General features: G+C 66.4%; 398 protein-coding genes, 8 tRNA genes, 1 other RNA gene, 1 pseudogene and 2 riboswitches. Of the genes and pseudogenes, 195 read left to right on the top strand and 213 right to left on the bottom strand.

Going from position 1 to position 403,264, the window contains the following annotated elements; all coding sequences use genetic code 11:
- Positions 1-127: 127 nt before the first annotated feature.
- From LJ754_RS04925 to LJ754_RS04945, 5 genes are all read right to left on the bottom strand, one after another.
- Positions 128-1,756: a sensor histidine kinase gene (locus tag LJ754_RS04925; protein WP_227925783.1), complete on the bottom strand. Its 1,629-nt coding sequence runs from the start codon at positions 1,754-1,756 to the stop codon at positions 128-130.
- The gene (locus LJ754_RS04930) at positions 1,749-2,531 is read right to left on the bottom strand and encodes an alpha/beta fold hydrolase (protein WP_227925784.1); all 783 of its coding nucleotides are present in this window, start codon (positions 2,529-2,531) and stop codon (positions 1,749-1,751) included. The genes LJ754_RS04925 and LJ754_RS04930 overlap by 8 nt, the downstream gene beginning before the upstream one ends.
- Positions 2,532-2,634: 103 nt before the next feature.
- Positions 2,635-3,624, bottom strand: a complete 990-nt coding sequence (locus LJ754_RS04935) for a hypothetical protein (protein WP_227925785.1) — start codon at positions 3,622-3,624, stop codon at positions 2,635-2,637.
- 150 nt (positions 3,625-3,774) lie between these two features.
- Complete coding sequence (locus LJ754_RS04940; protein ID WP_227925786.1) at positions 3,775-4,323, bottom strand: WxL domain-containing protein; 549 nt, start codon at positions 4,321-4,323, stop codon at positions 3,775-3,777.
- Positions 4,324-4,737: 414 nt separating this feature from the next.
- On the bottom strand, positions 4,738-5,223 hold the full coding sequence (locus tag LJ754_RS04945; protein WP_227925787.1) for a MarR family winged helix-turn-helix transcriptional regulator: 486 nt from the start codon (positions 5,221-5,223) through the stop codon (positions 4,738-4,740).
- 90 nt (positions 5,224-5,313) lie between these two features.
- Between LJ754_RS04945 and LJ754_RS04950 the strand changes: the two genes are divergently transcribed.
- Complete coding sequence (locus LJ754_RS04950) at positions 5,314-7,188, top strand: ABC transporter ATP-binding protein (protein ID WP_227925788.1); 1,875 nt, start codon at positions 5,314-5,316, stop codon at positions 7,186-7,188.
- A gap of 81 nt (positions 7,189-7,269) precedes the next feature.
- On the opposite strand, the gene LJ754_RS04955 is transcribed toward LJ754_RS04950, so the two are convergent.
- Both LJ754_RS04955 and LJ754_RS04960 read right to left on the bottom strand, forming a co-directional pair.
- Complete coding sequence (locus LJ754_RS04955; RefSeq protein WP_227925789.1) at positions 7,270-7,641, bottom strand: VOC family protein; 372 nt, start codon at positions 7,639-7,641, stop codon at positions 7,270-7,272.
- Positions 7,642-7,674: 33 nt separating this feature from the next.
- Complete coding sequence (locus LJ754_RS04960; protein ID WP_227925790.1) at positions 7,675-8,130, bottom strand: MarR family winged helix-turn-helix transcriptional regulator; 456 nt, start codon at positions 8,128-8,130, stop codon at positions 7,675-7,677.
- Between the two features lie 92 nt (positions 8,131-8,222).
- Here LJ754_RS04960 and LJ754_RS04965 point away from each other — a divergent pair, with 92 nt between their 5' ends.
- Complete coding sequence (locus LJ754_RS04965; RefSeq protein WP_227925791.1) at positions 8,223-9,518, top strand: multidrug effflux MFS transporter; 1,296 nt, start codon at positions 8,223-8,225, stop codon at positions 9,516-9,518.
- An 89-nt stretch (positions 9,519-9,607) separates the two neighbouring features.
- Here the strand turns inward: LJ754_RS04965 and LJ754_RS04970 are convergent, their stop codons facing one another.
- From LJ754_RS04970 to ctaD, 8 genes are all read right to left on the bottom strand, one after another.
- Positions 9,608-12,133, bottom strand: coding sequence for an MMPL family transporter (locus LJ754_RS04970; RefSeq protein ID WP_227925793.1), 2,526 nt, complete (start codon positions 12,131-12,133; stop codon positions 9,608-9,610).
- A 33-nt stretch (positions 12,134-12,166) separates the two neighbouring features.
- A complete protein-coding gene (locus LJ754_RS04975; protein WP_227912079.1) occupies positions 12,167-12,835 on the bottom strand; it encodes a TetR/AcrR family transcriptional regulator in 669 nt (222 codons plus the stop codon).
- Between the two features lie 55 nt (positions 12,836-12,890).
- Positions 12,891-13,868 carry an aldo/keto reductase gene (locus LJ754_RS04980; protein ID WP_227925795.1) on the bottom strand — a complete coding sequence of 326 codons (978 nt, stop codon included), beginning with the start codon at positions 13,866-13,868 and terminating at the stop codon, positions 12,891-12,893.
- 96 nt (positions 13,869-13,964) lie between these two features.
- A complete protein-coding gene (locus tag LJ754_RS04985) occupies positions 13,965-14,846 on the bottom strand; it encodes a Rieske 2Fe-2S domain-containing protein (RefSeq protein WP_227925797.1) in 882 nt (293 codons plus the stop codon).
- Between the two features lie 81 nt (positions 14,847-14,927).
- The gene (locus tag LJ754_RS04990) at positions 14,928-16,313 is read right to left on the bottom strand and encodes an FAD-binding oxidoreductase (RefSeq protein ID WP_331460633.1); all 1,386 of its coding nucleotides are present in this window, start codon (positions 16,311-16,313) and stop codon (positions 14,928-14,930) included.
- A gap of 42 nt (positions 16,314-16,355) precedes the next feature.
- Positions 16,356-18,173 (bottom strand): L-lactate permease, encoded by a 1,818-nt coding sequence (locus tag LJ754_RS04995; RefSeq protein WP_227912083.1) that lies wholly within the window; start codon positions 18,171-18,173, stop codon positions 16,356-16,358.
- 239 nt (positions 18,174-18,412) lie between these two features.
- Positions 18,413-18,883: a DUF4383 domain-containing protein gene (locus tag LJ754_RS05000; protein ID WP_227925799.1), complete on the bottom strand. Its 471-nt coding sequence runs from the start codon at positions 18,881-18,883 to the stop codon at positions 18,413-18,415.
- A 122-nt stretch (positions 18,884-19,005) separates the two neighbouring features.
- The gene (gene ctaD, locus LJ754_RS05005) at positions 19,006-20,760 is read right to left on the bottom strand and encodes an aa3-type cytochrome oxidase subunit I (RefSeq protein WP_227925801.1); all 1,755 of its coding nucleotides are present in this window, start codon (positions 20,758-20,760) and stop codon (positions 19,006-19,008) included.
- 205 nt (positions 20,761-20,965) lie between these two features.
- On the opposite strand from ctaD, the gene LJ754_RS05010 reads away from it, so the two are divergent.
- Positions 20,966-21,751: an SDR family oxidoreductase gene (locus LJ754_RS05010; protein ID WP_227925803.1), complete on the top strand. Its 786-nt coding sequence runs from the start codon at positions 20,966-20,968 to the stop codon at positions 21,749-21,751.
- Positions 21,752-21,830: 79 nt separating this feature from the next.
- Here the strand turns inward: LJ754_RS05010 and LJ754_RS05015 are convergent, their stop codons facing one another.
- From LJ754_RS05015 to gcvP, 6 genes are all read right to left on the bottom strand, one after another.
- The gene (locus LJ754_RS05015; protein ID WP_227925804.1) at positions 21,831-22,073 is read right to left on the bottom strand and encodes a hypothetical protein; all 243 of its coding nucleotides are present in this window, start codon (positions 22,071-22,073) and stop codon (positions 21,831-21,833) included.
- Positions 22,074-22,160: 87 nt separating this feature from the next.
- Positions 22,161-23,576 (bottom strand): L-serine ammonia-lyase, encoded by a 1,416-nt coding sequence (locus tag LJ754_RS05020; protein WP_227925805.1) that lies wholly within the window; start codon positions 23,574-23,576, stop codon positions 22,161-22,163.
- Between the two features lie 10 nt (positions 23,577-23,586).
- Positions 23,587-24,894, bottom strand: coding sequence for a serine hydroxymethyltransferase (glyA, locus tag LJ754_RS05025; protein WP_227912091.1), 1,308 nt, complete (start codon positions 24,892-24,894; stop codon positions 23,587-23,589).
- The gene (gene gcvH / locus LJ754_RS05030) at positions 24,891-25,268 is read right to left on the bottom strand and encodes a glycine cleavage system protein GcvH (RefSeq protein ID WP_227925806.1); all 378 of its coding nucleotides are present in this window, start codon (positions 25,266-25,268) and stop codon (positions 24,891-24,893) included. Before gcvH ends, glyA begins: the two co-directional genes overlap by 4 nt.
- A 306-nt stretch (positions 25,269-25,574) precedes the next feature.
- Positions 25,575-26,699 (bottom strand): glycine cleavage system aminomethyltransferase GcvT, encoded by a 1,125-nt coding sequence (gcvT, locus tag LJ754_RS05035; protein ID WP_227925807.1) that lies wholly within the window; start codon positions 26,697-26,699, stop codon positions 25,575-25,577.
- Between the two features lie 11 nt (positions 26,700-26,710).
- On the bottom strand, positions 26,711-29,560 hold the full coding sequence (gcvP, locus tag LJ754_RS05040; RefSeq protein WP_227925808.1) for an aminomethyl-transferring glycine dehydrogenase: 2,850 nt from the start codon (positions 29,558-29,560) through the stop codon (positions 26,711-26,713).
- A 147-nt stretch (positions 29,561-29,707) separates the two neighbouring features.
- A riboswitch (glycine riboswitch) is annotated at positions 29,708-29,815 on the bottom strand.
- A 288-nt stretch (positions 29,816-30,103) separates the two neighbouring features.
- Between gcvP and cycA the strand changes: the two genes are divergently transcribed.
- Positions 30,104-31,606 carry a D-serine/D-alanine/glycine transporter gene (cycA, locus tag LJ754_RS05045; protein ID WP_227925809.1) on the top strand — a complete coding sequence of 501 codons (1,503 nt, stop codon included), beginning with the start codon at positions 30,104-30,106 and terminating at the stop codon, positions 31,604-31,606.
- Here cycA and LJ754_RS05050 read toward each other — a convergent pair.
- From LJ754_RS05050 to LJ754_RS05070, 5 genes are read right to left on the bottom strand one after another with little or no spacing between them, the layout of a single operon-like run.
- A complete protein-coding gene (locus tag LJ754_RS05050) occupies positions 31,603-32,220 on the bottom strand; it encodes an alkaline shock response membrane anchor protein AmaP (protein WP_227912100.1) in 618 nt (205 codons plus the stop codon). The genes cycA and LJ754_RS05050 overlap by 4 nt on opposite strands.
- Positions 32,221-32,233: 13 nt before the next feature.
- Positions 32,234-32,848, bottom strand: coding sequence for a DUF6286 domain-containing protein (locus LJ754_RS05055; RefSeq protein ID WP_227912103.1), 615 nt, complete (start codon positions 32,846-32,848; stop codon positions 32,234-32,236).
- Positions 32,845-33,249 carry an Asp23/Gls24 family envelope stress response protein gene (locus tag LJ754_RS05060; protein ID WP_227925810.1) on the bottom strand — a complete coding sequence of 135 codons (405 nt, stop codon included), beginning with the start codon at positions 33,247-33,249 and terminating at the stop codon, positions 32,845-32,847. The genes LJ754_RS05055 and LJ754_RS05060 overlap by 4 nt, the downstream gene beginning before the upstream one ends.
- Positions 33,246-33,425 carry a hypothetical protein gene (locus tag LJ754_RS05065; RefSeq protein WP_227925811.1) on the bottom strand — a complete coding sequence of 60 codons (180 nt, stop codon included), beginning with the start codon at positions 33,423-33,425 and terminating at the stop codon, positions 33,246-33,248. The genes LJ754_RS05060 and LJ754_RS05065 overlap by 4 nt, the downstream gene beginning before the upstream one ends.
- A 23-nt stretch (positions 33,426-33,448) precedes the next feature.
- Positions 33,449-34,036, bottom strand: a complete 588-nt coding sequence (locus LJ754_RS05070; RefSeq protein ID WP_227925812.1) for an Asp23/Gls24 family envelope stress response protein — start codon at positions 34,034-34,036, stop codon at positions 33,449-33,451.
- Between the two features lie 203 nt (positions 34,037-34,239).
- Between LJ754_RS05070 and LJ754_RS05075 the strand changes: the two genes are divergently transcribed.
- The gene (locus tag LJ754_RS05075) at positions 34,240-34,872 is read left to right on the top strand and encodes an RNA polymerase sigma factor (RefSeq protein WP_227912109.1); all 633 of its coding nucleotides are present in this window, start codon (positions 34,240-34,242) and stop codon (positions 34,870-34,872) included.
- A 135-nt stretch (positions 34,873-35,007) separates the two neighbouring features.
- The gene (aceB, locus tag LJ754_RS05080) at positions 35,008-36,606 is read left to right on the top strand and encodes a malate synthase A (RefSeq protein ID WP_227925813.1); all 1,599 of its coding nucleotides are present in this window, start codon (positions 35,008-35,010) and stop codon (positions 36,604-36,606) included.
- Here aceB and LJ754_RS05085 read toward each other — a convergent pair.
- Complete coding sequence (locus LJ754_RS05085; protein WP_227925814.1) at positions 36,603-37,634, bottom strand: alpha/beta hydrolase; 1,032 nt, start codon at positions 37,632-37,634, stop codon at positions 36,603-36,605. The two genes, aceB and LJ754_RS05085, sit on opposite strands and share 4 nt — an antisense overlap.
- Entirely contained in the window at positions 37,627-38,781 is a 1,155-nt protein-coding gene (locus LJ754_RS05090; RefSeq protein ID WP_227925815.1) for an alcohol dehydrogenase catalytic domain-containing protein, read from the bottom strand. Before LJ754_RS05090 ends, LJ754_RS05085 begins: the two co-directional genes overlap by 8 nt.
- A 154-nt stretch (positions 38,782-38,935) precedes the next feature.
- Here LJ754_RS05090 and LJ754_RS05095 point away from each other — a divergent pair, with 154 nt between their 5' ends.
- Positions 38,936-39,388, top strand: coding sequence for a helix-turn-helix domain-containing protein (locus LJ754_RS05095; protein WP_227912116.1), 453 nt, complete (start codon positions 38,936-38,938; stop codon positions 39,386-39,388).
- A 119-nt stretch (positions 39,389-39,507) separates the two neighbouring features.
- Positions 39,508-40,626 carry an alanine dehydrogenase gene (gene ald / locus LJ754_RS05100; protein WP_227925816.1) on the top strand — a complete coding sequence of 373 codons (1,119 nt, stop codon included), beginning with the start codon at positions 39,508-39,510 and terminating at the stop codon, positions 40,624-40,626.
- A 73-nt stretch (positions 40,627-40,699) separates the two neighbouring features.
- On the opposite strand, the gene LJ754_RS05105 is transcribed toward ald, so the two are convergent.
- On the bottom strand, positions 40,700-42,034 hold the full coding sequence (locus LJ754_RS05105) for an MFS transporter (protein WP_227912122.1): 1,335 nt from the start codon (positions 42,032-42,034) through the stop codon (positions 40,700-40,702).
- A 210-nt stretch (positions 42,035-42,244) separates the two neighbouring features.
- Between LJ754_RS05105 and LJ754_RS05110 the strand changes: the two genes are divergently transcribed.
- Positions 42,245-42,814, top strand: a complete 570-nt coding sequence (locus tag LJ754_RS05110; RefSeq protein ID WP_227925817.1) for a hypothetical protein — start codon at positions 42,245-42,247, stop codon at positions 42,812-42,814.
- Between the two features lie 29 nt (positions 42,815-42,843).
- Here LJ754_RS05110 and LJ754_RS05115 read toward each other — a convergent pair whose 3' ends face one another.
- Positions 42,844-43,431 carry a TetR/AcrR family transcriptional regulator gene (locus LJ754_RS05115; RefSeq protein ID WP_227925818.1) on the bottom strand — a complete coding sequence of 196 codons (588 nt, stop codon included), beginning with the start codon at positions 43,429-43,431 and terminating at the stop codon, positions 42,844-42,846.
- Between the two features lie 113 nt (positions 43,432-43,544).
- On the opposite strand from LJ754_RS05115, the gene LJ754_RS05120 reads away from it, so the two are divergent.
- Complete coding sequence (locus LJ754_RS05120; RefSeq protein WP_227926040.1) at positions 43,545-44,105, top strand: NADPH-dependent FMN reductase; 561 nt, start codon at positions 43,545-43,547, stop codon at positions 44,103-44,105.
- A gap of 106 nt (positions 44,106-44,211) precedes the next feature.
- On the opposite strand, the gene LJ754_RS05125 is transcribed toward LJ754_RS05120, so the two are convergent.
- Entirely contained in the window at positions 44,212-44,400 is a 189-nt protein-coding gene (locus LJ754_RS05125) for a hypothetical protein (protein ID WP_227912127.1), read from the bottom strand.
- Positions 44,401-44,433: 33 nt separating this feature from the next.
- Positions 44,434-45,393, bottom strand: a complete 960-nt coding sequence (locus tag LJ754_RS05130) for a lantibiotic dehydratase C-terminal domain-containing protein (protein WP_227912130.1) — start codon at positions 45,391-45,393, stop codon at positions 44,434-44,436.
- A gap of 472 nt (positions 45,394-45,865) precedes the next feature.
- On the opposite strand from LJ754_RS05130, the gene LJ754_RS05135 reads away from it, so the two are divergent.
- On the top strand, positions 45,866-46,834 hold the full coding sequence (locus LJ754_RS05135) for a helix-turn-helix transcriptional regulator (protein WP_227925819.1): 969 nt from the start codon (positions 45,866-45,868) through the stop codon (positions 46,832-46,834).
- A gap of 80 nt (positions 46,835-46,914) precedes the next feature.
- On the top strand, positions 46,915-48,210 hold the full coding sequence (locus LJ754_RS05140) for an aminotransferase-like domain-containing protein (protein ID WP_227925820.1): 1,296 nt from the start codon (positions 46,915-46,917) through the stop codon (positions 48,208-48,210).
- A gap of 19 nt (positions 48,211-48,229) precedes the next feature.
- On the opposite strand, the gene LJ754_RS05145 is transcribed toward LJ754_RS05140, so the two are convergent.
- The 4 genes from LJ754_RS05145 to LJ754_RS05160 form a co-directional block, all read right to left on the bottom strand.
- A complete protein-coding gene (locus LJ754_RS05145; protein ID WP_227925821.1) occupies positions 48,230-49,630 on the bottom strand; it encodes a dihydrolipoamide acetyltransferase family protein in 1,401 nt (466 codons plus the stop codon).
- 73 nt (positions 49,631-49,703) lie between these two features.
- Positions 49,704-50,678, bottom strand: a complete 975-nt coding sequence (locus LJ754_RS05150; protein ID WP_227912134.1) for an alpha-ketoacid dehydrogenase subunit beta — start codon at positions 50,676-50,678, stop codon at positions 49,704-49,706.
- Complete coding sequence (pdhA, locus tag LJ754_RS05155) at positions 50,675-51,910, bottom strand: pyruvate dehydrogenase (acetyl-transferring) E1 component subunit alpha (protein ID WP_227925822.1); 1,236 nt, start codon at positions 51,908-51,910, stop codon at positions 50,675-50,677. The genes LJ754_RS05150 and pdhA overlap by 4 nt, the downstream gene beginning before the upstream one ends.
- Before the next feature lie 143 nt (positions 51,911-52,053).
- Positions 52,054-53,193, bottom strand: coding sequence for a histidinol-phosphate transaminase (locus LJ754_RS05160; RefSeq protein ID WP_227925823.1), 1,140 nt, complete (start codon positions 53,191-53,193; stop codon positions 52,054-52,056).
- 41 nt (positions 53,194-53,234) lie between these two features.
- Here LJ754_RS05160 and LJ754_RS05165 point away from each other — a divergent pair, with 41 nt between their 5' ends.
- Positions 53,235-53,648, top strand: a complete 414-nt coding sequence (locus LJ754_RS05165) for a phage holin family protein (protein ID WP_227925824.1) — start codon at positions 53,235-53,237, stop codon at positions 53,646-53,648.
- Between the two features lie 810 nt (positions 53,649-54,458).
- Here LJ754_RS05165 and LJ754_RS05170 read toward each other — a convergent pair.
- Together LJ754_RS05170 and LJ754_RS05175 are read right to left on the bottom strand one after the other, a co-directional pair.
- On the bottom strand, positions 54,459-55,703 hold the full coding sequence (locus LJ754_RS05170) for a hypothetical protein (RefSeq protein WP_227925825.1): 1,245 nt from the start codon (positions 55,701-55,703) through the stop codon (positions 54,459-54,461).
- 107 nt (positions 55,704-55,810) lie between these two features.
- Positions 55,811-56,062, bottom strand: coding sequence for a hypothetical protein (locus LJ754_RS05175; RefSeq protein WP_227925826.1), 252 nt, complete (start codon positions 56,060-56,062; stop codon positions 55,811-55,813).
- A 230-nt stretch (positions 56,063-56,292) separates the two neighbouring features.
- On the opposite strand from LJ754_RS05175, the gene purB reads away from it, so the two are divergent.
- Both purB and LJ754_RS05185 read left to right on the top strand, forming a co-directional pair.
- The gene (purB, locus tag LJ754_RS05180; protein ID WP_227925827.1) at positions 56,293-57,708 is read left to right on the top strand and encodes an adenylosuccinate lyase; all 1,416 of its coding nucleotides are present in this window, start codon (positions 56,293-56,295) and stop codon (positions 57,706-57,708) included.
- A 273-nt stretch (positions 57,709-57,981) separates the two neighbouring features.
- The gene (locus tag LJ754_RS05185) at positions 57,982-58,695 is read left to right on the top strand and encodes a PadR family transcriptional regulator (protein WP_227925828.1); all 714 of its coding nucleotides are present in this window, start codon (positions 57,982-57,984) and stop codon (positions 58,693-58,695) included.
- 79 nt (positions 58,696-58,774) lie between these two features.
- On the opposite strand, the gene rlmN is transcribed toward LJ754_RS05185, so the two are convergent.
- Complete coding sequence (rlmN, locus tag LJ754_RS05190; RefSeq protein WP_227925829.1) at positions 58,775-60,019, bottom strand: 23S rRNA (adenine(2503)-C(2))-methyltransferase RlmN; 1,245 nt, start codon at positions 60,017-60,019, stop codon at positions 58,775-58,777.
- A 126-nt stretch (positions 60,020-60,145) separates the two neighbouring features.
- Between rlmN and LJ754_RS05195 the strand changes: the two genes are divergently transcribed.
- Positions 60,146-60,664, top strand: coding sequence for a GNAT family N-acetyltransferase (locus tag LJ754_RS05195; RefSeq protein ID WP_227912143.1), 519 nt, complete (start codon positions 60,146-60,148; stop codon positions 60,662-60,664).
- A gap of 25 nt (positions 60,665-60,689) precedes the next feature.
- On the opposite strand, the gene LJ754_RS05200 is transcribed toward LJ754_RS05195, so the two are convergent.
- Together LJ754_RS05200 and soxR (LJ754_RS05205) are read right to left on the bottom strand one after the other, a co-directional pair.
- The gene (locus LJ754_RS05200) at positions 60,690-61,181 is read right to left on the bottom strand and encodes a nucleoside deaminase (protein ID WP_227912144.1); all 492 of its coding nucleotides are present in this window, start codon (positions 61,179-61,181) and stop codon (positions 60,690-60,692) included.
- Between the two features lie 127 nt (positions 61,182-61,308).
- Positions 61,309-61,839: a redox-sensitive transcriptional activator SoxR gene (soxR, locus tag LJ754_RS05205; RefSeq protein ID WP_227925830.1), complete on the bottom strand. Its 531-nt coding sequence runs from the start codon at positions 61,837-61,839 to the stop codon at positions 61,309-61,311.
- A gap of 397 nt (positions 61,840-62,236) precedes the next feature.
- Between soxR (LJ754_RS05205) and LJ754_RS05210 the strand changes: the two genes are divergently transcribed.
- Complete coding sequence (locus LJ754_RS05210) at positions 62,237-62,710, top strand: VOC family protein (protein WP_227925831.1); 474 nt, start codon at positions 62,237-62,239, stop codon at positions 62,708-62,710.
- A 26-nt stretch (positions 62,711-62,736) separates the two neighbouring features.
- On the opposite strand, the gene LJ754_RS05215 is transcribed toward LJ754_RS05210, so the two are convergent.
- The 4 genes from LJ754_RS05215 to LJ754_RS05230 form a co-directional block, all read right to left on the bottom strand.
- Positions 62,737-63,528: a carbohydrate ABC transporter permease gene (locus LJ754_RS05215; protein WP_227912414.1), complete on the bottom strand. Its 792-nt coding sequence runs from the start codon at positions 63,526-63,528 to the stop codon at positions 62,737-62,739.
- Between the two features lie 106 nt (positions 63,529-63,634).
- Positions 63,635-64,579, bottom strand: coding sequence for a carbohydrate ABC transporter permease (locus LJ754_RS05220; protein ID WP_442860149.1), 945 nt, complete (start codon positions 64,577-64,579; stop codon positions 63,635-63,637).
- The gene (locus LJ754_RS05225; protein WP_442860308.1) at positions 64,579-65,964 is read right to left on the bottom strand and encodes an ABC transporter substrate-binding protein; all 1,386 of its coding nucleotides are present in this window, start codon (positions 65,962-65,964) and stop codon (positions 64,579-64,581) included. The genes LJ754_RS05220 and LJ754_RS05225 overlap by 1 nt, the downstream gene beginning before the upstream one ends.
- 114 nt (positions 65,965-66,078) lie before the next feature.
- Positions 66,079-66,954 carry a metal-dependent hydrolase gene (locus LJ754_RS05230; RefSeq protein ID WP_227925832.1) on the bottom strand — a complete coding sequence of 292 codons (876 nt, stop codon included), beginning with the start codon at positions 66,952-66,954 and terminating at the stop codon, positions 66,079-66,081.
- A gap of 93 nt (positions 66,955-67,047) precedes the next feature.
- Here LJ754_RS05230 and LJ754_RS05235 point away from each other — a divergent pair.
- From LJ754_RS05235 to LJ754_RS05260, 6 genes are all read left to right on the top strand, one after another.
- A tRNA-Met gene (locus tag LJ754_RS05235) sits at positions 67,048-67,124 on the top strand.
- Positions 67,125-67,327: 203 nt separating this feature from the next.
- Positions 67,328-67,948 carry a 2Fe-2S iron-sulfur cluster-binding protein gene (locus tag LJ754_RS05240; RefSeq protein WP_227912147.1) on the top strand — a complete coding sequence of 207 codons (621 nt, stop codon included), beginning with the start codon at positions 67,328-67,330 and terminating at the stop codon, positions 67,946-67,948.
- On the top strand, positions 67,945-69,024 hold the full coding sequence (locus LJ754_RS05245; protein WP_227925833.1) for an FAD binding domain-containing protein: 1,080 nt from the start codon (positions 67,945-67,947) through the stop codon (positions 69,022-69,024). The genes LJ754_RS05240 and LJ754_RS05245 overlap by 4 nt, the downstream gene beginning before the upstream one ends.
- Positions 69,021-71,099 carry a xanthine dehydrogenase family protein molybdopterin-binding subunit gene (locus LJ754_RS05250; RefSeq protein WP_227925834.1) on the top strand — a complete coding sequence of 693 codons (2,079 nt, stop codon included), beginning with the start codon at positions 69,021-69,023 and terminating at the stop codon, positions 71,097-71,099. The genes LJ754_RS05245 and LJ754_RS05250 overlap by 4 nt, the downstream gene beginning before the upstream one ends.
- Before the next feature lie 52 nt (positions 71,100-71,151).
- On the top strand, positions 71,152-71,799 hold the full coding sequence (locus LJ754_RS05255; protein WP_227925835.1) for a GNAT family N-acetyltransferase: 648 nt from the start codon (positions 71,152-71,154) through the stop codon (positions 71,797-71,799).
- A 64-nt stretch (positions 71,800-71,863) separates the two neighbouring features.
- Positions 71,864-73,021, top strand: a complete 1,158-nt coding sequence (locus tag LJ754_RS05260; RefSeq protein ID WP_227925836.1) for an alpha-hydroxy-acid oxidizing protein — start codon at positions 71,864-71,866, stop codon at positions 73,019-73,021.
- Positions 73,022-73,080: 59 nt separating this feature from the next.
- On the opposite strand, the gene LJ754_RS05265 is transcribed toward LJ754_RS05260, so the two are convergent.
- The 5 genes from LJ754_RS05265 to LJ754_RS05285 all read right to left on the bottom strand — a co-directional run bounded on the left by LJ754_RS05265 (position 73,081) and on the right by LJ754_RS05285 (position 77,484).
- Complete coding sequence (locus LJ754_RS05265) at positions 73,081-73,710, bottom strand: TetR/AcrR family transcriptional regulator (RefSeq protein WP_227925837.1); 630 nt, start codon at positions 73,708-73,710, stop codon at positions 73,081-73,083.
- A gap of 100 nt (positions 73,711-73,810) precedes the next feature.
- Positions 73,811-74,545 (bottom strand): glucose 1-dehydrogenase, encoded by a 735-nt coding sequence (locus LJ754_RS05270; protein WP_227925838.1) that lies wholly within the window; start codon positions 74,543-74,545, stop codon positions 73,811-73,813.
- A 110-nt stretch (positions 74,546-74,655) separates the two neighbouring features.
- Positions 74,656-75,468 (bottom strand): DUF1295 domain-containing protein, encoded by an 813-nt coding sequence (locus tag LJ754_RS05275; RefSeq protein ID WP_227925839.1) that lies wholly within the window; start codon positions 75,466-75,468, stop codon positions 74,656-74,658.
- Positions 75,469-75,509: 41 nt separating this feature from the next.
- Complete coding sequence (locus tag LJ754_RS05280; protein ID WP_227912155.1) at positions 75,510-76,205, bottom strand: response regulator; 696 nt, start codon at positions 76,203-76,205, stop codon at positions 75,510-75,512.
- Positions 76,198-77,484 (bottom strand): sensor histidine kinase, encoded by a 1,287-nt coding sequence (locus LJ754_RS05285; RefSeq protein ID WP_227925840.1) that lies wholly within the window; start codon positions 77,482-77,484, stop codon positions 76,198-76,200. The genes LJ754_RS05280 and LJ754_RS05285 overlap by 8 nt, the downstream gene beginning before the upstream one ends.
- A gap of 127 nt (positions 77,485-77,611) precedes the next feature.
- On the opposite strand from LJ754_RS05285, the gene LJ754_RS05290 reads away from it, so the two are divergent.
- Positions 77,612-78,139 (top strand): GNAT family N-acetyltransferase, encoded by a 528-nt coding sequence (locus tag LJ754_RS05290; RefSeq protein WP_227925841.1) that lies wholly within the window; start codon positions 77,612-77,614, stop codon positions 78,137-78,139.
- Between the two features lie 30 nt (positions 78,140-78,169).
- Here LJ754_RS05290 and LJ754_RS05295 read toward each other — a convergent pair whose 3' ends face one another.
- The 5 genes from LJ754_RS05295 to LJ754_RS05315 all read right to left on the bottom strand — a co-directional run bounded on the left by LJ754_RS05295 (position 78,170) and on the right by LJ754_RS05315 (position 83,771).
- Positions 78,170-79,810 carry a carbohydrate-binding domain-containing protein gene (locus LJ754_RS05295; RefSeq protein WP_227925842.1) on the bottom strand — a complete coding sequence of 547 codons (1,641 nt, stop codon included), beginning with the start codon at positions 79,808-79,810 and terminating at the stop codon, positions 78,170-78,172.
- Positions 79,811-79,820: 10 nt separating this feature from the next.
- Positions 79,821-80,630 (bottom strand): polyphosphate polymerase domain-containing protein, encoded by an 810-nt coding sequence (locus LJ754_RS05300; protein WP_331461509.1) that lies wholly within the window; start codon positions 80,628-80,630, stop codon positions 79,821-79,823.
- Positions 80,627-81,349 (bottom strand): DUF4956 domain-containing protein, encoded by a 723-nt coding sequence (locus LJ754_RS05305; protein WP_227925843.1) that lies wholly within the window; start codon positions 81,347-81,349, stop codon positions 80,627-80,629. Before LJ754_RS05305 ends, LJ754_RS05300 begins: the two co-directional genes overlap by 4 nt.
- A gap of 119 nt (positions 81,350-81,468) precedes the next feature.
- Positions 81,469-83,028, bottom strand: coding sequence for a HAMP domain-containing sensor histidine kinase (locus LJ754_RS05310; protein WP_227925844.1), 1,560 nt, complete (start codon positions 83,026-83,028; stop codon positions 81,469-81,471).
- Positions 83,025-83,771, bottom strand: a complete 747-nt coding sequence (locus tag LJ754_RS05315; protein WP_227925845.1) for a response regulator transcription factor — start codon at positions 83,769-83,771, stop codon at positions 83,025-83,027. The genes LJ754_RS05310 and LJ754_RS05315 overlap by 4 nt, the downstream gene beginning before the upstream one ends.
- A gap of 177 nt (positions 83,772-83,948) precedes the next feature.
- Here LJ754_RS05315 and LJ754_RS05320 point away from each other — a divergent pair, with 177 nt between their 5' ends.
- The gene (locus LJ754_RS05320; protein WP_227925846.1) at positions 83,949-84,788 is read left to right on the top strand and encodes a formate/nitrite transporter family protein; all 840 of its coding nucleotides are present in this window, start codon (positions 83,949-83,951) and stop codon (positions 84,786-84,788) included.
- On the opposite strand, the gene LJ754_RS05325 is transcribed toward LJ754_RS05320, so the two are convergent.
- The gene (locus LJ754_RS05325) at positions 84,785-85,960 is read right to left on the bottom strand and encodes an MFS transporter (RefSeq protein ID WP_227925847.1); all 1,176 of its coding nucleotides are present in this window, start codon (positions 85,958-85,960) and stop codon (positions 84,785-84,787) included. The genes LJ754_RS05320 and LJ754_RS05325 overlap by 4 nt on opposite strands.
- 58 nt (positions 85,961-86,018) lie before the next feature.
- Here LJ754_RS05325 and LJ754_RS05330 point away from each other — a divergent pair, with 58 nt between their 5' ends.
- A complete protein-coding gene (locus LJ754_RS05330) occupies positions 86,019-86,606 on the top strand; it encodes a TetR/AcrR family transcriptional regulator (protein WP_227925848.1) in 588 nt (195 codons plus the stop codon).
- 48 nt (positions 86,607-86,654) lie between these two features.
- Here LJ754_RS05330 and LJ754_RS05335 read toward each other — a convergent pair whose 3' ends face one another.
- Entirely contained in the window at positions 86,655-87,149 is a 495-nt protein-coding gene (locus tag LJ754_RS05335) for an FBP domain-containing protein (protein WP_227925849.1), read from the bottom strand.
- A 424-nt stretch (positions 87,150-87,573) separates the two neighbouring features.
- On the opposite strand from LJ754_RS05335, the gene LJ754_RS05340 reads away from it, so the two are divergent.
- The 4 genes from LJ754_RS05340 to LJ754_RS05355 all read left to right on the top strand — a co-directional run bounded on the left by LJ754_RS05340 (position 87,574) and on the right by LJ754_RS05355 (position 90,991).
- Positions 87,574-88,086, top strand: coding sequence for a CarD family transcriptional regulator (locus LJ754_RS05340; protein WP_227925850.1), 513 nt, complete (start codon positions 87,574-87,576; stop codon positions 88,084-88,086).
- A gap of 165 nt (positions 88,087-88,251) precedes the next feature.
- Positions 88,252-88,401, top strand: coding sequence for a hypothetical protein (locus tag LJ754_RS05345; RefSeq protein WP_227912167.1), 150 nt, complete (start codon positions 88,252-88,254; stop codon positions 88,399-88,401).
- Positions 88,402-88,596: 195 nt separating this feature from the next.
- A complete protein-coding gene (locus LJ754_RS05350; RefSeq protein WP_227925851.1) occupies positions 88,597-89,958 on the top strand; it encodes a hemolysin family protein in 1,362 nt (453 codons plus the stop codon).
- Positions 89,951-90,991: a hemolysin family protein gene (locus tag LJ754_RS05355; RefSeq protein ID WP_227925852.1), complete on the top strand. Its 1,041-nt coding sequence runs from the start codon at positions 89,951-89,953 to the stop codon at positions 90,989-90,991. The genes LJ754_RS05350 and LJ754_RS05355 overlap by 8 nt, the downstream gene beginning before the upstream one ends.
- Before the next feature lie 12 nt (positions 90,992-91,003).
- Here the strand turns inward: LJ754_RS05355 and LJ754_RS05360 are convergent, their stop codons facing one another.
- The 4 genes from LJ754_RS05360 to LJ754_RS05375 form a co-directional block, all read right to left on the bottom strand.
- A complete protein-coding gene (locus LJ754_RS05360) occupies positions 91,004-91,624 on the bottom strand; it encodes a J-domain-containing protein (protein ID WP_227925853.1) in 621 nt (206 codons plus the stop codon).
- Between the two features lie 91 nt (positions 91,625-91,715).
- Positions 91,716-92,291 (bottom strand): hypothetical protein, encoded by a 576-nt coding sequence (locus LJ754_RS05365; protein WP_227912175.1) that lies wholly within the window; start codon positions 92,289-92,291, stop codon positions 91,716-91,718.
- Positions 92,292-92,307: 16 nt separating this feature from the next.
- A complete protein-coding gene (locus tag LJ754_RS05370; RefSeq protein ID WP_227925854.1) occupies positions 92,308-93,453 on the bottom strand; it encodes a zinc-dependent alcohol dehydrogenase in 1,146 nt (381 codons plus the stop codon).
- Between the two features lie 94 nt (positions 93,454-93,547).
- Positions 93,548-95,098, bottom strand: coding sequence for an ATP-binding protein (locus LJ754_RS05375; protein ID WP_227925855.1), 1,551 nt, complete (start codon positions 95,096-95,098; stop codon positions 93,548-93,550).
- A 364-nt stretch (positions 95,099-95,462) separates the two neighbouring features.
- Between LJ754_RS05375 and LJ754_RS05380 the strand changes: the two genes are divergently transcribed.
- Together LJ754_RS05380 and LJ754_RS05385 are read left to right on the top strand one after the other, a co-directional pair.
- On the top strand, positions 95,463-96,425 hold the full coding sequence (locus LJ754_RS05380; RefSeq protein ID WP_227925856.1) for a lantibiotic dehydratase C-terminal domain-containing protein: 963 nt from the start codon (positions 95,463-95,465) through the stop codon (positions 96,423-96,425).
- Positions 96,426-96,492: 67 nt separating this feature from the next.
- Positions 96,493-97,224 (top strand): GAF and ANTAR domain-containing protein, encoded by a 732-nt coding sequence (locus tag LJ754_RS05385; protein WP_227912181.1) that lies wholly within the window; start codon positions 96,493-96,495, stop codon positions 97,222-97,224.
- 29 nt (positions 97,225-97,253) lie between these two features.
- On the opposite strand, the gene LJ754_RS05390 is transcribed toward LJ754_RS05385, so the two are convergent.
- The 3 genes from LJ754_RS05390 to pstS (LJ754_RS05400) all read right to left on the bottom strand — a co-directional run bounded on the left by LJ754_RS05390 (position 97,254) and on the right by pstS (LJ754_RS05400) (position 100,286).
- Positions 97,254-98,732 (bottom strand): mannitol dehydrogenase family protein, encoded by a 1,479-nt coding sequence (locus LJ754_RS05390; RefSeq protein WP_227925857.1) that lies wholly within the window; start codon positions 98,730-98,732, stop codon positions 97,254-97,256.
- A 111-nt stretch (positions 98,733-98,843) separates the two neighbouring features.
- Positions 98,844-99,044: a hypothetical protein gene (locus LJ754_RS05395; RefSeq protein WP_227912184.1), complete on the bottom strand. Its 201-nt coding sequence runs from the start codon at positions 99,042-99,044 to the stop codon at positions 98,844-98,846.
- A 126-nt stretch (positions 99,045-99,170) separates the two neighbouring features.
- On the bottom strand, positions 99,171-100,286 hold the full coding sequence (pstS, locus tag LJ754_RS05400; RefSeq protein WP_227912186.1) for a phosphate ABC transporter substrate-binding protein PstS: 1,116 nt from the start codon (positions 100,284-100,286) through the stop codon (positions 99,171-99,173).
- Between the two features lie 262 nt (positions 100,287-100,548).
- Here pstS (LJ754_RS05400) and LJ754_RS05405 point away from each other — a divergent pair, with 262 nt between their 5' ends.
- On the top strand, positions 100,549-100,932 hold the full coding sequence (locus tag LJ754_RS05405; RefSeq protein WP_227912188.1) for a DUF1304 domain-containing protein: 384 nt from the start codon (positions 100,549-100,551) through the stop codon (positions 100,930-100,932).
- Between the two features lie 22 nt (positions 100,933-100,954).
- On the opposite strand, the gene LJ754_RS05410 is transcribed toward LJ754_RS05405, so the two are convergent.
- The 4 genes from LJ754_RS05410 to LJ754_RS05425 are packed head-to-tail and all read right to left on the bottom strand — an operon-like array spanning position 100,955 to position 103,716.
- The gene (locus LJ754_RS05410; protein WP_227925858.1) at positions 100,955-101,908 is read right to left on the bottom strand and encodes a DNA-3-methyladenine glycosylase family protein; all 954 of its coding nucleotides are present in this window, start codon (positions 101,906-101,908) and stop codon (positions 100,955-100,957) included.
- Positions 101,905-102,591, bottom strand: a complete 687-nt coding sequence (locus tag LJ754_RS05415; protein WP_227925859.1) for an alpha-ketoglutarate-dependent dioxygenase AlkB family protein — start codon at positions 102,589-102,591, stop codon at positions 101,905-101,907. Before LJ754_RS05415 ends, LJ754_RS05410 begins: the two co-directional genes overlap by 4 nt.
- Positions 102,588-103,256, bottom strand: coding sequence for a methylated-DNA--[protein]-cysteine S-methyltransferase (locus LJ754_RS05420; RefSeq protein ID WP_227925860.1), 669 nt, complete (start codon positions 103,254-103,256; stop codon positions 102,588-102,590). Before LJ754_RS05420 ends, LJ754_RS05415 begins: the two co-directional genes overlap by 4 nt.
- Entirely contained in the window at positions 103,243-103,716 is a 474-nt protein-coding gene (locus LJ754_RS05425) for an RNA polymerase sigma factor (RefSeq protein ID WP_442860309.1), read from the bottom strand. Before LJ754_RS05425 ends, LJ754_RS05420 begins: the two co-directional genes overlap by 14 nt.
- A 147-nt stretch (positions 103,717-103,863) precedes the next feature.
- Between LJ754_RS05425 and LJ754_RS05430 the strand changes: the two genes are divergently transcribed.
- Entirely contained in the window at positions 103,864-105,417 is a 1,554-nt protein-coding gene (locus LJ754_RS05430; protein WP_227925862.1) for a long-chain-fatty-acid--CoA ligase, read from the top strand.
- Positions 105,418-105,420: 3 nt separating this feature from the next.
- Here LJ754_RS05430 and LJ754_RS05435 read toward each other — a convergent pair whose 3' ends face one another.
- Positions 105,421-106,398 (bottom strand): EamA family transporter, encoded by a 978-nt coding sequence (locus LJ754_RS05435; RefSeq protein WP_227925863.1) that lies wholly within the window; start codon positions 106,396-106,398, stop codon positions 105,421-105,423.
- 299 nt (positions 106,399-106,697) lie between these two features.
- Here LJ754_RS05435 and LJ754_RS05440 point away from each other — a divergent pair, with 299 nt between their 5' ends.
- Positions 106,698-107,069, top strand: a complete 372-nt coding sequence (locus tag LJ754_RS05440; protein ID WP_227925864.1) for a hypothetical protein — start codon at positions 106,698-106,700, stop codon at positions 107,067-107,069.
- A gap of 165 nt (positions 107,070-107,234) precedes the next feature.
- Positions 107,235-108,017 carry a sigma-70 family RNA polymerase sigma factor gene (locus LJ754_RS05445; protein WP_227925865.1) on the top strand — a complete coding sequence of 261 codons (783 nt, stop codon included), beginning with the start codon at positions 107,235-107,237 and terminating at the stop codon, positions 108,015-108,017.
- A gap of 50 nt (positions 108,018-108,067) precedes the next feature.
- Here the strand turns inward: LJ754_RS05445 and LJ754_RS05450 are convergent, their stop codons facing one another.
- Entirely contained in the window at positions 108,068-109,009 is a 942-nt protein-coding gene (locus LJ754_RS05450; RefSeq protein WP_227925866.1) for a glycosyltransferase family 9 protein, read from the bottom strand.
- Between the two features lie 154 nt (positions 109,010-109,163).
- On the opposite strand from LJ754_RS05450, the gene LJ754_RS05455 reads away from it, so the two are divergent.
- The 7 genes from LJ754_RS05455 to LJ754_RS05485 are packed head-to-tail and all read left to right on the top strand — an operon-like array spanning position 109,164 to position 115,961.
- Positions 109,164-109,697, top strand: a complete 534-nt coding sequence (locus LJ754_RS05455; protein ID WP_227912209.1) for a D-glycero-alpha-D-manno-heptose-1,7-bisphosphate 7-phosphatase — start codon at positions 109,164-109,166, stop codon at positions 109,695-109,697.
- Entirely contained in the window at positions 109,682-110,800 is a 1,119-nt protein-coding gene (locus LJ754_RS05460; protein ID WP_227925867.1) for a glycosyltransferase family 9 protein, read from the top strand. Before LJ754_RS05455 ends, LJ754_RS05460 begins: the two co-directional genes overlap by 16 nt.
- Positions 110,797-111,843: a glycosyltransferase gene (locus LJ754_RS05465; RefSeq protein ID WP_227925868.1), complete on the top strand. Its 1,047-nt coding sequence runs from the start codon at positions 110,797-110,799 to the stop codon at positions 111,841-111,843. The genes LJ754_RS05460 and LJ754_RS05465 overlap by 4 nt, the downstream gene beginning before the upstream one ends.
- Positions 111,840-113,114: a glycosyltransferase gene (locus LJ754_RS05470; protein ID WP_227912212.1), complete on the top strand. Its 1,275-nt coding sequence runs from the start codon at positions 111,840-111,842 to the stop codon at positions 113,112-113,114. Before LJ754_RS05465 ends, LJ754_RS05470 begins: the two co-directional genes overlap by 4 nt.
- Positions 113,111-113,761, top strand: a complete 651-nt coding sequence (locus tag LJ754_RS05475; protein WP_442860310.1) for a D-sedoheptulose-7-phosphate isomerase — start codon at positions 113,111-113,113, stop codon at positions 113,759-113,761. Before LJ754_RS05470 ends, LJ754_RS05475 begins: the two co-directional genes overlap by 4 nt.
- The gene (locus tag LJ754_RS05480; RefSeq protein ID WP_227925869.1) at positions 113,758-115,122 is read left to right on the top strand and encodes a PfkB family carbohydrate kinase; all 1,365 of its coding nucleotides are present in this window, start codon (positions 113,758-113,760) and stop codon (positions 115,120-115,122) included. The genes LJ754_RS05475 and LJ754_RS05480 overlap by 4 nt, the downstream gene beginning before the upstream one ends.
- A gap of 44 nt (positions 115,123-115,166) precedes the next feature.
- Positions 115,167-115,961 (top strand): SDR family oxidoreductase, encoded by a 795-nt coding sequence (locus LJ754_RS05485; RefSeq protein WP_227925870.1) that lies wholly within the window; start codon positions 115,167-115,169, stop codon positions 115,959-115,961.
- A 12-nt stretch (positions 115,962-115,973) separates the two neighbouring features.
- Here LJ754_RS05485 and LJ754_RS05490 read toward each other — a convergent pair whose 3' ends face one another.
- Positions 115,974-116,933, bottom strand: coding sequence for a DMT family transporter (locus LJ754_RS05490; protein WP_227925871.1), 960 nt, complete (start codon positions 116,931-116,933; stop codon positions 115,974-115,976).
- Here LJ754_RS05490 and LJ754_RS05495 point away from each other — a divergent pair.
- Positions 116,932-118,347 (top strand): aminotransferase-like domain-containing protein, encoded by a 1,416-nt coding sequence (locus LJ754_RS05495; RefSeq protein ID WP_227925872.1) that lies wholly within the window; start codon positions 116,932-116,934, stop codon positions 118,345-118,347. The genes LJ754_RS05490 and LJ754_RS05495 overlap by 2 nt on opposite strands.
- On the opposite strand, the gene LJ754_RS05500 is transcribed toward LJ754_RS05495, so the two are convergent.
- Positions 118,310-118,969, bottom strand: coding sequence for an acyl-CoA-like ligand-binding transcription factor (locus LJ754_RS05500; RefSeq protein ID WP_227912220.1), 660 nt, complete (start codon positions 118,967-118,969; stop codon positions 118,310-118,312). The genes LJ754_RS05495 and LJ754_RS05500 overlap by 38 nt on opposite strands.
- Positions 118,970-119,050: 81 nt before the next feature.
- Between LJ754_RS05500 and LJ754_RS05505 the strand changes: the two genes are divergently transcribed.
- Positions 119,051-120,664, top strand: coding sequence for an FAD-binding protein (locus tag LJ754_RS05505; RefSeq protein ID WP_227925873.1), 1,614 nt, complete (start codon positions 119,051-119,053; stop codon positions 120,662-120,664).
- Here the strand turns inward: LJ754_RS05505 and LJ754_RS05510 are convergent.
- The 4 genes from LJ754_RS05510 to LJ754_RS05525 form a co-directional block, all read right to left on the bottom strand.
- Positions 120,661-120,933, bottom strand: coding sequence for a helix-turn-helix domain-containing protein (locus tag LJ754_RS05510; protein ID WP_227925874.1), 273 nt, complete (start codon positions 120,931-120,933; stop codon positions 120,661-120,663). The genes LJ754_RS05505 and LJ754_RS05510 overlap by 4 nt on opposite strands.
- Complete coding sequence (locus tag LJ754_RS05515; protein WP_227925875.1) at positions 120,933-121,424, bottom strand: DUF2975 domain-containing protein; 492 nt, start codon at positions 121,422-121,424, stop codon at positions 120,933-120,935. The genes LJ754_RS05510 and LJ754_RS05515 overlap by 1 nt, the downstream gene beginning before the upstream one ends.
- 185 nt (positions 121,425-121,609) lie before the next feature.
- The gene (locus LJ754_RS05520) at positions 121,610-122,644 is read right to left on the bottom strand and encodes a CU044_5270 family protein (protein ID WP_227925876.1); all 1,035 of its coding nucleotides are present in this window, start codon (positions 122,642-122,644) and stop codon (positions 121,610-121,612) included.
- Entirely contained in the window at positions 122,610-123,206 is a 597-nt protein-coding gene (locus LJ754_RS05525) for an RNA polymerase sigma factor (protein ID WP_227925877.1), read from the bottom strand. The genes LJ754_RS05520 and LJ754_RS05525 overlap by 35 nt, the downstream gene beginning before the upstream one ends.
- An 8-nt stretch (positions 123,207-123,214) precedes the next feature.
- On the opposite strand from LJ754_RS05525, the gene LJ754_RS05530 reads away from it, so the two are divergent.
- The gene (locus LJ754_RS05530) at positions 123,215-123,361 is read left to right on the top strand and encodes a hypothetical protein (protein ID WP_227925878.1); all 147 of its coding nucleotides are present in this window, start codon (positions 123,215-123,217) and stop codon (positions 123,359-123,361) included.
- Here the strand turns inward: LJ754_RS05530 and gap are convergent.
- The gene (gene gap, locus LJ754_RS05535; protein ID WP_227912229.1) at positions 123,354-124,364 is read right to left on the bottom strand and encodes a type I glyceraldehyde-3-phosphate dehydrogenase; all 1,011 of its coding nucleotides are present in this window, start codon (positions 124,362-124,364) and stop codon (positions 123,354-123,356) included. The genes LJ754_RS05530 and gap overlap by 8 nt on opposite strands.
- Before the next feature lie 92 nt (positions 124,365-124,456).
- On the opposite strand from gap, the gene LJ754_RS05540 reads away from it, so the two are divergent.
- Positions 124,457-125,659: an ROK family transcriptional regulator gene (locus tag LJ754_RS05540; RefSeq protein WP_227912230.1), complete on the top strand. Its 1,203-nt coding sequence runs from the start codon at positions 124,457-124,459 to the stop codon at positions 125,657-125,659.
- A gap of 15 nt (positions 125,660-125,674) precedes the next feature.
- Here LJ754_RS05540 and LJ754_RS05545 read toward each other — a convergent pair whose 3' ends face one another.
- From LJ754_RS05545 to LJ754_RS05555, 3 genes are all read right to left on the bottom strand, one after another.
- The gene (locus LJ754_RS05545) at positions 125,675-125,902 is read right to left on the bottom strand and encodes a hexameric tyrosine-coordinated heme protein (protein ID WP_227912233.1); all 228 of its coding nucleotides are present in this window, start codon (positions 125,900-125,902) and stop codon (positions 125,675-125,677) included.
- A 116-nt stretch (positions 125,903-126,018) separates the two neighbouring features.
- Positions 126,019-126,504, bottom strand: a complete 486-nt coding sequence (locus tag LJ754_RS05550) for a hypothetical protein (RefSeq protein ID WP_227912234.1) — start codon at positions 126,502-126,504, stop codon at positions 126,019-126,021.
- A 10-nt stretch (positions 126,505-126,514) separates the two neighbouring features.
- Positions 126,515-127,675 carry a glycosyltransferase family 9 protein gene (locus LJ754_RS05555; RefSeq protein WP_227925879.1) on the bottom strand — a complete coding sequence of 387 codons (1,161 nt, stop codon included), beginning with the start codon at positions 127,673-127,675 and terminating at the stop codon, positions 126,515-126,517.
- Positions 127,676-127,864: 189 nt separating this feature from the next.
- On the opposite strand from LJ754_RS05555, the gene LJ754_RS05560 reads away from it, so the two are divergent.
- Genes LJ754_RS05560 through LJ754_RS05575 form a run of 4 tightly spaced genes read left to right on the top strand, consistent with a single transcriptional unit; the run spans position 127,865 to position 131,965 of the window.
- The gene (locus LJ754_RS05560; RefSeq protein WP_227925880.1) at positions 127,865-129,325 is read left to right on the top strand and encodes an aldehyde dehydrogenase family protein; all 1,461 of its coding nucleotides are present in this window, start codon (positions 127,865-127,867) and stop codon (positions 129,323-129,325) included.
- Positions 129,322-130,851, top strand: a complete 1,530-nt coding sequence (rfaE2, locus tag LJ754_RS05565) for a D-glycero-beta-D-manno-heptose 1-phosphate adenylyltransferase (protein WP_227925881.1) — start codon at positions 129,322-129,324, stop codon at positions 130,849-130,851. The genes LJ754_RS05560 and rfaE2 overlap by 4 nt, the downstream gene beginning before the upstream one ends.
- Complete coding sequence (locus LJ754_RS05570) at positions 130,848-131,759, top strand: glycosyltransferase (protein ID WP_227925882.1); 912 nt, start codon at positions 130,848-130,850, stop codon at positions 131,757-131,759. The genes rfaE2 and LJ754_RS05570 overlap by 4 nt, the downstream gene beginning before the upstream one ends.
- A gap of 14 nt (positions 131,760-131,773) precedes the next feature.
- Complete coding sequence (locus tag LJ754_RS05575; RefSeq protein ID WP_227912241.1) at positions 131,774-131,965, top strand: DUF2795 domain-containing protein; 192 nt, start codon at positions 131,774-131,776, stop codon at positions 131,963-131,965.
- Positions 131,966-131,992: 27 nt separating this feature from the next.
- Here the strand turns inward: LJ754_RS05575 and LJ754_RS05580 are convergent, their stop codons facing one another.
- From LJ754_RS05580 to LJ754_RS05600, 5 genes are all read right to left on the bottom strand, one after another.
- Positions 131,993-132,364 (bottom strand): hypothetical protein, encoded by a 372-nt coding sequence (locus LJ754_RS05580; RefSeq protein ID WP_227925883.1) that lies wholly within the window; start codon positions 132,362-132,364, stop codon positions 131,993-131,995.
- Positions 132,365-132,426: 62 nt separating this feature from the next.
- Entirely contained in the window at positions 132,427-132,993 is a 567-nt protein-coding gene (locus tag LJ754_RS05585) for a DUF308 domain-containing protein (RefSeq protein ID WP_227925884.1), read from the bottom strand.
- A 58-nt stretch (positions 132,994-133,051) separates the two neighbouring features.
- Entirely contained in the window at positions 133,052-134,392 is a 1,341-nt protein-coding gene (locus LJ754_RS05590) for an MATE family efflux transporter (protein ID WP_227926044.1), read from the bottom strand.
- Positions 134,393-134,414: 22 nt separating this feature from the next.
- Entirely contained in the window at positions 134,415-135,761 is a 1,347-nt protein-coding gene (locus LJ754_RS05595; protein ID WP_227912246.1) for an MFS transporter, read from the bottom strand.
- Positions 135,758-136,684 carry a DUF4031 domain-containing protein gene (locus LJ754_RS05600; RefSeq protein WP_227925885.1) on the bottom strand — a complete coding sequence of 309 codons (927 nt, stop codon included), beginning with the start codon at positions 136,682-136,684 and terminating at the stop codon, positions 135,758-135,760. Before LJ754_RS05600 ends, LJ754_RS05595 begins: the two co-directional genes overlap by 4 nt.
- 156 nt (positions 136,685-136,840) lie before the next feature.
- Here LJ754_RS05600 and LJ754_RS05605 point away from each other — a divergent pair, with 156 nt between their 5' ends.
- Entirely contained in the window at positions 136,841-138,010 is a 1,170-nt protein-coding gene (locus LJ754_RS05605) for a WD40/YVTN/BNR-like repeat-containing protein (RefSeq protein ID WP_227925886.1), read from the top strand.
- Complete coding sequence (locus tag LJ754_RS05610; protein ID WP_227925887.1) at positions 137,988-138,356, top strand: MoaD/ThiS family protein; 369 nt, start codon at positions 137,988-137,990, stop codon at positions 138,354-138,356. The genes LJ754_RS05605 and LJ754_RS05610 overlap by 23 nt, the downstream gene beginning before the upstream one ends.
- Positions 138,357-138,473: 117 nt before the next feature.
- On the opposite strand, the gene LJ754_RS05615 is transcribed toward LJ754_RS05610, so the two are convergent.
- From LJ754_RS05615 to LJ754_RS05650, 8 genes are all read right to left on the bottom strand, one after another.
- Positions 138,474-139,331, bottom strand: a complete 858-nt coding sequence (locus LJ754_RS05615) for a transglycosylase family protein (protein ID WP_269439690.1) — start codon at positions 139,329-139,331, stop codon at positions 138,474-138,476.
- Between the two features lie 516 nt (positions 139,332-139,847).
- Positions 139,848-141,101 (bottom strand): multiple monosaccharide ABC transporter permease, encoded by a 1,254-nt coding sequence (mmsB, locus tag LJ754_RS05620; RefSeq protein WP_227925888.1) that lies wholly within the window; start codon positions 141,099-141,101, stop codon positions 139,848-139,850.
- Positions 141,102-141,103: 2 nt separating this feature from the next.
- Entirely contained in the window at positions 141,104-142,612 is a 1,509-nt protein-coding gene (gene mmsA / locus LJ754_RS05625) for a multiple monosaccharide ABC transporter ATP-binding protein (RefSeq protein WP_231706132.1), read from the bottom strand.
- A gap of 105 nt (positions 142,613-142,717) precedes the next feature.
- Entirely contained in the window at positions 142,718-143,839 is a 1,122-nt protein-coding gene (gene chvE, locus LJ754_RS05630) for a multiple monosaccharide ABC transporter substrate-binding protein (RefSeq protein WP_227925890.1), read from the bottom strand.
- A gap of 50 nt (positions 143,840-143,889) precedes the next feature.
- Positions 143,890-145,404 carry an L-arabinose isomerase gene (gene araA, locus LJ754_RS05635; protein WP_227925891.1) on the bottom strand — a complete coding sequence of 505 codons (1,515 nt, stop codon included), beginning with the start codon at positions 145,402-145,404 and terminating at the stop codon, positions 143,890-143,892.
- A 1-nt stretch (position 145,405) separates the two neighbouring features.
- Complete coding sequence (locus tag LJ754_RS05640; RefSeq protein WP_227925892.1) at positions 145,406-146,152, bottom strand: L-ribulose-5-phosphate 4-epimerase; 747 nt, start codon at positions 146,150-146,152, stop codon at positions 145,406-145,408.
- Positions 146,149-147,837 carry a ribulokinase gene (araB, locus tag LJ754_RS05645; protein WP_227926046.1) on the bottom strand — a complete coding sequence of 563 codons (1,689 nt, stop codon included), beginning with the start codon at positions 147,835-147,837 and terminating at the stop codon, positions 146,149-146,151. The genes LJ754_RS05640 and araB overlap by 4 nt, the downstream gene beginning before the upstream one ends.
- A 125-nt stretch (positions 147,838-147,962) precedes the next feature.
- Positions 147,963-149,009: a LacI family DNA-binding transcriptional regulator gene (locus tag LJ754_RS05650; protein WP_227912420.1), complete on the bottom strand. Its 1,047-nt coding sequence runs from the start codon at positions 149,007-149,009 to the stop codon at positions 147,963-147,965.
- Between the two features lie 135 nt (positions 149,010-149,144).
- Between LJ754_RS05650 and LJ754_RS05655 the strand changes: the two genes are divergently transcribed.
- Positions 149,145-151,142, top strand: coding sequence for an APC family permease (locus tag LJ754_RS05655; protein ID WP_227925893.1), 1,998 nt, complete (start codon positions 149,145-149,147; stop codon positions 151,140-151,142).
- Position 151,143: 1 nt separating this feature from the next.
- Here the strand turns inward: LJ754_RS05655 and LJ754_RS05660 are convergent, their stop codons facing one another.
- From LJ754_RS05660 to LJ754_RS05730, 15 genes are all read right to left on the bottom strand, one after another.
- Positions 151,144-151,374, bottom strand: a complete 231-nt coding sequence (locus LJ754_RS05660; protein WP_442860314.1) for an ATP-binding cassette domain-containing protein — start codon at positions 151,372-151,374, stop codon at positions 151,144-151,146.
- Positions 151,375-151,429: 55 nt separating this feature from the next.
- Complete coding sequence (locus LJ754_RS05665) at positions 151,430-152,062, bottom strand: cell division protein CrgA (protein WP_227925894.1); 633 nt, start codon at positions 152,060-152,062, stop codon at positions 151,430-151,432.
- A gap of 71 nt (positions 152,063-152,133) precedes the next feature.
- Positions 152,134-153,516: a replicative DNA helicase gene (gene dnaB / locus LJ754_RS05670; RefSeq protein ID WP_227912268.1), complete on the bottom strand. Its 1,383-nt coding sequence runs from the start codon at positions 153,514-153,516 to the stop codon at positions 152,134-152,136.
- A 529-nt stretch (positions 153,517-154,045) separates the two neighbouring features.
- Positions 154,046-154,495, bottom strand: a complete 450-nt coding sequence (gene rplI / locus LJ754_RS05675) for a 50S ribosomal protein L9 (RefSeq protein WP_227912270.1) — start codon at positions 154,493-154,495, stop codon at positions 154,046-154,048.
- A 17-nt stretch (positions 154,496-154,512) separates the two neighbouring features.
- Entirely contained in the window at positions 154,513-154,752 is a 240-nt protein-coding gene (gene rpsR, locus LJ754_RS05680) for a 30S ribosomal protein S18 (protein WP_003800144.1), read from the bottom strand.
- Between the two features lie 149 nt (positions 154,753-154,901).
- Positions 154,902-155,468, bottom strand: coding sequence for a single-stranded DNA-binding protein (locus LJ754_RS05685; protein ID WP_227925895.1), 567 nt, complete (start codon positions 155,466-155,468; stop codon positions 154,902-154,904).
- Positions 155,469-155,503: 35 nt separating this feature from the next.
- Positions 155,504-155,854, bottom strand: a complete 351-nt coding sequence (rpsF, locus tag LJ754_RS05690; RefSeq protein WP_227912274.1) for a 30S ribosomal protein S6 — start codon at positions 155,852-155,854, stop codon at positions 155,504-155,506.
- A 201-nt stretch (positions 155,855-156,055) separates the two neighbouring features.
- A complete protein-coding gene (locus tag LJ754_RS05695) occupies positions 156,056-157,336 on the bottom strand; it encodes a M18 family aminopeptidase (RefSeq protein ID WP_227925896.1) in 1,281 nt (426 codons plus the stop codon).
- Positions 157,337-157,494: 158 nt separating this feature from the next.
- The gene (locus tag LJ754_RS05700; protein ID WP_227925897.1) at positions 157,495-158,517 is read right to left on the bottom strand and encodes an ABC transporter permease subunit; all 1,023 of its coding nucleotides are present in this window, start codon (positions 158,515-158,517) and stop codon (positions 157,495-157,497) included.
- A 4-nt stretch (positions 158,518-158,521) separates the two neighbouring features.
- Positions 158,522-159,478: an ABC transporter ATP-binding protein gene (locus LJ754_RS05705; RefSeq protein WP_227925898.1), complete on the bottom strand. Its 957-nt coding sequence runs from the start codon at positions 159,476-159,478 to the stop codon at positions 158,522-158,524.
- 118 nt (positions 159,479-159,596) lie between these two features.
- A complete protein-coding gene (locus LJ754_RS05710) occupies positions 159,597-160,526 on the bottom strand; it encodes an ABC transporter ATP-binding protein (protein WP_227912280.1) in 930 nt (309 codons plus the stop codon).
- A 15-nt stretch (positions 160,527-160,541) separates the two neighbouring features.
- Entirely contained in the window at positions 160,542-161,387 is an 846-nt protein-coding gene (locus LJ754_RS05715) for an ABC transporter permease (RefSeq protein ID WP_227912282.1), read from the bottom strand.
- Positions 161,384-162,409: an ATP-binding cassette domain-containing protein gene (locus LJ754_RS05720; protein WP_227925899.1), complete on the bottom strand. Its 1,026-nt coding sequence runs from the start codon at positions 162,407-162,409 to the stop codon at positions 161,384-161,386. The genes LJ754_RS05715 and LJ754_RS05720 overlap by 4 nt, the downstream gene beginning before the upstream one ends.
- 67 nt (positions 162,410-162,476) lie before the next feature.
- Positions 162,477-163,670 carry an MFS transporter gene (locus LJ754_RS05725; RefSeq protein WP_227926047.1) on the bottom strand — a complete coding sequence of 398 codons (1,194 nt, stop codon included), beginning with the start codon at positions 163,668-163,670 and terminating at the stop codon, positions 162,477-162,479.
- A gap of 23 nt (positions 163,671-163,693) precedes the next feature.
- The gene (locus tag LJ754_RS05730; RefSeq protein ID WP_227925900.1) at positions 163,694-165,376 is read right to left on the bottom strand and encodes an ABC-F family ATP-binding cassette domain-containing protein; all 1,683 of its coding nucleotides are present in this window, start codon (positions 165,374-165,376) and stop codon (positions 163,694-163,696) included.
- A gap of 81 nt (positions 165,377-165,457) precedes the next feature.
- On the opposite strand from LJ754_RS05730, the gene LJ754_RS05735 reads away from it, so the two are divergent.
- Positions 165,458-165,778: a putative quinol monooxygenase gene (locus LJ754_RS05735; RefSeq protein ID WP_227912289.1), complete on the top strand. Its 321-nt coding sequence runs from the start codon at positions 165,458-165,460 to the stop codon at positions 165,776-165,778.
- 105 nt (positions 165,779-165,883) lie between these two features.
- On the opposite strand, the gene LJ754_RS05740 is transcribed toward LJ754_RS05735, so the two are convergent.
- The 5 genes from LJ754_RS05740 to LJ754_RS05760 form a co-directional block, all read right to left on the bottom strand.
- A complete protein-coding gene (locus LJ754_RS05740; protein WP_227925901.1) occupies positions 165,884-167,035 on the bottom strand; it encodes a hypothetical protein in 1,152 nt (383 codons plus the stop codon).
- Between the two features lie 157 nt (positions 167,036-167,192).
- Positions 167,193-168,647, bottom strand: a complete 1,455-nt coding sequence (locus tag LJ754_RS05745) for a phytoene desaturase family protein (protein WP_227925902.1) — start codon at positions 168,645-168,647, stop codon at positions 167,193-167,195.
- Positions 168,648-168,657: 10 nt separating this feature from the next.
- Entirely contained in the window at positions 168,658-169,740 is a 1,083-nt protein-coding gene (locus tag LJ754_RS05750) for a lipid II:glycine glycyltransferase FemX (RefSeq protein ID WP_227925903.1), read from the bottom strand.
- The gene (locus LJ754_RS05755; protein ID WP_227925904.1) at positions 169,737-171,197 is read right to left on the bottom strand and encodes a glycosyltransferase family 87 protein; all 1,461 of its coding nucleotides are present in this window, start codon (positions 171,195-171,197) and stop codon (positions 169,737-169,739) included. The genes LJ754_RS05750 and LJ754_RS05755 overlap by 4 nt, the downstream gene beginning before the upstream one ends.
- A 52-nt stretch (positions 171,198-171,249) precedes the next feature.
- On the bottom strand, positions 171,250-172,590 hold the full coding sequence (locus LJ754_RS05760; RefSeq protein WP_227925905.1) for a hypothetical protein: 1,341 nt from the start codon (positions 172,588-172,590) through the stop codon (positions 171,250-171,252).
- A 234-nt stretch (positions 172,591-172,824) separates the two neighbouring features.
- Between LJ754_RS05760 and LJ754_RS05765 the strand changes: the two genes are divergently transcribed.
- Entirely contained in the window at positions 172,825-173,910 is a 1,086-nt protein-coding gene (locus LJ754_RS05765; RefSeq protein ID WP_227912300.1) for an inositol-3-phosphate synthase, read from the top strand.
- Positions 173,911-174,009: 99 nt separating this feature from the next.
- Here LJ754_RS05765 and LJ754_RS05770 read toward each other — a convergent pair whose 3' ends face one another.
- The 5 genes from LJ754_RS05770 to LJ754_RS05790 all read right to left on the bottom strand — a co-directional run bounded on the left by LJ754_RS05770 (position 174,010) and on the right by LJ754_RS05790 (position 180,364).
- Positions 174,010-175,689, bottom strand: a complete 1,680-nt coding sequence (locus tag LJ754_RS05770) for a formate--tetrahydrofolate ligase (protein ID WP_227925906.1) — start codon at positions 175,687-175,689, stop codon at positions 174,010-174,012.
- Between the two features lie 137 nt (positions 175,690-175,826).
- Complete coding sequence (gene mshA / locus LJ754_RS05775; protein ID WP_227925907.1) at positions 175,827-177,071, bottom strand: D-inositol-3-phosphate glycosyltransferase; 1,245 nt, start codon at positions 177,069-177,071, stop codon at positions 175,827-175,829.
- Between the two features lie 197 nt (positions 177,072-177,268).
- The gene (locus LJ754_RS05780) at positions 177,269-177,541 is read right to left on the bottom strand and encodes a hypothetical protein (protein ID WP_227925908.1); all 273 of its coding nucleotides are present in this window, start codon (positions 177,539-177,541) and stop codon (positions 177,269-177,271) included.
- A 645-nt stretch (positions 177,542-178,186) separates the two neighbouring features.
- Positions 178,187-178,843, bottom strand: coding sequence for a histidine phosphatase family protein (locus LJ754_RS05785; protein ID WP_227925909.1), 657 nt, complete (start codon positions 178,841-178,843; stop codon positions 178,187-178,189).
- The gene (locus LJ754_RS05790; protein WP_227925910.1) at positions 178,844-180,364 is read right to left on the bottom strand and encodes a CCA tRNA nucleotidyltransferase; all 1,521 of its coding nucleotides are present in this window, start codon (positions 180,362-180,364) and stop codon (positions 178,844-178,846) included.
- A 143-nt stretch (positions 180,365-180,507) separates the two neighbouring features.
- Between LJ754_RS05790 and LJ754_RS05795 the strand changes: the two genes are divergently transcribed.
- The 6 genes from LJ754_RS05795 to LJ754_RS05820 all read left to right on the top strand — a co-directional run bounded on the left by LJ754_RS05795 (position 180,508) and on the right by LJ754_RS05820 (position 187,197).
- The gene (locus LJ754_RS05795; RefSeq protein WP_227925911.1) at positions 180,508-181,038 is read left to right on the top strand and encodes an NUDIX hydrolase; all 531 of its coding nucleotides are present in this window, start codon (positions 180,508-180,510) and stop codon (positions 181,036-181,038) included.
- A 72-nt stretch (positions 181,039-181,110) separates the two neighbouring features.
- Positions 181,111-182,772, top strand: coding sequence for a murein biosynthesis integral membrane protein MurJ (gene murJ, locus LJ754_RS05800; protein ID WP_227925912.1), 1,662 nt, complete (start codon positions 181,111-181,113; stop codon positions 182,770-182,772).
- Positions 182,773-182,934: 162 nt separating this feature from the next.
- Positions 182,935-184,428 carry a discoidin domain-containing protein gene (locus LJ754_RS05805; protein WP_227925913.1) on the top strand — a complete coding sequence of 498 codons (1,494 nt, stop codon included), beginning with the start codon at positions 182,935-182,937 and terminating at the stop codon, positions 184,426-184,428.
- 184 nt (positions 184,429-184,612) lie between these two features.
- Positions 184,613-185,653: a thioredoxin-disulfide reductase gene (trxB, locus tag LJ754_RS05810; protein ID WP_227925914.1), complete on the top strand. Its 1,041-nt coding sequence runs from the start codon at positions 184,613-184,615 to the stop codon at positions 185,651-185,653.
- A gap of 26 nt (positions 185,654-185,679) precedes the next feature.
- Positions 185,680-186,006 (top strand): thioredoxin, encoded by a 327-nt coding sequence (trxA, locus tag LJ754_RS05815; protein WP_227912318.1) that lies wholly within the window; start codon positions 185,680-185,682, stop codon positions 186,004-186,006.
- A 6-nt stretch (positions 186,007-186,012) separates the two neighbouring features.
- Positions 186,013-187,197: a peptidoglycan-binding protein gene (locus LJ754_RS05820; protein WP_227912319.1), complete on the top strand. Its 1,185-nt coding sequence runs from the start codon at positions 186,013-186,015 to the stop codon at positions 187,195-187,197.
- Positions 187,198-187,340: 143 nt separating this feature from the next.
- Here the strand turns inward: LJ754_RS05820 and LJ754_RS05825 are convergent, their stop codons facing one another.
- Positions 187,341-188,009 (bottom strand): class I SAM-dependent DNA methyltransferase, encoded by a 669-nt coding sequence (locus LJ754_RS05825; RefSeq protein ID WP_227925915.1) that lies wholly within the window; start codon positions 188,007-188,009, stop codon positions 187,341-187,343.
- Positions 188,010-188,103: 94 nt separating this feature from the next.
- On the opposite strand from LJ754_RS05825, the gene LJ754_RS05830 reads away from it, so the two are divergent.
- The 3 genes from LJ754_RS05830 to LJ754_RS05840 all read left to right on the top strand — a co-directional run bounded on the left by LJ754_RS05830 (position 188,104) and on the right by LJ754_RS05840 (position 190,470).
- Positions 188,104-188,844 (top strand): class I SAM-dependent methyltransferase, encoded by a 741-nt coding sequence (locus tag LJ754_RS05830; RefSeq protein WP_227925916.1) that lies wholly within the window; start codon positions 188,104-188,106, stop codon positions 188,842-188,844.
- Between the two features lie 50 nt (positions 188,845-188,894).
- On the top strand, positions 188,895-190,118 hold the full coding sequence (locus LJ754_RS05835) for an oxamate carbamoyltransferase subunit AllG family protein (protein ID WP_227925917.1): 1,224 nt from the start codon (positions 188,895-188,897) through the stop codon (positions 190,116-190,118).
- A 184-nt stretch (positions 190,119-190,302) separates the two neighbouring features.
- Positions 190,303-190,470: a hypothetical protein gene (locus LJ754_RS05840; protein ID WP_227925918.1), complete on the top strand. Its 168-nt coding sequence runs from the start codon at positions 190,303-190,305 to the stop codon at positions 190,468-190,470.
- Positions 190,471-192,682: 2,212 nt separating this feature from the next.
- On the opposite strand, the gene LJ754_RS05845 is transcribed toward LJ754_RS05840, so the two are convergent.
- The 8 genes from LJ754_RS05845 to rpmH all read right to left on the bottom strand — a co-directional run bounded on the left by LJ754_RS05845 (position 192,683) and on the right by rpmH (position 198,641).
- Positions 192,683-194,086: a ParB/RepB/Spo0J family partition protein gene (locus LJ754_RS05845; RefSeq protein ID WP_227925919.1), complete on the bottom strand. Its 1,404-nt coding sequence runs from the start codon at positions 194,084-194,086 to the stop codon at positions 192,683-192,685.
- A 103-nt stretch (positions 194,087-194,189) separates the two neighbouring features.
- The gene (locus tag LJ754_RS05850) at positions 194,190-195,077 is read right to left on the bottom strand and encodes a ParA family protein (protein ID WP_442860315.1); all 888 of its coding nucleotides are present in this window, start codon (positions 195,075-195,077) and stop codon (positions 194,190-194,192) included.
- Between the two features lie 417 nt (positions 195,078-195,494).
- Positions 195,495-196,127: a 16S rRNA (guanine(527)-N(7))-methyltransferase RsmG gene (gene rsmG / locus LJ754_RS05855; RefSeq protein WP_227912330.1), complete on the bottom strand. Its 633-nt coding sequence runs from the start codon at positions 196,125-196,127 to the stop codon at positions 195,495-195,497.
- A 38-nt stretch (positions 196,128-196,165) separates the two neighbouring features.
- Positions 196,166-196,723: a Jag family protein gene (locus LJ754_RS05860; RefSeq protein ID WP_227925920.1), complete on the bottom strand. Its 558-nt coding sequence runs from the start codon at positions 196,721-196,723 to the stop codon at positions 196,166-196,168.
- Positions 196,720-197,682 carry a membrane protein insertase YidC gene (yidC, locus tag LJ754_RS05865; protein ID WP_227925921.1) on the bottom strand — a complete coding sequence of 321 codons (963 nt, stop codon included), beginning with the start codon at positions 197,680-197,682 and terminating at the stop codon, positions 196,720-196,722. Before yidC ends, LJ754_RS05860 begins: the two co-directional genes overlap by 4 nt.
- Before the next feature lie 9 nt (positions 197,683-197,691).
- Complete coding sequence (gene yidD, locus LJ754_RS05870; protein WP_227925922.1) at positions 197,692-198,063, bottom strand: membrane protein insertion efficiency factor YidD; 372 nt, start codon at positions 198,061-198,063, stop codon at positions 197,692-197,694.
- Positions 198,060-198,440 (bottom strand): ribonuclease P protein component, encoded by a 381-nt coding sequence (rnpA, locus tag LJ754_RS05875; RefSeq protein WP_227925923.1) that lies wholly within the window; start codon positions 198,438-198,440, stop codon positions 198,060-198,062. The genes yidD and rnpA overlap by 4 nt, the downstream gene beginning before the upstream one ends.
- A gap of 63 nt (positions 198,441-198,503) precedes the next feature.
- Positions 198,504-198,641 (bottom strand): 50S ribosomal protein L34, encoded by a 138-nt coding sequence (rpmH, locus tag LJ754_RS05880; RefSeq protein WP_022892375.1) that lies wholly within the window; start codon positions 198,639-198,641, stop codon positions 198,504-198,506.
- Positions 198,642-199,108: 467 nt separating this feature from the next.
- Between rpmH and dnaA the strand changes: the two genes are divergently transcribed.
- From dnaA to LJ754_RS05940, 12 genes are all read left to right on the top strand, one after another.
- Positions 199,109-200,527 (top strand): chromosomal replication initiator protein DnaA, encoded by a 1,419-nt coding sequence (gene dnaA, locus LJ754_RS05885; protein WP_227912338.1) that lies wholly within the window; start codon positions 199,109-199,111, stop codon positions 200,525-200,527.
- 599 nt (positions 200,528-201,126) lie between these two features.
- Positions 201,127-202,251, top strand: a complete 1,125-nt coding sequence (dnaN, locus tag LJ754_RS05890; RefSeq protein ID WP_227912340.1) for a DNA polymerase III subunit beta — start codon at positions 201,127-201,129, stop codon at positions 202,249-202,251.
- A 50-nt stretch (positions 202,252-202,301) separates the two neighbouring features.
- Positions 202,302-203,213 carry a phosphogluconate dehydrogenase (NAD(+)-dependent, decarboxylating) gene (gene gnd / locus LJ754_RS05895; RefSeq protein WP_227925924.1) on the top strand — a complete coding sequence of 304 codons (912 nt, stop codon included), beginning with the start codon at positions 202,302-202,304 and terminating at the stop codon, positions 203,211-203,213.
- Between the two features lie 53 nt (positions 203,214-203,266).
- Entirely contained in the window at positions 203,267-204,451 is a 1,185-nt protein-coding gene (gene recF, locus LJ754_RS05900; protein ID WP_227912344.1) for a DNA replication/repair protein RecF, read from the top strand.
- Between the two features lie 82 nt (positions 204,452-204,533).
- Positions 204,534-204,992 carry a DUF721 domain-containing protein gene (locus tag LJ754_RS05905; RefSeq protein WP_283995986.1) on the top strand — a complete coding sequence of 153 codons (459 nt, stop codon included), beginning with the start codon at positions 204,534-204,536 and terminating at the stop codon, positions 204,990-204,992.
- Positions 204,993-205,288: 296 nt separating this feature from the next.
- The gene (gyrB, locus tag LJ754_RS05910; protein WP_227926048.1) at positions 205,289-207,334 is read left to right on the top strand and encodes a DNA topoisomerase (ATP-hydrolyzing) subunit B; all 2,046 of its coding nucleotides are present in this window, start codon (positions 205,289-205,291) and stop codon (positions 207,332-207,334) included.
- A 70-nt stretch (positions 207,335-207,404) separates the two neighbouring features.
- Positions 207,405-210,062, top strand: coding sequence for a DNA gyrase subunit A (gene gyrA, locus LJ754_RS05915; RefSeq protein WP_227912350.1), 2,658 nt, complete (start codon positions 207,405-207,407; stop codon positions 210,060-210,062).
- Positions 210,059-210,568 (top strand): DUF3566 domain-containing protein, encoded by a 510-nt coding sequence (locus LJ754_RS05920; RefSeq protein WP_227912352.1) that lies wholly within the window; start codon positions 210,059-210,061, stop codon positions 210,566-210,568. The genes gyrA and LJ754_RS05920 overlap by 4 nt, the downstream gene beginning before the upstream one ends.
- A gap of 112 nt (positions 210,569-210,680) precedes the next feature.
- Positions 210,681-210,754: transfer RNA gene (locus LJ754_RS05925), tRNA-Ile, on the top strand.
- Positions 210,755-210,799: 45 nt separating this feature from the next.
- Positions 210,800-210,919 carry a DLW-39 family protein gene (locus tag LJ754_RS05930; protein WP_227912355.1) on the top strand — a complete coding sequence of 40 codons (120 nt, stop codon included), beginning with the start codon at positions 210,800-210,802 and terminating at the stop codon, positions 210,917-210,919.
- A gap of 67 nt (positions 210,920-210,986) precedes the next feature.
- Positions 210,987-211,059, top strand: a tRNA-Ala gene (locus LJ754_RS05935).
- 120 nt (positions 211,060-211,179) lie between these two features.
- Positions 211,180-212,100 carry a DMT family transporter gene (locus LJ754_RS05940; protein WP_227912356.1) on the top strand — a complete coding sequence of 307 codons (921 nt, stop codon included), beginning with the start codon at positions 211,180-211,182 and terminating at the stop codon, positions 212,098-212,100.
- A gap of 104 nt (positions 212,101-212,204) precedes the next feature.
- Here LJ754_RS05940 and LJ754_RS05945 read toward each other — a convergent pair whose 3' ends face one another.
- A complete protein-coding gene (locus LJ754_RS05945) occupies positions 212,205-213,206 on the bottom strand; it encodes a hypothetical protein (protein ID WP_227925926.1) in 1,002 nt (333 codons plus the stop codon).
- Positions 213,207-213,357: 151 nt separating this feature from the next.
- Between LJ754_RS05945 and LJ754_RS05950 the strand changes: the two genes are divergently transcribed.
- Together LJ754_RS05950 and LJ754_RS05955 are read left to right on the top strand one after the other, a co-directional pair.
- Positions 213,358-213,900: a peptidylprolyl isomerase gene (locus LJ754_RS05950; RefSeq protein WP_227912358.1), complete on the top strand. Its 543-nt coding sequence runs from the start codon at positions 213,358-213,360 to the stop codon at positions 213,898-213,900.
- Positions 213,901-214,118: 218 nt separating this feature from the next.
- On the top strand, positions 214,119-214,823 hold the full coding sequence (locus LJ754_RS05955; RefSeq protein WP_331461510.1) for a rhomboid family intramembrane serine protease: 705 nt from the start codon (positions 214,119-214,121) through the stop codon (positions 214,821-214,823).
- A 378-nt stretch (positions 214,824-215,201) separates the two neighbouring features.
- Here the strand turns inward: LJ754_RS05955 and LJ754_RS05960 are convergent, their stop codons facing one another.
- Entirely contained in the window at positions 215,202-215,453 is a 252-nt protein-coding gene (locus LJ754_RS05960) for a cell division protein CrgA (protein WP_227925928.1), read from the bottom strand.
- Between the two features lie 191 nt (positions 215,454-215,644).
- Between LJ754_RS05960 and LJ754_RS05965 the strand changes: the two genes are divergently transcribed.
- Genes LJ754_RS05965 through LJ754_RS05975 form a run of 3 tightly spaced genes read left to right on the top strand, consistent with a single transcriptional unit; the run spans position 215,645 to position 217,296 of the window.
- Positions 215,645-216,448 (top strand): class E sortase, encoded by an 804-nt coding sequence (locus LJ754_RS05965; RefSeq protein WP_442860311.1) that lies wholly within the window; start codon positions 215,645-215,647, stop codon positions 216,446-216,448.
- A 1-nt stretch (position 216,449) separates the two neighbouring features.
- Positions 216,450-216,620, top strand: coding sequence for a hypothetical protein (locus LJ754_RS05970; RefSeq protein WP_227912362.1), 171 nt, complete (start codon positions 216,450-216,452; stop codon positions 216,618-216,620).
- Positions 216,621-216,624: 4 nt separating this feature from the next.
- Entirely contained in the window at positions 216,625-217,296 is a 672-nt protein-coding gene (locus LJ754_RS05975; protein WP_227925929.1) for an aminodeoxychorismate/anthranilate synthase component II, read from the top strand.
- On the opposite strand, the gene pknB is transcribed toward LJ754_RS05975, so the two are convergent.
- From pknB to LJ754_RS06010, 7 genes are read right to left on the bottom strand one after another with little or no spacing between them, the layout of a single operon-like run.
- On the bottom strand, positions 217,293-219,152 hold the full coding sequence (gene pknB / locus LJ754_RS05980; protein WP_227925930.1) for a Stk1 family PASTA domain-containing Ser/Thr kinase: 1,860 nt from the start codon (positions 219,150-219,152) through the stop codon (positions 217,293-217,295). The two genes, LJ754_RS05975 and pknB, sit on opposite strands and share 4 nt — an antisense overlap.
- Before the next feature lie 2 nt (positions 219,153-219,154).
- A complete protein-coding gene (locus LJ754_RS05985) occupies positions 219,155-220,963 on the bottom strand; it encodes a protein kinase domain-containing protein (protein ID WP_227925931.1) in 1,809 nt (602 codons plus the stop codon).
- Positions 220,960-222,399, bottom strand: coding sequence for a peptidoglycan D,D-transpeptidase FtsI family protein (locus LJ754_RS05990; RefSeq protein ID WP_227925932.1), 1,440 nt, complete (start codon positions 222,397-222,399; stop codon positions 220,960-220,962). The genes LJ754_RS05985 and LJ754_RS05990 overlap by 4 nt, the downstream gene beginning before the upstream one ends.
- Positions 222,396-223,808, bottom strand: coding sequence for an FtsW/RodA/SpoVE family cell cycle protein (locus tag LJ754_RS05995; RefSeq protein WP_227912367.1), 1,413 nt, complete (start codon positions 223,806-223,808; stop codon positions 222,396-222,398). The genes LJ754_RS05990 and LJ754_RS05995 overlap by 4 nt, the downstream gene beginning before the upstream one ends.
- Positions 223,808-225,349: a PP2C family protein-serine/threonine phosphatase gene (locus tag LJ754_RS06000; RefSeq protein ID WP_331461511.1), complete on the bottom strand. Its 1,542-nt coding sequence runs from the start codon at positions 225,347-225,349 to the stop codon at positions 223,808-223,810. The genes LJ754_RS05995 and LJ754_RS06000 overlap by 1 nt, the downstream gene beginning before the upstream one ends.
- 2 nt (positions 225,350-225,351) lie before the next feature.
- Positions 225,352-225,828, bottom strand: coding sequence for an FHA domain-containing protein FhaB/FipA (locus tag LJ754_RS06005; RefSeq protein WP_227926051.1), 477 nt, complete (start codon positions 225,826-225,828; stop codon positions 225,352-225,354).
- A 2-nt stretch (positions 225,829-225,830) separates the two neighbouring features.
- A complete protein-coding gene (locus LJ754_RS06010; RefSeq protein WP_227912368.1) occupies positions 225,831-226,562 on the bottom strand; it encodes an FhaA domain-containing protein in 732 nt (243 codons plus the stop codon).
- Positions 226,563-227,009: 447 nt separating this feature from the next.
- Here LJ754_RS06010 and LJ754_RS06015 point away from each other — a divergent pair.
- Positions 227,010-227,092 (top strand) — tRNA-Leu (locus LJ754_RS06015).
- A 165-nt stretch (positions 227,093-227,257) separates the two neighbouring features.
- Here LJ754_RS06015 and LJ754_RS06020 read toward each other — a convergent pair.
- Positions 227,258-227,620 carry a DUF5997 family protein gene (locus LJ754_RS06020; RefSeq protein ID WP_227912426.1) on the bottom strand — a complete coding sequence of 121 codons (363 nt, stop codon included), beginning with the start codon at positions 227,618-227,620 and terminating at the stop codon, positions 227,258-227,260.
- Positions 227,621-227,700: 80 nt separating this feature from the next.
- On the opposite strand from LJ754_RS06020, the gene LJ754_RS06025 reads away from it, so the two are divergent.
- From LJ754_RS06025 to LJ754_RS06050, 6 genes are all read left to right on the top strand, one after another.
- Positions 227,701-228,483, top strand: coding sequence for a LysR family transcriptional regulator substrate-binding protein (locus tag LJ754_RS06025; RefSeq protein WP_227925933.1), 783 nt, complete (start codon positions 227,701-227,703; stop codon positions 228,481-228,483).
- Positions 228,484-228,530: 47 nt separating this feature from the next.
- On the top strand, positions 228,531-228,908 hold the full coding sequence (locus LJ754_RS06030; protein WP_227925934.1) for a VOC family protein: 378 nt from the start codon (positions 228,531-228,533) through the stop codon (positions 228,906-228,908).
- Positions 228,909-229,054: 146 nt separating this feature from the next.
- Positions 229,055-229,423: a DUF6507 family protein gene (locus LJ754_RS06035; RefSeq protein ID WP_227925935.1), complete on the top strand. Its 369-nt coding sequence runs from the start codon at positions 229,055-229,057 to the stop codon at positions 229,421-229,423.
- 1 nt (position 229,424) lies between these two features.
- The gene (locus LJ754_RS06040; protein ID WP_227925936.1) at positions 229,425-230,780 is read left to right on the top strand and encodes a hypothetical protein; all 1,356 of its coding nucleotides are present in this window, start codon (positions 229,425-229,427) and stop codon (positions 230,778-230,780) included.
- 98 nt (positions 230,781-230,878) lie between these two features.
- Entirely contained in the window at positions 230,879-231,316 is a 438-nt protein-coding gene (locus LJ754_RS06045; RefSeq protein WP_227925937.1) for a hypothetical protein, read from the top strand.
- Between the two features lie 176 nt (positions 231,317-231,492).
- Positions 231,493-232,689, top strand: a complete 1,197-nt coding sequence (locus LJ754_RS06050; protein ID WP_227925938.1) for a hypothetical protein — start codon at positions 231,493-231,495, stop codon at positions 232,687-232,689.
- A 12-nt stretch (positions 232,690-232,701) separates the two neighbouring features.
- On the opposite strand, the gene LJ754_RS06055 is transcribed toward LJ754_RS06050, so the two are convergent.
- The 3 genes from LJ754_RS06055 to LJ754_RS06065 all read right to left on the bottom strand — a co-directional run bounded on the left by LJ754_RS06055 (position 232,702) and on the right by LJ754_RS06065 (position 235,903).
- Entirely contained in the window at positions 232,702-234,432 is a 1,731-nt protein-coding gene (locus tag LJ754_RS06055; RefSeq protein WP_227912371.1) for a cation:proton antiporter, read from the bottom strand.
- A gap of 46 nt (positions 234,433-234,478) precedes the next feature.
- Positions 234,479-235,255, bottom strand: a complete 777-nt coding sequence (locus LJ754_RS06060; RefSeq protein WP_227912372.1) for a metal-dependent hydrolase — start codon at positions 235,253-235,255, stop codon at positions 234,479-234,481.
- A 129-nt stretch (positions 235,256-235,384) separates the two neighbouring features.
- Complete coding sequence (locus LJ754_RS06065; protein ID WP_227912373.1) at positions 235,385-235,903, bottom strand: gluconokinase; 519 nt, start codon at positions 235,901-235,903, stop codon at positions 235,385-235,387.
- A 215-nt stretch (positions 235,904-236,118) separates the two neighbouring features.
- Between LJ754_RS06065 and LJ754_RS06070 the strand changes: the two genes are divergently transcribed.
- Positions 236,119-236,832 (top strand): FadR/GntR family transcriptional regulator, encoded by a 714-nt coding sequence (locus tag LJ754_RS06070; protein WP_227912374.1) that lies wholly within the window; start codon positions 236,119-236,121, stop codon positions 236,830-236,832.
- Between the two features lie 68 nt (positions 236,833-236,900).
- Here the strand turns inward: LJ754_RS06070 and LJ754_RS06075 are convergent, their stop codons facing one another.
- Positions 236,901-237,398: a Dps family protein gene (locus LJ754_RS06075; protein WP_227912375.1), complete on the bottom strand. Its 498-nt coding sequence runs from the start codon at positions 237,396-237,398 to the stop codon at positions 236,901-236,903.
- Positions 237,399-237,662: 264 nt separating this feature from the next.
- On the opposite strand from LJ754_RS06075, the pseudogene LJ754_RS06080 reads away from it, so the two are divergent.
- A pseudogene (locus tag LJ754_RS06080) lies at positions 237,663-238,112 on the top strand (SRPBCC family protein); the annotation flags it as partial.
- 214 nt (positions 238,113-238,326) lie between these two features.
- Here LJ754_RS06080 and LJ754_RS06085 read toward each other — a convergent pair.
- Positions 238,327-239,811 carry an FAD-dependent oxidoreductase gene (locus tag LJ754_RS06085; protein ID WP_227925939.1) on the bottom strand — a complete coding sequence of 495 codons (1,485 nt, stop codon included), beginning with the start codon at positions 239,809-239,811 and terminating at the stop codon, positions 238,327-238,329.
- Between the two features lies 1 nt (position 239,812).
- Positions 239,813-240,610, bottom strand: coding sequence for an SDR family oxidoreductase (locus LJ754_RS06090; RefSeq protein WP_227925940.1), 798 nt, complete (start codon positions 240,608-240,610; stop codon positions 239,813-239,815).
- 128 nt (positions 240,611-240,738) lie between these two features.
- On the opposite strand from LJ754_RS06090, the gene LJ754_RS06095 reads away from it, so the two are divergent.
- The 3 genes from LJ754_RS06095 (at position 240,739) to LJ754_RS06105 (ending at position 242,255) form a co-directional block, all read left to right on the top strand.
- Entirely contained in the window at positions 240,739-241,242 is a 504-nt protein-coding gene (locus LJ754_RS06095) for a DUF4383 domain-containing protein (protein ID WP_227925941.1), read from the top strand.
- A 136-nt stretch (positions 241,243-241,378) separates the two neighbouring features.
- A complete protein-coding gene (locus LJ754_RS06100; RefSeq protein ID WP_227912379.1) occupies positions 241,379-241,942 on the top strand; it encodes a cysteine hydrolase family protein in 564 nt (187 codons plus the stop codon).
- 73 nt (positions 241,943-242,015) lie between these two features.
- A complete protein-coding gene (locus tag LJ754_RS06105) occupies positions 242,016-242,255 on the top strand; it encodes a DUF2630 family protein (protein WP_227925942.1) in 240 nt (79 codons plus the stop codon).
- A 6-nt stretch (positions 242,256-242,261) separates the two neighbouring features.
- On the opposite strand, the gene LJ754_RS06110 is transcribed toward LJ754_RS06105, so the two are convergent.
- From LJ754_RS06110 to LJ754_RS06120, 3 genes are read right to left on the bottom strand one after another with little or no spacing between them, the layout of a single operon-like run.
- Positions 242,262-242,561, bottom strand: a complete 300-nt coding sequence (locus LJ754_RS06110; RefSeq protein ID WP_227912381.1) for a hypothetical protein — start codon at positions 242,559-242,561, stop codon at positions 242,262-242,264.
- A gap of 5 nt (positions 242,562-242,566) precedes the next feature.
- Positions 242,567-243,484, bottom strand: coding sequence for a non-homologous end joining protein Ku (gene ku, locus LJ754_RS06115; protein ID WP_227912382.1), 918 nt, complete (start codon positions 243,482-243,484; stop codon positions 242,567-242,569).
- A 15-nt stretch (positions 243,485-243,499) separates the two neighbouring features.
- On the bottom strand, positions 243,500-244,522 hold the full coding sequence (locus tag LJ754_RS06120; protein WP_227925943.1) for a hypothetical protein: 1,023 nt from the start codon (positions 244,520-244,522) through the stop codon (positions 243,500-243,502).
- A 187-nt stretch (positions 244,523-244,709) separates the two neighbouring features.
- Between LJ754_RS06120 and soxR (LJ754_RS06125) the strand changes: the two genes are divergently transcribed.
- The 4 genes from soxR (LJ754_RS06125) to LJ754_RS06140 all read left to right on the top strand — a co-directional run bounded on the left by soxR (LJ754_RS06125) (position 244,710) and on the right by LJ754_RS06140 (position 246,720).
- Positions 244,710-245,147, top strand: coding sequence for a redox-sensitive transcriptional activator SoxR (soxR, locus tag LJ754_RS06125; protein WP_227912384.1), 438 nt, complete (start codon positions 244,710-244,712; stop codon positions 245,145-245,147).
- 76 nt (positions 245,148-245,223) lie between these two features.
- Complete coding sequence (locus LJ754_RS06130) at positions 245,224-245,742, top strand: flavin reductase family protein (RefSeq protein WP_227912385.1); 519 nt, start codon at positions 245,224-245,226, stop codon at positions 245,740-245,742.
- A gap of 88 nt (positions 245,743-245,830) precedes the next feature.
- Positions 245,831-246,049, top strand: coding sequence for a PLD nuclease N-terminal domain-containing protein (locus LJ754_RS06135; RefSeq protein WP_227925944.1), 219 nt, complete (start codon positions 245,831-245,833; stop codon positions 246,047-246,049).
- A gap of 5 nt (positions 246,050-246,054) precedes the next feature.
- Complete coding sequence (locus LJ754_RS06140; protein WP_227925945.1) at positions 246,055-246,720, top strand: pentapeptide repeat-containing protein; 666 nt, start codon at positions 246,055-246,057, stop codon at positions 246,718-246,720.
- Here the strand turns inward: LJ754_RS06140 and LJ754_RS06145 are convergent.
- Together LJ754_RS06145 and LJ754_RS06150 are read right to left on the bottom strand one after the other, a co-directional pair.
- On the bottom strand, positions 246,717-247,940 hold the full coding sequence (locus LJ754_RS06145; RefSeq protein ID WP_227912388.1) for a L,D-transpeptidase: 1,224 nt from the start codon (positions 247,938-247,940) through the stop codon (positions 246,717-246,719). The two genes, LJ754_RS06140 and LJ754_RS06145, sit on opposite strands and share 4 nt — an antisense overlap.
- 163 nt (positions 247,941-248,103) lie before the next feature.
- On the bottom strand, positions 248,104-249,615 hold the full coding sequence (locus LJ754_RS06150; protein ID WP_227925946.1) for an SDR family oxidoreductase: 1,512 nt from the start codon (positions 249,613-249,615) through the stop codon (positions 248,104-248,106).
- A 142-nt stretch (positions 249,616-249,757) separates the two neighbouring features.
- On the opposite strand from LJ754_RS06150, the gene LJ754_RS06155 reads away from it, so the two are divergent.
- From LJ754_RS06155 to LJ754_RS06165, 3 genes are all read left to right on the top strand, one after another.
- The gene (locus tag LJ754_RS06155) at positions 249,758-252,352 is read left to right on the top strand and encodes an ATP-dependent DNA ligase (protein WP_227925947.1); all 2,595 of its coding nucleotides are present in this window, start codon (positions 249,758-249,760) and stop codon (positions 252,350-252,352) included.
- A 35-nt stretch (positions 252,353-252,387) separates the two neighbouring features.
- Positions 252,388-254,904: a phosphoketolase family protein gene (locus LJ754_RS06160; RefSeq protein ID WP_227925948.1), complete on the top strand. Its 2,517-nt coding sequence runs from the start codon at positions 252,388-252,390 to the stop codon at positions 254,902-254,904.
- A gap of 80 nt (positions 254,905-254,984) precedes the next feature.
- Complete coding sequence (locus tag LJ754_RS06165; protein ID WP_227912392.1) at positions 254,985-255,452, top strand: SRPBCC family protein; 468 nt, start codon at positions 254,985-254,987, stop codon at positions 255,450-255,452.
- A gap of 91 nt (positions 255,453-255,543) precedes the next feature.
- Here the strand turns inward: LJ754_RS06165 and LJ754_RS06170 are convergent, their stop codons facing one another.
- Entirely contained in the window at positions 255,544-256,542 is a 999-nt protein-coding gene (locus tag LJ754_RS06170; protein ID WP_227925949.1) for an SDR family NAD(P)-dependent oxidoreductase, read from the bottom strand.
- Between the two features lie 176 nt (positions 256,543-256,718).
- Here LJ754_RS06170 and LJ754_RS06175 point away from each other — a divergent pair, with 176 nt between their 5' ends.
- A complete protein-coding gene (locus tag LJ754_RS06175; RefSeq protein ID WP_227925950.1) occupies positions 256,719-257,720 on the top strand; it encodes a LacI family DNA-binding transcriptional regulator in 1,002 nt (333 codons plus the stop codon).
- Between the two features lie 44 nt (positions 257,721-257,764).
- Here the strand turns inward: LJ754_RS06175 and LJ754_RS06180 are convergent, their stop codons facing one another.
- Positions 257,765-258,877, bottom strand: coding sequence for a GTP pyrophosphokinase (locus LJ754_RS06180; RefSeq protein ID WP_227925951.1), 1,113 nt, complete (start codon positions 258,875-258,877; stop codon positions 257,765-257,767).
- Between the two features lie 118 nt (positions 258,878-258,995).
- On the opposite strand from LJ754_RS06180, the gene LJ754_RS06185 reads away from it, so the two are divergent.
- Genes LJ754_RS06185 through LJ754_RS06200 form a run of 4 tightly spaced genes read left to right on the top strand, consistent with a single transcriptional unit; the run spans position 258,996 to position 262,195 of the window.
- Positions 258,996-259,781 carry an alpha/beta hydrolase gene (locus LJ754_RS06185; protein WP_227925952.1) on the top strand — a complete coding sequence of 262 codons (786 nt, stop codon included), beginning with the start codon at positions 258,996-258,998 and terminating at the stop codon, positions 259,779-259,781.
- A gap of 35 nt (positions 259,782-259,816) precedes the next feature.
- On the top strand, positions 259,817-260,725 hold the full coding sequence (locus LJ754_RS06190) for a carbohydrate kinase family protein (protein WP_227912570.1): 909 nt from the start codon (positions 259,817-259,819) through the stop codon (positions 260,723-260,725).
- Positions 260,726-260,779: 54 nt separating this feature from the next.
- A complete protein-coding gene (locus tag LJ754_RS06195; protein WP_227912569.1) occupies positions 260,780-261,316 on the top strand; it encodes a YbhB/YbcL family Raf kinase inhibitor-like protein in 537 nt (178 codons plus the stop codon).
- 27 nt (positions 261,317-261,343) lie between these two features.
- A complete protein-coding gene (locus LJ754_RS06200) occupies positions 261,344-262,195 on the top strand; it encodes an HAD family hydrolase (RefSeq protein WP_227912568.1) in 852 nt (283 codons plus the stop codon).
- Here LJ754_RS06200 and LJ754_RS06205 read toward each other — a convergent pair.
- From LJ754_RS06205 to LJ754_RS16920, 3 genes are read right to left on the bottom strand one after another with little or no spacing between them, the layout of a single operon-like run.
- The gene (locus LJ754_RS06205) at positions 262,116-262,913 is read right to left on the bottom strand and encodes a phosphatase PAP2 family protein (protein WP_227925953.1); all 798 of its coding nucleotides are present in this window, start codon (positions 262,911-262,913) and stop codon (positions 262,116-262,118) included. The two genes, LJ754_RS06200 and LJ754_RS06205, sit on opposite strands and share 80 nt — an antisense overlap.
- Positions 262,910-264,208 carry an alpha/beta hydrolase gene (locus tag LJ754_RS06210; RefSeq protein ID WP_227925954.1) on the bottom strand — a complete coding sequence of 433 codons (1,299 nt, stop codon included), beginning with the start codon at positions 264,206-264,208 and terminating at the stop codon, positions 262,910-262,912. The genes LJ754_RS06205 and LJ754_RS06210 overlap by 4 nt, the downstream gene beginning before the upstream one ends.
- Positions 264,208-266,742, bottom strand: coding sequence for a bifunctional lysylphosphatidylglycerol flippase/synthetase MprF (locus LJ754_RS16920; protein ID WP_227925955.1), 2,535 nt, complete (start codon positions 266,740-266,742; stop codon positions 264,208-264,210). The genes LJ754_RS06210 and LJ754_RS16920 overlap by 1 nt, the downstream gene beginning before the upstream one ends.
- Positions 266,743-266,868: 126 nt before the next feature.
- Here LJ754_RS16920 and LJ754_RS06220 point away from each other — a divergent pair, with 126 nt between their 5' ends.
- A complete protein-coding gene (locus LJ754_RS06220) occupies positions 266,869-267,669 on the top strand; it encodes a glycerophosphodiester phosphodiesterase (RefSeq protein ID WP_231706175.1) in 801 nt (266 codons plus the stop codon).
- A gap of 61 nt (positions 267,670-267,730) precedes the next feature.
- On the top strand, positions 267,731-268,840 hold the full coding sequence (locus tag LJ754_RS06225) for a glycerate kinase (RefSeq protein WP_227925957.1): 1,110 nt from the start codon (positions 267,731-267,733) through the stop codon (positions 268,838-268,840).
- 27 nt (positions 268,841-268,867) lie between these two features.
- Here the strand turns inward: LJ754_RS06225 and LJ754_RS06230 are convergent, their stop codons facing one another.
- On the bottom strand, positions 268,868-270,181 hold the full coding sequence (locus LJ754_RS06230) for a uracil-xanthine permease family protein (protein WP_227925958.1): 1,314 nt from the start codon (positions 270,179-270,181) through the stop codon (positions 268,868-268,870).
- Positions 270,182-270,320: 139 nt separating this feature from the next.
- Here LJ754_RS06230 and LJ754_RS06235 point away from each other — a divergent pair, with 139 nt between their 5' ends.
- On the top strand, positions 270,321-271,184 hold the full coding sequence (locus LJ754_RS06235) for an SDR family NAD(P)-dependent oxidoreductase (protein WP_227925959.1): 864 nt from the start codon (positions 270,321-270,323) through the stop codon (positions 271,182-271,184).
- The gene (locus LJ754_RS06240) at positions 271,181-272,608 is read left to right on the top strand and encodes an aldehyde dehydrogenase family protein (protein WP_227925960.1); all 1,428 of its coding nucleotides are present in this window, start codon (positions 271,181-271,183) and stop codon (positions 272,606-272,608) included. The genes LJ754_RS06235 and LJ754_RS06240 overlap by 4 nt, the downstream gene beginning before the upstream one ends.
- Before the next feature lie 62 nt (positions 272,609-272,670).
- Here the strand turns inward: LJ754_RS06240 and pgm are convergent, their stop codons facing one another.
- Positions 272,671-274,302: a phosphoglucomutase (alpha-D-glucose-1,6-bisphosphate-dependent) gene (gene pgm, locus LJ754_RS06245; protein ID WP_227925961.1), complete on the bottom strand. Its 1,632-nt coding sequence runs from the start codon at positions 274,300-274,302 to the stop codon at positions 272,671-272,673.
- A 119-nt stretch (positions 274,303-274,421) separates the two neighbouring features.
- On the opposite strand from pgm, the gene LJ754_RS06250 reads away from it, so the two are divergent.
- A complete protein-coding gene (locus LJ754_RS06250; RefSeq protein WP_227925962.1) occupies positions 274,422-274,772 on the top strand; it encodes a hypothetical protein in 351 nt (116 codons plus the stop codon).
- A 7-nt stretch (positions 274,773-274,779) separates the two neighbouring features.
- Here LJ754_RS06250 and LJ754_RS06255 read toward each other — a convergent pair whose 3' ends face one another.
- The 3 genes from LJ754_RS06255 to LJ754_RS06265 all read right to left on the bottom strand — a co-directional run bounded on the left by LJ754_RS06255 (position 274,780) and on the right by LJ754_RS06265 (position 277,943).
- Positions 274,780-274,989, bottom strand: coding sequence for a hypothetical protein (locus LJ754_RS06255; RefSeq protein WP_227925963.1), 210 nt, complete (start codon positions 274,987-274,989; stop codon positions 274,780-274,782).
- A gap of 77 nt (positions 274,990-275,066) precedes the next feature.
- Positions 275,067-276,272, bottom strand: a complete 1,206-nt coding sequence (locus LJ754_RS06260) for a cobalamin-independent methionine synthase II family protein (RefSeq protein ID WP_227925964.1) — start codon at positions 276,270-276,272, stop codon at positions 275,067-275,069.
- Positions 276,273-276,291: 19 nt separating this feature from the next.
- A riboswitch (SAM riboswitch) is annotated at positions 276,292-276,417 on the bottom strand.
- Positions 276,418-276,539: 122 nt separating this feature from the next.
- The gene (locus tag LJ754_RS06265; protein WP_231706176.1) at positions 276,540-277,943 is read right to left on the bottom strand and encodes a peptide MFS transporter; all 1,404 of its coding nucleotides are present in this window, start codon (positions 277,941-277,943) and stop codon (positions 276,540-276,542) included.
- Between the two features lie 295 nt (positions 277,944-278,238).
- Here LJ754_RS06265 and LJ754_RS06270 point away from each other — a divergent pair, with 295 nt between their 5' ends.
- On the top strand, positions 278,239-279,219 hold the full coding sequence (locus tag LJ754_RS06270) for an MsnO8 family LLM class oxidoreductase (protein WP_227925966.1): 981 nt from the start codon (positions 278,239-278,241) through the stop codon (positions 279,217-279,219).
- 27 nt (positions 279,220-279,246) lie between these two features.
- Here the strand turns inward: LJ754_RS06270 and LJ754_RS06275 are convergent, their stop codons facing one another.
- On the bottom strand, positions 279,247-280,629 hold the full coding sequence (locus tag LJ754_RS06275; protein ID WP_227925967.1) for an amidase: 1,383 nt from the start codon (positions 280,627-280,629) through the stop codon (positions 279,247-279,249).
- A gap of 143 nt (positions 280,630-280,772) precedes the next feature.
- On the opposite strand from LJ754_RS06275, the gene LJ754_RS06280 reads away from it, so the two are divergent.
- From LJ754_RS06280 to LJ754_RS06295, 4 genes are read left to right on the top strand one after another with little or no spacing between them, the layout of a single operon-like run.
- A complete protein-coding gene (locus LJ754_RS06280; protein WP_227925968.1) occupies positions 280,773-281,099 on the top strand; it encodes a rhodanese-like domain-containing protein in 327 nt (108 codons plus the stop codon).
- Positions 281,096-282,076, top strand: a complete 981-nt coding sequence (gene pheA / locus LJ754_RS06285) for a prephenate dehydratase (protein ID WP_227925969.1) — start codon at positions 281,096-281,098, stop codon at positions 282,074-282,076. The genes LJ754_RS06280 and pheA overlap by 4 nt, the downstream gene beginning before the upstream one ends.
- Before the next feature lie 56 nt (positions 282,077-282,132).
- Complete coding sequence (locus LJ754_RS06290; RefSeq protein WP_227912550.1) at positions 282,133-283,107, top strand: DNA topoisomerase IB; 975 nt, start codon at positions 282,133-282,135, stop codon at positions 283,105-283,107.
- A 35-nt stretch (positions 283,108-283,142) separates the two neighbouring features.
- The gene (locus tag LJ754_RS06295; RefSeq protein WP_227912549.1) at positions 283,143-283,469 is read left to right on the top strand and encodes a hypothetical protein; all 327 of its coding nucleotides are present in this window, start codon (positions 283,143-283,145) and stop codon (positions 283,467-283,469) included.
- A gap of 85 nt (positions 283,470-283,554) precedes the next feature.
- Here LJ754_RS06295 and LJ754_RS06300 read toward each other — a convergent pair whose 3' ends face one another.
- Entirely contained in the window at positions 283,555-284,655 is a 1,101-nt protein-coding gene (locus LJ754_RS06300; protein WP_227912548.1) for a diacylglycerol/lipid kinase family protein, read from the bottom strand.
- Positions 284,656-284,722: 67 nt separating this feature from the next.
- Between LJ754_RS06300 and serS the strand changes: the two genes are divergently transcribed.
- Positions 284,723-285,997: a serine--tRNA ligase gene (serS, locus tag LJ754_RS06305; protein WP_227925970.1), complete on the top strand. Its 1,275-nt coding sequence runs from the start codon at positions 284,723-284,725 to the stop codon at positions 285,995-285,997.
- A gap of 79 nt (positions 285,998-286,076) precedes the next feature.
- The gene (locus LJ754_RS06310) at positions 286,077-286,925 is read left to right on the top strand and encodes an HAD family hydrolase (protein WP_227912546.1); all 849 of its coding nucleotides are present in this window, start codon (positions 286,077-286,079) and stop codon (positions 286,923-286,925) included.
- Positions 286,926-286,930: 5 nt separating this feature from the next.
- Here the strand turns inward: LJ754_RS06310 and LJ754_RS06315 are convergent, their stop codons facing one another.
- On the bottom strand, positions 286,931-287,566 hold the full coding sequence (locus tag LJ754_RS06315; RefSeq protein ID WP_227925971.1) for a hypothetical protein: 636 nt from the start codon (positions 287,564-287,566) through the stop codon (positions 286,931-286,933).
- 204 nt (positions 287,567-287,770) lie between these two features.
- Between LJ754_RS06315 and LJ754_RS06320 the strand changes: the two genes are divergently transcribed.
- Positions 287,771-288,001, top strand: coding sequence for a hypothetical protein (locus tag LJ754_RS06320; protein ID WP_227925972.1), 231 nt, complete (start codon positions 287,771-287,773; stop codon positions 287,999-288,001).
- 161 nt (positions 288,002-288,162) lie between these two features.
- On the opposite strand, the gene LJ754_RS06325 is transcribed toward LJ754_RS06320, so the two are convergent.
- Positions 288,163-288,708 (bottom strand): inorganic diphosphatase, encoded by a 546-nt coding sequence (locus LJ754_RS06325; protein ID WP_227912543.1) that lies wholly within the window; start codon positions 288,706-288,708, stop codon positions 288,163-288,165.
- 214 nt (positions 288,709-288,922) lie between these two features.
- On the opposite strand from LJ754_RS06325, the gene dacB reads away from it, so the two are divergent.
- The 23 genes from dacB (at position 288,923) to dhaM (ending at position 310,993) form a co-directional block, all read left to right on the top strand.
- Positions 288,923-290,350 carry a D-alanyl-D-alanine carboxypeptidase/D-alanyl-D-alanine endopeptidase gene (gene dacB / locus LJ754_RS06330; RefSeq protein ID WP_227925973.1) on the top strand — a complete coding sequence of 476 codons (1,428 nt, stop codon included), beginning with the start codon at positions 288,923-288,925 and terminating at the stop codon, positions 290,348-290,350.
- 67 nt (positions 290,351-290,417) lie between these two features.
- Entirely contained in the window at positions 290,418-291,590 is a 1,173-nt protein-coding gene (locus tag LJ754_RS06335; RefSeq protein WP_227912541.1) for a zinc-dependent metalloprotease, read from the top strand.
- Between the two features lie 42 nt (positions 291,591-291,632).
- Complete coding sequence (tilS, locus tag LJ754_RS06340; RefSeq protein WP_227912933.1) at positions 291,633-292,721, top strand: tRNA lysidine(34) synthetase TilS; 1,089 nt, start codon at positions 291,633-291,635, stop codon at positions 292,719-292,721.
- 38 nt (positions 292,722-292,759) lie between these two features.
- The gene (gene hpt, locus LJ754_RS06345) at positions 292,760-293,311 is read left to right on the top strand and encodes a hypoxanthine phosphoribosyltransferase (RefSeq protein ID WP_227912540.1); all 552 of its coding nucleotides are present in this window, start codon (positions 292,760-292,762) and stop codon (positions 293,309-293,311) included.
- Between the two features lie 187 nt (positions 293,312-293,498).
- Entirely contained in the window at positions 293,499-295,589 is a 2,091-nt protein-coding gene (gene ftsH, locus LJ754_RS06350) for an ATP-dependent zinc metalloprotease FtsH (protein ID WP_227912539.1), read from the top strand.
- Between the two features lie 97 nt (positions 295,590-295,686).
- Positions 295,687-296,295: a GTP cyclohydrolase I FolE gene (gene folE / locus LJ754_RS06355; protein ID WP_227912538.1), complete on the top strand. Its 609-nt coding sequence runs from the start codon at positions 295,687-295,689 to the stop codon at positions 296,293-296,295.
- A 7-nt stretch (positions 296,296-296,302) separates the two neighbouring features.
- Complete coding sequence (gene folP / locus LJ754_RS06360) at positions 296,303-297,208, top strand: dihydropteroate synthase (protein WP_227925974.1); 906 nt, start codon at positions 296,303-296,305, stop codon at positions 297,206-297,208.
- A gap of 3 nt (positions 297,209-297,211) precedes the next feature.
- Complete coding sequence (gene folB, locus LJ754_RS06365) at positions 297,212-297,631, top strand: dihydroneopterin aldolase (protein ID WP_227912536.1); 420 nt, start codon at positions 297,212-297,214, stop codon at positions 297,629-297,631.
- Positions 297,628-298,119 (top strand): 2-amino-4-hydroxy-6-hydroxymethyldihydropteridine diphosphokinase, encoded by a 492-nt coding sequence (gene folK / locus LJ754_RS06370; RefSeq protein ID WP_227912535.1) that lies wholly within the window; start codon positions 297,628-297,630, stop codon positions 298,117-298,119. The genes folB and folK overlap by 4 nt, the downstream gene beginning before the upstream one ends.
- A gap of 4 nt (positions 298,120-298,123) precedes the next feature.
- Entirely contained in the window at positions 298,124-298,642 is a 519-nt protein-coding gene (locus LJ754_RS06375; protein ID WP_227925975.1) for a DUF3180 domain-containing protein, read from the top strand.
- A complete protein-coding gene (locus LJ754_RS06380) occupies positions 298,635-299,147 on the top strand; it encodes a PH domain-containing protein (RefSeq protein ID WP_227912533.1) in 513 nt (170 codons plus the stop codon). The genes LJ754_RS06375 and LJ754_RS06380 overlap by 8 nt, the downstream gene beginning before the upstream one ends.
- Positions 299,144-300,667 (top strand): PH domain-containing protein, encoded by a 1,524-nt coding sequence (locus LJ754_RS06385; RefSeq protein WP_227925976.1) that lies wholly within the window; start codon positions 299,144-299,146, stop codon positions 300,665-300,667. The genes LJ754_RS06380 and LJ754_RS06385 overlap by 4 nt, the downstream gene beginning before the upstream one ends.
- Positions 300,654-301,583 (top strand): Rossmann-like and DUF2520 domain-containing protein, encoded by a 930-nt coding sequence (locus LJ754_RS06390; protein ID WP_227925977.1) that lies wholly within the window; start codon positions 300,654-300,656, stop codon positions 301,581-301,583. Before LJ754_RS06385 ends, LJ754_RS06390 begins: the two co-directional genes overlap by 14 nt.
- 60 nt (positions 301,584-301,643) lie before the next feature.
- Positions 301,644-302,537 carry a pantoate--beta-alanine ligase gene (panC, locus tag LJ754_RS06395; RefSeq protein ID WP_227925978.1) on the top strand — a complete coding sequence of 298 codons (894 nt, stop codon included), beginning with the start codon at positions 301,644-301,646 and terminating at the stop codon, positions 302,535-302,537.
- A gap of 174 nt (positions 302,538-302,711) precedes the next feature.
- The gene (gene lysS / locus LJ754_RS06400) at positions 302,712-304,166 is read left to right on the top strand and encodes a lysine--tRNA ligase (protein WP_227912932.1); all 1,455 of its coding nucleotides are present in this window, start codon (positions 302,712-302,714) and stop codon (positions 304,164-304,166) included.
- A 2-nt stretch (positions 304,167-304,168) separates the two neighbouring features.
- Positions 304,169-304,348, top strand: coding sequence for a hypothetical protein (locus LJ754_RS06405; RefSeq protein WP_227912529.1), 180 nt, complete (start codon positions 304,169-304,171; stop codon positions 304,346-304,348).
- A 94-nt stretch (positions 304,349-304,442) separates the two neighbouring features.
- A complete protein-coding gene (locus LJ754_RS06410; protein WP_227912528.1) occupies positions 304,443-304,769 on the top strand; it encodes a histone-like nucleoid-structuring protein Lsr2 in 327 nt (108 codons plus the stop codon).
- A 109-nt stretch (positions 304,770-304,878) separates the two neighbouring features.
- The gene (locus tag LJ754_RS06415; protein WP_227912527.1) at positions 304,879-307,386 is read left to right on the top strand and encodes an ATP-dependent Clp protease ATP-binding subunit; all 2,508 of its coding nucleotides are present in this window, start codon (positions 304,879-304,881) and stop codon (positions 307,384-307,386) included.
- A 172-nt stretch (positions 307,387-307,558) separates the two neighbouring features.
- Positions 307,559-308,074, top strand: a complete 516-nt coding sequence (locus LJ754_RS06420; protein WP_227925979.1) for an amino-acid N-acetyltransferase — start codon at positions 307,559-307,561, stop codon at positions 308,072-308,074.
- Between the two features lie 161 nt (positions 308,075-308,235).
- Entirely contained in the window at positions 308,236-308,412 is a 177-nt protein-coding gene (locus LJ754_RS06425) for a CsbD family protein (RefSeq protein WP_227912525.1), read from the top strand.
- Positions 308,413-308,624: 212 nt separating this feature from the next.
- A complete protein-coding gene (gene dhaK, locus LJ754_RS06430; protein WP_227925980.1) occupies positions 308,625-309,626 on the top strand; it encodes a dihydroxyacetone kinase subunit DhaK in 1,002 nt (333 codons plus the stop codon).
- A gap of 3 nt (positions 309,627-309,629) precedes the next feature.
- Positions 309,630-310,271, top strand: a complete 642-nt coding sequence (dhaL, locus tag LJ754_RS06435) for a dihydroxyacetone kinase subunit DhaL (RefSeq protein WP_227912523.1) — start codon at positions 309,630-309,632, stop codon at positions 310,269-310,271.
- Positions 310,268-310,993: a dihydroxyacetone kinase phosphoryl donor subunit DhaM gene (gene dhaM / locus LJ754_RS06440; RefSeq protein ID WP_227925981.1), complete on the top strand. Its 726-nt coding sequence runs from the start codon at positions 310,268-310,270 to the stop codon at positions 310,991-310,993. Before dhaL ends, dhaM begins: the two co-directional genes overlap by 4 nt.
- 26 nt (positions 310,994-311,019) lie before the next feature.
- On the opposite strand, the gene LJ754_RS06445 is transcribed toward dhaM, so the two are convergent.
- A complete protein-coding gene (locus LJ754_RS06445) occupies positions 311,020-311,964 on the bottom strand; it encodes an A/G-specific adenine glycosylase (protein ID WP_227925982.1) in 945 nt (314 codons plus the stop codon).
- An 87-nt stretch (positions 311,965-312,051) separates the two neighbouring features.
- Here LJ754_RS06445 and LJ754_RS06450 point away from each other — a divergent pair, with 87 nt between their 5' ends.
- Positions 312,052-312,738 (top strand): hypothetical protein, encoded by a 687-nt coding sequence (locus LJ754_RS06450; RefSeq protein WP_227925983.1) that lies wholly within the window; start codon positions 312,052-312,054, stop codon positions 312,736-312,738.
- A gap of 12 nt (positions 312,739-312,750) precedes the next feature.
- Here LJ754_RS06450 and disA read toward each other — a convergent pair whose 3' ends face one another.
- The 3 genes from disA to LJ754_RS06465 all read right to left on the bottom strand — a co-directional run bounded on the left by disA (position 312,751) and on the right by LJ754_RS06465 (position 316,552).
- Entirely contained in the window at positions 312,751-313,827 is a 1,077-nt protein-coding gene (gene disA / locus LJ754_RS06455; RefSeq protein ID WP_227912519.1) for a DNA integrity scanning diadenylate cyclase DisA, read from the bottom strand.
- 152 nt (positions 313,828-313,979) lie between these two features.
- Positions 313,980-315,347, bottom strand: coding sequence for a DNA repair protein RadA (gene radA / locus LJ754_RS06460; RefSeq protein WP_227925984.1), 1,368 nt, complete (start codon positions 315,345-315,347; stop codon positions 313,980-313,982).
- Between the two features lie 74 nt (positions 315,348-315,421).
- The gene (locus LJ754_RS06465; protein WP_227925985.1) at positions 315,422-316,552 is read right to left on the bottom strand and encodes an FUSC family protein; all 1,131 of its coding nucleotides are present in this window, start codon (positions 316,550-316,552) and stop codon (positions 315,422-315,424) included.
- A 207-nt stretch (positions 316,553-316,759) separates the two neighbouring features.
- On the opposite strand from LJ754_RS06465, the gene pstS (LJ754_RS06470) reads away from it, so the two are divergent.
- The 4 genes from pstS (LJ754_RS06470) (at position 316,760) to pstB (ending at position 320,851) form a co-directional block, all read left to right on the top strand.
- Positions 316,760-317,887 carry a phosphate ABC transporter substrate-binding protein PstS gene (gene pstS / locus LJ754_RS06470; protein WP_442860312.1) on the top strand — a complete coding sequence of 376 codons (1,128 nt, stop codon included), beginning with the start codon at positions 316,760-316,762 and terminating at the stop codon, positions 317,885-317,887.
- Positions 317,888-318,007: 120 nt separating this feature from the next.
- Positions 318,008-318,937: a phosphate ABC transporter permease subunit PstC gene (pstC, locus tag LJ754_RS06475; RefSeq protein WP_227912515.1), complete on the top strand. Its 930-nt coding sequence runs from the start codon at positions 318,008-318,010 to the stop codon at positions 318,935-318,937.
- Positions 318,937-320,046 (top strand): phosphate ABC transporter permease PstA, encoded by a 1,110-nt coding sequence (gene pstA, locus LJ754_RS06480; RefSeq protein ID WP_227912514.1) that lies wholly within the window; start codon positions 318,937-318,939, stop codon positions 320,044-320,046. The genes pstC and pstA overlap by 1 nt, the downstream gene beginning before the upstream one ends.
- A 25-nt stretch (positions 320,047-320,071) precedes the next feature.
- On the top strand, positions 320,072-320,851 hold the full coding sequence (pstB, locus tag LJ754_RS06485; RefSeq protein WP_227912513.1) for a phosphate ABC transporter ATP-binding protein PstB: 780 nt from the start codon (positions 320,072-320,074) through the stop codon (positions 320,849-320,851).
- Between the two features lie 24 nt (positions 320,852-320,875).
- Here the strand turns inward: pstB and LJ754_RS06490 are convergent, their stop codons facing one another.
- From LJ754_RS06490 to LJ754_RS06500, 3 genes are all read right to left on the bottom strand, one after another.
- A complete protein-coding gene (locus tag LJ754_RS06490; RefSeq protein ID WP_227912512.1) occupies positions 320,876-321,886 on the bottom strand; it encodes an inorganic phosphate transporter in 1,011 nt (336 codons plus the stop codon).
- Entirely contained in the window at positions 321,887-322,504 is a 618-nt protein-coding gene (locus LJ754_RS06495; RefSeq protein ID WP_227912511.1) for a DUF47 domain-containing protein, read from the bottom strand.
- Positions 322,505-322,799: 295 nt separating this feature from the next.
- Positions 322,800-323,441, bottom strand: coding sequence for a hypothetical protein (locus LJ754_RS06500; RefSeq protein ID WP_227925987.1), 642 nt, complete (start codon positions 323,439-323,441; stop codon positions 322,800-322,802).
- A gap of 193 nt (positions 323,442-323,634) precedes the next feature.
- Between LJ754_RS06500 and LJ754_RS06505 the strand changes: the two genes are divergently transcribed.
- Positions 323,635-323,707 (top strand) — tRNA-Lys (locus tag LJ754_RS06505).
- Positions 323,708-323,810: 103 nt separating this feature from the next.
- Here LJ754_RS06505 and LJ754_RS06510 read toward each other — a convergent pair.
- Positions 323,811-324,113 (bottom strand): CDGSH iron-sulfur domain-containing protein, encoded by a 303-nt coding sequence (locus LJ754_RS06510; RefSeq protein WP_442860155.1) that lies wholly within the window; start codon positions 324,111-324,113, stop codon positions 323,811-323,813.
- Positions 324,110-325,207 carry an iron-containing redox enzyme family protein gene (locus LJ754_RS06515; protein ID WP_227925988.1) on the bottom strand — a complete coding sequence of 366 codons (1,098 nt, stop codon included), beginning with the start codon at positions 325,205-325,207 and terminating at the stop codon, positions 324,110-324,112. Before LJ754_RS06515 ends, LJ754_RS06510 begins: the two co-directional genes overlap by 4 nt.
- Positions 325,208-325,401: 194 nt before the next feature.
- Here LJ754_RS06515 and LJ754_RS06520 point away from each other — a divergent pair, with 194 nt between their 5' ends.
- The 4 genes from LJ754_RS06520 (at position 325,402) to LJ754_RS06535 (ending at position 327,928) form a co-directional block, all read left to right on the top strand.
- Complete coding sequence (locus LJ754_RS06520; protein ID WP_227925989.1) at positions 325,402-325,974, top strand: hypothetical protein; 573 nt, start codon at positions 325,402-325,404, stop codon at positions 325,972-325,974.
- A gap of 58 nt (positions 325,975-326,032) precedes the next feature.
- Positions 326,033-326,332: a GNAT family N-acetyltransferase gene (locus LJ754_RS06525; protein WP_227925990.1), complete on the top strand. Its 300-nt coding sequence runs from the start codon at positions 326,033-326,035 to the stop codon at positions 326,330-326,332.
- Between the two features lie 130 nt (positions 326,333-326,462).
- A complete protein-coding gene (locus LJ754_RS06530; RefSeq protein WP_227925991.1) occupies positions 326,463-327,194 on the top strand; it encodes a hypothetical protein in 732 nt (243 codons plus the stop codon).
- Positions 327,191-327,928, top strand: a complete 738-nt coding sequence (locus LJ754_RS06535) for a hypothetical protein (RefSeq protein WP_227925992.1) — start codon at positions 327,191-327,193, stop codon at positions 327,926-327,928. The genes LJ754_RS06530 and LJ754_RS06535 overlap by 4 nt, the downstream gene beginning before the upstream one ends.
- Positions 327,929-328,090: 162 nt before the next feature.
- Here the strand turns inward: LJ754_RS06535 and LJ754_RS06540 are convergent, their stop codons facing one another.
- From LJ754_RS06540 to LJ754_RS06555, 4 genes are read right to left on the bottom strand one after another with little or no spacing between them, the layout of a single operon-like run.
- Positions 328,091-328,369, bottom strand: a complete 279-nt coding sequence (locus tag LJ754_RS06540) for an HPr family phosphocarrier protein (RefSeq protein ID WP_227912504.1) — start codon at positions 328,367-328,369, stop codon at positions 328,091-328,093.
- Between the two features lie 40 nt (positions 328,370-328,409).
- Positions 328,410-330,134 (bottom strand): phosphoenolpyruvate--protein phosphotransferase, encoded by a 1,725-nt coding sequence (gene ptsP / locus LJ754_RS06545; RefSeq protein WP_227926052.1) that lies wholly within the window; start codon positions 330,132-330,134, stop codon positions 328,410-328,412.
- Positions 330,135-330,164: 30 nt separating this feature from the next.
- The gene (locus LJ754_RS06550) at positions 330,165-332,351 is read right to left on the bottom strand and encodes a PTS fructose transporter subunit IIABC (RefSeq protein WP_227925993.1); all 2,187 of its coding nucleotides are present in this window, start codon (positions 332,349-332,351) and stop codon (positions 330,165-330,167) included.
- Positions 332,351-333,382: a 1-phosphofructokinase family hexose kinase gene (locus LJ754_RS06555; RefSeq protein WP_227925994.1), complete on the bottom strand. Its 1,032-nt coding sequence runs from the start codon at positions 333,380-333,382 to the stop codon at positions 332,351-332,353. Before LJ754_RS06555 ends, LJ754_RS06550 begins: the two co-directional genes overlap by 1 nt.
- Before the next feature lie 252 nt (positions 333,383-333,634).
- Between LJ754_RS06555 and LJ754_RS06560 the strand changes: the two genes are divergently transcribed.
- From LJ754_RS06560 to LJ754_RS06570, 3 genes are all read left to right on the top strand, one after another.
- On the top strand, positions 333,635-334,282 hold the full coding sequence (locus LJ754_RS06560) for an alpha/beta hydrolase (RefSeq protein WP_227925995.1): 648 nt from the start codon (positions 333,635-333,637) through the stop codon (positions 334,280-334,282).
- 173 nt (positions 334,283-334,455) lie between these two features.
- A complete protein-coding gene (locus tag LJ754_RS06565; protein WP_227912499.1) occupies positions 334,456-334,725 on the top strand; it encodes a GlsB/YeaQ/YmgE family stress response membrane protein in 270 nt (89 codons plus the stop codon).
- Between the two features lie 174 nt (positions 334,726-334,899).
- Positions 334,900-335,661 carry a hypothetical protein gene (locus LJ754_RS06570; RefSeq protein ID WP_227925996.1) on the top strand — a complete coding sequence of 254 codons (762 nt, stop codon included), beginning with the start codon at positions 334,900-334,902 and terminating at the stop codon, positions 335,659-335,661.
- Here LJ754_RS06570 and LJ754_RS06575 read toward each other — a convergent pair.
- Positions 335,658-336,917, bottom strand: coding sequence for a DUF445 domain-containing protein (locus LJ754_RS06575; RefSeq protein ID WP_442860313.1), 1,260 nt, complete (start codon positions 336,915-336,917; stop codon positions 335,658-335,660). The genes LJ754_RS06570 and LJ754_RS06575 overlap by 4 nt on opposite strands.
- Positions 336,918-337,087: 170 nt before the next feature.
- On the opposite strand from LJ754_RS06575, the gene LJ754_RS06580 reads away from it, so the two are divergent.
- The 3 genes from LJ754_RS06580 to LJ754_RS06590 are packed head-to-tail and all read left to right on the top strand — an operon-like array spanning position 337,088 to position 339,885.
- The gene (locus LJ754_RS06580; protein WP_227925997.1) at positions 337,088-338,977 is read left to right on the top strand and encodes a glycoside hydrolase family 15 protein; all 1,890 of its coding nucleotides are present in this window, start codon (positions 337,088-337,090) and stop codon (positions 338,975-338,977) included.
- Positions 338,974-339,369 (top strand): DoxX family protein, encoded by a 396-nt coding sequence (locus tag LJ754_RS06585; protein WP_227912496.1) that lies wholly within the window; start codon positions 338,974-338,976, stop codon positions 339,367-339,369. Before LJ754_RS06580 ends, LJ754_RS06585 begins: the two co-directional genes overlap by 4 nt.
- Before the next feature lie 3 nt (positions 339,370-339,372).
- Positions 339,373-339,885, top strand: a complete 513-nt coding sequence (locus LJ754_RS06590) for a metallophosphoesterase family protein (RefSeq protein WP_227925998.1) — start codon at positions 339,373-339,375, stop codon at positions 339,883-339,885.
- 84 nt (positions 339,886-339,969) lie between these two features.
- Here LJ754_RS06590 and LJ754_RS06595 read toward each other — a convergent pair whose 3' ends face one another.
- The 4 genes from LJ754_RS06595 to pta form a co-directional block, all read right to left on the bottom strand.
- Positions 339,970-341,157 (bottom strand): zinc-dependent alcohol dehydrogenase, encoded by a 1,188-nt coding sequence (locus tag LJ754_RS06595; protein WP_227912494.1) that lies wholly within the window; start codon positions 341,155-341,157, stop codon positions 339,970-339,972.
- A gap of 137 nt (positions 341,158-341,294) precedes the next feature.
- Positions 341,295-341,714: a hypothetical protein gene (locus LJ754_RS06600; RefSeq protein ID WP_227912493.1), complete on the bottom strand. Its 420-nt coding sequence runs from the start codon at positions 341,712-341,714 to the stop codon at positions 341,295-341,297.
- Between the two features lie 149 nt (positions 341,715-341,863).
- Positions 341,864-343,009, bottom strand: coding sequence for an acetate/propionate family kinase (locus LJ754_RS06605; protein ID WP_227912492.1), 1,146 nt, complete (start codon positions 343,007-343,009; stop codon positions 341,864-341,866).
- Entirely contained in the window at positions 343,010-345,082 is a 2,073-nt protein-coding gene (gene pta / locus LJ754_RS06610) for a phosphate acetyltransferase (protein ID WP_227925999.1), read from the bottom strand.
- A gap of 231 nt (positions 345,083-345,313) precedes the next feature.
- Between pta and LJ754_RS06615 the strand changes: the two genes are divergently transcribed.
- The 6 genes from LJ754_RS06615 to LJ754_RS06640 all read left to right on the top strand — a co-directional run bounded on the left by LJ754_RS06615 (position 345,314) and on the right by LJ754_RS06640 (position 351,661).
- Positions 345,314-346,831 (top strand): amino acid permease, encoded by a 1,518-nt coding sequence (locus tag LJ754_RS06615; protein ID WP_227926000.1) that lies wholly within the window; start codon positions 345,314-345,316, stop codon positions 346,829-346,831.
- Between the two features lie 46 nt (positions 346,832-346,877).
- Positions 346,878-347,225: a thiamine-binding protein gene (locus LJ754_RS06620; RefSeq protein WP_227912489.1), complete on the top strand. Its 348-nt coding sequence runs from the start codon at positions 346,878-346,880 to the stop codon at positions 347,223-347,225.
- 31 nt (positions 347,226-347,256) lie between these two features.
- Positions 347,257-347,901, top strand: coding sequence for an O-methyltransferase (locus LJ754_RS06625; protein ID WP_227926001.1), 645 nt, complete (start codon positions 347,257-347,259; stop codon positions 347,899-347,901).
- A 29-nt stretch (positions 347,902-347,930) separates the two neighbouring features.
- Positions 347,931-348,443, top strand: coding sequence for a GNAT family N-acetyltransferase (locus LJ754_RS06630; protein WP_227926002.1), 513 nt, complete (start codon positions 347,931-347,933; stop codon positions 348,441-348,443).
- The gene (locus LJ754_RS06635) at positions 348,443-349,366 is read left to right on the top strand and encodes a spermidine synthase (RefSeq protein WP_227926003.1); all 924 of its coding nucleotides are present in this window, start codon (positions 348,443-348,445) and stop codon (positions 349,364-349,366) included. The genes LJ754_RS06630 and LJ754_RS06635 overlap by 1 nt, the downstream gene beginning before the upstream one ends.
- Before the next feature lie 81 nt (positions 349,367-349,447).
- Positions 349,448-351,661 (top strand): catalase, encoded by a 2,214-nt coding sequence (locus LJ754_RS06640; RefSeq protein ID WP_227926004.1) that lies wholly within the window; start codon positions 349,448-349,450, stop codon positions 351,659-351,661.
- Between the two features lie 97 nt (positions 351,662-351,758).
- Here the strand turns inward: LJ754_RS06640 and LJ754_RS06645 are convergent, their stop codons facing one another.
- Complete coding sequence (locus tag LJ754_RS06645; protein ID WP_227926005.1) at positions 351,759-353,189, bottom strand: NCS2 family permease; 1,431 nt, start codon at positions 353,187-353,189, stop codon at positions 351,759-351,761.
- A 115-nt stretch (positions 353,190-353,304) separates the two neighbouring features.
- On the opposite strand from LJ754_RS06645, the gene LJ754_RS06650 reads away from it, so the two are divergent.
- Positions 353,305-353,910, top strand: a complete 606-nt coding sequence (locus tag LJ754_RS06650) for a copper resistance CopC family protein (RefSeq protein WP_227912929.1) — start codon at positions 353,305-353,307, stop codon at positions 353,908-353,910.
- On the opposite strand, the gene LJ754_RS06655 is transcribed toward LJ754_RS06650, so the two are convergent.
- On the bottom strand, positions 353,907-354,500 hold the full coding sequence (locus LJ754_RS06655) for an FAD-binding protein (RefSeq protein ID WP_227912483.1): 594 nt from the start codon (positions 354,498-354,500) through the stop codon (positions 353,907-353,909). The two genes, LJ754_RS06650 and LJ754_RS06655, sit on opposite strands and share 4 nt — an antisense overlap.
- A gap of 190 nt (positions 354,501-354,690) precedes the next feature.
- Here LJ754_RS06655 and LJ754_RS06660 point away from each other — a divergent pair, with 190 nt between their 5' ends.
- On the top strand, positions 354,691-355,695 hold the full coding sequence (locus LJ754_RS06660; RefSeq protein ID WP_227912482.1) for a universal stress protein: 1,005 nt from the start codon (positions 354,691-354,693) through the stop codon (positions 355,693-355,695).
- A 36-nt stretch (positions 355,696-355,731) separates the two neighbouring features.
- On the opposite strand, the gene LJ754_RS06665 is transcribed toward LJ754_RS06660, so the two are convergent.
- The gene (locus tag LJ754_RS06665; protein ID WP_227912481.1) at positions 355,732-356,670 is read right to left on the bottom strand and encodes a cation diffusion facilitator family transporter; all 939 of its coding nucleotides are present in this window, start codon (positions 356,668-356,670) and stop codon (positions 355,732-355,734) included.
- Positions 356,671-356,679: 9 nt separating this feature from the next.
- The gene (locus tag LJ754_RS06670; RefSeq protein ID WP_227926053.1) at positions 356,680-357,039 is read right to left on the bottom strand and encodes a metallopeptidase family protein; all 360 of its coding nucleotides are present in this window, start codon (positions 357,037-357,039) and stop codon (positions 356,680-356,682) included.
- A gap of 145 nt (positions 357,040-357,184) precedes the next feature.
- Between LJ754_RS06670 and LJ754_RS06675 the strand changes: the two genes are divergently transcribed.
- The 8 genes from LJ754_RS06675 to LJ754_RS06710 all read left to right on the top strand — a co-directional run bounded on the left by LJ754_RS06675 (position 357,185) and on the right by LJ754_RS06710 (position 360,115).
- A tRNA-Glu gene (locus LJ754_RS06675) sits at positions 357,185-357,257 on the top strand.
- Between the two features lie 59 nt (positions 357,258-357,316).
- Positions 357,317-357,390, top strand: a tRNA-Asp gene (locus LJ754_RS06680).
- A gap of 56 nt (positions 357,391-357,446) precedes the next feature.
- A tRNA-Phe gene (locus LJ754_RS06685) sits at positions 357,447-357,522 on the top strand.
- Between the two features lie 253 nt (positions 357,523-357,775).
- Positions 357,776-358,273, top strand: coding sequence for an Asp23/Gls24 family envelope stress response protein (locus tag LJ754_RS06690; RefSeq protein WP_227912480.1), 498 nt, complete (start codon positions 357,776-357,778; stop codon positions 358,271-358,273).
- A gap of 72 nt (positions 358,274-358,345) precedes the next feature.
- The gene (locus tag LJ754_RS06695; protein ID WP_227912479.1) at positions 358,346-358,537 is read left to right on the top strand and encodes a DUF2273 domain-containing protein; all 192 of its coding nucleotides are present in this window, start codon (positions 358,346-358,348) and stop codon (positions 358,535-358,537) included.
- An 11-nt stretch (positions 358,538-358,548) separates the two neighbouring features.
- A complete protein-coding gene (locus LJ754_RS06700; protein WP_227912925.1) occupies positions 358,549-358,923 on the top strand; it encodes a hypothetical protein in 375 nt (124 codons plus the stop codon).
- On the top strand, positions 358,920-359,507 hold the full coding sequence (locus LJ754_RS06705; RefSeq protein WP_227926006.1) for a DUF6286 domain-containing protein: 588 nt from the start codon (positions 358,920-358,922) through the stop codon (positions 359,505-359,507). Before LJ754_RS06700 ends, LJ754_RS06705 begins: the two co-directional genes overlap by 4 nt.
- The gene (locus LJ754_RS06710; protein WP_227926007.1) at positions 359,504-360,115 is read left to right on the top strand and encodes a hypothetical protein; all 612 of its coding nucleotides are present in this window, start codon (positions 359,504-359,506) and stop codon (positions 360,113-360,115) included. The genes LJ754_RS06705 and LJ754_RS06710 overlap by 4 nt, the downstream gene beginning before the upstream one ends.
- Positions 360,116-360,134: 19 nt before the next feature.
- Here the strand turns inward: LJ754_RS06710 and LJ754_RS06715 are convergent, their stop codons facing one another.
- The 3 genes from LJ754_RS06715 to nadE form a co-directional block, all read right to left on the bottom strand.
- Positions 360,135-360,983 (bottom strand): hypothetical protein, encoded by an 849-nt coding sequence (locus LJ754_RS06715; protein WP_227926008.1) that lies wholly within the window; start codon positions 360,981-360,983, stop codon positions 360,135-360,137.
- A gap of 2 nt (positions 360,984-360,985) precedes the next feature.
- Positions 360,986-361,789 (bottom strand): exodeoxyribonuclease III, encoded by an 804-nt coding sequence (locus LJ754_RS06720; RefSeq protein WP_227912475.1) that lies wholly within the window; start codon positions 361,787-361,789, stop codon positions 360,986-360,988.
- Positions 361,790-361,890: 101 nt separating this feature from the next.
- On the bottom strand, positions 361,891-362,712 hold the full coding sequence (gene nadE / locus LJ754_RS06725) for an ammonia-dependent NAD(+) synthetase (protein ID WP_227926009.1): 822 nt from the start codon (positions 362,710-362,712) through the stop codon (positions 361,891-361,893).
- 125 nt (positions 362,713-362,837) lie between these two features.
- Here nadE and pyrE point away from each other — a divergent pair, with 125 nt between their 5' ends.
- Together pyrE and LJ754_RS06735 are read left to right on the top strand one after the other, a co-directional pair.
- Positions 362,838-363,407, top strand: coding sequence for an orotate phosphoribosyltransferase (pyrE, locus tag LJ754_RS06730; RefSeq protein WP_227926010.1), 570 nt, complete (start codon positions 362,838-362,840; stop codon positions 363,405-363,407).
- A complete protein-coding gene (locus tag LJ754_RS06735) occupies positions 363,388-364,482 on the top strand; it encodes an alpha/beta fold hydrolase (RefSeq protein WP_227926011.1) in 1,095 nt (364 codons plus the stop codon). Before pyrE ends, LJ754_RS06735 begins: the two co-directional genes overlap by 20 nt.
- Before the next feature lie 14 nt (positions 364,483-364,496).
- Here LJ754_RS06735 and LJ754_RS06740 read toward each other — a convergent pair whose 3' ends face one another.
- Positions 364,497-365,249 (bottom strand): HAD-IIA family hydrolase, encoded by a 753-nt coding sequence (locus LJ754_RS06740; RefSeq protein WP_227912923.1) that lies wholly within the window; start codon positions 365,247-365,249, stop codon positions 364,497-364,499.
- A gap of 204 nt (positions 365,250-365,453) precedes the next feature.
- Between LJ754_RS06740 and LJ754_RS06745 the strand changes: the two genes are divergently transcribed.
- From LJ754_RS06745 to LJ754_RS06755, 3 genes are all read left to right on the top strand, one after another.
- A complete protein-coding gene (locus LJ754_RS06745) occupies positions 365,454-366,068 on the top strand; it encodes a TrmH family RNA methyltransferase (RefSeq protein ID WP_227912921.1) in 615 nt (204 codons plus the stop codon).
- A gap of 134 nt (positions 366,069-366,202) precedes the next feature.
- On the top strand, positions 366,203-367,222 hold the full coding sequence (gene fbaA, locus LJ754_RS06750) for a class II fructose-bisphosphate aldolase (protein ID WP_227912466.1): 1,020 nt from the start codon (positions 366,203-366,205) through the stop codon (positions 367,220-367,222).
- Positions 367,222-367,650, top strand: coding sequence for a DUF3151 domain-containing protein (locus LJ754_RS06755; protein WP_227912465.1), 429 nt, complete (start codon positions 367,222-367,224; stop codon positions 367,648-367,650). The genes fbaA and LJ754_RS06755 overlap by 1 nt, the downstream gene beginning before the upstream one ends.
- Positions 367,651-367,720: 70 nt before the next feature.
- Here LJ754_RS06755 and LJ754_RS06760 read toward each other — a convergent pair whose 3' ends face one another.
- Complete coding sequence (locus LJ754_RS06760; protein WP_227926012.1) at positions 367,721-368,245, bottom strand: CGNR zinc finger domain-containing protein; 525 nt, start codon at positions 368,243-368,245, stop codon at positions 367,721-367,723.
- 285 nt (positions 368,246-368,530) lie between these two features.
- Here LJ754_RS06760 and LJ754_RS06765 point away from each other — a divergent pair, with 285 nt between their 5' ends.
- On the top strand, positions 368,531-369,154 hold the full coding sequence (locus tag LJ754_RS06765; RefSeq protein ID WP_227926013.1) for a GyrI-like domain-containing protein: 624 nt from the start codon (positions 368,531-368,533) through the stop codon (positions 369,152-369,154).
- A gap of 23 nt (positions 369,155-369,177) precedes the next feature.
- On the opposite strand, the gene LJ754_RS06770 is transcribed toward LJ754_RS06765, so the two are convergent.
- The 3 genes from LJ754_RS06770 to LJ754_RS06780 all read right to left on the bottom strand — a co-directional run bounded on the left by LJ754_RS06770 (position 369,178) and on the right by LJ754_RS06780 (position 371,403).
- A complete protein-coding gene (locus LJ754_RS06770) occupies positions 369,178-369,861 on the bottom strand; it encodes a class F sortase (protein ID WP_227926014.1) in 684 nt (227 codons plus the stop codon).
- Between the two features lie 74 nt (positions 369,862-369,935).
- A complete protein-coding gene (locus tag LJ754_RS06775) occupies positions 369,936-370,397 on the bottom strand; it encodes an excalibur calcium-binding domain-containing protein (protein WP_227926015.1) in 462 nt (153 codons plus the stop codon).
- A gap of 412 nt (positions 370,398-370,809) precedes the next feature.
- Positions 370,810-371,403 carry a hypothetical protein gene (locus LJ754_RS06780; protein WP_227926016.1) on the bottom strand — a complete coding sequence of 198 codons (594 nt, stop codon included), beginning with the start codon at positions 371,401-371,403 and terminating at the stop codon, positions 370,810-370,812.
- Between the two features lie 218 nt (positions 371,404-371,621).
- On the opposite strand from LJ754_RS06780, the gene LJ754_RS06785 reads away from it, so the two are divergent.
- Positions 371,622-372,911, top strand: coding sequence for an adenylosuccinate synthase (locus LJ754_RS06785; protein ID WP_146359322.1), 1,290 nt, complete (start codon positions 371,622-371,624; stop codon positions 372,909-372,911).
- A gap of 51 nt (positions 372,912-372,962) precedes the next feature.
- Here the strand turns inward: LJ754_RS06785 and LJ754_RS06790 are convergent, their stop codons facing one another.
- On the bottom strand, positions 372,963-373,958 hold the full coding sequence (locus tag LJ754_RS06790) for a DUF2804 domain-containing protein (RefSeq protein WP_227926017.1): 996 nt from the start codon (positions 373,956-373,958) through the stop codon (positions 372,963-372,965).
- Positions 373,959-374,047: 89 nt separating this feature from the next.
- Here LJ754_RS06790 and LJ754_RS06795 point away from each other — a divergent pair, with 89 nt between their 5' ends.
- The 3 genes from LJ754_RS06795 to LJ754_RS06805 all read left to right on the top strand — a co-directional run bounded on the left by LJ754_RS06795 (position 374,048) and on the right by LJ754_RS06805 (position 376,362).
- Positions 374,048-374,854, top strand: a complete 807-nt coding sequence (locus LJ754_RS06795; protein ID WP_227912458.1) for a carbon-nitrogen hydrolase family protein — start codon at positions 374,048-374,050, stop codon at positions 374,852-374,854.
- Positions 374,855-375,047: 193 nt separating this feature from the next.
- Positions 375,048-375,608, top strand: coding sequence for an RNA polymerase sigma factor (locus LJ754_RS06800; protein ID WP_227926018.1), 561 nt, complete (start codon positions 375,048-375,050; stop codon positions 375,606-375,608).
- Positions 375,592-376,362 (top strand): hypothetical protein, encoded by a 771-nt coding sequence (locus LJ754_RS06805; RefSeq protein WP_227912456.1) that lies wholly within the window; start codon positions 375,592-375,594, stop codon positions 376,360-376,362. Before LJ754_RS06800 ends, LJ754_RS06805 begins: the two co-directional genes overlap by 17 nt.
- A gap of 30 nt (positions 376,363-376,392) precedes the next feature.
- Here LJ754_RS06805 and LJ754_RS06810 read toward each other — a convergent pair whose 3' ends face one another.
- Positions 376,393-376,917 (bottom strand): CoA-binding protein, encoded by a 525-nt coding sequence (locus LJ754_RS06810; protein ID WP_227926019.1) that lies wholly within the window; start codon positions 376,915-376,917, stop codon positions 376,393-376,395.
- The gene (locus LJ754_RS06815; protein WP_227926020.1) at positions 376,907-378,274 is read right to left on the bottom strand and encodes an O-acetylhomoserine aminocarboxypropyltransferase/cysteine synthase family protein; all 1,368 of its coding nucleotides are present in this window, start codon (positions 378,272-378,274) and stop codon (positions 376,907-376,909) included. Before LJ754_RS06815 ends, LJ754_RS06810 begins: the two co-directional genes overlap by 11 nt.
- 133 nt (positions 378,275-378,407) lie before the next feature.
- Between LJ754_RS06815 and LJ754_RS06820 the strand changes: the two genes are divergently transcribed.
- Entirely contained in the window at positions 378,408-378,689 is a 282-nt protein-coding gene (locus tag LJ754_RS06820; protein ID WP_227926021.1) for a hypothetical protein, read from the top strand.
- Between the two features lie 49 nt (positions 378,690-378,738).
- On the opposite strand, the gene LJ754_RS06825 is transcribed toward LJ754_RS06820, so the two are convergent.
- The 3 genes from LJ754_RS06825 to LJ754_RS06835 form a co-directional block, all read right to left on the bottom strand.
- Positions 378,739-379,608 carry an ABC transporter permease gene (locus LJ754_RS06825; RefSeq protein WP_227926022.1) on the bottom strand — a complete coding sequence of 290 codons (870 nt, stop codon included), beginning with the start codon at positions 379,606-379,608 and terminating at the stop codon, positions 378,739-378,741.
- Positions 379,605-380,672: an aliphatic sulfonate ABC transporter substrate-binding protein gene (locus tag LJ754_RS06830; RefSeq protein ID WP_227926023.1), complete on the bottom strand. Its 1,068-nt coding sequence runs from the start codon at positions 380,670-380,672 to the stop codon at positions 379,605-379,607. Before LJ754_RS06830 ends, LJ754_RS06825 begins: the two co-directional genes overlap by 4 nt.
- A 121-nt stretch (positions 380,673-380,793) precedes the next feature.
- A complete protein-coding gene (locus LJ754_RS06835) occupies positions 380,794-381,615 on the bottom strand; it encodes an ABC transporter ATP-binding protein (protein ID WP_227926024.1) in 822 nt (273 codons plus the stop codon).
- A gap of 375 nt (positions 381,616-381,990) precedes the next feature.
- On the opposite strand from LJ754_RS06835, the gene LJ754_RS06840 reads away from it, so the two are divergent.
- Positions 381,991-382,602: an alpha/beta fold hydrolase gene (locus LJ754_RS06840; protein ID WP_227926025.1), complete on the top strand. Its 612-nt coding sequence runs from the start codon at positions 381,991-381,993 to the stop codon at positions 382,600-382,602.
- 54 nt (positions 382,603-382,656) lie between these two features.
- Positions 382,657-383,097 (top strand): CoA-binding protein, encoded by a 441-nt coding sequence (locus LJ754_RS06845; RefSeq protein WP_227926026.1) that lies wholly within the window; start codon positions 382,657-382,659, stop codon positions 383,095-383,097.
- 3 nt (positions 383,098-383,100) lie between these two features.
- Here LJ754_RS06845 and LJ754_RS06850 read toward each other — a convergent pair whose 3' ends face one another.
- Positions 383,101-383,934 (bottom strand): DUF1206 domain-containing protein, encoded by an 834-nt coding sequence (locus tag LJ754_RS06850; protein WP_227912447.1) that lies wholly within the window; start codon positions 383,932-383,934, stop codon positions 383,101-383,103.
- Positions 383,935-384,049: 115 nt separating this feature from the next.
- Between LJ754_RS06850 and LJ754_RS06855 the strand changes: the two genes are divergently transcribed.
- Together LJ754_RS06855 and LJ754_RS06860 are read left to right on the top strand one after the other, a co-directional pair.
- The gene (locus LJ754_RS06855) at positions 384,050-384,436 is read left to right on the top strand and encodes an MmcQ/YjbR family DNA-binding protein (RefSeq protein WP_227926027.1); all 387 of its coding nucleotides are present in this window, start codon (positions 384,050-384,052) and stop codon (positions 384,434-384,436) included.
- Positions 384,433-385,011: a DUF1990 family protein gene (locus LJ754_RS06860; RefSeq protein ID WP_227926028.1), complete on the top strand. Its 579-nt coding sequence runs from the start codon at positions 384,433-384,435 to the stop codon at positions 385,009-385,011. The genes LJ754_RS06855 and LJ754_RS06860 overlap by 4 nt, the downstream gene beginning before the upstream one ends.
- On the opposite strand, the gene LJ754_RS06865 is transcribed toward LJ754_RS06860, so the two are convergent.
- From LJ754_RS06865 to LJ754_RS06890, 6 genes are all read right to left on the bottom strand, one after another.
- Entirely contained in the window at positions 384,987-385,523 is a 537-nt protein-coding gene (locus tag LJ754_RS06865) for a GNAT family N-acetyltransferase (RefSeq protein ID WP_227912444.1), read from the bottom strand. The genes LJ754_RS06860 and LJ754_RS06865 overlap by 25 nt on opposite strands.
- A gap of 63 nt (positions 385,524-385,586) precedes the next feature.
- Complete coding sequence (locus tag LJ754_RS06870) at positions 385,587-385,985, bottom strand: hypothetical protein (RefSeq protein WP_227912443.1); 399 nt, start codon at positions 385,983-385,985, stop codon at positions 385,587-385,589.
- 77 nt (positions 385,986-386,062) lie between these two features.
- Positions 386,063-388,366 (bottom strand): phosphoribosylformylglycinamidine synthase subunit PurL, encoded by a 2,304-nt coding sequence (gene purL, locus LJ754_RS06875; RefSeq protein ID WP_227926029.1) that lies wholly within the window; start codon positions 388,364-388,366, stop codon positions 386,063-386,065.
- Positions 388,366-389,145: a phosphoribosylformylglycinamidine synthase subunit PurQ gene (gene purQ, locus LJ754_RS06880; RefSeq protein WP_442860163.1), complete on the bottom strand. Its 780-nt coding sequence runs from the start codon at positions 389,143-389,145 to the stop codon at positions 388,366-388,368. Before purQ ends, purL begins: the two co-directional genes overlap by 1 nt.
- The gene (purS, locus tag LJ754_RS06885) at positions 389,142-389,396 is read right to left on the bottom strand and encodes a phosphoribosylformylglycinamidine synthase subunit PurS (RefSeq protein ID WP_227912441.1); all 255 of its coding nucleotides are present in this window, start codon (positions 389,394-389,396) and stop codon (positions 389,142-389,144) included. Before purS ends, purQ begins: the two co-directional genes overlap by 4 nt.
- A gap of 122 nt (positions 389,397-389,518) precedes the next feature.
- Positions 389,519-389,812 (bottom strand): hypothetical protein, encoded by a 294-nt coding sequence (locus LJ754_RS06890; protein ID WP_227926030.1) that lies wholly within the window; start codon positions 389,810-389,812, stop codon positions 389,519-389,521.
- A 151-nt stretch (positions 389,813-389,963) separates the two neighbouring features.
- Here LJ754_RS06890 and LJ754_RS06895 point away from each other — a divergent pair, with 151 nt between their 5' ends.
- Complete coding sequence (locus tag LJ754_RS06895) at positions 389,964-390,476, top strand: DUF4442 domain-containing protein (protein WP_227926031.1); 513 nt, start codon at positions 389,964-389,966, stop codon at positions 390,474-390,476.
- Between the two features lie 21 nt (positions 390,477-390,497).
- Here LJ754_RS06895 and LJ754_RS06900 read toward each other — a convergent pair whose 3' ends face one another.
- From LJ754_RS06900 to LJ754_RS06910, 3 genes are all read right to left on the bottom strand, one after another.
- Positions 390,498-391,043, bottom strand: coding sequence for a serine protease inhibitor (locus LJ754_RS06900; protein ID WP_227926032.1), 546 nt, complete (start codon positions 391,041-391,043; stop codon positions 390,498-390,500).
- A gap of 77 nt (positions 391,044-391,120) precedes the next feature.
- Entirely contained in the window at positions 391,121-391,645 is a 525-nt protein-coding gene (locus LJ754_RS06905; RefSeq protein WP_227926033.1) for an SRPBCC domain-containing protein, read from the bottom strand.
- The gene (locus tag LJ754_RS06910; protein WP_227926034.1) at positions 391,588-392,568 is read right to left on the bottom strand and encodes a 3-methyladenine DNA glycosylase; all 981 of its coding nucleotides are present in this window, start codon (positions 392,566-392,568) and stop codon (positions 391,588-391,590) included. The genes LJ754_RS06905 and LJ754_RS06910 overlap by 58 nt, the downstream gene beginning before the upstream one ends.
- A 127-nt stretch (positions 392,569-392,695) precedes the next feature.
- On the opposite strand from LJ754_RS06910, the gene LJ754_RS06915 reads away from it, so the two are divergent.
- Together LJ754_RS06915 and LJ754_RS06920 are read left to right on the top strand one after the other, a co-directional pair.
- On the top strand, positions 392,696-392,911 hold the full coding sequence (locus tag LJ754_RS06915) for a hypothetical protein (protein ID WP_227912435.1): 216 nt from the start codon (positions 392,696-392,698) through the stop codon (positions 392,909-392,911).
- Positions 392,912-393,083: 172 nt separating this feature from the next.
- Positions 393,084-393,305, top strand: coding sequence for a VanZ family protein (locus LJ754_RS06920; protein WP_227926054.1), 222 nt, complete (start codon positions 393,084-393,086; stop codon positions 393,303-393,305).
- Here LJ754_RS06920 and LJ754_RS06925 read toward each other — a convergent pair.
- Positions 393,302-394,588 (bottom strand): aspartate kinase, encoded by a 1,287-nt coding sequence (locus LJ754_RS06925; RefSeq protein ID WP_227912434.1) that lies wholly within the window; start codon positions 394,586-394,588, stop codon positions 393,302-393,304. The genes LJ754_RS06920 and LJ754_RS06925 overlap by 4 nt on opposite strands.
- Before the next feature lie 219 nt (positions 394,589-394,807).
- Between LJ754_RS06925 and LJ754_RS06930 the strand changes: the two genes are divergently transcribed.
- Together LJ754_RS06930 and LJ754_RS06935 are read left to right on the top strand one after the other, a co-directional pair.
- On the top strand, positions 394,808-395,749 hold the full coding sequence (locus LJ754_RS06930; protein WP_227926035.1) for an ABC transporter ATP-binding protein: 942 nt from the start codon (positions 394,808-394,810) through the stop codon (positions 395,747-395,749).
- Complete coding sequence (locus LJ754_RS06935; protein ID WP_227912432.1) at positions 395,746-396,810, top strand: ABC transporter permease; 1,065 nt, start codon at positions 395,746-395,748, stop codon at positions 396,808-396,810. Before LJ754_RS06930 ends, LJ754_RS06935 begins: the two co-directional genes overlap by 4 nt.
- Here LJ754_RS06935 and recR read toward each other — a convergent pair.
- The 4 genes from recR to LJ754_RS06955 all read right to left on the bottom strand — a co-directional run bounded on the left by recR (position 396,807) and on the right by LJ754_RS06955 (position 401,537).
- Positions 396,807-397,403, bottom strand: a complete 597-nt coding sequence (recR, locus tag LJ754_RS06940; RefSeq protein WP_227912431.1) for a recombination mediator RecR — start codon at positions 397,401-397,403, stop codon at positions 396,807-396,809. The genes LJ754_RS06935 and recR overlap by 4 nt on opposite strands.
- Positions 397,404-397,517: 114 nt before the next feature.
- Complete coding sequence (locus tag LJ754_RS06945; protein ID WP_227926036.1) at positions 397,518-400,700, bottom strand: DNA polymerase III subunit gamma and tau; 3,183 nt, start codon at positions 400,698-400,700, stop codon at positions 397,518-397,520.
- Between the two features lie 76 nt (positions 400,701-400,776).
- Positions 400,777-400,872, bottom strand: an RNA gene (gene ffs, locus LJ754_RS06950) — signal recognition particle sRNA small type.
- 86 nt (positions 400,873-400,958) lie between these two features.
- A complete protein-coding gene (locus tag LJ754_RS06955) occupies positions 400,959-401,537 on the bottom strand; it encodes a TetR/AcrR family transcriptional regulator (protein ID WP_227926037.1) in 579 nt (192 codons plus the stop codon).
- Positions 401,538-401,627: 90 nt separating this feature from the next.
- Here LJ754_RS06955 and LJ754_RS06960 point away from each other — a divergent pair, with 90 nt between their 5' ends.
- A complete protein-coding gene (locus tag LJ754_RS06960; RefSeq protein ID WP_227926038.1) occupies positions 401,628-402,593 on the top strand; it encodes a ketopantoate reductase family protein in 966 nt (321 codons plus the stop codon).
- The last annotated feature ends 671 nt before the right edge of the window (positions 402,594-403,264 follow it).

Here is a 403,264-nt window from a genome sequence, read left to right on the forward strand (position 1 = left end):
ACGCACACGGGGCGGCGGTTTGTTTTGGGTAGAACAGGGACGCTGGGCCCGCAAACGTGGGGGTGCCCGGCCACTGCTGTTCACGAAGGCTGCGCCGCCCGGGTGCGGGCCTACGCGGTGGACCGCTTTACCGGTTGAGGGCGGCAATCTCCGCGCTGACCGGAAGGTTGACCCGGTAAACGGTCCCCTCCCCGGGATTATTGACGAAGGTCAGGTCTCCTCCATGCTCTTCGATGATGCTCTTGGCTTCAGCCAATCCTGCCCCCGGAGTAACCGAAGCAAGGGCACGGCGGGAACGCGCGAACTTCGGTGCAGCCTTTTCCTGTTCGGCCTCGCCGGATCCCATGCCGGTATCGGCAATCCGAAGGCAGACAGTCTGCCCTTGCTGCCACAGATGCACATACACGGTTCCGCCCGCCGGCGAAGCCTGCACCGCACTGACCAGCAGGTTGCCGACCACCTGGGAAAGCTTCTGCGGATCAACATCCACCACAGTGGAGACCGGGACATCCGTGAGGAAATCGACTTGGCGGTTCTTTGAACGTGCTGAGGTGATACCCGCGCGGACAGCATCCGCAAGGTTCACCGGGCGGCGCTGCGGCTTGCTGGTTTCCGAAGGCACGGCCACCATGCCGGAAACCGTCGCGAAGAGGCGTTCAGAATTGCGCACCGCAACATCCAGCGCGCCGCGCAGGTGGGGTGCCAGCCTGCTGTCCTCCAGCACCAGATCTAGGTATCCCATAATCGAGGTCAGCGGCGTCCTCAGCTCGTGCGAAAGGTTGGCGGCGAATTCCTCCTGCGCGGCGACGGCACGGGCCAACCGGGTGACCTCGTGGACCGCTAAAACCGATCCGGAGAACGCACCGTTGGCTTTGATGGGGCTGGCCGAAACACTCACTGCGATTTGGTTGTCCCCGGTACCCAGCCACAGCTGCTGATCCGTAAAGGCTTTACCCGAAGAAGCCCGGAGGACGGGGCTTTCCGCCTTCGGCAGGGGCGTCACGCGGTCCGCAGCCAAGACCTGGTCCGGCTTGTGACCAAGGGGCACCCCCGCAGCCGACGGCCAGATGGAAGACAGATAGTCGTTTGACAGCACTGCGTTCCCTTGGGCATCAACTGCCAGCAGACCCGTATCAGCAGCATTCAGCACCGTTTCCAGCAGAGCGTTTTCCGTGGTTTTCTCAGCCAGGCCCTCCTGCAGGAGCCGGTTCTTTGCCCCCAACGCCCGCTGTTTTTCCCGCAGTTCCGCCTCAACCTCTGCGCGGGCTGCTTCTGCGGCCTCCGCCTTTTCCAGGGCATCCACAAGCTCGCGTTCCCTGATCCGGCGGGCAGAGGCCTTGACCACGGTGACGCGGTCTATTGTTCCGCCGTCCGGCCGGGTGGACCGTACGGCGGAAAGGAGGACGGAGAGGTATTCTCCGTCCTTGCAGAGCAGATCCGCTACCAGTTCGTTGACGCTTCCGGCCACTGCCAATTGCGGTACCACGTAGGAGGCGAACACCACCTGAACTGCTCTGGGCATTAGCTCCGCGACGTTGCCGCCGAGAAGTTTTTCCCGCCGGTGCCCGGTCCAGCCGGCAAATGTTTCGTTGACGTCGAGGATTGCTCCATCCGGTGACAGGATGAGGTAGCCGGAGGGTGCCTCATGGAAATGTGCCGCATAGTCGGGAGTTGTTTCCGCTCCCCGGGGCCCGGCATTTTTCCGCAGGCGCGCGGATTTACGCGTTGTGGCGGTTTTCCGCAGTGTCCTAGCCACCGTGGACCTCGCCCAGGTACTTCAGGATGGCCCGTGCAGTTGCGCCGGGAGAGCTGACGTGCGGCATGCTTCCACGGCCTTCCAGCAATGCAAAAGTGCTGCCTGGAAGATGATCGCGCAGGTGCTGCGTTGCCGTGCCCGGGGTCAACGGGTCCAGGGGCGTCTGCAGGATTAATGCCGGTGTGTGGACCAGGGGCAGAAGATGCCGGATGTCCGTAGTGAAGGACATCCGCAGGAAGTCCCGGACGTATTCGGGATCCAGGCGGCAAAACCGGTCGGCCAGTTCCGAGCGCACTGGGGATCCGGCAGGTGTCCCGGACATTTCCACAGCCGCAGCCGTGGCCCACAAGGGATAGTTGGCCTCCGTCGCATCCAGGACCATGTCTATGTCCTGCGGGTCCAGCCCGCCCGCATATTCGCCGTCGTTCAGGTAGCCGGGCGAGGTGCAAAGCAGGACCAGCCGTCCGATCCGCGGATTGTCCACCGCAGCGGCCAGTGCCATGGTGCCGGCAATACTGTGGCCCACGATGGTAGCGTCCTGGAGATCTAGGGCGGCCAAAACCTCCTGCAGATCGCTCAGGTAGCCGGCCAATGCTGCATACTTCACTGCGTCGTAGGCGGTGGGATCGGCGCCGCCGGTGCCCACGTGGTCGAACAGGACCACTTTGTACTTGTCCGTAAACTCCGGCAGCATCCGGTCCCAGATCACCTGGTCGCACCCGAATCCCTGCACCAGCACAAGCGCGGGGCCCTCCGCGGGTCCCAAAACCTGCACGTTGTTACGGTAAAGAACCTTCTCCGTGTTCACTTTCAGCCTGCCTTCCGAAAACCTGATGTATTCCCATGTCCTGCAGTAGAGCCCGGGATCCAACCGGGGCTTACGGACGCCGGGGGTTCCCTCCGGAACGCCTGCGTCGGTAGAGCCAAATGAACATGCCGGCAACCAGGAGAACGGCAGCCGCCACCGCGGCAGCAAGGACCGGACCGTTCCCCGGTTCGGCCGGTGGAACCGCCTCGGTGCCGTTGAACGTCAGATCCGCCTCGGCCTGGGCCGTGGCCAGCCCGCTCTTCAGGTCCAGTTGGGCGTGCCAGGAGCCGGAGGGCAACTCCGGATCCAGGGTGACCGTCACCGGCGCAGATTCTCCCGGGGGGATGGTGACCATACCGTCCAGGGAAACGGGGTCGGCCGAGAGACCGCCCGGCCCGGCGCTAAGTGTCAGGTTCCCCTGCACGTCGATTGTGCGTCCGCCGGTGTTGTTCACCTCGGCGGTGATCCGGCGGACGCCGTCGGAGTCATGGTCCGCTGACGGGGTGCCTACGGTGAAGGATGCGGGCGGCCCGTTACCGGGGCCCACGGAGAGGTAGACGCGGATGCCAACCCTGCTGGCCGTGACAACCTGGGTATCGGGTGCAGGCGCGGACCGAACCTCCGCCCACAGGACGGCAAACTGCTCACCCTCGGGTGCGTCGCCCGGCACCGCAATCTCCACCACAGCCTGGGCACTCTCACCTGCCGCAAGGTCCACCACCGGCGTATCCGTCTCGATCCATCCGGTGAGTTCGTTCCGGTCCTCCCGCGCCAACCCGGTGAAGGAGCCGTCCCTTACCTCGGCGGCCGAGACATAAAGCGCAATGGACTGCCGTTCGGTGGAGTTGTTCTGCACCTCGACCCGGCGCTTAACAGTTGTCCCGGGCGGAAGGTTATCCACTATGTAGGACCGAGCCCTCGGATCCGCCTGGCTGGCCTCGGGAATGTCGACCAGCCGGATGCCGATTCCCCCGGCCGGGGGAGTATCTGCGGCATATGACGCCGTGGCGGGGGCGAACAGGAAAAGCGCGGCAAGTAAACCGCTATATAAGGTACGCAAAAAAAGACCCCTGGCAGGCAGAAAAATACGGCGTGAAAAAGCGAATACAGCGCTGGGAATAGCGCCGGAAAACGGCGGCGGCGGGTTAGCCGGCCAATCGCAAAAGTGGTGTCGTCCCGGAAAGCCGGGCCTCCCGGGACGACAGCCGCGCTAAAGGACCGAGTGGGTCAGAGTTGCCTTGTATGTTCCAGCCAAGGCGTCATCGGGAACCGGGACACTAAGGGTGGCATTCCATTCAGCCGTATTGTTGCCGCGGACGCCCGACGCCAGTACGGCGTTTTCCGCCCTGGTTGATTCGCTGTCACCAGCCAGGGTGACGGGAGCCGAGACAAGCGATTCGATAGTACCCGTGTGCGTAAGGCTTTCTTCTGCGGCTGAATAGGTGGCGCCGGCGGCCGGGATCGGCTTCGCCCCGGCAACCTCAGTTTTGAAATCGCTCAAGGACACCGAAACGCTCCAGCTGCCGAGGACGGCGCGGTCATCGGCCACCGCGACGCCGGGAACAGCGAAGGTTGCGGGCGTGCCGGGCTTCAGTTCCGTGGATTCAAGGGCCTGGACAACGTTAATTCCGAGGATTCCGCCCTGAACCTCGATGGTGGCCGAGGAACCATCCTCAGCTGCCGAAGCGGGAATGGCAGAAGTGCTCAACAGGGCAGCTGAAACGCCGAGGGTAAGTGAAATACGGGTTGCTTTACGCATGGAGGTAGAGACCTTTGTGTTGATTCATAAACCACCGGTGAGATTGCCGGTGCCGGAGATGCGCCTGAGAAACGCATTTGACTCTCCGCTGGAAATGTAACAGAGCATCGGTGGATAAAAAAATTCATGCATTTGCATGAAGTGGGCACGTGCTCGCCAGGTGAATGCTCGAATATCCCGGTGTGACCGGGATGCAGGCTTTACGAAGAGGGCTTCGTTTCTCAGGCGAAGCCCTCTTCGCGCGGGGTGGTTGTGATTAACCGCACCGCAAGTCTGTAGGGGTCTCTACGTCCCACAGCCTACTGATCTTTCCATGCCATCCTCAGTGGCAGCTCGGGTTCCCCGCAAGATATGACAAATTTCACTCCGGGATGCCTCCTGTGCGGGTGCCACCCCCCCCAGTCCGGCCGCCCGCTACCGCTGCGTCGGTACGCCGCCGGTCAGTTCCCCCAAGATCCTCGCCAGCTCGGCCCTATCCCGCGGTTCCAGCACGGAGAAGAACTCGTCGGCCTCGCGTTTGCGGTCCGCCAACACCTTCTCCCGCAGCTTCTCCCCCTCCACGGTCAGCGTGAGCAGCGTGGCCCGCCGGTCCGCGGGGTGGGCGCTGCGTTCCACCAGCCCCTTGGCGGCAAGCTGGTCCACCACCTCGGTGGCTGAACGCGGCGCAATATGCAGCCGCTCGGCCAGCTCCTTCAGCCGCAGCCCCGGCCCGCCGTCGTCCGGCCCGCCGTCGGGGCCCCCCGCACTCTCCCCGGCCCGGCCCACAACGTTCAGTGCCCGGAACTGGTGCGGCGTCAGCTCAAACGGGGCGAGCTGGAGCATCCACCGTTTGCGCAGCCCGCGGAACGCACCGTGCATCAGTTCTCCCAGGGCGGCCGGATCGGCGCGAGCATCGGTCATGGCACCAGTCTACCCATTTTGCGGTAACCACATAGTGAGGTAACCTCTGCAATAGCTGCCGCGTACGATCCCGGCAGCATAGGAGGACCCATGGCTATACCCGGACTCGATACCGACCGCTCCGGCGGACCCCGCAGCCCAGCAGGAGAAGGCAGGCCCGGCGGCGGACCAGGCGGCGGCCGCGGCCCCGCAAAACTCAACCCGGCGGACCGGAAGCAACTGAACCAGCACCCCGTCTCCCTGCGCCGCATCGCCGCGCTCTTCGCCCCGCACAAGGGGACCATCGCCGTCGTGGTGCTGCTCATCAGCGCCTCCTCCATGGTGAACCTGGCCCAGCCGTTCCTGGTCCGCGGCGTGATTGACAATGCGCTGCCGCAGCAAAACATCCGCTTGCTCGCCCTCCTCACCGCCTCGATGGTGGCCGTGGCCGCCGTGACCGCAGCCATCGGCGTGGTGCAGACCTGGATGGCCACCAGCATGGGTCAACGGGTGATGCACACCCTGCGCGTGGATCTGTTCACCCACCTGCAGGCCCAGTCGCTGGGCTTTTTCACCCGCACCCGCGGCGGTGAAGTGCAGTCCCGGCTCACACACGACATCTCCGGCATGCAGTCCGTGGTCACCACCACCGCCACGGGCGTGGCCTCCAACCTCACGACGGCGGTCGCCACCGCCGTCGCCATGGTGGCTCTCTCCCCCGGGCTGAGCCTGATCTCCCTGGTGGTGCTGCCGCCGGCCATCTGGCTCTCGCGCCGGGTGGCGAAAATCCGCCGCGAAGTCACCGACGAACGCCAGCGCGAACTCGCCGCCCTGCACACGCAGGTGGAGGAAGGCCTCTCGGTCTCCGGCGTGCGGCTGGCCAAGACCCTGGGCACCATCCCGCGAGACGCAGCCCGCTTCCGCGACCGCTCGGACAAGCTCGTAGGCCTGGAGCTGCGCAGCCAGCTGGCCGGGCGCTGGCGGATGGCCACCATGCAGATTGTCTTCGCCGCCATCCCCGCAGTCATCTACCTGGCCGCCGGCTTCCCCGCCACCAGCGGCGGGATGACCATCGGCACCCTGGTGGCGTTCACCGGCCTGCAGGGCGCCATCTTCCGCCCGGTGATGGGCCTGCTGAACATCGGCGTGCAGTGGGTGACCGCCCTGGCGTTCTTCAGCCGGATCTTTGAGTACCTGGACCTGGTGCCGCAGATCCGCCCCGCAGCCAGCCCGGTCCGGCTGGATCCGGCCGCAGTGCGCGGCGAGGTCCGGTTCGAGGACGTGCGCTTCGCGTACGACGACGGCGCGGACGTCCTGCGGAACATCAACATGATCCTTCCGGCCGGAACTGCCACCGCCGTCGTCGGCGCCACCGGCTCCGGCAAAAGCACGCTGGCCTCGCTGCTGCCGAGGCTGAATGACACCAGCTCCGGCATGGTTCTCATTGACGGCGTGGACGTGCGCGAAATAGCCCCCGAAGACCTGGCCCGGATTGTCGGCGTCGTCTCCCAGGAGAGCTACCTGATCCACGCCTCCGTGCGCGAGAACCTGCTGCTGGCGGATCCGGACGCCGGCGACGAGCAGCTCTGGTCCGCACTGGCCGCCGCCCGGATGGCGGACACGGTCGGTGCCCTGCCCGAGGGCCTGGACACCATGGTGGGCGCCCGCGGGCACCGCTTCTCCGGCGGCGAGCAGCAGCGGCTGGCCATTGCCCGCACCATCCTGCGCAATCCGCCGGTGCTGGTGCTGGACGAGGCCACCTCCGCCCTGGACAACACCACCGAGGCGCAGGTGCAGGCGGCGCTGGAACACCTCTCCGCCGGGCGGACCACGCTGACCATCGCCCACCGGCTCTCCACCGTGGAAAACGCGGACCAGGTGGTGGTGCTCGACGCCGGGCGGATCGTGGAGCGCGGCACCCCGGCTGAGCTGCGGGCCGCAGACGGCGCGTTTGCCCGGCTGGCCGCGCACAGCGCCGCGCGCTAACCGGATTTGCGGCCGGTTTGCGCTTTTGCTGCCGGTTCAAACCGGCAGCAAAAGTCTAAACCGGCAGCAGAAGGTGAGGAGCTAGGCCTGGCAGAGGCAGAACGGATGCCCGGCCGGATCCAGGAACACCCGGAAGCTGGTGCCGGGCTGGTGCGTATGCTTGGTGGCCCCGAGCAGGAGCACCGCCGCCTCGGCCTCATCCAGGTCATCCACATCCACGTCAATGTGCATCTGCTGCGGGATGTCCTGCTCCGGCCAGACCGGCGGAGTGTAATTCTCCACCTGCTGGAAGCAGTAGCGCTGCCCGGTGACGTCGGAAATTTCGGTCCAGTTGTCGTAGGGCTCATCTTCGTGCAGGTTCACCTTCCAGTCGAGGAGGGCGCCGTAGAAGGTGGCAAGGGCAACTGCGTCGGGGCAGTCAAGGACAGTGGTGGGATAGCGAGCAATAGCCATGGCGTGAAGCCTAGATGCCGGTGGCGTACCCGGCTACCCCTTGGCCTGAAGCAACCGGTTCAACGCGCCCAGCGATTCCGAGGCAGCCTCCAGCGCTGCCTTCTGTTTGCCGTCCAGCTGCTCGATGGCTGCACGGACGGGCCCGGACCAGGCCGCGGCGATGGCTTCATTCTGTGCGCGGGCCTCCTCGGTGGGCACCAAGTGGCTGACACGCCGGTCGGTCGGGCTGCTGGACCGGGTGAGCAGACCCCGCTCGGTCAGGGTACGCACTGCGGCGCTGGCGTTGCTTTGCTTCAGCCCCATGAGCCGCGCCACTTCCGTGACCGTGAGACCCGGTGCGTCCAGCACATGCTTCAGCAGGGCCAGTTCGGTGGCCGGCAGCGGATCAATTCCGGTGATCTCCGGCGCCCTGCGGTGGATGTTCCATGCAAGGTCCCGGAGCAGGTCGGCCACGGAGCGCTGCGCCTCGGGCACGCCGTCGATACTCATGCTGACCATCCTAGCGCATATACTTACATATATATGTTGACATATGTTATGCTCATTCGGCATTCTGACGGTTGAGAAAGAAAGACCCCTCCATGACGAGCTCTCCGCTCCCCGCTCCCCCCGCCAAGCGCCCCAACGGCGCACTGCTGACGGGAATTCTTGCCCTGCTGACGGCAGTGGCGCCGCTGTCCATCGACATGTACCTGCCTGCTTTCCCTCACATGGCACAAGATCTGGACACCACGGCCACCGGCATCCAGCTCACCATGACGGCCTTCCTGGTGGGCCTGGCCCTGGGCCAGCTGCTCATCGGCCCGCTCTCGGACGGTGTCGGCCGCCGCAAGCCCCTGCTGATCGGTTCCTTCGTTGCCCTGCTGGCCACAGTGGTCTGTGCCCTGGCACCGAACGTGGAAATCCTCACCGCGGCCCGCTTCCTGCAGGGCTTGGGCGGTGCGGCCGGTATTGTGCTGGCCCGCGCCATTGTCTCCGACACTTCCCGCGGCCCGGCCGCCGCGAAACTGCTGGGCGTGCTGACCATGATCAGCGTCATCGCACCTGTGGTGGGCCCGCTGGCGGGCGGCGCCATCCTGTCCCCCGGCAGCTGGCGGACCGTGTTCTGGGTCCTGTCCATCCTCGTGCTGCTGATGTTCCTGGGGGCACTGTTCGGCGTTCGGGAAACGCTGGACGACGCCGACCGGAACCGCGGCGGCCTCAAGACCACCTTCAAGGTGGCCGGCATCGTGCTGCGCAACCGCAACTACACCGGCTACCTGCTGACCTTCTGCTTCTCCTTCGCCGGGCTCTTCGCCTACATTGCCGCATCACCGTTCGTGGTGCAGAACATCCTCGGCCTGTCCGAAACCCGGTTCTCGCTGATCTTCGCCATGAACGCCGTCGCCATCACCATCGTTAGCGCCGTGGCCGCCGCGCTGGCCGGTAAGGCGCCCTACCGCACCATGATCAGCATCGGCCTGGCTGTGGGGCTCCTGGCTGCCGCCGGAATGCTCATCACCGTTGCCAATGGCACTCCCATGGTTCCCACCCTGGTGCTGTTCGCCGTGTTCCAAGGCTCCATGGGCATGATCTTCGGCAACGCCACCGTGCTGGCGCTGGAGGAGGCAGGGCACCACGCCGGCACCGGTTCGGCCTTCCTTGGCTCCCTGCAGTTCCTGCTCGCCGCCCTTGTCTCCCCGCTGGTGGGCCTCTGGGGTGAGGAAACCGGCGTGCCGATGGGTGCAGCCATGCTCGGCTTCCTGGTCCTGGCCGCGGCGTCCTACCTGCTGCTGACCCGCAAGGCTCCGAACACAGTTCCGGACGCAGTTCCGAACACGACGGCGGACACGACACCGGGCAGTGCTGCCGGGACGGACACGCACACCGCGGTCTAGCCCAGCGGGCAGCACTCCAAGACAAACGGCAGGTGCCGCTCCCCCTTTTTCGGGAAGCGGCACCTGCCGTTTTGGCTATCCGGAGAAGGCTAGCTGCGCGCGTGCGCCTCGACGTTGTCCGACGCCGGCTGGTCCTCCGCGTGCGGATGGCGGCGCTCCAGGGACGCGCCCTCGACGTCGACGTCCGGCAGGATCTTGTCCAGCCACTTCGGCAGCCACCAGGCCTTGTCTCCGGCCAGGTGCATCAGGGCCGGAATCAGCAGCATCCGCACCACGAAGGCATCCACCAGGACACCGAAGGCCAGGGCGAAGCCGATGGGCCGGATCATGGTGCTGTGCGAGAAGATGAAGCCGCCGAACACGGACACCATGATGATGGCCGCAGCCGTCACCACCGAGCGTCCGTTGCGGAAGCCCTGCATCACGGCCACCCGGGCCGGCGAGCCGTGGACGAAGGCCTCGCGCATGCCGGTGCCCAGGAACAGCATGTAGTCCATGGCCAGGCCGAACAGGATGCCCACCAGGATGGTCGGCAGGAAGTTCAGTACCGGGCCCGGGGTTTCCACGCCGAAGACGCCGGCGAGCCAGCCCCACTGGTAGATGGCCACCACGCCGCCGATCGCGGCGAAGTAGGACAGGATGAAGCCCAGCGTCGCGATGACCGGAACGAAGATGGACCGGAAGACCAGGATCAGGATCAGCAGGGACAGGCCCACCACTACGCCCAGGTAGATCGGCAGGGCCTGGGACAGCTTCTCGGAGATGTCGATGTTGCCGCTGGCAGTGCCGGCCACACCCAGCTTCACGTCCCCGTTTTCGGTCTCCAGCGGGGACAGGTCCCGCAGGGTGTGCACCAGTTCCTCGGTGGATTCGCTGGTGGGGCCTTCGGCGGGAATCACCTGGAAGGCAGTGACGGTGCGGTCCTCGGAGGAGCCGACGGGGGCCACGGCCACTACGTCATCCTGGTCGAAGAGCTTCTGCGCAATCTCGGCCTGCGCCGCCGCGGATTCTTCCTCGGTGGGGTTGCCGGGAAGGTCCGCAACCACCAGCAGTGAACCGTTCTGGCCCTCGCCGAACTTCTGCGAGACCGTTTCGTAGGCCCGGTACTGGCTGGAGTCGTGGGCCTCGGAGGAACCGTCGGGCAGGTTGGTGCGCAGGTCCAGCGACGGAATGGCGATGACCAGCAGCCCCGCGATGGACAGCACCACGGTGAGTACCGCACGCAGCGTGGACATCTGCTTCACCGGGATGCTTTCCGGCTTGCCGGCCGAAGCGGAGGCACCGTGGTCCTTCTCCGCCGCGGCCCGCTCCTTGCGGCTGAGGATCTTCCGGCCGGCCAGCTTGAGCAGTGCCGGAGTAAGCGTGGTGGCCACCAGCACGGCAATGGCCACGCAGGCCGCGCCCACGGTGCCCATCAGGCCCAGGAAGGGGATGCCGGTGATGTTCAGGGCCAGCAGGGCGATGAACACGGTGGTTCCGGCGAACACCACGGCGTTGCCGGAGGTGCCGTTGGCCAGGGCGATGGATTCCTCCAGCGCATAACCGGCCTTCAACTGGCGGCGGTGCCGGTTGACGATGAACAGGGCATAGTCGATGCCCACGGCCAGGCCGAGCATAACGCCCAGGATGGGGGTCACGGACGCCATTTCGACGACGCCGGAGAAAGCCAGCGCACCGGCGGCGCCAACGCCCACGCCGATCAGCGCGGTCACCAGCGGCAGGCCGGCACCGATGAAGGTGCCCAGCATAACCACCAGCACAACCGCGGCAACCACCAGGCCAACCACCTCGCCCACACCCAGGATGCTGGGCACACCGGCGGAAACCTCGGATGAGAAGTCCACCTGCACGCCGTCGACGGGCTCATCTTCGAAGGCCGCTACGATAGCGTCCTTGGTTTCCTGCTCGACCTCCATCTGGGTCTCGCTGAAGACAACGTTGACCACTGCCGCGCTGCCGTCCTCGGACACAGTGCGGATTTCGGCGGCCGCGTCCAACAGGGCAGCACCCTGTTCGGCCTGGGTGGCACCGGCTTCCAGTTCTGCGCTCTTGGCATCAAGCTCGGCGCGGCTGGCGTCCAGCGTGGCCTGCTGAGCGTCCAGCTGCGCCAGCATTTCGGCGGGGGCACCAGCTGCTTCGGCCTGCTGCCGGGCGGCGTCGAGCTGGGCCTGGCCGTCCTCGAGCTGGGCCCGCCCCTGCTCGATCTGGGTGCGGCCGGCGTCGACCTGTGCCTGGCCGGACTGCAGCTGCTGGGCCTGGGCGGCGCGGTCCGCTTCGGTGCTGAACGGGTCCACGACGGTTTCCACGCCATCAATGTCCGCAGCCTCGGTGATCAGTGCCGAGATGTCCTGCTTCTGGGCATCCGTGAAGGCCGAGCCGTCCTCGGTGCTGACCACCACGGAGCCGGAGCCGCCGGAAGCCTGCGGGAGTTTCTCCTGCAGGTGGTTGGTGACCTGCGTGGTGGGGGTGTCCGGGATGGAGAAGCCGGTGGCAAGCGTGCCGCCGAAGAGCATAAAAGCTCCTCCGGCAACCACAAGCACTCCGATCCATGCCGCAAGCACGGTTTTCGCGCGGCGGGCGGCCGCGGCTCCGAGGCGGTAGAGGAATTCAGCCATTTGAGGGTCTGTCCTTTTATGGTGGGTTGGGAACTACGGGTGGAGTGATTTGGGGGAGGCCGGGTCCCGGACATAGCCGGAGCGCACCTTTTCAAGCAGCGCGTCCAGCAGTTCTGCCCAGACGCGGCGGGATTCGGGGGTATCCACGGCTCCGGTGGCGCAGTGCCAGTGGTGGTACAGCACGCCCAGACCGCTGGTGAGGGCACCGACCAGCAGGTCCACGCCCAGCTTGTTGGCTTCCGGATACCGGCCGAGCATAGCCGCGGAGAGCCGTTCGCTCAGTTCGGTGAACGCCCGCAGGGCAATCGGGTGTGCCTGCGTCTGGGCCGGCGCAGGAATGGGCCCGTCTCCCAGCAGCCGGGTCAAATACGCCATGGGCGCCACCAGGTCCGCTGCTCGGAACGCCTCGGCAATTTCGTCGAACATGGCCGGGCGTCCGACGTCGGAGGCCGGGACGGCGATCAGGCTCTCCACTGCGGAACTGAGGACGTCACTGCACACTTCCGACACAATGTCGCGGACCGAGGAGAAGTGGTTGAACACTGTGCGGCGCGAAACATCGGCGGCCTGGGCCAGCTCGTCCACGGTGAAATCGGTGCTCTGCCGCTCATGCATCAGCGCCGCCGCGGCTGCCACAATGGCCTGCCGGTGGCGGTCTTTTAGCGCCTTGCGGCGGTCTTCCGATGGAACACTGTTCAGCACGCTTACTACACTACGTGCACGTTTGCACTCGGTGCAAACGGTTCCGGCCGTCCCGCTAGTACCGGCTGCCCTCCGGCTGCGGGGCGTTGTCCAGCATCGCCAGGTCCTCGTCGCTGAGCACCAAATCCCCGGCCGCGACGTTGTCGCGCAGGTATTTGGGTGTTTTGGTCCCCGGGATGGGGATGACCCGCTGTCCCTGGGCCACCACCCACGCCAGCGCCACCTGGGCCGGCGTCGCGCCCACCCGTTCAGCGACGTCGCGCACCCGCTGCACAATGGCCAGGTTCGCCATCAGGTTCTCCTGCTGGAAGCGCGGAAGACGGCGGCGCATGTCATCCGGCGGGAGCTGGTCAAAGGAGGTGAACCGCCCGGTGAGGAACCCGCGGCCCAGCGGGGAGAACGGCAGGAACGCGAGCCCGTTCTCCACGCAGCAGGGCACGACGTCGGCCAGCCTGTCCCGGGTCCACAGCGACAGTTCGGACTGCACCGCGGTGACCGGATGCACCGACTGCGCCCGCTTAATCTCCTCCACGCTGGCCTCCGAAATGCCGATGGCGCGGGCTTTGCCGTCCCGGACCGTCTGCGCCATGGCACCCCAGGAATCTTCCAGCGGCACCTCCGGATCCACCCGGTGCAGGATGTACAGGTCCACGTGGTCCGTACCCAGCCGGCGGAGGCTGGCGTCGATGGACTGGCGGATATGGTCGGGGCTGCCGTTCTTCACCAGCCCGGGCATGGTCCCCGCCGCCGGGGCCGCGTTGCTGACCTCCAGGCCAACCTTGGTGGAAAGCACGGCCCGCTCCCGGTAGCCGTCCTTCAGGGCCCGGCCCACCAGTTCCTCGTTCGTGTAGGGACCGTACACATCCGCCGTATCGATCAAGGTGGCGCCGAGTTCAATGGCGCCGCGGATCACCGAAATGGAGGTTTCCTCCTCCCGTTTGGCTTCCATGTCATAGGCGTAGCTCATGCCCATGCAGCCTAGGCCGATCACGCCGACCTCGGGTCCGTTGGTTCCCAGTGTGGTGGTACGCATTAGCGGGTTCCTCCCTGCGGTGCCTGCCTTACGGACCCGGGCGGGGCCGTAACCCTAGGCTAGGAGTGTCGCGGCCCGCGCGGGAGGGGCAGGCGCTTATCCGTTCAGATTCACTTCCAGCAGCCCGTCACGGACGCGGGTGGCAAAGCAGGGCTGCGGCGCCGTGGCTGGCCCGTGCACCACTTCGCCGCTCTGCACGGCGAAGGTGCTGCCGTGCCAGGGGCAGATGATGCACAGCTGGCCCTTCTCCTGGCGCAGTTCCCCCTCATGCAGCGGTCCGCCGAGGTGGCTGCAGGTGTCGGCCAACACGGAAATGGAACCGTCGGCGGCGCCGTCGGTCCGCTTCAGCACCATCAGGTCCACCTCCCCCAGCCTTGCCCGCTGCGGTGTGCCGGAGGCAAAGGAGTCCACCGGGCCCAGGGAATGCCATCCGGGCGATACCTCTTCGGGCAGGTCATCGTTGCGGTTCACCCCGGCACCCTGCCGGTAGGACAGGTGCCCACCGAGGAACCCGCCGATCATCGTGCTCGTCAGGCCGGCAAATCCCAGGGCCCGGCCCAGTCCCTGGCTGCCGCGGAACCGCGCCAGCCAGGAACCTGAATAGAGTCCGAGGGCCAGGATGTTGGAGAGCTGGTGCACCACCCCGGTGCGCTGCTGCTCAGTATCCAACTCGGCGAAGTCCGCGGCTCCGGCGAGCGCAGTGGGAGCGGCGGACAACACGCCCACTCCTATCAGTGTCCGGGCGGCCCGCTCGTTGCCGGGCAGCACATCCAGCACAGCGGCGGACACCCAGGCGCCCAACGGCACTACGATCATCAGCGGGTGCAGCGGGTGGCCCAGCGGGACGCCGTGCAGCACGTCCTTCACCCCTGTGGGCAGCACGGTCCGCACGGAGCGGGCCACCCAGGAGGCGGCGGGATCCAGCCAGCCGGCGTTTTCCAGTTTGTCGGCAACGGTGACCAGTGGCAGGCGGCGCATGGCTTCTCCTAGCGGGGCGGGAACGGTGCCCACAGACTAGGCAGCCGGGGCCGCGGGCGCCACCGAAAACGGCGGGAACTCTCAGATGGCCTTGCCCGGGTTGAGGATGCCCAGCGGATCCAGTGCGGCGCGGAGGGTGTTCATGACCTCCAGCGAGGTTCCGCCCAGCTCGTCTTCCAGCCAGTCCCGTTTCAACAGCCCGACGCCGTGTTCCCCGGTCAAGGTACCGCCCAGCCGGTGCGCCAGGTAGAACATCTCCCCCAGCGCCGCCTTGGCCGGTCCGGCGGTGACCGATTCTTCGGGGTCCGTCACGATCATCGGGTGCAGGTTGCCGTCCGAGGCGTGCGCGATAGTGAAGATCCGCACCCCCGTGCGCGCGGAGATCTCTTCCAGCCCGCCCACCACCTCGGCCAGCTTGCCGCGGGGCACCCCAATGTCCCCGATGGACACCCGTCCCAGCTTCTCCAGCGACGGAATCGCTTCGCGCCGCGCGGTTATCAGGGCCGCGGCGTGCTCGTCATCCACCGCCTTCTCGCAGCTGCCCAGCGGCGACACAACGTCCATCACCACGTCCTGCTCCAGGAACGCGCCGTACCCGTCGGTCTGCACCAGCAGGAACGCTCCGCCCTTGGCGCGGTAGTCGGTGCCCATGGCCATGTCCACCGCCTCCAGCGTGGGCCCGTCCATCAGTTCCATCACCGAGGGCTGGATGCGGGCGGCGACGACGGCGGACGCAGCCCGCGCGGCGGCCGTGACGTCGGGGAAGAACGCGGCCACGGTGGCAGTGTGCACCGGCATCGGGCGCAACCGCAGGGTTGCTTCCACCACCACCCCGAGCGTTCCCTCCGAGCCGATCATCAGGGCATTCAGGTCATAGCCGCTGACCCCTTTTATGGTTTCACGGCCGGTCCGCAGCTCCCGTCCGTCGGCCAGGATAACGCGCAGGGCCAGCACCGATTCGCGGGTGACGCCGTACTTGGCGCAGCGCATGCCGCCGGCGTTGGTGGCAATGTTCCCGCCGATGCTGCAGATGGCCGTGCTGGCCGGATCCGGGGCGTAGAACAGCCCGTATTCGGCGGCCGCGGCGTTGAGGTCTGCGTTCAGGACTCCCGGTTCCACCACGGCCAACTGCTCTTCCGGGTCAATCCGCAGGATCCGGTTCATGCCGGAGACATCCAGCACCAGTTCACCGGCCCGGGCGGAGGATGCGGCTGCCAAACCGGTGCCGGCGCCGCGGGGCACCACGGGAATCCGGTGCCGGGTGGCCAGCTGAAGGGTGGTGACGACGTCGTCGGCGGTCCGGGCGAACACCACGCCGTCCGGCAGCGACTCGGGGACATACCCGGAGCGGTCGGTGCTGACCCGCTTGCGGTCCTCTTCCAGGACGGACACGGAAGGAAATGTGCTGAGGAAACCCGGTCCGCCCAGGGCGTTGCCGGGATCCGGATCGAGGGAGTGCGTACTCACGGGATGACTCCTTTTGCTTCGGGGCGTTTGCGGTCGGGGCGCTCAGGGCACCATCCAGCCCAGGATCGAGGTGGACTGCAGCCAGATCAGCAGTGTGAGGAAGGCGAGCAGGCCAAGGCTCCAGCCAATGAGCTTGCGCAGCAGCGTGGATTCGGCGCCGTTCAGGCCCACGGCGGCGGCGGCGATGGCGAGGTTCTGCAGCGAGAGCATCTTGCCCATCACACCGGCGGAGGAGTTGGCGGCGGCCATCAGCGTGGGTGAGAGTCCGGTTTCATTGGCCGCTGCCACCTGCAGGGCACCGAAGAGGGAGTTGGAGGAGGTGTCGGAGCCCGTCAGTGCCACGCCGATCCACCCGAGCAGCGGGGACAGGATGGCGAAGAAGCCGCCGGCGGAGGCCAGTGCGACCCCCAAGGTGGTGGTCTGCCCGGACAGGTTCATCACAAAGGACAGGGCCAGGACGGCGCAGACGGTCAGGATGGTCCAGCGCAGCTGCACCAGGGTCTCGCCGTACACCCGGACCCCGCGCCGTGGCGTAATCCGGTACAGGATCATGGTGATGATGCCGGAGAAAAGCAGCAGGGTTCCGGTGGCGCGGATGTGGTCGAAGCGCAGGGTCTGGGCGGCCACGGGCTTGCCGTTGGAACCGGTGACGTCCAGGCCCGGCCAGGAGAACGTGGTGCTGCCGATGCTGGTCAGCCAGGTTTTGATGCCGGGGACCTGGGCCAGGGAGAACACGGCAATAATGACCAGGTAGGGGGCAACCGCCATCCACACGTCATGCCCGGACGGCCGGCCGGTCCCCGCGGATGCACCGGTATCACCGCTGCCGCGCGCCCCGCCGTCTTCTTTGGGGACGCGGCCGCCGTCGCCGACGGCGGTGGCTCCCCCGGTGCCCGGGGCCCCCGTCGCTCCCGCGGCCAGAGGGTCGCTGCGGCCGGGTCCGGTGAGAGTATCCGCGCCGGCGGTTTCGGCTACGCGCTCCCCGGCCTCCTCCGCTTCCCGGGTTTCCCCGGTCATTCCGATGATTTCCACCGGTTGCCAGACCCGTAGCATCAGCAGCACGGCCACCACGGTGACCACGGCGGCCACCACATCGGTGAGTTCCACAATGAAGAAGTTGGACGCCACGAACTGGGACAGCCCGAAGGCCGCCCCGGCCACCAGGGCCACCGGCCAGGTCTGCCGCACCCCGCGTTTGCCGTCCACCAGGAAAACCAGGATCAGCGGAACCACCAGCGCTATAAAGGGTGTTTGCCGGCCGGTCATGGAGGACAGTTCCTGCAGCGGGATGCCGGTGACGCCGTTCAGGGCGATGATCGGTGCCGCCATGGCACCGAAGGCCACCGGCGCCGTATTGGCCAGCAGCGCCACGACGGCGGATTTGAGCGGCTTCATGCCGGCCGCCATCAGCATGGCCGAAGCAATGGCCACCGGAGCACCGAATCCGGCCAAGGATTCCAGCAGGGCGCCGAAACAGAAAGCGATCAGGATGGAGAGGATGCGCAGGTCATCGGAGATCGACCGGATGGTGCGGCCCAGCACCTCGAACCAGGGCGTGGCTACGGTGAGTTTGTAGATCCACAGGGCGTTGATCAGGATCCAGAGGATGGGGAAGACGGCGTAGAACGCGCCAAGCCCGGTGGCGGAGAGGACCTGCCCCACGGGCATCCGCCAGCCGAGGATGGCTAGGAGGATGGAGAGCACCAGGCTGATCAGGGCCGCCTGGTAGGCCTTCATCCGGAACACGCCCAGCATCACGAATAACAGGAGCAGGGGCAGCGCTGCAAGGATTGCGGACAGGGCCAGGGATCCGGCGATGGGTTCGAGCGGCTGTTGGAATGCGGCTACCTGCGTCTTCACAAAAACTCCCTTGTTTTTGTTTCCACACCGTTTGCCCTCCGCCGTTTGGTGTTCCCGGGGGCTGCCCCGGGGGCATGTACGCGGTGAGGATGGCTCCGACACTAGGCCCGGGCTGTGCGCAGGGTCAACGGTTCAGGCGCATCTTAAACACAGCAGCCGCCGCGGTTCCCGTCCGTGAGGAGCGGGAGCCGCGGCGGCGTGCGGTGCGGTGCTGCGTGGAGCTTGCGGAGCGGGGTTGCCTAGACGCGGGCTGCGGGGGTGTCCGCATCCCGGCGGTCACGGGTCAGGGCCAGGCCCGAGCCGATCATTGCAATCGCGAGAACGGCATGCAGCCAGTTGTCAGCGCTGTTCAGCGGCACGAAGTTGGCCGAGGAGTCGTGGCCGATGAACAGGCCGTAGAGCAGCAGCAGGGCGTAGACCACGCCGCCCCAGATCAGGTAGTTGCGGGCACCCGAGACGGTGCGGGCAAAGGCAATGCCGGCGATCCCGAAGAGCAGGTGCACGATGTTGTGCAGTGCCGAGACCTGGAAGATGCCCAGCAGGTGCGCTTCCGAATGGTGGCCGGCGAATGACAGGTCTTCATAGTTGGTGGTCACACCGGGGATGAACCCGAGAATACCCACCAGCAGGAAAACGACGCCGAAGGCCAGCGCGGCCTTCTGGACGTTGGTGCGCCTTGACGCTGTGGCTGTGTTGCTGTGGTTCGACATTGCGTATACCTATCTCTCGTTTCCAACCCCGCGGTCAATACCGGGAGGATAACCTGGAAACATAATAAGCATACTTAGGGTTGAAGAACTAATTATCATCTCTGCTAAAGGGATTTCTCCGCCTATTGCCGCGGATCGGGATTCTGCGGCTCTTCGCTCCCCATGTCGGCGGCACCGAAGAGTTTCTCCGCCGGGGAATTCGCGGCGCTGTTCGCGCGGGCCATCAATTCCGGATGATGCAGGTCCAGAGCCGGCCGCTCGGAGCGGATGCGGGGCAGGGAGGTGAAGTTATGGCGGGGCGGCGGGCAGGATGTGGCCCACTCCAGCGATCCGCCGAAGCCCCACGGATCATCCACTTCCACCTTCTTGCCGTGCCGCCAGGTGATGTACACATTCCAGAAGAACGGAATCATGGACAGCGCAAGAATGCCCGCCCCGATAGTGGAGAGCTGGTTCATTCCGGTGAAATTGTCCTCCACCAAATAGTCTGCATAACGGCGCGGCATTCCGAGCACGCCCAACCAATGCTGGATCAGGAACGTGGTGTGGAAGCCGAGGAAAAGCAGCCAGAAATGCAGCTTCCCAAGCCGCTCGTTAAGCATCTTTCCGGTCCACTTTGGCCACCAGAAATAGAAGCCCGCAAACATTGCGAACACCACAGTTCCAAAGACCACGTAGTGGAAATGCGCCACCACGAAGTAGGTGTCCGACACGTGGAAGTCCAGGGGCGGAGAGGACAGGATGACGCCGGTCAGCCCGCCGAACAGGAAGGTGATCAGGAAGCCGATGCTCCACAGCATGGGCGTCTCAAACGTTATGGATCCCCGCCACATCGTGCCGATCCAGTTGAAGAACTTCACCCCCGTCGGCACCGCAATCAGCATGGTCATAAAGGCGAAGAACGGCAGCAGCACCGACCCGGTCACATACATGTGGTGCGCCCAGACGGTCATGGACAGGGCGCCGATGGCGATGGTGGCAAATACCAGCCCCTTGTACCCGAAGATGGCCTTCCGGCTGAAGACCGGCAGTATTTCGGAAATGATCCCGAAGAACGGCAGGGCAATGATGTACACCTCGGGATGGCCGAAGAACCAGAACAGGTGCTGCCAGAGGATGGACCCGCCGCGCTCCGGGTTGAAGATGTCCGCGCCGAACCGGCGGTCCGCACCGAGGGCGAACAGGGCAGCCGCCAGGGGCGGGAAGGCCATCAGCACCAGGATCGAGGTGACCAGGGTGTTCCAGGTGAAAATGGGCATCCGCCACATCGTCATCCCCGGGGCACGCAGGCAGGTGATGGTGGTGACGAAATTGACCGAGCCCAGAATGGTGCCGAAACCGGACAGTGCCAGTCCGAAGACCCAGAGGTCTCCGCCCACACCGGGGCTGAATTCGGTGCTGGACAGCGGCGTATAGGCAGTCCAGCCGTAGGAGGCGGGACCTTGGGGCAGGAGGAACCCCGCCATCGCCACGGAGGACCCGAACAGGAAGAACCAGAACGCCAAGGCATTCAGCCGCGGGAACGCGACGTCCGGCGCCCCGATCTGCAGGGGCATGATCACGTTGGCGAACCCGGCGAAGAGCGGGGTGGCGAACATCAGCAGCATGGCGGTGCCGTGCATGGTGAACAGCTGGTTGTACTGTTCCCGGGTTTGCAGGATCTGCATCCCGGGTTCGAAAAGTTCCGCCCGGATGATCAGGGCCATCACACCGGCCAGCGAGAAGAAGACAAAGGACGCTATCAGGTACATGTAGCCGATGGTCTTGTGGTCCGTTGAGGTGATCCAGCTGACGACAATTCGGCCCTTGGATACCGGCACGACCCGGGGGGCAACGAACGTTCCATCCGGTTCCGCGGTGTACTTCATGGTCGACATGGAATGATCCCGATCCGCTGTTGGGGGTAGTGCGCTGCCAGGAACCACCGAGACTGTCCTTGGTATCGTAGGGCGGCAGCGCACCACCCACCAGACCCCGCCGGGAATCGGCTGCGTCCGCCGCCAACCTCCGCGGCAGTCGAAGCGAACCGACCGGTTCGGGGAAACGGTGCGGCCGGCGGGGACGGCAAGGCAGAATCGGAGGATGGACACGAATCCCCTGCCCACGCAGCCGCACGACGCCGCTCCGCCCCGCACTGCGGTCGTCACCGGTGCCGGCTCCGGCATTGGCCGTGCCGCCGCGAGGGCCTTCCTGGCCGACGGTTTCCAGGTGGTGCTGGCGGGCCGCCGCGAAACGGAGCTGCGCGAAACCGCGGACGGATCTCCCCGGGCCCTCGTGGTACCCACCGACGTTACGGTGCCCGACGACGTCGAACGGCTTTTCGCCGCGGCCGTCGGGGCGTTCGGAAGGGTGGACGTGCTGTTCAACAACGCGGGGACCTTCGGCCCCACCGGGAGCATTGACGAACTCAGCCTTGAGGACTGGAACCGGACGCTGGCGGTCAATGTCACCGGCACCATGCTGTGCACCGCCGTGGCGGTGCGGCACATGAAGGCACAGTCCCCGCAGGGCGGCCGGATCATCAACAACGGGTCCATTTCGGCGCACACGCCCCGCCCGCTGTCGGCCGCCTATACGGCCACCAAGCACGCGGTGACCGGGCTGACCAAGTCCATTGACCTGGACGGACGCCCCTTCGGCATCACCTGCGGGCAGATTGACATCGGCAATGCCGCTACGGAACTGCTCAGCGGAATCGGCGGCGGCCAGGGCGCACTGCAGGCCAACGGTACCCGGGCGCAGGAGCCGTGCTTCCCGGCGGAGGAAGCCGCAGCGGCCGTGCTGTTCATGGCCTCTGCCCCGGCGTCGGCGAACGTCCGCTCGCTGGTGCTGACCGCCGCCGGTATGCCGTTCGGCGGCCGCGGCTAAGTCCCCGGCCGCCGGCCCCGGCTGGTTCGGACCCTAGCCCTGCCGGGCCTTCCGGGTCGGCGAGCCGTTCTTGCCGGTCTTAGGCGTCCTCGGCTTCCGTTGCTTCGCTGGTAAAGGCCACTGCTGCCTCACCGGCGGGTGCGGTGCCGTTGGGGTCCAGGGCAGCCAGCACGTCCTCGGGATCCGTGTCGTCGGGCATTGGCTCGGGCTGGCGCCACTCCGCCACATGGTCCGGGTGGGTGTTTCGGGTCAGCCCGGAGGTCTCAGACTTCATTTCGTCGTCGAGCCGGCGCCCGTGAGTGCTGTTGCCGCGTTCCGCCATGATGCGTTCCTTCCGGTGAACCAACAGTAAGTGTACTTACGGTCTAGCACCCGGACGGCGGAGCCTCAACCCGTTACGGGGACGAAATCAGCATTCCACCACATTCACGGCCAAGCCGCCGAGCGCGGTTTCCTTGTATTTCGAGCTCATGTCACGGCCTGTTTCACGCATGGTCACGATGACCTCGTCCAGGGACACGCGGTGGTCGCCGTCGCCCCACAGGGCCATTTTCGCCGCGTTGACGGCCTTGGCGGCGCCAATCGCGTTGCGTTCGATGCAGGGCACCTGCACGAGCCCGCCGATGGGATCGCAGGTGAGGCCCAGGTTGTGTTCCATCGCAATCTCGGCGGCGTTTTCCACCTGTTCCGGGGTGCCGCCCAGAATTTCCGCCAGTCCGGCTGCGGCCATGGACGACGCCGACCCCACCTCACCCTGGCAGCCCACCTCGGCGCCGGAAATGGAGGCCTGCTCCTTGTAGAGCACGCCCACGGCACCGGCTGCCAGCAGGAACCGGACCACAACGTCGTCTTTCTGCTCCTGCGTGGCGTTTTCCATGCCGGGGCCGTAGTGGGTGGCGTAGAACATCACGGCCGGAATGATCCCGGCGGCGCCGTTGGTGGGCGCGGTGACCACCCGGCCGCCGGAAGCGTTTTCCTCATTGACTGCCAGCGCCACCAGGTTCACCCATTCCTGCCAGAACTTCGGATCCCGGTTCGGATCCTCGGCCCGCAGCCGGGTGTGCCAGGCCGGGGCCCTGCGGCGGACCTTCAGTCCGCCGGGCAGCAGCCCCTCGCGCCGGATGGCGGAATTCTTGCATTCCTCCATCACGTCGCGGATGTGCAGCAGGCCGGCGCGGATGTCCGCCTCGGACCGGGCCGCGCGCTCGTTGGCGAGCATCACCTCGCTGATGCTCAACCCGGTGCCGGTGCAGTGCCGCAGCAGTTCGGCCGCGGTGCGGAACGGATAGGGCAGCTCGGATTTGCTGGCCTCCAGTTCCATGGCGTCGGCCCGCTCCTCGCCGTCGCGGACAATAAAGCCGCCGCCTACGGAGAAGAAGGTCGCGTCCCGGAGCACCGCGCCGTCGGCGTCCAGCGCCGCGAACTTCATGCCGTTGGTGTGCCGGGGCAGCACCGTCAACGGGTGCAGCACAATGTCCGCCTCGCCGTATTCCAGCGGGCGGGCGACGGCGCCGGGAACCTGGGCGCACAGCTGAAGCTTCCGGGTGGCCTGGATGTCCGCCAGCCGGTCCTCCACCTGTTCGGGCAGGATCAGTTCCGGAGCGAATCCTTCCAGCCCCAGCAGGACGGCGGTCATGGTGCCGTGGCCGCGGCCGGTCGCCGCGAGGGACCCGTACAGGTCTACGCGGAGGCCGGCCACGGCGGACAGGATGCCGGAGGTAACCAGTTCCTCCGCGAACACGGCAGCGGCACGCATCGGACCCACGGTGTGTGAGCTCGAGGGGCCAATGCCCACGGTGAACAGGTCAAAAACGCCAACAGCCAAGGGGTATTTCCTAACGGTGTGCTGCAGCCGGTGCTGCGGAAAGGTCCGCCAGGCCGGGGTACAGCGGGTGGGACTGCGCGAGGGCCGTAACCCGTTCGCGCAGCGGTGCCAGGTCCTGCTCCGGTCCGGCGACCAGGGCAGAGGCGATGATGTCGGCTACCTCGCGGAACGCGTCCTCGCCGAAACCGCGGGTGGCCAGTGCCGGGGTGCCGATCCGCAGGCCGGAGGTGACCATGGGCGGGCGCGGGTCGAAAGGCACGGCATTGCGGTTCACGGTGATGTCGATCTGGGCCAGCCGGTCTTCGGCCTCCTGCCCGTTGAGCTCGGCGTTGCGCAGGTCTACGAGCACCAGGTGCACGTCGGTTCCGCCCGAGACGACAGAAATCCCCGCGGCGGCGACGTCGTCGGCCAGCAGGCGTTCGGCGAGGATCCGAGCGCCGGCCAGCGTGCGCTCCTGCCGTTCGCGGAACTCAGGGGTGGCGGCGATCTTGAAGGCCGTGGCCTTGCCGGCGATGACGTGTTCCAGCGGGCCGCCCTGCTGGCCGGGGAAGACAGCAGAGTTGATCTTCTTGGCGATGTCGGCGTCGTTGGAGAGGATGATGCCGCCGCGCGGACCGGCGAGGGTCTTGTGCGTGGTGGTAGTGACAACGTGCGCGTGCGGCACCGGGCTCGGGTGCAGGCCCGCGGCCACCAGGCCGGCGAAGTGCGCCATGTCCACCATCAGGTAGGCGCCCACCTCGTCCGCGATGCGGCGGAACTCGGCGAAGTCCAACTGGCGCGCGTAGGCGGACCAGCCGGCCACGATCAGCTTGGGCTGATGCTCCTTGGCCAGTGCTTCCACCTCGGCCATGTCCACGCGGTGGTCCGTCTCCGAGACGTTGTACGGCACCACGTTGTAGAGCCGGCCGGAAAAGTTGATCTTCATGCCGTGGGTCAGGTGCCCGCCGTGCGCCAGGGACAGGCCCAGGATGGTGTCGCCGGGCCGGATCAGGGCGTGCATCACCGAGGCGTTGGCCTGCGCGCCGGAATGCGGCTGCACGTTGGCGAAGTTGGCTCCGAAGAGCTCCTTGGCGCGGTCAATGGCCAGCTGCTCAATGACGTCCACGTATTCGCAGCCGCCGTAGTAGCGGCGTCCCGGGTAACCCTCGGCGTACTTGTTGGTCAGCACCGAGCCCTGCGCCTCCATGACGGCCACCGCGGTGTGGTTCTCGGAGGCGATCATTTCCAGCCCCTGCTGCTGCCGGCGCCGCTCGTTGTCGATCTGCTCGGCTACCTCGGGATCAACGTCCCCGAGGGACGAGTTGAGGAAATCGCTCACAGTTCGCCGCCGTTCTTTTCTGCGTACTCCTCGGCGCTGAGCAGTTCACCCTCGGCCGTGGCGTTGACGGTGAACAGCCAGCCGGCGCCGTACGGGTCCTCATTGAGCAGGGCCGGGTTGTCGATGGCTTCCTGGTTGATCTCCATGATCTCGCCCGAAACGGGAGCGTAGAGGTCCGAGACGGACTTGGTGGACTCAACCTCGCCGCAGGTTTCGCCGGCCGTGACCGTATCGCCGACGGCGGGCAGGTCAACGTAGACCACGTCGCCGAGGGCATCAGCGGCGACGGCGGAGATGCCGACGCGGATGGGGCTGGAGGAGTCGACCCACTCGTGTTCGGCGGAGTAGCGGAGTCCTGCGTTTACTTTGCTCATCTTGGGCCTCTCGGAAGCTGTGTGTCGGTTTCGTTCGTTAGTTCAAAGTCTAGGCGCGGGCGCTGGCGGGGCGGCATTCGCCGCCCCTTAGCGTTGTAGATCCTGCCCTCCTCCTCGCAAGCTCGGAGAGGGAACCCTGGATCTTGCACTGCCTCGCTCGGCGATGCGGGGCTACACGAACGCCGCACCGCCTGCGCGTTCCAGCAGCTCAACAGACGCTTCCACCTGCTTACGTGAGCCGCTGTCTGCACCGTGCCACCGACCGCGCCTCGCGTCGCCGTCACGAGAATCTTTTTGTCTTTAGCGTTACTGCTTGCTGCGCTTGTAGAACGGGAGGGAGACAACCTCGAACTGCTCAGGCTTGCCGCGGAGGTCGACGTCTAGGAGTGTGCCGGGGGCTGAATGGGCGGCGTCGACGTAGGCCAGGGCGACAGGGTAGCCGAGTGTGGGGCTGGGGGCGCCGGACGTGACTTCACCGATAACGTTGCCGTCCTTCAGGACCGGATAGGAGCTGCGGGCCGACCGGCGGCCGGAACCCTTCAGACCCACCAGGGTGCGGGCCGGACCGGCTTCCTTGCGGGCTTCGAGGGCTGCACGGCCCACGAAGTCACCGTCCTTGGAAAGGGCGACCACGGGGCCGAGGCCAGCCGCGTAGGGGTCCGTGTCGAGGGTGAGCTCGTTGCCGTACAGCGGCATACCCGCCTCCAGGCGGAGGGAATCGCGGCAGGCCAGGCCCGCCGGGACCAGACCCGAGTCCGCGCCGGCGGCGAGCAGTGCGTCCCAGAGGGCCGCGGCGTCGTCGTTGGGGACGTAGATCTCAAACCCGTCCTCGCCGGTGTACCCGGTGCGGGCCACCAGCAGGTCCAGGCTGCGCTCCCCCGCGGCAACAGTGACCGTATCGGCAGCGTAGTACTTCATACCTGTGACGGCGTCGCGCTGCCCGGCCGGAACCAGGGCCAGCAGGATGGCCTCGGCGGCCGGTCCCTGCACCGCTACCAGCGAGGTCTCGGCGGACACGTTCTTCACGGTGACGTTGAAGCCTTCGGCGCGGGCCGCCAGCTCGGCGGCCACGGTGTCCGCGTTGCCGGCATTGGGGACCACCAGATAGGCGTCCTCCGCCAGCCGGTAGCTGATCAGGTCGTCAATGATTCCGCCGTCGTTGTTGGTGATCAGCGAGTACTTCGCCCGTCCCGGCTTCACGGCGGAAAGCTTGCCCACCAGGGCGTAGTCCAAGAACGCTCCGGCGTCGGGACCGGTGACCTCCACCTCGCCCATGTGGGAGAGGTCGAACAGGCCGGCGGCGCTGCGCACGGCCTTATGCTCGGCCAGTTCGGAACTGTACTTGAGGGGCATCTGCCAGCCCCCGAAGTCGGTGAAGGAGGCGCCCAGCTGTTTGTGCGCCTCGTAGAGCGCGGTGTATTTCTCAGTCACTGGAGTATCCCCTAGTTCTCGAACTCTTCGATGGGCGGGCAGGAGCAGATCAGGTTCCGGTCCCCGGCGGCACCGTCAATGCGGCCCACCGGCGGGAAGTACTTGTCCGTCCGCAGGCTGCGCAGCGGGAAGGCCGCCTGCTCCCGCGGGTAGGCGCGGTCCCACTCATTGCCGGCCACCACGGTGGCGGTGTGCGGGGCGTTGCGCAGCGGGCTCTGCTCGAGGGTGAAGTCCCCGGCCGCCACCTGGTCGATTTCGGCGCGGATGGCGATCATCGCGTCGATGAACCGGTCCATTTCGCCCAGGTCCTCGGACTCGGTGGGCTCCACCATCAGGGTGCCGGCCACCGGGAAGGACAGGGTGGGGGCGTGGAAGCCGTAGTCCACCAGCCGCTTGGCCACGTCTTCGGCAGTGACGCCGGTCTTCGCAGTCAGTTCGCGCAGGTCCAGGATGCACTCGTGCGCCACCAGTCCGCCCTTGCCGGTGTAGAGCACCGGGAAGTATTCGTTCAGGCGGGCGGCAACATAGTTCGCCGCAAGCAGGGCGTGCTTGGTGGCGCTGGTCAGGCCCTCACCGCCCATGAGGTTCACGTAGGCCCAGGAGATGGGCAGCACGCCGGCGGAGCCGAAGCGCGACGCCGAGACGGGGATGTCCTCGCCGTCGGTCCAGGTGGCGGCGTCGCCGGGCATAAACGGTGCCAGGTGGGCCTTGGCTGCCACGGGTCCGACGCCGGGGCCGCCGCCGCCGTGCGGGATGCAGAACGTCTTGTGCAGGTTCAGGTGGGAGACGTCGCCGCCGAATTCGCCCGGCTGGGCCAGCCCGACCAGGGCGTTGAGGTTGGCGCCGTCAATGTAGACCTGGCCGCCGGCCTCGTGCACGGCCTCGCAGACGTCGCGGACGTCGTCGTCGAACACGCCGTGCGTGGAGGGGTAGGTGATCATGATCGCGGCGAGGTTCTCCCGGTGCGCGTCGATCTTGGCGCGCAGGTCCGCGTGGTCGATGGCGCCGTCGTCGGCGGTGGCAACCACCACCACCTTCATCCCGGCCAGGACGGCGGAGGCAGCGTTGGTGCCGTGGGCCGAGGCCGGGATGAGGCAGACGGTGCGCTGCTCATCATTGCGGGAGTGGTGGTAGCCGCGGATGGCCAGCAGCCCGGCCAGTTCGCCCTGCGAGCCGGCGTTGGGCTGGATGGACACCGTGTCGTAGCCGGTGATGACGGCCAGCTTCTGTTCCAGGTCCGCGATCAGTTCCCGCCAGCCCTCGGTCTGGGAATCCGGGGCGAAGGGATGGATGGAGGCGAACTCGGGCCAGGTCATGGCCTGCATTTCGGCCGTGGCGTTGAGCTTCATGGTGCAGGAGCCCAGCGGGATCATGGTCCGGTCCAGGGCCAGGTCACGGTCCGAAAGGCGGCGCAGGTAGCGCAGCATCTGGGTTTCGGAGCGGTAGGAGGCGAACACCGGGTGCGTCATGAACTCCGAGGTGCGCAGCAGGTCCGCGGGCAGCTCGAAGCCGTCCGCCGAATCCACCGGGGAGGCACCGAACGCGGCGGCCACCTCGGCGATGACGGCCGGCGTCGTGGTCTCATCCGCGGAGATGCCCACGGTGTCGGCGTCGATTGAACGCAGGTTGATGCCCTTCGCTTCGGCGGCGGCAATGATCTGCGCGGCACGGCCGGGAACGCTGGCTGTCACGGTGTCGAAGAAGGACTCATGCAGCAGCTCGACGCCGGCGGCCCGCAGGGCGGTGGCCAGGGACCGGGCGGACTCGTGCGCTCGGCGGGCAATCGCCGTCAGGCCTTCGGGTCCGTGGTAGACGGCGTACATGGAGGCGACAATGGCCAGCAGCGCCTGCGCGGTGCAGATGTTGGACGTGGCCTTCTCCCGGCGGATGTGCTGTTCGCGGGTCTGCAGGGCCAGCCGGTAGGCGGGGGTGCCGGCGGAGTCCTTGGAAACGCCGACCAGACGGCCGGGCAGCGAACGTTCCAGGCCCTTGCGCACGGCCATGTAGGCGGCGTGCGGGCCGCCGAAGAACAGCGGAACGCCGAAGCGCTGCACCGAACCCACGGCGATGTCCGCGCCCTGCTCACCGGGAGGGGTGATCAGGGTCAGGGCCAGCAGATCCGCGGCCACGGTCACCAGGGCGCCGCGTTCCTTGGCTTCGGCAATCAGTGCCGCCTGGTTGCGGACCACACCGGAGGCACCGGGCTGCTGGAGGACGACGCCGGCCAGCTCACCCTCGGGGAGTCCGTTGGCCAGATCGGTAACGATGACGTCGAAGCCGAGCGCCTTGGCCCGGCCCTTCACCACGGCGATGGTCTGCGGGAAGGCTTCGGAGTCCAGCACAATGGCGCCGTTGCTGTGGGCCTTGTTGGACCGGCGCATCAGCAGCACGGCTTCGGCCACGGCGGTGGCTTCATCCAGCAGGGAGGCGTTGGCAATGGGCAGGGCAGTGAGGTCCTGGACCATGGTCTGGAAGTTCAGGAGCGCTTCGAGGCGGCCCTGGGAGATTTCGGGCTGGTACGGGGTGTAGGCGGTGTACCAGGCCGGGTCCTCCACGACGTTGCGCAGGATCACCGGCGGAGTGTGGGTGCCGTAGTAGCCCTGGCCGATCATCTGGACGGCGGTCTTGTTCTTCCCGGCGATCTTCCGCAGGGCGGCGAGGGTTTCCTCTTCGGATTTTGCCGGATCCAGCACCAGCGGGAAGCCCTGCCGGATGGCGGCGGGAACGGCCATGTCTGCCAGCCCGTCCAGGGTGTCATACCCCACGGCCTTGAGCATGGTTTCAACGGCGTCGGCACGGGCACCGATATGCCGGTCCGCAAACGCGGCGGCAAGGGTAGAGGAGGACGGATCTACAGGCATGAGGGGCTCCAGGAAAGGCAGACGGGGGTACGCCAACTAACGAAGGCTCCTCCCCGCTCTGTATTGGACCTGAGAGATTCCGCGGGTGTACTTCCGCTTGCACCGTCGGTGAGTTCCGGCCGTGCCGGAACTGCTTTCCAGAGTTGCCTCGCCCTGGCGGTACAGGGGCCTGAGAGATTCCCGGGGAGGGTTTGCTCCTACGGCGCCCGGCGCGATGCTCATGTGCATCCGGCAGGACTCTCCCGCCACGGCTGATAAAGGCATGTTCATTTGTAGGTGTCACACGCATGTGACACAGCAAACTCTAACCTGCCGCCTGCACCGCCTCAACCCCTCGACACACCCGGGCGCGGGGGAGCAGCCGGCCGCGAATGTGCCCTGTGACCTGCAACGTCACAATCCTCTGATTTGACGGGGCCAGCAAGCGGCTTTCAAACTGAAATGTCGGCGGCAGCGCCAACAGCAAGGTGCTGTCCCCCCCGGGGAGCGGCATAGGCGATAACGGCGGTTAGCTGCCGGCGGGTGCCTATTAGAAGGATTTTGATGTCTGAGCGCATTACCCGCCCACCGAGCGACAGCGCTGTTTCCGCGCCGCAAAACAACTCCCCGCAGCCGCATCTTGCCCGCTCCCTGTCCAGCCGCCACATCCAGCTGCTGGCCATCGGCGGAGCCATTGGCACCGGCCTGTTCATGGGCTCGGGCAAAACCATTTCCGTGGCCGGCCCGTCAGTGATCTTCGTCTACGCGATCATCGGCTTCATGCTGTTCTTCGTGATGCGGGCCATGGGTGAACTGCTGCTCTCGAACCTCAACTACAAGTCCTTCAGCGATTTCTCCGCGGACCTCCTCGGCCCGTGGGCCGGTTTCTTCACCGGCTGGACCTACTGGTTCTGCTGGGTGGTCACCGGCATTGCCGACGTAGTGGCGATTGCCCATTACGTGACCTTCTGGTGGGGCAGCGCCCCACTGTGGATTCCGGCGCTGGCCTGCATCCTGCTGCTGCTGGCCCTGAACCTGCCCTCGGTGAAGGCCTTCGGTGAAACCGAATTCTGGTTCGCGCTGGTCAAGATTGTGGCCATCCTGACCCTGATTGTGGTGGGCCTGGTGATGATCCTTACCGGCTTCACCCACGGCGACGGCGTGACGGCCGGCTTCGGGAACCTCTGGGAGCACGGCGGGTTCTTCCCCACCGGGCCCATGGGCTTTGTTGCCGGCTTCCAGATTGCCGTGTTCGCTTTTGTCGGCATCGAACTGGTGGGCACCGCCGCCGCCGAAACCAAGGATCCCGAAAAGAACCTGCCGCGCGCCGTGAACTCCATTCCGATCCGCATCCTGCTCTTCTACGTAGGCGCCCTGGCCATCCTGATGGCAGTGGTGCCGTGGGACGAGTTCAGCGCCGACGAGAGCCCGTTCGTGGGCATGTTCACCCTCGCCGGGCTCGGCACTGCTGCGGCCGTGGTGAACTTTGTGGTGCTCACTTCCGCGGCTTCGTCGGCGAACTCGGGGATATATTCCACTTCGCGCATGGTTTTCGGTCTGGCGCACGACGGCGACGCCCCCCGGCCGTTCGGCCGGCTGTCCCGGCGCAAGGTCCCGCAGAACGCGCTGTTCTTCTCCTGCACCTTCCTGCTGGCCGGCGTTGTCCTGCTGTACGCAGGCGAGTCGGTGAGCGCGGCCTTCACCCTGGTGACCACCATTTCGGCGCTGTGCTTTATGTTCGTCTGGTCCATCATCCTGGCCAGTTACCTGGTCTACCGGAAGCGCCGCCCGCAGCTGCACGCGGCGTCGAAGTTTCCGATGCCCGGCGGCGTCGTCATGGTTTACGTGGTGTTCGCGTTCTTCGCGTTCCTCCTGTGGGCCCTTACCACCCAGCCGGACACGCTGCAGGCCCTGCTGGTGACCCCCATCTGGTTTGTCCTCCTGGGCATTGTGTACGCGTTCCTGCGCCGCACTCCCGTGCACCAGGCACGGGTGGCAGCGCACCGCGACGCCGTCGCCCGCGAGCGCGCCGGACTGGCCGACGCCGGAACACCGGTCCGCGGCTAATAAACCACTGTCCCCCGGGAGCTGACCGCTGCGCCGCCTCCCGGGGCGCCCGCCTTGGCGCTTGCGTCAATTTCCAGCCCGAAGGTATTCAGCGGCACTTCCAGCGCGGAAACCAGGTGCGGGACTACTTCGTGCTGGATCCGGCCGATTACGCCCTGCACATCGGCATCCGAGTTCACCGTGACCTTCATGGCCAGGTCCGGTTCGTCGGCTGTGCCGCGCAGCCGGACGGTTGAGCCCACCACGCCGGGGAGCTCCGCGGTTTCCCGGTTGGCTGCGGCCGCCAGGATCTGCGGGTCGCACACCGTGATGCCGTGCGTGGGGTCTTCCTGCAGGCGGAACGTTCCCGCCGCCCGGTTCCGCGGAATCTGGGCGAGCAGCCACCACAGGCCCAGCAGCCCCAGCACCACTCCGGCGAGCAGGACACCCCACGGCGCGTACTCCCCGCTGAGGAAACCTTCCCCGTCCGCCAGCAGTGGTTCCGACGGGTCCGCAGCGGCCGTGCCTTTGAGCGCTCCTCCTGCGATCAGTGCGGCCAGGACCCCGGCGGCGAGGAGGATGATCCCCAGGACAATCAGCCAGGTCCGGTTCGCTGGTCCGGCATGTGCTCTCATGGGACTGCCCTTCCTACTCCCTGGTCCGGATGCTGGCGGTAACCTCCGGCACGGGGTCCAGGCCGGTGGCCGCCAGGCGGGAGCGCACCCCGTCCACCACCCAGTGCTCCAGGTCCGAGGTGCCGTGCAGCGCCGTCGTGACGTCCAGGTGGACCCGGCGCGCGGAGGCGGTGGCGGAAGCTGATGCCACCCCGTCAATGTGGTCGCATGTGGAGGCCGCAAGCCGGGCAACTGCCCGGCGGCTCATCACCACGGTTTCGCCGCCCCGGACCGACGGTACTCCGCCGGTGTCCGCCGCTCCCGGCATCCCCGGCATGTTCACCGGCTTGGCCCGCAGCGGCAAGGAGCGGTACTCGCCCGGAATGATGCCGCACAGCAGCAGGATCAGGCCAAGCACGCCCAGGATGACGGCGGCGGTCCATCCCTGGGTGCTGTCCCAGCTGGTCTCCCGAAGCCAGCGCAGGGGTTCAGTGACGAACACCGGCCAGCTTCCGTTGACGAGCCGGAGCACCGCGGCCCACACCAGGGCCACTCCGAGGGCCAGCAGCAGGACAGCGGTGATCGTTGCCGGTACGGACCGGCTGGGCCGGCGGCGCATGGACACCGGCGGATGGATTCTGGCACTCATTGCAGCTTCCTCCGGCGGGGTTCGGATTGCGGCGGACGGAGCCAGGCCACCGTGATGTCCACCTGCCGCACCTGCACCCCGGTCAGGGCCGTGACCCGTTCGGTGATCCGCCGCCGCAACTGTTCCGTGGCTTGGCGCAGCGGCACCGGATAAGGCAGTCCCACCGTCACTTTAAGGCTGGCGATATTGCCGGCCAGCTGGACGCTGGCATCCGGCCGGGCGGAAAGGTCCGCCCGTGCGCCTATGCCCAGGAAGCCTCCGCTGCTGCCGCCGGCGAAGGTTTCGTCCCGGGCCACCTGGCTGGCGGTTTTTTCGAGCACCCGCCGGGCCAGGACGGTTTCCCCGCGGTCATTGATGTCCCGGGCCGGCCGCAGCGGCACCTGCGCCGAGGGCATACTCATCGGCTTGACGCTCTACCGAGCATTCCCTGGACGTCCACCTTCCCGTCCGCCACCAGCCCCACCATCAGTCCAATCAAGCCGAACAGGAGCGTGATGAGGAACGGCACCCAACCACCGAAGGCCAGCACGATTCCCAGCACCAGCCCGATTACCAGACACCACCGCGTTGCAGACATGGAGTCCTCCTTTTGGTTGTTGTTTACTCAAGGCTCTTGGACGGCTTGGCATCCTGGCTGTCGTCGTCCTCGTCCTGGTTGTCCCCGGGCAGGTGCACGTCGGTGACGTTGACATTCACTTCGAGGACCTCCAGCCCGGTGGCGTTTTCCACGGACCGGATGACGTTGCGCCGAATGCCCTGGCTGACCTCCACTACGGAGTAGCCGTACTCCACCACAATGCTGACGTCCACCGCCGCCTGCCGCTCACCCTTTTCCACCGAGACGCCGTTGCTGACATTTGTCTGCGAACCCGGTATCCGTTCCGTCATGGAACTGAAGGCCCGGCGCGCCGCATTGCCCATGGCATACACCCCGGGCACCTCGCGGGTGGCCATGCCGGCGAGCTTCTGCACCACGGTTTCCTCAATGGTGGTGTCGCCCCGGGGTGTCTGCAGCGGCCCCGACCTGCGCTGGGCGTCTGGGGGCGCCGGCGCTTCCGGGGTGCTCAGTGTGCCCTGCCCCTGCGCTCCCTGCCCCGGTGCTCCCTGCATCCCTTGTGCGCTTTCGACGCTCTGCGCGCCCCGCGGACTCGGCGCTGACGGCGTGGGGGTCTTTGACGGATCTGCCATGGAAATCATCTCCTGCGTATCAACGCGGACTCACCGCGCACGTCCCTTACAGAATTAATGACGTGCGCGGGCCGGATTCGTCACGGCGAAAGCCAAAGTTTGGCTATCTTTCCCGCCGCCCGGGACGGTGTTGTTCCGCCCGGGTCCGCCCTCTGGGAAAATCGGGGCATGGTCCGGTCGCTGCCGGACGGAACAGGGACACCATGGCAGGATCCGAGCTGCCGCAGGCGGCACATAACCATTCTCCCCGCGGCCGTGCCGGGACCGCACTTTCCCTCCCGGACGAGGCTGCGTTGGTGGCGCAGGCCCGGAGCGGCGACCTCCCAGCCTTCGAATATCTGGTGGCCCTCTATCAGGGGCGGCTGTTCCGGCTCGCCTACCGGATGCTGCGGGACCGCGGCGACGCCGAGGACGTAGTCCAGGACACCCTCACGGCCGGCTGGCGGATGCTGCCCACGCTGGACCGGGGCGAGGCGTTCGGCGGCTGGGTTTACCGCACCGCCACCAACCGCTGCCTGGACGTACTCCGCCACCGCACCGCGCATCCGCAGGACCTGCCCGGAACCGAGCACCTGGCAGCGGCACTGGATGCGGGGGCAACCCGGCGCGGAGCCGATCCGCACCACAGTGCCGAGGTTTCCGCAGAACTTGAAACCCTGCGGCGCGCACTGTCCCTGCTGCCGGCGGACCAGCGGGCCTGCTGGCTGCTGCGCGAGGTCCACGGCCAGAGTTATGCGGAGATCGGTGCCGCCCTGCGGATCAGCCCGCCGGCGGTGCGCGGGCGGCTGGCCCGGGCACGGGAACACCTCACGGCCGCGATGACCCAGTGGCGGTGACGGCACCCTTGAACTTCCATTTACCAGACAATAATATCCACGATACGGAAGAAGTAACCGGGATCACCCGCCTGTTTTCCCGCTGGTTTCCGCCACTCCCCCCTCCGCCGGGGCACCGTTCACAGGAGAACCATCATGGCCGTTGAAGTAACCGACTCCTCCCCCGCGGAGGGAGCGGAGCACATCCTGACTCCCGAAGCACTGGAATTCATTGAAGAACTCCACCGCCGCTTCCGCAGCACCCGCGACGAGCGCCTGGCCGCCCGCGCTGTCCGCCGCCGGGAGGTCTCGGCCAGCGGAACGCTGGATTTCCTTTCCGAAACCGCTGATATCCGCAGCGGTGACTGGAAGGTCGCCGAGGCGCCGGCCGCGCTGCAGGACCGCCGGGTGGAAATGACGGGTCCGGCGTCCCCCGCCAAGATGGCTATCAACGCCCTGAATTCGGGGGCCAAGGTATGGCTTGCCGACCTTGAGGACGCCTGCACGCCCACGTGGCACAACGTGGTGGATTCCCAAGTGAACCTTTACCGTGCAGCCCGCGGCGACCTTTCCTACACTTCACCGGACGGCAAGGAATACTCACTGCGCACGGACGTTCCGCTCGCCGTCGTCGTGATGCGCCCGCGCGGCTGGCACCTGCCGGAAAAACACCTGCTGATCGACGGCGAACCTGCCGTGGGTGCGCTGGTGGACTTCGGCCTGCAGTTCTTCGCCAACGCGAAACAGCTGCTGGAAAACGGCCAGGGACCGTACTACTACCTGCCCAAGATGGAGAGCCACCTCGAAGCCCGCCTCTGGAACGATGTCTTCAGCTTTGCCGAGGAGTACGTGGACGTGCCGCAGGGGTCGGTCCGCGCCACCGTGCTGATCGAGACCATTCCGGCGGCCTTTGAAATGGAGGAAATCCTCTACGAACTGCGGGAGCACGCCTCGGGCCTGAACGCCGGGCGGTGGGACTACCTGTTCAGCATGATCAAGGTCTTCCGCGACGCCGGGAAGTCCTTCCTCCTGCCGGACCGCGCGGACGTGACCATGACGGCACCGTTTATGCGGGCATACACCGAGCTGCTGGTGAAGACCTGCCACCGCCGGGGTGCCTTCGCCATGGGCGGCATGGCTGCCTTCATCCCCAACCGGCGGGAACCCGAAACCACGGCAGCTGCGCTGGAAAAGGTGAAGGCGGACAAGACCCGGGAGGCCGGTGACGGTTTTGACGGTTCCTGGGTGGCCCACCCGGATCTGGTGGCCACCTGCATGGAGGTCTTCGACGGCGTGCTGGGCGACAAGCCGAACCAAGTGGACCGGCTGCGCGAAGACGTGTCGGTTACCGCCTCGGACCTGCTCGATGTCAGCACCGCCGGCGGGTCGATCACCGAGGCCGGGCTGCGCTCCAACCTGTACGTGGCCGTCAACTATGTGGCCATCTGGCTTTCAGGCAACGGCGCCGTGGCCATCCGCAATTTGATGGAGGACGCCGCCACCGCCGAGATTTCCCGTTCCCAGGTCTGGCAGCAGGTCCGGAACCACGTAGTCCTGGAGGACACCGGCGAGACCGTGACCGAGGACCTGGTCAGCCGGCTCTTGGCGGAGGAGACCGAGCGGCTCCGCGGCGAGGTGTCAGAGGAGATGTACACCGGGTATTTCGAGCCGGCCAGCAAACTGATCGGCTCGATCAGCCTGTCAGCGGATTACCCCGATTTCCTTACCCTTCCCGCCTACGAGTTGATCGACTAGGCGCGGGACCGCAGGTACCCGCCGGACCACCGAGTGATGGCATTGTAGGCCTGCGCCCGGACCACCGGGGCAGAGAGGAACACGTCATGCATGGCGTTGGCTATCCGCACCACGCTGACCGAGGGGCCCAGCGATAGCGCCCGGTGGGCCACCACATTCACATCCAGGGCAACGTCGGATCGTTCGGCATCTTCAGACCAGCGCGGGTGCAGGTAGCTCTTGTCCGAGAGGAGCACCAGCACGGGCACGTTCAGCCGCAGCCCGGTGGCTACGGTGGCCTGAGCGGAAAACACCGCATTGAGGAACGCCACGGTCACCGGAAAGCCCCGGACCGGCCGCCATTGTGTGTTGTAGTTCCATTCGCCGCTAAAAGCCGCGGACACCGTCCGGCTGTAGATGCCCGGATCCACCGGAGGCAGCGGCATCCGCGGCCGGCGCTGTGCCTGCATGCTGACCAGCGGGGAGATCATGCGGCGGGCCAGTTCCGTTGCCTGGAACTCCAGCCAGGGACTGTTCAGGATCAGTGCCGCGGCCCGTCCCGGGTGACGGTAGGCCCACGTGGACAAGGTGAGGCCACCGGTGGAATGGCCCAGCAGGAGCAGGGGCCGGGCGTCCGCTGCACCCTGGCCCATGGCGTCCAGCGCCGCTTCCAGGTCCGCGTCGTAGTCGCTGAGGCTTTGCACATACCCCGGTTCCTGCCCGGGGCGCAGGCTACGGCCGTAGTTGTGCAGGTCCAGGGCGAAGAACCGGGCCCCCTGCGCAGCCCAATAGCGCGCGAGCTCGGTCTGGAAAAAGTAATCGGACCAGCCGTGCACGTACAGGACATCCAAGCCTTCGCTGCCGGCATCCACGCCGGAAAGCATCAGTTCCGGAACCTGCCGGACACCGGCGGGGAGTACCTCGTTTCCCGGGGCCGGCGTGTAGCGGACCAGGGTCGCAACGTTGCCGCCGGGAAGGTCCAGGGTGAGCTGCTCGAAGCCCTCTCCGAGGATGTCCGGCTCCCAGCCGCGCAGCGGCGGCCTAGCCACGGGATTCCGGGGCTGCCGGGTCCTGGAACAGGATCACCTGGCGGATGGCTTTTCCGTCCGCCAGGGTGTCCATGGCGGCATTGATGTCATCCAGGGCGATGGTCGAGGAAACCAGTTCCTCCACCGGCAGCTTCCCCTCCCGCCACAGCTGGGCGTAAACGGGGATGTCCCGGGCCGGAACCGCGGAGCCAAGGTAGCTGCCGATGATGGTGCGGGCCTCCGCAGTGAGGGTCAGCGGCAGAATTTCGGCAGTTTGATCAGGAGCAGGCAGCCCCACCGTCACGGTGGTCCCGCCGGCAGCGGTGATCCGAACGGCAGTTTCAAACGCACGGGGGTGCCCAGCGGCCTCGATGACCAGGGCTGGGCGGATCCCGGCCTCGAGCGCTTCCTGCGGAGTGTAGACGGCGTCCGCCCCCAGTTCCCTTGCCCGGGCCAGTTTCTCCGGCAGGGAGTCGATGCCGATCACGCTGCGGACCTCCAGGGAAAGTGCGGTCAGCAGGGCTGCCATGCCGACGCCGCCAAGTCCCACCACGGCGACGTCGTCGTCCTTGCCCGGGCGGGCAGGGTTCAGCACCGCGCCGCCGCCGGTAAGCACGGCGCAGCCCAGCAGGGCCGCCACCTGCGGGGGGATGTCATCCTCCACCGGAACCACGGATTTACGGTTGACCACCGCGTGGCTGGCGAAGCCGGAGACCCCCAAGTGGTGGCGCACCTCCTCCCCGTCTTCGCCGTGCAGGCGCATGCCGCCGTCGAGCAAGGTGCCGGCGTTGTTGGCCGCCGAACCCGCAAGGCACGGCATTTTGCCGTCCGTGCGGCAACCGGCACATTCGCCGCAGCGCGGCAGGAAGGCCATCACCACGCGTTGGCCCACGGCCAGGTCTTCCACCCCCTCCCCCAGCTCCTCCACCCTGCCGGCGGCCTCATGGCCCAACAGCATGGGCAGCGGCCGGACCCGGCTGCCGTTCACCACGGACAGGTCCGAGTGGCACAGGCTGGCAGCTTCTATGCGCACGAGGATCTCTCCCGGGCCCGGAGCGTCGAGCATCAGGTCACGGACGGCCACCGGCCGGGACCGGGCGTAGGGGCGCGGGGCGCCAATGGTTTCCAGGACTGCGCCGCGGATGGACCTGCTGCCGTTGATAGCCATGAACTCTCCCTTGAAATCCCTGCCCTGCGGCCGCCGTGTTTCCGCCCGGCCGGTGCTGCGGCGCCCGTTCCTCCCGCCATTTGATCATGTCCAGGCGGATCCCACACGGCTTGGGTGGCTGCCGGGGGCAGATTCGTTTGGCAAGATTAGGGCCATGAGCCAGAGTTCCCGAACCGTACCGGCGCTGCCGGACAAAGACATCCGTGCCCTGAAGCGGGCCCTCGCCGCCGGCGACGTAACGGTCTTCGTGGACGGCACGGCACTGCGCCTGCCGGACACCGCCCGCGACGCCGTACTGGACCTGCTCTCGCGCCTTGCGGACGGGTCCCCCGTTACCCTGTCCACCGCGGCCCCCGCTCCGGCGGACGCCGGCCAGGACGCACCCCTGCCGGCCGGACCCATGCCTCTGCTGACTACCTCGCAGGCCGCTGCTGCTGCCGGAATATCGCACACCTACTTGCGGAACCTGACCGACGCAGGCATCATCCCGGTGGAGTACCGCGGTTCGCACCGCCGGATCCGGATGGAGGACGTGCAGTCCTGGCTGGAGTCCCAGCAGGCCGCGAAGGCCGCTAAGGAAGCCCGCCCGCAGGGCAACGCCGGCTGACCCGGACAAGCGCCGGGAAACCGGTCCTGCAGCGGTCTGCCGGCACGCCGGATCGGCATCTATGCTGGGGCTGTGTCGGCGGACACCTCGCCGGCTGACCCTACTGACGGAGCAATACTGTGATCATCGGTATCCCCAAGGAAATCAAGAACAATGAATTCCGCGTAGCAATTACTGCCTCCGGCGTGCATGAACTGCGCACCCACGGCCATGAGGTGCTGGTACAGAGCGGTGCCGGCACCGGTTCCAATATCACTGATGCGGAATACACCGCGGCCGGGGCGCAGATCCTGGACTCAGCCGACGACGTCTGGTCCCAGTCCGCCATGGTCCTGAAGGTCAAGGAACCCATCGCCTCCGAGTACCGGCATTTCCGGCCGGGCCTGATCCTCTTCACCTACCTCCACCTGGCCGCCGAGCCAAAGCTGACCGCGGCACTCTTGGAAAGCGGTGTAACCGCCATTGCCTATGAAACCGTGCAGCGCGGACGCACCCTGCCCTTGCTTGCCCCCATGTCCGAAGTTGCCGGCCGGCTTTCGGTACAGGTGGGCGCCCAGTCCATGATGGCTCCGGCCGGCGGTCCGGGCCTGTTGCTCGGCGGGGTGCCGGGCGTGCGGCCCGCCAAAGTGGTGGTGCTCGGTGCCGGCGTGGCCGGCACCAACGCCGCTGCAGCCGCCGTCGGAGGCCATGCCGATGTCACGGTGCTGGACATCAACATTGACCGGCTCCGGGAGCTGGATGCGCTGTACGCCGGCCGGATCAAGACCGTAGCCTCCAACGCATTCGAAATTGAACGCGCAGTGGTGGACGCGGATCTGGTGATCGGCTCGGTCCTGGTTCCCGGGGCCAAGGCGCCCAAGCTCGTCACCAACGCCATGGTGGCGCGGATGAAACCGGGCAGCGTCCTCGTGGACATCGCCGTGGACCAGGGCGGCTGCTTCGAAGACAGCCACCCCACCACCCATGAGGATCCCACGTTCCGGGTGCACGGCTCGCTGTTCTACTGCGTTGCCAACATGCCGGGCGCGGTGCCCAACACCTCCACTTACGCGCTGACCAATGTGACCCTGCCGTATGCGGTGGCGCTGGCCAACCTCGGTGTTGCCGCTGCCTCCCAGAAATATCCGGACCTCGCGCACGGCCTGAACATCGCCGGCGGCAAGGTGACGCATTCCTCCGTCTCGGCAGCGCACGGCCTGGAACTTGCCGCCGACTGGCCGGAACTGGTCGCGTCCTAACCCCGCTCGGTACCCGGGTCCGCAGCCGTTCGCGCGGACCCGGGTACCGGCCATATTGGCGGGCTGTGCCCCGCTAGCGGACGGGGGCCGGGTGCTTCTCGACCGGACCGTGCAGCACCGGCTTGCCCAGCCTGGAAATAACGACGGCGCCCAGGGCCATGGGGAGCACAAACAGGAAGTAGAGGTCCCCGGCGCTCCAGCCGCCGTCGATCAGGGCGCCGGCAAGAATGGGCGAAATGATGGCCCCAAGCCGGCCCATGCCGATCACCAGGCCCAGCGCCGTGCCCCGGACCTCGCTGGTGTAGTAGGTGGGGCTAATGGCAAGCATCCCGGCAATCGGCGCGTTGGAGCCGAAGCCCACCAGCGCGGCGGCGAAGAGGGCCCAGCCCACTGATCCGGTGGTTGAATTCGCGAAGACCACAAAGGTTGCCGCTCCGGCCACAAAGAACACCGCCAGGACCTTGCGCATCGGGAAACGCGCACCGAACAGGCCCAGCGTTATGCCGCCGGCAATGGCGCCGACGCTGAAGAGGACACCGGCGTTGATCCCGTCCCGGGCAGTGAACCCGCTGGCCGTGATCAGCTTGGGTGTCCAGGAGTTCGCGAAGTAGAAACTGGCCATCAGGATGAAATAGGCCAGGGACAGCAGGATGGTGCGCCGTGTGTTGTAACCGGTGAGGACGTCGGCAAACCGAGAGGTCTTCCGCCGCACCGGTACGGCGTCCGGAAGGGCATCCACTGGCGGCTGCCCTATTGAGCGCAGGCTGCGGTTGAGCTGCGCCAGTGCGTCCGCCGGGCGCCTGGCCAGCAGGAAATCCACCGATTCCGGGAACACCTTCATCACCAGGGGAATCATCAGGAAGGTTGCAACCGCTCCGAGCAGGAACGCGGACCGCCAACCATACTGGCTGATCAGCACGCCGCTGGCCAGCCCGCCCAGCACCCCGCCAATGGGCTGGCCGATGGTGACAATGGACAGGGCGGTGGAGCGCCGCTTTGCGTTGGAGAACTCCGAGGCAAAAACGCCGATGGTCGCCTGCAGTGTGCCAATGGCCAAGCCGGTGAGCAGGCGAAGAACCAGCAGCACCGCATAGTTCGGGGCAAAGAAGGACGCCAACATCCCCAGTCCGACAATGCACACACCGACCAGCATGGTGCGCTGCCGGCCGAAGATGTCGGCAACCGTGGAGACGAAGATGGAGCCCACCGCCATCCCCACCAGTGCTGCGCTGAGCAGGTAGCCCAGCTGCGCGCCGTTCAGCCCCCATTCTTCTTCCACATGGCTTGCACTGAAGGCCATCACCAGGACGTCGAAACCGTCGATCATGTACAAGGCTGTACAGATGGCAATGATGGCCACCTGCCGCCGACTCATCGGGGCTTCTTCGATCCGGTCCTTGATGTGCATCGTACAAAGCTATCTGAGGTGCTCATCACACCGGTATTCGGGTCCCCGGGTGACTGTACGGTGACGGGCGGTTCCGGCTCCGCCAAGCCGTCCGCCGCCATAATCCCGCTTGTCAGCGCCGGATAGTCCACCGTAAGCTGTCCTCTGGTCAAGACGTGGCCGAGGCCTGTTTCTGCACAGCCGCACCCTCTTTTAGACCCCAAGGAACAAGTGCCGTTTCGACACGTCAACCCCGACCAGTCCGGGAACTCCGAGCAGTCCGGGAACTCCGAGCAGTCCGATTCCAGTCACGGCCCTGATTCCGTTTCCGCATCCCACACCGCTCCGGTCACCCCGGGCTATTTCCCCCGGCTTCTGTCCGCTGCTGCCCATGTCACCCATGTAGCCTCCGACGGCGCCTTGGAACGCTTTGGCCTGAACCGAAACTCTTTCACCCTGCTCACCCTCCTGGCCGCAGCTGCAACGGGTGACGCCGTAAAGGACACCGCGCTGGCTGCAGGTACCAGGCAGCCGCTGCCGGCCGTCCGGCGGGAGTTGTCTTCCCTTGTTTCGTCCGGATATGCGGAACAGCAGGGCTGTGTGCCGGAGGACCCGGAGACGGCTGCCGGGACCGGCCCGGCTGTCTTGTCCTGGGCCGTCACCGAAGCCGGCCGCGAGGCCATCAAGTGCGCACAGCTGGCCGAGGCGGAGGTAACCCTGGACGCAGAGGACAGCCAGGAACTGCGCCGGGCGCTGCGGTCCCTGATCGCCTCCCTCGGTTTGGAGCATCCGGACCACTAGTCCCCGGCCAGTCCCGGGCCAGTCCCGGGCTAGGCCCGGACAAGGGCAGCCACCAGGTCCGTCCAGCCCTGCTCAAGCCGCGTCTGGTCCATTCCCGTCTCCCCGCGCAGATGAAGCAGCAGCCCGGCGTCCAGGAACGCCGCCAGCTGGTAGGCGGCAAGTTCGGGGTCCCGCACCGGACCCGCTTCCCGCAGCAACCCGGCCAGATGCGCCACGGCGAGGGCACGGGACGGATTCCGGTAGCGGGTTCGGGGGTCGATGTCGGCTGCCCGGGCCAATTCGCTGTTCACCATAAGGATCGACAGGCGTGCCGAGCCGAAGGCCTGCAACCGGGCGAGTGCCGGCGCGCCGGGCCCCAGCGGCGGCGGACCGGACATCCAGTCCGCGCGGAAACCGGCCTCCACGTGCTCCAGGAGCGCCTGCATCAGTCCTGACCGGCTGCCGAACCGGCGGAAGACCGTCCCTTTGCCCAATCCCGCCCGCTGGGCCAGGGCTTCCATGGTCAGCGCATCGGCGCCGCCTGCCGCCACGAGTTCCCGGGCCTCCTCCAGCAGGCGGAGCCGGTTGCGCTCCGCATCCCCGCGGATGCCGGACGGTACGGGATTGCTTGCCTCCATCGCGCAAGTGTAACCCGGAGGGAATATATCCGGACCGTGGTCCGTTTAAGCGATCGAAGACAGAACCGCGTTCGTGCCTGGGGGAATCGGCACGGCCTAGACAGGAGTTCCCTATTTTGAGCACCACCATCCTGACCCTCGTCGGAAGCCTCCGCGCCGGATCCATCAACCGCCAGCTCGCCGAAGTGGCCGCAAGCGGTGCCCCTGAGGGCGTTGAGGTGAAGGTATTTGACCGGCTGGGCGAGATCCCCTTCTACAACGAAGACATCGACGCCGAGGGTCTTGTCCCCGAACCCGCACTGGCACTGCGTGAAGCGGCTGCTGTCTCCGACGGCCTGCTGCTGATCAGCCCGGAATACAACGGCACCATGCCCGCAGTACTGAAAAACGCCATCGACTGGCTGTCCCGCCCCTTCGGCGCCAGCGCCGTGTCCGGAATGCCGACCGCCGTCATCGGTGCGGCCTTCGGCCAGTACGGCGGCGTATGGGCCCAGGATGATGCCCGGAAGTCCGTGGGTATTGCCGGAGCACGCGTCGTGGAGGAAGTACGCCTGGCGATTGGCGGCTCCGTTACCCGCTACGCGGAAATCCACCCCAAGGACGACCCCGAGACAGTGGCCCAGCTCAATGAAGCCGTCCGCGTCCTCGCCGAGGCTTCCATTTCCGTAGCCTAGGCGTCAAAACCGGCACCCTTCGCAGGACAAACGCAGAAAGGGACGGACCCACATGGTCCGTCCCTTTCTGCGTTTCTGCCGCACCGGTCCAGCGGACCCCGGCGCCTCAATACCAGGCCTGATCCGCCCACGCAGCATCCCGCAGATATTCGCGGGCCGGCCCAACATTCCACGCTTCACCGAAGGGTTCCAGCAGTCCGCTGTCCTTCATATCGGCCAGCAGATCTTCCGAGCAGCCCAGGACCAGACCCAGGTCTTGGGCGTCTGCCACCACTACCTCTTCTTGTTCGGCCACAGGCTGGGCCCCCTTCCCAATTGTGCGCACGTTTCAGCGCTTATCCAGCAGTACTGATTCCCGTTCCGGGCTCCAGGTGCGTGCGTACAGCCCCATGGCGGCTTCTTCCCGCAGGCTGAGACCAAGGCGGTTGAGGAGCATATGGGCTTGATATACCGTCAAGTGCTGGGCGCTACGGCTCAGCCGGGCCTTGTCCGCCCGGTAGAGGTAAGTGTCGATGCCGCGGAACCACCGGCGGCGCCAGTTTTCAACCGCCGATTCTGCTGCAGTGGCTGCCATCAGCCGGTGCGTCGGCATTACCTTGGCGCCTACCTGAACCGTCATTGCCTGCCGCACGCCTGCCGCCCGGGGGCCAAAACCGGCGGTGCAGCTGCGCAGGTGGCTGTCCCAGTAGTAGTCCCAGGACAAACGGCGCCGGTCCGGCCAGGCCGAGGCGCGGGGGCCCTTCATCATGCTCCGTGCCGCGTCGAAGAGCAGCAGCGACCCGAGCGCCCACCGGTTTTGGACCTTGGGGAAACGCGCGGTTGCCCAGCTGGCCAGATCCGAGGAAAGTTCAAATACTTCTTCGGCGAGGGACAGCCCCTCCACCCCGCCGTACTTTGCGAGGTCCGCTTCGATCCGCGGGTCCTGAGGCTCTCCGCCGCCCGGGCTCAGCCGGTCGGTGGCGGGTTCAGTGAGCTGCTGGCTGGTCTCCAGATGGCCGATCACTCCGCTGGATTGTTCCTGCAGGGCCGGCAAAAGCGACTGCAGCCGGTCCAAGGTCTCGGTGGTTGCCAGCACCCGCATCTTTACGTGCGCAAAGGCCGGATCCGAGCACCGGGTGAAATACCAGCGCTGGGCTCCCAGGACCTGCGCCTGCGCCGCCAGCGGGGTAACCAATTCTCCAATGATGCCGTCCGCTACATCGAAGCCCCCGGTATGGATGGAGAGTGACCACCAATGAGTGCCGGTTTGCGTCCGTGAGGCTGGTCGAACTGCAGCTAGCTGGCTCATGTGGATCTTTCCCCTCGGGGTTGGTTACCGCCGCTGGGGCGGGCCTGCATTGTTGTTATTTCCTGTGTTCGGCCCCTCGGGGGCCGATGGTTAGAACCAATCCCAGCTCTTCATGATTGCTGTCCCCCTTGAATCTCTTGGCTGTTGCTCAGCCGGCACCTTGATTTGACTCCGAAAGCTTCCCCCGCCGCTGACGCGTCTGTAAATAGGCTCCGCTGCCCTGTTCCGGACATGGCCGCTTCCGGCACCAGAACCCGGCATACCCGTGCCGAAATCGGACGCCTGAACGGGCATGCCCCACCTCTGCTTCCTGTACCGGCCGCGCCGCCGTCGTTGGCATTAACCGGACATGTCCGACTTTCCACAGTGTGTTGGCGACATAAAGCACTTTCGTAACGAGCGGACCGGAAACATGCTGTGCTGGGTAGGGTAGCCGTGGGGGCTTCAGCTTGCTGCTTTGAAAGGATTCGCCGTGCTGTCTCAGGTTTCGCTGGACGTCTACCGATTTGCCGTCAGCCGTCCCGGATGGACGGCTGAAGATGCATCGGAGGCACTGGGATACACCAGCCGCTCCATTGACGCGGCCATCGCCGAACTGACCTCCCGGTGCCTGCTGCTGGCGCAGGCTGCGGACTGCCCCAGCTACACCGCCGTTTCCCCTGACGTGGCACTGGCCGAACTGGTGGATCCGGACGAGCGGGCACTGCTGCAGCTGCGCGGCCGGATCAATTCCCGGCGCCGGGAAATGGCCGCCCTGACCCCCGCCTATGTGGAGGCACGCAAGCGGCTCGCGGCGGATTCCTCGGTGGAGGTGGTGGAGGACCAGGACAAGGTCCAGCGCGTGCTGATCGAATACGGGCGCAGCGCCACGGACCGCGTCCTGATTGCCCGCCCGGGCCAGGGGGCAAATGCAGACATCCACGAAGAGAGCGTGCAGAAGGACCTGGACCTGCTGCGCAGCGGCGTCCAGCGGCAGACGCTCTACCACTCCAGCACCCGGGACCACGTTCCCACCCGCAAGGCGGTGGAAACCATCACCGCGGCCGGCGGCCAGTTCCGCACACTTCCCTACATGCCGCTGCGGACACTGATTTTTGATGAAAAGGTCGCGGTGGTTGCCCGCCAGCTGCACCCCGGAGACGTTGCCGGCCTGGTCATCCGCGATCCCAACCTCATCCGCATCTTTGGGCTGCTGTTCGAGTTCGCCTGGGGCCTTGCCGAGCCGTTTCTCACGGAGAATCCGGCCCGGGACGAGCTGACCAGCACCCAGCGCTCGGTCCTGACCGCCCTGGCCGCCGGATATTCCGATGAAGCCATCGCCCGCCGGGTGGGTATCAGCGTCCGGACGTGCCGCCGGCACATTGCCTGGATGCTGGAGGAACTCGGGGCCGAGAGCCGGTTCCAGGCCGGAATCAAGGCCCACAAGGCCGGATGGATCTAGGGATGGGAACCTAGATCCAGCCAACCGTGTATGAAACAGCCGTTGCATAGAGGTCAACACCCGGGGTTAGCATGGGTGCCATGACCCGCGAGGAATTCTCCGATGCCGTAGAACTGCCCGTAGACACCATGGCCGCCCTGGAGCGGGCCGCCGGTGCGCACCGCCATGAGATGCTCTTCTCCAACCGCGCCTTCCACATCAAGCAGTCCGCGGTGCGGGACGTTTTCGACATTTCCATCCGGCCCGGGCTGATTTCCCTCGCCGGCGGCAGCCCTTACCTGCGCTCCCTGCCCCTGGAAGACCTGGGCGAGACCGCCCGGAACATCATTGCCCGGCACGGACTGGAGGCACTGCAGTACGGCGGCGGACAGGGCATGGAGGACCTGCGGAGGCAGGCCTGCAGGGTGATGGCAGCCGAGGGCATCCTCGACGCCGACCCGGCGGACATTGTGATCACCACGGGCTCCCAATCCGCCCAGGATGTCGCCGCGAAGGTGTTCTGCGATCCCGGCGACGTCATCCTCTGCGAGGACCCCACCTACGTCGGCGCCCTGAACGCGTTCGAGGCCTACGAGGTGGACGTCCAAACGGTCCCGATGGACGACGACGGCCTGCTCCCTGAGGCGCTGGAGCAGCGGATTGGCCAACTGCGCGCCGAGGGCAAAACCATCAAGCTGCTCTACACGATCCCCAGTTTCAACAATCCCAGCGGAGTCACGCTCAGCGCCGAACGGCGGCAGCTGGTGGTGGACATCTGCCGGCGGAACAACATCCTTGTTTTGGAGGACAACCCGTACGGCCTGCTGCGGTTCGACGGCGAACCCCTGGCACCCATGCGGGCCGGGAACCCCCAGGACGTGCTGTACCTGGGCTCGTTTTCGAAGATTTTCGCCCCCGGGGTCCGGCTTGGCTGGGCCCTGGTTCCCCGCCACCTCTACCGGCGGTTCTACCTTGCCTGCGAAGCCGTGGTGCTCTGCCCCTCACCGCTGACCCAGATGCTGGTCTCGGCCTACCTGCGCGACTACGACTGGATGGGCCATGTGAAGGATTCGCGGGCCCTTTACGCCGACCGCTGCGCCTCCATGCTCGCCGCCCTGGACGAGCACATGCCCGAGGGGGTTACCTGGACGCGGCCGGACGGCGGCTTCTTCATCTGGGTGACGCTGCCGGAGGGCGTGGACACCTATCCGCTGCTCTATGAAGCGATCGACGCCGGCACGGTCTTTATCCCCGGAGCTGCATTCACGCCCGGCGAGGGTCCGTCCAACAAGCTTCGGCTGGCCTTCAGCGCGGTGTCGTCGGAAGACATCGGCGAAGGGATCCGCCGGCTGGCCCCCATCCTCGTCAGCGCCGTCGGATCCGCCAAGGTCCGCTAGCGGCAGGCACGGTTCAGCGTCAGTCCAGCAGCAGTGCCGGTTCCTCGAGGATCGAGGCGACGTCGGCGATAAAGCGGGCCGAAAGGTCGCCGTCGACCACCCGATGGTCAAAGGAACCGCCCAGCGTGGTGACCCAGCGCGGGACCACCGCTCCGTCCACCACCCACGGCTTCTGCTTGATGGTCCCGAAGGCGACAATCGCCACCTCGCCCGGGTTAATGATGGGCGTGCCGGTGTCCAGGCCCAGCGAACCGAGGTTGGTGACGGTCATGGTGCCGCCCTGCATGTCCGCCGGGGGCGTCCGTCCTTCCCGCGCCGTGGCCGTCAGGTTGTTAAGCGCGACGGCGAGCTCCTTCAGCGATAGGTCCTGGGCGTCCTTGATGTTCGGCACCATCAGTCCGCGCGGGGTGGCAGCGGCAATACCGAGGTTCATGTAGTGCTTCACGAGGATCTCTTCCCCGGCCCACGCGGCGTTGACGAGCGGGTTGCGGGCGGCGGCCCAGATGACTGCCTTAGCCAGGACCAGCAGCGGAGAAACCCGGATCCCCTCAAAGTCCCGGGAGGCCTTCAGCCGCTTCACGAACTCCATGGTCCGGGAGGCATCCACGTCCACGAAGATGCTCGCGTGCGGTGCGCTGAAGGCACTTTCCACCATGGCGCGCGCGGTGGCACGGCGCACGCCCTTGACCGGAATGCGTTCGATCCGCGCATCGGCTGCTCCGGTGCCGGTTGTGCCGAACGTCCCGGCGGATTCCGGCGCCTGGCCACGCCGGGCCTGGAAGCCCATCAAGTCCTGCTTGGTAACTTCACCGCTTGCTCCGGTGGCGGGCACCTCGGCAAGGTCGATGCCCAGGTCCTTTGCCGCCTTGCGCACCGGCGGCTTGGCAAGGACCCGCTGGACCAGCCGGTTGACCCGGTCCTGGACGGCGGTGGCGGCCGTCTCAACTGCGGCCTCAACGGGGGCCTTTGCCACCGTTTCTGCAGCAGCAGCCGGGGCCGCGGGTGCGGCCGGACGGCGGCGCTCCCGGCGGCGGACGGCGTCGGGCTTGGGGCCGGTGCCGGTGAGCGAGGCGGCGGGCGCCTCCCCCGTTTCAGGTGCCGGGGCGGCAGACGCTGCCGGGGCGGCAGCCGGTTCCGGGGCAGACGCTGCCGGGGCGGGGGCAGATGCTGCACCTGGCGCGCCCACGGTGACGCTGATGATGGGCGTCCCCACGTCAACCGTTTCGCCTTCGGCCACCATCAGGGCGGAGACCGTTCCGGCGTACGGTGAGGGAAGCTCAACCAGCGACTTGGCGGTTTCGATTTCCACGATGACGTCGTTGACGGCAACCGTGTCGCCCGGCTGCACCTTCCACTGCACAATGTCGGCCTCGGTCAGGCCTTCGCCAACGTCCGGCAGGTTGAATGTCTTTTCAGTCATGGCTTCTCGATCTTGTATGGGCTGCTGATGGGCGCAGCTAAAGGGGGCGGGCCGGGTTCCGACGCGGGGTCCGTCAGTAGGAGAACGAGCGGTCCAGCGCCTCCAGCAGGCGGTCAATGTCCGGGAGGTAGTGTTCTTCGACCTTGGCCACGGGGTAGGGCATGTGGAACCCGCCCACGCGGAGCACGGGAGCTTCCAGGGAGAGGAACGCCCGCTCGGTCACCCGGGCGGCAATTTCTCCGCCGATGCCGCCGAAGGTGGGTGCCTCGTGCGTGACGATCAGCCGGCCGGTCTTCTTCACCGATTCGGTAACCGTGTCGAAGTCGATCGGCGAGATGGACCGCAGGTCCACCACCTCCACGGAACGGCCGTCCTCCTCCGCCGCGGCTGCGGCCGCCAGCGCCACCGGGACCAGCGGGCCGTAGGCGACGATGGTGGCATCGGTGCCTTCCCGCACGATGTGTGCGGAGAAGGGGTCCGACGTCGGCGCCGAGGTATCCACCTCGCCCTTGAGCCAGTACCGGCGCTTGGGTTCGAAGACGATCACCGGGTCCTTGCAGGCCACGGCCTGCTGGATCATCCAATAGGCGTCCTGCGGGTTCGACGGCGTAATGATGCGCAGCCCGGCCGTGTGCGCGAAGAGTGCTTCCGGCGATTCCGAGTGGTGCTCGATGGAACCGATGCCGCCGCCGTAGGGAATCCGGATGACCACCGGCGCGCTGAGCGCACCCTCGCTGCGGGAGTGCATTTTCGCCAGCTGGGTGGTGATCTGGTTAAAGCCGGGGAAAACGAAACCGTCGAACTGGATTTCACAGACAGGCAGGTAACCGCGCAGCGCCAGGCCGATGGCGGTACCGATGATCCCCGATTCAGCCAACGGCGTGTCCATCACCCGGTCCCGGCCGAAGTCCGCCAGCAGCCCTTCCGTGATCCGGTAGACCCCGCCGAGGGCGCCGATGTCCTCACCCATCAGCAGCGAGTTCGGGTGGCTTTCCAGCGCGGCGCGCAGTCCGGCGTTGATGGCCTTAGCCATGGTCATGGTGCTCATGCAGTCTGCTCCCGGGAAGCGGAGGTGGTGTCGGTGTCGGTGTCGGCGGCCGTGTCGGTGTCGGTGTCGGCGAAGCCGGCTTCGTACCGGCGATGGGCGTCCAGTTCCTCGCGTACCAACGGGTGTGCTTCGGCGTATACATCGGCGAAGGCGTCTTCGAAGCCGGGTGCCTCCATCTGCTGCACGTTCTCGCGCAGCCGGACGGCCATGTTGGCGCCTTCCTTCCGCAATTCGGCGAAGAAGGCATCGCCGGCCAGCCCCTGGCTGCGCAGGAACTTTTCCATCCGCAGCAGTGGATCCCGGTCCAGCCAGGCTTCCTCGTCCGCGCTGACCCGGTATTTGGTGGGGTCGTCCGCCGTCGTATGGGCACTCATGCGGTAGGTGAAGGCCTCGATGAGGACCGGACCGCCGCCGGACCGGGCGTGTTCCAGCGCCCAGCGGGTCACCGCGTGGACGGCCAGGACGTCGTTGCCGTCCACCCGTACTCCCGGGAAACCGTAGCCCTGCGCGCGGTTGGCCAGCGGGATCCTGGACTGGACCTCGGTGGGAACGGAAATGGCCCAGTGGTTGTTCTGGCAGAAGAACACCACCGGCGCGTTGTACGAGGCGGCGAACACCATGCCCTCGTGCACGTCGCCTTCGGAGCTCGCGCCGTCGCCGAAGTAGGCCACGGTGGCCGCCTCGGGGAGCTTCGGGTCCACGAGCCGGTCACGCGCCATACCCATCGCATAGCCGACGGCGTGAGGCACCTGTGCGGCCAGCACGAGCGTATAGAGGTGGAAGTTCGCTTCCCGCGGATCCCAGCCGCCGTGGGAGATGCCGCGGAAACGGCGCAGCAGATGCGCCAGCTCCAGTCCGCGGGTATAGGCGACGCCGTGTTCCCGGTAGGTGGGGAACACATAGTCCTGGGGCAGCAGGGCACGGCCCGAACCGATCTGCGCACCTTCCTGGCCCGTGAGCGGCACCCACATCACCAGTTCGCCCTGGCGCTGAAGGGCCGTGGCCTCTTCGTCAAAGCGGCGCACCAGGAACATGTCCCGGTAGAACCCGCGCAGCTCCTCGGGACTCAGGTCCTGCACGTAGCTGCTGTAGGCCTCATCCTGCCGGAGCTCGCCGTCAATGGTGAGCAGCTGGACCATGTCCGGGACAGGGTTGTCCTCGGGAGCACCCATCAGGGATTGCTCAAGTCCGGCAGCGTTGAACTCGCTTGCCGGCAGGTGTCCTACGTCCATGCCTGCTCCTCGCCTGGACGGCAAAAGCCGCGCCCGCGCTAGAAATATGCCTCGTCGGGAATACATTCCCTGTTTTGCATATGTGTGGAAGTTACTTCCCACAGCCTAACGACGGCGCGGCTTTTGACCCTACTTAGGACCCGCTAGGAAACCCGCGGCCCTTTTGTATAGGTTGCACATAGCTCCAGGAACCGGGTGTTTGCCTCTTCCTCGCCGATGGTCACGCGCACACCCTCGGTTCCGAAGGCCCGCACCGCCAGGGCCTGCTGCTCTGCCATTGCTGCAAACTCGGGGGTGTTCTCGCCCAATTCCAACCACACGAAGTTTCCCTGGGCCGCCGGAATCTTCCATCCAAGGCCCTGCAGGCCCTCCACGACGCGGGTCCGTTCCGCGACCAGTCCTTGTATCCTCTCCACAAGTTGGTCGTGGTGGCGGAGGGACGCAATGGCTGCCTGTTCAGCGATGGTGGAGACCGCAAACGGGACGGCGGCCACGCGCAGGTGCTCCGTGATGTGCGGGTGGGATACCGAGTAGCCCACCCGCAGTCCTGCCAGCCCGGCACCCTTGGAGAACGTGCGAAGGACCACCACGTTGGGACGGTTGCGGTACATGTCGATGCCGTTGACGGCGGCCGGGTCACGCACGAAGTCTTCATACGCTTCGTCAATCACCACGATGATGTCGGACGGGACCCGGTCGAGGAAGGCCTCCACCTGTGCGGTGGTCAGGACCGGCCCGGTGGGGTTGTTCGGGGTGCACAGCAGAATGACCTTGGTGTTTTCGGTAATGGCCGCGGCCATTGCGTCGAGGTCGTGGGTCCCGTCTGCCTGCAGCGGAACCTGCACGCTTGCGGCTCCGGCCAGGCCCACGCTGATGGGGTACGCCTCGAAGGAACGCCAGGCATAGATGACCTCGTCGGCTGTTCCGTCCGGGTTCCGTCCGGCGAAGGTGGCCAGGAGTTGGTTCAGTGCCCCCAAGCTGCCTCCGCCGGTGACGATGTCTTCGGCGGGAATGTCCAGGAAGGCAGAGAGTTCGTTGCGCAGTTCCGTGGAAAGCGGGTCCGGGTAGCGGTTGACCGTGGCATGGTCATTGATCGCGTCCAGGACGGCGGGCAGCGGAGCGTAGGGGTTTTCGTTGGAGGAAAGCTTGTAGCTCTCCAGCCCATTGACGACCACCGGCGGCTTGCCCGCCTTGTACTGCGGCAGTTGGCCCACGATGGGCCGCGGGGAGATGCCGATGGCGGGAAGTACAGCTGCGTCGGTGTCATTCTCGGTAGTGGTCATGGCGTTAACAGTAATGGTCCGGCATCTGCCAGCATGGGTGCATGGTCACACTGTTTCTGCGGATTGTCCTGAACGCCATTGCCCTTTGGGTAGCCAGCTGGCTTCTTCCCGGCCTGACACTGACCTCGGAAACGGGCGGCATGACAGGAAACCCGACCCTGGACACGGTCCTGGCCTACCTTTTTGTCGGCTTGATCTTCGGTTTGGTCAACGCCCTGGTCCGCCCGATTGCGCAGGGCCTGACCCTGCCCCTGGCCATCCTGACGCTCGGGCTTTTCCGGATCATCATCAACGCCGCCATGCTCGAACTCACGGCATGGCTGAGCAGTTACACTCCCATCCGTTTCGAGGTGGATTCCTTCTTCTGGACGGCCATTTTCGGGGCGGTCATCATCAGTGTTGTGTCCATGGTGCTGGACACCGTGACCGGCGCGCGGGGGCGCAGCCGGCGCTAGCGGCCGACGCTAGCTGTATTCAGGCACCACGTTAGTTACATGGGTGATGGGCGTTTGCCGGCCTGGTTTTCTATGTTGTGACTTCGCTCTAACACTGCTGGAGGCAATGGCGTGATCAGATCTGGAAGCTGGATCGTACCTGCGAGTAACCACAGATTCTCCTTACTGGTATCGCCTCCTCCTGTCGATCAGGCTCGGCTTGTAGAGGCCTTCATGGCATCTCGAGGCCAACCCGAGCCTGATCCTCTCCAAGATTTGGGACTGCAGGTGGTCACGGGCATTTGGGGAGGGCCAGTGCTAATCAATCTGGAAGTATTGAGCGAGGCACCCACGTTGCTTACACATGATCATTGGGAAGATGTCGAGGAGACATCAGTCAAGCTCGGTGAAGGCACGCTCACTCTGGGTAATGACGAAGTCAGGTCGATAATGATCGGTTCACTGGAGAGTCAGGACCATCATCGGTACAGATTCCGTATCTACTCCTCCGGTCGGGACATCAACCGAGACCAAATAGTAGAGGAGCCCAGTGAACGCTACCTCCTCCAGTGCTGGCCGGAACCGTTGGGTCGACCTCCGTTAGTTTTTCGGAGCGGCTCATCGTACGGCGGCGGCAATTATGAACCTCGCAGTTTGACGGCGAAGATGCTCCACGACCCGCAAGTTGTGGAGAGCTTTGAGTGAAGACCTCTTAGTTTCGGGTGTGTAGTAACCACCAAATCCAAGAGGTCTTCACCTATTTGCCGTGTAACTAACGTGCTGTCTGAGTACAGCTAGCGGCCGGCACTACCGTCCGCAGCGCTCCGGCGGTCATCTGTTGGACGGGAGCCGGCTGAACGGCGGGGTAGGCGTTGAAACGTCCGCGGGTGCGGCTACCCGGGCAGGGGGACGTGCAGGCAGCGGTTCCCGCTCAAAGCGGTACAAGTGCCTGGTGGCCTGGCCCGCCCCCACCGCCAGGGACAGCGATCCCAGCGCGGTCCGCACCGAAGCATCGTCGCTGGCATCCGCGAGCGCCGCACCGTCGAGGTAGTTCTCCAGCCGGTGCGCCGGGCCCAGGCCGGCCGGCTCCCCTTCGGGGGTGGCAACCGGATCCGTCAGGGTCAGGGTGACCCGGTCCGGGGTATCCGGATTGGGCATGCTGTCTATCCCCGGGACCCAGTCCCGTTCGTGCTCCAGGTGCAGGGCCGGCACACCCGGCGGGAGGTTGGCCGTGCCGGTGGGGCTGCCGGCCGTCAGCACAAAGTCCACCTGATACTGGCTTCCGGTGGCGAGGAACGCTGCGACATTGGCGGCATGGTCTCCGCCCTGGCTGTATCCGGACAGCACCACGGAATCGCCGGCTTCCGCGTTAGCCTGCCGGAGTGCTTCCGCCACGGCAGCGGCAACATACTGGCTTTCGCGGCCCCGGGCCTCCCCCATTCCGGCGAGGTCAAACGGCACGGATCCCCCGTCGGAAAACCAGCCCTGCGTGCCCGGCAGGACGACGACAAAGGTGTTTTTGCCGCCCTCCCCAATACGGAGGACTTCGACCACTCCCGGATCGTTTTCGTCCTTGAGCACCTGCGACCGGGCGAGCAGGCCGGCCGCCGTTCCGTCCAGCCGGATGTTCTCCGGCTTCCCGGGAAGCGCGGTTACCGTCACGGGCCGCAGCTCCGTCACCCCTGCAGTCTTCAGCAGCGCCAGGGCCGCCAGCAGGGCCACTTCGTCAGCCACGGAACCCAATGCGGCCTCCATTTGGCCGCGGGTCGGCACCAGGGTTCCTCCGCTGGCTGGCGCTGCCGGCCAGGGGGACACCTCGCCGGCCCAGGGCATCCGCAGCTGCACCCGACCCTCGGTGGCGGCGTAGCTGCGGGCGCTCTCCCGCACGCCCTCGGTGAGCTCCTCGAGCGCGGCCGCCGATCTCCGCAGGGCGAAAGACGCATCAAGCATCCGTGCCCGGACACGGTCCGCGGTCACGGAGCCGCCTCCCCACGCTCCGGCCTCCAGCCACAGGCCATTGACCCGTTTCTCAAGGTTCCACAGCATGGACGTAGTGGTTCCCAGCCGATCCGCCACCCGTGCAAGATCCTCCAACTGCACCAGAAGTCCGGCCGAACCACCCCTCACCTGGAACGCCGGCTGATCGCGGAAGCTATCCGGAGCCCCGATGGCACCCACCCCGATCAACCTCCCGCGATCATCGCGGCCGGGTCCTGTTCCAGATCTGCGGCGGCCGCCCGCAGCTGGTCCGCCACCCACGGCAGCTCCTGGACAGATGCCGCCAAGGCGTGCCGGAATGCATCTGCAGCAGGCGATACCCAGCGGACACCCGCCGCCGCGGCCACTTCGTCCTCACGTTGGTCCGTTTCCCCGGCGCAGGCCACCAACTGATGCGCGGTCTCCTGTGCATATGCGGCCGCAGCCATTTGATTCATGGGTTCCTCCGCTGTGCTCTTTCAAGTGCCGTGTTAGTGCTGACCGTGCCTGTGCCCGCCCCACTCAAGCTAGGCGCCACAGCTCACCGCCGACGATGACCGGGCGCAGCGGTGGGGACTCCCCCACCCTCCGTCTCCTACCGGAGGCTCTGTGGAGGAGATGCCATCCGACGTCGCCCTCCGGAAAGTCACACACCGGCTCCAACGCACCGGCATGAAAGAATTGCCGCATGGCCGAATCTGAATCCCGTGTATCCCTTGCCTCCGTGACTCCCGCCATCGCTCTGGGCCCCCTGGACGGCCGGTACCGCAGCACCGCAGCACCGCTGGTGGATTACCTGTCCGAAGCCGCCCTGAACCGCGACCGGACCCACGTGGAGGTGGAATGGCTGATCCACCTCACCAGCAACGCCGTCCTTCCCGGCACCGAGCCGCTGAGCGCCCAGCAGCAGCACCAGCTGCGCGAAATCGTCACCGGATTCGACGGCAATTCCGTCACGGAGCTCGGCGAAATCGAGAAGCGCACGGTTCACGACGTTAAAGCCGTGGAGTACTACATTGCGGACCGCCTGGCCGCCGCCGGCATTGAGGACCTCAAGGCACTGGTGCACTTCGGCTGCACCTCCGAAGACGTCAACAACCTCTCCTATGCACTTGGCATCAAGGGCGCCGTGGAGAACGTCTGGCTCCCCGCCGCCCAGCACCTGGTGGACCAAATCGCGGCCATGGCCGAGGACACCCGCAGCGTTCCCATGCTCTCGCGCACGCACGGGCAGCCGGCCACCCCCACTACCCTGGGCAAGGAACTGGCGGTTACCGTGCACCGCCTCTCCCGCCAGCTGCGCCGCATCCGGTACACCGAGTTCCTGGGCAAGATCAACGGCGCCACCGGCACCTACGCAGCCCACTACGCGGCGGTGCCGCAGGCCGACTGGCAGCAGGTGGCACGCAGTTTCGTGGAGGGCCTGGGCCTGACCTGGAACCCGCTGACCACACAGATTGAATCCCACGACTGGCAGGCCGAGCTCTACGCCGACATGGCCCGTTTCAACCGGATCCTGCACAACTTCTGCACCGATGTGTGGAGCTACATCTCTATCGGCTACTTCGCGCAGGTACCCGTGGAAGGCGCCACCGGCTCTTCCACCATGCCGCACAAGGTGAACCCGATCCGCTTCGAAAACGCCGAAGCCAACCTGGAAATCTCCAACGGACTGCTGGACACCCTGGGTTCCACCTTGGTGACTTCCCGCTGGCAGCGCGACCTGACCGATTCCTCTTCCCAGCGCAACATCGGTGTGGCGTTCGGCCACTCCCTCCTGGCCATCTCCAACGTGGCCAAGGGCCTGGAGCGCCTGGATGTGGCAGCGGACGTCCTCGCCGCCGATCTGGACACCAACTGGGAGGTGCTGGGAGAGGCGATCCAGATGGTGATGCGCGCTGAGGCGGTGGCCGGCACACCGGGCATGGAAAACCCGTACGAACGCCTGAAGGACCTCACCCGGGGACACCGGGTGGATGCCGCCCGGATGAAGGAATTTATTGCCGGCCTTGGCCTTCCGGCCGAGGCGGAAGCCCGCCTGCAGGCGCTCACCCCGGGTAAGTACACGGGCATCGCGGAAGAGCTGGTGGACCACCTGTTGTAGCTCGGGCACGCGGCCAGGCCGCCGCACCCCACGGCACTGTCTGACACACGAGAAGGCACGATTTACCGTTTTCCAGCCGAAAACCGGTAAATCGTGCCTTTTCGTTTCCCCGGGGCGGACCGCCCCAGCGGGATCCGGCACCCCGGTCACACCACCAAACCCTTGAATCCGCGACCGCTCACGATATATCGTGATGTTATTGAAGCGCTTCTATGAGACTCAGGTTGATGATCGTGCAACGACCAGTGCGAATGTCTTCGGAAGGAGAAGGCCATGCATAAATTCCATCCCTTTGACACCCCGCAGGAGGCGGCCCAGGAGCCGAACCGCTGCCACCGCGCCCCCGGAGGGCCAGCAGGTTTTGGCGGATTCGGGCCCGGCGGTCCCGGCGGACTCGGCGGCTTTGGACCGGGCGGCCCCCGCGGAGCAGGAGCCATGCCCGGGGGTATGCCGTGGCGGGGCCGCGGCAGGGGCCATCACGGTCCCGGCGGCCGCCGCGCAGGCCGCGGTGATGTCCGCGCGGCCGTCCTGCTGCTGCTCGCCGAGGAACCCATGCACGGTTACCAGCTCATCCAGGCGATCAGCGAACGCACCAATGGCCGCTGGCAGCCCAGCCCGGGCGCCATTTACCCCACGCTTTCACAGCTGGAGGACGAAGGCCTGGTCACCATAGAGGTCCGCGGCGGCCGCAAACTCGCCAGCCTCACCGAGGAAGGGCGGGGCGCCGCCCAGGCCGAAACCGGGGATCCGTTCGGGGATTTCACCGGCGCGCACAGCGGCCCGGACCTGCGCGGCCTGCTGCATGAGCTGGCCGCCGCCACCCGCCAGGTGGGCATGGCCGGGGATCCCGGACAGGTAGCCGCTGCAGCCGCCCTGCTGGGCGAGACCCGGCGGGCCTTGTACCTGATCCTTGCCGGGGAAACGCCCGAAACAGATACTGACGAAACCGGCGATGCTCCCGGCACCCCCGGCGAACCCCGGGACTGAGCCCCGGAAGAGGCGGAACGACGACGGCGGGCCGGGCACTGTGCCCGGCCCGCCGTCGCTTTCTCCACGGAGCTGGCTGCTAGTCCGCGGCAGCGAGCTGGCCGCAGGCGCCGTCGATCTCCTTGCCGCGGGTATCCCGGATGGTGGTGGGGATTCCGGCGTCGAGCAGGTGGTTGATGAACTCCTGGATGACCTCAGGCTCAGGGGAGGTCCAGATGGAGCCGGGCGTCGGGTTCAGCGGAATGGGGTTCACGTGCACCCAGCCGCGGCCGCGGGCGTTGAGCTTCTTGGCCAGCAGGTCCGCACGCCAGGCGTGGTCGTTCATGTCCTTGATCAGGGCATATTCAATGGACACCCGGCGGCCGGTGACGCGGTAGTAGTTGTACGCGGCATCCAGCGCCTCATCCACCTTCCAGCGGCTGTTGACCGGGATCAGCTCATCGCGCAGCTCATCGTCCGGGGCGTGCAGGCTCAGCGCAAAGGTCACCGGGATGTTCTCCTCGGCGAGCTTCTTAATGGCCGGGACCAGGCCCACGGTGGAGACCGTGATGTTGCGCGCGCTCATGCCCAGGCCCTCGGGGACCTCGGCGGCCATGCGGTGCACGGCGTTCATCACGCGCTTGTAGTTGGCCAGCGGCTCCCCCATGCCCATGAACACGATGTTGGTGACGCGCTCGGCGTCGTGGCCGCCGTCGCGCCGCTTGCCGCCCAGGCCGCCTTCCTTGATCACCCGGTTGGCCTGGACAATCTGGTCCAGAATTTCCGCGGTGGACATGTTCCGGGTCAGGCCGGCCTGGCCGGTGGCGCAGAACGGGCAGTTCATGCCGCAGCCGCACTGGCTGGACACGCACAGGGTGATCCGGCCGGGGTAGCGCATCAGCACCGACTCCACCAGGGAACCGTCGAAGAGCCGCCACAGGAACTTGATGGTGTCCCCGTTGTCCGTGGTCAGGCGTTTGACCTCGGTGAGCAGCGGAGGGAACATCTCCGCGGCGATCTCGGCCCGGCGTTCCTTGGGCAGGTCGCTCATGGCCTCGGGGTCGGTGGTGTAGTGCTGGAAGTAGTGCACCGAGAGCTGCTTGGCGCGGAAGCCGGGCAGGCCCAGGGACTTCACCTTCTCCTGGCGCTCGGCCAGCGTCATGTCGGCCAGATGCGCCGGCGGCTGGGAGACGCGCGGCGACTTGAACTGCAGCAGCGGGCGGCCGTCCGGTTCCTTGGCCTGTTCCCAACCCTCCGTGGCAGGGCGGACCTGGGGTCCGGTGGCGGTGGGAAGCGCGCGGGCGGGGCGCTGCTTTTTTGCGGGGGGAATTTCGAGGCTTGACATCGCCACTATTCTCGCACGGTTCGCACGCCCGGAACATTCCTTTTGCCCGTCAGCCACATCACGGAAACACGGTGGAAACCCGCTGCTCCTAGCGTGGGGGCATACCCCTTGGCCGCTGGAGGCAGCATGTCGGATTTGCGACCCTTTTCCGGATTCCGTCCCTACTCGACCCCGCACCTGCGGATCCGCGAAGTGCCCTGGACCAACCCGGTGGGCGCGGACCTGCGCGAAGCCCAGCAGGCCGAACTGGATGCCCGCTACGGCAGCACCGCCCACGATCCGCATCCGCCCGGAGCCGCGGATTCGGCCGTGTTCCTGGTGGCCTACGAGCGGAGCACCGGGCAACCGCTGGGCTGCGGCGGGCTGCGGCGCGTGGATTCCGTGACGGCGGAAATCAAGCGGGTGTACGTCCTGCCCTATGCCCGCGGTTCAGGAGTGGCGACGGCGGTCCTCGCGGCCCTGGAGGCACGCGCCAAGCAGATGGGCTACGCCGTCCTGACGGCCGAAGCCGGATCCGCCCAACCGGACGGCCGCCGCTTCTACGAAAACGGAGGCTACAAAGTGGTGCCGAACTTTGGCGCCTACCTGGGCTCGGACGGTTCCACCTGCTACTCCAAGACCATCGGCGCGGCGGTGCCGTTCTGACCTGCGGTGAAGTCCCGCCGGCGCCTTAGTAGTCGACCCGTCCGGCGGCAGCGGTCCAGGCATCGAAGGGCGCCGTGGCCGGAACGCCGTCCACGGCCAGCTGGTTCACCTGCATGGAGCGGCGCTCCAGCGGCGTTTCGAAGTATTCGTAGAACGCGGCGTCGTCGAAACCCGCGGTGGCGGCGTCGTGCCGGTCGGCGGCGAAGACCACCCGGTCCACCCGCGCCCACAGCGCCGAGGCCAGGCACATGGGGCACGGCTCGCAGCTGGTGTACAGCACGGCCCCGGTGAGGTCGAACGTGCCCAGGGTGGCACAGGCATTGCGGATGGCGGTGACTTCGGCATGCGCGGTCGGATCATTGTTGGCCGTCACCCGGTTTACGCCCTCAAAGGCTGCCCCCTCGGCGGTGACGACGACGGCGCCGAACGGACCGCCGTCGTCGGCTACGTTCGCGGTGGCCAAGCTAATGGCCTGGGACAGGTAGACGTCGTCGGTGGTCAAGTCATCCGTGCTCATGTGGCTTCTCCCGTGGGTCCTGATGCAGTGTCGATGCAGGTATGCCAGGTAGATAACCGGAGATGCCGGCCCGCCTTCGCAGCTGCGAGATTAGCAGTTTTCCGGGCGGCAGCGAATATGGGCGGCGTCACGAACGGACATCCGTTTCCCGTACGGGCCGGGCGGGGGCCTGCACGGCTTCCTCCGGACCGCCTCCTTCAGCTGCCACTGCCTGCCGCTCCCAGCGCGAACCCGGACCTTCCCCGGCTGCTTCGTCTCCCGGGTTGAAGATTCCGCAGCGGTCCAGGGACAGGCAGCCGCACCCGATGCAGGTGTCGAGGGATCTCTGCAGTGTCTGCAGTCCGCGGATCCGCGCAGCCACCAAAGCCGACCAGTCCGCGCTCATGGCGGCCCACTCCGCGCGGCTCGGAGCCCGGTCCGGGGGCAGCACTGACAGGGCGTCGCCCACTTCCTGCAGCGTCAGGCCCATCCGCTGGCCGGCGGAGATGACGGCCAGCCGGCGCAGCACGTGGCGCGGAAACTGCCGCTGGTTCGTGCTGGAGCGGAAGGAACGGATCAACCCGCGCTCTTCGTAATAACGGACCGTTGACACGGAAAGGCCGGCACGTGCCGCCACCTCGCCGATGGCGAGCAGATTGCGCGGGGTGGGTTGGTTCACGGACCCAGTGTTGCAGTGCTCCGCCCCCGACCTGCCAACTGTGACGCGTATTTGACCTCAAGCGCACTTGAGCAGGTTTGCTCGGACCCATGGCCGCCATCCGGGCGGCCCGGAGAAAGGACCGCACATGTTCCGCAGGCAGGCAGCACGGGAAACACTGGAGAACCGCCGGAACCTACCGGGATACGGCCCGGGGCCGGTTCTTGGGCAGCGGCGGAGTCCGGCGAACGCCGGCGCTGTCCTGGCGGCAATGCTGCCCGAGTACGCGTTCTTGCGCTGATTTTTTCCTTCGGCGGGGCCGGTCTTTCCGTTCCGCCGGGCGGGGCTTTCGGCTACCCGTTGTCACGGTCTCCGACCGGTGGGAACGTAAAAAGTACCCGCCCCGAAAGGACCAGCCATGGAACGCATGATTTTCCCCAACCTCCCCGTCGCGGACCTGAAAACCGCCGAGAACTTCTACCTGGGCCTCGGCTTCACCAAAGACCCGCAATTCAGCAATGACCAGGGCACCGCCATGGTCATATCGGACAACATTGTGGTGATGCTGCTGCAGCAGGATTTCTACCAGGGGTTCCTGCCGCAGGGCGACACACCGCACCTCGCTTCCTCCGGCAAGGAAGTGCTGAACTGCCTCAGCTGCGACAGCCGCGACGAAGTGGACCGGTTCCTGTCCGCCTGCCAGACGGGCGGCGGCGCTGTTTATGCCCCGGCGGAGGAGCGGATGCCGGGCATGTACAGCGGCTCCGCCACGGACCCGGACGGCCACGTCTGGGAGTTCCTGTGGATGGACCCGGCCAACACCGGGGAGGCCGAACGAACCTTCGAGGTCTCTTCGAACGCCACGGTGCAGGAGCAGAACCAGGCCCTGTAAGCAACGGTTCCCCAACCCGATGTCCCCTACTTGACGGCACCCATCGACAGTCCTCGCACCAGCTGTTTCTGCGCCACCCACCCGGCCAGGACCACCGGCAGCGACGCCAGGACGGAAGCGGCCGAGAGCTGCGCCAGGAACAGTCCCTCACTGGTCATCTGGGACACCAGGAACACCGGGACTGTGGCGGACTTCCCGGCGGTCAGGATCAGGGCGAAAAAGAACTCGTTCCAGGCGAATATCACGCAGATGAGCGCGGTGGCCGCCAGCCCGGGCGCGACCATGGGCATGAGCACCCGCCACAGCGTTTTCATCAAGCCGGCACCATCCATCTGCGCCGCCTCCAGCACTTCGCCGGGGACTTCCAGGAAGAACGAGCGCATCATCCATACCGCAATGGGCAGGTTCATGGAGGTGTACAGGACCACCAGGGTCCACACGTTGTCCAGCACCTTCAGCTGCCCGGCAATGACGTAGATGGGCATAATCACGGCTACCACCGGCAGCATGCGGGTAGAGATGAAGAAGAACAGCACATCGGATGTCTTTTTCACCGGCCGGATACTCACCGCGTAGGAGGCCGGGACCGCCAGCGCGATCACCAGGATGGTGGAGACCCCGGTAGCGATGGCCGAGTTGGCAAAGTAGCTGCCGGCCCCGCCCGACAGCACCGCCCGGTACTGGTCCAGGGTGGGCGCGAAAAAGAAGACCGGAGGCGACGACGCCGCAGCGGACTCCTGCTTGAAGGAGGTCAGCACCATCCACAGCACCGGGGAGAAGAAGATCAGTGCCAGCACCCAGGTGACGGTGGTGAGGATTGGGCCGGAATTGAACCGGCGGACCGGCTTGCGGACGGTTCGCCCGGAGGGGGCCGGCGTTTCCTTGCCGGCGGGAGTGGGGGCAGCAGTCTGGGTAGCCACGTCGTTAGTCCTTTACGTCGAAGCTTCGGAAGATCAGGCGCAGCGCGAGGGTGGCAACAACCATGGTTGCAATGACCACCACCACGCCCATTGCGGCGGCCTGGCCGACGTCGAAGCCCAGGAACGCGCGCTGGTAAATGTAGAACGGCAGGTTGGCGCTTGCCGTACCCGGCCCGCCTGCGGTCATCAGGTAGATCTGGTCGAAGGTGTTCACCACGTAAATGGCCCCGAGCAGGACGCCCAGTTCGATATACCGGCGCAGCTGGGGAAGGGTGACCGACACGAAGGTCCGCCACCAGCCGGCACCGTCCACCTGCGCTGCTTCGAGCACGTCCTTTGACTGTGCCTGCAGGCCGGAGAGGACCAGCAGCATCATAAACGGGGTCCATTGCCACACCAGCGCCATGAGGATGGAGACGATGGGGTGCTGCGATGTCCAGTCCACCGGCGGGATTCCCACCAGCCCGATCAACCAGTTCAGGAGGCCGTAGCTGGGGTTGAGGATGGAAATGGACCACAGCAGCGAGCTGGCCACCGGCATGATCAGGAACGGGGTGATCAGCAGCGTGCGCACAATCCCGCGGCCGGGAAAGGAGCGGTCCAGCAGCAGCGCAAAGACAATCCCCAGCAGCATTGCGAAAAGCACGCAGCCGACCGTGAAGATGACACTGTTCAGGGCCGCGCCGCGGAACGTGGAATCGGAGAAGATGTCCACGTAGTTGGACAACCCGACAAACTTGTTGCCCTGCGGACGCAGCAGGTTCCAGTTCTGGAGCGAATACCAGAGAGTAAACAGGAACGGGATCTGGGTGACGATCAGGGTGAAGATCAGCGCCGGAAGCAGCGGCAGCCGCCGCCGCCATCCTTCCGCCGATGACATTCCGCCGCCCTGCCGCTCCTCGGCGGCCTTCCGCGCCCGGACCTGCTGGCGGGCTACCAAGGTGGACATCAGCCGCCTCCGTCCTGGTAGCCCTCGGCCACCGTCTCTGCGTAGCTCTGGGACTGCTCAAGTGCTTCCTGCACCGTTTGCTGGCCGGCAATCGCAGCCGAAATCTGCTGGGCCACCCGTGTGCCCAGGTCCTGGAATTCGGGGATGCCGACAAACTGCAGGCCCGTGTAGGGCACCCCCTGGTTCATGCTGTTTTCCTGCGACGCACCCGCCATGGCGTTGAGGGTGGGCTCCGCATAGGCCTCGGCAATCTCGGCGTATTCGGGGATCTCGTAGGTGGAAAGCCGGCTGCCCGGCGGCACCCGCTCCCAGCCGATCTCGTTGCCGACCAGCTTGATGTAGTCCTTATTGGTCATCCAGGACACAAAATCCCAGGCGGCGTCCTTCTGCTCACTGGTCGAAGGAATGGCAAGCGACCAGCTGTACAGCCAGCCGGCGGAGTCCGTTTCCTGGACAGGTGCTGGCGCGTAGCCGGTTTTGCCCACCACCAGTGACGACGAAGGGTCCTCGATAGCGGAAACCATGGCGGTGGCGTCGTACCACATGGCGGTGTTGCCCTGGCTGTACAGGGTCAGGCAGTCCCCGTAGCCGCTGGTGGCCGGTCCAGCCTGCCCGTAGTTCTGCACCAGGTCCACATAATCCGTCACCGCCGCCTCGACCTCAGGGGAGTCCAGGGTGGCGTTCCAGTCCTCGTCGAACCAGCGCCCGCCGTAGGTGTTGATCATGGTGTCCAGCGGGGCCATCACCTCGCCCCAGCCGGCCAGGCCGCGCAGGCACACGCCGCTCATGTCGGCGTCCGGGTCATCCAAAGTTTCGGCGAATCCGCGGATGTCGTCCCAGGTGGGCTGCTCCGGCATGGTCAGTCCGGCTTCTTCAAACAGGTCCTGGCGGTAGGCCACAAAGGAGGACTCACCGTAGAACGGAACCGAATAAAGGTCCCCCTCGTAGCTGAGCGCCTCACGAATGTTCGGCACAAAGTCCTCGGGGTCATACCCCTCGGTGGAATCCGCGTAATCCTGCAGGTTGGTGATCCACCCGTTTTCCGCCCACATGGGCGTTTCGTAATTGGAGATCATCACGACGTCGAATTCCCCGCCCTGAGTCGCCACGGAGGCGGTGATCTTTGCCCGGGCCTCGTTTTCCGGAAGGGATACAAAACTGACATCGATATCCGGATACTGGGCCTTGAATTCATTCTGGAGCGAGATGGCGTCCTGCATCTGCGGGTTCGACACGATAGCCACGACAATTTCCTTGTTGCCCCCGGCGTCCGCGTCGCCGCCGCAGCCGGTGAGCACCAGGCCCGTCACGGCGGCGCAGGCCATAAGCTGCCGGAGCCGGAACTGTTCCCTGCGGCCGGTCCGCCTGCTGGGTGGGAATCCCATATGGTCACCTTTGCTCATTTGAGATATCGGTACCGCTGCGTAGGCCGTGACACTACGTCCAGAGCTCCCGTCCGGGCAAGGCTCCGGACCCGGAAAAAGGAAAAGAATAATCAGCTACGCGGAAACGTAAGTATTCATCACCACTTCGACGGCGCCGTCGAGCGTTTCGGAAGTCAGCCGGACGGTAATACCCGATATGTCCGCCAGGGAAGACAGATGGGTCCCGCCGCAAGGCATGCTGACCGTTCCGTCGGGAAGTTCGCATACCCAGCGCCGCATTCCGGTGAGCAGCTCCGATTCCCGGTCAATGCGCACCTTCGCTCCGGACGCTGTCCACGCCGCAAGGGCCGCATTCACGCCGGCCTCAACGGCAGCCAGATCCGCCAGCAGAGCCTCAGACTGGAAACCTTTGCGGCGCAGCGACTTCCCCAGCCGGTACACGTCCCGCGAGCCGAATTCCCTGATGGCAGTGGTTTCAACAGCCAGCGCGTCGAAGTTCGGGTTGCCCGCGGCGTCGGGCTGGACGTCCTTCTTCCACCCGTGGGCCAGCTGCCGCTTCAGGGCCAGGGACGCCAGGTGGCAGGCGGTATGTCCGGCGGAGATCCCCGCCCGGTAGCCTTCATCGACCCGGAACCGAACCTCGGCGCCTTCGGCGAGGACGGTCCCGGCGGGCAGGATGTGCACCACCGTAAAAGCCCACCCCTCCGTGCCTTTCCGGACCGGAATATCCCGCCCCAGGAACAGTGTGCTGCCGTCGGTGGCGCCCACAATGCAGTCGGCCACCGGTACCTCGGTACCCTCCGGCGTCGTCAGCGTTGCCCGGTCCGGTCCCTGGTCCGGCCATCCCGCATCCACCGGATGCACGGGTGTGGCATCCACCAGGACCGCCAGCCGCCCGTCCGGGAGGGTCTCGGTGTGCAGAACCGTTCCGGCGCCGGTGAGGGCGCCTGCAGGGTAGGTGACGGCGGTATCAGCGGTAGGCATAGTCATCGGCCCACCCTACCGAAGCGGACCGGCCGCAAATGTGAACAGGAGCACAGGATTACGCGGCAGGGAGAATGTGCGGTAAAGTCATAACCACGCCGCGGGGTGGAGCAGTTCGGTAGCTCGCTGGGCTCATAACCCAGAGGTCGCAAGTTCAAATCTTGCCCCCGCAACCAATAAAAAGATCCCGATCCGGATTCCCGGATCGGGATCTTTTGTGTTTGGCCAGCCGCGGGTGGACTGCCCCCCTGGGATAGCGGATCCCCGGCACTGGGGTCTCGGTCCACCCACCGTTGGCAGCGCCTTTTGGTTGTTCCATTCCCTCCCCTTCCGGTAAGTTGCAGAAAGGATCCGTCAACGGGAGAGGCGGCACACTCTTATGGAAGCCCGGATAACCCTGTTGGTGGACGGCACACCACGCACCTTGACGGTGGATACACGCACCACGGTCCTGGACGCGTTGCGGAACCTGCTGGGCGTCACCAGCCCCAAGAAAGGCTGTGACCACGGCCAGTGCGGGGCCTGCACCGTCCTGCTGGACGGACGCCGCGCCAACTCCTGCCTCACCTTGGCGGTGGCCCACGAGGGCGCTGACATCGTCACTGCGGAGGGCCTGGCCGGCGGTACGCCCGACGGCGGTCTGCACCCCGTCCAGCGGGCCTTCCTGGAGCAGGACGCGTTCCAGTGCGGCTACTGCACCCCCGGCCAGATCTGCTCAGCTGCAGGCATCATCGAAGAGGCCGCGGCCGGGCACCCCTCCTCCGCCACCGAAGACCTGCAGGCCGAGGGCGGGATTGAGCTCAGTGACGCGGAGATCCGCGAGCGCATGAGCGGGAACCTCTGCCGCTGCGGCGCCTACGTAAACATCGTGGCCGCAGTAAAGCAGGCCGCGGAGGCAGCCGCCGCCCGGCGAGGCGGCGTCCCCGATCCGGCGGAACCCGCCGTGGAGGATTCTCCCACTGCGGAATCCATGCCCTCCCACAGGGAGGAGCGGTCATGATTCCCTTCGACTACCGCCGCGCGGAGGACGCCGCCGCCGCCGTCGCCCTGGTCAGCGCCAACCCGGACGCCGCCTTCCTCGCCGGCGGCACCAACCTGGTGGACCGGATGAAGCTGGGCATTGCCGATCCGACACTGCTGGTGGACATCAGCCGGCTGCCGCTGAACACCGTGGACGTGCAGGAGGACGGACGGGTGCGGATCGGCACGAATGTCCGCAACGCGGACCTCGCGGCCAACACATTTGTCCGCAGCCGCTATCCGGCCCTGGCCCAGGCACTGCTTGCCGGCGCATCCGGGCAGCTGCGCAACCTTGCCACCACCGGCGGAAACCTGCTCCAGCGCACCCGCTGCGTGTACTTCCAAAACCCCACCACACCGTGCAACAAGCGCGAACCCGGCACCGGATGCTCCGCCGTCGACGGCTACACCCGCTACCACGCCATCCTCGGCGCGTCCGAGGAGTGCATAGCCACCCATCCTTCCGACATGGCTGTGGCCCTCGCTGCCCTTGACGCTTCGGTGGTGGTCCTGGGTCCGGCCGGGGAAAGGATTCTTCCGCTCAGCGAGTTCCACCGGCTGCCCGGCAACGAGCCGCAACGGGATACCGTGCTCGAGCACGGAGAGCTGATCACCGCCGTCGAGCTGCCCCCGGCACCCGCCCGCTCCGCCTACCGCAAGGTGCGGGACCGCGCGTCGTACGCCTTTGCCCTGGTCTCCGTGGCCGCGGCACTGGAACTGGAGGACGACGGAGCGGATCCACCGGTCATCCGCGACGTCCGCATTGCCCTGGGCGGGGTGGCGCACAAACCCTGGCGTGCGCTGCAGGCCGAGGCGGTGCTGCGCGGGGCGCCCGCCACGATCGCCGCCTTCCGTGCCGCGGCGGACGCCGAACTGGCCCAGGCGCGGCCGCTGAGGGGGAACGGCTTCAAGGTACCGATGGTCCGCAACACCATGGCCGCCGTCCTGCGGGACCTGGCCGGGCTGCCCGCACCGGACGCGGGCGCTGCGGGAACCGACCATCCGGAAGGTCCGGACGGCCCGGAAGATGCCGGCTGGGAGGAGCAAACCCCATGACCATGCCCGCCTCCGCCATTGGTACGCCGTTTGAACGGCTCGACGGCGAACTCAAGGTCACCGGTACCGCCCCGTACGCGTATGAGCAGCCGGTAGAGAACCCCGTCCACCTGTACCCCGTCCTCTCCACCATTGCACGCGGCCGGGTGGAGCGTGTGGACACCGCCGAAGCAGAGGCGCTGGACGGGGTCCTGACCGTGCTCACCGCTGAAACAGCGCCTCGTCTGGCGGACACCTCTGACCGCGAACTGGCCGTCCTGCAGGACACCCGCGTGGGCTACCGCGGGCAGATCGTGGCCGCTGTCCTGGCGGAAACCCCGGAAACCGCGCGGCAGGCGGCCGACTCCGTGAAGGTGACGTACGCAGCGGAGCCGTTTTCCGCCCAGCTGCGCGCTGATGACCCGGCGCTCTACGCGCCTGAGGAACTCAACGCCGGCACGCCCACGGACAGCAGCCAAGGCAACGCGGAGTCCGCCTTCGACACGGCAGCCCTGAAGATCGACCAAACCTATTCCACCCCGCCCGAACACAACAATCCGCTGGAACCGCACGTCACCGTGGCGCAGTGGGACGGCGCTACCCTGACCCTCTGGGACTCCACCCAAGGGGTGCATACGGTGAAGGGCACCCTGGCGCAGGTCCTGGGCCTTGACGAAGGCCAGGTGCGGGTGATCGCCCCGCACGTGGGCGGCGGCTTCGGGTCCAAGGGGATGCCGCACGTACACGTGGTGATGGCCGCCCTGGCCGCGCAGTGCACGGACGGGCGGGCGGTGAAATTCCCGGTCAGCCGCCAGCAGATGTATTCACTGACCAGCCATCGCACCCCCAGCATCCAGCACATCCGGCTTGGCGCCGCCGACGACGGCCGGCTCACCTCCATGTCCCTGGACATCGTGGAACACACCTCCCGGATCAAGGAATTCGCCGAGCAGACCCCTGCCCCGTTCCGGATGATGTACGCCGCCCCCAACCGGCGCACCACCACCCGCCTGGCGCCGCTGGATATCCCGGTGCCGTCCTGGATGCGGGCTCCCGGCGAGTGCCCCGGAATGTTCGGTCCCGAAGTGGCCATGGACGAACTCGCGGCCGCAGCGGGACTGGACCCGATTGAACTGCGCCGGCGCAATGAACCGGACACCGACCCGGAAACCGGCAAACCCTGGTCCAGCCGGCATCTGCTGGAGTGCTTCGAGCTGGGCGCGGAACGGTTCGGCTGGGACCGGCGGGTCACCCGGCCCCGGTCCGTGCAGGAGGACGGCTGGCTGGTGGGCATGGGCACCGCCAGCGCCGTTTATCCCTTTATGCGCCAGCCGTCCAACACCGCCCGGATCGGCTATGAGCAGGACGGGATCTACTCCGTGCAGATAGGCGCTGCGGACATCGGCACCGGATCCTGGACGGCGCTGACGCAAATAGCCGCCGACGCGCTGCGGGTGCCGGTGAACCGGATCCGCCTTGGAATCGGCGACACCCGTTTCCCGGTCGCCAGCGTGGCCGGCGGGTCCTCCGGCACGGCCAGCTGGGGCGGCACAATCATCGCCGCCGCCCGCGCATTCCGGGCGGACCACGGCGAGCACCCCTCCTCCGGCGCCGCCACCGAAGCGCAGCCGCCCGAAGACGCCGAAGCACAGGAGTTCGCCCTCTACTCCTTCGGCGCGCATTTCGCCGAGGTGCGCATCAATGCCGATACGGGGGAAATCCGGGTGCCCCGGATGCTCGGGGTTTTCTCCGCCGGACGGATCATCAACCCCCGCACGGCCCGGTCCCAGTTCCTCGGCGCCATGACCATGGGCCTGGGCATGGCGCTGCACGAGGCGGGCGTCATGGACCCGCGGTTCGGCATCTTCGTCAACCACGACCTGGCCGAATACCACATCCCCACCAACGCGGACGTGCTGGACATGGAGGCCCTGTGGATTGAGGACGACGACGAGCACGCCGGCCCGCTGGGCGCCCGGGGCATCGGGGAAATCGGGATTGTGGGCAGCGCGGCGGCCATCGCCAACGCCGCCTACAACGCCTCCGGCGTCCGGGTGCGGGACCTGCCCCTGACACCTGACAAGTTCCTGGCGTAACGAAGCGGTGCGTGGCGCCGCAGCCGGCCTGCGGTGTGCCAAACTGGCGCCCATGACTGCCGTGCGTCCCCTTCCCGCCGTCCTCGCGGGCCGGTTTGTCCGGCTTGAACCGTTGACCGCTGACCTGCTGCCCCAGCTGTACCGGGCCATTGCGGTGCCCGAGGTGTTTGCCGGCGGCTACGGCGGCGGCCCGGCGGGGCTCCGCGAGGATTTAGACGGGTTCACCGAGTGGGCGCGGACGTATTACCGGTGGAATGAACTGCCCTTTGCGGTCCGCCTTCTGGCCGGGACGGACGCCGGCACGGTGGTGGGCACCAGCAGCCTGGCCGATCTGGAGCTGCACACGGAATCGGCCCAACTGGGATGGACTGCCTATTCGCCTTCCGTCTGGGGCACCGCCGTGAACCCAGAGACCAAGCTCCTGCTGCTGGGACATGCCTTCGCGGCCGGATTAGGCCGCATCACCATTCAGGCGGACGCCCGCAACGAGCGGTCCCGGGCCGCCATCAGCGGGATCGGCGCGGCGTTCGAAGGCATCCGCCGCCGGGACCGGCGCCGCGCCGACGGCAGCTGGCGGGATACGGCCGTGTATTCGCTCCTTGCGGAGGAATGGCCGCAGGTCCGGGCGGGGCTCGAACAAAGGCTGGACCGGTTCGCCGGCCCAGCGGGTCGCGCCGCTGCCAAGAGCGCCCGGGAGTAGCATTTCCGCCACAGGAGCATTCCGGCGACGGCGCCGCGAATGAGATGAAACGGGGACAACAATCGTGAGCGCTAACTTCGGCGACTATCAGCTGGGCATTTACATGAACGGAGCACGGGGAACACTTCCCGGGCTGCCGATGGGCTTTGCCGCCACGGAGGAACTGGCGCAGACCGTCATGGATCCGCGGGTCCTGGGCTACGTGGCCGGCGGCGCCGGCGATGAACACACCCAGCGGGCCAATGTTGCAGCCTTCGAGCGGTTGGGCATCATGCCCCGGATGCTCGTGGGCGCGGCACAGCGGGACCTGGGCATCGACCTGTTCGGGCATCATCTGCCCTCACCCTTGTTCTTCGCGCCCGTGGGCGTGCTGGGCGCAGTGGCCGACGACGGCGACCTGGCCACCGCGGCGTCGTCGTCCGAGCTGGGCATACCGATGGTGGCTTCCACCCTCGCCTCCGCACCGCTGGAACAGGTCCGCGCAGCGGCCGGTGAAACACCCGGATTCTTCCAGCTCTACCCGCCCGCAGACCGGGAACTGGCCGAGAGCCTGGTGCACCGCGCCGAAGCAGCCGGTTACACGGGCATCGTGATCACCCTGGACACCTGGGTCAACGGCTGGCGTCCGCGCGACCTCAGCGCCGCCTACCTGCCGATGCTCTCCGGCCAGTGCCTGGCCAACTACCTCACGGACGACCGCTTCCGGAAGCTGCTGGCCGAGCAGGGCTCCGCCGATCCCGCCGCCGCCGTGATGCTGTGGGCATCCCTGTTCGGAAATCCCACCATGACCTGGGAGGACCTGGCGTGGTTCCGCTCCCTGACCAAGCTGCCGATCCTGCTCAAGGGCATCTGCTCCCCGGAGGACACCCGGCGCGCCCTGGACGGCGGGATGGACGGCATCTACTGCTCCAACCACGGCGGCCGCCAGGCCAACGGCGGCATCCCCGCCATCGACTGCCTGCCCGGCGTGGTGGAAGCGGCCGACGGCGCCCCGGTGCTGTTCGATTCAGGGGTGCGTTCCGGGGTGGACGCCCTGCGTGCACTGTCCCTGGGGGCCACCGCCGTGGGGATCGGCCGGCCGTACGTGTACGGGCTGGCCGTGGGCGGACAGGCCGGGGTAACGCATGTGATGCGCAGCCTGCTGGCTGAGGCGGACCTCACCATGGCCGTCAACGGCTACCCGGACCTCGCCTCGCTGAGGGGAGCCCTGCACCGGGCCTAGGGGGCCGGTGCAGCTGCTGGCCGCCGGGACGGTGCCGATGGCAGTTACCGCGGGCGGGGCTAACCCGCCTGCGGGAAACCGTCCCGCGGCCACCAGGAAGGCAGCAGGTTCCGCAGGGAGGCCAGCCAGGCTTCGGCGTCGTCGTCGTCGCTGATGACCCACTGCTCAAACCAGGAGGCGTAGGCGCCGCCCAAAAATCCCGCCGTGGCCTCCAGATTGATGTCCGGCAACACCTCGTGCGCCTGCCAGACGTGCAGTGCCAGGAGAATCCGCAACCGCAGGTCCTCGACGAGGACGCCCAGGAACGTCTCCGTATGGAACAGGGCCCGGTAGACGCGCTGCTCATCCTTGGTGTGCCGCAGGATCTGCCGGATGGACTCTACGTAAAGGTCCCCGATCTCCGCGACAGTCCGCCCGGTCCCGCGCTGGTCCAGGTCCACGGTGCCCAGCCGGTCCACCACGCCGGCGTATACGGAGGCGGCAAAGTCGAAAATGTTCCGGTAATGGCCGTAGAACGTGGTGCGGTGCACCCCTGCCTGGCGGCAGAGCGCCGACACGCTGATGTCTGCCAGTTCATGCTCCCGGAGCAGCTCCCAGAGGCCTGCTTCAAGCGCTTCGCGGGTGCGGGCAGTCCGGGGTTCTTCCGGGGAGTGCCGCCGTAGCGGCTTGGGGTCTTCCGGTGCTGGCATGAAATTAATCTTCGCAGATACACCGAAGGGCCCTGCCAAAGCAGGACCCTTCGATGCCGCGGCGCTGGGGGACGCCGCAAGCTTTTGTTGTGGAGCAGGCCTAGTAGTTGGCCAGTCCTGCGGTCTCGCCGCCGTCAACCACGAATTCCGCCCCGGAGGAGAAGCTGGAATCGTCGCTGGCCAGGAACAGGACCATCCGGGAGACCTCCTGCGCCTCGCCCATGCGGTGCAGGGCGACGTGGTTCATGGGGTTCTCCATGCCTTCCGTCATGGGCGTCTTGATGACGCCCGGGTGCACCGAGTTCACGCGGATGCCGTACTTGCCAAGGTCCAGAGCAGCAGACTTGCTCAGGCCGCGCACCGCGTACTTGGTGGCGGTGTAACCCGGCAGCTCCACGAAGCCCTGCAGGCCCGCTGTGGAGGAGATGTTGATGATGGATCCGCCCGCGGATTCCTTCAGTGCCGGGATGGCGGACTTGATGCCAAGGAACACGCCGTTGAGGTTGATGTTCACAATGGTGTTCCACTGCTCGAAGCTGTAATCCTCGATGTGCCCGAAGTTGGCGATCCCGGCGTTGTTGACCAGCACGTCCAGTCCGCCGAATTCGGTGACGGCGGTGTTTACCGCGGCGTCCCAGTCGGCAGCGTTGGTGACATCCAGGTGCACGTAGCGGGCGGCGTCACCAAGCTCTTCGGCCGTCTTCCGGCCATCCTCGTCGAGGATGTCGCCGATAACGACCTTGGCACCCTCAGCCACCAGCAGGCGTGCGTGCGAGGCGCCCATGCCGCGGGCCCCTCCGCTGATGAGGGCTACTTTGCCGCTTACGCGTCCCATGTCTTTCTCCTTCTAAGTGTTTCAATCCTGCCTTATTCAACACCTGTAGAAGAAATTTGCATTCCCGAATGAGACGAATGTGACTGACAGTACAGCCGGGGTTGGATGCCTCAAACGGCCGGGCGGGGGCCGCGGGGCGGCAGCGGAACCAGCGCCGAGGTCCGCTGCTGGTATCCGGCGTAGGCAGGGTAGCGGGCGCGGGAGATGCTCTCGGTGAAGGCGGTGGAACCGGCGAACAGCGCGCTCAACAGAAGCGGACCGGCCAGGGTCCAGTGCAGCCAGGAACCCGCGGCGGCAACGGCAAAACCGTAGAAGAGCCACCACTGGGCCTGTTCAAAGAAAAAATTGGGATGCCGGGAGAAGCGGAACAGGCCGGTCTGCAGAAAGCCGGGGCCCGATTCCTGTCCGGCGGCGCGCCGGGCTTTTTTCCATTGCTGGAAATTCCACTGCTGCTGGTCCGCGATGGTCTCCCCCGCGAGGGCGGCCAGGAACAGCACCGCCAGCACCCCGTCCCACCCGGTGAGCGGCCCGGGGTGCCGGTAGACGGTAAGGATCGGAAGGGTCATCAGCCAGATGATGAGGTTCTGGTAGATGCTGATGAACCCCAGGTTGAACAGCTGGAACTGCCAGGGCCGCAGCCGGCGGCGAAGGATGCCCCAGCGGTAGTCCTCTCCGCCCGGGGCATACCCGCCCTTGCGGGCGTAGTTGAAGGTCAGCCGGGCGCCCCACAGGGTCACCAGCGCCGCCATCAGCACCACACGGGCGGCTGCACCGGATGCCGCGGCAAACACCCACACATAGGCCACCGGGGTCAGCGACCAAATACGGTCTGTCCACGAGTATTCCCGCGTGGCCAGGGACAGCAGCCACGTGCCGGCGGTGCTGGCGGCGAAAATCCAGAGACAGACGCGTACCGGGTCCATAGGAGGAGGATACGCAGGGCGCTGCCCTTGGCGGGAGCCCTTCAGCCCATGAGCCGGTGCTCGTAGGCGAACGCCACCAGCTGGATCCGGGTGGCCAGGCCCAGCCGGTCCAGAATGCGGCGAATGTGCGTTTTGACCGTGGCCTCGGAGAGGAACACACTGGCGGCTATGTCCGCGTTGCTGAGGCCTTTGGCCACCAGCACAAACACGTCCTTCTCCCGCGCCGACAGCTCGGCGATGGCTGCCAGGTCCGGTTCCGGCGGGTCAGCGCTGCGGGTCAGGTGCGCAAACAGGTCATGTGCGGAACCCGGCGCCACTACTGAATAGCCTGCATACACCGTGCGGATGGCCGAGAGCAGGAACTCCGGTTCGGCGCTTTTGAGCAGGTAACCGCTGGCGCCGGCGCGGATCACTTCCACCACTGCCTGGTCCCGGTTGAAGGTGGTCAGTGCAATCACCTTGGGCCGGTCCCGGCCGGCTGCGTCGGCGTCAGCCATGATCCGCCGGGTGGCAGTAATCCCGTCCACCACCGGCATCCGCAGATCCATCAGCATCACGTCCGGACGGGCTGTTTCAGCCAGTTCCACTGCTTCCATCCCGTCACCGGCGCCGCCGCAGTAGGCGAGGTCGGGCTGCGAGCGCACCAGCATCTGGATTCCCGCACGGAACAGCGGCTGGTCATCCACCAGGGCCACGCGGATCGGTTCCTCCGCAGCACCTCCGCCCGGTTCACTCATCTGCGCCTACCAGTTCCGCGGCATAAATCTCAGCGCCCGGTGCGCTCAGCGCCAATCCGTAGGGCAGGAACGCGCTCACCCGGAAGCTTTCCCCGTCCGGGCCGGCCGTGAGCCAGCCGCCGGCCAGGTGGGCACGTTCGCGCATGCCGGCAATACCGCGACCGGTGCCGGCCGTCGTCGCGCTTGAGTCGCTCCCGGCCGACGACGCCGCGCGGCCGGGATAGGAGGCGATCTGCAGGGAAAGCCCTGGACCACTCCAGTCCAGGTGCACCGTAACGCGCGTTCCGGATCCGCCGTGGCGCAGGGCGTTGGTGAGGGATTCCTGCACAATCCGGAACACCGCCAGCTGCTGCCCCTCGGGCAGGTCCACCGGCGACCCGGACTCGGTGCGTTCCACCTGCAGGCTGTTGCCCTGCTGCTCGAGAAGTTCGTCAATATCCGCCAGCCGGGGCTGGGGCAACGCGGAACCGCCGTCGCCCACCCCTTCAATCACCCGCTGGGCATCGGTCAGGGCGCGGCGCGCAGAGGAGGCAATGTTCTCCAAAGCGTCCAGCACCGGCTGGGGCTGGTTCTTCCCCAGGTAGCGCGAACCGTCGGCCTGCGCGGCGATGACAGCCAGGGAGTGCGCCAGCACGTCGTGCAGGTCGCGGGAAATACGGGTCCGCTCCTGTTCCACGATCAGGTCCACTTCGGTGGCCTTCAGGCTGTCCACTGCTGCAGTCCGTTCGGCGGACAGGGTCCGGCGCTCTTCCCAGCTGCGCAGGGCATGGCCGGCAAGCCAGGCCGCAGCGAAAATCACCAGCAGGAACGAGGAATAAAGTATCCAGAAATCCCGCATCGTGTACCAAGAGGCCCCGTAAACCGGCAGCCAGCCGACACCGCCCGAGTAACTTCTGTTCAGCATCAGATATGACATGGCACCGGCAAGGAAAGGCGCTGCCGCAATTCCTGCCACCCGCGGCCATTTGCCACCCGACAGCGCCACGAAAAAGAGCACAATCCCCGAACCGAGGTAAATGGGCCAGCTATTGGGCTCCAATGGCGGCACAGCCCTGAGGAACTGCGCGGCGAGGACCAGAACGGGGATGAGGAGCGCGGCGTACGCCACCCGTGACGCAAGCCCGATGGCCAAGGTAAAGGCCAGCAGCGGGAATGCCCCGCCCCAGGTGGCGAAATCGCCACCCATCCGGCCTGCCTCCCCGATGATCCAGAGCACCAAAAATACTGCGGCAGCCGCTGGGGCACCCCAGATACGCGTGTAATTCAGCAATTGAGTCATGGCACCGAAGCTATCCCGCCCCCAAACGACTTTCGGTTGAAAACGCAGTCTTTCATCCCGGCGGCTGGGAATCCTGTCCATTTGGATGGTTTCGCTTTATCGAATTACACCGTCATAGAATCCCCCAATGGCAACCCTGATTACTCCCGATGCCCGTTTCCGGAACAGCTGGCTGGCCGCCGCCGAAGAATTCGGCGGCGAGAACATGGACGGTTCCGGTGTGTACGGCGAGAACCGGCTCGAGCGCGTCCGCACGGAAATTTCCGGGGATTTTGCGGCCTTCGTCGACGGGCTGGTGGCAGACCGGCTGCCGGAAACACCCCGTCCGCCGGAATTCGTCGCCTGCACCTACCTCTGGCTGGTGGAAGGTGAGGAATTCCTCGGTTCCCTCGCCATCCGGCACATCTTGAATGACTTCCTCTTCGAGCTGGGCGGCCACATCGGCTACAGCATCCGTCCCTCGGCCCGGCGGCAGGGCCACGCAACCCGCGCCCTGCATGATGCCCTGCCGGTGGCCCGCGGGCTGGGCATCTCACCCGTGCTGGTCACCTGTGCCGAGGACAACGCCGGTTCCCGGGCCGTTATCGAGAAGAACGGCGGCGTTTACGAGGACAGCCGGGAAGGCACTCGCCGGTACTGGATCGACCCGGCGTAGCGCTGCTCCGCTCCGGGTACCTCCCCTGCCTCAGAAGCCCGGAGCGAAACCAGGAGAATACTCGCCGCCGGTTGCTGTGCCGGCGTCCTCCGCTCCGTCCAGAGTGCCCTCAGTCCCGCCGGTGTAGGCCGTGTAGGCAGCACCGGCGCTGATATCCGCCGCGGAGTAAATAACGCTGGCCGTGTCCTTCAGCGCAGTGAAAGATGCCACCACCGTGCCGTCGGCAGCCGCAATCCTGATCAGGGTTTCCGCGGCCACGGTGGAACCAAAGGTGAACTGCACCCCGGACTGTGACGACGTATCGGAAGGCGCCTGGGCCATGCCGGCACTTCCCCCGGCCAGGAGCGTCCCGCCGTCCACGGTGAGGCTGCCGTTCACATCCAGGGCCCCGTTACCGTTGCTGGTGGGTCCGTGCACCACCACGGTTCCGCCGCTGATGGTGGCCGTTCCGTTCGAATCCAGGCCGTCGCCGTCGGCGTTTGCGGTAACCGTGCCGCCGGTGATGACGATGGAGTAGTCCCCCACTTCCATCTCGCCGCCGCCGGGGCCCAGAGGGCCTTCCGCCGGAAATTCTCCGGACGGCGGCACCGGGCCGGGCGCCATGCCGCCTTCAGGCGTTGCCGGCGGTTCCGGCATGGACCCTTCGCCGCCGGCCGGCCCGGCAACACCGCCGCCTACGTCTCCGCCTCCGGTTTCTGCGCTTGCGCTGCTGCCGCCCGCGGCGTTGATGCCGTCGTCGCTGGCCGTAACGTCAACGCTGCCGCCGTTGATGGCGATGTGCGCCGCTTCCATGCCCTCTGCGGACTCCGACACCGTGACGGCCCCGCCGTTGACGGTGAGCAGGGTTTCGGCCTTGACCCCGTCGTCTCCCGAGGAGACCGCCAGCTCGCCGCCGTAAATGCTGAACCAGCCCCGGTCCGCGTCTTCGTCGTTGGTGGACTTCACGCCGTCGCCGGCGGCCGTGACGGCGTAGCGGCCGCCTGCCAGCACCACGTAGTCCTTGCCCTTGATGCCGTTGCCCGCGGCGTTGACCGTGACGCCGCCGCCGGCAAGGACCAGGCCGTCCTTGGACACGATGCCGTCCGCGGCATTGCCCTCCACAGCCAGAGTGCCCCTACCGGCAATGGTCAGGTCCTCCATGGAATACAGCGCGGCATCGGGTGCATCATCGGCGGTGTCCGCATAGGTAGCAGCGTCACGCAGAGTGTTGCTGGTGCCGTCTTCCAGGTACACCATCACCTCGTTGGCGGAGGTGATGACAAATGGCGAGCCGGAGCTGCTGGTTAGGTCAACGCCGTCGAGGATGACGCGGACCAGGTCTTCCTTCCCGGCGGCAACCACCACCTGCCCGTCCGCGAGCGAGCCGGACAACCGGTAGGTACCTGCCGCGGCGAGGGTGACCGTGCCTCCGTCCACCTCCACGCCGCTTCGCGCCTCGGCGCCACCGAGCGCCACCGGAACCTCATCCGCGGCATCCCAGATGAGGTCGTCGTCGTCATAGTGGGTCTCTTCGGCAATATCCCCAGCGCTTACTGTGGGGCCGAAGGCTGACGGTGCCGCTTCCGCGGCTGCGGTGGCATCAGAGCCTGCCGGCACGGAACCGGAGCAGCCGGCTAGGAAAGTGACCAGGGCAAAGGCTGCCACTGAAGTGGTGACGGAACGGCGGTGCATGTGTGTCCTTTTACATTCGGGAAGCGGGTTGGGCGGGATCCGGCAGCGGCTGCAGGGTCATGGCGCGGGTGAGGGTGCGGTGCCATCGGTTGGCCGGCAGTGATGGATCCAGGGCAGCCATCCCGGTGGCGAACTTTGAGATGCGGCAGGCACGGATGCCGCGGGCCCACAGATCGCGGTCCAATGGGCCGGCGGTGCGCCCGGATTTCGTTTCCAGGATGACGGCGCCGTCCAGAACCCGGGCCGTGCCGTCGGGACGCCGCCAAGTGACACCCAGATCCACGGTGGCCCGGCTGCAGGAATCGGGAAAGAACAAGGTGATGCGGTCATAACCGGTTTCAATGACCGGCAGCAGCGGCCCGGCGGGCACGGCGCCAATGGCCGCCTGCAGCGTTTCGGAAATGTAGGCACGGCCGGCGGGTGTGATCCTGTGGCGGTCTCCGGGAGAATAAGGGACCCGGTCCTTGACGGTGGCCGAGCGGGCCCCTTCGGTCTTCACTTCAAGGAAGCTGAGCCCGCTGTCGACATAGGTGCGGGTGCGGATTTTGTACCGCCTGCGCCGGCCGTGCGCCGCCAGCAGGTAACTGTCCAGTCCCGAGGTGTCGAAGTAGACGGATTCATAGGTGAACGCCCGCCGGCCCAGCATCTGGAGCACATGGAACCTGGCCGGCAGGGCCCGCAGGACCTCGGCCGCCTGCTGGCCGCCGAGAACATACTTGCGGTCAACACGGGTCTGCAGCGCAGCTGAGGCGTTCATCTCCTCGAGGGAGACCGGGGACCGGCTGCGCAGGCTCTCCGTCAGGATTGCTGCAGTATTCACGAGACCGCCGGGACAGCTCCGGAGGAAACCGCAGCACCGGAGGGCACAGACGCCGGCGATGTTGCCGGCACTGCCGCGGCGGCGGTGACGGTGCCCGCTGGCGGTTCGCCCGGCAGCCCGGCCTCCTGCAGCGCCGCGGTGTGCCGGGGGGCGACTTCCCCGGTGCCGGCGGACCGACGGCCGGCCTCGTACCGGACCTCCACGATAGTCCGGTCATTAACGAGGTCCAGCTCCAGGACCGTGGCGGAGTGAATCCGGGCACCCAGCACTTCGGCCAGCCGCCGGTAAAGCAGTGCTTCATCGGCGATGCCCTGGTCCAGGACAACGTTCTGGTGCCGGTAGGCGGACAGGACCCGGGAATGGTCCACGGCCGCCATGACCCCCAGGATGAGGGCGAGCAGTGCCAGGGGCAGCCAGAGCGGCTCCGAGCCCAGCCCGGCGATGAGGCCGATGGCCAGCGCCGAGAAGTAATAGGCCACCTCATGCTGGGCCAGTTCCGTGGACCGCAGCCGGATGATGGACAACACACCGAACAGTCCCAGTCCCAGTCCTATGCCTGCAGTGGAGCCGGCAAGCATGGTCGCGACTGCAAAGACTCCCACGTTCATTCCAACGTAGGAGACCACAAGGTCGCGGCGGCGGTGCCTGCGCAGGTAGAGGCCAAAGGTCAGCACGGCAATGGCTGCGAGGTCAGCGGCGATAAGGATCAGAAGGTTCACGTATTGCTCTCCAAACGGTGGCGCGGGTTCACCTTCCACTGTGCCCCGCCAGGCTTTGCCGAAGCTGTGCCGGGCCTGCGCTGCACATTTGAGCCTGGAACGGGCCGCCCGGCGGGGGCTCAGGCGCTGCTGCCGCCGCTTCCAGGCAAGGGGAAGTCCACCGTGAACTGGGTGTGTCCGGGCCTGCTTTCGACGTTGATGGTCCCCCCGTTGGCGGCCACGAGCGCCTGCACAATGGCCAGGCCCAGGCCGCTGCTCCCGGAGCCGCCGGTTCCGGTGCGGGCGGAATCAGCCTTGCTGAACCGGGAGAAAAGCGAATCCATGAATTCGGGATCAATGCCCTGGCCGTTGTCGGTCACGGTGACCGTCGCCTTCCCCGCGTCCGCCTGCAACACGATCTCCACCCGGGTTCCGGGCGGTGTGTGCTTGTGCGCATTCGAGAGCAGGTTGATCAGCACCTGCCGCAGCTCGGACTCGACGGCGTCAACGATGACCGGCTCGTCCGGCAGCTGAAGGGTCCACTGGTCCTCCGGTGCCGACACTTGCGCGTCACTGGTGGCTTCGACCACCAGCTCCGTGAGGTCGACGTCGGAACGCTCGCCGCGCTGGCCTTCATCCAGCCGGGCCAGCAGCAACAGATTTTCCACCAGCACCGACATGCGTTTGGACTCGCTGTCCACCCGTTCCAGGGCCGACCTGCCGGACGCGCTGACCTCTTCACCGAGCAGGACCAGTTCCGTGTAGCCCCGGATGGAGGTCAGCGGCGTGCGGAGCTCGTGGCTGGCATCGGCAACAAACTGGCGCACCTTCATTTCGCTGGCCTGCCTGGCCCGCAGCGCCTGCGTGACGTGGTCAATCATGCCGTTCAGCGCAAGTCCCACTGTGCCCACTTCGGATCCGGGCCCGGCGGCCGACGGTGGCACCCGAACCGGTATTTCCACCTCGCCTGAGGCCAACGGCAGTTTTGACACTGAAGTGGCGACGGCGGCGAGCTGGTCCAGGGGGCGCAGTGAGCGCCGGATAATCACGGTTCCGGCCACACCGGTCACGAGCAGGCCCGCGAGGGACAGCACGACCATGGTGATGTTCAGGGAAGCCAGGGTGCTGTCCCGCTGGGCCGTGGAAAAGCCCGTCACCAGTACGGCGTTGCCCATAGGTGACCCGGATGGCGCGGAAAAAGCATCCACCCGGTAGTCGCCGGCCGACAGGGCGAGGTCCTCGGGTCCCTCGTCCGGGTTGACCGCGGCTAGTTTTTCCAAGTCCTCCTCTTTCAGCAGCTCGGCAACTCCGTCCTCGAGCACCAGCGTCGGCCGGCGCGGCTCCCCGTCCACAAACAGGGCATTCAAGGCACCGGGGCGCATCGGACCGGCGCCGTCCGGGAAGGGCTCCTCAGTGGCGGTGCCGGCACCGTCCGGAGCGGGCGCCTCAGTGCCCGGGTCCTCCGGCAGCTGGGCGTCACCGAGGGGAAGCCCGGGACGGAATCCCGCCCGGCCTGCGGACCGCTCCAACCCGTCGTCGAGCACCGATGTGAGGTACTGGCTCATGACCAAATGGCTGAACACGCCGATGGCCGCGCAGATGGCAGTCAGGAGCGCCAGGGTGGCGAGGATGAGCTTGGTGCGCAGGGGATGGCTGCGCAGGACCCGCGCCTTCCCGGACCGGGCACCGGATGTGCTCACGCGGCCGGCTTAAGGACATACCCCGCGCCGCGCACGGTATGGATCATGGGCGGGCGGCCAACATCGATCTTTTTGCGCAGGTAGGAAATGTACAGTTCCACAATGTTGGCCTGGCCCCCGAAATCGTAATTCCAGACGTTGGCCAGGATCTGGGCTTTGCTCAGGACCCGCTTCGGGTTCTCCATAAGGTACCGCAGCAGTTCCCATTGGGTATTGGTCAGGGAGATGTCCTCCCCGCCGCGCGAGACTTCCCGCGTCTCCAGATTCAGCACCAGGTCACCGACCACCAGTTCGGCGGAGTCCGACGCCGCCACCCCCGAGCGCTGCACCAACCGGTGCAGGCGGAGCATCAGTTCCTCCATGCTGAACGGCTTGGTGACATAGTCATCCCCACCGGCGGCCAGACCGGAGATGCGGTCTTCAACGGCATCCTTGGCGGTGAGGAACAGGGCCGGAACGTCGGGGGAAAACGAGCGGATCTTCTGCAGGGCCGCAAGCCCGTCCAGTCCCGGCATCATCACGTCCAGCACCAGGACATCCGGGCGGAACTCGCGGGCGGCCGCAACGGCCCGGTGCCCGTCCGGCGCCGTCAGCACGGTCCAGCCCAGCATGCGCAGGCCCATGCCCACCAGCTCCGCCAGGCTCGTCTCGTCGTCCACCACCAGCGCCCGGATGGGACTGCCGTCCGGATGCGCCAGACGCGGTAGATTGCCCGCGGGGGACTGTGTGGAAGGCTCTGCCATGGGTTGAGTCCTTTGATTCAGGTGCCTTGAAGGGCCCGGATTTCGGCCTGACCACCATTGTGCAGGGACGGCATGAACCAAACCTGTGCCGAAACTGTGCGCCACCTGTGCTGAATACGCAACACTTCATCAGTAGGCTTATGGTCTAAGGACAGGCCGGCACCGGAGAGGACATATATGAGCGAGGAACGTCGCAGGGAAATCGGCTCCTCCGAGGCGCCCGTGGAGGACGAACTCCAGGAGTCATTCGAGAACACTGTGACGGAAGGTGCCGAGCGCCTGCACCGCACCTTCCGCACCATCCTGATCACCGGGGTGTTCGGCGGCCTCGAGGTAGGCCTCGGAGTGATGGCATACCTGGCCGTGATGCATGAAACGGGTGACCACCTGTTGGCCGGCATTGCCTTCAGTGTGGGCCTTATTGCTCTTTTCCTGGCGCACAGCGAGCTCTTCACCGAAAACTTCCTGATGCCGGTGGCTGCTGTTGCGGCCAAGGAAGGCAGCGTCAAGCAGCTCGCCAAGCTCTGGGCCGGCACGCTGGTGGCGAACCTGGCCGGGGGCTGGGTCTTTATGTGGATTGTGATGCAGGCCTTTCCCCAGTGGGCGCCCACCGTAGCCGAATCGGCAAAGCACTTCACCGAAGCACCGTTTTCACTCCAAACCGTGGCCCTGGCGATTCTGGGCGGCAGCACCATCACCTTGATGAGCCGGATGCAGCAAGGCACGTCTTCGGATCCTGCGAAGATTGTCGCCACGGTTATCGGTGGATTCCTGCTGGCCGGCCTGCAGCTGTTCCATTCCATCCTGGATTCACTGTTGATTTTCGGTGCCCTCCAGTCCGGGGCGGAAATCACCTACCTGCAGTGGCTGGGCTGGTTCGGTTACACACTGCTGTTCAACATGGTGGGCGGCCTGGTGCTGGTGACCGCCCTGCGCCTGGTGCGCACCAAGGAGCTGCTGGCACAGCGCCGCCGCGACGCGCCGGAGGACCCCGACGCCGCCCACCGGGACGCCTAGCTGCGCTTGCGTACCAGTGCGGCTGTGCCGCCGGCGGCACAAAACGCGGTAGCTGCTGCCGCCAGGGCAACGGGGCTCCAGTCTGCGGCGCCAATGGCGGCGGACCCCAGCGCCTGCCCGGTGGCCAGCGCGATAAACAGCACCGAGGTGCCGGCCCCGGCGTCCTGCGGCCACGCGGACCGGGCCCACAGGATCAGTACGGCCGACATTGCCATGTAGCCTGCCCCGAAAACCGCCATGCCGGCGTAGGCCGCCACGGTGTTGGCCGTGGCAACGGAGAGACCCACGGCGGCGGTGGCCAGAGCCAGCAACCCGGCACAGGCACACCACCCGCTGTGCAGCCCGATGCGTTTCACCAGATGGCCGGTGAAGGTTCCCAGGAGCCCGCCGGCGCCCAGGGCAATCCATAACCAACCAACCTGACCGCCGGAGACGGCGCCGGCCCCAGTGACCAGCAGCGGGCCGAAAGTCCAGGTCAGGGAGGACCCCGCGCCCACCACCAGGGCGGCGGCCGCCGGGAGCAGCAACGCCCGCCAGGCCAGCGGCCCGGAGGTCTCCTCCTGCCGTGCGGTTTGGCTACCTGGCCGGGCTGCCAAAGCGTTGCGCGAGCGCACCGGGTACAGCGCGGCCGCGGCGGATCCTGCGCAGATCAGGGCCATCAGCACCCAGGCGGCACCTACGGATGGAACGGCGAACACAACCACACCCGCCCCGATCACGCCCACTGCTGTGCCGGCGTTGGCAACGGACTGGGCCGTGGCCGCCGCCTCGGGCTTCACCAACGCGTCAATCACCGGAACGAGGGCTGGGGAGGCGAAACCGCCTCCCAGCCCTCCCACGAGAACCGCAAGGATGAACATCATCGGGTCCGTGGCCACTGCCACCCCCAGGCAGCCCGCAGTTGCGGTGGCGCCGGCCAACACCAAGCCCGTCCGCGGATAGCGGTCCACCAGCCGGGCGGCAGCCAAGGCCGCCAGCGAATAGGAAGTGAACTGGGCAGCGGCGGCCCAACCCAGCACATCAACGAGCTGCGGCCGGGACGCTGACAACGCCGGGGCGAACAGCCCCACACCGAAACGGGCCATGCCATAGGTGGCGGCAATCAACAGCATTCCGGCCGCCGCCACGCCTGCTCCCGCGCCGCCCTGCACACGAATCCCCGCCTGCTGCACATTGCCTCCATCGCCAGTTAAACGTTCGTTTCACTGAAACGAACGTTACACTAGCGGTATGCCTCTCCCCCAGCCCACCCGGGACCGTATCCTCGACGCCGCCGAAGGACTGTTCTTTTCCGACGGCATTGCCACCACGGGGGTTGACTCCGTGGCGGCGGCGGCAGGGGTATCCGTAGTGACCCTCTACAAGCACTTCGGAGCCAAGGACAACCTGCTCCACGCCGTCCTTTCCCGCCGGCTTGAGTCCTGGACCTCCCACTGGGATGCAGCCGTAGCCGCGGCCCAATCCCCGAGGGAGCGCCTGGTGGCAATCTTCGACGCCGTGGACACGTTCCGTGCCGCGGCCGGCCCCACACAGTGGTGCTGCTTCCTCGCCACGGCTTCCGAGCGGCCTGTGCCCGCGGAGGGGGCAAGTGATCCCGTCTTCGACCTTGTAGCTGAAGACACCCGCCTGGTTACCCGCCGGCTTACGGACCTGGCACGCGAAGCCCGCTGCCAGGACCCGGAGCGGGTCGCGGAACTGCTCCTGCTGCTATACAACGGAGTCCTCAGCAGCCTGCTGCGCGGGACGCCCGCAGCTCCGGCAGCCCGGGCGCGCACAGCTGCTTGGATTCTCCTGGACCGGGAATTGCCGGGGCAGTAGTCCCCCGGCCCCTCCCCGCGGAGGCGGTGGATGAGCCGGGGAAACGCGCTACTTCGCCAGGATGTTGCGCACAAACAGCTCAGTGCGTCCGCGCAGTCCCTGGATCCGCTCTGCGGTCACCGCATCCGGATCCGGATGGATGGGCGTGGGCGCAACGTCTGCCCGCACGTTGACCGAACATGTGAAGTCAGCATGGATGAGGGTGCCCACGGTGTTGCCGTCCCGGCCCCGCTGGCCGGCCCGGCGTGCCACGTAGAGGAAGACTTCCTCCTCCGAGAACACATCTTGGCAGAGGGCGCACAGCACCCGCCGGTTCTTCGGGGCGCTCAGTTCCGGTGCGCGCAGCAGCACTCCCACCGGCTTTCCGTCCAAGGGCAGCACCAGATAGGCGCGCTGGGGCATTTTGTGGTCCCGCCAGCCCAGCTGGTCGAGGATCTCCCAATTGATGTTCGCGAACCCGATGGGCAGGTTCATGGCAGCCACCTCGGAGCGGGTGGCGTTGATGAAGGATTTGCGGATGGTCGTTTCAGACAGGGGTTCCATGATGTTCGGCAGCACTTTCGGCGGTTGGGAAAGGCGCGCCGCGGGGGCGCGTCAGGGGCAGCGGGCAGCGGAGGACGCAGTGCAGGGCCCGGGGCCCACCTGCCCTTCCGCGGCGGCAGAGCGCGCGCACATCATGTTGGTCACGCCGCCATCCTAGCAACCGGCGGCGGCGGGCCGATGCCGGGGACTTGCGCAGGGGGGATAAGCTAGCGGCACAGCGTGAGGGCACAAAACGGGAGCGGTACGGCTGAAAGTCAACCCTTCCCCGCAGTTATGCACCTCCTCGCCTGGAATACGACTCCTTCTCTATTGCCCGTCCGTCAGGCCGCCACCAGTGGTGGCTCGGCTGGTTTCTCGGTCTTTGGGAGCCCGCGCATCTCGGAACCACCTGAACTCGGAACCACCTGAACAGAGGGACGTCATTTTGAATTTCACCGTTGGGCAGACGCTGGTGTACCCGCACCACGGAGCCGTCACCGTTACCGACATCTCCCCCATGACCGTCAAGGGGATTGAACGCGAAACGCTGACCTTCCGCGTGCACGCCACCGAACTCACCATCAAGCTACCTTCGGACAATGCCGAAGACGTTGGCGTGCGCAGCGTCATTGACGACGCCGGCGTGCAGGCCGTGTTCACCGTGCTGCGCGGACCGGCCGGGATGGAACCGGACAACTGGTCCCGCCGTTTCAAGGCCAATGAGGGCAAAATGGCCACCGGCGAACTGCACCTGATCGCTGAAGTGGTGCGCGACCTCTGGTGCCGGGAGCGGACGCACCCGCTGTCCACCGGCGAAAAGCGGATGCTCCTCAAAGCCAGGCAGCTGCTGGTTTCGGAGCTGGCCCTGGCCCGTTCGGCGTCCGCTGAAGAAGCCGGAGAGATGCTGGACTCGGTGCTGATGGAAGCTGCCGGCGAGGCAGAGCTGGCCAACAGCTAGGCGGCGCGGCCCGGCGCCGGTTTCCAGCGCCGGGCCCGTTTTGGCACGGGCCGCACCTTGGTTGTATCAAGGAAAGTAGGACGGATTCCGTCCCCACGGGACACGTCCGGAGTCACCAGAAGATCTTCGAGGGTCCTGCGCCTTCAGGGACCCGGAAAGGCGGCCGTGAACTTTCCCTGCACCTGCTTCTGCCAGCCCATGCCCGGCACCGGCCGGCTGGGGATCGAGATCTATGATCCGTTCTGCCTGGTGCGCCAGCACCGCGTGGCCGGTTCCACCAACCGCGAGCCCAGCTACGGGCAGGGCCGGCGGTAGTCCACTTCCCGCCCCCGCCCCGGCTCCGGCTCCGGCTGGGAAAATCCTTGGAACCGCGCCCAGACGCATCCTGTAATATTCCTTGGACTATGGATGACCCTCCCTCACATAAACCCTTGCCCCTCCCCGTCCTGACCGCAATGCAGACCGTGTCCGCTCCGGCTGCACCGGCTATCGCGAGAGAGGGGCAGCCCCATGTATGAATGGCTAATGGTTGGCGTAGGTTTGCTCCTCACCGTCGGCACCGGACTGTTTGTCGCGTCCGAGTTTTCACTCGTCAACCTGGACCGCGCGGAGCTTGAAGCCCGCCGGGACAAGGGCGAAAAACGGCTTAACCCCACCATCAACGCGCTGAAGATTACCTCGACGCATCTTTCCGGCGCGCAGCTCGGCATCACGCTGACCACCCTCCTGACCGGTTACACCTTCGAACCGGCCATCAGCTCCATGCTGGCCACCCCGCTTGCGGCGCTGGGTATTCCCGACACCCTGGTGCCCGGAATCGGCGCCGTGGCCGGCATCTTCCTGGCCACCATCTTCTCCATGATCATCGGTGAACTGGTGCCCAAGAACTTCGCCCTTGCGCTGCCGCTGGCCACGGCGAAGCTGGTGGTTCCCTTCCAGGCAGTGTTCACCACCGTGTTCAAGCCGGTGATCCTGCTTTTCAATAACACCGCCAACGCGATCATCCGGTCCTTCGGCATTGAGCCCAAAGAGGAACTTTCCGGTGCGCGCAGCGCAGAGGAGCTCAGTTCCCTGGTCCGCCGCTCAGCCCTTGAAGGCGTGCTGGACCTGGACCATGCCGTGCTGCTGAACCGCACGCTGCGCTTCGCGGACCACAGCGCCGCCGATGTGATGACGCCGCGCGTCCGCATGCATACGGTTCACGGCACGGATACGGCGGAACAGGTGGTGGCCGCTGCCACCGCCACCGGCTACTCCCGCTTCCCCGTGATCGGCCGCGATTCGGACGACATCCTCGGCGTGCTGCACGTGAAGCAGGCGTTCGGAGTTCCGCTGGCCGGCCGAGGTTCCGTGACCGCCGCCGAGCTGATGGTGGAACCGATGCACGTGCCCGAGTCCATGGATGCGGACACCCTGCTGGGGCTGCTGCGCGCCCAGGGCCTGCAGGTGGCCATCGTCTCCGACGAACACGGCGGCACTGCGGGGATTGCGACCCTTGAGGACCTGGTCGAGGAAATTGTCGGCGAGCTCGAGGACGAACACGACCGCGCCCGGGTGGGCGTGGTCCGCACCGGCCGGGCCATCACTTTTGACGCCGCACTCCGGCCCGACGAACTGCTGGACCGCACGGGCATCGAGGTACCGGACGGCGAGGAGTACGACACCATCGCCGGATTCGTCACCGATGAACTGGACCGCATTCCCGAACTGGGCGACGAAGTGGAGATCGGCAGCGGAACGCTCCGCGTCGAACGGGTGGTCCGCAACCACATTGAGCGGCTGCGGTTCACGCCGTCGGGTTCCCTGGAGGCGCCCGTAAGTGCCCATGACCGCATTGTCGACTCACTGACCAAGGACCTGACCCATGAGTGAATACCTGCCCGGAATCATCTGGCTCGTAGTGCTGCTGGTGGTCAACGCCTTCTTCGTGGGTGCCGAGTTCGCCGTCATCTCAGCCCGCCGCTCCCAGATCGAGCCCAAGGCCGAGGCCGGCAGCAAGGCCGCCAAAACCACCCTCTGGGCCATGGAACACGCCACCCTGATGCTGGCGACCAGCCAACTGGGCATCACCGTCTGCTCCCTGGTGATCCTGAACGTCTCGGAACCGGCCATCCACCACCTGCTGGAGATCCCGCTGGGCCTGACCTCGCTGTCCGCGGACGCCATCGGGATGATTGCCTTCGTAGTGGCGCTGCTGCTGGTGACCTTCCTGCACGTGGTGGTGGGTGAAATGGTGCCCAAGAACATTTCCTTCTCGGTTCCCACCGGCGCCGCACTGCTGCTGGCCCCGCCGCTGGTGATGGTGTCCCGGATTGTCCGCCCTGTCATCCGGGCCCTGAACGGTATAGCGAACGGTGTGCTGCGCCTCTTCAAGGTAGAGCCCAAGGACGAGGCCACCAGTGCCTACACGCTGGACGAAGTTGCCAACATTGTGGAGCAGTCCACGCGCGACGGCGTGCTCACCGACCGCAGCGGCACCCTGACGGCGGCCTTCGAGTTCACTGAAAAGACCGTGGCCGACGTCGAGGTTCCCATTGCTCAGATGGTGCTGCTGCCCGAAACGGCCTCGCCGGCGGACCTGCAGCAGGCCGTGGATATCCACGGCTATTCGCGGTACATCCTGACCAATGAGGACGGCGACCCGGACGGCTACCTGCACCTCAAGGACGTCATGGACCTGACCGGTCCGGATGAATTCGCCGCGCCGGTGCCGGCCAAGCGCATCCGCCGGCTTGCCTCGGCGTACCGGGGAGGCGAACTGGAGGACGCACTGGCCACCATGCGCCGCACCGGCGCCCACGTGGCGCGGGTCTTCGACGCCAAGGGCAACACCACCGGCGTGCTCTTCCTGGAAGACATCATCGAAGAGCTTGTGGGCGAAGTCCACGACGCCACCACGGTCTAGGCCGGGTCCGCGCTAACGGCGCCGCTTCCACCTGTTCCACCGCCGCCGCTCCGCTTCCGGGGCGGCGGCCTCTTTTTGCGCCTCTTCCGCCGCCGCTTCCGCCGCCCCGGCCGCGGCCTTCCGCTCCCGCCAGCGCAGTATTTCCTGCTCGACGTCGCGGGTCCTGGTCACCACGGGCGGCCCGCCTTCGAGCTGGCGGCGGGCATTGATGACCCGGGCGTTGAAGTCTTCCAGGATCTCGCGGACCTGCCGCTCGCTCCACCGGGTGTCCAGACGGGCATCCAGTTCCGCGTCCTCGGTGCGCAGCAGGATGGCCGCAGGCCCCAGGCCGGTAACGTTTTCACGCTGCAGCAGTCCCTTGATCCACCAGTCCGGATCATGGCCATCGCCCAGGCCGGGGATGGGCTTGCCCGCATATTTCAGGTTGTCGAAGTCGCCGCGCGCCATAGCGTCGCGGACCAGGTAGTCCGCACGTGCGGCGTCGTCCACCTGCCGCCGCTTGTGCTGCAGTTCCTCTTCAGCCGCGGCCTGCTCCACGTCCTCCGGGTCCAGGCCGCCCCCGGCACCGGCCGCCCTCAGCTGTGCCGCGCGTTCCATCCGGCGCCGGTACTGTTCAACACCCCTGCCTTCCATGACCTCTCACCGCCTCACCCGTCCGGCTTCCGTTTTGCGTCCCCACCAGTATTCCGCCGGGGGGCGGAGGCAGGCAACGCAACCCCAATGCCTAGCTGCGCAGCCGGCGTACCGCTGCCGCGATGCCCGCGGCCAGCCCGGCACCGGCCAGCAGCCACGGTCCGCCGATGAGGATGGGGTCGATCCACTGGTGGTTAACATCCGCTCGCTTCCGTCCGACCCGGGAGGAATACCCGCGCCGGGAGAACTCGCTCAGCACCCCCGTCTCGGTCACGGGATTGTCCGGATGCAGGGTCAGGAAGGAGGCCAGATGGCTTTCCACCGCATCCACCCGGTCCGCTGCCAGCAGGATCAGCCAATGTGCCGCCCGTGCTTCGCTGAACCGGCGGTAGGCGTACCGGCGCATCACACCGGACAGTCCCTTGGGCGGGCAGGACGTGCCGAACACGGGAGTGAGGAACTTATGCTCAATGGAACGTTCGCGCGGATATTTCTCCTCCTGGCGCTCCGGGAACTCCCAGTGGGCGCCGCTGAGGGTGGGGTCGAACTGCAGCTTGGGCACCGCGGGGCGGTCCTTCGGGTCAAGGTCCGCGCCCCAGCCCGGGATCCGTGCGCGCAGTTCATCACTGGTGGGAGTCAGGGCCGGTTTCTGCGGGGTATAGGCCATGGTTAGGTGCTTCCTTTCAGGAGCCGGGGACGATCACGGGCTTGATGCAGTTATCCAGCTTGGCCGAGAACATGTGGTATCCCTCGGCAATGTGCTCAAGCGGAATCCGGTGCGTAATGATCTCGTTGGGCTTGAGGTAGCCGGCCCGGATGTGCTCGAACAGCCGCGGCCACTGCCGCTTCATGGGGGCCTGGTTCATATTCAGGGTCAGGCCCTTGTTCATGGCGTCACCGAATTTCACGGCGCTGAACATGGGACCGTAGGCACCCATCACCGATATGGTCCCCGCCTTGCGCACCGAGTCGATGGCCCAGTTCAGGGCTACGGGAGAACCACCCTGGAGCTTGAGCTTGGTGCCGGTGACATGCTGGAGGAAGTTGCCGTCCGCTTCGGCGCCCACTGCGTCAATGGCGACGTCGGCGCCCAGATGGTCGGTGATTTTCTTCATGTGCACCACAATGTCGTCGTACTCGGTGAAGTTGTACGTCTCGGCATGCGCGAAGGTCCGGGCCTTTTCCAGCCGGTAGTCCAGATGGTCAATCACGATGACCCGGCCAGCTCCCATCAGCCACGCCGACTTGGCGGCGTAGAGGCCCACCGGGCCGGCACCGAAGACCACCACGGTGTCGCCCTCCACGATGTCTCCCAGCTGGGCGCCGAAATAGCCCGTTGCCAGCGCATCGGTGCACATCAGGGCATCCTCCTCGTCCATCCAGTCGGGAATCAAGGAAGGCCCGATGTCCGCGAAGGGAACGCGCACGTACTCCGCCTGGCCGCCGTCGTATCCGCCGGTGGTGTGGGAGTAGCCGTACAGGCTGCCGACGGCGGTGGCGTTCGGGTTCACGTTGTGGCAGTTCGAATACATTCCGCGGGCGCAGAAGTAGCAGGTGCCGCAGTAAATGTTGGCCGGCACCATCACACGGTCCCCCACCGACAGGTTCCGCACCGAGGGTCCGACCTCTTCGACCACACCGATGAATTCGTGGCCGAAGGTATGGCCAACCCGGGTATCGGGCATCAGTCCGTGGTAAAGGTGCAGGTCGGAGCCGCAAATGGCGGCCAGGGTGACCCGGACAATGGCATCGTTGGGATGCTCTATGGGGGGCCGCGGCTTTTCTTCCACCCGAACCTTGTAGGGTCCTCGGTACACCATTGCTCGCACGGGCCTGCCTCCTCAGTTCTGCCGGATCATCAGCTGCGCGGGACTGCCGTCCCTCCGGGGCGCCGCCCGGGCACGTTAACCATAAGCAGACTTACTAGCTTTGCAAGTCCGTATCCGGGCCGGCCACCGGCAAACTCACGGTAAAGAGCGTTCCGGCTCCCGGCTCGCTGCGGACCCGGATGTTGCCGCCGTGCTCTTCCACGATGCGGCGGCTGATCACCAGACCGAGGCCGGCACCGGGAATGGCGGCCGTAAGCGCCCGTCCCGAGCGGAAGAACGGGGTGAAGGCTGCCTCCTGCTCCTCCTGGGACATCCCCATGCCGCTGTCAGCAACGTCAATCACTGCCATGCCCGCTTCAACCCGCGCGCTCACCCGCACCACGCCGCCGTCGGGCGAGTACTTGACCGCGTTGGAGACCAGGTTTTCCAGCACCTGCCCAATCCGCCTGGGATCGGCCACGGCAGAAAGGTCGCCCGGCAGGTCAACCTTGAATTCCACCCCGTTCACCCGGGCGCGCGGCCCAAAGGAATCGACAGCAGCACGCACGACGGCGGCGAGGTCGACTTCCCTGGCCTCCACGGTTTCGTTCCCGGCGGCCACCGAGAGCAGGTCCGTTACCAGCTGCAGCAGCCGCTCGGCGTTCCGCACCGCCGTCTGCAGGGCGGAACGGACGTCTTCGGCCAGGTTTTCGCCGCTATCCAACGCCATGTCGAGATAGCCCAGGATCGACGTCAGGGGAGTGCGCAGCTCGTGGGACACATTGGCTACAAACTCACGCTGGGCCGTCAACGCCCGGACCAGTTGCGTCACGTCGCTGAACGCAAGGACAGATCCCTTGAAGCCGCCGCCGCCCCGGACGGAGCGGGCCGAGACACTGACGGCCAGCTGTCCCTGGCCGGTACCGACCCATACGATTTCCTCGGCGAAGGACTCACCGGAAACGGCCCGCCGGATGGGGCGCTGGCTGTCCGGAAGCGGGGTGACCCGGTCCGGGCCGTAGACGGGCCACTCGGAACCGCCGGGGCCGGCAATATCTCCGGTGGCTGCCCCGGCGCGGCTGCTTTCCATCGGCGCATTGGCAAGGATTTCCCGGCCGTCCCGGTCCACCACCAGCACGCCCACATCCACGGTGTCCAGCACCGCGTGCAGCAGTGATTCCCGCTCGCGGGCGCGCAGTTCCGCCGCTCCGCGGGCTTCTTCGGCGGCTTCGGCCTGCTGCAGGGCTTCCACCAAGTCCCGTTCATACCGGCGCCGCCCGGTTTCGGGAAGAACACTGATCAGGTCCAGGCCCCGCCCGGGGCTGCGTGCCCCGGCGATCAGGGCCGGGAGCCGCTCACCGTCCGGGCCGTGGAAGTCCACCGCCAGGTTCTGGACCGGCCCGGTTCCGGATCTGAGGGCCGCCGTCCAGCGCTGGTATTCGAGCAGGTCTTCCGGAGCGAGCAGGTCCGTAAAAACGGTACCTTCCAGCGCACTGCGGTTCCGGCCGGTCCAGGCAGCAAACGTGTGGTTGGCCTCTTCGATCACCCCGCGTGCGGAAAGGACCACATATCCGGAGGGAGACTGGTGGAAAAGCGTGGAAAGATCCGGGACGGACCGCCGCCGCCGCCCGCCAATGCGCGGGAAGCCGCGGGAAAAAATATGCATGCCGGACCTTTGGGGAAAGAACAGATATCTACAGCGCGCTGCGGAAACAGGCGCACCCGGCGGTTTCGTAATTCGCCGGTAAGTGAACTTATCAGGCTGCTTCCCGGCACCATGAATGTGACACGGCAAACCCGCGGCTTGCCCCGGCGGGAACCGCGTCCGGTGGCCGCTTCCCACCAGCATCCGGACAGGTGATATTACTCCAATTCGGGCCATCTGGGAGGGGGTACAGCAGTCTTCGCGGAGAGGTTCCGCGGGCTGTGGACACGGTCCCCGGATTGGGAAAGACTTCCTTCCCGGGACATGCTGCGAGAAGGTGTTCCGGCAGGGGTGGCCCAGCATGAACAGCACCGAAAGGATGGCCATGAGCCAGCCAGCCGCGCTCCGCACCTCCTCCCGCACCTCGCCCCGGCCCGCCGCCGATCTCCTATGGTGGAATCTGTCCATTGACGCCGGCGGTTTCGATTTGGCTGACCGCATTATCAGTGAACTGGTAACTCCCCTAGTTGCCCAGGCGAGGCTCTGGGGCACCCGGCGATGGTTTTTTACCCGCCGCATGCAACCGCCCAACGCGCAGATTCGGCTGCGTGTCCTGGCCCCGACGGAGGCCTTGGACCGGCTCAAGTCCCTCCTCGGGGCCCTGCAGGAGCAAGCCGGGGACCCCGTCCGCAGCATGGCGGTGGCACAGGAATTCAGCGAGCCGGTGCTGGACCGGACGGTTGGAACCGAGCCTTTGCTTCCCTGGGTCGAAGCGGACCTGGCCCGCTACGGCGGCGTGGAGGGGCTCGCCCAGGCCGAGGAAGTCTTTGAGTTGTCCTCGGATCTCTGCCTTTGGGCCACGGCGCGCTTTGCGAAGGCGCAGAACCGCTCCGCCCTGGCCTCGCTGCTGCTGTTCGATTCCGCCTACGCAATGATGAAAGGGCCGCGGGCGTCCACCTGGCCGGACCGCCGCCGGGTTTCCTGGGAATACTACTGGGACAGCCACCTGCACAGCTGCACGGCCTCGGACCCCCGGGCGGCAGGCGTGCAGAAGGCCACCGGAGCCCAGGCACAGGCACAGCTCATGCCGGTCCACCGGCTGATGGTCGCAACGGCGTCCGAATCCGCCGTCGCGAACTGGCGCCGCCGCTGGCTGCGGGCCATTGACACCTACCTGTACCGGGCGGACAAGGCCGGCGCCAGCCGCAGCGCCCAGCACCTGACCGTCTACCAAGCGCATACCCTGCTGAACCGGCTCGGATTCACCCTCCGCCAGGAAGCCCTGATCGGTGTCTACGCGCGAACCTGGAGCCGGGAAAAGGAAGTCGAAATGAGCGACACGCTCTAGCGGACGCCTAGCCCCGCCAGGCCCTGTCCGTAACGGTAACGGGGCCCGGTGGCGATAGACTCAGCCCATGAACCTAGTCCCGGAGCAGCACTCCGTCGCGGCCGAACTTCAGCAGATCCTTCTGCGGACCGAGTCGGTGGAGTTCTTCCTCGAGGCCTTCGTTGTCCACGCCGCCGAAAAGTTCAGCAAGGACACGGAAGTGCTGGCAGGAGTGACCCTGCTGCGGAACAAGGAAGGGACTACGGTGGCCAGCAGCAGCGAGGCGGCCAAGGCACTGGATGAGGTTCAGTACGGTTTTGGCGACGGCCCCTGCCTGCGGGCCTCCCGCACCGGACGGACGGTCCTGGTGGCGGACGTGCGCACCGAAGAGCGGTGGCCGGACTATACGGATGCCATCCAGGACCGGGGCTTCTATTCGATCCTTGGCGTCCCGCTCCTCCTGGGCAACGACGGCGGTGCAGGACTGAATCTCTACACCCGCGAGCCCGGGTACTTCACGCCGGAAACGGTGCAGGCCGCGGAAGCTTTTGCAGCAGAAGCGGCGATTGCCCTGCAGTTGGCAGTCCAGTTGTCCCGGCACAAGAGTGCTGCCGAACACCTGCGCGCCGCCATGCAGGCACGCACGGTCATTGACCTGGCGGTGGGAATTGTGATGGCCCAGAACAAGTGCAGCCAAGAGGCGGCCTTTGAAATACTCCGCCAGGCCTCCAGCAACCGGAACGTCAAGCTGCGGGACCTGGCCGGCCGCATAGTCAGCTCGGTAACATCCGAGGGCGTTGAAACCCACTTCGTGGACTAACGTCCCAGCGGTACAACGGAAGCCTGTGCTTAGGCTCCGTCCACCAAGCCGGCGACGGCAGCCTTCGCGCCGTGGCGGTGCAGGGCGTCCAGGGCGGCGAGGTATGCCCCGGTGAACCGCGGATCCGCAGCGAGCTCACCGAAGAACTGCGGCTGCGACACAAAGGCCAGCGGATCCTCCCGGTTCCGGGCCGCCGCCTTCATCACGTCTTCCCGGTGGCGATCGAGCACATTGATGGGTTCCCCTGCTTCATCCACACCCTCGGCGTAGCGCGCCCAGGCGGCAATGATGGCCGCGGAACGGGACACCTCGCCGTCCCGGGCCAGGTTTTCCCGCACTACCGGTACCAGCCATTTGGGAATCCGGTCCGAGCTCTCGGCACACAGACGCGCCAGGGTGTCTCGCACGTATTCGTTGCCGAAGCGTTCCAGCAGCCGCCGTTTGTAGGCGTCCAGGTCCACCCCGGGCACGGGCAGCAGCGTGGGCGTGGCTTCCTTGTCCATGTAGTCGAGCAGGAACCTGGCCAGCTTCGGGTCCGCCACCGCCTCGTGCGCGTACCGGTACCCGGCCAGATAGCCCAGGTAGGCAATTCCCTGGTGTCCGCAGTTCAGCAGGCGCAGCTTCATCCGCTCAAACGGTTCCACGTCTGCCGTCACGCTCACGCCTGCGTCCTCCCAGGGCGGCCTCCCCTGCACAAACGTGTCCTCCAGCGCCCACTGCGCAAAGTCCTCGGACACTACGGGCCAGGCGTCCTCCACCCCGAACTCCTGTGCCAGCAGGGTGCGGTCCTCGTCCGTTGTCACCGGTGTGATCCGGTCCACCATCGAGGAGGGAAAAGCGACGTTGGCCAGTACCCACTCCCCCAGTTCCGGATCCAGCAGCCGCGCAAACTCTCCGAAGGCCTTCCTCGCGACCTCCCCGTTGCCGGGGATGTTGTCGCAGGACATCACGGTGAACGCCCCCAGACCCCTGTCCCGGCGGCGGCGCAGGGCCTCGGTCACCAGGCCGAAAACCCCGGAAGGTACGGCCCCGGGTGCCAGGTCCGCGGCAACCTGCGGCGTTCCGGCGTCGAACTCCCCGGTGGTGTCACTGATGCTGTAACCGCCCTCGGTGATGGTCAGGGAGACGATCCGGGTGCCCGGCAACGCCATCTTTTCAATAACGGCTTCCGGGTCCTCCGGGGCGTAAAGGTATTCAACGATGGAGCCGATCACCCGGGCTTCGCGGGTACCGTCCGGATACTTCAGCATCAGCGTGTACAGGCAGTCCTGGCTGTCCAGGACAGTTTTCATGGCCGCATCCTGGGGCAGCACGCCTACGCCGCAGATCGCCCAGTCCAAGGCCAGTCCCTGGTTCATCAAGGTGTCCAGGTACATCGCCTGATGCGCGCGGTGGAAGCCGCCCACACCAAAATGCACAATGCCGGTGCTCAACTGCGACCGGTCATAACCGGGCCGCGCGACACCGGGCGGCAGGTGGGAAAGGGACTCTTCACTGAGTTTGGTCATAACGCCGCCTTAGGCCGGAGGTCCGGACAATCTAGCAGGTCCGTACCGTTCTTGGCACGCGTCCGGCCGTCCCGGCGGGTTCATCCCAGGAGAGGTCTCCGCCTGGCCGCCCTACTCCACTGCCTGGGCATCGAGTTCAATGAATACCCAGTCCGGCTCAGCAAGAATGGGGTCCATTACCGGGCCTCCGGCCTCGGCAATCCGGTCCTGCACCTTCGAGGGCAGACCGTCCTGCCGGAGGTTATGCCTCAGCCAGTCCTTGGCCGAACCGTCCAGGTACGGCCACCAGCGTTCTATTCGGATAGGTTCCACAGCAGCCCCCTTCAGCGTTGCGTAAACCCACGGTGACACCGGCCGTCAGGGGGCGCAAGAGGGCACCGTAAGAGGAGTTGCGGCAGGCGGCGGGATACCGGAAGGTAGGCCCCAAAGCCGTGGAAACTACTTCCGGACGGTGATCGATTCCATAGCTGCGCGGGCCTCCTCGGCGAGGGATTTGGGGATGGGCGCGCTCTTCGCCGCGTCCGCGGATGCCTGCTGGCCTTCCTCGCTTACAACGTATTTACCGAAGGCCTGCACGCGCTCCACCAGCCCGGCGTCGTCATAGGAGCTGCAGTAGATCTGGTAGGACACCAGTACCAGCGGATAGGCGCCCGCCGCTGTGGTTCGCCGGTCCAGCTGCAGCGCAATGTCGTGTTCGCTGCGCCCCGGGACCCGGGTGGACTGTTCGACGGCGGTGCTCGCGGCGTCGGCGCTGATCGGCACAAAGTCCTCCCCCACCAGGAGGTTGGCGGTGCCCATCGACTCGTCAATCACTGAGTCATCGGCATAGGTGAGCGCCCCTTCCGTCCGGGTCACGGTGCTGACGACGCCGGAGCTGCCCTGCGCGTTCTCGCCCTGCAGCCCGCCGGGCCAGGTCCCGGACGGCGCGTCCGGCCAGGCATCCGGGGCCACCTCATGCAGGTACTCGGTGAAGTTTTCCGTGGTCCCGGAGTCATCCGCCCGGCTCACGGGAGTGATCCGGGTGGAGGGCAGGTCCACATCCGGGTTGAGCGCAGCAATAACCGGATCGTTCCACTGGGTGATTTCGCCGCGGAATATCTTGGCGATGGCGGCCGCGTCCAGGTTCAGCGACTGGATGCCGGGAAGGTTGAAGGCCACGGCTATGGGGGAAATGTAGGCCGGGATGTCCAGCGCCCCTTCGGGACCGCAGACCGCCCGGGCGTCCACCAGTTCCTCCTCCTGCAGGTAGGCGTCGGAACCGGCAAAGTCCACCGCGCCGGCCAGCAGCGCGCTGCGTCCGGCACCGGAGCCGTCCGGGGAGTACTGCAGCTGAACGTTCGGATGCAGGGTGCCGAACCCGGCGATCCAAGCGTCCATCGCCGGGCCCTGCGCGCTCGAACCGGCGCCCGACAAGACACCGCTGAGCATGGAGGTGCTGTTCTCGGCTGCGTCCCGCTGGGCGTCCCCGAGCGGATAGTCGGACCCGCAGGCGGCCAGTGCCAGCGTGGCTGCCAGTGCGGCGGCGAGCGTGCGGAGGGGACGGATTGGGCGCAAGGGATGTCCTTCCTGGGGAAGCGGCGGTGGCGTCCAAGGCCGGCGGGGGAGCTGCGGGGGTGCAGCGGTCAACCGGCCGCTCTTTCAAGGCTAGCTGGCTTTGGACCGCAGCCGCCATCAGATAGTCCAGCTTCCCCTTGAGGGGCCCGGCCCCGGCTGTCAGGATGGACGGCACCGCGGAGATTACCCGCCGCCATGTGCCGGGGCCGGCGGGCTCCGCCCACGCTCAACCCTCTGCCGGCGCCTTGCCTAGGGAGCACCCGTGCTGATTGCCGCAGCTATCCTCGCCGTCGTCGCAGCGGCCGTTGCCTTCTATTTCTTTATGCTCGAATCCCTGCGCTGGACCGAGCCGGACACGGTGGCCATCTTTCAGCTGCGGGGCGCGGGCACTCCAGCCGCCACGGCGCAGCTTGCCTACAACCTGGGCTTTTACAACCTTTTCCTGGCTGTGGGGGCCGGGCTGGGGGTAGTGCTGCTGGTGGCCGGCAATCCGGTGGCCGGGCTGACCCTGATGACGTTCACCACTGCCTGCATGCTGCTGGCTTCCGTAGTGCTTGCCCTCAGTGACCGGCGGCTGGGACGGCTGTCCCTGATCCAGGGCGGGCCCGCAGCCTTTTCCCTGGTTTTTTCGCTGCTCGGGACCTGAGCGGTTAGGCCTCGGCTGACGTCTATGCCCCGGAGGGTGCCGGGGCGTAAGCCGCCTGAGTCCACAGGTGGAACAAGGCGTAGGAGCGCCACGGGCGCCACGGCTGGGACAGCCGGGCCGCTTCGCGTCCGGTTCCGACTCCGAGCGCGCGCTTGAGCACCAGATCGTCGGCAGGATACGCGTCCCGGTCCCCCAGCACACGCACCGCCAAGTAGTCGGCCGTCCACGGGCCGATGCCCGGCAGGGCCAGCAATCCTGCCCGGACCTGCCCCGGATCGGCGCCCGGCTGCAGCGGCAGCCCGGCGGCGACGGCAGCGGCCAGGGCCCTAACGGTCCTGGCCCTGGCGTGCGTGATCTTTACGGCCGCCTGGATCTCCTCCGCCGGGACCGCGGCGAGCCGGTGCGCGGAGGGGAAGGCAGTGAGTCCTGCCGGGCCGGGCTCGCCGAAGGCTGCCACCAGGCGGGCACCGAAGGTTCGGGCCGCGGCGAGGGATACCTGCTGGCCGAGGACCGTTTGGATCCCGGTCTCGAAGCCGTCCGTGGAGCCGGGCACCCGCAGGCCGGGATGCCGCCGGACCAGCGGCGCCAGCACATCAAATCGGGCGAGGAAGGGATCCACCACGCCCGGATTTGCGTCCAGGTCCAGCCAGGCCCGGACCGTCGTGATGAGGGCGGCTTCCTCCGGCCGCGGCAGCGCCGGTGCTTCCAGGTCCACCCCGTCCGGGTGCAGGTGCACCTTCACCGGAACCACTGTGGATCCAACCGTCAGCAGCCGTTCCACGCCCACCCCGCCGCCGGCCTTCGGCGTTACCCGTTCCAGCCCCGGGACGGCGTGGGCCTGCAGTGCGCTGGCCAGCGGCGCCCAGGCCAGCGGTCCCCGGCAGGGCAGGCTGCGGGTACGCGCGCCGCCGGCCGTTCCGCCGTCGAACTTTTCTTCCCTTGTTTCTTTCCCCGTTTCTTCCCCCGTCAGCGTCATCCGCTGAGGCCGGTCATGCGCAGGGTGATGTTGATCCGGCCGGTGGCCAGTCCCGACTCCGGGTCCGCGGTTCCGGCCACCGTGCGCGGGACACCGTGGTAGGCGAACCGGGACGGTCCGCCGAAGACAAACAGGTCACCGGACTCCAGCTCCAGGTCCGTGTAGGGGCGGTTGCGGGTTTCGGTGTTGCCGAACCGGAAGACACAGGTATCGCCGATGCTGATGGAAACCACCGGGGCGCTGGACTTTTCATCCTTGTCCTGGTGCATCCCCATATGCGCGCCCTCGGCATAGTAATTAATCAGCGCAGTGTCCGGCGTGTAATTCTCCGGGCGGAAGTCCTCCCTCGCGTAGCTGCCGTCCGCCTGCCGGTAGGCCTCTTTGAGCGCGTCGCGGCCCAGCTGCACCAGCCAGTCGGGCAGCTCCGCGACGCGCCCGCCGCCGGCGTCGTCGGCCGTGCGCGTGTACTTGTACGGCTGCCAGTGCCAGCCCAGGCACACCGTCTGGACCGACATGGGATGCCCGCCGGGCAGCACTGCCGACCGCATCGGCACCGGTCCGATGGCCCACTGACGGCACGCTTCAACAATGGATCGCTGCTGTCCCGGCGGCAACCAGCCGGGCACATGCACCGCCCCGACGGCGGGTTCGGAGCGTTCGCGGGGGAAAAGGGAGGAGCTCATGCGGCGGCTTCCAGGTCGAGGAGGGTTTTCTTGACAGCCGGGCCGCCGCGGTAGCCGCCGGTGGTTCCGTCGGAGCGCAGCACGCGGTGACAGGGAATCACCAGCGGCAGGGGGTTGCGGCCGCAGGCGGTGCCCACGGCGCGGACGGCCCCGGGATTGCCGGTCAGCGCTGCTATGCCGGCATAGGTCACCGTGCGCCCGTAGGCGATCCCCTGCAGCGCCTCGACGACCGTCCGCCGGTAGCCGGTGGTCAGCCGCAGGTCCAAGGCGAGGTCGAAGCTGCGCCTGCTGCCCTCGAAATACCCGCGCAGCTGGGCAGCGGGTTCGGCCAGCCGCTCCGGCGCTTCCAGCAGCCGCGGACTGATCCGGGTGCTGAGGTCCTGCAGCACGGTATCCACTCCTTCACATTCGAAGGCCACCCGCACCAGGCCAGCCTCGGTGGCGGCAAGGATGAGTCCGCCCACCGGACTGTCCACCACGGTGTAGGCCACATCCAGCACCCCGGCGGCCTGCGCGTCCTCTGCCAAGCGGGAATGCAGGGCGGCGAGGGCGGCGGTTTCCCGCGGATCAGCGGCGGCTTCGCCTGCAGCGGCAAGAACGGGTTCGGGCACGGACGCTGCGGGGAGATTGAATGCGGGCACATTGAACAGGTCAAAGGACGCCATTGCTGTCCTCCTTATACAGGGCACGGAGTTTCTTGATGCCGTCGGCGGCGGATCGGCGGCAGGCCGCTTCGCTGCTTCCGAGCACCCGGGCCACCTCGGCGTACGGGAGCCCGGCCAGATGGTGGTAGGCGAGCGCCTCCCGCTGCCGGACAGGCAGGGTCTTCAACGCAAACCACAGCCCGTCGGTATCGGCCGGTACGGGAGCGGGTGTATCCGGAACCGCCTCCACCGGCAGCGGGCTGCGGGCGTTGCTCCGGTGCTGGTCCACTGCCTTGCGCTTGGCAATGGTGACCAACCAGGCCTGCACGTTGGCCCCTTCGGGCAGGTCCGGATAGGCGCGCAGTGCCGCCAGGAAGGTTTCGGACCACGCGTCCTCGGCCTGGTCCGGCCCCAACACGGCGCGGCAGACCCGCAGCACGGCCGCGCCGTGCTCCCGGACAATCTGCTCAAAGGGTTTCACTTCCACATACGGTAGACGGTTTCAGCGGACGGTTTGTGAGCCCGGTGCCGGAAAAAAGATTTACGGGCAGCCGGCTGTGGCTAGACTGCCTCCTACATCGCAGGGATCAGCCGCCCGACGATGCCGCAGAGATCAAAGGAGATCCTTATGCAGAACCTCGCCGGAATCCTTACGGAAACCGCGGCCCGCTTTCCGGAGCGGACCGCCCTGAAACTCGACGACACAGTGGTGTCCTACGCCGCCCTGGACGCGATGAGCGCCAAGGTAGCCGGGCTCCTGGCCGCCCGCGGGGTGGTGCCGGGTGAGCGCGTCGGCCTGATGATGCCCAACATTCCGCAGATGGCCTTCGTGTATTACGGTGTCCTGCGCTACGGCGCCGTAGTTGTCCCCATGAATCCGCTGCTGAAGGCGCGCGAGGTTGCCTACCACCTGCAGGACTCCGGCGCCCGGCTGGTTTTTGCCTGGGAGGGCGTGGCCGGTGAAGTCTCTGCCGGAGCAGAAGAGGCCGACGGCGGCGTGGAAGTGGTGCCGGTGGACTCCTCCTCTTTCATGGGACTGCTGGCGGGTGCGGATTCGCGGCCGGACCTGGCGGAGGTGGACGGTGAGGACATCGCGGTGATCCTGTACACCTCGGGCACTACCGGACGGCCGAAGGGTGCTGCCCTGACGCACCGCAACCTGCGCAGCAACGCCATCGTGTCCAGGTCCCTGCTGGATACCCGGGAAACCGATGTGATCTTCGGCGGGCTGCCGTTCTTCCACGTGTTCGGCCAGACCGCCGCGTTGAACTCGGCCCTGCTCGCGGGCGCGTCCATCAGCCTGCTGCCCCGGTTTGATGCCGGCAAGGCCCTGGAAATCATCGAACGCGACGGCGTGACGATCTTTGAGGGTGTCCCCACCATGTACGTGGGCATGCTCCGCCATCCGGCCGTGAAGGACACCAAGCTCTCCTCGCTGCGCGGCGCTATCACCGGCGGTTCGGCAATGCCGCTGGAGGTGCTGCACGAGTTCGAGGACGTGTTCGGCATCCAACTGCTGGAGGGTTACGGACTCTCTGAAACCTCGCCCATCGTCTCCTTTAATCTTCCCGGCGAGGGACGGCGTGCCGGCTCCATCGGCAAGGCCGTGGACGGGATGGAGGTGCGGATGCTGGATCCCGACGGCGCGGACGTCCCCGTGGGAGAGATTGGCGAACTCTCCGTCCGCGGCGAGGGTGTCATGAAGGGCTACTGGCGGAACGACGACGCCACTGCCGCAGCCATTCCCGACGGCTGGTTCCGCACCGGGGACCTGGCTCGGTTCGACGAGGAGGACAACATCTACATTGTGGACCGCAAGAAGGACATGATCCTGCGCGGCGGCTACAACGTGTATCCGCGCGAGGTCGAGGAAGTGCTGTACGAGCATCCTGCCGTTTCCGAGGTGGCCGTGATCGGTGTTCCGGATCCGCTGCACGGCGAGGAAATCGTGGCTGTGGTGGGCCTGCGGGAAGAAGCCGTTCCGGCCGACGACGCCGCACGGGAAACCTTGATCGCCGACATCGCCCGGTTCGCCAAGGACCGGCTGGCCGCCTACAAGTACCCGCGCCGCATCGAACTCACCGACGCTCTCCCCAAGGGGCCCACGGGCAAGATCCTCAAGCGCGAAATCAAGGTCTCCGCCCCTCCCCGCCCGCTTCTGGACGAAACCCCCACGGCGTAGGTCTCAGGAGTACGGCTCGACGTCGGCGGCAGCTTCGCCCGGAAGCCCGGCCGGTTCGTCGGAGCGGACCAGCACTACGCCGGCAACAATCAGGGCCCCGCCGGCCAGCTGTACCGGGCGTGGCAGCTCCGCAAGGAGCAGCCACGCCCACAGCACGGCAAAAAGCACTTCGGTCAATGAAACGAAGGAGGCCACGCGTGAGCCCAGGGCCCGCGCGGCGATGATGCCGGTGACGTAGGCCAGTACGGTGGAGAACAAAACCAGTCCGGCCACGGGCACCCACCAGGTGGTGTGCCAGCCGCCCAGTTCCACTCCTGCTGTGCTGAAGCCCAGGGGAAGAACCCCTATCAGGCCGAGCAGTGCCATGGTGGCGCCGCCCACGAGCATGCCCCCGGTGGCGAGGACCAGCGGTGGCAGCGAGTCATTCTGCTTGGCGGTGATGAAGAAGTAGATGGCCAGGCAGACCGCGGCGGCCAGGCCCCAGAGTACGCCCACCGGATCTATGCGGATGCTGCCGCCCAGGTCCAGCACCAGGACCAGCCCGGCGATGGCGGCCAGGGCGCCGAGGATGGTGCGGATACCGGGCCGGCGCCGGGTGGCGGCCCAAATCCAGAGCACCATCAGCACCGGTGCCAGGAATTCCAGCAACAGGGCCACCCCCACGGAGAGGCGTTCCACCGCGTTGAAGTAGAAAAACTGGCAGCCGGCCACCCCGATGAAGCCAAACAGCACAATGGTGCGCCAGTTGCCGCGTACCTGTCCCCAGCGGCCGTGCAGTGCGATGAGGGCGGGGACAGCCAGGACCGCCACGGCTCCCAGCATCCGCACAGCAACGGCACCGGCGGTGGTCCACCCGGTTTCCAGCAGGGACTTGGCGAAGGAGCCGGAGAGCCCAAAAACGGCGGATGAGGACAGGGCAATTACCAGCCCGGAAACGCTTGCGGGCAGCGCCTTGGGGGCGGCTGTCTGCTCTGGCTCCATGGGTCTCCTCAGGACGGGTTCCCGGTACCGTGCCGGGAGGGAACAACGACGGCGACGCTACCCCGGGGCGGGACGGGTTTCAATACATCTGCACCCCGACCACTCGGTACGGTTGCCGTATCCATCGCGGACGGATACGGCAACCATCCGTTCCTGCACAGTGCGCCCGGCCGGATGGCAACCCCTCGGCCGCCAAATCGGAGCCATGCACGGCAGAACCCCCGCACGTGACGGCGAGGTGCCTAGGGTTGATGGGTCAAGAAGACGGCGCCTCCAATCTTCCCCGGGATTTTCCTGCCATGAAGCAGAAACTGATTACCCTTGTCAGTCAGCGCACCGCCTGGCTCCTCCTAGCCGTATGCATAGCCTTCTGGGTGGTTTCCGCCGCCGGGTTCCTTGAGGCGCCGCTCGGCACCCCGGCTGCCCTGATGTTCCTCTGGATGTACTGCAACCTCATGGTTGCGTTGGCCACCGCCCTGGCCGCGGCAGCCGCCGTCGCCGCCCTGGTCCTGCACCGCAGCGCGAAGACGACGGCGCGTGAACGGGGACGCGGCCCTGCAGCGGGACAGGAGCCGGTGCAGGAGCCGGTGCAGGAGGACGGCGAGGCGGGGACTGCCGCTCCGGACCATTCCGTCACCTCACTTCGCAACCTGCTGGCACGGATGCGCTAACCGCCTTCCCCCGCCGCCGGACCTTATACCTTCTGCTCTCTGCGCATTTCAAGGAGCAGCAGCAAAACAAGTGGTCCGGACTCTTGATAACAGGTGGCCGCTCTGGTGTCCTGTTCAGGCGGTCCAGCAGAGGGCCGGACCTGCGGCTGAAATACCTGCCCGCCCATGCGCTCCTCCAGCAGCTCTCCCCTGTCCCTGCACCACTTCGAAGAAGCCCGCCAGGCCCGCGGGGACCTGCAGCAGGCGCTGCACAACGAACTGGTCCTTAAGTACCGCGATATAGCCGAAACCGCTGCCGCCGCCTACGCGGGCCGCGGCCGTGAACTGGCCGACCTGCGCCAGGTGGCCTACATGGGATTGATCAAGGCCGTCCGGCGCTTCGACCCGGCGGTCGGTCCGCATTTCCCGGCCTTTGCCGTGCCCACCATCCACGGCGAGCTTAAGCGGTACCTGCGCGACCATTCCTGGGTGGTACGCCCGCCGCGCCACCTGCAGGACCTCCGCACCGCCATCGCCCGGCTGCAGCCGGAGCTGTTCCAGTCACTGGGGCATGCGCCCTCGCTCTGCGAACTGTCCGAGGCGCTGGGCGTGGACGCCAAAACGGTAGCCGAGGCGCTGAACTGCCAAAGCAGCCTGCGGCCGGAATCCCTGGACGCCATCGCCGGCACCACCGGCGCGGAACAGTGGGCTTCGGCCGACGGGCGGCTGGAACACGCGGAAAACCTCGCCATGCTCCGCCGGGCCGTGCGGAACCTGACGGATGCTGACAAGGAGCTGCTGTTCCGGCGGTATTTCCACGAGGAATCACAGCAGGCCATCGGTACCCGGCTGGGCCTGACCCAAATGCAGGTTTCCCGGCGGCTCGCCCGGATCCTGGTGCAGTTGCAGCACGAGCTGCTCGGCCCTTCAGAAGCTGCCGCAAACGCGGCCCGCCCGGCAACTGCCTGACCCGCCGGAGCCCTCTGAACCGAACCGCCCGCGCGCCCGTGGGCCAGTGCCTACAGGGCGTCGAGCTTATCGACGGCGGCCAGGACATCTTCCACCGTGACGGCCATAAGCGCCGGGTCGGGATCCACGGCGAAGGTGTCTCCGCGGCGGCGGCTTTCATCTGTCAGGGCAATATGCGGACCCGGCGGCGGACCCCATTCTGCTACCGGCGCCGGGCCAAACAGCACCACCGACGGCCGGGCGTAGGCCGAGGCCAGATGGGCAGCACCAGTGTCTGCTGAGACCACCAGACGGGCCCGGGCGATCAGCGCGGCGAATTCCGCCAGCCCCAGCTCGCCGGCCACCACTGAGTCCGCTTCCAGCCCGGCAGCCTCCGCCACGGCAAGTGCCCGCGGCCGTTCGGAGCTGCTGCCCGTCAGCAGGACCTGTGCGCCGGCCGCATCGAGTTCCCGGGCGACGTCCGCGAACCGGCCCGCGGGCCACAGCCTGCTGCCGTAGGCGGCACCCACGTGGAGCACTACGGCCCCGGGGACGGATACCGCCGCGGCCGGCGGGTCCAACCGGTAATCCAGCGGATCGGCTGGAATTCCGTGCCACGACAACAGACCGGCCCAGCGCTCCCGTTCATGCACGCCGTCCTTCCAGGGCGGACCGTCCCATCCCGGCCCGGCGTGGCCGATCAGCCGGGCCGGCTTCAGTGCTTCCAACCGGCCGCAGCTTTCCGGGCCCCGGCCATGCAGGTTCACTGCCACGTCCACCTGTCCGGGCGGCAGGTCAATGGGCACGTCCAGGCCGTGCAGCGGCAGCAGGCCATCCACGGCGCCGGTCAGCGGCAGCAGCGGGCGCAGCCATTCCTGCGCTGCGTATCGGATGCGGTGTCCGGGGAAGGCCCTGCGCAGGGCCTTAAGGGCCGGGACTGCCACCAGCAGGTCCCCGAGTTTCAGGGCCCGCAGGACCAGGAGTTCGGGGCGGTCCGATGCCTGCTCGGGCATGGTTCAGGGTCCTTCCGATTGAGGATTGGAGGCACATCCTGCCAGATCAGCGGCCCGCCCGGTACAGGTGTGTTCCCCCGTGGCTGGAGGCACCCCCGGAAAAAGATGTGGCTGCGGGTGTTTAGCAGCAGTGCCGAAGGGGGACAGAGGCGGTATGGAAGTTATGCCGTCACCGCCGCGTGCCGTCCTGTTTGACCGGGACGGCACGCTGATTGTTGACGTGCCCTACAACGGGGACCCGGAACTGGTGCAGGCGGTGCCCGGGGCTGCCGATGTGCTGGCACGGCTGCGGCGGGACGGCATCCCGGTGGGTGTGGTGACCAACCAGTCCGGCATCGGCCGCGGGCTGCTCTCCGCCGGGCAGGTGGAAGCCGTCAACGCCGCCGTTGACGCCCTGCTGGGTCCGTTCGATGTGTGGGAGATCTGCCCGCACACCCCGGAACGCGGCTGCATCTGCCGCAAGCCCATGCCTGGAATGGTGCTGCGTGCCGCCCGGCGCCTGGGCCTGGACCCGGCTGAGGTGGCGGTGATCGGCGACATCGGCGCCGATGTCCAGGCGGCCGCGGCGGCCGGCGCCCGCGGCGTCCTGGTCCCCACAGCCGTCACGCGGCCCGCCGAAACCGCTGCAGCTGATCTGGTGGCCGCCGATTTGCGGAAAGCAGTGGACCTGTTGTGGGGCGGCGCGTGAGCCGCCGGGTCCTGGTGGCGAGGCTCGACGGCGCGGGCGACGTCCTGCTGGCCGGCCCCGCCGTCCGTGCGGTGGCGTCCGCGCCGGGGGTGGAGGCCGTGCTGCTGGTCGGCCCGGCGGGGACCCCGGCCGCCCGGCTGCTGCCCGGCGCCGCGCAGGTGCTGGAGTGGTCCTGCCCGTGGATCGTGAACCCCGCCCCGGAACCGTCGCCGGCGCACCTGGCAGCGCTGGTGGACATGGTCCGCGCTGCCGGAACCCGTGAGGCGGTGATCCTCACGTCCTTCCACCAGTCCCCGCTGCCCCTGGCGCTGGTGCTCCGAACCGCAGGGGTGCACACCATCACCGGTGCTTCCACCGACTACGCCGGTGCGCTCCTGGACCAGCGGCTGCGGCCCGGCGAGGATTTCCCCGAAGACCAGCCGGAACCGGAACGGAACCTTCGAATTGCCGCAGCCGCCGGTTTCCGGCTTCCGGCCGGTGACGACGGCAGGCTCCGGCTGGGTCCGCTGCCCGATGCAGGGCATCTGGCGGGCGATGACCCCTATGTGGTGGTGCATCCCGGCACCGCCGTCCCGGCGCGCGCCTGGCCTGCCCTGCACTACGCCGCCGCCGTCGAGCTCCTGACCGCTGCCGGCTACCGCGTGGTGGTGACCGGCGGCCCCGGCGAGAAGGCACTGACGGCCACGGTGGCGGGGGTGGCCGGGCTGGACCTCGGCGGCCGCACGGACCTGGCCTCGCTGGCCGGTGTGCTGGCCGGTGCCGACGCCGTGGTGGTGGGAAACACAGGCCCCGCACATTTGGCGGCGGCTGTTGGCACGCCGGTGGTCAGCCTCTTCGCCCCGGTGGTGCCCGCTGTCCGCTGGGCACCGTACCGGGTGCCGCTGGAACTGCTGGGCGACCAGCAGGGACCATGCCGGCTTTCCCGGGCCCGGACCTGCCCGGTGCCTGGGCACCCCTGCCTGTCCGGCGTCGCACCGGAACAGGTGGTGGAAGCCGTGCAGCGCCTGGTCCGCGGTGTTCCGTCCCTGGGCACGCGGCGGGAAACCCGGCACGGCGGCCTTCCGGCACACGTATCCGGGCACCGGAGAGCGGGGAAACCATGAAGATCCTGCTCTGGCATGTGCACGGAGGGTGGATGGAATCCTTTGTCCGCGGCTCCCATGAGTATCTGCTGCCGACCACACCCGCCCGGGACGGCTGGGGGCTGGGCCGCGGCGGCCGGGCCTGGCCGGCGTCCGCCGTCGAAGTGGCGCCCGAGCAGCTGCGCGGTCAACAGGTCGATGCGGTGGTGCTGCAGCGTCCGGAGGAACTTGTTGCCTGCGCCCGCCTGCTGGGCCGCCGGCCCGGCCAGGACCTGCCCGCGGTTTACCTGGAACACAACACCCCGCGCGGCGCGGTGCCGGAAACCCGGCATCCACTGGCCGGCCAAAACGCTATCCCCGTGGTGCACGTTACGCAGTTCAACCGGCTCTTCTGGGACACCGGCGACGCCCCGGTCCGGGTAATTGAGCACGGCATCCCCGACCCGGGGTACCTGTACACCGGAGACCGGCCGCACCTGGGTGTGGCGGTCAACGACCCCGTCCGCCGCGGAAGGATCACCGGCACGGACCTGCTGCCGGCCTTTGCCCGGGCCGCTCCCCTGGAAATCTTCGGCTTCGGCACCGGTCAACTGCCCGCCGCCTTGCAGCTGGACGGGGAGGGCAACCGGGACCGGCTGCTCCTCCGCGGAGATCTCCCCGCCGCCCGGATGCACGCCGAACTGGCCGGCTGCCGGGCCTACCTGCATCCGATGCGCTGGACCTCCCTGGGCCTGTCACTGCTCGAAGCCATGCACCTGGGCCTGCCCGTCCTGGTGCTGGCCACCACGGAGGCCAGCCGGGCGGTTCCGCCGGAGGCAGGGCTGGTCAGCAACAACCCCGAAGAACTCCTCGCGGCAGCACAGATGCTTCTGGCGGATCCGGAACACGCGCGCACCTGCGGGCTGGCAGCGCGTGAGGCGGCGCTGGCCCGTTACGGCCTGGCCCGGTTCCTGTCCGAGTGGGACAGGCTCCTTACCGACGTGGTCTCATACAAGCTTTCCGCCGCGCCGCAGCAGGCGCCGGCAGGACCGATAACGGCATCAACAGGAGGGGGACAACAGTGAGAATCTCAATGGTGTCCGAGCACGCTAGTCCGTTGGCTGCGCTGGGCGGCGTGGATGCCGGCGGGCAGAACGTCCATGTAGCCGCCCTTTCCGTGGCGCTGGCAGCCCGCGGGCACACCGTGCAGGTGTACACCCGGCGTGATGACCCCGGGCTGCCGGACCGGGTGCAGGTGCAGGACGGGCTGGAAGTAGTGCACGTGGCGGCCGGACCGGCACTGCCGCTGCCCAAGGATGACCTGCTGCCGTACATGGGACAGCTGGCCGAAGGCATGGTGGCGGACTGGGGAAACCAGCCGCCGGACGTGGTGCATTCACACTTCTGGATGTCCGGCCTGGCCGCGCTGGAGGCGGTCCAAAGCGCGGCCGACGACGGCGCCCGGGTACCGGTGCTGCACACCTTCCATGCGCTCGGGACGGTGAAGAAACGGCATCAGGGCGCGGAGGACACCAGCCCGCCGGAGCGGACCTGGCTGGAACCCTCGGTGGGCCGGCGGGCAGACCGGGTCCTGGCCACCTGCTCGGACGAGGTTTTTGAACTCAAGGCCATGGGCGTGCCGGGCAGCCGCATCTCCATTGCGCCGTGCGGTGTGGACCTGTCCCTGTTCAAGTCCCGCGGACCAGCCGAGCCCCGCGGCCGGCGGCACCGCATTGCCGCCGTCGGGCGTCTGGTGCCTCGCAAGGGCGTGGACCTGGCCATCCAGGCGCTGGGACTGCTGCAGGAGGCCGGCATGGCGGACGTGGAACTGCTCATTGTGGGCGGCTCAAGCGACTGTGCCGGGCTGGAATCGGATCCGGAGGCTCGCCGGTTGATGTCCCTGGCCCGCTCCCTGGGCGTGGCGGACCGGGTGCTGCTGCGCGGACAGGTTCCGCGCGAAGACATGCCGGCGGTGCTGCGCAGCGCGGACGCAGTGGTGTGCGCACCCTGGTATGAGCCGTTCGGCATCGTTCCGCTGGAGGCCATGGCCTGCGCAGTGCCGGTGGTGGCCACCGCGGTGGGCGGACTGATCGATACGGTGGTCCACGGCAAAACCGGGCTGCTCGTACCGCCGCGGGACCCGGCCGCCCTGGCCGCCGCGCTGGGCGAACTGCTGCAAAACCCCGGCTACGCCCGGCGGCTCGGCACCGCCGGCAGGCAACGTGCCTCCGCCCGGTACTCCTGGGACCGGGTGGCCCAGGAAACCGAAAAGGCCTATCAGTTGGCTCTGAGGGGAGTCCCCCGCGGCCAGGCCCGGCCGGCCCGGCTGCAGCCGACGGGAGGGCAGGCACTGTGAGTTTCGAACCGGCCACCGCGCCTCCGCCCGTGACCGATGCGGCGCACGGGGCGGTCCTGGCCCATCTGGCCGGCACCGGCCCCGCCCTGCTCTCCGTACAGCAGCAGGCCGGGCGGCTGGCCCAGTGGGGCGTGGAGCTTGCCGGGCGCCTGCTGGATGGACACCGGCTGCTGACCGCCGGCAACGGCGGTTCCGCCGCCGAGGCCCAGCACCTCAGCGCGGAACTGGTGGGCCGGTTCGACGGCGAGCGCCGGCCCTTTTCCGCCATCGCCCTGCACGCGGACACCTCCGCGGTCACGGCCATCGCCAACGACTACGGATTTGAACAGCTCTACGCCCGGCAGGTGACGGGCCACGGCCGCCCCGGCGACGTGCTGCTCCTGTTCTCCACCAGCGGCGCCAGCCCCAACCTGCTCGCCGCCGTGCAGGCCGCACGCCGTGCCGGGCTGCGCACATGGGCGCTGACCGGCCGGGGACCCAATCCCCTCGCCGCAGCGAGTGAGGAGGCGGTCACAGTGGATGCGCCGGCGGCCAACGCGCAGGAGGCCCATCTGGTGGCCCTGCATGCGCTGTGCCGGTCCTTTGACGCCGAGGTGCAACGGTGCACCCAACCCCAACAGCGCACCGCTGCAGGAGGAATGCCGTGAAAACGATTGTCGTAGTAGGCGACACCTTGCTGGACACGGACATAACCGGTTCCGCCCAGCGACTCTCCCCCGATGCCCCGGTGCCGGTGGTGGACGTCGCCGACGTCGGCCGCCGCGCCGGCGGAGCGGGCCTGGCGGCGCGGATGCTGGAGCGGGACGGGGTGCAGGTGCACCTGGTGACGGTGCTCTCCGATGACGGGGCCTCCGGGCTGCTGCGCACCGCGCTGGCCGGCATCCCCCTGACCAGCGGGCCGTCGGATGCTCCCACGCCGGTCAAGACCCGGATCCGGGCCGGCGCCCAGGCCGTGGTCCGCTTCGACGAAGGCTGCGCCCCGCCCCCCGTGCCGGCAGTGACCGCGCAGATGCTGGCGGCCGTGGCGGCTGCGGACGCCGTGCTGGTCTCGGACTACGGCCGCGGCCTGACTGCCAATCCCGCACTGCGGGAACTGCTCGGTGCCCTGGCTGGCCGGATCCCGGTGGTGTGGGATCCGCATCCGGCCGGAGCCGACCCGGTACCGGGGGTCGCTGCCGTCACACCGAATATGACGGAGGCACTGCAGGCTGCGGGAGAAACGCCGGGCGGTGTTCCGGCCGGGCTGCGCGCTGCGGAGCGGCTACTGGCGCGCTGGAGCAGCCGTTCCGTGGTGGTGACCATGGGCGCCCAGGGAGCCCTGGCGTTGCCGGCCGCCGGTCTGGCGCAGGTCCTGCCGGCGCCCCGGATCCGCGAGGATGACAGCTGCGGGGCCGGGGACCGGTTCGCGGCGTCGCTGGTTGTCCGGCTGCTCGACGGCGACGGGCTGGAAGCGGCGGTTGAAAGCGCCGTCGGCACCGCGGCGTCGTTCCTGGCTGCCGGCGGCGTGGCCGCCCTGGACCGGGAGGATACGCTGCCGGTGCTGGGCAGCGACGTCCCCGACGCCCTGGCCACTGCCGCACTGATCCGGGAACGCGGCGGAACCGTGGTGGCCACCGGCGGCTGCTTCGACCTGCTCCATGCCGGGCACGCGCGCACGCTGCTGGCTGCGCGGGGGCTGGGCGACTGCCTCATTGTGTGCCTGAACTCCGATGACTCGGTGCGGCGGCTCAAGGGCGAGGCACGCCCGATCATCGGTGCAGAAGACCGGGCGGAGCTGCTGCAGTCCCTGGAATGCGTGGACGGTGTGCTGGTTTTCGAGGAGGACACCCCGTCCGCCGTACTGGAACGGCTGCGCCCCGACATCTGGGTCAAGGGCGGGGACTACCGCGAGGATCAACTGCCCGAGGCCGAGCTGATCCGTTCCTGGGGCGGTGAGACCGTCACCGTCCCGTACCACCCGGCCCGCTCCACCACGGCGCTGGCCTCCGCCCTGGCCAAAGTCGGCTGACCGCGCCTTTCCGCCGTCCCCGTCCCGATTGAAAGGAACCGTCCATGTCTGTCTCCCCTTCCGCTGTCCCCGCCGTCCCCGCACCCGGCTCCGCGCTCGACGCCGCCGCCCCGCAGCCGGACCCTGCCCTCCGCGGCACCCCGGTACGCGCTGCAACCACCCTCCGCGTCCTGGTTACCGGCGGGGCCTCCGGCCTGGGCGCCGCCGTCACCGAAGCGGTGACCGCCGCCGGCGGCAGCGTGGTGGTGCTGGACCTCGACACCAGTTCCGTCACGGGTGCCAAGGCCCTGCAGGTGGACGTGGCGGACCGTGCCAGCGTGGAAGTGGCCGTCCGGGAAGCGGCGTTGATGCTTGGCGGGCTGGACGCTGTGGTCACCGCGGCCGGAATCGACCGCTGCGGCCAGCTCGAAGACGTTGCGGCCCGGGAGTGGGAGAAAGTCATCGGCGTGAACCTGCTCGGCACGGTGTCCGTGGTGCGTGCCGCCCTGCCGTACCTGATGGCGTCCCGCGGCCGGGTTGTCACCGTGGCTTCCACTCTGGGGCTCAAAGCCGTCTCGGATGCGACCGCGTACTGCGCCTCCAAGTTCGGGGTGGTCGGGTTTAGCCGGGCCCTGGCCGCCGAAACGGCCGGACGCGTGGGCGTCACCACCATGATTCCCGGCGGCATGAAGACCCGTTTCTTCGATGACCGCACCGAGCAGTACCGGCCGCAGGACGATTCCCGGCTCAATGACCCCGCCCGGGTGGCCGACGCCATCCTGTTCGCCCTCTCCCAGCCGACCGGCTGCGAAATCCGCGAAATGCTGATCTGCCACGAGGAGGAGGATTCCTGGCCCTGAGTCCCCGTCCGTTCAGGCCGGCATCGGCTTCGGCTTCGCGGCAGGCTGCACCTTTCGGCTGCGGGTCCGCACGGCGACACCGGCGCACAGGATCACCGCGAGCCCGCCGAGTACGGTGGCCCAGGTCAGTTTCTCGTGCAGCAGCAGCGCCGCCCAACAGATGGTCAGGACCGGCTGGACCAGCTGTACCTGGCTGACCTGCGCCATGGGGCCGATACCGAGCCCGCGGTACCAGGCGAAGAAGCCCAGGAACATGCTCACCACGCCCAGATAGGCGAAGGCTGCCCACTCGCCCGGGCCGGCGGCAGGCGGCCGGCTGAGTGCGGCGGCCACGGCCAGCCCGCCCATCACCGGTGCGGCCAGTACCAGTGCCCAGGAAATGGTCTGCCAGGCACCGAGCTCCCGGGTCAGGATGCCACCCTCCGCGTATCCCACTGCCCCGGCAATCACCGCAGCGAACAGCAGGAGGTCCGACGGGTGCAGGCCGGCCTGCCCGCCGCCCTGCACCGCAGCGAATCCTCCGGCTGCACCCGCTCCGACGGCTGCCAGCAGCCAGAACCTCCGCGGCGGCCGCTCCCCCGTGCGCAGGACCGCCACGGTGGCGGTGGCCGCCGGCAGCAGCGCGACGACGACGGCGCCGTGGCTGGCGGGAGCAGTGGCGAGCGCAAAGGACGTCAGCAGCGGGAACCCGGCCACCACGCCGCCTGCCACCAGTGCCAGACGTGCCCACTGGGTTCCCCGCGGCAGCCGCTGCCGCGTTGCGGCCAGTACTGCGGCGGCCAGAACCGCGGCAACCACGGCCCGCGCCGATCCGGCGAAGAGCGGGGACATTCCGCCGCCCGCCACCGCAATGCGCGTGAACGGGAGGGTGAAGGAGAAGGCTGCGACTCCCAGCAGGCCCCACCAGAGCCCGCTGCGGGCACTGGGTAGCACTGTTGGGACAGCGAGAGTAGCGCTATTATGTGGCTTCATGGCCGATAGTAGCAGTGCCGACCGGATCGTGGCAGACCTGCGCACCTGGATTTCCTCAGCCGCTCCGGGAGCCCAATTGCCGCCGAGCCGGACACTCGTGGCGCGGTACGGCGTCAGCCCGGTGACGGTGCAGCGGGCGCTTCGAACGCTCTCCTCGCTGGGGCTGGTGGAGGGCCGGCCGGGCGCGGGCACCTTTGTCCGTGCCCGCACGGTGGCCCGGGTGCAGGACTACGGCTGGCAGACCGCCGCCCTGGGTGCTCCGCGCAGCATGCCCACCCTTTCCGCCGCCATGCGCGCTGCGCCTGATGACGTGATTGCCCTGCACTCGGGCTATCCGGACGCGGAGCTGCTGCCCGGCCAGCTGGTGCGGGCAGCCTTTGCCCGTGCCACGCGCAGCGACACTGTGCTCTCCCGCCCCCCTGCCGCCGGCCTGCCCGACCTCCGTGCCTGGTTCGCCGCTGAACTGTGGGCGGGCGCACCGGCGGACATCGCCCCGCCGGCAGCAGCCGACGTCGTGGTCCTGCCGGGCAGCCAGGGTGGACTCAGTGCCGCGTTCCGCGCCCTCGTCGGACCCGGCAGGCCGCTGCTCATCGAATCACCCACCTATTGGGGTGCACTCCTTGCGGCGGCACAGGCCGGGGTGCAGGTGGTTCCGGTTCCCAGCGGAAGCGACGGCCCGGATCCGGAGGAGCTGTCCCGCGCCTTTGCGCAGACCGGTGCGCGGGCGTTTTATGCCCAGCCCGCCTTCGCCAACCCCACCGGGGCCTACTGGTCCCGGCAGCGGGCGGACCAGGTGCTGGCCACCGTTCGTCGGCACGGCGCCTTCCTGATCGAGGATGACTGGGCCCATGACTTCGGCATTGCGGCAGATCCGGAGCCCCTGGCGGCCCGGGACGACGGCGGGCACGTGGTTTATCTGCGGTCCCTCACCAAAAGCGTTTCCCCGGCGGTGCGGGTGGCGGCCGTCATCGCGCGCGGACCGGCACGGGAACGGCTGCTGTCAGATGTGCAGGCCTCGTCCACCTACGTAAGCGGTGTCCTGCAGTCGGTGGCGCTCGACGTCGTCACGCAGCCCGCCTGGCGGACGCACCGGCGCCACCTGCGCGGCCAGCTGGCCGCGCGGCGGGACCTGTTGCTGGAAGCGCTGCGTGAGCATGCCCCGCTGGCCCGGGTCGAGGCGGTCCCCAAGGGCGGGCTGAACCTGTGGGTGCGGTTGCCGGATAACACCGATCCGGCCGTGGTGGCCCGGGACTGTGAAGCGGCCGGCGTCCGCGTTGCTCCAGGCAACGAGTGGTTTCCCGCCGAACAGGCCGGCGCCTATCTGCGGCTGAATTACTCCGGACCCAATCCGGGGGCTTTCGGTGAGGGGGCGCGGATTATCGGCCGGGTCCTTGAGGACCACCGGGGGCGCTGAGGCGCTGGGACCCGGGCCGTGCGCCCGTCCAGCCTTGGGGCTCAGGCGGCGGCACCAAGAGTTCGAAACCCCGCAATGCCGTCGCCACCGTTTCCACCGGGGATCTGTCACCGTCGGAGAAGGCCCAGACAGCCAAAGCCTCCATGATGCCGGCCTGCACCGCCGTTGCGAGCACCCTGGGGCGCAGCGCATCCGCGGGTTCACCCAGCCTCCGGGCGATGACTTCCACCAGCTGCCGGTGCCACAACTGGTACATCTGCGATGAGGCGGCCTGCAGCTCCCTGGTGGTGACAATCAGCTGGATGCGCTGGCGGCCGTCCGCATACTCGTCGCCAAACGCCGCGGCCACGGCCGCAATGATCTGTTCCATCAACGGCAGACCGGCGTCGGCCGATTCAAACCCTTCCCGCAGTGCGTCAAAGGTTTGGTCCACGGCGCCCCATACAATGTCTGCCTTCGCCGGAAAGTGGCGGTGCAGGGTCCGGACGCTGACCCCCACCTCGGCGGCGATGCCGCCCACCGTCACATTTTCGTAGCCGTCCCGGAGTACGACGCCGAAAGCGCGGGCGCGCAGTTCGGCCTCCTCCACCGCGGGGGGACGGCCCGGTGCTCGTCTGGTCATCCACCCACGGTAAGCCCTTGTTCCGCGTTGCGGGGTTATGGCAGACTCTGCCGAAATACGGTTGCCGACAAGGAGGTCGTTATGCCCGAGGGCGAGCAGTTTGACGTGATTGTGGTGGGGTACGGAGATGCCGGGGCGGCAGCGGCCATCGAAGCGGCGGATAACGGAGCGCGTGTGCTCGTCCTGGACCGCTCCTACGGGGGCGGCGCCAGTGCCTTGTCGGGCGGGGTGGTCTATGCCGGAGGCGGCACCCGCCAGCAGCGCGAGGCCGGTTATGACGACACCGTGGAGAACCTGTACAACTACCTTCGGCAGGAATCCGGCGACAGCGTGGACGACGAGACCCTCCGCCGCTTTTGCGCGGAGAGCCCGGGGACCATCACCTGGCTCGAACAGCAGGGAGCGGTCTTCGGCAGCAGCGTTCCGGACTACAAGACGTCCTACCCCACGGACCGGCACTACCTCTATTTCTCCGGCAACGAGAAGGCCCATCCCTATAAGCTCCACGCCGAACCGGCTCCGCGCGGACACCGTGCCGTGGCCAAAGGGCTGGCTTCCGGCAAGGTGCTGTGGACCGCCCTCGCCTCATCCGCCCGCCGCAAGGGCGTCACTTTCGTTCCGCTGGCCCAGGTGCATGACCTGATCATCGAGGACGGTGCCGTGGTGGGAGTGAAGTACCGCGTCCTGGACCGGAACCATGCAAACGCCGCAGAACACGCCCGGCTGACCCGCCTCACCGGCAAGATCGGCAACTGGGCACCCGGATTGGTCAAGGGACCGGTGGCGAAGATCAAGCGTCTCTGGGAGGAGGGCGCGGTGGACCGGGAAGCGCGTGCAAGCGCGGTGGTTCTCGCCGCCGGAGGCTTTATCTACAACGAAGAATGGCTCCAGCGCCACGCTCCCGAGTTCACCGGTATTTCCCCGCTGGGGACCCCGGCTGACGACGGTACGGGAATCCGGCTGGGCATGGACGCGGGCGGCACCACAGCCAAAATGGGCAACGTCACGGCCTGGCGCTTCCTTTCACCCCCGAGCGCCTTTATCGAGGGTGTGACCGTAGGCCTCAACGGCCGCCGGATCAAGAATGAAGACTTGTACGGAGCCACCCACGGCAACACGCTCATGCGCGAATTCGGCGGCAAGGGCTGGGCGGTGTATGACTCCGTCACCTGGAAAAAGGCACAGGGCCAGGTCCGTTCCCAAACCCAGATTTTCCAGCGGCTTCAAGTGGCCTTCCTGCTCACTATCGGTCACAAAAAAGCGGGCACACTGGCGGAACTGGCCATGAAAATCGGCGTAGACGCCACCGGGCTCCAGCGGACCGTAGATGCCTACAACCACGGCATCGCCGCCGGCACCGGGGATCCGGCGCACAAGGACCCCGCCTTGTCCGTTCCGCTGCTCAAGGCACCGTTCTATGCCTACAACATCTCCGTGGACGCTTCCCCGTTCTATCCGATTCCCGGTTTGACGCTGGGCGGACTGGTCGTGGACGGCGAGTCCGGTCTGGTGCAGCGGCAGGACGGCACACTGATTCCCGGGCTCTACGCCGCCGGCCGCAACGCCGTTGGTGTCTGCTCCGAAAGCTATGTCAGCGGCCTGTCGCTGGCCGACTGTATTTTCAGTGGCCGCCGCGCCGGTCGGCACGCCATGTCTGCACGGGAGGCCAAGGAGCTGGACGCAGATATGGCCTAGGGGACGGACGGGTGCTGCCCGCCGCCGCCGTCCCGGTTTCCAACTGCTGCGCTGATATCCGCCGCTTCGGGCTCCCAGCGCAGCAGGTCCCCGGGCTGGCACTCGAGGACCTCGCAGAGCGCGGCCAGGGTGGTGAAACGCACCGCCTTGGCCCGCCCGTTCTTCAGCACGGCGAGATTGGCGGGGGTAATGCCAATCCGCTCGGCGAGGGTGCCCACGGCCATCTTGCGCCGAGCCAGCATCACGTCAATATCCACGACGATCGGCATCAGATCACCCCGCCGAGTTCGGTGCGCAAATGGTGCGCCTCCGCCGCAGTGGCAACGGCTGAAGCCAGCAGCGCCCGCATCACCAGCACGAGCAGGGCGCCGGCCGCAACGGTCACCCCCATGCCGCCAATCAACAGCACGACGCCGGGTGCCACCCCTTCGCCCGGCGCCAGTACTGCTCCCAACGCGAACAGCAGCAGGGCAGCGACGGACACCGCGCCGATAATCACATCCACATAGCGGAAGGCTGCCGAGGAGAACACAGTCCCCCGGCGCACCATGGTCAGCAGCCGCCACACACAGACCAGGCAGACCTGGAAGGCCAGGATGCCCAGCACCACGATGATGAGCACGGGCACACGAACCGCTTCAGCACCCGCCTCGGCCAAGTCGGTGCCGAACAGCGGCACCATTACTGCCTCGACAAACAGGGTGCCGAGAAATACCAGCACCAGCACTATCCGTAACGCCAGGATGGTTGCTTTTCCCATCACGCTCTCCCTGCCGAACCCCGTCGATTGAAGGACAGTCAATACTTATCGATAATCGAGAGGTCCCGCAAGGGTTTCCGGAAACCAGTAGCCGAACTTCCCACGCTCTGTGACTGCTGTGCCGAGTGGGACCACACCAGCAACACCGGCACCAAAGCGTGGGAAGTTTCCGCGGCGCAGGTTCCCTAGGGCGCTGAATCCACCACCGAGGTGGTGACCGCGGACCATCCGAGCGCCGTGCCGGCCGGGAAGATTTTTCCGTCTTCCAACAACACCGTCCGCTCACCGATCATCAGGCCGGTCTGCGGATCAATGATGATCTCACTCCGGAAGCCTTGCTCGGGCGATCCGATGCCCAGCGAGATTCCGGTCCGCCCGTCCAGGGCTGCCTCCCGGTCAACAACGGAGACCCCGGGAATCAGCGCTGCCGCCCGGTACAGGGCGGCCCGCAGATCCGCCGGGATGGCGCCGGTCCCCAGGGTTTCAGCGATCCGTTCGAACGCTTCCTCATGGGGGGTCTGTCCCCCGCCGGCATTGCCTTCATAAAGCAGGTCAAGGAGTTGCCGGGGGTCCCGGGGCGCACCCTCAACCGCTTCCTGCAACGGCATGTCGTTGAGAACGTGCTGGGTTGATCCGCCGAACTCCCCGCGCGGGGCAAGCGACACGTCACCGCTGTCAGAGCTGCCCGCACCAACACGTTCGGCCTCCTGCCTGGACCCCTCATCGAAGAACTGCACCGGTTTGGATGGTTCGCGGATCCACACCCATTCCCCGGTCCGGTCCGCGGGTATGTACACCTGGTGGTCCCGGCGGGTCAGCCAGGAGAACTCTTGCCCCTCCGGCGTGACCGTGGAGGTGGTGCCCACCATGTCGGTGTCCACCAGCAGGTACTGGCCGGGCGCCAGCACCGGGTCGGAGCTGGTGATGGTTGCCGCAGCGGCGGCGTTCAGCACCTCGGCGGCCTCCGCCGTCGCACCGGGGCGCTCATCCGAGCCGACGACGTCGACCGCCACCAGCGCCGCGACCAGGGCGGCCGCAGCAGCGGAGGCCAGCAGGGCGCGCCGCCAGGGTCTGCGGGGGTGCAGTACCGGTGCCGGCTCCCGCGCAGGGTCTTCCTCGGCTGTTCGTTGCATCAGTTTCTCCCGGCCGGCGGCCAGGACGGCCGGGGGAACGGTTCCGGTGGTGTTACGCGTTGCGCGCAGCAGGTGCAGTTCGTCCATGATCACTGTCCATTTCGTCGAAAAGGGCAAAGCCGAGGTCCGCGCGGAGCTTGCGCCGGGCGCGGTTGATGCGGGAGCGGACGGTGCCCATGGGCACCCCGGTGGCGGTGGCGATGCCGTCATAGGTCAGGTCCGCCCAGGCGTAAAGCAGGATCGCTTCCCGGTCGATCGGGGCCAGCGCCTGCAGGGCCGCGCCGATCCGGGACCGGTCGGCGTCGGCGTCCACCTGTTCGTCCACTGCAGCCAATCCATCGGCCGTGTCCCCGCGGCTGCTGTTCCGCACCAGGGCACGCAGCATCCGCGCTTCTGCGCGGTGGTGCCGGCGCAGCAGGTTGGTGGCAATGCCGAAAAGCCACGGCCGGACCGCTTCGGCCGGACCGGTGAAACCCGCCCTCCGTTCGAAGGCGATGAGAAAGGTCTCGGCCATCACGTCTTCGGCGGCAAAGTCACCGGCACGGCGGGCCGCGTACCGGTAGATGTCCGGCGCGTGCCGGTCATAGAGTTCCCCGAATATGGAGGGACCGCTGCGCGAGAGCTCCACAATCTCTTTGTCTGTCTTCACACCCTGTAATGCCCGCTCACCGCGAATGGTTCACGGTTCCCCCGGTTTTCTTTTCGGTTTTCCTGGACACCGCATTAAACGACGACGGCGCCGCCCGGACCGTGGAAGCGGTCCGGCGCGGCGCCGTCGGGGATGTTGCGGGTATTGCTAGCTGAGCTTGGAGGCAACCAGGCCGGTGAGGTCCACCAGGCGGTTGGAGTAGCCCCACTCGTTGTCGTACCAGCCGACGATCTTGACCTGGTTACCCATGACGCGGGTCAGGCCGGAGTCGAAGATGCAGGAGGACGGATCGCCCACGATGTCGGAGGAAACAATGGGATCCTCGGTGTACGTGAGGATGCCTTCCCAGCGCGGGTCCTGTGCGGCCTTGGCGTAGGCAGCGTTGATCTCCTCGACCGTGGCTTCCTTTTCCAGGGTGACCGTCAGGTCGGTGACCGAACCGGTGGGAACGGGAACGCGGATGGCGAAGCCGTCCAGCTTGCCCTTCAGCTCCGGCAGGACCAGGCCGATGGCCTTGGCGGCACCGGTGGAGGTGGGCACCATGTTCAGGGCTGCGGCGCGGGCACGGCGCAGGTCGCTGTGCGGCCCGTCCTGCAGGTTCTGGTCTGCGGTGTAGGCGTGCACCGTGGTCATCAGGCCCTTTTCGATGCCGAAGGCGTCGTTGAGGACCTTGGCCAGCGGGCCCAGGCAGTTGGTGGTGCAGGAAGCGTTTGAAATGATGTCGTGGTTTTCGGGATCGTAATCGCCGTCGTTCACGCCCATCACCACGGTGAACGCGTCACCCTTGGCCGGTGCGGAAACCAGGACCTTCTTGGCGCCTGCGGAGATGTGCTTCTGCGCATCCGCGGCGTTGGTGAAGAAGCCGGTGGATTCGATGACGATGTCCACGTCCAGCTCGGCCCAGGGCAGGTTGCCCGGATCGCGCTCGGCGAGGACCTTGATGGTGTGTCCGCCAACCACCAGGTTGCCGTCTTCAACCGTGACCTTCTCGGCCAGGCGTCCGGCAACGGAGTCGTACTTGAGCAGGTGGGCCAGCTGCGCGGGATCGCCGAGGTCGTTGACTGCTACAACCTCGAACCCTTCACCGTGCTGCAGGGCCGCCCGCAGGTAATTGCGGCCGATCCGACCAAAACCATTGATTCCGACGCGTACCGTCACTGCGGCCTCCTTGAAGCTAGAGTAAATTTAGAGACTAAATTTAATGTCTTCTACAATTATGCTGTTATTACCGCCACACGTCAAAGGGACACATGGACGCCTCCGCCAACACCCCGCAGCTATTGCGCCGCGCCAACCTGCGCGCAGTGCTGCACGTGCTGCGCTCGGCACCATCGGTCACCGGCACCGACCTGATCGACGCCACCGGCCTCACCCGCGCCACCGTGATTGCCGTCTGTGATGACCTGATAGCCCGCGGCTGGGCCCGGGAAACGGACTCCCCCCGTGCCGGCGGGCAGAAAGGCCGTCCGGCCCGCCGCTTCCAGTTCAACGAGAGTGCCGGGTACGTCCTGGGGCTCGACGTCGGCATTGCCACCGTCCGCGTGCTCGCCGCCGACCTCGCCGGCGCCGTCGTCGGCGGTGCCGAGGCGCGCTTCCCCCGTCACGGCGGGCAGCGGGAGGACCGGCGCCGGGTGGTCACCGCCGCCGTTGACGCGGCCCTGGAGGATGCCGGAATTACTTCCTCGGCGGTGCTCTGTGCCGGAATGGGCATTGCCGCCCAGGTCACCGGCGCCGGTCGGGTTGCCCCGGGGCAGGACGTGGCACCCATGTTCGATCTGGGGCTCACGCAGGAGTTCAGCAAGGCCCGGGGCTGGCCGCTGCTGGTGGAGAATGACGCCAAGCTGGCCGCTTTAGCCGAACGCTGGCGGGGCGTGGGGGCGGGGGAAGAGAACCTTGCCGTGATCCTGGCAGGCGAGCGGCTGGGCAGCGGCATCATTGAATCAGGCCGGCTGCTGCACGGCGCTTCGGGCGGCACCGGCGGCATGGGGGCGCTGGACCTGGTGGACGGTGTGGGCAATGAGGACGGCATTGCCAAGCTGGCCCGCCTGTGGGGCAGCGCCGCCCTCGAGGACGGCCACAACGGGCGGATCCGTGAACTGGTGGGGCCCAACACCAACCGCGCGTCGGCCCGCCTGGTGTTCGAAGCGGCCGAGGCGGGCGACCCGGTGGCCGTGGAAATCCTGGACCGGATTGCTGCCCGGATGGCCCGGGTCCTGGCGCTGGTGTCCTCATTCTTCGATCCCCGGCTGATCGTCATCGGCGGCGCCGTGGCCGCGTCCGCCACCGCCCTGCTACCGGCGATGCGGCAGGAACTGGAACGGTACGTGGTGCAGCCGCCACGGATTGCCGTCTCCGGGCTGGGCAAAACGCTGGTGCCCACGGGCGCGGTGCGCCTGGCCCTGGACTACGTGGAGACGCACCTGCTGGATCTGGTCCCCGAACTGCGGCGCTAGGGGCGACCCGGCCGCTTAGCGCCAGTAATTGTTGGCGGCGGCGATGGTGGCGAACTCGGTGGCGACCACGGCCGCCGCTGCAATAAGCGCTTCGGGGTTGTTCGCGTAGGCATCGCGGATAATCTCCTGGACCTTTTCATCCGGCTGGATGGCCAAAGATGTCTGCAGTGCCAGGCTGAGGGCCAGCTTGCGTCCATCCTCGGGGGTGGGGCACTGCAGTGAATTGTTCGGCACAAGCTCCATGGTGTCCGTCCTTTGAACGCGTGGCACGGCGGCTTGCTTCATTGTGGGCGGGGCCGATTCCGGGGCGCAAGGGCCTGCAGGTTTCCCCTGCGGCAGGGGCGCCACTCGGCCCCGGCTCAGTCCCGGTGCGTATTGCGGTAGCCGCGGGCCTGCACCGCCAGCAGGGCAAGGGCACCGGCCAGGCCGGACGGCAGCAGGTAGACACCCGTCATCTGGAAGTTGAGCAGGATCAGACCCTTCCGGGTCATGGTCGTAGTGCCGTTGCCGTATACGGTGTCCAACTGCAGGCCGCCAAAGAGCCAGATCAGTCCGACGCCCAGCATCAGCACCACAATCGCCCAGGCGGCGCCGAGGTAGGGGTTGAGCCTGCTCCGTGACAGGTCCGTGCCATTCGGGTTGCCGTGCGGGGGCGCTTCCAGTCCGGTGCCGGCGGCGGGGGCTTCCCCGCTGCCGTCATCCACCACCTCCACCCAGTCCCGGCCCGCGTGCTCGGTGCCGGCGCTGTCCCGGCCGGCACCGGTGTCGCCGATCCGATCATCCCCGGGCTGGGGGCGGCCAAACAGCCGGCGGTCTACCTCGTCATAGTTTTGCTGGTTCGCCATGCACCGGAGCCTACTGGAAGCATCCGTCCGGATCGGCCACCAGCAGGGCGGCAACGTCGTCCCACACGTCGGTAGGGCGCACTTCGGCCACAAAGGAATCATTGTGCTCGCACCGCTCCGCCGTCCAGCCGACCTGCGTGACGTCCGCTTTGCAGACCGGGCACGCCGAAACCCAGGACATGTGCACCCGGTGCCGGCTGCGGCCGATGGCCCCGGCATTAATGACGTTGCCGAACCAGTAGATCCCCACTGTGGGCGTGCCGACCGCCTGCGCCAAGTGCCGCGGCCCGCTGTCGTTGCCCACCAGCACCGAACTCGCCTGCAGCAGCCCTGCCAACGTGCCGATATCCAGGTCTCCGGCCACCGAGCGCACAGGCGCCTGAGGGCCGGCGTCGGCGAGCGCCAGCTCCACCACCAGCCCGGCCAGATCCCGGTCAGCGCCGTCGCCCACCACCAGGACCTGGCAGCCGCGCTCCACGGCGCGTACCGCAACCTCCGCGAAGCACGACGCCGGCCAGCGCCGCCGCGGGTCCGTGGCCCCGGCGTGCAGGGTCACCAGTTTCCGGCCCGGGAGGAGCATGGTGCGGGCCCGCGCCGCCTCGTGCGGCAGGACGGGCAGCTGCGGCTCCATGCTCACCGGTACGGCTCCGGCCAGGCCCACGACTTCCAGCGCCCGGAAAATCTCGTGCTGGTAGTAGATGTACGGGATGTTCCGTTCCAGGGCGGCGGCGTCGGGAGTGCGGGTGCCCACGGTGTGCCGGGCACCCAGGCCCAGCAGGAACGGATTCGAGTTCCGTCCGCCGCCGTGGACCTGCACGGCCAGCTCAAAGTCCTCCTGCCTCATCCGGGACAGGAAAGCCCCGGTTCCCCGCCGGTCCTCGGGTCCGGCGGAAATCCCCGGAGCAGCGGGCAGGATTTCCACCCGGTCCACCGGTCCCGGCCGGTCCGCCAGCAGTGCGGCGTGCAGCGCTGTACCCAGCAGCGTGATGGAGGCCTGCGGATACGCCGCAGCAAGCGCTTCAACGGCCGGCAGGGCAAACATCAGGTCGCCCAGGCCGCCGCCCCGCAGCACGGCGATCTTCCGTACGCCGGGAAAACGCGGAGCCACCGGGCCTACACCGGGTGCGGGGGCCCGCCCCGGCCGACGACGGGCACGGATTTCATGCGTCATGCCGCTCCTGTTCCCGGAGGACCTCCCCCGTTCTGCTGAGGGCACCCACCATAGGGCTTCCGCGGCACATCGCCACCAGTAACTGCGCGCCGGCAGCGAATCGGTAACTCCCGGCGTCCGCGCAGATCCTGCGTCTGAACCGGCCCGAAAGCGGGTACGGGTCCTGTACGACGCGGCCTAAGGAGCAGCATGTCCACCACAGTTACCCCGGAAAGTACCCCGGTTTCCTCCCCGGCACCCTATCCAGTGCCGTCCGCAGGCACGGAGGACAGCATCACCATCGTGGACCCGCGGGACGGCACACCGGTGGGCAGCCTTTCGGCGGCCAGCCGCACCCAGGTGAAGTCCGCTGTGGCGGCCGCCCGCAAGGCACTGCCCGCCTGGGCGGCAACAGATCCCGCCGAACGCGGCCGGCTGCTGCGCAACGCTGCGGAGGACCTCCAGTCCCGCGCCGGGGAACTGGCGGCCTGGAACAGCAGGGAAACCGGAAAACCCGGGCCGGAGGCCCTGGCCGGGGTACGTGCCGGCGTGGCCACGCTGCAGCAATACGCCGAACTCGGACCCGTACACCGCGGCCACAGCCTCCGTGGCGCACTGCTGGCGGCCGACTACACGGTGAGCGGACCCCGCGGGGTCGCCGTGCTGCTCACCCCGTGGAACGATCCGGTGGCGGTGGCCGCGGGGCTGGCCGGCGCTGCGCTGGCGGTGGGCAACACGGTGATTGCCAAGCCCAGCGAGCGCTGCCCGCACACCGGGAACCTGCTCATGGAGATCCTCGCACCGCATTTTCCCCCGGGTGTGGTCGCCGCCCTCACCGGCGGTGCGGAGGTGGGCGCCCAGCTCGCCATGGATGCCGGAGTGGACGTCCTGGCCCACGTGGGTTCCAGTGCCAGCGGCGCGCGCATCGCCCGGGCGGCCGCCTTGACCGGCGCCCACGCCATCTTGGAGAACGGCGGCAACGATCCCCTGCTGGTGGACGCCGACGTCGACCCGCGCTGGGCCGCGGAGCAGGCCGCCGTCGGGGCCTTCAGTAACAGCGGGCAGATCTGCACGGCCGTGGAGCGCATCTACGTCCACCGGCACATTGCCGAAGAGTTCTGCACCGAACTCGCCGCCGAAGCGCAGCGCAGGAACCGGGAGCAGTCCGTTGCACCACTGGTGGACATCCGGCTGCGCGACGCCGTGCACCACCAGGTGTCCGAAGCAGTGGCGCAGGGCGCCGCGGCAGCGGTGGGAGGACTGATCCCGGACGGCCCGGGCGCCCACTACCCGGCCACGGTCCTGCTGGACTGTTCGGCGGAAATGTTGGTTTTCCGCGAAGAGACCTTCGGTCCCGTAGCTCCCGTGCAGGTGGTGGACAGCTTCGAGGAGGGCCTGGCCCTGGCCGCTGCGGGAGCCTATGGACTGGCCGCCACCGTCCTCACCGGCAGTCTGGCCCACGCGCAGCAGGCGGTCGCCGCACTGGACGTCGGCACGGTGAAGATCAATGCAGTGTTCGGCGGCGCACCGGGCGGGTCCGCCCAGCCGCGCCGCCGCAGCGGCCGCGGGTTCGGGTACGGCCCCGAACTCCTGGACGAGTTTTCCCTGACCAAGGTGGTCCATTTGGAGAGCCCGCCGGTCGGTCCCGGACCAGCGGGAGCGCAGCGGTGAGCCACGCGCCCGGCAGCCCGCGGCTGGATGAGGTGCGCAGCCTCTCCCCGGACTTGCCCGGAAGACTCGCTGCTGCCTCCCTGCGTGTGGCCGTCATCGGCGACGTAATGCTCGACGGCTGGTGGTCCGGCGTCACCGAGCGGTTCTGCCGGGAGGCACCGGCCCCGGTGGTGGACCTGCAGCAGAAACGCGCCGCAGCTGGCGGAGCCGCCAACACTGCCATGAATCTCCAGGCGCTGGGAGCCAGGGTGCGGCTGGGCGGGGTCACCGGCACGGACGCCGCCGGCCGGGAGTTGCGCGGCATCCTGGCCGGCGCGGGCGTTGACCTGCAGGCGCTAATCCACCACGAGGACGCACATACAGCCGCCAAAAACCGCATTGTGGCCGGCGGGCAGGTGCTGTTCCGCCTCGACGAGGGAGGCGGCGTCCCGCCCGGAGCCGAGGACCTCCTGGCAGCGTCGGTGGCTGCGCTGCTGGACGGAGCCGATGCGCTGGTGGTCTGCGACTACGGGAGCGGCCTGTTGCACGGCAGCGTCCGTGATGCCCTCGTCGCCCTGCGCGGCGGGCGCCTCACCGTCGTAGACGCCCACGACGCCGCCTTGTGGGCAAGGCTGGCTCCGGACCTGGTCACACCCAACGCCGCTGAAGCGGCCATGCTGCTGGGCAGGCCTGCCGGCCTGGACTCCGTCCCGGACCGGGCCGCTGCCGTGCGGGCCGCCGCTCCGGAGCTGCTGGCCGCCGCCGGCGCCGGCACCGCCGTCGTCACCCTGGACCGGGACGGCACGGCACTGGTGGGCGCCGACGGCGGGTTCCACCGCACCTGGGCCAGGCCGGCCGCGGAAAAGCAGGCGTCGGGGGCGGGGGACACGTTTGTTGCCTGCATGACCCTGGCCCGGGCGGCAGGCCTGCCGCTGTCCACGGCAGCGGACCTCGCACAGAACGCTGCCGACATTGTGGTCCACCGGCCCGGCACCTCGGTATGCAGCACCGCGGACCTGGAACAGCATCTGGACAGCTTCGCGGACTCGGCGTTGAGCCCTGCCGGGCTCCTCGCGCGGATCTCGGCGGAACGGGCCGCAGGCCGGCGGATTGTGCTCACCAACGGATGCTTTGACGTCCTGCACCGCGGACACACGCGCTACCTGAACCAGGCCAAGCAGCTGGGGGACATCCTGGTGGTGGCCCTGAACAGCGATGCCTCCGCCCGGCGGCTCAAAGGCCCGGGCCGGCCCATCAACACGGCCCACGACCGCGCGGGGATCATTGCCGCACTCAGCTGCGTGGACTACGTCACCGTTTTCGACACGGACACGCCCATCCCGCTGATCCGGGAGCTGCGGCCGGACACCTATGCCAAGGGCGGCGACTACTCGGCGCAGATGCTGGCGGAAACCCCCGTGGTGGAACAGTGCGGAGGACGCGTGGTGATCCTGGACTATGTGGCCGACCATTCCACTACCGCCCTGGTCTCCCGGATCCGGGCGGGCGGCAGCGGTGCCGGGGCCGGGAGCGGGAGCACGGTGTGACGCGGCGCGGGTCCGCGGACTGGGGGCTGCCGTCCACGCCCCGGCCGGCAGCAGTTGACGTGCTGATTCCCACCCGGAACCGGCCTGCGGAACTGGCAGTCACCCTGGCCGGTTTGGCCGCCCAGGACGGTCCGGACTTCAACGTCACCATCAGTGACCAGAGCACGCACGTACCCTCCTGGAACCACCCGGCCGCCGAGGCCATGGTCCGGGTGCTGGAAGCCCAGGGACACCGGGTCCGGCTGCTGCGCCACCTGCCGGCCCGGGGGCTGGCAGAGCAGCGCCATTTCCTGCTGGAAAACGCAGCGGCGCCCGCCGTGCTTTTCCTCGACGACGACGTGTGGCTGGAACCGGGCATGCTGGCCGGGCTGGCCGGCGCCCTGGCCTCGTCCGGTGCAGGGTTTGTCGGCGCCGCCGTGCAGGGGCTGTCCTATCTGCCGGACAGCCGGCCGGATGAAGAAGCCCCCTTTGAACTGTGGGACACGGGGAAGGTGGAGCCGGAAAGGATCCGGCGGGGGGAACCGGGCTTCGAACGCTGGACCCTGCACAACGCCGCCAATCTGGCGCATGTGGCTTCCCGGCTCGGCCTGCCGGCCGGAGAATGGCAGCTGTACAAAGTCGCTTGGGTGGGGGCCTGCGTCCTGTACAACCGAACGGCGCTGCTGGACTGCGGCGGCTTCGGTTTCTGGGACCAACTGCCTCCCGGGCATGCCGGGGAGGACGTAGCGGCGCAGTGGCGCGTGATGGAACGGTACGGGGGCGCCGGGCTCGTTCCGTCCGGAGCCGTGCACCTGGAATCACCAACCACGGTTACCGACCGCACCGCTGATGCGGCGGAGATCCTGCTCGGCGGCAGCGGGACGGCCGCCGGCGGCGGGCAGGATGTCCACCCACCACACAACCAGTAAACGAAGGAGAACCAATGGCTGACAAACCCAGCCCGATCGACGTCCAGAAGGTCCTCGGCGGCATGGATTACCCGGCGTCGAAAAAGGACATTGTTTCCAAGGCGGAAGGATCAGGGGCGGGCGGATCCGTCCTGGAAGCCCTGAATAACCTGCCTGAGCGCCAATACGACGCCCCGACGGACATCAGCAAGGAAATTTTCGGCTAGGAACCGGCGGTTACGCCGGCGGAACATTCAGGCGGTCGGATCCGTGGGACGCGGTGCTTCGGGGTCCTCGCTGTCCGCTGCTTGGGACGGGGAGGGCCGGCCCACGCTGCCGGCGCCGCCGGGGATATTGGCCGAGCTGCGGTGGATGCCCGATCCCTGGCTCAGGTGCTCAGGGTTGGGCTTTTCCGTCATCAGCAGCAGCGAGGAAACCAGCAGGGACGCGATAAACGTGATGCCGACGGCGATGAGCCCCAGGTCCAGGCGCAGTTCCTGTTCGGCTCCGCCGGTGGCGAAGATCATGGTGGCAACACCGGCAATCAGTGCCAGCACGGCCGAGAAGATCAGCGGTGCCTTAACGGAGTTCCGCTTCTGCGGGCCTCCGGTTGAGCTGTTCGCCACTATGAATCCTCCTGCTGCGTTGGTTTGGCGCGGTTCAGTGCAGAATGCACAACGCACATCTCCTAGTTTACGGCCTTCGCCTGCTCCTGTTCGGCGACCCGGGAATCATGCCGGGCCCCCAGGGCGGAGATGGCAACGATGACGGCGATGACCACGGCTGCCCCGCCGGTGACGCCGAGCATGGCGCGCACACCCAGGTCGTAGACCAGCGGCACCAGGAGCCCGGATACGAGGGCTGCAGCACCCGTGATCAGCCAGTCCCGGGCCGGAAGGAACGTCCGGCGGTGCCGGACCCACAGGACTATTTCGATGACGCCGCCCAGGATCAGCGCGGCAGCGGCGGCAGGTCGGAAGGCTTCCGCCGAGGCGAAAATCAAGGTCGCGGCGCCGGCGAGGACGTAGGCCGCGGCTTCAACCAGCAGGAACGGGCGCATGGTGCCGTGGCCGCGGGACGCGGACAGCATCGGCAGCAGTGCCGCGCCGCTCAGCAGCAGATAGGCGCCGCCGGCATAGGCCAAGACGGGTTCAGTGGGGTCCTGCCAGAAAATGGTGAGCACACCGTAGACGGCCGCCACCGCCGCCCGGACCAGCATGGGTCCCCAAGGTGCTACGGGATGGGACGCAGCCATGTGCAGAGCCTCCGCTTTCACTTTTGCCGTTACGGTGGCCGGTTGGCCACCGTCCAGCTTAGTCGCTCCCGCTTACCGCAACGGAACCGGTCAGCATCCAGGCGTCCCGGCGCACCCGCCAGCTCAGGGTGATGGCGCGGGCGCTCATGTAACCCAGGGCGAAAGCCGCCCACAGCCAGGCAATGCCGACGGCGCCCGTGCTGCCGCCGGCGGACACCCACAGCAGCAGCGGCAGATACGCCGCCAGGTTCAGCATCCCGGTCACCGCGAGGTACTTGGCATCCCCGGCACCGATCAGCACCCCGTCCAGCACAAAGACCAGTCCGCAGATCGGCTGGGATACCGCCAGCACCCACAGTCCGGCGGTCATGGCCTGCTGCACTCCGGGGTCACCGGTGAACAGGACGCCGGCCACCGGTGCCACCAGGGCCAGCAGCACGCCGGTGACCACCCCGAAACCTCCACCCCAGAGGATCATGCGCCGGGTAAGGGCGCGGGCCAGCACCGTGTCCCCGGCCCCTAGTTCCTTGCCAATCATGGCCTGCGCGGCAATCGCCAGGGCATCCAGGGCGAAGGCGAGGAAGGTGAAGACAGTCATCACCAGCTGGTGCGCGGCCAGGGATTGCGGTCCCTGGGCCGTGGCCACCAGGACAGTGGCCAGCACCGCCGCCCGCAGGCTCAGGGTGCGCAGCATCAGCCACGACCCCACATGGGCGGTGGCGCGGATCCCGGACAAGGCCGGGCGCAGCGGCACGCCCCGGGCCCGTGCCATCCGGGCCACGGCCACCAGATAGAACCCCGCCATCCCCCACTGCGCCAGGCTGGTGCCCAGGGCCGAACCGGCCACGGAGAGCGAGAAGCCGTACACCAGCAGATAGTTCAGCCCGATGTTGACGGCGAACCCCACGGTCGCCACCACCAGCGGGGTCCGGGTGTCCTGCAGCCCGCGCAGCACACCGGTGGCCGCCAGGACCACCAGCATGGCCGTCAGCCCGGGCATGGAATAACGCAGATAATCCACCGCATACCGGTGCACCTCGCCGTCGGCCCCCATGGCCGTGCACAGCTGCGGAGCCAGCAGGTAGCCCGCAGTGGAAAGCAGTACGCCCAGCAGCACCGCCAGGGCAATGCCGTCACGCCCGGCGGCGAGCGCCTTGTCCTGCCGGTTCCCGCCTAGGAAGCGGGCCACCGTGCCGGTGGTGGAATAGGCCAGGAACACCATCAGGCCGACGGCGGTCTGCAGCACCGTGGAGGCCAGGCCGACGCCGGCCAGCTGCGAAACGCCCAGATGCCCGACGATGGCGGAATCTGCCAGGAGGAACAGCGGTTCGGCGATCAGCGCGCCCAGCGCCGGCACGGCCAGGGCAAGGATCCGCCGGCTGAGTTGCCGGGAGGACATATCGGTCTTCACGCCATCCAGCCTACGGTTTGCTCCCGCGCTCCGGTGCCGCCTGCCCGTGCCCGGGCCGTCCGGCGCCGTACTTCCCGGCGAAATCCTGCCCAGCGGCGGGCTGCACGGCGTCGTCCCGGCGCAGAACCAGGACCGCAACCACTGCGGCGGCCAGCAGCAGCGCGCCGACAAACAACGCCAGCGCCGGCCACCCGCCCTGCTGGAAGCAGTACCCGCCGGCCCAGCCCAGGACGCTGGAGCCCGTGTAGTAGAACAGGTTATACAGCGACGATGCCTGCGCCCTGCCCTCACGGGCCAGCATCGGCGTCCATCCCGAAGCGATGGAATGCGCGGCAAAGAACCCGCCGGTGAAGACCAGCAGTCCGGCCACGATCGCCGCTATGTTCTCTGCAAGCGTCATGGCCAGACCGGCCGCCATGGCACCGATGGAGAGCAGCAGGACCGGTTTCCGGCCGCCGTGCCCGGCCAGCCGGGCCGCCAGCGTACCGGCGGCGCGCGAGGACCAGGTGCCCGCAAGGTAGGCAAGGAACAGTGCACTGGCCACGCCCTGCGGCAGTCCGAAGGGCGGAGCGCCAAGGCGGAACCCCAGATAGTTGTACACCGCCACGAATCCGCCCATCAGCAGGAAACCCTGCAGGTAAAGGGCCAGCAGCCGCGGGCTGCGCAGGTTCGCCGCGAGCCGGGCGGCCAGCCCGTGGCCCGGCGCCGCGCGGCGCACCGGCACAAAGCCCTGTTGCCGCGGAGCGGTGAACAAAAACACCGCCGCTGCACCGGCGGCCAGCATGCTCACTGCCGCCACTCCCACCCGCCAGTTCACCAGTTCTGCCAGCGGGGCGGCCACGATGCGTCCGGCCAAGCCGCCTATGGTGGTGCCCGATACATACGTGCCGGCGGCTACCGCGGCGTGCAGCTGGCTCACTTCCTCGCTCAGGTAGGCCAGCGCCACTGCCGGGATTCCGCCCAGCGCCACCCCTTCAAGGAACCGCAGCCCCAGCAGGGCGGGCAGTCCGGGGCTCAACGGCACGGCCAGTCCGAGCACCACCGCGGCCAGGATGGCCGCCCGCATGACCGGCAGCCGGCCGAAGCGGTCCGCCGCGGCGGACCACGGAATAACCGCGGCAGCCAGGCCGAGGGTTGCCGCGGAAACGGTCAGGGCGGCGGACGACGCAGAGATGTCCATTCCGGCGGCCAGTTCGGGCAGGACGCCCTGCAGCGAATACAGCTGGGCGAACGTCGCCACGCCGGCGGCGGCCAGTCCCACCAGGACACCGCGGTAGCCCGGGCTGCCGCGCCGGTGTCCGGTAAAGGTTCCGTTCGGAGAGCCGGTGGTACCGGCACCTTTTCCGGTGCCGGTCACGGCCGGTCTCCGCTGCCGGGCCCAGCCGGACCGGGATGCCCGGACAATTCTGACCCCAGTTCCGACAGTTCGCCGCCCAGGTTGTGCCGGGCCCGGGCTTCCCAGTGCCGGCGCCCGGCCTCCGTGCAAAACAGCGGTTCCGCAGCGGCCAAGTGTGCCACCATCCGCCGTCGTCCGGCCCGGAAATCCTCGGCGGAAAGGTGCGCGTACTCCGCACGAACCGCCTGCCGGTAGGAGCGATACCGCGCGGGATCACGGGCCAGCACCGACAGGTCTGCGTCAACGAGCAGCGCTCCGAGGTGGTCCCCCGGGTCCGGAGCGTGGGCGGCAGTGAGCCGGACCAGGCGGGCGCATTCGGCCACGGCAGCGGGATCTTCTCCGGCGGCGGCCAGCAGGTCCTCCGCCAGGCAGGCGGAGGCTTCCTCGTCCTCGCCCGGCCGGCAGGCATACACCGCGTCATGGAACCAGGCAGCCAGCGCCACGGGGCGCGGAACGCTGCTGCCGGTGAGCAGATCCAGGGCTTCCAGGACCTGGAGCAGGTGCCGGCGGTCGTGGTACCGGCGGTGCGGTTCATTCCAGCGGTCCAGCAGCTGCCCGCCGAGTTCCGGCCGCCCGGGAAGAAGCCGGTTCCAGCGTTCCAGCAGCGGCCCGGCCAGGGCGGACGGGCGCTCCCGGGCAGGGATCCGCAGGCCGCTGCCAATGAGGATGCGGACCAGTTCCCCGCCGGTTACGGCGACGGCGCCGCGGCGGACCAGTTTGCGGTGCAGGTGCTGCGGCACGTCGTAGTGGTCGCCGTCGAACGCCCTGGGCGAGATACCGGCGCCTTGGGCGAACGCGTGCAGCTCCTCCACACTGGTGTCGGAGACCAGATGGGAGAACAGGGTGTTGTGCGCCGGCCACATCGGCGGATCGATGTAGATCATGGGTGCCGGGCCTCCGGACGGGTGAAGAGCATCCTGTATGTCTATCGCACCGGCGCCCGCAATTGCCATGCGGTGCTGCCGCCCGGGTTTGCCGGCCGCGTACGGTCTTTACGGAAAACCCTTGTCCCAACGGACCCCCAATGCTGGAATAACCGCATGGATGACGTGCCCTCCAATCTGCCGTTCAATGCCGGCTCCGCCGAGTCTTCACCCGGGCCTTCGGGGGCTTCGGGGTCTTCCCCCGGGCCGTCCTCCACCGTCCTGGCCATCGGCACCCGCAAGGGGCTGTGGCTGGCGACCAGCAGCGACCGCGTTACCTGGGAACTGCGCGGACCGGAATTCGCCATGACTGAAGTGCCCTCGCTGGCATTCGATGCCCGCAGCGGCACGCCGCGGCTGCTGGCCGGGGTCCGCTCCGAATGGTGGGGACCCAACGTTGCCGTCTCGGAGGACCTCGGGCACACCTGGCAGGAACCGCAGGAACAGGCAATCGCTTTTCCGGAAGACACCGGGGCCACGCTGGAGAGGATCTGGCAGCTGCGTCCGGATACCGCGGGCCGCCCGGGCGTGGTCTGGGCCGGCTGCGAGCCCATTTCGGTGTTCCGGTCCGAGGACGGCGGCCGCCACTTCGAGCTGGTCCGGGGCTTGTGGGACCATCCGCACCGCCCGCAGTGGGGCGCCGGTTACGGCGGTCCCGCGGCGCACACCGTCCTGCCCAGCCCCGTCGATGACAGCGTGCACGTAGCCATCAGCAGCGGCGGCGTGTACCGCTCAGATGACCGCGGGGACAGCTGGGACGCGTTCAACAGCGGCATCATCGCGAATTTTATGCCGCAGGAGTATCCCGAGTTCGGCCAGTGCGTGCACAAGGTTGCACGCGACGCCGGAAACCCGGAGCGGCTCTACGCCCAGAACCACGGCGGGGTGTACCGCAGCGACGACGCCGGAGATCAGTGGATTTCCATTGCCGACGGCCTGCCCGCGGACTTCGGGTTTGTGATGCTGGCACACCCCTCCCGTCCGGACACCGTCTGGACCATACCCCTGGGCTCCGCCGGCGAGCGCAACCCTCCGCAGGGACGGCCTGCGGTTTACCGCAGCACCAACGCGGGTGAAGACTGGGAGCGGTTCGACGCCGGCCTGCCCGCCTACGACTTCAATGCGGTACTGCGCGACGCCGCGGATGTGGACACCGCCGACCCCGCCGGCATCTACTTCGGCACCAGGGGCGGCGAGGTTTATGCCAGTGCCGACGAAGGCGAAACCTTTAATCTGGTGGCCGCCAACCTTCCGGATGTGCTCTGTGTCCGCGCCGTCCGGACCTGACACCCGCTCCGGCGGCGCCGTCGGACTTCTGCTGCCCGCAGCGTTGGCCGAAGCAGCCGGCGGACAGCGCCTGCTGGTGCTGCCGCAGCGGCCCGTTTCGGGGGCTGATATCGGCGCCCATCCGGAGGCCGACGCGGCAGGCAGCATCACGGTTGCGGTGGCCTTGGACCGGCTGCGGGAGCAGCAGCCAGGGGTGTACAGCCGGATCTGCGACGAAACAGGCGCCGTGCGCCGCTACGTGAACCTCTACCTGGACGGCGAGGACATCCGGGACTTGGCCGGGCAGTCCACGGTGCTGGCTTCCGGTGCCCAGCTGCTGGTACTGCAGTCAATCGCCGGGGGCTAGGTTCGCGTTAAACGGCAGAAACGGGTGCTTCCGCGCAAGGCGGAAGCACCCGTTGTTTCTCCAGTTAGTCCCTCCAGCTGAGCTGGAAGGAACCGGTGCCAGCTGTGTGGCGGCCTATTAGGCCGGCAGCTGCAGGGTGTGACCGGTGAAGATGAGGTCGGGGTGGATGATGGTGTCGGCGTTGGCGTTGTACAGCGCCTGCCAGCCGCCCTCGATGCCGAGCTTCTCGGCGATGGCGGACAGCGTGTCACCGGACTGGATGACGTAGGTGTCACCGGACAGGGCCGGAGCCTCGGTCTGGATCGGAGCCGCTGCCTCCACCTGGATGTTCTCCGCGGTGGTCGGTGCCGGAAGCTGCTCGGCCTGCGGCTGGACGTAGGTCTCGACCGGGGCCTGTGGCTGGACGTAGGTCTCGGCAGGAGCCTGCGGCTGGACATAGGTCTCAACAGGGGCTTCAACCGGAGCGGCGGCCTGCGGCTGGACATAGGTCTGAGCCGGAGCTTCGGCAACCGGAGCGGCAGCCTGCGGCTCGACGTAGGTCTGAGCCGGAGCTTCAGCAACCGGGGCCTGCTCGGTGACCTGGGTCTGGGCGGGGGCCGGGGTGGCAGCCTGCGGATTGGCGGTGGCACCGGTCAGGCCCAGCTTGGCGGTGCAAGCAGGCCATGCGCCGGGGCCCTGTTCAGCCAGAACGCGCTCGGCTACGGCAATCTGCTGCTCGCGGCTGGCGTTGGCCGGGTCGCCGGTACCGCCGAAAGCGGCCCAAGTGCTGGGGGTGAACTGCAGCCCGCCGGAGAAACCGTTACCGGTGTTGGTAGCCCAGTTTCCACCGCTTTCGCACTGTGCAAGCGCGTCCCAGTCCATGGTGCTGGCGTTGGCCGGAGCGGCCAGACCTGCCATACCGGCGGCACCGGCTCCGGTGATAACGGCGGCAGCGAGGCTTCGGCGTACGACACGACGGATCTTCTGGTTCTTCATCGGTTTATTAGCTCCCAAGGGGTTCCACCTGCGCTCAGCCCGTCCCCGGGCTTCTCCACGCCGTCGCCTACCCCAGACATATAGAGGTCTTTTCGGTACCACGCAGCGGCGACGTACAGTGGACGCGTGGCACTCGGCATTGTGCGATTCATGCATCGGCCGCACCAGCTTTGGGTGCCGACCGCCGCCGGCCTCAGAACGGCCAGCGGTCCAGCCCTCGATCTCCGGGCTCGTTAACAACCTAAAACATCATTTTGTCGAGACCAAATCGGTATCTAATCGAAATGCAATTGTTATTGACTTAGATCCGCGTAAACAAGCGGATCGAAGCGGGTTTTGTAGAATTCGTCACTATTGAGTTCGGATAACCCTCGACACATCCCCGAACCGGTCGTATTGTGTCTCGTCGCACGTTCGGGAGTGCCCCGGTCTACAGGAACCGGATATGGCAGGGCTTAACGACGACGGCGGCGGACCCCGCGCAGGGAGTCCGCCGCCGTGCCGCCTGGCCGGGAACTATTTCAGGGCGTTGGAGGCCTTGCGCTTGTTGAAGACGTCGAAGCCCACGGCCAGCAGCAGGACCAGCCCCTTAATGAACTGCTGGTAGTCAATGCCTACACCCAGCAGGGACATGCCGTTGTTCAGCACACCCATGATGAGGCCGCCGGTGATGGCGCCCACAATGGTGCCCACCCCGCCCGTAACCGCGGCGCCGCCGATGAAGGCTGCTGCGATGGCGTCCAGTTCGAAGAGGTTGCCGGCGCCCGGTCCGGCGGAGTTCAGGCGTCCGGTGAAGATCAGCCCGGCCAGGGCGGCCAGCACCCCCATGTTGACGAACAGCAGGAAGTCCACCCGTTTGGTGTTCACGCCGGACAGGTGGGCGGCCTGGAGGTTGCCGCCGCGGGCATAGACGTGCCGGCCGAAGACGGACCGGTTCATCACGGCGCTGTAGGCGACCACCAGGATGCCCAGGACCACCAGCACAATGGGTGTTCCGCCGCGGGAACTGGCGAGCAGGTAGGTCAGTCCCAGGATTACGACCACACCGAAGACCAGCCGCGTCAGGAACCAGGCCCGGGGCTCGTCGTCGAGGTTGAGCTTCATCCGTGCCGCACGTCCGCGCAGCTGGCTGACAACCAGCAGGGCTGCCGCCAGTACCCCCAGGCCAACGGTGGTCCAGTCAAGGATGTTGGTCTCGGCAGGGAAGAGGCCGGGGAACAGGGAGCCGCCGCCGAGCTGGCGGTACTCCTCGGGGAAACCGGTGATCCGCTGGTTGCCCAGGATGATCTGGGTCAGCCCGCGGAAGACCAGCATGCCGGCGAGGGTAACGATAAAGGCCGGGATGCCTATGTACGCCACCCAGTAACCCTGCCAGGCGCCCACCAGGGCACCCACCACGAGGGAGGCCACCAGCGCCAGCCACCAGGGCATGCCCCAGTCCCGGATCATAATGCCGGACATGGCCCCGACGAACGCGGCAACGGATCCCACGGAAAGGTCAATATGGCCGGCCACAATGATCATGACCATGCCGATCGCCAGGATCAGGATGTAGCTGTTCTGCACAATGATGTTGGCCACGTTGTCCGGCTGCAGCAGTGAACCGCCGGTCAGCACCTGGAACAGTGTCACGATAACCAGCAATGCCAGGAAGATACCGATCTGGCGCAGCCGGCTGGTGAGGAAACGTCCCGCTTCGGCAAGCCTGGAAGGCTTCTTGGGGCTCTTGGTACCGAGGGCCGGCCCCTCGCCGGCGAGTGTGGAAACCATGGTCAGTCCTTTTCCTGGGTCATGTACTGCATCAGTCGTTCGGGGGTGGCTTCATCAATGGGGACCTCAGCGGTGATCCGGCCCTGGGCCAGGGTGTAAATGCGGTCGCAGATGCCCAGGAGCTCCGGCAGTTCCGAAGAGATGACCACCACCGCTTTGCCCTGCGCGGCCAGCTCGTTGATGATCGTGTAAATCTCGTATTTCGCTCCCACATCGATTCCGCGGGTGGGTTCATCGAGGATCAGCACGTCCGGATCCGCGAACATCCATTTGGACAGGACAACCTTCTGCTGGTTGCCGCCGGACAGTTTCCCGGCAACCGCCGTGACTGACGGTGCCTTGATGTTCATGCTCTGTTTGTAGCCCTGCGCCACTACTGTTTCCCTGCCGCCGTCGACCCAGCCCCTGGAGGCCAGTTTGGTCAGGGCAGATGCGGAGATGTTCCGCTTGATGTCTTCGATGAGGTTCAGCCCGTAGCGCTTGCGGTCCTCGGTGGCGTAGGCAATGCCGTGGCCGATGGCGTCCTGCACGGTGCGGACGGTGATTTCCCGGCCGTTTTTGTAGAGTTTGCCGCTGATGTTCGTGCCGTAGCTGCGCCCGAAGATGCTCATGGCCAGCTCGGTCCGCCCCGCCCCCATCAGCCCGGCAATCCCCACGATCTCTCCCGCCCGCACGTTCAGGTGCGCCCGGTCGATTACGGTTCGGGTGTGCTCGGCGGGGTGGTACACCGTCCAGTCCTCCACCCGCAGCACTTCGTCGCCGATGTCCGGGACGCGGTCCGGGTAGCGGTTGGTCAGTTCCCGGCCAACCATGCCCCTGATGATCCGCTCCTCCGTGACGGAGCCGTCGTGCAGGCTCAGCGTTTCGATGGTCTGCCCGTCCCGCAGGATGGTCACGGAGTCTGCGATGGCCCGGATTTCATTGAGCTTGTGGCTGATGATGATGCAGGTGATGCCGTCGTCGCGCAGGCCGCGGACGAGCCCGAGCAGGTGCTCGGAATCCTCGTCGTTCAGGGCGGCAGTGGGCTCGTCCAGGATCAGCAGCTTGACGTCCTTGGACAGTGCCTTGGCTATTTCCACCAGCTGCTGCTTGCCGACGCCGATCTCCCCGGCGCGTGTAACCGGGTTGATGTCCAGTCCCACCCGGCGGAGCAGTTCGGCGGCGCGCATGTTGGTCTCGTTCCAGTTGATCCATCCCCGGGCGGACCGCTCGTTGCCCAGGAAAATGTTCTCCGCCACCGAAAGGAACGGTGACAGGGCCAGTTCCTGGTGGATGATCACCACGCCGCTGCGTTCGCTGTCCTTGATGTCGCGGAACGATACCGCAGTCCCGTCCAGGAGGATCTCCCCCTCGTAGCTGCCGTGCGGATAAACCGCGGACAGGACCTTCATCAGGGTTGACTTCCCGGCGCCGTTTTCCCCGCACACCGCATGGACTTCTCCGCGGGTGACGGCGAGAAACACGTCCTGCAGCGCCTTGACGCCGGGGAACGTTTTAGTAATCCCGTTCATTTGGAGGATGTAGTCGCTCACGCGGACCTCTCTGGCCTTGCCTTGGTGGAATGGATGGTGCCCGGGCGGGCAGGCGGGCGGCTCGGTGCCGCCCGCCTGCTGCCGCTAGTCGAGGTCGGACTGCTCGTAGTATCCGCTCTCGAGCAGGACTTCCTTGTAGTTGTCCTTCGTCACAATCTGCGATTCCAGCAGGTAAGAGGGGACAACCTTCACGCCGTTGTCGTAGGTTTCCTCGTCGTTGACCTCAGGTTCCTCGCCCTTCATGAGGTCGTCCACCATCACCACCGCACGCTTCCCCAGTTCACGCACGTCCTTGAAGATGGTGGAGTACTGCTCGTCATTGACGATGGACTGCACCGACCCCACCTCGGCATCCTGTCCGGTGATGACCGGGAGGTTCTCCTCGGTGTAACCGCCGGAGCGCAGGGCCGAAATAATGCCGATGGACAACCCGTCGTACGGGGAGAGCACGCCGTCGATCTGCTGGCCGTTGCCCACGGTCAGGAGGTCCTCCATCCGGTCCTGGGCGGTGTCGGGCAGCCAGCGCAGGATCGCCGCCTGCTGGAAGTCGGTCTGCCCGCTGGGGACCTTCAGGATGCCCTTGTCCAGGTAGGGCTGCAGGGTGTCCATGGCGCCCTCCCAGAAGAAGGTGGCGTTGTTGTCATCCGGGCTGCCGGCGAACAGTTCCACGTTGAACGGTCCGGTCTGGCCGGTGTCCGTACCGTTTTCGTCCAGGATGCCCAGTCCGGTGAGCAGCGAGGTGCCCTGCTGCACGCCCACCTCGTAGTTGTCGAAGGTGGTGTAGTAGTCCACCGTGTCGGATTCGTTGATCAGCCGGTCGTAGGCAATGACGGGGATGTCCTGGGATTCGGCGGTTTCCAGCACGCCGGTGAGCGTGGTGCCGTCAATGGAGGCGATCACCAGTGCCTCGGCGCCGGCGTTGATCATGTTCTCGATCTGGGAGACCTGGGTGGCGATGTCGTCGTTGGCGTACTGCAGGTCCACCTCGTAGCCGAGCGCTTCGAGCTGGGACTTCACGTTCTCGCCGTCGGCGATCCAGCGTTCGGACTGCTGGGTGGGCATGGCCACGCCAATCCGTGCGCCTTCATTCGAATCGCCGGCCTCGTCACCGCCGCCGCGGTTGCCGCTGCAGGCGCCGAGGCTCAGGGCGAGCGCCAGCGAAACCCCGCCGACGAGGGCCTGCTTCAGTGTTGGTTTCGTGCTCATTGGTGTGCCTTTCGTTGTGCCGGGGTGTCGTAGTGCCGGGGTGATCGGGGTCATAGCTTTTGGGCGAGCCGGTAGTAGGCAGCATTCCAGCGCACTTCCCGCTGGAAGGCGCGCAGTTCGGTGGAGCGGTCGATAAGCAGCAGTTCAACACCGGCCATGTCGGCGAAGTCCGTGACTACGTCAGCACCGACCGCCGTGCTGAGCACCGTGTGGTGGGCTGCGCCGGCGGTGAGCCAGGCGGCCGCGGAGGTGGCGAGGTCCGGGTGGGGCTGCCAGACGGCGCGGGCCACCGGCAGGTGCGGCAGCGGTGCGTCGGGCGGCACCACATCCACGGTGTTGGCGGTGAGCCGGAACCTGTCGCGCATATCGGACAGTGCGACGACGACGCCGGGGCCCGGGTCGGTGTCGAACACCAGCCGCACGGGGTCTTCCCGGCCGCCGATGCCCAGCGGGTGGATCTCCAGGGAGGGCCGCTGCGTGGTGAGGCTGGGGCATATTTCGAGCATGTGCGCGCCGAGGATTTTTTCTTCGCCCGGGACCAGGTGGTAGGTGTAGTCCTCCATCAGCGACGCCCCGCCCGGCAGTCCGGCACCCATGACCTTCGCGGCCCGGACCAGCATGGCGGTTTTCCAGTCGCCTTCGGCACCGAAGCCGTAGCCGTGGAACATCAGCCGCTGCACGGCCAGGCCGGGCAGCTGCCGCAGCCCGCCCAGGTCCTCGAAGTTGGTGGTGAACGCGCCGAAGCCGCCCTCTTCCATGAACTGCAGCAGTCCCAGCTCCTGGCGTGCGCCGTAGCGCAGCGACTCGTGGCGGCCGCCGCCGGGGCGCAGCTCCGGTGCCAGATCGTATAGTTCCTCGTACTCGGCCACGAGCTTGTCGACGCCGGCCTCGGACTGGGCGTCCACCGCCTCAACGAGGTCGTTGACTCCCCAGGTGTTGATGGAGACCCCGAAACGCAGCTCGGCCTCCGTCTTATCCCCTTCGGTGACCGCCACGTTGCGCATGTTGTCCCCGAAGCGGGCTATGCGCAGGTCCTGCACGGCGGCCCGGCCGGCGCAGGCGCGCTGCCAGGATGCTATCTGCCCGGTGACGGCGGAGGTGGAAACGTGGCCGACGACGGTTTTGCGGGGAACCTCGAGCCGGGTGGCGATATAGCCGAATTCGCGGTCGCCGTGCGCGGCCTGGTTCAGGTTCATGAAGTCGAAGTCGATCTCGGCCCAGGGCAGCTCCACGTTGATCTGCGTGTGCAGGTGCAGCAGCGGTTTGCGCAGGGCGTCTAGGCCGCTGATCCACATCTTGGCCGGGCTGAAGGTATGCATCCAGGCGATCACGCCAATCACTGTGTCCTGCGTATTGGCCTCCAGCGCTGCCCGGCGGATGGAGCCGGCGTCGGTCAGGGTGGGTTTCCAGACCACCCGCACGGGCAGGCCGGCGGCGCCGAGCATGTCGACAATGGCCTGGGACTGTTCAGCGACCTGGCGCAGGGTGTCCTCGCCGTAGAGGCCTTGGCTGCCGGTCAGGAACCAGACCTCGTACGGGTCCAGGGTGGTGGTAAGCGGGCTCAAGTCAGTGCGCTCCTGAAGTCGAAGGGGTTGCAGGTATTGGCGAGGGGACGTCCGGCGTGCCCTGCCCGTAGACGTTCTGGTACCGGTGGAACAGTGCGTCAATATGCTCTGGGTCGATGGGCACCGGTTCGCCCAGTTGCCGGGAGAGGTGCACTGTGCGGGCAACGTCCTCCAGCATGACGGCGGCTTTCACGGCGTCCCGGGCATCGCGGCCCACGGTGAACGGCCCGTGGTTGCGCATCAGGACCGCACGGGAACGGTGCCCGTCCAGGGTGGCCACAATGCCGCGTCCGATCGAGTCGTCCCCGATCACGGCAAACGGGCCCACCGGTATTTCGCCGCCGAATTCATCTGCCATGGCGGTCAGGACGCAGGGCACCGGCTCTCCCCGGGCGGCCCATGCTGTGGCGTACGGGGAGTGCGTGTGCACCACTCCGCCGACGGCGGGCAGATGCCGGTACACGTAGGCATGCGCGGCGGTGTCGCTCGACGGTGCCAGGCCGGCTTCGGAAGCACCGGGGACCGGCTGCCCGTCGCCGTCGCAGAGGATGAGGTTCGCCGGTGTCAGCTCCCCGTAGGCCACGCCGCTGGGCTTGATCACGAAAAAGTCGGTGCCGGGCACCCGGCCGGAGATGTTTCCGGCGGTCCAGGCCACCAGTCCGTACCGCACCAGCTCAGCGTGCAGCGCCCAGACCTCCTGCCGGACCCGGTCCGCGGCCTCCTCGAGGTCCGGTGTCAGCTCGTTCATGCCGGCACCTCCCGGACCTCGTGTGCCGAACGTTTAATCGCCTTGAGCCGGCGCATCACTTTGTTGCCGCCCCGGCCAAAGTAGTCGTGCAGGGCCGTGTATTCGGCGTAGAGCACGGAATACGCCTCGGCGCGGACCGGATCGGGGAGGTATTCGTTGCGTTTGACCCGGCCCATGGCAGCGGCGGCGTCGCGGACGTGGGGATAGGCACCGGCGGCGACGGCGGCGTGGATGGCCGAGCCGAGCGCCGGCCCCTGGTCGCTGCCGATCACGGAGATCGGCATGCCCAGCACATCGGCGTAGACCTGCATGAGGAAGCGGTTCTTGATCAGTCCGCCGGCGGCGATGAATTCCGTGACGGGCACCCCCGAGGTGCCGAAGGCCTCCACAATGGTGCGCGTGCCGAATGCGGTTGCCTCCAGCAGGGATCGGTAGACCTCGTGCGGCCGCGTCGCGAGGGTCAGGCCCACCAGCAGCCCCGAAAGTTCGTGGTCCACCAGCACGGAACGGTTGCCGGACTGCCAGTCCAGGGCCAGCAGCCCGTGGGCACCCACTTCCTCCCGGGCCGCCTGTTCAGTCAGCAGTTCGTGGACACTCAGGCCGCGCGCCGCAGCTTCCTCCGAGAGTTCAGCGGGCACGAAGTGCTTGGTGAACCAGCCGAAGATATCGCCCACGCCGGACTGTCCGGCCTCGTAGCCGTATAAACCGTCCACAATCCCGCCGTCCACCACGCCGCACATTCCGGGAACCTCGCGCAGGTGCTCGGCACTCATCACATGGCAGGTGGATGTGCCCATAATGGCGGCCATCTGGCCGGGGGCCACGGCCCCGGCGGCCGGCGCGCACACGTGCGCATCCACGTTGCCCACAGCGACGGCGATCCCCGCGGGGAGGCCGGTCCAGGCAGCCGCCTGGTCACTGAGGGTGCCGGCTGACGAGCCGAGCCGTCCAATGGGATGTTCCAGTTTCTCCGCCACAAAACCTGCGAAGTCCGGGTTCAGCGCCGCCAGGAAGTCCGGGTCCGGGTAGGCGCCGTCCTGCAAAATGCCCTTGTAGCCGGCCGAGCAGGCGTTGCGCACGTAGGTGCCGGTCAGTTGCCAGACAATCCAGTCCGCCGCCTCCGCCCAGTGGTCCATCCGCTCGTACAGCTGCGGGTCTTCCTCGAGGAGCTGCAGGCCCTTGGCGAACTCCCATTCGCTGGAAATCAGTCCGCCGTACCGCGCCAGCCATGCTTCCCCGCGGTCCGCCGCGAGCTTGTTGATGCGGTCCGCCTGGCCCTGTGCCGCGTGGTGCCGCCACAGTTTCACGTAGGCGTGCGGGCGGTCGGCGAGGCCGGGAAGTTCGTTCAGCGGCGTGCCGTCGGCGGTCACGGGGACCATGGTGCAGGCAGTGAAGTCCGTGCCCACCCCGATCACCGACGCCGGATCGATGCCGGCGGCCCGGATGGCGGCGGGCACGGCTTCCCGCAGCACTTCGATGTAGTCGGACGGGACCTGCAGGGCCCAGTCGGAGGGAAGCGGCGAGCCGGTAGCCGCCAGCACGGAGTCCATAACCCCGTGCCGATAGGTGGAGACCGCCGAACCCAGCTCGGCGCCGTCGTGCACCCGGACCACCACAGCACGTCCGGACAGGGTGCCGTAGTCGATCCCCACTACATGTGCGGGGGCTGTACTGGTCTGGCTCACGGTGACCTCATTGTCAGCGGGACCGGGGATCCGCGGAATAAGAATTCGCTGCGGATTGTGAACGGTCACATTAGTATTTCAAGCCAGACTACTCTTGCGAATGTGGCGTGCGCCACACTCCTAGATTACTTTTTGATAACGGCCGGCGGCGGCGGTGCGGTGGACGCCCGGCGGATAAGGCGCGGCGCCACATCTCCGGCCGTGGGCGGTGCCTCACCGCGCAGCTCCGCCAGAAGCACGGCGATGCACCGGCGTCCCAGTTCCGGAAAGTCCTGCCGCACCGTGGTCAACGGCGGCAGGAAGTGTCCAGCCTCAGGAACGTCGTCGAAACCCACCACACTGAAATCCGCAGGGACGCGCAGCCCGGCTTCGGCATAGGCATGGACCAGGCCAAGGGCTATGTGGTCATTTCCGCATACTGCCGCACTGAACCTTTCCTGCGCGCGCAGGGCCACGCCCACCCGGTAGCCGGACTCCGCCGTCCACTCCCCCGCCGGCACAACAGCGGGGGGCAGGTCCCAGGCGGCCATTTCCTCCAGGTAGCCCTGGCGGCGCGCCTGGGTCTCCACCCATTCCTGCGGTCCGGGCACATGCACCACGTCACGGTGCCCCAGTTCCAGCAGGCAGCGGGTAGCCAACCGGGCGCCGGCCAGCTGGTCCACGGACATGCGGTGGTCCTCGCTGTGCAGGGAGTGCACGGTGACAAAGGGAATCCGGATGGAGAGCTGCTCAATGACCTCCAAGGTCCGGGACTGCGGGGCCAGCAGGACCAGGCCTTCGACGGCGTGGCTCATCAGGCGGTCCAGTGCCGCTTCGATGGAGGCCCGGTCCGCGGTGTCGATGTGCGCGGCATCCACTACGTAACCGGCTTCGTTGGCCGCCGTCTGCACGGCCTGCAGGCTGGCCGTAGGTCCGTATTCGGCACCCGAGGCCACCAGCGCGCCAATAATCCGGGATTCCTTGGTGACCAGCGCACGGGCCGCCCGGTTGGGTCGGAACTGCAGCTCCTCCATGGCGTCCAACACCCGGCGGCGGGTTGATTCGCGCAGGTTCGCGTGGCCGTTGATCACGCGGGAGACCGTCTGGTGGGAGACCCCCGCCGCTGCCGCCACGTCCCGGATATTCGCGGCACGCCGCGGCCGATCGGAGCCAGCACCATCCACAGAGACCATAGTCGTAAACGGTACTGCACCAGCACCGCCCCGGCACCCGTCGCCGTCGCTGTCCGGTGTCCCGGCCTGCGGGGCCAGCAGTGCCGTGCCCGGGCTTCTGGACAGTGCCAGCAGACCGGTCTAACGTAGGACCTCGTGCTCACATTCTTCAATGCGCTCAAACGCATTCTGGTCGGGCGTCCTTACGGTAATGAACGCCTTGCGCACACCCTGCTTCCCAAGCGGATCGCGCTTCCGGTTTTTGCCTCTGACGCATTGTCCTCGGCTGCCTACGCGCCGGATGAAATCCTGCTGACCCTGGCGCTGGCCGGGGTCGCTGCCGTCACCGTATCCCCGTGGGTGGGTTTGGCCGTTATCGTGGTGCTGCTCACCGTGGTGGCCTCCTACCGGCAGAACGTGCACGCCTACCCCTCCGGCGGCGGTGACTACGAGATTGCAAGCACCAACCTCGGCAAGCCCGCCGGGCTGACCGTCGCCTCGGCACTGTTGGTGGACTATGTGCTGACGGTGGCTGTGTCCATGTCCTCGGCGGCGTCCTATCTGGTGACTGCCGTTCCGGCGCTGCACGGCACCCAGGCCACCATTGCCGTGATCGGCGTGGCGGTGCTGGTCCTGGTGAACCTGCGCGGTATCCGTGAGGCGGGCGCAGTGTTCGCCGTGCCCACCTACATTTTTATGGCTTCGGTAGTGGGCATGTGCCTCACCGGCCTGATCCAGTTCCTCTCCGGCAACCTGCGGGAAGCTCCGTCCGCCTCCTTCGGGCTGGTGCCCGAGGCCGGCCTGGACGGCGGCCTGGTGGGTCTGGCCGGGGCATTCCTGCTCCTGCGGGCGTTCTCCTCCGGGGCTGCCGCGCTGACCGGCGTCGAGGCCATCAGCAACGGGGTGCCCACCTTCCGCAAGCCCAAAAGCACCAATGCCGCCACCACGCTGCTGCTCCTGGGCGTGATTGCCACGGCCATGATTGGCGGTATCCTCGCCATGGCCAACCTGACCAAGGTGCATGTGGCCCAGGACCCTGCCACCCAGCTGACCGTCAACGGCGCACCGGTGGGTGAGGACTATGTACAGCATCCGGTGATCAGCCAGCTGGCCGAAACCATTTTCGGCGGCGGCAGCCTGCCGTTCTACGTAGTGGTGGCCTCCACCGGCCTGATCCTGGTCTTCGCCTCCAACACCGCGTTCAACGGTTTCCCGGTCCTGGGTTCGATTCTGGCCAAGGACGGGTACCTGCCGCGCCAGATGCGCACCCGCGGTGACCGGCTGGCCTTCAGCAACGGGATTATCTCCCTGGGCCTGGGCGCGCTGGTGTTGATCGTGGCCTTCGACGCCGACGTCACGCGGTTGATCCAGCTCTACATCGTTGGGGTCTTTGTATCCTTCACCGCCAGCCAGCTGGGCATGATCCGGCACTGGACGGCCAAGCTGCGCACCGAACGGGACAAAGACGCACGACGCCGGATGCAGCGGTCGCGGGCGATCAACGCGGGCGGCTTCGGCATGACTGCCCTGGTGCTGCTCATCGTCATTATCACCAAGTTCACACACGGCGCCTGGATTGCCCTGCTTGCCATGGCCGTGCTCTACGTGATCATGTACAGCATCCGGGTGCACTATGACACAGTCGCACGCGAGCTGGCGCTGAAGGAGGACGAACACGGGCTGGCCCTGCCTTCCCGGGTCAACGCGGTGATCCTGATCTCGCAGGTCCACAAGCCCGCGCTGCGGGCCATCGCCTACGCCCGGGCCTCCCGCCCGTCGAGCCTGAACGCCATCATTGTGGACATTGATCCGGAAGGGACCCGGCGTACCCTGGCCGAATGGGAGCGCCTGCAGATCCCCGTCCCGCTGACGGTCCTGTCCTCTCCCTACCGCGAGACCATCTCGCCCGTCCTGGCGTATCTGCGCGAGGCCCGCCGCAACGCCCCGCGGGAACTGTTCGTGGTGTACATCCCCGAATACGTGGTGGGCCGCTGGTGGGAGCAGCTGGTACACAACCAGACAGCGCTGCGGATCAAGGCGCGGCTGCACTTCGAACCGGCCATCATGGTTGCCAGCGTGCCGTGGCAGCTCGCCTCCAGCCACGATGCGCACGGGGAACCCGCCGGCGGACCGGGCGCACACAACCGGGGCTGAACTAAAACAGCAGGCGCCGCCCGGTCCAGCGGCGCCCGGTCCAGCGGCGCCGGAGCCAGCGGTCGTGGCTGGCCAGCACCACCGTTCCGGGATTCCGCAGCAACGCTTTCTCGAGCTCTTCCGCCAGCGACAGGTGGTTGGCGGGTTCGTCGAGCAGGAGCAGCTCCGGCGGCTCCGCCATCAGCCCGGCCAGGGCCACCCGGCGCCGCTGCCCCGGCGACAGTGCGTGCAGGGGCTGTGCCGCGGACGCGGGCGCGGAAGTCTAGGACAGGAACATGCCCCCGGTGCTAGCGGGATTCCCCGGGGCGGGCAACGCCGCGTCCGGCCAGGACCGAGTTGTACGCGTACTCGGTAAGCCGGCCGTCCTGCACCGCCTGCTGCACGGCCGTGAAGGAACGGGGACCGTCATCGACGCTGTAGGGGAAGTGGATCAGTTCGGCGATCAGTTCCCACTCCTCGGTAATGGAGTCGATGAGGTCCGCCGGGGTTTCGTCGGCGCTGCCGGGCAGGGCCGTCCAGGCGCCGTCGGGAACCCGGTAGGCCTCCAGGCGGTCGAGGTCCGCTTCCAGCTCCGCCAGGGAAGCATATTCGGCCTGCGCCTCCGGCGGCACCGAGCCGTCCGGTGTGGCCAGCTGCCCCACGAATGTTGTATCGGAGGAGGGATAGACGGACGTGGGCACCGGCTCGCCTTCTTCGAGGTAGGCGGGCAGCTGCGAGGGCATCCAGTACCACGCATCACCCTGGTCCGCGCCGCCGGGCTGGTTCCGCTCGCTGACCCAGCCGCGCGAGGTCAGCAGCTCCTCGGCGTCGTCACTGAAGTAAGCGGTCTCCCCGCTCAGCATGGCGTTGATCTCATGCTCGGCCCGGCGGGCCTGCTTTTTCTTGTTGACGGCCTTCTTGCGGGGCTTGGACTTGGGCACGGCGGATCTCCTGCTGTGGTGGGTGGAACGAAGCGGTGGGGGACGGGGCGGGGCGCTGGGACGGGCGGAAGCTAGAAGCCGCTGCCGCCTTCGACCGCCATGTTGGAGAAGCGTGAGTAGTGGCCCTGGAAGCCCACCACGATGGTTTTGGTGGGACCGTTACGGTGCTTGGCCACGATCACGTCTGCCTCACCGGCCCGCGGCGATTCCTTGTCGTAGATGTCCTCGCGGTGCAGCAGGATGACCATGTCGGCATCCTGCTCAATGGAGCCGGATTCACGCAGGTCGGAGACCATTGGCTTCTTATCCGTTCGCTGCTCGGAACCACGGTTCAGCTGGGACAGGGCGATCACCGGCACTTCGAGTTCCTTGGCGAGCAGCTTCAGTGCACGGGAGAACTCGGAGACTTCCTGCTGGCGGGATTCCACGCGCTTGCCGGAGGACATCAGCTGCAGGTAGTCCAGCACCACGAGCTTGAGGTCGTGGCGCTGCTTCAGGCGGCGGCACTTGGCGCGGATTTCCATCAGGGACATGTTGGGGCTGTCATCGATGAACAGCGGAGCGTCGTTCATCCGGCCCATGGTGGTGGCGATCTTGCCCCACTGTTCGTCCTTGATGGTGCCCTTGCGCAGGTCCTGCAGGCCGATGGTGGCCTCCGCTGAGAGCAGGCGCATGGCAATCTCGTTGCGGCCCATTTCCAGGCTGAAGAAGACAGTGGTCATGTTGTGCTTGATGGCGGCCGAGCGGGCGAAGTCCAGTGCGAAGGTGGACTTGCCGACGGCGGGGCGGGCGGCAATGACGATCATCTGCCCGGGGTGCAGTCCCTGGGTGAGTTCGTCGAGTTCGTAGAAGCCGGTGGGCACACCGGTCATGCCCTCGCCCCGGTGCCCGGCGGACTCGATCTCGTCCACGGTGCCTTCGATGATGTCCTTCAGGGGGACGTAGTCTTCCGCTGTGCGGCGTTCGGCGACGGCGTAGATCTCGGCCTGGGCAGCGTTGACGATGTCGTCCACTTCCATGCCGTCATTGGAGTAGCCGAGCTGGACAATCTTGGTGCCGGCGCCGACCAGGCGGCGCAGGACGGCCCGTTCCCGGACGATTTCCGCGTAGAAACCGGCGTTGGCCGCGGTGGGCACAGACTGGATGAGAGTGTGCAGATATGCGGGACCGCCGATGCGGGTGATTTCGCCGCGTTTGGTCAGCTCATCGGAAACGGTGACGGCGTCAGCCGGTTCGCCGCGGCCGTACAGGTCAATGATGGCTTCGTAGATGGACTCGTGCGCGGGACGGTAGAAGTCAATGCCGCGCAGCACCTCGACGCAGTCGGCAATGGCGTCCTTGGACAGCATCATGCCGCCCAGCACCGACTGCTCGGCGACCAGGTCCTGAGGAGGTGTCCTCGCGAAGTCCGGACTTGATGATGATGCCTTGGAGTCCGTATGCGTGAGCGACACTGTGACCCTTTCCAGATAAAAGAATGGTGCGATCCCTGCCCTGCAGGGCACCGGACCATTAGTATCAGCCGGCTCCGACCATCCGGCAGGAAACCGGCGGCGGTGCTGACTGATCCGGACCGGCGGGCATGCGTGGCGATGAAGGGATTCACCGCAACCGTATGCCTCTGCGGCCTTCCCGACAAACGGGTTATCCACAGGTCTTGTGGATAGGTTGTGCATAACACGGCGTGTCTTGTGCACAGGTTGGGTATAAGCATGTGGATAAATATTCAGTTTTTCCACAAATCCCGCTCTGACTAGGGCAAACGCTTGTCCACACCTGTGCAAACCAACTATTTTCCGCCGCGCCCGGGTGTCGGGTCCGTGTTGACAGCGGTGCTAAACGGGCATATTGAGCGGGATTTTCCCCAACCCGTGGTGACGATATCCACAAGAACCAAGGCTGCTGTGGAAATAAACACCCCGGGAACGCAGAACACCCCCCGGCTCGGAAGCCGGAGGGTGTCCTGCGCAACTGCGTTGGACGCTAGCTGGCAACGACCTCGAGGTCGATGACGGCAGCAACGTCGTCGTGCAGGCGGACGTTGGCCTGGAAGGAACCAACCGACTTGATGTGTGTCGGCAGTTCAACCTTGCGCTTGTCGATGGCGCCGAGACCGGCAGCCTCAACAGCAGCAGCAACATCTGCGGGCTTGACGGTGCCGAAGAGGCGTCCGGATTCCCCGGCCTTGACGGTCAGCTTGACCGGCTTGGCGGAGAGAGCGGCAGCCTGCTTCTGAGCATCTTCCAGGGAAGCGTGCTCACGGGCAGCGCGGGCAGCCTTGATGGACTCAACCTGCTTCTCGCCACCCTTGGTCCAGGTCAGAGCGAAGCCGCGGGGCAGGAGGTAGTTACGTGCGTAACCGTCCTTAACCTCGATGACGTCGCCGGCAGCGCCGAGACCGGTTACTTCGTGGGTCAGAATGAGCTTTGCCATTAGTGTGGTTCCTTTCCTTAGCCGCGGCCAGCGCCGGAGTACGGCAGGAGAGCAACTTCGCGGGCATTCTTGATTGCCTGGGCGATCTTGCGCTGTTCCTGCACGGTTACGCCAGTTACGCGACGGGCGCGGATCTTTCCGCGGTCGGAAATGAACTTGCGCAGCAATGCTACGTCCTTGTAGTCGATGACAGTGATGTCAGCGGCCTTCAAGGGATTGGACTTTGGTTTGGGCTTGCGAAGTTCAGCCTTAGCCATCGTGGAGCTCCTTATGTCTAGTGGAGCCCGTGGATACATATTCCACGGGATGGGCTCGACGGCGGTTGCCGTCTGAGGATGGCGCCCAGGGGCGCCGGGTGAAGGGCTGCTTGCGCCGGAAGGTGTAAGCCGCTCTTCGGGTGAAGGGGTTAGAAGGGCGGATCGTTGGAATCCGGACCGTTGCCCCATCCGCCGGAGTTGCCGCCCGCAGGGGCACCCCAGGGATCGTCAGCCGGCGCGGACTGCGGCTGCTGCTGCTGGCCGCCACCCCAACCGGAGTTGGAGTTGCCGCCGAAGCCGCCGCCGCCACCGCCGCTGTTGCCGCCGAAGCCGCCGCCGCCACCGCCGGAGCGCTGGGTGCGGGTGACCTTGGCAGAGGCATAGCGAAGCGAGGGGCCGATTTCGTCGACCTCAAGCTCCATAACGGTGCGCTTTTCGCCCTCTTTGGTTTCGTACGAACGCGACTTCAGGCGGCCCTGGCAAACTACGCGGGTTCCCTTGGTGAGGGACTCGGCGACGTTTTCAGCTGCTTCACGCCAGACAGACGCACGGAGGAACAGCGTTTCGCCGTCCTTCCACTCGTTGGACTGACGGTCGAAGGTCCGAGGGGTCGAAGCAATGGTGAAGTTCGCCACTGCCGAACCGGACGGAGTGAACCGCAGTTCCGGGTCGTTGGTTAGGTTACCGACGACGGTGATTGTTGTCTCGCCTGCCATGAAAGCCTCCTGGTATCAGTACGGGTTGTCCGAAATTACTCTGCGGAAACCTTTGCAGCGTCCTTGGCGGCCTTCTTGGCATCCTTCTTCGAGATCTTCTGCTCTTCCGGGCGGATGATCTTGGTGCGCATGATGGTCTCGTTCAGGTTCAGCTGGCGGTCAAGCTCAGCTGCTGCTGCGGGCGTACCGGTGAAGTTAACCACCGCGTAGATGCCCTCAGACTTCTTCTGGATTTCATAGGCCAGGCGACGACGGCCCCAGATGTCGACCTTATCGATGGTTCCACCATCGTTGCGGATTACATTGAGGAACTTGTCGAGCGAAGGCTCGACGGTACGCTCTTCGACCTCGGGGTCGATGATTACCATCAGTTCATAAGCACGCATTTGTGAACCCACCTCCTTTGGGCTGTACGGTCACGGTATTTCCGTAACAGGAGGTTCTTTTGCGTTGTCTCCCCTGAGCACGCGGCTGATCCGCGGCAAGGGGAATCTGCCGACCAAAGCCGACAGCACAGACTTTCCTATCCTATCCGATTTCCGCAGGCCGGAAGAACACGGACCGTCGGCACGCGGCGTCCTGCGCGGTCACGGTGCTCCGGCGCTGAAGAACAACTCCGCCACGGCGGCCAGGCGCAGGGGGTCCTCCACGCCGGCCATTTCCCGTGCCGAATGCATGGACAGCACCGGGATGCCGACGTCGACCGTCCGGATTCCCAGCCGGGTGGCGGTCAGCGGGCCGATGGTGGATCCGCAGGGCACGGAGTTGTGGGACACGAACTCCTGGAAGGGCACACCCGCGCCGGCGCACAGGCGGGCCCACTTGGCCGTGCCGGGCGCATCCGTGGTGTACCGCTGGTTGGCATTGATCTTCAGGAGCGGCCCGCCGTTAAGCACCGGATGGTTCGCCGGATCGTGGCGCTCGGCGTAGTTGGGATGCACGGCATGGCCCACATCAGCGGAGATGCAGAAGGATGCGGCCAGGCCGCGTGCCCGCTCCGCGGCAGTGGCACCCAGCCCGTCACTGATCCTCAGGAGCACATCCTCCAGGAACGGGCCTGCTGCGCCGGACCGGCTGCCGCTGCCCACTTCTTCATGATCAAAGGCTGCCAGCACCGCAATGGGGGCGGCAGGCGCAACATCGGCACCGATCAGGGCTGCCACACCGGCATGGACCGAGGTGAGGTTGTCCAGCCGGCCGGAGGCGAAGAACTCCCCTTCGGCGCCGAAGACCTGTGCCGGCTGGGTATCCGCCGCCACAATGTCGTAGCCGCCGATCTCTTCGGGGGCCAGCCCCGCCTTGGCTGCGAGCAGCTCGACCAGGTCCGCAGCGGACGGGTCGCCCAGTCCCCACACCGGGTTCATGTGCTGCTGCTTGTCCAGTTTCAGGCCCTCGTTCACTGCGCGGTCCAGGTGGATGGCCAGCTGCGGGAAGCGCAGCAGGGGCCCGGTCTCCACCAGGTGCTCCACGCCGTCCAGGGTGACCATGCGGCCGGCGAGCTGCAGTTCGCGGTCCAACCAGGAGTTCAGCAGCGGACCGCCGTAAACCTCGACGCCGGCCTGCAGCCAGCCGAGGCGTCCGGTGGTGGGACGGGGCTTGAGCTTGAAGGTGGGCGAGTCGGTGTGGGTGCCCAGGATGGAGAATCCGGTTGCCGGGCCGGCGGCATCCGGAGTGACCCACGCGATGAACGCGCCGTCGCGGACGACGTAGTACTTCCCCGGTGAGTGCGGGAAATCCCCGGTCTCTTCTACTTCGGTAAAGCCGGCTGCTGCCAGGCGGCGCGCACCTTCGCGGGCGGCGTGGAAGCTGGACGGGGAGGCGCTGACAAACGCGCCGAGATCATTTACGTGGGCCAATGCGTCAGACATGCTCCGATTCAACCAGAGCGAACAGCGGCGGCGTAACCGGCAGCCGCCCCGAACGTAACCAACCCCCGGAAGCACGCTTCCAGGGGTTGGGGAGGAGGTGTCCGGTGAAGGCGGGGCGGCCGTTCTTCCGCTGCCGCCTTCACCGAAGTTTTGGGGGCCTAGACGTCACGCCTCTTGGTGGCGACCAGGGATGCAACAAGCAGGACCGCAGCCCATGCGGCAAGGACCAGCCCGCCCTGGAGCTGGGTAAGGTCACCATCGGCGATCGGTCCGGCGGAGACCAGCTGCGCTCCGGCGTTGCTGGGCAGGAACCGTGCGGCATCGGGGATCCAGTCCGCAAGCCCTGACACAATCTGCACCACCAGCGGCAGGACGAAGATGATGCCGATGGCCGTCACCACTCCCCCGGCCGTGTTCCGCAGCAGGGTGCCGATGGCCATGGCGAACACCGCGATGAGGGCCAGGCAGGTTCCGGTGTTCAAGATGCTGGCGAGCACCCCTTCGTCCCCCAGGGACAGGCTCAGGTCAGCAGTGCCCAGGATCGGCCGGGCAATCAGGTAGGAGATAAATGCGGCTCCGGCGCCCACCACAAAGGAGACCACGGCGATGATCAGGTTCTTGGCCAGCAGCGCCGGGGTGCGCTTGGGCACAGCACTGAAGGTGGAGCGGATCATTCCGGTGCCCCATTCCGAGGCGATCAGCACTACGCCCAGCGAGGCGATCAGCAGCTGGCCGAAGAAGAGTCCGCTGGCCGGGATGTCGCGGACCAGGCTGTCCGCCGCCGGCGGTCCGGCCTGGGTGTCCACGCCCGGGGCGGTCTGTTCGGCGGGAGCGGTTGCACCCTCCGGGATGGCGGGGGCGGTTGCACCCTCCGGGACGGCGGGGGCGGTTGCACCCTCGGGAACGGCGGGGGTGGTTCCGCCTCCTTCGCCCGGGACTGCGGAAGCGCTGGCCCCGGCGGCGGGAGCGGAATCACTGGCGAGCTGGGCGGTTCCCCAGGCCGCGAGGCTTGCGAGGCCGATCATCACCACCACGGTCACGGCCAGGAGGATTACGGTGGACGGTACGGTGGTGACCTTGATCCATTCGGACTTCAGCACCCGCAGGAAGTTCACGCCGGATCCGGCAGGGCCGCCGGGTGCGGTACCGGCCTGGTTTTTGTCGGTGGTTGCAGTGCTCACGGCTTTAATTTCCCTTCCCGGCAGAGGCTGCGGCTGGAACTTGTTCCTGCGGCAGGTCCTGGGACCGGTATTCAACGTCGTCACGGGTCAGTTCCATATAGGCGTCCTCGAGGGAAACCTGCTGCGGGGTCAACTCGGTGATCAGGATGCGGCGCGCCAGCGCAGCCTCCGCAATGCTGCGCGGCTCCGCGCCGGTGATTTCCAGCAGGCCGGCCTCCTTGCGTTCTCCCGTGACCTCCGGGTCGGCTGCCAAGGCCTGCAGCAGTTCATCCGGACTGTCCGTGCGCACCAGGATCCGGTTCCGGCCCTGGTTGGCGATGACGTCGGCAATGGGGGCATCAGCGATGATCCGGCCCCGTCCAATGACGATCAGGTGGTCTGCAGTCTGCGCCATTTCGCTCATCAGGTGTGACGAGAGGAAAACGGTGCGTCCTTCCGCGGCAAGCCCGCGGGCCAGATGCCGCACCCACAGCACACCCTCCGGGTCCAGCCCGTTCACCGGCTCATCCAAAATGACGGTGTGCGGATCACCCAGCAGCGCCACGGCGATGCCCAGCCGCTGGCCCATGCCGAGGGAGAACCCGCCCACCCGCTTCTTCGCCACCGGCGCCAAACCGGTGAGTTCAATGACGTGGTCGACGCGCTTGGCGGAAATGCCGTGCGTTGCTGCCATGGCACGCAGATGGTTGTAGGCGGTGCGCTTGGTGTGCACTGCCTTGGCATCGAGCAGGGCGCCGACTTCACGCAGCGGCGCCTTGTGATGGGCGTAAGGCTTGCCGTTGACCAGCACAGAGCCGGAGGTCGGGTTGTCCAGGCCCACGATCATGCGCATGGTGGTGGACTTGCCGGCCCCGTTCGGGCCCAGGAAGCCGGTGACCTTGCCCGGCTGGACGGTGAAGGAAACGTTTTCGACGGCGGTCTTGGTGCCGTACCGCTTCGAGAGGCCGGTTGCCTCGATCATGGATGGTCCTTAGGAGTTGACTGCGCCGGACTACTGCCTTGGCTTTCTTCAGCCTAGGCGAGCGCAGGGCGTAAAGGGACCGGCACTAAGGATGACCCGGGATGATTCAGGGTCCCCCCTAGGGATGACTCAGGGGTCCGCTCAGGGACTGGTACTCCACCTCGCCACGGGTCAGCTCCATGTACGCGTCTTCCAGCGACACCTGCTGCGGGGTCAGCTCGGTGACCAGGATGCGGCGGGCCAGCGCTGCCTCGGCAATGCTGCGGACCGGAACATCGAAGACCTCAAGCTGGTCCTCGGCAGTGCGCCGGACTTCGGCACCCGGGACCGCCGCGGCCAGGGCGTCCGCCAGCTCCCCGGCGTCGTCGGCACGTACCAGCGTGCGCTGCCGGCCCGCACCGGCGATGACTTCCTCCATAGGTGCGTCCGCCAGGATCCGGCCGCGGCCAATCACAATGAGATGGTCGGCGGTAACGGCCATCTCGCTCATCAGGTGGGAGGAAATGAACACCGTCCGCCCCTCCGCTGCCAGTTCCCGGGCCAGGTGCCGGACCCACTGCACGCCCTCGGGATCCAGGCCGTTGACCGGTTCGTCGAAGATCAGGGTTTGCGGATCGCCCAGCAGGGCCACGGCTATGCCCAGCCGCTGCCCCATGCCCAGGGAAAAGCTGCCTACCCGTTTCCGGGCCACCGGGCCCAGCCCGGTCAGGTCAATGACGGCGCGGATCCGCCGGGCCCCGATGCCGTGGGTGGCGGCAAGGGCCCGCAGATGGTTGTACGCGGTGCGGCGCGGATGGACCGCCCGGGCTTCCAGCAGCGCTCCCACCTCGTGCAGGGGCGCCCGGTGCCGGGCGTAGGGCAGGCCATTGACCGTCACCGTCCCTGCGCTGGGCTGGTCCAGGCCCAGGATCAGGCGCATGGTGGTGGATTTGCCGGCACCGTTGGGGCCGAGGAATCCGGTGACCTTACCGGGCTGGACGGTGAAGGTAATGCCGTCAACGGCGGTTTTTCCGCCGAACCGCTTGGCCAGGTCCTGTGCCTCGATCATGGGATGTCCTTTGCGCTAGCGCGAACTGATGGACTGGAATTTCCTTACCGCCAGGGGCACAAACACCACCAGCAGGACCAGTGACCCGATCACCACCGTGGGGATGGCGTTCTGCATCGGCCAGGTGTCCGGAACGGGCGCGGTGCCTACATTGCCGAACAGCTCCCGCGCTGCCTGCACCAGGGCGGAGACCGGATTCCAGTCCGCGAAGATGCGCAGCGGCTCCGGGAGCGTGGAGCTCTGCACAAAGGCATTGGAGATGAACGTGATGGGGAACAGGATGATGAAGGACGCGTTGTTGATGGTTTCCGGAGTGCGGACGCTCATGCCCAGCAGTGCCATGACCCAGCTGAAGGCGTAGGAGAACAGCAGAAGCAGCCCGACAGCGGCCAGGAACGAGGCGAAGTTGGTGTTGACCCGCCATCCCACCAGCAGCCCCGTGCCCATCATGATGATCATGGAGATGGCGTTCAGCGCGAGGTCCGAGTTGGTCCGTCCGATCAGCACTGCGGAGGGGCTCATGGGCAGGGTGCGGAACCGGTCGATGATTCCTTCCTTCAGGTCCTGCGCCATGGCCGCGCCCGAGAAGGTGGAACCGAAGACCACCGTCTGGGCGAAGATGCCGGCCATCAGGTACTGCGTGTAGTCCGTGCCGGCAACATTGATGGATCCGCCGTAGACCTGGCTGAACAGCAGGACAAACATGATCGGCTGCAGCACGGCAAAAATGATCATGTCCGGTGAGCGCTTGATCTTGATCAGGTTGCGCTTGGTGACGGTCCATCCGTCGCCGGCCCAGCGCACGGGTGCGCTGGAGGCCGATCCGGTCCGGATGCCGGCTGCCGATACCGCGGCGTTCATCGGTGAGCCTCCTCTTTTTCCGTTTCGGCGTCTTCCTCCGCCGGGCGCCCCGTGAGCTGCAGGAAGACGTCATCCAGGGTGGGGCGGCGGATGCCGGCGTCGTGGAGTTCGACGCCGGCCGTATCCAGCTCACCGAGCACGCGCTGCAGGGCGGCTGGCCCGTCGATGACGGCGACTTCGAGGGTGCGGCCGTCCCCCGAGGCGTGGGGCTCACCGGAGCCGTGCCGGGCCAGGATGGCCGCCGCACTCTCGGCATCTGCCTGGTCCACCAGGGCCACGGCTACCCGGTGCCCGCCGATCTGCGCCTTCAGGTCATCGGAAGTGCCTTCGGCGATGACTTTCCCGTTGTCGATGACTGCCACCCGGTCCGCGAGCTGGTCCGCTTCCTCCAGGTACTGGGTGGTCAGCAGCAAGGTGGTGCCGCGCGCCACCAGGTCCTTGATCACCCCCCAAAGGGCGATGCGGGAGCGTGGGTCCAGTCCGGTGGTGGGCTCATCCAGGAACAGCACCCGCGGCTGGTTGACCAGGGCTCCGGCGAGGTCCAGGCGCCGGCGCATGCCGCCGGAATAGCCCTTCACGGGACGGTTCCGGGCTTCGGTCAGCTCGAACATGTCGATCAGTTCCGCTGCGCGTTCCTTCGCCTGCCGCCCGGGCAGGTGGTAGAGCCGGCCCACCATGTCCAGGTTCTCCAGGCCGGTGAGGTTTTCGTCCACCGCGGCGTACTGGCCGGACACGCCGATGGCGCGGCGGACCGCCTTGGGATCAGCGCTCACGTCGAGGCCGTCAATGACGGCCGTGCCGGAGTCCGCCCGGATCAGCGTGGTCAAGACCTTGACCGCCGTGGTTTTCCCGGCTCCATTGGGACCGAGCAGGGCGGTGACCGTTCCCTGCGGAACGGAAATGTCCAGTCCGTCCAGGGCGCGGACGGGACCGGACTTGGAGGAGTAGACCTTGGTCAGCCCTTCGGCATGGATCAGCGGTGCTGACTGCATGGGTGATGCTGGTTGCAGGAAAGGGGACATGCGTTCGAGGGTAGGACCGGGACCCCGTCCGGCGCCCGCCCAATGCGGACAGGACCGGTCCGCAGCTTTAAGCGGTTTCGGAAACGGCTTTCCGCTCGGCTGCGGCAGGAGCGAAAACGAGGGACAGCGCTATCGCAAGGCCCACCGTCAGCAGGGCATTGCGCACGCCCCAGTGTTCACCGAGGAAGCCAAGCACCGGCGGGCCCACGAAAAAGGCCATATAGCCGATGGTAGACACCACGGATACGCGTCCCGCCGCGTGCAGCGGGTCCTCGCCGGCCGCGGACATTCCCATGGGGAAGCCCAGCGCGGCGCCTATTCCCCACAGGACCGCCCCGATCCCGGCCAGCACGATATTGGGCGCCAGCACAAAGAGCAGCAGGCCGGCCAGGGCAGCGCTCATACATATCCGCAGCGCCGGGACACGGCCGATCCGGTCAATCAGCCGGGCACCGAACCAGCGGGTAAGGGTCATGGCTGCCACGAAGACGGCGAACATCAGCGCACCCGTGGATTCACTGGTGCCCAGCCCGTCCACCGTTGCCTTGGCCACCCAGTCGTTGGCCGCCCCTTCGGTCAGGGCGGCGCCCAGGACGACGACGCCGATCAGCAGCGTGCGCCCCTCGCGCCAGGCACCGAACCGGGATGCGGGTGCTCCGCCGGCGCCCTCGGCATGCGCCGGGTGCGGAAGGTGAAGGAAATCGCGCGGGACAATCAGCACCACAAGGGCCACCACGGTGAGGATGGCCAGCAGGTGCAGGGACAGGGACACACCTGCGGCGGACAGTCCGGCCCCGATCAGGGCCCCGGTGAAGGACCCGGCACTGAACGCGCCGTGGAACTTGGGCATGATGTTCCGGCCCAGCCTGCGCTCGACGTCGGCGCCTTCCAGGTTCATCGCAACGTCCCAGCCGGCAATACCCACGCCGAACACCAGGAGACCGGCAGCGGTCAGCGGAATGGAGCCCAGGTGCAGGCCCGCGGCGATGGCCAGGGACGCCGCCGACGACGTCAGGCCGCCAACGCGCACAGTGCCGGCGGTGCCGATCCGCTGAGCCACCGAACCGGCCAGCGGCAGCGCGGCCACCGACCCGATTGCCGAAAACAGCAGCAGCAGGCCCACGCCGGCAGCACCGATCCCCAGGTCCTGGGCAGCGGCCGGGATGCGGGCGGCCCAGCTGGCGAACACCAGGCCGTTGAGCCCGAAGCACACGAACACGGCGATAAGTGCCTTGTTCAGGGCAGTATCAGAGGGGTTCATTTGGGTCACGCCAATATTGTCCCCTACCGAACCCGGTCCACCCGTTTTTCGTCCCAGACCGGCGTATCGGACTCGTAAACCCTGCCGTCGGAACCGAACACCAGGAACCGGTCGAAGCTGCGGGCAAACCAGCGGTCGTGTGTGACCGCCAGTACGGTGCCCTCAAACGCGTCGATCGCCTTTTCCAGTGCTTCGGCCGAGTGCAGGTCCAGGTTGTCGGTGGGTTCATCCAGCAGGAGCAAGGTGGCGCCGGACAGTTCCAGGAGCAGGATCTGCAGCCGGGCCTGCTGGCCGCCGGAGAGTGATTCGTATTTCTGTTCCGAGGACGCCGCCAAGCCGTAGCGGTCCAGGGCGCCGGCGGCCGCTTCCCGGCCCAGTCCGGAACGGTGCTCATCGCCGCGGTGCAGGATGTCCAGCAGGGTCTTCTCGGCCAGGTCCGGCCGCATCATGGTCTGGGCAAAGAAGCCGGGCCGGATCCGTGCGCCCAGTTTCACCGTGCCGCCGTGCGGTACCGGCGCAATCTCCACCTCGGAGACCGGCTCGTGTTCCTTTTCCGGATCAGTGCCGCCCAAAGCGAGCAGGCGCAGGAAGTGGGACTTCCCGGAGCCGTTGGAGCCGAGTACGCCCACCCGGTCCCCGAACCAGATTTCGGTGCTGAACGGCTTCATCAGCCCGGTCAGTTCCAGCTTCTGTGCCACCACGGCGCGTTTGGCGGTGCGCCCGCCGCGCAGCCGCATCTTGACGTTCTGCTCCACCGGCAGGGCTTCGGGCGGTCCCGCCTCGAGGAACTTCGCCAACCTGGTCTGGGCCGCCTGGTAGCGGTTGGCCATGTCGGAGCGGAACGCCGCCTTGTTCTTGTACATGTTGACGAGTTCCTTGAGCTTGAGGTGCTCCTCGTCCCAGCGCCGGCGCAATTCCTCGAACCGGGCATTGCGGTCTTCGCGGGCCTTGACGTAGCTGCCGAACCCGCCGCCGTGGATCCAGGCGGAAGCACCGTTGATCCCGGGTTCCAGGGTGACGATCCGGGTGGCGGCGTTGTCCAGCAGTTCCCGGTCGTGGCTGACGAACAGCACCGACTTCTTGGACTGCGCGAGCTTGTCCTCCAGCCAGCGCTTGCCGGGCACGTCCAGGTAGTTGTCCGGCTCGTCCAGCAGCAGCAGCTCGTCCGGCCCGGCAAAGAGCGCCTCCAGGACCAGGCGCTTCTGCTCACCGCCGGAGAGCGTGGCGGCCTTGCGGTACTGGGCCCGGTCAAAGGGCAGACCCAGTGCGGCCATGGTCACTTCGTCCCAGACGGTCTCCTGCTCATAGCCGCCGACGTCGCCCCAGTCCGTGATCGCGGTGGCGTACCGCATCTGCGTGGGCTCGTCGTCGTGCTCCATCATGGCCAGTTCGGCGGCGTCCACTTCCCGGGCTGCTGCTGCCAGCGCCGGCGGAGCGGCGGAAACCAGCAGATCCCGGACGGTGCTCTCATCCCTGACCTGGCCAACGAACTGGCGCATGATGCCCATGTTGCCCGAACGGGCCACGGTGCCCTCGTCCGGGACCAGGTCACCGGCAATGATCCGCAGCAGGGTGGTTTTACCGGTGCCGTTGGGTCCGATCAGCGCCGTCTTGTGCCCGTCGCCGACCTTGAAGCTGACGCCGTTGAGCAGCTGCCGGCCGTCGGACAGGAAATAGTCAATATTGGATACGTCGAGGTGCGCCACGTATTCATCCTCCCATTCCGCGTCCCCCTCCTCCGCCGCCCTGCATGGGCATGCTCCGGAAACCGGGCATACGATGAAGAAATGATCTTTATTACCGTCAAATTCCTCGTCAAGCCCGAATGGACCGAACGCTGGCCCGAACTTACCGCCGATTTCACCGCCGCCACCCGGGCGGAGCCGGGCAACCTGTGGTTCGACTGGTCCCGCAGCCTGGAGAACCCGAACGAGTTTGTCCTGGTGGAAGCCTTCAAGGACGACGCCGCCGCCGCGCACGTGCAGAGCGATCACTTCCAGCAGGCCATGAAGGACATGGTCCAGGCGCTGGTGGAAACCCCGAAGATCATCAACACGGTGATCGAGGGCGAAGAGTGGTCCCGGATGGGTGAACTGACCGTCGAATAGGGACGGTTGTTCAGGTGCTCGGTCATGGGAAACCTCCTGCTTACAGGTCCCCATGACCGGCGCCTGGGCGCAAGGCCCGCAGCAGAAGAGCAGCGGCTCCGGGCGCTACTCTCCGAACACCATGGTGATTGCCTCGCCCTGGATATTCACCTTGGCGGGCATGGAATAGAGCTCAACCGTGCCCTTCTGCATTCCCCAGTCATCGCCCTGCTTCATTTCGGCTTCCAGCGTGAACTGCCCGTTTTCCGCCGTGACTGAGAACGGGGCGGTCGGATCGCCCTCGATCACGGCGTAGGTGGGCTCCCTGGTCATGCTCCACTTGATGTTGCGGAAGTTGTTGGGGTCTTCGCCGTCGGCCTTGTTCGGGCAGCCCTTTGGCAGCAGTTCGGTGGACTTCATGCAGGCATCCAGGTGTGCCCTGGTCTGGGCCTTGATCTCATCGCGTGCCGCGTCCGTGATCTCCGGGAGGAACCCCACTCCCATCAGTGATTCCTGCGAGTCCAGACCGACGTTCATGACTTCGTCCTCGCCGTAGCTGACGAATTTCGTGCCATTGGGAGCGCTGAAGGTGTAGTCGCCCGGCATTACCGCGAGCTTCCGTCCGTCCTCGGGGGCTTTGAAGTCCACTCCGTTTACGGCGGTACCGGTGACATCCGCGTCCATCATGTAGCGCAGCGACCACGTGCCCAGTGGTGCGTCGACTTTCCATTTCTTGAAGAGCACTGCCTCGGTCCCGGCCTTGGACAGCGACAGTTTCATGGCCTCGCTCTCCCCGCCCTGCTCCACGTCAACCGATACCTCGGCCTTGTCGCCGTCGACCGCGATGTCCGTGATTTCAAAACCGCTGATCCGGTTCTCCACCTTCGAGTAGACCTCATCGGTCATCAGGGAATTGTCCAGGTCCGAATTGGCAGGCGCCATGTCCAGGGCCTTTTCCAGCTCCCCGTCGACCAGTGCCTGGAGGTACTCCTCCGCCTGGACCCTCGGGCTGTAGACCGTGTCGTCCATGTACTGATAGCCGAAATAGCCTCCTATGCCCAGGAGCACCAGCAGGCCGCCTGCCACGCTGCCTGCGATTATCAGGCGCTTGCGCCGCTTCGGGTTCGGCTGCCGCTGCGGCAGGGTGCCTTCCCCGCCGGGAGGCGGCGGGAGCTGCGGCCACTGCTGCCCGGGCTGCGGCGCAGTACCTGCACCGGGTGGAGGCGGCGGAGCCCCCTGGAATCCCTGCGTCCCCGCAGCCGGCCCATAGTTCTCCATATGCCTGTCCCCCATTGCCTTGCTCCCCCAGTCAAGTACCGGCAGGCGTGCCGGTACCCGATAACATACAAGCTTTTATGCTCCAGGTCACAGTCCGGATTCCACCGGGATCCGGACGTGCCGGCACCCGCAGGAAAGGCTGCCCGGCGAACGTCCGCTAGTTGTACCCGGCAGCGGGTGCCAGGGAGGGCATCGGCAGCCCGAAAACGTCTTTAAGCGCCAGCTGCGCAGCATGCTGCCCGCCCATGCCGTGCACGCCGGGGCCCGGGGGCGTGGAGGCCGAACTGAGATAGACGCCCGGAAGCGGCGTGCGCCAGGGACTGGGTGAGAGTACGGGACGGATCAGCATTTGCTGCAGCGTCACCGCTCCTGCACCAAAGTCTCCGCCTACATAGTTGGCGTTGTACTCCTCCAAGCCGGCCGCCGTCGTCACCTTGGAGTCCACAATCAGGTCCCTGAACCCGGGGGCGAACCGTTCAATCTGCGCAGTGACTGCCTCGGTCATGTCTACGGTTGAACCGGCCGGGACATGGCAGTAGGACCACAGGACATGCCGTCCTGCAGGGGCCCGTGTGGGGTCGAATCCGCTGGGCTGGGAGGCCAGGACGTAGGGACGGCGGGGGTGCCTGCCGGCGGCGACGTCGGCCTCAGCCTCGGCGAGTTCGGCCCGGGTGCCGCCCAAGTGGGCCGTTCCCGCATGGGCCACCTCCGGATTCGCCCAGGGCACGGGACCGGAAAGGATGTAGTCCACCTTGCAGGCGGCGTTGCCGTATTTGAAGCGCTCCAGCGCCCGCGCGTACCGTCCGGGCAGCCGGTCGGATGCCAGTTCCAGCAGCACCGAAGGAGCAACGTCCAGGATGACGGCGCGGGAGTCCGCCACTTCGGCCAGCGAGGTGACCCGGTGGCCGGTGATGATCTTGCCGCCGTGCGCCCGCAGGTCATCGGCGAGCGCCTCGGCAATGGCCTGTGAGCCGCCCACCGGGATGGGCCAGCCAACCGTGTGGGCAAGGGTGCCGAGCATCAGCCCGCCTCCGGCCGACGGCAGCGAGGGCATCCTGCCCACCGGGTGCGCTGCCACACCTGAAAGCAGTGCGGGGGCGGCGTCCTCCATGAACCGCCGGTTCCACCAGGCGGTCCCCTGGTCCAGGACGGCGAGCCCGAAACGGACCAGCGCCACCGGGTCGCGGGGGACGCTCAGCAGCGAACCCATCAAGAGCTCGGTGACCGCTTCGCTGCGCTCCACCAGGGGTGCCATCAGCTGCCGGTAGGCGGCGCCGTCCCGGCCCAGCCCTTCCACGGTCCGTTCCAGGTCCTTGTACGCCAGCCCGGCGCGGCCGCCGTCCAGCGGCGCGGCGTAGGAGATTTCGGGAACCACCAGGTCGATTCGCCGGTCCAGCCCGAAGCTGCGGAAGAACGGGGAGGCCAGCGCCATGGGATGCACGGCCGAGCAGATGTCGTGCAGGTGGCCCGGCTCCATCAGCTCCTTGGTCCGGCTCCCGCCGCCGATGGTCCCGGCCGCCTCGAAGACCCGGACCGAGAGTCCCGCTCGGGCCATGATGACCGCTGCCGCCAGCCCGTTGGGGCCGGCACCGACTACGCTGACATCGCTCATCCGGTGTGCCTTACTGCCCCTTGCGCCCGGTGACCCGGGCGGCCAGGGACTTGGTTGCGGCCGGCAGCGCCCGGAGTTTGCCGGGCGCCTCCCGCCGGAGCTTCAAAGCCGTTGCCACCAGAGCGTACCGCCCCGGCTGCAGGGGGATGTCGTATGTGGTGGGAATGGTGACCACGGTCTTGGAGAAATTCCGCTTGAACGTCGTGACGTTGATCAGGCCCGGGTAGTTATCGCTGACAATGCCGGTGAGCCCGCAGGCGGTGTTGCCGGCCGCCTTGAGCACCTTGAACGCTTCCCAGAGCAGCAGGTAGGGCGCGTTGGTCTTCCGCGCGCTGTGCGAACTGGCCGCGAAGTAGTAGACGGAGTAGCCGCGGTACTCGGTGGTGATCAGCCAGGAAACCGGTTTGCCCTCTACGTAGGCAACCATCAGCCGCAGGTACTCGCCGAGCTCGGTCAGCAGCGTCTCATAGAACGTCGATTCGAAACTCGAGAAGCCGTCACGGGCCGCGGTTTCCTGCATGATCGGGAACAGCTCGGTACGGAACACCTCGGCCCACCGTTCCGGTTCAATGGTCCGCACCTCCACACCCAGCTTTTCCGCCTTGCGGATCAGGTTGCGCGCATTGGACCGGAATGAGGCGAAGATGGCGTCCGTGTCCGGAGTCAGGTCCACGACTATTTCGCGTTCGTACCAGCCGTGTTCCAGGGGACCCGTCACCGGCGGCTGCGGGTGTTCCACCTGCATCCGGATGTACAGGGGATCCACGGACGGATCGGCCCGGAACTGTTCCTGCACCGTATGGACCAGGCGTGCTTCGGCGTTGTGCGTGCGGACGGTGAACCAGGTGGGTCCGTTGACCACCACCAGGGACGGACGCAGCCGCCGTTCCGAGCGCAGGTAACTGGCGGTCGCGACCAGTGTGCCGCCGTCGTAATAGGCCCAAATGCCGTAGGGGCTGCGGCCGAGCTTTGCCTCAAAATCAGCCCAGTACGGGGTCTGCTCCAGCGGAATCACAACGTCGGGATGCGCGGCGGCGAGAACTTCGAATTCCTTGGAGTTAAGCTGCTCGGAACGGTATGGAACGGGTGTCACTGTGCTTCTTTCGCCGGGGCCGCATGCGCTTCTAAGGATACGGCGTTGCTCCGCTTCAGGAGCAGCCGGTCCGGGGCGCCGTCGAACGGGCCTCCCTGGGGATCGTCGGCGCCGGTGCGGCGCACCGGATCACCGTCGGGGTGCAGGATGTCTGCCACCACCCGGTACATCAGGTAGGCGGTGGCCAGCACATGCCCCATAACGGCCAGTACGTAGTACGGGGAGTCGATGTTGTTCTGCGCCGCACCGCCGGAGGTGTCCTTGGCGAGGTACATCCAGATGGCCCACCAGTGCATCACTTCGAAGAACTGCCAGATCAGGAAGTCCCGCCACCGCGGCCGGGCCAGGGCCACCAGCGGAATCAGCCACAGGACAAACTGCGGGGAATAGACCTTATTGGTGAGGATGAACGCGGCAACAATCAGGAAAGCCAGCTGCGCCAGCCGCGGTCGCCGCCCGGAACGCAGGGCCAGCACGGCGATCCCGGCACATGCGAGGGCAAACAGGGCGTAAGCCCAGAAGTTGATGAATCCGGCGTCCACGCCTACCCCGCCGTAGCGCTCCGCGGTCAGGTTCCAGGCAAACCAGATGGAGGAAAACCCCGCCGGCCGTTCGGACGTGAACGTGAGGAAAAAGCGCCAGGACTCGAAGTCGCGGAGCATAAAGGGCAGGTTCACGGCCGCCCAGGCCAGGCCCGCCGCGGCAAAGGTGAGCAGTGCCGGACGCAGCCGCATGGTCCGCAGGGCCAGCACCAGGACTGCGCCGAGGATCAGGACGGGGTACAGCTTCAGGGCCGTGCCCAGGCCGATCAGCATGCCGGCCGCCAGCGGCCGGTTCCGCGCAAAGGCCAGCATGCCCGCCGTGGCGAGCATCACTGCCCAAATGTCCCAATTGATGAAGACAACCAGGATGGCCGCCGGGGCCACCGCCACCATCGCAGCGTCCCAGGGCCGCCGGCCGGACATACGCATGGTGGCCACCACAGTGACCATCCAGGCGCCGGCGGCCAGGAAGGCGTTGACATCGAAGTAGTGCAGGGCGCGGACGGCGGAAGCACCCTCCCCCGGAACCACCAGTGCGGTTGCACCGGCCAGCAGCCCCAGCAGCACCGGGTATTCAAACAGTGCACCCTCGGTGAAAAAGGGGAAGACGCCCTCCCCAAGGCCCCTGGTCCCGAACAGTTCGGGCCAGTCGGAATAGCACGCCTGGTAGAAGTGGTCCGGGGTGGACCAGCCACCGGCGCGGCAGGGCATCTTGACCAGGACGGCCAGCAGCGCCGAGACCGTGGTGAACAGGATCAGCACCCGTTCCACTGTGAAGAATCCGGGGGTTACAACACCTGGCGCGGTGAAGCGTCCCAGCGGGCCGCCGATGCCCTCCGTGAATTTCCGCAGGAAGGGATCGTTGCGGCTGGGCACCACTATGCGCAGCGGGCGGCGCTGGGGGTTGGGCTCCATGCCTATCAGTATCCAGCAGGACGGCGCTCCGGACAGGAGGTCCGCCGCGCGGCTACCCCGGTGTAAGTGTTCCTCCCCGTGCCAAGGCGTAGGTGCCGCCGTCCAGGTACGCGTTCTGAGGCGCGGACGGATCGTAGGTGAGCGTGTGTCCGTTGCCGGTGATGTTGGTGACCTGGCCGCCGCTGACCAGGGCGCCTGCCACCGAGGAGGCCGCGGAGTCTGCCTGCAGGCTGATCCGCGAGGTGTCGTCCAAGGTGACCCCTACGTTGGCGAGCGTCCCCGTAACGCTGCTGTTGGCGGTCAGGGAAACGGCCAGGCTGCTGCCCTGCTGTGCACTGAGGTTGCCGGTAAGTTCGGTTTCGGTCATCTCCACCGTGCCGGCCCCGCCGCCGGTGACGCTGACCAGGTTTCCCGAGTCGGCGCTCACGGTGCTGCCCTGGCTGATGCTCACAGTGGCCGGCACCCCTTCGATGAGCACGGCGTCGCCGTCTCCGGCATTCAGGCTGCCGCCGGTGAGCGTCAGGCTGCCGCCCGCCGGTCCCCCGTCGCTGCCCTGGAGAAGGTGCACGCCGTGGGTGCCGCCCGAGAGTTCGGACCGGGTACTGATAAGGGTGTTGGTCCCTTCTACCACTGCCGCTTCGGCGGAGCGGGACGTTCCGGCCACTGCGCAGACCGAAATGTCCCCGGCGGAATAGATGGCCGGCGCCGCCTCCCCGACGGCGGTGGATCGGTTAACCGAGATCTGGCCTTCGCCCCCGGCGGCAATAGGGCTGGCGTTCCCCTCGTCCGTTGACAGCGTCAGGTCCGTTCCCGTCACCGATCCGCCGTCCCCTGCACCGACAGCGGGTGCCGAGGCACCGTCGGTGCGCACTGTGGCGCTGCCCAGTTCCACCAGGGAACCGGTGCCGCTGCTGAATACCCCGCCGGCGCCGGCACCGGTGGAGCTGACCGTGGCATTTAGCAGGAATAGCCGGCTGCCGCCGGACACCAGCACGGCAGCGTTGAGTCCGGCGGCCGCGGACGCCTCGGGGTTGGACGAGCTGCCGCTCTTGGTGATGTCCGCATCAGCCACGGCCGTGCTCCCGCCGTCGGACCGCGTGAGCGCGGAGGTGTCGGCGTCGGCAGCGGAGAAGTTGCCGCGGTCGGGATTATTGGAGGGCACCGTAGCCGGCAGGGGCGGGCAGTCCGCTGCCGAGCCGGCACCGGCGGAGAAGGTGGGCGTTGAGGAGGGTCCGGCGGTCGGGCTGGAAGCCGGCGCCGACTGGCTGTCCTGCTGCGGCGGCGGGGCAGGCGTGCACGCGGCCAGCCCGAGCGCAACGGCCAGGACTGCGGCACGAAGCGCGGCCGGCACCGAGCCCACCGATGCGTGCCGGAAGGCCGGTGCAGAATGCACCGAGCCCCCGGCAGAAGGCGCTGGGCTTTGGGAAAAGGCGGTCATCAGCGGCTCCCGGGCCGAAGTGGCGGAGACTCTTCGCGGGTCCAGTCTAGGGGCGCACCGCTGCCGGGTGGCAGGCTGTGCGGCCAATACGTTTCGAAACCGGTAAGAGATGTGAGTGCCAGCACGTAGACTGTGTTGGTTGTCTGCGCCCGCGGGCGCAGCATTCAACATATTCTTCGAAGGAGAACCGTGTCCGAGAACCCCATCCGGGTGGCAATCGTGGGTGTTGGAAACTGTGCAGCTTCGCTGGTGCAGGGTGTCCAGTACTACCGCAACGCCGACCCCAACGAAACTGTCCCTGGCCTGATGCACGTGAAGTTCGGCGACTACCACGTCAATGACGTGCAGTTTGTTGCCGCTTTCGACGTCGACAGCAAGAAGGTCGGGCTGGACCTGGCCGATGCTATCGGCGCGAGCGAGAACAACACCATCAAGATCGCCGATGTGCCGGAAACCGGCATCACGGTCCAGCGCGGGCCCACCCTTGACGGGTTGGGCAAGTACTACCGGGAAACCATCGTCGAGTCCGACGCCGCGCCGGTGGACATCGTTGCGGCCCTGAAGGACAACGCTGTTGACGTTATGGTCTGCTACCTTCCGGTGGGTTCGGAGCAGGCGGCGAAGTTCTACGCCCAGTGCGCCATCGACGCCGGCGTAGCGTTCGTCAACGCGCTCCCCGTGTTCATTGCCGGCACCAAGGAATGGGCCGACAAGTTCACCGAGGCGGGCGTTCCGATTGTGGGCGACGACATCAAGAGCCAGATCGGCGCCACCATCACCCACCGCGTGATGGCCAAGCTGTTCGAAGACCGCGGCGTGATCCTGGACCGCACGTACCAGCTCAACGTCGGCGGCAACATGGACTTCAAGAACATGCTTGAGCGCGAGCGGTTGGAGTCAAAGAAGATCTCCAAGACGCAGGCCGTCACGTCCAACACGTCTGCGGACCTGAAGGCCGACGACGTGCACATCGGCCCCTCGGACTACGTTGCCTGGCTGGATGACCGCAAGTGGGCATTCGTCCGGCTCGAAGGCCGCAACTTCGGCGATGCGCCCGTGTCCCTGGAGTACAAGCTGGAGGTCTGGGACTCCCCCAACTCCGCCGGCGTCATCATCGATGCGGTACGGGCCGCCAAGATCGCCCTGGACCGGGGCATCGGCGGACCGATCCTTTCCGCTTCCAGCTACTTCATGAAGTCGCCGCCGGAACAGTACAACGACGACATCGCCAAGGCCAAGGTTGAGCAGTTCATCCGCGGCGAGGTTGAGCGCTAGGAAAAGCTCCCGGCCAACGCTGCTGCCGCAAACGCCCCTGGGCTCCGGTTTCCGGGACCCGGGGGCGTTGCTGTGTCCGCCCCGCGGCGGACCCGGCGGTCAGATCAGCCCTGCGGGCGTACCGTCCGCTGCCACGCCCATGCGCAGTGCCGCCGGTTCCTTCGGCAGCCCGGGCATGGTCATCACCGCGCCGGTCAGCGCCACCACAAACCCGGCACCGGTCTTGATCGACAGGTCCCGCACGTGCAGGGTGAACCCGGACGGTGCACCCAGCGCCGCTGGATCGTCGGAGAAGGAATACTGGGTCTTGGCCATGCACACCGGCAGGTGGTCCAGGCCGCGTGCGGAGATTTCCTGCAGCCGGCGGCGGGCGGCCGGAGCGAATTCCACGTCGGCCGCGCCGTAGATTTCCCGGGCCACCGTGCGGATCTTCTCCTCCACCGGCATTGCGTCCGGGTACAGGAACCGGAAGTCCGCGGGCTGTTCCAGCGCCGCCCTTACGGTCCGTGCCAGCTCGTCGCCGCCGGTTCCGCCGCCGCCGCGGGCCCACACATCCGCCACTGCGGCGCTGACCCCTTCCTCCGCGCACCAGTCCGCCAGCCGGCGCAGCTCAGCCTCCGTGTCGGTGCCGAACCGGTTAATGGCCACCACGGGGTTGATGCCGAATCGGCGGATGTTTTCCAGGTGCCGGCGCAGATTGGCCGTACCCGCCTCCAGCGCCGGAAGGTTCTCCGCTGCGAGGTCGGCCTTCGGCACGCCCCCGTGCATTTTCAGGGCCCGGACGGTGGCCACCACCACCACTGCGTCGGGGGCGACGTCGGCGGCCCGTGACTTGATGTTCAGGTACTTTTCGGCGCCGAGGTCCGCACCGAAGCCGGCCTCGGTCACCACGATGTCCGCCAGCCTTCGGGCGGTGGACGTGGCAATGACCGAGTTGCAGCCATGGGCAATGTTGGCGAACGGACCGCCGTGGACCAGTGCCGGGGTTCCGGCCAGGGTCTGCACCAGGTTGGGTTTCAGCGCCTCGCGCAGCAGCAGCGTCATGGCGCCCTCGACGCCCAAGTCGGCAACGGTCACCGGCCGGCGGTCGTAGGTGTAGCCCACGGTGATCCGGGACAGGCGGTCCGTGAGGTCGGCGAGGTCCCGGGCCAGGCAGAAGACCGCCATCACCTCGGAAGCGACGGTGATGTCGAAACCGTCCTGCCGGGGCACACCCTGCGCGGGCCCGCCCAGTCCAATCACAATATCGCGCAGCGCACGGTCGTTGAGGTCCAGGACGCGCCGAATCACGATCCGCCGCGGATCCAGGCCCAGCGGATTGCCCTGGAAGATGGAATTGTCCAGCAGCGCGGCGAGGGCATTGTTGGCGGCGGTGATCGCGTGGAAGTCTCCGGTGAAGTGCAGGTTGATGTCCTCCATCGGGACCACCTGGGAATACCCGCCGCCCGTGGCTCCGCCCTTCATGCCCAGCACCGGTCCCATGGAGGGTTCACGCAGGGCGATGCATACGTTCTCTCCGGCGCGGTGCAGGGCGTCGGCCAGCCCCACGGTGACGGTGGACTTACCCTCACCGGCGGGGGTGGGGCTCATTGCGGTGACCAGCACCACCCGTCCGGGCGCGGTACCGGCAGGCAGCAGGGCAGGGTCCACCTTCGCCTTGTACCGTCCGTAGGGTTCCAGCGCCTCTTCCGGGATGCCGGCGGCACGGGCGATCCCGGTGATGGGCTGCAGGATTGCCGCGCGGGATATCTCGAGGTCAGAGGGGACGCTGGTGCCCATGGTGCGTGTTCCTTCCGCTGCGCCGCCAACGGATGACGTTAACGGCCGGTGTCGTTGGGTGGAAGCCAAGCTACCAGCAGCAGGGCCACCGGACCGGGATCGGAGCGGAGGGGACCAGGAGGAACGGAAAAGAGAAGCTACTTGCGCACGGAGCTGCTGGCGAAGTGCTCCGCTGCCTCCCGGTAGCTCTCCGCGGTGAGCATGGCGGTCCGCCGCCAGCCGAATGCCTGGGCGTGGGCGGCGGCTCCTTCTCCGAGCGTACGACGGCGGTCCGCGCCGTCGTACAGTGCTTCCAGTTCAGCGGCCCAGCGGCCCGGAGCATGCCCGTCCACCAGGACACCGCTGCGTCCGTCCCGCACCGCTTTGGGCAGGCCGCCCACATTGGCGGCCAGCACGGGGGTGCCGCAGGCCTGGGCTTCCAGTGCCACCAGTCCGAAGGATTCACTGAAGGACGGTACGGCCACCACATCGGCCGCACGGAACCAGTCAGCCAACTGGTTCGGTTCGGCCGGGGGGCGCAGCGAAACCGTGTCCTGCAGCCCGTAGCGGCGGATCAGGGGCGCCAGGTCCAGCACGGACGAACCGCTGCCCGCGCCCAGGATGCTCACGCGCAGCGGGATGTCCGGCCTGCGCCGCCGCAGCTGGGCAGCGGCCTCCACCAGGACCTGCGGGCCCTTCATCCGCTGGATCCGGCCGGCAAACACCACGTGGAAAACGCCCGGCAAGAAACCCTGCCCGGGCTGCACTCCCGGCCTGCCCCGCGGGGAGAAAACGTTCAGGTCAACACCCGGAGCCACTACGTCCACGGCAGCCGGATCGGCACCGTAAAGGGTTTCCAGTTCGGCGGCTTCGGTGCTGGTATTGGCAATCAGGCGGGTCGCCCCCTGCACTACCTGCTGCTCGCCGTCGATCCGGATCTGCGGTTCAGGGGTTTCCCCGGGCTGGGCCTGGATGTTCTTGACCCTTGCCATGGTGTGCATGGTGTGTACCAGGGGCAGGTCCCACTGGCGGGCCACGGCCAGTCCGGCCGTTCCTGACACCCAGTAATGCGAATGCACCACGTCAAAAGCGCCGTCCAGCAGGAACGGCTGCGCTGCCGCCACCGCGGAGGCGAGGTCCAGGTAAGGCAATTGTTCCTTGGGCATCTTGCACACCGGTCCGGCCTGGACATGGCGGACCCTGACCCCCGGGGCCAGTTCGACATCCGCAGTACGCTGCGGGTCCGTTGCCCGGGTAAAAATCTCTACTTCGGTGCCGGAGCGGGCCAGTTCCAGGGCTACGGAACGGACGTACACGTTCATGCCGCCGGCGTCGCCGGATCCGGGCTGTTCAAGCGGGGAGGTATGAAGGGAGAGCATGGCCACACGCTTGACCTGGGGCACTTCGCTCCCTTCCTGACCGATATCTTCTCTATCGACTTTATAACGCCGCGGGCCCTGCCTTTGTTTCCTGTCGGCCAGAACACTTTGGGCACCCCTGCCCTGCCGGGTCTACGGTGCCGGGCACGGCAGCGCCGCCCGGCCCCTCTGGGGAACCGGGCGGCGCTGCCGCCGTATACCGCCGCATGGCGTGGATGAAGTCACTTCACGGAATGGAAGTAGTGCAGCAGCAGGTAACCCTGCTCTCCGGACAGTGCGTAATCCAGGCGCGAAGAGCGGACGGCACTTGAGCGGAGGTAGGAGCTGCGCAGGCGTTGGAACATGGAGGACACCTCCTTCAATGCGCGTTGCAGGGCAGGAGCCGGCAGTCCGGGCGGACGCGGCGGGGGCAGGGGTGCTGCGGCACGCTCGAAGCCGGCATCCGGCCGCATTGAATCGGGCAGGGTCAAAGAGGGCAGGGGATATTCAGGCACGGAAGTCTCCAAAGGCATAAACCCGTAAAAGGGCATGACGGAATAAGGCAGGGAAGATGAATGAAAAGTCCACCGATAAACAGCATTGAAATTACGCCGAGGCGATTTGCGGATATTAATCCGACCATGGCGGAATGCTGTTTATGCGGGGGTGGTTACCGATCCGCGTGAAATCCCTTGCCCGGCATTGCCCTGGACCTGCAAAGGCGGCAGGTGCACAGGGAGCGGGAGGTGCTGCCGGACGCTGCGGGGATTAGCCGGACTGGACCGGTGCGCGGGGCGGGGGCCCGGGCTGGGTAGCCGGGGCAGGTGCCGGGACTAGGCGGAAACGGCCGTCCGGGACAGGAATACACCCGGTGCCCGGAACCATGGCCGGAGATTGCCGCCGTCAATGCCGGCACCTACCCAATGGGTATTCATCATGGTATTCATCAATCTCCACCTCCTGTTCGCGGGGCACTCTTCTGGGGTCTATCTTCTGGGGTCTACTGCGCCTGACGGGTGTTTTGCTGTCTGGCTGGCGGGCCGTGAAGTTGCCCGCAAAAGAAAAGGTACAACAGAAAACCCGGCCCTGCCAAGTACTTTCCGTAAATTCCCGCAATTAATTCTGCGGGCGGATGCTGGCAGGGCCGGGAGGTCTGCTCGTCAGAGGTTCCAGCCGACCACGGCGGGGGTGCGCTTGTCCCAGCCGAGGGTGCAGACAGCTGCCGTGCTGAGGGCAAAGTGCCGGCCGAATTCCGGGGGCAGTCCCAGCCAGCGGGCCGCCAGGATGCGCAGGAAGTGCCCGTGCGCCACCAGGAGCACCTTCTCCACCGGTGCTGCCTCAGGATCGAGGTCCATCTCTGTGCCGGAACCGGCCTGCACGGAAGAGATGATCCGGTCTGCCCGGGCGGCCACCTGGGCCAGGGTTTCCCCGTTGGGAACCCCGTCCTTCCAGATCAGGTATCCCGGGTTCTCATCCCGGACCTGCCGGCTGTTGCGCCCCTCGTTGTCGCCGTAGTCCCACTCATGTGCATGCGGGACCACTTCGGCGTCGGGGTAGCCCACCAGTTCTGCGGTCCGTCGCGCACGGGCCAACGGCGAGGTGAGCACCCGGTCGAAGGTCACCGCACCTATCTTGTCGCGGGCAGCCCGGGCCTGGGCTTCTCCGTCGGCGGTCAGCGGGATGTCCGTCAGGCCCGTGTAGTTTCCCTCGCGGCTCCATTCGGTCTCGCCGTGCCGCAGCAGCCAGAGCCGGGGCAGCCGGGTCCCGGCCGGGGTCAGGTCCGGTACTGCCGGTCCAAAATTATCCCCGTTGCTCATCTATTTGTCCTTCGCGTTTGTACCTGATTCATCCTGCGCCCGCAGGGTTTCCTTTTCCGTTGTATCAGGTGCCGCGTCCGCGGACTCAATCGCACTTTCGGGCTGTGCTGCCCACCACTCCCGGAGCAGGGCGGCGGCCTCCGCTTCACTCCGGGGACCGTTTTCCATGCGTTCTTCCAGCAGAAACCGGTAGGCACGCCCCACCACCGGCCCCGGCCGCACGTTGAGCAGGGCCATGATGGCTTCGCCGTCCAGGTCCGGACGGATGGACGCGAGCTCTTCCTGCTCGGCGAGGACGGCAATGCGCTGTTCCAAGTCGTCGTAGGCGAAGGCCAGGCGCTCCGCCTTCCGCCGGTTCCGGGTGGTGACGTCGGAGCGGGTGAGCCGGTGCAGCCGCTGCAGCAGCGGGCCGGCGTCGGTGACGTAGCGGCGGACGGCGGAATCCGTCCAGCCGGCATCGCCGTAGCCGTAGAAGCGCATGTGCAGTTCCACCAGGCGGGACACAGCCTTCACAGTGTCATTGTCGAACCGCAGCGCTTTCATCCGCTTGGCAGTGAGCTTGGCGCCCACGGCATCGTGATGCAGGAAACTTACCGCGCCGGAGGGATCGAACCGACGGGTGGAGGGCTTGCCGACGTCGTGCATCAGCGCCGCGAAGCGCAACACGAAATCGGGACCCGGCACCGGACCCTCGCTGTCGGTTTCAAGTTCGCAGGCCTGGCGGAGGACGGTCAGGGAGTGCTGGTAGACGTCCTTGTGCCGGTGGTGTTCGTCAATTTCAAGTTTCAGTGCGGCAACCTCGGGCAGCACGTGCTCGGCCAGCCCGCTTTCCACCAGCAGGTCCACTCCGGTCCAGGGCGCCTTCCCGTTGATCAGCTTCGTCAGTTCATCCCGCACCCGTTCCGCGGAGATGATCCCGATCCGGCCCGCCATGTCCCGCATCGCCTCGAACACTTCCGGGGCCACGTCCACCTGCAGCTGCGAGGCGAAACGGGCGGCGCGCATCATCCGCAGCGGATCGTCGGAGAACGACGTCGACGGCGCCCCGGGGGTGCGCACAATGCCGGCGTGCAGGTCCCGGGCACCGCCGAAGGGATCCACCAGTTCCATGGAGGGCAGCCGCAGCGCCATGGCGTTCATGGTGAAGTCCCGGCGGAACAGGTCATCCTCGAGCTTGTCGCCGAAGGCAACCTCAGGTTTGCGGGAGGACGGGTCATACGCGTCGGCACGGTAGGTGGTGACCTCCACCTGGAAACCGTCCTTGCGCATGCCGATGGTGCCGAATTCGCGGCCGATCTCCCAGAAAGTATCCGCCCAGCCCTCGATCACCTTGATGATCTCGTCCGGACGGGCGTTGGTGGTGAAGTCCAGGTCCGGGGACACCCGACCCAGGAACAGGTCACGCACGGGACCGCCGACCAGGGAAAGCTCAAACCCGGCGTCCTCAAAACGTGCACCGAGCGCCGGGATCACGTCGGGCAGCGGGGACTTCAAGGCAGAACTATCAAAAAGGTGCACCATAGTCCTTTAAGCCTGCCAGATAAAACGGTGAAGACCGACAATGGGGCGCTGCGGCAGGGCGGACACGCCGAGGGTTCCCGCTTACGCTCCGGCGGCCCGCAGAACAGTCATCATCCCCCGGGAAAGATCGTTACAGTGGGAGTATGGCCCATCCCGTACCGAGCGCCCCGAAACGGACCCCGTTGACAGCGTCAATGGGCGTCGCCGGTGCGCATACGGTACATGCCCCCCTTCCCACCGTCGAAGAGGTTTCGGCCGGCGGAATTGTGGTGGATACCTCCGCGGAGCAACTGCCGGTGGCCATCATTGCCCGGCTCAACCGCGGCGGACGCCTGGAGTGGTGCCTGCCCAAGGGCCACCCCGAGAACGACGAGGACAACCCGACGGCGGCCATCCGGGAGATTGCCGAGGAAACCGGCATTGACGGCCGGATCCTGACCGCACTGGGCAGCATCGACTACTGGTTTACGGTCAGCGGACACCGCGTCCACAAGACGGTGCACCACTTCCTGCTGCAGGCCTGCGGCGGAAACCTGACCATTGAAAATGATCCGGACCATGAGGCCGTGGACGTGGCCTGGGTTCCGCTGGCCGAACTGGGCCGCAGGCTGTCCTTCCCCAATGAGCGGCGGATCGCCGACCTCGCCCGCGAGATCCTTCCCCGCTACCTCTGACCTGTGCGGACGGCGGTGCTGTGCCGCTCCGGTTGAGTCATTCGGGACCGGAAGTGAGAACATAGGGTCACGATGGCCGAAAAGACTATAGCCCCCAGTACCGCGCGCTCCAGCGCCGTGATGGCAGCGGGCACGCTGGTTTCCCGCATCCTTGGACTCATCCGAACCGCGCTGCTGGCAATCGCCATCGGCAACACCGGGCTCGTCTCCGACATCTTCATTTCGGCGAACGTGCTGCCGAACTTCATCTATCTGCTGGTGGCCGGCGGTATTTTCAACGCCGTCCTGGTCCCGCAGATCATCAAGGCCAGCAAGCAGCCCGACCGCGGCTCGGAGTATGTATCCCGGATCCTTACCCTCAGCCTGCTGGTGCTGGCCGGCCTTGCCGCACTCGCCACCCTCGCCGCGCCGCTGATCCTGCCACTGGTCACCTCCATGAACGCGGAGCAGCTGCCGCTGGCCGTCACGTTCGCCTATTGGCTTTTCCCGCAGATTTTCTTCTACGGCGCCTACGCCGTGATCGGGCAGACCCTCAATGCCAACGGGAAATTCGGCGCCTACATGTGGGCCCCCGTAGTGAACAACATTGTGGCTATTGCCGGCCTGCTGCTGTTCATCACGGTGGTCGGCCGGGAAGGAACCACTGAGTTCTCCCCGGATACGTGGACCAGCCAGGCCACCATGATCCTGGCCGGCAGCACCACGCTGGGCGTCGCCCTCCAGGCCGCCGTCCTCGTTTTCCCGCTGCGCCGCCTGGGCCTTGGCCTTCATCCCTCCTTCGGGCTGCGCGGCGTCGGGCTCCGGCAGACCGGCAGGGTGGCCAAGTGGACCATCCTGACCATGCTGATCGGCAACGGGACGTACCTGGCCTACACAAAGGTGGCAACCATAGCCACCGACGCGCGGCCGGAATTCCGGGCCATGGGGCAGGAAATAGCGGGCTACGCGAACCTCGAAACGGCGGCGATGCTGTACATCATCCCGCATTCGGTCATCACCCTTTCGCTGGCCACCGTCCTGTTCAACAGCATGTCCCGCGCGTTCACCGAGAAGAATTACGACGCCGTGCGGGCCACCCTGTCACAGGGCCTGCGGGCCATCGGAGTGGCCACGGTGTTCTGCTCCGCCGTGCTGATTGTCCTCGCCGGACCCATCAGCGTCTGGTTCAGCGGCGGTTCGAATGTATCCGCCGCCCTGCAGGCCCAAGTCCTGGTGCTGCTTGCCGCGTCCGCGCCGTTCCTTAGCGCCACGTTCCTGATGAACCGCGCCTTCTACGCCAACGAGGACGCCAAAACCCCGCTGGTAATGCAGATCATTCTCTCTGCTTTCGGGTTGACGCTGGCGTTGGCGGCCGCCGCGCTGCCGGCGGACCAGATCATCTTCGGCTTGGCTATCGCCTATTCGCTGGGCAATGTCGCCGCCGTCATCGTTAGCCACATCTACCTCAAGCGGAGCCTGGGGAACTACGGCGCCGGGCAGGTGGTGGACGTGCATATCCGCTTGGTGCTGGCTGCCATGGGTGCCGCCGGCGTCGGTTCGGTCGCCCTCGGCCTGCTGGGCGGTTATGCGGTGGACGGCTTCGCCTGGCAGTCGCTGCCCTCGGCCACCGCGGTCCTGGTGGTCTGCGGCCTGCTGATGGCCGGGACCTACTTCCTGCTGCTGCGGGTACTGAAAGTTACTGAGCTCGATGCCTTCCTGAAACCCGTCCTTGCCAAACTCCGCAGGACTCCCTAAAGTCCCGACTCCGGCTTTGCGCACCGGCGCAGGTAGCATGGGAACAAAGCAGGCAGTTCAGGGCGGCGGGCTGCCGCGTACCTTGTCCGTGAATGAACATCCGAATACGCAACTGTCAGCCCGGCTGACGCAGTCTTATTGCCGTTTTCATTGGAGGAACACGTGCCACAGTCGGTAGACGTCGGGTCAGTACTGGGCGGCCGCTACAAGGTGACCGCCCAGGTGCTCGCCTCAGCGGAACAGGATCTGGTGCTGGACGGTGTGGACCAGGTGCTGAACCGTTCGGTCAGCATCCTCGTAGCTGCGCCCGTGAACGCAAGCCAGGTTTCGGCCAGCGCCCGTGAAATCGCCACCGGTGAACGCCACGGCAGTGTGCAGGTCCTCGACCTGGGCGTCAGTGACGGCCGCACCTACCTCGTGACCAACACCGCCAATGCCGTGGACCTGCTGGACCTGGTGATCGAGCGTGACGCTCCGTACGTTGAGCCGTTCTTCACCGACACGCTGGGATCGGAAATCTTCGGTATGCCCCGTTCCCGGGAGCCGGAGAAGGTGGAAGAGGACCGGTACGTAGAAGAAGAGGACCGCGCTCCCCGCCGTCCCCTGCTCTCCGGGGCGCACAAGCCCAAGCTGCCCAAGTTCGGGCGCTCCGGCGCGGTTGCCGGCACCGTTGCCGGTGCCGAGTCCGCCGCAGCGGCCCGGGACCTGGAATTCGGGTCGGCATCCGATGCCCCTGCGGAAGCGGCCACCGGCGGCGCCAATGTTCCCCCGCCGCCCGCCGCCCGCCCGCGCGGCGGGGCCGCGCGCAGCCCGAAGGTCACCAAATGGGAAGAGGAAGAGCCGCAGGCTGTCCCCGTCCCCGAGCGTCCGGCAAGGCCCGCGTCCAACTTCCCCAAGTCAATGCTGGCCTCCGGCCACTACGACGACGATCCGTACCATGCCGCCGGCTATGACGACGGCGGTGACGACACGGACGAGGACTACGACACTGACGAAAAACCGAACCGGAAGCCCGGACGCGTCCTGATCGGTGCAGTGCTCAGCCTGGTGCTGGTGCTCGCCGTCGTGCTCGCCGTGAGCCAGCTGGGCAAGATGGGCGACCTCTTCGGGTCCGACACCGAAGCCGGGCCAGCCCCCGAGGTGACCACCGAAGCCCCGGCTGCTCCCCAGGCCAGTGCCGCCCCTGCTGCCCCGGCCCCGGAAGTCTCCGGCATCACCCGGTTTGTACCGGGCAACCCGCAGCTGGACTCTGCCAACGACGCCGCCCTGCCGCAGATCATCGACGGCAACCCCTCGTCCTACTGGTCCAGCTATGTGTACGCCAGCGACACCTTCGGCGGACTGGCCCCGAGCCTGGCACTGGTAGTGGATCTGGGCGCCGAATCGGCTGTCAGCGAGGTCAAGATCACCCAGCTCAACGGCACCGGCGGCTCCTTCTCGGTGATGCTCAGTGACACCCCGGACCTGGACGGTGCGGTGCCGGTGGCCCAGAGCGGCTTCACCGGGCCCACCACCAGCATCCCCGTCCCCCAGACGGACGGCGCGCCGGCCACCGCCCGCTACGTCATCGTCAACTTCACGCAGCTGCCCCGGCTCAGCGGGGTCCAGGCTGCATATCCCTGGGGCCTGAGGATCGCCGAAATCGGCGTGTCCTAACCCGTTTCCGCCGTGCCGGTTCCGAACCGGCCGCCCGGGCCGCCGCATCGCGGAGCGGGCGTGTCCCCGGCACGGCCGTCGGAATAAGCTGGACCCGGCATTGGTTGTGCCGGGTGATCCACTCGGACCGGACTCCTGCTCCGTTCCGCAAATCAAGTTCTACAAGGAAGAGGTTCACCGCCCCGTGAGCACCGAAAACCCCGTTGCCACCGACGGCGCCGCTGCCGGCGACGTCCGGGATGTCATCATCGTCGGCTCCGGCCCCTCCGGCTACACCGCCGCCATCTACACGGCGCGCGCCAATCTGTCGCCGTTGGTCATCGCCGGCTCGGTTACTGCCGGCGGTGAACTCATGAACACCACCGAGGTGGAGAACTTCCCGGGCTTCCCCGAGGGCATCATGGGCCCGGACCTGATGGCGAACTTCGAGAAGCAGGCCGACCGCTTCGGCGCGGAGATCCTGTTCGAAGACGTGACCGAGGTGGAGCTTTCCGGCGACATCAAGCGCGTGACAATCGGCACCGGTGAAACCTTCCTTGCCCGCGCCGTCATCATCTCCACCGGCTCCGCCTACCGCGAGCTCGGCCTGGAAGACGAAAAGCGCCTCTCCGGCCGCGGTGTCAGCTGGTGCGCCACCTGCGACGGTTTTTTCTTCAAGGGACAGGACATCGCCGTGATCGGCGGCGGCGACTCTGCCTTGGAAGAAGCACTGTTCCTCACCAAGTTCGCTGCCTCCGTGACCCTGGTCCACCGCCGCGACTCGCTGCGTGCCTCCAAGATCATGCAGGAACGGGCCCTGAACCACGAGAAGATCCGCTTCGCCTGGGACTCCGAGGTCGCGGCCATCCACGGCGCTGACAAGGTCACCGGCCTGACCCTGCGCAACACCAAGGACGGGTCCGAATCGGAGCTGCCGGTCACCGGTGTCTTCGTCGCCATCGGCAATGACCCCCGCACGGACCTGGTCCGCGGGCAGCTGGAACTCACCGAAGAGGGCACCATCGCCGTCCTGGGACGCACTTCCAAGACCTCCCTGCCGGGTGTCTTCGCCGCCGGCGACGTCATCGATCCCACCTACCGCCAGGCCATCACCGCCTCGGGTTCCGGTTGTGTGGCCGCCGTCGACGTCGAACACTTCCTTGCCGATCTCGGGCCCTCGGTTCCCACCGCGGCCGAGGTTCCCACCCCGCCGTCGGAGGCCGTCTCCGAACACGCCGCCCTCTAGATTCGATCCCCCAAGGAGATACAAAAATGAGCAGTGCAAAAGCAGTAACCGATGCTTCCTTCGGCACCGATGTCCTGACGTCCGAGAAGCCCGTCATCGTGGACTTCTGGGCCGAGTGGTGCGGTCCGTGCCGGATGCTTTCCCCGATCCTGGACGACATCGCGGCGCAGTACAGCGACAAGGTGGACGTTGTGAAGGTGAACGTGGACGAGAACCCGGCCATTGCCGCACAGTACGGCATCACCTCCATTCCCGCCGTCTACGTATTCCAGGGCGGTGAGGTTGCCGCGACGTCGATCGGCGCCAAGCCGAAGCAGGTCCTGGAACAGGAATTTGCGGCCTTCCTGAAGTAAATATCCATGACTGTGCACGGCGAGAGCCTGCGGAGGCTGGATGCCGGCCGGCGCGTGGTAACGCTTCGTGAAGCGTTGCTGCGGGCCGGCGTCAGCCTGTCCTATCTGGCACCGGACTCCGTAAACGACCCTTCCATCTTCGACGACCACGTTGACGCTGCCGTGCGCGCGTTTCAGCAGAGCCGCGGCCTGATCGTCGACGGCGTGGCCGGCCCCGACACCCAGCGGGCCCTGCAGGAGGCACAGTTCCGGTTCGGGGACCGTACCTTGAGCTATGTTGAGGACGCGCAGCTGCGCGGCGACGACGTCGCCGAACTGCAGCGCCACCTGTCCCACCTCGGGTTCTACTACGGACATATTGACGGCAGCTTCGGTGTACGCACCCGCTACGCCGTGGCCGAACTGCAGCAGAACCTCGGGTTGCCCGGCAGCGGCGTCTGCGACGGGGACACCATGACCGCCATGTCGCGGGTGAACCGTGCCATTTCCCCGAGCCAGGCGTTTGCGCTGCGGGATTACGAGCGTTTGGACCGCTCCACTGCCGCACTGCGAGGACGCCTGATTTCCGTCAACATAGGCCGTTCCCGGAAAGTGTCACCGCACGTGAAGGAACGCCTCACAGGTGATCCGCTGACTGAAGTGCTCATCACCACCGACATTGCCGGCCGGGTGGAACGGATCCTGCGCGAGTTCGGTGCCCGGCTGGTTCCCCAGGCCGCCGACGCCGGTGCGGGATCGCGGTCCACCAGTCCAAGCCTGAACCTGGACATTCACTGCGACTGGCTGGACCAGCAGGCTGCGTCCGGCATTGCCGCCTACTACTGGGGCCTGCCCGGTACCGGCGAAGCCCGCTCCCCCATCGGGCATCGGGCTGCCGTGCTGCTGATGAAGGAACTCGGTGCCCGCACGGATATGGACAATCTGGGCGTCCATGCCCGGACCTGGGACACGCTCAAGCTGCCGGGAGTGCCGTCCGTCGGGTTGGATCTGGGCTACCTGAGTAACGCACACGACGCCGAGCGGCTCGCGGATCCGGTCTTCCGGCAGACCGTGGCGGACTCCATCGTGATCGGTATCCAGCGGCTGTACCTGATGGAAGAAGAGGACCAGCCCACGGGCACCCTCGCCCTGGACGACGTACTGAGGTTCAACCCGATGGAAGAGCCAGCCCGGCGAGTGTCCGGTCTATAGGCGCCCTGTCTTCCGCCTCCGGGTTTCCCCGGGAAACGCCCCTGCCGTGTTGCGGCTAGGGGCGTTTTTGCATTGTGCTCCTGCCTTCCCAACACCGCTGAGTTGAGTACACGGAATCATGCGGCGCTGGCTGCGGAACCGGGTCAGCGGCTGGATTCCAGTTCCGCCAGGACAAAGCCCTGCCGGTTTGCTTCTGCGCCCTCCGGACTGCGGTCCAGGCTGGCCACTTCCTGGAAGCCGACGCGCTGGAGCGCCGCGAGGACCTCCGGAACAGCGTGAAGGCATGCGGTCATCTCAACACTGTGTCCGTACGCATTGGTAATCCTCCGCTGTCCCGAACCCGCCTGGAATCCCAGCAGCAGCACGCCGCCGGACCGCAGGACACGCCGGAATTCACCGAAGATACCTGCCAGCTCCTCCGGGGCTGCGTGGATTATCGAGTACCACGCCAGCAACCCGTGAAAGGACCGCGGCGCATAAGGCAGCGCTGCGAGATCCGCGGCCAGGATTCGGCGGTTCGGGTGCACGTTCCGTGCGATGGCCGCCATCCCCGCCGACAAGTCGCATCCCTGGATCACCAACGGCTGCTCATTCCCCTGTGCCAGTGTGTCCAGGTAGGTGATCATCCGGCCCGTCCCGCAGCCCGCGTCTAAGACCTCCGCGCCCGCGGGCAGTAACGCCGTGAATTTCCGGATCAGCGCCAGGTCCGTATCCCGCTCGGGACCGCCCGCCCCTCCCGGAACCTGGACCACTTGGGCGTATGTGCCCGCAACGACGTCGTAGGCCGCCTTGATGATGTCCTTATCCCGCATCGGCCCAACCTACCCCGATTCCGCCGTCGCCTATAGTTCTGGGTAAGCCGCCGGCCTGCCGGAGCGGATGGGGGTCTATGTTGGGGGGAACTGCATGCCGGACCAGCTCTACGAAAATCCGCGCCTGGCCGCGATCTACGACGCCTTGGATCCAGAGCGCAGCGACCTGGGCCCCTACCTCTTCATGGTGCGCGAATTCGACGCACGGACGGTCGTGGACTTAGGCTGCGGGACCGGTGTGCTGGCGCTGGAGCTGGCCGGACTCGGGCTGGCTGTGACCGCCGTGGACCCGGCGGGAGGGTCCTTGACGGTGGCCCGCGGTAAACCCGGCGCCGAAAGGATTCGCTGGATTCACGGTGACGCCTCTGCGCTTCCGGCGGCATTCGCCGACATGGTGCTGATGACCGGGAATGCCGTCCAGGCGGTTACTGACGAACTGCACTGGGGAACGTTGCTTGATCACGTGCACCAGGCCCTGGCGCCCGGCGGCCGATTTGTCTTCGAAACCAGGGACCCCGACCATCGTGCCTGGGAAACATGGACCGAGGACTCAACCCGGCGGATCACTGCCATTGACGGGGTTGGAGAAATTGAGAGCTGGGTCGAGTTGACGGATGTCTCCCCGCCTCTGGTCAGCTTTCGCTGGACCTACGTCTTCGGCAGTGACGGGCAGCGCCTGACCTCCGATTCCACGCTCCGGTTCCGGAGTGCCGACGAGGTTCGGCTCAATCTGCAGGCCCACGGTTTCGAGGTGGAGGGCCTCCGCGATGCACCGGACAGGCCCGGCAAGGAACTCGTTTTTGTAGCCCGGAAACCCATGGGGTCCAAGTGCTAGGGACAACGCCGAAAGCTACTCTTACTCCTAATGAGCGTGCCGTTGCCGCTATGACCCGCGCTGAGCCGTTCCTCGTTGATGTACTGCCGGCCCTCGAGGCAGTGCCGGGCATGCAGCCCAGCACGATACTGGTTGCCGGTCCCTTACTGCCATGGGTCCGGTATACCGGGATTCAGAGATTGGCCGTTATCGGAGCGGCGCTCTTTGAAGGACTCGCCGCGACACCCGAAGAGGCCGACACCCGGCTGCGGTCCGGCGCTATCCGGCTTGGGTCTTGCCATGAGCACGGCTCCGTAGGGTCCCTCACCGGCGTTTGCACGGCCTCCATGCCGGTCCTTGTGGTGCGCGACGAGGCTTCCGGTACCACCACCACGTGCCGGATGAATGAGGGCCCTGGTGCTCATGCCCTGACCTTCGGTTCCACCGGGGACGCGGTGCATGCCAACCTGGCCTGGATCAGGGACAAAGTAGCCCCGGCCCTCGGTGCAGCGGTCCGTGATAGTCCCATTCCGTTGCTTCCCATCATGGCCCGTGCCCTGGCCGACGGTGATGATCTGCACGGGCGGCAGCAGTCCGCCGGACGTATCTTCCACCACGCGGTGCGCGACCGTGTGGTTGCCGGCGGCCGGCAACCGGAGGAACTGCTGTCCTATCTGGAAACCGCAGCGTTCCACTTCCTGCATATCGCCATGGCCGCCGCTAAAGCCATCTCTACAGCAGCCGAGGGGGTGCCAGGCAGCACTGTAGTCACCGCCATGGCGATGAACGAGAGGGAGTTCGGCGTGAGAGTATCGGGGGCACCCGGCGTCTGGTTCCGTGCGGCATTGCCTCCCCTCGCGCCGTTCCGCGGCGTACTGCAAGCTCCGTGGACTCCCGAGGACCTCGGTTACGGCGGCGGAGACAGCCTGCTCATGGAAACACTGGGGATGGGTGGCGCGGCCGCGGCCGCAGCCCCCTCGCTGACGCGGGTATCGGTAGGCAACGTCGAAGCCATGAAGCGCTTGACCGCCTCTCTGTATTCGGTGACGGTGACTGAGCATCCGATCCTTCGGATCCCTTCCCTTGGCAGGGGCATTCCGTGGGGGCTGGACAGCGCGGCCGTCACCGCACACGGGCTGGTTCCCCCGGTTCATTTGGGTGCCACGCTGCGTACCGGCGGGCTGGCCGGGGCCATGCTGTTCACGCCGCCCCTCCAGCCCTTCATAGACGCGACGAAGTCTTTACACGATTCCGCTAGAGCGCACAACGGTACGGGGGTGGACCTGGTTGAATAGGGCCAACGCTCGTTTGTTCACACTCGCGGCGGTGCTCCTGTTGTTTGTGTGGGCATTGTTTGCGGGAGTGAACTAGATCGACGATGGGGACACTCCACCGGACTCGGCGTTTCCTGATGTTCCGCCGGGCACCGCTGTGGAGGGCATAGAGCTGGAGTGTGGATCCGGCGGGTGCTGGCGGGAAATGGTTATCCCGGTAGATTCGGCGGCAGCGGCCACTGAAATAATCAATGCCGTGGACCTGGCTGAGGAGCGCTGCGGTGCCAGGAACATCCTGACATTCAGCAGGATCTGCACTGGAGCACACCACTACAGCGATGAAGTCCGCGTCTACCTCGGATACGACTATTAGGTAGTTGCTCCTGATACATGGTCATGCCGTGCTGGCTCCCCCAGCATGCATCCGCGTTGAGGGTTGGCGCCACTGCGGTGTTGCATGGGCGCCGCCACTACGCCAGCAGGCAGTCACTGCCACACGCAGACAGAAGCCGGCGTGCCAGTCGGTGCGAAATCGTTGGTCCCTCACCCGTATCACTGGAACCGTTTCACGTGAAACACGCGAGGCTGTTGACGGTGTACCCGAGCTCGCGGGATGCTTCGGATCAGCCCCGACACCTCTCAGATAGCAGTTTCACGTGAAACGTCACGTCTCGAATGCTACAGCTGTAGCCGGCGCTGTAGTGGGCTGGATACTCACCAGAACTAACAATGCCAGGTGAACCAATAGCCAGAACCGTAGGATAAACGTCTTGGGCATCGCGGCCACGCCCGCCGGCTGGGTATCTGGTCTGTCGGATTCAGGCATGGCTGAGGCTGCTGCCTCGCGGCCAGGGCGAGGGGGCGGAATCTCTAGCCCATACATCACCGGCCGGCGTTATGAATAGCGTCCGTCCATGCTGGCAGCGACAGAGCTCCCGATGGGCATACCGTCCGGGATGAGTGCGGGCCCTGTGCACCTGATCGGGCCACCAACGGTAAGACATCCGTCCCGGCGCTGAGGGCTGCATCTGAAAGTTTTGGACCCGCAAATCGGCATTCGTTGGGAGGCAGTGCTGCGTCGAGTAATCAGCAACTCGGAGAAGAACTACGCCCGGGCAGCCCGGGCTATCCACTGTAACCGCGACCAACCTCGGGGGGCAGCCTGTGGGCAGCCTGGGAACCAATCACGGTGAATGGGTAATCCGAGCACCCTTGCCCGGCGGTACGTTTCACGTGAAACAAAAGAGCAGCCCAGCATCGACTCCCGTCGCGATAGCCCATGTCGGCATGGCTCAGGAGACAAGCCGATACGCTTCCACCAGGGCTGCCCACCCGCGTCCCCTCCGTGGAGTACCGGCAGCCTGGACTCACCAGAACGCTAGACAGCAGCAGGCCTCAGATTGCTTAAGTTACAACCCGGGGGAAACCAGCCCGTACACCGATGCTCTCAACCAGCCACATTGAAACGTGCACGAAGCGCCCGGGAAGAGGCAAAGTGCCAACCGCAGCTGAGCGCCGCCACGGCTGCCCCACTTTGCGCCCCCGAAGCGCAGAAGTAGCAGTAGTGGCCCTTCAGCCCCCCGGCCCGGCACCGATTCAGGCTTGGCCGCTACGGATGTTTCGCAGCCACGATAGGAGCAGTACCACGACACCCTAGAGGAGCAGCGTCGAACTCAGCCCGCAGCCGGGGCCGAACCGTTCATGTTTCACGTGAAACCGGCCCTTTAGGCGCTGCCGAAAGCACAGTCCCTGTTGCGTGACGCCGCCGTAATCGAACGACTCGGCTACCGCGCTGATTGTGTGGGGACGGACTGGAAGAGCGGGAAGGCCCGAGCGGTTTGAACATAGTGCGACGTTGGCCGGTGGAGCCGCACCCGGCGGTGTTCATGAACCCATGATGGAATCAACCGGTTGCGTGCGTCTCGGCGCTCTGCCCACCGACGAAACGGCGGGAGCGTCTGGCGAGCTATGCGCGATCGGCATACTAAGCGGGGAGGACAAGCCCTTCACCCGGCGAGCCATCGACAGCCGAGATTCACCTGGAGGATGCCATGAGTGCAGGGCTGCTCTCTATACACCGACCGGCTCGACGCAGCCTTGCCCCGGCCTGGGCCGGCTCGGCCGAGGAAAAATGTTTCGGGTCAGGGAGGTGCGGACGGTAGGCCCCGAGCGGCCTGGGGGCCCAAACCTTCCGCCAAATGCGTGAACTAATGAGGCACAGGGCGCATGATGGCCACATGCGCGCTGCACCCCTGACACCGCATTCTCGGTGGCAGGAACAGCTACTCCCCACCGTCGCCGCTCCTATACAACCCCTGGGGTGACGGGACTGAAGGAAACCGCGTGGCACCGTTGGCTGCTAGGCCGACGCATGCCCCAAGGTATCTTCACCTGGCCTGCATGGGTTTCACGTGAAACATGCTTTCGGCGCACCGCGCCGCGGCTCACAATCGGCACGGTAAACGAAAGTACCAAGGCCCTGGGCAATCCCGGCGTGGGACAGGATAGGGGCCGATGTTCCACGTGGAACATCGGCCCCTATTGGAGCGATCCAGCCGTTCGACTGCTAGCGGCAGTTCCTAACGTCAGTCAACCGTCGGGGTAAGTACACCCATGATGCGGTTCAGGTCGTCAACGCTGGCAAACTCAATGCTGACTTTTCCCTTCCGGGCACCTAGGGTGATCTTAACGTTGGTGTCGAGACGGTCCGAAAGCGAGGTGGCCAGGTAATCCAGGCGCTCGTGGCGTGCTCCAAGCTTCGGCTTCGCTGACTTTGCCGGCTTCCGGATCCCGTCAGCCAACGAAACGATCTCCTCGGTGGCCCGCACGGAGAGTCCCTCAGCAACAATTTTCTGTGCCAGCTTCTCCATTTCCGCCGGGTCTCCCAACCCAAGGAGTGCACGTGCATGGCCAGCTGATAGGATTCCCGCGGCCAATCGGCGCTGCACGAGTGGGGGCAGCTTCATCAACCGAAGTGTGTTGGTTACCTGTGGACGCGACCTGCCAATTCGGTCCGCGAGCTCCTCGTGCGAGCATTCGAAGTCATCCAGGAGCTGCTGGTAGGCCGCTGCCTCTTCCAACGGATTCAGCTGGCTGCGGTGGAGGTTCTCCAGGAGGGCGTCACGGAGCAGGTCCACGTCCTGCGTGGAACGGATAATGGCTGGCACTGCGTCCAGGCCGGCCGCACGGGATGCACGCCAGCGGCGCTCACCCATAACCAACTCGTACGGGTGCTCTGCATCATCCTCGGGTGACGGACGGACGACGATCGGCTGTAGTACGCCGATTTCCCTGATGGAGTGAACAAGTTCGGCCATGTCGTCTTCATCGAAGACGGAACGGGGCTGTTTGCGGTTGGGATGAATGGAATCGATGGCAAGCTCAGCAAAGGTCGCACCAGGCACCTGCACCAATTCCGTACTGGACTGCGGGTCTGAGTCCAATGTTTCACGGGAAACATCCGAACCTACCGCCGTTTCATCCGCGATGACGGCAGATTCCTGCGAGATAGCGGCGCCAGACGCGGCGTCGGACTCTGTGCGGTCTTGGACGGCCTCCATGGGGCCTTCCGGTGCCTCGCCGGCCTCGCTGCCTGACTGCCGCGCAGCGGCACCCCGGGAGGCCTTTACTGCGCGCTTAGCTGCAGCCGTGCCACTCGCGTCCGTCGCCTTCGGCCGGCCGGAAGGAACAGGGGCAACCTCCTCCGCCGCCCCCTCCGCCCCGGCTGCACGGGCTGCCGTACGCGGTGCCGAACTGCGCGTGGTGGACTTTTTGGCCGGCCCACGCAGGGCTTCTTTGTTTATGCCCGCTCCACGCCGCGGCCCGGCGGCGGAAGACGTACGGGGCTCGTCGGCTGCGGCAAAAAACAGGTCAACAGGACGTCCGGCAGCAACGGGTCCCTGGGTGGAGGTTGCAATTTCTTCCGGCTCCGCACTGCTAGGAATCAAAGCTCCCAGACCGCGGCCCAAACCACGACGCTTTTCGGCCATGGGTAAGTCCTTCCCTTATGCACACTTCAAGCTGCATGGATTGATTGTGAGAGTAGTCTAAGGCGCGGCGCCGTGCTGGCAGCCGAACCGACTCGGGGTGTCCCTAAGCGCGCTGGGCGATTTCGGCGGCTGCTTCAAGGTATGAAAGCGCACCGCTCGAGGACGGATCGTAAGTCATAACGGTCTGCTGGTAGCTCGGCGCCTCGGAAATGCGCACGGACCGGGGAACAACGGCTCCCAGAACCTGCTCCGGGAAGTGCTCCCGAACCTCTGCGGCAACCTGAGCCGCCAGGTTGGTCCTGCCGTCGTACATGGTCAGCAGAATAGTGGAAACAACCAGATCGGCATTGAGGTGCTTCTGGATCATCTCAATATTCTTGAGCAGCTGGCTTAGTCCCTCGAGGGCGTAGTACTCGCACTGGATCGGGATCAGGACCTCGCGGGCAGCAACAAAGGCATTCACCGTAAGGAGCCCGAGGCTGGGCGGGCAGTCAATGAAGATATAGTCGAGGCGTTCCAGCCCCTGCTTCTCCCGCTCCGCCGCATATACATCGATGGCCCGGCGGAGACGCTGTTCCCGCGCGACGAGTGAAACGAGCTCGATTTCGGCCCCGGCAAGGTGGATCGTCGCCGGTGCGCAGATGAGGTTGCTGATGTCAGGGCACGGAGCAACAACATTGGCCAGCGGCAGATCGTCAATCAGGACGTCGTAGATGCTCTCTACCTCGGCGCGGTGGTCAATTCCCAGCGCCGTGGAGGCATTTCCCTGGGGATCAATATCAATCACCAAGACATTTTGCCCCGCAGTGGCCAAGGCCGCGGCAAGGTTCACCGTGGTAGTGGTCTTCCCCACTCCGCCTTTTTGATTACTCACGGTCATAATCCGGGTCTGTGCCGGCCGCGGCAGGACGCGTCCCCGCAACTTGTCGCGCCGGCGGTTCTCACTGGCCAGTTCCCGCGCCAGCGGCGTGCTCTCGTCCATCAAATCCATAACGTCTACCGATGTCGACACAGGAGCGGCTTCACCGGATACACCACCTTCGATAGCTTGGGGCGCCGGCACCGGTTCGGCCTCGGGGGCCGGCACAAGTTCGGCACTGCTTTCAGTTTGGGCGGGCTCCTGCGGCTCCGGGACCACTGTTTCACGTGAAACTTCAGCACGGGGAGCTGCAGCAGCTTCTGGAGCCGCAATCAATTGCGGTTGCTTCCTGCCGAAAGAGGCGGACAGGGCCGAACCGAGTGCGGCGAAAGGAGGAATTCGTTTTGCGGCAGAATCGCGCACACTCACCTGGTCATGCTCACTTTCCAACATAAAGCGTTAAGGCATTAGTTCATCTAGCCTATCCGCTTGCCGGCCAATCTCCGTGACCGGCGAGGGTGTGTGCATCCAGCGGCGGTGTCGCGCGGGTCACCCTACGGAAATACGCACAACAGTGGTGGGTTCTTCCAGGAGGTCGGCGCCTGCCGTGACGACGGCTGTGTCCCGCCCGCCGAGCTTCCGGATGGCCTTGGCGGCCTTCTGGACCTCCTCTTCGGCGCTGCGTCCCTTGATGGCCAGGACCTGGCCCTTTCCGTGCAGCAGGGGCACAGTCAGACCCGCCAATCCGCCCAGTGCGGAGACGGCCCGAGCTGTGGCCACATCCACGTTCACATCGTCGACTACCTGCTCTGCACGCCCGCGGAGAACCCGTACGTTGTCCAGCTCCAGGTCTTCAATGACCTCGTTCAGCCAGATCACGCGCCGCTCCAACGGCTCGATCAGGGTCATGGAGATGTCTGGGCGGGCTATGGCCAGGCACAGCCCGGGCAGTCCTGCGCCGCTGCCTACGTCTGCAACGGACGCGTTCGCCGGGATGAGCTCCGCGACCACGGCGCAGTTAAGCACGTGCCTGCTCCACAGCCTTGGAACCTCGCGGGGGCCCAGGAGGCCGCGCTCCATCCCTGACGTTGCGAGGTGCTCCACGTACCTTCCGGCCAGGTCCAGGCGGTCACCGAAGATCTTCCGGGCGGCATCCTGCTCTGCGGGCGTTGATTCAACCACTTACTTGATATTCCTTGTCTGCGCTGCGGGCGGGATAACTAGGATGCAGGCAGGGAAACGACGATGTGGCGGTCTGCGCCTTCACCCTCGGATTCGCTGGCCAGTCCAAGGTCGGCCACTGCGTCGTGGACTATCTTCCGCTCGTAGGCGCTCATGGGTGCCAGGGCCACGGCTTCTCCGGCGGCCTTGGCCCGCTGCACCGCGTCCTCGGCAATGGACTGCAGCTGCTCGCCGCGTTCCGTCCGGTACCCGGTAATGTCCAGGACCAGGCGGGACCGGTTCTCGGTAGCCGTCAGCACCGAGAGACGCGCCAGTTCCTGAAGGGCCTCCAGCACTTCCCCGTCGCGTCCCACCAAAGCCTGCAGCGCGGCGTCGTCGCCCTCTTCACTGACGATGGAGATGTAAGTGCGTCCGTTGCGGACCTCAATGTCGATATCTCCGTCGATATCGGCAATATCCAGGAGCTCTTCCAGATAGTCCGCCGCGACGTCGCCCTCTTCTTCGAGTCGTCCGCCGCGTGCCGTTACCGGCTCGGATACGACGTCGTCAGCTGCCTCAGCCGGTACCGCGGGATCATCAATGCGCTCGGTGCTCATCTCTTTTTCCTGTTCTTCCGCTGGGGCTGGACACGCTGGACCTTGGCGGCGGCAGGGACCTCAACGGGTTCCGCGCCCTTCTTCTCACCCAGCAGCGGCGTCATAGGCAGGCCCTTGCGGGCGCGGCGCTCAGCAAGTGCCTTGGCGGCCGGCGAACCCGGGGTGGGCATGCGGCGGATAACGAAGAACTGCTGCCCCATGGTCCACAGGTTGGTGGTGGTCCAGTAGATGAGCACACCGATGGGGAAGTTGATGCCGCCGACACCGAACACGAGGGGCAGTACGTACAGCATCATCTTCTGCTGGCGCATGAAGGGGCTGGCCAGGGCTTCTTCAGACATGTTCTTCGACATGATCTGCTTCTGCGTAATGAACTGCGAGGCCGTCATGGCCAGGATCATAATGATCGAAAGCACCACCACGGAGAGGTGCCCCTCGTCGCCGAAGCCGTGCAGCAGCGAGGAGGACAGCGGTGCGCCGAGGATCGTGGCCTCGTCAAACTGCTGGATTGCCTGGGAGGAGAGGGCGCCGATGTGCTCGCCGCCGGCACTGGCCTTGGATACACCGTTGAGCACCTGGAACAGGGCGAAGAAGAACGGCATCTGGATCAGCATGGGCAGGCAAGCCGCAAACGGGTTGGTCCCGTGCTTCTTGTACAGGGCCATCTGTTCCTGCGTCATCGCCTGACGCGACAGCTGGTCCGTTTTGCCCTTGTACTTCTGCTGCAGCTTACGCAGGTCCGGCTGCAGCGACTGCATGCCGCGCTGCGCCTTGATCTGCTTGACGAAAACCGGGATCAGCGCGGCGCGGATCACGATCACCAGGCCGATGATGGACAGCATCCACGTCCAACCGGATGCGGCATCCATCCCGAGGAAAACGAAACCCTCGTGGAAGATCCACATGATCCATGACACTACCCACTTAAAGGGGAACAGTATCGTCTCGAAGAAACCCATTTACTCTCCTCAGGCCGCCGAGCGGCTGTCTTCGTCAGCTGGAATCACGGGATGATTCAGCACAATGATCCTCGGGACCTTCTTTGTGTCCCAAATCCGGTGTCCCTCAGGCACATGGTCCACCCCTCCGCCGTTCCACGGATGGCAGCGGATCAGCCGTCGGAAAGCCAGCCAGGAACCTTTAACGGCGCCGTGGACAGTGACTGCTTCGAGGGCATAGGCGGAACATGAGGGGAAAAAGCGGCAGACCGGACCGTACAGCGGCGAGACGGTCTTCCGGTAGGCAATCAGCAGCCCGATGAGGACTGCGCGGGGGAGGTTCCAGATGAACCGGGCAACAGCAACCAAGGCCCTCAACGGATATGCTCCGGAGTCCCTCATTGCTGGCTCATCCTCCCTGTCTGGCTTGTTCGCGGCTTCGCGAGTTTGGCTATACAGGCGTTTAGGGCGCCCTGATAGTCGGCACTGAGGTCCTGCCACGACGCCGACGCTGATGCGGGCAACGCCCTCACCACCACATCCAGTCCGGACGGGTGGAATGCAAGACCCTGCGCGGCCGCTTCCCTCAGTCTTCTCTTAACGAGGTTGCGTGTCACCGCGTTCCCGACGGATTTGGACACAATGAAGCCTATGCGGGTCGGGTTCTCACCGGTAGGAACCGCATATAGCACTACGTTCCGGCGCCCACTTCGGGCACCGGAACGTACAGTACGGGAAAAGTCCGCCGATACCCTTACCCGGTTCTTTACGGCCAGCATTGGGACCACCTGGAATCCGGGATAGAGCTGCTGTAAGGCAGCATCGACAAACTTTGAGGTTATTTAGGCCGACAGTTCGGTACGGCCCTTGCCACGGCGTGCAGAAAGGATGGCACGGCCGGCACGGGTACGCATGCGAAGGCGGAAGCCGTGCTTCTTGGCACGACGGCGGTTATTCGGCTGAAAAGTCCGCTTGCTCACGGTAGTTACTCCAAGACAATCTTGAGTCGCGCCGGCACTTGTTGCGACAAGGGGGAAGAACAAGCGGCGCTTTTTTCATGTGTCTGTCTGTACTCGCCCGGACCTGGACCCTGATTTCCAGAACCCCTGCAGGGCATGTGTGAGTACAGATAGCAGACACAAAGGACTACTCAACGTTAGGTGACACCGGGGCACCCGTCAAACCGGCGGTACACCGGTTGTGCACCGCGGTTTTTCAACACCTGTGGACAACTGCTGTGGGTATCCCCGCTCATCCGTCCCTGTGAAACAGCCGACAGGCCCGTGAACCAGCGGAATTCCAGCTACCACGACGGGAAATCATCCTCTAGGCTTGGCGTCGGGTACTTTATCCACTATCTGTGCATAACTCTGTGGATGAAGTGCCGGGATCCCCGCCGGGATCCCTGGTTTTCTTAGACCGCCGCGAGGCGTCACGAGAGGTTTTTGTGGGTACGGACGAAATCAACGATGTTGGCAGCTCTTGGCGCAAGGTCATTCGGACCCTGGAGACCGACGACAGGGTCACCCCCCGACAGCGCGGATTCGTTGTGCTGGCGCAGGCCCAAGGCCTCATCGGCACCACCCTGCTGGTCGCCGTCCCGAATGAGTTGACGCGGGAAGTACTGCAGACGCAGCTTAAGAACATCCTCGATGAGGTCCTGCGCGGCGTCTTCCAGGCGGACATTCAGTGCGCGTTTGTTATCGATGCGGACCTCACACCCGTTGTCGAGGCTGAGCCCGAACCCGAGGAAGAGGCAGCGGCGCCCAGCCCGGTACCGTCCGGGGAAAGCGCCCCTTCGCCTACTCCGCCCAGCACCAGCCAGGAATTCGGCCGGCTCAATCCGAAGTATGTCTTTGAAACCTTCGTGATTGGTTCATCCAACCGCTTTGCCCACGCCGCCGCCGTGGCCGTGGCGGAAGCACCGGCCAAGGCCTACAACCCGCTCTTTATCTACGGCGATTCCGGGCTGGGCAAGACCCACCTGCTGCACGCCATCGGCCACTATGCACGCCACCTGTACACGGGCATCCGGGTCCGGTACGTCAACTCGGAAGAATTCACCAACGACTTCATCAACTCCATCCGGTACGACGAAGGCGCCAGCTTCAAGCAGCTCTACCGCAACGTGGACATCCTGCTGATTGACGACATCCAGTTCCTGGCCAACAAGGATGCAACGCAGGAGGAGTTCTTCCACACCTTCAATGCGCTGCACAACCACAACAAGCAGGTGGTCATCACCTCCGACCTGCCGCCCAAGCAGCTTTCCGGATTCGAGGAACGCATGCGCTCACGGTTCGAATGGGGCCTGCTCACTGATGTGCAGCCGCCGGAACTCGAAACCCGCATTGCCATCCTCCGGAAAAAGGCCATCGGAGACAGCCTTAGTGCCCCGGACGACGTGTTGGAGTACATCGCCTCCAAAATCTCCACCAATATTCGCGAGCTTGAAGGCGCCTTGATCCGAGTCACTGCGTTCGCCAGCCTGAACCGCCAGCAGGTCGACGTCGGACTGGCAGAGATTGTGTTGAAGGACCTGATCACCGACGACGGCGCGCAGGAAATCACTGCCGCGTCCATCCTCGGGCAGACGGCGGCGTACTTCCAGATCAGCCTGGAGGAACTGTGCAGCAAGTCGCGGACGCGCACCCTGGTGACCGCGCGGCAGATTGCCATGTACTTGTGCCGGGAGCTCACGGACATGTCCCTGCCGAAGATCGGCCAGGAGCTTGGCGGGCGTGACCACACGACCGTGATCCATGCGGACCGGAAGATCCGTGAACTGATGGCTGAACGCCGCGCCATTTACAACCAGGTCACGGAGCTCACCAACCGCATCAAGCAGCAGCAGCGCGAGGCCTGATCCGCCCGGTTTCCAAAGCCCCGCAGGGGCTCGAATTAACATTTGTGGACAAGGGTGTGGATAACCCGGTGGACAACCCGTGTTTACCCACACTTCCCTGTGGATACGCGGAACCCTCGAAAAGTTTCCAACACCCCCGCCGCCAACCGCTGCAGAGGATCCACAGGTTATCAACAGGCTTAAACAGCCGGGATGCGGGGACACCGCGGGTTATCCACAGTATCCACAGGAGTTATTAACACTACGGACCTTAAGCAATTCGGTTCCACCAAATAACAACTAAGCTCAAGACCCCTCGGACCAACCAGCCATCCGGCAGCTCAAAAACATCAAAGACGAGCATGCACCCGTGCTGCCGCCTGTTGAATCACAAACCCGGTACATCGTTGGCCGGGACCGGGCTAAGCTGTCACAGAGTATGGTTGTCATTCGCATGCATCCGCCTCCAACCCACAGATGGAGGGATGAGGGCGGACACAGGCGGTGGCGGACATGCCACCCCACCAAGTTCCACACATGTTCCACCACGGAACTCACCTCGAGTTCTGAAACAAGTTCAGTTGTACTGAGAAGTACGTTGCGAAAGGCGGCACCCTTCAGTGAAGTTCAGAGTTGAGCGGGATGTCCTGGCAGAGGCCGTCACGTGGACAGCACGATCCCTGTCCCCGCGCCCGCCGGTTCCTGTCCTTTCGGGGCTGCTTATCAAAGCCGAAAACGGTTCCTTGAGCCTGGCCAGTTTCGATTACGAAATCTCGGCCCGGTTGCAGATTCCTGCCGATGTCAGCGAAGAAGGCACCATCCTGGTCTCCGGCCGCCTCCTTGCGGAGATCTGCCGCAGCCTGCCATCCGCCCCGGTGGAGGTCGAGACCGACGGCGCAAAGGTGACGCTGACCTGCCGCAACAGCCGCTTCAACCTGGCCACCATGCCCGAGGCGGAATATCCGGAACTTCCCGCGCTTCCCGAAGTCAGCGGCGTAGTCGACGGCGATGCCTTCGCGCAGGCTGTTTCCCAGGTCATCATCGCCGCGAGCCGGGATGACACGCTGCCCATCCTGACCGGTGTCCGGATGGAAATTGAAGACGATCTCATTACGTTCCTGGCAACTGACCGTTACCGGCTAGCCCTGCGTGAATTGGCCTGGAAGCCTACGGTTCCCGGCATCTCCACCAGTGCGCTGGTCAAGGCCAAAACCCTCAACGAAGTTGCCAAGACACTTGGCAGCGCCGGCGACCTGAACATCGCGTTGTCCGAGGACAGCGAACTGATCGGCTTTGAAAGCGGAGGCCGGCGGACCACGTCGCTTCTGGTTGACGGCGACTACCCCAAGATCCGGTCGCTTTTCCCGGAAAACACCCCCATCCACGCCACCGTGGAAACACATGCCCTGGTTGAGGCGGTCCGCCGCGTATCCCTGGTTGCCGAGCGCAATACTCCGGTGCGCCTGGCCTTCACCGACGGCCAGCTGACACTCGACGCCGGCACCGGCGAGGATGCGCAGGCCTCCGAAGCGCTTGAGGCCGCACTTGTCGGCGACGACATCACTGTTGCCTTCAACCCGCACTACCTGAGCGAAGGCCTTGGTGCCTTCCCCAGCAAATACGTCCGCTTTTCCTTCACCACACCTCCCAAACCGGCGGTCATTTCGGCCCAGGAAGAGCTCACCGGCGAGGACCAGGCCGACTACCGGTACCTGTTGATGCCGGTGCGGCTTCCCAACCAGTAAGGCCTCGGTCACCGGATCCGCTGCCCGGGAGCCCAATCAGAGGAGCAGAAATGCACATCGGCCTCATCGGACTCGGGAAAATGGGTTACGGAATGCGTGCAAGACTGCGCCGTAACAATGTGGATGTAACAGGATTTGACAGGGACCCCGTTCATAGTGACGTGGGATCGCTGGCGGAAATGGTTGCCGAGCTGCCGGTTCCGCGGATTGTGTGGGTCATGGTTCCGGCCGGTGATCCCACGGACGGAACCCTCGCCGAGCTTTCGGAGGTACTCGAAACCGGAGACCTGGTGATCGACGGCGGGAACTCCAGGTTCAGTGATGACCGGGAAGCCTCCCGGCTGCTGGGCCTGAAAGGGATCCGTTTCCTGGACTGCGGCGTTTCCGGGGGTATCCGGGGCCAGGACAACGGGTACGGGCTGATGGTCGGCGGCGCGGCCGAAGATGTGGATCGGGCCATACCTGTCTTTGACGCCCTCCGCCCGGACGGTGACCGGGCGGAAAGCTTCGTCCACGCCGGCCGTACGGGTGCCGGGCATTACGCGAAGATGGTCCACAACGGGATTGAATACGGGCTGATGCAGTCCTATGCAGAGGGATATGAACTCCTGGCAGCCAAAGACATCATCGAAGATGTTCCGGGTATCCTCGGGGCTTGGCAGCAGGGAACGGTGGTGCGGTCCTGGCTGCTGGAGCTGGCGGTCAAGGCACTGCAGGAGGACCCCGGACTAAGCGGAACCGCCGGCCGGGCTGATGATTCGGGGGAGGGACGCTGGGCTGTGGAAGAGGCCGTGGCCTCGGGCATCCCGGCTCCTGCGATCACGGCCGCCCTGTATGCCAGGTTTGCCTCCCGGCAGCAGGACGCGCCGGCCATGCGGATGGTGGCCGCACTGCGCCGCCAGTTCGGCGGCCATGAGGTGCACAAAGTTGTCCGCCCGGATCCGGACCTGCCGAGCGCGTAAGGTAAAAAGACCGGAACCAACTGAGACCTACAGGATGGGAGAGCACGGAACCGATGTACGTTGACCATCTGTCGCTGACCGGTTTCCGGAGTTATCCCCAGCTGGACGTGCGGCTCGAGCCCGGCGTCACCGTGTTTGTCGGGCCAAACGGAACAGGCAAGACCAACATCGTCGAAGCCATCGGTTACCTGGCCACACTCTCTTCCCACCGGGTTAGCACAGATGCGCCGCTGGTGAACTTCGACGCCGGTCAGGCACTGGTCCGGGCTCGGCTGGTCCGCGGTTCCCAGGCCACCTCAGTGGAATTGGAACTCAACCCTGGCCGCAGCAACAGGGCGCGGATCAACCGTGCCAATCCTGTGCGGGCCCGCGACATTCTCGGCCTGTGCCGCACCGTCCTTTTTGCCCCGGAGGACCTGGCCCTGGTCAAGGGTGATCCGGGCAGCCGCAGGCGGTTCCTCGACGAACTCATTGTTTCCCTGGTCCCCCACCATGCCGCTACGCGTGCCGATTATGAACGGGTGCTGAAACAGCGGAACGCGCTGTTGAAGTCGGCGCGCGCCACGGGCCGTTTCACTGCAGCGCACGAAGCCACGCTCGAGGTATGGGACCAGCACATGGCCGAGGCAGGCGCACGGCTGGTCGCTGCCCGGCTGCAGGCACTGGAACGGCTGCAGCCGCATCTGCAGGCGGCCTACCGGGACCTGACAGACGGTTCAAAGGCGGCAAAGGCGGTTTACCGCTCCACCTTGCAGGGAGCGGTAAACGACGACGGCGCGGTCGAAGGTGCCCAGGACCCCGATGAGCTGTACGCCCTCGGCACGGAGGAACTGACCGAACGCTTCCTGCAGGCCTTTGCCGCCAACCGGCGGCGGGAGATTGACCGCGGCATTTCGCTGGTCGGCCCGCACCGGGACGAGCTGGAACTCATCCTCGGGCAGGCCCCGGCCAAGGGGTACGCCTCGCACGGAGAAACCTGGTCCTTTGCCCTGGCCCTTCGGCTGGGTTCCTACTACCTGCTGACCAGCGACGATCCCACGCCCGGGGCCGGACCCATCCTGATCCTCGACGATGTATTTGCCGAACTGGATGTGCAGCGCCGGCAGCGTCTTGCCGGAATCGTTGCCGGAGCAGAGCAGGTGCTGGTCACTGCAGCGGTGGGAGATGACATTCCGGAGGCGCTGGCGGGGCGCATCATCACGGTGGTTCCCGGAGGCATCAGTGTGCCCGTCTCCTGACACGGGCCAGCCGGATCCCGGGGGTCCGGGCGCGGACAATCCGGACGAACGCCCCGATGCCGCACGCGAACAGCTGAACCGCATGCGCCAGGCCGCACTTGCCCGCGGCAACCAGCGCACGCCGGCAACCCGGCGCAAAACAGGGAAGCGGCAGCAGGGCCCGTTCATCCCGGGCGAATATGTAGGCCGGGACCCGCAGGGCTTGGGCAAGGTGTTCACCCGGTTCGTCAGCGAACGCGGTTGGAACTCCCCCGTTGCCGTCGGATCGGTGATTTCCCGGTGGGAGGAATTGGTGGGAAGCGAGGTCAGTGCCCACTGCAAGCCCGAGTCCTTCCAGGACACCACCGTCCAGGTCCGCTGTGATTCCACGGCCTGGGCCACGCAGCTGCGGTTGCTCCGTGATGCCCTGATTGCCCGCTTCGACTCCGAACTGGGTCCCGGCGTCGTTACCAAGATCGAAGTGATCGGACCCGCGGCACCCAACTGGCGCAAGGGCTTGAGAAGCGTCAAGGGCCGCGGCCCCCGTGATACCTACGGATAAATCCCGGCCGCAGGCCCCGCCGTGATCCACGCCACCCGGCCCTTCTCCGGCAGCGTAATTCGAAGCCTTGCAGGAGCCGGTCAGGGGCTTTGGGACCCCCGGACCGGTATCCGGCCTTATCCGGGGCGGTGCGGTTGGCTGCAAACCGTCATTAGTGGCCTGCCAGAGGGTGTTTTGGGCAGGTTTACGGCTCGCAGCGCGGTAGAATTGACGGTGGAGATGCCTGTCCGCTGGGGAGGCTTCAATTCTGACGAACACAAGAGGAGTCGACAGCACCTGTGGCTAACGACAATGAGATGGACAACTCAGAGGTAACACCAGAGGACCACACCGCCCCGGAAAACTCCACCCCCGTGGAATACGGCGCGAATGAAATTACGGTCCTGGAAGGCCTTGAGGCAGTCCGTAAGCGCCCGGGCATGTACATCGGTTCCACCGGCCCCCGAGGGCTGCACCACCTGGTGTACGAAGTGGTGGACAACTCGGTTGATGAGGCCCTGGCTGGCTACTGCGACCACATTGAAGTGGTGTTGCAGGCCGACGGCGGCGTCAGAGTTACTGATAACGGCCGCGGCATCCCCGTAGACATGCACCCCACCGAGGGCATCCCCACCGTCCAGGTGGTTATGACCATCCTGCACGCCGGCGGCAAGTTCGGCGGCGGCGGGTACGCCGTGTCCGGCGGCCTGCACGGCGTAGGTATTTCAGTGGTCAACGCCCTCTCCGAACGGGTGGAAACCGAAGTACGCCGGCAGGGCTACACCTGGCACCAGAGCTTCGCGAACGGCGGCCACCCCGTGGGTGAACTGCGCCAGGGCGAGCCAACCGAGGAAACCGGCACCACCCAGACGTTCTACCCGGACCCGGAAATCTTCGAAACCACCGAGTTCGACTTTGAAACCCTGCGTGCCCGCTTCCAGCAGATGGCCTTCCTGAACAAGGGCCTGCGGATCCGGCTCACCGACGAGCGGATGCTCGAAGAGGAAACCGAGGAAATCACCGAGGCTCCCGACGGAGCCGAAGACGCGGCGCCGAAGCACCGCATGGTGGACTACCTGTACGCGGACGGCCTCCTGGACTACGTCAAGCACCTGAACTCCTCGAAGAAGGTTGAAGTAGTCCACGACGACGTCATCGCCTTTGAAACTGAGGATTCGGATAAGAAGATGGCCGTGGAGATGGCCATGCAGTGGACCACCGCTTACTCGGAGAGCGTCCACACCTACGCGAACACCATCAACACGCATGAAGGCGGAACGCACGAAGAAGGCTTCCGCGCCGCCATGACGTCGCTGATCAACCGGTACGCCCGTGAGAAGAACATCATCAAGGAAAAGGATGACAACCTCACCGGCGACGACATCCGCGAAGGCCTGACCGCAGTCATCTCGGTCAAGCTGGCCGAACCGCAGTTCGAGGGCCAGACGAAGACCAAGCTTGGCAACTCCGAGGTCAAGGGCTTTGTTCAGCGTGTGGTCACCGACCAGCTCGGCGATTGGCTTGAGCGCAACCCCGGCCCGGCCCGCGACGTCATCCGCAAGTCCATCCAGGCCTCGCAGGCCCGGCTGGCTGCCCGCAAGGCGCGTGAATCCACCCGCCGGAAGGGCCTGCTGGAATCCGGCGGCATGCCCGGCAAGCTGAAGGACTGCTCCTCCAAGGACCCGTCCAGGTCCGAAATCTACATCGTGGAAGGTGACTCGGCCGGCGGCTCCGCCGTCCGCGGGCGCAACCCCGAGACCCAGGCCATCCTGCCGCTGCGCGGCAAGATCCTCAACGTGGAACGGGCCCGCCTCGACCGGGCACTGAGCAACGCCGAAGTCCAGGCCATGATCACCGCCTTCGGTGCCGGCATCGGTGAGGACTTCGACGTCGAAAAGGCCCGCTACCACAAGATCGTGCTGATGGCCGATGCAGACGTTGACGGCCAGCACATCACCACACTGCTGCTGACCCTGCTGTTCCGTTATATGCGTCCGCTGATCGAAAGCGGTTACGTGTACCTGGCCCAGCCGCCGCTGTACCGGATCAAGTGGTCCAACCACGCCCACGACTACGTCTACAGTGACCGGGAACGGGACGAAGTGATTGCCCGCGGTCTGGCCAACAACCAGCGCCTGCCGAAGGAAAACGGCATCCAGCGTTACAAGGGCCTGGGCGAAATGGACTACACCGAGCTCTGGGACACCACCATGGACCCCGAGCACCGCACGCTGCTGCAGGTCACCATGGACGACGCAGCCGCCGTGGACTCGGTCTTCTCGGTCCTCATGGGCGAAGACGTCGAATCCCGCCGCAGCTTCATCCAGCAGAACGCCAAGGATGTGCGCTTCCTGGACATCTAGCGGATTCGCCCAGCCGGCCCCCGCTGCCGGCGAATATGGACTTTAGCGACATAGAACGGAAGCAGAACCAATGAGTGATGAGACTCCCGAGGTAACCGGGGACACGGCTCCCCTGGCCGGGACCGCACTGACCGACAGGGTCGAGCAAATCGACCTGCAGACCGAGATGCAGCGTTCCTACCTTGACTACGCCATGGCTGTCATTGTGGGACGTGCGCTGCCCGACGTGCGCGACGGGCTCAAGCCCGTGCACCGCCGCGTCCTGTACGCGATGTTCGACGGCGGGTACCGCCCGGACCGTTCCTTCAACAAGTGCGCCCGTGTGGTGGGCGAGGTCATGGGCCAGTACCACCCGCACGGCGACTCGGCGATTTATGATGCCCTCGTCCGCCTGATCCAGGACTGGACCATGCGCTACCCGCTGGCCCTGGGCCAGGGCAACTTCGGTTCGCCGGGTAACGACGGCGCTGCGGCGCCGCGGTATACCGAAACGAAGATGGCGCCGCTGGCCATGGAAATGGTCCGGGACATTGACGAGGAAACCGTCGATTTCCAGGACAACTACGATGGCCGCAACCAGGAACCGACCATTCTTCCCTCCCGGTTCCCGAACCTCCTGGTCAACGGTTCCTCCGGCATTGCCGTCGGCATGGCCACCAACATCCCGCCGCACAACCTGCGCGAGGTTGTGGACGGTGTCCAGTGGTACCTGCAGAACCCGGACGCACCGAACGATGTGCTGCTTGAGGAACTGATCCGGCGGGTCAAGGGCCCCGACTTCCCCACCGGCGCCACCATCCTGGGCCACAAGGGAATCGAGGACGCCTACCGCACCGGCCGCGGCTCCATCACCATGCGTGCCGTGGTGAACGTGGAGGAACTCCAGGGCCGTACCTGCCTGGTGGTCACCGAACTCCCCTACCAGGCCAACCCGGACAACCTGGCCGTCAAGATTGCCGAACTGGTCAAGGACGGCAAGATCACCGGCATCGCCGACATGCGCGATGAAACTTCCGGCCGCACCGGCCAGCGCCTGGTGATCGTGCTCAAGCGTGACGCCGTGGCGAAGGTGGTCCTGAACAACCTGTACAAGCACACGCAGCTGCAGGACAACTTCGGTGCCAACATGCTGGCCATCGTGGACGGGGTGCCCCGCACCCTGAGCCTGGACGCCTTCATCCGGCACTGGGTGACCCACCAGCTCGAAGTGATTGTCCGCCGCACCCGGTACCGCCTGCGCAAGGCCGAGGAAGCTGCGCACATCCTGCGCGGCCTGCTCAAGGCCCTGGATGCCCTCGACGAGGTCATCGCCCTGATCCGGCGGTCCTCCACGGTGGAAGATGCACGGACCGGCCTGATGGGCCTGCTGGAAATCGACGAAATCCAGTCGCAGGCCATCCTCGATATGCAGCTGCGCCGCTTGGCTGCCCTGGAACGCCAGAAGATCCAGGACCAGCACGCGAAGCTCGAAGCTGAAATCGCCGAATACAACATCATCCTGGCTTCCGAAGAACGCCAGCGTTCCATTGTCAGCGAGGAACTGCAGGAAATCGCCGACAAATACGGTGACGACCGCCGCACCAAGATCCTCATGGGCTATGACGGCGACATGAGCATGGAAGACCTCATTCCCGAAGAGGAAATGGTGGTCACCATCACCCGCGGCGGCTACGTCAAGCGCACCCGCAGTGACAACTACCGGCAGCAGGCCCGGGGCGGCAAGGGCATCAAGGGCGCCCAGCTGCGCGGGGACGACGTCGTGGAGCACTTCTTCGTCACCACCACCCACCACTGGCTGCTGTTCTTCACCAACCTGGGCCGCGTTTACCGTGCCAAGGCCTACGAACTGGCCGAAGCCGGGCGGGATGCCAAGGGCCAGCACGTGGCGAACCTGCTGGCCTTCCAGCCGGACGAGCACATTGCCCAGGTCCTGGCGCTGCCGGATTACGACGCCGCCCCGTACCTGGTGCTGGCCACTAAGCGCGGCCTGGTGAAGAAGACCCGCCTGGCGGACTACGACACCAACCGCTCTGCCGGCGTTATTGCCATCAACCTCCGCGACGAAGACGAATTGGTTTCCGCCCAGCTGGTCTCCGAAACCGATGACCTGATGCTGGTTTCGCGGCTGGGCCAGTCGCTGCGCTTCACGGCCACCGACGACGCGCTGCGTCCCATGGGCCGTGCCACCTCCGGTGTCACGGGCATGAAGTTCCGTGAGGATGACGAACTGCTGGCGGCCGACGTCGTCACCGAGGACTCCTTTGTCTTCACCGTGACCGAGGGCGGCTACGCCAAGCGCACCAGCGCGGACGAATACCGGGTCCAGGGCCGTGGCGGCCTGGGTATCAAGGTGGGCAAGTACGCCGAGGACCGCGGCCATCTGGTCGGTGCCATGGTGGTCCAGGAAGAAGACGAGGTCCTGGTGGTTATGCAGGGCGGCAAGGTAGTCCGGTCCTCCGTGACCGGTGTGCCCGCCAAGGGCCGCGACACCATGGGTGTTATCTTCGCCAAGCCGGACAAGAATGACCGGATTATCGCCGTTGCGCGGAACTCCGAGCGCGACTTGGCGGTCGAAGAGGACGAAAACTCCGAAGACGGAACATCAGGCACGGCACCGGTAACCGCCGGAACCGAACCTGTGGGGGCCGCAGGCGATGAAGTACCGTTGTCTACAGACGAAACGGCTGGGCGCGATGCACAGTCAGCACAAGATGGAGGTAACGAGTGAGCTCGACCAACTCAAGCCCTAGGTCGTCCTCGGGCGCCGGGCCGCGGGTGAAGACCCCGGCACGGCCGGCCCAGCGCCCTGGGGGAGGTCAGAGCGCAGCGGGGAACCGCCAGCCGCTGGTGAAACCCGTACCCAAGGCCAAAGCCCGCAAGGCCCGGCTACTGGTCAGCAAGATCGATCCCTGGTCCGTCCTGAAGATGGCGTTCCTGCTGTCGGTTGCACTGGGCGTGGTCACCGTGGTGGCAGCCATCGTGCTGTGGACCGTGCTGGACCTGACCGGCATCTTCGACCGGGTTAACACCCTGCTGGGCGAGATTGCCGGCAGCGAGTCCGGCGGCTTCGACCTCCGGGACTTCGCTTCCCTGGGCCAGGTGGTGTCCTTCGCGACCATCATCGCCGTGGTGAATGTGCTGCTGCTGACGGCACTGTCCATGCTGGCCGCCGTGCTCTACAACATTGCCTCCACGCTGGTCGGCGGCATTGGTGTGACCCTCACCGACGACTAGTGTTTTCCGGTTCCGGACGCGCTCCTGCAGCCGCTCCGGAACCGGAAAACAGCCCGATTTGTTCTTCCGGGCAAAGGTACGGTAGAGTCATATCTCGGCCCGAAGAGGTTCGGGGCGTATAGCTCAGGCGGTTAGAGCGCTTCGCTGATAACGAAGAGGTCCCAGGTTCAAGTCCTGGTACGCCCACGGAACACCTTGCAAAAGGTGGACCGGAACGGCAAGGAGGATTCCATGAAGAAGTTGCTGACAGTCATGGCAGCGGCTGCTGCTGGAGTCTTCGCCTATAAGAAGTGGCAGGAAACTGCCGCTGAGAAGACAGTTTGGAAGGAATCGACCGACAAGGTCGGCTAACCGCCAAAAGGTCGAATCTGGTAACCCGGCCGGTAACGGTGGGTTATACTGGATAGGTTCTCATTTCGGGGGCATGGCGCAATTGGTAGCGCACCTGCTTTGCAAGCAGGGGGTTCGGGGTTCGAGTCCCCGTGCCTCCACCGAAAGAATAGACAGAAGGTCCCCGCTCCTCGGAGCGGGGACCTTCTGCGTTAAGCCGCCGTGACTCCCGGAAACAGTCCGGCGCCGGTGCAGGAGCGGGGCTGCACTACTGTTGGCCTGTGAATATTTTCCTGGCCGCAGTGGGTGTCCTGGGCGTGTCCGCGTCCGGGCCCATTATGGCCGCTACGGCTGCCCCCGCCCTTGCCATCGCCTTCTGGCGCAATGCCCTGGGCGCGGTACTCATGGGCGGTCCCGCAGCTTTGGGACGGCGCCGGGAATTCGCACGGCTTGGGGCACGCGAGTACCGGTGGACTGCCGTTGCGGCGGTGGCCCTGGCATTTCACTTCGCCTGCTTCATCACTTCACTGCAGCTGACGTCCGTGGCCGCGGCTACGGCGCTTGTCTGCCTCCAAGCGGGGTGGATCGCCCTGTTTAATGTGCTGCGCGGTATCCGGGTTGCGCCTGTTGTGTTGGCAGGGCTGGCCGCCGCGTTCGCCGGAGTTGTGGTGATTTCCGGCTTTGACCTGGGTCTTTCGCGGGAGGCACTGATCGGCGATGTCCTGGCGGTGGCCGGCGGTGCCCTCGCGGGTGTCTACACCATCGCAGGCGGAAAAGCCCGTGAGTCCATGTCTACGGGCACGTACACCACTCTCTGCTACGGAGCATGCGCCGTGCTGCTCCTGGCGCTCTGTGCGGTCTTCCGGCAGCCGCTGGTCGGCTTTCCGCCGGCGGCGTGGCTGGGGATCCTCGGTGTAACCGTGGTGGCGCAGATCCTGGGCCACTCGGTGTTCAACCACCTGCTGGCTGTCATCAGCCCGTTGGTGGTTTCCATGATTATCCTGCTGGAGATCCCCGGCGCGGCCATCCTGGCGGCGGTGTTCCTGCACGAGCAGCTTCCGGCGGGCACATACGCCGGGCTGGGCCTTATCCTCGCCGGATTAACGGTGGTAGTGGCCGGACAGGGCAGGGCACGACGCCGGCCCGGCACCGAACCTATCCCCCCGGCACCGCCGGCCCTGGGCGGAGACGTGCAACCCTAGTTCAGAGAGCAGCCCGGCACATAAGGCCGGAACCAAAACAGGGAGGTGCCCGCCGCAGCGGGGACCTCCCTGTTTTTTCTTGCCGGTATTTTTTCTAACCGGTGTTACTTCTTGCCGGTGTTGTTATCTGAGTGGGCGCCTGAAGGCTTGGCAGCTTCCTTGGCCTCGCCCGCGGCTTCCTTGCTGTGCTTGCCGGCTTCGGACGCCTTGTCGCCGGAACGGGAGGCAGCACGCTCGGCTGCTTCCTTGATACTGGCGACCGTTTCCTTGGTCTCAGAGGAGGCAGCCGCAGCGTTCGTGCCGGCCTTCTCGGTCGGAGTGGAGGCAGCCGCGGCCTTCGGCTTGGGCACCTCGACCGGTGCCGGCGTCGCCGGCTCAGCGGGCTTGGCCGTGGAGGCTCCGGAGGATGTCCCGGTAGCCGCCGGTGCCGGAGCCGTGGCGGGAGTGGTGGCAGCAGCCGGCTTCGGTGCGGGGGTCTTCCAAGGATCCTCAACCGGACGCGAGGCACGCCAGGCAGCTACGCCGGCGGTGACGGCAGCGGCGATGATGCCGAAGACCAGCCACCCCTTGCCGCCGCCCTTCTGGTTCTTGCGGGCCTGCTTGGCAGCCTGGGCTGCAGCCTTCTGTGCGCGCTTGAGCGCCTTCTTGTTGCCCGTGACCTTGGAAACCGCGGTCTGTACAGGAACGTTGGCTGCCGTCAGGCTGCGCGAAACGCTGTCCGCGGCCACACCGATCCGGGTGGAAAGCGCCGGGAGGTAATCGTCGACGACGCGGTCCTTCGCGGTGTTCAGGGCCGGTGTAGCCCGGTCCAGGGTGCTCTGGATGCGCGGAGCGGCTTCATCCACAGCGTGGCTGATCCGCGGCCCAACCTTCTCAAGCCCGCCCTGGATGCGCGGCGTTACGGTGGCTACGCCCTGGGCAAGCTCGTCAGCAGCACGCTTGATACCGTCCTGGATCTTCGGAGATGCGGTTTCGATCCCCTTCTCAATGCGCGGAACGGCCCAGCCCTTGGCTGCGTCCACCTTGGGCGAAGCCCAGTCGCGGGCCGTTACGAGGCCAGCAGCCACATTGGCTTCAAGGTCATGGGTGATGCGGTCCTTCTTCAAAACTACCTCCCGGGATAGTGTCGTTTCAGCCTTAGCCTACGTGTTCGAGCTGATCTCTGCTATCGGAGGCCGCGGCAGGCGGCGGTTTTCACTGTGCGCTGAACCTGCCGGTTTCCGCCCCTGTGCGCAAGCGCCGTGGAAGAATGTTGTTATGACTGCTATTCCTACAGCAAAAGCGACCATCCACACGTCCATGGGCGATATCCGTATCAACCTGTTCGGCAACCATGCCCCCAAGACGGTCAAGAACTTCGTTGGCCTGGCCACCGGTGAGATCGAGTGGACCGACCCGGCAACGGGTGAAAAGACGAGCCGCCCGCTCTACGACGGTACGATCTTCCACCGCATCATCAAGGATTTCATGATCCAGGGCGGCGATCCCCTGGGCCGCGGCACCGGCGGACCCGGCTACCAGTTCGACGACGAAATCAACCCCGACCTTGATTTCGCCACCCCGTACAAGCTGGCCATGGCCAACGCCGGCATCCAGATGGGACGCGGCACCAACGGTTCGCAGTTCTTCATCACCTCGGTGCCCACCACGTGGCTGCAGGGAAAGCACACCATCTTCGGTGAGGTTGCCGACGACGAGTCCCGCGCATTGGTCGACCAGCTCAATGCGGTCTCCACCGACGGACGCGACAAGCCGACCGAAGACGTGGTTATCAACAGCATTACCGTCGAGCAGCTCTAACCTGTTCGAAGGGTGCCCCGGCCGGACTATCCGGCCGGGGCCTTTCGTCAATCCGGGAGTTTCGAGCAATGTCATATGGAGTGCCGGCCGGAGCGCCGGCGTCGCAGGTTCCAGTGTGTCCGCGCCATCCGGACCGGGTCAGCTATATCCGCTGCCAGCGTTGCGGACGCCCGGCCTGCCCTGAATGCCAGCACAACGCCGCCGTAGGCGTGCAGTGCGTGGATTGCTTTGCCGAACAGAACCGGAAGCAGCCGGCCTACCGCACCGTGTACGGCGGACGCACGGCCCCGGCTGCCGGGACGGGCAAACCGGTAGTAACCATCACCATCATGGCGATTTGCGCCGCCGCCTTCCTCCTGCAGCTGGCGGTCCCCGGCTTTACTTCCGACTTCTGGTACCGGCCGGTCTACACGGACTATGAGCCGTGGAGGATGCTGACGTCTGCCTTCCTGCATTCAGCAGGCGGCTTCGTCCACATAGCTTTCAACCTCTATGCGCTGTGGTTCCTGGGCCGGACGCTGGAGCCGATGTTCGGCCGGGCGCGCTTCGCCCTGCTCTATCTGATCTCGGCCGTAGGCGGCTCGGTGGGCGTTATGTACCTTGCCGACCCCGGAACACCTGTCGTGGGAGCCTCGGGAGCGATCTTCGGGCTCTTCGGTGCACTGTTTGTGGTGATCCGCCAGCGGAGGGGTGAACTGCGTTCCCTGGTGATCCTGCTCCTGCTTAACCTGGTGATGGGCTTTGTCTTCCCGAATATCGCCTGGCAGGCCCACGTGGGTGGACTGGTGACCGGGGCGGCCTGCGCGGCCATCATTGCCTATGCGCCCCGGGGTAAGAACCGGACGGTTGTCCAGTTCCTGGGGCTGGCGGCCATAGCCCTGCTCCTGGTGGTGGCAACCATCCTTTGGCCGTCTCCCGTGTAGCGCTTGCCTGCCCGTGCGTGCCCGCTGTCCTTGTGACGGCGGGCACTGTGCGTTAAGGCAAAGTTATCCACAGAGATACCCACAGTGTTAATAACTAACAAGGGTGTAGTTTCTCCTCCGGACCAGCGATCCACAGGGTTATCCATAGCCTGAACGGACTTACACACATGTAATTCCACAGCTGTGGATAACCCGGATCCCTTTGTTTGCGCGGAAGTTGCGGAAGTAACCCACAGAGTTACCCACACCTGTGGATAACTCCGTGCACAACCTGTGAACAACAGGAAAACCGGGGATAACGACTTCAGACCAACAGAAAGGGCCCTCCGGCTGCGGGTGGCAGCGGGAAGGCCCTTAAGGTTGCGAGGCTGAACGGAGTCAGCGCCAGCGCGTAGTCATCAGAAAGCCCACAATGGCAATACCAAAGCCCACCAGAATGTTGGCGGCACCCAGAGACGGGACGGGGAATCCTCCCTGGGTGATGTAGTAGGTGATGATCCACAGCAACCCGATGATCATCAGGCCGAACATCACCGGCTTGTACCAAACGGGGTTCGGCTTGGCTGCGGAATTAACACGGGGCTCGGCAGCGGGGCGCGGCGGCTTCTTGCGGGACTTGGACTCAGGCACGGATCCTCCTGGCAGAACCGGCTCTGCGGATGCCGGCGGTTTGTTGGTGGCGGTCTCAGGGGCGGGGACAACACTGCATGGCTGCAGGCGCTGCATGGCACGGCCTCCCGTTCCTGATTATCCTAGCGAATTACCGGGGCAGAGTATCCTTGGGCACACTAAGCTTCGAAGACCATCCCGCCGAGGAGCGTATGGACCAGTCCCCAGCAGTCCGCGAGGAGCACCGCCCACGCTCCCACCCGTCCCCCGCGGGCGGCCCGGGACGCATGGTGGTCCACGTCCTAGGGGAAATCCTGGTGACCCTGGGAGTTATCCTGGGCCTGTTTGTGGCCTGGCAGCTGTGGTGGACGGATCTGGAAGCAAACAGGTCCCAGCAGGAGGCCGTGCAGGACCTGTACAAGGATTTTGACCTGCCTCCTGAGGACGCGCCGGCCCCCGCGCCGGCCCCCGCGCCGGCCGGCTACGGCGAACCGGTAGTGATGGAACCGCCGGCTGATGAGGGAACCACTTTCGCGGTCGTTTACGTTCCGCGCTTCGGGGAGGACTATGCGGTGCCGGTCAGCTCGGGTGTGGGTACCCGGGTCCTGGACACGCTGGGACTGGGCCACTACTCCGCCACGGCCATGCCCGGCGGGGTTGGCAATTTTGCGGTGGCCGGACACCGGCAGAGCCACGGCAAGGCCCTGGACGCCATCCACACATTGGTACCCGGAGACCGGATCTATGTACAGACAAAGGACGGGTACTACAGCTACGTGTACCGCAACACGCAGTTTGTCCTGCCGGACCAGGTCGATGTTTTGGCACCGGTGCCTACAAAACCGGAGGCGGTCCCCACGGAACGGTTCCTCACGCTGACCAGCTGCAATCCCCGCTTTGGCTCACAGGAACGGATCATTGCCTACGCACTGATGGACTCGTGGCAGCCTCAGTCTGCCGGGCCGCCTGCAGAGATAGCAGACGCCGTCGCCGCTAATGTGCAAGGAGGTCGCTAAAATGTATGCATGGCTCTTCCGACGCCTGCCCGGCCCGCTGTGGGTCCGGATTTTCCTTTCCGCGGTGCTTATTGCCGCAGCTGTGCTGGTGCTCATGGAGTTTGTTTTCCCGTGGCTTGCAGAGACCAGCCTTCTTCCATCCTTCACGGAGTCAACGATTGGCGGTTCCTAGCACTATGACCACGCGCATCCTGGTGATCGACAACTATGACAGCTTTGTATACACGCTGGTGGGTTATCTGCGGGAACTTGGAGCGGAAACCACGGTGGTCCGCAACGATGACTTGGACGCGGCACAGGCACTGGAACTGGCGGCAGGGCACAACGGCGTGCTGGTGTCCCCCGGTCCGGGGACCCCGGCCGAAGCCGGTGTGTCCATTGACCTGATCCGCTGGTGCGGGACCACCGGAACCCCCATGCTCGGCATCTGCCTGGGGCATCAGGCCCTGGCCGAGGCTTTCGGGGGAACGGTAACGCACGCTCCGGAACTAATGCACGGCAAGACCTCGTTGGTGGAACATGGAGGTGAGGATGTGTTCACCGGGCTGAACAGCCCGCTGACCGCCACCCGCTACCATTCCCTGGCGGCCGTAGCGGACAGTGTGCCGGCTTCGCTGCAGGTAACCGCCCGCACCGCCAGCGGCATCATCATGGGCCTGCGCCACACCGAGGCGCCTTTGTCCGGGGTTCAGTTCCATCCCGAGTCCGTCCTCACGGAGGGCGGCTACCAGATGCTGGGAAACTGGTTGGAGTCCTGCGGCCTGGCCGGCGCCGCCGCCCATGCATCGACCCTCAGCCCGCTGATCTCCCGCACCGGCCGACCGGCGCAGGAACCGAACGCCGCCTAGCGCTGGGCGGCGCTCGGAGACGGGCTGGGGGACGACGGCGAGGGGGACGGGCTGGGCTCAGCCGGGGCCTTCGCTACGTTCACCACAATGCTTGTCCCCGGCGCGACCTCGGTTCCCGGCATAACGCTCTGTGAGAGCACAATACCCGGGGCAGCTTCGGTGGACTCCACCTCCACCAGCTTCGGCGTAAGCAGCAGCGTGGGATCCAACAGCGTGGCTTCAGCCTGCTCACGTGTGAGGCCGGCCAGATCCGGGACCACCACTTTGCCGGTGGACACAATGATGTTCACCTCGGTACCAGCGGGCACTCGCTCCCCGACAGCGGGTTCCGTCCCCAGCACACGCCCCTCGGACATGGTGGAACTGTTGTCGGTTTTGGTGGCCCCGCCCTTGAGGTCCAGCTCGCGCAGCGCATCACGGGCACCGGACTCGGTCATTCCGATCAGGTCGCCCGGGATCTCTGCCGTGGAGGGTCCCTTGGAGATATAGAGCGTGATGTCCTCTTGCAGATGGGCCATTGCACCGGCGGCGGGGGAGGTTCGTATTGCCAGCCCGTCCTGCACGGTATCGCTGTACTCCTCGCTGATGGACGGCGCACGGAAACCGGCGTCCACTATCGCGTTGAAGGCATCGGATTGCGACATCGCTTCCACAAGGGGGACCGAGGCCGTGGTGGGAGCCGCGGGCTTGGCGTTAAGCACGTTCCAGCCCACAACCCCGGCCGCGCCCAGGACCAGGACAAGGAGAATGACGAAAACGGTGGTCCAGGCACGCCGCCGTGCCTTTTGCTGCGGCTCGCGCTCCCCCGTGGAACCGATGTTCAGGACCGGACGATCCGCGTCTTCCTCGGCAGTAAGCGAACCGCCCGCCAGAACCTTGGCCATGGCGCGGGTACGCGGTTCCTCATCCTGCGGATCAGCCGGATGTACGGCATGCGGGGGCACCGCAATCGCCTGTGTGGCAGCCGTGGCGGGTCCGCCGTCGCGCACCGCCAGCAGAGCTTCGCGGAACTCGCGCGCCGTTTGGTAACGGTGGTTCCGGTCCTTGGCCAAACCGCGTTCCAATACGTCGTCCAGGGCCGTTGAAACCTCGGGGTTGAGGCTGCTGGGCGCCACGGGCAGCTCGCGGACGTGCTGGTAGGCAACTGACACCGGGCTGTCACCGGTGAACGGCGGCCTGCCGGTGAGCAATTCGAAAAGCAGGCAGGCGGCGGAGTAGAGATCGCTGCGTGCGTCCACTGTTTCACCGCGTGCCTGTTCCGGAGAAAGGTACTGGGCGGTGCCGATCACTGCCTGGGTCTGCGTCATGGTGGCAGCTGAATCCGCCATGGCACGGGCGATGCCGAAGTCCATGACCTTCACGCCGCCGTCGACCGTAACCATCACATTGGCGGGCTTGATGTCGCGGTGGACAATCCCGGAACGGTGGCTGTAATCCAAAGCGGCCAGGACGCCCAGGACATACTCCACCGATTTGTCGATGGTGAGCTCGTCCGCCTTCAGGAGGTCCCGCAGGGTCCGGCCCGGCACGTATTCCATCACGATGTAGGGCAGCCGGACATCGTCGCGGGTAGACGCTGATTCCTGGTCCCCGGTGTCGTAAACCGATACAACCGAGGGATGGTTCAGCCCCGCGACTGCCTGCGCTTCACGCCGGAAACGGGATTGGAACAGTGGATCCCGTGCCAGGTCCGGGCGCAGCACCTTGATGGCGACAGTCCGGCCCAGGCGGATATCCCGGCCAAGGTAGACGTCGGCCATGCCGCCGCGTCCGATCAGTTCACCGACCTCGTAACGTCCGTTCAGGACGTTGTCGGTGTTGAGGGTGGGTTGCCCTCGAAGGAAATCTGCGCTCATGGTTACTGGTTGCCGGTCGTGGTGCTGGGATCGGACTGGGCGGTGTCGCCGATGCTGGCGCCGCCGTTGGTGGAGGGTGACGGGGCGGTGGGAGAGGGCTGTGCCGGGGCGGGTGCAGGTGCCTGCGCAATGAAGTAGGTCACCGGGGAGCCCTGGGGTACCGCAGCGCCTTCGCTTGGGTCCACGCGGGTGACCGTGCCGGCCCTGGCGTTTGACGGCTCGCTGCCGCCGTTCCTTGCCACCAAACCGGCGTCGGCGATCCGCTGGCGTGCAGTCGCTTCGTCAAGCCCCGTCAGCGACGGTACCGAAACAAGTTCCGGTCCGGAGGAGTAGACGACGGTCACCGCAGACCCCGGAACGAGGCTGCCGGAGGGATTAACCTCAATGACCATTCCCTCGGGAACATTGGCGTCGGAAACCGGGAGCCGGTTGACCTGCAGTCCGAGATCCAGCAGTTCCGCGTAGACATCATTGACCGGCCGGCCCGCATAGGCGGTGGAGTCAACGAAGATTTCCTCATCGCTGGGAGATTCCGACGGCGTGGCCGACGGCGACTTGGAGGGCGACTTGGAGGGCGAAGCGCTCTTGGACGGGCTGGCAGCGGAGGAACTGGCGGCCGGATCCGGGTCTGCATTGTCGTCTGAACCGGTCAGGACGAAGAAGGCCACCACACCGGCCAAAATGAGTACCAGCAGGGCAATCAGCGGAATGGTCCACGGGCTGCGCCCGCGCTTTTCTTCCTCGACGTCACCGTTATCGTCGGCGCCGTCGTAGTCGACGTCGTCGTCGTCGGTCCACTCACGGGACGCGGCGAGCTGGCCGGTGGAGGCATCGCCCGCTACCGTGGCGCCGGCAACGGTGGGCAGTGCCGACGTGGACGGTGCCGTGTCCACCACGCGCGTGGCAGCAGTGCCCGCCGTGGGCACCGGGGCCGTCACGGCGCCGGATGCGAACAGCAGCATTCCGGGCACAGCGGTCTCAGCTGCCTTGATGTCGCCGCGGCGGATGGCCGCAACGGCCAGGGCGAGGGCTTCGGCGTCGGCCGGGCGGTCCGCCGGGTCCTTCGCGAGCATGGACATGATCAGGGCGCGGACCGGCTCGGGAATGGACTCGGGCAGCGGCGGCGGGGTGTCGTTGACCTGGGCCAAGGCGATGGCGATCTGGGATTCGCCGGAGAACGGACGGCGTCCGGCCAGCAGTTCGTAGCCGATCACGCCGAGGGCGTAGATGTCGCTGGAACCGGTGGCCTGCTGTCCTGTCGCCTGCTCCGGGGCGAGGTACTGGGCGGTGCCCATCACCTGGCCGGTGGCGGTCAGGGGCACCTGGTCGGCGATGCGGGCAATCCCGAAGTCGGTGATCTTGACCTTGCCGTCGGGCATGATGAGCAGGTTGCCCGGCTTGACGTCGCGGTGGACCAGTCCCTGATGGTGGGCAACGGCCAGGGCAGTGGCGGTCTGGCCGATGATGGACAGGGTCCGGTCCGGCGATAGAACCTTGTCGCGTTCGATGATGGTGGAAAGCGGCTGTCCGGGGACAAGCTCCATCACGAGGTAGGCGGAGCCCTCTTCCTCGCCGTAGTCAAAGACATTGGCAATGCCGGGGTGGTTCAGCAGCGCCGTATGCCGGGCCTCCGCACGGAAGCGGTTGAGGAATCCGGGGTCGCCGGTGTACTCCTCCTTGAGGATCTTAATGGCAACAATGCGGCCCAGGACCAGGTCCCGTGCCTTCCAGACCTCGCCCATACCGCCGATGGCAATACGGTCGGTCAGCTGGAACCTGCCGCCTAAGGTGATACCCGATGTAGGCCTCACTTATTCAACACCGCCTCTAGGAGTTTCTGCGCGCTTGGAGTGGTCAATTGGGCACCGGTCGTCAGGTCCACGTCTTCCATGACGACGGAAATGACAACTTGGGGATCGTCGGCGGGTGCGAAGCCGGTGAACCAGGCGTTGTCGCCCCGGCCCTCCACCTCGGCAGTGCCGGTTTTCCCGGCCACCTTTACGCCGGGAATACGGGCGGCACTGGCGCTGCCGTTATCCACAACACCCACCATCCATTCGGTGAGTTGCCGAGCAGTGTCAGGACTGATGGAGGTGTTGAGCTTGGTGGGCTTCGGCTCGTCAATCACGGACAGGTCCGGTGCACGGACGCTGCGGACCAAATTGGGGGTCATTTGCTCGCCGTTGTTGGCGATGGCAGCGGAGATCATGGCGACCTGCAGCGGCGTGGCCGTGACGCTTCCCTGACCGATGGAGGATAGTGCCAGCTGGGCCTGGTCCTCGTTATCCGGGAAGTGGCTGGGAACCACGGGTGTGGGAATGGTCAGCGGAGTGTCAAAGCCGAACTTCTCTGCCTGTGCCGCCAAGTTGTCCTGCCCGAGTTCAAGGGCCACCTGGGCAAAGACCGTGTTGCAGGACTGCGCCAGGGCAAATGCGAAGTCGGCCTCGGAGCGGGAAGAACACGCACCCGTGACAAAGTTCGGCAGGTAGGTATTGGTTCCCGGGAGCAGGAATTCCTGCGGATTCGGAATCACGCTGTCGGCGTCGTACTTTCCCGATTCCAGGGCTGCGGCCGTGTCTACCAGCTTGAACACCGAGCCGGGAGCCAGCAGCGATTCGGTGGCCGGATTGATGTACGGAGACAGTCCGGGGATGGAGGTGAGTTCAGCCATGGTCGATTCGATCAGGCCGGTGTCGTGCACAGCCAGTGCATTCGTGTCATAGGTGGGCTTGGAGACCATGGCGAGGACGTCGCCCGTCTTCGGGTCCATCATCACGATGGAGCCCTTCTGGCCGTCCGGAATGAGGTCATAGGCCAGCTGCTGCAGTTCCGGATCAATGGTCAGCTCCACTGAAGCGCCCTGACTCTGGGCCCCAGAAAAGACCTGGACCAGCTTGTCGTAGAACTGCTGCGGGCTGTTGCCGGAAAGTTCTTCATTCATCGCCGTTTCCAGCTGGGAGGTGCCGTTGAGGTTGAAGAAGCCGGTCAGCTGCGAATACAACTCAGGGTTGTTGTAGACCCGCTGGTAGTTAAACTCATCATTGGAAGGAACCGACTCGGCAACGGCCTTGCCGTCCACCAGGATGGAGCCGCGGTTCTCGCCGAAATCCCGGTAAATGGAACGCCGGTTGTCAGTATTTTTGTTCAAGTCCTCAGCCGCGAAGAACTGCACGTAGGTCAGCGACCCGAGAATGAGCGCGAACATTGCCAGGGCTACTACCCAGCTGTTCCGGATGGCCTGGTTCATTCGACTCCTTCCTTAGGGGTGCGCCGGCCGCGTGCAGAAGCACCGATCGGGGATTCACTCATGGCCGGAACCATGTCCGTGGACACCGGTCCGGAGGCCACTGGGCGCCTGGAAGCGTCCGAAATCAGCAGCAGCAGGGCCACAATGATCCAGTTCGCCAGCAGCGACGAACCGCCGGCGGACATGAACGGCGTGGTTAGGCCGGTCAGCGGGATCAACCGGGTAACACCGCCAATGACCACAAAGCACTGCAGCGCAATGGTGAACGAGAGCCCGCACGCCAGCAGTTTTCCGAACCCGTCTTTGGTCCCCAGAGCGGCACGGAAGCCCCGGGATACGAGAAGTACATACATGAGGACAATCGCGAAGATGCCGATCAGGCCCAGTTCTTCGCCCAGGGCGGCAATGATCATGTCACTGTTGGCGAAGGTCACCAGATCCGGGCGGCCCTGGCCCAAACCGGTGCCGATCAGTCCGCCGCTCGCCAGTCCGAAGAGACCCTGAACCACTTGGTAGCTTCCACCCACCGCGTTGTAGACCTCGGGGTCAAAGGCGTTGAGCCAGCCGTGGATACGCTGCTGAACATGGCCGAACAGCTGCAGGGCAGCAAACCCGCCTACGGCGAGCAGGCCCAGTCCGATGACCACCCAGCTCACCCGGCTGGTGGCGACGTAGATCATCGCCATGAAGAGTCCGAAGAAGAGAATGGATGAGCCGAGGTCCCGCTGGAAGACCAGCACTCCGATGCTGACCAGCCACGCCACGATCATGGGACCCATGTCCTGCATGCGCGGGAACTGCAGGGGACCGACCTTGCGGCCGGCCAGGAGGATCAGATCCCGGTTGGTGGATAGATACCCGGCGAAGAATATAGCCAGGGTGATCTTGGCGATTTCGCCGGGCTGGAAGGTACCCACACCAACATTGATCCAGATCCGTGCACCGTTAATGGTGGTTCCGAGCGGCGTCAGCGGCAGCAGGAGCAGGATGGCACTGACGATCAGCGAAATATAGGTGTAGCGCCGCAGGATCCGATGATCCTTGATCACGAACATCACGGCGATGCCCGCGGCAACGGCCACGGTGCTCCACAGCAGCTGCCGGTCCGCTGCGGTGTCGCCGTTGGTGATGTCCAAGCGGTGGATCATTGCCAAACCAATGCCGTTGAGGGCGGTGACAATGGGAAGTATTACCGGGTCGGCATATTTCGCCCGGAAGCGCAGGACCAGGTGGAAAACAACCACCAGGGCCATCAGCGTGCCGCCCTGCACCCAGAAGTCGGAGTCGAACCCGCGGTCCTCATCCAGGCCGACGATCATGTTGGCACCCACCCCGACGAGCAGGGCGACCAGCAGGAGCAGGGCTTCTATGTTGCGGCGGGGTTTGGCAACGGTCAGGAGATCAGACATTACTGCTTACCTCCGCAGGCACTGTTGGCCGCAGCGTCGGGCTGCGCCGTGGAAGTGGGACCCGGTGTGGAAGTGGACGGCGTGGAGCTGGGTCCCGGCGCCGGATCCACAGGAGGACACATGACAGCCTTGGCAGTGTCCCGCAGATCCTCTACGATCTGGTCGGCATGCTCGAGGTCCCGCGCGGGAAGAGTGTCTTCCACCCGGTTGCGGTGGTACTCGGAAAGGCTGTCCACGGGAATGTCGGAAATATCCGTGACGTGGGAAAGATGGATGGGCCCGATGGTCTGGGAAACACCGTTGAAGACGGCCACCCGGTTGTCATAGGAGCCCACGTAGTAACGGGTCTGGGTCCACGTGTACCCGAGCCACATCACGGCCGCCAGCAACAGGGCCAGTACGGTGAGGAAAGCCGGGAGCAGCCAGCGGCGCCAACCGGGCCGCTTTGTGTCCTCCGCAGCGAGCCCCGGCGACTGTGCGTCGTCGGCCTTGTGCGTCAGCATGCGGGCGGCGCGGCGCTCGGCCGAGCGCTTAGTGACAATGGGAATCTGGCCGGTTTCGGTGGCCAGCGATGCTGCACCCACCAAGACATGGGGGCGCGAGGAGAGGTCCTGCCGGATCAGCTCCGCGCGTTCCTGCAGACTTTCGTCGTCTTCTTTATCTTCGCCGGAAGAATCGGCCTCGTCCTTGCCTTCGGTCACGGCCGGTGCCGGGGTACTCACGGCAGGGGCTGCCGAGATGGTTGCCTGACGGGGACGGCCCGGCCCGGCGGGAAGCTCTGTCATCGCAGCAGTGGACGGAGCGGACCCGGCGTCGGGATCATCATCGATCTCGATCACTGCAACAGTGACGTTGTCCGGGGAACCGCCGGCGAGGGTCAGTTCCACCAGCGTGTCGACGCACTGCTGGAGGTTGGAGGTGCCCCGCAGGACGCCCTCGATATCGGAGTCGCGGAGCACGGCGGTGAGGCCGTCCGAGCACAGCAGCCAGCGTTCGCCCGGTTCCACATCGAAGGTGGCCAGGTCCAGTTCCGGGCTCGCGTCGACGTCGCCCAGTACGCGCATCAGGACGTTCTTATGCGGATGGACCTCAGCTTCTTCGGGCCGCAGCCGGCCCTCGTCGATGAGGCGCTGGACGAAAGTGTGGTCGATGCTGACTTGGCTGAACTCGCCGTTCTTGAGCCGGTAGGCGCGGGAATCGCCGATGTGGGCCAGGGCCAGCCGCCGGTCATGGAGCAGCAGTGCCGTGACGGTGGTGCCCATGCCGGAGAGCTGCGGGCTTGTGGTCACCAGTTCGGAAAGGATGGAGTTTGCGGCCTGGATTTCGTCCGCAAGGACGGTCAGCGGCTCGTCCTCCTGGACCCGGCTGTCCAGATGCACCAAATCCAGCACGGTGGAGGCAGACGCGACGTTTCCGCCGGCGTGGCCGCCCATTCCGTCAGCGACCACTGCAAGGTACCGCCCCACATAGGCGGAGTCGTCGTTCTTGAAACGAACCATGCCCACGTCGGAACGTGCTGCATATCGAAGGACCAAAGCCACGGTCAGGGCCTCAGCTCAATGACCGTTTTGCCGATTCGGACAGGTACGCCGGGTTCCACGGGCAGCGCCCGGGTGAGCTGGCTGCCGCCCAGGTAGGTGCCGTTGGTGGAACCCAGGTCCTCGATGAACCAGCGGCTGCCCTGCGGGAACAGGCGTGCGTGGCGGCCGGAAGCGTAATCGTCCTCAAGGACGAGGGTCGCTTCCTGTGCGCGGCCGAGCAGGATGGGACTGGCGGCGAGGTCCAGGGTGGTGCCGCGCAGCGGACCTTCCGTGACAACGAGTTCCCGCGGCGTGACCTTGGCCGGGGCGCGCTTCTCCAACTCGGGGTTCCGGCGCATCTGCCGGGCGGTGGGGGTTCCGGTCCGGTTACGGCTGCCCACGGCAAGGTCGCGGCGGATGGCGCCCACTACGGAGATCACCATGATCCACAGGACCAGTAGGAAGCCGTACCGCAAAAGGGTTTCGGTCAGTTCGCCCAGCACTAACGTCCTCCGGCCCGGACAGGCAGCAGCCGGAAGACTATCCGGGTACGTCCCATGGCAATGGTGGATCCGTCGGTAAGCACTGCTTCACCCTGAACTTTCTGGCCGTTGACGAAGCTGCCGTTGGTGGAGCCCAGGTCAATGGCGCGGCTTGCACCGTTCTCGGTGCGTATTTCCAGATGCCGCCGGGAAACACCGGTGTCATCCACAAGAATGTCGGCCTCGGAAGAGCGTCCCAGGACCACCGACGGCGCATTCAAGGAATAACGCTGTCCGTCAATGTCCAGGACCGGCTGCACCCGGGCCGAGGGGCCTTGCCGGGGTGCCGGCGGCTGCGGAACCCTGGGCGTGGCTGAGGGGGATTTCTCGGTGGCGGAATCCACTTCCAGTACCCCGGACTTCAATGAGGCGTCACGGGTGAAGGACACCCGGACGGGACCCTGCAGGCTGTAGGACTGGCTGCGCGCGTGCTTAATGACGACGTCGCACAGTTCTTCCGCCAGCGGGGCACCCCACTGCTGGGCCTGTGTGAAGTCCGAGCTGGACAGCCGCACCGTGAAAACGTTGGGAGCCAAGGTGCGTCCCTGCCCGAGGACCATGGAGCGCTCATCAAGCTCTCGGCGCAGCGCAATGGCCAGTTCCAGCGGTTCTACCCGCCCAGAGGAGCCGGACGTGAAAGCGCCGCGGACCATCTTCTCGATGCCGCGTTCGACATTGTCGAGTAAGCCCATGTCCGTCTCCTTCCGCGTCCTGTCCGGTGAATAGCCACGCCTGCCACCCGTCTCCCGGCGCCGGGGCGCCGGGCGGAATGAACCGCCGGGACTGCGTTGGGACTGGTTCCGGCAGGTCACAGGTACATACGTCCACTTCGATACTACTGGGGAGCGCTGATAAATGTCTTACCGCGCCTCCCGGTACTCCGTGTCCGTCAAGCCCCCGAGGGATCTTTGCGGTGCGTTTATTGGAAGTATCCGGACCGCGCACCTGGGCACCCGCTGCGGCCCGTCCCACACCCGGATCCCTGCAATGACGCGGATTTCGGGGCTGCCGAAGGGGCGTTTAGGTGTTTCGCCAAAATGCCGGTATGCTTGATTCTGCTGTTCCCGAGGAAACGCAACGCAGATGGTCTCAGGAAGATTTGAGATCATTCGCACATAGCTTCCTAGGGAAACCATTTTGCGCGAGTGGCGGAACGGCAGACGCGCTGGCTTCAGGTGCCAGTGTCCGAAAGGGCGTGGGGGTTCAAATCCCCCCTCGCGCACAGATAGGAATGACCCCGGCTCACCAGCCGGGGTCATTTTTTATGCCCGGGTGCGGTGATCCAGCCCGGTGCACGTATAGAAACGGTGCATCCGCAGGACACAGAGCACAAAGGAGGGGACCGCCTGGCAGCAGGCGGTCCCCTCCTTTGGAAGCAGAGCGGTACTTAGGAGCGTTCGGCCTTCTTCGCCTCTGCGTCCTTGACCCGCTGGGTTTCGGCGCGGACGGCGGCAAAACTGGCCCGCTCTTCCACGAGCCAGGCCGGGGGCTGGGCGAGCAGTGCCTTGATTTCCTCGGTGGTGAGCGGCTCCGTAATGCCGGACCGGGTCAGGCCGCCAATGGAGATGTTGAGCTTCTGGGCCACCACCGGCCGCGGGTGCGGCCCGTTGCGGCGCAGTTCGCTGAGCCACTCCGGCGGGTTGGACTGGAGTTCGTCAAACTGGGCGCGTGAAATGGGCCCGTCCTGGAAGTCCTGCGGCGCAGCGGGCAGGTAGATGCCCAGTTTCTTGGCTGCCGTGGCAGGCTTCATGGTTTGGGAGGATTTCTCGGTGGTCATATTCCAAGGGTATCCGCACGCCGCCGCCCGGGTCGGTGGGCTAAGGTGTTCTGATGCCCACAGACACTTCAGCTCTTCAGAACGGGGCGACTCCACGGCCGCTGACCGTGGCCTATGTTCCGGGCGTGACCCCGGGTAAATGGATTACCCGCTGGCAGGAACGCAAGGACCAGGAACTGCGGACGTTCCAGTGTGAGGAAGTTGCCGCTGTGGAGGAACTGTCCTCCGGCCGCGCCGATCTCGCTTTTGTACGCCTTCCCGCTTCCGGCTTCACACGTCCGGAGGGGCTGAACCTCATTCCGCTCTATGAGGAGCAGCCGGTTGCCGCAGCGGCGAAGGACCACCCCCTTACGGCGTTCGACGAGGTTGAACTGGCAGATCTGGACGGCGAAACCCTCCTGGACGTGGCAGAAATGGGCGGAGCCGCCGTCGCCCTGGAAGTAGTGGCGGCGGGCAGCGGCGTCGTTATCCTGCCCATGTCGGTGGCGCGGCTGTATTCGCGCAAGGATGTCACGGCCCGCCCCGTGAACGGGGTGCCGCCCACGAGGATCGGCATCGCGTGGCTGCAGGAACGGGACGGCGATGACGTCGAAGAGTTTGTGGGCGTGGTGCGGGGGCGCACTGCCAACAGTTCCCGCCAGCCTTCTGTCCTCGAAGAGCAGAAAACGACGGCGCGGCAGCGGACGAAGGCACGCCAGTCCCGCAGCGAGGGCAAGCCGGCGGCCAAGTCCGGCGGCCGCACGGCAGGCAAGGGCGCCGGCGGCAAGGGAAAAGCCACAGGCAAGGGTGCCGCCAAGGGTGCAGGCAAGAGCGGCAAACCGCGTCGCAGCCGCTGACTTGTACCGCGTACCGCTCCGGACGGATTTGGCGGTACTCTTCGCGGATGCGAATCAAGATGAGCAGTATCCACGTGCTGGACCCGCAGCGGGCCTACGGGTTCTACACGGGGACCCTCGGCATGGAACCCCTGATGGCCATGCCGGAGTACAACCTGTTCATTGTGTGCTCCCCGGAGGAACCGGGAGGGCCAGGCCTCCTGCTTGAACCCAGCGAAGATCCTGTGGCGGAAGCCTACCGGGCCGGGTTGTACGCACAGCAGCTCCCGGTACTGGTGCTTGGTGTCCGGGATGTGCAGGCGGAGTACGACCGGCTCAGCGGCCTGGGGGTGGAGTTCATCGGCGAACCGACCCTGGATGCAATGGGTGCGCAGGCTGTTTTCGACGACGGCTGCGGCAACTACATCCAGCTGCACCAGGACTGAACAGGCCATGTTGCTGCCCTGACCCGCCCTCCAGCATGGGCAGTTCTCCCCATTGCCTTTACGCCGGATGCCGGTAAGTTGTTTTCCGAGCGTCGGCACGGGTGTTGTTCCGGCGCAGAGAATCGGCGGGGGACGATGGGGGACCAATGGCCATATCCGGCTACAACATAGATGTCGCGGGCTGTTCCGGCCTGCTGGCGAGGGTGCGTGACGATGACGGAATAGTCTCCGCTGCATCCGCCTTGGACTCCGCCTATGAAGAGGCGGCGTCCGGATGCGGCAGTCCCGCGGTTGCAGCAGCTTTGGGAGCTGTGCACGAGATGCTTGCCCAGCAGGCGCAGGCTGCTGCGGCCAGGGTGGAGAACGCGGTGGACGGCGTCAGCCAGGCGGTTAGTGCATACATCGTGGGGGACAGCGCCATGGCGGAAACGGCGCGCCAAAGCGTGGACCGGGCACCGGATCTGGAACCGGAACATGCAGCGTTCGGTTCGCGCGGCATGCTGGCGGTGTACTGATATGGCGTTTAACACTGCAGGGCTGAATGGATGGCCGTCGCCGGAGCTGCTGAACGCCGGCGCCCAGGCCATTGGTGATGCGGGTCCAAAACTGGACGACGCCGTGGCTGTTGTTGCAGCGCAGTGGAACGGACTTCAGGGCCTTTACGAGGCGCCCGAAGTGGAAACCGTGCTGGGTGTGTTCGCCAATATCACTCCGCACGGAGAGTTTGTGCGCGCGGCCTCCGAGCTGGCGGCCGCAGCACTGCGTGATTTCGCCGCCGGTATTGAAGGTCTCCAGGCCGCCCGGACAGCTGTCCTGGCGGAGATTGGCGTGCACAATGCCTTTGTCAACAGTGCGGCCTGTACAAAGGAAGATGCCGCCGACGCCGCGGCTAACGCTGGCCAGCTCCAGTCCCAGGTGGATTATCTGACGGCGCAGATGCTGCAACTGGAAGAGGAATGCGTCAACGCTCTCGACGCAGCCACCGGTGAAAGCAACCCGTTTGTCGGTTTCGCAACCAGCTTCCCGGGGGCTATAACGAGCGCCGTCGTGGACGAGGCCCTGAACGCGGTCAAGTCCCATCCCCCCGGACACCCCGGACAGCGCACGTATTTTGACCTGCGTCCAGAGCGCAACGAGCGCCTGTATAACAAGTCGGCGAGGTACCGCAATTACGTGGATACGCATCAGGGACGGTTCGTCCCGGACGTGCCTCTCCGTGATGCAAGCGGGTGGGCAAAGGCTGCCAAAGTCGCCGGACCTGTGGGCACCCTGGTTGGTGGCGGTTTCACTTACAGCGCGCAATACCAGGACGAGTACAACCGGCTTCTGGAAGAGCACCCTGAAATGAGTGAGGACGAGAGGACGGCCCTCGCCCACGAGAAGGCCGTTTTCCGGACGGGCACCAGCATGGCTGCCGGCTGGGGTGCGGGGGCCATGGGCGCAGCGATTGGCAGCTTCGGGGGGCCGTTGGGCACTGTGGTCGGATTTGGAGTGGGCGTCTTCGTGGGATGGCTCGCCGACCACGAGTGGGAGGCGCTGGGCGGCCGGTCTGCCACGGAATTTGTGGGAGACGGACTTCAGGCCGGTTGGGATTATCTGCGGGGGCCGGGGTTGGATTATGCCCAGGAGGGCGTCCAAGCTGCTGGAGATTTCCTTCAGGATAGGGGCGAAGAGCTGAAGGACTTCGCAGCGGAAAAGGGCGAAGACCTCAAGGACTTCGCGAAGGAAAAGGGTGAGGACATTCAGGATTTCGCGAAAGACGCGGCTGACGAGGCCAATAAGCGGATTGATTTCGCCAAGAAGGCTGCTGAGGAAGCCGTCGACAAGGCACGCGAAAAAGTGGGCAACGTAGCTAAGTTGTTCGGAGGCTGAACACGGTCCGCAGTGCCTGCAAATGGTAGGTTTGTAGCGATTTACCACCCTCCCGTACGGGATAAGAACGGCTAAACGAAGAAAAGACAGGGGCAGTTATGGATCCCGAAACCGCGGTAACTCTTGGTGTTGCTGTATTTGGGCTGTTGGTCATGATCCCCGGACTCTTGGTCTACACCGGCCGTTTTAGGCACTACCGCACGGGGCTTAACATCCTTTGGACGGGAGAACCTGCGCTGGCAAGCGCATATATCGGTGCCGCGTTTGCGCTTTTCCCTGTGACGCAGATTGTTATCCAGCCCGGCGTTTATCCGCTGATTGGCCTGGTTTTCCTTCCTTTGTACTTCCTGATGGCAATTATCGGCATACTTGGTAACTTTTGGATGCCGCGCCTGTTCCAGCCCAAATGGATCAGGGAAGAGAGGGCCAGGGAGAAACAGGAACAGCGGATCCGGAAAGCGAAGCAAACGGAAATGAATAGTCTTGCCGGTAGTGAACGCGGTTCAGCCGGAGGATACAGGGAAAGCGACATTTGATGGAGCTGTTTTTCACACGCGTAGCTTTTCGAGGAGTTAGTGCCGCACTCCCGCCCAACTGGGAGCAGGTACCGGGGCCGGAAGGAAGCTGGATAATTGCACACCCTCCGGTGCCCAAGGGGCGGTTCCGCCCGAATCTAATTCTCCGCAGCGGAAAAAACGGCGGAGTTCCCCTCATGCGGATTGCAGCGAACGGGTTGGCTGCCACTATCCGGGAACTTGCTCCTATCCATGTCCTTTCCGTGGATGAGTGGCCGAAGGTGTTTGACACGGAGCGCGGGCAGTCCCTCCCCGGGCGCAGGCACCGGTTCGTGTACACGGCAGAGGGCCACACCGTTTGCGTTGACCGCTGGCTGTGGGTTATAGGAGGCGGGGTCCTCGAGGCCACTGCGAGTTATGCCCTGGAGGATCACACAGCACTCAAACCCCTGTTCGAATACCTCGTGGACCAACTTGCTGTGGTTGATCACGGGTCTACGTATGAACTGCAGCTCGCCAATATCGGGCTGGTCTCCGGTGAAGAGCCTTACCCCGACGCGTATGCCTCCCAGCAGCGGAACACTCCTGTTGAAGGCCTTAAGCAGATTGCAGCCGGTCAGCAGTATTCAGAGGCGGGAATCCTGCTGACCAGTGCCGCCGTTGATCTTTTCCAGAGTCTGACCGGGAGGGGAGGGTTGGGCAGGTTTGAACTCTCCGGTTCCGGGAGGGAGGTCGCAGAGCTCGTGGCCGCCGGCATGGTAACGGAGCAGGGCAAGTTGACCGAAATGGGTGGAGCCTTCCTTGCACCATGCAGCAACAGCGTCGGCCGGCTGAGGGCTGAGGCACACCGCAACGGGGCAGAAAGCGTCGCAGAAGTGTGGATCGGTGAGGATTTGGCGTTGATATCGGCAGATCCTTCGTTCTACGGCTCGTCCCTGCCGGGGGAGGGCAAGCGTGAACTGCGGCTGCTGAAATCCACCGATGCGGCTTTGGTCCTCGTTTCATGGGCGGGGATCGGCCCGGCTTGGACAATGCAGCATGATCCCGTGGTTATTGATGGAGCCACGTTCAATGCACGCGTGGCCGGTGTTGCGGTTCCCGTACCGAACAACACTGAAGCCGTCACAAGGCTCTGGCAGGCGCCGTGGACGGAATGGTCCATTACGCATTTGGAAGCAAACGCCGGCTTCCGGTGGCTTCATGCTGGGGAGGCCGGACACTATTCGGTTATTCCAGCGGACGGGGGCATCCGGCTTGATGCCCAACCCTCATCGCTGGTGTGGGACGCCGTCGTGAGGGTAGTCCACACAGCCCTGACGGGAACGGAGCTGGACCTGTCAACGGATGTTCCGTCCGCCTGGTTGCATGCCCGCCAAGAACCCGCCCGCGGCTAATCCCCGGAAGTCCTAGCGTTCGCCCAGCCGCGGGCGCAGCCGTGATTCCTCCAGATCCAGCAGGCGCTGCGCCTCCGCCAGCGTCCGGGATGCGTACCGCCCTTCGCGCCGGGCCACCAGCAGCTGGTCACGTTCGGCTTCCACGACGGCGCGGCGAAGCCGGCGGTACTGCAGCTGCGGCGTCGCCTCCTCGCTCATGCCCAAGGCGCGTACCCGTTCCCAAGCCAGTTCGCTGCGCAGGAAGGTGCTCTGCCGGACCCGTTCCACCACATCCGGATCAACTTCCTCCCGCGCACCCAGGCATTCCGCCGGTTCTTCCAGAATCGTCAGTCCGGCGCCGCTGAGTTCATCCAGGAGTTTGGCCAGTTCCCGCTGGTCTGCCGCGACGTCGCGTCCCTGGACACCCAGGACCCGGATCACCCACGGCAGGGTTCCACCCTGCAGAAGCAGGGTGGCCACAGCCACGGTAAAGGCAATCAGCACCAGCTGTTCGCGGTACGGGGTCTGTTCCGGCAGGGACTGGGCGGCGGCCAGCGTCACCACTCCGCGCATGCCGGACCAGGAAATCACTACGCCGCCGCGCCAGCCCAGACCCTCGCGGCGCAACTGTTCGACGTCGGCCCGCCGCCGTCGATACAGCAGCTCAGCGCGGCGATGGCGCCTGCGTTTGCGCTCATTGGTGAAGCCACCGGCCTTGATGCGGTCCAAGCCCAGCCGGAACCGCTGGGTCCGCAGGTCCTGGTACCGTACTTTGGCCCGCAGCACGTAGATCAGCGGAGTGACCCAGGCGAAACGGACCAGGACCAGCAGGCCGGTGGTGATCAGTCCGATCAGCACGGCGTCCCACACCGAAAGCAGTGCCGTGTCCACGTTTTCCACCAAATGGCGCAACTCAAGGCCCATCAGCAGGAATACGCCGTTTTCGAGCAGGAACGAGATGGTGCGCCAGTTGATGCTGTCATTGATCCGCACCTGCGCCGTGAACGCTGAAGCGCTGCGGTGTCCCGTGTATAGCCCGGCAACCACCACGGCCAGCACACCCGAGGCGCCCACTTCTTCGGCGGGAATGAACGCCACAAACGGCACCACAAAGGAAATAGCGGTGTCCAGCACCGGGTCGTGCAGCTTGGAACGGAGAAAGACTGTGGCGGCGCCTACCAGCAGTCCCACGGCAATGGCCGTGATGACGGCAAATCCGAAGTCTCCGATGCCTGCCCAGATGCTCGACAGCCCACCGGCCGAGGCAGCCACGGCGGAGCGCAGCAGCACCAGCGCCGTGGCGTCATTGACCAGCCCTTCGCCCTCCAGGACGGTCACCAGCCGCGGCGGCAGTCCCAGCCGCTTGCCGATCGCAGTGGCGGCGACGGCGTCGGGCGGGCTGACGACGGCGCCCAGGGCCACGGCGGCTGCGAAATTCAGGTCCGGGAGCAGCACATAAAGCACCGTCCCGGTGGCGAAGGCGGACACGAGCACCAGGAACACCGAGAGGGAGGAAATCGCGCCGATGTTCCGCCTGAAATCGACCACGGGCACGTTGACAGCCGCCGCGTAGAGCAACGGCGGCAGCACACCCATCAGGATCCACTCATGCGGAACGGAGAACGCCGGCACGCCGGGGGTATAGGACAGGGCAAATCCCACAACCACCAAGATGATGGGAGCCGCGATGCCGAGACGTTTGGAGAAAGCCGCTACGGTCACAATCACCGAAACGCCTACTACTGCGAAGAGAGCCAGTTCCACACTTCAACCCTAGCCCTGCACACAGGGAAGGCTGCAGCCGGGACGGCTAGGTGTACGGTGACCAGCCGGTGACTGCGCTCAGAGCCGCCATGGTGACCCCGAAGATCGCGTAGACAGTGACCGGAACCATGATGGCCCATTCCCGCCAGGAACCGGCCGCTCCGATCAGGGGGAGGGAGAAACTGCCGCTGCTGCGCCAGAGCTTGTTGACCACCGGGAAGCGGGCCAGGGAACGCGGACGTTTGATCCGCAGCGGCCACAGGACCATCACGCCCTGGTGGGTCAGCAGATCACCCAGGATATGCACGGCCACACCCAGGCCCACGGCAACTGGCAGCCAGTCATTGTTCTCCGGTGCGTACACGGCAATGAAAACGGAAAACGCCAGGGCGAGGAACCAACTGCGGGCCGGTCCGCCGGCGATCTTCAGGGCCTTGAAAGCGAAACCCATCAGCAGGACGGACAGGATGCCCGCACCCAGCGCCACCGAACCGAAGACGGGTACGTCCGCCGTCACCTTGCCCAACGCAGTAGCAAGGGCAACAAACACGGCAAGCCCCAGGAGCGAGTGCGTCCCGCGCCGGTGCCCCCCGCTGATGGTTTCGGTGAGGCGGGCCAGGATCTTGGTAATCGGCGGCAGTGAATGGGCTATCGTGCCGCTGTGGTGGTCAAGGTCCGGCAGCAGTGCCGCACCGGCCGTCAACAGGGCACCCGTCACCACGCCCAGCGGTGTGACCGGGTACCAGCCAAGGGCGTGCGGGGCAGTGGAAGCAACGGCAACCCAGGCCGCGGCGCCGCTAGCGGCATGGTGGCCACCCATCATGGTGTAAGAAATCCTTCGAAAGGGCGGAGCAGGCGCCGGTGATAAAGGGCGGAAAAATAGAAAGCTTTCTATTTTTCCACGGTTTCGGGCGGCAGCGGTTCACGGCGACGCCGCCGTGACGATGGCGCCTCAGGCGACGGCGTACCCCAGGTGCCGCAGTACCGTGTCCACTATTTCCGCCGGAGACGAAGTGATGTCCAGGCGGAGGCCGTCTTCGTCCGGTGCCAGCGGCTCCAGGGTGCTCAGCTGGGACGGCAGCAGAGAGGGCGGCATGAAGTGGCCGCTGCGGGTTTTCATGCGTTCTTCCAGCACTTCACTGCTGCCGTCCAGATGGACGAAATGGACGGTGCCGGGCGCCTGGGCGAGCACGTCGCGGTAGGTCCGTTTGAGGGCCGAGCAGGTCACGATGGTGCACCGGCCGTTGCCGGCCTGGGTGCCCATCCAGTCCCTGATCGAATACAGCCACGGCCAGCGGTCCTCATCGTCCAGCGGGGTTCCAGCGGACATCTTGGCAATGTTGGCCGGGGGATGGAATTCATCGGCCTCGGCGGCGATCCAGCCGAGCCGCTTGGAGAGCAGATTGGCGATGGTGGTTTTACCGGAGCCGGAAACACCCATAATCACGAGGTGCTGAGCGGTGGAGGCCATTTCCAACTCCTTGGAGGACGCCGTTGTCGAGGGTTTTGTGAATGCTGAAAGCAATTCGTCACAAAGGTATCACCAAACGCCGCGACGCTATGGGGAGGAGCACTGGACAACTAGGGTGAAGCGAGGTCTGCGGCATCGATCCGTCTTTTGGGGTTGTGTGCAGCCCGCAATGCCAATTGATGCCGTGTACGGAATATAACAGGAATGATGCAGACATGAGTGAACGCGCCGCACCCGCTCCCCAAGCAGCGGTGGTCCTGAACGGCAGAATCATAGAGGTGCTGGGGCAGGACATAGTGTCCGGCGTGCTGATGCCGGGGGACCGGCTGACCCTGGAAGGACTCCAGCAGGAATTCGGTGTTTCCCGGACCGTGGTTCGGGACTGCATGCGGATCCTCGAATCGATGAACCTGGTGTACTCCAAGCGCCGCGTGGGCATTGTGGTTCTGGAACCCGGGTTGTGGAACGTGTTTGATCCGCGCGTCATTAAGTGGCGGCTGCAGGGTCCGGGGAGGACGGAGCAGTTCCGGACCCTGACTGAACTGCGGGTGGGTGTGGAACCAGTGGCTGCCGCGGGCGCCGCCCGCCGGGCCTCCGACGTCGACCGGGCGCGCTTGGTGGAACTCGCGGCAGAGCTGCGCCGGCTGGGCGAAGCCGGGGAACTGGAAGGTTTCCTGCAGGCTGATATTGAATTCCATACACTGTTGCTGCGCGCCAGCGGCAACGATATGTTCGCTTCGCTGCAGGAAGTGGTTGCCGCGGTCCTGACCGGCCGCACCATCCACAAAATGATGCCGCCGCACCCCACCGAGGAAGCGTTGAGCGGACATGCCCTGGTGGCCGCAGCGGTTGCCGGCGGCGACGACGCCGCTGCGCTGGCGCACATGGCCGGACTGCTGGAGGAAGTGCGCCTGGCCGTCTCAGGCTGACCGGCCGGGAATGCAAAAGACCCGCACCTCCGTGGGAACGGCGGCGCGGGTCCTCAGCGAACCAGTGCTTAGCGGGTGGCCTCGAGGTTGCTGTCCTCGGGCGTTACCACCTGTGCCGTGGCGGAGATGTTTTCGGCATCCACCATCCAGGCGTACTGCTCCAGCTTGGCAATGAAGCCGTGCAGGATGTCGGCGGTGGTCGGATCCTCTTCATCCACCTGGTCGTGGACGTCGCGCATGGTCTTGACGACGGCGTTCAGCATCGCCACCACGTGCGTCACGGTGTCGCGGGTGTCCACGAGGCCGGCGGGGAACGGCGGCAGGGTGGTGCCCGAAGCGACGGCTGCGCTGCGGCCGTCCGGAACGGCCCAAAGTGCGCGCATCCGCTCCGCCAGCTCGTCGGTAAAGGTACGTGCGTCTTCGATGATTTCGTCCAGCTGCAGGTGCAGGTCGCGGAAGTTCTTGCCCACCACGTTCCAGTGGGCCTGCTTGCCCTGCAGATGCAGTTCGATCATATCGACCAGGACCGCCTGCAGGTTTGTGGCCAGCTCTTCTGATGCCTTCATGTTTTCCTCCGATGGTGACGAAAAATGAGTACTTCTGCACCTGCCGGGATGCCGGTTCCGGTTCCGGTGCGCCGGCGGGTGGATCGCTTCCCACCCTAACCCGGGGCGCCGTGCCGGACCAGAACCTGCGGAACCCGCAGATGCCAATATAAGCAACCTTACCTTCCGCTTGAACCGGTTGGTGCTGCTGTGTACCGTGAGGAGAACGGGGCTGCTGGTAAAGGGCCCGGCCAGAGGCAGGATTCGCACTACCGGAGGGACAGTATGACCACCGTAGAAGAGTCAATCGACGTAGCAGTACCGGTAACCACTGCCTACAACCAGTGGACCCAGTTTGAGTCGTTTCCGCACTTCATGAACGGCGTAATCTCGATTACCCAGCTTTCGGACACCACCAATCACTGGGTGACCAAGATCGGCGGCACGGAGCGGGAGTTCGATGCCGAGATCACCGAACAGCATCCGGATGAGCGCGTCGCCTGGAAGAGCACAGACGGGAAGTCCCACGCCGGCGTCGTCACGTTCCACCGGTTGGGCGATGCCCAGACCCGGGTCACCGTGCAGCTGGACTGGGACCCGGAAACCCTGGTCGAAAAGCTGGGCTCCGCCGTAGGAGCCGATGACCGGCAGGTGAAGTCCGATCTTAAACGTTTCAAGGAATTCATTGAAAGCCGCGGGTCAGAGACCGGTTCCTGGCGCGGCAACGTGGACGCACCAGGAAACGCTGCCACGGGTTCCGGTGGTCCCGCCGCGGCGCCCGCCGCTCCGGCAACCTCCACCAGCACCGAACGCCTTGCTGCCGCGCCGGAAGCCGATCCGGCCATGGACGATCCCGAATCGGGCGGTCCCCGCGCAGGCTTCTAGCCGGACACAAAAACTGCGGATGCCGTACGGCATCCGCAGTTTTTGGCTTAACCGGCCGGACAGGTCAGGCCGGGTCAAGATCCTTCACGGAAGGCCCTTCGAGCAGCGCGCCTTGGGCGCTGAAGCGCGAACCATGCAGCGGGCAGTCCCAGGACTGTTCAGCATCGTTCCAGTTCAGGACGCCCTTCAAGTGCGGGCACACCGCCGATACCCGGCTGGTTTCTCCGCGAACCGTGCAGATGCCCACGGGCTTGCCGTTCTCCCGGGCAACCACACCCTGCCCCTCCGGCGGAGCGGTGTCCGTGCTCCGGGCCAGCCCGGATGCCCAGCCGGTGAGCATTTCCAGTCCCACTTCGGCGTTGTCCCGCAGGGTGGAGGCGGCATCCAGCGGTGCGACCCGGGGCTTGTACAGTTCCCTTGCCCACGGGTTCTCGCCGCCCAGGATTTCCGCGCTCAGGGCCAGTGAGGCGGCAACCGCGTTGGTCATGCCCCACTTGTTGTAGCCGGTGGCGGCATAGATGTTGGCGCCCATCAGCGGCAGTTGGCCCACGTAGGGAAGGCTCCGCGCCGGCGCGTAGTCCTGCGCCGACCAGGCGTAGCTCGCTGCGGTGCCCACTTCGAAGTTCTCCACGGTCCACCCCACCAGGTCATCGACCAGCTCCTGGGTGTTTTTCTTCCGCCCCACGGTGTGTCCGTTGCCGCCGGCGAGCAGGTACGACATGCCGTCCACCTCGGCGGTCCGGAGCGAGCGGGTGGGGGAATCCACCGACAGGTACATACCCTGGGGCACCGCGCCGGTGACGGGCAGCGCCGCGGCATAGGACCGTTCGGGCTTCAGGACACTGAAGTAGCCGCCGCGGTCCAGGATTGGAATGCCGGTGGCCAGCACGAGGTTCCGGGCACTAACCTCGCCCTGTCCGGTCAGTACCGTGATTCCGGCCCCCTCCTGGTGTTTGGCCCCGGTCACCCGGACGCCCTCTACCAGTGTTCCCCCGTGCGCGCGGTAATCCTGAGCCAGCCCGGCCAACACTTCCAGGGGATGGATCTGCGCCTGGCCGGTCAGCCGCAGCGCCCCCGTGACCTCATAGGGCAGCTCGGTGTCCTCGGTCAGTTCAACGTCCAGGCCGGCCGCCCGGGCGGCTTCCTGTTCCTTGAGCAGGGACTTCCGCCCCTGTTCGGTAGTGGCATAGGTGTACGCGTCGCGGGTCTCGTACCCAATGCCGTTCTCGTCGCAGAAGCGCAGCAGCCAGCTCTGTCCCTGCCGGTTGGCTTCCACGTACTGCCCGGCAATTTCGGCGTTGTGATGCGAGGTGATCCCCGAGAGGATGGTCCCCTGCAGCAGTGAGAGCTTTGCCGTGGTGTTGCCGGTGGTAACGGCGCCCACCGTCCGGGCTTCCAGGATCACCACCTTCTGGCCGCTGCGGGCCAGCAGTGCTGCGGTGGTCAGGCCGGTCAGGCCGGCACCTACAACCACGGTGTCGTAGGCGGCCCCGGGTTCAAACGGGCCGGAGGGGATGGCGGGTGCGGAGTCGAGCCAAAGGGATAACATGTCAGCCTTCCCGCCATTCTGATGAGGTGATGTGGGAGCCGCCCTGCGGGCCCATTTGGAGCATGCCGCCGTCGACGGCCCACGAAGCGCCGGTGACGTAGGACGACGCCGGCGAAGCCAGGAAAGCGACAACGTCGGCGATTTCGCGGGCATCACCGGGACGGCCGAGGGGAATGCCGGGGCGGTCCTCGCTCCGCGGATCGGTGTCTTCCTGATCCGTCATGGGAGTGGCGATTTCACCCGGCTCCACTGAATTCGCGGTAATCCCGTAGCTGCCCAGTTCCAGCGCGATGGTTTTCATCAGGCCGCCCAGACCGTGCTTGGAGGCGGTGTAGGCGGCGGCGCCCACGCGGGGCTGCACCTCATGGACGCTGGTGACAGCTATCAGCCGGCCGCCGTTGCCGGCCGCGACCATCCGCTGCGCTGCCCGCTGCAGGCACACAAAGGCCCCGCTGAGGTTTGTGTCCACGGTGGTGCGCCACGCGTCATAGGCCAGGTCAAGGAACTTCTGCCCGTCACCGGTGCCGGCGTTGCTGACAAAAACGTCCAACCCGCCCAGCTGCTCCGCCAGTGCATCCACGACATCGGCGCAGCCGGGCAGGTCCGTGGTGTCCAGACGCGCGACGACGGCGTTGCGGCCGTGCGATCGGATCTCTTCCGCCGTGTCCCGGGCTCCTTGCTGATCGGAATGCCAGGTCACTCCCACATCCATTCCGGCTTTGGCCAGGGCGACAGCCGTGGCGCGTCCTATCCCGGAATCAGACCCGGTCACGATGGCCGTTTTCGGCTCAAAGCTCATTGGTACCCCCTCGTGGTCGTGGAAAGTCAGTATGCTTCCCACCTTGCCCCAATTGTGCAACAGTTTAAAGTCCTGATTACCTAATCCTCCCGGTCCGGTCCCCGGTGCCGCGGTGCAGAGGAGTCATCATGGCATACCCCAGTTACAGCTCCGGCGGCGGTCTTTCGGCCCGCCGGACCAGCGCGCAGAAAGCAGCAATTGCCTTCGGAATTGTTTTCCTGCTGATTGGTGTCCTGGGCTTCATTCCGGGTTTGACCGCCAATTACAGCCAGCTCTACTTTGCCGGTTACACCTCCGAGGCAACGCTTCTGGGCATCTTCCAGGTGTCGGTACTCCACAACGTAGTCCACATGCTGCTGGGCTTTGCGGGCCTGGCCATGGCCCGGTCCAATTCCTCGGCGAAGCTTTACCTGGTCGGTGCGGGTATCCTCTACGCCCTGCTCTTTATCTATGGGCTCCTGGTTCCGTTCGACACGTCAGCGAACTTTGTCCCCCTTAACACCGCGGACAACTGGCTGCACGTAATCCTGGCGGTGCTGATGATCCTGCTGGGCATCTTCCTTGGCCGGCGGACCGACAACCGGACGTACCGCAGCAGTGGCAACCCAGGCGAGGGCTCGATCCCGAACTGATCCGGACAGCCAAGGGACAACGGCAGGACGGCCCCGGCGGGACCGCAGCGGCCATTTGGTGCCCGGCGGCGGGGTGCTGGCAGACTGGATGCAGACACCGCCCGCACCGGGCGGCCCGTTGCGAAAGGAACCTGGTTTGTCCGCCGCACTAATGGTCATTGACATGCAGAATGCCTACTTCGAGAGCCCTGCCCTGCAGAAGCACCAGGAACGGGTTGTGGAAAAAACCAATGAGCTCATTGGCTTGGCGAAAGCTGCCGGGGTCCCCGTCCTGATGGTCTGCACGGAGCACGAGCGGGACAAGTCCACTTGGACATTGAGCATGCTCGATGATGACCAGGGCTTCATTTTCAGCGGGAGCGAGCAGGCAGACTTTGTCCCCGGCCTGGATCACGCCGACCTGCCGCGGCTGGTGAAGACCCGCGACAGCGCCTTCGTGGGCACCGACGTCCTGCTGCGCCTGCGGAACTGGGATGTCCAGACGCTGGTGCTGGCCGGCGTCGCAACCCACAATTGTGTGGCGCAGACCGCCGCTGACGCCTTCGCGAATAACTTCCGGGTCCGTTTTGCCCGGGAAGCACTCGCCTCCACCAACGAGGAATACGAGGAAGCGATCCTGAGGATGCTTTCCGACGAGTACCGCCAGCCGGTTCAGAGCAACGCTGACCTCAAGGACTTCTTCAACAGCAACGAATCCTAGGCATCTCCGCTATTCCCTTGCGGGCATCGGTCCGGGCTGGAATTCGACGGCCCGGGCCGGTTAGCGTAGGGGCATGGATGCACTGGAGATTCAGCACAGGATCGCGGAACTGGTAGAGCAGGAACAGTCCCTGCGCGAAGCGGACCCCGCCGCAGAACCGGAGAAGCACGCCGAGCAACTGCGCCGGGTGGAGGAACAGCTTGACCAGTGCTGGGACCTCCTCCGCCAGCGGCGCGCCAAGATGGACGCCGGGCAGAACCCGGATGAGGCCCAGGCCCGCCCGGTGGGCGAGGTTGAGGGCTACCGGCAGTAAAGGCTTTCAGGCCTTCGCGCGAGCCGGCTTCTTTTTCGCATGGTCGCTCGAAGCCGGCATCAGCTGCCGGAACAGGGTGGCCGCTCCGACGCTGCGCCGGAATCCGCTTTGGCCGCGGAGGGCCTCGCCCAGCGCCCAGAGGACCAGGCTGCCTTTACTGAGGGTCTTGAACAGATCAGCATTGCGGGGCGTCAGCGCCATCAGTGACGCCAGCCCAAACACCCCCCAGCCGATCAGCGGAGCGTTGGGTACCTCGAAAACTGTCTGCCGGCCGAACTTGTCCGTGAAGAAATTGGGCGATGCCATCGTATTCAGGCGCCTTTCCTGGTTTTAGCAGAGCTCTTGGTGGTTGGGGACTTTGCCTTGGCCGGAGCCTTTCCGGCGCCGTCGGACTTGGTGCTGGCTGATTTTGTACTGTCGGATTTGGTGCCCTTGCCGGTCTTTTTGTCCCGGTTTTTCTCCACGCTGCGGCGCAGGGCTTCCATCAGGTCCAGCACCTTTCCGCCTTCGTCTTCGGATTCTTCCCCGAAGGTTTCCCCGGTGTCGAGAGAGTCGCCTTGTTCGAGCTTGGCATCTATAAGGGTCTTGAGCTGTTCCTGGTAGTCGTCAGTGAACTCGGACGGGTCGAAGTCTGAGCTGAAGGAATCCACCAGGGCCGAGGACATCTCGAGTTCCTTAGCGGAAATCCGCACCTTCTCGTCCAGCGAGGGGAAAGCGGCTTCGCGGACCTCGTCCTCCCAGAGCAGCGTCTGCAGGGTCAGCACGTCGCCGCGGACGCGCAGGGCGCCCAGCCTGCTTTTCTGGCGAAGGGAGAACTGCACAATGGCCGTGCGGTCCGTGTCTTCCAGGGTGCGGCGCAGCAGCACGTAGGACTTGGTCGATTTCGAATCCGGTTCCAAGTAGTACGTCCGGTCGAACAGGATGGGATCCACCTGCTCGCTGGGCACGAATTCGACGACGTCGATCTCGCGGCTTTTCTCCACGGGAAGGGATGCCAGGTCCTCGTCGCTGAGGACCACCGTCTGCTCGCCGTCGTCGTAGGCCTTGGCGATGTCCTTGTACTCCACCACCTCGCCGCATATTTCGCACCGGCGCTGGTAGCGGATGCGTCCGCCGTCTTTGCCGTGTACCTGGTGCAGGCTTACATCGTGGTCTTCGGTGGCGGCATAAACCTTAACCGGCACGTTGACCAGCCCAAACGCAATGGCGCCTTTCCAGATCGCTCTCATGTAGTCCAGTGAACACTAAACTCCGGTGCCGTTGCCAGAGCGGGGTTGCCCGGGCTGTCCCTGCTCAAGATGCTCCCGGATCAGCCGGTACACCCGGGGGTCCGAAAAATAGGCATTGTGGGACTCGGGAAACGGCTGCCCGGAGCCTACCTCGCGGTCCGTGACCGTCATCCCACGCCCGGCGAAGACCTGTTCGGCGCAAAAGGCGAGCAGGTCGCGTTCATCCCAGATATTCAGCCAGGGGATTCCCGGGCCGTCGCCGCCGCGCCGGGGCCCCAGATAGGCCAGGGCATCCAGGAGGAAGAACCACGGTGCCGGCGACCCCACAGTGACCAGCAGGTCCATCCGGAAGCGGCCGGATTCGGGGGCACAGAGCAGGTCGACGGCGGCCACCGAGCCCAGGCTGTGGGCGAACAGCACCACGGGCGCGTCCTGGCTGACGCTGCCGAGGGCTTCCGCGGTGACGGCACGCGCCGTTTCGCCCCGGCGCAGGTAGAAGGCTATTTTGCTGAAGAATTCACCGGCCGCATCGGTCAGTCGAATCCGGTGCCGCACCGCAGCATCGGTGAGCACATCCAGTACCAGGTCCTGGAGTGTATGTCCCAGCAGGGCAGCTTCCGGTGCAGCCGGCGGCGCCCCGGCAACCGTTGCCCGGCGCAGGGGATCCCCGGCGCCCACCTGCATGCCGAACAGCGCCAGCGCCAAGGAGGTATCGGCCTGTGCTGGCGGGTCTTCCGCGGCGTACCGCGGTGGCAGGGCCGGAACGGAACTGACGTCCTCTGCGGCATCGGCTGCCCAGTCAACGGTCAGCACGGAGTAGTCCGACAAACCCGGAACGGCAGCGAGCTGCTCCCGGATCCGGTCCGCCAGCTGCGGATTGGTCCGTCCGGTCCCGGGCAGGTAAACGAGGGTTCCGGGTTTTTCGGCCGGTCCTACGGTGACGGGGTCCATGGCGGTCTCCTCTGCTGCGCCGGGCTTCAGCCGTCCCCACCGGCCCGCGGGGGAACGGGCGGACAGCGGAGGAACGGATGCTTTCACGCGTTGGGGATACTTTCACACGCAGGGCACCCCTGCGCCAGTAACCGTTCCGCCGCGCACGGGGGCGGATAATGGATCCAGTCAGGAAGGCGAGGCTGTGACCAACAACGGAGCGGCAAGTAGCGGGACCGCAAACCACGGGCCGGCGGAAAGTCCCGCACCCGAAAACGGAGCACCCGAGGCTGGAATGGAACGCCGCGAACTGTCGGTGGGGCAGGTAGCTGAACGCAGCGGCGTGAGCGTCTCGGCCCTGCACTTCTATGAGCGCCAAGGCCTGCTCTCCAGTAGGCGGACCCAGGGCAACCAGCGGCGCTTTGACCGTTCGGTGCTGCGCCGCGTAGCGGTCATCAGGGCTGCCCAGCAGGCGGGTATCCCGCTGTCCGTGATCAACCGTGCGTTCGCGGAACTGCCGCCGGAGGGAGTGCCGGACCAGGCAGACTGGCAGCGGCTATCCGCCGCGTGGCGGCAGGAACTGGACTTCCGCATCCGGCACCTGCAGGCATTGCGCGACCGCTTGGGCGGCTGCATAGGCTGCGGCTGCCTCTCCCTTGCGGAGTGCCGGTTCGTTAACCCCAAGGACGCCTCAGCCGACAGCGGCACCGGCGCCAGGGCCTTCGACGTCTGACGATTTGACCTCAACATTGGTTGAGGTTTTACCGTTGAAGTATGCCCTCGCTGGGCTGGTCTGCGGAAGGACACTAATGACGCGGAATACGGCTCTGTGCGAGCGGAATGTAACGGAAGCATTCAAGGACGCCTTCCGGGCGCACCCTGCGGGCGTGGCAATCATTACGGCCGACGGCGGCAGCGGCCCGGTGGGGCTGACCGCCTCCTCGGTCTCCTCGGTATCGGCCGAACCGCCCATCCTTTCCTTCTCCCTTGCCTCCACCCAGGGCACCGCCGGGGTCATTGCCTCGTCCGGCACCGTCGTCGTGCACCTCCTGGGCGCCGAAAACGCGGAACTGGCGTCCCTGTTCGCCCGGCCGGGGGCGGACCGTTTCGGCGCCACCCGTACCCGTACCCTTCCCAGCGGGGAGCCGCTGCTGGAAGAGGCCCCCGTGGCCCTGCGCTGCCGCATCGACGGGCGGATCCCGGTGGGCGGATCCATCCTCATTGCCGCTTCCGTCCTCGAGATCCTCCCCGGAGCGCCCGGGCAGGAACCGCTGGTCTATCACAACCGCACCTACCACCGCCTGGGCACGCACTCGGCCCTGGGGTAAACCCCACCCCGGGCGGGAAGGCTGGATAATTGGTTCAGCACCCTGCCGGCAAGTGCCTGCGCGGGACCGAACCACGGAAGGCACGGCCATGGCCAAAAAGAAGCTGAAGGACCTGACCAGCGGGCAGAAAAAGGGGTTGAGCGTCCTGACGGGCGTCCAGATCCTGCTGGCAGCGGCGGCACTCTGGGACATCCGGCGACGCCCCGCGGACCTGATTCGCGGCAGCCGCAGCCTGTGGACCCTGGCCTGCGGGATCAACTTCGCCGGCCCGGCGGCGTATTTCCTCTTCGGCCGGCGCAAGGCCTAGCGGTGGTGCGTCAGCGAAGCGGTACGGGAACCAAAGCGCCGCTGGTGGATCCCCTCCGGCTGCAGGATCTGGCCGACGGTACCGGCGTGCCCGCGGGCAGCCAGCAGGAAGCGACCGCCTGGACGGGCGAATCGTTCGCGGGACTGGAACTGCGCGGGGCGGTCTTTTCCGAATGCAGCCTGGTCTCGGTGTCCCTGGATGACGCGGACCTGACGGCGGCCCGTTTCCTGGAAACCTTGCTGGAAAACCTGTATGCTCCGGTGTTCCGGGCGCCGCGGACGACTTTCCGGGACGTGGAACTGACCAACCCCCGGCTGGGTTCGGCTGAACTGTACGGCGGCAGCTGGAACTCCGTTCGGGTGGACGGCGGCAAAATCGACTACCTGAACCTGCGCGGCTGCACCATGACCAATGTGCTGGTCACCAACTGCATCATCGGTGAGCTGGACCTGGACGGAGCCCGGCTGAACCGCGTGGCCTTCCGGGATTGCCGCATCGACAACCTGCTGCTGGGCAACGGCGGCTCGGCTGTGGACGCGGACCTGCGCGGATCCGCCCTGCGGAGCATCACCGGGCTGGCCGGCCTGAAGGGCTTCACCGTGGATGAGGAGCAGCTGCTGCAGCTCGCTCCGCTCCTCGCGGCCCAGCTGGGCCTGCGGGTTCAGAGCTAGGGCTGTCCGGCGTACTGGTCCCAGGGGATGTTCCAGTCGCCGTAGCCGTCATCAATCGAGACGGGGCCGGCCTCGGTGTTCAGCACCTGCACCACGTCCCCGGCGTCGAAGGTGTCATAGAAGTACTTGGCGCCTTCGGCGGACATGCCCACGCAGCCGTGGGAAACGTTGATCCGGCCAAGGGCCCCTACTGCGCCGTTCAACGCCTGGTGGACAAAGACGCCGCTGTTGGTCAGGCGGCTGGCCCAAGACGCATCGAACGGTTCGTAGTAATCCGGGTCGCCCGGCTTCAGCCCGATGCTTTCGGCCCGGAACGGCAGCTTCTCGTGTTGGCTGACCACTACCTGGTATCCGCTGGGGGAGGGCCAGGTGGGTTCGCCGAGCGTCACGGGGAAAGTACGGACCAGCTGGCCGTCAATGAATACCTGCATTGTCTTGGTGAAGTTGTCCACCACGGCCAGGCGGGTGTTGTGCGTGGTGAAAGTGCGGGTTTCGTTGAAGTTGCCGATCATGCCGTTGCCAAAGTCCACGCCGAACAGCTGCATGTCCACCGTGATGGAGCTGTTGGGGGCCCAGAAGGCCTCGGGACGGTAGCGGACCTTGTTGTCGGTGATCCAGTAGAAGGCGCCGGCCTGTCCGGAGGTGCTGCTGACCTTGATGGCCTGCTCCACGGCGGCCTTGTTGGTTACGGGTTCGCTGAAGTTGATTTCAATTGGCTGTCCCACGCCGACGTCGGCCGCGTTCTGCGGGTACATAAAGGCGTTGGCCTCATTAGCGGGCTTGACCGTTTCGAAACTCTGCGACCGGGTGGTTTCCTTGCCGGCCTGGTCGGTCAGCACCACATCCATTGCGTAGGTGGTGTCGAACGCCAGCTGGGCGTCCGCCGTCCAGACGGTGTTGTCTCCGGACAGGACACCGGGGATGGCCGGGCCGCCCGCGGCCGGCTTCAGGCTGACCGACTCAATTTCGGCGTTGGTGGCCGTGACGGTTGCCGCGGTTGCAGGATTGACCGCAACCGCACCGTCAGCGGGAGTGGCTGTGATGGATACCGGTGCTGCACTGGCGGACGGTGAAGCCGGGCTTTCCGCTGCGGGGGAGCTTTCATCGGCAGACGGGTCGAAGACACCGTTTGCGTAGGCAGCGCCGATGCCGCCACCTACTACCAGTACACCGGCAACGGCGGCTGCAATTACCCACTTGCGGCTCTTCTTATCCTGCACGGCGCGTTCCTGCACTGCGGCGGTCCCCTCATAGTCAAAAGCCGTCAGCTCAAAAGTGTCACCGGCGGCGCCAACAAGTATGGCCCGGCTGGCCGGTGCCCGTTGTTCTACCGATGATATTCGATGCCGTGCCCCGCCGGGACCGGCGTTACAGAACTGCGGCCTAAGCCGGTTCCGGCTGTCCCGCCGGCTGTCCCGCCGGCTGGGCCAACCGGGCGGCCTGCCGGGTGATGTTCCTGGCCATGGAGGGAAAGATCAGTCCGTGGAACGGGGCGATCAGCCACCAGTACATTTTCCCTGCCAGCCCCTTGGGGAAGTAAATGGCGCGCTGCCGGTAGACACTGCCGCCGTCGCCGTCCGGGTCCACCCGCATCTCCAGCCAGGCCTTGCCCGGTACCCGCATCTCGGCCCGCAGCCGCAGCAACGTGCCGCGCTCCAGCAGTTCCACCCGCCACCAGTCCACCACGTCCCCGGTGTACAAAGTGGTCGGATTGCGCCGGCCCCGGGTCAAACCGGCTCCGCCCACGGTTTTGTCCAGCACCCCGCGGATGGCCCAGGCCATGGGCAGCGAATACCAGCCGTTGCGCCCGCCCACACCTTCGATGACCTGCCACACCGCTGCCGGGTCCACCGCGGCCCGGCGCTCCCGGGAGTCGACGTACACCGTTTGGCCCGCCCAGTCCGGGTCGCTGGGGAGGGGGTCGGAGGCCAGGTCGGCAGAGGCTGAGGCATTGGCCCACGTGGTTTCCACCTCGCCCCGCTTTTCCCTGCCCAGCGCTCGTTTCACGGCGTCGCGGTAGCTCGTCAGCCCGCCGTCGGGCTGTGGCACGTACTGGTCGATGTCGTGTTCCTTGGCCACGGCGTCGTGCTGCAGGGACTCCACCAGCGGCAGGGACATGGCACGTGGAATAGGGGTCACCAGCGCCACCCACATACCCGCCAGCCGCGGTGCCGGCAGCGGCAGGGCGTAAATGCGCCGGCGGGGCAGCCCGGCCTCTTCGGCGTAGCCGTTCATGATCTCCGCGTAGGTGAGGACCTCGCGCGAGCCGATATCGAAGGTCCGGTTCACTTCGGCGGGAATATCCACGGCCCGCACCAGGTAATGCAGCACGTCCCGGACGGCAATCGGTTCAATCCGGCGCCGCACCCAGCTGGGCGCCGGCATCACGGGCAGGGTTTCGGTCAGGTGCCGGATCATCTCGAAGGACGCGGAGCCTGAGCCGATGACGACGCCGGCCTGGTAGACCACCGCCGGCACCTCGCCTTCCAGGAGGATCCGCCCCACCTCGGTGCGGGATTTCATGTGGGGAGACAGTTCCCCCTCGGGATGCAGGCCGCCGAGGTACACAATCCGCTTCACGCCCGCTTCCGCTGCCGTCTCGGCCACCAGATGGGCAATCGCCGACTCCTGGTCGCTGAACCCCTTCCCGGAGGCCATCGAATGCACCAGGAAATACAGGGTGTCGATGCCCTCGAACGCGGCGGCGGTGGAATCGCGGTCCGAGAGGTCCCCCTTGACCACCTCGACGTCGGACGCCCACGGCACATCGGAGAGCTTTTCCGGGGAGCGGGCCAGCACCCGGACCCGGTGTCCGTCTTCAAGCAGCAGCGGCACCAGGCGGCCGCCGATGTAGCCGGTGGCGCCGGTAACCAGGACATGCTGGCGTTCAGTCATTTTTCCAACATACACAGGGGCCGCCACGGATAGTCAGGGTTGCGGCACGCTCTGCGCGAAACCATCCCGAACCGGTGGCAGATTGGTAAGCCCCCTGATGAAATACTGGCGTTTGTTCCGTATCCCGGTAAGACTAGGGGGCATGGCGACAGGCGGAGGGAACAAGCAGGAAACCGTCAGTGTGGAGGGGCACCGGCTCCGCCTGACCAATCTGGATAAGGTGCTGTATCCCGCAACGGGAACCACCAAGGCAGATGTGCTCTCCTACTACGCCGCTGTAGCCGAATACATGCTGCCGCATTCGAGCAACCGCGCCGCCACCCGCAAACGCTGGGTACACGGTGTGGGTACGCCGGAGCATCCCGGGCAGGTGTTTTTCCAGAAGAACATCGAAGACTCCGCACCATCCTGGGTAAAGCGGTTTCCGATTGAGCACAAGGACCACACGAACACCTATCCGGTGGTTAATGATCTGGCCACACTGACTTGGCTGGCGCAGTCCGCGGCCCTGGAAATCCACGTACCGCAGTGGCGGTTCGGGCCGCGCGGAAAGATCGGTGCCGCGGACCGGATGGTCCTGGACCTCGACCCTGGCGACGGTGCAGGGCTGGCCGAATGTGCCGAAGTGGCACGGCTGGCGCGGTCCATCCTCAATGACATGGGCCTGGATGCCCGCCCGGTGACCAGCGGGTCCAAGGGCATCCACCTGTATGCGGCCCTGGACGGCAGCCAGGACTCCGACGAGATCAACGCCGTGGCGCATGAGCTGGCCCGTGCACTGGAAGCGGACCACCCGGACCTGGTGGTCAGCGACATGAAAAAGACGCTCCGCAAGGGCAAGGTGCTGGTGGACTGGAGCCAAAACAACGGCAACAAAACCACCATCTGCCCCTACTCACTGCGCGGACGGTTCCATCCGACGGTCGCCGCCCCGCGGACCTGGTCGGAACTCGACGATCCGGACTTGGCGCAGCTGGATTACGAGCAGGTGATGGAACGGGTCCGCAGCGGCCCGGACCCGCTGGCGGGAATGGAAAGCGGCGCGTTCGACGAGGAGGCGCTGGAAGAGGCCACCGAAGAAGCCGGGACGGGAACCGACGGCCGCGGATCCGCGGCCGGCGCGGACCGGTTGACCAAGTACCGCAGCATGCGTGACGCCGCGAAGACGCCCGAGCCGGTTCCCGAGGAACCCTCCAAGCCGTCGGAGGGCAACAGCTTTGTGATCCAGGAACACCACGCCCGCCGGCTGCACTGGGACTTCCGGTTGGAGCACGACGGCGTGCTGGTCTCCTGGGCACTGCCCAAGGGGCCGCCTGCCACGTCCGGCAAGAACAACCTGGCGGTGCAGACCGAGGACCATCCGCTGGATTACGGGAGCTTTGAAGGACATATTCCCAAAGGGGAATATGGCGGAGGCGATGTGACCATCTGGGATCACGGCACCTACCAGCGGGAAAAATGGCGCGACGGCAAGGAAGTCATCGCGGTGCTGCACGGCCAGCCCGACGGCGGCCTGGCCCGGGAAGGTGCCGCGGACCGGCGCTACGCCCTGATCCACACCGGGTCCGGCGGCGGCAAAGGCGACAACAATTGGCTGATCCACCTGATGAAGGACCAGCCCAAGCCCGGCGAGAAGGGCCAAGCAGAGCCGGGGGAGACGGACCAGCCCGCTACGCCCCAGGCCGCCGTCGCCGCTGCTGCTGCTGCCGGCACGGAAACGGCAGTGACGGTCCCGGCCGGGGACGGCAGCGGCGCGGAGGATGCCTCGGTCCCGCTTATCGAGCCGATGCTTGCCACCCTGGGTACCCGCGCCGAAATCAACGACGACGAGGACTGGGCGTTCGAGATGAAGTGGGACGGTGTCCGCGCCGTCGTCACCGTTACTCCCGAAGGCACCCGGCTGATCAGCCGCAACGGCAACGACATGACCGCCGCGTATCCGGAACTGCAGGATCTCAGCGCGCACCTTTTCGGGGAGCGGGCAGTGCTGGACGCTGAAATCGTGGCACTCAACAAAGCCGGACGCCCGGACTTCGGGCTGCTGCAGCCGCGCATGCACCTCACCAAACCCCGCGAAATTGGGGCGGCTGCCGAGCGTACGCCGGTGCACCTGATGGTTTTCGACCTGCTCTGGCTGGACGGCCGGTCCCTGGCGGACCTCAGCTACGAGCAGCGCCGGGAAATCCTCGAGTCCGCCGTGGAAGCCACCCCGGACGGACATCTGCAGGTACCCCCGGCCCTGGAGATGGGCATGGGCGAGGCCGTGGCCGCCAGCAAGGAACTGGGCCTGGAAGGGGTCATGGCCAAGCGGCGGAGCAGTACGTATTCCCCGGGCCGGCGCTCGAAGCACTGGGTGAAGCTGAAAAACCAGCTCAGCCAGGAAGTGGTGGTGGTGGGCTGGCGCCCGGGGCAGGGCAACCGGCAGAACAAGGTCGGCTCCCTTTTGGTGGCCATTCCGGACGGCGTGGACCTGAAATACATCGGCCGGGTCGGCTCGGGCCTGAGCGAAAAAGACCTGGCACTGATTGGCCCGCGGCTGAAGAAAATGTCCCGCAAAACCCCACCCCTGGATGATGTTCCCAGCGCGGATGCCTCGGATGCCCAGTGGGTGCGCCCGGCCCTGGTGGGCCAAGTGACCTTCTCCGAGCGCACCGGCAGCGGCAAGCTGCGCCACCCCGTCTGGCGCGGCCTGCGCCCGGATAAGAAACCGTCCGACGTCGTGGTGGAGACCGTGTAGCCGCGGCCCTCCCCACCAGTGAAAGGACCCGCACCATGACCGACAGCAGCATTCCCGGAACCGACCATCCTTCCGGACCGGAGCATGTTCCCAGCAGCGAACGCATCCCCGGCACCGAACCGCACCACGACGGCGACCTCGCCGGCGTCGACGCCTGGTGGCGGGCGGCGAACTACCTCTCGGTCGGGCAGATCTACCTGCGCGACAACCCGCTGCTGCGCCGGGACCTGGAAAGCGGAGACGTGAAGGCACGGCTGCTGGGCCACTGGGGCACCACACCCGGCCTGAACTTCATCTACGCGCACCTGAACCGTCTGATCCGCGAACAGCAGCGCAAGGTCCTGTTCATCACCGGACCCGGCCACGGCGGCCCGGCCAATGTGGCCAACGCGTGGCTGGAAGGCACCTACTCCGAGATCTACAGCCATGTGGGGAAAGACGAAGAGGGGCTGCAGACCCTCTTTAAGCAGTTCTCCTACCCTGGGGGAATACCCAGCCATGCGGCGCCGGAAACCCCGGGCTCCATCCACGAGGGCGGCGAGTTGGGGTATTCGCTGGCGCACGCCTACGGGGCGGTGTTCGACAACCCGGACCTGATTGCCGCCACCGTCATTGGCGACGGCGAAGCGGAAACCGGGCCGCTGGCGGCCAGCTGGCATTCCAACAGCTTCCTGGACCCGGCCGTGGACGGAGCGGTGCTGCCCATCCTGCACCTGAACGGCTACAAAATTGCCAACCCCACCATCCTGTCCCGGATGCCCGAGGAGCAGCTGCTGAAACTGCTCGAGGGCTACGGCTACCGCCCGTACGTGGTCACCGTGGAGGACCCGGCCGCGGTGCAGCAGGCACACGAGGACTTCGCGGCCGTGCTGGAAACCTGCCTGGCCGAAATCACGGCCATCCAGGCGCAGTACCGCAGCGGGGAGCGCACCGCGGTGCCGCCGGATGTGCCCGGTGCGGACACCGGGGAAGTGCACGCCCCGCGCTGGCCCATGATCGTGTTCCGCTCGCCCAAGGGTTGGACCGGCCCGCAGGAAGTGGACGGTCTGCCCGTGGAAGGCACTTGGCGGGCGCACCAGGTGCCGTTGTCCGAAATCCATGAGAAGCCGGAGCACCTGGCCCAGTTGCAGGACTGGATGCGCTCCTACCGGCCGGAGGAACTGTTCGACGCCGAGGGGCGGTTGGCGGCGGAGATCGCCGCCCTGGCACCTGCCGGTGACCTGCGGATGAGTTCCACTCCCTACGCCAACGGCGGCCGGCTGCTGCAGGACCTGCACCTGCCCGAGTACGCGCAGCACGCCGTGAAGATTGATCATCCGGGCTCAGAACGGGTCAGTCCGATGTTCAATCTGGGCGGTTACCTGCGCGAGGTCATCCGGAAGAACCCGTCCAACTTCCGGATCTTCGGCCCGGATGAAACTGCGTCCAACCGGCTGCAGGCCGTCTACGACGTCACGGACAAGGCCTGGCAGCAGCGGATCGATCAGCTGGACGAGCATCTGGCGCGCAGCGGCCGGGTGGCAGAGGTGCTCTCCGAACACCTCTGCGAGGGCTGGCTGGAGGGCTACCTGCTGACCGGCCGGCACGGGGTGTTTAACTGCTATGAAGCCTTTGTCCACATTGTGGATTCGATGTTCAACCAGCACGCCAAGTGGTTGAAGGTCAGCAGCGCGCTGTCCTGGCGCCAGCCCGTCGCATCCCTGAACTACCTGCTCTCCAGTCACGTCTGGCAGCAGGACCACAACGGGTTCTCGCACCAGGACCCCGGCTTCATTGACCACGTGGTGAATAAAAAGGCGGACGTTATCCGGGTCTACCTGCCGCCGGACGCCAACACCCTGCTGGCCGTTGCCGAGCACATCCTGGGCACCCGCGACCGGGTCAATGTGGTGGTTTCCGGCAAGCAACCCGCCCCGGTCTGGCTGGACCCGCAGACCGCACGCCTGCATGTGGAGCGCGGCATCGGCGTCTGGGACTTCGCCGGCAGCGAGGACACCAGTCCCGGCGCGAAGTCCGACCCCGACGTCGTGATGGCGTGCGCCGGCGACGTGCCCACCCTCGAGACCGTGGCCGCCGCGGCGCTGCTGCAGGAGCAACTGCCGGAGCTGAAAATCCGGGTGGTCAATGTGGTGGACCTGATGCGGCTGCAGGATCCGGGCGAGCACCCGCACGGGCTGTCAGACCGCGATTTCGACACCCTGTTCACCACGGACAAGCCGGTCATTTTCGCCTATCACGGCTACCCCTGGCTGATTCACCGGCTGACCTACCGGCGCACCAACCATGCGAACCTGCATGTGCGCGGCTACAAGGAAGAGGGCACCACCACCACGCCCTTCGACATGGCCATGCTGAACCAGATTGACCGGTTCCAATTGGCCATAGACGTGCTGGACCGGGTACCGTCGCTGGGATCCACACAGGCACCGTTTCGGCAGTACCTGCAGGATGAACGGGCACGTGCCCGCCAGTACACCCGGGATGAAGGCCAGGACCCGCCGTACATCAGCGGCTGGAACCTGCAGGAAGCCGAGCAGGACACCCCGGGGTAGGGCGGCAGCAAGGCTTCGGCGGCGCCCCACCGGGCGTCACGCCGTGGAAAAGTACGATCCATCCACAGAAGGAGAGTTCATTGACCACTGATCAGACGAGCATTGTAGTTTCCCGGGTCATCGATGCCTCGGCAGCGGACATTTTCAACTTGTTGTCCAACCCCGAGCGCCACCACGAGCTGGACGGTTCCGGCATGGTGGTCTCGGATGAGAAGACCGACCGCATCACCGCGTCCGGCCAGGTGTTCACCATGAACATGCACAACGAAAAAATGGGCGACTACCAGACGGAAAACCACGTCACCGGATACGACCACAACAAGATCCTGGCCTGGCAGACCGCCCCGGCCGGCACCGAGCCCAAGGGCTGGCAGTGGGTATGGGAGCTGCAGGCCGAGGGTGCCGACTCCACCGAAGTCACCCTGACCTACGACTGGTCCCACGTCACGGACAAGGAAACCCTGAAAAAGGTGTCCTTCCCGATGGTGTCCAAGGATGACCTGGAGGAATCGCTGAACAAGCTCGCCGCCGCGGTCTCCGGTTCGTAGCGGGTCCGCATAGCAGCACGAAATAACAGTACGACGGCGGCCGGTTTCCTTTTCGAAGGGAACCGGCCGCCGTCGTACTGCCGTTCGGAGGTTAGACCGCGGACCAGCCGCCGTCGGAGGGCAGGATGGCGCCGTTGATGTTCACGCCGTCATCGCTGAGCAGGAACGTGATGGATGCTGCCAGGTCCTCGGCCGAGGCCAGGCCGGGGATGTTCACGCGGGCCGGGGAGAGGCGGGCTTCGCCGTACTCGCTGACCTTGCCGCCCATCGGAATGCCGGTGGCTACGCCGCCCGGGGCCACGGCATTGACGCGTATGCCTTCACGGGCATACATAAACGCGGTGCTGCGGGTGATGCCAACAACGGCGTGCTTGGACGCGGTGTAGGCGACGCCGGAAGCGGAGCCGCGCAGGCCCGCTTCGGAGGTGATATTCACGATCGATCCCTTGCCGGCTTCCAGCATGGTGGGCAGCACGGCGCGGGTCAGGCGGACCAGGCCGTCCACGTTCACGGCGAAGATCTTCTGCCACATGGCATCGGACACCTCGTGCAGCGGGGAGAAGTCGTCATTGATGCCGGCCACGTTGGCCAAGCCGTCAATACTGGTGCCGGCGGTGGCAATGATGCGCTCGACGGCGGACAGGTCGGTCAGGTCAGCTGCCACCGGGACGATGGACTCACCGAGCTCGTCGGCGAGCTCGTTGATCCGGCCCTCGGCAATGTCGACCGCAATGACGCGCCCTCCCTCGCGGGAGATCCGGGCGGCAGTGGCCCGGCCGATGCCGGAGCCGGCACCGGTGACGATGATGGTGCGGCCTTCGAAGCGGCCGGGAACGGCGGGCAGTACGGTTGCTTCGGTCTCCGGCATTACGCCGCCGTTGGCTGCCTTGACGAGTTCATCCACTGCGGCCTGCGGGAACTGGCCCTGGCTCAGATCCACCAGCTGCTGCAGCTTCAGGGTCAGGGCCGGGCCCAGGCTGGACTCGTCGCTGCCGGCCTGTGCGAGCATGCCGCGGATGGCGGGGCCGCCTGCCGGGTGGTCGAGCCACTGCTGGACGGTGTTCTGGGCGGTGATGGGCTGGTTTGCCACGAGCCGGTCCTTTCGATCGGGGGCGGCCGTGCAACGCGGCCGCGGGATATTCGGGCGTTTACGCGTGTGACCATCTCGCGGGTTACACGTGTAAGTTGCCTGTAAGGTCAGACTACCGGAGTTCTCCGGCAGATCAAGGCGCAATTAAGGCGCAGTCCACAGCGAAAGGACAGCCGGTGGAACGCAGGGCCACCTCCCACGACGTCGCTAAGGCGGCGGGGGTTTCCCGGGCTACGGTTAGCTACGTGTTGAACGGGCGGACCGGGCAGAGCATTTCGGCTAGCACCAGGGACCGCGTGCTGGCCGCCGCCCGCGAGCTTGGCTACATTCCCTCCACCGCTGCCCGCACACTGCGCAGCGGCCGCAGCGACCTGGTGCTGATGCTGCTCCCGCCGGAGCCGCTCGGCCGGGCGCTGGCCATCATCATCGATGCCGCCTCCGAATACGTGGAGCAGCACGGGCTGCGCCTGGTTGCACACCGGCTGCCGCGGCAGGGCGGCGCCGCGTCACTGGTGCATTCGCTGGCCCCCGCTGCGCTGATCCTCATCACCCCCCTCGAGGAGGCTGAGCTGGCGGGCGTGGAAGCTGCCGGGCTGCGTGTGGCCTCGCTATATCCGGCGCTGGATGATCCGCTGGGACCGGACCTGGGCATCGGCGCCCTGCAGGTGGCGCACCTGGCCGCGGCCGGATACCGGCGGATCGGGGTGGCCGTGCCCGCAGGTCCGGCGTACGCCTACCGGGTCCGGGTGCGCGTGGCGGCCATCGAAGATGCCTGTGCGCGGCTCGGGCTGCCGGCGCCCGCCGTCGAATACCTTGAACTGGACGCGGAACAGGCGCGGGCCGCCGTCGGGCACCTGCTGGAGGGGCCGGAGCCGGCGGAGGCAGTGTGCGCGTTCGACGACGACCATGCGTTTGCGCTGTTGGCAGGCCTTGCCGCCCGCGGACTGTCCGCACCGGCGGACCTGGCGGTGATGGGTGCGGAAGATATTCCCCTGGCCGGGCTCGCCGTGCCGCCGCTGACCACTGTCCGGGTGGATGCCCGGCTGCTGGGGGAGCGTTTTGCAAGGATGGCGCTGGGTGAGCCGTCCGCTCCGGACACCGGTGCCCGGAGCGGGGAACCGGCGGAACCGGCGGACATGCTGCCGCCGGTCAGCCTGGTCCGGCGGGCCTCGGCCTGACAGTGCCGGCTCGAGGATCCCGCCTAAGGGTGTCGACTAAGGGGCTAGGACTGTTCGGCTTCCCGGGCCCGGTACATCTGCATCTGCCGGTACCGCCGGCCCAGTGATTCACGCCGCGGCTTGACCGGTGCGTCTTCGGGTTCGGCGGTGAGGTCAATGTGCTTCTTGCCGAACCGCCAAAGCAGCAGGTCATCCAGCAGCCGGTCCGGACCCGGCGAGTAGCGGTGGTCCAGGGCCGCGCGGACCTTGGTGATGGCGTCTGCCTGCAGCAGTCCAGCCAGGTCCATGGTGGTCTTCATGCCGTGGGCAGCCAGCAGCTCCGCCGCCCAGCCCCAGTCATCGCCGGATTTCCGGTTCACGTGCGGCAGCAGGGTCATCCAGACGTGCCGGATCCGGTTCGGAGTCAGGGGAGCGCTGCCTTCCCCTTCCTCGTCCCAGAACCCGGTCACCGTTTCATAGCGCTCGTGCAGTTCGGCGAACGCCGTTTCCACGGTCTCGAGCATGGCCGCCGTGGAGGTGAACTGGCGGTCGAAATAGGGGCTCCAGGCCCGCGGATCCCCGGCCTTGAAACGGATGTCGTGTTCAATCTCGGACCAGGCGTGGGCGAGCACGGTACGGATCTGCACCTCGAACAGGTAACTGCCGTTGGGCCGCTGGTCCGGGTCCAGCAGCTTATGGAATTCACGCACCGTTTCGTTCTGGATGGTGCGCAGGATCAGGTGCCGGCTGGAATAGCCGTAGGTGCCGGACTCGATGGAGCCGATGTCCTTCTCACGGTCACCGCGGCAGTCGAACTCGGCCCGCTGGCGCTTGATGAGGTTCGCGGCCTCATCCACCTCGTGCGGGAGGGTCATAATCACGCGGACCCCCACCAGGTCGGTGAGGTTGCGCAACGGGTCCGGGAAGAGCAGCGTGGGCAGCTCTCCGGGGTTCTCCGCCGGCAGCGTACGGGCGGCCTTGGCCCGGAATGACTCCACGGTCTTGGTCCGGGAAGCAACAAACAGGGGCTGGACAGGGCTGTCCGCAAAGACGCTGCGCAGGTGCGCTTCCATCTCGGCGGTAACCGCTTCCAGGCCCGGGCGGACCCGGGCGTACTCATCAGTGCTTGCTTGGACAACCGGCCGCAGCCGCTCATCCAATGTGTCCCAGGCGCTCAACCGATGTCCCTTTCCCCTGCCGCCCGCCGGCCGGTGGCACCTTGATGGTGACACCGTGAAGGTCAAACCAGACGGTAGGCTCCCACCAGATTAAGCCCTACAGCAGCAAGGACCCCCCATGACCGAAGCAGCCCTGCGCGTCCCGTACGGTCCCGGGCCGGAACAGTATGCCGAACTAACCCTCCCGGCCTCAGGCCCGTCCGGCCGGGAGGGCGCCCCGCGCAACGGGACCGTCGTGATCATCCACGGTGGCTACTGGCGCTCCAAATACACCGCTGAGCTTGGCCGGCCGCTGGCCCGGGACCTCGCCGCCCGCGGCTTTGCCTGCTGGAACATGGAGTACCGGCGGGCCGGGAACGGTGGCGGCTGGCCGCAAACGCTCGAAGATGTCCTGGCCGGCATCAACGCCCTGTCCCCGGCGGCAGAGGCCGAGGGCGCGGACCTGTCCCGGGTCACCCTGCTGGGCCACTCGGCCGGCGGCCACCTGGCCGTGCTGGCCGCAAAAGCCGCCAAGGCCGAACCGTCCGCGGTAACCGTTACCGGCGTCGTGAGCCAGTCAGGGGTGCTGGACCTGGCCGCGGCGCACCGGCTGGGCCTCAGCGACGGCGCCGTGGAAAACTTCCTGGGCTGCCCACCGGGCCTGGACCCGCAACGCTATGTGGACGCGGACCCTATGCAGGCGCTGCCGCTGCCCGTACCGGCCTGGGTGCTCCACGGAGCGGAAGACACCACGGTTCCGGCAGGATTCTCCACCTCCTGGGCCCAGGCGGCCGCCGCAGCCGGCACCCGTGTGCAGCTGCGCACCATCCCGGGGGACCACTTCGCCATGATTACCCCCGGCACCGCCGCCTGGGCCGCCGTCGTCGAGGCGCTTCACGAAGCAGCAGGAAACCGGGTTCCTTAGAGAAACGGGTACCCGGCTCTGTTAGGTTTGACAGCATGCTTACAGTGATCGGTGAAGCCCTGGTGGATGAAGTGGTCAGCGACACTGCGCCGCGGCGCTCCCACCCGGGCGGCAGTCCCCTGAACGTCGCTGTGGGCGTGGCCCGGCTGGGGCGGCCGGTGCAGTTTGTGGGCCGTTTCGGCTCCGACAGTTACGGCGCCCTGATCGCCGAGCACCTGCGCGCCAACTCCGTGCTTACCGCCTTCGCCGCCGACGACCTGCCCACCAGCGTGGCCACCGCGGTCCTCGATCCGGCCGGCGGCGCCCGCTACACCTTCGACCTCGAATGGGAACTGCCTGGCCTGGACCTGCCGGTGCTGCTGGACGGCACCACCATGCTGCACACCGGCTCCATCGCCGCCATGCTCTCACCGGGTGCCGACCATGTGCTCCGCGCCGTGGAGCACGCCCGGCCCGCCGCCACCGTCACCTATGACCCCAACTGCCGGCCCTCCATCATCACCGACGTCTCCTATGCCCGGGAACAGGCCGAAAAGTTCGTAGCCCTTGCCGACGTGGTCAAGGCCTCGGACGAGGACCTGCAATGGCTGTACCCCGATGAGTCCCCGGAGGAATCCGCCCGCCGCTGGCTTGCCGCCGGGCCATCCCTAGTGGTCCTGACCCGTGGGTCCAAGGGGCCGTGGGCCGTGGCGGCGGCAGGGGAATGCGCTGTCCCCGCGCCCACGGTCACCGTGGTGGATACGGTGGGCGCCGGTGATTCCTTTATGTCCGCGCTGCTGGTGGGCCTGATGGACCGGGAGCTCGACGGCGGTGCACGGCGCAGCGATCTGGCGCGGATCCGCGTCGATGAGGTCGAGAAGCTGCTCTCCTTCGCCGCCCGGGCCGCCGCAGTGACCGTCTCCCGCGCCGGGGCGAACCCGCCCTACCGCAACGAACTTCCGTAAGTCCCCGGTTCCGGCCCGCGGGCCGCCCGGTCAAGAACCGCCAGAGGAGAAGCAGTGGAAAGCCGAGACCCGTACAAGGACCTTCCGCAGGTGCCGCAGTTCGCCGTTGAGAGCGAGGAATTCACCAGCGGCTGTCCCTTCGCGCCCGCCCAGTACAGCGCCAGGCTGGGTGTTCCCGGAGGCAAGGATGCCTCCCCGCAGCTGGCCTGGTCCGGGTTCCCGGAAGGGACGCGCAGTTTCGCCCTCACCATGTATGACCCGGACGCGCCCACCGCCAGCGGCTACTGGCACTGGGCGGCGTTCAACATCCCCGCGGCCGTCACCGGCCTCGACGGGGACGCAGCCAACAGCGGGCAGATGCCCGGGGGCACGGTGCAGCTGGCCAACGACGCCGGGTTCGCCGGTTTTGTGGGTGCCGCCCCGCCTGCCGGACACGGCCGGCACCACTACTACGTGGTGGTCCACGCGGTGGACACGGAGGAACTGGACGTGGCCCCTGACGCCAGTCCCGCCGCACTGGGATTCGCCCTGTATACGCATACCCTGGGCCGCGCCGTCATGGTCGGCACGGCCGAAATCCCCGCGGACTGACGCCGGCGCGGACGTAAGCTAAAAGGCATGCAGGAGCAGCGTGGCCCGGTGCGGCTGATAGCAAGTGACATGGACGGCACCATTGTGGGAGCCGGCAACAGTATCAGCGACCGGACGGTGCGCGCCTTCCAGGCCTGCCGGGACGCGGGGATCGACGTCGTTTTCGTCACCGGACGCCCGCCCCGCTGGCTGGATCCGCTGCGCGAGCGGATCGGCCACACAGGTACCGTCATCTGCTCCAACGGAGCCATCACGTATGACCTCGGGGCCGGGAAGGTGTTGGCCAGCAGCCTGCTTCCGCTTGCGCAGATGTTCTCCGCCGCGGAAGTCATCCGGGACCTGTTCCCCGCAGTCACCTTCGCAGCCGAAACCGTGGACGGGATCCATCTGGAACCCGGTTTCTCAGACACCGGATCCACCGAAATCCTCGGCGGCATTGTTCCCCGCCCGCTTCACGAATCCCTGAACGGCCAGGCCGGCGTGGCCAAGTTCCTGGCCCGTGCCTCCGGGATCTCGCCGGACGAGTTCCTGCACCGGGTGGCACCGGCGGTCTCATCACTGGTGGCCACCACCCACTCCGCACCCACCATGCCCTTGCTGGAAATGTCCCTGCCAGGGCTGAACAAGGCCGTCACACTCGCGGACTACGCCGCGCAGAAGGGGATCACCGCCGAGGAGACCGTGGCCTTCGGCGACATGCCCAATGACATCCAGATGCTGGACTGGGCCGGGCACGGCTATGCGATGGCCTCCGGCCATGCCGCAGCCCGTGCGGCGGCGGACTTCACGGCCCCCGCTTTCAACGACGACGGCGTGGCGGTGATCCTGGAACGGCTTCTCGGCGACCGTGCAGGCGCCGCAGAAGCTGGTGTGCGGTAATCACCACCGCCAGCCAGGCCGCTCCAAGGGTCCAGGCAACCAGAACGTCCGTAAGCCAGTGGTGGCCCAAATAGACCCGGCTTAGCCCCACGGCCAGGGTAAACACGGCGGCCGCCAGCACCGCAGCGGCCTTCGCGCGGCGGGTGTGCACATGCAGGATCACCAAATAGGCAAGGATCCCGGCGATCACGATTGAGTTCAGGGTGTGTCCGCTCGGAAATGAGGCGGAGGACTCATACGGAGGAACGGCGTCGGCCAGGTCCGGGCGGGTGCGCCCGATGATCGCCTTCCCGGAAATCGTCATCAGGAGGGAGCCGGCCGCCGCCGCTGCAGTGAGCACCAGCGGTGTCCAGGACCGCCAGCGCAGGCACATCCCCAGCACTGTCAGCCCGGCGATGATCGGCATGCCGATGCTGCCGGCCAGGTTGGTGAACCCCGTGACGGCGGCGTCCAGGCCGGGGGACCGCAGCGTCAGGGCGTATTCCAGAACCGGCCGGTCCAGGCCTGCAATACCGTCGGATTCGGCCACTGATTCGTAAACCTCGGCGGAGACCAGGGTCAGGGCCAGTGCGGGCACCAAACCCACGGCCAGGATCAGCAGCAGGGTTACATGCGGGGAGGATACCCGGCTGATCCACTGCAGCAGGTCCCGGATCCGGCTGCCCGTTCCGCCGCCGGTCCGGCCGGTGCGGGTGTGTGGTCCAGGGTCGCGGGTCATGGTTCCAGTATCCCAAGCCGGGTGCACAACCAGTTCAGGTTGTTTTCCAATCCGGCACCCCACACCTGCCAGGAGTGCCCGCCCGGAAGCGTCTGGAACTGCACATTGGCACCGGCCGCCGTGGCGTCGTCGTACACCGTCTTTCCCTCCGGCGCGTAGACCTTGTCATCCTGGCCGACGACGACGATTCCGGCCGTATCCGGAAACCGCATTGCGGCAAACAGGTCCGCGGCGTTCTGTTTCCGGAATGCGTCCTCGTCACCGTTGAAGTAGGTGTCCAACAGTTCCTGGTGGCCGCCGGCGACGGTCGGCTCGTCCTCCCCGGCGATATCCAGGAAGGTGGGATAAACCCCCGGATAGTTTGCGGCGAGCTGGACGGCGCACGTGCCGCCGTAGGAATAACCGCCGATCGCCCACTGCTGCGGCCCCGCGGTACCGGTGCCCAGATTGTCCTGTACCCAGGCCGGCAGGTCCTGGGCCAAATAGGTGGCCGAGTTGCTGACCGTGGTATCCAGGCACAACGGCCAGTTGCTGTTCCCGGCATTGCTGAGGTCCGGAAGCACCACTACCGGGGCCAGGCCGTGGTGCCGCGCGGCAAATGAATCCATGATCTCCGCCAGTCCGCCGCTGACCAGCCAATCCTCCGGGGACCCCGGCTGCCCGTGGACCAGAACCAGGACCGGCAGGTTCACGTTGCCCGGATCGGCCAGATAAGCCGGCGGAAGGTAGATCAGCGCCGGATTGGAGGTATATCCGGACCGGCCCCCCGGGATCTGCTGGTGGAACACCTTGCCGGCGGCAGGCATGCCCGGTGGCGCAGTCCAGTTTTCCACCGACGCCGCAGGCAGGTCCCGGCGGACCTCCGCCGGCCGCGGCAGCGGATCATCCGTGACCGGTCGCGGGGTGAACAGTGCGGCTACCGTCGGGTACTGGTGGTAGGCGATATTCACCGTGCCGGCCAGGGCCAGCAGCACCAGGACACCCGCCGCGACGCCGGCTATCCGCCGGCGGATCCGGATGCCCGGCGCGAGCACGCGCAACACCGCCAACTGGACCCCGAGGATGGTCAGGGCGCTGAACAGGTAGAGCAGCCGCGGCAGGGAAGCATTCCACCAATGGAATACATTCTCCGCCAGCACGTAGATCAGTGCGGTAAGGGCGCATGCCGCCAGCACAACGGCCAGGGCGCGCTTCCAGCCCAGGCGCTGCCCGCTGACGCCGAGCCAGACCAGGGAGACAGCGCCCAGGATCAGCAGGACGATCGGAAGGATGCCGTCGACCAGTGACAGGGACATCATCCTGTCCGTTCCACGATCCGGCGGGCGAGGACAAGCCCCTGGCCCAGGGACAGATCCGGAAGGTAGGCCCGGGTCAGGGCGTTGGCGATGGCCGGCAGTGCGGCCGGATCCGGGTAGGTCATAAAAAGCGGCACGTACTGCGGGGCGAACTTGGACTTGAAGGCCAGAAGGGAACGGAAGCCGTAAACCGGCTCAAGGGTTGCGCCGAGCAGATCCAGCAGACGGTCCATCACCGGTGAACCGTCGACGCCCGGCTCCCGGGCCACCGCCCGGGCCAGGGGTGCTCCGGAAAGGCTCAGGAACCGGCTCCCTTCATCCTGCAGGGACAGGGCTGCGGACGCGATCAGAAAATCCATTCCCAGACGGAAACCGGTACCGCGCCGGCGCATGAAGTCCAACGTCCAGCCGGCCACAATCCCGTCCCGGTACACGGGCAGCCAGGATGTCACGGCATGGACCGTTCCGTCATTGTCGACGGCCACCAGGCAGCGGACTTCCGGATCATCCAACTCCTGCAGCCCGCCCAAAGTGAAGCCCATTTCCGGCATCTTCTTATCTGCCACCCATTCCTCGGAGATGGCCCGCAACTGGTCCAGCACGGCCAGGGGAGCGGTGGGATAGCTGATCCACTGCGCGCTGATGCCTTGTTTCCGGGCAGCGTTCATCGCGGTGCGGATGTCTTGGAATTTCTTGCCCTTGAAAGCCAGTGAGCCCAGCGGAAGCACGGTTTCCTCGGCCACCTGCAGGGATAAAAACCCCAGCGCAGCAGTCAACTCACGCACCTTCCCGCCCACCGAGTAGAAGCAGGGCGTGATGCCGTTGTCCGTGCAGGACTCAGCAAAGCCCGCCACCGTCTGCTGAAGTTCACCGGGCGGCCCCACGGGGTCTCCCACCGTGACCGCCACGCCGCTGTCCACCCGATAGGCCACATAGGAGTTGCCGGTGGGGGAAAACCAATAGGTGTTGCCCTGCCAGAGGGTCATCCAGGCCATGGTGCTTCCACCATGGGTCTTCAGCAGCGAACGGGCCCGCTCTTCATCCCGGGCTGTCAGGTTCCGTGGCGGGACCAGGAAGGAACGCAGCAGGAGCAGGCAGGTTAATACCCAGAACAACACGCCCACGCCTTCGTAGACCAGGACGGCGGGAAGACTCTCCGGGTCAAGGGCAGGCGTACTGTAGGCCACCTCGGCAATGGGAAGAAACCGCCCGGGCAGGTCCGCTGCGAGCAGCCCCAGGGTGGCAGCCGGGCTGAAACCGTCGCGGTTCAGCAGTCCGGCAACGAGATACAGAGAGGCCAGCACCGCCGCGGATGTCCCGACAGCCGCGGCCACCCGGCGGTAGGTTCCGTCGGGGGCGCGGGCCGGAAACAACCGGCGGGTGAAAAGCAGCAGCACAAAGACCGCCAATGGAACCACCATGGGCAGGACCAGCGCAATGACAAGGCCTGGTCCCGGCGGCAGGAGGGCAAGCTCACCTCGGGCGAGGGCCCGCCCGAGCCGGACGGTGGCCAGCACCGTCATGGTGCCCTGCAGCAGCAATGCTGCCAGCCAGGCAAACCGGCGGCCGCGCCGCAGCCCCTCGGAGAAGGTGGCCAACAGGACCTGGGGCAGGACGGCCAGGAAGAACCCGGCCGGTCCGGCGCGCAACTGGATGCGGGCCACGGCGCACTCGCGGGCGGCGGCAGATCCATTGCAGAGCTCCGCCAACTCGTTCGGAGTATTCACCTCGACGCTGGTGAACAGATACCGCAGCACTGCAAGCGGTCCCACTGCGGAGGTGCTGAGCGCGGCAATAACGGGTCCGACGGCGGAGGCAAGGACCACCAGCGCCACCAGGACTGCGGCCTCGCGCCGGCTGGTGACCAGCCGCTCCGGGACCGTGGGCCGCCGTCCGGCCAGGAACGGTCCCATGAACGCACCCGTAACGGCCGCGCCCAGGACCATCAGGTCTGTGAACCTCCCGGCGTAAAGGGCCAGCAATACCAGCAGGGTGAACATGGTGATCCGCAGGCGCCTGCGCCACAAAGTGCTGACCTGGGCGCTGGCTGCGGCCACAACCGCGGCGATGAAGGCAAGCGGACCAACATAGGATTCGGACACCAATGCGCGGGACCAGTCACCGATCGAGGCACTGGTGGCAGACGCGAAACCGATGGCAAGCAGCGCGCCAGCAATCTGCCCGGTGAAACCAACCATAAGGAACCGTCCGGTGCCCAGCAGCCGCTCGCAGGACAAACCGGCCATCAGGGCCAGCAGCGTACCGCCTATATAGCCTCCGATTCCGCTGGCCCAGAGACAGCACAGGAGCAGGGCCGCCGGGTTCCCGGTTAAGGTATGCGCGGAAAGGGTGGCCCAGTCCTGCAGGGGCCCTTCCGGGCCCGTAACCAGCGAGGAAGTGAGCGCTCCGAGCACCCAGAAGGAGGCAATAAAAACCAAGGTGGCCGGCGACCGCCGGACACTGCCCCGAAGCCACTGCAGCGGCCAGTGCACAAACCGCTCAAAGCGGCGTGGGGCGGGAAGAACGTCAGCCACGGAACCTCCATCAGCCCGGAGCCAGCCGGGGTCGGGGTCCTGCCATTCTAGGGCCGCGGAGTCCGGGAGCGGTGCTGCCCGGCCCAGTGCGTGCCGCAGGTTGGATAAAGTACGAGCGTGAACGCAATGCATGCGTACTTCCGTGCGCCCCGTGACAATCCGCCGTCCGGCGCAGCGGACCGGCCCGAGCCCATTGCCCTGGCGCACCGCGGCTTTTCTCCGGACGGGTACGAGAACACACTCGCCGCGTTCCGCGCCGCCGCCGACCTAGGCATCAGCTACCTGGAAACGGACGTGCGCACCAGCCGGGACGGCGTCCTGATGGCCTTCCACGACGAGACGGTGGACCGGATTTCCGGGGGAGTGGCGGGAAAGATCAGCCAACTCACCAGCCGTGAGCTCAACGAGGTCCTGGTGGCCGGCTCCGAACGGATCCCCACTTTCGAGGAACTGCTGACCGAATGGCCGGATATGCGGCTGAACGTGGATGTCAAGGACGCACCAGGCGCAAAACTGCTCGCCGCGCTGATCGAAAAACACTCGGCGCAGGACCGGGTGCTGGTGGCGTCCTTCTCGGACCGACGCCGCCTCCGCACACTGAAGCACCTGGGCCGGCCCGCGGCCAGCTCGGCGGGCACTGCCCTGACCGTCCTGTTGCGGCTGCTGGCGCCGCTAGGCGCCGCCGGCCTGGTATCCCGGCTGGGCCGGTTCCAATGCATCCAGGTGCCGGTGGCATTCGGACCGGTCCGCGTGGTCACCTCGTCCTTCCTGAGCCGCTGCCACCGTGCCGGATTGCAGGTCCATGTGTGGACCGTCAATGACGAAGAGACCATGAACCGGTTGCTGGACCTGGGTGTGGACGGCATCGTCTCGGACCGGTCAGACCTCCTGGTGAAGGTGCTCAAGGACCGCGGGCAGTGGCGGTAGGGGCGCGGCGGCGTCGAAGACAGGTAGCCGCCATGTCACCCCCGGCTGGCAGGATGAAGACATGCGCGTAGTTATTGCCCCGGACAAGTTCAAAGGCTCCCTCACCTCCGCAGAAGCCGCGGCAGCCATGGCTGAGGGAGTGCTCGCGGTGTACCCCGAGGCCACCGTGACGGTGGTTCCGGTGGCCGACGGCGGCGAGGGCACCTTGGATGCCGCGTTGGGCGCCGGTGCCGAACCCCGCACGGCCCGCGTCACGGGGCCGCTGGGCCGGGACACCACGGCCGTCTGGGCCCTGTCCGGCGACACGGCCCTGATCGAAACCGCACGCGCCTCGGGGCTGGTCCTGCTGGATCCTTCCCCGGAAACGGCACTGGCTGCAGGCAGCTACGGCAGCGGACAGCTGATCGCCCACGCGCTGGATGCGGGGGCGAAAACCATCATCCTGGGCATCGGCGGTTCGGCCATGACCGACGGCGGATCCGGGGCACTGTGCGCGCTGGGCCTGAAGATCCTGGACCGGGATGGAAATCCTGTGCCGCCCGGCGGCGCGGGGTTGCTGAACGCGGCATCAGTGGACGCGTCCGGACTGGATCCGCGGCTGGCGGGGGTGGACCTGCGGATTGCCGCCGACGTCCGGAACCCGCTCCTGGGTTATGAAGGAACGGCGGCGGTCTTCAGCGGCCAGAAAGGCGCGGGCGCAGCGGAGCAGCAGCTGCTCGAAGAGGCGCTGGACAACTGGGCGCGGCTCCTCAAGGAGGCCACCGGCGTCGACGTCGATGTCCCCGGGGCGGGTGCGGCCGGCGGCTTCCCCTCGGGGTTCCTGGCCTTCACCGGGGCATCCCTGCACCCGGGATTCGAACTGCTCTCGGCCTTCACCGGACTTGATGAATCATTGACCCGCTGCGATCTGGTCCTCACCGGCGAAGGCTCCCTGGACAACCAGTCCCGCTACGGGAAGGCTCCGCTGGAAGTTGCGGCCCGGGCCCGGGATGCCGGTATTCCCGTGGTTGCCGTGGCCGGGCAGATCACACTGACCCCGGACCAACTGCAGGAGTACGGGATTGTTGCGGCCGTCAGCCTGCTGGATGTGGTGCAGCGGCCGCAGGATGCAATGTCCCAGGCGGCAAAATACGTTGCCTGGGCAACCCGGCAGGTCCTCGAAGGCGCCTGAGCGCCCGCGGCCGCCGTTCCGCCGCCGTTAGCCCAGCCGGCTGGGGGTGGCCCCGGCGTCCTCCGCCGGCTCGTCGGGGTCGGTGCCCCGCCAGCGGGCGATGGCCTGCATGCCGTGGTAGGCCACCAGGGTCGCGCCGGTGCCCAGGGCAATGCCGCCGAAAGTCAGGTCCCCAATGACCCAGGTGAAGTCCGCGATGGCCACGATAAGGCCAAGGCCGGCGGCGGACAGGTTGATCGGGTTGGAGAAGTTCACCCGGTTATCCACCCAGATCCGCACACCCAGGATGCCGATCATGCCGTACAGCACGACGCCGGCGCCGCCGAGCACACCGGGCGGAACGGTGGCGATGAGCGCACCGAACTTCGGGAACAGGCTGAGCAGGACGGCCACAATGCCGGCCACCCAGTAGGCCGCGGTGGAGTACACCCGGGAGGCGGCCATCACGCCGATGTTCTCGGCATAGGTGGTGGTGGCCGAACCGCCGCCTGAACCGGCCAGCATGGTCGCCAGGCCATCGGCCATCAGCGCCCGGCCCGCGTACGGGTCCAGGTCCCGGCCGGTCATGGCGGCCACGGACTTCACATGCCCGACGTTCTCGGCCACAAGCACCAGCACCACCGGCACGAACAAGCCGATCACGGAGAAGTGGAAGCTCGGCGCGTGGAAGTCCGGCAGGCCGAACCAGGCCGCGGAACTGATCGCCTCGAAATCCACTTCGCCGCGCAGCATGGCCACCCCGTAGCCGGCCAGGACGCCGATCAGGATGGACAGCCGGCCGAAGAATCCGCGGAAGAGGACCGTGGCCAGCAGGATCACGGCCACCGTGACCACAGCCGTCACCGGCCCCTTTTCGAAGTTGGTCCGGGCCGAGCCGGCCAGGTTCAACCCGATCAGCGCCACGATGGTACCGGTGACCACCGGCGGCATCAGGAGCTGGATCCAGCGCGTGCCGGCCACCTGCGCGGCCAGGCCGATGAGGAACAGCGCCGCGCCGGCCATGATGATGCCGCCCAGCGCACCGCCGGGCCCGTGCTGGCTGGTGGCCGCGGTGATGGGGGCGATAAAGGCGAAGGAGGAACCGAGGTAGCTGGGCACTTTTCCGGCGGTGATGATCAGGAACAGGATCGTACCGATACCGGAGAACAGCAGGGTGGTGGCAGGCGGGAAGCCGGTCAGCAGCGGAACCAGGAACGTCGCGCCGAACATCGCCACAACGTGCTGGGAACCAATGCCGATGGTGCGCGGCCAGCTCAGGCGCTCCTCAGGGGCAACATAGGCGCCGGGCTTGATGGTCTTACCGTCTCCATGGAGGGTCCAGGCCGTACCGAATCTGCTCATGGTTGTGCCTTCCGAAGACAGGGGGTTTTACCAAAATTCTAACCGGCAACGATTGCCGGGATGTTACGTTGCAATAAGACCCGCGCGCCGCGCGGACCGGTCACAACGTTGAATCCGTACCGCTAGACGATGGAGCAGCATGAGCATTTCAGTTTCAGGACGGGTGGTCCTTATCACGGGCGCGGCAATGGGCATGGGCAGGCTTTATGCCGAACGCGCCGTCCGTGAAGGCGCGGCCGCGGTGGTGCTGTGGGACCTCAACGCCGAGGCCTTGGAAGGCACCGCCGCCGAACTGCGCGAGCAGGGCGCATCGGCTGTCTACCCCTATCCGGTGGACGTCAGTTCACTGCCGGACATTGAGGCTGCGGCGGAAAAGGTGATCCGCGACGCCGGCGTTCCGGACATCCTCATCAACAACGCGGGCATTGTGCGCGGCAAATACTTCTGGGAGCACGCCCCGAAGGCAGACATCAACGCCGTGATGGCCGTGAACACCCTGGCACCCATGCAGGTGACCCGGGCCTTCCTGCCCGGGATGATCGAACGCCGCACCCCGGCCCGGATCCTCAACGTTGCCTCCGCCTCAGGCACGCTGTCCGTGCCCAAGATGAGTGTGTACACGGCGTCGAAATGGGCCGTGATCGGCTGGAGCGACTCCATGCGCCTGGAGCTGAATGAATCCGGCAACGGCCACGTGGCCGTCACCACCCTGATCCCCAGCTACATCAAGACCGGGATGTTCGAAGGTGCCCGCGGGCCGCTGCTGACCCCGCTGATGGAACCGCAGCACGTGGTGGACCGGGCCTGGGGGGCGATGCTGGCCGGCAAGGCACGGATCCAGCTGCCGTGGACCGTGGCCCTGGGCAGTGCCCTGCGCAATGTGCTGCCGCAGCCGGCCTGGGACGTGGTGGCCGGCCGTGTTTTCAAGGTTTACCAGTCCATGGACCACTTCACCGGACGGAAACCGGCGGCGGATGGCGCAAAGGAAGAGGCCAAGGCATGAGCGAAATGGTTTCCGCCTTCCCGGACCCGGAATCCTCCCTTTCCGCCGAATCCCCGGCAGTGGTGCCGGCCGTCCTGGCGCGGGTCCGGAAGGCCTACGCATCCGGGCGCACCCGTCCGCCGGCGTGGCGGCGCGCCCAGCTCACGGGCCTCATCCGCCTGTTCCGGGAACGCGAACAGGAGCTGGCGGACGCACTGGCAGCGGACCTGGGCAAGAACCCGCTGGAAAGCTACGTCACGGAACTGTCTCTGGTCCGGGCCGAGGCCGAGCACGCGCTGAAGCACCTGGACAAGTGGACCCGCAGCCGCCGGGTTCCGGTGCCGCTGGGGCTGCTGCCTGCGTCGGCGAAAACAGAGCCGCAGCCGCTGGGTGTGGTGCTGATCATCGGGCCGTGGAACTATCCGGTGCAGCTGGTGCTGGCCCCGCTGGTGGGCGCCCTGGCGGCCGGTAACGCGGCCGTGCTCAAGCCCAGCGAACTGGCCCCGGCCACCTCTGCGGTACTCGCCGACCTGGTACCGCGTTACCTGGATTCCGACGCCGTCGCGGTGGTCGAGGGCGGGCAGGACATCAGCACCGCACTGCTCAAGGAACGCTTTGATTCCATCTTCTTCACCGGCGGGGAGCGTGTGGGACGGATTGTGCTGCAGGCAGCAGCCGAGCACCTGACTCCGGTCACCCTGGAGCTGGGCGGCAAATCCCCAGCCGTGGTGCTGGACGGCAACTGGGCCGGCGTCGCCCGGCGTCTGGTGTTCGGCAAGCTGCTCAACGCCGGACAGACCTGCGTGGCGCCGGACTACGTGCTGGTCACCGAGGAAGCCGCGCCCGCACTGCGCAAACACCTCGTCAAGGCCGTGGCGGAACTGTTCGGGAAGGACCCGGCCAAGAGCAGGGACTTCGGCCGGATCGTGAATGAACAGCACTGGGAGCGGCTGGTGGGGCTGCTGGACAGCGGGACAATCCTGGCCGGCGGCCGCAGCGACCGTGCCGGCCTGTATCTTGAACCGACCATCCTTACGGACGTGGATCCGCAGTCGCCGGTGATGCAGGAAGAGATTTTCGGACCCATCCTGCCCGTGCTGACTGTGAAGGACCTGGACGAGGCGATGGAGTTCATCAACGCCCGCCCGGTTCCGCTCTCCGCCTACCTGTACACCAATTCGGCAGCTGCGCGGCAGGCGTTCGAGGCCGGCGTGCGGGCAGGCAGCATCAACCACAACGCCAGCACCGTGCAGCTGGCCGTGCCGGGGCTGCCGTTCGGCGGCGCCGGGGCCAGCGGCACCGGCGCGTACCACGGGAAGTACTCCTTCGATACGTTCAGCCAGCTGCGCCCGGTCTTCAGCAAGGGGACCCTGCTGGATACGCTCCGGTTCGCGTACCCGCCGTACAACGGAGTGAAGAAACAGATCCTGCGCCGGCTGCTCTAGCGCCCGTTAACGGCAAAAGGGCGGACCTCCTGGTCCGCCCTTTGGCCGTTAACGCGGTATCGCTAGGAGATGACGCCGTCCACAATGGCCTTGGCTTCGGCCTGCACCTGGTGCAGGTGCTCCAAGCCCTTGAAGGACTCGGCATAAATTTTGTATACGTCCTCCGTGCCGGAGGGGCGTGCGGCGAACCAGGCGTTTTCCGTGGTCACTTTCAGTCCGCCAATGGGTGCGCCGTTGCCGGGGGCTTCAGTAAGGCGGGCAGTGATTTCCTCGCCGGCCAGGGTGGTGGCCGTGACGTCCGACGGCGAGAGCTTGGCCAGCGCCGCCTTCTGCTCGCGGGTAGCCGGGGCATCCACGCGGGCATACTCCGGGTCGCCGAACCTGTTGGTCAGTTCGCGGTACCGCTGGGACGGGGTCTTGCCGGTCACTGCGGTCATTTCCGAGGCGAGCAGGGCCAGCAGGAGACCGTCCTTGTCGGTGCTCCACGGGCTGGCATCCAGGCGCAGGAAGGAAGCGCCGGCGGATTCCTCGCCGCCGAAAGCGGTCTCGCCGGAGAGCAGGCCCGGGACAAACCACTTGAAGCCCACGGGAACCTCCATCAGCACCCGGCCCAGGTCCGCCGTCACGCGGTCGATCATGGAGGAGGACACCAGGGTCTTGCCCACCATGGCGTCTGCGCTCCAGCCTGAGCGGTTGCGGTAGAGGTAGTCAATGGCCGTGGCCAGGTAGTGGTTCGGGTTCATCAGCCCGCCGTCGGGGGTGACAATGCCGTGCCGGTCGGCGTCGGCGTCGTTGCCCGTGGCTATGTCGTATTCGTCGGCGCGGGCAATCAGGGAGGCCATGGCGTACGGGGAGGAGCAGTCCATGCGGATCTTCTCGTCCCAGTCCAGGGTCATGAATGCCCACTGCGGATCCACGTTGGGGTTCACTACGGTCAGGTTCAGCTGGTGCTGCTCCGCAATGGCGCCCCAGTAGTCCACAGAAGCACCGCCCAGCGGATCGGCGCCGATGTGCAGGCCGGCGCTGCGGATCGCATCCAGGTTCAGCACCGAGGGGAGGTCTTCGACGTAGTTCTGCAGGAAGTCGTACGTGCCCACGGAATCGGCCAGGCGTGCTTCGCCCAGCGGAATGCGCTTCACTCCGTTCAGGCCGGCTTCCAGCAGTTCGTTGGCGCGGTCGGCAATCCAGTTGGTGATGTCCGAACCGGCCGGCCCGCCCGTGGGCGGGTTGTACTTGAAGCCGCCGTCAGCGGGGGGATTGTGCGAGGGCGTCACCACAATGCCGTCGGACTGGTCCGTCCGTGAGGCGTTGTACTTCAGGATGGCGTGGCTGACGGCCGGGGTGGGGGTGAAGCCGTTCCGTGCATCAATGAGCACGTTCACGCCGTTGGCCGCCAGGACCTCCAATGCGGTGTTCTGCGCCGGTTCGGACAGGGCATGGGTATCTTTGCCCATGAACAGGGGTCCGGTGATGCCCGCAGAACGGCGGTACTCAACGATCGCCTGCGTGATGGCGGCAATATGCTGCTCGTTGAAGGCGCCGTTCAGCGATGATCCCCGGTGCCCGGAAGTACCGAACGCAACGCGCTGCGCCACGTTCGAAGGATCCGGTGCGACGTCGTAATAGGCGTCCAACAGCGCGGTGAGATCTACAAGGTCGGATGGTTCAGCGGGTTTTCCTGCACGATTAGACATACCCCTAAGCATGCCAAAGAAACGGCAGGTGCGGCAGACGCCTGCCTACGTGTAAAGCTGCCCGTCCGGCCGTATGCTCGATCGGACAGCCGCGAGGGCGCGGCGGAGAGGGGCACACCATGGCGGCCAGTGCGGTACCGGCGCAGCTTCAGCCCGGAATGCGCCGCGGCACCCGGGCAGCCATGGCGGTCCTGAACATCATCTACGTATGCGCCGCCCCGGTTTTCTGGTTTTTTTGGAGCCAGCGCCGGCAGTTCGAACTCCCGGCCTGGGCCGAGCAGGCCGCCGGATTCGCCGCCGGTGTCCTGCCGGTCCTGGTGTTCCTGGCGGCTTGGCTGAGCGCAGCGGTCCTGTTTAGCCGGGGCCTGCGCCAAGACGGCGGCCGCGCCTTTAACGCCCTGGGCGGCCTGGGCCTGCTGGCGGCGGCCAGCGGAATGCTGGCGCTGGCCGCCGCCGGGCTGGACAGCTAGGAAGCCCTCACTTGTCGTTGTGCTTGGCCTTGAAATTCTCGTTGTCGGAGTTCAGGCCCTGCGCAAGGTTGGAGTGGACCTCCGTGCGCGGGTCGGAGTGGTCCTGGCTGCCGCTGCCGTCGGGAACTTCCGCGGAGGTGGACATCAGGTTTTCCACCGCGTTCTCAATCGGATTCGCGGGCTCGTTCTTAGGGTCGTCGGCTTTCGGATCAGTCATCATCAGCTCCTTGAAGGTAATTCATCAGTAGCCTTACGAATCCCACTCTAGGGCACACCAAGCCTGCCCGCACCGGGTCACCATAGACGGCTGCTGGCCAGCCGCGCACCTTCGCCGAGGGCTTCGAGCTTGGCCGCCGCGATCTGCGGGTGCACGCGGCCGCCCAGCCCGCAGTCCGTAGACGCAATCACGTTTTCGCGGCCGACCAGCCGAGCGAAGCGCTCAATCCGGTCCGCCACCAACTCCGGATGCTCCACTACGTTCGTGGCATGGGAGACGACGCCGGGAATGATCACCTTGCCGCCCGGCAGCTTGGTGTCTTCCCAGACCCGCCATTCGTGCTCGTGCCGTACGTTGCCGGCTTCGAAGCTGTAACCGCCGGCGTTGATCTTCAGCAGGGTGTCCGCCAGGTGCCGAAACTCGATGTCCGTCGTGTGCGGTCCGTGCCAGGAGCCCCAGCACAGGTGGAAGCGGATCTGCTCCTCGGGAAGGCCGCGCAGTGCGTAATTCAGGGCCTCAACCCGGATTTCGGTGAAGCGCAGGTAGTCCTCGACGGACGGCTCGGGATTGATCTGGTCCCAGTTCTCCGCAATGGACGGATCGTCGATCTGCACAATCAGGCCGGCGTCGATAATCGCCTTGTATTCCTCCCGCATCGCGTCCGCGCAGGCGTAGATGAACTCCTCCTCGGTGGCGTAGTACTCGTTGGCGATGCGTGAACAGGAACCGGGGGAAAGCGAGGCGAGGAAACCTTCCTCCAGCCCCGCTGCCGCAAGCCCTGACTTGAGGTTTCGGATGTCGCCGGCAACGGCGTCGTACCCGGTGTATTCCACCTTGCCGGTGACCTTCGGGAAGACCTTCTGGGCGCCGGTGGTGATGCCCGACGACGGGTCGGTGTAGGCCTCGCGGAAGCGCCCGCGGTCGCGGCGGTCACCGAAGCTGGTGAGGACCGGTTTTCCCGGCTCGGAACGGACGGGCTCCATCTCCCAGATGCCGGTCTCCGCCACGGTCAGGCCGCTGAGCCGGGCAAAGGAATAGGACCACCAGGCCCCGTAGTCCACCTCCGCGGACATCGCGTGCCCGTACTCGCCGTCGTTGGGGATGTCGATGCCGGCCCGCTGCTGGCGCAGCACCAGGTCGGCGACGGCGTCGCTGAGCAGTTCGGCATAGCCCCCGGTGTCGGAGGGGTCCGCGTCCCGGGCTGCGTTGGCCGCGAGGAGTTCGGGGGTGCGGGGCAGGGAACCGGCATGGGTGGCCAGGATACGGTCGGTGCTTTTGCGCATGGAAATAATCCTTGGGATTCACGTGCTCTTGCCTGCACCGGATGCCTGGAAAAGGCGGTGCAGGCCGCTTCGTCATCCGAACCACCCGCGAAGCATGGGGTTGGTGCACGGCCAAGTCGGAGCTTGGCGGCCGTGTCTCCTGAAGCTGGTGCCCATCCTAACCACGACGCCGGGCGCAGGCCAAGCATGTGACGGCAGGCAAAAAGAACGGCGGCCCCGGGGTTGCCCGGTGCCGCCGTCCTGGTGGAACTGAAACTGTTGTGCCGGTTAGCGCACGCCGCTCATCAGCTTCTTGATGGCCGGGGTCGCCGCTGCCAGGGCGATGCCCAGGACAATGGCGGTTCCGCCGCTGAACAGGAAGTAGCTGACCTCGGTTTCGGGGTCGTAGAACTGTGCCAGCCAGCCGGCCAGCGTGGTGCCCAGTGAGACCGAAAGGAAGAACAGCGCCACCATCTGGGTCCGGAAAATTTCCGGCGCCAGCTTGGTTGCCACGGACAGGCCGATCGGGGAGATAAACAGCTCCGCGAAGGTGAACAGCAGCAGGATGCCGACGATCGCCAGCAGCGGGGTGCTGTTGGGGCCGCCGCCCGAGAACGGGATGAAGGCCAGGAAGGCCAGGCCCATTACGGCAAGTCCCAGGGAGAACTTCAGCGGCGAGGACGGCTGCCGGTCGCCCAGCTTGGTCCAGACCGCGGCGAAGACGGCCGCGAAGATGATGATGAAGATCGGGTTGATGGACTGCACCCAGGCCGCCGGCATGGTGAAGCCGAAGATGGACCGGTCCAGCGAGGTGTCCGCGTACAGCGCCACCACGGTGAACTGCTGCTGGAACAGGGCCCAGAAAGCGGCGCTGGCGATGAACAGCGGCATGAAGGAGTACACGCGGCGGCGTTCGACGGCGCCCACCTTCGGGCTGCGCAGGATGATCACGAAGTATGCGATCGAGGCAAGGATGGCCACGGTCGCCATGACCACTGCGAGGTTCTCCGCCTTGAGCAGGCCGAAGACCACGGCCAGGGCAACGATGACCACAACGCCGGCGGCAACGCCGCCCATGGTGGCGTACTTGCGGCGCGGCAGCGGGTTGGTCACCTGGTGGGCAGCCTCGGGCAGGTACTTGCGGGTCAGGCCGTACTGGACGAGGCCGATGGCCATGCCAATGGCAGCCAGGCCGAAGCCGTAGTGGAAGCCGAGCTTCACCTGGAGCAGGCCGGTGAGGAGGGGGCCGACCAGGGCGCCGAGGTTGATGCCCATGTAGAAGAGGGAGAAACCGGCGTCGCGCCGTTCATCCTTTTCGTCGTACAGGGTCCCCACCAGCGAAGTGGCGTTGGCTTTGACGCCGCCGGAACCCAGGGCAATCAGGATCAGGCCGGCGGCCAGTCCCACTGCGCCCGGGAGCACGGCCAGCGAAATGTGGCCGAGCACAACAATCGCGGCGGAGTAGAAGAGCACGCGTTCGGATCCGAGGACCCGGTCCGCAAGCCACGCACCAATGATGGTGGACAGGTACACACCACCGCCGTATGCGCCCACCAGTGAGGTGGCGACGGCTTTATCGATGCCAAGGCCGCCCTCGGTGACGCTGTAGTACATGTAGTACAGCAGGATGCCCTGCATGCCGTAGAACGAGAAGCGTTCCCACAACTCGACACTGAAAAGATTGGCCAACATCCGGGGATGGCCGAAGAAGGTTTTACGCGCTTCTTGGACGCCTGGGTTACTGGGGGTATGGCTCACGGATTAATGGTCCCACTCCCCGCGGGGGTAAGCGCCGGGAAAACCGGCGTATTCCGCCCCGAACCGGGCAGGTTTCCCTTAACCATGTGCTGAAGGTCACCCGTTTGCAGGTCGATTTCCGCGAGATTACGTGCAATAGGGCCCCCGTTACGCCCGGATTTTGCGCAAACCCGGGGCGCTGCCTACAAGCAGCCGGAATTCCGGGGGAGTGTGCAGGGTTGCCACCGGTATGCCCACCCGCGTCCCCCTCTCGATCCTTGACCGCGCCAACTCACGGCTGGGCTTTTCCGAGGCCCATGCCCTGCAGGCAGTCCTCGAGCGTGCCGAAGCCGCTGAAGCGCTGGGGTACCGGCGCTTCTGGGTGGCCGAACACCATGCCGTGGCCGGTGTTGCCGGTTCAGCACCGGCGGTGCTGATGGCCGCCCTTGCCGCCCGGACCAGCAGCATCCGCATCGGTTCCGGCGGCATCATGCTGCCCAACCATCCGCCGCTGCTGGTCGCCGAGCAGGCCGCCACCCTGTCCGCCCTCTACCCGGACCGCATTGACCTGGGGCTGGGCCGTTCGGTGGGTTTCACGCAGGCGGTGCGGCGGGCACTAAAGGCAGGAAAGGCTGAGGCCGAACGGTTCGAAGCGGACCTGGCGGAACTGCTGGCCTACCTCGACGGCACGGCACCGATCACGGCGCGGCCGCGGGACTCCGGCCAAACCCCGGTTTTTGTGCTGGCCACCGGAGCGGGTGCCGATATTGCTGCGCGTGCGGGCCTGGGCCTGGTCTTCGGCGGGCCGGGCCTGTTCCGAAACAACCCCGGGCAGGTGCTGGAACGGTACCGGACATCCTTCCGCCCCTCGGACCGGTTCCCGCGCCCCTACGTGCTGGCCGCGGTGAACGTGGCGGTTGCCGGCACGGAAAGGGCCGCCGTTGAACTGCTCCTCCCCGAGGCCGCGGCCCTGGCCGATTCACGTACCAAGGGTGTGTTCCCCGCCCTGGCCGGGAGCGGCAGCGCTGCGGAAGGCCCGGAACGCCGGCAGGAACTTATCCGGGAATCACTGGCCAATTCCATCCACGGCACCCCGGACCAGGTCCGCGAGAGGCTGGGCGGGCTCGTGGCCGCAACCGGTGCCGATGAACTCCTGGCCACCGGGGGAGCCTATGACCTCGCGGGCCAACGGGAGTCCGACCGGCTGCTCGCCGGCCTGTTCACGGATTAGCGGCCCCGCCTGGATGGGGAACCGGGGTCAGTAGCCAAGCTGCGCGGCGACGGCGAGCAGGTCGGCTTCGGCCCCCGGACGGCCGATGAGCTGGATACCCATCGGCAGTCCGGCCTCCGTGTTGTACACGGGGACGGAGATGGCGGGAAGTCCGCACACATTAACCATGGACGTGAACGGCGAGTAGAGGCATTGCCGTACATAGTCTTCCTCCCCGCCGCCGTCCGTGTACCAGCCGATGGGCCGCGGCGTCATGCCCAGGGACGGCGTGAGGATCATGTCATAGGCACCGAACTGCCGGATGGTGTCGGTTTCGAAGGTGCGCAGGATGTCAATGGCCGTGACCAGGTCCGCGGCGCTTCGGCCCAGTGCCCGCTGCCGCTTGGACGCTGCAATGCCGGTGAGTTCCGATTCGGCCCCCGGCTCCAGCACAGCCGTAGCCAGGAACGCCGTCCACACCGCCTCGAACGCATCCGGATACCGTTCGTCGTAGCGCAGGTCCGTGTCCACCAGGTCGTGGCCTGCCGCAGTTAGCGCGGCCGACCCGGCGTCGAGCGCCTGAAGCGCCTCGGGATCAAGGCGGATCTCCAGCCTGGACTCGAAGGGTGAGCGGGTGCTGACGCCTATCCGGAATGTGCCTTCGGCTCGCTGCGCAGCGGCCAGGAAGCCGTCCGTGGACGGCGGTGCGCTGGTGGCGCGGTGGTTCGGCCCGGCAACCATGGCGTCCAGCAGCAGTCCGGCGTCGGCCGCGGTTCGGGCCAGTGGACCGGCCACCACAAACTGGCCCAAATCCTGCTGGGCGGAGCCGGAGGGGACCCTGCCGCGGTTGGGCTTAAGCCCTACCAGCCCGGTGGCGGCGGCGGGGATGCGTACCGAACCGCCGCCGTCGGTGCCCGGTGCGAAGGGAATCAGCCCGGCAGCTACGGCCGCTGCGCTGCCACCGGAGGATCCGCCGGGGCTCAACCGCAGATCCCGCGGGTTCCGCGCCGGCGGGCCCACCAGGTTTTCGCTGTAGCTGCTCAGCCCGAATTCCGGCACCTGGGTTTTGCCGAGGCTGATGGCTCCGGCCCGGCGCAGTACGGCCGGGAGCGGGCCGTCGGTGTCCGCCGTCCACGGCTTCAACGCAGCGCTGCCCATGGTGGTACGGACGCCGGCCACATCGGTCAGGTCTTTGTGGGCCAGCGGCATGCCGTGCAGCATGCCCAGCTTTTCTCCCCGGGCGCGCCGCGCATCAGCGGCCCGCGCCTCGGCCACGGCAAGCTCAGGGGTGGGCGTGAGGAAGGCGCCCAGCGCGGGGTTGAGCTCTTCGATCCGCTGCAGGTAGTGGGTGGTCACCTCTTCGGCGCCGAGCCTGCCGGCTGCCAGTTCATCCCGCAGCTCGACGGCGGTCATCTCGTGGGGAGCGGGCAATTTGTACCTCCGGTGCATGGGACCTGGACGTTTATTTCTTCGGGCCGCGTCCCACTATAGGCTGGACAAAACGAACGCCGCGGCCCCGGAAGCCCGGGTGCGGCGGCGGCGCGGAACAACCCGGTTCAACAGTGAGGGCAGCAATGAGTGAGATGCAGAGCGTATCCGTAGACAGCATTCCGGAGGGCGCAAAAATCCTCGATGTGCGGGAGGACTATGAATGGGAGGCCGGCCACGTGGACGGCGCCGTCCATATCCCGCTGGACCAGCTGCCCGAAAGCCTTGACAGCCTGGACCCCGACCAGGATCTGGCCGTTATCTGCCGCACCGGCGGCCGCAGCGCCCGCGCCACTGCGTGGCTGGACGCACAGGGCTACTCGGCCGTTAATGTCAACGGCGGAATGGGCGCCTGGCTGGAAGCGGGCAAGCCCATGGTTTCGGACAATGGCCAGGAGCCGACCGTTCGATGACGCACACGGCGCACGCCCAAGCTGCTCCGCACCATTCCGGCCCGTTGGGCGAGACCGTGGTGTACACCTATCTCGGCCCGGAAGGAACGTTCACGGAAGCGGCCCTGCTGCAGGTGCCCGGCGCGAAGGATGCCGTCCGTGTTCCGTCCGCCAGCGTGAACACCGCATTGGAAATGGTCCGCTCCGGTCAGGCCAATGCCGCCGTGGTTCCGATCGAGAACTCGGTGGAGGGCGGCGTCAGCGCCACCCTCGATGCGCTTTCGGCCGGCGCCACTCTGCGGATCCTGCGCGAAATCCTGGTACCTATTACCTTTGTGCTGGCAGCCCGGCCGGGAGTGGCGCTTGAGGATGTCCGCACCGTGTCCACCCACTCGCATGCCTGGGCCCAGTGCCGCGAATGGGCAGCGGCGAATATTCCCGAAGCGGAATATCTCCCTGCTTCCTCCACCGCCGCAGCCGCCGTGGAACTTAGCGGCGCGGAGCCCTCCTTCGACGCTGCTATCTGCGCGCCGCTGGTCGCCGAACGGCTGGGGCTGACGGTGCTGCGGGAAGACATCGGAGACGTGCGCGACGCCGTGACCCGGTTCGTGATGATCAGCCAGCCTGGCCTGCTGCCCGAGCCCACCGGATCGGACAAGACCACCCTGGTGATCCCGCTGCCGGAGGACCACCCGGGTGCCCTGATGGAAATCCTGGAGCAGTTCTCCACCCGCGGGGTGAACCTGAGCCGGATCGAGTCCCGCCCCACCGGCATGTTCCTCGGCGACTACTTCTTCAGCATTGACGCCGACGGGCACGTGGCCGATGCCCGGATGGCGGATGCGTTGAAGGGCCTGCACCGGATCAGCCCGGAAATGCGTTTCCTCGGCTCCTACCCCCGGGCGGACCGCCGGGAGCCCGAGGTCTCCCGGCACACCAGCGACGAAGCTTTCCGGGACGCGGATATTTGGCTCGAATCCCTGCTGAACGGATACTAGGGCTGGAAGCATGCCGCGGCCGGACCGGCAGCGGCGCCGGGTGAAAGGGAAGCACCATGGCTCGACTGAGGCGCAGCAACTGCGAGCATCCCGGCTACTCCCGGCGGCGCTGGGGAAAAGGCTTCAGCTACCGGGACATCCGCGGCGGGGTGATCACTGACCGGCAAGTGCTGGCACGCATCCGTTCGCTGGCGATCCCGCCGGCGTGGACCAGCGTCTGGATCAGCCCCTACGCCAACGGCCACATCCAGGCCACCGGCACCGACGGGGCCGGGCGGAAGCAGTACATCTACCATCCGCACTGGCGGGAAATGAAGGACCGGGAAAAGTTCGACCGCGCCTTGGCCTTTGCGCAGTCCCTTCCGCCGGCCCGCCGCCTGATTACCAAGCATTTGCGTGCCGAAGGGGTGGGTCCCGAACGTGCCCTCGCCGCCGCGCTGCGCATTGTCGACGCCGGTGCCCTGCGGGTGGGCGGCACCCGGTATGCCGAGGCCAACGGTTCCTACGGCACGACCACCCTGCGCATTGAGCACGTGAATCTGGCCGGCACCGAGGTCCGCTTCGATTTCCCGGGCAAGAGCGGCCAGGAATGGCACACGTCCATCAATGACGAGGACCTCGCCGCAGCGCTGGAGCCCATGCTCGAACGGCCCGGCGCCGACACGGCCCTGGCCTACATCGGTTCGGACGGCAGCTGGCACAGTGTGGACGCCGCAGCGCTGAACGCTTTCCTGAAGGAAGTAACCGGCGGGGATTTCAGCGCCAAGGACTTCCGCACCTGGCAGGCCACGGTAGTTGCCGCAATGTCCCTGGCCCGGCTTGCGCCCGAAGCCGTCACCAAACGGGCCAAGCTGAAGGCCGTGGCTGCAACCGCCCGGGACGTCGCGGACCACCTGGGCAACACGCCGGCTATCGCCCGCAAGTCCTACATTGATCCCCGCGTGGTGGACCGGTTCTTTGACGGCGACGTCATCCCGGTTACCGGGTTTTCGGCGTCGGAGACCGCGGTGCGCCTGATGCTCGAGGATTAACCGGGTTTCCGCAGCGCCCGGCAATAAGTATGCTGATGGAAGGCGCGCGCAGTATTGGCGCACTGGACAACCACCCCAAGAAGGAAGGTGCCGGCATGAGCGAGTACCCCAATGAAGAAGAACAGCTCAAGGACCCGAAGCCCAGCGGTGTTTCCACCAATGATGACAACTACCGCGGCGATGTCGGCGACCAGGGCAACGACATCCGCTTTGCCGAGGAAGAGGCACTGATCCGGGAACAGTCCTCCGGATCCTCCCTGCCTAAGGAAGAAGGCGAGTACACCGACGCCGACGGCGCCCGGACGGACCGCAACCGCGAAGGCGGCTACACCGATTCCGAGGGAACCCAGGACGGGAAGTAGTCCGTCCCGGTTCCTCCGCCGGCATCAACTCCGGTAACAACGGGGCCGCATCCGAAAGGGTGCGGCCCCGTTGCATATTCCCTGGCTAGGCCGTTGCGGCGGCGTTGCTGCGGTTCTTCGGTACAGGCAGCGCGGGGGCCTGCGGTACCCGCACGAGCAAGGCCCCGGGATCCACCTGGACGGTGATGGACGTGGCCGCCCCGGTCAGGTCCCCGTCGAGCTGGGTCTGCGTGGGTTCGGCCACCGACACGGTCACTTTCCGGGCCCGGTGGTGGTGGATGACCGGCAGGTCCTTGGGGTAGCGCGTCATCACCTTGCCGGCCACCCAGGCCCAGCCCAGGACGCTGCGCGGACTCATGATGATGATGTCCAGCAACCCGTCATCCACCACGGCATCCGGGATGAAGTCGATTCCAGCCGGCAGCCGTCCGGTATTGGCCACCAGCACGCTGTGCACTTTCTGCGAATGGACCGGGGCGTCGTCAATGCTGATGTTCATGCGGGTGCGGCGCCCCGGCAGCAGGCGCACACCGGCTTCGCTGTAGGCCAGCCAGCCGACCCGCTTTTTCAGCTCGTCGCGCGTCGCGGCAATGACTTCGGCATCCAAGCCGATGCCGCCCATCACCAGGAAAGCGTTGCGGGAGGCCGTTCCGGCGGTTGAATCCTCCAGTTGGATGGTGGCCATGTCGATCCGGCGGGTATCCCCGTGCAGTGCGTTGCGGACATTGCCCGTCAGGTCGGCCACCGAAATGTCGAGGTTCCGCGCCAGCAGGTTGCCGGTGCCCAGCGGCACCAGCCCCAGCGAAGCGTTGGAATGCGCCGCAGCCCGGGAGACCTCGCGGATGGTGCCGTCCCCGCCTGCCGCCACAACGACGTCGGCACCGGCTTCCAGTGCCCGCACCGCCTGCAGGTAGCCGGGAGAATCCACGGTGGTCTCCAGGATCAGGGGAGCGTCCCAGCCGGCCAGCTCGCAGGCCGCTTCCAGCAGTGCCCGGGCCTCGTCTGCCTGCGCCTTGATCGGGTTAATGACCATCGCCACCCGCTGGTGGGCTGCCCCGCGCGGGGCGAAGACGGCCGCCTCGGCCGCAAGCCGCCGTCGGCTTCGCTTTGCAAGGATGGCCCAGGTTGCCGCGGAGGCCAGCAGGGCCGCGAACAGCACAAGGAGGAGGGTAATTTCTACGGGCATGATGCTTCCCAGAATAGTCCCCGCCCGGCGAACCAAAGGCCCGGCCGCTTTTCGGTACTCTTGAGACGTGATCGATGTAAATGAGCTCCGCGAAAACCCCGAAAAATTCCGAGCCTCGCAGCGCGCCCGGCTGGCCGACGAGAGCATTGTGGACGCGATCATTTCCGCCGACGCTGCCCGCCGTGACGCCCGGACCCGCTACGAAACCCTGCGCGCCGAGCAGAACGCCTTCGGCAAGCGCGTGGCGCAGGCCAAGGGCGAGGAAAAGCAGGCCCTGCTGGCCGAGGTGAAGGAACTGGCCGCAGCCGTCAAGGCTGCCGGCGCCGAAGCCGACACCATCCAGGCCGAATCCGATGCCCTCCTGCGCCGGATCCCGAACCTGGTGTCCGACGGCGTTCCCACCGGCGGCGAAGACGACTTCGAGGTTGTCAAGACGGTCGGCACGCCGCGGAACTTCGAGGCCGAGGGTTTTGCGCCCCGCGACCACCTGGAACTGGGCGAGATGCTGGGCGCCATCGACATGGAGCGCGGCGCCAAGGTCTCCGGCTCCCGCTTCTACTTCCTGCGCGGCGTCGGAGCCCGCCTGGAACTGGCCCTGCTGAACATGGCCATGGACCAGGCCGTGAAGGCCGGCTTCGTTCCCATGATCACCCCCACCCTGGTCCGCCCGGAAACCATGCAGGGCACCGGCTTCGACGTGGCCCACGACGCCGAGATCTACCGCCTGGCTGAAGACGACCTGTACCTGGTGGGCACGTCCGAGGTGCCGCTGGCCGGCTACCACGCCGATGAAATCCTTGAGCTCGACGGCGGCCCTGTCCGTTACGCCGGCTGGTCCTCCTGCTACCGCCGGGAAGCCGGCTCGCACGGCAAGGACACCCGCGGCATTATCCGCGTCCACCAGTTCAACAAAGTGGAAATGTTCGTCTACACCCGCCCCGAGGATGCTGCTGAAGAGCACAAGCGGCTGCTCGCCTGGGAAGAGGAAATGCTGGCCAAGGTGGAACTGCCGTACCGGGTCATCGACACGGCCGCGGGTGATCTGGGCATGTCCGCCGCCCGGAAGTTCGACTGCGAAGCCTGGGTTCCCACCCAGAACGCGTACCGCGAGCTGACCTCAACCTCCAACTGCACCACGTTCCAGGCCCGGCGCCTGAACATCCGCGAACGCCAGGCCGAAGGCAAGGGAACCCGCGCCGTCGCTACCCTGAACGGAACGCTGGCCACCACCCGCTGGATCGTGGCCATCCTGGAGCACAATCAGAACCCGGACGGCTCCGTCAACGTGCCGGCTGCGCTGCAGCCCTACCTTGGCGGCTTGGAAGTCCTGCCGGTTCTGTAAGGGGTCTTCTGTGCGGCCTGAGAACCGCGCGTGGTCTGCGTCCTAGCCGCCTTTGCCCGGAATCTGCTTAGATAAAACGATGACAACTCTGAGTACTGCTGGCATCGAAGACCAGCAAATTCCTGACAAAAGACACCTTGTTGCACTGGACGTTGACGGGACCCTCGTGGACCACGACGGACACATGTCCCCGGGCGTGCGCCGTGCCGCGCGGGACGCCATCGCCGCCGGGCACCACTTGGTCATTGCCACCGGACGGTCCTACGGGGCGGCCCTGCCCATCCTTGAGCTGCTCGGACTGACCGAGGGCTACTGCGTCTGCTCCAACGGCGCTGTGACCCTGCGCCTGGATCCGGCGCTGGAGGACGGCTACGAAGTGGTGGACCGCGTGGTGTTCGATCCGAAACCTGCGCTGGCCGCGCTGCGCGACAAACTCCCCACGGCCAAGTTCGCCCTGGAAGATGCGGAGGGGCGTTTCCTGTCCACTGAACGCTTCCAGGACGCGAGTTTCGGGGCCGAAGCCCACGCCGTGGATTTCGAGTCCCTGCTGGATGCCCGCGCTGTGCGCGTGGTGGTTTTCAGCACCGACAGCACGGCGGAGCAGTTTGGCTCCGCAGTGGCTTCAATCGGCTTGCACGGGGTGACGTATTCCGTGGGCTGGACGGCGTGGCTGGATATCGCCGCCGCCGGCGTTACCAAGGCCAGCGCGCTGGAGCAGGTCCGCTCCCGGCTTGAGGTGGATCCCGCCCTGACTGTTGCCCTTGGCGACGGGCGGAATGACATTGAGATGCTGGGCTGGGCCGGGCGCGGGGTCGCCATGGGCCAGGCGCCGGACGAAGTGCTCGCTGTGGCTGCCGAGGTAACCGGAACGGTTTACGAAGACGGCGCCGCGAGCGTGCTCAACAGTGTGCTGGAACGCGGCGTCTAGTCCGCTCAGGCACGGTAGGGCAGCACGGCCGGCGGCAGCGACGCCGGGCCGTAGGCCAGTCCCAGCAACCGGGCGGCCGCGGGGCGCGTGGCCCATTCCTCGTTCCAATGCGAGCGGACCACCGCCTTGCTCACCGCCTGGGCGGTGATGCCCAGTTCCTGGGCCACGAATTTCTGCTGCCCGCGGGCGCCGGGGGTCATCAGGTCCAGTACCTTCCATTCCGCTTCGGTCCGTGCCGCCACGATCAGGCCCAGCAGCCGGAGCACCGCTTCGGCTTCTGCGGCCAGTTCCGCGTCCGGTCCCTCGACGGCCAGCGGAACCCGGTCGCCGCTGCTCTGGGCCCGTTCTACGGCGCGCCGGGCATAAACCAGTCCGTAGCCGCGGGCGTCCGTGAGGTCGGCGGGCAATGGAACATGCAGTTCCCCGACGCCGATGCCCACGTGCCAGCGGCGTTCCCTAACTGCGGACAGCGCGGCAGCCACCGCCGCGGACGCGTCGTTCAGCACCCCGGAAGCCTCGTCGCCCACTGTGCGCTGGAAGGGGAGGGCCGCCGGCAGGTGCCGCAGTGAGCGGATCAGCTGCGGGACCAAGTCCCCTGCCTCGCGGGAGTCCCGCTGGTTGATGGTCAGCACAAAATGCATGGCATCAGCATCGCAGACCCCGTGCATAAACAACCGAATGCGGTTGCGGCGCGCCCGAGCCGTGCCGCTGTCCGCCGGACTTCCCACACTTCGTTACAGATGGGACTGGTGGGGTCCCATCAGCCCCATGCGTACCGGAGGCTGGGAAGCCTGGTTCCTGCAGCCCGGCCCGGTCAGGAACCGGACGCGGGTAGAGTCTGCCGCATGACCAGCACCCCGCCGGAGCACACCGGACCGAACCGCCCTGGATCGAACCGCCCCCCGCTGCTGCCCCTGCTGTTTGCCTGCGGGGTCATCCTGTTGGGTTTGTGGGCGGCGTGGTTGACTTCGAGCTGGGTGGTCCTTGCGGTTGCGGTTGCCGTGGCCCTTTTCCCTGCACGGACCCACGCCTCGGATGTGCGTGCCTGGGCCCGGCGGCAGGACCGCCGGGGGTAAGGCCTCTTTCGGGGATCCGCTGCCGTATTGAACATCTGCTGCCCGTTCCATGCGGCAGCAGAAACCGGAGGCGGCAGCAGAAGCCGGGTTAAACGCCGACGGCGGCCGCCCCCGGAAGGGAACAGCCGCCGTCGTACCGGCCGGGCCGGTGGAAGGAAACGCTAGTTGTTGACCGGGTTGGCGTCGACGTCGCGGCCCTGGGACTGGTCCTCTTCGTGGCCTTCGCCAAGCGCCTTGAAGCGGGCGAGGGAAGCCTCAACCTCAGCTTCGGCTGCTTCGCGGCCGGCCCAGTCAGCGGCTTCAACCCACTTGCCGGGCTCCAGGTCCTTGTACTTGGTGAAGAAGTGCTTGATTTCGTCCAGCAGGAAGTCGGACACGTCGGAGAGGTCCTGGATGTGGTCGAAGCGCGGATCCACCGGCACGCAGAGGACCTTGGCGTCTCCGCCGCCGTCATCCACCATATTGAATACACCGATGGGGCGGGATTCCACCAGGACGCCGGGCATCAGGTCGAAGTCCTGCAGCATCACCAGGGCGTCCAGCGGATCGCCGTCTTCACCCAGGGTGTTCTCGAAGAACCCGTAGTGCGTGGGGTAGGCCATGGACGTGAACAGGACCCGGTCCAGGCGCAGGCGGTGGGTTTCGTGGTCAATTTCGTACTTGACCCGGGATCCCTTGGGGATCTCGATGGTTACGTCGAGCTTCATCATTGCGACTCCTCACTGGCGTGGCCCGCGGAGGAACCACTGGAAAGACTTGCTAAAGGATCATGCGCCGACGCGTCCGTGGACGGCCCGCAGGGCGGGGTCAGGGAAGACGCCGGCGTCGGTCTAGTCTTAAAGATATATGTCCTGTGCGCTGAACGGTGCATGGGGGCGGACGGGCCGGGGAAACCGGCGGACGGAAAGAGTCGGTGAGGACATGTCTCGGGTGTTCTCCGGCGCGCTGCTGGCGCTTGCCTTTGCGGTGTTGCTGGTTCCTCTGGCCTGCTATGCCCTGCCTCCCGTTGCCGAGTCCATGGCCGGGTCCGGGGTGGAGCGGGCCGAGGCGGTGCCGGACTACCAGGAGCCGCCGTCGGAGCTCGAAGGCACCGGCCCGGTGTCCGCACCGCGCCCCGAAGACCCGATGCCGGACGCAGTGCGGCTGGGCCAGCTGCTGGACGAGGAGCTGTCCATCGAGGGCAGCGGCAGTTTTCATGCCGTGGTTTCGGATGCGCTGACCGGCACGGTGCTATATGAGCGCGGGGGGAGCACGGGTCTCGCACCGGCGTCGAACCTGAAGGTCCTCACCGCTGCGGCCGCACTGTCCGCCATGGATGCCGACACCCGCTTTGCCACCACCGTGCTGGCCGGGGAAGAGCCCGGCACCGTGGTGCTGCGCGGCGGCGGCGACGTGCTGCTGACGGCCGGGGCCTCCAGCCCGGACACGGTGGCCGGCCGCGCCGGCCTGGCGACCCTGGCGCAGCGGACCGCTGCTGCCCTCACCGCAGACGGCACCGGTTCGCCGGTGCGGGTCCGCGTTGATGACACGCTGTTCACCGGCCCCGCACTGTCCGACGCGTGGGGAGCCGCTGACGTGGAAGCCGGCGAGATTGCCCCCGTCCATGCTCTTGCCGTCAGCTCCGCGTGGGCAGAGGAAGGCACCGGTCCAGGGCCGCGGGTGGACGACGCCGCGCTGGCCGCCGCACAGTCCTACCGGGACGCCCTCGCCGAGGCCCTGGCCCCGGCCGGCATCGACGTGGAACCCGTGGCGGAACGCGGCACCGCCCCCGCCGACGCCGCAGCCCTGGCAGAGGTCCGCTCGGCACCGCTCGCCGAGCAGGTGGATTACATGCTGCTGAACTCCGACAACTACCTGGCCGAAGCACTGGCCCGGCTGACCGCTTCCGCCACCGGCAGGGACGCCTCCTTTGCCGGGGGCATCGAGGCCGTCCAAGCGGAAATAGCCGAACTGGGAGTGGACACTTCGGCCATGGTGCTCGGCGACACCAACGGACTGTCCGCCGAAACCTCCGTTTCGGCGGCCCAGCTGACCTCACTGATGCGGATCCTGCTGACCACTTCGGATCCGGATCTGCGCTCGGTGGCCGGCGGCCTGCCCGTTGCCGCGCTGAGCGGGACGCTGGCAGGACGCTACGACGAGGCCGCCGACTCCGGTGCCGCCGGTATTGTCCGGGCCAAGACCGGCACCCTGCTGGCCGTCACGGCGCTGAGCGGCTACGCCACTGACGCGGACGGAAGGGTCCTGGTCTTCACCTTCGTTGCCACCGGGCTGGACGGGAACACCATGGCGGCCCGTAATGCCGTGGATGCGGCCGCCGCGGTCCTCGCCGGCTGCGGCTGCCGCTGACCCGCATCAGCTTCCGCCCGCCTGCGGAGGAGGTGTGGACATTGTCCTCATGTGGTCGAATGGACCAATGGAGAGCAACGATCGAAGCCTGGCACCTGACCATAGTCCGTCCACCGAGAAGTCTCCGTCCGCATCCTCCGTTCCGTCCCTGGTGAACTGGGACCTTGCCGCGTCCACCGCAGCAGCCATGGTGGCGCCCGGCCCGAAGATGTCCGCCCGTGAAATCCGCGATGCCGTGGCCGACCTGCGTGCCGCCGCCGACGCATCAGTGGCCCACGTGCACCGGATTACCGGCCTCGAAGCAGCACGGGACCTGCGCGACTCCGACGTGCTGATTGTGGACCGTGCGTCCTGGGCCCGCGCGAACTCGCAGAGTTTCTCCGTGCTGATGGGTCCGGCCCTGGAGCACCTGGCCACCACACGTCCGGAGCAGCTGGAAGCAGCCAATACAGCCCTGGGCGGCACCCTGACCGGCGCGCAGCTCGGTGCTGTCCTGGCTTTCCTTTCGAGCAAGGTCCTGGGCCAGTATGATCCGTTTGCCGCGCTGGGCGGCGTGGGCAAGCCCGGCGGGCGCCTGCTGCTCGTGGCACCGAACATCATCACCCTGGAGCGGGAACTCAACGTAGACCCGGACGACTTCCGGCTGTGGGTCTGCCTGCACGAGCAGACCCACCGGGTTCAGTTTGCCGCTGCCCCCTGGCTGCGCGAACACATGCTGGAGCAGATCAGCCAGCTTTCCAACGGCATGATGGACAAGGCGGAAACCCTCTCCGAACGCCTGGGCACCGCAGTCAAGGCCCTGACTGCCCGCAAGGACGGAAAGGACGGCAACGACGGCGACGGCGTGCCGCAGAAGCCGGCGGACCTGCTGTCCCTGCTGCAGGACCCGGAGGACAAGGAACGGCTATCGCACCTGACCGCGGTGATGTCCCTGCTGGAGGGCCATGCCAACGTTGTGATGGACGCCGTCGACTCGAGCATTGTGCCCAGCGTCAAGACCATCCGGCAGCGGTTCAACAACCGCGGCGCCAAGCGCGGCTGGATCGACCGGTTCCTCCGCCAGGTCCTGGGCCTGGACGCCAAGATGCGCCAGTACAGCGACGGCGCCCGCTTTGTCCGCGCCGTCACCGACCAGGTGGGCATGGAGGGCTTCAACCGGGTATGGGAACGCGCAGAAAACCTGCCGTCCGAGGCGGAGATCCACTCGGCCGACCTGTGGATCACTCGGATGGGACTGTAACCGAACGTGCTGGAAGAGAATAAAACCGGAAACCTGTCCGGCATGTCCCAGCGTGCCCCGAGGGTCCGCAAGCGGCTCCTGCCCACCCTGGGCAACGCCCGGAACGCGGTCCGTGATGCACTGCGCGACGCGGGCCTGGCCCCGGGCGGGGAGCGCCCGCCGCTGATCCTGGTCGCCTGCAGCGGCGGACCCGATTCCCTGGCACTGGCCGAAGCCGCCTCCTTCTTCGCCCGGCGCGGGGACTACCGCGTGGGCGCCGTCGTTGTGGACCACGGACTGCAGGAAGGCAGCGCCGAGGTGGCAGCGCAGGCCCGTGGCAAGCTCGAGCGGATGGGGCTGGACCCCGTGCTGGTCCGCCGGGTTACCGTGCCCGCCTCCGGGATGGGACCGGAAGCGGCCGCCCGCACGGTCCGGTACGCCGCCCTGGATGCCGCCGCAGCCGAGCTGGGCGCCTCCGCCGTCCTGCTGGGGCACACGCTGGATGACCAGGCCGAGCAGGTGCTGCTGGGGCTGATGCGGGGCTCCGGCACCCGTTCCCTGGCCGGGATGCCCGCGGTGCGCGGCATCTACCTGCGGCCCTTCCTGGGGCTGCGCCGGGAACAGACCCTGGAAATCTGCGCGCACACCGGGCTGGACCCGTGGCAGGATCCCAGCAACAGCGACCCGGCCTACGCCCGGTCGCGGGTACGCACCGAGGTGCTGCCGTTCCTAGAGGAGAAACTCGGGCCCGGCATCGCCGAGGCGCTGTTCCGTTCCTCACGTATCCTCTCCGCCGACGCCGACTATATGGATGCCGTGGCTGCGCGTACCTTCGAGGAACTGCGGGCCGCTCCGCCGGCCGGCGAGGGGGCCGGAGCCGAAGAGCTGCTGCTGCCCGAAGCACAGCTTCGCGGGCTCGCTCCTGCCGTGCGGCAGCGCGTCCTGGCGCTCGCCGCGCTCGCCCTGGGCGGTGCGCAGCCCAGCTATGAGCGGCTCGCCGCCGTGGAGTCGCTGCTGCGCCGGACCGGCTCGGCCGGGCCCGTGCAGCTGGTGGGCAAAGTCAGTGTGTACCGCCAGCCCCGCTCTACATCGGTTCACCACGGCACCGCAAGCTATGGCAATCTTGTTTTTAGGAAAAAGAGCAGCACCTAACATCCAAAGCTGCAACACTGCGCACCCGGGAGTCATTCGTGGATTCACACGACGTCCAGTCAGACCTCAAGCACGTTCTCTACACCAAGGAACAGATCCAAACCCGGATCACGGAACTGGCGGCCGAAATTGACCGCGACTACGCCGGCCGCGACGTCCTCCTTGTGGGTGTCCTCAAGGGCGCCGTCATGGTGATGGCCGATCTCTCCCGGGCCCTGCACAGCCACGTCACCATGGACTGGATGGCAGTGTCCTCGTACGGCTCCGGCACCCAGTCCTCCGGCGTCGTCCGCATCCTCAAGGACCTGGAAACGGACCTGCTGGGCAAGCACGTGCTCATTGTCGAAGACATCATCGACTCCGGCCTCACGCTGTCCTGGCTGCGCACGAACCTGGAATCCCGCGGCCCAGCCAGCGTGGAAATCTGCACCCTGCTGCGCAAGCCGGACGCTGCGAAGGTGGAAATCGACGTCAAGTACGTCGGCTACGAGATCCCCAACGAATTCGTGGTGGGCTTCGGCCTGGACTTTGCCGAGCGCTACCGCAACCTGGACTTCATCGGCACGCTGGCACCGCACGTCTACGAGTAAACGCCGGACTCCCCGTCCCGCGGCCTCGCAAAAGCGATGACCGTCACGGAAATACCGCTACGCCCACAGGGAACTAAACCCCGCCTTGGACCGTGTTCTTCTGGGGGACGGTGTATAGCTAGTAGGTAAATTCCGCGCAAAGCAGCGTTGTTGATCAGGAGGGACGGGGCACAAGCCCTGACGACGAATGAAATCCAAGAACTTCTTCAAGGGTCCGCTGATATGGATCGTGCTGGCCTTGGCCGCTCTTTTGATCATCCTGCCCAGCCTTTCTGCAGGGAACACCAAACAGGTGGATACCAAGGAGGGCCTGGATCTGCTCAGGGGTCCGGACGTGTCCCAGGCCAAGATTTACGACGGCGAGCAGCGGGTCGATCTGACCCTCAAGGACGACGCCGTCAAGGAACAGGGCACCAGCGACGTCCAGTTCTACTTCAGCACTGCGCGCGGCGAGGAAATAGTCCAGGCCGTCAATAATTCCGGTGCGAACTACACGGACCAGCCGGTGCAGACCAACTGGTTCACCAGTTTCCTGGGCCTGTTCCTGCCGTTCATCATCATTGGCCTGATTTTCTGGTTCCTGATGTCCCGCATGCAGGGCGGCGGTTCCCAGGTCATGAAGTTCGGCAAGTCCAAGGCCAAGCTGACCAATAAGGACATGCCGCAGGTGACGTTCGACGACGTCGCCGGTGCCGATGAGGCCGTGGAGGAACTGCACGAAATCAAGGAGTTCCTGCAGGACCCGGGCAAGTTCCAGGCCGTGGGCGCCAAGATTCCCAAGGGCGTGCTGCTGTACGGCCCGCCCGGCACCGGCAAGACCCTGCTGGCGCGCGCCGTTGCCGGTGAGGCCGGCGTGCCGTTCTACTCGATTTCCGGTTCCGACTTCGTGGAAATGTTCGTTGGCGTGGGCGCCTCCCGTGTCCGCGACCTCTTTGAGCAGGCCAAGTCCAACTCCCCGGCCATTATCTTCGTGGACGAAATCGACGCCGTCGGCCGCCACCGCGGTGCCGGCGTGGGCGGCGGCAATGACGAACGCGAGCAGACGCTGAACCAGCTGCTGGTGGAAATGGACGGTTTTGACGGCAACACCAACGTCATCCTGATTGCCGCCACCAACCGGCCCGACGTCCTGGACCCGGCCCTGCTGCGCCCGGGCCGTTTCGACCGGCAGATCGGCGTCGAGGCGCCGGACATGCAGGGGCGCCTGCGCATCCTGCAGGTCCATGCCAAGGGCAAGCCCATGGCCGACGGCGTGGATCTGGAGACCGTGGCCCGCAAGACCCCGGGCTTCACCGGCGCGGACCTGGCCAACGTACTCAACGAAGCCGCGCTGCTGACCGCCCGCTCCAACGCGGACCTCATTGACGACCGCGCCCTGGACGAAGCGATCGACCGCGTGGTTGCCGGGCCGCAGAAGCGCAGCCGCGTGATGAAGGAACTGGAACGCAAGATCACCGCGTACCACGAGGGTGGACACGCCCTGGTGGCGGCGGCGCTGCGGAACACGGACCCGGTCACCAAGGTGACCATCCTGCCGCGCGGCCGGGCCCTGGGTTACACCATGGTGCTGCCGCAGGACGACAAGTACTCGGTCACGCGCAACGAACTGCTGGACCAGCTGGCCTACGCCATGGGTGGCCGGGTAGCCGAGGAGATCGTTTTCCACGATCCTTCCACCGGTGCCTCCAACGACATCGAAAAGGCCACCTCCACGGCCCGCAAGATGGTCACCCAGTACGGCATGAGCGAACGGATCGGCTCCGTCAAGCTGGGCTCCGGCGGCGGCGAACCGTTCCTGGGCCGCGACATGAGCCAGGAACGGAACTACTCCGACCAGGTGGCCTACGTGGTGGATGAAGAAGTCCGGCGCCTGCTGGACAACGCCCATGACGAGGCGTACCAGATCCTCACGGAGAACCGCGACGTGCTGGACCGGCTGGCCCTGGAACTGCTGGAACGCGAGACGCTGAACCAGCAGGAAATCGCCGAGGTCTTCTCCGACGTGCGCAAGCGCGACGTCCGCGAGGTCTGGCTGTCCAAGCCCACCCGCCCGGTGCACAGCATGCCGCCCGTGGTGTCCCCGAAGGAACGGCGCGAAGCCAAGGAGCTCGGCGCTCCGGACCCTGCATCGGTTGCTCCGCAGGACCAGATTGCCGACGCCGACCTGCCGCAGGACTTCGATGTCTCCGGCAACGGCCTGCCGCAGCCCGAAAGCAGCGGCCAGGGCAGCCATTCCGGCCGCGGCGGAAGCTCCGGCAGCTCGGCACCGGAAGCGTAGGCACCGGGAAATACCACAGTGCGGGCGGTCCTTCGGGGCCGCCCGCTTTCGTCTGCCGTCCGCCGGGACGCATGCCCGGGCGCGATAGGATCGACCAGTGACGGATTTCGACGACGAACTACTGCCCGCGGCAGAAGACTCCCCGGTGGACCAGCCCCGAATCGAACGGGCGGTCCGGGAGATACTCATCGCCATCGGGGAGGACCCGGACCGGGACGGACTGAAGGACACCCCCAGCCGGGTGGCGAAGTCCTACACAGAAATCTTCGCCGGGCTGCACGAGAGTCCCTCGGACCTGCTGGCCACCACCTTTGACCTGGACCATGAGGAAATGGTCCTGGTGAAGGACATTGCCTTCTACTCCACGTGCGAGCACCATCTGGTGCCTTTCCACGGCACGGCGCATATTGGCTACATCCCCTCCCACGAGGGCAAGGTGACGGGCCTGTCCAAGCTGGCCCGCCTGGTGGAGGTCTACGCCCGCCGTCCGCAGGTGCAGGAGCGGCTGACTACCCAGATCGTGGACGCGCTGATGACTAATCTTTCCCCCCGCGGTGCCATAGTGGTTATTGAATGCGAGCACCTGTGCATGTCGATGCGCGGGGTCCGCAAGCCGGGCGCCAAAACCGTGACTTCGGCGGTGCGCGGCCAGCTGCGCGAGACCGCGACCCGCGCCGAAGCAATGAGCCTGATACTCGGACGATAGGACCACCATGGATTCACTCGCTGCCGCGCCCGGCACCGGACCGGCCACGTCGCCGCTGCCCGTACTGCGCCCCGCCCGTTCACCGCGGAAGCTGGCGGACCTGCCGACGGACCGCACCCTGGTGATGGGCATCCTGAACGTCACGCCCGATTCCTTCAGCGACGGCGGACAGTTCGCCGATACTGACGCGGCCATCCGCGCCGGACTCAAAATGCACTACGAGGGTGCGGACATCATCGACGTCGGCGGCGAATCCACCAGGCCGGACGCCGTCCGGGTTCCGCCCGAAGAAGAGCAGGCACGCGTGCTGCCCGTGGTTCAGGCCCTGGTCCGGGCCGGCGCCCTGGTCAGCGTTGACACCATGAACGCCTCCACTGCCCAGCAGGCCATCGATGCCGGCGCGGCGATAGTCAATGACGTGTCCGGCACTGAAATCGATTCTGACATGCCCGCACTGGTGGCCCGCACAGGCGTGTCCTATGTGCTGATGCACAGCCGCGGCAGTGTACGCAGCGATGATCCCAATGCCAGCTACGACGACGTCGTCGAGGAAGTGGCCGCTGAACTGGCGAAGGTGCGTGACCGGTTCTATGCCGCAGGGGTAGCCCCCGAGCAGATCATTGTTGACCCCGGGCTGGGCTTCTCCAAGAATGCTGAGCATGACTGGCAGCTGCTGCGCGGCCTCGACCGGCTGGGGTCCCTCGGCCACCGTGTCCTGGTGGGTGCCTCCCGCAAGCGTTTCCTGGGTTCGCTGCTCACATCTTTCGGCAAGGCTGCCCCGCCGCTGGAACGCGACAACGCAACGGCCGCTGTATCCGCCCTGGCCGCCCGCTCCGGCGCCTGGGCGGTGCGCGTGCACAACGTGCCCGCCAATCTGGACGCGGTCAAAGTCACCGCTGCCTGGAAAGGCTAAGGGATGACCGGCACGGCTCCGGGGCGGCCCGCACTGCGGCAAACACCGGAAACCACGGGTTTGGACCGGATCTCACTGCGCGGGATCACGGCCACCGGCTACCACGGCGTCTTCCCTGAGGAACGGCGTGACGGCCAGCCGTTTGTGGTGGACCTGGTGCTGTTCACCGACCTTGCCCCGGCAGCCCAAAGCGATGACCTGACCAAGACCGCGCATTACGGCGAGGTGGCCGAACTGGTGGTCCAGGTCATTACGGGCGAACCCCTGAACCTCATCGAGGCCCTGGCCGGCCGCATCGCCGGTGCCGTTCTCACGTCCTTCAGTGTCCTCGCAGCCGTGGAAGTCACCGTACACAAACCGAAGGCGCCCATCGCCGTGGAGTTCGGCGACGTCGCTGTCACCATCTACCGGGAGCGCCCATGAGCACCGTGCACGCCATCCTGGCCATGGGCAGCAATTTGGGCGAAAGCCGGGACACCCTTTCCAGCGCCGTCGCCGAGCTGGCCGACCATCCGCAGGTAGTACTGACCGCCGTTTCACCGGTGGTCCGCACCCGCCCGGTGGGCGGGCCCGAACAGCCGGACTACCTGAACCTGGTGGTGGCGGTGGAAACCGGCCTGGAACCGCACGCCCTGCTGGCACACTGCCAAGCGGTTGAGGCACGCCATCACCGCGAACGGATAGTACGGTGGGGCCCGCGCACGCTCGACGTCGACATCATTGCCTACGGCGACCTGCGCCTTGAGGATGAAGATCTCACCATTCCGCACCCGCGCGCGGCCTCACGCGCTTTTGTCCTGCAGCCCTGGGCCTGGATGGAGCCGGACGCCGTGCTGAACGGGGTGCCGGTGGCCGAACTGGCCGCCAAAGCCGAGGATCTCCCCGGACTGGAAATCTTCGAAGGAGAATGAGCCCGTGATCACCATCCGCTACCGGTGGCTGGCCGTGATTGCCCTTGCCGCCGGGATTGTGGGCTGGGCCGTGAACATCTTCCTCGCGGACAACGGTTACCCCTCGCCCGTCCTCAACCCGGTGGCGCTGGTGGCCATCATCCTGGTGACGGCTGCCACGCTTGTCCTGGGACTGCGGGTGCGGCGGTGGCGCAACGGCCGGCGGGATCGTGAACTGGACCCGCTGGCCGCTGCCCGGACAGTGGTCCTGGCGCAGGCCGTGGCCTACGCCGGTGCCCTGCTGCTGGGTTGGCACGCGGGCGTTTTCCTGGACCTGCTGCCGCTGTGGCAGCTGCGGCCGGGCCATGCCGCCACCTTGGCTTCCCTGGCCGTCACCGCGGGCGGGATCCTGATGGTGGCGACCGGGCTGACCGTGGAGCGGTTCTGCAAATTGCCGCCCGATGACCGGAACGGCACCGGACCGGCGTCCGGGAGCGGCACCGGGGAAGACGGCGGCTCAGAAGGCGGAGGACAACTTGCCTAGCGAAGCCATTGACCCGCCGGCACTTCAATGGCAGCGGGTCTCGCCCCGGTACCTGCGGCTGCGGCTGCTGGGCTGGGGCCTGGAAACCGTTATCACCCTCTTGGTGACCGGCGTGCCGCTGGTGCTGTTGCTGACCGGGATCTGGCCTGGATACCCGGCCTGGCTGGCCTGGGCCCTGCCGGTCTTTTTCGCCGTGACCCTGCTGTGGCGCGGACTGCTGCTGCCGCGCCAGGTCCGGGCCATCGGCTATGCCGAACGCAACGAGGACCTGCTGCTGCGCCGCGGCATCTTTTTCCAGCGCACCCTGGTGGTCCCGTACGGCCGCATGCAGTACGTGGATGTGGCGGTGGGTCCGCTGGAGCGGGCGTTCGGCCTGTGTACCCTCAAACTGCACACCGCCTCACCGGGCACCAACGCCTCCATCGCCGGACTGCCCGCCGCCGAGGGCGCTCGCCTGCGTGAGCACCTGTCCGCGCGCGGCGAAGCGCAGCTGGCCGGACTGTGACCGGGGGAGAAGCAGCTCCCGTCCCGGACGGGCCGCCGGACGTCCCTGAACCGGCGGGTGCCGCCGCGGAACCGGCCTGGAACCGGGTGCATCCGGTATCCCCGCTGGTCCACGGCTGGATAGCACTGGCCGCCGTGGCCTACTTCGTGGGCCGCGACCAGGCCGAAGGCTGGTTCTCGGGCGGCGGCATGCGGCTCCCGCATGGCGAAGCACTGTTCTGGGCCCTGCTGATCCTGGGCGCGGTGCTGGTCCTGATTGCCGGCGCTTTTTTCCTGTCCTGGTGGTTCACGCGCTACCAGCTCGCTTCCGAACACATCCGGGTACATTCGGGCGTGCTTTTCCGCCAGCAGCGCCAGGCCCGGCTGGACCGCGTCCAGGCCATAGACATTGTCCAGCCGCTGTTGGCGCGCATCTTCGGCCTGGCCGAACTGCGTTTCGAGGTGGCCGACGCCGGCGAATCCGCAGTGCGCCTGGCTTACCTCCGGCTTCCGGATGCGCAGGCACTGCGGGAACGGATCCTCCGGGGGGCGTCCGGCGCCGGTGAAGATCCGGAGGAGGCCGCCGCCGGCGGCAGTGCGCCCACAGTGCCCGGTGAGCAGGAGGTGCTGTCCCTTTCCGCCGGGCGGGTCATCGGCTCGGCCGTGCTCTCCAGCACCACGGTGCTGCTGCTGCTGGCCGTGGCCGCCGTGGTTATCCTGACCAAAGTCACCGGCGAGCTCGGCTCAGTGGCCGCGATGGTCCCGATCATCTTCGGTTTTGGCAGTGCCTACTGGGGCATGTTCAGTTCTTCCTTCAACTTCCGGGCCTCCGTGTCCCGTGACGGGCTCCGGATCCGCTCGGGCCTGCTGGACACGCGGGCCCAAACGGTTCCCCCGGGCCGCATCCAGGCTGTGGCCGTGCGGCAGTCACCGCTGTGGCGGCTCGCCGGCTGGTACTCGGTGTCAGTGAACGTGGCCGGTTACGGTGCAGGTTCCTCCACCGGGGACAGCGCCGCCCGTACCCGGCTCCTGCCGGTGGGCACCGCCGAGGAGGTGTTCCGCATGCTCGCCCTGGTGCTTCCCGATCCCGGGACCAAGGACCCCGTGGAAGTTTTCACGGCCGGAATGAACGGCAGCGGGGAACGTGCCGGATATACCGTCTCTCCGCGGCGGGCACGCTGGCTGTCCCCTTTGTCCCGCCGCCGGAACGGTTTCCTGGTGACCGGTTCCGCGCTGCTGGCGCGCCGCGGCTATTTCTGGCGCTCCCTGGACGTGGTGCCGCACAGCCGCACCCAGTCCCTGGCGCTGGAGCAGGGTCCGGTGCAGCGCCGGCTGCGGCTGGCCAGCCTGGTGCTGCATTCCACGCCCGGCCCGGTGTCCCCCAAAGTGGTGGAGCTCGACGCCGGCACCGCCCTGGCGCTGCTGGACGAACAGGCGGCCCGGGCCCGTGCGGCCCGGCACCGCGACCTGCCCGAACAGTGGCTGCGGCACAACCCCAACTACCCGCTATCCCTCTCCAAGGAGGAGCATGAACACCCCTGAGTCCCACAGCGCAGAAGAACGACGGCGCCGCGGCCGGCTGGGTATCGGGGTGATCGGCGCGGGCCGCGTCGGTGCCGTGCTCGGTGCCGCCCTGCGCGCTGCCGAACACGCCGTCGTCGGCGTCTCCGCCGTGTCCGAAGCCAGCCGGGAGCGGGCCGAGAACCTGCTGCCCGGGGTGCCGATCCTGGACATTCCCGACATTGTGGAACGGTCCGAGCTCGTGCTCCTGGCCGTCCCGGACGACGCCCTGGGCGCGCTTGTTTCCGGGCTGGCCAAAACCGGTGCATGGCAGCCCGGCCAGCTGGTGGCCCACACGTCCGGCCGGTTCGGCACCGAGATCCTGGCGCCTGCCCGGGCGGCCGGGGCCATCCCGCTGGCCCTGCACCCCGCCATGACCTTCACCGGCATGAGCCTGGACCTGACCCGGCTGGCGGACTGCTCCTTCGGCATCAGCGCCCCGGCGGCCGTCCTGCCCATTGCCCAGGCGCTGGTGGTGGAAATGGGCGCCGAGCCGGTGGTCATCGACGACGAAGACCGGGTGCTCTACCACGCGGCCCTGGCCCATGCTTCAAACCACCTGGTCACGCTCGCCGCCCAGTCCACCCAGCTGCTGGCGTCCCTCGGCGTCGAACACCCGGACCGCCTGCTGGGACCGCTGATGCGCGCGTCGCTGGAAAATGCCCTCGCCTCCGGTGAAGGTGCACTGACCGGGCCGGTGGCCCGCGGCGATGTCGGCACCGTTGAGGCGCACACCCGTGCCCTTGCCGATGCCGGCACCGAAGACTTCCGCGCCGCATACGGCGCGCTTTCAGCGGCCACCGCCTCCCGGGCTGCGGACCGAGGCCTGCTCAGTACCGAACAGCGTGATGCGATCCTCAAGGCATTGCAGCCGGAACTGCCGGGCCCGGAAGAATAAGTCCGGAAGAATAAGTTCCAGAAGACCAAACCCACAAGAACCAAACCAAGAAGGACAGCGTTGAACACCCCCCGCCTCGTCACCACTGCTGCAGAACTGCGCCCCGCCACTGCGGAGCTGCTCACCCGGGCGGCGGCCGCGAATCCCGCCCGTCTGCCCAGCCTCGCCCTGGTGCCCACCATGGGTGCCCTGCACGAAGGCCACGCCTCTCTGATGTCCGCCGCCCGGGCGGACAACGACGTCGTCACCGCCTCGGTCTTCGTCAACCCGCTCCAGTTCGACGACCCCGCCGACCTTGAGCGCTACCCCCGCACCCTCGACGCGGACCTGGAACTACTGGGCCGGGCCGGGGTGGACCTGGTGTTCGCCCCTTCCGTGGAGGAGGTGTATCCCGACGGGGTGCCGCAGGTGCGGCTCAGCGCCGGCACCATGGGCACCCGCTGGGAGGGAGCATCCCGGCCCGGACACTTCGACGGAGTGCTCACCGTGGTGGCCAAGCTCTTTCACTACGCCGCCCCGCCGGTGCCCGCCCGCTTCCGGGCCTACTTTGGGCAGAAGGACGCCCAGCAGGTTGCCCTGATTCGCCGGATGGTCGCCGACCTGGACTTCCCGGTCGAAATCACCGCGGTGCCCATTGTCCGGGCCGCGGACGGCCTGGCCGAGTCCAGCCGCAACCGGTTCCTGGACGCCGGCCAGCGGCAGGCAGCCCTGGTGCTGTCCAAGGCCCTGACCATGCTGAAGGACCGGGCTGCCGCCGGCGAAGGGCTGGACCTGGCAGCCGCCGTCGACCTGGTCCGCTCCCAGCCCGGCGTGGACCTGGACTATTTCGAAGTAGTGGATCCGCGCACGCTGGAACCGCTCGCCGCGGGCGAACCCCTGGCCGGGCCGGCCCTGGCCCTGCTGGCCGCACGGGTGGGCCCGGTCCGGCTGATCGACAATGCCGTCCTGGCCTGAGCAGGGCCCGCGGGCCGTGGTCCTGGAGGAATACCCGGGCATTTCTCCCGTGCTCCGCACGCATCCCGACGGGGTGCCCGGAGTGCGGGAGAGGCAGCGGCGCTTTGCTCTGTAAACTTAATAACCGTGACCACATCTAACTCCGTTCCCGAAGCCGCTGATACCTCCGAGCAGATGCGCATCCGCGCCGAAAAGCGTTCGCGGCTCATTGACCGCGGAGACGAGGCATACCCGGTAGGGGTGGAACGCACGTCCTCACTCAAAGAGGTCCGGGAAAAGTTCGGACACCTGCAGGCCGATGAAGCCAGCGGGGAGACGGTGGGAGTCACCGGCCGCGTTGTGTTTATCCGCAACACCGGCAAGCTCTGCTTTGCAACGCTCCAGGAGGGCAACGGCACCCGGCTGCAGGCCATGCTCAGCCTCGCGGTGGTGGGCGAGGAGTCCCTGGCGGACTGGAAGTCCCTGGTGGATCTGGGCGACATTGTTTTCATCCGCGGCGAAGTTATTTCCTCCCGCCGAGGTGAACTCTCCGTGATGGCCCAGTCCTGGTCCATGGCCTCCAAGGCCTTGCGGCCGCTGCCCGTGCTGCATGCCGGATTGAATGAGGAAACCCGCGTCCGGCAGCGCTACGTGGACCTGATGGTCCGCGATGAGGCGCGGGACATGGTCTACAACCGCGCCGCCATCATCCGCGGGGTCCGCGACACCCTGCACGGCCACGGCTACGTGGAAGTGGAAACCCCCATGCTGCAGCTGGTGCACGGCGGTGCCGCTGCCAGGCCGTTCGAGACGCACCTGAATGCCTTTGACCAGAAAATGACCCTGCGCATCGCCACCGAGCTGTACCTCAAGCGTGCAGTGGTGGGCGGTATCGAGCGCGTCTTCGAAATCGGGCGCATATTCCGCAACGAGGGCGTTGACTCCACCCATTCCCCGGAATTCACAACGCTTGAATGCTACGAGGCCTATGCCGACCAGTACGTGATGGCCGACCGGATGAAGGAAATCATCCTGCACTGCGCCGACCTGATGGGCAGCAGGCAGATCGAGACCGCTGCGGGAACCATCGACCTCGACGGCGAATGGCGCTGGCTGAGCGTCTACCCCGGCCTGTCCGAAGCCGTAGGCACCGAAATCACCCCTGACACCGACGCTGAGCAGCTGCGGGAGATTGCCGATAAGCACGGCGTGAAGGTGGATCCCAAGTGGGATGCGGAAAAGCTTGTCATTGAGCTGTTCGGCGAAATTGTTGAACCGACGCTGCTCCAGCCCACCTTCGTTTATGACTACCCGCCCTCAGCCCAGCCGCTGGCCCGTCCCAACCGGGACGATCCCCGGCTGATTGAAGCTTGGGACCTGATCATCGGGGGCATGGAACGGGGTACGGCGTTCTCGGAGCTGATTGACCCGGTAATCCAGCGGGAGCGCCTCACCGAGCAGTCACGTCTTGCCGCCAACGGCGATGACGAGGCCATGGCATTGGACGAGGACTTCCTGCGGGCACTGGAATACGGCGCTCCTCCCATGGGTGGCATTGGCCTGGGAATTGACCGCCTTGTGATGCTTTTCACGAATACCGGAATCAGGGAAACAATTCTGTTTCCCCTCCTTAAGCCGGAAATGGGTTAGACATGGAATATGTAGAAGTACTCTTGCCGTCAGTTTGTGTTGCAGCTCTCTTTTATTTCGTGATGAAGGCTCTCCTGAACTCGGACCGCGCCGAACGGAAGGCGCTGGCGGAGGCGGAACGCGAAGTTGACCAGAGTGTAGACCAGCAACCTTTGAAGAAAACAGGTGAAGAAGAGAATTAATACCCGAGTGCTTTGACGGGGCTTTGCTAATTGCGCCATACTCTAAGTGGTCTCATATTAAGTCTTCCCGTTTTTAGCTGCTTAGGAGCCTGTCATGGCACAAAAGGTAAAAATCATTCTCGTGGACGACCTCGACGGTGGAAGTGCGGATGAGACCGTTCGGTTCGCCCTCGACGGGTCACAGTACGAGATTGATCTGTCGAAGGACAATGCGAAAAGTCTCCGCGATGCGCTGAAGACCTATGTAGATGCAGGCCGCAAGGTGGGTGGCCGCACTGGCCGTCCGCGCAGCGCCGGCTCCGCCCGCAGCAACGAAGCGGCGCAGATCCGCGAATGGGCCCGCAAGAACGGATACAACGTTTCCGAGCGCGGCCGCGTCAACAGCGAGATCATCGACGCCTACCGCGCCGCCCAGGGCTAGGCCTGCACAGGCGGGTTTCCGCGCAGGTCTCACGCCGACGGCGAACAAGCCCCTATTGCACCCCTCAGGCACGTAGCATCGAATTACGCGTTAGCTAGGAGTGTGCCTCATGTTTGAAAGATTTACCGACCGTGCCCGTCGCGTTGTCGTGCTTGCCCAAGAAGAGGCCCGCATGCTCAACCACAACTACATCGGCACCGAGCATATTTTGCTTGGCCTCATTCATGAGGGCGAAGGTGTTGCAGCTAAGGCCCTTGAATCCCTGGGCATCTCGCTTGGTGCTGTCCGTGAGCAGGTGCAGGAGATCATCGGTCAGGGCCAGCAGGCCCCGACCGGCCACATCCCCTTCACCCCGCGGGCCAAGAAGGTGCTGGAGCTCTCGCTCCGTGAAGCCCTGCAGCTCGGCCACAACTACATCGGTACCGAACACATCCTGCTCGGCCTGATCCGCGAAGGTGAAGGTGTTGCCGCGCAGGTCCTGGTCAAGCTCGGTGCCGACCTGAACCGTGTGCGCCAGCAGGTTATCCAGCTGCTGTCCGGCTACCAGGGCAAGGAGCCCGTCTCCACCGGCGGCCAGCAGCAGGAAGGCCAGCCCGCCGGATCCGTGGTGCTGGACCAGTTCGGCCGCAACCTCACACAGGCGGCGCGCGAAGCCAAGCTCGACCCGGTTATCGGGCGCGAGCACGAAATGGAACGCGTGATGCAGGTGCTCTCGCGCCGGACCAAGAACAACCCGGTCCTGATCGGTGAGCCCGGCGTCGGCAAGACCGCCGTCGTTGAAGGGCTCGCCCAGGCGATCGTGCGCGGCGACGTGCCCGAGACCCTGAAGGACAAGCAGCTTTACACCCTGGACCTGGGTTCCCTCGTTGCCGGCTCGCGTTACCGCGGCGACTTCGAGGAACGCCTGAAGAAGGTCCTCAAGGAAATCCGCACCCGCGGCGACATCATCCTGTTCATCGACGAAATCCACACCCTTGTAGGTGCCGGTGCCGCCGAGGGCGCAATCGATGCCGCTTCCATCCTGAAGCCAATGCTGGCCCGCGGCGAGCTGCAGACCATCGGTGCGACCACGCTGGACGAATACCGCAAGCACATCGAAAAGGATGCAGCCCTCGAGCGCCGCTTCCAGCCGATCCAGGTTGCCGAGCCCTCGGTGGCACACGCCATCGAGATCCTCAAGGGCCTGCGTGACCGCTACGAAGCGCACCACCGGGTATCCATCACCGACGCTGCGCTGGCCTCGGCCGCAACCCTGGCGGAACGGTACATCAGTGACCGCTTCCTCCCGGACAAGGCGATCGACCTGATCGATGAAGCCGGTGCCCGCCTGCGCATCCGCCGGATGACTGCGCCGCCGGAGCTGAAGGAAATCGATGAGCGGATCTCCGCCCTGAAGATGGAGAAGGAGTCGGCAATCGACTCCCAGGACTTCGAAGGTGCCGCCTCGCTGCGCGACAAGGAGCAGAAGCTCCAGGACCAGCGCGCCGAGAAGGAACGCCAGTGGAAGTCCGGCGGCCTGGATGACATTGCCGAGGTGGATGAAGAACTCATTGCCGAGGTGCTTGCCAACTCCACCGGCATCCCCGTCGTCAAGCTGAACGAGGAAGAGTCCACCCGCCTGCTGCGGATGGAAGACGAACTGCACAAGCGCGTCATCGGCCAGGACCAGGCCATCAAGTCCATCTCGCAGGCCATGCGCCGCACGCGGGCCGGGCTGAAGGACCCCAAGCGTCCGGGCGGCTCGTTCATCTTCGCCGGCCCCACCGGCGTCGGCAAGACCGAGCTGGCCAAGGCACTCGCGGAGTTCCTGTTCGGAGACGAAGACGCCCTGATCACCCTGGATATGTCCGAGTACGCGGAGAAGCACACTGTTTCCCGCCTGTTCGGTGCCCCTCCGGGATATGTGGGCTACGAAGAGGGTGGCCAGCTGACCGAAAAGGTCCGCCGCAAGCCCTTCTCCGTGGTGCTGTTCGACGAAGTTGAAAAGGCCCACTCGGACCTGTTCAACTCGTTGCTGCAGATCCTCGAAGACGGCCGCCTGACGGATGCACAGGGCCGGATGGTGGACTTCAAGAACACCATCATCATCATGACGACCAACCTTGGCACCAAGGACATTTCCAAGGGCGTCATGACCGGCTTCCAGTCCGGCACGGACACCAAGACCGGTTACGACCGGATGCGGGCCCGGGTCACGGAAGAGCTGCGCCAGCACTTCCGCCCCGAGTTCCTCAACCGTGTGGATGACACCGTGGTGTTCCCGCAGCTGACCCAGGACGAGATTGTCCAGATTGTGGACCTCTTCCTGGACCGCCTGGGCAAGCGCCTGGCCGAGAAGGGCATGAGCATCGAGCTCACCCCGGCGGCCAAGGTGCTGTTGGCCACCCGCGGCTACGATCCCGCCATGGGTGCCCGTCCGTTGCGCCGGACCATCCAGCGCGAAATCGAGGACCAGCTGTCCGAGAAGATCCTCTTCGGGGAGATCAAGCCCGGCGAGCTGATTTCGGTGGACGTCGAGGGTGAAGGTGACGAAGCACAGTTCACCTTTGTTGGCCACGGCGTGCCGAAGGCCATCGAGGAAGCTAATCCTGCCATCGAGGCCGGCGTCGGGGAGTAACCCCTAAGCCCGCCCTGCAGGCGCAAGGTTCCACCAAAGGGAGCCCCGGAGCAATCCGGGGCTCCCTTTGTGTTCCCGGCAGGCTCCCGACCCGGAACCCGGTCCACCGCCGCGAGTCCGCCTGTTACGGCCGCGCGGCGGCAGGCTCGGTTGGAAGTCCTAGACTGGTCCGATGATGTCCGCTTCGCAGATCACCGTCCGCCGTGCCCGAACCGCAGATGTCCATGACATCCGACGGCTCGTGGCGCCGCTGGCCCGCGAGCGGGTCCTGATTGCGAAGGAAGCGGTCGCCTACTACGAAGGGCTGCAGGAATTCCGGATCGCGGAGGACGGCGACGGCAACGTCATCGGCTGCGGAGCGTTGCACGTGATGTGGGAAGACCTTGCCGAGGTGCGCACACTGGCGACCGATCCCGCGGCCCGCGGACAAGGGGTGGGGCATGCCCTGCTGGAGACCTTGCTGGGGGATGCCCTGGATATTGGAGTGGCGCGCGTCTTCTGCCTGACCTTCGAGGTGGAGTTCTTCGAGCGGCACGGTTTCAAGGTCATGGAGAACCAGAATGCGGTGGATCCAGTGGTGTACTCCGAGCTGCTGCGCTCCCATGACGAGGGTGTTGCGGAGTTCCTGGATTTGGCCCGGGTGAAGCCCAACACCCTTGGAAATACGCGGATGATCCGCTCGCTCTAGTGTCCGCTGCCGTAAGTCCCGGCCGGCCTCCGGTGGCGATTGGGCGGCTTACGCGATAGTGTAAGGGTACTTAGCATCATCCGATGCCGACGGAAAGCCAGCCGCACTATGGACCTTCGCGGCAGGTAATTCCGGAAGCCGATCAGAAAGCGAGTTCAGTAATGGGCGCAGATGACAAGATGCAGAATAAGGCTGAGAACCTTGGCGGCAAGGTGAAGGAAGGCGTTGGCAAGGCCACCGGCAACGAGCGCATGGAGGCCGAGGGCCACGGCGACCAGGCCAAGTCCAAGCTCAAGGATGCCGGCGAAAACGTGAAGGACGCCTTCAAGGGCAAGTAGCGTAGCCGGCCCGCTGAAGCGGGCGCCAAGGCATGGAAAGCGGGAGGGGTAACCCCTCCCGCTTTTTGTTGTCCGGATGTTTTTGCTGTCCGGACGCCCGGGCGGGCTGTCCGCGCTGCCCCTGTTGCACCGCGCCCGGCGCGGGTAGGGTCGAGACCGGACGTGGGGGTCGTTCTGTGCCGGAGGAAGTTCTACGAAGGAGTTCCAGCGCCATGAAGAAACTGATCAACAACCCCCGATCCGTGGTTGCGGAATCGCTGGAGGGGTTCGGGCAGGCCCACCGGGACCTGGTGGAAGTCCACCTGGATCCCGACTATGTGGTGCGGCGGGACGCGCCGGTGCAGGGCAAGGTGGCCCTGGTCTCGGGCGGCGGCAGCGGCCACGAACCGCTGCACAGCGGATACGTTGGGGCGGGCATGCTCACAGCGGCGGTTCCCGGCGCTGTGTTTACCTCACCCACACCGGATCAGATCCTTCCCGCCATCGTGAAGAGTGACTCGGGTTCGGGTGTGCTGCTCGTGGTCAAGAATTACACCGGGGACATCCTGAACTTCGAAACCGCCGCCGAACTGGCCGGCGTGGAAGGCATAGACGTACGTACCGTGGTGGTGAACGACGACGTCGCAGTGGAGGACTCCACCTACACCGCCGGACGGCGCGGGGTGGCCGGCACCGTGCTGCTGGAGCGGATAGCCGGCGGGTCGGCGGACCGCGGGGATGATTTGGCGAAGGTGGCGGAGGTTGCCGAACGGGTCAACGCGAATGTCCGGTCCATGGGTGTGGCCCTTGCCCCGTGCACGGTGCCCCATGCCGGTGAGCCGAGTTTCACCCTCGCCGAGGACGAGATCGAGATGGGGGTGGGCATTCACGGGGAACCGGGCCGGCACCGGGTGCCCATGACCAATGCGGATTCGATTACCGACCAGCTGATGGAACCCGTGCTGAGCGACCTGGGCATCACCGGTTCGGACAAGGTGCTGCTCTTTGTGAACGGGATGGGCGGAACACCCCTGAGCGAGCTCTACATCGTGTACCGCCGCGCCGCCCAGATCCTGGCAGAACGCGGGGTGGACATTCAACGGTCCCTGGTGGGCAACTACATCACCGCCCTGGAAATGGAGGGGGCCTCAGTCACTGTCCTGCGTTTGGATGATGAGCTGACGGAGCTGTGGGACTCGCCGGTCAACACGCCGGCCATGCGGTGGGGAGTGTAGGGGATGGAACTGGACGCAGCATGGGCAGACCGCTGGATGCGTTTGAGCGCGCAGGCCATGACCGAAAACCGTCAGCGCCTGACCACCCTGGACCGGGAAATCGGAGACGCGGACCACGGGGAGAACATGGAACGCGGCTTCACCGCCATTGTGGAGAAGATGGATACCGACGGCACGCCGGACACTCCGGGGGAGGTGTTCAAGACCGCTGCCATGACGCTGATGTCGAAGGTGGGCGGGGCGGCGGGGCCGCTGTACGGAACTGCCTTCCTGCGAGCCTCCACGGCCGCGGGAAGCTCTGCTGCCCTGGGGCCGCAGGAGCTGGTGGCCGTCCTGACTGCCGCCCGCGATGGCATTGTGGCACGCGGGAAGGCGGAAACCGGCGATAAAACGATGATCGATGCCTGGACGCCCGCGGTGGATGCCGCGGCCACGGCGCAAGCGGCCGATGCCACGCCTGTTGGGATCCTGATTGCCGCCGCCAATGCCGCCGAGGCCGGCCTGGCCGGAACCGAGCCGTTGGTTGCCCGCAAGGGCAGGGCCAGCTATCTGGGTGAGCGGAGCGCCGGGCACCTGGATCCGGGGGCGGCATCCACGGCCCTGATCCTGCAGGCGGCCGTGCAAGCGGCGGAGGCCGCGGCATGAGCGTGGGGCTGGTGGTTGTTTCGCACAGCCGGAAATTGGCCGAAGGAGTGTGCGAATTGGCAGCGCAAATGGCGGCGGACGTGCATCTTGCGGCCGCCGGCGGTACCGACGACGACGGCATCGGCACCAGCCTGGAGAAAATCCAGGCCGGCATCGCCTCGGCCGACACCGGCGACGGGGTGCTCCTGCTGACGGACCTGGGTTCGGCAGTGATGACCGCGGAGATGGCGTTGGAGTTCCTCGACCCGGATCAGCAGCAGCGGGTGCGGATGGCCGACGCCGCGTTGGTGGAAGGTACCGTGGCCGCCGCCGTCGCCGCGCAGACCGGAAAGCGATTGCCCGAGGTGCTGGCTGCCGCCGAAGCAGCTGTGCAGCCTGCGGCGCCCGGCACTGACGCCGGGCAGGCAGCCGGGACTGACTCCGGGACCGAGGCGGCCGGGACTGACGCCGGAACCGCTGCGGCGGATGAAGCCAGCGGTTCGTGGACGCTGGTGAACCCGATGGGCCTGCATGCGCGCCCGGCCGCTGCGGTGGCGCAGCTGCTGGCGGATCTCGATGCGGAAATTACCATCAACGGCGTAGATGGAAAATCCGTCATGATGCTGATGACCCTCGGGCTGAAACCGGGTGAAACGCTCAGTGCCACCGCAACGGGACCGGACGCTGACCGGGCCATTGAACTGCTCGGTGCAGAGGTCCGCAACGGTTTCGGAGAAATGTAGCGCGGGGCCGGTCGCCGCAGCCGGCATTACAGCGGAAGCGACACTCCGTGGTCATCTTCGGCGGCGAGCCGGTCCTTGATCAACCCTGCCAAGGCACGTTCCAGCTGCTCCTGGGGTGCCTGCAGCCGGTGCAGGGCCTGAAGCGGAGACAGTTCCGCTGCCGCCCGCGGCTCCGTTGCCAGGTCAACGGGAGCGTGCAGCAGCAGTTCCCGGCGTACCGGTCCCGTCGCGTGCCGCAGCACGGCCAGCATGGCGCCGCGTACCTGCCGGTCCGTTCCCGCCCAGGCCTGGCCTTTGGCCGTATAGTGCGGTTCGGGACGGCCGGCGGCCACCCATGCGCAGCGGTCCAGGACCGGACATTCGGCGCACCGCGGGCTGCGGGCGGTGCAGATCAGCGCGCCCAGTTCCATCACCGCCGCGTTCCAGGCTACTGATTCGACGCGGTCGGCGGGCAGGAGGGAACGGGCCAGCCGCATTTCCGCAGCAGTGAGGGAAGGCGAGGGCAGGGCGTCGCCGGTCACGGCGCGGGCATGCACCCGTCGGATATTGGTGTCCACCACGCACTCGCGCCTGCCGAAGGCGAAAGCCGCCACCGCCGCCGCGGTGTAGTCCCCGACGCCGGGGAGGGCCAGCAGTGCGGCGTGCGTGGAGGGAACCTCGCCGGCGGAATCCGCGGTAATGGCGGTGGCCGCGGCATGCAGCCGCAGCGCGCGGCGCGGATAGCCGAGCCGGCCCCAGGCCCGCACGGCCTCACCGCTGGGCTCGGCGGCCAGAGCTGCGGGGGTGGGCCAGCGCCGCATCCATTCCTCCCAGACGGGCAGGACACGGACCACAGGTGTCTGCTGGAGCATGATTTCGCTGGCCAATACGCCCCAAGGGCTGCATTCGGGATCCCGCCACGGCAGCGTGCGGGCATTGGCCGAGAACCACTCAGTAATACTGCGGTGCAGCGTTTCTGCCTGCGGATCCATCCGGCGCTCCCTTGTTATGACCAGCAATACTCTACTGATCGGCGTGGTGTGCCCAGTAATCGCACCCCTAATACCTAGCCTTGAAGCATGGACGGGAAAGGAACTGAGCAGCTGCAGCGCCCGGGTGCGCCCAGGCGGCCAAGCCCGGCGGTCTACCGCCGGCGCAGGCTGGTGGCCGGCGTTCTTGCCGTGCTGGTCCTGGTCGGGCTGATCCTCGCCGTGACCTCGGTGGTCAGGGCCCTGTCCCCGGATGAACAGTCCGTCCCTGCAACCGTTCCCGGACCAACCCAGAGTCCGGCAGGCAGCGTACCCGCCGGAACACCCGTTGCCGCGGCGCCCGCCCCGGCAACGCCCTCTGCCACCCCGACGGCCGCGAAGCCGGCGGGGTCCGCCTGCCCGGCCGACAAGGTGAAGGTGAGCGCCTCCACCGACGCGGTGGTCTATCCGGCCGGCTCCAGCCCGTTGCTGACCATGACCGTGACCAACACCAGTGACACGGCGTGCGAGATCAACGTCGGCACCACGCAGATGGAGTTCATCGTTGCCAGCGGATCCGACCGGATCTTCTCGTCAATGGACTGCCAGGACGGGGCCCAGGACTACGTCAAGAAGGTGGAGCCGGGCGCTTCGGAGACGGCCAACTTCCCGTGGGAGCGCAACCGGTCCGCACCGGGCTGTGCCGCCGTGGCCTCCAACCCCAACCCGGGGTACTACATCTTCACCGCCCGGCTGGGGCAGACCAGCAGCGAAAACGCCGTTTTCCAGCTGGAGTAGCCCGGCGGCCGGCTACATGAACCGGTCCAGCAGGCTGGTCTCGGCGATCCGGGACAGACCCTCGCGTACGGTGCGCGCCCGCTGCTCACCGATGCCGTCGACGGTCATCAGGTCATCAATGTTGGCGGCCATCAGGTTCTGGAGACCGCCGAAGTGGTCCACAAGGCGGTTGGACACTGCCGGCGGCACGGATTTGATGTTGCTCAGCAGGCGGTAACCGCGCGGCTGAACCACTGCTTCCAGGGAGTCCTGGCCGGGATGGAAACCAACCACCGAGGCGATCTTGCCCAGATCAACCATTTCCGAGGAACTCATGTTCTGCAGAGTGGCGATCTGCTCCTCGATGTTCCGCTGGCCGTTGTTGAGGTCGGCATAGTCCCGCAGGATCATTTCGCTGCCGGGGCCGAGCCCGGTGGTCAGTTCCTCGAGCTGGAGGGAGAGCAACCGGCCATCCAGGCCGAGTTCCAGGACGTACTGGGAAATTTCCTCGGAGATCCGGCGGACCATTTCCTGGCGCTGGAGCGTAACCGCGACGTCGCGGACGGTGACCATGGCTTCGATTTCCAGTGCGGAGAGGGAATTGGTGACCTGGTCCAGCCTTGCCCGGTAGCGTTCCAGGGTGGCCAGCGCCTGGTTGGCCCGAGCCAGGACCGGTTCCGAACCCTCCAGGACGTGCCGGAGCCCGCCCACATAAAGCTGGATGATCTGCATTGACTGGCTGACCGAAATCACGGGGAATCCGGTCTGGATGGCCACCCGTTCGGCGGTCCGGTGCCTGGTGCCGGACTCATGCGTTTCGATGGTGTGGTCCGGGACCAGCTGCACTGCCGCCCGGAGGATGTTCTTGGCATCGCGGTCGCATACAATCGCGCCGTCCATCTTGGCGAGCTCACGAAGCCGGGTGGGGGAGAAGTCAATGCCGATGTCGAAGCCGCCGGAGCAGATGGAATCCACGGTCCGGTCAAAGCCGAGCACAATCAGGGCGCCGGTGCGACCGCGCAGGATGCGTTCCAGCCCGTCGCGCAGTTCGGTTCCGGGTGCAACCCGCGCCAGTGTTGCTTTCAGCGCGTCTTCCGGGCTGCGGGCCATGGTCACTTCCTTCCGGCCCGGGGGCCCTGGACGATCCTGGGCAAGGCTTGCCCGTCCCTATACTAGTGCGAGTTGGCAAGGGTCAGCCGCACCGGCACCGCCACCGGCAGGTCCGGTCACGTCCGGTCGCTTCAGTCAGGTCCGGCCAGGGGCTAGAACAGCAACTCCAGTGCCTCGGCGAGGGTGGAGACCTCGCGGACCTTGAACCCGGCGGGCACGTTTCCCGGTCCGTTGGGGGAAGCGGGAACCACGGCGTGCGTAAACCCAAGGCGCTCGGCCTCGTTGATGCGGCGTCCGATGCCCGGGACGGGGCGGACCTCTCCGGCCAGGCCGACCTCGCCGAAGGCTATGAGCTGCGCCGGCAGCGGTTTGTTCATTTTTGCCGAGGCAACGGCCAGGGCCACCGCGAGGTCCGTGGCGGGCTCGCCCAGTTTCACGCCGCCCACGGTGGACACGTAACTGTCATCCTTGGCCAAGCTCATGGAAGCCCGCTGCTGCAGGACGGCCAGGAGCATGGCCACCCGGGAGGCGTCCACGCCGCTGGTGGCACGCCGGGCCTGGGCGTTCCCGGTTTCAGCCACGAGGGACTGCACCTCGGCGACCAGAGGCCGCTTGCCCTCGAGGGTAACGGTGATGCAGGTGCCGGACACGGGGTCCTTGGTGCGCGATACGAACAGGCCGCTGGGATCGGCCAGCCCCTCGATGCCGTCTTCGGTCAGGTCGAAGCAGCCGACCTCGTCGGTGGGTCCGTACCGGTTCTTGACCGCCCGCAGCAGGCGGAGCCGGGAGTGCCGGTCACCGTCGAACTGGCATACAACGTCCACGAGGTGTTCCAGCAGCCGCGGGCCGGCAATGGAACCATCCTTGGTGACGTGCCCAACCAGCAGGGTTGTCATGTTGCGGGTCTTGGCGGCATTGATAAGTGACGCGGCAACTTCACGGACCTGGCTGACGCCGCCGGCGCTGCCGTCCACCGCGGTGCTGCTCAGGGTCTGGACCGAGTCCACGATCAGCAGCCCCGGAGCCACCTGCTCCACCTGCCCCAGCGCCTGGCCCAGGTCTGTTTCGGCACTGAGGTAGAGGTTGTCCGATACCGCACCGATGCGCTCGGCGCGCAGCTTCACCTGCGCCGTGGATTCCTCGCCCGTCACGTACAGGACGTCGCGGCCGGCGCCTGCCACGCGCGAGGCCACATCCAGGAGCAGTGTGGACTTGCCCACCCCCGGCTCGCCGGCCAGGAGGATGACGGCGCCGGGCACCAGACCGCCGCCCAGCACCCGGTCCAGTTCGCCCACACCGGTGGCCTGGTAGGCAGCGGTGGTGGCATCCACCTCGCCGATCCGCTGCGCCGGACGGGCCACCACGGTGGCGGCTGTGGTGCGGGCCAGGACCTCGCCGGATTCCTCCACCGTTCCCCACGCCTGGCACTCGCCGCAGCGTCCCACCCATTTGGCCGTGGTCCAGCCGCATTCCGAGCAGCGGAAATTGGCGGTCTTCGACCGTGCAGTCTTTGTTGCCATAACCTCAGGCTATCCCGGGGCACTGACAGTCCTGCCTGCGGGCAGAAGCGGGCATGGCCGGCCACCAGCGCGGGTCAGACCTCGGAAAGGTAGCCGATGGCTTCTTCGTGGGTGAGGCCGGTGGACTCGAGCAGGTCCACCACCAACGGCCGGAACAGCATGATCAGCGCATCGCCCTGCAGGTCAGTAATACCCAGGGCCGCGGGGTGCAGCCGCGATCCGACGACGGCCAGTTCGTTGCGTGCCTGCCGCAGGTGCCGCAGCCGTGCGTCTCCGCTTTCCCCGCCGCCCAGTGCCCGGGCAAGGATGTCGACGGCGTCGGCCGTGTCGGTCAGTATCTCCGCCACGTTCTCGATCGCGTCGTCGTTGAGCGAGGCATGGTTGATGGCCGACGTCGTGCGGCGGGCGAAGACCCGGCTGTTGCGGACCGCCAGGTCCAGGTAGCCGATGGATCCGCGCAGATCTCCCAGTTCCGCCAAGTACCTCCGGTAAGCCGGCGAAATCCGTGCCACTTCGCGGGCGTCCCGGACGCTGCGGGCCAAGGTGTCCAGCTGCGGCTGGGTGTTGCGGGCCCGGACCAGCGCATGCCAGGCAATGGTGGAATCGCTCTTGGCGATCGCTTCGGAACACTGGCGCAGCACGGCGGATAGCTCGTTCAGCAGTTCGCGGATATTGGATTTGGGTTCGCGGCGCGGATCCCGCGGCGCCAGCATGGTTACCAGCAGGGCAAACACCCCGCCCACAATGGCATCAACACTGCGGGTGAAAACGCCGCCGTCCGGTGCAGGCAGCAGAACCACCAGCAGGGACTGCAGGCCAAGCTGCGTGGTGAAGATGACGCCCCGGTCCAGGAAGCGCGCCAGCATCACGGATACAAACAGGACCACTGCGGCCTGAATCAGCCCGTTGCCCAGCAGCGTCAGCAGGATTTCCCCCACCGTGATGCCCAAGGTGCAGCCCACCCCGACTTCCAGGACGCGGCGGGTGCGCGGTTCCCGGGAAAAGCCGAGCGAGATCAGGGCGGCTGTGGCCGCGAAGAGCGGGCCCTGGTGGCCCAGGACGTATTCCGCGAAGGCATACGCACCCACGGCGCAGACCGTCATCTGCAGGGCCGGAACCACGGAGTTTCGGCTGCGCTGCAGACCTACCCGGGCCCGGTTCCGCAGGAAACCCCGGCTTTTGGCGAAGGAGCTGCGTTGGGGCATGGATCCAGTCTAGGGGGAGGGACAGGCAAGCTGTATCCGGCGTCACCTCCGACAGGCAATGGGATGTTCCCCGGATGCCCTGACGGCGTTAACTTTCCGTTCACCTTGCTTCGCCACGCTGGGACAGGAACGTGTTCGTGGTTCCAGCAAGTCCATGCGAACAGCTTCCGGCACATCGGTGCCGGACAACCCCTTGAAAGGGACACGATGGTGAAGGTTTCACATCCACGCCGCTATGCCTCCGTACTGAGTATTTCCCTTGCGGCCGTGCTGGGCCTGGCCGCCTGCGGCACGGATACCGCGGCGCCGGCCGCCACACCCTCCGGTGGCACCGAAAGCACCGTTGCCGGCACGCTCTCGGGTGCCGGCGCCACCTCCCAGGATTCAGCCATGCAGGCATGGATTGCCGGTTTCAGTGCCGCCAACCCGCAGGCATCAGTGCAGTACTCCCCGGACGGCTCCGGTGCCGGCCGGGAAGCGCTGCTGGCCGGCGGTGTGCAGTTCGCCGGCACCGACGCGTATCTCGACGATGAAGAAGCCGCCGCCGCTGCAGAGGTCTGCGGCCCGGAGGGCGCCATCCACGTGCCCGTCTACATTTCTCCCATCGCGGTGGCCTTCCGGCTGGACGGCGTCAAGGAGTTGAACCTGGACGCGGCCACCATCGCGGGAATCTTCCGCGGCGAAATCACGGTTTGGAACGATCCGGCCATCACGGCCCAGAACCCGGGCGTCGACCTGCCCGCCACCCCCATCACGGCCGTGCACCGGGGCGATGAATCCGGCACCACCAAGAACTTCACCGACTACCTGGCCAAGGCGGCACCGGATGCCTGGCCGGACAAGGCCTCGGGCGAATGGCCCGCAGAGGTGCCGGCAGGTGAAAATGCGTCGGGGACCGGCGGCGTCATTTCCACCGTCACCGCAACCGAAGGCGCCGTGACCTACGCCGATGCCTCCGCCGTCGGGGACCTGGGAGTGGTGCACGTCCAAGTGGGCGGGGACTACGTTCCCGTCAGCGCCGAGGCGGCTGCGCTCGCCGTCGAATCCTCCACCGACGTCACCGGGCCGGGGCGGCCGGAAGCGGACATGGCCATGGACCTGGAGCGGGACACCGCGCAGTCCGGTGCCTACCCGGTGGTGCTGGTGAGCTACCACGTCTTCTGCACGGCTTACCCGGACCAGGGCACGGTGGACCTGGTGAAGGCCTTCGGAAACTATGTCATCAGTACCGAAGGCCAGGACGCGGCGGCTGACGCTGCCGGCAGCGCACCCCTGTCCGAGGACCTGCGCGGCCGGGCTCGAGCAGCGCTGGAGACCATCAAGGTCGGTCCCTAGCAACGCAGGCACGCCTGCCTTCCTCCTATGCGGGCGGGGAGGGCAGGCACCCTCCGCTTCCGCGGTGCAGTACTTAAACTGATAGAAGAAGCCCCGCCATCACGTCGAAGGGTTTGAGCAGTGTCGAGCAAGTCAATAACAGGTGAAAGCGGCACCGGCCGTGCAGGAGACAAGGTTTTCTCCGGCGTAACCGTTGCCGCCGGCTGCCTGATCCTTTTTGTGCTCTTCTGCGTGGCCGTGTTCCTGCTGTGGCAGGCCCTGCCGACTTTCGCCGCCGACCCCGCCGAGATCTCTGGCGGCGGGTTCGGCAAATACATCCTGCCGCTGGTCATCGGAACAGTGATTGCCGCCGCCATCGCCCTGCTGATCGCCACCCCCGTGGGGATCGGCGTCGCCCTGTTCATCTCCCACTACGCTCCGCGCCGGCTCGCGCAGGGGCTTGGCTACCTGGTGGACCTGCTCGCCGCGATCCCGTCCGTGGTTTACGGCGCCTGGGGCATGACGGTGCTGGCCCCGGCGCTGGTAGGGCCGTACAACTGGCTGGCGGAGAACGCCGGCTGGATCCCGATATTTGCCGGGCCCGCCAGCCAGACGGGCAAGACCATGCTCACCGCCGGCATAGTGCTATCCGTGATGGTGCTGCCGATCATCACCTCGCTGACCCGCGAGATCTTCCTGCAGACCCCCAAGCTCCACGAAGAGGCAGCGCTGGCCATGGGCGCCACCCGCTGGGAAATGATCCGCATGGCGGTCTTCCCGTTCGCGCGTCCCGGCGTGATCAGTGCGGTGATGCTCGGCCTGGGGCGGGCGCTGGGCGAGACCATGGCAGTGGCCCTGGTGCTCTCCTCCGGCAGCCTGATCGCCAGCCTGATACGGCCCGGCAACCAGACCATCGCCGCCGAAATTGCCCTGAACTTCCCCGAAGCCTACGGGCTCCGGCTTTCGGAGCTGATTGCCGCAGGACTCGTGCTGTTCCTGATCACGCTGGCAGTGAATATGGTTGCCCGCTGGATCATCAGCCGCCACAAAGAATTTTCGGGAGCCAACTGATGATTGATACACCGCCCGTCCTCAACCGTCCCGGATCCATGCTGACCAAAAACCGGCTGCCCCGGTACACGCCCTGGCTGGTCCTCGCTGCGGCGCTGGTGCTGGGAGCGGCACTGTCGGCCCTGATTGGGTTCTCCGTTGCCTCCTTCGCGGTCTTTTCCGCCGTGCTGTTTGCCCTGGGCGGCACCGCCGTCACGTGGCTGGTGGAGGGCCGCCGGCACGCCGTGGACAGGCTCGCGACGAACCTGGTCTGCGGCGCGTTCCTGCTGGCCCTGGTGCCGCTGGTCTCGGTGATCTTCACCGTCCTGGTCCGCGGACTGCCCGGCCTCAGCCCGGATTTCCTGCTGACCTCCATGGGCGGGATGACCGGCGCCGTGGACAATGCCTCGGCGGAGAACGGCACAGCGGTGCTCGGCGGCGTCTACCACGGCATTGTGGGCACCTTGCTGATCACTTTCTGGGCCACTGTGATCTCGGTGCCGGTAGGCCTGCTGGCCGCCGTTTACTTGGTGGAATACAGCCGCGGCGGCGCCCTTTCACGGGCCATCACCTTCTTTGTGGACGTGATGACGGGCATTCCCTCAATTGTGGCCGGCCTGTTTGCCGCGGCCTTCTTTGGCCTGGTGTTCGGGCCGGGTACCCGGACCGGCTTTGTAGCCGCCGTCGCCCTGTCCGTGCTGATGATCCCGGTGGTGGTGCGGTCCACCGAGGAAATGCTGAAGATTGTGCCCAATGAACTGCGGGAAGCCTCCTACGCCTTGGGAGTACGCAAGTGGCGGACCATCCTGAAGGTGGTTGTCCCCACCGCCATCTCCGGCATTGCCTCCGGCGTTACCCTGGCCATTGCCCGCGTCATCGGCGAAACAGCGCCGCTGCTGGTGACGGCAGGATTTGTGAACACGATCAACTTCAACGCGTTTGCGGGCTGGATGAGCACACTGCCCACCTACATCTACCGGCAGCTGATGAGCCCCACCTCGCCGACAAATACGGATCCCAGTACCCAGCGGGCCTGGGCGGCGGCCCTGATCCTGATCGTTATGGTCATGCTGCTGAACCTTGCTGCACGCCTTATCGCACGCATCTTCGCCCCCCGCACCTCCCGCTAGACGCGAAACAACCCTGAAGGAACCCATGTCCAAGCGCATCGACGTCAAAGACCTGAATGTCTATTACGGCAATTTCCTTGCCGTCCAGGACGTCAACATCAACATTGAACCCCGCTCGGTTACTGCCTTCATCGGCCCCTCAGGCTGCGGCAAGTCAACCTTCCTGCGCACCCTGAACCGGATGCACGAAGTCCTGCCCGGCGCCCGCGTGGAGGGCGAAGTGCTGCTGGACGGGGAGAACCTTTACGCCCCGGGCGTTGATCCGGTCACGGTGCGCAGCCATGTGGGCATGGTCTTCCAGCGGCCCAACCCGTTCCCCACCATGTCCATCCGGGACAACGTGCTGGCCGGCGTGAAGCTGAACAACAAACGGATTTCCAAGTCCGACGCCGATGACCTGGTGGAACGCTCCCTCACCGGAGCCAACCTGTGGAAGGAAGTACGGGACCGCTTGGACAAGCCCGGCTCCGGACTGTCCGGCGGCCAGCAGCAGCGCCTGTGTATTGCCCGGGCCATTGCCGTATCCCCGGAGGTGATCCTCATGGACGAGCCCTGCTCGGCCCTGGACCCCATCTCCACGCTGGCGATTGAGGACCTGATCGAGGAACTCAAGAGCGACTACACCGTGGTGATCGTGACCCACAACATGCAGCAGGCGGCACGGGTGTCGGATAAAACGGCTTTCTTCAACATTGCCGGCACCGGCCAGCCGGGACGCCTCATCGAGTATGCGGACACGCCCGTCATCTTCAGCAACCCGGCCGAGAAAGCCACGGAAGATTACGTCTCCGGGCGCTTCGGGTAAGCGGACGGGCCCAGAGAAGCGGGCCTAGAGCAGCGGGCTCAGTGCCAGCAGCAGGATGCCGCCCAGCAGGGCCGTCACCGGGGCGGTGGTCAGCCAGGTCACCAGGATTTCGCGCAGCGGAATGAACCGCACCGTGGAAAAACGCTGGTTGGCGCCGGCCCCGACGATGGCCGACGTCATGGTCTGCGTACTGGACAGCGGGATGTGCAGCCACAGTGCGCCGAGGAAGAGCATGGCCGAACTGACGGCCTGGGCGCTCATGCCCCGCAGCGGGTCCATCCGTACCAGCCGGTAGCCAAGCGTGTGGGTGATCCGCCAGCCGCCGAACAGGGTGCCGGCAGCCAGGGCCAGCGCTGCGAACAGCTGCACCCACAACGGTATGCCGGTGTCCGTTGTTTGGCCGGCAGCAAGCAGTGCCAGCACCAGCACGGCCATGGTCCGCTGCCCGTCCTGGATGCCGTGCCCCAAGGAGAAAGCGGACGTGAAGACCGACTGGGCAATCCGGTTTCCGGCGTCCCCGCGGCGCGGAGAGCTGTACCGCATCAGCCAGGTCGCCGGAAACACCAGCAGGTAGGCCAGCACAAAGGCGATGACGGGGGAGAGCAGCAGGGGCAGGGCAATCTGCTCCCAGATCAGGCGGTAGGACTCGGCAATGTTCTGCCCGCCCACCAGGGTTGAGGCGGCACCGGAACCCACCAGCCCGCCAACCAGGGCGTGGGTGGACGACGACGGCATCCGCCGCCACCAGGTCCAGACGCCCCACGCGCAGGCCGCTCCGAGGCTGGCAATCAGGATGCCCAGCCCCTCGGGGCCCGGCGGCAGGTCCACAAAGCGGACCGTCAGGGCTACGGCCAGTGCCGTGCTGACGAGTGCGCCGAGCATATTGAAGCCAGCAGCCAGCAGGACCGCCACGGTGGGAGTGAGCGCCCTGGTCCGGACCGACGTCGCCACGGAGTTGGAGGCGTCGTGGAAGCCGTTGAGGAAGGCGTAGGCGCCGGCCAGCAGGACAACGCCCGCCAGGAGGACGGCGGCCACCTAGGATTCCCGCACGAGGACGCCGCCCACAAATGTGGCGGCGCGCCGCAGCTGCGCCGTCGTGCCGGAAAGCTGGTCAGCCAGGTCCCGGTGCCTGGCATAGGCCATCGGCTTGTGCTCGCGCATCAGCTCCGCCACCCAGATCCGGCGGGTGCGCTCGGCACGCCGGGCCAGGCGGAGCATTTCGATCCAGTACTCCTCAAGATCGTCCAGGGATGCCAGCCGGCGCATGGCCGAGGCCGTCAGCTCAGCCTGCCGGCCGATGACTTCAAGTTGTTCGGATGCCCGGCGGGACACGCCCGCCAGCTTGTACAGCGAGATGGTTTCAGCGGAAGCATCCAGGCAGTCCATGGCGGACATCAGGATCAGGGACAGCTCGTACAGGTCCTCACGCGGGAGCGGATTGACGAAACTGGTCCGCATCTGCGTCATCAGGGCGAAGTGCAGATCAGTGGTATCGGCATCGATCTGGTGCAGTTGTTCGGTGAGGCGGTCGAATTCCTCAGGGTCCGCGCCCAGGATTTCGGCCAGCACGCCGGTTCCGCGCAGCAACTGCGCGGCCATCCGGGCGAGCAGCTCAAGTCCGGCGTTTTCCTGCGGGAAGAGTCTAAGTTTCACGCCGGCTGCCGCACATTGGCGGGGGGCGGGACAGAAATTCTCACAGGCCCAAGAGTATCCGATTGGCCCGTGCGGGCTACGGAAGGCTGCGGGGGAAAAGTAACGGTGCCGGACCGGGAGCGCCTCTCGGCGGAAGGCCGCTCGAAGCGGCTCAGAGTTGAAGCCCGGGGGTTCCGCAGTCCGACACCAATTTCAGTTTTCTACGCTCAGCCGGGGATGTCAACACGGCCGCCCGCGCAGCGGCTGGACCGTGATGGCCGCCACACCGGCACGGTGCTGCGCGGCCGTTTCCCCCTCAGTCGAGTTCACCCCGCCGCCACGCCGCCGCGGAATGTTCCAGGTCCTCTGCAGTGCGGACAAGCTGGCGGGCGTTGCGGGTCAGCATGGTGGCACGGTTGGCGTCGGAAGCCTCCGAGGAATCGGCGTGGTTCGTCTGGCCGAGGGCGACCACCCGGCAGAACGCGGCGAAGCGTTCCAGCGCGACGTCGAAATCCCCCTCAAAGGCGCCGGAGAGGATGGTGTCAGCCATGGTTCGTACTTCGTCTGCGCCCAGCGGTTCCGCCACTCCGGCGACAACCTTGGAGACCTGGGCAACGTCCTTGCCTGCGGCGTAGAAGGAGGCCACCCGCTCCGGGTTCTGCTGGATGGAGGTGCGCAGGGCATAGAGCCGCCACAGCGCGCCGGGCAGCGACCGGGCAGGGCTTTCGGCCCACATCTCGGCCACGGCTTCCAACCCCTGCTGGTCCGCCAGTTCCACCAGGCGGCGGGTTACCTCGGGATCGGTGCTCTCCCGGCCGTGGTGGACCAGGGCCTGCGCGGCCAGGTGGGCCGCTTCCGAGACGCGGGCCGGATCGGCGCCGCCGGGGAAATTGGCGAAGTCCACAGGTGCAAGAGGCTTTGGCTTGTGATGGCGCGGCGTTGAATTGGACTCACTCATAATCCGAGAATACTCCCGCCCTTGGGCAGAATCGAGGCGGGTTCCGGGACGGTGGACAGCCCTCGGCAAGGCCGCTCCGCGGAACCGATTTCCCCTGCCCGGGGGTACTTCCGGACGGCCGGCGGCACGGGTTTTCCGCGATTGTGCGGTGTGCGATAAAGTGGGACAGTCGGTCTGCACAGCAGCCCGGCGTGCGCCTATAGCTCAGTTGGTAGAGCAACGTCCTTTTAAGTCGTGGGTCGCAGGTTCGAGCCCTGCTGGGCGCACCCAAAACAAATGGCCTGCCTTCTTCGGAAGGCAGGCCATTCTTGTTGGTTGGCAGCGGTTGGTTGGCAGCGGTTGGTGCAGCGGGTAAAACGGGAAGCCGTCCTATTCCGCTGCCGCGTCCTGCCCCGCCTTGCGTGCAGGTCCGGGGACCGGACGACGCCGGGCGGTATCGAACTTGATCAGTTTGTGCGTGCCGTCGCAATAAGGCTTTATGGCGGAGGCCCCGCACCGGCACAGCGCCACGGTTTCCCGGTCCCTGGGCACGGGGACACCGTCCGGAGTGACTATCTCGAAGTTGCCGCGGACCAGGAGCGGGCCGTTGGGGCAGGCAACGATCGACGCCGGAGCGCCCGGAGCCGGGGTGCCTTCGCCGTCGGGAACGGGAGCGCCGGATTCGGTGCTCACGGGGTTACACCGCCGGCGATGGCCGCCGCAGCCAAGGCGGATCCTGCAGGGCCCGCCTCTTCCGGGCCGCCGTCGGGCAGGGGCGCAAGCAGCGCCGGGCTGCCGGCCTGCCAGGCCAGCAGCTGGTCTTCGCCCAGCATGGCATCAATGGCCAGGACGGTTGCTGCCCCGAAAATGATGTCTTCAAGCAGGGCGGGCTCGGCTTCGGCCAGGCCGCCGGCCAGGTCCCTGGCGGCGATCTGTTCGTGCACGGCGTCGGCTTCCACATGCTCGTCGAAGTAATAGGTGACTTCGTCGCTGAATCCGTGCCGCCGAAAACCCCGGGCGTAGAACGAATTAGGAATTGAGGACGTCATCTCAAAGGCGGCAAGGTGCCCGGCGATCGCGCCCCGGAGCCGGCGGTTGAGGCCAAAGAGGGACATGGCGTTGGATGACGCCAGGGTCAGGGCCGGCACCAGGTCGATATAGTGCCCGTAGCCGGCATCCAGTCCCAGACCCTCCATGGTGTTGGCGAACAGCTTGGAGTGCATACGCTCCTGGCGGCCGCCGCCGTACTCGTCCGCCTGGATCTCCACCAGGGCGGCCTTGGCGCGGCCCACCGGCAGCCGCGGAATGGCCCAGCTGTGCGGGTCGGCTTCCTTGAGCTGGTAAACCGAGCGCAGGACAAGGAATTCGCGCAGCTGCTCGACGCTTGCCTTGCTGGCGATAAAACGGGACACGCTGGGTCCGTCGTCCTTGGCGGCCAGGGCAAAGAGGGTTTCGGCAACGTCTTCGCTGCGCGGTGCGGGCAGCTCGGGAAGGGATACGGTGCGGCGGAGCACCTCTTCGAACGCGGCCTCCAGCCGGGCACGGATGCGGATCAGGTCCGGCTCCCATTCGGCGTCGTCCGCTACGCCGTCCAGGCCGCTGTAGTGCAGCTCGTACAGGCAGAACAGGGCCAGCTGCAGGTCTTCATCGCGCAGCAGGTCACCGCCGGCCGACAGGGCCTCGGTTACTGCGGAGTCCAGGGCAGCGTAACCGGCAGTGCTGCGGCCGGCGTGGAGCAGGTCGATCAGGGTGGCGCTGACGCGCCCTCTCGGGGCGGGAATCTTCATTGCTTTCCTTACGTCTGAAGGCGCGTTTGACGGCAGTAGTCATCGGGACGGCTGGGACAAATCCACAGGTCAGCATACTTGGTATGGGCTCAAGGCACCCTGTCCGCAACGGCAGTTGCGGCATTGACCTTTGCCGCCCCGTTGGATGCAATGGAGGAAAGAGCCGGCCCCGGGCCAGCGGGAAGGAGCATTTGATGTCCGGTATGGTGTGGTCCGTCATCCCTCCGCTGCTCCTGCTCGCACTGGTCCTGGTGACCGGTGCCGCCGGCGTTGACCGTGCGCTTCGTGCCCGCGACGGGGAGCGGTTGTTCTGGGTGGGATTCACGGCGTTTCTGGGTGTGCTCATGACCGCGGCCTGGGCGGTGGCCGCTTCCCCGGATTACACCCCTGTGGCGGGATGGGCGGTCGCGGCGGGCAGTACGGCGGCGGCAGCGTGGGTGGTGTGGCGGAACCGCCGCCGCGCGGTGGAGCAGGAACGGAACCGCACCGCGGTTCAGGTGCACGGCACCACGCTGCGGCACCGGGATGTTCTTTCCCGCTGGAGTGCTTATGAGCTGGACCCGTGGCTCGCCGCAGAGTATCCCCGTCTGCAGGACGTACGCAGCCCGGAGACCAGGGACTTCATCCGGGCCCTGAAAACAGCGGACCAGCTGCGTGCAGGGGTGCGGACACCGGAGGACGCAGCAGCATACAGCCAAGCGGTGGATCGGCTGGCCGGGTGCCTGGAAGCGGCGGAAAGGGCTGCCGGGGGAGGCCGGGCAGCGTAGATGCGGCCGCGCCGGGAACGGGGTGGACCGCGGGGGATTGACGTGGCAGTCTCGGCCTATGACAACCAAAGACATCAGTGTCTCGCGCAATGACGGGCAGGACCGGTACGAACTGCGGCTGGACGGAGAACTGGTGGGTATTGCCGACTACCGGATTGAACCTGATGCGGTGGCGCTGACCCACACGGTGGTGGAGCCGGCCTTCCGGCATCAGGGCTACTCGTCCCGGCTGGCGAAATATGCCGTGGATGACATCATCGGCGACGGCCGGCGGATCAAGCCCTACTGCTCCTATATGGCCGCCTACCTCGGCAAACACCCGGAGTACAGCCATCACGTGTCCTGGCCGCAGGGCTGAGGACCATCCGCAAAGTGTGCGTTAATTGGAGCTGGCTTCCCGCTCTGCATATGGGGGGAACGCAGAAGGGGAAGCCAGTTCCAACAGTATACTTCCAGTTGTCGGAGTAAATCCAATTGAGGGGGACGGGATGGCGCTGCCTGCCAGGTCTTTCCAGAGTTGGCGGGCTGCAGTTGCTCCGGGTGAGTCCAATGCCGCCCTCTGCCGCCGGACCGGCATCAAGCGCTCCACGCTTGCCCAGCAGATTGTCCGCGGCAAGGTCTCCGAAATCACCGTGGTCCGCGTGGCCCGCGCCTACGGTAAGAACCCGGTGGAAGCCCTCTCTGACTTTGAGGAATACGCCGATCTGCTCAGCGGACCGTGGCGTCCCACCACCGCCGAACTGATCAGCCAGGTGTCCTACGTCTGCATCCTGAAGATGATTTTGGCCCGGGCTACCCAGGAAGGACCGGCTGGGCCGGAGGGGCCCGATCTCGCCGGGTTCGGACACGGGAACGCCATCCGCTCCTGGTTCGAGGCGGTGGATCCGGGGGACCTGCGCCAACGCCTCAGCGCCAAGTCCGGGGTTGCGCCGCAGAACATTTCGGCGCAGCTCTCTGCAGGCCGCCTCGCACCCGAGCTTGCCGTGGAAGCGGCACGGATCGCCGGCGTGTCCCTGCCCGGCGGATTGGTCGCCATCGGTTTGGTCACCCCGGATGAGGCCGGATGGCCCCAGGGCGGACAAGAGCAGGCGCTGGCGTCCCTCAGCGATTCCGAACTGGTCCTGCTGGCCCGGGACCGGCTGGATTATTTGGGGAAGATGATGAAAAAGCTTGAACACGATAATGAAAATGAACTGACGTTGTTGGAGAACCTGGGATGAGCATTGCCACCGCGTTTCAGGTTGGTGCGCTCGCCGTATCCGGCCTTTTCGCATTGACCCGCCTGCCCTCGGCGGTGAAGGGGCGGAACCCGCTGCTCTTTTGGGCACTCCTGATGCTCTGCATTGCCATTGCACTGGGGATCTCGCCAGTCTATTTGGCGGTCGACAACGCGTTGGGCGGCGTCAACATTGCAAATGTGATTATCCGTTTCGCGATGTACGGCTTCTTCCTGATCCTTGGTGTGAAGGCTGCTGTTGCCTTCCGTGCCCCCGGAGCAGGCCGCCTGATCGCCGGCCCGGCCGGTGTCGCCGTCGTAATCGCGGTGGGGATTGCCACCGTGGTGCTGTTTATCCTGGCGGACCTGCCGGTATCCTCGCCGGGCCTGCGGAACTACGGAGGGCAGCTGCCGGTGATGCTCTACGGGATTCTTGGGCGGGTCTATCCGGGATATGTAGCTGCCTGTCTCGTTGGCCCTGCCCTGCACATAGCCGCGCACCGCCGGCGTCCGTCCCTGATGCGGGCCGGAGCCGGACTGCTGGGTGTCGGTCTGATCGGCGTCGTGCTTTATGCAATCCAGGACGTTACGCCCCTGGACGTGAATCCCTGGGACCACTTGGTGCCGTATTCCTCGATCATTCTCACGACCGTGGGCCTGGCCTTGCTGGGCAGCCAACGGATCGCCTCAAAGAAGCGAATTAAGCAAACGCCCCTGATGCAAACATACGTAAAGTGACGATTAGATAAACTTGTTCACATTTTCATGCGCATGTGTCAGAATAATGAATATGTAACATCCGCTGCCTGTGGGGGGTCAGCGTGAGGTTGCAACGAAGCCAGCGGCAGCGCCGCTGGCTTCGTCACTTTAAGGCGGAAGGCCGGGTCGCCAGCCCCGGGATCATTGTGCGTCCAGGTCCGTTTCCAGCACCCGGGCCAGATCCTCCAAGGCATTTTCAGCGCCGGGGCCGTCCGAGCGGAGCACCACCACGTCTCCGTGCGAGGCACCCAGGCTCATCAGCGAAAGCATGCTGGAGGCGTCCATCGCCTCCTCAGCCGGAGTCCCTTCCATCGCTATGGTCACGTCCACCGGCGAGGCTGCGGCAGCTTCGGCGAATATTGATGCCGGACGGGCATGGAGCCCCACCCGGCTGGCCACTGTGGCTTTGCGTTCTGCCATTGTTTTTCCTTCCGTGGTTGTGCCGGATGTCCGGCCGCGCTTACAAGCCCAGCTGTTCAAGGACGGGCAGCCTGCTGCGCACAATGGTGCGGGCCTCGGCTGCGGAATGCGCCGCCAGTGCGCGGGCGGAGAGCTCCTGCGCCTGCTCCAGGGTCACCGAGCCCAGGACCGCACCAACGCTGGACAAGGCCCGCGGCGTCATGGAGAGCGTGTTTACCCCCATGCCGGCCAGGACGACGGCGAGGGCCGGATCTGCGGCTGCCTCGCCGCACACCCCAACGGTCTTGGCTCCGGCAGCGGCCGTCGCGGTGCCCGGTTCCGCCGGCAGTGCCGCCGTCGCGCGGGCCGCACCGGCAACGGTGGCGGAGATCAGCTGCAGGACCGCCGGTTGCCAAGGGTCGTTGAGGGTCGCCAGGGAGCCCAGCTGGCGGTCAGCGGCCATGGTGTACTGCGTCAGGTCATTGGTGCCCAGGGACGCGAACCGGACCCGGGACAGGATGGCTTCAGACATCACGGCCGCGGCAGGTACTTCCACCATCACACCGGGCATGCCCAGCCCGGCTGCCGTGCAGAGCACCGCGAAGTCCGCTGCTTCTTCGGCGGTTGAAATCATGGGGGCCATGACCCAGACGTCGGCCTCGTGCGCCCCGGACGCTACGGCAATGGCTTCCAACTGGCGGGCCAGCACGCCGGGAGAGGTCCGGTCGGTGCGGAAACCCCGCACCCCGAGGGCCGGGTTGGGTTCCGATGCGTCCGTGAGGAAAGGCAGGGGCTTGTCCGCGCCGGCGTCGAGGGTCCGGATCACCACCTTCCGGCCCGGGAAGGCCGCGAACACGGCGCCGTAGGCATCCACCTGCTCCTCCACGCTGGGCTCGGAATCCCTGCCCAGGAAGCAGAATTCCGTGCGGAGCAGGCCAACGCCTTCGGCGCCCGCTTCTGCGGCGGCGCGGGCGTCCTTGCCGGAGCCCACATTGGCCAGCAGCGGTACCCGGTGTCCGTCGGAGGTGGTTCCGGTGCCGTTGAAGGCCGGAAGTGCGGACCGGGAGGCGTATTTCTGCGCGGCCTCACGCTCGGCCGCGCCGGGGTCCTCCACCACCGTCCCGGAGGCGCCGTCCAGGTAGATTTCCGCCCCGTCCGCAATACCGTCCGCACCCGGAGCGCCGACGACGGCGGGCAGTCCCAGCGAGCGGGCCAGGATGGCGGTGTGGGACTGCGGTCCGCCCTCGCTGGTCACCAGGCCCACCACTTTGGCCGGGTCCAGCGTGGCGGTATCCGCCGGCGCCAGTTCCACAGCGGTCAGGATGAAGGGCGCGTCGGAGCCGGGGATTCCCGGGGCCGGCAGCCCGTTGAGTTCAGCCACAATCCGGCCGCGCACATCCAGCACGTCCTGGGTCCGTTCGGCCATGTACCCGCCCAGGCTTTGGAGCATCGCGGCCACTTCCATGCCCGCCTCCCAGACGGCCCGGTCGGGAGCCATGCCGGCGTTGATGTGTTTGCCGGCGGCTTTGAGCAGCATGGGATCCGTGGCCATCATGGCGGTGGCATCCAGCACCGCCTTAGCGTCTCCGGACGCGGTTTCGGCGCGGTGCTTCAGATCCTCCCGGACGGTTTCCGCAGCGTCCTTCAGCCGGGCCTTCTCACCGTCCACCGTTGCCTCCGGACCGAACTTCGCGTCTGCGTCGGGCTCGGGCACCGGAGGGGGCATCCGGCGCGAAGGACCCAGGACCCGCCCGGCGCTGACTCCGATTCCCTTGATGGTCCGCATCATCCATGCCTTCCTGTTTGAGTCGGTGCCTTACGCAGCAACGGGTTCCTCCACTTTCCTGCGGGGAGCGACAAACCGTTTCAGGCCCACGTAGACGAAGCCTGTGACCGCCGCCCCGGCCAGGATCGCCACCACGAACATCAGGAGGTTGCCGATAGCGAAGAAGACAAATATCCCACCGTGGGGTGCCTGTGAGGTTACGCCGGTTGCCATGCAGATGGCACCGGCCACGGCGCCTCCGAGCATCGTGGAGGGAATAACGCGGAAGAAATCGGCCGCCGCGAACGGGATGGCGCCCTCCGAAATGAAGGCCGCACCCAACAGCCAGGCGGCCTTCCCGTTTTCCCGCAGGGCCATGCTGAACCGGTTCTTGGCCAGCACCGTTGAAGCAAAGGCCATGCCCAGCGGGGGAACCATGCCCGCCGCCATCACTGCGGCCATGATCTCCCACGGCACCTGGTTCTCGAAGCTGCCTTCACCCAGGCCGGCCACAGCGAAGGCGTAGGCCACCTTATTGATGGGGCCGCCCAGATCCGAGCCCATCATCAGCCCCAGGATGACACCCAGCCCAATGGCCGCCACACCGGTGAGGCTGGTGAGCCAGTTGTTCAGCCCAAGGGTCAGCGCGGCAATGGGGCCGCCAAGGACCAGGATCATCAGGCCGGAGGCGATGAGAGAGGCCAGAAGGGGGATGATGACCACCGGCATCAGTCCCCGCATCCAGGAAGGTACGTTCCAGTTGCCGATCCACCGGGCCATGTACCCGGCAAGCAGGCCGCCGATGATGCCGCCAATGAACCCGGCATCCATGAACAGGGCCACGGAACCGGCGGTGAAGCCCGGGGCAATGCCGGGGCGGTCCGCCAGTGCGTAGGCAATGTAGCCGGCCAGTGCGGGCACCAGGAATGCCAGGGACAGGTTGCCGATCTTCCAGAACACCGCACCCAGGTACGGGATCAGCCCCTCGGGCGGCAAGCTGAAGAGCGACGTCCCGTCCAGCATCACATCGCCGTTGGCGACACCGTCCCCGCCGTCCGAGGCCAGGGCCAGTTCATAACCACCCAGCAGGTACCCGAGGGCAATCAGCAGCCCGCCGCCGGCGACGAACGGGATCATGTAACTGACGCCGGTCAGCAGGGCGCGCTTGAGCTGGCCGCCGAAGCTCTCCCTTCCGGAGGCGGCCCCTTCGCGTTCCTCGCCGCCGCCTCCGCCGCCGGACACCCGCCGCGCGTTGGGGTTGTTGATCGATTCAAGGGCTTCATCGATCATCACCCCCGGCTCGTCGATGCCGCGCTTCACCGGCCCGCTGATCACGGGTTTGCCCGCGAAGCGGCCCTTGTCCCGGACGTCCACGTCGGTGGCAAAAATCACCGCGTCGGCGTTGCGGATCACGGTGGGGTCCAATGGAGTGGACTTGGCCGAGCCCTGGGTTTCCACCTGCAGGTCGATGCCGCGTTCGGCGGCCGCTGCGGCCAGGGAATCCGCCGCCATATAGGTATGGGCAATGCCAGTGGGGCAGGCGGTCACCGCAACAATGTGCGGGGACTTGGAGGTGTCCGACGTCGTGGCCCCCGTACCGCCCTCTGATGCCGGGGCATCTGCTCCGTGACCACCTCCACGGTCTCCGCCGGATCCCCCCGTACCGGCGGCCTGCCCGCCGCCGCGGGAGCCGGCGTCGGTGCCCGCAGCCGTGGCCCCGGTGGCCGTGCCGGCCGCTGCCGCCCCGCCCGCACCGGCAGCGGACCCCGCCTCCGCCGGGGCAGGGCCAAGGCCCAGCGCGCCGTCCACCAGCTCCACAATCTGCTGCGGGGAGCCTGCGGAACGGAGCGCACCGGTGAAGTCCTTGCGGATCAGGGAGCGCGCGAGCTTGGCCAGCAGCTGGAGGTGCTCCTGATCCGCACCTTCGGGAGCGGCAATGAAAAAGACGATGTCCGCCGGCCCGTCCTTCGCGCCCCAGTCCACTGCGGGACGAAGCCGGGCCATTGCCAGGGTGGCCTTGGTGACGGCAGCTGACCGGCAGTGCGGGATGGCAATGCCGCCGGGAACACCGGTGGCTGTTTTGCCTTCCCTGGCCATGGCGTCGGCATACAGCTCGTCATAGCTGGTTGCACGGCCGGCGGAGACCACGTTGCGGGCCAGATGCTCAATGACCCCGCCTTTGTCCGCGCCCAGATCCGAGTCCAGGGTGACCAGATCCGGGGTGATGAGGTCCGACATTAGCTTTCCTCCTTTTGAGGCGCAGCGGCGGCCCTCCCGGCAATCGGGCCTTGTGGCTCAATGCTGAGTGCGGTAACGGTCACTTCACCGGGATCCGTTTGGGCCAGGGTGGGAACTGCCGTTCCCGGCAGGGCAGCCGCGGCTGCTCCGTGGGCCACGGCTTGGCGCAGGCACTCCGCCGGGGGGACGCCGGCCACTTCGGCGAGCAGGTAACCGGCAAGGGCCGAATCGCCGGCACCGACCGTGGAACGTGCCTGCACCGGCGGGCGGGTTGCCAACCAGCTCCCGTCGGCAGTCACCAGCAGTGCGCCCTTGGCGCCGAGCGTGACGAGGGCGGCACCGACGCCGCGTTCGCGCAGGACGCCGGCGGCCCGGGCGGCGAGAAGCGGGTCCGCCTCGAGTGCCGCCTCGTTGGAGAAACCGGCCGCCTCGGCCAGTTCTTCGGCATTGGGCTTCAGCAGGTCCGGTGCTGCACCGTGCATCAATGCACCCGTCAGCGGCGGGCCGGAGGAGTCCATCGCGATGAGCGGGGCTTCAGTGCCCAGCCGCTCCCGCACCGCCTGCGCCACCAGGGCATAGAAGTTCGGCGGCACTCCGGGCGGAAGCGATCCGGCCAGCACCAACCAGGACACCGGTCCGCTGCCCTCTTTCGGCGTGCAGGCCCCCACCACCAATGCGATCAGGGCTTCCTGCTCCACCGGGCTGAGCGAGGGGCCCGGGGCATTGACCTTGGTGGTGGTGCCGTCCGGTTCCGTCAGCGTGATGTTGCTCCGCAACGGAGCGGTGATGGGCATATTCAGGTAGGGAATTCCGGCCTGCCGCAGGCCGGCGGTCACCGGATCCTCGTCAGCCCCCGGCAGGACTGCAAGCGAGGCGACCCCGGACGCCGTCAGTGCCCGGCACACGTTGACGCCCTTGCCTCCGGATTCTTCTGTGGTTCCCGCCGCACGCTGGACGGCGCCCCGCACCAGCGCGCCCGGGAGCTCGACAGTGCGGTCCAGGCTGGGATTGGCGGTAAGGGTAACGATCATAAATGAGATCCATCCAGGCCGTGGTTCCCGTGGAAACGGCCGGTATTCGGGCGGAACTCGGGATGCTTCCCGGTCCTGGGGCGGCCGCTGTACGGATACCTGCACAGATACCTGCACACCTGCGATCCGTGGCGACTGCCACTGCTTCTTCGCTGATGCGACTTTACTTTTGGTCCGCTGCCCGTGGCAATGGGATACGGACCGCCCGGCCCCCGCCGCCCGGAAACGGCGTGCCCCGGCTAGGCTGGGCCGATGAAAAACGTGCCGGCGGGAAACGTCATCTGGTCACTGCCCGCGGACCGGCGCCATGGACGCTCCCTGGTGGTCCTCCTGCACGGGTACGGATCCGGGGAACAGGCAATGGAGCGGCTTTTTGCCGCGCTGCCGGACACCGCTGTGGGGGCGGCAGTGCGCGGACCGCTGCCGGTCGGCGAGGGCAGCGGCTGGTTCCTGCTGGATCCGCTGTTGAACTCTGACACCTCGGAGGTGCTGGAGGCGGCGCTGTCCGTGCTGGCCTGGATTGACCGGGTCCGGACCGAATACGGCTTCACTGCGGTCTCGCTCGTCGGTTTTTCCCAGGGCATGGCCATGGCCGCGACGCTGCTGCGCCTGCGTCCCCGGGACTTCCGCGCCGTCGTCGGGCTGTCCGGCTTTGTAGCGCCGAACGAGCTCTTGGCCGTCGCCGAACCGCTGCCTGTGCGCGTGCCGTTCTTCTGGGGACGGGACCGGCAGGACTGGGTAATCAATGGCGATGCGCTCCAGTACACCGGCCAGTGGCTCGAGGAGAATACGGCCCTCACCGCCCGTACCTACGAGGGAATGGGCCACGCGCTTTCCGCCGCGGAGATTTCCGACGTGTCCGTATTTCTGTCCGCGTATCTGCGCTCCGACACGCCGTAGCCATGCCGTATCTCAGCCGCAGGCCACACGCCCGCGGTAACTAACACACATTCACCCAGATGAAAATTCTCGGAAAAACTACGCCTAAGCATGCTTATCAAGTAGGCTGGAGGAAAGCGCTGCCCACAAAGCAGTGCTGAAATCACTGTCACTCACACAGCAAGGAGAATCAAATGGGTTTCATTGCGTTCCTTATTCTGGGTCTCATCGCAGGTGCAATTGCAAAGATGATCCTCCCGGGTCGTCAGGGCGGCGGCTGGATCGCCACCCTGGTCCTGGGTGTCATTGGCGCCCTTCTGGGCGGCTGGATCGGTAGCGCCGTCTTCGGCGTCGGTCTCGAAGAGTTCTGGTCCATCCAGACCTGGCTCGTAGCCATCGTTGGCGCGATCATCGTTCTGGTGATCTACGGCTTCGTAACCCGCAAGAGCAGCAACCGCGCTTAAGTAGTGCGTGAGCGCCGCTAACCCGGCGTGTTGATTAGTAAGGGCGGGGCCCGCGCGGAATTTTCCGCCGGACCCCGCCCTTTGCTTTAAGCAACCAGGTGCAGGGGGACCCCCGGCTCCGGGCGCGCCCCGTAGAGTTGAAGCCTGCACCGGATTTCCCCAAGGAGAGTTCTTGTGAAGCGACGTAAGTTCAACCCCGCAGCCAAGTTGGCCGGGAAGGCCACCTTCGGACCCGACGGGCAACCCAAGCCGCACGTAGTGAAGGCGATCGAGCGGGCCGTGGAGGTCCAGCGCCCACTGGTCCTGGCGAACATCCGCCGGATGCAGCGCAAGCACCCCAAAGCGTCCGCCGCAGAGCTGATTGCCATCCTCGACCGCCACTACCTGAACGCGGTGATGGGCGGCGGCGCGGCCGTGGGTGCCACGGCGGTGGTTCCCGCCGTCGGAACCGTGGCCGCCCTCGGACTCTCCGCCGCAGCGACGGTCGGTTTCCTGGAAGCCACCGCCCTGTACGCGCAGTCAGTGGCTGAACTGCATGGTGTACGGCTCGCCGATCCGGAGAAGTCCCGGACGATGGTGATGGCCATCATGCTGGGTGAAGAAGGAACCTCCATGATGCAGTCCCTTGCCGGCCGCGGCAGCGCGCAGTCCTGGGGCAGCACCATCGGCGCCATGCCCTCGGGCCTGATGGGGTCGGTCGGCTCAAGCATCCGCAAGCAGTTCCTGAAGCGGGTCATGGCACGCCAGGGCACCGCCATGCTGGGACGTGCCCTGCCGCTCGGTGTGGGCGCCGTCGTTGGCGGATTCGGCAACCGGGCAATGGGCAAGGGTGTCATCAAGGCCACCCGTGCAGCCTTCGGTGAACCGCCGGCCACTATTCCGGGCGAGCTGGCCGGTGAGTTGGAGCGGCTGGAGAACCAGCCCAAGACCGCCTAGCCGAAGACCGCCGTGGCGACCGTAAAGATCGCCAGACCGGCGAGGGATCCCACCACGGTGCCGTTAATCCGGATGAACTGCAGGTCCTTGCCGACCTGCAGTTCAATCTTTTCCGAGGTCTCCTTGGCGTCCCAGCGTTCCACCGTTTCAGTGATGACACCGGCGATGTCGCTGCGGTAGGTCCGGACCAGGTACCCGGCGGCGTCGGCAACGTAACCGTTGATCTTGGCAGCAAGCTCCGGTTCTTCCACCAGCCGCGTACCGAAGTCCTGCAGTGCTGACTTGAAGTTGCGGGTCAGTTCACTGTCCGGGTCCTCGGCCGCGGTCATCAGGGCGTTCTTGATGGTGGTCCAGGTCTGCGTCATCAGCTCGCGCACGCGCGGATCGTCCAGCACCTGCTCCTTCACGGCGTCGGCCTTGGCCATGGTTGCCGGATCCTCCTGGAGGTCCTTGGCCACCCCGGTGAGGTAGTTATCCAGTGCCACGCGCAGCTGGTGGTTGGGGTTTTCCTGCACGTCGATCAGGAACCGCTCGGCCTGGATCTGCACCCGTTCACCCACCAGGTCATCCACGAACGCGGGAACCCACGACGGCGAACGTTCGGCCACCAGGCGTCCGATCACCTCGGGGTTGGCCAGCACCCAGTCGGCCAGGCTGTCCACGATCAGGTTCACCAGCTGGTGGTGGTGGCCCTCCTCGAAGATGCGCTGCGCCATTCGTCCGGCCGGCGGTCCCCACTGCGGGTCCACCACGTGCCGGCGGAACATGGATTCGAGGACGTCGCGGACGGCGTCGTCGTCCAGTACCCGCAGTGCGCCCCGGATGGCCGCGGCGCCTTCGGTGGCCACCCGCTCCGCCCCCTCGGGGCGGGACAGCCAGATGCCGGCCTTGCGAGCGACCTGCATAGAGTCCAGCTTCGTCCGGATGATCTCCTCGGAGAGGAAATTCTGTTCCACGAACTGGCCCAGCGATGCGCCGATCTGGTCCTTTTTCTCCGGGATGATCGCGGTGTGGGGGATTTTGATCCCCATGGGGTGCTTGAACAGGGCGGTGACGGCAAACCAGTCCGCCAGAGCGCCCACCATCCCGCCTTCCGCCGCGGCGCGGACGTACTCGAGCCAGGGATAGCGGTCCTGCAGGGCGAAGGAAAACAGGAAGATCACCGCGAGCAGGATCAGCAGGCCCGTGGCCAGCATCTTCATCCGCCGCAGGGCGTAGGCACGTTCTTCATCGGTGGGGACCGCTTGGGTGCTCACGCGTGCACCTCCCCGGCCTGCATGGACATGGCTGACGCGTCTTTCAATACCGCTCCCTCATCTTCCAGTGCGGGCCCGGCAAGTCAACTTCCCGAGCCGGACCACCTCTTCCCAATCTAATCAGTGATTTGGGCACCCGCGCTACGAGGGCGGTGTGGTTGAGTAGTGCCATGGCATCCCCCGTGGACTTCCCTGCCGAGCCGGCGCCCGCACCGCCGCAGCTTCCCTGTCCCATCGAGGACTATGCGCTGATCTCCGACCTGCACACCGGAGCGCTGATTTCCCGCACCGGGAGCATGGACTGGCTGTGCCTGCCGCGGTTCGATTCGCCGTCGGTGTTCGGCGCCCTGCTCGGCGACAGTGACCACGGCCGGTGGCGCCTGGCGCCGGACGATCCGGCTGCCGTGGTCACCCACCGGGCCTACCTGGAATCCACCTTTGTGCTGCGCACCCACTGGCAGACCCCCACGGGGACGGTACGGGTCACGGACTACATGCCCACCGGAGACCGCCGCGCCTCCCTGGTGCGCCGGATCGAGGGCATCAGCGGCACCGTCCCCATGCAGCAGGAACTGAAGATCCGGTTCGGCTACGGTTTGGTGCTGCCGTGGGTCTTCCGCGGCACCGACAGCGCCGGGGAGCACCTCTCCGCGATCGCCGGCCCCGGAGCGCTGGTGCTGCGCGGCACCAACCTGCCGGTGGCCAGCAACCACAGCCACATTGGCCGGTTCGACGTCGCGGCGGGGGAGTGTTTCGACCTTGAACTGACCTGGTACCCCTCTCACCGCCCTGTCCCTGCGCCTCAGGACCTGGATGCGGCCCTGGCCCGCACCACCGCGTACTGGCAGAACTGGGGGAACCGCTGCCTGGAGTCAAGCGGCTACGAGCATGCGGTGCGGCGCTCGCTGCTGGTGCTGCGGGCCCTGACGCACGAAGACACGGGGGGTATTGTGGCCGCTCCCACCACTTCCCTGCCGGAGGTGGCCGGCGGGGAACGGAATTGGGACTACCGCTACTGCTGGCTGCGGGATGCCGCCCTGACCCTGGTGGCCATGATGACCCACGGCTACCAGGACGAAGCGCTGCAATGGCGCAGTTGGCTGCTCCGGGCCGTGGCCGGGGACCCGGAGGACCTGCAGATCCTTTACGCCGTGGACGGCGGGCGGGACCTGCCCGAACAGATCCTGCCGCAGTTTCCGGGCTACGGCGGCGCGGCACCGGTTCGGCTGGGCAACGGGGCCGTGGGGCAGTACCAGGCGGACGTGGTGGGACACGTGATGGTGGCGCTGGCCCGGCTGCGGGACCGCGGCGTGCCGGAGGACCACTTTTCCTGGCCGCTGCAGCGTGCACTGCTGAACTTCCTCGAAAAGCACCTGGAGGAGCCGGACCACGGAATTTGGGAGATGCGCGGTGAGCCGCAGCACTTCACGCACTCGCGGGTGATGATGTGGGCTGCGTTTGACCGGGCCGCGGATGCCGCCCGGAAATACGGGTTGGAAGGCCCGGTGGAGGTCTGGGAGGGGCTCCGGGACGGACTGCGCCGGGAGGTGATGGAACGGGGCTTTGATCCGGAGCTGAACTCTTTCACCCAGTACTACGGCAGCACCACGGTGGACGCGGCGCTGCTGCAGCTGCCGCAGGTGGGGTTCATCGACTACGACGACGAACGGATGCTGGGCACCGTGGCCCGGTTGGAGAAGGAACTGCTGGACCCCTCCGGACTGCTGCTGCGCTACGCCACCGAAACCGGTGCGGACGGGCTCCCGGCGGGTGAGAACCCGTTCCTGGCGTGCAGCTTCTGGCTGGTGGAACAGTATGCGTTCACCGGCAGGCTGCCGGAGGCGCGCAGGCTCATGGACCAGCTGGTGGGCTATTCGAATGAGCTGGGCCTGCTCAGCGAAGAATATGATGCAGCCAGTGGACACATGGCCGGGAACTTCCCGCAGGCCTTCTCGCATCTGGCATTGGTCCGGGCTGCGGACGCCCTCGCGGGTGCCGAATCCCGGCCGCCGTCCCCTGCCCGCTCCCGGACAGCAGCCCCAACCGAAGGAACCCGATGAACCGCAAGACGCTCTCCGCCGCGGCCATGGCAGCGCTGCTGACCACCAGCGCCGTCAACCACTTCCGCAACCCGCGTTTCTACAACGCGGTGGTGCCGCGCAGCATCAGCACCGATACGGAGGGCAGGTACGGCGTGATGACCCGCCGGCAGTGGACCCATGCCAGCGGTGTGCTGGAGTTCGCTGCGGCACTGGGCCTGCTCCTGCCCGCAACGCGGCGGCTGGCGGCCACCGGCACCGCCGCCATGTACGTGGCCTTTATCGCCGGCCACATCAGCGCCCTCCAGCGCGCCTTCGGTCCGCGCGGCGGGGACAAGGAAAAGCTGGTCCACAGCCTGCGGCTGCCGCTCCAGGTCCCGTTGATCCTCTGGGCGTGGAACCTGCGGAAATAGCACGTGGCCACTCAGCTGCTGGTCCTTTCGGACACCCATCTGCCCACCCGTGCCAAGGTACTTCCCGAGGTGCTCTGGCAGGACATTGAAGCCGCAGACCTCGTGGTGCATGCCGGGGACTGGGTGAACGTTGAACTGCTGGAGGAGATCCAGGCCCGTTCCCGCAGCCTCCTGGCCTGCTACGGAAACAACGACGGCGCCGGGCTGCGGTCCCGCCTGCCGCTGGTGGCGACGGCGGTGGTCGAGGAGGTGCGGCTCGCCGTCGTGCATGAAACCGGTCCCGCACGGCTGCGGGAAGAACGCATGGACGCGCAGTTCCCGGATACCGACCTGCTGATTTTCGGGCACAGCCACATCCCCTGGGATTCCACCGCCCCGTCCGGGATGCGCCTGCTGAACCCCGGCTCGCCCACCGACCGGCGTCGGCAGCCCTTCTGCACCTATTTGCGCCTGGACCTCGACGGGAAGAGCATCACACCCGACCTCCGGCGGCTTCCGTCGCGGAGGGCCGCTTAACGTGGGTAGCGCTTAAACGGCAAAGGCCGGGGTGCCTTGCGGCTGCCCCGGCCTTTGCCGGTGGTGCTTGGTACTGCTGGTGCCCTAGTTGCTGGCGCCCGGCTGGAAGACAACCTTGATGCAGCCGTCTTCCTTCTTCTGGAACTTCTCGTACAGCTCCGGTGCATCCTCAAGGGAGGCCTGGTGGGTAACCAGGTTGGTGACGCCCAGCGGATCGGCGGGATCCTCGACCAGCGGCATCAGGTCCTCGGTCCAGCGCTTGACGTTGCACTGGCCCATCCGCAGGTTCAGCTGCTTGTCGAACATGGCCATCAGGTTCATCGGGTCGGCTGTGCCGCCGTAAACGCCGCTCAGGGACACCGTGCCGCCGCGGCGGACCGCGTCAATGGCACCGTGCAGGGCGGACAGGCGGTCCGTTCCGGCGGTTTCCATTGCCTTCTGCGCCAGCTTGTCCGGCAGCAGTCCGACGATGGTCTGGGCTGCCTTGCCCACGGGGGAGCCATGGGCCTCCATGCCGACGGCGTCCACCACGGAGTCCGGTCCGCGGCCGTCCGTCATTTCACGCAGTTCGTCGGCGACGTCCTTGTGCAGGTCCAGGGTTTCCACGCCGTACTGGCCGGCTAGCTTCCGGCGTTCCTCCACCGGCTCGACGCCAATGACACGGTAGCCCAGATGTGTGCCGATGCGGGCGGCGAACTGGCCGACCGGGCCCAGGCCGTACACAGCGAGGGTGCCGCCGTCGGGCACATTGGCGTACTGGACGCCCTGCCAGGCAGTGGGAAGGATGTCGGAGAGGAACAGGTAACGGTGGTCCGGGAGTTCGGTGCCGACCTTGATGGGGTTGTAGTCGGCCAGCGGCACCCGGAGGTACTCGGCCTGCCCGCCGGGAACGGAGCCGTACAGCTCAGAGAAGCCGAAGAGGGCAGCGCCGGAGCCCTTTTCGCGGACCTGGGTGACCTCGCACTGGGTCTGCAGGCCCTGGCGGCACATGAAGCAGCTGCCGCAGGCGATCTGGAAGGGAACAACCACGCGGTCGCCCTTCTTCAGGCTGGTGACGGCGGAGCCGACCTCTTCCACAATGCCCATGGCTTCGTGGCCGAGGATGTCGCCTTCCTTCATGTAGGGCAGGAGCACTCCGTAAAGGTGGAGGTCGGAGCCGCATACAGCGGTGGAGGTGACCCGGATGATGGCGTCGGTGGGTTCCTGGATGGTGGGATCAGGTACTTGCTCCACGCTTACGGAGTTTTTTCCCTGCCATGTAACTGCTTTCACGTGCGATCCTCCTGCTGGTTGCATTCTGAGTGCGTTGAAAGAACTTATCCCCATTGTGCCAATTCATAAGCGTACTGACAAAACAGGCCGCAGTCAGGGGTTTGCGGAAAGTCTGCAGGTGAGCGGGCGCGTGGAGGCTAGGAGTTTCGGCCGGTCCGGCTCGGGCGCGGTCCCGGGAGTACCCGGGGGTCCCGCGCCAGGATCATGTCCAGCGCGGTTGCATTATCCAGCGTTTGCCGCGCGGAGAGGGGCGGCGGCTGCAATACGGCCCGCGCGGCGTCTGCCGGGGGCAGCTGTACGCCCACATGAAGCGCCGGGACAGTGGGGGCTGCGCGTTCGACCTCGCGGGCGGCATCTGCCAGGACCTCCAGTGCCGCGTCCTCGATGCCGGCAGTACGCGTGAGGTTAATGAGGATGTTGGCGCCGAGCGTTGCCGTATGGCGCAGGATATTCAGCAGGGTGCCGCAGTTGGAGCCGGTCAGGGCACCCCGAACTTCAATGGAGGCGGCTGCGTTCTTCGTATCTACGCTGACCAGGACCCGCAGTGGATCTTCCATGTCATCTCCACGCCGACAGTGCTCCCGGCCACTGCTCAACCGGGTATCCCACCGTACAACGGCCGTTGCCCTGCTGTCTGCCGCTTACCCCGTCTTTGGCCCTGCCGGCGGCAAGGCCGGTAGGGCAATCGCCGGGCAGCAGGGGCGGATCAGAATGAAGCGGCGGGTTTCCGGCTCCCGGCGACGACGGCGGCCGTGGCTTCTGCGATCGCTTCCTCTTCATCCGTGGGCACTACCAGGGCCGGAATTGCCGAGTCCGGCGTGCTGATCCGCCGGGCCTGCTTCCCCCGGGCAAGGTTGGCCTCCGGATCCAGCCGGATACCCAGCGGGCCGAGCTGGTCCACCACCAACTCCCGGAACTTCCCGGAGTTTTCTCCGATTCCCGCGGTAAAGACCACCGCCTGCGCACCGCCCACGGCCACATGGTATGCGCCGATGTACTTCGCCAGCCGGTAGGCGGCAACGGCCAGGGCCAGCCGGGAGCGTTCATCGCCGGCGTCCGCGGCCTCCTCGATGCTGCGCATGTCTGACTCGCCGGCCAGGGCCCTTAACCCGGATTCGCGGTTGAGCATATTGTCCAGGGTGTCGGCGTCATAACCCTGGCGGGCCAGGAACACCAGGATGGACGGATCAACGTCTCCGCTGCGGGTACCCATCACCAGGCCCTCCAGCGGTGTGAATCCCATGGAGGTGTCGATGCTCTTGCCGTCCTGAATGGCCGCAACGGAGGCGCCGTTGCCCAGATGGGCGATGACGGCGCGGAACCGTTCGGGCTCTATGCCCAGGAAACGGGCGGCGGCCGGAGCCACGAAGCCGTAACTGGTGCCGTGGAAGCCGTAGCGCCGGATGCCGTGCCGGCGGTACAGGCTGTCCGGCAGCGCGTAGCGCCAGGCCCGTTCCGGCAGGGTGCGGTGGAAGGCGGTGTCGAAAACGGCAACCTGGGGAATTGACGGCCACTTGTCGTGTACTGCCCGGATACCCATGGCGCTGGCCGGATTGTGCAGCGGTGCCAGCGGGCTCAGCCGCTCAATGGAACGGACAATCTCGTTGTTCACCAGGACCGGCTCACTAAAGCGCTCGCCGCCGTGCACCACCCGGTGGCCCACGGCGTCGATGCTCCGCCCGTCCAGTTCCCGCCGCAGCCGGGTACTGAGTTCCTCGAGCGCCGCGGTGTGGTCCGGGATTACGTCACCGATCCGGTCGATGAGGCCCTTTGTGAGCAGCTCCTGGCTGTCTGTGTCCCGCACCTGGTATTTCAGTGACGACGAGCCTGAGTTGATGACCAGCACCAGCATTTAGTCCTCCTGTGCCTGGACGGCGGTAATGGCCACGGTGTTGACGATGTCATCCACGGTGCAGCCGCGGCTGAGGTCGTTGACCGGTTTGCGCAGCCCCTGCAGGATCGGTCCCACCGCCACCGCCCCGGCGGACTGCTGGACGGCCTTGTAGGTGTTGTTGCCGGTGTTCAGGTCCGGGAAAATGAAGACCGTTGCCTGCCCCGCCACGGAGGATCCCGGCGCCTTGGAGGCCGCCACCGAGGCGTCTACGGCGGCGTCGTACTGGATGGGGCCTTCCACCGGAAGATCCGGCCGGGCGCGGCGGACCAGCTCGGTGGCCTTGCGGACCTTCTCCACGGAACCACCGGTGCCGGAGGAACCGGTGGAGTAGGAGAGCATGGCCACCCGGGGCGTGACGCCGAACTGTTCGGCGGTGGCGGCCGAGGCCAGTGCGATGTCCGCCAGCTGCTCCATGTCCGGTTCCGGATTCACGGCGCAGTCGCCGTAGACCAGGACCCGGTCTGCCAGCAGCATAAGGAACACCGAGGACACAATCTTTACGCCCTCCTTGGTGCGGATGAACTCCAGGGCGGGCCGGATGGTGTTGGCGGTGGTGTGGGCGGCGCCGGAGACCATGCCGTCCATCCGGCCCAGCTGGACCATCATGGTGCCGAAGTATGCCCCATGGAGCATACGCTCCTGCGCGTCCTCCAGGGTGACGCCCTTTTTCTGGCGCAGTGCCGCGTATTCGCGGGCAAATTCGTCCCGCAGGGCACTGGTGGCGGGGTTGATGATGTTGACGTTGGAGAGGTCGATGCCTTCACTTGCCGCCAGTTCGCGGATCTGCCCCTCCGGTCCCAGGACCGTCAGCGCACATACGTCGCGCCGGCTGAGGATCTCCGCTGCCTGCAGGATCCGCACGTCCAGTCCCTCCGGCAGGACAATACGCTGCCGGCTGGCGCGGGCGCGCACAATGAGCTCGTTGAGGAACCGCAGCGGGGTGGTGGTGGCCGGCCGGGGAAGCGCCAGCCGTTCCAGCAGTTCCACTTCGTCCACGTGCCGGGACCAGGTACCCAGGGCGGCCGCCACCTTGCGCCGGTGGCCGCTGGAGATCTCGCCGCGGACGCGGCTGACCCGGCGCGCCGTCGTATAGGTATCTGCGCCGACATCGAACACCGGGAACGGCGCGGAGGCCAGCAACTCAAGGATGGCCGGCTCCACCTCCATGCCGCCGGTGAGGATCATGCCGCTCGCCACCGGGAAGTCGGAGGAGAAGGAGGAAGCAAGGGTAGCCACCATCACGTCGGCACGGTCCGCCGGCACAATCACCAGCGTGCCGTCAGTGAGCTGCGGGATGAAGTTGCCAACCGTCATGGCCGCCACCTTCACTGCTGAAACATCCCGCTCCAGGGTGGCGCTGCCGGCCACCTGGCGCGCCTGCAGCGCTTTCTGCACCTCGGCGATGGACGGCTGGGAGATTTCGCTCTGTTCCGGAATGACATAAACCGGGCGTCCGCTGTTGCCCGGGCGCATGGCCGCAGCGATGGGTTCGACTTCCGACGGCGCGGCGCGGTTGACCATCATGGCCAGCAGATCGCATTTGGCATCGGCCAGCTGGCGGCGGGCCACGTCCACGGCATCCGCTGTTTCTGCGGCGCTCATTTCCTGGGCGTTGACGACGGCGAGCACCACGGTGCCCAGGTCATTGGCCAGACGGGCGTTGAGATCGAACTCGAGGGCGACGTCGTGCCCGGAAAGGTCCGTGCCCTCCACGATCACGACGTCGCAGTTGGCGGCGATCTCGCTGTAGACGGCCAGGCAGCGGGCATCCACCTCGCCGCGCTCACCGGCGACCAGCAGTGCACGCAACTGGGCCCGGGTCAGCCCCCCGCGGCAGGTGGAGGGGCCAAGGTCGAAGCGGCTCTGCATCAGTTCCACCATGGGGTCCTGCGCCGGATCGTCGCCTTCGACGATGGGGCGGAAGAAACCCACCCGGTCCGCGTGGCGGCCCAGCATGTCGGCCAAGCCGAGGCTGATCAGGGACTTGCCGGATCCGGGCGTCATGGCGCTTACATAGATTCCGCGGGCCATAGCTGTGATCCGTTCGTAGCGGGGTTCTTCCCATCCCGGGGGCGGGGTGGATCAGGTCACATCCATACTCGCAAAAGCGTGCGGCAGTTGCCAGCGGAGCACGCTTCACCCCAGGCGCGGTACAAGGCTTCGTGGACTCTTCTGTCTCAGGATGTGAGACTAAAATAAGTGCCGCCGGACGCCCAGCCTACGATTGACCGGTTATATTCCTCAAGACAAGGCGAGGACCACGTGAGTCTCTTCCGTACCAAACCCATCGAAGCTTCCCTGGCGGACGCCGACGAACCTGGCCGCCGGCTGAAGCGGTCACTCACCGCGTGGGACCTGATGATCATGGGCGTCGCCGTCGCTGTGGGTGCCGGCATCTTCTCGGTGGGTGCCAAAGCTGCGGCGGAGTTCTCCGGCCCCGCCGTCACCATCTCTTTCGTGCTGGCGGCCGTCACCTGTGCGCTGGCCATCATGTGTTACGCCGAGTTCGCCACCGCCATTCCCGTTGCGGGTTCGGCGTACGTCTTCAGCTACGCCACCATGGGCGAGTTCGTCGCCTGGATCATCGGCTGGAACCTCATCCTCGAACTGTTCACCGCCGCAGCGGTGATCGCCAAGTACTGGGGCATCTACCTCAGCGAGGTGTTTGCCCTGATCGGGGTGGATATCCCGGCAACCCTTCACCTTGGACCCATTGACCTCACCTGGGGTCCGTTCCTGATTGTCACCGCGTTCACCATCCTGCTGGTGATGGGCACCAAGCTCTCCGCACAGGTGGGCAACGTCTTTACGCTGATCAAGGTGGGCGTGGTCCTCTTTGTGATCGTTGCCGGTTTCTTCTACGTCAAGGCGGAGAACTACTCCCCGTTCATCCCGGATCCGGTGTCCACTGCCAGTGAAGGCAGCTCGGGCGTTATGCAGCAGTCCCTGTTCTCCTTCCTGACCGGCGCAGCGCCGGCCCAGTACGGAATGCTCGGCGTTTTCGCCGGCGCCGCCGTGGTGTTCTTTGCCTTCATCGGCTTCGACGTGGTGGCAACCTCCGCCGAAGAGGTCAAGGATCCAGGCCGGACCCTGCCGCGCGGCATTTTCGCCGGGCTGGCCGTGGTGACGCTGCTTTACATCGGTGTATCCCTGGCCCTGACGGGCATGGTCTCCTACACGGACCTGGCGACGGCGGAAAACCCGAACCTGGCCACCGCCTTCACCATGGTGGGCAACACGGCCGCCGCGAAGATCATCGCCGTTGGATCACTCATCGGACTCACCACGGTGATCATGGTGCTTCTGATGGGCCTGGCCCGGGTGGTGCTGGCCATGAGCCGCGACGGCCTGCTGCCCCGTGGACTGTCCCGCACCAGCGACAAGCACTCCACCCCGGCGCGGCTGCAGATCCTCTGCGGCGCACTGGTGGCCTTCGTGGCAGGGTTCACGCAGGTGGACGTGCTGGAGGAAATGATCAACATCGGCACGCTGTCCGCCTTTGTGGTGGTCAGCCTGGGCATCCTGGTCCTGCGGAAGAAGCGCCCCGACCTGCGGCCGGCCTTCCGGGTTCCGTTCGGGCCCGTCATTCCGGTCCTTTCCGCCGTGCTGTGCCTGTACCTGATGACCAACCTGGCCGTGGAAACCTGGCTCTACTTTGCCGGCTGGCTGCTGATCGGTTTCCTGCTCTACTTCGCCTACGGCCAGCGGCACTCCCGCCTGAACGAGAAGTTCTCAGACGTGGCCCGTGCCGGCGCAGGCAGGGACGCCGCGGAAGCGTAACGCGTTTCCCCGTGCGCGGTTCCGGGCGGGGTGGCACACTGGGCGGATGCTAGTTGCCTTCTCAGTTGCCCCGTCCGGAACCGGACCGCAGACCCTTCCCGCCGGAACAGGTGATGCCTCGGTGCACGACGCCGTAGCCGCCGCCGTGAGGATTGTCCGCGAGTCCGGGCTGCCAAACTCCACCGATGCCATGTTCACCACCCTCGAGGGTGAGTGGGACGAAGTCATGGACGTGGTCCGCCGCGCCACGGAAGCGGTGGGCCGGTACGGCAGCCGGGTATCGCTGGTGCTCAAGGCGGACATCCGCCCCGGGCACGCCGGCGAGCTCACCGGCAAGGTGGAACGGCTTGAGAAGGTGCTGGCCGAACAGGACGAATACGGCGGCCACGCCTAGCGGCCGCTTTTCCGAATGAACGGAGCCTGCAATGGGGCAGTGGAAACAGGTAGAGGACTTCCTGGCCGGCGTGATCGTGCAGCCGGACGATGACCTGAGAGCCATCGTCGCAGCGACCGCTGCCGCAGGACTGCCGCCCATCGAGGTCTCCGCGGCGCAGGGGAAGCTCCTGATGCTGCTGGCCCGCCTGTCCGGTGCCCGGCGGATCCTGGAGATCGGCACGCTGGGCGGTTTCAGCACCGCGTGGCTGGCCAGGGCGCTGCCGCCCGGGGGAGAACTGATCACCTGTGAATACGAGCCCCGCCATGCGGAGGTGGCCCGCGCCAACCTGGCGGCCGCCGGACTCGCGGACCGTGTCACGGTGCGGGTGGGTGCGGCACTGGACATCCTGCCGGCACTTGCCGGGCCGTTTGACCTGTTCTTCATCGATGCGGACAAAGCCAACAATCCGGCCTACGTGGACTGGTCAGTGAAGCTGTCCCGGCCCGGCAGCCTCATTGTGGTGGACAACGTGGTGCGCGGCGGCAGTGTCCTGGACGCTTCCGGTGACGACGCCGTGCAGGGCACCCGGGAAGCCCTGTCCGTGCTCGGATCTCATCCGCGGCTGGAGGCTACGGCCCTGCAGACGGTGGGATCCAAGGGCTGGGACGGCTTCGCGCTGGCCGTGGTCGGGTAACCCGCCCGCGGCCGTCCTAAGCTGTAGTTATGAGCTTTAGCATCCGGCGCGCCGCGGCAGGCGACGCCGAGGATTTCGTTTCCGTCCATCTGCAGGCCTGGCGGGAAAGCTACGCCCATGTGCTGGGCGACGAGGTTTTCACCCGCCGGGAAGCGGACCGTGCCGCCGCCGTCGACCACCGGCGTGCCCGGCTGGCCGAGCAGGCACTGGACCCGGAGATCGGAAATTGGGTGGCGCACGCAGGCGACGGCCGGCTCCTCGGTTTTGCCTCTGCCGGTCCTGCCCGTGACACCGGCATTGATGTTCCGCTGGAGCTGTGGTCCATCTACATCCTCGCGCAGGCATATGGAAGCGGCGTGGGCCAGGGTCTGCTGGAGCACGCCGTCGGCGACAAACCGGCATATGTATGGGTGCTGGAAGACAATCCACGCGCCCAGGCCTTTTACCGCCGCAACGGTTTCATCCCGGACGGTGCGTCCAAAAACCTTCCCCAGGTATGGGCCGGAACCGGCATGCTCGAAATCCGCATGGTGCGGCGCTGATGGGGCGCCAACGGCCGGGCAAGGAACCGGCAGCGCCGGCCGGCGGGGGAACCGGCCCCGTGGCCGGCAGCTATCCGATTGACACCGGCACGTGTGAGCTGGTGCCTGATTCGTTTAACCCGGACGGGTGGATCCTGATGGTCAACGAGGTGCACAGCTCCCACATTGACCTGGCCGATCCGCGCCATCTGGACTTCGAATACATGCGGTGGATCGCGGCCCTGGTCGAGTCCCGCTGGAAACCGGATGCCACCCTGCGGGCCCTGCACCTGGGCGGTGCCGCGTGCTCGCTGGCACGCTATTTTGCCGCTGTATATCCGGGGGCCCGGCAAGTGGCCGTGGAACTGGACGGCCGGCTGGCCGAGCTGGTCCGCGGCTGGTTCGACCTTCCGCGGGCGCCGCTGCTGCGGCTGCGGGTGGGGGAGGCCCGCGCCGTCACCGAAACGCTGCACGAGGACAGCCGGGACCTGATCATCCGCGACGTGTTTGCCGGCGCCAAGACCCCGGTTCCACTGACGACGGCGGAGTTCACCGAGCATGTACGGCGCGTACTGGCGCCGGGCGGTGTGTATGTGGTCAATTGCGGCGACACTCCGGATCTGCGCGGAGCGCGGGCCGAGGCAGCAACCATTTGCGCAGCCTTCGAATACACGGCGGCCATCGCCGATCCGGCCATGCTGAAGGGCCGCCGCTACGGCAACATCATCCTCGCCGGCAGCGATGCCCCGTTTGCGCAGGACCCGTCGCTGCCGCGCACCCTGCTGGGCGGCGGTGTGCCCGCGCACCTGTGGGACGACGCGAAAATGCGCAGCTTTGCTGCCGGTGCCCGCCCCCTGCATGACGCCCCCGCTCCGGAGGACGGGGAAGCCCCCGAACTGCCTGGGGCAGGGGCACCCGGGGAGAGGTCCCGGCCCGGCAAGTAGTCAGCATACTTATTACCTGGGTAGGGTGGAGGAATGGGCGCCGCTTCTGCGGGCCCTGGACCGACCCATGATGGAGGCTGCATGTTCAGCAAGAACTCATCCGAAACCAATCCGCCCGTCCCCGGCGCTCCGGCATCCCAGGCGCCCGAGTTGGCCGAACCCACCTCGCCGCGCGAACCGCTTCCGCCCAAGCCGGATCAGACCGGGCCTGAAACCGTCTCCGCCACGGGTGTTCCAACCGGCGCCGCGAAGGCTGCACGCGCCCAGAGTGGACCGTTCCTGACCACCGCCCAGGGAGCCCGGCTCCGGGATACCGACCACTCCCTCAAAGCCGGACCCCGCGGCCCAGTGCTGCTGCAGGACCACCATCTGCGGGAGAAAATCACCCACTTTGACCATGAGCGTATTCCGGAGCGGGTGGTGCATGCGCGCGGCGCTGCGGCCCACGGAACATTCGTGGCCAACGGCACCGCCGAAGGAGTCACGCAGGCGGGCTTCCTCGCCAAGGGCGTGGAGACCCCCGTTTTTGTGCGCTTTTCCACCGTGCTCGGCTCCCGCGGCTCCGCGGATACCGTTCGGGACACCCGCGGATTCAGCACCAAGTTCTACACAGCCGAGGGCAACTATGACCTGGTCGGCAACAACATTCCGGTGTTCTTCATCCAGGACGCCATCAAGTTCCCCGACGTTATCCATGCGGGCAAGCCGCATCCGGACCGCGAAATACCGCAGGCCCAGAGTGCACATGACACCTTCTGGGACTTCGTTTCCCTCCACACGGAAGCACAGCACCACACCATGTGGAACATGTCGGACCGCGGAATTCCGCGCTCCTACCGCACCATGGAAGGCTTCGGCGTCCATACCTTCCGCCTGGTGAACGCCGCCGGCCAAACCACGCTGGTGAAGTTCCACTGGAAGCCCCGGCAAGGCGTGCATTCCCTTGTCTGGGAAGAGGCGCAGATCATCAACGGCATGGATCCGGACTTCCACCGCCGCGATCTTGCCGACGCCATTGAAGCCGGCGCGTTCCCGCAGTGGGACCTGGGCATCCAGGTGTTCCCGGACACCGAGGACGAAATGTTCGAGGGCATCGATCTGCTGGATCCAACCAAGCTGGTACCCGAGGAACTGGCGCCGGTGCAAATCATCGGCACCATGACGCTCAATGCGAACCCCACCAACTACTTCGCCGAAACCGAGCAGGTGGCCTTCCATCCCGGTCACCTGGTGCCCGGCATCGACGTCACCAACGACCCGCTGCTGCAGGGCCGGCTGTTCTCATACATCGACACCCAGCTGACGCGGTTGGGCGGACCGAACTTCAGCCAGATCCCCATCAACCGGCCGCATGCACCCGTCAATGACATGCTCCGGGACGGCTTCCACCAGGATGCCGACCATGCCGGCGTCGCACCGTACCAGCCCAATTCGCTGGACGGCGGATGCCCATTCATGGCGGGGGCGGACATGGGGGCGTTCATTGATGTTCCCGCGCCGGTGCCCGCCTCCCGCAAGGTCCGCGAGAACCCGGCCACCTTCGATGACCACTACAGCCAGGTGCGGATGTTCTTCCGCTCCCTGACGCCGGTGGAGCAGGACCACGTGGTCCAGGCCTATACGTTTGAGCTGGGCAAGTGCTATGAGGAGAACATCCGCCTGCGCCAGCTCCAGTCACTGGCGAACATCGACGAACGGCTGGCCGCCGAAGTGGCAACCGGACTGGGACTCGAAGCGCCTGCCCCTGACACCGCGGTTGAAGACACGGACCCAAGCCCCGCGCTGAGCCAGATCGGGGCTTCGTGGCCCGTGGCAGGGCGCGTGGTGGGCGTAATTGCCGACGATTCCACCGACTTGGGAGCACTGTCCGACGTGCTCACTTCCCTGAACGCGGCGGGCATGGTTCCGCTGGTCGTCGCTCCGCACGGCGGCAAGCTCGGCGGGGAAGTCACGATCCAGCGGACCTACCTGACGGCCCGCTCCACCGAGTTCGACGCCGTTGTTGTAGCAGCGTCGGGTGCTCCGGCACCCGACGCGGCGGACAGCCTGGACGCGAAGGCCGGCAACCCGGAGGGCCATCCGTCCCAGGACCCACGGGTCACCATGCTCCTGGCCGAAGCCTTCCGCCATGTCAAGGCTATTGGGGCGTGGGGCGACGGAGCATCAGTCCTTGCGGCTGCGGGCATCCCTGCGGAAACGCCCGGCGTAGTTGTGGGCGCTGCTGCCGAGGTTGTGTCCGGAGTGACCGGGCTGCTCGCCAACCACCGGGTTTGGGAGCGCTTCCCCGTAGCCTGACCTGTCCCGCCAATCCGCGGACGAACGAATGATGAACGAATAAGGGGATCTGCGGCAGCAGCCGCAGATCCCCTTATTCGTCCTGTTCGGAACCGGCCTAGACTCCGAGGAGCTCGGTGATGGGACCCACTCCGAAGTACAGGACAAACGCAGCAGCCACCACGTACATCAGCGGGTGGATTTCCCGGGCGCGGCCCTGGCAGAGCCTGATGACGGTGTAGGAGATGAACCCGGCACCCAGTCCGTTGGCAATGGAGTAGGTAAAGGGCATCAGTGCGAATGTGAGGAAGGACGGCAGGGCCAGTCCAATGTCCGTCCAGTCGATCTTGCCCACCTGGGAGACCATCAGGTAACCCACCACCACCAGGGCCGGAGCCACGGCCTCGAAGGGGACCAGGTAGATCAGCGGGGTCAGGAACATGGCCACGATGAACAGCAGGCCGGTTACCACGGAGGCCAGGCCGGTCCGGGCACCTTCACCGATGCCGGCGCCGGATTCCACGAAGATCTGGTTGGAGGAAACACCGGCGCCGCCGCCGGCCACTGCACCCGCTGCGTCGACCAGCAGCACGCGCTCAACGTTGGGGATGTTGCCGTCCTTGTCGAGGCTCCCGGCCTCGCTGGCCAGGCCCACCATGGTGCCCATGGCGTCGAAGAAGATACTCAGCAGGATCACGAAGACCAGCAGCGAGGCGGCAATGCCGCCCAGGGTCTGGAAGGAGCCAATGAGGCTGACGTCGCCGATCAGGGAAAGATCAGGTGCGCCCCATTCCGGCATGCTGGGGGTCACCAGTGACCAGCCGGTGGCGGTTCCGGTGCCCTGGCTGCCCGGGCTGGCCAGCCACTCAACGATTACCGCGAAGATGGTGGAGGCCACGATACCGATGAGGATGGCGCCGCGGACCTTGCGTGCCATCAGCACAATGGTCAGCAGCAGGCCGAAGACGAATACCAGGGTGGGCCAGCCCAGCAGCTCGCCGCCGTTGCCCAGCCCCAGGGGAACGGTGGTGCCCGCGTCGTCCGGGTTGCGGCGCACAAACCCGGCGTTGACCAGTCCCACGAGCGCCACGAACAGGCCGATGCCCACCACAATGGCGGTCTTCAGGCTGGGCGGAACCGCGCGGAACACCGCGGTGCGGAAACCGGTGAGAACCAGGATGACCATTGCCAGGCCGGCAATGACCACCAGGCCCATGACGTCCGGCCAGGTGAGTCCGTCATTGGAAGCGACCGTAACGGCTACGAACGCGTTCACGCCCAAGCCGGTGGCAATGGCGAAGGGGTGCTTGGCCCAGATACCCATGATCAGTGTCAGCACACCGGCCACCAATGCGGTGCCGGCGGCGACGGCCGGGCCGGGAAGGGTGTTCCCCATGGAGTCTTCGCCGCCAAGGATCAGCGGGTTCAGGACCACGATGTAACTCATCGCGAAGAAGGTGGCCAGGCCGCCGCGTACTTCGGTGGAAAGGGTTGAACCACGTTTAGTGATTTCGAAGTAGCGGTCCAGCTTTGAACCTTGTTTGAGCATGACGCGTCCTCTGAACTGAACAAATGGTGGGATGGTGAGGGGAAATCCTGCATCTTGATCTTATCGCGGGCGCATGGCGGTCCCTTTGATCCCGTGCCGCTAGGCTGAAGCTGTGATGAATTTTGCACGCAGTTTCCTTTCCCGGTCCGGTTGCGCCGCCGCCGCCGTTGCAGCACTGACGCTGTTTGCCGGGTTGCTGCTGACCGCTCCGCCAGCTGCCGCGCACGATGAACTGACGGGCTCCACCCCCGTGGACGGTGCAGTGCTTCCCGCTCCGCCGCAGTCCGTGGAACTGACCTTTTCCAACGTCCCTGCCGCCATCGGTTCCGAAGTGCGGGTGCTGGACGAGGAAGGCATGGACTGGGCTGAGGGGGACGTGCGGATCCTGGACAACAGTGCAACCCAGCAGTTGAGGCCCGGTGCGCCCGCGGGCAGCTACACGGTGCAGTGGCGTGTTGTGTCTTCCGACGCCCATCCCATTGAGGGGACCTTCGCTTTCAGTGTGGCCGCCGGAGCAGACACCGGTTCCGGTTCCGCCTCACCCACCGGCACGGCGCAGACCAATGCCGCCGGGCCCACCGGCATGACGCAGACCCCGGTCCTGAACCAGCCGGAGGAGGGCGGATCTCCGTGGCTTGTGGCGGTTCCGGCCGTAGTGGTGCTGATTGCCGTTGCCGTATTGATTGCCCTGGTGGTCCGCAGGCGGCTGCGCGAGGACTAAGCAGGCGGTGCGGCGTCCGCGATCGCTTCGCCCGCTGCCCGGGCCTGGCGGATGAGGCTTCCGACGGGCAGCGGATCCACGCCCACCAAATACACGCCAATGCCGCGCAGGGCCGTGGCTGCCCCGGGGCCTGAGCCGGCGCCCACGGCGCGGGAAAGCTTCCGCAGATCGGCCCGGGAGCAGCTGGTGAGGACAACGTAGTCCGCCAAGAGCAGTTCCCTGCCCGTGCGGACCGCCCATTTCCCCGCGGCGGGGGCCGGCACCGGTGCCGGCAGCACGCCGTCCGCGGGAGAGGCGAGGCTGATCTCCCGGGCCTCGGAATCCTCCCGGACATCAAGGTGGTGCCCTGCCGCGTAGGCCTGCAGCAGCCGCACCAGCTCCACCCGCTCGGGGAAAACCGCGGGCTCTCCGGACGTTTCACGGATGGCATCCGCATCCGCCACCGGACCATGGATGACAATGGAGTCCACACCCTGCCGGCTCAGCTCCCGGGCCACCGCCATGCCGCTGAGGCCGCAGCCGATGACGACGGCGCCGGTCAGTTCAGTGAGCGGCGCCGCGGCGTCGTCGTTGGTATCTGTGTCAGGCATGTTCATCGGCGGTTCTTTCCGAGAGTCCTGGTTCCGGAACCTCAGCCCACCCCCAGAGCCTCAGCGCCCTGCCGCCGAACCATATAGGCAGATGCTGGCCAGCGGTAGCGTAGCCCGGAGCCCGTGCGCGGTACGCTACTGCTAAGGACAGCCGGAAGGTGTACCGGTTGGGGACCGGAAGGAGCAGCACATGACTGATTCGACCTGGGGAGCCGGGAACGGTGCGGAAGGACCCGCGGGCATTGTGGTGGGTGTGGACGGTTCCGATCAGAGCATCTGCGCCCTGTTCTGGGCGGCGCGGGAGGCCCGGCGGCGGCGATGCCCGCTGCACGTGGTGACCGCCTACACGGTGCCCATCTTCGCCGCGTCCTCCATGGACGCCGGGTACACCACGGTGGATGACGAGATGATCCGCGAGGGCGCGCAGCAGGTCCTGGATGACGCCGTCGAGCGCATCAGCCACTACGGCGTGGAAGTGATCCCGCGGGTGGAGACCGGGGACGCGGCCGCCGTGCTGCTGGAACTGTCCGAAGACGCCGACCTGATGGTGGTTGGTTCCCGGGGCCGCGGCGGATTTGTCGGGCGCCTGCTCGGATCCGTTTCCAGCGCCCTGCCCGCACACGCAAAGTGCCCCACCGTAGTGGTCCCGCTGCGCACCGCCGGGCGGCTGCCGGACTCCGGGGTGCGGCCCCCGGCCAACTCACCCGATCCCGGTGCGGTGCACCAAGCCGTGGTGGTGGGAGTGGACGGTTCCGAACAGGGCCGGGCAGCTTCGCTGGTGGCCGCGGAACAGGCGCAGGGCATGGGCCTGCCGCTGCGCATCCTGTGCGCGCTTCCCCCGTTCACCGGTTCGCTGGCGTGGGTGCCTGCGCCGCTGGACATCGAGGCCCTGCACGCAGAGCTGCGGGAGCAGCTCGACGCCGGGAAGGACTGGCTGCAGAGCCACTTCCCGAACCTGGAAATGAGCGTTGAGCTGGTGGACGGCACACCGCCGGAAATCCTGGTGGAGCGCACCGCCAAGGTGGAACTGCTGGTGATGGGTACCCGCGGACGCGGCGGTTTTGCCGGCATGCTGCTCGGGTCCACCAGCCAGAGCGTGCTGCACCATGCCAAGGGGCCCATGATGGTGGTGCCGGACCATGAGGACCCCCGCCTGCTGGACCGCCCCAATTTCGGACCCATGGTGATGGAGTAGCCCCGGCTGCGGGGTTCCCTGCGGGAAGGCCGGCCGCTAGGCGTGCTGCTGGCCCTCGTGCACGGCGTGGCTGGCCGGCTCCAGCTGGAAGGTGCAGTGCTCGGTGTCGAAATGGCTGCTCAGGCACCGGGTAAGCCGGTCCAGGACCCGGTCCATGCCCTCCGACGTCAGATGCTCATCCTCGACCACCACATGCGCGGAGAATACCGGCACCCCGGACGTGATGGTCCAGATATGGATATCGTGCGCGTCGGCCACCCCGTCCACCGACACTATGTGGTCGCGGATCAGTGCCACTTCCACCCCTTCCGGGGTCGCCTCAAGGAGGACGTCAATGACTTCGCGCAGCAGCGACCAGGCGCGGGGCAGGATCATCAGGGCAATCAGGATCGAGGCCCAGGCGTCCGCCCGCTGGTAGCCGGTGGCCATAATCACGACGGCGGAAACCACCACTGCGGCCGAGCCCAGGAGGTCGCCGAGCACCTCCAGATAGGCGCCCCGCACATTCAGGGACTCCTTCCGTCCCGAGTGCAGCACCAGCAGGGACGCCAGGTTTGCCAGCCCGCCCACTACAGCCGCAGCCAGCATCAGCCCGGTGTGGACATCCGCGGGGTCGCTTCCCAACCGGCGTACCGCCTCGATGAAAATGACTGCGGCAATCACAATCAGCAGCACGGCGTTGGCCAGCGCGGCCAGGACTTCGGCCCGCTGGTAGCCGTAGGTGCGCCGGGCCGTGGCCGGCCGCCCGGCAATCCAGGCGGCCAGCAGGGCAATGGACACCCCGGCGGCGTCGGACAGCATGTGCCCGGCGTCGGCCAGCAGCGCCAGTGAACCGGACAGCAGGGCGCCGGCAGCCTGGATCAGCACCACGGACATGGTGATGATGAAAACGGTCAGCAGGCGGCGGCGGTGCTTTCCGGTGGCGGTTCCGGAGCCGAGGCCGTGCGAATGCGTGTGGCCGGTGGGGGCGCTCATGCTTTAAGGCTAGCCCCAACCCAATTCGTGCAGGCGTTCGTCGTCGATCCCGAAGTGGTGGGCTACCTCGTGGATCACGGTGATGCGCACTTCGTCCACTACTTCCTCCCGGCTGGAGCACATCCGCAGCAGCGGACCCCGGAACACCACAATGCGGTCCGGCAGGGAACCGGCATCCCACCACGAGTCGCGCTCGGTCAGCGGCGTGCCCTCATAGACGCCGAGCAGTTCGGTGTCCGGGTCCTCGTGCGGGCCGGGTACGTACTCGTCTTCGATGAAGACGGCCACGTTGTTCATGGCGGAGGACAGGTCCGCCGGGATCGAGTCCAGCGCTGCTTCCACGCAGGCCTCGAACTCGTCCGGGTTCATCTCGATTGGCACCCTTCCACTGTAGTGGCGCACGCCTCACCTCAGCCGTTTTGGATATTCCGGAAAATAGACCTATAGTTTTAGAGTCCACAACGGCGCGAAACGACTGGTTCTCCAGCCGCTTCAAGCAATGTGTGTTCTGTTGGCCCCCATCGTCTAGCGGCCTAGGACACCGCCCTTTCACGGCGGCGGCACGGGTTCGAATCCCGTTGGGGGTACTCAGGAGTGGTAAATCCGCTGGAAATAATCTGGTAGAGTTTACACTCGTGAAAAGCAAGGCCCTGTAGCGCAGCTGGTTAGCGCGCCGCCCTGTCACGGCGGAGGTCGCGGGTTCAAGTCCCGTCAGGGTCGCTCAGATTTTCTGAAGCGATTTGGAAGATCACGGTGATCATCGGTTGATGATGCCAGGCTCTGTAGCTCAGTTGGTAGAGCGTTCGACTGAAAATCGAAAGGTCACCGGATCGACGCCGGTCGGAGCCACCAGCTAAAACCCCGTAGCTGCCTCGCAAGAGGCAGGACGGGGTTTTTCTTTTGTCCGGGGTCCTTTTGTCCGGGGTCCCGTCCCGCCAATTCGGAGAGCGCCGGCGCGGCTGCTCCAAACTTCCCACGCTGTGGGACTGCTGTTACCCGTGGGGTCACATTGGCCCCTCTGGTACCGAAGCGTGGGAATTCCCGTTCCCCGCATGCGCGCCACGCGCCCTGCACAAAGGTCCGGCCCCCGGGATACGCTGAAGCCATGGATGAGCTTCGCAACACATCACCGGCAACTACCCCCGTTTCCCCGGCACACGCAGCCCCGGCCACACCGTCTGCTGACCCCGCCGGCGCCACTGATGCCGCCGTCGTCGTCGGCCGCACCGCCATCAGCGAGCAGGCAGTGGCAAAGGTCGCCGCCATCGCCGCCCGCGCAGTGCCCGGCGTATTCGCCCTGGGCAACCCGACCGGGCGGGCACTGGGTGCCGTGCGTGACGCCGTCGGTGCCTCCAGCGCCACGCAGGGCGTTCACGTGGAGGTCGGGGAACGGGAGGTGGCCGTGGATATTGCCCTGGTTGCCGTGTACGGAAACGCGCTGACCACCGTGGCCAACAATGTCCGCGCAGCGGTCTACGGATCCGTGGAGCAACTGGTGGGGCTGCGCGTGGTGGAGGTGAACGTGGACATCACGGATGTCCACCTGCCCACTGACAATGCTGAGGCTGCCGCCAAACCGGTGGCCGGCGCCAAAGCGGTATAGGGTCAAAAGCACGTTCCTCGAAAGGACGCACCAGGCCGTTTGGCCGTTAGACGCAGGTTATGAGGCAGGCAAATGAAAGCAACTGTGGTGGGCATGGCAACGGGCGCCGTATTGGCTTTCGCGGCGCTGATATTCGACTTCTGGGGCTTTCTGCTGACCGCCCTGTTTATTGCCCTCGGCGCGCTGCTCGGCCGCGCAGCGGAGGGCAAGATTGATTTCCGCAGCGTTTCGGACGCCCTGACCGGCCGCCGCTCCTCTTCGTGAGCAGCACTGTTATGTCCGCACCGCCGGCGCTGGACACCGGAGCCGTCCTCGCCGGGCACAACCGGATCAGCACCCAGGCACTGACCAGCACGGCAAAGGCCGCCGCGGCGGAATACTTCGGTGTGCCGGCGCAGCAGATTCGGGTGCTGTGGAGAGATGACCAGGGACTGCTGGCACTGTCCCTATCCCTGCCCATTGCGCTGCCGCCGCTCAATACCCTGACGCCGGCCATGCTGGAGCTTGCCGGCGGCACGGTATGGCAGCGGGCGCACGCCGCCAAGCCGGTGCTGCTGCAGCGCGTGGCCGAGCTCACCGGATCACGGCTGTCCCGCGTGGATATCCGGATCACCGGCGCCCTCCCAGCCGAAGGCAGGCGGGTGCGGTGAAGCGCGCCGACGTTGAACTGACGGACCGGATCGTCAAACGCGAGACCCACTCCGCCCGCACGCCGGCAGCGGTGACCGCGGCAGCCATCGGCATCCTCTTTTTCGCCTATGTCCTGCTGGAAACCGTGCTTCAGGCCCTGGGGCAGGACGCCTGGCTGATCGACCCGCCCACCTTCTGGCGCTGGCTGGCGAACCTGCCCGCCCGCTCTGACCCGCTGATCCTCGGCTTGTCCGGCGGGCTGATCTTCCTTGCCGGCCTGCTCTTTTTCCTGCAGGCGGTGCTGCCGGGATGGCGTGCCCGCTACGCGCTGCCCAACCCGCGTGCCGCCGTCGTGGTGGACGGCGAAGTCCTGGCCGCGTCCCTGGCCCGCTGCGCCCGCACCAGTGCCGGCGTCACGCCGCAGCAGGTGCTGGTCACCGTGGGCCGCATGGCGGTGGATGTGCAGATCCGGCCGACGTCGGGTACCCCTGTTGACCCCGAGGCCGTCCGGGCCGCTGTGGAGGAGGAACTGCAGTTGACCAAGTTGAACCCGCAGCCGGCTGTACGCGTGCAGGTTGCCTCGTCCGGGGTGATCGGACAGTGAACGCCACACCGCGGGCCCTGAACCGTTTCCTGCTCGCACTGCTGGGCCTGCTGCTGATGGGTGTCGGCGGCGGGTTGGCCCTGATTTCCGCCTGGCCGGCCGCTGCCCGTGCCTGGCACAGCTTCGCCGCCCGGGCGGGCACAGAAGGAGCCGCCGCCTTCTCATCCACGGTCATGCCCGGCAGCGGTGCCAGCTGGATCTGGGTGGCCGCCGCAGTGCTGTCCTTTGTGGGCATAGTGCTGATGGTGCTGTGGATGGCTGCCCAGGGCGGCGGCCGCACGGACACGCTGGTCTCCGAATACGACGACGACGGCGCCCCCGGGCGGGTGGCGATCAGCGGCGGCGTGGCTGAGCAGGCGCTGCGCAACGCGCTGCAGCAGGACCCGGATGTCGCGGGTTCCGCAGTGAGCACCTACCGGGTGAGGGGACGCAGTGCCCTGCGGGTGCGGATCACCCCGCGCCAGGGGGCGGCACCGCACCTGATTGCCGCTGATGCCACCGCTTTGGTGGAAAGCCTGGACCTGGCCCTGGGTCATGAAACACCGGTCCTGCTGAGTCTGGAAGCGGGCCGGCGGATCCGCCTGGGCCGGGAGGACCGGGTCCGCTAGGGCGGCCAGCCGCCCGCCGCTAGGAGGCCCGGGCCAGCTGCCGGATGGGAATCCAGCGGGAGGCGAGGCGGCGGTAGGCCGCAGCCGCGCCGGTCATATCGCCGTCGGCCAGGGACTCGATGCCCAGCCGGACGTCCGAGGGGGAATCGTCGGGGAACACCAGGTCCGCCACCGGTCCGTAGTCAAGCTCCAGCACGGCGTCCGGATCGAAGACCTCCAGCCAGGCGATCAGTTCCGCCAGTTCATCCAGCAGGTCCAGTTCCGGCGCGGCCATGGACAGCGACGCCGAAGCCGCCCGGGCCCGTTCGATGCACTGCAGCACCGGTGCGGACAGCCGCACGGTCTGCACATGGCCGTCGTCCTCCACCACTTCGGTGTGGTCCTCCTCGTGCAGCAGCACAAACCAGCCGAACGGCACACCCCAGGTAGCGGAGCGGGTGTGCAGCTTGGCCAGCGAATCGGCAAAGGAATCCGGATCCAGCCGCGCTGCGTGGGCTTCGCGGGCCACCTCGGGCACCAGCACGTCCACCAGCGGTCCGCGGATGGACTCGCCCAGGGATTCAGCGGCCAGGGAAGTGCGCACCGCCAGCTGGTTGGGGCAGTAAAGGCGGTTGGTCACCCCCTCCTGCGCGGGGTAGTGCAGCACCCGGACCAGGTCCGTGGCGTTGTGCGGAAACGGATCAGAAACCACGCGTACCAGGCGGCGGACGGCGTCGGTGCGCTCCAGGACCTCGGTTTCGTGCCGGCCGCGGGCCCGCTGCTCCATGATGGCCAGCTGCTGGGTGTCATCGAAGGCATCCAGCGGCTCGTAGACGCGCAGGTAAGAGACGAAGGGGAAGGTCCGGTACAGCGAGGGATGCCGCGCCACGGCTAGTCCAGTTCCACAATCACGGGAGCGTGGTCCGAGGCGCCCTTGCCCTTGCGTTCCTCCCGGTCGATCACCGCGCCGGTGACCCGCTTCGCCAGGGCGGGGGAGCCCAGGACAAAGTCGATGCGCATGCCCTGCTTCTTGGGGAAACGCAGCTGGGTGTAGTCCCAGTAGGTGTAGACGCCGGGCCCGGGGTGGAAGGGACGGACCACGTCGGTGAAGCCGGCGTCGAGGAAGTCCTTGAAGGCCTGCCGTTCGGGATCGGTGATGTGGGTGGCGTTCTGGGCGCGGAACCAGTCGATGTCCCACACGTCGTCGTCCTCCGGGGCGATGTTCCAGTCACCCATCAGGGCCAGTTCCAGGGACGGATCCTTGGTGATCCACTCGGCGGCATGGTTCTTGAGGGTCTTCAGCCATTCCAGCTTGTACGGCATGTGCGGATCCTCCACCGCCCGGCCGTTGGGAACGTACAGGCTCCACACGCGCACTCCGCCGCAGGTCGCACCGATGGCACGGGCTTCGGCCACGGTGGTCTCCGCGGTCTTGCCGAAGTGCGGCTGGTCGGGGAAGGTTCGTTCGACGTCGTCGAGGCCCACGCGGGAGGCAATGGCCACGCCGTTCCACTGGCTCAGGCCGAAGTGCGCCACTTCGTAGCCGTTCTTCTCGAACAGTTCCCAGGGGAAGTTCTCGTCCTTCGCCTTGGTCTCCTGAATGGCCAGGACATCGACGTCGGAGCGCTGCAGCCAGGCCTCAATGCGGTCGGCTCGGGCGCGGATGGAGTTTACGTTCCAGGTAGCAATCTTCACACTGCTACGTTACCCAATCCGGCCCGCTCCCACACTGCGCCGCGGGCCCGGCGGGGCCGGATGCGCGGCGCAGTGCGGTGCAGCACAGGCAGGGTCAGGTGTTACTTCCACCAGGTGTCGTGCACCGTGACCGGGATGGTGCGCTTGTGCCGGGTCATCACGAAGCGGGCCTCGATCTTTTCCGCCGCGTCGGCGGGGGTGTCCTCGCCCTCCAGATAGCCGTCGATGGTGTCGTAGCTCAGGCCCAGCTCCGTCTCGTCCGTCTGCCCGGGCTTGTCATCGAGCAGATCGGCGGTGGGGGCCTTGGCAACCAGCTTCTCCGGGGCTCCCAGCTCGGTCAGCAGTGCACGGTTCTGCCGCTTGTCCAGGCCGGAAAGGGGCAGCAGGTCCGCGCCGCCGTCGCCGAACTTGGTGAAGAAACCGGTAACGGATTCGGCGCCGTGGTCCGTGCCGATCACCAGCAGGTTGTGCTGGCCTGCCACGGCGTACTGCGCGGTCATGCGCACCCGGGCCTTGATGTTGCCCTTGTTGAAGTCGGTGATCTTCTCGCCGGTCATCTTGACGTACTCGTCTTCGAAACCGTCCACTGCCGGGCCCACGTTGTAGACCAGGGACTGGTCGGGGGCAATGAACTTCAGCGCAGCCTGGGCGTCGTCTTCATCGTGCTGGACCTTGTACGGCAGGCGCAGGGCAATGAACGTTGCCTCGGTACCTTCGGCCTTCAGCTCATCCACGGCCATCTGGGCCAGCTTGCCGGCGAGCGTGGAATCCACGCCGCCGCTGATGCCCAGAACGTAGCCCTTGGTGTGCGAGGCGTGCAGATATTCTTTGAGGAAGTCCACCCGGCGCCGGATTTCCGCGGCCGCATCAATAGTGGGCTGAACTCCCAATTCGGCAATGATTTCCTCTTGTAGTTTCCGCATGGACCTCAGCCTATATCCGTCACCGGCGCCCTGCCCGGGCAACGGCCGGCGCGAGTTGGTCCGCCGCGCCGTCGCAAAGATGCACAAACATCCGTGCGCGGCACGGCCATGGCTAGGATTAAGGCATGACATCGCCCGCCATTGCGCCCGCCCGTACCCGTCTGCTGGACCTGATCCAGGAGTTGGCGGTGGTCCGCGGCAAGGTGGTGCTGTCCTCCGGCGCAGAGGCCGATTACTACATAGACCTGCGCCGAGTCACGCTGCAGCACGAAGCATCCGCCCTGGTGGGCGAGGTGATGCTGGAACTGCTGGACAGCGCAGGAATCGAGTTCACAAACGCCGGCGGCCTGACCATGGGTGCCGATCCGGTGGCCACCGCGCTGATGAGCGCCGCCGCCCGCACCGGCCGCCCCGTGGACGCCTTTGTGGTGCGCAAGGCGCAGAAGTCCTACGGCATGGGCCGCCAGGTGGAAGGCCCCGACGTCGCCGGACGCAACGTGGTGGTCCTTGAGGACACCTCCACCACCGGCGGCTCGGCCCTGACCGCCGTCGAGGGTGTGCGGAAGGCCGGCGGCAACGTGGTGGCCGTGGCCGTGATTGTGGACCGGGATACCGGCGCCAAGGAACGCATCGAGGCCGAGGCCGGGGTGCCGTACCTGTTTGCGTTCGGCAAGGATGAACTCGGCCTCGAGTAGCCGCGGCAACCGGCGCGGCAGCGGCGACCCGGAACCGGAGAGCGTCCGGGACCCGGAAATGCTGCCCGCCCCTGGGACGCCCGGCGACCCGGGAGCATTCCTCCGCAAGGTCTCAGACCTGCACCGGATTTCCCGCCGCCGGTTCCTGGCCGGTTCCGCCGCCGGACTGCTGCTGGCCACGGACCTGGCCGTCACCTCGCGGATCCAGCGCTACCGCGAGGAACTGGAAATCCTGCGGGTGCCGGACAAAGAGGCGCAGCGGAGGTTTCCCCGGGCCATGTGGTTCCTTTTCCCGGGGTACAAAACCAGCTGGGAGGAAACCCGCTGGATCCTCGGCTCGCTGCGCCCGGCGCTCACCACCCGCGGACAGCTGGCCGCGGTGGGCTACTCGAACCTGGGCCTGAGGGTGCAGGACATCCTCGACGCCGTCCACCGCTGCATCCTCGACCTGCGGCTGGAGCGGATCTACTTTTACGGGCACAGCTTCGGCGGGATGGTGGCCGTGCAGGTGGCGGCCGGCCTGCGCGAGCGCGGCGTCGCCGTCGAACTGATCATCCTGGACTCCAGCCCGTCCGGGAAGAAGGACGTCCTGGACCGGGCCATGTTCGAGGGAGCGGTGTTCCTGTACGACGCCGGCTACCGGGTGCCGCTGGGACTGCGCGGCGGCTACGAACTGGGCGAGCGCCTGGTGCACAAAGACGAGCGGTCCTGGCGGACCATCGGTGAACAGACACTGGCCCAGCTCTCACCGCTGGCCCCTTCCAGCACCCTCATCCAGTCCCAGGCCTCGTTCATCTACCACTTCAGCGCCGCACGCTTCACGGCGGCGCTCGCCGGCACCAAGGCCGCGTTCATCGGGAATCCGCGGGATGAAACCGTGAATTACGCGTCGGCCCGGGCGGGCTGGACGGACGCCTTCGGTTCGAACCTGCTGCCCGGTGCCCCGGTGACCGAAGGGGCCCGCCCCGCACATGCCAGCCCGCAGTGGAACCCGGAGATCTACGAAGAGGTCCTGCTGCAGGTATTGCGGCTTTACGAGCCGGCCCCCTCCGGCGGTGTCCGGCCGGTGGAGTAACCGGGCCGGTCGGGTCAGATGGTGTTGATCAGGTCCGATACCGAGTTCATGATCTGCGTGGGCCGGAACGGGTACCGGTTGATGTCCTCGCGCTGGGTAATGCCGCTGAGCACCAGCACCGTGTGCAGGCCCGCTTCGATGCCGGCCACAATGTCGGTGTCCATCCGGTCGCCGATCATGGCGGTGGTCTCCGAGTGCGCGTCAATCTTGCGCATGGCGGAACGGAACATCATGGGGTTGGGTTTGCCCACAATGTAGGGCTCCATCTTGGTGGCCGCGGTAATCAGCGCCGCGATGGCACCGGTGGCCGGCAGGACGCCTTCCTGCGAAGGGCCCGTGACATCCGGGTTCGTGGCGATGAACCGGGCGCCGCCCAGGATCAGCCGGATGGCCTTGGTGATGGTGCCGAAGGAGTAGGTGCGGGTCTCGCCCAGCACCACATAGTCCGGGTTCGTGTCCGTGAGGATCATGCCCGCCTCGTGCAGCGCCGTCGTCAGCCCGGCCTCGCCCACCACAAAGCAGCGGCCCGGGGCGCCGGAGTTCTTGACCTGGTCCTTGAGGAACTCCGCTGTAGCCAGGGCGGAGGTCCACAGGTTCTCCTCCGGGACCTCCAGGCCCGAGGCGCGCAGCCGTGCGGCCAGGTCCCGGGGCGTGTAGATGGAGTTGTTGGTTAGCACCAGGAACCGCTTGCTCGTTGCGACCCAGCGCTCAATGAGCTCCGCGGCGCCCGGAATCGGATGGTTTTCGTGGACCAGGACACCGTCCATGTCCGTCAGCCAGCACTCAATGTTCTCGTTTTCGCCCACGGTCTCCCATTTCTCGCTTCATTGCCTAGGTGGCCCCGCCTACAACCGGCCCGTGACGGGCACGCTGCGGCGGGCACAGCCAGTCTTTCACCTTAGGCTGGAAGGGTGATAGACAGCAGCCCCCGGGAACCCCTTGATGACGCCACGGATGCAACCGCCGCCCCAATGCACCAGGTGGGTGTAGGCCCTTGGGAAGGGCCGCTGCCCGAAGGGGAGCACTGGGATCCGGAACTGCTGGCGAACGGCGATGCCCGCAACGTGGTGGACGAATACCGGTACTGGAAACATGACGCGATCGTGGCGGACCTGGACACCAAACGGCATCCCTTCCATGTGGCCATCGAAAACTGGCAGCACGACTTCAACATCGGCACAGTTGTCCGCACCGCCAACGCGTTTATGGCCAAGGAAGTGCACATCATCGGACGACGCCGGTGGAACCGCCGCGGCGCCATGGTCACCGACCGCTACCAGCACATCCGCAACCACCCCACGGTCGAGGACTTTGTCGCCTGGGCGCACGGCGAAGGCCTGCACATCATCGGGATCGACAATTTTCCCGATTCCGTGCCGCTGGAAACCTATGAGCTGCCGGAAAACTGCGTCCTGGTGTTCGGGCAGGAAGGCCCGGGCCTGAGCCCCGAGGTCCACGCCGCCGCAGACGCCACCCTGTCCATTGCCCAGTTCGGTTCCACCCGGTCCATCAACGCCGGCTCGGCCGCGGCCATCGCCATGCACAGCTGGATCCGCCGCCACGTTTTCGGCCAGAAGGCCGGCTAACCCGGGAGCGGGCGGGTAGGTAAACCGGCCGCGGTTATCCGCCGGGCGCACCTGATGCCGCGCGGGTACTTGTGGCTAGGATGTAGGAAGCCAGAGAGGGCGCCAGGCCCTGCCACACGACACTTGGAGTCAGCATGCCTATTGCAACCCCGGAGATTTACGCCGAGATGATCGACCGTGCCAAGGCAGGAGGGTTCGCTTACCCGGCAGTCAACGTCACCTCCTCGCAGACCCTGAACGCAGCCCTGGCCGGGTTCGCCGAGGCCGGCTCGGACGGCATTGTCCAGGTCTCCACCGGCGGCTCGGCCTACTGGTCCGGCGCCACCGTGAAGAACATGGTTGCCGGTTCCCTCGCGTTTGCGGCGTACGCCAAGGAAGTAGCCAAGAGCTACAACGTGAACGTTGCACTGCACACCGACCACTGCCCCAAGGACAAGCTCGAAGATTTCGTCCTGCCGCTGCTGGCCGCGTCCGAAGCTGCGGTGAAGCGCGGCGAGGACCCCATCTTCAACTCGCACATGTGGGATGGTTCCGCCGAAACCCTGGACGACAACCTGCGCATTGGGCAGGAACTGCTGGCGCGCACCGCTGCCGCGAAGATCATCCTCGAAGTGGAAATCGGCACTGTGGGCGGTGAAGAGGACGGCGTGGAAAACGCCATCAACGAAAAGCTCTACACCACCGTGGCGGACGGCATGGCCACCATCGAAGCCCTCGGCGACGGCAGCAAGGGCCGCTACCTCACGGCCCTGACCTTCGGCAATGTGCACGGCGTGTACAAGCCCGGCGGCGTGAAGCTGCGCCCGGAGATCCTCAAGGAGATCCAGGACGCAGTCGGCGAATCCCTCGGCAAGGACCGGCCCTTTGACCTGGTCTTCCACGGCGGCTCCGGCTCCTCCGCCCAGGAGATCGCCGACGCCGTCTCCTACGGCGTCGTGAAGATGAACATCGACACCGACACCCAGTACGCGTACACCCGCCCGGTGGCCGACCACATGCTGCGGAACTACGACGGCGTCCTGAAGGTGGACGGCGAAGTGGGCAACAAGAAGCAGTACGACCCGCGTGTTTGGGGTGCCTCCGCCGAAAAGGGCATGGCCGCACGCGTGGTCGAAGCCGCGCAGAACCTCGGATCGGCAGGCAAGGCGCTCTAATGTCAGACGAATTCCGCAAGAACCTGCTCGGCCCCGACGCCACGTACCTGCCTGAGGAGACCGACGTCGTCGCCCGCCTGGAAGCAGGCGACGAACCGGTGGACCTTGCCGCCAAGTACCCCACCTCCTCTCAGGTGTGGGCTGCGCTGGCCGACGAGGCGTTCGAGGAGGGCCGGAACGTCGAGTCCTACGCCTACGCCCGGGTGGGCTACCACCGCGGACTGGACTCCCTGCGCCGTGCCGGCTGGCGCGGCATCGGCCCCATCCCGTGGTCGCATGTCCCCAACCGCGGTTTCCTGCGCTCGCTGTACGCCCTCGGCCGCGCCGCAGCAGCCATCGGCGAGACCGAGGAAGTGGACCGGATCCGCAAGTTCCTCGACGATTCCGATCCGCAGGCCAAGGCAGCCATTGAAGGCCAGGCCCTCTAGCCGTTCCTGCTGGAAAACCGGCGGTCCCTGAGGCAGGGGCCGCCGGTTTTTTGTGCCCGCCTGCCCATCCCTATCCGGCTTGGGGGCGGGAACGGTGCCGGCGGACCGCCGCCCGGTTGGCACAGCGGACCGAGCAATACCGCTGCCGGCCGTTGCGGGTGACGTCCACAACCACCGCTCGGCACGGCTCCGCGGCGCACCGTCCGAGCCGGTGCATGCCGCGGGTGACCAGATGCAGGGAAGTTCCGACGCTGATGATGGCGCGCAGTACCGACGGCAGGGATTCGTCATTGTCGCGGTAGTGCAGGTGCCAGCCTTCGCCGTCGTGATTCGTAAGCCGAGGGTAGGCCGCGGCGTCGGCCATCTGCGCGTTCAGCAGTGCCGCCCGCTGCTCCGGAGCAGGTGTGTCCACCACTGCCAGCCACTCGTCAATGAAGGTGCGGGTGCGCGCAAGATCGTCCGGGCGGGCGGGGAAGGTCATGGTCATACCGGCCTCCAACGTCCGCTCCACCAGGGCGTCCCGGTTGCCCGGCCAGTTGTTCGCCAGCGACGCGGCCAGCAGCACGGCGTACTCGCCGTAAGGGTTGAGATGCATAAGGCCATTACAGCATTGTTGAGTCCATGCATATCAGTCCGGTCTCGAACCACGATCTCCAAGTAGTTGGCGTCAGCCACGAACATTCCTGGATAACGGAATCCCGCCACCAGGTATCCGCCGGCGTCCTCCTCTATGTCCGGTGTACGCAGTGCCGGGTACGGCGGGTGGATCTGCAGTCCCCGGCACAGGTTGTTCCCGCGGGCATCAGCCGGGTAGTAGGGGTGTAGTGCACCGCCGGGGACGGTGCGTAGGCTGGACCCGACGCGAAAGGCCGGTGCGGGCATGGATAAGTTCGACTTCCGGAAGTCCTACCCGGAGCTGTACTCGCCCGGCCGGCGGGACTTCGCCCTGGTGCAGGTGCCGCACCTGCAGTACCTGGCCGTGGATGGACACGGGAACCCGAATACCTCGCCCGAATACGCCCAGGCCCTGGAGTGCCTCTATCCCGTCGCGTACGCAGTGAAGTTCCGGTCCAAGAACGAGCTGGAGCAGGACTTCACGGTGCCGCCGCTCGAAGCGCTATGGCGGGCGGCGGACATGAGCGCGTTCACTGCCGGGGACAAGGATTCGTGGGACTGGACCGCATTGATTGCCCAGCCGGAATGGATCACCGCCGGGATGGTGGAACAGGCGGTGGCCGCGGTGGCCGCGAAAAAGGATCCGCCCGGCATCGACCGGGTGCGGCTGCTGCCCCTCGATGAAGGGCTGTCCGCGCAGATCCTTTTTGTAGGCCCCTACGACGACGAGGCGCCGGTCCTGGCGCGGCTGCACGATGCCTGGATGCCGGAACATGATCTGGCGTTCAACGGCGATCACCACGAGGTCTACCTGAACGATCCCCGGCGCACCGCCCCGGCGAAACTGCGGACGGTGCTGCGCCAGCCGGTCCGGCCGGATTCGGGGTAATCCGCCCGGTCACCGTCCTAGGGTTACTGCACGTCTACCGGTGCCAGCACGGCGTAGACCACGTAATTGTCGTCAAACTTTCCGGTTTCCGGATCGTAACCGTCGCAGGTGATCAGGCGCAGTTCAGGGCCTGCCGTGTTTCCGTAGACCTTCAGCGTTGGGAAATTGTCCTTCGCGTATTGCTCCGCTGCCTGCACCGTGAATACAGCCGTGCTGCCGTCTTCGCGGGCAACTTCGATCCGGTCCCCGGCGGCCAGCCGGCGCAGGTCCGCGAATATTCCGGGTCCGCCGCCCTCGGCGTTGACATGGCCCAGCAACACGGCAGGGCCGAGCCCACCCGGGGTGGGGGAGTGTTCGTACCATCCTGCGGGCGACCCGGGGTCTCCCGGCGGCACTTCCAGCGCGCCCTGGGCATCGAGGCCAAGCCGGATCACTTTCGACTGGGCGCCGATCGAGGGGATAGTCAGCGACACCGGCGTGGACTCAGGCAGTGGGGGTGCGGCGGGTTCGGCGGACGTTGTGGGGGCCGCGGGCAGCGACGACACCTGTGCCGTGGCCGCCGGCGACGGAGCCAGCAGGGGAACCCCACCCTTAGGGTCCGAGTTCGCGGCGCATCCCCCGGCAAGGACCATTGCCGGAAGCAGGACGGCAGCCGCCGCAGTTGCCCGCAGGCCCCTGCGGCGGCCGCCCCTAACGGTGCTGGTCATGTCTGTCCGTCCCCAGTGCCGGATGCATGTGCCATGGGATGTCCTGTCGTGTTGCGGTTGATGTTGTGCGGAGCTCAGCCCGCCGTACGACGGCGGCGCACCACGTAGGTTCCGCCGGCGGCCGCAGCCAGGACCAGGCCACCGCTCAGGGCAAGGATTCCGGCATTGGATTCCTCGGGCTCCTGGGTGATGCCGGTGTTGGCCCCGCCTGCCGGCATCTGGCCGACCTGCGCATCCATCCAAGTGCCGTCCGCATCCAAATGTCCCTGTTTCATGGGTACCTGGGCCATCGGCTTGGTGGAATCCTCGCAGCCGATGCCGTCCCCGTCATTGTCCAAATGTGGGCCATAGCGGGGGTGGTCGGCCGGGATGTTGTAGACGCCCTCCGCGGCTGCCTCGTCACAGTTGACATAGGGGGCCGTGGGCGGCGGCCGGTGATCGCCGCCGCCGGGGCCGTCTGCCAGCGCCGGTCCGGCGGTGAGGAGCCCGAACCCGGTGATGGCCGTAAAAGTGAGGCCTGCTGTCGTCTTTTTCATGCGATTCCCTGCTTCCTGAGTAAAGGAGGGCATCCAGGAGAGGATGACCCTGAAAGCGTAGGTACTCGCGTAATCGGCGCGCTTCCCCGCAGGCAGATATTGGTCCGCAGAGCCGCCAATTAGTTCGCACGGGCAAAAGTTGTCCTTCGGCAACAACCCAGGACGGGTGGGTGGGGTTGTCTGGGGCCGTCAGGCAGGTTAAAAGCTCCGGGATGGGAAAAATCGACCGGTTTGGGAAATCCCTGCGCTGCGCAGTGGCAGGAAATGCCCAAACTGGAGGGATTTCCCAAACTGCAGGGAATCCGCCGCGGCGGCCCGCCAAGTGCCCGCCCAGGCTGTCCATAGTGCAGTTAATGCTGCCCAGGGTGGGGCCACACGGCATTAGGTGCACTATGAACGCCGGGTGGCGGTCTCAGGGCAGGATCGTGGTGGTGACGGCGACAATCTGTGGTGTGGCCGGAACGGAGCTGAAACCGAACTTCACGGGCGGATCGATCCGGCGCAGCTGCCCCAGATCAGCACCGTCCCAGGCAGCCGTCGCTGCAACGAGGGAGCGGATGGACCGGACGCCGTAGAACTCCCGCCGCCCACCGCCAGCTGAACCGGCGGTCTGCACGCCGGGAACAATCAATCCGGCCACGGGGTTGACGGCACGCAGCCACCATGGCGCAACGGCCAGCGGAGCCGGCACATGTTCGAGCAGCCGGCCCAGAACCGTCACCGGACCCAATTCCACCTCCAGCCGCAGCGGACCGGCGGCCACCCGCAGTGCGCTCGCGGACAGCACCGCGTCCACCGGTGCCACCACGGTCCGGTCAAACCGGTACGTCCCGCCCACATACTCCGCCACCGCGTCTGAGGGGGCGAGCAGTGTCCGGACGCCGTCGTCGTGCTCCGCCATAACGTCCGTGAAGGCACCAAAGGGTGAGTCGAGCCAATGCCCCACCACCAGCCGCACACCGGAGGCGGTTCCCAGCCCGGCAATGTACCCGCGGAATCGGTCCATGACGCTACGGTACCTGCGCCGCCGCACCGGATACTGCCCCTGATGTCGTAATTCCGGGGCGGGCAAAGCGTGATCGGCTAAACTTGGCGGGTAAGAGCCCCGCGACTTCCGCGTAGCCAGGCCACCACGGCTTGACCGGCGAGTTCAGGGGCGTTCTCATGCACGGTAGCGGATCTGCACCTAGCAGCTCTGCCCCGTAACTAATGGGGGAGGATCCCATGCCAGCTATAGTCATCGTCGGCGCCCAATGGGGCGACGAAGGTAAAGGTAAGGCCACCGATCTGCTCGGCGGGCGCGTCGACTACGTCGTCAAGCCCAACGGCGGAAACAATGCCGGCCACACCGTCGTCGTCGGCGGTGAAAAATACGAACTCAAGCTGCTGCCTGCAGGCATCCTCAGCCCCAACGCCATTCCCGTGATCGGCAACGGCTGCGTGGTGAACCTTGAGGCGCTCTTCGCCGAGATCGACGGCCTTGAGTCCCGCGGCGCAGACACGTCCAAGCTGCGGATCTCCGCCAACGCGCACCTGGTGGCCCCGTTCCACCAGGTGATGGACAAGGTCACCGAACGCTTCCTGGGCAAGCGGGCCATCGGCACCACCGGCCGCGGCATCGGGCCGGCGTACATGGACAAGGTCGCCCGGCTGGGCATCCGCGTGCAGGACATCTTCGATGAATCCATCCTGCGCCAGAAGGTCGAAGGCTCCCTGAAGCAGAAGAACCAGCTGCTGCTGAAGGTCTATAACCGCCGCGACGTTGACGCCGAAGAGATGGTCCAGTACTTCCTCTCCTACGCGGACCGGCTGCGCCCCATGGTCATCGACTCCACCTATGAGCTGAACACTGCCCTGGACGAGGGCAAGGTAATCCTCATGGAGGGCGGCCAGGCCACCTTCCTGGACGTTGACCACGGCACCTACCCGTTTGTCACCTCCTCCAACCCCACCGCCGGCGGCGCGTCCGTGGGCTCGGGCATCGGCCCCACCCGCATCAACCGGGCCGTGGGCATCATCAAGGCGTACACCACCCGCGTGGGCGCCGGACCGTTCCCCACGGAACTGTTCGACGACATGGGCCTGTACCTGCAGAAGACCGGCGGCGAATTCGGTGTGAACACCGGCCGTCCCCGCCGCTGCGGCTGGTACGACGCCGTCCTGGCCCGCCACGCGTCCCGCGTCAACGGGTTCACGGACTACTTCGTGACGAAGCTCGATGTCCTCACCGGCATCGAGAAGATCCCCGTATGCGTGGCCTACGACGTCGACGGCGTGCGCTTTGACGAGATGCCGATGACGCAGACCGACTTCCACCACGCGAAGCCGATCTTCGAGTACTTCGACGGTTGGACCGAGGACATCACCGGGGCCAAGACCTTGGAGGACCTGCCCGAAAATGCCCGGAACTACGTGCTGGCGCTGGAAAAGATGTCCGGCACCCGGTTCTCCGCTATCGGCGTGGGCCCGGACCGGGACCAGACCATTGTGGTGCGGGACCTGATCAACGAGTAGGTCCCTTGAGGAAGGCCCTGCAGCATGTGATGCTGCGGGGCCTTTCTGCGCCTACCAGCGGTTCCTGGCCTCCTCGATCCAGCCGCCCATCCCGTCCAGCGCATACTCGGTGCCGTCCGGAGTGCGGGCCGTTCCGGTCCATGTGCCAAAGGCCTGCCAGGTCCGGGCACTGATCACCACGGCGTTGGTGGCGGCCACCCGCCGGTGGAACGGTGTGAGGACGGCATCGATCCACTCGCCGCGGACCCGCCAGGCCGACGCCGGATCGGCCAGATCGTACTGAAACTCCAGTTCGCCGTCGTAATGGTGCAGGCGTCCGTCAACAATGAGGGCGTTCTCCGTGGCGGGGGTGCCTGCCGTCCACTTCCCGCCGACCTGCAGCCCGAGCCGCACCCCGTCCACCGTGCCGGCACCCGCGCCCCAGTTCCAGCGCCTCGAATACGGCCAGCGGCCGCGCCCGCGGTCCAGGACGGCAAAGGAATCCTCGCCGCCCACGGAATACTCCCGGCCGTCCACGGTGACGGTGCCGGAGACCCGGCGGGCCACGTCCTTGAGGGTGTACTGGTAGCGGCGCCCGGACCAGGGCACCACCACGCCCAGCACATCGCCGTCCGCCTCGGCGAAGAGGTCCGCGGAAACCCGGGGCGACGACGCGGTCAGGCGGGTGCCGCCGTCGGCGTCGTGGAAGCGCAGCGATGATCCGCCGAAGGAACCGAACGCGGTCAGCGGCGGCAGGGTATCCGGCAGGGAAATGTCCGCATAGGAGGGCAGCAGCTTCAGGGGGTCGACTCTGATCTCCTTGCCGGTGCTGCGCTCGAAGACGTAGAGCTGCAGGGTGGCGGCATAGTCCAGGTGCGCAATGGTCAGACCGACGGCCAGTTCCGGGGTGAGGATGCCCCAGTATTCCCAGCGCTTGGTCCGCCAACCCCCGCGGGCCCCGGAGGGTACTACCGGGCGGTGCAGCGGAGTGCGGGAAAACGCGACCGCCGCGGGGTTCAGGAGCCCGCCGGGGGTGCCAAGGTCAACGGGGGCGGTGAGTTCTTCCATGCCGACCAAGTGTAGGGGAGCGCGGGGGCCGGGCAATGCAACCTAGTCTAGGCTGGGAGCACCCAAGCCCGAGACGAAGGTGGTCCGCAGTGTTAGTCAGCGTCGGTCAGTTCAGTCCGTCCGGTGAAGTGCGCGAGAACCTGGATACCATGCGTGCCCTGGCCGGCAAGGCCCGGGCCGAGGGCGCGGAGCTTGTCATTTTTCCCGAAGAGTCCATGTTCAGCATCGGGCAGGTCCAGGGGCCGCTCGCCGCCGCCGTCGACGCGTCCTGGAGCACGTTCGTGCAGCAGCTGTCCCTGCTGGCCGCCGAACTGGAGATCGCCATTGTGGCCGGTGGATACGAGTCCAGCGGCGAGGAACGCCCGTACAACACCCTGGTGCTGATCGAAGCGACCGGGCGGATTGCCGGCACGTACCGGAAACTGCACCTTTATGACGCGTTCAGCTACGCCGAATCGGACCGGATCAAGCCGGGCGACGGCGGCGTGAAGGTTCTGCAAGCGGGCGGACTGCGGGTGGGGGTCATGACGTGCTATGACCTGCGCTTCCCGGAACTCGCCCGGGCGCTCGCGGACCAGGAGGCGGACCTGCTGGCGGTGCCGGCCGCCTGGTTCCGGGGCGAACACAAGATTGATCATTGGGAGACGCTGCTGAAGGCACGCGCCATTGAGAACACGGTCTGGGTGGCGGCAGCAGGCACTTCCAGCCGGCACACTGTGGGCCACTCCGTCATCCTTGATCCCATGGGTGTGCCGCAGGCCTCCCTGGCGGAGGAACGCGAGGCAGTGGCGACGGCGGACGTCACCCGGCAGCGCATCAGCGAGGTCCGGGAGTTCCTGCCCGTGCTCAAGAACCGCCGTTTCGCCGAAAACACCCGGATTATTGACGCCGGATAAGCACCGAAGCACCTGCTGAAAAAACTTTTTCCAGGTGCGTAACCTTTTCGTACCCCCCGGCGATTACCTGTTTGTAACGGCCGCGCCGAGGCTTATCCCCCCAACGAGCATCGGTGCGGCCGTTGCACATGCGTCTACGGCTCGGAGCAAGGTAGCATTTGCACCACCCCGCTTCCTACGAAAGTGATCCGTCGTGGCCGCAGCGCTTACCGAGCAGACGCTCCGTGATGCGCGCGCCCGGAAACCGGCCGCGCTGCGGGAACTCTATGACGACTTCGCACCCGGCATCCTCGGTTACCTCCGGTCCAAAGGCTGTGAAGATCCCGAGGGCCTCACCCAGGAAGTGTTCCTGACGCTGTTCGCCAAGCTGGACTCACTATCCGGCGGTCTTCGCGGGGCACGTACCTTCGCTTTTTCCGTAGCCCATGCCCGCATGGTGGATGACATCCGCCGGCGGGAACGTGAACCGGCGACGGCCGTGTTTGACCCGGAACTGGACGGCAGGTCAACGCAGTCCGCCGAGGAAAGCGCGCTGGGCGCAGACACCGGCGTCGCCTCGTTGCTGCAGGGACTAACACCCCAGCAGCAGGAAGTGCTGCTGCTGCGGGTGGTGGCGGACCTGTCCATCGACGAGTCGGCCAAAATCATGGGACGCACTCCCGGAGCGGTGAAGCAGCTGCAACGCCGTGCGTTGGGGATACTGAAGGGCCAACTGGAAGGGAAGGAGGCACCGGACAATGAGCGAGCATCCTGACGACCAAGACGCCCGGTATATCCGCGGCCTCCTGACCGAAGCCGGGGTGGAGGAATCCCCCGAACTGCTCGCGGGCCTCCTGTCCCTGCGGGCGCAGGCGCATACCGCTGCACCGGAACCGAGCGGGAAGCTGGCCGCACTGCTGGACGGCGCTCCGGTGCCCCTGAAGTCCAAGCGCCGCCGGGGGATCATTCTCAGCACCGCGCTGATCGGCGCCATGGCGGCCGGAGCCACCGGCGTTGCTGCCACGCAGGATTTCCTGGTGCGCGCGGATCCGGCACCAGTTGTCAGCTTTACGCCGGAGCCTGCGCCCACAGCCGAACGAAGCACGACAGAACTCGTTGTTCCGGAAGAAACTTTTGCCCCGGTGGCCGCGGAAAGTGTGCCGTCAACACCGGAAAATGTTGCTCCCGCACCTGAGCCGGTGCCGGATCCGGCACCGGTTCCCATGCCGGCGCCAGCCGCACCGGTGGAAGCAGTGCCCGCACCCCCAGTTCAGCACGCGCCCGGATATCCGGGCAGCGGGAAAGACGCCGGGAAGAACCCCGGCACATTCGACGGGCCGCCCACCGGTTATATCCCGGGCCAGAACCGGCGCAACGACGGCGGTGTACGGGACACCATGGGCCCTGGCGGCGGTGCGGCGGCGATGTTCAACGGCGGACAGTCCGGCAACGGCGCGCACAACAGCAACGGCCGGGGCCACAACGGACAGGGCAACAACGGCTACGGCTGGCCCGGCGGAGGACGGTAGTCCGCCTCCGCACGGACCCGCCTACACCGCCTACACCGTTAGCTGGCGCCGGGAGGAAATCACTCCGGTGTTGAAGCCGGCGAGGTTCAGCCCGCCGTGGAACCGGGCGTGCTCGATCTTCACGCACCGGTCCATCACCACCCCCATGCCTGCTGCTTCGGCGTCCCTGGCCACTTCTTCGTGCCATGACCCCAGCTGTAGCCACAGGTTCTTTGCCCCCGCAGCCTTTGCTTCCTCCAGCACCCCGGGCAGGTCTTCGTAGCGGCGGAACACATCCACAATGTCCGGAGGTTCTGGAAGGTCCGCCAGCGCGGCGTACACGGGCTGGCCCAGGATCCGTTTCGCCGCGGGGTTCACGAAATAGACCCGGTAGCGGGACGAGGAGAGCAGGTACGTGGCCACGAAGTAAGAGGCACGCGATGGTTTGTCCGAGGCTCCCACAATGGCGATGGTCCGGGCCCCGCGCAGCAGCGCCAGGCGTTCCGCCGCCGTCGGACCGGTCCAAGTCCTGGTTCCGGAATCTCCGGCGGTGCCGGAAGGAGTTTCAGCGGACATCGGCGGTCTCCTTCGAAAGGTCGGCGGCACCGCTGGCGGCGGCACCGCTGGCGGCGGCACCGGCGGCACTGGTGCTGGCGGCTGCGGTCAGGGCCGAGTCCAGGTCCCAGAGGATGTCCGCCAGGTCCTCCAGCCCCACGGAAATGCGCACCAGGTCCTCGGATACTCCGGCGGTGGAGAGCTGGTCAGGGGAGAGCTGCTGGTGGGTGGTGGAGGCCGGGTGGATCACCAGCGTCCGGGAATCACCTACGTTGGCCAGGTGCGAGGCCAGTTGCAGGGATTCGATGAACACCTGTCCAGCTGCCCGGCCCCCGGCCACGCCAAAGCTGAACACTGACCCGGGGCCCTTGGGCAGGTATTTGCGTGCCCGTTCGTGGTGCGGATGGGAGGGCAGTCCGGCGTAGCTGACCCAGGACACCCGCGGGTCCGCTTCCAGCCACTGCGCCACCGCCAGGGCGTTGCGCACGTGTTCGTCGAGGCGCTGGGCCAGCGTCTCCACTCCCTGCAGGAGGGCGAACGCCGACGTCGCACTGAGTGAGGGGCCTATGTCGCGCAGCTGTTCCGAGCGCAGCTTGGTCAGGAAACCGTATTCCCCGAAGTTCCCCCACCAGGAGACGTTGCCGTAGCTGGGCACCGGTTCGGTCATGGCCGGGAACTTCCCGTTGCCCCAGTTGAACCGGCCGCTTTCCACAATGACGCCGCCCAGGGTGGTGCCGTGCCCGCCGAGGAACTTCGTGGCCGAGTGGATCACAATGTCCGCACCATGCGTGAAGGGCTGCACCAGGTAAGGCGTGCTGAGGGTGGCGTCCAGGATCAGCGGCACCCCGGCGTCATGCGCCACCCGGGCCAGGCCTTCGATGTCTGTGACGTCTCCGCTTGGGTTGGCCACGACTTCGGCATAAACGGCCTTGGTGTTCTCCTGCACCGCGCCGGCATAGTCCGCCGGGTCCGTGCCGGGCACGAATGTGGTTTCGATGCCGAAGCGGCGCAGCGTGACGTCCAGCTGGGTGACGGTGCCGCCGTACAGCTGGGCGGAGGCGACAATGTGGTCGCCGGCGGAACAGAGTGCGGCGAAGGTGAGGAACTCAGCGGACATGCCCGACGCCGTCGCCACGGCTCCGATTCCGCCTTCGAGGGAGGCGATGCGTTCTTCGAAGGCCGCAACAGTCGGGTTGCCGATCCGAGAGTAGATGCTGCCGTACTTCTGCAGCGAGAACAGGTTCGCGGCGTCGGCCGTGTCCTTGAAGACAAAGGACGTGGACTGGTAGATGGGTACCGCGCGTGCCCCGTGCAGGGCGTCGGGGGTGCCGCCGGCGTGCAGGGCACGGGTGCGGAACCCGAACTGGTGCTCACTCATGGGGGCCTTTCGTTGCTGTTGACGGAGGGTGCTGCTGAACTTGGCGGTGCCGGGCCGCCGCGGGGCGGTTCCCCGTTGCGGTTTGCGCCGGGTGTGGGCTTAGGTTGCGGTAGGCAGGGCCGGACACGGATGCATGGGGCGCAGGGAGGCCGCAGTGGACGAATACGTGATTGTTGTGGAAACCGGCTACAAGATGGCCTCGGCCGCGCATCGGATGACGTTCACGGAACCGATGGCGCGCTGGGAAGCGACCCGCACGTTCCTGGAACTGATGGAGGGCAGGCATGAGGACCTGCTGCCGGCCCGGACCGACAGCCACATCCTGGAGGTGTCGGCCACGGAGTTCCTGCGCGTGCACCAGGCCATGGGCGGATCCGTGGTGCTGGACCGCGTCACGCTGACCCGCAAGCACTAGCCCCGCCCCTTCCGTTCTCAGCATGCCGCGGCCGGTCCGGCACCGGCGCTCAGGTCCATTTCTTCACGGCCCGGTTCTGTGCCAGCCCCAGGACGGCGTCGGTCGCCTTTCCGAGCACGGCCAGCAGGATGATCGCCAGGAACAGCCGGTCGGTCCGCCCGTTGTTCTGGGAATCCGTCAGCAGGAACCCCAGCCCCATGGAAGAGGCGATGAGTTCGGCGGCTACCAGGAACAGCCAGGACTGGGCCAGGGCCAGCCGCAGGCCGGAGAAAACCGCCGGCACGACGGCGGGCAGCTGCACGGTGGTCAGCAGCTTCAGCCCGTGCAGGCCGAAGGCGCGGGCAGCCTCCACGAGGTTCCGGTCAACATGCCGCAGGGCCAGGGCCACTGTGGTGAACACCGGGAAAAACGCACCGATGGTGATCAGGGTGATTTTCGAATCCTCGCCGATTTTCAGCCAAAGGATCAGCAGCGGCACCCAGGCCAGGGAGGGCACGGCCCGCAGGGCGCCGATGGCCGGTCCCAGCAGGGTCTCGGCCAGCCGGGACAGACCCAGCAGTGCCCCCAATGCCAGACCCAGGGCGGAGCCAAGCGCGAAGCCGATCAGCACCCGCTGGGTGGAAATGGCAACATGGCGGCCCAGCTGTCCGCGCTGGAGCAGGTCCGCGGCAGCGGTGTACACCGCTGCGGGGGAGGGCAGCTGGACCGGGCTGAAGGTCCCGGCAGCGGCGGCGAGCTGCCAGGCGGCCAGCAGCAGGGCCGGAACCAGCAGGCCCAGGGCCAGCCGCACCGGCCGGCGGTGCAGTAATGATCCGGCGCGGGCCGGTGCCGCTGCGGCCGCCGGTACTGCAGGAACTGCCGGTGTGCCGGTCGGGGAGAGGGTGGGTGGAACCGGTACCGGGGCGGCAGCAGTACTCATCGGGACGCCGCCACGGCATCAGGGTCGGCCTTGCTGACGTAGGTATCCTCCAGCAGGCCGGCCAGCGCCTCATCAACCTGTTCCTGGCTGGCGACGTCCCCGGTTTCCACCAGGGTCGGGCCGATTTTGGCCAGGACGCGGCGCTGGTCCTCTCCCGGAGCCGGGTCCACGTCCAGGTTGCTGCGTTCGAGGATCACGGTCTTGGCGACGGCGGGGTCCAGTCCTGCGACGTCGGCCAGGATTTCTGCCGTCTCGTCCGGGTGCTCCGCGGCCCAGGCGCGGGCCTTTTCATAAGCGTTGACCACTGCCTGCGCTTGCTCCGGGTTCTCCTCGAGGAAGGATTCGTTGGCCGCGAGCAGGCCGTACGTGTTGAAGCCCAGATTGCGGTAGACCAGCCGGGCCCCGTTCTGTTCCGCCCCGGCCATGATGGGATCCAACCCGGCCCACGCATCCACGGAACCGTTGTCCAGGGCAGCACGCCCGTCGGCGTGCTGCAGCTGTTCCACCGTGACGTCGGACAGGCTGAGCCCCGCCTCGTCCAAGGCCTGGACCAGGAAGAAGTACGGGTCGGTGCCCTTGGTGGCAGCCACGGACTTGCCGGCCAGGTCCGCCACTGAGGTGATGCCGGAATCTGCGCCCACCACCAGGGCGGACCATTCCGGCTGGGAGAACACGTCAATGGCCTTGATCTTCGAGCCGTTGGCCCGGTGGAGCAGGGCCGCGGAGCCGGCGGTGGAACCGATATCGATGGCCCCGGAACGCAGGTTCTCATTGGCCTTGTTGGAGCCGGCGGACTGTACCCACTCGACCGTCACGCCCTCATCCGCCAGGGAGTCCTCCAGCCAGCCTTGGTCCTTGATGATCAGGCTCAGCGGGTTGTAGGTAGCGAAGTCGATGGTGAGCGTTCCGCCGTCGGCGTCCTGGACGGCGGACGCGCCGGTGGTGTCTTCTCCGGCCACGCAGCCGGTCAGGGACAGGGCGGCGACGGCGGCGAGGGCACCAAGGGTGCGGGCCGTGCGGGATGGGAGGGAAAAACGGGCAGGGAGGGAAGATCGGCTGAACATGTGGGTTCCTTAGCAGAGGGCCCGCGGGTACGCGCATGCGGGGACAGGGCAGGCAGGGAGCAGTTGAGGACGGCTGAGGGCCGGAAAGAGGAGCCTGAAAAGCAGGCCGGAAAGCGGGAAGCTAGCGGCGTTCGACGCCCAGCAGGGCCAGGAGCTCGCCGCGCATTCGGGCCAGTTCCGCCGAGGCGCGGTCCCGCGGACGGTCGCCGGGAACAGCAACAACGTTGGTGATGGTTGCGCCGGGTGCCCCCGGTTTGGTGCCCAGCACAATGATGCGGTCCGCCAGCTGGAGGGCCTCATCCACGTCATGGGTGACCAGCAGTACCGTGGCGGGGGCTGCCCGGTGCAGGGACAGGAGCAGGTCCTGCATCTTCAGCCGGGTCAGGGCATCCAGGGCCCCGAAGGGTTCGTCCAGCAGCAGGACACCGGGCTCACGCGCCAGTGCCCGGGCCAGTGAAGCCCGCTGCGCCATGCCGCCGGACACCGCCCGCGGCCGGTGCTTGGCGAAGGCGGTCAGCCCCACGAGGTCCAAAAGTTCGGCCACGCGGGCCTTGCCCCGGCTGGCGCTTGAGGATTTGGGCAGGCCGATTGCAATGTTGGCTTGCAGGGTTTGCCACGGCAGCAGCCGCGGCTCCTGGAAGGCGACGGCGCACTGCTCACTGATGCCGTTCACCGGCTTGCCGCCGATCAGGACGGCGCCGGAGGAAGGCCGGTCCAGGCCGGCCGCAGCGCGCAGCAGGGTGGATTTGCCGCAGCCGCTGGCCCCGAGAACGGCCAGCACCTCCCCCGGGACAACGTCGAAACTGACGTCCCGCAGGACTACGTGTTCGTCATTGCCGGTGCCGAAGCTGCGGCCGAGCCGGTCAAACGTGATCGGAAGGGCGGGCCCGGCCGGCTGGGCGGTGCCGGAAGCGGGCGTGGAAGAAGCCAGAACTGCTGTCATAGAAACACTCCATCGTTCCTGGCAGTAGCACCCTACGGAAAGTGTCCTGAGCCGGGATAACGGCTTCCTGCGACACCAGCCTCGTTATTGCCGCACTTCAAGGAGGAAATGCGGCAACCAGGGTTGCTGCGGCTTCATCGATCCAGGTCTCTCAGCCGCTCGGGATGGTCACGGACAACTAAACGCCGGATCCGCACATCCGACAAGTGTTGGCCTGTGAGCCGGTTCACAAAACGACATGTTCCCGGCATTGGGCACGGCAGTGTGCAGGGCATTGACCTTGTCCGGCACCGGCTCCTACCGTTGAATTCCGGCCCCGGCCCAGCAGCACCGGCCCAGTGAGCACCAAAGAGCATCCAACGAGCAGGAGCGGTCATGGAACCCAGCGCCTCCGGAACTGTTTCGTCCGCAGACGGAACGCCCATCGCCTGGTCCCGCCAGGGCAGCGGCCCGCCGCTGGCCATAGTTGGTCCCCTCCTGGCACACCGGAGCAGCCGCGCGACGGCGGCCCTCGCAGACATCCTGTCCCGGAACCACACTGTGTACACCTATGACCGCCGGGGTATCGGGGAAAGCGGGATCGGTGAGGAATACACGGCGGAATCCGACGTGGATGACCTGCTGGCCGTGCTCCAGGTGGCCGGCGAATCAACGGACCTTTACGGCTTTGACGAGGGAGCGTTCCTGGCGCTGCGGGCCGCCGAGGAGTCGGTGGTGGTCAACCGGGTGGTGGCGCTGGAACCCGCCCTCGCCCCGGCGGAGGGCGAGGACGAACTGCTCGTGATGCAGACCGAAATCGAAGGACTCGGCGGCATCAGCGTCCCGGTCCTCATCCTGGCGGGCAGCGGCAGTGCCGATGAGACGCGGGATCTTGCCCAACGGGCTGCCGATGCCTTGGAATCCGGGGAGTTCCGGCTGCTGGAGGCGGATGCGGGCGGCGTGCCCGACGCCGCGGTGGCAGAGGCCATCGAGTCTTTCCTGGACTGATTGGTCCGGGCGTAAGCTGGAGCCCCATCTTCGGGCAACCACGAAGGACGGCAGATGTCCCAGCTCAATTCCGCCAGCACCGCACACGCCAACGATCCGGAGGTTCTCCGCCGGCTCCTGACCACGCCTGGCCGGTGGGCCGTGGTGGGCCTGTCCAACAACCCGCTGCGCACCGCCGTCGGCGTCTCGCGCTACGTCCAGGACACCCTGGGCATGGAGATCATCCCGGTCAGCCTCAAGGGGGATGACGTGCACGGCAACAAGGGGTACCGGAAACTCAGCGAGGTTCCGGGCAGTATCGACGTGGTGGACTGCTTCGTGAATTCCTCCCGGGTAGGTGACATTGTGGACCAGGCCATCGCGGTGGGTGCCAAGGCGGTGTGGCTGCAGCTGGGCGTGGTGGACGAAGCGGCGGCCGCCCGCGCGAAGGCTGCCGGACTCGACGTCGTGATGGACACCTGCCCTGTGATCGAAGCCCCGCGCTTTGGCCTGTAACGCCTACAGCTTCGCGAAACGGGCCCTGATGATGCCGATGTACAGACCGTAGAGCATCAGGCCGATGCCCACCGCAGCCAGGGCAACCACACCGAACGGCTGGTCGCGCAGCGTGTGCAGGGCGCCGTCGAGGCCGGTGGACTGTTCCGGATCCGACTTCACGGCGGCCAGGGTCAGCAGGATGCCCAGGACCACCAGCGAGATGCCCTTGGCGATGTAGCCGGCTACGCCGGTGATATCCACGGCACGATTCCAAACCCGTCCGGCCACTCCGGTCAGGTTGCCGCGGAAGCGCCGGGTGGCTCCCTTGAAGATGAAGTACCCGCCAATGCCCACAACCACCAGGCCGGCGATCCCCAGCAGCCACTGCCCGGCCGGAACGGCCAGCAGCCGTGCGGTCCAGCTGACGGAGGATGAGCTGCCGTCATTGCTGCCGCGGCCCAGGGCGAAGGAGCCAAAGATGCTGCCGATGCCCGCGTACACAATGGCCTGGCTGGCGTCGCGGGCGCGGTCCTTCCACAGCTCCTTGTCCGACAGCCGCTGGCCCGCCAAGAAGATCCGGCTGAACTGGAACAGCGCCAGGGCGAAGCAGCCGATGAAGCAGAACCAGAGCAGCAGGTAACCCGCCGGCTGGTGTGCCAGAGCGGCCACGGCGCCGTTGGTGTCCGCGTTGCCGGACCGGCCGGCGTCGATCTGCAGGGCGATGGCGCCAATGACCACGTGCACTATCCCGCTGGCCACATAGCCCAGCCGGGCAATCCGCTCGAAGGTCCGGGAATCCGCGGCACGCTCCGCTGTTTCCGCCACGGGCCCGCCGTTGCCGTTCTCCTGCGCCACACCAACCGTCCTCTGCTCTACCTGCGATACGTGGAACACGTACCTCCTTCCTCTATCCTGTCATCCGTAGTGGGCGGGAGTGCCGCGGCGCGGCAACCGGGGCTAGGCTTTCGGCATGGATGCGCATGAGCTGAGGCAGATGTGTTTGGCCCTGCCCGGGGCGTTCGAGGACTTTCCCTTCGGGCCGGAAACATCCGTGTTCAAGGTTCGGGCAGCCGGCGGGCGGGCGAAGATGTTCGCCATGTCGTCATTACAGGTGGACCCCTTGCTGGTCAGCCTCAAATGCGAGCCGGAGTTGGCGCTGCAGCTGCGTGCCGCTCATCCGGAGATCTCCGGCGCGTGGCACATGAACAAAACCCACTGGAACCAGGTGGAGGTGGCCGCCGGGCTGGCCCGGGACATGATCCGGGACCTGGTGGAAGATTCCTATGACCTGGTGGTGGCTTCGCTGCCGAAAAAGGACCGCGAATCACTGGCCTGGAAGGGACTCGCGGAGGCATGAACAGCCAGCACCGGGAGCTGACCTATCCGGACCCCGGGCGGACCGAGCGGCCATACCCCTCGCCCATGACGGACCGCTGGCCGGCGGAATACCGGCTGGTCCTGCGCAAGGAGGAGCTGGCCGTGGCTGATCCGGCGGCAGCGTTCCTGCGGCTTGCGGACAGCCTGCTGGGTTGGGACGTGCACCGCGGGGCGGGCCTGTGGGTGGCTCCGGCGACGCCGCGGGCTGCGCCCGGCGTTGAGATGGCCTCCGGGATCGGGCTGGGAAAGGTGCGGTACTACGCACCGTGCCGGGTGCTGTGGGCGGCGGAACCGGTGCTGGATGACGCCGGGACGCCGCTGCCCGGGCAACGGGCCGGGTTCGGCTACGGGACACTGCGCGGGCACCCGGAAAGGGGCGAAGAGGGGTTTTATGCGGAGCTCGACGACGACGGGCGCCTGTACTTCCGGATCGCGGCTTACAGCCGTCCGGCCAATGCCGTGATCGGTGCAGCCAACGCCGTCAACGTCCGGGTTCAGCAGTTCTTCACCAACCGGTATTTTGTGGCTGCCTACCGGCTGGTGTCCGACAGCTGAGAGCGGCGGAAACTGAACCGCAGCACCATGTCGCTTTCTTCCTGCGGCAGGAATCCGGCGCTCAGGAGCACCGATTGGGAAGCTTCATTGGTGGGTTCGGTGAAGGCCAGGACCTCTTCCACCATGGGACGGGTCAGGACGAACCGGGTGAGGGTGATCAGCGCCTCGGCCGCATACCCCTGGCCCCGGCAGGACGGCACCACGTTGTACGTGACCTCCACAGCCCGGTCCAGCGGGATCCCTTCGAAGCCGATGGTGCCCACCACCAGGGAGGTGGAGCGTTCACGGATCATGCGAATGCCGAAGGCAGCGGCCGCCGGAGTCAGCAGCCCGGCTTCAAACGCACGCCGGGCTGCGTCGTAGTCCGCGGGCTGCGGAAAGTCCGGCGCCCAGTCCGTCCCCCGGGTCTGGATGATCAGGGCGTCCACCTCGTTCACCGTCATCAGGTCCAACGACAAACGCTCAGTGGGGAGGCCGGCGTCGGCGGCGCGGTTTTCGGGGATTATGCTCACGAGCTAATTTTGCACGCTGCGTGCGCATTTGCCCCCATCCGACGCCCTGAACGGTGTCGGACACTACTTGTTTGCACGCTCATCGCGCTCGAAAAGCATTCGGAAACAGTTCGTTATCAGCAGGGGCGCCACGCCCGTGGAAACGGTGGGCTGATCAAGGCTGAGCGAACCGGCGAGCAGGAGGACGCATACGCCGATCATGACGGCCGCGTATCCGGTCCGGGACCGGTCCTGGGTGAGCACCTGCTCTTCGCCCCGGCTCCGGGCACCGGTCAAGAGCCATACCCCGGTGCCGACTGCGATGAGTCCGGCTGCGGATGCCAGCCAGGCGGAAATCTGCTCATCGCCGCCGGTGAACAGGTACGGCCAGGACAGGATCAGGGGGACGGAGCCGACTGCCAGGCTCGCCAGCCCGCACAGCAGCCGTGCCCGCGCGGTCCGGGCCTCGAGTGTTTTCTCCATACCCCCGGAGCCTACATGGGGAACGTGCAAGGGCCCGGCGGAAGACCGCCGGGCCCTTGCTGCTCATCCGCGCAGGGTTAGCCGAAGTGCCGCGGCAGCGTTCCTTCGTGCGCAGCCTTCAGCTCGTCCAGCGGCAGCACGAAGTTGCTCTGGAAATCCAGCGCGCCGATCTCCGTGTCCACCACGCCGATCCGGACGTACGGGAAGCCGCGGGCCGAGCACATGTCGTTGAAGCGCACCTCTTCGCTGCGGGCCACGGCCACCACGGCGCGGGCCTGGGACTCGGAGAAGAGCATGGTGAACAGGTCCACTCCGTCCCGCTCACAAACCTCGCCGAGCCCGATGCGGGCACCGACGCCGAAGCGCAGCGCCATTTCGGACAGGGCCGCTGCGAGGCCGCCCTCGGAGAGGTCGTGCGCGGCGTCGATCATGCCGTCGCGGGAGGCGTTGACCAGCAGTTCGCCCAGCAGCTTCTCGGCCTGCAGGTCCACCCTCGGCGGCCGGCCGCCCAGGTGTCCGCGCAGGTTGGCGTATTCGGAGCCGTCCAGCTCGTCCTGCGTGGTGCCCATCAGGTAGATGGCCTGTCCATCCTGCCGCCAGCCCGACGGCGTGCGGCGGGCGACGTCGTCGAACACGCCCAGGACGCCCACCACCGGGGTGGGGTGGATGGCGACGCCGCCGGTCTGGTTGTAGAGCGAGACGTTGCCGCCGGTGACCGGCACGCCGAGTTCCTTGCAGCCGTCGGCCAGTCCGCGCACGGACTCGGCGAACTGCCACATCACTTCGGGGTCCTCGGGGGAGCCGAAGTTCAGGCAGTCGGTGACGGCCAGGGGCGTGGCACCGGCGGTGGAGACGTTGCGGTAGGACTCGGCCAGCGCCAGCTTGGCACCCTCGTACGGGTCCAGGTAGGAGTAGCGGCCGTTGGCGTCCGTGGAAATGGCCACGCCCAGTCCGGTGGTTTCATCCACGCGGATCACCCCGGCGTCATCGGGCATGGCCAGGGCGGTGTTGCCCTGCACATAGCGGTCGTACTGGTTGGTGACCCAGGACTTGTCGCACATGTTGGGGGAGGCCATCAGCTCCAGGATGGCGTCCTTGACCGCGGCGCTGCCGAACGGGCGTTCCGCGCTGAAGGAGCTGGCCTGGATGGAATCCTGCGCGGCGGGCCGGGACATGGGGCGCTGGTAGACCGGGCCTTCATGGGCCACGGTGCGCGGATCCACGTCCACAATGGTCTCGCCGTCCCAGTCGATGATCAGCCGCCCGGTGCCGGTGACCTCGCCGAGCCAGGAGTACTCCACGTTCCACTTGTCCATGATGGCTTCGAACGCCTCGACGTTCTCCGGCGTCACTACGGCCATCATGCGTTCCTGGGACTCGGACATCAGGATCTCGCCCGGGGTGAGGGTGGGATCGCGGAGCAGCACGTTGGTCAGTTCCACGTGCATGCCGCCGTCGCCGTTGGAGGCCAGCTCCGACGTCGCGCAGGAAATCCCTGCCGCGCCCAGGTCCTGGATGCCTTCCACCACGGAGGACTTGAACAGCTCCAGGCAGCACTCAATGAGTACCTTTTCGGCGAACGGGTCGCCCACCTGCACGGCGGGGCGCTTGGAGGGCTTGTCTGCGTCGAAGGACTCGGAGGCCAGCACGGAGGCACCGCCAATGCCGTCGCCGCCGGTGCGTGCGCCGAAGAGCACCACCTTGTTGCCGGCGCCGGAAGCGTTGGCCAGGCGGATGTCCTCGTGCCGCAGCACGCCCACGGCCAGGGCGTTGACCAGCGGGTTGCCCTGGTAAACGGAGTCGAAGACCAGTTCCCCGCCGATGTTCGGCAGGCCCAGGGAGTTTCCGTAGCCGCCGATGCCGGAGACGATGCCGTGCACCAGCCGGGCGGTGTCCGGGTGGTCAATGGCGCCGAAGCGCAGCGGGTCCATTACGGCCACCGGGCGTGCGCCCATGGAGATGATGTCGCGGACAATGCCGCCGACGCCGGTGGCGGCACCCTGGTAGGGCTCCACGAAGGAGGGGTGGTTGTGGGATTCGACCTTGAAGGTCACGGCCCAGCCTTCACCGATGTCGACGACGCCGGCGTTCTCGCCGATGCCCACGAGCAGGTGTTCCTTCATCTTCTCGGTGACCTTGTCACCGAACTGCTTCAAATGCACCTTGGAGGACTTGTAGGAGCAGTGCTCGGACCACATGACCGAGTACATGGCCAGTTCCGCCGCGGTGGGCCGGCGGCCAAGGATCTCCACGACCTTGCTGAATTCGTCTTCCTTCAGGCCCAGTTCAGCCCAGGGCAGCTCGGTGTCCGGGGTGGCCGCGGCGTGCTCAACGGTGTCGATGCGGAACTTCTTCTGGTCCGCTGCAGGGGAAACGGTCATTACTTGCCTCCGGCAACGAGCGAGTTGAGAACTGAGGAGAAGATGCGCAGGCCATCGGTGCCGTAGCCCAGGCCCACCTCGCCGTAGGCGGAGGAGTCCGGGCCGAAGCCCGGTTCCACGGCGTGTTCGGGGTGCGGCATCAGGCCGACGACGTTGCCTGCGGCGTTACTGATGCCGGCAATGCCGCGGCGGGAGCCGTTGGGATTTTCGCCGTCGTAACGGAACACCACCCGGCCTTCGCCCTCGAGTTCGTCCAGCGTCTTTTCATCCGCGACGTACTGGCCGTCCTGGTTCTTCAGCGGAATGACCATGCCCGCACCGGGCTCGTAGGCAGAGGTCCACGCGGTGGTGTTGTTCTCCACGCGCAGCAGCTGGTCCGCGCAGGAGAACTTCAAATGGTTGTTCTTGATCATGGAGCCGGGCAGCAGGTGCGCCTCGGTGAGGATCTGGAAGCCGTTGCAGATGCCCAGCACGGGCATGCCGCCCGCGGCGGCATCCACCACCTTTTCCATCAGCGGAGCGAAGCGGGAAATCGCACCGGCGCGCAGGTAATCGCCGTAGGAGAAGCCGCCGGGAATGATTACGGCATCCACCGACTGCAGGTTCGCTTCGGCATGCCACAGCCCGACGGCGGTGCCGCCGGCGATGGTCACGGCCCGCGCGGCGTCGCGGTCATCCAGTGTGCCGGGGAAGGTGATCACACCAACCCGGACCGCCCGCAGGGCGTCATTTTCGGGGGCGACGGAGAAGTCACCAATGAGGGGAGTGCTCAAGGTCAGGCCTCCGGGAGAACTTCGACGCGGGTAACGTCTTCGATCACGGGGTTGGAGAGCAGCGTCGCGGCGGCGTTGCGGGCCTGCTCCAGGATTTCCGGGGTGACCTCCCCGTCCACGGTGAGCTCAAAACGCTTGCCCTGCCGGACGCCGGTGAACCCGGTCAGCCCCAAGCGGGGCAGCGCCCCGGCAATGGCTTTTCCCTGCGGATCCAGGATCTCGGGTTTGGGCATTACATCAACAACGATCCGGGGCATCCGGCAACTCCTGTGAGTGAAATGGGTGGCCGCGGACCCTGCCGTCTCACGCTGATTCAGCGCTCCGCGAGCTTGCACGACTCAGTCTAGCGGCGTTACGCGCGTTACGTGGACGTGCCCGGTCAGGCCGGGATTTCCAGCTGGAACCCGCAGCGGCAGCGCAGCACCGTGGTCTCGAGCTGCACTTCGGCGGGGGCGTTCGCCGGCATGGATTCGGTGCTGACCGGTTCGAAGATGGAGAGCTGGCGGCCGTCGCGGGGCTGCATGGGTTCGCCGCAGTGCATGTACTCGGCGTCTGCGGGTTCGGCCAGGCCGCGTGCCCAGACCAAGGAATGCCCGATGCCGTGGCCGTAGAACTCACCCGGAGCGGCAGAGCCTGCCCCGGAAAGATCTTCGGGGCTTATTTCAATGGACATAATACGAGACCTTCAAGTCAGGTCCGGACGGACAGTTCCATCGTCCAGAACGGATAGTAAGCATGCTTACTCATAATATGCCACGAACCGCGGTGGCATGTACAGGGCCCGCCTGGCGGAGACCTGGATCACGGGTGGCTACAGTGGAGCGGTGAAACTGCTCAAGGCACAACCGGGTACCGTCCGCCGGTTTATGAACATCTGGCCGCCGTTCGCCTTCACCGGAATCCGGGTCACCCGCCTGGACCCGGACTACCTGGGCGTTTCGATGCGGCTGCGCGAGCACTGGTGGAACCGGAACGTTGCGGGTGTGCATTTCGGCGGTTCGCTCTTCGCCATGACCGACCCGTTCTGGATGATGCTCCTGCTGCACCACCTCGGCAAAGACCACGTGGTGTGGGACAAGTCCGCGGAAGTCGATTTCATCAAGCCCGGCAACGGCGAGGTCACCGCCGAGTTCACGCTGGCTAAGGCCGACGTCGAGCGTCTCCGTAAGTTGGCTGCTAACGGGGACAAGGTCCTTGAGTGGTTCTCGGTGGACATCACGGACAAGACCGGTGCAGTGGTGGCGCGGGTGCGCAAGCAGGTCTACATCCGCCGGAAGCGGGACCGGGAGAGCCGGGACGCCGTTGCTCCGGCCGCGGGGGACACCGCAGCCGGTTAGGGGCTGCCCGGTTACAGCCCGTTACAGGCTGCCGTTGGCCGGGCCCAGCAGGGCGGTCAGGTTTTCCCAGCGGGAGATCTGGCAGCCGTCGGTTAACGCGAAGGACGCGTCCACCGCGCTCCCGTTGACGGTCCCGGTTACATGGGCGCGCTGCATGCCGGCAATGATCTGCGTGCACATCATGCCGGCCTCCGGTTCGGCGAAAAGCGTTGCCCCCTGCCCGGCCAGCAGGGCACAGGCCGCCGCAGGATCGGGAACATTTGAGCCGGGGAGCGGGGTGGTGCCCTCGCACTGCAGGGTCCAAGTGTCAGTGGTGTTCTGGCCGTCCGCCATGAATTCCACCGTGAGGGAGGCTGCGGCCGCCTGACCGGGGGCGGGGGCCGGAGCGGAGGTGGGAGCCGGAGCGGAGGCAGTTGGGGATGCTGCGGAGGGCGAAACCCCGGGAGTGGCAGAGGCGGAGGCCGAGCTGTCATCGCCAGGGGTGCCGGCGTTAGAGCCGCAGGCGGCCAAAACCAGCACGGAACAGAGCAGCAGCAGGGGGAAGCCGGTGCGGCGGGGACGGATCATGGTGAGACCTCCATCAGTCGGTGGCCCCAGCCTAGTGGCCCCGTCAAGCGGCGGACCACCCAAATCGGCCCGCACGCTCAACCGGCGTAACCCGCTCCCAGTGCGGTCCGGGCCTGCTCCTCGAAGTAAGGACCCTGCGCCGGATAATAATCGCCGAACTCCGGCGCAGGAGTGCCGTTCAGTGCCGCTTTGAGCCGGTCCAGGTAGTATTCCCAGCCCGGACCGTAGCTGCCGGCCGCAGCGGGGTCGGCCAGATGCTGGATGAATTCCATCCGCGTTCCGCCGGCAGCGTCCTGCAACTGGATCTCCAGGTCCCAGGCGCCGTCGTCGTCCCCGACCAGCAGCCGCAGCAGCTCAGGCGCCGCGCAATCCCGGACCTGCACCCGGCTCCAGGGCAGACCCTCTTCGTAAAGCATCTGCAGGTCAAAACTGCTGTTCCGGGCCGGGTGCCCTTCCCAGCGGCCGAACCACGCCGCCGCCTGAGCAGGATCGGTGAGGGCGGACCATATGTCCGCCGGCGGCACCGGAAAACCGCGCGTAAGGATCAGCTGGTAGGACTGGTCTCCGGTGCGGAGGACCCGGCCGGTGGGCTCTGGCTCCATGGCTGCTCTCCCAATTGGGCCAGCAGGTCCAGGATGCGGCCCCGGAGCTGCTGTGATTCCTCGGCAAATGCCCGTTGCGCGGCAGCATACTCCGCCCGCCCCTGCGGTGTCTCCACCGGAATGGGTGCATAACCCCAGTCCTCGAGGTCATAGGGCGAGGCGCGCATGTCCATCATCCGGATCCGCCAGGACAGCTCGAAGCAATCCATCACCAGCTCACTGGGCAGCAGCGGGACAAGCTTGTACGCCCATTTGTACAGGTCCATGTTGGCGTGCAGGCAGCCGGGCTGTTCCAGGTCCCGCTGGTTTTCACGGGTGGGGGTCAGTTCGTTCAGGGGTACGGCTTCGGGGGTGTAGAACCGGAAGGCGTCGAAGTGGGTGCAACGGATTTTGCTGCGCTCCACCAGTTCGTCGGTGCCCTGCGCACCCAGCCGCAGCTGCAGGTAGTCGTGGCGGATCCCGTTGTCCTCGGACTTGTACGCCATGGCCCACTCGTGCATGCCGAAGCAGCCCAGCACCGGTTTCCGGGCGGCCGTGCGGGAGAGCAGCATGGCGGTAAAGGCCGCCGCTTCACCTCGTGCTGCGGCAAACCCGGCCACGTCCACCGTCACGGCCGGAGCAGCGGCGTCCAGGCCGGCCGCTGCCGTTTCGTCTGCCGTGAGGTTTCGGTAGAACTTCCAGCCCGCACGCTCGCGTGCAGCTTCACCGGCCAGGACGACGCCGGCGCCCGGGTGCCAGCGCAGCAGCTGGCCCGGCTTTTGGGAATAGTAGGTGAAGAGGAAATCTTCCACGGGGTGCTTGCGTCCGGCGGAGCGGCGCTGCAGGTAGTCCTCGGTGAAGGGGCGCACACGTGCTTCGTGCGCTGCCTGGCGAGGCAGCCACTGGTCCTGGGGGAGGACAACGGGATGGGCGGAAGGAATCACGCCTCCATTATCCTGCCTGCCGGCATGGACGTCGTCGGCATCTGCGGAGCGTCCGCCTGCCGCCGCCGGATCCTTCCCGCGTGATCATTAGTAGGATGTGAACGGAAGCCCGTTCGAAAGGTGCAGCATGGTTGAGAAGGAAAGCTTCGTGTCCCGGTTCATGCGGACCACGGGCAAAGTGCGGCTAATCTTCGGTCCGGCGCAGCAGGGTTCCACCGAGCACCCCATGACCGAGGAAAACAAGGCACTGCTCAAGGCGCAGCAGGAGCAGGAAAAGGTCATGTGGGAGACCAAGACCCGGGCCGACGGCAGCAGTTACATCGTCTCCCGCGAGCGTCATTAGCCACTTCCCGGGCACCCATATGTGGCTGGTGCAGACCGCGTTCGCAGCGCTCGTCATCGCCTGGCCCCTGCTGGGGGCGTGGCTGATACCCGGACGCGCGCGGCCCGCGTACTGCTGAATCTGTACACGGCTGCCATCCTGCTGCTGACTATGTTTCCCACTACCTGTGGCCATGTTCCTTGCCGGTGTCGGTCTGTCGGCACTGATCGAGGCGGTCCAGGCGTTCGTCCCCGTGCTCGGCCGCAGCTGCACCGCCACGGACTGGCTGGCCAACAGTGCCGGCGCCCTGACGGGAGCCGTGCTGGCGGCAGCCGCCCTGTGGATCCACCGGGCCCGCACCCGGCGGCGGCTACCCGTGGAATCCCCGCTCCAACCGGTTAAGCCGGAACCCTAGCGCCCGGTGCCGCCGTAAACCGTGGCCTCGTCCTCGCCGTCGAGCCCGAACGCCGCATGGACCGCGCGCACGGCCGTGTCCAGCAGCTTGGCACTGGTCACTACGGAAATCCGGATCTCCGAGGTGGAGATCATGTCGATGTTGACCCCGGCGTGGTGCAGGGCCTCGAAGAAGCGGTGCGATACACCCGGGTTGGAACGCATTCCGGCGCCGATCAGTGAGAGCTTGCCGATCTGCTCGTTGTACTGGATGGTGTCGAAACCGACCTCGTCCTTGGCGGCGTTCAGCGCATCAATGGCCTCCTTGCCGTCGATGATCGGCAGCGTGAAGGAGATGTCGGTCCGTCCCGAACCCTTGGTTGAGACGTTCTGCACGATCATGTCGATGTTGGAGTTCGCCCCGGCCACAATGCCGAAGATCTCAGCAGCCTTGCCGGGGATGTCAGGGACACCCACCACCGTGACCTTGGCTTCGGAACGGTCGTGGGCAACACCGGAGATGATGGGCTGTTCCAAGGGTTCTCCCTCTTGAATCTTGATCTTGTCGTCGGGGCTGGGCAGTACCCAGGTTCCCTCGTGTGAGCTGAAGGACGAGCGGACGTGCAGCGGCACACCGAAGCGGCGGGCGTATTCCACGCAGCGCAGGTGCAGGATCTTGGCCCCGGAAGCGGCCAGTTCCAGCATTTCCTCGCTGGAAATCTTCTCGATCTTCTGCGCGCTCGAAACCACCCGCGGATCGGCGGTGTACACGCCGTCGACGTCGGTGTAGATCTCGCAGACATCGGCATCCAAGGCAGCGGCCAGCGCTACGGCAGTGGTGTCCGAGCCGCCGCGGCCGAGGGTGGTGATGTCGTGGCTGTCCTGGCTGACGCCCTGGAAGCCGGCCACGATGGCGATGTCGCCGCGCTCAATGGCCGTTTTGATCCGGTGTGGGGAGACATCGATGATGCGGGCCTTGCCATGGATGGCATCCGTGATCATGCCGGCCTGGCTGCCGGTGAAGGACTGTGCGGAGCCGCCCAGCTGGTTGATGGCCATGGCCAGCAGGGCCATTGAAATGCGTTCTCCGGCGCTGAGCAGCATGTCCATTTCCCGGGCGTTGCCCAGGGTGGTGATCTGTCCGGCCAGATCGAGCAGCTCATCGGTGCTGTCGCCCATGGCGGAAACCACTACCACCACTTCGTTGCCGGCGGCATGGGTATCCACCACGCGCTTGGCCACGCGCTTGATGCCTTCGGCGTCCGCTACGGAGGAACCGCCGAATTTCTGCACTATCAGGCTCATGCGTACACTTTCTGAGTTTTGTTGTTCTCTGGTGTGCCCGGCATCTTCGGCGTGGCAGGTATTCCCCTGGAAAACGGGCCGCGGTACCCACGACGTCCGTCCAGAAAGTCTATAGCCGCGCTTTGGCCGGGCTGAAATATCACGGCAACATGCACTTAACGTCACTTTGCGGCGAGTTTGTACCGTAGTCCCGGACTGCCGGACCCTATGGTGGGCGCCATGGGGAATAACAGTGCCGAGAGCACGGGCATAGTCGCCGAGGGAATCCAGCGCAGTTTCGGTAGCGTGCAGGCGATCCGTGCCATGGATTTCACGGCACCCGCCGGGGAAGTGACGGCGCTGATCGGCCCGAACGGTTCAGGCAAAACCACGCTCCTGCTCATTCTTGCCTCCCTGCTGGCACCCGATGCCGGTTCCGTGCGGATCAACGGGTTCGACCCGCTGACCCAAGCCGGTGCGGTGCGCGCCACCGTGGGCTGGATGCCGGACACGCTGGGAACCTGGGAATCGCTGACCGCCACGGAAATCCTGACCACCATGGGGGCCTTCTACGGATTGGGCCGGTCCGCTGCCGCTGCCCGTGCTGCCGAACTGCTGGACACCGTGCACCTGACCGAATACGCGGACCAGCCCGCACGCGTTCTGTCCCGGGGGCAGCAGCAGCGGCTGAGCCTGGCCCGGGCGCTGATCCACGATCCCTCCGTACTGCTGCTGGACGAGCCCGCGTCCGGCCTGGACCCGGCCTCTCGGGTGGACCTGCGGGTGCTGCTCCGACGGCTGGCCGGCGAGGGTAAAACCATTCTGGTCTCCTCGCATGTGCTCTCCGAGCTGGATGAAATGGCGGACCGGGCAGTTTTCGTGGCGCGCGGTGAAACCGTGAAGACCCAGTCGCTTTCCGACGCCGGCACGCAGGAACGCTGGTACACCGTCCGTGCGCTGGACACCGGGAAACTGCTGCGGCAGGTGGATGCGCAGCAGCTCCAATACCGGCAGCCGCAGGACCAGCAGCGGCCCCACGTACAGATCCGGGTGTCCGGCGAGGACGCAGCCGCCGAACTGCTGCGCAACCTGGTGCTTGCCGACGTCGGCGTCACCGCGTTCGCCCCGTCCGGCGGTGCCCTGGAAGAGACCTACATGAGTTTGGAAACCGATCGCCGATGAGTACCCTGAGCCAAAGTCCGGTTGTTTCCCCGCTTGGTTACGCCAGCGGCGTGCGGTCCGTGTTTGCCCTGGAAATGAAGCAACGGCTGCGAACGCGCAGCTGGTACGTCCTGCTGACAGTCTGGTTTTTCGTCATTGGGCTCGTCGCGATGCTGACGGCCTTGAACGCCGGCTCCCAGCAGGGCCAGCGAGGCCCGGTCCTGTTCGAGCTGATGGTCGGCTTTGTCCTGTTCTTCGGCCTGCTGCTGGCCCCGGCCCTGTCAGCCAACGGGGTGAACGGTGACCGCGCCGCGGGCACCCTGGCTATTTTGCAGGTCACGCTGCTGCGGCCCGGCCAAATTTTGGCCGGCAAGTGGCTGGCGGCATGGGTTGCTTCGCTCGGTTTCCTGGTAGCGAGCGTACCGTTCCTGCTCTGGGCGCTCGTCCTGGGCGGGGTCCGTCCGCTCTCCGCGCTCGTGGCCGTAGTGATGCTGGCCGTGGAACTGGGGATTGTGTGCGCCGTTGGGGTGGGAGTTTCGGCGCTGGCCGCCCGTCCGCTGTTCTCCATTGTGGTGACCTACATGCTGGTGGCCCTACTGGGGTTGGGTACCCTGATTGCCTTTGGGCTCAGCACCACACTGACCGAGGGAACGGTTCGTGCCAGTCCGGTCCAGTACTCCCAGTCCGTGCCTTTCGACCCGGAAAACTACGAGTGCGTGGGAGAAGTGCAGGATATGCCGGCGCTGCGCACCGAACGGGTCGCCTGGATCCTCGCCGCCAATCCCTTTGTGATTGTGGCCGACGCCATGCCGGCGCAGAGCGGAAAACCCGGCGTCGAGAGCGGAGTCATGGAAAGCATCAGCATTCTCGTCCGCGAGGCCCAGGCCGGTCCCGAGAGCGGGATGCCGTGCGTGAACGGCGAGAAGAAACCGGGCGTCACGGCCGGCTCACTGGCCGTCACGCCGATCTGGCCGCTGGGGCTGGGAATCCAGCTTGCCGTGGCCGCGCTGCTGCTCTTCCTGGGACGACGCCGGCTGGTGACGCCGGTGCGGAACCTCTCTGCCGGAACGCGGATCGCCTAGGACATGCTGCGGCGGCCTTCGAAGGCCCGGCCCAGGGTGATTTCGTCGGCGTATTCCAGGTCTCCGCCCACCGGCAGCCCGGAGGCAAGGCGGGTGACCTTGATGCCAAGGGTCTTGAGCATCCGCACCAGGTAGGTGGCGGTGGCTTCACCCTCGAGGTTCGGATCGGTGGCGATGATGATTTCGGAGATCTGTTCGTCGGAGAGCCGGCTGAGCAGTTCACGGATGCGCAGCTGGTCCGGGCCGATGCCCCCGATGGGGTTAATGGCGCCGCCCAACACGTGGTAGCGGCCGCGGAAGGACCGGGTGCGTTCCACCGCGATGACGTCCTTGGATTCCTCCACCACGCAGATCATGGTGGGATCGCGCCGCGGATCGCGGCAGATGGCGCAGGTTTCCTGCTCCGTGACGTTGCCGCACACAGTGCAGAACTTCACCCGCTCCTTGACCGTGACGATGGCCGTGGCCAGCTTCTTCATGTCATCGGGATCGGACTCGAGGATGTGGAACGCAATGCGCTGGGCGGACTTCGGCCCCACGCCGGGCAGGCGGCCTAGTTCATCGATGAGTTCCTGAACCGCACCTTCGTACACGTAACCTTCTCTGCTGGGTTGAACTGCATTTGTTGCTCATCATCTGCTGCCGGCAACCGGCTGGAGCCGCTGCCGGAATGTTTGGCGGGGACCGCCGTCGTTGGTGCCGTCCGGTCAGCGGCCGTCGACGCTGCGTTCCTCGATCAGCCGGCCGCCCAGGATCCGCTCAATGGCCTTGCGGCCCACCAGTCCCGAGTCCTCCAGCGTGATGTCATCTGCACTGGGAACGTCTTCGACGTATGCCGAGTCTACTGGCCGGCTCCCCCTGACGGGGGCTCCGCCGCCGCGCTGGGCGGCTTCGTTGAGCAGCTTCTGGTAGCGGCTCAGCGGTTGGTTGGGGCCGGCGGGTGCTGCCGGTGTGGCCGGTGCGGCCGGAGCGGAAGCCCGAGCGGCCGGCGCCGCAGGAGCCGAGGCCCGCGCGGCTGGGGCTGCTGCCTCCACTGCGGGCTTCGCAGCCGCCGGCGCGGAGGCTGCTCCCGTCTGGCCGTTTGCTCCGGTCGCTGGAGCGGCGCTCGATCCGGTGCCCGCCCAGTTGGTGGTGGCCCACTCGGAATCGGAGAGGTGGCCGCCGGAGTACACGTCGGCAGGTGCCTCGGCGGTTTCCCAGGCGTTGCTTTCCGGTGCGTCGTTGAAGGGATCGGAAGGCTCGTCCGGCCACGGCTCATCCGACGGTGCCGGCTGGCGCGGTCCGGACTGGGCTGCCCGTCCGCCGCCACGGCCGGCGCCTGTGCCCCGGGAGGCAGAAGCTCCCGGCGCGTTGGACGGCGAGGCGGTCCGACGGCGCAGCGCAGCAGATGCCGCATTCACCGGCGCGGCCGCAGCAGGTTCTGATGCCTTCGTGTCCGCAGCTTCCGTATTCCGGCCGGCGGCGTGGGTGGGGGCTGCGGGGGAGGACGCAACCGAGGGTGCTACCGTCGCGGCTGAGGACGAAACTGCCGCAGCTGCCAGCGGCCAAGCCGGTGCGCCGGCGCCCCCGGCGTCCTGAGTTCCGGAGCCAGGCGATGTTGTGCGGGCGTTGCCAGCCGCTGCGGTGTCAGCATCCGGACGGGCTTCTGCCGTACGTGCCGCGCTGTCCGGGTCAACCGTAGGGGCACTTGCAACGGTGCCAGCAATGGCACTCGCAGGGGTGCCAGGCGCAACCGGTTCGTCCGGGTGCTCGGCAGTGGCCGGAGCGTCAGGGCGCCCAGCCGACGGCGCGGAGGGTGCCTGCCCAGCCGGTGCATTGGCTGCGGAGCTGCCGGGGCCACCCGCAGGAACCGTTGCAGCCGGGGCGGATGCCGGCGCGCGCCGGCTATCGGCTTTTGGGCCCGACTCACCCGCTGACGCCGAGCTGTCATGGATCGGATTGATCTGGCAGTCCAGCGCCAGGACCTGATGGATGGCCTTGCGCAGGTTATCCAAGTGGTCTGGCCGGTTGAAGTTGGTGGCTGCCCCCGGGTTGGAGAACGCCAGTTCCAGGACCTTGCCGTCAAAGGAGCGAGGGCTGGAGTTCTTGCTGACGTTCAGCCAAGTGGCCCGGCGGATACTCGTGAGGGCATCCATGATTTCGGGCCAGGCGCGGCGGATCATCTCGATCTGCCCGCCTCCGCCTGTGGGAGCAGCTCCGTGCCCGGCGGCGGGTGCCTGACGGGAGGGGGCTGCAGGGCTGCCGGTGGCAGGCTGCTGTGCCGGCTGCGGGGCGGTGGGCTGCTGTGCCGGCGCCTGTGAGCCGTTGGTGGAGGAACCGTTGCTTCCGGCCGGTCCCGCTGGCGCAGCTGCGGACGACGGAGCCGAGCCGCTCCGGTCAGCGGCCGGGCTCTGCGCGGGTGCGGACGCAGCGCCGCCAGTGCTGCTGGCAGCGGGAGAGCTTTGGCCGGGTGCATCCACGGGAGTGGACCAGGTACCGCCCCAGTCCAGGGAGCTGCCCCCCGCAGCAGGAGCACTATCTGCCGCAGGTGCATCCGATCCGCCCTGGTCCGAAGTTTCCCCGGGGGAGGGGGTGGCGGCAAAGTCGATGCCCCGCGGCGAGGAAGGTGCTTCATCCACGGACGGCGCGGAAGCACCCGACTGCGATGCGGTGGGCGCGGCGGCCGGGATGGTGGTTACCGGTGAGGCAGCAGCGGCTGCGCGGCCCATGGCTTCGGTGGGATCGCCGGCGTAGCTCAGGCGCCGCTCGAGGCGGTCCACCCGTGCAGCGGTTCCGCGTTCGGTCTGGTCTGCGGCCGGCAGCAGGATGCGTGCGCAGAGCAGCTCCAGGTGCAGGCGCGGCGAGGTGGCGCCGGTCATCTCGGTCAAAGCGGTGTTGGTGATGTCCGCGGCCCGGGAAAGCTCGCTGCCGCCCAGCTGTGCAGCTTGGGTCTGCATCCGGCTGATCTGGTCCTCCGGCATGCCGCGCAGCACGGCAGCGGCACTGTCCGGCATCGCGTTGACAATGATCAGGTCGCGGAAGCGTTCCAGCAGGTCTTCGACAAATCGGCGCGGGTCCTGGCCGGTCTGGATGACACGGTCGACGGCGCGGAATACCGTTGCTGCGTCCGCTGCGGCCACGGCGTCGACGACGTCGTCGAGCAGGGATACCGGCGTGTAACCCAGCAGGGAAACGGCTAGTTCGTAGTCCAGTCCCTCGGGGCCGGCACCGGCCATGAGCTGGTCGAGGACGGACAGGGTGTCACGCACTGACCCGCCGCCGGCGCGGATCACCAGGGAAAGAACACCGGGTGCCACGGCTACCTGTTCCTGGGCGCAGAGCTTTTCCAAGTAGGCCAGCAGCGGTTCAGGCGGGACCAGGCGGAAAGGGTAGTGGTGGGTGCGGGAGCGGATGGTCCCGATGACCTTGTCCGGTTCCGTGGTGGCGAAGATGAATTTGATGTGTTCCGGGGGCTCTTCGACAATCTTCAGGAGCGCGTTGAAGCCGGCCGAGGTGACCATGTGGGCCTCGTCAATGATGAAGATCTTGTAGCGGTCACGCACCGGAGCGAAGGTGGCCCGCTCGCGGAGGTCGCGGGCGTCGTCCACGCCGCCGTGGCTGGCGGCGTCGATCTCGATGACGTCGAGGCTGCCGGAACCGTCACGGGCAAGCTCAATACAGCTGTCGCACTTGCCGCAGGGAACGGGAGTGGGGCCTTCAGCGCAGTTCAGGCAGCGCGCCAGGATGCGCGCGGAAGTGGTTTTGCCGCAACCACGGGGACCGGAGAACAGGTACGCGTGGTTCACGCGGTTCTTTTGCAGGGCCGCCATCAGCGGCTCCGTGACGTGCTCCTGGCCGATCACATCCGCGAAGCTCTCGGGACGGTAGCGGCGGTAAAGGGCTGTACTCACAGATAGAAGCCTATCGGTTGGCACTGACGGTTTTCACTCCGGCGCCCGGTGCGTGACGAAGCGCTCTCCGGGGAAAATTAAAGACCCCCCATGCACCTGCCAGAGCCCGCTTACCCTTGCTACCTTCCGGTCCTGGGGGAGTTCACAGGATGACACCACATGAGGGGCCGGGAACCAGTCTACCCGATATTTGAGGGTGCCGAATGCGCGCTGGCGGGCTCCTTCAGCCGCGGGACCACGCGGGCACCCGGGTCCTTGTTAACTGCGGCCGGAGCCGGTTGTGCGCATTCCGTCCATCAGAAGGGTGATCATGCCGTCTGCGTCATGGCGCCAACCCGGTTGGCCGTAGGCGGTTCCGATTCCGTGCAAGGCAAGCAGGACAGCCCCGGCTCCTATGTCCTTCCGTATGGCCCCCGTTGCAGCGGCTGCCGTCACCAAGGTGTCCACCGCGGACGTGAGCTTCCGGGTGCCGTCGGCGATCGCCGTCGTACTGCCGGACAGGAGGACCGCCAGGGTTGCCCCGAGTCCCTTCTGCGACTCCATATGATCGACCATCCCGTGCAGGAATGCCTCCAGTGCTTCTTCGGCGGGCATAGCGTCCTGCAATTCCCCTGCCCGTTCGCACAGGGAGTCGATCTCTTCCTGGTAAACGGCCTCAGCCAGCGCTTCCCGGGTGGGGAAGTGGCGATACAGGGTTCCCGTGCCAACACCGGCCAAGCGGGCGAAGTCGTCAAAGCGCAGCTCGACGTCGCCGGCGTCAAATACATGCCGCGCCGCAGCGATGAGAGCATCCCTGTTTCGCCGGGCATCGGCGCGCAGCTGCTTGGTGGCGGTCATGGCACTCCTCGGGATCGACAAATGGAGACGATCTCCATATCGTACCAACTGGAGACAGTCTCCACTTCCACCGATTCCGGGAGGTACTGCATGAAGATCCTGATGTTCGGACGAGGCGTTATTGCCACTATGTACGGGTGGGCACTTGGGCAAGCTGGCCACGAGGTGGAATTCCATGTCCGGCCCGGCCGCGCGGCGCACTACGGCGACGGCGTTGAACTGGACCTCCTGGATGCCCGGCGCCGGCCGTGGGGCAGACGCCGCACCGGAGAAATGCCGCTGCGCTTCCGGGAAGAGTTGACGCCTGAGGACGGCTTCGACCTCGTTGTGCTGAGCGTGCCGCATTACCGCTTGGCGGAAGCGGCAGCGTTCCTGGCTCCCCGAATCGGCAGTGCGTCGGTGCTGGTTTTCGGCAACGTATGGGATGAGCCGCTCGAGGCCGTCGCGGCTCTTGATCCTGAGCGTGTGGTGTGGGGCTTCCCCCAGGGCGGAGGCGGGTTCGGCTCCGACGGCGTCTTGCGGGGAACATTGCTGGCCACGGTCATCTTTGGCACGTTCGGCCGTCCTCCGCAGGAGCGGGAACGGGCGGTCCGGGCAACGTTTCGCCAGTCCGGGTTCCGGGTTCGCGAGCAACCCGACTTTCGCGGCTGGCTGTGGACCCACTTCGTTGCGGACGCAGGACTGCACGCCCAGGGTTTGAAGGCGGGGTCGATGGCGGGGCTGGTGGGGAACAGGGCCAGCCTGCGCAGAGCGATGAAAACCAGCCGGGAACTGCTGGCGCTGCTGCAGGCCCGCGGCGTCGATCTGCGCCGCCACCGAGGTTCGGTGCTTCCATTCAGGGCACCCACATGGTTGACGGCTGCCATCCTGGCTTGGGTCCTTGCCCACTTCCCGCCGGCCCGCGCCAACTTCGAGGCGCACGCAGACCCGGAGGCTCAGGAACCGAAGGTGATTTGCCGGGACGTCCTGGCTGAAGCGCGGAGGCTCGGCGTTCCGGCCACAGGCTTGGCAGCAGAGGAGCTGTACTTCATCCATAGTGGTCCCGAAAACCCGTAAGCATGTACCCCTCTATATGCACCTCTCTACGTGCGCCTCTATAAGGGATTGCGCACGGGGAGCGGGTGACGGATTCCGGGCCTTGCCGCTGCCCGCCGGGCGGTGGTCTGCAACCGTCGGAAGGGGTGCGGCAGGTCACCTCGGAACGGTTTGCAAGGACCGGACCGGGTGTGCAAAGATAGACGAGTCGCCGCGGCCGGGACGCTGAAATAAGCGCCCGAAGCATGGCGGCCAAACCCACCAAAAAACAGAGTTTCTCTGGTGCGCCCTTCACGGGCCGGCAGGAAAGACTCCGGCTTTTTGCTGGGCCGGAACGGCGGTTGACACGCTTTCCCGGGGCTTCCGATAAGGAAAACCGGGAATTGCGGAAAACGCCTGGATGGAATAAGATGGAAAACCTTGCAGCGAAGAAGAAAAGGAAAACATTGTTTTCCCGAGTATTTTCGGATTGCGTCTGTTGTTTGAGAACTCAATAGTGTGCCAAGTTTATTGATACCAATTTATTTTAATTGGTTGAATCGACTGTTCCGCCCACCCCGTGGGCTGGAATGGTTTTTTTAGCTGGTTTCGAATTTAGTGCAGTGCCTGGCGGCCAATTTTCCTTGGCCCCGGCATTGTGTCTGTATGAACATTTACGGAGAGTTTGATCCTGGCTCAGGATGAACGCTGGC

The sequence above is a fragment of the Arthrobacter sp. zg-Y40 genome (genome assembly GCF_020731535.1).
In the GTDB taxonomy this organism is placed as follows: Bacteria; Actinomycetota; Actinomycetes; order Actinomycetales; family Micrococcaceae; genus Arthrobacter_B.

Excerpts from the sequence above, each read along its gene's own strand:
- gcvP (WP_227925808.1), bottom strand. The coding sequence starts at position 29,560 with ATGCCTGTAGATCCGTCCTCCTCTACCCTTGCCGCCGCGTTTGCGGAC.
- LJ754_RS05650 (WP_227912420.1), bottom strand. The coding sequence starts at position 149,009 with ATGGTCTCTGTGGATGGTGCTGGCTCCGATCGGCCGCGGCGTGCCGCG.
- LJ754_RS06050 (WP_227925938.1), top strand. The coding sequence starts at position 231,493 with ATGCGGATTGCAGCGAACGGGTTGGCTGCCACTATCCGGGAACTTGCT.
- LJ754_RS05160 (WP_227925823.1), bottom strand. The coding sequence starts at position 53,193 with ATGACCACTACCGAGAATGACACCGACGCAGCTGTACTTCCCGCCATC.
- tilS (WP_227912933.1), top strand. The coding sequence starts at position 291,633 with ATGTCCCAGCGTGCCCCGAGGGTCCGCAAGCGGCTCCTGCCCACCCTG.
- LJ754_RS05970 (WP_227912362.1), top strand. The coding sequence starts at position 216,450 with ATGTATGCATGGCTCTTCCGACGCCTGCCCGGCCCGCTGTGGGTCCGG.
- LJ754_RS06550 (WP_227925993.1), bottom strand. The coding sequence starts at position 332,351 with ATGTCGGACCTCATCACCCCGGATCTGGTCACCCTGGACTCGGATCTG.
- LJ754_RS06090 (WP_227925940.1), bottom strand. The coding sequence starts at position 240,610 with ATGAGCTTTGAGCCGAAAACGGCCATCGTGACCGGGTCTGATTCCGGG.
- LJ754_RS04965 (WP_227925791.1), top strand. The coding sequence starts at position 8,223 with ATGACGAGCTCTCCGCTCCCCGCTCCCCCCGCCAAGCGCCCCAACGGC.
- LJ754_RS06225 (WP_227925957.1), top strand. The coding sequence starts at position 267,731 with ATGCGCGTAGTTATTGCCCCGGACAAGTTCAAAGGCTCCCTCACCTCC.
- LJ754_RS05385 (WP_227912181.1), top strand. The coding sequence starts at position 96,493 with ATGAACCTAGTCCCGGAGCAGCACTCCGTCGCGGCCGAACTTCAGCAG.
- LJ754_RS05105 (WP_227912122.1), bottom strand. The coding sequence starts at position 42,034 with ATGCACATCAAGGACCGGATCGAAGAAGCCCCGATGAGTCGGCGGCAG.
- LJ754_RS06930 (WP_227926035.1), top strand. The coding sequence starts at position 394,808 with ATGGGGAATAACAGTGCCGAGAGCACGGGCATAGTCGCCGAGGGAATC.
- LJ754_RS06915 (WP_227912435.1), top strand. The coding sequence starts at position 392,696 with ATGGTTGAGAAGGAAAGCTTCGTGTCCCGGTTCATGCGGACCACGGGC.
- LJ754_RS06110 (WP_227912381.1), bottom strand. The coding sequence starts at position 242,561 with ATGGCATCGCCCAATTTCTTCACGGACAAGTTCGGCCGGCAGACAGTT.
- LJ754_RS04970 (WP_227925793.1), bottom strand. The coding sequence starts at position 12,133 with ATGGCTGAATTCCTCTACCGCCTCGGAGCCGCGGCCGCCCGCCGCGCG.
- purB (WP_227925827.1), top strand. The coding sequence starts at position 56,293 with ATGGCCGAATCTGAATCCCGTGTATCCCTTGCCTCCGTGACTCCCGCC.
- LJ754_RS06900 (WP_227926032.1), bottom strand. The coding sequence starts at position 391,043 with ATGATCCGTCCCCGCCGCACCGGCTTCCCCCTGCTGCTGCTCTGTTCC.
- LJ754_RS06740 (WP_227912923.1), bottom strand. The coding sequence starts at position 365,249 with ATGGACGGTGTCCTGGTCCACGAAAACCATCCGATTCCGGGCGCCGCG.
- cycA (WP_227925809.1), top strand. The coding sequence starts at position 30,104 with ATGTCTGAGCGCATTACCCGCCCACCGAGCGACAGCGCTGTTTCCGCG.
- LJ754_RS06565 (WP_227912499.1), top strand. The coding sequence starts at position 334,456 with ATGGGTTTCATTGCGTTCCTTATTCTGGGTCTCATCGCAGGTGCAATT.
- ctaD (WP_227925801.1), bottom strand. The coding sequence starts at position 20,760 with ATGTCGACCATGAAGTACACCGCGGAACCGGATGGAACGTTCGTTGCC.
- LJ754_RS05270 (WP_227925838.1), bottom strand. The coding sequence starts at position 74,545 with ATGGGACGCGTAAGCGGCAAAGTAGCCCTCATCAGCGGAGGGGCCCGC.
- LJ754_RS05210 (WP_227925831.1), top strand. The coding sequence starts at position 62,237 with ATGGAACGCATGATTTTCCCCAACCTCCCCGTCGCGGACCTGAAAACC.
- LJ754_RS06160 (WP_227925948.1), top strand. The coding sequence starts at position 252,388 with ATGACCGACAGCAGCATTCCCGGAACCGACCATCCTTCCGGACCGGAG.
- LJ754_RS06555 (WP_227925994.1), bottom strand. The coding sequence starts at position 333,382 with ATGATCGTTACCCTTACCGCCAATCCCAGCCTGGACCGCACTGTCGAG.
- LJ754_RS06335 (WP_227912541.1), top strand. The coding sequence starts at position 290,418 with ATGGAGAGCAACGATCGAAGCCTGGCACCTGACCATAGTCCGTCCACC.
- LJ754_RS06415 (WP_227912527.1), top strand. The coding sequence starts at position 304,879 with ATGTTTGAAAGATTTACCGACCGTGCCCGTCGCGTTGTCGTGCTTGCC.
- LJ754_RS06775 (WP_227926015.1), bottom strand. The coding sequence starts at position 370,397 with ATGAAAAAGACGACAGCAGGCCTCACTTTTACGGCCATCACCGGGTTC.
- dhaM (WP_227925981.1), top strand. The coding sequence starts at position 310,268 with ATGAGCGTGGGGCTGGTGGTTGTTTCGCACAGCCGGAAATTGGCCGAA.
- LJ754_RS06530 (WP_227925991.1), top strand. The coding sequence starts at position 326,463 with ATGGCGCTGCCTGCCAGGTCTTTCCAGAGTTGGCGGGCTGCAGTTGCT.
- dhaL (WP_227912523.1), top strand. The coding sequence starts at position 309,630 with ATGGAACTGGACGCAGCATGGGCAGACCGCTGGATGCGTTTGAGCGCG.
- LJ754_RS06620 (WP_227912489.1), top strand. The coding sequence starts at position 346,878 with ATGCTAGTTGCCTTCTCAGTTGCCCCGTCCGGAACCGGACCGCAGACC.
- pknB (WP_227925930.1), bottom strand. The coding sequence starts at position 219,152 with ATGAGCGCAGATTTCCTTCGAGGGCAACCCACCCTCAACACCGACAAC.
- LJ754_RS05115 (WP_227925818.1), bottom strand. The coding sequence starts at position 43,431 with ATGGAGGCAAGCAATCCCGTACCGTCCGGCATCCGCGGGGATGCGGAG.
- LJ754_RS05415 (WP_227925859.1), bottom strand. The coding sequence starts at position 102,591 with ATGAGCTCCTCCCTTTTCCCCCGCGAACGCTCCGAACCCGCCGTCGGG.
- LJ754_RS06025 (WP_227925933.1), top strand. The coding sequence starts at position 227,701 with ATGCCCACAGACACTTCAGCTCTTCAGAACGGGGCGACTCCACGGCCG.
- LJ754_RS06790 (WP_227926017.1), bottom strand. The coding sequence starts at position 373,958 with ATGGAAGAACTCACCGCCCCCGTTGACCTTGGCACCCCCGGCGGGCTC.
- LJ754_RS05705 (WP_227925898.1), bottom strand. The coding sequence starts at position 159,478 with ATGATCGAGGCAACCGGCCTCTCGAAGCGGTACGGCACCAAGACCGCC.
- pta (WP_227925999.1), bottom strand. The coding sequence starts at position 345,082 with ATGGCCCGCGGAATCTATGTAAGCGCCATGACGCCCGGATCCGGCAAG.
- LJ754_RS05070 (WP_227925812.1), bottom strand. The coding sequence starts at position 34,036 with ATGGCAGATCCGTCAAAGACCCCCACGCCGTCAGCGCCGAGTCCGCGG.
- LJ754_RS04950 (WP_227925788.1), top strand. The coding sequence starts at position 5,314 with ATGGCTATACCCGGACTCGATACCGACCGCTCCGGCGGACCCCGCAGC.
- LJ754_RS06655 (WP_227912483.1), bottom strand. The coding sequence starts at position 354,500 with ATGCCTGACACAGATACCAACGACGACGCCGCGGCGCCGCTCACTGAA.
- LJ754_RS05990 (WP_227925932.1), bottom strand. The coding sequence starts at position 222,399 with ATGAACCAGGCCATCCGGAACAGCTGGGTAGTAGCCCTGGCAATGTTC.
- LJ754_RS05785 (WP_227925909.1), bottom strand. The coding sequence starts at position 178,843 with ATGAGCAACGGGGATAATTTTGGACCGGCAGTACCGGACCTGACCCCG.
- LJ754_RS05390 (WP_227925857.1), bottom strand. The coding sequence starts at position 98,732 with ATGACCAAACTCAGTGAAGAGTCCCTTTCCCACCTGCCGCCCGGTGTC.
- LJ754_RS05060 (WP_227925810.1), bottom strand. The coding sequence starts at position 33,249 with ATGAGTATGCCCTCGGCGCAGGTGCCGCTGCGGCCGGCCCGGGACATC.
- LJ754_RS05975 (WP_227925929.1), top strand. The coding sequence starts at position 216,625 with ATGACCACGCGCATCCTGGTGATCGACAACTATGACAGCTTTGTATAC.
- LJ754_RS06690 (WP_227912480.1), top strand. The coding sequence starts at position 357,776 with ATGGATGAGCTTCGCAACACATCACCGGCAACTACCCCCGTTTCCCCG.
- LJ754_RS06625 (WP_227926001.1), top strand. The coding sequence starts at position 347,257 with ATGGGGCAGTGGAAACAGGTAGAGGACTTCCTGGCCGGCGTGATCGTG.
- LJ754_RS05275 (WP_227925839.1), bottom strand. The coding sequence starts at position 75,468 with ATGGACCCGGTACGCGTCTGTCTCTGGATTTTCGCCGCCAGCACCGCC.
- nadE (WP_227926009.1), bottom strand. The coding sequence starts at position 362,712 with ATGCGGAAACTACAAGAGGAAATCATTGCCGAATTGGGAGTTCAGCCC.
- LJ754_RS05095 (WP_227912116.1), top strand. The coding sequence starts at position 38,936 with ATGAGCCAGAGTTCCCGAACCGTACCGGCGCTGCCGGACAAAGACATC.
- LJ754_RS05770 (WP_227925906.1), bottom strand. The coding sequence starts at position 175,689 with ATGGGCACCAGCGTCCCCTCTGACCTCGAGATATCCCGCGCGGCAATC.
- LJ754_RS06185 (WP_227925952.1), top strand. The coding sequence starts at position 258,996 with ATGACCGAAGCAGCCCTGCGCGTCCCGTACGGTCCCGGGCCGGAACAG.
- LJ754_RS06500 (WP_227925987.1), bottom strand. The coding sequence starts at position 323,441 with ATGAGTGAGTCCAATTCAACGCCGCGCCATCACAAGCCAAAGCCTCTT.
- LJ754_RS05850 (WP_442860315.1), bottom strand. The coding sequence starts at position 195,077 with ATGGATTTGATGGACGAGAGCACGCCGCTGGCGCGGGAACTGGCCAGT.
- LJ754_RS06420 (WP_227925979.1), top strand. The coding sequence starts at position 307,559 with ATGATGTCCGCTTCGCAGATCACCGTCCGCCGTGCCCGAACCGCAGAT.
- LJ754_RS05725 (WP_227926047.1), bottom strand. The coding sequence starts at position 163,670 with ATGAACCCCTCTGATACTGCCCTGAACAAGGCACTTATCGCCGTGTTC.
- LJ754_RS05715 (WP_227912282.1), bottom strand. The coding sequence starts at position 161,387 with ATGAACGCCGCGGTATCGGCAGCCGGCATCCGGACCGGATCGGCCTCC.
- LJ754_RS06230 (WP_227925958.1), bottom strand. The coding sequence starts at position 270,181 with ATGAGCAGATTCGGTACGGCCTGGACCCTCCATGGAGACGGTAAGACC.
- ftsH (WP_227912539.1), top strand. The coding sequence starts at position 293,499 with ATGAAATCCAAGAACTTCTTCAAGGGTCCGCTGATATGGATCGTGCTG.
- pgm (WP_227925961.1), bottom strand. The coding sequence starts at position 274,302 with ATGTCTAATCGTGCAGGAAAACCCGCTGAACCATCCGACCTTGTAGAT.
- rlmN (WP_227925829.1), bottom strand. The coding sequence starts at position 60,019 with ATGTCAAGCCTCGAAATTCCCCCCGCAAAAAAGCAGCGCCCCGCCCGC.
- LJ754_RS05360 (WP_227925853.1), bottom strand. The coding sequence starts at position 91,624 with ATGGAAGGCAGGGGTGTTGAACAGTACCGGCGCCGGATGGAACGCGCG.
- LJ754_RS05735 (WP_227912289.1), top strand. The coding sequence starts at position 165,458 with ATGATCTTTATTACCGTCAAATTCCTCGTCAAGCCCGAATGGACCGAA.
- dhaK (WP_227925980.1), top strand. The coding sequence starts at position 308,625 with ATGAAGAAACTGATCAACAACCCCCGATCCGTGGTTGCGGAATCGCTG.
- LJ754_RS06600 (WP_227912493.1), bottom strand. The coding sequence starts at position 341,714 with ATGGAAGATCCACTGCGGGTCCTGGTCAGCGTAGATACGAAGAACGCA.
- LJ754_RS06535 (WP_227925992.1), top strand. The coding sequence starts at position 327,191 with ATGAGCATTGCCACCGCGTTTCAGGTTGGTGCGCTCGCCGTATCCGGC.
- yidC (WP_227925921.1), bottom strand. The coding sequence starts at position 197,682 with ATGGGTTTCTTCGAGACGATACTGTTCCCCTTTAAGTGGGTAGTGTCA.
- LJ754_RS06700 (WP_227912925.1), top strand. The coding sequence starts at position 358,549 with ATGTCCGCACCGCCGGCGCTGGACACCGGAGCCGTCCTCGCCGGGCAC.
- LJ754_RS06095 (WP_227925941.1), top strand. The coding sequence starts at position 240,739 with ATGGCATACCCCAGTTACAGCTCCGGCGGCGGTCTTTCGGCCCGCCGG.
- LJ754_RS06280 (WP_227925968.1), top strand. The coding sequence starts at position 280,773 with ATGAGTGAGATGCAGAGCGTATCCGTAGACAGCATTCCGGAGGGCGCA.
- recF (WP_227912344.1), top strand. The coding sequence starts at position 203,267 with ATGTACGTTGACCATCTGTCGCTGACCGGTTTCCGGAGTTATCCCCAG.
- LJ754_RS06065 (WP_227912373.1), bottom strand. The coding sequence starts at position 235,903 with ATGGCCTCCACCGCTCAGCACCTCGTGATTATGGGTGTTTCCGGCTCC.
- LJ754_RS06785 (WP_146359322.1), top strand. The coding sequence starts at position 371,622 with ATGCCAGCTATAGTCATCGTCGGCGCCCAATGGGGCGACGAAGGTAAA.
- LJ754_RS06585 (WP_227912496.1), top strand. The coding sequence starts at position 338,974 with ATGAACCGCAAGACGCTCTCCGCCGCGGCCATGGCAGCGCTGCTGACC.
- LJ754_RS06540 (WP_227912504.1), bottom strand. The coding sequence starts at position 328,369 with ATGGCAGAACGCAAAGCCACAGTGGCCAGCCGGGTGGGGCTCCATGCC.
- rnpA (WP_227925923.1), bottom strand. The coding sequence starts at position 198,440 with ATGCTGGCCGTAAAGAACCGGGTAAGGGTATCGGCGGACTTTTCCCGT.
- LJ754_RS06805 (WP_227912456.1), top strand. The coding sequence starts at position 375,592 with ATGAGCGAGCATCCTGACGACCAAGACGCCCGGTATATCCGCGGCCTC.
- LJ754_RS05795 (WP_227925911.1), top strand. The coding sequence starts at position 180,508 with ATGGCCCATCCCGTACCGAGCGCCCCGAAACGGACCCCGTTGACAGCG.
- LJ754_RS05055 (WP_227912103.1), bottom strand. The coding sequence starts at position 32,848 with ATGAGTGCCAGAATCCATCCGCCGGTGTCCATGCGCCGCCGGCCCAGC.
- disA (WP_227912519.1), bottom strand. The coding sequence starts at position 313,827 with ATGGCCCGCAGCCCGGAAGACGCGCTGAAAGCAACACTGGCGCGGGTT.
- LJ754_RS05295 (WP_227925842.1), bottom strand. The coding sequence starts at position 79,810 with ATGCACCGCCGTTCCGTCACCACTTCAGTGGCAGCCTTTGCCCTGGTC.
- LJ754_RS06755 (WP_227912465.1), top strand. The coding sequence starts at position 367,222 with ATGTCAGACGAATTCCGCAAGAACCTGCTCGGCCCCGACGCCACGTAC.
- LJ754_RS05455 (WP_227912209.1), top strand. The coding sequence starts at position 109,164 with ATGGAAGTTATGCCGTCACCGCCGCGTGCCGTCCTGTTTGACCGGGAC.
- LJ754_RS05420 (WP_227925860.1), bottom strand. The coding sequence starts at position 103,256 with ATGGCGTCCTTTGACCTGTTCAATGTGCCCGCATTCAATCTCCCCGCA.
- LJ754_RS06390 (WP_227925977.1), top strand. The coding sequence starts at position 300,654 with ATGAACACCCCTGAGTCCCACAGCGCAGAAGAACGACGGCGCCGCGGC.
- LJ754_RS05495 (WP_227925872.1), top strand. The coding sequence starts at position 116,932 with ATGGCCGATAGTAGCAGTGCCGACCGGATCGTGGCAGACCTGCGCACC.
- LJ754_RS04955 (WP_227925789.1), bottom strand. The coding sequence starts at position 7,641 with ATGGCTATTGCTCGCTATCCCACCACTGTCCTTGACTGCCCCGACGCA.
- gyrA (WP_227912350.1), top strand. The coding sequence starts at position 207,405 with ATGAGTGATGAGACTCCCGAGGTAACCGGGGACACGGCTCCCCTGGCC.
- LJ754_RS05265 (WP_227925837.1), bottom strand. The coding sequence starts at position 73,710 with ATGCCAGCACCGGAAGACCCCAAGCCGCTACGGCGGCACTCCCCGGAA.
- dacB (WP_227925973.1), top strand. The coding sequence starts at position 288,923 with ATGTCTCGGGTGTTCTCCGGCGCGCTGCTGGCGCTTGCCTTTGCGGTG.
- LJ754_RS06295 (WP_227912549.1), top strand. The coding sequence starts at position 283,143 with ATGGAAGGCGCGCGCAGTATTGGCGCACTGGACAACCACCCCAAGAAG.
- LJ754_RS06860 (WP_227926028.1), top strand. The coding sequence starts at position 384,433 with ATGAACAGCCAGCACCGGGAGCTGACCTATCCGGACCCCGGGCGGACC.
- LJ754_RS06635 (WP_227926003.1), top strand. The coding sequence starts at position 348,443 with ATGGGGCGCCAACGGCCGGGCAAGGAACCGGCAGCGCCGGCCGGCGGG.
- LJ754_RS06240 (WP_227925960.1), top strand. The coding sequence starts at position 271,181 with ATGAGCGAAATGGTTTCCGCCTTCCCGGACCCGGAATCCTCCCTTTCC.
- LJ754_RS06830 (WP_227926023.1), bottom strand. The coding sequence starts at position 380,672 with ATGTTCAGCCGATCTTCCCTCCCTGCCCGTTTTTCCCTCCCATCCCGC.
- LJ754_RS05695 (WP_227925896.1), bottom strand. The coding sequence starts at position 157,336 with ATGTCTGACGCATTGGCCCACGTAAATGATCTCGGCGCGTTTGTCAGC.
- LJ754_RS06520 (WP_227925989.1), top strand. The coding sequence starts at position 325,402 with ATGTCCGGTATGGTGTGGTCCGTCATCCCTCCGCTGCTCCTGCTCGCA.
- LJ754_RS06845 (WP_227926026.1), top strand. The coding sequence starts at position 382,657 with ATGTCCCAGCTCAATTCCGCCAGCACCGCACACGCCAACGATCCGGAG.
- LJ754_RS05330 (WP_227925848.1), top strand. The coding sequence starts at position 86,019 with ATGCCTCTCCCCCAGCCCACCCGGGACCGTATCCTCGACGCCGCCGAA.
- LJ754_RS06905 (WP_227926033.1), bottom strand. The coding sequence starts at position 391,645 with ATGGAGCCAGAGCCCACCGGCCGGGTCCTCCGCACCGGAGACCAGTCC.
- LJ754_RS05255 (WP_227925835.1), top strand. The coding sequence starts at position 71,152 with ATGACTGCCGTGCGTCCCCTTCCCGCCGTCCTCGCGGGCCGGTTTGTC.
- LJ754_RS05240 (WP_227912147.1), top strand. The coding sequence starts at position 67,328 with ATGGAAGCCCGGATAACCCTGTTGGTGGACGGCACACCACGCACCTTG.
- LJ754_RS06040 (WP_227925936.1), top strand. The coding sequence starts at position 229,425 with ATGGCGTTTAACACTGCAGGGCTGAATGGATGGCCGTCGCCGGAGCTG.
- LJ754_RS06205 (WP_227925953.1), bottom strand. The coding sequence starts at position 262,913 with ATGACCCGCGACCCTGGACCACACACCCGCACCGGCCGGACCGGCGGC.
- LJ754_RS05640 (WP_227925892.1), bottom strand. The coding sequence starts at position 146,152 with ATGAACGAGCTGACACCGGACCTCGAGGAGGCCGCGGACCGGGTCCGG.
- LJ754_RS05450 (WP_227925866.1), bottom strand. The coding sequence starts at position 109,009 with ATGCCCGAGCAGGCATCGGACCGCCCCGAACTCCTGGTCCTGCGGGCC.
- LJ754_RS06200 (WP_227912568.1), top strand. The coding sequence starts at position 261,344 with ATGCAGGAGCAGCGTGGCCCGGTGCGGCTGATAGCAAGTGACATGGAC.
- LJ754_RS06320 (WP_227925972.1), top strand. The coding sequence starts at position 287,771 with ATGACCAGCACCCCGCCGGAGCACACCGGACCGAACCGCCCTGGATCG.
- purL (WP_227926029.1), bottom strand. The coding sequence starts at position 388,366 with ATGACCGTTTCCCCTGCAGCGGACCAGAAGAAGTTCCGCATCGACACC.
- LJ754_RS05615 (WP_269439690.1), bottom strand. The coding sequence starts at position 139,331 with ATGAAGAACCAGAAGATCCGTCGTGTCGTACGCCGAAGCCTCGCTGCC.
- LJ754_RS05290 (WP_227925841.1), top strand. The coding sequence starts at position 77,612 with ATGGCAACCCTGATTACTCCCGATGCCCGTTTCCGGAACAGCTGGCTG.
- LJ754_RS05505 (WP_227925873.1), top strand. The coding sequence starts at position 119,051 with ATGCCCGAGGGCGAGCAGTTTGACGTGATTGTGGTGGGGTACGGAGAT.
- LJ754_RS05685 (WP_227925895.1), bottom strand. The coding sequence starts at position 155,468 with ATGGCAGGCGAGACAACAATCACCGTCGTCGGTAACCTAACCAACGAC.
- murJ (WP_227925912.1), top strand. The coding sequence starts at position 181,111 with ATGGCCGAAAAGACTATAGCCCCCAGTACCGCGCGCTCCAGCGCCGTG.
- soxR (WP_227912384.1), top strand. The coding sequence starts at position 244,710 with ATGGAACGCCGCGAACTGTCGGTGGGGCAGGTAGCTGAACGCAGCGGC.
- LJ754_RS05230 (WP_227925832.1), bottom strand. The coding sequence starts at position 66,954 with ATGACTATGCCTACCGCTGATACCGCCGTCACCTACCCTGCAGGCGCC.
- LJ754_RS06450 (WP_227925983.1), top strand. The coding sequence starts at position 312,052 with ATGGACGGGAAAGGAACTGAGCAGCTGCAGCGCCCGGGTGCGCCCAGG.
- LJ754_RS06260 (WP_227925964.1), bottom strand. The coding sequence starts at position 276,272 with ATGCGCAAAAGCACCGACCGTATCCTGGCCACCCATGCCGGTTCCCTG.
- LJ754_RS06235 (WP_227925959.1), top strand. The coding sequence starts at position 270,321 with ATGAGCATTTCAGTTTCAGGACGGGTGGTCCTTATCACGGGCGCGGCA.
- LJ754_RS06665 (WP_227912481.1), bottom strand. The coding sequence starts at position 356,670 with ATGAGCGCCCCCACCGGCCACACGCATTCGCACGGCCTCGGCTCCGGA.
- gyrB (WP_227926048.1), top strand. The coding sequence starts at position 205,289 with ATGGACAACTCAGAGGTAACACCAGAGGACCACACCGCCCCGGAAAAC.
- LJ754_RS05590 (WP_227926044.1), bottom strand. The coding sequence starts at position 134,392 with ATGTCCTCCCGGCAACTCAGCCGGCGGATCCTTGCCCTGGCCGTGCCG.
- folK (WP_227912535.1), top strand. The coding sequence starts at position 297,628 with ATGAGCACCGTGCACGCCATCCTGGCCATGGGCAGCAATTTGGGCGAA.
- LJ754_RS06035 (WP_227925935.1), top strand. The coding sequence starts at position 229,055 with ATGGCCATATCCGGCTACAACATAGATGTCGCGGGCTGTTCCGGCCTG.
- LJ754_RS06135 (WP_227925944.1), top strand. The coding sequence starts at position 245,831 with ATGGCCAAAAAGAAGCTGAAGGACCTGACCAGCGGGCAGAAAAAGGGG.
- LJ754_RS05585 (WP_227925884.1), bottom strand. The coding sequence starts at position 132,993 with ATGGCTGCGTCCCATCCCGTAGCACCTTGGGGACCCATGCTGGTCCGG.
- ptsP (WP_227926052.1), bottom strand. The coding sequence starts at position 330,134 with ATGCGGACCATCAAGGGAATCGGAGTCAGCGCCGGGCGGGTCCTGGGT.
- LJ754_RS05065 (WP_227925811.1), bottom strand. The coding sequence starts at position 33,425 with ATGTCTGCAACGCGGTGGTGTCTGGTAATCGGGCTGGTGCTGGGAATC.
- LJ754_RS05050 (WP_227912100.1), bottom strand. The coding sequence starts at position 32,220 with ATGAGAGCACATGCCGGACCAGCGAACCGGACCTGGCTGATTGTCCTG.
- chvE (WP_227925890.1), bottom strand. The coding sequence starts at position 143,839 with ATGAGCACGAAACCAACACTGAAGCAGGCCCTCGTCGGCGGGGTTTCG.
- LJ754_RS05430 (WP_227925862.1), top strand. The coding sequence starts at position 103,864 with ATGCAGAACCTCGCCGGAATCCTTACGGAAACCGCGGCCCGCTTTCCG.
- LJ754_RS05790 (WP_227925910.1), bottom strand. The coding sequence starts at position 180,364 with ATGGTGCACCTTTTTGATAGTTCTGCCTTGAAGTCCCCGCTGCCCGAC.
- LJ754_RS06960 (WP_227926038.1), top strand. The coding sequence starts at position 401,628 with ATGAAGATCCTGATGTTCGGACGAGGCGTTATTGCCACTATGTACGGG.
- LJ754_RS06760 (WP_227926012.1), bottom strand. The coding sequence starts at position 368,245 with ATGCATCTCAACCCTTACGGCGAGTACGCCGTGCTGCTGGCCGCGTCG.
- LJ754_RS06645 (WP_227926005.1), bottom strand. The coding sequence starts at position 353,189 with ATGCTCAAACAAGGTTCAAAGCTGGACCGCTACTTCGAAATCACTAAA.
- pstS (WP_442860312.1), top strand. The coding sequence starts at position 316,760 with ATGGTGAAGGTTTCACATCCACGCCGCTATGCCTCCGTACTGAGTATT.
- LJ754_RS04985 (WP_227925797.1), bottom strand. The coding sequence starts at position 14,846 with ATGCGCCGCCTGCCACTGGTCACCGTTGCCGACAAACTGGAAAACGCC.
- LJ754_RS06425 (WP_227912525.1), top strand. The coding sequence starts at position 308,236 with ATGGGCGCAGATGACAAGATGCAGAATAAGGCTGAGAACCTTGGCGGC.
- mmsA (WP_231706132.1), bottom strand. The coding sequence starts at position 142,612 with ATGAACGGGATTACTAAAACGTTCCCCGGCGTCAAGGCGCTGCAGGAC.
- rplI (WP_227912270.1), bottom strand. The coding sequence starts at position 154,495 with ATGGCAAAGCTCATTCTGACCCACGAAGTAACCGGTCTCGGCGCTGCC.
- LJ754_RS05130 (WP_227912130.1), bottom strand. The coding sequence starts at position 45,393 with ATGAGCCAGCTAGCTGCAGTTCGACCAGCCTCACGGACGCAAACCGGC.
- LJ754_RS05540 (WP_227912230.1), top strand. The coding sequence starts at position 124,457 with ATGGACGCCTCCGCCAACACCCCGCAGCTATTGCGCCGCGCCAACCTG.
- LJ754_RS06640 (WP_227926004.1), top strand. The coding sequence starts at position 349,448 with ATGTTCAGCAAGAACTCATCCGAAACCAATCCGCCCGTCCCCGGCGCT.
- LJ754_RS05950 (WP_227912358.1), top strand. The coding sequence starts at position 213,358 with ATGACTGCTATTCCTACAGCAAAAGCGACCATCCACACGTCCATGGGC.
- LJ754_RS05335 (WP_227925849.1), bottom strand. The coding sequence starts at position 87,149 with ATGGAACCCCTGTCTGAAACGACCATCCGCAAATCCTTCATCAACGCC.
- LJ754_RS04960 (WP_227925790.1), bottom strand. The coding sequence starts at position 8,130 with ATGAGTATCGACGGCGTGCCCGAGGCGCAGCGCTCCGTGGCCGACCTG.
- LJ754_RS06935 (WP_227912432.1), top strand. The coding sequence starts at position 395,746 with ATGAGTACCCTGAGCCAAAGTCCGGTTGTTTCCCCGCTTGGTTACGCC.
- gcvH (WP_227925806.1), bottom strand. The coding sequence starts at position 25,268 with ATGAGCAAAGTAAACGCAGGACTCCGCTACTCCGCCGAACACGAGTGG.
- LJ754_RS05490 (WP_227925871.1), bottom strand. The coding sequence starts at position 116,933 with ATGAAGCCACATAATAGCGCTACTCTCGCTGTCCCAACAGTGCTACCC.
- LJ754_RS06925 (WP_227912434.1), bottom strand. The coding sequence starts at position 394,588 with ATGAGCCTGATAGTGCAGAAATTCGGCGGTTCCTCCGTAGCGGACGCC.
- LJ754_RS05965 (WP_442860311.1), top strand. The coding sequence starts at position 215,645 with ATGGACCAGTCCCCAGCAGTCCGCGAGGAGCACCGCCCACGCTCCCAC.
- LJ754_RS05740 (WP_227925901.1), bottom strand. The coding sequence starts at position 167,035 with ATGGAGAACTATGGGCCGGCTGCGGGGACGCAGGGATTCCAGGGGGCT.
- radA (WP_227925984.1), bottom strand. The coding sequence starts at position 315,347 with ATGGCAACAAAGACTGCACGGTCGAAGACCGCCAATTTCCGCTGCTCG.
- LJ754_RS05560 (WP_227925880.1), top strand. The coding sequence starts at position 127,865 with ATGTCCACCACAGTTACCCCGGAAAGTACCCCGGTTTCCTCCCCGGCA.
- LJ754_RS06765 (WP_227926013.1), top strand. The coding sequence starts at position 368,531 with ATGGATAAGTTCGACTTCCGGAAGTCCTACCCGGAGCTGTACTCGCCC.
- LJ754_RS06310 (WP_227912546.1), top strand. The coding sequence starts at position 286,077 with ATGACAACTCTGAGTACTGCTGGCATCGAAGACCAGCAAATTCCTGAC.
- LJ754_RS06250 (WP_227925962.1), top strand. The coding sequence starts at position 274,422 with ATGGCGGCCAGTGCGGTACCGGCGCAGCTTCAGCCCGGAATGCGCCGC.
- LJ754_RS05485 (WP_227925870.1), top strand. The coding sequence starts at position 115,167 with ATGTCTGTCTCCCCTTCCGCTGTCCCCGCCGTCCCCGCACCCGGCTCC.
- LJ754_RS06890 (WP_227926030.1), bottom strand. The coding sequence starts at position 389,812 with ATGTCCATTGAAATAAGCCCCGAAGATCTTTCCGGGGCAGGCTCTGCC.
- LJ754_RS05195 (WP_227912143.1), top strand. The coding sequence starts at position 60,146 with ATGTCGGATTTGCGACCCTTTTCCGGATTCCGTCCCTACTCGACCCCG.
- pstA (WP_227912514.1), top strand. The coding sequence starts at position 318,937 with ATGATTGATACACCGCCCGTCCTCAACCGTCCCGGATCCATGCTGACC.
- LJ754_RS05605 (WP_227925886.1), top strand. The coding sequence starts at position 136,841 with ATGGATGACGTGCCCTCCAATCTGCCGTTCAATGCCGGCTCCGCCGAG.
- LJ754_RS05820 (WP_227912319.1), top strand. The coding sequence starts at position 186,013 with ATGACTGTGCACGGCGAGAGCCTGCGGAGGCTGGATGCCGGCCGGCGC.
- LJ754_RS05220 (WP_442860149.1), bottom strand. The coding sequence starts at position 64,579 with ATGTCCACCTTGGTAGCCCGCCAGCAGGTCCGGGCGCGGAAGGCCGCC.
- LJ754_RS05575 (WP_227912241.1), top strand. The coding sequence starts at position 131,774 with ATGGCTGACAAACCCAGCCCGATCGACGTCCAGAAGGTCCTCGGCGGC.
- LJ754_RS05165 (WP_227925824.1), top strand. The coding sequence starts at position 53,235 with ATGGTCACACTGTTTCTGCGGATTGTCCTGAACGCCATTGCCCTTTGG.
- LJ754_RS05285 (WP_227925840.1), bottom strand. The coding sequence starts at position 77,484 with ATGACTCAATTGCTGAATTACACGCGTATCTGGGGTGCCCCAGCGGCT.
- LJ754_RS06580 (WP_227925997.1), top strand. The coding sequence starts at position 337,088 with ATGGCATCCCCCGTGGACTTCCCTGCCGAGCCGGCGCCCGCACCGCCG.
- LJ754_RS05320 (WP_227925846.1), top strand. The coding sequence starts at position 83,949 with ATGAGCGAGGAACGTCGCAGGGAAATCGGCTCCTCCGAGGCGCCCGTG.
- LJ754_RS05175 (WP_227925826.1), bottom strand. The coding sequence starts at position 56,062 with ATGAATCAAATGGCTGCGGCCGCATATGCACAGGAGACCGCGCATCAG.
- trxA (WP_227912318.1), top strand. The coding sequence starts at position 185,680 with ATGAGCAGTGCAAAAGCAGTAACCGATGCTTCCTTCGGCACCGATGTC.
- LJ754_RS05140 (WP_227925820.1), top strand. The coding sequence starts at position 46,915 with ATGACCCGCGAGGAATTCTCCGATGCCGTAGAACTGCCCGTAGACACC.
- LJ754_RS05250 (WP_227925834.1), top strand. The coding sequence starts at position 69,021 with ATGACCATGCCCGCCTCCGCCATTGGTACGCCGTTTGAACGGCTCGAC.
- LJ754_RS06745 (WP_227912921.1), top strand. The coding sequence starts at position 365,454 with ATGCACCAGGTGGGTGTAGGCCCTTGGGAAGGGCCGCTGCCCGAAGGG.
- LJ754_RS05145 (WP_227925821.1), bottom strand. The coding sequence starts at position 49,630 with ATGACTGAAAAGACATTCAACCTGCCGGACGTTGGCGAAGGCCTGACC.
- LJ754_RS06515 (WP_227925988.1), bottom strand. The coding sequence starts at position 325,207 with ATGAAGATTCCCGCCCCGAGAGGGCGCGTCAGCGCCACCCTGATCGAC.
- LJ754_RS05445 (WP_227925865.1), top strand. The coding sequence starts at position 107,235 with ATGCGCTCCTCCAGCAGCTCTCCCCTGTCCCTGCACCACTTCGAAGAA.
- LJ754_RS06835 (WP_227926024.1), bottom strand. The coding sequence starts at position 381,615 with ATGACAGCAGTTCTGGCTTCTTCCACGCCCGCTTCCGGCACCGCCCAG.
- LJ754_RS05015 (WP_227925804.1), bottom strand. The coding sequence starts at position 22,073 with ATGGCGGAACGCGGCAACAGCACTCACGGGCGCCGGCTCGACGACGAA.
- LJ754_RS05555 (WP_227925879.1), bottom strand. The coding sequence starts at position 127,675 with ATGACGCATGAAATCCGTGCCCGTCGTCGGCCGGGGCGGGCCCCCGCA.
- LJ754_RS04945 (WP_227925787.1), bottom strand. The coding sequence starts at position 5,223 with ATGACCGATGCTCGCGCCGATCCGGCCGCCCTGGGAGAACTGATGCAC.
- LJ754_RS06815 (WP_227926020.1), bottom strand. The coding sequence starts at position 378,274 with ATGAGTGAGCACCAGTTCGGGTTCCGCACCCGTGCCCTGCACGCCGGC.
- LJ754_RS06290 (WP_227912550.1), top strand. The coding sequence starts at position 282,133 with ATGGCTCGACTGAGGCGCAGCAACTGCGAGCATCCCGGCTACTCCCGG.
- LJ754_RS05930 (WP_227912355.1), top strand. The coding sequence starts at position 210,800 with ATGAAGAAGTTGCTGACAGTCATGGCAGCGGCTGCTGCTGGAGTCTTC.
- LJ754_RS06855 (WP_227926027.1), top strand. The coding sequence starts at position 384,050 with ATGGATGCGCATGAGCTGAGGCAGATGTGTTTGGCCCTGCCCGGGGCG.
- rpsF (WP_227912274.1), bottom strand. The coding sequence starts at position 155,854 with ATGCGTGCTTATGAACTGATGGTAATCATCGACCCCGAGGTCGAAGAG.
- LJ754_RS05860 (WP_227925920.1), bottom strand. The coding sequence starts at position 196,723 with ATGAGCACCGAGCGCATTGATGATCCCGCGGTACCGGCTGAGGCAGCT.
- LJ754_RS06325 (WP_227912543.1), bottom strand. The coding sequence starts at position 288,708 with ATGAAGCTCGACGTAACCATCGAGATCCCCAAGGGATCCCGGGTCAAG.
- LJ754_RS05530 (WP_227925878.1), top strand. The coding sequence starts at position 123,215 with ATGCCCGCTCACCGCGAATGGTTCACGGTTCCCCCGGTTTTCTTTTCG.
- LJ754_RS06735 (WP_227926011.1), top strand. The coding sequence starts at position 363,388 with ATGAACTCGGCCTCGAGTAGCCGCGGCAACCGGCGCGGCAGCGGCGAC.
- LJ754_RS06190 (WP_227912570.1), top strand. The coding sequence starts at position 259,817 with ATGCTTACAGTGATCGGTGAAGCCCTGGTGGATGAAGTGGTCAGCGAC.
- LJ754_RS06210 (WP_227925954.1), bottom strand. The coding sequence starts at position 264,208 with ATGTCCCTGTCACTGGTCGACGGCATCCTTCCGATCGTCCTGCTGATC.
- LJ754_RS06525 (WP_227925990.1), top strand. The coding sequence starts at position 326,033 with ATGACAACCAAAGACATCAGTGTCTCGCGCAATGACGGGCAGGACCGG.
- LJ754_RS05200 (WP_227912144.1), bottom strand. The coding sequence starts at position 61,181 with ATGAGCACGGATGACTTGACCACCGACGACGTCTACCTGTCCCAGGCC.
- LJ754_RS06825 (WP_227926022.1), bottom strand. The coding sequence starts at position 379,608 with ATGAGTACTGCTGCCGCCCCGGTACCGGTTCCACCCACCCTCTCCCCG.
- LJ754_RS05010 (WP_227925803.1), top strand. The coding sequence starts at position 20,966 with ATGGACACGAATCCCCTGCCCACGCAGCCGCACGACGCCGCTCCGCCC.
- LJ754_RS05350 (WP_227925851.1), top strand. The coding sequence starts at position 88,597 with ATGTATGAATGGCTAATGGTTGGCGTAGGTTTGCTCCTCACCGTCGGC.
- gnd (WP_227925924.1), top strand. The coding sequence starts at position 202,302 with ATGCACATCGGCCTCATCGGACTCGGGAAAATGGGTTACGGAATGCGT.
- LJ754_RS05150 (WP_227912134.1), bottom strand. The coding sequence starts at position 50,678 with ATGAGCACCATGACCATGGCTAAGGCCATCAACGCCGGACTGCGCGCC.
- LJ754_RS05185 (WP_227925828.1), top strand. The coding sequence starts at position 57,982 with ATGCATAAATTCCATCCCTTTGACACCCCGCAGGAGGCGGCCCAGGAG.
- LJ754_RS05995 (WP_227912367.1), bottom strand. The coding sequence starts at position 223,808 with ATGTCTGATCTCCTGACCGTTGCCAAACCCCGCCGCAACATAGAAGCC.
- LJ754_RS05090 (WP_227925815.1), bottom strand. The coding sequence starts at position 38,781 with ATGGCTATCAACGGCAGCAGGTCCATCCGCGGCGCAGTCCTGGAAACC.
- LJ754_RS06780 (WP_227926016.1), bottom strand. The coding sequence starts at position 371,403 with ATGGACCGATTCCGCGGGTACATTGCCGGGCTGGGAACCGCCTCCGGT.
- yidD (WP_227925922.1), bottom strand. The coding sequence starts at position 198,063 with ATGAGGGACTCCGGAGCATATCCGTTGAGGGCCTTGGTTGCTGTTGCC.
- LJ754_RS06105 (WP_227925942.1), top strand. The coding sequence starts at position 242,016 with ATGGATGCACTGGAGATTCAGCACAGGATCGCGGAACTGGTAGAGCAG.
- LJ754_RS06840 (WP_227926025.1), top strand. The coding sequence starts at position 381,991 with ATGGAACCCAGCGCCTCCGGAACTGTTTCGTCCGCAGACGGAACGCCC.
- LJ754_RS06030 (WP_227925934.1), top strand. The coding sequence starts at position 228,531 with ATGCGAATCAAGATGAGCAGTATCCACGTGCTGGACCCGCAGCGGGCC.
- LJ754_RS06045 (WP_227925937.1), top strand. The coding sequence starts at position 230,879 with ATGGATCCCGAAACCGCGGTAACTCTTGGTGTTGCTGTATTTGGGCTG.
- LJ754_RS06010 (WP_227912368.1), bottom strand. The coding sequence starts at position 226,562 with ATGGGCTTACTCGACAATGTCGAACGCGGCATCGAGAAGATGGTCCGC.
- pyrE (WP_227926010.1), top strand. The coding sequence starts at position 362,838 with ATGACATCGCCCGCCATTGCGCCCGCCCGTACCCGTCTGCTGGACCTG.
- lysS (WP_227912932.1), top strand. The coding sequence starts at position 302,712 with ATGCGCATCCGCGCCGAAAAGCGTTCGCGGCTCATTGACCGCGGAGAC.
- folB (WP_227912536.1), top strand. The coding sequence starts at position 297,212 with ATGACCGGCACGGCTCCGGGGCGGCCCGCACTGCGGCAAACACCGGAA.
- LJ754_RS05225 (WP_442860308.1), bottom strand. The coding sequence starts at position 65,964 with ATGGGATTCCCACCCAGCAGGCGGACCGGCCGCAGGGAACAGTTCCGG.
- LJ754_RS06560 (WP_227925995.1), top strand. The coding sequence starts at position 333,635 with ATGAAAAACGTGCCGGCGGGAAACGTCATCTGGTCACTGCCCGCGGAC.
- LJ754_RS05000 (WP_227925799.1), bottom strand. The coding sequence starts at position 18,883 with ATGTCGAACCACAGCAACACAGCCACAGCGTCAAGGCGCACCAACGTC.
- LJ754_RS05545 (WP_227912233.1), bottom strand. The coding sequence starts at position 125,902 with ATGGAGCTTGTGCCGAACAATTCACTGCAGTGCCCCACCCCCGAGGAT.
- LJ754_RS06220 (WP_231706175.1), top strand. The coding sequence starts at position 266,869 with ATGCATGCGTACTTCCGTGCGCCCCGTGACAATCCGCCGTCCGGCGCA.
- LJ754_RS06870 (WP_227912443.1), bottom strand. The coding sequence starts at position 385,985 with ATGGAGAAAACACTCGAGGCCCGGACCGCGCGGGCACGGCTGCTGTGC.
- LJ754_RS05710 (WP_227912280.1), bottom strand. The coding sequence starts at position 160,526 with ATGATCGAGGCACAGGACCTGGCCAAGCGGTTCGGCGGAAAAACCGCC.
- LJ754_RS06465 (WP_227925985.1), bottom strand. The coding sequence starts at position 316,552 with ATGCCCCAACGCAGCTCCTTCGCCAAAAGCCGGGGTTTCCTGCGGAAC.
- LJ754_RS06650 (WP_227912929.1), top strand. The coding sequence starts at position 353,305 with ATGAATTTTGCACGCAGTTTCCTTTCCCGGTCCGGTTGCGCCGCCGCC.
- pstB (WP_227912513.1), top strand. The coding sequence starts at position 320,072 with ATGTCCAAGCGCATCGACGTCAAAGACCTGAATGTCTATTACGGCAAT.
- LJ754_RS05245 (WP_227925833.1), top strand. The coding sequence starts at position 67,945 with ATGATTCCCTTCGACTACCGCCGCGCGGAGGACGCCGCCGCCGCCGTC.
- LJ754_RS06670 (WP_227926053.1), bottom strand. The coding sequence starts at position 357,039 with ATGAACCCGGACGAGTTCGAGGCCTGCGTGGAAGCAGCGCTGGACTCG.
- mmsB (WP_227925888.1), bottom strand. The coding sequence starts at position 141,101 with ATGGTTTCCACACTCGCCGGCGAGGGGCCGGCCCTCGGTACCAAGAGC.
- LJ754_RS06820 (WP_227926021.1), top strand. The coding sequence starts at position 378,408 with ATGGGGCGCAGGGAGGCCGCAGTGGACGAATACGTGATTGTTGTGGAA.
- LJ754_RS06265 (WP_231706176.1), bottom strand. The coding sequence starts at position 277,943 with ATGTTGGCCAATCTTTTCAGTGTCGAGTTGTGGGAACGCTTCTCGTTC.
- LJ754_RS05755 (WP_227925904.1), bottom strand. The coding sequence starts at position 171,197 with ATGGAGCCCAACCCCCAGCGCCGCCCGCTGCGCATAGTGGTGCCCAGC.
- LJ754_RS06270 (WP_227925966.1), top strand. The coding sequence starts at position 278,239 with ATGCCCACCCGCGTCCCCCTCTCGATCCTTGACCGCGCCAACTCACGG.
- LJ754_RS05840 (WP_227925918.1), top strand. The coding sequence starts at position 190,303 with ATGGTTATCCCGGTAGATTCGGCGGCAGCGGCCACTGAAATAATCAAT.
- LJ754_RS05075 (WP_227912109.1), top strand. The coding sequence starts at position 34,240 with ATGGCAGGATCCGAGCTGCCGCAGGCGGCACATAACCATTCTCCCCGC.
- LJ754_RS06020 (WP_227912426.1), bottom strand. The coding sequence starts at position 227,620 with ATGAAGCCTGCCACGGCAGCCAAGAAACTGGGCATCTACCTGCCCGCT.
- LJ754_RS06810 (WP_227926019.1), bottom strand. The coding sequence starts at position 376,917 with ATGTCCGCTGAAACTCCTTCCGGCACCGCCGGAGATTCCGGAACCAGG.
- LJ754_RS05745 (WP_227925902.1), bottom strand. The coding sequence starts at position 168,647 with ATGAGCGATGTCAGCGTAGTCGGTGCCGGCCCCAACGGGCTGGCGGCA.
- LJ754_RS06605 (WP_227912492.1), bottom strand. The coding sequence starts at position 343,009 with ATGCTGGTGCTGGTCATCAACTCAGGCTCGTCGTCACTGAAATACCAG.
- LJ754_RS05365 (WP_227912175.1), bottom strand. The coding sequence starts at position 92,291 with ATGGCCTATACCCCGCAGAAACCGGCCCTGACTCCCACCAGTGATGAA.
- LJ754_RS06920 (WP_227926054.1), top strand. The coding sequence starts at position 393,084 with ATGTTCCTTGCCGGTGTCGGTCTGTCGGCACTGATCGAGGCGGTCCAG.
- fbaA (WP_227912466.1), top strand. The coding sequence starts at position 366,203 with ATGCCTATTGCAACCCCGGAGATTTACGCCGAGATGATCGACCGTGCC.
- LJ754_RS05355 (WP_227925852.1), top strand. The coding sequence starts at position 89,951 with ATGAGTGAATACCTGCCCGGAATCATCTGGCTCGTAGTGCTGCTGGTG.
- LJ754_RS05435 (WP_227925863.1), bottom strand. The coding sequence starts at position 106,398 with ATGGAGCCAGAGCAGACAGCCGCCCCCAAGGCGCTGCCCGCAAGCGTT.
- LJ754_RS05465 (WP_227925868.1), top strand. The coding sequence starts at position 110,797 with ATGAAGATCCTGCTCTGGCATGTGCACGGAGGGTGGATGGAATCCTTT.
- LJ754_RS06300 (WP_227912548.1), bottom strand. The coding sequence starts at position 284,655 with ATGCCCGTAGAAATTACCCTCCTCCTTGTGCTGTTCGCGGCCCTGCTG.
- LJ754_RS05410 (WP_227925858.1), bottom strand. The coding sequence starts at position 101,908 with ATGACGCTGACGGGGGAAGAAACGGGGAAAGAAACAAGGGAAGAAAAG.
- purS (WP_227912441.1), bottom strand. The coding sequence starts at position 389,396 with ATGCCCCGGATCGTTGTTGATGTAATGCCCAAACCCGAGATCCTGGAT.
- LJ754_RS05380 (WP_227925856.1), top strand. The coding sequence starts at position 95,463 with ATGAGCCAGCCAGCCGCGCTCCGCACCTCCTCCCGCACCTCGCCCCGG.
- LJ754_RS05550 (WP_227912234.1), bottom strand. The coding sequence starts at position 126,504 with ATGGCGAACCAGCAAAACTATGACGAGGTAGACCGCCGGCTGTTTGGC.
- aceB (WP_227925813.1), top strand. The coding sequence starts at position 35,008 with ATGGCCGTTGAAGTAACCGACTCCTCCCCCGCGGAGGGAGCGGAGCAC.
- LJ754_RS04940 (WP_227925786.1), bottom strand. The coding sequence starts at position 4,323 with ATGCGTAAAGCAACCCGTATTTCACTTACCCTCGGCGTTTCAGCTGCC.
- LJ754_RS06075 (WP_227912375.1), bottom strand. The coding sequence starts at position 237,398 with ATGAAGGCATCAGAAGAGCTGGCCACAAACCTGCAGGCGGTCCTGGTC.
- LJ754_RS06770 (WP_227926014.1), bottom strand. The coding sequence starts at position 369,861 with ATGACCAGCACCGTTAGGGGCGGCCGCCGCAGGGGCCTGCGGGCAACT.
- LJ754_RS05825 (WP_227925915.1), bottom strand. The coding sequence starts at position 188,009 with ATGCGGGATAAGGACATCATCAAGGCGGCCTACGACGTCGTTGCGGGC.
- LJ754_RS06130 (WP_227912385.1), top strand. The coding sequence starts at position 245,224 with ATGACGCGGAATACGGCTCTGTGCGAGCGGAATGTAACGGAAGCATTC.
- LJ754_RS04980 (WP_227925795.1), bottom strand. The coding sequence starts at position 13,868 with ATGCGTACCACCACACTGGGAACCAACGGACCCGAGGTCGGCGTGATC.
- LJ754_RS06255 (WP_227925963.1), bottom strand. The coding sequence starts at position 274,989 with ATGACTGATCCGAAAGCCGACGACCCTAAGAACGAGCCCGCGAATCCG.
- LJ754_RS06070 (WP_227912374.1), top strand. The coding sequence starts at position 236,119 with ATGAGTGAACGCGCCGCACCCGCTCCCCAAGCAGCGGTGGTCCTGAAC.
- LJ754_RS06410 (WP_227912528.1), top strand. The coding sequence starts at position 304,443 with ATGGCACAAAAGGTAAAAATCATTCTCGTGGACGACCTCGACGGTGGA.
- LJ754_RS06150 (WP_227925946.1), bottom strand. The coding sequence starts at position 249,615 with ATGACTGAACGCCAGCATGTCCTGGTTACCGGCGCCACCGGCTACATC.
- pheA (WP_227925969.1), top strand. The coding sequence starts at position 281,096 with ATGACGCACACGGCGCACGCCCAAGCTGCTCCGCACCATTCCGGCCCG.
- LJ754_RS05905 (WP_283995986.1), top strand. The coding sequence starts at position 204,534 with ATGCGCCAGGCCGCACTTGCCCGCGGCAACCAGCGCACGCCGGCAACC.
- LJ754_RS05830 (WP_227925916.1), top strand. The coding sequence starts at position 188,104 with ATGCCGGACCAGCTCTACGAAAATCCGCGCCTGGCCGCGATCTACGAC.
- rpsR (WP_003800144.1), bottom strand. The coding sequence starts at position 154,752 with ATGGCTAAGGCTGAACTTCGCAAGCCCAAACCAAAGTCCAATCCCTTG.
- LJ754_RS05280 (WP_227912155.1), bottom strand. The coding sequence starts at position 76,205 with ATGAGTGAACCGGGCGGAGGTGCTGCGGAGGAACCGATCCGCGTGGCC.
- LJ754_RS06405 (WP_227912529.1), top strand. The coding sequence starts at position 304,169 with ATGGAATATGTAGAAGTACTCTTGCCGTCAGTTTGTGTTGCAGCTCTC.
- LJ754_RS05515 (WP_227925875.1), bottom strand. The coding sequence starts at position 121,424 with ATGGGAAAAGCAACCATCCTGGCGTTACGGATAGTGCTGGTGCTGGTA.
- LJ754_RS06445 (WP_227925982.1), bottom strand. The coding sequence starts at position 311,964 with ATGGATCCGCAGGCAGAAACGCTGCACCGCAGTATTACTGAGTGGTTC.
- LJ754_RS06660 (WP_227912482.1), top strand. The coding sequence starts at position 354,691 with ATGACTGATTCGACCTGGGGAGCCGGGAACGGTGCGGAAGGACCCGCG.
- LJ754_RS06155 (WP_227925947.1), top strand. The coding sequence starts at position 249,758 with ATGGCGACAGGCGGAGGGAACAAGCAGGAAACCGTCAGTGTGGAGGGG.
- ku (WP_227912382.1), bottom strand. The coding sequence starts at position 243,484 with ATGAGAGCGATCTGGAAAGGCGCCATTGCGTTTGGGCTGGTCAACGTG.
- LJ754_RS06955 (WP_227926037.1), bottom strand. The coding sequence starts at position 401,537 with ATGACCGCCACCAAGCAGCTGCGCGCCGATGCCCGGCGAAACAGGGAT.
- LJ754_RS05845 (WP_227925919.1), bottom strand. The coding sequence starts at position 194,086 with ATGGCCGAAAAGCGTCGTGGTTTGGGCCGCGGTCTGGGAGCTTTGATT.
- pdhA (WP_227925822.1), bottom strand. The coding sequence starts at position 51,910 with ATGGACGTAGGACACCTGCCGGCAAGCGAGTTCAACGCTGCCGGACTT.
- LJ754_RS06085 (WP_227925939.1), bottom strand. The coding sequence starts at position 239,811 with ATGTTATCCCTTTGGCTCGACTCCGCACCCGCCATCCCCTCCGGCCCG.
- folP (WP_227925974.1), top strand. The coding sequence starts at position 296,303 with ATGGATTCACTCGCTGCCGCGCCCGGCACCGGACCGGCCACGTCGCCG.
- LJ754_RS06695 (WP_227912479.1), top strand. The coding sequence starts at position 358,346 with ATGAAAGCAACTGTGGTGGGCATGGCAACGGGCGCCGTATTGGCTTTC.
- LJ754_RS05600 (WP_227925885.1), bottom strand. The coding sequence starts at position 136,684 with ATGATCTACATCGATCCGCCGATGTGGCCGGCGCACAACACCCTGTTC.
- LJ754_RS05510 (WP_227925874.1), bottom strand. The coding sequence starts at position 120,933 with ATGCCGATCGTCGTGGATATTGACGTGATGCTGGCTCGGCGCAAGATG.
- LJ754_RS05720 (WP_227925899.1), bottom strand. The coding sequence starts at position 162,409 with ATGTCCCCTTTCCTGCAACCAGCATCACCCATGCAGTCAGCACCGCTG.
- LJ754_RS05520 (WP_227925876.1), bottom strand. The coding sequence starts at position 122,644 with ATGGACGAACTGCACCTGCTGCGCGCAACGCGTAACACCACCGGAACC.
- LJ754_RS05315 (WP_227925845.1), bottom strand. The coding sequence starts at position 83,771 with ATGGCAGAGCCTTCCACACAGTCCCCCGCGGGCAATCTACCGCGTCTG.
- LJ754_RS06060 (WP_227912372.1), bottom strand. The coding sequence starts at position 235,255 with ATGATGGGTGGCCACCATGCCGCTAGCGGCGCCGCGGCCTGGGTTGCC.
- LJ754_RS05440 (WP_227925864.1), top strand. The coding sequence starts at position 106,698 with ATGAAGCAGAAACTGATTACCCTTGTCAGTCAGCGCACCGCCTGGCTC.
- LJ754_RS05375 (WP_227925855.1), bottom strand. The coding sequence starts at position 95,098 with ATGCATATTTTTTCCCGCGGCTTCCCGCGCATTGGCGGGCGGCGGCGG.
- LJ754_RS06630 (WP_227926002.1), top strand. The coding sequence starts at position 347,931 with ATGAGCTTTAGCATCCGGCGCGCCGCGGCAGGCGACGCCGAGGATTTC.
- LJ754_RS05835 (WP_227925917.1), top strand. The coding sequence starts at position 188,895 with ATGACCCGCGCTGAGCCGTTCCTCGTTGATGTACTGCCGGCCCTCGAG.
- LJ754_RS05500 (WP_227912220.1), bottom strand. The coding sequence starts at position 118,969 with ATGACCAGACGAGCACCGGGCCGTCCCCCCGCGGTGGAGGAGGCCGAA.
- LJ754_RS06315 (WP_227925971.1), bottom strand. The coding sequence starts at position 287,566 with ATGCATTTTGTGCTGACCATCAACCAGCGGGACTCCCGCGAGGCAGGG.